Source organism: Bradyrhizobium sp. TM102 (assembly GCF_009176685.1).
GTDB lineage: Bacteria > Pseudomonadota > Alphaproteobacteria > Rhizobiales > Xanthobacteraceae > Bradyrhizobium > Bradyrhizobium ottawaense.
The window spans coordinates 904506-1365878 of sequence record NZ_AP021855.1; the positions used below are offsets into that span (position 1 = coordinate 904506).

413 protein-coding genes, 3 tRNA genes, 1 other RNA gene, 2 pseudogenes and 1 riboswitch (2 of these 420 running past the window's edge) are annotated in these 461373 nt (G+C 64.8%); of the genes and pseudogenes, 235 read left to right on the forward strand and 184 right to left on the reverse strand.

Translation table 11 applies throughout. From position 1 onward, the window contains the following. Both GDN70_RS04270 and GDN70_RS04275 read left to right on the forward strand, forming a co-directional pair. Positions 1-452, forward strand: the 3' end of a protein-coding gene (locus GDN70_RS04270; RefSeq protein WP_152102190.1) for a molybdopterin cofactor-binding domain-containing protein. The gene continues 1843 nt to the left of window position 1, outside the view; the window shows 452 of its 2295 coding nt (coding positions 1844-2295); its start codon lies beyond the left edge, outside the window; the stop codon is at positions 450-452. A 375-nt stretch (positions 453-827) separates the two neighbouring features. Then, complete coding sequence (locus GDN70_RS04275; RefSeq protein WP_038949405.1) at positions 828-1922, forward strand: HD-GYP domain-containing protein; 1095 nt, start codon at positions 828-830, stop codon at positions 1920-1922. A gap of 108 nt (positions 1923-2030) precedes the next feature. Here the strand turns inward: GDN70_RS04275 and GDN70_RS04280 are convergent, their stop codons facing one another. Beyond that, complete coding sequence (locus tag GDN70_RS04280; RefSeq protein ID WP_038949404.1) at positions 2031-3611, reverse strand: AMP-binding protein; 1581 nt, start codon at positions 3609-3611, stop codon at positions 2031-2033. A gap of 237 nt (positions 3612-3848) precedes the next feature. Beyond that, a complete protein-coding gene (locus GDN70_RS04290) occupies positions 3849-4259 on the reverse strand; it encodes a VOC family protein (protein WP_038949402.1) in 411 nt (136 codons plus the stop codon). 125 nt (positions 4260-4384) lie between these two features. On the opposite strand from GDN70_RS04290, the gene GDN70_RS04295 reads away from it, so the two are divergent. Then, on the forward strand, positions 4385-5359 hold the full coding sequence (locus GDN70_RS04295) for a tripartite tricarboxylate transporter substrate binding protein (RefSeq protein WP_038970653.1): 975 nt from the start codon (positions 4385-4387) through the stop codon (positions 5357-5359). Positions 5360-5508: 149 nt separating this feature from the next. After that, positions 5509-5787, forward strand: a complete 279-nt coding sequence (locus GDN70_RS04300; RefSeq protein ID WP_038949400.1) for a DUF3551 domain-containing protein — start codon at positions 5509-5511, stop codon at positions 5785-5787. A gap of 61 nt (positions 5788-5848) precedes the next feature. Here the strand turns inward: GDN70_RS04300 and GDN70_RS04305 are convergent, their stop codons facing one another. Beyond that, positions 5849-7096 (reverse strand): S1C family serine protease, encoded by a 1248-nt coding sequence (locus tag GDN70_RS04305; RefSeq protein ID WP_152102191.1) that lies wholly within the window; start codon positions 7094-7096, stop codon positions 5849-5851. A gap of 201 nt (positions 7097-7297) precedes the next feature. Between GDN70_RS04305 and GDN70_RS04310 the strand changes: the two genes are divergently transcribed. The 4 genes from GDN70_RS04310 to GDN70_RS04325 all read left to right on the forward strand — a co-directional run bounded on the left by GDN70_RS04310 (position 7298) and on the right by GDN70_RS04325 (position 9707). Further along, on the forward strand, positions 7298-7915 hold the full coding sequence (locus tag GDN70_RS04310) for a hypothetical protein (protein WP_028139564.1): 618 nt from the start codon (positions 7298-7300) through the stop codon (positions 7913-7915). Continuing rightward, the gene (locus GDN70_RS04315) at positions 7902-8276 is read left to right on the forward strand and encodes a transcriptional regulator (protein WP_173015749.1); all 375 of its coding nucleotides are present in this window, start codon (positions 7902-7904) and stop codon (positions 8274-8276) included. Before GDN70_RS04310 ends, GDN70_RS04315 begins: the two co-directional genes overlap by 14 nt. 31 nt (positions 8277-8307) lie before the next feature. After that, on the forward strand, positions 8308-9048 hold the full coding sequence (locus GDN70_RS04320; RefSeq protein WP_028139566.1) for a di-trans,poly-cis-decaprenylcistransferase: 741 nt from the start codon (positions 8308-8310) through the stop codon (positions 9046-9048). A 122-nt stretch (positions 9049-9170) separates the two neighbouring features. Continuing rightward, positions 9171-9707, forward strand: a complete 537-nt coding sequence (locus GDN70_RS04325; RefSeq protein ID WP_028139567.1) for a GNAT family N-acetyltransferase — start codon at positions 9171-9173, stop codon at positions 9705-9707. Between the two features lie 55 nt (positions 9708-9762). Here the strand turns inward: GDN70_RS04325 and GDN70_RS04330 are convergent, their stop codons facing one another. Next, positions 9763-10830 (reverse strand): hypothetical protein, encoded by a 1068-nt coding sequence (locus GDN70_RS04330; protein WP_028139568.1) that lies wholly within the window; start codon positions 10828-10830, stop codon positions 9763-9765. 3 nt (positions 10831-10833) lie between these two features. Next, positions 10834-12228 (reverse strand): MBOAT family protein, encoded by a 1395-nt coding sequence (locus GDN70_RS04335; protein ID WP_028139569.1) that lies wholly within the window; start codon positions 12226-12228, stop codon positions 10834-10836. 336 nt (positions 12229-12564) lie between these two features. Between GDN70_RS04335 and GDN70_RS04340 the strand changes: the two genes are divergently transcribed. The 3 genes from GDN70_RS04340 to GDN70_RS04350 all read left to right on the forward strand — a co-directional run bounded on the left by GDN70_RS04340 (position 12565) and on the right by GDN70_RS04350 (position 14067). Next, positions 12565-13251: a DNA-3-methyladenine glycosylase I gene (locus tag GDN70_RS04340; protein ID WP_028139570.1), complete on the forward strand. Its 687-nt coding sequence runs from the start codon at positions 12565-12567 to the stop codon at positions 13249-13251. Between the two features lie 26 nt (positions 13252-13277). After that, positions 13278-13571: a DUF1330 domain-containing protein gene (locus GDN70_RS04345; RefSeq protein ID WP_028139571.1), complete on the forward strand. Its 294-nt coding sequence runs from the start codon at positions 13278-13280 to the stop codon at positions 13569-13571. A gap of 202 nt (positions 13572-13773) precedes the next feature. Next, the gene (locus tag GDN70_RS04350; protein ID WP_028139572.1) at positions 13774-14067 is read left to right on the forward strand and encodes a hypothetical protein; all 294 of its coding nucleotides are present in this window, start codon (positions 13774-13776) and stop codon (positions 14065-14067) included. A gap of 99 nt (positions 14068-14166) precedes the next feature. Here the strand turns inward: GDN70_RS04350 and GDN70_RS04355 are convergent, their stop codons facing one another. Then, positions 14167-15579, reverse strand: a complete 1413-nt coding sequence (locus tag GDN70_RS04355) for a sensor histidine kinase (protein ID WP_028139573.1) — start codon at positions 15577-15579, stop codon at positions 14167-14169. A 105-nt stretch (positions 15580-15684) separates the two neighbouring features. Continuing rightward, positions 15685-16785 carry a DNA polymerase IV gene (gene dinB, locus GDN70_RS04360; protein WP_152102193.1) on the reverse strand — a complete coding sequence of 367 codons (1101 nt, stop codon included), beginning with the start codon at positions 16783-16785 and terminating at the stop codon, positions 15685-15687. Between the two features lie 43 nt (positions 16786-16828). Between dinB and GDN70_RS04365 the strand changes: the two genes are divergently transcribed. Continuing rightward, complete coding sequence (locus tag GDN70_RS04365) at positions 16829-17272, forward strand: TspO/MBR family protein (RefSeq protein WP_028139575.1); 444 nt, start codon at positions 16829-16831, stop codon at positions 17270-17272. Between the two features lie 94 nt (positions 17273-17366). Further along, positions 17367-17576 carry a hypothetical protein gene (locus tag GDN70_RS04370; protein ID WP_028139576.1) on the forward strand — a complete coding sequence of 70 codons (210 nt, stop codon included), beginning with the start codon at positions 17367-17369 and terminating at the stop codon, positions 17574-17576. A 26-nt stretch (positions 17577-17602) separates the two neighbouring features. On the opposite strand, the gene GDN70_RS04375 is transcribed toward GDN70_RS04370, so the two are convergent. From GDN70_RS04375 to GDN70_RS04435, 13 genes are all read right to left on the reverse strand, one after another. Further along, a tRNA-Arg gene (locus GDN70_RS04375) sits at positions 17603-17679 on the reverse strand. Positions 17680-17729: 50 nt separating this feature from the next. Continuing rightward, positions 17730-18809 carry a diguanylate cyclase gene (locus GDN70_RS04380; RefSeq protein ID WP_028139577.1) on the reverse strand — a complete coding sequence of 360 codons (1080 nt, stop codon included), beginning with the start codon at positions 18807-18809 and terminating at the stop codon, positions 17730-17732. After that, positions 18809-21925 carry an EAL domain-containing protein gene (locus GDN70_RS04385; protein WP_028139578.1) on the reverse strand — a complete coding sequence of 1039 codons (3117 nt, stop codon included), beginning with the start codon at positions 21923-21925 and terminating at the stop codon, positions 18809-18811. The genes GDN70_RS04380 and GDN70_RS04385 overlap by 1 nt, the downstream gene beginning before the upstream one ends. 174 nt (positions 21926-22099) lie before the next feature. Continuing rightward, positions 22100-23185 (reverse strand): branched-chain amino acid ABC transporter permease, encoded by a 1086-nt coding sequence (locus tag GDN70_RS04390; RefSeq protein ID WP_173015750.1) that lies wholly within the window; start codon positions 23183-23185, stop codon positions 22100-22102. Further along, the gene (locus tag GDN70_RS04395) at positions 23182-24192 is read right to left on the reverse strand and encodes a branched-chain amino acid ABC transporter permease (protein WP_038970670.1); all 1011 of its coding nucleotides are present in this window, start codon (positions 24190-24192) and stop codon (positions 23182-23184) included. The genes GDN70_RS04390 and GDN70_RS04395 overlap by 4 nt, the downstream gene beginning before the upstream one ends. Further along, positions 24189-24911, reverse strand: a complete 723-nt coding sequence (locus GDN70_RS04400; protein ID WP_038949385.1) for an ABC transporter ATP-binding protein — start codon at positions 24909-24911, stop codon at positions 24189-24191. Before GDN70_RS04400 ends, GDN70_RS04395 begins: the two co-directional genes overlap by 4 nt. Then, positions 24908-25681: an ABC transporter ATP-binding protein gene (locus GDN70_RS04405; protein ID WP_152102195.1), complete on the reverse strand. Its 774-nt coding sequence runs from the start codon at positions 25679-25681 to the stop codon at positions 24908-24910. The genes GDN70_RS04400 and GDN70_RS04405 overlap by 4 nt, the downstream gene beginning before the upstream one ends. Positions 25682-25851: 170 nt before the next feature. Then, entirely contained in the window at positions 25852-27036 is a 1185-nt protein-coding gene (locus GDN70_RS04410; RefSeq protein ID WP_038949383.1) for a substrate-binding domain-containing protein, read from the reverse strand. 106 nt (positions 27037-27142) lie between these two features. Next, on the reverse strand, positions 27143-29170 hold the full coding sequence (locus tag GDN70_RS04415) for an acyl CoA:acetate/3-ketoacid CoA transferase (RefSeq protein ID WP_028139584.1): 2028 nt from the start codon (positions 29168-29170) through the stop codon (positions 27143-27145). A 108-nt stretch (positions 29171-29278) separates the two neighbouring features. Next, entirely contained in the window at positions 29279-30589 is a 1311-nt protein-coding gene (locus GDN70_RS04420; RefSeq protein ID WP_244625864.1) for an MFS transporter, read from the reverse strand. A gap of 196 nt (positions 30590-30785) precedes the next feature. Continuing rightward, the gene (locus GDN70_RS04425) at positions 30786-32228 is read right to left on the reverse strand and encodes a sigma-54-dependent Fis family transcriptional regulator (protein WP_038949380.1); all 1443 of its coding nucleotides are present in this window, start codon (positions 32226-32228) and stop codon (positions 30786-30788) included. Positions 32229-32484: 256 nt separating this feature from the next. After that, positions 32485-34221: a bifunctional diguanylate cyclase/phosphodiesterase gene (locus GDN70_RS04430; protein ID WP_028139587.1), complete on the reverse strand. Its 1737-nt coding sequence runs from the start codon at positions 34219-34221 to the stop codon at positions 32485-32487. 208 nt (positions 34222-34429) lie between these two features. Next, positions 34430-35395, reverse strand: a complete 966-nt coding sequence (locus tag GDN70_RS04435; RefSeq protein WP_152102197.1) for a sensor histidine kinase — start codon at positions 35393-35395, stop codon at positions 34430-34432. A 179-nt stretch (positions 35396-35574) separates the two neighbouring features. Between GDN70_RS04435 and GDN70_RS04440 the strand changes: the two genes are divergently transcribed. Then, positions 35575-36414: an SDR family NAD(P)-dependent oxidoreductase gene (locus GDN70_RS04440; protein WP_028139589.1), complete on the forward strand. Its 840-nt coding sequence runs from the start codon at positions 35575-35577 to the stop codon at positions 36412-36414. Positions 36415-36674: 260 nt separating this feature from the next. Here the strand turns inward: GDN70_RS04440 and GDN70_RS04445 are convergent, their stop codons facing one another. Then, on the reverse strand, positions 36675-38051 hold the full coding sequence (locus GDN70_RS04445) for a cytochrome P450 (RefSeq protein WP_095424940.1): 1377 nt from the start codon (positions 38049-38051) through the stop codon (positions 36675-36677). Positions 38052-38293: 242 nt separating this feature from the next. After that, a complete protein-coding gene (locus GDN70_RS04450) occupies positions 38294-39529 on the reverse strand; it encodes an LLM class flavin-dependent oxidoreductase (protein ID WP_038970664.1) in 1236 nt (411 codons plus the stop codon). Positions 39530-39989: 460 nt separating this feature from the next. Between GDN70_RS04450 and GDN70_RS04455 the strand changes: the two genes are divergently transcribed. Next, a complete protein-coding gene (locus tag GDN70_RS04455; RefSeq protein ID WP_152102198.1) occupies positions 39990-41396 on the forward strand; it encodes an MFS transporter in 1407 nt (468 codons plus the stop codon). Positions 41397-41542: 146 nt separating this feature from the next. Then, complete coding sequence (locus tag GDN70_RS04460; protein ID WP_152102199.1) at positions 41543-42736, forward strand: PHB depolymerase family esterase; 1194 nt, start codon at positions 41543-41545, stop codon at positions 42734-42736. Between the two features lie 198 nt (positions 42737-42934). Here GDN70_RS04460 and GDN70_RS04465 read toward each other — a convergent pair whose 3' ends face one another. Beyond that, positions 42935-43237 carry a hypothetical protein gene (locus GDN70_RS04465; RefSeq protein WP_244625865.1) on the reverse strand — a complete coding sequence of 101 codons (303 nt, stop codon included), beginning with the start codon at positions 43235-43237 and terminating at the stop codon, positions 42935-42937. Positions 43238-43433: 196 nt separating this feature from the next. Here GDN70_RS04465 and GDN70_RS04470 point away from each other — a divergent pair, with 196 nt between their 5' ends. Continuing rightward, the gene (locus GDN70_RS04470) at positions 43434-43802 is read left to right on the forward strand and encodes a helix-turn-helix domain-containing protein (protein ID WP_038970666.1); all 369 of its coding nucleotides are present in this window, start codon (positions 43434-43436) and stop codon (positions 43800-43802) included. Positions 43803-43805: 3 nt separating this feature from the next. On the opposite strand, the gene GDN70_RS04475 is transcribed toward GDN70_RS04470, so the two are convergent. Continuing rightward, complete coding sequence (locus GDN70_RS04475) at positions 43806-44486, reverse strand: MBL fold metallo-hydrolase (RefSeq protein ID WP_028139596.1); 681 nt, start codon at positions 44484-44486, stop codon at positions 43806-43808. A 184-nt stretch (positions 44487-44670) separates the two neighbouring features. Here GDN70_RS04475 and GDN70_RS04480 point away from each other — a divergent pair, with 184 nt between their 5' ends. Then, complete coding sequence (locus GDN70_RS04480; protein WP_028139597.1) at positions 44671-46269, forward strand: alpha-amylase family glycosyl hydrolase; 1599 nt, start codon at positions 44671-44673, stop codon at positions 46267-46269. Between the two features lie 171 nt (positions 46270-46440). Here the strand turns inward: GDN70_RS04480 and GDN70_RS04485 are convergent, their stop codons facing one another. Together GDN70_RS04485 and GDN70_RS04490 are read right to left on the reverse strand one after the other, a co-directional pair. After that, positions 46441-48141: an alpha-amylase family protein gene (locus GDN70_RS04485; protein WP_097668285.1), complete on the reverse strand. Its 1701-nt coding sequence runs from the start codon at positions 48139-48141 to the stop codon at positions 46441-46443. Positions 48142-48361: 220 nt separating this feature from the next. Then, complete coding sequence (locus GDN70_RS04490; protein ID WP_038951373.1) at positions 48362-49651, reverse strand: IS4 family transposase; 1290 nt, start codon at positions 49649-49651, stop codon at positions 48362-48364. Between the two features lie 287 nt (positions 49652-49938). Between GDN70_RS04490 and GDN70_RS04495 the strand changes: the two genes are divergently transcribed. After that, a complete protein-coding gene (locus GDN70_RS04495; protein WP_038970668.1) occupies positions 49939-50430 on the forward strand; it encodes an MmcB family DNA repair protein in 492 nt (163 codons plus the stop codon). A 119-nt stretch (positions 50431-50549) separates the two neighbouring features. Here GDN70_RS04495 and GDN70_RS04500 read toward each other — a convergent pair whose 3' ends face one another. After that, positions 50550-51104 carry an ActR/PrrA/RegA family redox response regulator transcription factor gene (locus GDN70_RS04500; RefSeq protein WP_008141807.1) on the reverse strand — a complete coding sequence of 185 codons (555 nt, stop codon included), beginning with the start codon at positions 51102-51104 and terminating at the stop codon, positions 50550-50552. Positions 51105-51207: 103 nt separating this feature from the next. Then, positions 51208-52530, reverse strand: coding sequence for an ActS/PrrB/RegB family redox-sensitive histidine kinase (locus GDN70_RS04505; protein ID WP_028139600.1), 1323 nt, complete (start codon positions 52528-52530; stop codon positions 51208-51210). Between the two features lie 103 nt (positions 52531-52633). Here GDN70_RS04505 and GDN70_RS04510 point away from each other — a divergent pair, with 103 nt between their 5' ends. The 4 genes from GDN70_RS04510 (at position 52634) to GDN70_RS04525 (ending at position 56977) form a co-directional block, all read left to right on the forward strand. Next, positions 52634-53437, forward strand: coding sequence for an ABC transporter ATP-binding protein (locus tag GDN70_RS04510; protein WP_038949479.1), 804 nt, complete (start codon positions 52634-52636; stop codon positions 53435-53437). 214 nt (positions 53438-53651) lie between these two features. Then, positions 53652-54470, forward strand: coding sequence for an ABC transporter permease (locus GDN70_RS04515; RefSeq protein WP_038970673.1), 819 nt, complete (start codon positions 53652-53654; stop codon positions 54468-54470). A gap of 121 nt (positions 54471-54591) precedes the next feature. Beyond that, positions 54592-55920 (forward strand): polyhydroxyalkanoate depolymerase, encoded by a 1329-nt coding sequence (locus GDN70_RS04520; protein ID WP_028139603.1) that lies wholly within the window; start codon positions 54592-54594, stop codon positions 55918-55920. 217 nt (positions 55921-56137) lie between these two features. Further along, positions 56138-56977 (forward strand): M48 family metallopeptidase, encoded by an 840-nt coding sequence (locus GDN70_RS04525; RefSeq protein WP_028139604.1) that lies wholly within the window; start codon positions 56138-56140, stop codon positions 56975-56977. A gap of 156 nt (positions 56978-57133) precedes the next feature. Here GDN70_RS04525 and GDN70_RS04530 read toward each other — a convergent pair whose 3' ends face one another. Together GDN70_RS04530 and GDN70_RS04535 are read right to left on the reverse strand one after the other, a co-directional pair. Beyond that, on the reverse strand, positions 57134-57793 hold the full coding sequence (locus GDN70_RS04530; protein WP_038949481.1) for a hypothetical protein: 660 nt from the start codon (positions 57791-57793) through the stop codon (positions 57134-57136). 278 nt (positions 57794-58071) lie between these two features. Then, complete coding sequence (locus GDN70_RS04535; protein ID WP_038949482.1) at positions 58072-60285, reverse strand: transglycosylase domain-containing protein; 2214 nt, start codon at positions 60283-60285, stop codon at positions 58072-58074. A gap of 182 nt (positions 60286-60467) precedes the next feature. Between GDN70_RS04535 and GDN70_RS04540 the strand changes: the two genes are divergently transcribed. After that, positions 60468-60893, forward strand: coding sequence for a DUF1330 domain-containing protein (locus GDN70_RS04540; protein ID WP_028139607.1), 426 nt, complete (start codon positions 60468-60470; stop codon positions 60891-60893). Between the two features lie 212 nt (positions 60894-61105). Here GDN70_RS04540 and GDN70_RS04545 read toward each other — a convergent pair whose 3' ends face one another. The 3 genes from GDN70_RS04545 to GDN70_RS04555 form a co-directional block, all read right to left on the reverse strand. Beyond that, positions 61106-62326 carry an ABC transporter substrate-binding protein gene (locus GDN70_RS04545; protein ID WP_028139608.1) on the reverse strand — a complete coding sequence of 407 codons (1221 nt, stop codon included), beginning with the start codon at positions 62324-62326 and terminating at the stop codon, positions 61106-61108. A gap of 186 nt (positions 62327-62512) precedes the next feature. Then, positions 62513-63754, reverse strand: a complete 1242-nt coding sequence (locus GDN70_RS04550) for an ABC transporter substrate-binding protein (RefSeq protein ID WP_152102201.1) — start codon at positions 63752-63754, stop codon at positions 62513-62515. Positions 63755-63916: 162 nt separating this feature from the next. Further along, positions 63917-64330 carry a DUF1304 domain-containing protein gene (locus GDN70_RS04555; RefSeq protein ID WP_049801932.1) on the reverse strand — a complete coding sequence of 138 codons (414 nt, stop codon included), beginning with the start codon at positions 64328-64330 and terminating at the stop codon, positions 63917-63919. Positions 64331-64368: 38 nt separating this feature from the next. Here GDN70_RS04555 and GDN70_RS04560 point away from each other — a divergent pair, with 38 nt between their 5' ends. Next, positions 64369-64899 (forward strand): methylated-DNA--[protein]-cysteine S-methyltransferase, encoded by a 531-nt coding sequence (locus GDN70_RS04560; protein WP_028139611.1) that lies wholly within the window; start codon positions 64369-64371, stop codon positions 64897-64899. 136 nt (positions 64900-65035) lie between these two features. On the opposite strand, the gene GDN70_RS04565 is transcribed toward GDN70_RS04560, so the two are convergent. Next, a complete protein-coding gene (locus GDN70_RS04565; protein WP_028139612.1) occupies positions 65036-67825 on the reverse strand; it encodes a [protein-PII] uridylyltransferase in 2790 nt (929 codons plus the stop codon). Between the two features lie 188 nt (positions 67826-68013). Between GDN70_RS04565 and GDN70_RS04570 the strand changes: the two genes are divergently transcribed. The 6 genes from GDN70_RS04570 to GDN70_RS04595 all read left to right on the forward strand — a co-directional run bounded on the left by GDN70_RS04570 (position 68014) and on the right by GDN70_RS04595 (position 74453). Then, positions 68014-68985 (forward strand): aliphatic sulfonate ABC transporter substrate-binding protein, encoded by a 972-nt coding sequence (locus tag GDN70_RS04570; RefSeq protein ID WP_028139613.1) that lies wholly within the window; start codon positions 68014-68016, stop codon positions 68983-68985. A 235-nt stretch (positions 68986-69220) separates the two neighbouring features. Continuing rightward, positions 69221-70066 (forward strand): ABC transporter permease, encoded by an 846-nt coding sequence (locus GDN70_RS04575; RefSeq protein WP_028139614.1) that lies wholly within the window; start codon positions 69221-69223, stop codon positions 70064-70066. A gap of 4 nt (positions 70067-70070) precedes the next feature. After that, positions 70071-70856 (forward strand): ABC transporter ATP-binding protein, encoded by a 786-nt coding sequence (locus GDN70_RS04580; RefSeq protein ID WP_028139615.1) that lies wholly within the window; start codon positions 70071-70073, stop codon positions 70854-70856. A gap of 54 nt (positions 70857-70910) precedes the next feature. After that, positions 70911-71420 (forward strand): OsmC family protein, encoded by a 510-nt coding sequence (locus GDN70_RS04585; protein WP_028139616.1) that lies wholly within the window; start codon positions 70911-70913, stop codon positions 71418-71420. A 168-nt stretch (positions 71421-71588) separates the two neighbouring features. After that, positions 71589-72398 (forward strand): hypothetical protein, encoded by an 810-nt coding sequence (locus GDN70_RS04590; protein ID WP_028139617.1) that lies wholly within the window; start codon positions 71589-71591, stop codon positions 72396-72398. 378 nt (positions 72399-72776) lie between these two features. Next, positions 72777-74453: a PAS domain-containing methyl-accepting chemotaxis protein gene (locus GDN70_RS04595; protein WP_028139618.1), complete on the forward strand. Its 1677-nt coding sequence runs from the start codon at positions 72777-72779 to the stop codon at positions 74451-74453. A 113-nt stretch (positions 74454-74566) separates the two neighbouring features. On the opposite strand, the gene mutS is transcribed toward GDN70_RS04595, so the two are convergent. Then, positions 74567-77305: a DNA mismatch repair protein MutS gene (gene mutS / locus GDN70_RS04600; protein ID WP_152102202.1), complete on the reverse strand. Its 2739-nt coding sequence runs from the start codon at positions 77303-77305 to the stop codon at positions 74567-74569. Positions 77306-77665: 360 nt separating this feature from the next. Between mutS and pcaF the strand changes: the two genes are divergently transcribed. The 6 genes from pcaF to GDN70_RS04630 all read left to right on the forward strand — a co-directional run bounded on the left by pcaF (position 77666) and on the right by GDN70_RS04630 (position 84384). Continuing rightward, complete coding sequence (gene pcaF, locus GDN70_RS04605) at positions 77666-78874, forward strand: 3-oxoadipyl-CoA thiolase (protein ID WP_152102203.1); 1209 nt, start codon at positions 77666-77668, stop codon at positions 78872-78874. Between the two features lie 137 nt (positions 78875-79011). Beyond that, entirely contained in the window at positions 79012-79905 is an 894-nt protein-coding gene (locus tag GDN70_RS04610; RefSeq protein WP_152102204.1) for a dioxygenase, read from the forward strand. 94 nt (positions 79906-79999) lie between these two features. Then, entirely contained in the window at positions 80000-80701 is a 702-nt protein-coding gene (gene pcaH, locus GDN70_RS04615; RefSeq protein ID WP_028139622.1) for a protocatechuate 3,4-dioxygenase subunit beta, read from the forward strand. Next, positions 80702-81304 (forward strand): protocatechuate 3,4-dioxygenase subunit alpha, encoded by a 603-nt coding sequence (gene pcaG, locus GDN70_RS04620; protein ID WP_028139623.1) that lies wholly within the window; start codon positions 80702-80704, stop codon positions 81302-81304. It abuts the gene before it with no gap. Positions 81305-81555: 251 nt separating this feature from the next. Then, positions 81556-83244 carry a methyl-accepting chemotaxis protein gene (locus GDN70_RS04625; protein ID WP_028139624.1) on the forward strand — a complete coding sequence of 563 codons (1689 nt, stop codon included), beginning with the start codon at positions 81556-81558 and terminating at the stop codon, positions 83242-83244. 48 nt (positions 83245-83292) lie between these two features. Next, the gene (locus GDN70_RS04630) at positions 83293-84384 is read left to right on the forward strand and encodes a phosphotransferase (RefSeq protein WP_152102205.1); all 1092 of its coding nucleotides are present in this window, start codon (positions 83293-83295) and stop codon (positions 84382-84384) included. A 189-nt stretch (positions 84385-84573) separates the two neighbouring features. On the opposite strand, the gene GDN70_RS04635 is transcribed toward GDN70_RS04630, so the two are convergent. The 3 genes from GDN70_RS04635 to GDN70_RS04645 are packed head-to-tail and all read right to left on the reverse strand — an operon-like array spanning position 84574 to position 87786. Beyond that, positions 84574-86130 (reverse strand): MDR family MFS transporter, encoded by a 1557-nt coding sequence (locus tag GDN70_RS04635; protein ID WP_152102206.1) that lies wholly within the window; start codon positions 86128-86130, stop codon positions 84574-84576. Positions 86131-86147: 17 nt separating this feature from the next. Beyond that, a complete protein-coding gene (locus GDN70_RS04640; protein ID WP_152102207.1) occupies positions 86148-87311 on the reverse strand; it encodes an HlyD family secretion protein in 1164 nt (387 codons plus the stop codon). Further along, positions 87304-87786 (reverse strand): MarR family winged helix-turn-helix transcriptional regulator, encoded by a 483-nt coding sequence (locus tag GDN70_RS04645; RefSeq protein ID WP_095424928.1) that lies wholly within the window; start codon positions 87784-87786, stop codon positions 87304-87306. Before GDN70_RS04645 ends, GDN70_RS04640 begins: the two co-directional genes overlap by 8 nt. A 156-nt stretch (positions 87787-87942) precedes the next feature. On the opposite strand from GDN70_RS04645, the gene GDN70_RS04650 reads away from it, so the two are divergent. The 6 genes from GDN70_RS04650 to GDN70_RS04675 all read left to right on the forward strand — a co-directional run bounded on the left by GDN70_RS04650 (position 87943) and on the right by GDN70_RS04675 (position 94202). Then, on the forward strand, positions 87943-88437 hold the full coding sequence (locus tag GDN70_RS04650; protein ID WP_028139629.1) for a Fur family transcriptional regulator: 495 nt from the start codon (positions 87943-87945) through the stop codon (positions 88435-88437). A 35-nt stretch (positions 88438-88472) separates the two neighbouring features. Further along, positions 88473-89426, forward strand: coding sequence for a DMT family transporter (locus GDN70_RS04655; protein ID WP_152102208.1), 954 nt, complete (start codon positions 88473-88475; stop codon positions 89424-89426). 12 nt (positions 89427-89438) lie between these two features. Next, positions 89439-90722, forward strand: a complete 1284-nt coding sequence (gene ispG, locus GDN70_RS04660) for a flavodoxin-dependent (E)-4-hydroxy-3-methylbut-2-enyl-diphosphate synthase (protein WP_028139631.1) — start codon at positions 89439-89441, stop codon at positions 90720-90722. A 243-nt stretch (positions 90723-90965) separates the two neighbouring features. Beyond that, positions 90966-91862 carry a TauD/TfdA family dioxygenase gene (locus tag GDN70_RS04665; protein WP_152102209.1) on the forward strand — a complete coding sequence of 299 codons (897 nt, stop codon included), beginning with the start codon at positions 90966-90968 and terminating at the stop codon, positions 91860-91862. Positions 91863-92045: 183 nt separating this feature from the next. Further along, entirely contained in the window at positions 92046-93383 is a 1338-nt protein-coding gene (locus GDN70_RS04670; protein ID WP_152102210.1) for a Rieske 2Fe-2S domain-containing protein, read from the forward strand. Positions 93384-93386: 3 nt separating this feature from the next. After that, entirely contained in the window at positions 93387-94202 is an 816-nt protein-coding gene (locus GDN70_RS04675; RefSeq protein WP_173015751.1) for an N-acetylmuramoyl-L-alanine amidase, read from the forward strand. A 105-nt stretch (positions 94203-94307) separates the two neighbouring features. Here GDN70_RS04675 and GDN70_RS04680 read toward each other — a convergent pair whose 3' ends face one another. The 3 genes from GDN70_RS04680 to GDN70_RS04695 all read right to left on the reverse strand — a co-directional run bounded on the left by GDN70_RS04680 (position 94308) and on the right by GDN70_RS04695 (position 97427). Beyond that, positions 94308-95915, reverse strand: coding sequence for a Na+/H+ antiporter (locus GDN70_RS04680; protein WP_028139634.1), 1608 nt, complete (start codon positions 95913-95915; stop codon positions 94308-94310). Between the two features lie 34 nt (positions 95916-95949). Then, positions 95950-96834 carry a class A beta-lactamase gene (gene bla, locus GDN70_RS04685; RefSeq protein WP_038949503.1) on the reverse strand — a complete coding sequence of 295 codons (885 nt, stop codon included), beginning with the start codon at positions 96832-96834 and terminating at the stop codon, positions 95950-95952. 218 nt (positions 96835-97052) lie between these two features. Beyond that, positions 97053-97427 carry a nuclear transport factor 2 family protein gene (locus GDN70_RS04695; protein WP_038949504.1) on the reverse strand — a complete coding sequence of 125 codons (375 nt, stop codon included), beginning with the start codon at positions 97425-97427 and terminating at the stop codon, positions 97053-97055. A gap of 95 nt (positions 97428-97522) precedes the next feature. On the opposite strand from GDN70_RS04695, the gene GDN70_RS04700 reads away from it, so the two are divergent. Both GDN70_RS04700 and GDN70_RS04705 read left to right on the forward strand, forming a co-directional pair. After that, positions 97523-97951: a GFA family protein gene (locus GDN70_RS04700; protein WP_038949505.1), complete on the forward strand. Its 429-nt coding sequence runs from the start codon at positions 97523-97525 to the stop codon at positions 97949-97951. A gap of 183 nt (positions 97952-98134) precedes the next feature. Next, positions 98135-99949 (forward strand): caspase family protein, encoded by a 1815-nt coding sequence (locus tag GDN70_RS04705; protein ID WP_152102211.1) that lies wholly within the window; start codon positions 98135-98137, stop codon positions 99947-99949. A gap of 44 nt (positions 99950-99993) precedes the next feature. On the opposite strand, the gene GDN70_RS04710 is transcribed toward GDN70_RS04705, so the two are convergent. Further along, the gene (locus GDN70_RS04710) at positions 99994-100686 is read right to left on the reverse strand and encodes a DUF1345 domain-containing protein (RefSeq protein WP_038949507.1); all 693 of its coding nucleotides are present in this window, start codon (positions 100684-100686) and stop codon (positions 99994-99996) included. 9 nt (positions 100687-100695) lie between these two features. Then, the gene (locus GDN70_RS04715) at positions 100696-101619 is read right to left on the reverse strand and encodes a polyprenyl synthetase family protein (RefSeq protein ID WP_152102212.1); all 924 of its coding nucleotides are present in this window, start codon (positions 101617-101619) and stop codon (positions 100696-100698) included. Positions 101620-101780: 161 nt separating this feature from the next. Between GDN70_RS04715 and mtgA the strand changes: the two genes are divergently transcribed. From mtgA to GDN70_RS04730, 3 genes are all read left to right on the forward strand, one after another. Further along, positions 101781-102455: a monofunctional biosynthetic peptidoglycan transglycosylase gene (mtgA, locus tag GDN70_RS04720; RefSeq protein ID WP_152102213.1), complete on the forward strand. Its 675-nt coding sequence runs from the start codon at positions 101781-101783 to the stop codon at positions 102453-102455. A gap of 168 nt (positions 102456-102623) precedes the next feature. After that, positions 102624-102806, forward strand: a complete 183-nt coding sequence (gene rpmF, locus GDN70_RS04725) for a 50S ribosomal protein L32 (protein WP_007598106.1) — start codon at positions 102624-102626, stop codon at positions 102804-102806. A gap of 143 nt (positions 102807-102949) precedes the next feature. Further along, the gene (locus GDN70_RS04730; RefSeq protein ID WP_173015752.1) at positions 102950-103603 is read left to right on the forward strand and encodes a hypothetical protein; all 654 of its coding nucleotides are present in this window, start codon (positions 102950-102952) and stop codon (positions 103601-103603) included. 6 nt (positions 103604-103609) lie between these two features. On the opposite strand, the gene GDN70_RS04735 is transcribed toward GDN70_RS04730, so the two are convergent. Further along, positions 103610-103870 (reverse strand): hypothetical protein, encoded by a 261-nt coding sequence (locus GDN70_RS04735; protein WP_028139643.1) that lies wholly within the window; start codon positions 103868-103870, stop codon positions 103610-103612. A 222-nt stretch (positions 103871-104092) separates the two neighbouring features. Between GDN70_RS04735 and GDN70_RS04740 the strand changes: the two genes are divergently transcribed. Then, the gene (locus GDN70_RS04740) at positions 104093-105787 is read left to right on the forward strand and encodes a bifunctional diguanylate cyclase/phosphodiesterase (protein ID WP_028139644.1); all 1695 of its coding nucleotides are present in this window, start codon (positions 104093-104095) and stop codon (positions 105785-105787) included. 104 nt (positions 105788-105891) lie between these two features. Here the strand turns inward: GDN70_RS04740 and GDN70_RS04745 are convergent, their stop codons facing one another. The 7 genes from GDN70_RS04745 to GDN70_RS04775 form a co-directional block, all read right to left on the reverse strand. Next, positions 105892-107400 carry a tripartite tricarboxylate transporter permease gene (locus GDN70_RS04745; protein ID WP_028139645.1) on the reverse strand — a complete coding sequence of 503 codons (1509 nt, stop codon included), beginning with the start codon at positions 107398-107400 and terminating at the stop codon, positions 105892-105894. A gap of 4 nt (positions 107401-107404) precedes the next feature. After that, positions 107405-107890 (reverse strand): tripartite tricarboxylate transporter TctB family protein, encoded by a 486-nt coding sequence (locus GDN70_RS04750; RefSeq protein WP_028139646.1) that lies wholly within the window; start codon positions 107888-107890, stop codon positions 107405-107407. Between the two features lie 156 nt (positions 107891-108046). Further along, the gene (locus GDN70_RS04755) at positions 108047-109024 is read right to left on the reverse strand and encodes a tripartite tricarboxylate transporter substrate binding protein (RefSeq protein WP_028139647.1); all 978 of its coding nucleotides are present in this window, start codon (positions 109022-109024) and stop codon (positions 108047-108049) included. A 208-nt stretch (positions 109025-109232) separates the two neighbouring features. Further along, positions 109233-112100 carry a PAS-domain containing protein gene (locus GDN70_RS04760; RefSeq protein WP_152102215.1) on the reverse strand — a complete coding sequence of 956 codons (2868 nt, stop codon included), beginning with the start codon at positions 112098-112100 and terminating at the stop codon, positions 109233-109235. A 350-nt stretch (positions 112101-112450) separates the two neighbouring features. Beyond that, entirely contained in the window at positions 112451-113326 is an 876-nt protein-coding gene (locus tag GDN70_RS04765; RefSeq protein WP_028139649.1) for a hypothetical protein, read from the reverse strand. Between the two features lie 117 nt (positions 113327-113443). Then, positions 113444-114424 (reverse strand): amino acid--[acyl-carrier-protein] ligase, encoded by a 981-nt coding sequence (locus GDN70_RS04770; RefSeq protein ID WP_028139650.1) that lies wholly within the window; start codon positions 114422-114424, stop codon positions 113444-113446. Between the two features lie 39 nt (positions 114425-114463). Further along, positions 114464-115681, reverse strand: coding sequence for an acyl-CoA dehydrogenase family protein (locus tag GDN70_RS04775; RefSeq protein ID WP_152102216.1), 1218 nt, complete (start codon positions 115679-115681; stop codon positions 114464-114466). A gap of 357 nt (positions 115682-116038) precedes the next feature. Between GDN70_RS04775 and GDN70_RS04780 the strand changes: the two genes are divergently transcribed. The 3 genes from GDN70_RS04780 to mtnA all read left to right on the forward strand — a co-directional run bounded on the left by GDN70_RS04780 (position 116039) and on the right by mtnA (position 118587). Beyond that, a complete protein-coding gene (locus GDN70_RS04780) occupies positions 116039-116311 on the forward strand; it encodes a phosphopantetheine-binding protein (RefSeq protein WP_028139652.1) in 273 nt (90 codons plus the stop codon). A 277-nt stretch (positions 116312-116588) separates the two neighbouring features. After that, complete coding sequence (locus tag GDN70_RS04790; RefSeq protein ID WP_038970700.1) at positions 116589-117467, forward strand: S-methyl-5'-thioadenosine phosphorylase; 879 nt, start codon at positions 116589-116591, stop codon at positions 117465-117467. Positions 117468-117480: 13 nt separating this feature from the next. Further along, positions 117481-118587, forward strand: coding sequence for an S-methyl-5-thioribose-1-phosphate isomerase (mtnA, locus tag GDN70_RS04795; protein ID WP_152102217.1), 1107 nt, complete (start codon positions 117481-117483; stop codon positions 118585-118587). Between the two features lie 67 nt (positions 118588-118654). Here the strand turns inward: mtnA and GDN70_RS04800 are convergent, their stop codons facing one another. Then, positions 118655-119290, reverse strand: a complete 636-nt coding sequence (locus tag GDN70_RS04800) for an HAD-IA family hydrolase (protein ID WP_028139655.1) — start codon at positions 119288-119290, stop codon at positions 118655-118657. Positions 119291-119391: 101 nt separating this feature from the next. On the opposite strand from GDN70_RS04800, the gene GDN70_RS04805 reads away from it, so the two are divergent. Beyond that, on the forward strand, positions 119392-120138 hold the full coding sequence (locus GDN70_RS04805) for a trypsin-like serine protease (protein WP_173015753.1): 747 nt from the start codon (positions 119392-119394) through the stop codon (positions 120136-120138). 124 nt (positions 120139-120262) lie between these two features. Beyond that, entirely contained in the window at positions 120263-121765 is a 1503-nt protein-coding gene (locus tag GDN70_RS04810) for an NAD(P)/FAD-dependent oxidoreductase (protein ID WP_152102219.1), read from the forward strand. 244 nt (positions 121766-122009) lie between these two features. Here GDN70_RS04810 and GDN70_RS04815 read toward each other — a convergent pair whose 3' ends face one another. Together GDN70_RS04815 and GDN70_RS04820 are read right to left on the reverse strand one after the other, a co-directional pair. After that, the gene (locus GDN70_RS04815; protein WP_081494274.1) at positions 122010-122936 is read right to left on the reverse strand and encodes a response regulator; all 927 of its coding nucleotides are present in this window, start codon (positions 122934-122936) and stop codon (positions 122010-122012) included. Further along, entirely contained in the window at positions 122920-126291 is a 3372-nt protein-coding gene (locus tag GDN70_RS04820) for an ATP-binding protein (protein WP_152102220.1), read from the reverse strand. Before GDN70_RS04820 ends, GDN70_RS04815 begins: the two co-directional genes overlap by 17 nt. A gap of 171 nt (positions 126292-126462) precedes the next feature. Here GDN70_RS04820 and urtA point away from each other — a divergent pair, with 171 nt between their 5' ends. The 9 genes from urtA to GDN70_RS04865 all read left to right on the forward strand — a co-directional run bounded on the left by urtA (position 126463) and on the right by GDN70_RS04865 (position 137660). After that, positions 126463-127722, forward strand: a complete 1260-nt coding sequence (gene urtA, locus GDN70_RS04825) for an urea ABC transporter substrate-binding protein (protein ID WP_026201734.1) — start codon at positions 126463-126465, stop codon at positions 127720-127722. Positions 127723-127852: 130 nt separating this feature from the next. Next, positions 127853-128779, forward strand: coding sequence for an urea ABC transporter permease subunit UrtB (gene urtB, locus GDN70_RS04830; protein ID WP_018316774.1), 927 nt, complete (start codon positions 127853-127855; stop codon positions 128777-128779). A 17-nt stretch (positions 128780-128796) separates the two neighbouring features. Continuing rightward, positions 128797-129939, forward strand: coding sequence for an urea ABC transporter permease subunit UrtC (urtC, locus tag GDN70_RS04835; protein WP_038949523.1), 1143 nt, complete (start codon positions 128797-128799; stop codon positions 129937-129939). A gap of 65 nt (positions 129940-130004) precedes the next feature. Next, positions 130005-130760 (forward strand): urea ABC transporter ATP-binding protein UrtD, encoded by a 756-nt coding sequence (gene urtD / locus GDN70_RS04840; RefSeq protein ID WP_028139661.1) that lies wholly within the window; start codon positions 130005-130007, stop codon positions 130758-130760. 68 nt (positions 130761-130828) lie between these two features. Further along, positions 130829-131518 carry an urea ABC transporter ATP-binding subunit UrtE gene (gene urtE / locus GDN70_RS04845; RefSeq protein ID WP_038949525.1) on the forward strand — a complete coding sequence of 230 codons (690 nt, stop codon included), beginning with the start codon at positions 130829-130831 and terminating at the stop codon, positions 131516-131518. Positions 131519-131546: 28 nt separating this feature from the next. Then, complete coding sequence (fmdA, locus tag GDN70_RS04850) at positions 131547-132776, forward strand: formamidase (protein WP_038970706.1); 1230 nt, start codon at positions 131547-131549, stop codon at positions 132774-132776. A gap of 111 nt (positions 132777-132887) precedes the next feature. Continuing rightward, positions 132888-133265, forward strand: coding sequence for a zinc ribbon domain-containing protein (locus GDN70_RS04855; RefSeq protein ID WP_038949526.1), 378 nt, complete (start codon positions 132888-132890; stop codon positions 133263-133265). A gap of 42 nt (positions 133266-133307) precedes the next feature. Continuing rightward, entirely contained in the window at positions 133308-134348 is a 1041-nt protein-coding gene (locus tag GDN70_RS04860) for an aliphatic amidase (RefSeq protein ID WP_038949527.1), read from the forward strand. A 321-nt stretch (positions 134349-134669) separates the two neighbouring features. After that, the gene (locus GDN70_RS04865; RefSeq protein WP_152102221.1) at positions 134670-137660 is read left to right on the forward strand and encodes an autotransporter domain-containing protein; all 2991 of its coding nucleotides are present in this window, start codon (positions 134670-134672) and stop codon (positions 137658-137660) included. A 40-nt stretch (positions 137661-137700) separates the two neighbouring features. On the opposite strand, the gene GDN70_RS04870 is transcribed toward GDN70_RS04865, so the two are convergent. Beyond that, the gene (locus GDN70_RS04870) at positions 137701-138531 is read right to left on the reverse strand and encodes an MlaD family protein (protein WP_095424981.1); all 831 of its coding nucleotides are present in this window, start codon (positions 138529-138531) and stop codon (positions 137701-137703) included. A gap of 146 nt (positions 138532-138677) precedes the next feature. Continuing rightward, the gene (locus tag GDN70_RS04875) at positions 138678-140897 is read right to left on the reverse strand and encodes an acetate--CoA ligase family protein (protein WP_152102222.1); all 2220 of its coding nucleotides are present in this window, start codon (positions 140895-140897) and stop codon (positions 138678-138680) included. 211 nt (positions 140898-141108) lie between these two features. Between GDN70_RS04875 and GDN70_RS04880 the strand changes: the two genes are divergently transcribed. Further along, positions 141109-142755, forward strand: a complete 1647-nt coding sequence (locus GDN70_RS04880) for a glycosyltransferase (protein WP_244625867.1) — start codon at positions 141109-141111, stop codon at positions 142753-142755. Positions 142756-142765: 10 nt separating this feature from the next. Here the strand turns inward: GDN70_RS04880 and GDN70_RS04885 are convergent, their stop codons facing one another. The 3 genes from GDN70_RS04885 to GDN70_RS04895 form a co-directional block, all read right to left on the reverse strand. Continuing rightward, on the reverse strand, positions 142766-143758 hold the full coding sequence (locus tag GDN70_RS04885; protein WP_152102224.1) for a glycosyltransferase: 993 nt from the start codon (positions 143756-143758) through the stop codon (positions 142766-142768). A gap of 163 nt (positions 143759-143921) precedes the next feature. Further along, positions 143922-144491: a class GN sortase gene (locus tag GDN70_RS04890; RefSeq protein ID WP_038949532.1), complete on the reverse strand. Its 570-nt coding sequence runs from the start codon at positions 144489-144491 to the stop codon at positions 143922-143924. Between the two features lie 166 nt (positions 144492-144657). After that, entirely contained in the window at positions 144658-146919 is a 2262-nt protein-coding gene (locus tag GDN70_RS04895; protein ID WP_152102225.1) for a marine proteobacterial sortase target protein, read from the reverse strand. Between the two features lie 186 nt (positions 146920-147105). Between GDN70_RS04895 and GDN70_RS04900 the strand changes: the two genes are divergently transcribed. Both GDN70_RS04900 and GDN70_RS04905 read left to right on the forward strand, forming a co-directional pair. Continuing rightward, on the forward strand, positions 147106-147876 hold the full coding sequence (locus tag GDN70_RS04900; protein ID WP_038970711.1) for a helix-turn-helix transcriptional regulator: 771 nt from the start codon (positions 147106-147108) through the stop codon (positions 147874-147876). 48 nt (positions 147877-147924) lie between these two features. After that, positions 147925-149409 carry a glycosyltransferase family 2 protein gene (locus GDN70_RS04905; RefSeq protein WP_152102226.1) on the forward strand — a complete coding sequence of 495 codons (1485 nt, stop codon included), beginning with the start codon at positions 147925-147927 and terminating at the stop codon, positions 149407-149409. Positions 149410-149535: 126 nt separating this feature from the next. On the opposite strand, the gene GDN70_RS04910 is transcribed toward GDN70_RS04905, so the two are convergent. Then, positions 149536-150759 (reverse strand): ABC transporter substrate-binding protein, encoded by a 1224-nt coding sequence (locus GDN70_RS04910; RefSeq protein ID WP_028139675.1) that lies wholly within the window; start codon positions 150757-150759, stop codon positions 149536-149538. A 75-nt stretch (positions 150760-150834) separates the two neighbouring features. Then, entirely contained in the window at positions 150835-152385 is a 1551-nt protein-coding gene (locus tag GDN70_RS04915) for a long-chain fatty acid--CoA ligase (protein ID WP_173015754.1), read from the reverse strand. A 266-nt stretch (positions 152386-152651) separates the two neighbouring features. Between GDN70_RS04915 and GDN70_RS04920 the strand changes: the two genes are divergently transcribed. The 8 genes from GDN70_RS04920 (at position 152652) to GDN70_RS04955 (ending at position 162617) form a co-directional block, all read left to right on the forward strand. Continuing rightward, the gene (locus tag GDN70_RS04920; RefSeq protein WP_028139677.1) at positions 152652-153788 is read left to right on the forward strand and encodes an acyl-CoA dehydrogenase family protein; all 1137 of its coding nucleotides are present in this window, start codon (positions 152652-152654) and stop codon (positions 153786-153788) included. Positions 153789-153933: 145 nt separating this feature from the next. Further along, on the forward strand, positions 153934-155097 hold the full coding sequence (locus GDN70_RS04925) for an acyl-CoA dehydrogenase family protein (protein WP_038970718.1): 1164 nt from the start codon (positions 153934-153936) through the stop codon (positions 155095-155097). Next, a complete protein-coding gene (locus GDN70_RS04930; protein WP_152102228.1) occupies positions 155097-155753 on the forward strand; it encodes a glutathione S-transferase family protein in 657 nt (218 codons plus the stop codon). The genes GDN70_RS04925 and GDN70_RS04930 overlap by 1 nt, the downstream gene beginning before the upstream one ends. Before the next feature lie 231 nt (positions 155754-155984). After that, the gene (locus GDN70_RS04935) at positions 155985-156785 is read left to right on the forward strand and encodes an AraC family transcriptional regulator (protein WP_028139680.1); all 801 of its coding nucleotides are present in this window, start codon (positions 155985-155987) and stop codon (positions 156783-156785) included. A 199-nt stretch (positions 156786-156984) separates the two neighbouring features. Next, entirely contained in the window at positions 156985-157851 is an 867-nt protein-coding gene (locus GDN70_RS04940; protein ID WP_028139681.1) for a 3-keto-5-aminohexanoate cleavage protein, read from the forward strand. A gap of 118 nt (positions 157852-157969) precedes the next feature. Further along, positions 157970-159586: an acyl-CoA carboxylase subunit beta gene (locus tag GDN70_RS04945; RefSeq protein ID WP_152102229.1), complete on the forward strand. Its 1617-nt coding sequence runs from the start codon at positions 157970-157972 to the stop codon at positions 159584-159586. Continuing rightward, positions 159583-161559: an acetyl-CoA carboxylase biotin carboxylase subunit gene (locus GDN70_RS04950; protein ID WP_152102230.1), complete on the forward strand. Its 1977-nt coding sequence runs from the start codon at positions 159583-159585 to the stop codon at positions 161557-161559. Before GDN70_RS04945 ends, GDN70_RS04950 begins: the two co-directional genes overlap by 4 nt. Before the next feature lie 233 nt (positions 161560-161792). Further along, positions 161793-162617: a hypothetical protein gene (locus tag GDN70_RS04955; protein ID WP_152102231.1), complete on the forward strand. Its 825-nt coding sequence runs from the start codon at positions 161793-161795 to the stop codon at positions 162615-162617. An 11-nt stretch (positions 162618-162628) separates the two neighbouring features. On the opposite strand, the gene GDN70_RS04960 is transcribed toward GDN70_RS04955, so the two are convergent. The 7 genes from GDN70_RS04960 to GDN70_RS04990 all read right to left on the reverse strand — a co-directional run bounded on the left by GDN70_RS04960 (position 162629) and on the right by GDN70_RS04990 (position 171439). Continuing rightward, positions 162629-163624 (reverse strand): ABC transporter ATP-binding protein, encoded by a 996-nt coding sequence (locus tag GDN70_RS04960; RefSeq protein ID WP_038946823.1) that lies wholly within the window; start codon positions 163622-163624, stop codon positions 162629-162631. Then, on the reverse strand, positions 163621-164628 hold the full coding sequence (locus GDN70_RS04965) for an ABC transporter ATP-binding protein (RefSeq protein ID WP_152102232.1): 1008 nt from the start codon (positions 164626-164628) through the stop codon (positions 163621-163623). Before GDN70_RS04965 ends, GDN70_RS04960 begins: the two co-directional genes overlap by 4 nt. Further along, complete coding sequence (locus GDN70_RS04970) at positions 164628-165521, reverse strand: ABC transporter permease (RefSeq protein ID WP_173015755.1); 894 nt, start codon at positions 165519-165521, stop codon at positions 164628-164630. Before GDN70_RS04970 ends, GDN70_RS04965 begins: the two co-directional genes overlap by 1 nt. A gap of 191 nt (positions 165522-165712) precedes the next feature. Further along, positions 165713-166660, reverse strand: coding sequence for an ABC transporter permease (locus tag GDN70_RS04975; RefSeq protein WP_028139688.1), 948 nt, complete (start codon positions 166658-166660; stop codon positions 165713-165715). A 40-nt stretch (positions 166661-166700) separates the two neighbouring features. Beyond that, positions 166701-168299, reverse strand: coding sequence for an ABC transporter substrate-binding protein (locus tag GDN70_RS04980; RefSeq protein WP_028139689.1), 1599 nt, complete (start codon positions 168297-168299; stop codon positions 166701-166703). 416 nt (positions 168300-168715) lie between these two features. Further along, the gene (locus tag GDN70_RS04985; RefSeq protein ID WP_038970724.1) at positions 168716-170266 is read right to left on the reverse strand and encodes an AMP-binding protein; all 1551 of its coding nucleotides are present in this window, start codon (positions 170264-170266) and stop codon (positions 168716-168718) included. Between the two features lie 18 nt (positions 170267-170284). Further along, entirely contained in the window at positions 170285-171439 is a 1155-nt protein-coding gene (locus tag GDN70_RS04990; RefSeq protein WP_173015933.1) for an iron-containing alcohol dehydrogenase, read from the reverse strand. Positions 171440-171799: 360 nt separating this feature from the next. On the opposite strand from GDN70_RS04990, the gene GDN70_RS04995 reads away from it, so the two are divergent. From GDN70_RS04995 to GDN70_RS05005, 3 genes are all read left to right on the forward strand, one after another. Beyond that, positions 171800-173005 (forward strand): efflux RND transporter periplasmic adaptor subunit, encoded by a 1206-nt coding sequence (locus GDN70_RS04995; RefSeq protein ID WP_161966293.1) that lies wholly within the window; start codon positions 171800-171802, stop codon positions 173003-173005. Continuing rightward, positions 173002-176172: an efflux RND transporter permease subunit gene (locus GDN70_RS05000; protein ID WP_028139693.1), complete on the forward strand. Its 3171-nt coding sequence runs from the start codon at positions 173002-173004 to the stop codon at positions 176170-176172. The genes GDN70_RS04995 and GDN70_RS05000 overlap by 4 nt, the downstream gene beginning before the upstream one ends. Positions 176173-176481: 309 nt before the next feature. After that, complete coding sequence (locus GDN70_RS05005) at positions 176482-177675, forward strand: ABC transporter substrate-binding protein (protein WP_028139694.1); 1194 nt, start codon at positions 176482-176484, stop codon at positions 177673-177675. Between the two features lie 230 nt (positions 177676-177905). Here GDN70_RS05005 and GDN70_RS05010 read toward each other — a convergent pair whose 3' ends face one another. Genes GDN70_RS05010 through GDN70_RS05025 form a run of 4 tightly spaced genes read right to left on the reverse strand, consistent with a single transcriptional unit; the run spans position 177906 to position 182504 of the window. Then, on the reverse strand, positions 177906-178292 hold the full coding sequence (locus GDN70_RS05010; protein WP_038946835.1) for an MAPEG family protein: 387 nt from the start codon (positions 178290-178292) through the stop codon (positions 177906-177908). A gap of 27 nt (positions 178293-178319) precedes the next feature. Continuing rightward, complete coding sequence (locus GDN70_RS05015; RefSeq protein WP_152102235.1) at positions 178320-179402, reverse strand: lipocalin-like domain-containing protein; 1083 nt, start codon at positions 179400-179402, stop codon at positions 178320-178322. Next, on the reverse strand, positions 179392-181854 hold the full coding sequence (locus GDN70_RS05020) for an FtsX-like permease family protein (RefSeq protein WP_152102236.1): 2463 nt from the start codon (positions 181852-181854) through the stop codon (positions 179392-179394). The genes GDN70_RS05015 and GDN70_RS05020 overlap by 11 nt, the downstream gene beginning before the upstream one ends. Then, positions 181851-182504 (reverse strand): ABC transporter ATP-binding protein, encoded by a 654-nt coding sequence (locus GDN70_RS05025; protein WP_152102237.1) that lies wholly within the window; start codon positions 182502-182504, stop codon positions 181851-181853. The genes GDN70_RS05020 and GDN70_RS05025 overlap by 4 nt, the downstream gene beginning before the upstream one ends. 146 nt (positions 182505-182650) lie before the next feature. Here GDN70_RS05025 and GDN70_RS05030 point away from each other — a divergent pair, with 146 nt between their 5' ends. Next, on the forward strand, positions 182651-183985 hold the full coding sequence (locus tag GDN70_RS05030) for an MFS transporter (RefSeq protein WP_152102238.1): 1335 nt from the start codon (positions 182651-182653) through the stop codon (positions 183983-183985). Positions 183986-184210: 225 nt separating this feature from the next. On the opposite strand, the gene GDN70_RS05035 is transcribed toward GDN70_RS05030, so the two are convergent. From GDN70_RS05035 to soxX, 11 genes are all read right to left on the reverse strand, one after another. Then, complete coding sequence (locus tag GDN70_RS05035; RefSeq protein ID WP_152102239.1) at positions 184211-185926, reverse strand: amidohydrolase family protein; 1716 nt, start codon at positions 185924-185926, stop codon at positions 184211-184213. A gap of 221 nt (positions 185927-186147) precedes the next feature. Beyond that, entirely contained in the window at positions 186148-187356 is a 1209-nt protein-coding gene (locus GDN70_RS05040; RefSeq protein WP_152102240.1) for an MFS transporter, read from the reverse strand. Between the two features lie 287 nt (positions 187357-187643). Further along, the gene (locus GDN70_RS05045) at positions 187644-187811 is read right to left on the reverse strand and encodes a hypothetical protein (protein ID WP_162832267.1); all 168 of its coding nucleotides are present in this window, start codon (positions 187809-187811) and stop codon (positions 187644-187646) included. An 80-nt stretch (positions 187812-187891) separates the two neighbouring features. Further along, positions 187892-188929: an MBL fold metallo-hydrolase gene (locus tag GDN70_RS05050; RefSeq protein WP_028139702.1), complete on the reverse strand. Its 1038-nt coding sequence runs from the start codon at positions 188927-188929 to the stop codon at positions 187892-187894. Positions 188930-189191: 262 nt separating this feature from the next. Further along, positions 189192-189647: a hypothetical protein gene (locus tag GDN70_RS05055; protein ID WP_152102241.1), complete on the reverse strand. Its 456-nt coding sequence runs from the start codon at positions 189645-189647 to the stop codon at positions 189192-189194. Continuing rightward, positions 189644-191395 (reverse strand): thiosulfohydrolase SoxB, encoded by a 1752-nt coding sequence (gene soxB, locus GDN70_RS05060; protein ID WP_028139704.1) that lies wholly within the window; start codon positions 191393-191395, stop codon positions 189644-189646. The genes GDN70_RS05055 and soxB overlap by 4 nt, the downstream gene beginning before the upstream one ends. A gap of 53 nt (positions 191396-191448) precedes the next feature. Further along, positions 191449-191754 carry a hypothetical protein gene (locus GDN70_RS05065; protein ID WP_028139705.1) on the reverse strand — a complete coding sequence of 102 codons (306 nt, stop codon included), beginning with the start codon at positions 191752-191754 and terminating at the stop codon, positions 191449-191451. Continuing rightward, positions 191751-192614, reverse strand: coding sequence for a sulfur oxidation c-type cytochrome SoxA (gene soxA / locus GDN70_RS05070; RefSeq protein WP_028139706.1), 864 nt, complete (start codon positions 192612-192614; stop codon positions 191751-191753). The genes GDN70_RS05065 and soxA overlap by 4 nt, the downstream gene beginning before the upstream one ends. Continuing rightward, positions 192614-192925, reverse strand: coding sequence for a thiosulfate oxidation carrier complex protein SoxZ (gene soxZ / locus GDN70_RS05075; RefSeq protein WP_028139707.1), 312 nt, complete (start codon positions 192923-192925; stop codon positions 192614-192616). The genes soxA and soxZ overlap by 1 nt, the downstream gene beginning before the upstream one ends. A gap of 13 nt (positions 192926-192938) precedes the next feature. Further along, entirely contained in the window at positions 192939-193430 is a 492-nt protein-coding gene (gene soxY / locus GDN70_RS05080; protein WP_028139708.1) for a thiosulfate oxidation carrier protein SoxY, read from the reverse strand. A 25-nt stretch (positions 193431-193455) separates the two neighbouring features. After that, positions 193456-193782, reverse strand: a complete 327-nt coding sequence (gene soxX, locus GDN70_RS05085; protein WP_085968002.1) for a sulfur oxidation c-type cytochrome SoxX — start codon at positions 193780-193782, stop codon at positions 193456-193458. Positions 193783-194049: 267 nt separating this feature from the next. On the opposite strand from soxX, the gene GDN70_RS05090 reads away from it, so the two are divergent. Next, positions 194050-194721: a DUF938 domain-containing protein gene (locus tag GDN70_RS05090; RefSeq protein WP_028139710.1), complete on the forward strand. Its 672-nt coding sequence runs from the start codon at positions 194050-194052 to the stop codon at positions 194719-194721. 94 nt (positions 194722-194815) lie between these two features. Here GDN70_RS05090 and GDN70_RS05095 read toward each other — a convergent pair whose 3' ends face one another. Continuing rightward, complete coding sequence (locus tag GDN70_RS05095) at positions 194816-196882, reverse strand: prolyl oligopeptidase family protein (protein ID WP_028139711.1); 2067 nt, start codon at positions 196880-196882, stop codon at positions 194816-194818. 194 nt (positions 196883-197076) lie between these two features. Here GDN70_RS05095 and GDN70_RS05100 point away from each other — a divergent pair, with 194 nt between their 5' ends. Both GDN70_RS05100 and GDN70_RS05105 read left to right on the forward strand, forming a co-directional pair. Then, positions 197077-198324, forward strand: a complete 1248-nt coding sequence (locus GDN70_RS05100) for an MFS transporter (protein ID WP_028139712.1) — start codon at positions 197077-197079, stop codon at positions 198322-198324. Positions 198325-198536: 212 nt separating this feature from the next. Further along, entirely contained in the window at positions 198537-199772 is a 1236-nt protein-coding gene (locus GDN70_RS05105; protein WP_028139713.1) for an MFS transporter, read from the forward strand. A gap of 79 nt (positions 199773-199851) precedes the next feature. On the opposite strand, the gene GDN70_RS05110 is transcribed toward GDN70_RS05105, so the two are convergent. Together GDN70_RS05110 and GDN70_RS05115 are read right to left on the reverse strand one after the other, a co-directional pair. Beyond that, complete coding sequence (locus GDN70_RS05110) at positions 199852-200346, reverse strand: VOC family protein (RefSeq protein WP_028139714.1); 495 nt, start codon at positions 200344-200346, stop codon at positions 199852-199854. A gap of 89 nt (positions 200347-200435) precedes the next feature. Then, positions 200436-200981 carry a carboxymuconolactone decarboxylase family protein gene (locus GDN70_RS05115; protein WP_028139715.1) on the reverse strand — a complete coding sequence of 182 codons (546 nt, stop codon included), beginning with the start codon at positions 200979-200981 and terminating at the stop codon, positions 200436-200438. A 138-nt stretch (positions 200982-201119) separates the two neighbouring features. On the opposite strand from GDN70_RS05115, the gene GDN70_RS05120 reads away from it, so the two are divergent. After that, positions 201120-202334 carry an acyl-CoA dehydrogenase family protein gene (locus GDN70_RS05120; RefSeq protein WP_028139716.1) on the forward strand — a complete coding sequence of 405 codons (1215 nt, stop codon included), beginning with the start codon at positions 201120-201122 and terminating at the stop codon, positions 202332-202334. 157 nt (positions 202335-202491) lie between these two features. Continuing rightward, complete coding sequence (locus tag GDN70_RS05125; RefSeq protein WP_028139717.1) at positions 202492-203631, forward strand: acyl-CoA dehydrogenase family protein; 1140 nt, start codon at positions 202492-202494, stop codon at positions 203629-203631. Positions 203632-203826: 195 nt separating this feature from the next. Here the strand turns inward: GDN70_RS05125 and GDN70_RS05130 are convergent, their stop codons facing one another. From GDN70_RS05130 to GDN70_RS05175, 10 genes are all read right to left on the reverse strand, one after another. After that, positions 203827-204864 carry an amino acid ABC transporter substrate-binding protein gene (locus tag GDN70_RS05130; RefSeq protein WP_152103665.1) on the reverse strand — a complete coding sequence of 346 codons (1038 nt, stop codon included), beginning with the start codon at positions 204862-204864 and terminating at the stop codon, positions 203827-203829. Between the two features lie 87 nt (positions 204865-204951). Beyond that, a complete protein-coding gene (locus GDN70_RS05135) occupies positions 204952-205545 on the reverse strand; it encodes a L,D-transpeptidase (RefSeq protein WP_028139719.1) in 594 nt (197 codons plus the stop codon). Positions 205546-205908: 363 nt separating this feature from the next. After that, positions 205909-206883, reverse strand: a complete 975-nt coding sequence (locus tag GDN70_RS05140) for a hypothetical protein (RefSeq protein WP_152102242.1) — start codon at positions 206881-206883, stop codon at positions 205909-205911. Between the two features lie 82 nt (positions 206884-206965). Next, on the reverse strand, positions 206966-207529 hold the full coding sequence (locus GDN70_RS05145; RefSeq protein WP_038970744.1) for a thioredoxin family protein: 564 nt from the start codon (positions 207527-207529) through the stop codon (positions 206966-206968). A 31-nt stretch (positions 207530-207560) separates the two neighbouring features. Next, a complete protein-coding gene (locus GDN70_RS05150) occupies positions 207561-208259 on the reverse strand; it encodes a cytochrome c biogenesis CcdA family protein (protein ID WP_038970745.1) in 699 nt (232 codons plus the stop codon). A 434-nt stretch (positions 208260-208693) separates the two neighbouring features. After that, positions 208694-209305 (reverse strand): sigma-70 family RNA polymerase sigma factor, encoded by a 612-nt coding sequence (locus GDN70_RS05155; protein ID WP_018316842.1) that lies wholly within the window; start codon positions 209303-209305, stop codon positions 208694-208696. Between the two features lie 430 nt (positions 209306-209735). Further along, complete coding sequence (locus tag GDN70_RS05160) at positions 209736-210473, reverse strand: response regulator (RefSeq protein ID WP_038946862.1); 738 nt, start codon at positions 210471-210473, stop codon at positions 209736-209738. 10 nt (positions 210474-210483) lie between these two features. Beyond that, entirely contained in the window at positions 210484-212229 is a 1746-nt protein-coding gene (locus GDN70_RS05165; RefSeq protein ID WP_028139724.1) for a DUF3369 domain-containing protein, read from the reverse strand. Beyond that, positions 212199-214277, reverse strand: coding sequence for a HAMP domain-containing sensor histidine kinase (locus GDN70_RS05170; protein ID WP_244625868.1), 2079 nt, complete (start codon positions 214275-214277; stop codon positions 212199-212201). The genes GDN70_RS05165 and GDN70_RS05170 overlap by 31 nt, the downstream gene beginning before the upstream one ends. Positions 214278-214283: 6 nt before the next feature. Next, entirely contained in the window at positions 214284-215279 is a 996-nt protein-coding gene (locus tag GDN70_RS05175) for a TRAP transporter substrate-binding protein (protein ID WP_152102243.1), read from the reverse strand. Positions 215280-215480: 201 nt separating this feature from the next. Here GDN70_RS05175 and ugpB point away from each other — a divergent pair, with 201 nt between their 5' ends. The 10 genes from ugpB (at position 215481) to GDN70_RS05225 (ending at position 227056) form a co-directional block, all read left to right on the forward strand. After that, a complete protein-coding gene (gene ugpB, locus GDN70_RS05180; RefSeq protein WP_371731496.1) occupies positions 215481-216806 on the forward strand; it encodes a sn-glycerol-3-phosphate ABC transporter substrate-binding protein UgpB in 1326 nt (441 codons plus the stop codon). Positions 216807-217040: 234 nt separating this feature from the next. Then, positions 217041-218000, forward strand: coding sequence for a phosphotransferase (locus tag GDN70_RS05185; protein WP_152102245.1), 960 nt, complete (start codon positions 217041-217043; stop codon positions 217998-218000). Positions 218001-218359: 359 nt separating this feature from the next. Next, entirely contained in the window at positions 218360-219982 is a 1623-nt protein-coding gene (locus tag GDN70_RS05190) for an ABC transporter substrate-binding protein (RefSeq protein WP_152102246.1), read from the forward strand. A 266-nt stretch (positions 219983-220248) separates the two neighbouring features. Beyond that, complete coding sequence (locus GDN70_RS05195; protein ID WP_152102247.1) at positions 220249-221262, forward strand: ABC transporter permease; 1014 nt, start codon at positions 220249-220251, stop codon at positions 221260-221262. A gap of 9 nt (positions 221263-221271) precedes the next feature. Next, positions 221272-222171 carry an ABC transporter permease gene (locus tag GDN70_RS05200; protein WP_152102248.1) on the forward strand — a complete coding sequence of 300 codons (900 nt, stop codon included), beginning with the start codon at positions 221272-221274 and terminating at the stop codon, positions 222169-222171. 277 nt (positions 222172-222448) lie between these two features. Then, a complete protein-coding gene (locus GDN70_RS05205; RefSeq protein ID WP_152102249.1) occupies positions 222449-224272 on the forward strand; it encodes an ABC transporter ATP-binding protein in 1824 nt (607 codons plus the stop codon). Positions 224273-224353: 81 nt separating this feature from the next. Then, complete coding sequence (locus GDN70_RS05210; protein WP_018316853.1) at positions 224354-224533, forward strand: DUF4089 domain-containing protein; 180 nt, start codon at positions 224354-224356, stop codon at positions 224531-224533. Between the two features lie 7 nt (positions 224534-224540). Then, on the forward strand, positions 224541-225935 hold the full coding sequence (locus GDN70_RS05215) for an AtzE family amidohydrolase (protein ID WP_173015756.1): 1395 nt from the start codon (positions 224541-224543) through the stop codon (positions 225933-225935). 1 nt (position 225936) lies between these two features. Continuing rightward, complete coding sequence (gene hpxZ / locus GDN70_RS05220) at positions 225937-226329, forward strand: oxalurate catabolism protein HpxZ (protein WP_028139734.1); 393 nt, start codon at positions 225937-225939, stop codon at positions 226327-226329. Between the two features lie 4 nt (positions 226330-226333). Then, complete coding sequence (locus GDN70_RS05225; protein ID WP_028139735.1) at positions 226334-227056, forward strand: GntR family transcriptional regulator; 723 nt, start codon at positions 226334-226336, stop codon at positions 227054-227056. 110 nt (positions 227057-227166) lie between these two features. Here GDN70_RS05225 and atzF read toward each other — a convergent pair whose 3' ends face one another. Further along, a complete protein-coding gene (gene atzF / locus GDN70_RS05230; protein ID WP_038970754.1) occupies positions 227167-228984 on the reverse strand; it encodes an allophanate hydrolase in 1818 nt (605 codons plus the stop codon). A gap of 195 nt (positions 228985-229179) precedes the next feature. Continuing rightward, on the reverse strand, positions 229180-229674 hold the full coding sequence (locus tag GDN70_RS05235) for a MarR family winged helix-turn-helix transcriptional regulator (RefSeq protein WP_152102250.1): 495 nt from the start codon (positions 229672-229674) through the stop codon (positions 229180-229182). A 152-nt stretch (positions 229675-229826) separates the two neighbouring features. Here GDN70_RS05235 and GDN70_RS05240 point away from each other — a divergent pair, with 152 nt between their 5' ends. Further along, a complete protein-coding gene (locus tag GDN70_RS05240; RefSeq protein WP_097668837.1) occupies positions 229827-231677 on the forward strand; it encodes a feruloyl-CoA synthase in 1851 nt (616 codons plus the stop codon). Between the two features lie 339 nt (positions 231678-232016). On the opposite strand, the gene GDN70_RS05245 is transcribed toward GDN70_RS05240, so the two are convergent. Next, entirely contained in the window at positions 232017-232523 is a 507-nt protein-coding gene (locus GDN70_RS05245) for a MarR family winged helix-turn-helix transcriptional regulator (RefSeq protein ID WP_028139739.1), read from the reverse strand. An 83-nt stretch (positions 232524-232606) separates the two neighbouring features. Here GDN70_RS05245 and GDN70_RS05250 point away from each other — a divergent pair, with 83 nt between their 5' ends. From GDN70_RS05250 to GDN70_RS05260, 3 genes are read left to right on the forward strand one after another with little or no spacing between them, the layout of a single operon-like run. Continuing rightward, positions 232607-233827, forward strand: a complete 1221-nt coding sequence (locus GDN70_RS05250) for a cytochrome P450 (RefSeq protein WP_038946875.1) — start codon at positions 232607-232609, stop codon at positions 233825-233827. A gap of 12 nt (positions 233828-233839) precedes the next feature. After that, positions 233840-234163, forward strand: a complete 324-nt coding sequence (locus GDN70_RS05255) for a 2Fe-2S iron-sulfur cluster-binding protein (RefSeq protein WP_028139741.1) — start codon at positions 233840-233842, stop codon at positions 234161-234163. 56 nt (positions 234164-234219) lie between these two features. Next, the gene (locus GDN70_RS05260; protein ID WP_038946876.1) at positions 234220-235431 is read left to right on the forward strand and encodes an ABC transporter substrate-binding protein; all 1212 of its coding nucleotides are present in this window, start codon (positions 234220-234222) and stop codon (positions 235429-235431) included. A gap of 204 nt (positions 235432-235635) precedes the next feature. On the opposite strand, the gene GDN70_RS05265 is transcribed toward GDN70_RS05260, so the two are convergent. Continuing rightward, a complete protein-coding gene (locus tag GDN70_RS05265) occupies positions 235636-236898 on the reverse strand; it encodes an NAD(P)/FAD-dependent oxidoreductase (RefSeq protein WP_028139743.1) in 1263 nt (420 codons plus the stop codon). 300 nt (positions 236899-237198) lie between these two features. On the opposite strand from GDN70_RS05265, the gene GDN70_RS05270 reads away from it, so the two are divergent. Next, positions 237199-238371, forward strand: a complete 1173-nt coding sequence (locus tag GDN70_RS05270; protein WP_026201746.1) for an ABC transporter substrate-binding protein — start codon at positions 237199-237201, stop codon at positions 238369-238371. Positions 238372-238548: 177 nt separating this feature from the next. On the opposite strand, the gene GDN70_RS05275 is transcribed toward GDN70_RS05270, so the two are convergent. The 10 genes from GDN70_RS05275 to GDN70_RS05325 form a co-directional block, all read right to left on the reverse strand. Further along, on the reverse strand, positions 238549-240420 hold the full coding sequence (locus GDN70_RS05275; protein WP_097668836.1) for a bifunctional sugar phosphate isomerase/epimerase/4-hydroxyphenylpyruvate dioxygenase family protein: 1872 nt from the start codon (positions 240418-240420) through the stop codon (positions 238549-238551). Next, positions 240417-241475, reverse strand: a complete 1059-nt coding sequence (locus tag GDN70_RS05280; protein ID WP_038970761.1) for a Gfo/Idh/MocA family protein — start codon at positions 241473-241475, stop codon at positions 240417-240419. Before GDN70_RS05280 ends, GDN70_RS05275 begins: the two co-directional genes overlap by 4 nt. Continuing rightward, complete coding sequence (locus tag GDN70_RS05285; RefSeq protein ID WP_038946883.1) at positions 241472-242209, reverse strand: ABC transporter ATP-binding protein; 738 nt, start codon at positions 242207-242209, stop codon at positions 241472-241474. Before GDN70_RS05285 ends, GDN70_RS05280 begins: the two co-directional genes overlap by 4 nt. 11 nt (positions 242210-242220) lie before the next feature. Continuing rightward, complete coding sequence (locus GDN70_RS05290) at positions 242221-242964, reverse strand: ABC transporter ATP-binding protein (protein WP_038946884.1); 744 nt, start codon at positions 242962-242964, stop codon at positions 242221-242223. Next, complete coding sequence (locus tag GDN70_RS05295) at positions 242961-243959, reverse strand: branched-chain amino acid ABC transporter permease (RefSeq protein ID WP_152102251.1); 999 nt, start codon at positions 243957-243959, stop codon at positions 242961-242963. Before GDN70_RS05295 ends, GDN70_RS05290 begins: the two co-directional genes overlap by 4 nt. Then, positions 243956-244831, reverse strand: coding sequence for a branched-chain amino acid ABC transporter permease (locus tag GDN70_RS05300; RefSeq protein WP_028139749.1), 876 nt, complete (start codon positions 244829-244831; stop codon positions 243956-243958). The genes GDN70_RS05295 and GDN70_RS05300 overlap by 4 nt, the downstream gene beginning before the upstream one ends. Before the next feature lie 188 nt (positions 244832-245019). Beyond that, positions 245020-246150 carry an ABC transporter substrate-binding protein gene (locus tag GDN70_RS05310; protein WP_152102252.1) on the reverse strand — a complete coding sequence of 377 codons (1131 nt, stop codon included), beginning with the start codon at positions 246148-246150 and terminating at the stop codon, positions 245020-245022. Between the two features lie 58 nt (positions 246151-246208). Next, positions 246209-247087 carry a shikimate dehydrogenase gene (locus GDN70_RS05315; protein WP_028139750.1) on the reverse strand — a complete coding sequence of 293 codons (879 nt, stop codon included), beginning with the start codon at positions 247085-247087 and terminating at the stop codon, positions 246209-246211. 143 nt (positions 247088-247230) lie between these two features. After that, positions 247231-248169 (reverse strand): LysR family transcriptional regulator, encoded by a 939-nt coding sequence (locus tag GDN70_RS05320; protein ID WP_028139751.1) that lies wholly within the window; start codon positions 248167-248169, stop codon positions 247231-247233. A gap of 379 nt (positions 248170-248548) precedes the next feature. Then, positions 248549-248725 (reverse strand): hypothetical protein, encoded by a 177-nt coding sequence (locus GDN70_RS05325; protein WP_085968000.1) that lies wholly within the window; start codon positions 248723-248725, stop codon positions 248549-248551. A gap of 165 nt (positions 248726-248890) precedes the next feature. On the opposite strand from GDN70_RS05325, the gene GDN70_RS05330 reads away from it, so the two are divergent. The 9 genes from GDN70_RS05330 (at position 248891) to GDN70_RS05370 (ending at position 257626) form a co-directional block, all read left to right on the forward strand. After that, the gene (locus GDN70_RS05330; protein ID WP_028139752.1) at positions 248891-249619 is read left to right on the forward strand and encodes a LuxR family transcriptional regulator; all 729 of its coding nucleotides are present in this window, start codon (positions 248891-248893) and stop codon (positions 249617-249619) included. A gap of 82 nt (positions 249620-249701) precedes the next feature. Continuing rightward, positions 249702-250361, forward strand: coding sequence for an acyl-homoserine-lactone synthase (locus GDN70_RS05335; RefSeq protein WP_038946889.1), 660 nt, complete (start codon positions 249702-249704; stop codon positions 250359-250361). 1 nt (position 250362) lies between these two features. Continuing rightward, positions 250363-250581 (forward strand): hypothetical protein, encoded by a 219-nt coding sequence (locus tag GDN70_RS05340; protein WP_038946890.1) that lies wholly within the window; start codon positions 250363-250365, stop codon positions 250579-250581. A 299-nt stretch (positions 250582-250880) separates the two neighbouring features. After that, positions 250881-251798, forward strand: a complete 918-nt coding sequence (locus tag GDN70_RS05345; protein WP_028139755.1) for a branched-chain amino acid ABC transporter permease — start codon at positions 250881-250883, stop codon at positions 251796-251798. After that, positions 251795-252739, forward strand: coding sequence for a branched-chain amino acid ABC transporter permease (locus GDN70_RS05350; RefSeq protein WP_038970763.1), 945 nt, complete (start codon positions 251795-251797; stop codon positions 252737-252739). Before GDN70_RS05345 ends, GDN70_RS05350 begins: the two co-directional genes overlap by 4 nt. Then, positions 252732-253499, forward strand: a complete 768-nt coding sequence (locus GDN70_RS05355) for an ABC transporter ATP-binding protein (protein ID WP_018316880.1) — start codon at positions 252732-252734, stop codon at positions 253497-253499. The genes GDN70_RS05350 and GDN70_RS05355 overlap by 8 nt, the downstream gene beginning before the upstream one ends. Continuing rightward, positions 253492-254205: an ABC transporter ATP-binding protein gene (locus GDN70_RS05360; RefSeq protein WP_028139757.1), complete on the forward strand. Its 714-nt coding sequence runs from the start codon at positions 253492-253494 to the stop codon at positions 254203-254205. Before GDN70_RS05355 ends, GDN70_RS05360 begins: the two co-directional genes overlap by 8 nt. A 375-nt stretch (positions 254206-254580) precedes the next feature. Then, positions 254581-255225: an AraC family transcriptional regulator gene (locus GDN70_RS05365; RefSeq protein WP_240536289.1), complete on the forward strand. Its 645-nt coding sequence runs from the start codon at positions 254581-254583 to the stop codon at positions 255223-255225. A gap of 178 nt (positions 255226-255403) precedes the next feature. After that, positions 255404-257626, forward strand: a complete 2223-nt coding sequence (locus GDN70_RS05370) for a TonB-dependent siderophore receptor (protein ID WP_244625869.1) — start codon at positions 255404-255406, stop codon at positions 257624-257626. Positions 257627-257663: 37 nt separating this feature from the next. On the opposite strand, the gene GDN70_RS05375 is transcribed toward GDN70_RS05370, so the two are convergent. The 4 genes from GDN70_RS05375 to GDN70_RS05385 all read right to left on the reverse strand — a co-directional run bounded on the left by GDN70_RS05375 (position 257664) and on the right by GDN70_RS05385 (position 261272). Beyond that, on the reverse strand, positions 257664-258017 hold the full coding sequence (locus GDN70_RS05375) for a hypothetical protein (protein ID WP_028139760.1): 354 nt from the start codon (positions 258015-258017) through the stop codon (positions 257664-257666). 53 nt (positions 258018-258070) lie between these two features. Next, positions 258071-258292 (reverse strand): hypothetical protein, encoded by a 222-nt coding sequence (locus tag GDN70_RS34860; protein ID WP_152036305.1) that lies wholly within the window; start codon positions 258290-258292, stop codon positions 258071-258073. Between the two features lie 54 nt (positions 258293-258346). Then, complete coding sequence (locus tag GDN70_RS05380) at positions 258347-259783, reverse strand: glutamine synthetase family protein (RefSeq protein ID WP_095425026.1); 1437 nt, start codon at positions 259781-259783, stop codon at positions 258347-258349. A gap of 130 nt (positions 259784-259913) precedes the next feature. After that, positions 259914-261272 carry an aromatic ring-hydroxylating dioxygenase subunit alpha gene (locus GDN70_RS05385; protein WP_152102253.1) on the reverse strand — a complete coding sequence of 453 codons (1359 nt, stop codon included), beginning with the start codon at positions 261270-261272 and terminating at the stop codon, positions 259914-259916. Between the two features lie 113 nt (positions 261273-261385). On the opposite strand from GDN70_RS05385, the gene GDN70_RS05390 reads away from it, so the two are divergent. Next, entirely contained in the window at positions 261386-262171 is a 786-nt protein-coding gene (locus GDN70_RS05390) for an IclR family transcriptional regulator C-terminal domain-containing protein (RefSeq protein ID WP_038970768.1), read from the forward strand. Positions 262172-262338: 167 nt separating this feature from the next. Then, positions 262339-262671, forward strand: a complete 333-nt coding sequence (locus tag GDN70_RS05395) for a PRC-barrel domain-containing protein (RefSeq protein ID WP_028139764.1) — start codon at positions 262339-262341, stop codon at positions 262669-262671. 54 nt (positions 262672-262725) lie between these two features. On the opposite strand, the gene GDN70_RS05400 is transcribed toward GDN70_RS05395, so the two are convergent. Continuing rightward, entirely contained in the window at positions 262726-263118 is a 393-nt protein-coding gene (locus tag GDN70_RS05400; RefSeq protein WP_038970769.1) for a group II truncated hemoglobin, read from the reverse strand. Positions 263119-263365: 247 nt separating this feature from the next. Then, positions 263366-264274, reverse strand: coding sequence for a helix-turn-helix transcriptional regulator (locus tag GDN70_RS05405; RefSeq protein ID WP_028139766.1), 909 nt, complete (start codon positions 264272-264274; stop codon positions 263366-263368). A 137-nt stretch (positions 264275-264411) separates the two neighbouring features. On the opposite strand from GDN70_RS05405, the gene GDN70_RS05410 reads away from it, so the two are divergent. From GDN70_RS05410 to boxB, 5 genes are all read left to right on the forward strand, one after another. Next, complete coding sequence (locus GDN70_RS05410) at positions 264412-265953, forward strand: benzoate-CoA ligase family protein (RefSeq protein ID WP_152102254.1); 1542 nt, start codon at positions 264412-264414, stop codon at positions 265951-265953. 114 nt (positions 265954-266067) lie between these two features. Then, the gene (locus GDN70_RS05415; protein WP_028139768.1) at positions 266068-266886 is read left to right on the forward strand and encodes an alpha/beta fold hydrolase; all 819 of its coding nucleotides are present in this window, start codon (positions 266068-266070) and stop codon (positions 266884-266886) included. 18 nt (positions 266887-266904) lie between these two features. After that, a complete protein-coding gene (locus tag GDN70_RS05420) occupies positions 266905-267441 on the forward strand; it encodes a DUF309 domain-containing protein (RefSeq protein ID WP_038970774.1) in 537 nt (178 codons plus the stop codon). A 98-nt stretch (positions 267442-267539) separates the two neighbouring features. Beyond that, positions 267540-269228: a 2,3-epoxybenzoyl-CoA dihydrolase gene (gene boxC / locus GDN70_RS05425; protein ID WP_152102255.1), complete on the forward strand. Its 1689-nt coding sequence runs from the start codon at positions 267540-267542 to the stop codon at positions 269226-269228. Between the two features lie 153 nt (positions 269229-269381). Continuing rightward, on the forward strand, positions 269382-270818 hold the full coding sequence (gene boxB / locus GDN70_RS05430) for a benzoyl-CoA 2,3-epoxidase subunit BoxB (RefSeq protein WP_028139771.1): 1437 nt from the start codon (positions 269382-269384) through the stop codon (positions 270816-270818). Positions 270819-271092: 274 nt separating this feature from the next. On the opposite strand, the gene GDN70_RS05435 is transcribed toward boxB, so the two are convergent. Continuing rightward, on the reverse strand, positions 271093-271893 hold the full coding sequence (locus tag GDN70_RS05435; RefSeq protein ID WP_038946902.1) for an SDR family oxidoreductase: 801 nt from the start codon (positions 271891-271893) through the stop codon (positions 271093-271095). Positions 271894-272180: 287 nt separating this feature from the next. Continuing rightward, the gene (locus GDN70_RS05440) at positions 272181-273239 is read right to left on the reverse strand and encodes a polysaccharide deacetylase family protein (RefSeq protein ID WP_152102256.1); all 1059 of its coding nucleotides are present in this window, start codon (positions 273237-273239) and stop codon (positions 272181-272183) included. Positions 273240-273403: 164 nt separating this feature from the next. On the opposite strand from GDN70_RS05440, the gene GDN70_RS05445 reads away from it, so the two are divergent. From GDN70_RS05445 to phoB, 14 genes are all read left to right on the forward strand, one after another. Further along, positions 273404-274798: an OmpA family protein gene (locus GDN70_RS05445; protein ID WP_028139774.1), complete on the forward strand. Its 1395-nt coding sequence runs from the start codon at positions 273404-273406 to the stop codon at positions 274796-274798. 2 nt (positions 274799-274800) lie between these two features. Further along, the gene (locus tag GDN70_RS05450; protein WP_028139775.1) at positions 274801-275097 is read left to right on the forward strand and encodes a hypothetical protein; all 297 of its coding nucleotides are present in this window, start codon (positions 274801-274803) and stop codon (positions 275095-275097) included. 97 nt (positions 275098-275194) lie between these two features. Beyond that, positions 275195-275785 carry a TetR/AcrR family transcriptional regulator gene (locus tag GDN70_RS05455; protein WP_152102257.1) on the forward strand — a complete coding sequence of 197 codons (591 nt, stop codon included), beginning with the start codon at positions 275195-275197 and terminating at the stop codon, positions 275783-275785. Further along, positions 275782-276687 (forward strand): haloalkane dehalogenase, encoded by a 906-nt coding sequence (locus GDN70_RS05460; protein ID WP_152102258.1) that lies wholly within the window; start codon positions 275782-275784, stop codon positions 276685-276687. The genes GDN70_RS05455 and GDN70_RS05460 overlap by 4 nt, the downstream gene beginning before the upstream one ends. 12 nt (positions 276688-276699) lie before the next feature. After that, positions 276700-276927, forward strand: a complete 228-nt coding sequence (locus GDN70_RS05465; protein WP_038946905.1) for an Rdx family protein — start codon at positions 276700-276702, stop codon at positions 276925-276927. Between the two features lie 19 nt (positions 276928-276946). Further along, a complete protein-coding gene (locus tag GDN70_RS05470) occupies positions 276947-277378 on the forward strand; it encodes a GNAT family N-acetyltransferase (RefSeq protein ID WP_028139779.1) in 432 nt (143 codons plus the stop codon). A gap of 444 nt (positions 277379-277822) precedes the next feature. Beyond that, positions 277823-278878, forward strand: a complete 1056-nt coding sequence (locus GDN70_RS05475; RefSeq protein ID WP_028139780.1) for a lysylphosphatidylglycerol synthase domain-containing protein — start codon at positions 277823-277825, stop codon at positions 278876-278878. A gap of 58 nt (positions 278879-278936) precedes the next feature. Further along, a complete protein-coding gene (locus GDN70_RS05480; protein ID WP_152102259.1) occupies positions 278937-280229 on the forward strand; it encodes an ATP-binding protein in 1293 nt (430 codons plus the stop codon). A gap of 150 nt (positions 280230-280379) precedes the next feature. Then, positions 280380-281393, forward strand: a complete 1014-nt coding sequence (pstS, locus tag GDN70_RS05485) for a phosphate ABC transporter substrate-binding protein PstS (protein WP_028139782.1) — start codon at positions 280380-280382, stop codon at positions 281391-281393. Positions 281394-281533: 140 nt separating this feature from the next. Next, entirely contained in the window at positions 281534-282523 is a 990-nt protein-coding gene (gene pstC, locus GDN70_RS05490) for a phosphate ABC transporter permease subunit PstC (protein WP_026201750.1), read from the forward strand. 4 nt (positions 282524-282527) lie between these two features. Next, positions 282528-283379 (forward strand): phosphate ABC transporter permease PstA, encoded by an 852-nt coding sequence (pstA, locus tag GDN70_RS05495; protein WP_028139783.1) that lies wholly within the window; start codon positions 282528-282530, stop codon positions 283377-283379. After that, positions 283376-284194 (forward strand): phosphate ABC transporter ATP-binding protein PstB, encoded by an 819-nt coding sequence (gene pstB, locus GDN70_RS05500; protein WP_028139784.1) that lies wholly within the window; start codon positions 283376-283378, stop codon positions 284192-284194. The genes pstA and pstB overlap by 4 nt, the downstream gene beginning before the upstream one ends. 11 nt (positions 284195-284205) lie before the next feature. Next, positions 284206-284922 carry a phosphate signaling complex protein PhoU gene (phoU, locus tag GDN70_RS05505; protein ID WP_038946908.1) on the forward strand — a complete coding sequence of 239 codons (717 nt, stop codon included), beginning with the start codon at positions 284206-284208 and terminating at the stop codon, positions 284920-284922. Positions 284923-284944: 22 nt separating this feature from the next. After that, entirely contained in the window at positions 284945-285652 is a 708-nt protein-coding gene (phoB, locus tag GDN70_RS05510; RefSeq protein WP_018316913.1) for a phosphate regulon transcriptional regulator PhoB, read from the forward strand. Positions 285653-285881: 229 nt separating this feature from the next. On the opposite strand, the gene GDN70_RS05515 is transcribed toward phoB, so the two are convergent. After that, positions 285882-286394 carry a GcrA family cell cycle regulator gene (locus GDN70_RS05515; protein WP_028139786.1) on the reverse strand — a complete coding sequence of 171 codons (513 nt, stop codon included), beginning with the start codon at positions 286392-286394 and terminating at the stop codon, positions 285882-285884. A gap of 455 nt (positions 286395-286849) precedes the next feature. Between GDN70_RS05515 and GDN70_RS05520 the strand changes: the two genes are divergently transcribed. The 3 genes from GDN70_RS05520 (at position 286850) to GDN70_RS05530 (ending at position 290315) form a co-directional block, all read left to right on the forward strand. Continuing rightward, complete coding sequence (locus tag GDN70_RS05520; RefSeq protein ID WP_028139787.1) at positions 286850-288058, forward strand: aspartate aminotransferase family protein; 1209 nt, start codon at positions 286850-286852, stop codon at positions 288056-288058. After that, on the forward strand, positions 288058-288993 hold the full coding sequence (gene argF, locus GDN70_RS05525; RefSeq protein WP_028139788.1) for an ornithine carbamoyltransferase: 936 nt from the start codon (positions 288058-288060) through the stop codon (positions 288991-288993). Before GDN70_RS05520 ends, argF begins: the two co-directional genes overlap by 1 nt. A gap of 314 nt (positions 288994-289307) precedes the next feature. After that, positions 289308-290315 carry an Hsp33 family molecular chaperone gene (locus tag GDN70_RS05530; protein WP_028139789.1) on the forward strand — a complete coding sequence of 336 codons (1008 nt, stop codon included), beginning with the start codon at positions 289308-289310 and terminating at the stop codon, positions 290313-290315. A gap of 1132 nt (positions 290316-291447) precedes the next feature. Here the strand turns inward: GDN70_RS05530 and apaG are convergent. Then, on the reverse strand, positions 291448-291840 hold the full coding sequence (apaG, locus tag GDN70_RS05540; RefSeq protein ID WP_026202434.1) for a Co2+/Mg2+ efflux protein ApaG: 393 nt from the start codon (positions 291838-291840) through the stop codon (positions 291448-291450). Positions 291841-292019: 179 nt separating this feature from the next. Here apaG and GDN70_RS05545 point away from each other — a divergent pair, with 179 nt between their 5' ends. From GDN70_RS05545 to GDN70_RS05555, 3 genes are read left to right on the forward strand one after another with little or no spacing between them, the layout of a single operon-like run. After that, positions 292020-293270 carry an OpgC domain-containing protein gene (locus GDN70_RS05545; RefSeq protein ID WP_028140907.1) on the forward strand — a complete coding sequence of 417 codons (1251 nt, stop codon included), beginning with the start codon at positions 292020-292022 and terminating at the stop codon, positions 293268-293270. Next, positions 293270-294049, forward strand: coding sequence for an SGNH/GDSL hydrolase family protein (locus tag GDN70_RS05550; protein ID WP_152102260.1), 780 nt, complete (start codon positions 293270-293272; stop codon positions 294047-294049). The genes GDN70_RS05545 and GDN70_RS05550 overlap by 1 nt, the downstream gene beginning before the upstream one ends. A gap of 12 nt (positions 294050-294061) precedes the next feature. Continuing rightward, on the forward strand, positions 294062-295054 hold the full coding sequence (locus GDN70_RS05555) for an SGNH/GDSL hydrolase family protein (protein ID WP_028140905.1): 993 nt from the start codon (positions 294062-294064) through the stop codon (positions 295052-295054). Positions 295055-295169: 115 nt separating this feature from the next. Here GDN70_RS05555 and GDN70_RS05560 read toward each other — a convergent pair whose 3' ends face one another. Next, positions 295170-296357, reverse strand: a complete 1188-nt coding sequence (locus tag GDN70_RS05560) for an O-succinylhomoserine sulfhydrylase (protein ID WP_028140904.1) — start codon at positions 296355-296357, stop codon at positions 295170-295172. Positions 296358-296431: 74 nt separating this feature from the next. Continuing rightward, positions 296432-296511: riboswitch (SAM riboswitch) on the reverse strand. 80 nt (positions 296512-296591) lie between these two features. Here GDN70_RS05560 and GDN70_RS05565 point away from each other — a divergent pair. The 4 genes from GDN70_RS05565 to GDN70_RS05580 all read left to right on the forward strand — a co-directional run bounded on the left by GDN70_RS05565 (position 296592) and on the right by GDN70_RS05580 (position 301028). Then, the gene (locus tag GDN70_RS05565; protein WP_095425038.1) at positions 296592-297728 is read left to right on the forward strand and encodes a 2'-deoxycytidine 5'-triphosphate deaminase; all 1137 of its coding nucleotides are present in this window, start codon (positions 296592-296594) and stop codon (positions 297726-297728) included. A gap of 109 nt (positions 297729-297837) precedes the next feature. Continuing rightward, a complete protein-coding gene (locus GDN70_RS05570; protein WP_028140902.1) occupies positions 297838-298254 on the forward strand; it encodes a PAS domain S-box protein in 417 nt (138 codons plus the stop codon). Positions 298255-298360: 106 nt separating this feature from the next. Next, positions 298361-299413: a hypothetical protein gene (locus GDN70_RS05575; RefSeq protein ID WP_028140901.1), complete on the forward strand. Its 1053-nt coding sequence runs from the start codon at positions 298361-298363 to the stop codon at positions 299411-299413. 169 nt (positions 299414-299582) lie between these two features. Continuing rightward, positions 299583-301028, forward strand: a complete 1446-nt coding sequence (locus GDN70_RS05580; protein ID WP_028140900.1) for an MATE family efflux transporter — start codon at positions 299583-299585, stop codon at positions 301026-301028. Here the strand turns inward: GDN70_RS05580 and GDN70_RS05585 are convergent. The 6 genes from GDN70_RS05585 to GDN70_RS05610 form a co-directional block, all read right to left on the reverse strand. After that, on the reverse strand, positions 301025-301504 hold the full coding sequence (locus tag GDN70_RS05585) for a hypothetical protein (RefSeq protein ID WP_028140899.1): 480 nt from the start codon (positions 301502-301504) through the stop codon (positions 301025-301027). The two genes, GDN70_RS05580 and GDN70_RS05585, sit on opposite strands and share 4 nt — an antisense overlap. 123 nt (positions 301505-301627) lie before the next feature. Next, positions 301628-302029: an SRPBCC family protein gene (locus GDN70_RS05590; RefSeq protein ID WP_028140898.1), complete on the reverse strand. Its 402-nt coding sequence runs from the start codon at positions 302027-302029 to the stop codon at positions 301628-301630. A 145-nt stretch (positions 302030-302174) separates the two neighbouring features. Then, complete coding sequence (locus GDN70_RS05595) at positions 302175-302534, reverse strand: VOC family protein (protein ID WP_028140897.1); 360 nt, start codon at positions 302532-302534, stop codon at positions 302175-302177. Positions 302535-302639: 105 nt separating this feature from the next. Continuing rightward, positions 302640-302999, reverse strand: a complete 360-nt coding sequence (locus tag GDN70_RS05600) for a hypothetical protein (RefSeq protein ID WP_038947289.1) — start codon at positions 302997-302999, stop codon at positions 302640-302642. A gap of 131 nt (positions 303000-303130) precedes the next feature. Further along, a complete protein-coding gene (locus GDN70_RS05605; RefSeq protein ID WP_028140896.1) occupies positions 303131-303970 on the reverse strand; it encodes a helix-turn-helix transcriptional regulator in 840 nt (279 codons plus the stop codon). Between the two features lie 10 nt (positions 303971-303980). Beyond that, positions 303981-304559, reverse strand: coding sequence for a methylated-DNA--[protein]-cysteine S-methyltransferase (locus GDN70_RS05610; protein ID WP_028140895.1), 579 nt, complete (start codon positions 304557-304559; stop codon positions 303981-303983). Between the two features lie 175 nt (positions 304560-304734). On the opposite strand from GDN70_RS05610, the gene GDN70_RS05615 reads away from it, so the two are divergent. From GDN70_RS05615 to GDN70_RS05660, 10 genes are all read left to right on the forward strand, one after another. Continuing rightward, positions 304735-304808: transfer RNA gene (locus tag GDN70_RS05615), tRNA-Gly, on the forward strand. 177 nt (positions 304809-304985) lie between these two features. After that, positions 304986-305567, forward strand: coding sequence for a helix-turn-helix domain-containing protein (locus tag GDN70_RS05620; RefSeq protein WP_028140894.1), 582 nt, complete (start codon positions 304986-304988; stop codon positions 305565-305567). A 397-nt stretch (positions 305568-305964) separates the two neighbouring features. Next, the gene (locus tag GDN70_RS05625; protein WP_028140893.1) at positions 305965-307023 is read left to right on the forward strand and encodes a LacI family DNA-binding transcriptional regulator; all 1059 of its coding nucleotides are present in this window, start codon (positions 305965-305967) and stop codon (positions 307021-307023) included. 77 nt (positions 307024-307100) lie between these two features. Then, positions 307101-308555 carry a xylulokinase gene (gene xylB, locus GDN70_RS05630; RefSeq protein WP_028140892.1) on the forward strand — a complete coding sequence of 485 codons (1455 nt, stop codon included), beginning with the start codon at positions 307101-307103 and terminating at the stop codon, positions 308553-308555. Further along, positions 308556-309878 carry a xylose isomerase gene (gene xylA / locus GDN70_RS05635; RefSeq protein WP_028140891.1) on the forward strand — a complete coding sequence of 441 codons (1323 nt, stop codon included), beginning with the start codon at positions 308556-308558 and terminating at the stop codon, positions 309876-309878. A gap of 11 nt (positions 309879-309889) precedes the next feature. Next, entirely contained in the window at positions 309890-310648 is a 759-nt protein-coding gene (locus tag GDN70_RS05640) for an ATP-binding cassette domain-containing protein (protein ID WP_028140890.1), read from the forward strand. Then, positions 310648-311730, forward strand: a complete 1083-nt coding sequence (locus tag GDN70_RS05645; protein ID WP_028140889.1) for an ABC transporter permease — start codon at positions 310648-310650, stop codon at positions 311728-311730. The genes GDN70_RS05640 and GDN70_RS05645 overlap by 1 nt, the downstream gene beginning before the upstream one ends. Positions 311731-311824: 94 nt before the next feature. Next, a complete protein-coding gene (locus GDN70_RS05650) occupies positions 311825-312757 on the forward strand; it encodes a sugar-binding protein (protein ID WP_028140888.1) in 933 nt (310 codons plus the stop codon). Between the two features lie 102 nt (positions 312758-312859). After that, a complete protein-coding gene (locus GDN70_RS05655; RefSeq protein WP_152102261.1) occupies positions 312860-313837 on the forward strand; it encodes an aldo/keto reductase in 978 nt (325 codons plus the stop codon). A gap of 3 nt (positions 313838-313840) precedes the next feature. Then, a complete protein-coding gene (locus tag GDN70_RS05660; protein ID WP_028140886.1) occupies positions 313841-314692 on the forward strand; it encodes an amidohydrolase in 852 nt (283 codons plus the stop codon). A gap of 73 nt (positions 314693-314765) precedes the next feature. On the opposite strand, the gene GDN70_RS05665 is transcribed toward GDN70_RS05660, so the two are convergent. After that, positions 314766-315995, reverse strand: a complete 1230-nt coding sequence (locus GDN70_RS05665; protein ID WP_028140885.1) for an ABC transporter substrate-binding protein — start codon at positions 315993-315995, stop codon at positions 314766-314768. A gap of 115 nt (positions 315996-316110) precedes the next feature. After that, the gene (locus GDN70_RS05670; protein ID WP_152102262.1) at positions 316111-317037 is read right to left on the reverse strand and encodes a class I SAM-dependent methyltransferase; all 927 of its coding nucleotides are present in this window, start codon (positions 317035-317037) and stop codon (positions 316111-316113) included. Positions 317038-317170: 133 nt separating this feature from the next. On the opposite strand from GDN70_RS05670, the gene GDN70_RS05675 reads away from it, so the two are divergent. From GDN70_RS05675 to GDN70_RS05695, 5 genes are all read left to right on the forward strand, one after another. Next, on the forward strand, positions 317171-318208 hold the full coding sequence (locus tag GDN70_RS05675) for a ligase-associated DNA damage response exonuclease (protein WP_049801937.1): 1038 nt from the start codon (positions 317171-317173) through the stop codon (positions 318206-318208). Next, positions 318205-320079, forward strand: a complete 1875-nt coding sequence (locus tag GDN70_RS05680) for an ATP-dependent DNA ligase (protein ID WP_152102263.1) — start codon at positions 318205-318207, stop codon at positions 320077-320079. The genes GDN70_RS05675 and GDN70_RS05680 overlap by 4 nt, the downstream gene beginning before the upstream one ends. 304 nt (positions 320080-320383) lie before the next feature. Next, complete coding sequence (locus GDN70_RS05685; protein ID WP_028140881.1) at positions 320384-320686, forward strand: DUF6460 domain-containing protein; 303 nt, start codon at positions 320384-320386, stop codon at positions 320684-320686. Positions 320687-320707: 21 nt separating this feature from the next. Then, positions 320708-321442: an MBL fold metallo-hydrolase gene (locus GDN70_RS05690; RefSeq protein ID WP_038973202.1), complete on the forward strand. Its 735-nt coding sequence runs from the start codon at positions 320708-320710 to the stop codon at positions 321440-321442. Positions 321443-321444: 2 nt separating this feature from the next. Beyond that, positions 321445-322770, forward strand: a complete 1326-nt coding sequence (locus GDN70_RS05695) for an MATE family efflux transporter (protein WP_152102264.1) — start codon at positions 321445-321447, stop codon at positions 322768-322770. A 150-nt stretch (positions 322771-322920) separates the two neighbouring features. Here GDN70_RS05695 and GDN70_RS05700 read toward each other — a convergent pair whose 3' ends face one another. Together GDN70_RS05700 and GDN70_RS05705 are read right to left on the reverse strand one after the other, a co-directional pair. Next, complete coding sequence (locus GDN70_RS05700) at positions 322921-324018, reverse strand: quinone-dependent dihydroorotate dehydrogenase (protein ID WP_028140878.1); 1098 nt, start codon at positions 324016-324018, stop codon at positions 322921-322923. After that, complete coding sequence (locus tag GDN70_RS05705; protein ID WP_018320827.1) at positions 324015-324359, reverse strand: DUF952 domain-containing protein; 345 nt, start codon at positions 324357-324359, stop codon at positions 324015-324017. The genes GDN70_RS05700 and GDN70_RS05705 overlap by 4 nt, the downstream gene beginning before the upstream one ends. A gap of 308 nt (positions 324360-324667) precedes the next feature. Here GDN70_RS05705 and GDN70_RS05710 point away from each other — a divergent pair, with 308 nt between their 5' ends. After that, positions 324668-325318, forward strand: coding sequence for a helix-turn-helix transcriptional regulator (locus tag GDN70_RS05710; RefSeq protein ID WP_152102265.1), 651 nt, complete (start codon positions 324668-324670; stop codon positions 325316-325318). 49 nt (positions 325319-325367) lie between these two features. Here GDN70_RS05710 and GDN70_RS05715 read toward each other — a convergent pair whose 3' ends face one another. Beyond that, positions 325368-325859 carry a DUF3237 domain-containing protein gene (locus tag GDN70_RS05715; protein ID WP_038947311.1) on the reverse strand — a complete coding sequence of 164 codons (492 nt, stop codon included), beginning with the start codon at positions 325857-325859 and terminating at the stop codon, positions 325368-325370. A 42-nt stretch (positions 325860-325901) separates the two neighbouring features. Next, on the reverse strand, positions 325902-326345 hold the full coding sequence (locus GDN70_RS05720; RefSeq protein WP_038973209.1) for an ester cyclase: 444 nt from the start codon (positions 326343-326345) through the stop codon (positions 325902-325904). 108 nt (positions 326346-326453) lie between these two features. On the opposite strand from GDN70_RS05720, the gene GDN70_RS05725 reads away from it, so the two are divergent. Continuing rightward, the gene (locus tag GDN70_RS05725; RefSeq protein WP_049801938.1) at positions 326454-327065 is read left to right on the forward strand and encodes a TetR/AcrR family transcriptional regulator; all 612 of its coding nucleotides are present in this window, start codon (positions 326454-326456) and stop codon (positions 327063-327065) included. 105 nt (positions 327066-327170) lie between these two features. Further along, positions 327171-327923, forward strand: a complete 753-nt coding sequence (locus tag GDN70_RS05730) for a carbonic anhydrase (protein ID WP_028140874.1) — start codon at positions 327171-327173, stop codon at positions 327921-327923. A gap of 177 nt (positions 327924-328100) precedes the next feature. Here GDN70_RS05730 and GDN70_RS05735 read toward each other — a convergent pair whose 3' ends face one another. From GDN70_RS05735 to GDN70_RS05755, 5 genes are all read right to left on the reverse strand, one after another. Further along, positions 328101-329744: a lysine--tRNA ligase gene (locus GDN70_RS05735; RefSeq protein WP_152102268.1), complete on the reverse strand. Its 1644-nt coding sequence runs from the start codon at positions 329742-329744 to the stop codon at positions 328101-328103. 206 nt (positions 329745-329950) lie between these two features. Further along, a complete protein-coding gene (locus tag GDN70_RS05740) occupies positions 329951-330907 on the reverse strand; it encodes a transporter substrate-binding domain-containing protein (RefSeq protein ID WP_028140872.1) in 957 nt (318 codons plus the stop codon). Between the two features lie 152 nt (positions 330908-331059). Continuing rightward, entirely contained in the window at positions 331060-331650 is a 591-nt protein-coding gene (locus GDN70_RS05745; protein WP_028140871.1) for an SCO family protein, read from the reverse strand. 24 nt (positions 331651-331674) lie between these two features. Next, positions 331675-331869, reverse strand: coding sequence for a hypothetical protein (locus tag GDN70_RS05750; RefSeq protein ID WP_028140870.1), 195 nt, complete (start codon positions 331867-331869; stop codon positions 331675-331677). A gap of 110 nt (positions 331870-331979) precedes the next feature. Further along, positions 331980-332501: a hypothetical protein gene (locus GDN70_RS05755; protein WP_028140869.1), complete on the reverse strand. Its 522-nt coding sequence runs from the start codon at positions 332499-332501 to the stop codon at positions 331980-331982. Between the two features lie 279 nt (positions 332502-332780). Here GDN70_RS05755 and GDN70_RS05760 point away from each other — a divergent pair, with 279 nt between their 5' ends. The 7 genes from GDN70_RS05760 (at position 332781) to GDN70_RS05790 (ending at position 340686) form a co-directional block, all read left to right on the forward strand. Then, positions 332781-334439, forward strand: coding sequence for an FAD-binding dehydrogenase (locus GDN70_RS05760; RefSeq protein WP_152102269.1), 1659 nt, complete (start codon positions 332781-332783; stop codon positions 334437-334439). Between the two features lie 3 nt (positions 334440-334442). Then, the gene (locus GDN70_RS05765) at positions 334443-335360 is read left to right on the forward strand and encodes a PHB depolymerase family esterase (RefSeq protein ID WP_028140867.1); all 918 of its coding nucleotides are present in this window, start codon (positions 334443-334445) and stop codon (positions 335358-335360) included. 134 nt (positions 335361-335494) lie between these two features. After that, positions 335495-335845, forward strand: a complete 351-nt coding sequence (locus tag GDN70_RS05770) for a RidA family protein (protein WP_018320814.1) — start codon at positions 335495-335497, stop codon at positions 335843-335845. A gap of 156 nt (positions 335846-336001) precedes the next feature. Further along, a complete protein-coding gene (locus tag GDN70_RS05775; RefSeq protein ID WP_038973207.1) occupies positions 336002-336367 on the forward strand; it encodes a nuclear transport factor 2 family protein in 366 nt (121 codons plus the stop codon). 293 nt (positions 336368-336660) lie between these two features. Next, the gene (locus tag GDN70_RS05780) at positions 336661-339237 is read left to right on the forward strand and encodes a ligase-associated DNA damage response DEXH box helicase (protein WP_038973196.1); all 2577 of its coding nucleotides are present in this window, start codon (positions 336661-336663) and stop codon (positions 339235-339237) included. Between the two features lie 53 nt (positions 339238-339290). Further along, on the forward strand, positions 339291-339962 hold the full coding sequence (gene pdeM / locus GDN70_RS05785) for a ligase-associated DNA damage response endonuclease PdeM (RefSeq protein WP_050995731.1): 672 nt from the start codon (positions 339291-339293) through the stop codon (positions 339960-339962). Positions 339963-340254: 292 nt separating this feature from the next. Further along, entirely contained in the window at positions 340255-340686 is a 432-nt protein-coding gene (locus tag GDN70_RS05790) for a hypothetical protein (RefSeq protein ID WP_038973194.1), read from the forward strand. A gap of 137 nt (positions 340687-340823) precedes the next feature. Here GDN70_RS05790 and GDN70_RS05795 read toward each other — a convergent pair whose 3' ends face one another. Together GDN70_RS05795 and pyrE are read right to left on the reverse strand one after the other, a co-directional pair. Then, entirely contained in the window at positions 340824-341597 is a 774-nt protein-coding gene (locus tag GDN70_RS05795; RefSeq protein WP_173015757.1) for a DUF2865 domain-containing protein, read from the reverse strand. 249 nt (positions 341598-341846) lie between these two features. Then, complete coding sequence (gene pyrE, locus GDN70_RS05800) at positions 341847-342410, reverse strand: orotate phosphoribosyltransferase (RefSeq protein ID WP_008136514.1); 564 nt, start codon at positions 342408-342410, stop codon at positions 341847-341849. 173 nt (positions 342411-342583) lie between these two features. Between pyrE and GDN70_RS05805 the strand changes: the two genes are divergently transcribed. Beyond that, a complete protein-coding gene (locus GDN70_RS05805) occupies positions 342584-343210 on the forward strand; it encodes a glutathione S-transferase family protein (RefSeq protein ID WP_028140861.1) in 627 nt (208 codons plus the stop codon). 162 nt (positions 343211-343372) lie between these two features. Here GDN70_RS05805 and GDN70_RS05810 read toward each other — a convergent pair whose 3' ends face one another. The 3 genes from GDN70_RS05810 to GDN70_RS05820 form a co-directional block, all read right to left on the reverse strand. Further along, a complete protein-coding gene (locus GDN70_RS05810; RefSeq protein WP_028140860.1) occupies positions 343373-344008 on the reverse strand; it encodes a LysE family translocator in 636 nt (211 codons plus the stop codon). A gap of 274 nt (positions 344009-344282) precedes the next feature. Beyond that, on the reverse strand, positions 344283-347330 hold the full coding sequence (gene polA, locus GDN70_RS05815) for a DNA polymerase I (protein ID WP_152102270.1): 3048 nt from the start codon (positions 347328-347330) through the stop codon (positions 344283-344285). A gap of 262 nt (positions 347331-347592) precedes the next feature. Then, positions 347593-348660: an acyltransferase family protein gene (locus GDN70_RS05820; protein ID WP_028140858.1), complete on the reverse strand. Its 1068-nt coding sequence runs from the start codon at positions 348658-348660 to the stop codon at positions 347593-347595. Positions 348661-348855: 195 nt separating this feature from the next. Here GDN70_RS05820 and GDN70_RS05825 point away from each other — a divergent pair, with 195 nt between their 5' ends. From GDN70_RS05825 to GDN70_RS05850, 7 genes are all read left to right on the forward strand, one after another. Further along, entirely contained in the window at positions 348856-350172 is a 1317-nt protein-coding gene (locus tag GDN70_RS05825) for a UDP-glucose/GDP-mannose dehydrogenase family protein (RefSeq protein WP_028140857.1), read from the forward strand. Between the two features lie 130 nt (positions 350173-350302). Further along, positions 350303-352777, forward strand: coding sequence for an ATP-dependent helicase HrpB (gene hrpB / locus GDN70_RS05830; RefSeq protein WP_173015758.1), 2475 nt, complete (start codon positions 350303-350305; stop codon positions 352775-352777). A gap of 119 nt (positions 352778-352896) precedes the next feature. Then, on the forward strand, positions 352897-353409 hold the full coding sequence (locus GDN70_RS05835; RefSeq protein WP_028140855.1) for a TIGR02281 family clan AA aspartic protease: 513 nt from the start codon (positions 352897-352899) through the stop codon (positions 353407-353409). Positions 353410-353491: 82 nt separating this feature from the next. Next, complete coding sequence (locus tag GDN70_RS05840; protein WP_312015374.1) at positions 353492-353770, forward strand: nucleotidyltransferase family protein; 279 nt, start codon at positions 353492-353494, stop codon at positions 353768-353770. Beyond that, entirely contained in the window at positions 353760-353939 is a 180-nt protein-coding gene (locus GDN70_RS35750) for a DUF86 domain-containing protein (protein ID WP_338128699.1), read from the forward strand. Before GDN70_RS05840 ends, GDN70_RS35750 begins: the two co-directional genes overlap by 11 nt. 32 nt (positions 353940-353971) lie before the next feature. After that, on the forward strand, positions 353972-354106 hold the full coding sequence (locus tag GDN70_RS35755; RefSeq protein WP_259217911.1) for a DUF86 domain-containing protein: 135 nt from the start codon (positions 353972-353974) through the stop codon (positions 354104-354106). A gap of 157 nt (positions 354107-354263) precedes the next feature. After that, complete coding sequence (locus GDN70_RS05850) at positions 354264-355763, forward strand: phosphomannomutase/phosphoglucomutase (protein WP_152102271.1); 1500 nt, start codon at positions 354264-354266, stop codon at positions 355761-355763. Positions 355764-355921: 158 nt separating this feature from the next. Here GDN70_RS05850 and GDN70_RS05855 read toward each other — a convergent pair whose 3' ends face one another. The 9 genes from GDN70_RS05855 to GDN70_RS05895 form a co-directional block, all read right to left on the reverse strand. Then, entirely contained in the window at positions 355922-356431 is a 510-nt protein-coding gene (locus tag GDN70_RS05855) for an Lrp/AsnC family transcriptional regulator (RefSeq protein WP_011090847.1), read from the reverse strand. 97 nt (positions 356432-356528) lie between these two features. Beyond that, entirely contained in the window at positions 356529-357449 is a 921-nt protein-coding gene (locus tag GDN70_RS05860) for a sugar kinase (protein WP_038973189.1), read from the reverse strand. Between the two features lie 6 nt (positions 357450-357455). After that, positions 357456-358394, reverse strand: coding sequence for an NAD(+) diphosphatase (gene nudC, locus GDN70_RS05865; RefSeq protein ID WP_038973188.1), 939 nt, complete (start codon positions 358392-358394; stop codon positions 357456-357458). 10 nt (positions 358395-358404) lie between these two features. Then, positions 358405-358824, reverse strand: coding sequence for an HIT domain-containing protein (locus tag GDN70_RS05870; protein ID WP_028140850.1), 420 nt, complete (start codon positions 358822-358824; stop codon positions 358405-358407). A 255-nt stretch (positions 358825-359079) separates the two neighbouring features. Then, complete coding sequence (locus tag GDN70_RS05875; RefSeq protein WP_038973187.1) at positions 359080-360207, reverse strand: muconate cycloisomerase family protein; 1128 nt, start codon at positions 360205-360207, stop codon at positions 359080-359082. Continuing rightward, the gene (locus tag GDN70_RS05880; RefSeq protein WP_038947334.1) at positions 360204-360959 is read right to left on the reverse strand and encodes an SDR family NAD(P)-dependent oxidoreductase; all 756 of its coding nucleotides are present in this window, start codon (positions 360957-360959) and stop codon (positions 360204-360206) included. The genes GDN70_RS05875 and GDN70_RS05880 overlap by 4 nt, the downstream gene beginning before the upstream one ends. Further along, positions 360959-361753, reverse strand: a complete 795-nt coding sequence (locus GDN70_RS05885) for an amino acid ABC transporter ATP-binding protein (RefSeq protein ID WP_038973186.1) — start codon at positions 361751-361753, stop codon at positions 360959-360961. The genes GDN70_RS05880 and GDN70_RS05885 overlap by 1 nt, the downstream gene beginning before the upstream one ends. Beyond that, a complete protein-coding gene (locus tag GDN70_RS05890; protein ID WP_028140846.1) occupies positions 361750-362412 on the reverse strand; it encodes an amino acid ABC transporter permease in 663 nt (220 codons plus the stop codon). The genes GDN70_RS05885 and GDN70_RS05890 overlap by 4 nt, the downstream gene beginning before the upstream one ends. Before the next feature lie 128 nt (positions 362413-362540). Beyond that, positions 362541-363386 carry a transporter substrate-binding domain-containing protein gene (locus tag GDN70_RS05895; protein WP_028140845.1) on the reverse strand — a complete coding sequence of 282 codons (846 nt, stop codon included), beginning with the start codon at positions 363384-363386 and terminating at the stop codon, positions 362541-362543. Between the two features lie 182 nt (positions 363387-363568). Between GDN70_RS05895 and ffs the strand changes: the two genes are divergently transcribed. From ffs to GDN70_RS05920, 5 genes are all read left to right on the forward strand, one after another. Beyond that, an RNA gene (gene ffs, locus GDN70_RS05900) (signal recognition particle sRNA small type) lies at positions 363569-363665 on the forward strand. Between the two features lie 95 nt (positions 363666-363760). Then, positions 363761-365581, forward strand: coding sequence for a DNA polymerase III subunit gamma/tau (locus GDN70_RS05905; protein ID WP_152102272.1), 1821 nt, complete (start codon positions 363761-363763; stop codon positions 365579-365581). Positions 365582-365609: 28 nt separating this feature from the next. After that, complete coding sequence (locus tag GDN70_RS05910) at positions 365610-365930, forward strand: YbaB/EbfC family nucleoid-associated protein (protein WP_028140843.1); 321 nt, start codon at positions 365610-365612, stop codon at positions 365928-365930. Between the two features lies 1 nt (position 365931). Beyond that, on the forward strand, positions 365932-366534 hold the full coding sequence (recR, locus tag GDN70_RS05915) for a recombination mediator RecR (RefSeq protein ID WP_018320788.1): 603 nt from the start codon (positions 365932-365934) through the stop codon (positions 366532-366534). 27 nt (positions 366535-366561) lie between these two features. After that, positions 366562-366999: a hypothetical protein gene (locus GDN70_RS05920; RefSeq protein WP_018320787.1), complete on the forward strand. Its 438-nt coding sequence runs from the start codon at positions 366562-366564 to the stop codon at positions 366997-366999. Between the two features lie 117 nt (positions 367000-367116). Here GDN70_RS05920 and GDN70_RS05930 read toward each other — a convergent pair whose 3' ends face one another. Together GDN70_RS05930 and GDN70_RS05935 are read right to left on the reverse strand one after the other, a co-directional pair. Continuing rightward, positions 367117-368481 carry an MFS transporter gene (locus GDN70_RS05930; RefSeq protein ID WP_038972273.1) on the reverse strand — a complete coding sequence of 455 codons (1365 nt, stop codon included), beginning with the start codon at positions 368479-368481 and terminating at the stop codon, positions 367117-367119. 141 nt (positions 368482-368622) lie between these two features. Then, positions 368623-369822: a DNA recombination protein RmuC gene (locus tag GDN70_RS05935; RefSeq protein ID WP_095425067.1), complete on the reverse strand. Its 1200-nt coding sequence runs from the start codon at positions 369820-369822 to the stop codon at positions 368623-368625. A gap of 170 nt (positions 369823-369992) precedes the next feature. On the opposite strand from GDN70_RS05935, the gene def reads away from it, so the two are divergent. From def to truA, 3 genes are all read left to right on the forward strand, one after another. Then, positions 369993-370517 (forward strand): peptide deformylase, encoded by a 525-nt coding sequence (def, locus tag GDN70_RS05940; RefSeq protein WP_028140840.1) that lies wholly within the window; start codon positions 369993-369995, stop codon positions 370515-370517. 138 nt (positions 370518-370655) lie between these two features. Continuing rightward, positions 370656-371591, forward strand: a complete 936-nt coding sequence (fmt, locus tag GDN70_RS05945) for a methionyl-tRNA formyltransferase (protein WP_152102273.1) — start codon at positions 370656-370658, stop codon at positions 371589-371591. Positions 371592-371597: 6 nt separating this feature from the next. Continuing rightward, entirely contained in the window at positions 371598-372335 is a 738-nt protein-coding gene (truA, locus tag GDN70_RS05950; RefSeq protein ID WP_152102274.1) for a tRNA pseudouridine(38-40) synthase TruA, read from the forward strand. A 131-nt stretch (positions 372336-372466) separates the two neighbouring features. Here the strand turns inward: truA and dapE are convergent, their stop codons facing one another. The 11 genes from dapE to rpmH form a co-directional block, all read right to left on the reverse strand. Continuing rightward, entirely contained in the window at positions 372467-373633 is a 1167-nt protein-coding gene (gene dapE / locus GDN70_RS05955; protein WP_038947341.1) for a succinyl-diaminopimelate desuccinylase, read from the reverse strand. Next, positions 373630-374283 (reverse strand): DUF805 domain-containing protein, encoded by a 654-nt coding sequence (locus GDN70_RS05960; RefSeq protein WP_038947342.1) that lies wholly within the window; start codon positions 374281-374283, stop codon positions 373630-373632. The genes dapE and GDN70_RS05960 overlap by 4 nt, the downstream gene beginning before the upstream one ends. A 222-nt stretch (positions 374284-374505) precedes the next feature. After that, complete coding sequence (dapD, locus tag GDN70_RS05965; RefSeq protein ID WP_028140835.1) at positions 374506-375351, reverse strand: 2,3,4,5-tetrahydropyridine-2,6-dicarboxylate N-succinyltransferase; 846 nt, start codon at positions 375349-375351, stop codon at positions 374506-374508. A 263-nt stretch (positions 375352-375614) separates the two neighbouring features. Further along, the gene (locus tag GDN70_RS05970; protein ID WP_028140834.1) at positions 375615-376307 is read right to left on the reverse strand and encodes a pyrimidine 5'-nucleotidase; all 693 of its coding nucleotides are present in this window, start codon (positions 376305-376307) and stop codon (positions 375615-375617) included. A gap of 194 nt (positions 376308-376501) precedes the next feature. Further along, the gene (locus tag GDN70_RS05975; protein ID WP_152102275.1) at positions 376502-377488 is read right to left on the reverse strand and encodes a DUF1036 domain-containing protein; all 987 of its coding nucleotides are present in this window, start codon (positions 377486-377488) and stop codon (positions 376502-376504) included. Between the two features lie 194 nt (positions 377489-377682). Further along, complete coding sequence (gene argB, locus GDN70_RS05985) at positions 377683-378570, reverse strand: acetylglutamate kinase (RefSeq protein ID WP_028140832.1); 888 nt, start codon at positions 378568-378570, stop codon at positions 377683-377685. 198 nt (positions 378571-378768) lie between these two features. Then, a complete protein-coding gene (locus GDN70_RS05990; protein WP_173015936.1) occupies positions 378769-379134 on the reverse strand; it encodes a DUF423 domain-containing protein in 366 nt (121 codons plus the stop codon). Further along, entirely contained in the window at positions 379134-379787 is a 654-nt protein-coding gene (gene yihA, locus GDN70_RS05995) for a ribosome biogenesis GTP-binding protein YihA/YsxC (protein ID WP_028140830.1), read from the reverse strand. Before yihA ends, GDN70_RS05990 begins: the two co-directional genes overlap by 1 nt. Positions 379788-379970: 183 nt before the next feature. After that, positions 379971-381824: a membrane protein insertase YidC gene (gene yidC / locus GDN70_RS06000; protein WP_152102277.1), complete on the reverse strand. Its 1854-nt coding sequence runs from the start codon at positions 381822-381824 to the stop codon at positions 379971-379973. Positions 381825-381840: 16 nt separating this feature from the next. Then, positions 381841-382254 carry a ribonuclease P protein component gene (rnpA, locus tag GDN70_RS06005; RefSeq protein ID WP_028140828.1) on the reverse strand — a complete coding sequence of 138 codons (414 nt, stop codon included), beginning with the start codon at positions 382252-382254 and terminating at the stop codon, positions 381841-381843. Between the two features lie 28 nt (positions 382255-382282). Further along, positions 382283-382417, reverse strand: coding sequence for a 50S ribosomal protein L34 (gene rpmH, locus GDN70_RS06010; protein ID WP_008542748.1), 135 nt, complete (start codon positions 382415-382417; stop codon positions 382283-382285). A 361-nt stretch (positions 382418-382778) separates the two neighbouring features. Here rpmH and GDN70_RS06015 point away from each other — a divergent pair, with 361 nt between their 5' ends. From GDN70_RS06015 to GDN70_RS06030, 4 genes are all read left to right on the forward strand, one after another. After that, a complete protein-coding gene (locus tag GDN70_RS06015; RefSeq protein WP_038947352.1) occupies positions 382779-384278 on the forward strand; it encodes a HAMP domain-containing sensor histidine kinase in 1500 nt (499 codons plus the stop codon). Positions 384279-384582: 304 nt separating this feature from the next. Next, a tRNA-Arg gene (locus GDN70_RS06020) sits at positions 384583-384659 on the forward strand. An 84-nt stretch (positions 384660-384743) separates the two neighbouring features. After that, positions 384744-385100: a 6-carboxytetrahydropterin synthase QueD gene (queD, locus tag GDN70_RS06025; protein ID WP_152102278.1), complete on the forward strand. Its 357-nt coding sequence runs from the start codon at positions 384744-384746 to the stop codon at positions 385098-385100. A gap of 117 nt (positions 385101-385217) precedes the next feature. Beyond that, positions 385218-386120 (forward strand): hypothetical protein, encoded by a 903-nt coding sequence (locus GDN70_RS06030; protein ID WP_152102279.1) that lies wholly within the window; start codon positions 385218-385220, stop codon positions 386118-386120. A gap of 15 nt (positions 386121-386135) precedes the next feature. Here GDN70_RS06030 and GDN70_RS06035 read toward each other — a convergent pair whose 3' ends face one another. Continuing rightward, positions 386136-386912: an IclR family transcriptional regulator gene (locus GDN70_RS06035; RefSeq protein ID WP_038972258.1), complete on the reverse strand. Its 777-nt coding sequence runs from the start codon at positions 386910-386912 to the stop codon at positions 386136-386138. A gap of 191 nt (positions 386913-387103) precedes the next feature. On the opposite strand from GDN70_RS06035, the gene GDN70_RS06040 reads away from it, so the two are divergent. Genes GDN70_RS06040 through GDN70_RS06050 form a run of 3 tightly spaced genes read left to right on the forward strand, consistent with a single transcriptional unit; the run spans position 387104 to position 391043 of the window. Next, a complete protein-coding gene (locus GDN70_RS06040) occupies positions 387104-387895 on the forward strand; it encodes an enoyl-CoA hydratase/isomerase family protein (RefSeq protein WP_152102280.1) in 792 nt (263 codons plus the stop codon). A gap of 3 nt (positions 387896-387898) precedes the next feature. Next, a complete protein-coding gene (locus tag GDN70_RS06045) occupies positions 387899-389986 on the forward strand; it encodes an acetate--CoA ligase family protein (protein ID WP_152102281.1) in 2088 nt (695 codons plus the stop codon). Positions 389987-390008: 22 nt separating this feature from the next. Beyond that, positions 390009-391043, forward strand: coding sequence for a tripartite tricarboxylate transporter substrate binding protein (locus GDN70_RS06050; protein WP_038972267.1), 1035 nt, complete (start codon positions 390009-390011; stop codon positions 391041-391043). 99 nt (positions 391044-391142) lie between these two features. Here GDN70_RS06050 and rnk read toward each other — a convergent pair whose 3' ends face one another. The 3 genes and pseudogenes from rnk to GDN70_RS06065 form a co-directional block, all read right to left on the reverse strand. After that, entirely contained in the window at positions 391143-391556 is a 414-nt protein-coding gene (gene rnk / locus GDN70_RS06055) for a nucleoside diphosphate kinase regulator (protein WP_049801940.1), read from the reverse strand. A 10-nt stretch (positions 391557-391566) separates the two neighbouring features. After that, a complete protein-coding gene (locus GDN70_RS06060) occupies positions 391567-392052 on the reverse strand; it encodes a GreA/GreB family elongation factor (protein ID WP_095425077.1) in 486 nt (161 codons plus the stop codon). A gap of 273 nt (positions 392053-392325) precedes the next feature. Then, positions 392326-392653 (reverse strand): annotated as a pseudogene (locus GDN70_RS06065) (hypothetical protein). A 239-nt stretch (positions 392654-392892) separates the two neighbouring features. On the opposite strand from GDN70_RS06065, the gene GDN70_RS06070 reads away from it, so the two are divergent. Beyond that, entirely contained in the window at positions 392893-393558 is a 666-nt protein-coding gene (locus tag GDN70_RS06070) for a class I SAM-dependent methyltransferase (protein WP_028140817.1), read from the forward strand. 12 nt (positions 393559-393570) lie between these two features. Then, positions 393571-394614, forward strand: a complete 1044-nt coding sequence (locus GDN70_RS06075) for a zinc-binding dehydrogenase (protein WP_038947359.1) — start codon at positions 393571-393573, stop codon at positions 394612-394614. Here GDN70_RS06075 and GDN70_RS06080 read toward each other — a convergent pair. Next, positions 394607-395782, reverse strand: coding sequence for an MFS transporter (locus GDN70_RS06080; protein WP_095425093.1), 1176 nt, complete (start codon positions 395780-395782; stop codon positions 394607-394609). The two genes, GDN70_RS06075 and GDN70_RS06080, sit on opposite strands and share 8 nt — an antisense overlap. A 201-nt stretch (positions 395783-395983) precedes the next feature. Here GDN70_RS06080 and GDN70_RS06085 point away from each other — a divergent pair, with 201 nt between their 5' ends. The 6 genes from GDN70_RS06085 (at position 395984) to GDN70_RS06110 (ending at position 402497) form a co-directional block, all read left to right on the forward strand. Further along, entirely contained in the window at positions 395984-396640 is a 657-nt protein-coding gene (locus GDN70_RS06085; RefSeq protein ID WP_028140814.1) for a LysR family transcriptional regulator, read from the forward strand. A gap of 127 nt (positions 396641-396767) precedes the next feature. Further along, entirely contained in the window at positions 396768-398924 is a 2157-nt protein-coding gene (locus GDN70_RS06090; protein WP_152102282.1) for an exopolysaccharide transport family protein, read from the forward strand. A gap of 2 nt (positions 398925-398926) precedes the next feature. Beyond that, the gene (locus GDN70_RS06095; RefSeq protein ID WP_152102283.1) at positions 398927-400093 is read left to right on the forward strand and encodes a glycoside hydrolase family 5 protein; all 1167 of its coding nucleotides are present in this window, start codon (positions 398927-398929) and stop codon (positions 400091-400093) included. A 58-nt stretch (positions 400094-400151) separates the two neighbouring features. Further along, positions 400152-401735, forward strand: coding sequence for a hypothetical protein (locus GDN70_RS06100; protein WP_081494346.1), 1584 nt, complete (start codon positions 400152-400154; stop codon positions 401733-401735). Between the two features lie 74 nt (positions 401736-401809). Next, positions 401810-402028: a hypothetical protein gene (locus GDN70_RS06105; RefSeq protein ID WP_028140810.1), complete on the forward strand. Its 219-nt coding sequence runs from the start codon at positions 401810-401812 to the stop codon at positions 402026-402028. Between the two features lie 10 nt (positions 402029-402038). Continuing rightward, a complete protein-coding gene (locus tag GDN70_RS06110; protein ID WP_152102284.1) occupies positions 402039-402497 on the forward strand; it encodes a hypothetical protein in 459 nt (152 codons plus the stop codon). A 120-nt stretch (positions 402498-402617) separates the two neighbouring features. Here the strand turns inward: GDN70_RS06110 and GDN70_RS06115 are convergent, their stop codons facing one another. Next, a complete protein-coding gene (locus tag GDN70_RS06115) occupies positions 402618-403640 on the reverse strand; it encodes an LLM class flavin-dependent oxidoreductase (protein WP_038972251.1) in 1023 nt (340 codons plus the stop codon). Positions 403641-403799: 159 nt separating this feature from the next. Further along, positions 403800-404264: a hypothetical protein gene (locus GDN70_RS06120; protein ID WP_038972250.1), complete on the reverse strand. Its 465-nt coding sequence runs from the start codon at positions 404262-404264 to the stop codon at positions 403800-403802. Positions 404265-404491: 227 nt separating this feature from the next. Here GDN70_RS06120 and GDN70_RS06125 point away from each other — a divergent pair, with 227 nt between their 5' ends. The 7 genes from GDN70_RS06125 to GDN70_RS06160 all read left to right on the forward strand — a co-directional run bounded on the left by GDN70_RS06125 (position 404492) and on the right by GDN70_RS06160 (position 414139). Beyond that, positions 404492-404911, forward strand: coding sequence for a CopG family transcriptional regulator (locus tag GDN70_RS06125; RefSeq protein ID WP_028140806.1), 420 nt, complete (start codon positions 404492-404494; stop codon positions 404909-404911). 3 nt (positions 404912-404914) lie between these two features. Then, complete coding sequence (locus tag GDN70_RS06130) at positions 404915-406105, forward strand: PHB depolymerase family esterase (RefSeq protein ID WP_152102285.1); 1191 nt, start codon at positions 404915-404917, stop codon at positions 406103-406105. Positions 406106-406792: 687 nt separating this feature from the next. Continuing rightward, entirely contained in the window at positions 406793-407305 is a 513-nt protein-coding gene (locus tag GDN70_RS06140) for a phasin family protein (protein WP_038972264.1), read from the forward strand. Positions 407306-407470: 165 nt separating this feature from the next. Next, positions 407471-408430 (forward strand): alpha/beta fold hydrolase, encoded by a 960-nt coding sequence (locus tag GDN70_RS06145; RefSeq protein ID WP_152102286.1) that lies wholly within the window; start codon positions 407471-407473, stop codon positions 408428-408430. A 293-nt stretch (positions 408431-408723) separates the two neighbouring features. Continuing rightward, complete coding sequence (locus GDN70_RS06150; protein ID WP_152102287.1) at positions 408724-412071, forward strand: adenylate/guanylate cyclase domain-containing protein; 3348 nt, start codon at positions 408724-408726, stop codon at positions 412069-412071. A 315-nt stretch (positions 412072-412386) separates the two neighbouring features. After that, positions 412387-413277, forward strand: coding sequence for an ABC transporter substrate-binding protein (locus tag GDN70_RS06155; protein WP_244439211.1), 891 nt, complete (start codon positions 412387-412389; stop codon positions 413275-413277). Between the two features lie 301 nt (positions 413278-413578). After that, entirely contained in the window at positions 413579-414139 is a 561-nt protein-coding gene (locus GDN70_RS06160; RefSeq protein ID WP_038947372.1) for a group 1 truncated hemoglobin, read from the forward strand. Positions 414140-414173: 34 nt separating this feature from the next. On the opposite strand, the gene GDN70_RS06165 is transcribed toward GDN70_RS06160, so the two are convergent. Further along, positions 414174-414857 carry a class I SAM-dependent methyltransferase gene (locus GDN70_RS06165; RefSeq protein ID WP_028140799.1) on the reverse strand — a complete coding sequence of 228 codons (684 nt, stop codon included), beginning with the start codon at positions 414855-414857 and terminating at the stop codon, positions 414174-414176. A 26-nt stretch (positions 414858-414883) separates the two neighbouring features. Further along, complete coding sequence (locus GDN70_RS06170; protein ID WP_028140798.1) at positions 414884-415342, reverse strand: Rrf2 family transcriptional regulator; 459 nt, start codon at positions 415340-415342, stop codon at positions 414884-414886. Between the two features lie 365 nt (positions 415343-415707). Between GDN70_RS06170 and GDN70_RS06175 the strand changes: the two genes are divergently transcribed. After that, the gene (locus tag GDN70_RS06175; protein ID WP_028140797.1) at positions 415708-416001 is read left to right on the forward strand and encodes a hypothetical protein; all 294 of its coding nucleotides are present in this window, start codon (positions 415708-415710) and stop codon (positions 415999-416001) included. A gap of 17 nt (positions 416002-416018) precedes the next feature. On the opposite strand, the gene GDN70_RS06180 is transcribed toward GDN70_RS06175, so the two are convergent. Further along, positions 416019-418040, reverse strand: coding sequence for a YgiQ family radical SAM protein (locus GDN70_RS06180; protein WP_028140796.1), 2022 nt, complete (start codon positions 418038-418040; stop codon positions 416019-416021). 217 nt (positions 418041-418257) lie between these two features. Between GDN70_RS06180 and GDN70_RS06185 the strand changes: the two genes are divergently transcribed. From GDN70_RS06185 to GDN70_RS34865, 3 genes are all read left to right on the forward strand, one after another. Continuing rightward, a complete protein-coding gene (locus GDN70_RS06185) occupies positions 418258-418557 on the forward strand; it encodes a hypothetical protein (protein ID WP_028140795.1) in 300 nt (99 codons plus the stop codon). Next, positions 418526-419482, forward strand: a complete 957-nt coding sequence (locus GDN70_RS06190; RefSeq protein ID WP_028140794.1) for a DMT family transporter — start codon at positions 418526-418528, stop codon at positions 419480-419482. The genes GDN70_RS06185 and GDN70_RS06190 overlap by 32 nt, the downstream gene beginning before the upstream one ends. 117 nt (positions 419483-419599) lie before the next feature. Further along, entirely contained in the window at positions 419600-419764 is a 165-nt protein-coding gene (locus GDN70_RS34865) for a hypothetical protein (protein ID WP_162832268.1), read from the forward strand. 6 nt (positions 419765-419770) lie between these two features. On the opposite strand, the gene GDN70_RS06195 is transcribed toward GDN70_RS34865, so the two are convergent. Both GDN70_RS06195 and GDN70_RS06200 read right to left on the reverse strand, forming a co-directional pair. Continuing rightward, positions 419771-420451: a GntR family transcriptional regulator gene (locus tag GDN70_RS06195; protein ID WP_028140793.1), complete on the reverse strand. Its 681-nt coding sequence runs from the start codon at positions 420449-420451 to the stop codon at positions 419771-419773. Between the two features lie 9 nt (positions 420452-420460). Then, on the reverse strand, positions 420461-421873 hold the full coding sequence (locus tag GDN70_RS06200) for an FAD-binding oxidoreductase (RefSeq protein WP_152102288.1): 1413 nt from the start codon (positions 421871-421873) through the stop codon (positions 420461-420463). A 178-nt stretch (positions 421874-422051) separates the two neighbouring features. On the opposite strand from GDN70_RS06200, the gene GDN70_RS06205 reads away from it, so the two are divergent. From GDN70_RS06205 to GDN70_RS06270, 14 genes are all read left to right on the forward strand, one after another. Then, on the forward strand, positions 422052-422936 hold the full coding sequence (locus GDN70_RS06205; protein WP_173015759.1) for a dihydrodipicolinate synthase family protein: 885 nt from the start codon (positions 422052-422054) through the stop codon (positions 422934-422936). Between the two features lie 212 nt (positions 422937-423148). After that, positions 423149-425473: a TonB-dependent siderophore receptor gene (locus tag GDN70_RS06210; RefSeq protein WP_152102290.1), complete on the forward strand. Its 2325-nt coding sequence runs from the start codon at positions 423149-423151 to the stop codon at positions 425471-425473. A gap of 2 nt (positions 425474-425475) precedes the next feature. After that, complete coding sequence (locus GDN70_RS06215; RefSeq protein WP_038972231.1) at positions 425476-426654, forward strand: PepSY domain-containing protein; 1179 nt, start codon at positions 425476-425478, stop codon at positions 426652-426654. Between the two features lie 69 nt (positions 426655-426723). Next, on the forward strand, positions 426724-427956 hold the full coding sequence (locus tag GDN70_RS06220) for a rhodanese-like domain-containing protein (protein ID WP_152102291.1): 1233 nt from the start codon (positions 426724-426726) through the stop codon (positions 427954-427956). A 285-nt stretch (positions 427957-428241) separates the two neighbouring features. Beyond that, positions 428242-429486 (forward strand): phosphoglycerate dehydrogenase, encoded by a 1245-nt coding sequence (gene serA, locus GDN70_RS06225; RefSeq protein ID WP_038972229.1) that lies wholly within the window; start codon positions 428242-428244, stop codon positions 429484-429486. 221 nt (positions 429487-429707) lie between these two features. After that, a complete protein-coding gene (locus GDN70_RS06230; protein ID WP_028140786.1) occupies positions 429708-430727 on the forward strand; it encodes a patatin-like phospholipase family protein in 1020 nt (339 codons plus the stop codon). A gap of 3 nt (positions 430728-430730) precedes the next feature. Beyond that, positions 430731-432185 (forward strand): GntP family permease, encoded by a 1455-nt coding sequence (locus GDN70_RS06235; RefSeq protein ID WP_038972228.1) that lies wholly within the window; start codon positions 430731-430733, stop codon positions 432183-432185. 96 nt (positions 432186-432281) lie between these two features. Beyond that, positions 432282-433943, forward strand: coding sequence for a tannase/feruloyl esterase family alpha/beta hydrolase (locus tag GDN70_RS06240; protein ID WP_173015760.1), 1662 nt, complete (start codon positions 432282-432284; stop codon positions 433941-433943). 45 nt (positions 433944-433988) lie between these two features. After that, positions 433989-434477 carry a MarR family winged helix-turn-helix transcriptional regulator gene (locus tag GDN70_RS06245; protein ID WP_028140783.1) on the forward strand — a complete coding sequence of 163 codons (489 nt, stop codon included), beginning with the start codon at positions 433989-433991 and terminating at the stop codon, positions 434475-434477. Positions 434478-434481: 4 nt separating this feature from the next. Beyond that, complete coding sequence (locus GDN70_RS06250; RefSeq protein WP_152102293.1) at positions 434482-435252, forward strand: enoyl-CoA hydratase; 771 nt, start codon at positions 434482-434484, stop codon at positions 435250-435252. A gap of 122 nt (positions 435253-435374) precedes the next feature. Beyond that, positions 435375-437456, forward strand: a complete 2082-nt coding sequence (locus GDN70_RS06255; RefSeq protein ID WP_028140781.1) for a methyl-accepting chemotaxis protein — start codon at positions 435375-435377, stop codon at positions 437454-437456. A 129-nt stretch (positions 437457-437585) separates the two neighbouring features. Then, positions 437586-438524 carry a dihydrodipicolinate synthase family protein gene (locus GDN70_RS06260; RefSeq protein WP_152102294.1) on the forward strand — a complete coding sequence of 313 codons (939 nt, stop codon included), beginning with the start codon at positions 437586-437588 and terminating at the stop codon, positions 438522-438524. Between the two features lie 383 nt (positions 438525-438907). After that, positions 438908-440308 carry a selenium-binding protein SBP56-related protein gene (locus GDN70_RS06265; RefSeq protein WP_038950652.1) on the forward strand — a complete coding sequence of 467 codons (1401 nt, stop codon included), beginning with the start codon at positions 438908-438910 and terminating at the stop codon, positions 440306-440308. Positions 440309-440391: 83 nt separating this feature from the next. Continuing rightward, positions 440392-440985, forward strand: a complete 594-nt coding sequence (locus GDN70_RS06270; protein WP_028140778.1) for a hypothetical protein — start codon at positions 440392-440394, stop codon at positions 440983-440985. Positions 440986-440988: 3 nt separating this feature from the next. On the opposite strand, the gene GDN70_RS06275 is transcribed toward GDN70_RS06270, so the two are convergent. From GDN70_RS06275 to GDN70_RS06285, 3 genes are read right to left on the reverse strand one after another with little or no spacing between them, the layout of a single operon-like run. Further along, entirely contained in the window at positions 440989-441687 is a 699-nt protein-coding gene (locus GDN70_RS06275) for a DUF1045 domain-containing protein (protein WP_038950654.1), read from the reverse strand. A gap of 18 nt (positions 441688-441705) precedes the next feature. Further along, positions 441706-442899, reverse strand: coding sequence for an alpha-D-ribose 1-methylphosphonate 5-triphosphate diphosphatase (locus GDN70_RS06280; RefSeq protein WP_038950655.1), 1194 nt, complete (start codon positions 442897-442899; stop codon positions 441706-441708). Further along, positions 442896-443567 carry a chloramphenicol acetyltransferase gene (locus GDN70_RS06285; RefSeq protein ID WP_028140775.1) on the reverse strand — a complete coding sequence of 224 codons (672 nt, stop codon included), beginning with the start codon at positions 443565-443567 and terminating at the stop codon, positions 442896-442898. Before GDN70_RS06285 ends, GDN70_RS06280 begins: the two co-directional genes overlap by 4 nt. Before the next feature lie 173 nt (positions 443568-443740). Between GDN70_RS06285 and phnC the strand changes: the two genes are divergently transcribed. The 4 genes from phnC to phnE (GDN70_RS06305) all read left to right on the forward strand — a co-directional run bounded on the left by phnC (position 443741) and on the right by phnE (GDN70_RS06305) (position 447353). Next, positions 443741-444550: a phosphonate ABC transporter ATP-binding protein gene (gene phnC / locus GDN70_RS06290; RefSeq protein ID WP_038950656.1), complete on the forward strand. Its 810-nt coding sequence runs from the start codon at positions 443741-443743 to the stop codon at positions 444548-444550. Positions 444551-444616: 66 nt separating this feature from the next. Continuing rightward, positions 444617-445552 (forward strand): phosphonate ABC transporter substrate-binding protein, encoded by a 936-nt coding sequence (phnD, locus tag GDN70_RS06295; protein WP_028140773.1) that lies wholly within the window; start codon positions 444617-444619, stop codon positions 445550-445552. Positions 445553-445623: 71 nt separating this feature from the next. After that, entirely contained in the window at positions 445624-446508 is an 885-nt protein-coding gene (gene phnE / locus GDN70_RS06300) for a phosphonate ABC transporter, permease protein PhnE (protein ID WP_038950658.1), read from the forward strand. Continuing rightward, positions 446505-447353 carry a phosphonate ABC transporter, permease protein PhnE gene (gene phnE / locus GDN70_RS06305; protein ID WP_038950659.1) on the forward strand — a complete coding sequence of 283 codons (849 nt, stop codon included), beginning with the start codon at positions 446505-446507 and terminating at the stop codon, positions 447351-447353. Before phnE (GDN70_RS06300) ends, phnE (GDN70_RS06305) begins: the two co-directional genes overlap by 4 nt. 121 nt (positions 447354-447474) lie before the next feature. Here phnE (GDN70_RS06305) and phnF read toward each other — a convergent pair whose 3' ends face one another. Further along, on the reverse strand, positions 447475-448203 hold the full coding sequence (gene phnF, locus GDN70_RS06310) for a phosphonate metabolism transcriptional regulator PhnF (protein ID WP_018321223.1): 729 nt from the start codon (positions 448201-448203) through the stop codon (positions 447475-447477). A gap of 117 nt (positions 448204-448320) precedes the next feature. Between phnF and phnG the strand changes: the two genes are divergently transcribed. The 11 genes and pseudogenes from phnG to GDN70_RS06365 all read left to right on the forward strand — a co-directional run bounded on the left by phnG (position 448321) and on the right by GDN70_RS06365 (position 457060). Next, entirely contained in the window at positions 448321-448785 is a 465-nt protein-coding gene (gene phnG / locus GDN70_RS06315; RefSeq protein ID WP_173015937.1) for a phosphonate C-P lyase system protein PhnG, read from the forward strand. 4 nt (positions 448786-448789) lie between these two features. Further along, positions 448790-449398 (forward strand): phosphonate C-P lyase system protein PhnH, encoded by a 609-nt coding sequence (gene phnH / locus GDN70_RS06320; protein ID WP_173015761.1) that lies wholly within the window; start codon positions 448790-448792, stop codon positions 449396-449398. A 4-nt stretch (positions 449399-449402) separates the two neighbouring features. Further along, the gene (locus tag GDN70_RS06325) at positions 449403-450506 is read left to right on the forward strand and encodes a carbon-phosphorus lyase complex subunit PhnI (RefSeq protein ID WP_152102297.1); all 1104 of its coding nucleotides are present in this window, start codon (positions 449403-449405) and stop codon (positions 450504-450506) included. Beyond that, positions 450503-451399, forward strand: coding sequence for an alpha-D-ribose 1-methylphosphonate 5-phosphate C-P-lyase PhnJ (locus GDN70_RS06330; RefSeq protein WP_028140766.1), 897 nt, complete (start codon positions 450503-450505; stop codon positions 451397-451399). Before GDN70_RS06325 ends, GDN70_RS06330 begins: the two co-directional genes overlap by 4 nt. Continuing rightward, positions 451392-452189, forward strand: a complete 798-nt coding sequence (gene phnK, locus GDN70_RS06335) for a phosphonate C-P lyase system protein PhnK (protein ID WP_152102298.1) — start codon at positions 451392-451394, stop codon at positions 452187-452189. The genes GDN70_RS06330 and phnK overlap by 8 nt, the downstream gene beginning before the upstream one ends. 22 nt (positions 452190-452211) lie before the next feature. Beyond that, positions 452212-452910 (forward strand): phosphonate C-P lyase system protein PhnL, encoded by a 699-nt coding sequence (phnL, locus tag GDN70_RS06340; RefSeq protein ID WP_173015762.1) that lies wholly within the window; start codon positions 452212-452214, stop codon positions 452908-452910. An 11-nt stretch (positions 452911-452921) separates the two neighbouring features. Then, entirely contained in the window at positions 452922-454079 is a 1158-nt protein-coding gene (locus GDN70_RS06345; protein WP_038972216.1) for an alpha-D-ribose 1-methylphosphonate 5-triphosphate diphosphatase, read from the forward strand. After that, complete coding sequence (gene phnN / locus GDN70_RS06350) at positions 454076-454708, forward strand: phosphonate metabolism protein/1,5-bisphosphokinase (PRPP-forming) PhnN (RefSeq protein ID WP_152102300.1); 633 nt, start codon at positions 454076-454078, stop codon at positions 454706-454708. The genes GDN70_RS06345 and phnN overlap by 4 nt, the downstream gene beginning before the upstream one ends. Further along, the gene (locus GDN70_RS06355; RefSeq protein WP_038950669.1) at positions 454695-455306 is read left to right on the forward strand and encodes a pyridoxamine 5'-phosphate oxidase family protein; all 612 of its coding nucleotides are present in this window, start codon (positions 454695-454697) and stop codon (positions 455304-455306) included. The genes phnN and GDN70_RS06355 overlap by 14 nt, the downstream gene beginning before the upstream one ends. Before the next feature lie 555 nt (positions 455307-455861). Continuing rightward, positions 455862-456083, forward strand: coding sequence for a hypothetical protein (locus GDN70_RS06360; protein ID WP_028140760.1), 222 nt, complete (start codon positions 455862-455864; stop codon positions 456081-456083). A gap of 22 nt (positions 456084-456105) precedes the next feature. Continuing rightward, positions 456106-457060 (forward strand): annotated as a pseudogene (locus GDN70_RS06365) (aliphatic sulfonate ABC transporter substrate-binding protein). A 125-nt stretch (positions 457061-457185) separates the two neighbouring features. On the opposite strand, the gene GDN70_RS06370 reads toward GDN70_RS06365, so the two are convergent. The 3 genes from GDN70_RS06370 to GDN70_RS06380 form a co-directional block, all read right to left on the reverse strand. Beyond that, entirely contained in the window at positions 457186-457968 is a 783-nt protein-coding gene (locus GDN70_RS06370; RefSeq protein ID WP_152102301.1) for an alpha/beta fold hydrolase, read from the reverse strand. A 4-nt stretch (positions 457969-457972) separates the two neighbouring features. Continuing rightward, on the reverse strand, positions 457973-459268 hold the full coding sequence (locus GDN70_RS06375) for an O-acetylhomoserine aminocarboxypropyltransferase (protein ID WP_152102302.1): 1296 nt from the start codon (positions 459266-459268) through the stop codon (positions 457973-457975). Positions 459269-459653: 385 nt separating this feature from the next. Next, positions 459654-460445, reverse strand: coding sequence for an IclR family transcriptional regulator (locus tag GDN70_RS06380; RefSeq protein WP_173015763.1), 792 nt, complete (start codon positions 460443-460445; stop codon positions 459654-459656). Between the two features lie 127 nt (positions 460446-460572). Between GDN70_RS06380 and GDN70_RS06385 the strand changes: the two genes are divergently transcribed. Beyond that, positions 460573-461373, forward strand: the 5' portion of a protein-coding gene (locus GDN70_RS06385; RefSeq protein ID WP_152102303.1) for a tripartite tricarboxylate transporter substrate binding protein. It continues 165 nt past the right edge of the window; only the first 801 of its 966 coding nucleotides appear in the window; the start codon lies at positions 460573-460575; its stop codon lies off the right edge, out of view.

Below are 461373 nucleotides of genomic sequence, written 5' to 3' on the forward strand. Positions count from 1 at the left end.
GGGTTGCCTGCGTCTCGTCGCAGGAGCGCGCGACCGCAAGCTGGACGGCGTGCGTCGCCCATGTCGCGGTGGCGCCGTCGGGCGCGGTCACCGTGAAGAAGCTCACGGTCGCAACCGACGTCGGCACGCAGGTGCATCCCGACAATATCCGTGCCCAGGTCGAGGGCGCGGCGCTGTGGGGCCTGTCGCTGGCGATGTACGAGAAGGCGACGCTGAAGGACGGTGGCATCGAGCAGACCAATTTCGATAGCTACACGCCCTTGCGCATGAGCCAGATGCCCGAGGTCGCGGTTACCGTGATCGCCAATGGCGAGAAGGCCACCGGCGTCGGCGAGCCCGCGGTCACCGTGGTCGCCCCTGCCATCGGCAACGCCATCTTCAACGCCTCAGGCGCCCGTGTGCGGGCACTGCCGATCACGGCGGAAGCCGTGAAGGCGAGCATGAAGGCGTAACGCCGAGCGTGATTGCTGAATGAGACGATCCGCCGGAGGCCAACCTCCGGCGGATTTGTTTGTGGTGATCCGTATCCCCACAAGCCGTCATGCCCGGGCTCGTCCCGGGCATCCACGTTCTTCGTGCTCCCGGGCCAAAGGCCGTGGATGGCCGGGACGAGCCCGGCCATGACGGTGAGAATTCCTCTTATCCATCAATGGCTTCCTACTGTGCATGGGGTTGTTTTCGCGATTTTTGAGTTCTCCCTCCTGGAACCCACATCCGTAAAATTGCGCCCAATTCCGCAAAGTTCCATTGAGCACGCCTCTTAAGGGCCGGAGAACCTGATCCGGCTTAGGCTGACGCCAAATCCAATCCCGTGCTTTGGGGAAGTCATGAACGCCTCAGCCAAAACCGCCGCCAAACGCCGGCTTCTGCTCGCCTCCGACCGGAGCGACGAGAGCACCGAGCTCGCCAGCATCCTGAAGGCGGTCGGCGATGTCTCGACGGTGACGACGCAGGGGATTCCCGAGCAGCCCTCGCGCGATCTCTCCGGCCTCGTGGTCGATATCAACCTGCGCTCGCCCGAAAGCGTGCAGCGCGTGCGCAACAAGCTGCGCGGCGATGCCTATCGTTCGATGCCGCGGCTGTTCGTGCTCGCCGATGCCCTGCATCACGGCACCATGCAGGCCTGGGCGCTGGGCGCCACCGACACGATCTCGCGGCCGCTCCAGGCCGACGCCATCCTTCAGCGCATCCGCGCAGCCTTCCCGGACACCGCCGCCTATGACGCGACCGACCGCGGCAAGACGCTCAACCGCGGCGTCGAGGCGGCGCACGCGGTGCTGGCGAAGATGTTCGAGAAGCTGCCGCTCGGCGTGCCCCTGACCTTCGACGACGTGATCGCCGCCGAGAGCAAGATCCTGAAGGCGATCAAGCATTCCTCGCTGCGCGAATGGCTCACCACGGTGGGCTGCCACCATGTCGGCAGCTACCGGCACTGCCTGTTCGTCACCGGCTTCGCCGTCTCCTTCGCGCAGCACCTCGGCATGCGCGAGGACGACCAGCGCCGCCTGACCCGCGCCGCGCTGCTGCACGATGTCGGCAAGGCCTTCGTTCCCTCCGCGCTGCTCGACAAGCCCGGCAAGCTCTCCGACGATGAGATGGCCGAGGTCCGCCAGCATCCGCGCCGCGGCTATGACGCGCTCGCAGCCCAAGGCGGGTTCCCGCCGGAGATGCTCGACGTCGTGCTGCATCACCACGAATTCCTCGACGGCTCAGGTTATCCGAACGGCCTGTCGTCGAACCAGATCAGCGACATCGTCCGTCTGACGACGATCGTCGACATCTACGCCGCGCTGGTCGAGAAACGCGCCTACCGCATGCCCTTCACGCATTCCCGTGCGTTCGGGATGATGGAAGGCATGGGCGGCAAGCTCGATCAGCAGCTGCTGCAGGCGTTCAGGCCCGTGGCGCTGGGGTCGTTTTAGGCGAGATGCCGTAGGGTGGGTTAGCCGAAGGCGTAACCCACCTCTTTAGTATCCGCAGAGACAGAAGTGGTGGGTTACGCTTCGCTAACCCACCCTACGGCACCGTCCTCACCCCACCATCTTCCGCAGCTCCGCCTTCGCCACCTTCTCCAGTGTCGAGCGCGGCATGTCGTCGACGAACCTGATCTCGCGCGGCAGCTTGAAGTCGGCGAGGCCGTTGCGGCAGGCGGCCATCACGCGTTCGTGCAGATCTGGCGCAGCACCGGCGACGCCGCCTTGCGGGATGATGAAGACCACCGGCACCTCGTCCAGCATCGGATGCGACTTGGCCACGACAGCCGCCTCGCGCACGCCCGGCACCAGGGCGATCACCTGCTCGATCTCGGAGGCCGCGACGTTCTCGCCGCCGACCTTCAGCATGTCCTTGGCGCGGTCGCCGAACTTGATGTAGCCGTTCGCGAGCCGCTCGACGCGGTCGCCGGTGAGGAAGAAGCCGTGCGCGTCAAAACTCTCGCGCGTCGCATTCTCGTTGTGCAGATATTCGGCGAACAGCGACAGGCCGGGGATGCCCTTGATCGCGAGATTGCCGGTGTCGCCGACCTCGGTCGGCCGGCCGTCGTCGCCGGTGATGCGGATTTCATATTCCGGCGCGGCGCGGCCGATCGACATGGGTATGTTGGGCTGGTCGACTTCACCGACGATGCCGTGGGTGATGGTCTCGGTCATGCCCCACCAGCCGATGACCTTGACGCCGAACGCCGCGAAGGCCGGCGGTTCGTTGATCGCAGTGCCCCACAGGCGGAATTTGTGATCCCTCGGGATCTCCTGCTCGAGCAGCGCTTTCATGCAGAACGGAATCGTCGAGGTCCAGGTCGCGCCGTGCTCGCGCGCGACGCCCCAGAACCGGCTGGCCGAGAAGCGTGGCTGGATCACGCAGGTGGCGCCGACCCACAGCGTCGCCAGCATGGAGTAGGCGAGGGCATTGGTGTGGAACAGCGGCAGATAGGTCTGGTGCACGTCGCTTGCGTGCAGGTCCTCGTGCGCGGCGTTGATCTTCGCGCCCCACAGCGCGTTGGCGTGGGTCCACAGCACCGCCTTGGGGCGCGAGGTCGTGCCCGAGGTGTACTGCACGCTGCACGGCGCCAGCGGATCGGCCGCGCGCCTGGGGCGGTCGGCGCTGTCGGCGAACAGGGATTCAAAACTGTCGCCCCGCGAGACGCCTAGCGCCGGCGCCGCCCCTGCATCGTGCGAGATCACCGCCATCCAGCTTATGTTGCGGCAATTCTGCGCGACGATCTCCGCATAGGCCGGCTGCGTGATCGCGGCGACCGCGCCGCAATGATCGGCGAAATACGCGATCTCGGCCGGCGCCGAGCGCGTGTTGGTGGTGACCGCGATGGCCCCGAGCTCGACGCAGGCAAACCAGGCCAGCAGCGCCTCGATGCAATTGTCGAGATGAATGAGCACATATTCGCCCGGCTTCACGCCGCGCCGTGCCAGCCCTGCCGCGAGCGCGCCGACCCGCTCGTGAAATTCGCCATAGCTCCAGTGCCGCGCCGGCGCATCGAACGGCGCCCAGATCAGGAACGGATGATCACGCCGGACCTCGGCACGCATCCTCAAGAGCCAGGGCACGTCGAGCCCGTCGAATGGGCCGACGATTCCGGCCGCGGTCTGGTGAAGTGGCATGATTCCTCCCGTGCAGCCTGCATCTTGATGGCGGCTGCCTTTTGATGATTGCGTCTTCCTGCCACCGGACGGCGCGGCGAGAAGATCCGCGGGGACGCGGAAATGCACGCTCTCTCCCCGTCATTGCGAGCGCAGCGAAGCAATCCAGTCCGTCTCCGCGGGGGCGGTCTGGATTGCCTCGTCGCAAGAGCTCCTCGCAATGACGGTGTTTGGGGCGGGCAGCGAGCCCACCCTCTCTCAATCCTCGTACGACGAAATCTCGATCAGGCTGCCGTCCGGATCCCGGCAATAGACCGAGCGCAGCGTGCCGCGCGCGCCCTGCTTGGGAACCGGGCCTTCCTCGATCGCGACGCCGTGTGCCTGCAAATGCGCCACCACCTCATTGGGCGTGGCGGAGGTGAGGAAGCAGAGATCCTCGCTTCCGGCGGTCTGGTGGTCCGCGGTGAACCACTCCACCTTGTCGGCATCGCGCGGCCGGACGTTGATCTTCTGGTTACCAAAGACCAGCGAAGTCCGCGGCGCTTTGCCGCCGCCGGGGTCGAACACCTTGACTTCCATGCCGAGAATCTTGCCGTACCACTCCGCGGTGGCCGAGACGTCGGCGACGTTGATCACGAGATGATCGAGGGCTTCGACCTTGACGACCATGCCTTATCCTTTCGTCGCGATGCGCCCCGCCCACTTTGCGCCTGCGGCAAGCTTTGTTACAACCTCGCGGACGCCGGCTTCAAGCTATCTGGCTTCAAGAACAACACGTTGGGAGAACCCTTGAGATGATCACTCGCCGTACCGCGCTGGGCCTGCTCGCCGCCAGTCCGCTTGCAGCCACCCCGCTGTCGAAGGCCCTTGCCGCCGATTATCCGGCCCGCCCGGTGAAATGGGTGGTCGGCTATCCGCCGGGCGGGGCCACCGACATCCTGGCGCGGCTGATCGGCCAGCGCCTGTCGGAAAAGCTCGGCCAGCAATTCGTGATCGAGAACAAGCCGGGTGCCGGCAACAATATCGCCACCGAATCGGTCGTCAATGCCGAGGCCGACGGCTACACGCTGCAACTGGTCAATCCGGCCAACTACATCAACGCCTCGCTCTACACCAATCTGAAGTTCAACTTCGTGCGCGACATCGCGCCGGTCGCCTCGTTCCAGCGCGTGCCGAACGTGATGACCGTCAACAAGGACGTGCCGGCCAAGAACGTCGCCGAGTTCATCGAATACGTGAAGGCCAATCCCGGCAAGGTCAACATGGCCTCGTCCGGCAACGGCACCTCGGTGCATCTGTCCGGCGAGATGTTCATGGCCATGACCGGCTGCAAGATGCAGCACGTGCCCTATCGCGGCGCGGCGCCCGCGATCACCGACATGCTCGCCGGCCAGGTGCAGGTGATCTTCGACAACATGCCCTCGATCATCCAGCACATCCGCTCCGGCTCGCTCCGCGCCATCGGCGTCACCACCACGGAACGCTCGCCGCAGCTGCCTGACGTGCAGCCGATCGCAGACACCGTCAAGGGCTATGAGGCCAGCGCACTGTTCGGCATGGGCGCGCCGAAGAACACGCCGAAGGAAATCATCGCCAAGCTCAACGCCGAGGTCAACGCGGTGATCAAGGAGCCCGACATGGCCAAGCGTCTGGTCGAGCTCGGCGGCGAGCCGCGGGCGCAGACGCCCGAGGCGTTCGGCGAGGAGATCAAGGCCGAGACCGAGAAGTGGAAGAAGGTCGTCGAGTTCGCCGGCCTGAAGGTCGAGTAGCGGTCTTGTGATCGTGAGGATAGGAGCCCTGCCGTCCGGCAGGGCTTTTTTCTTGCGTGCTTTGTTTCGTTGATCTGGAATAAAACGGCGCTGCGAAACCTGATAAGGGATGGCGCCGTATCTCGGGCCAGCTAGAGAGGAGTTGGATCATGCGCAAGACGCAATTGGTGCTGCTGACGTTCAGTGCGGCGGTCCTGGCCGGCTTCGCCACCGTCACGCCCGCGGCCGCGCGCGACTATCCATGGTGCGCCCAGGGCGGCGAATTTGATTATCCCGGCGAATGCACCTACAGCAGCTATGAACAATGCCAGGCCAGCGTGTCCGGCCGGCTCTTGTACTGCGATCGCAATCCGCGCTTCGCCTACGGCCAAGGGCAGCCGCCGCAACCGCGTCCGCCGCGGCGCGTGCGGCCTGTTGCTCCGTATTGAGGATCGACTGACTTCGTAGCCCGGATTTCGTTGCGCTCCATCCGGGCGACGGCTCGCGCCGCTATCGCTTCGCTTCCGCCTGCTCCGTCGCGTTGCACGAGATCAGCATCGTGTACGGCCTGGCGTTTCCGGCGATGTCGGTGGTCTTGAGCTCACCCTTCGGCTCGGCCGTCTGGTAGGGCACCACGGAATTGTCGAGAAAGTCGCGCAGCGCACCCGTCTTGATGGCGAAGTTGATAATCTCCGGAATGTTGCCGGTCGCGGCGGCGATGCGCAACGCCGGGATCTTTGCGGTGACCACGCCCACGATCTGACCGGTGGTGTCGAACAGCGGGCCGCCGCTATTGCCGGGCTGCACCGGCGCGCTGATCTGCAGAAAGCGCGTATCGTTGCGCATGCCGCTGAGCGAGCTCGCGATGCCGGTCGTCACGGTGAAGTCCGACGAGAGCAAGCCATGGAACGGAAAGCCGATGACGATGACGGAATCGCCGGAGCGGATCGAGCGGTCGCGAATCCGCGCAAAGTCCTTGAATGTCGTCGTCGATGGCGCCTGCAGGAGAGCGAGGTCGTTGCTTGCGTCGCTCGACACGACGCGCAGCACCATCGAGACCTCACCGGTGAGATTGCCCTTGATGTCGCCGACGCAGCCGTCGATCACATGATGGTTGGTGACGATGTGACCGTTCGCGCTCACCACGAAGCCGGTGCCGGTCTTGGCCCTGGCAACTTTGCTGCCCGCCGGCGGCGATGGCTGCTTCTCCGCCGTGGCGGCCGGTTTGGCCGCCCCCTTGGTGAAGTCGCCGGCCTTGTCGAGCCCGTCGGCTTTCACCTTGCTCACGCAATTCGCCAATGCCGCGATCACCGGCCCGGTCGATGTCAGATCGAAATTCAGCACGGTGCGGCCGCTGGTTGCGACCATCAGGCTTGCCTTCTGAAATGTACGCACCACGTTGGCGGGCATGACCGCCGTGAGCATGTTCGGCTGATTGGCCGTGGCGAACAGCCTCGCCTGCTCCTGTCCGTCGAAGATGACGTCGATCGCGGCGTTCTCACCTTGCTTGAAGCGGTAGCTGGGACTCGCAAAGGCGAGCGACCAGGTGCCGACAGCGTTGTAGCCGACCACCAGGATAACGCCGTTGAGGTAAGGCGTCGTCGCGGCGCAATGGGAGAAGGCGCCGGTCTGGTCGTTGCTGAAGGCGCCGCCGATCCAATTGCCGACATTGACGCTGCCGAACGGGCCCGCCGCATTCGCGGCTCCGGCGATACCAATTTGCAATAAAGATCCGAGAATTAATGACTTAAGCCACATACCAGCCCCCGGGACGCTTTTGGACCGCATCTTATCTACGGGAGTAGGGGATGCGCAACCGGCAGTTGTCTGGGCCGGCGGTATCCTCTTGCAGCAACTTTCGAGCTTGCGTTTGCTTTGCGATGCCATATACTTTGCATCACAAAGTAACGGGACGAGCAATCCCGGAGACACGGGCGAAGCGAGGTTCTGCCGTTGCCAATGCGCGATCTCGACAAGGCACTGGCCGACATCGTGGCGATTCGCAGCCAGATTGCGGCTGGTACGGCGTTCCGCGGCTATGGCCCGGCAACGATGGCAGCGACCGGCGCTGTCGCGCTACTCACCGCGATCCTGCAATTCTGGCTGCTGGGCGATCCCACCGGCGAGCCGCTCGGCTTTTTCCTCGGCTGGTTCATAGCCGCCGCGCTGTCCGGCCTGATCATCGGGATCGAGATGCGTGCGCGTTCGCACCGCCATCATTCGGGTCTGGCCGACGCGATGATCCACCAGGCGGTCGAGCAGTTCCTGCCGGCAGGCGTTGCCGGCGTGCTGCTCGCGGTGGTGATGTGGAAGTTCGCGGGCGAGACGCTTTGGCTGCTCCCGGGTCTGTGGCAGATCCTGGTATCGCTCGGCATTTTCGCTTCCGTCCGCTCGCTGCCGCGCACCGTCGCGCTCGCCGGTGCCTGGTATTTCGTGTCCGGCTTCGCCGTGGTGGTGCTCGCGAGCCAGACGCACACGTTGTCGCCATGGACCATGGGCCTGCCCTTCGTGATCGGGCAGTCGGTGATGGCGGGCATTCTCTATGTCGCATCCGGAGACCATGATGTCGAAGACTGACAGCGCGCCCTTCTCCTATGAAGGGCTCGACCGCGTGATCCACGAGAAGGCGAGGCTCGGGCTTCTGAGCTCGTTGATGGCGCATCCCAAGGGGCTGGCATTCGCCGACCTTAAACAGCTCTGCGGCCTCACCGACGGCAATCTCAGCCGGCATCTCGGCGTTCTGCAGGAGGCCGGCCTCGTCGAGGTGACCAAGGGCTACGAGGGCAACCGCCCGCACACCACCTGCCGCCTCACCAAGACCGGGCGCCGCCGTTTCCTCGACTATCTCGCCGTGCTCGAGCGCCTGGTGCGCGACGCTGCGAAAGCCGCCGGCCGCGAGGCGCCGCCGCTCGGCCGCCTCGGTATCGTCTCGACCTGATCTTCCCCCTTTTTTGACCGGAGACTTTGCAATGCAAAGTGACCTTGCGTCCCGCAACGAGAAGCTTCATGTCGGCATCATCATGGATGGCAACGGACGATGGGCGACGCGGCGCGGCCTGTCGCGCGTGCGCGGCCACGAGGCCGGCGTCGAGGCCATCCGCCGCATCGTCGAGGCCGCGCCAAAACAGGGCATCGGCACCCTGACGCTCTATGCCTTCTCCACCGACAATTGGCGGAGACCAAAGGCCGAGGTCGCGGCGCTGATGACATTGCTGCGCTTCTATCTCGCCCACGAGGTGCCGAGCCTGGTCAAGAACGGCGTGCGCCTCACCGTGATCGGCCGCCGCGACCGGTTGCCTGACGGCATCGCCAACGCGATCACGCGCGCCGAAGAGACGACCGCTGAAGGCTCGACGCTGCACCTGCGTATCGCCGTCGACTATTCCGCGCGCGACGCCATCCTCAATGCCGCGGCGAAGGCGGCCGCGCTGACGAGCCTTACCCGCGAAGCCTTCTCGCAGCTCGTCACCGGTGAAGCCGGCTTGCGCGACGTCGATCTCATCATCCGCACCTCGGGCGAGAAGCGGCTGTCGGACTTCCTGCTCTGGGAAGGCGCCTATGCCGAGCTGCACTTCACCGAGCGGATGTGGCCCGAATTCGACGCGAGCGATCTCGCCGCCGCCTTGGCCTCCTTCCACGGCCGCGAGCGCCGCTTCGGCGGCCTTCAGGCGATCGTGCCCGAGGAAGTGCCTTCGCTCTCCCGTGTGTGACGCGCGGCACATGAAAACGAGCTGTTCGTTTTCATCCGCATGATTGGCAGCTCCGTCCAAGCGGACGGCGCGCGGCCTCGGCTAGGTCTGCAAGTCCCAGCAACCTGCCGAAAGCATCACGCATGTCACAGCTGTTTCCGGGAGCCGTCGTCGAGCCGGTCGAACTGGCCGAAACGAAGGGCATGGTCTGCATCAGGACCGCCAGCGAATCCGATGTCGAGAGCCTCTCGGTCTATTTCACCGGCCTTTCCACGACATCGCGTAGCAAGCGCTTCATGGGCGCGCGAACCGATCTCTCCGTGGTCGCGGCCGAATGCGTCGCCAAGAGCGGTGGCCGCGACCACTTCACCTTGCTCGCCGAGCTCAGGGAGGAGGGACGGGGCAGGATCATCGGCGAAACGCTATACGCGTACGATGCGATGGCTCGGCATGGCGAATTTGCCATCTCCGTTGCCGATGCCTTCCAGCGCATGGGGCTCGGCTTTCAGATGATGACGGCGATGGAGACGCGCGCGGTCGATCTCGGCCACGAGATGATCGCCGCCGAGACGGCCCGGACGAATGCCGAGATGCGCGGCCTGGCGAAGAAAGCAGGTTTCAGGGATACCGGACTGGGAGATTGGCAGTCGGTCCACCTCGCGAAGCGCTTGTCGCGTTAGCGAGCGCGAAAATCCACCATCTCATGAGGACGCGCGGCGCGCGCCAGCGGACGACTCAGTCGCTGGCGGATTTTCCCAGGATTCTCCGGTTAGCCAGGGTCTTGGCAAGTTGCTCGGTGTAGATCATCCGCGCCCATCGATGCAAATGCGCCGGATAACGCGCATACAGGATGTCCAGCATGACGTCTGGGGTATCCAGGAATTGCGACTGATCGAGGCCAAGTCGAGCCGCAATCCTCTTGCCTGCCTCGGTGTGGAAGCTCTGCGGGTCGCCCTGAGCATTGACGGAATTGACCGGCGAGATCACGAGATAGACCTTTGACCGGTCAAGCTTCGAAAGCGTTACGGACAGGGAGTTGAGCGCCTTCTCGAATTCCGCGTTCATCACGAACGGTTTTGAGGCGGGGAGCGGCTTGAGAAGAACGTGGCCGGGCAGCGTGGCCCTGAAAGCCTCCAGCGAAGGAATATCAAGCATTCGGTTGGGGTCGATGGCGCTACCGTGCTCGCTCCATATGGTCGAAATGAACTGATCCTTGCCGCCGTAGTAAATCGCATAGGCGCCAGGAAGCGGGGTGTACACGGCTCGCTCCATCAGCAGTCGGATGTATTCGAGACCGCCGGCCGGAAACGTCAGGCCGGAAGGAACTTCAAAACGGTCGGTCCTGATGAAGGTCGGCCACTCATTCCATCTTGGATCGCGCTCGAACTGGATCGGATTGAACACCAGAACGAGTTTCTTGGGCTGGCGTCCGCGGGCGATCATCTTGTCGAGCATGGCGGCGTAGCCATCCGGGCCAACATAGCCGATGGTGCAGAACGCCTCGACGTCGGATCCCGGAAACGCGTGCAACAAGGTCGGGACGTGAATCCCAAACAGGCAAGAGCTGTCGCCGAGAAAGGCGAGATCGGATGCAGGCAGCCGCTCGGAACGCCTGATCTGCTCGAGGACGATGTAGGTCTCGATTCCGCGAGACCATTGGTGGTTGCTCTGCTGATGGATGAAATTCGCGATTCCGAGGATGAGAGCCGTCAATACGGCGACCGGAACGAACTTGCGCGCGACAAGCTGAAGCGCATTGGTCAGCGGCGACTTTATGATCGCCTGGAGCGTGCGTTTCAGCATGGCCTAGAACTGAAAATAGATGAAGGTTGCGTTGACGTGCCCGGACGCCGCGATCGTCACAGCCGCCAGGGCCGCAAACAGCGGATACCTCATCCACGCAGGTCGGCGGATCAGGAAGTAGTCCCCGTGCGACTGCAATTGCCATTCCAGCAGCATCAGCGGGGCCGACAGCGATAGAATTGCGAGCGCGACGGCACTGTGCACCGGGGCCCATTCCCAGTTCTTGAGCGCACTGAGCATGCCCACCAGCAAATTCCAATTTGCTGCTCGAAAGAGGAACCAGCCGACGAACACGACCAGCATGGTGACGGCCCAGCCGGCGCCGCGGGCGATCTTCGAAGGGGGCTCGTCTCCGCCGGGCAATTTACGCCACATCGCAAGCACGGTGCCATGAAGCAGTCCCCAAAGAACGAATGTCCACGACGCGCCGTGCCAGAGGCCTCCCAAGGCCATGGTCAGCATCAAATTCCGGTTCGTGATGGTCTCGCCGCGACGGTTTCCACCGAGCGAGATGTACAAGTAGTCCCGTAGCCATGTGCTGAGGCTGATGTGCCAGCGTCGCCAGAATTCGCTGATCGATACCGACCAGTAGGGGTAACGGAAATTCCACGTCAGCTCGAAGCCGAACAGAAGCGCGACGCCTTTTGCGATCAGGCTGTATCCGTTGAAATCGGCGTAGATCTGGATGCCGAAGGCGATCGTGGCGAGCACGACCGACCAGCCGAAGGGTTGATCCGGAATGAAGAGCGTGTCGACGATCACCGCCAGGCTGTCCGCCACCACGACCTTCATGGCGTAGCCGTAGATCAGGAGCCAGAGTGCGCGGTCGGCATGATCAGCCGTGAATTGTCGCGGCTTCGAAAATTGATCCAGGAGATTGCTGGCTCTCTCGATCGGTCCCGCCACGAGTTGTGGGAAGAACGCCTTGAAGGCGAGAAACTTGACGAGGTCTCTCTCCGCAACATGCTTGCCGCGATAAACGTCCACCACATAGGCGATGCCCTGGAAGGTGATGAAGGAAATGCCCAGCGGCAGGATGATGCGCAACGTCGGCAGGTTCGGATTGAGACCCGCGCGTTGTGCAATCGTCATGAACGAATCGACGAAGAAGCTGAAGTACTTGAATATCGCGAGAACGATGATCGCCGCTGCGACCGCGGAAAAGAGCAGAAGCTTTCGGGTGTGCTCGTGATGGGTCGCGGCGATCAGAATCGCCGCGGCATAGTTGACGACGGAAATTCCGACCAGCAGAGGCAGAAAACGCCAGTCCCACCAGCCATAAAAGACGTAGCTTGCCGCCAGGATGATGACATTCTGGACCGCGAGCCTGGAGGTGGCGTGGTAGAGCAGGAAGGTCGCGGGCACCAGACCGAGGAACGCCACGGAGACAAAAGACATTGCAAGAATAGGTCACATTATTGGGTCGCGACGCCGCTCGTCGTTCTACTCAGTCTGGATGACGATGCGAGCGGGGTTGCAACCGGGATTGCGAAGATAAACCGCAGTCCCAGCGAGGCGGTGACTGAGGCCGCTTCACTGGCAGCGGCATCCAATAACAACTTTGAGATGAAATCAACCGCTATCCACCCGCTCCCGCTTGCGGGCGGCGACGTCCTTGGCCGAGGACCCGACCACGTGCGCTTGGCGCGCCGGCATCACGGACTTCACCTCCGCGGTGCTGGACCTCTTGATCCAATTCTGGTGTCTTGACGATCCATCAACGCGGATGTCCGCATGACCTCCTTCAAGACCATTCGTGCCCGCGCTGAGAAGCGCAAGGGCGGGCCCAAGGCGCTGGAGAAATTGATGCCGGCAAAGCCGGACCTCAAGCGGCTGGCCAAGCTCGGCGACGACCGCGTCCTCGCCGAAATGACCAGGCGCGTGTTTTGCGCCGGCTTTGCCTGGAGCGTGATCGAGACGAAATGGGACGGCTTCGAAGACGCCTTCCTGCATTTCCAGCCGGCCAAGCTCACCTTCCAGCCCGAGGATTATTGGGAAGGCCTGCTGCGCGATGCGCGTATCGTGCGCAACGGTGCCAAGATCATGTCGGTGCGCGACAACGCCGCCTTCGTGCAGGAGATCGCGAAGGGGCATGGCAGCTTCGGCAAATTTCTGGCGAAGTGGCCCTCGTCCGACGAGATCGGCCTGCTCGGTCTCATGACCAGGCGCGGCAGCCGGCTCGGCGGCAATACCGGGCAGATGCTGCTGCGCTTCGTCGGGTGGGATGGCTTTGTGACGTCCGGGGACGTGGTAGCTTGCCTGCGCGATGCCGGTCTCGACATTGCCGAAGAGGTCAAGTCGAAGGGCGATCTCGCCAAGGTGCAGGCGCAGTTCAATGCCTGGGCCGAGGAGACCGGTCTGCCCTACACATATCTGTCACGCATCTGCGCGCTCTCGGTCGGTGAAAGCCGCAGCGCGTAGCAGGTCCCCGAAGCCAGGAAAGAAAAATGGCCAAAGCCTATTGGGTTGCCACCTACCGCGCGATCAAGAATCCCGATGCGATGGCGGCTTACGCCAAACTGTCGCGTCCGGCGATCGAAGCGGCGGGCGGCCGCGTGCTCGCACGCGGGATGCCGGCCGCGGCCTTCGAACTCGGCCAAATGGAGCGCGTGGTTCTCATCGAGTTCGACAGCGTCGAGCGCGCCAAGGCGGCGTATGCAAGCCCGGCCTACCAGGCAGCTCACGATCTGCTCGGAGACGGTGCGGACCGCGACATCCGGATCGTCGAAGCCGTCGATTAGACCCGCCCGCGGATAAATCGTGTGTATCCTGTGGCGATCTCGTGCCGCGAGCGCGGCAGATGCAACGCGCGATCACGAAATACATTTTTGGGGAACATTTGTGCGCAGCACCTGTTCGGAGTCGAGCCAGGCGGACAAAGGCGTAGGGAACGCGTGCTCCCGCCCGGGGCCAACGAAACCGTATACAGAAACGGAGCAGCTCATGAAGCTCACATCCGAACAGGTGAAGCAGACCGTCAACCAACTCGGCGCTCAGGTGCTGCCCGACGAACATCCGGCCATGCCGCAGCTCAACAGCATGTTCGGCGAGCATACCTTCTTCGTCGACGAGATGGGCCTCAAGGTCCTCGAGCCCACACCATCGCTCGGTCCCGATCGCCAGAGCGGCGAAGTCGTCAGCCTCGCCGATTGGGGTGATTCCGACCTGACGCGCCTGATGGCGCACGAGCCCGAGCCGACCGGCGTGATCGTCGTGTTCGAGCACGTGAGACATTGATTGCCCCCGAGCGGGTCGAGCTTTATCGGTGGCGGGGTTGAAAATCCCGTCACCGTCGGCCGCGCGCCGCTCTCCGAGGCGGCTCCAGCGATCGCAGTTTCATGCATCGATCGGGATCTCGATCGCGATCTGAGTCCCTGGACCCCTCTTGCTTTCGAGGCGCAGGCGCCCGTTCAGGGACGAGGCCACCAAATTGAATGCGATGTGCAGCCCGAGGCCGGCATGTCCGCTCTCGCGGCCGGTCGTGACGAACGGATCGAAGATCTGCGCCTGCAATTCCTCGGGTATCCCAACGCCGTCGTCGGTGCAGACCAGCCGGACCCGTTTCGCGTCCGGCTGGCTGACTGTGAGCGCGAATCTGCCGCCTCTCTTGTCCGGGTACGCATGCCCCGCGGTATTGAGGGCGAGATTGCTGATCACCTGCGCGAGTGCTCCCGGGTAGCTGTTGAGCTTGATGCCTGCCGGGCATTGGACGTCAACCGTCAGAGCATGGTGCGATAGCAGCGGCCCAAGCTTGGACATCAGCTCAGCCAGCCAATCCTTAAGCTCGAAGGCGCGCCGGTCCTCATCGGCCTGGTGGACTGCGACCTGCCTGAAGCTGTGCACCATCTCGGATGCGCGGTGCAGGTTATCGAAGGTCAGGTCGAGCCCCTGTTTGAGCCTGTCAATTCCCTTGGTCAGATCGGATCGCCGGACCGACGCTCCGCCCAATGCATCGGCGATTGTCTGTAGATCCGTCTGCATGGCTGTCGAGGTCGTCAGGGCGAGGCCAAGCGGAGTGCTGACCTCGTGAGCGACACCGGCCACCAATCGACCGAGCGAGGCGAGCTTTTCCGCCTGCACCAGATGCTCCTGGGTCGCGCGCAGATCGCGCAGCGATTTCTCCGAACGCTCCTTTTCCCGCTGCAGCGCCTCCGACGTTCGGAATTGCTTTCGCGCCCGGTATTCGCGCGCGGCCACCGCGTAGAGCGATAATGCGTAGGCGTTGCCGACGAGAGAGTGATTGATGAATCGCAGGCCCATCGGCATCGTCGGTGCGAACGTCTCGGCGACCAGCAGCGCCAGCCACGACAGCAGGCAGAAAATCGCCAGCGAGCCGATCCGTAATGGCAGCATGGTGGAGACGAACAGAATGATCATCATCATGCCGGGGGCGGCAAAGGTGAAGCCCGACGGCAGGACGAGATAGATGCTCGGCAGGATGCAGCCGGGAATGACGCAATAGACGAGGAAAATCGTCTCTGCCCATGGCTTCATCAAGCGCCGTGACAGTAACGCGGTCAGCGGGAGCAGCACGAACAGTGCGGTGCCGCCACGGATGGCAAGCGTGGTCGGAACGACTTCGGGATAGAGCACCCAATCCCAGAGGGTGTAGCCGGCATAGGTGGCGGCGCCGAGCAGCATCGCGATCTGCGTCCACCCGAGACTGCCTCGGACGTATTGGTCGACAAACCGGCGCTCCTCGATGCGGTCTTCGAAGCGCAATCCGAGGCGTATCAATAAGGCGAGCATTCCAGCATCAATCGCGAAAAATCGTGTTTTACTGTCTCTACGACAGGTTTTGCGCCGCGTCGCGGATAAAGATGTCGCGTTTGCCGAGGGGCCTGTCGGCCCCGTTCAAATGCCCAAGGTCAGCTGCGGCTCCGCATCGTCCCCGGTCTGGAGCGCGGACAGCGAGACACCCAGCAGCCTGACGCGCTTGGGTAGCGGCATCTCGACTTCGAGCAGGCCGCACGCCAGCCGTTCCAGATCGTCCCGCCCCGCAACGGCCGCTGCGACGGACTTGCTGCGCGTGATGATCTCGAAGTCGGCAAACTTGATCTTCAAGGTGACGGTGCGGCCGCGATTGCCGCTCGCCTCGCAATGCCGCCAGACCTTGTCGACGAGAGGCTTGAGCTCGGCCGCCAGCGCGCCATATTCGGCGAGGTCGGTCGAGAACGTGGTCTCCGCGCCGATGGACTTGCGGATCCGGTTGGCCCGGACCGGCCGATCGTCGACACCACGCGAGATCCAGTAGTAATAGGCGCCCGACTTGCCGAAATTCGCATTCATGAACTCCAGCGTCTGATTGCGGATGTCGAGGCCGGTGAACAGGCCGAGCGCATTCATCTTCGCAGCCGTCGCCGGGCCTATGCCGTGAAACCTGCCGACCGGCAGCGTCTCGACGAAAGCCGGTCCCATCTCCGGCGAGATCACGAACTGACCGTTGGGCTTGCGATGATCGGAGGCGAGCTTGGCCAGAAACTTGTTGTAAGAGATGCCCGCCGACGCGTTGAGATCAGTCTCGGCCTTGATCTTCCCGCGGATCTTCAGCGCGATGTCGCGCGCCAGCGGGATGCCTTGCAGGTTTTCCGTCACGTCGAGATAGACCTCGTCGAGCGACAAGGGTTCGATGATGGGCGTGTGTTCGGCAAAGATGTCGCGGATCTGCCTGGAGATCGCCTTGTAGACCTCGAAGCGCGGCCTGACGAAGATCAGATCGGGACACTGCCGCTTCGCAGTGACGGAAGGCATCGCGGAGCGAACGCCGAACTGGCGCGCCTCGTAACTGGCGGCCGCAACGACGCCGCGTTCCGCGGAGCCTCCGACCGCGACCGGCTTGCCGCGAAGGTCCGGATTATCGCGCTGCTCCACCGATGCATAGAACGCATCCATGTCGATATGGATGATCTTGCGGACGGGCGAGGCTTCGCCGGTCACCGTGTCGGATTCGCTCATGGAAAGATGATACAATTGCGCGATGCGATGCGCGAGGTGATGGATGCTGCAGCTGTTGTTGTTCGTGGTAGGGGTAGTCGGCATCGGCTGGCTGATCGGTGCGACCAATCTCCCCGGAGATTGGTATGCCGGCCTCGCCAAGCCGGCTTTCGTGCCACCGAACTGGGCGTTCCCGGTGGCCTGGACCCTGCTCTACATCATGATCGCCATCGCGGGCTGGCGGACCTTTCGCCGTGAACCCGGGGGCAAAGCGATGCTGGCCTGGGCTGCGCAACTGGCGCTTAATTTCATCTGGTCTCCGGTCATGTTCACGATGCATCAGATCGGCGCGGCGCTCGTCATCCTCATCGGCCTGTTCGTCGCGATCGTGACCTATATCGGTCTCGAGGCATCACGAGACAGGCTGGCCGCCGCATTGTTCGTGGCTTACGCAGCCTGGGTCGCGTTTGCCGGCGTGCTCAATGCGGCGATCTGGCGTTTGAATTGAGACATTCGGTCTCAACCGGTTCAAAGAGCAATCTCAGGCTTGTGAGTGGCAAGCATGGTCACGCGACCTAATATGAGCCCACGGAGGACAGCCAATGCAATACAGCTCCGAGCTCATTCACACGATGCGTCAAGCGCTGGAGACCGTGATGGCGAGCGTACCGGCCCATCAATCGGTGTTCGGTCTGAAAGCGGCCGTGGCGGAATGCATCCTGAACGCCGCCGCACACGGCCAGACATCATATGACGGATTGGTCTCGTCCGCCTCCGATCAGATCCAGGCGATTGTCGCGATGCTGACGTGAGCGTCGGCCTGAAACGGCCGCAAGACTGGCGCACCCGACACGATTCGAACGTGTGACCTTTGCCTTCGGAGGGCAACGCTCTATCCAGCTGAGCTACGGGTGCAGTGAGGTTTGATGTAGCCGATTGGCGAGAGGGGGGCAACCGCTTCTCGCCTATCGCACGCGAGCTAATTTGCGCTGGACGGGCGCCGGAACCGCTGCGGCCTCCCTACCAAGGCTTGCGAATTCGGCGAGCACCCTTTCGGCGCAGATGACGCGGTTGCGGCCGAGGCGTTTGGCCACATAGAGAGCCTCGTCGGCCGCGCCCAGCAGCCGGTCGGGCCCGCCACCGTCGGCTGCACCCGGAATATGGCTGGCGACGCCGACGCTGAGGGTGACGTGATCGCCGGCGCCCACGGCGCCGTGGGCGATCTGCAAGGCCATGACGGCGCAGCGGATTTCATCGGCGATGACGCAGGCGCTGTCGCAATCCAGGTCCGGAAGGATCAGCGCGAACTCCTCGCCGCCGTAGCGGCTGGCGAGATCGAGCGGGCGCACGGCGTGCCGGCTGACGACGGAGGCGACCGCGCGCAGGCATTCGTCGCCGGTCTGGTGGCCGTGGTGGTCATTGAACAGCTTGAAATGATCGACGTCGGCGAACAGCAGCGCCAGCGGCTTCTGCGTGCGGTGGGCGCGGGCCCATTCGCTCATCAGCATCTGGTCGAACGAGCGCCGGTTCGACAGGCCGGTCAGGCCGTCCTTGGTGGCGAGCTCCTTCAGCGCCATCTCGGCGCGCTTCTGGTCGGTGAGATCGCGCAGCGTCTCCACCACCGCGATCAGATGGCCGGCTTCGTCGTGGATCGGACCGGCGTCGATGGCGAGATAGAGCTGGCTGCCAAGCTTCGGCATCGTGCACCAGTTTTCCGCGGAAAAGCCGAGCCCGTTATGGCCGCGCGCGGCATATTCGGAATAGAACTCCGGTAGCCGCTCGGGGCGGTCGAGCGCGACGAGGTCGGCAAGGCAGGGACGCCTGGTCTCGTAGAAGGCCTGCCAGTGCTTGTTGGTGCCGATCACCTCCGAGGCGGCGAGGCCGGTCAACCGCTCGCAGGCCCTGTTCCAGATCACGACGCGGCGCTTGGGGTCGATCACGAAGGTCGGCACCACCAGATGCTGCATCAGCCGCACGGCATAGGAATCCGCGACATCGACGGTCTTGGCCGACGTCTTGCTTGACGTCTTCGCTGGCTTCGCCATCAGGCCACCGCCGCCACCGGCAAGGCTCCGGGCAAGCCATCGCCCGAACCGAACAGTTTCCGCACCTCGCTGGCCGGCTTCGGCGGGCTGAACAGGTAGCCCTGCATCTGCGTGCAGCCGAGCGCGCGCAGCAGCTCGCGTTGCGCCTCGGTCTCGACCCCTTCGGCGACCGTGGTCATGCTGCTGGCGGCTGCGATGTTCACCACCGCCTGCACGATGACGGGTGCGCCGCTCGTCTCCGCGATGTCGGCGACGAAGCAGCGGTCGATCTTGATCTTGTCGAACGGGAAGCGCTTGAGATAGCTGAGCGAGGAGTAGCCGGTGCCGAAATCGTCGAGCGCGATGCGCACGCCGATCGAGCGGAGCTGGTGCAGGATCGAGAGCGCAGCTTCGTCGTCGCGGATAAGCACGGCCTCGGTGATCTCGAGCTCGAGCCGGCGCGGGTCCAGCCCGGAGGCGGCGAGCGCGCCCGCGATGCGCAGCGCCAGCGTGTCGCATTTGAGTTGCACCGGCGACACGTTGACCGCTACGCGCACATGCGACGGCCAGGTCGCGGCCTCGTTGCAGGCCATGCGCAGCACCCAATCACCGAGCTCGTTGATCAGGCCGGTGTCCTCGGCGACGGGAATGAACTCGGCCGGCGATACCATGCCGCGATCGGGATGGCGCCAGCGCAGCAGCGCCTCGCAGCCCGACACGTCGTTGGTGCGCAGGTCGACCAGCGGCTGATAGTGAATCTCGAAGCCGCCGTTCACCAGGGCCTGGCGCAGATCCTGCTCCATGCTCAGGCGCGCCCTGGCGCTCGCATCCATCTCCGGCTCGAAGAAGCGGTGGGTGCGGCGTCCCTCGGCCTTGGCGCCGTACATCGCGAGGTCGGCGTTCTTGATGAGCTGGTCGAGATCTGCACCGTCCTGCGGCGCAAGCGCGATTCCGATGCTCGCATCCGTGGAGAGCTGATGGCCGAGACAATGATAGGGCTGCCGGATCGCTTGGTAGATCCGGGTCACGAAGGACAGCACCTCGGCCGAGGATTGGATCCCGGTCTGGATGACGGCAAACTCGTCGCCGCCGAGTCGCGCGATGAGATCGCCGTGCTTGAGGCAGCCACGGAGGCGGCCCGCGATCGCCTTCAACAGCTCGTCGCCGACGTGGTGGCCGAGCGAATCGTTGATGCCCTTGAACTCGTCGACATCGATGTAGAGCAGCGCGAACTGATCTCCGACCTTCGCCAGCTCGCGTTCGATCTGCTCGCGGAACAGCGTGCGGTTCGGCAGGTCGGTCAGCGCATCGTAATGCGCCATATGCGCGATCTTCTCGTGGGCGCGCCGTCGCTCGGTGACGTCCTCGACGACATTGATGATGTAGCGCGGCTCGCCGGACTTGTCGCGGATACCGATCCGGGTCGAAGTGATATAGCGCCGTCCGGTGGCCGGGGTATTCCAGATGTGCTCATCCAGGAACAGGCCGTTCGGCGATTGCAGCAGCTTGTCGTCATCCCGGGTGATGATCTCGGCGTCTTCCGTCGGGTAAAGGTCGAACGCGCTCTTGCCGACGATCGTCTCCGGGGTTTCGCCGAGCTGTTCCTCGGCCACCTGGTTGGCCAGGAGGTAACGCCGTGTCCGGGCGTCCTTCACGGTGATCCGCGAGGGGATATGGTCGATGATCTCGCGCAGGAAGGTGTGGTTGCGATCGCGCTCCTGTTCCAGGTGGCGGCGATCGGTGATGTCTTCGATCGTGGCGACCCAGCCGCCCTGGGCGAGCGGAGTGTTGATGACCTGGAAGGCGCGGCCATTGGCCAGTTGATGAATTCGCGCGGAGACCGTGCCTTCGGCGACGACCCTCATGACGTCAGCACAGAATTCCTCGACGTCACCGTCGAACGCGCCGCGCTCCTTGCGATGATACATCGCCTCGCGGATGTGGCAGCCGGGCTTGATGACGTCGTGGGAGAGGCCGAACATGTCGGCGTAGCGTCGGTTGCAGGTGACGATGGTGCCGCTCGCGTCGTAGAGGATCAGCCCCTGCGTCATGTTGTTCAAGGCGGTGTCGAGCCGCAGCCGCTCCGCTTCCAGCCGTTCCTGCGCTTCGCGGTTCTGCCGGTTGATCAGGCGGATGATCAGATAGAGGATCAGCGCGATCACGGCAGCCGAAAGCGCGGCGGTCGTCACCATGAAGCCTGTCTGCTGCCGCCAGTCGGCCAGCGCCGCGGCCGTGGTGTTGGTGGCGATGATGACCAGCGGGAAATGCGTCAGCGACGCCGCCGATCCGAGCCGCTCTTCGCCGTCGACCGGACTCCTGCCGCGGAGCGTCTGCTGGCCGCCATTGGCCAGCACCTTCTGCATCAGCGGCGCGTCCTTGAAGTTTCTGCCGATCAGCTCTTCGAGATGCGGATAGCGCGCCAGCATCTTACCTTCGCGATCGAACAGCGAGATGGCCGTCCCCTCGGCCAGCGCGACAGACGCGAAATAGTGCTGGTAGCTGTCCGGATCGATCCGGCGGACCATCGCGCCGAGGAAGGTGCCGTCCGCGCCGGTCAACCGGCGGGCGACGATCGTGGTCCATTTGTTGATGATGAAGCTGCGGACGGATTCCAGCAGCACCGGCTCGGACTGCGGATTCGTCTTGAAGGTCTGAAAGTAGGCCCGTGACGAAACGTTGATCTTGGGCAGCGGGTGGGGCCGCGACCAGCTGATGAGGTCGCCATCGGCATCGTAGATGGCGATATCGCCGAGATAGGACACCGAACTGATCTTGCTGCGCAGCATCTGGTTCGCCGCGGGGCCGGACATGCGCTCGCGGAACATTGCCGGCGAGGTGACCTCCACCAGGTTCATCTGCCCGATCAGATCGGCGGCGACGACGTCGGAATCCTCGAATTGCTGATCAAAGTGCCGGGCGATCAGTTGGACCGTGTTTTCCAGCTCGCGTTCGCGGTTGGCCAGGGTGCGCTCGCGAAATTCGCCGACGGCCATGGCTGTCACACCGAAGATGCCCGCGACCAGCAACACGCCGCACAGGGTCAGCCACAGGACAGGACCACGCCGCGCCAAGGCCTCCCAGCCGTTCCTTGCGGCTCGAGACATTCCGGCTGCCACCGTGGAAAAGACTTGGCGCATTCCCCCTCCCTGGAGGAACACGAATACACCGCACAAATGGCCTAAACCTTAGGAAAGCCAGTTACCTAAGCATTAATCCAGTTGCACAATCGCGTCCGTATGCAGCGGAGCGCGAAACGCGTCAGGGTTGTGCGGCAGGCGTAGCAATCGCCGCACTGCATCATTAATCGCGGCTTAATGCGGGCTGCCTGCGCTCTTGTCGCCAGCGGGATTGCGCAGCCGTCCGACCACGCCGGTCGGGAAGAAATAGACGCTGGCGATGAACAGCAGGCCGAGCCACAGCAGCCAGCGGTCGGGATGCAGCAGACCCGGCAGCAGCGGCAGGCCGGCCTCCGACGCCGCCGTGGAGGCGACGCCCATCAGCGACTGCAAATAGTTCTGGGCGAGGATGAAGATGGTGGCGCCGATAATCGCGCCGTAGATCGTGCCCATGCCGCCGATCACGACCATCAGCAGGATGTCCAGCATGATCGAGAAGCTGAGCGAAGTATCGGGACCGGCATAGCGTAGCCACAGTGCATTCAGGATGCCGGCGCTGGCAGCGACCAGCGCGGCGATGCAGTTGGCATAGGTCAGGTGGAACACCGTGCGGAAACCGAGCGCCTCGGCGCGAAAACGGTTCTCGCGGATCGCCTGCAGCACGCGCCCGAACGGCGAGTTCACGACGCGCAGCAGTGCGAGGATCATCAGCGCCGAGATGGCGAATACCAGGTAGAAGGTCAGGATCCGGCCGTTGATCTCGAAGCCGACCAGGCTCTTTGGGATCAGCACCGTGCCGGGCCGCAGCAGCTCGGGCAGCTGAAAGCTGCGCCCGTCCTCGCCGCCGGTCAGCCAGGACAGCTGCGAAGCCAGCACCTGGAAGGCGGAGGCGACCGCCAGCGTGATCATGGCAAAGAAGATCGCGGCGACCCGCAGCGAAAACAGCCCGATGGCGAGCGCGAGCAGCGCCGCGAGCGGCAGTCCGACCACGATGCCGGTGGCGACCGCGGCCCAATTCGGGCCCATCCCGTACAGCGCGATGGCGATCGCGTAGCTGCCGATGCCGTAGAACATGGTGTGGGCGAACGAAACCGAGCCGGTATAGCCAAGCAGGAGGTCGTAGGAGGCGACCAGCGCGGCGAAGACGCAGATTTTGGCTGCGACGTTCAGTGCCTTGGCCCCCGGAAACAGGAACGGCGTCGCCGCCAGCGCCAGGATGATGACGACGAGAACGAGCGTGAGGATCCGGCTACGCGGCGGATCGCCTGACAGGATCATCATCGGCTGGTCACCGCATAGAGGCCGCGCGGCCGCCACATCAGAATGGCGACCATCAGCAGGATGTTGGAGACGAGGGCGAGCTTCGGCACCAGGAAGCCGCCGTAATTGGCGACCATGGCCACGAGGATCGCACCGATGAAGCAGCCACCGATCGAGCCGAGGCCGCCGATGATGACGACGATGAAGATCAGCACGGTGAGGTCGTCGCTCATGGAGGCATGGACCTGCTCGCGATAGAGCGCCCACATCACGCCGCCGAGGCCGGCCAGCGCCGATCCCGTCATGAACACGCCGAGGAACAGCCGGCGGATGCGATAGCCGAGCGCTTCCACCATCTCGCGGTTCTCGACGCCGGCGCGGATCAGGAGCCCGAGCTTGGTGCGGTTGAGCACGAGCTGGATCGCGATGAAGACGGCAAGGCCGATCAGCATCGCCAGCACGCGGTATTTGGCGATCGCGACGTCGCCGAGGATGAAGGAGCCGCGCAGCGAGGCAGGCAGGGGCATCGGGATGATCTGCGGTCCCCACAACGCATAGAGCGTCTGCTCGGCGACGATCAGGCCGCCGGTCGTCATCAGGATCTGCTTCAGGTGCTGGCCGTAGACCGGCAGGATCAGCACGCGCTCGACGACGAGGCCAAGGGCGCCCGACACCGCCATCGAGAGCAGAGCGGCCGGCGCCAGCACGGCCAGGTTCATCCAGAGCGAATCCGCCTGAATGGCAGCTGCGAACGGCGCCAGCACCAGGGTCGCGACATAGGCTCCGACGGCGATGAAGGCGCCGTGGCCGAAATTGAGCACGTCCATCAGGCCGAACACCAGGGTCAGCCCCGAGGCCATGATGAAGATCATCATGCCCATGGCAAGGCTTGCGGCGGTGAGCGTCAGCCAGGTGCTGGGCGAGCCGATCAGGGGGATCGTCACGAGAGCGAGCGCGACCGGCAGCAGGATCGGCGCGATATCGCGCTTCGGCTTCGGCAGCGGATCGGTTGCAGCAAGGTCAGTCACTGATGCGTCTCCAGGCTCAGGCCGAGCAGCCGCTCCTGCAGCGGCACGTCGGCGGCGAGCGCCGCCATCTCGCCGCGATGGACGATGGTGCCGTTGTCCATCACGAGCACGTTGTCGCCGAGCTCGCGGGCGGCAAAGAAATTCTGCTCGACCAGGAGGATCGTCGCGCCCTTGCGCTTGATCTCCTTCAGGCACTCGATCAGCGCCATCACGATGGCCGGCGCCAGCCCCTTGGTCGGCTCGTCGATCAGCAAGAGCTTGCGCGGCTCGATGATGGCGCGCGCGATCGAGAGCATCTGCTTCTGCCCGCCCGAGAGGCTCCCCGCCCGCGACAGCCAGAACCGGCGCAGCGCCGGGAAGAAACCAAAAATCCAGTCGAGCTGGGTGTCGTCGAGCGGGCCGTCGCGCGCCGCCAGCACCAGGTTTTCCTTCACGGTGAGATCGGAGAATACCGCCATGCTCTCCGGCACGTAGCCGACACCGAGCCTTGCGATGTCCGGCGTCGCGCGGCTCTCGATGCGATCGCCGGAGAGGCTGATCTCGCCGCTGGACGCCTGCCACAGGCCCATGATGGTACGCAGCGTCGTGGTCTTGCCGGCGCCGTTGCGGCCGAGCAGCATCGTGGTCTGCCCCTGCGGGACCGCGAGGTCGATGCCCTGGAGGATGTGGTAGCGGCCGATATGGGTGTGGACGCCGGAGAGTTTGAGCAGGTCGGTCATGCGGTACTCGCTGCAGTCTTGGGCGCGACGCCGAGATAGGCTTCCTGCACGATCGGCGAGGCAATCACCTCAGCCGGCGGACCATCCGCAACAAGTTGCCCGTTATGCAGCACGATGATGCGGTCGGCGAGCGAGCGCACCACGTCCATCTTGTGCTCGACCAGCAGGATGATCTTGCTTCTGTCCTGCTTGAGCTGCGCGATCAGGTTGAGCACCACAGGCACCTCGTCGATGCTCATGCCGGCGGTCGGCTCGTCGAACATGAAGACCTTCGGTTCCAGCGCGATCATCAGGGCGACCTCCAGCTTGCGCTGGTCGCCGTGCGACAGCGCGGTCGCGGCGACGCCGCGGCGGCTGCCGAGCGCGACCTGCTCGAGAATGGCGTCTGCGCGTGCGATCAGGTCGCGGCGCACCATCCAGGGCCGCAGCATGTCGTAATGGGTGCCGTTCGCCGCTTGCACGGCGAGGCGCACGTTCTCTTCCACGGTGAGGTTCGGAAAGAGATTTGTCAGTTGGAATGCGCGTCCGAGGCCCGCGCGGGTGCGCAGCGGCGCGGAGTGCTGGGTGATGTCGGTGTCGCCAAACAGGATGCTGCCGTTCGAGGCGCGCAGCTGACCCGAGATCAGGTTGAAATAGGTGGTCTTGCCGGCGCCGTTCGGCCCGACGATCGCGGTGAGCTCGCCCGGACGGAACGTGCAGGTCACGCTGTTGACCGCAACATGGCCGCCGAAGCGGATGGTGAGGTCGCGAGTTTCGAGGGTGAGGGGCATGGGGCGTCTGGCAAATGATGAACGAGATAGATCCGCAGGTCACGCTGCGCTCCCTCCCCCGCTTGCGGGGGAGGGTCGGGGAGAGGGCTGTCACCGCAGGCGAGAACCCCCAAGAGGAAAGAGCCCTCTCCCGGGCTCTCCCGCAAGCGGGAGAGGTGAAGCAAGAAGGATCACCGCTTGTTGCGAACGGGAACGTCCATGTCCTCGATCTTCAGCTCGCGCACCGGCTCGAGCACGGCCCAGGCGACGTTCGGATCGACCTTGACCTTGAAGGCGTACATGCTCTGCAGCGCCTGATGGTCTTCTTTCCGGAACACCATCTTGCCCTTCGGCGTGTCGAACTCCAGGCCCTCCATCGCGGTGATCAGCTTCTCGCTGTCGGTCGACTTCGCCTTGGTGACGGCGGCGACGACGGACATCGCGGCGGCAAAGCCGCCCGCGGTGAAGAAGTCCGGCGGCGCGTTGAAGCGCTTCTGGTGCTCGGCGACGAGCCAGTCGTTCACCGGGTTCTTCGGGATCTCGTAGAAATAATAGGTCGCGCCTTCCATGCCGGGCAGGCCCTTATAGGCGGCGAGCGCCGGCAGGATGTTGCCGCCGGTGGAGAGCTCGATGCCGTAGCGCTTCGGGTCCATGTCCTGCAGCTTGGCCAGCGGATTGCCGGCGCCGGCCCAGATCACCCAGATGACCTTGCGGCCCGGCTTGTCCTTCAGTGCGTCGAACAGGCGCTGGCCGACTGCGGTGAAGTCGGTGGTCGAGGTCGGGGCATATTCTTCGGCAGCGAGCGTCGCGCCGGTCTTGGCGAGTGCCTCCTTGAAGGCGGCGACGCCATCGCGGCCGAACGCATAGTCCTGCGCCAGCGTTGCGACGGTGACGCCCTGCTTGCCGATCGCGACCGCATTCGAGATCGCGTCCTGCGAGGAGTTGCGCGCGGTGCGGAAGATGTAGCGATTCCACTTCTCGCCGGTAATCTGGTCCGCGACTGCGGGCTCGATGATCAGGATCTTCTTGTTCTCCTCGGCGACCGGGAGAATGGCGAGCGCCGCGGCCGACGAGGTCGTGCCGATCGCGATGTCGGCCTTGTCGTCCTGATAGGCTTCGGCGAGCGCGGCCTTCGAGAGATCCGGCTTGCCCTGGTCGTCCTTGGTGATGATGACGATCTTGCGACCGTCGAGGGTCATCGTGCCCTTGGTGGCATATTCAAAGCCCATTTTCAGGCCGGTCTCGGTCTGCTTGGCGTAGGCCTCGAGCGGACCGGTCTTGCCGTAGATCAGCGCGACCTTGAGATCGTCGGCCTGTGCGGAGGTGCCCGCAGCGAGTGCGAGAATGGTTGTTGTTATGATGAGTGATCGACGCACGATGGTCCCTCCTGATTTAGAGTTTCTCGGTAACAGCGATTTGCACAACGCTACGAACATTGCAATTGAACCTTCCGGCCGAGCGCATCGGCCTTGCGAGCATGCATCATTTTTGGGCTCGCCGCGCATCGCCGGCTCCCTCGGCCCGACGCCGATCCGACTGCGCCTCATCAGCGCTTTCGAAAATGTGCGGCGCGACGCCGCGCCGCTCCAGGGCTTCGCCGAGCTTGATGCGCAGGAAGCCCGACGTGGTGTAGCGTGACACGCCGGAATAGAAGCGATCGACGAGGCTGCGCACCATCGCGGAATATTCGTCCATCAGCTCCGGCAGGATGGAAAAATTGTCATAATTGACGATGGCGTAGACCCGGCGGCCGAGCGGCGCCAAACGGCTCTCGACGATCTCGGCGATGGCGTCGATCTCGGCCTTGCTGCGCAGCGGATAGCGCTCCAGATTGACGAAGAACAGGTTCTGCTGCTCGTCCAGCGTGAAGCGCTGGTCGAGCGGGATGGTGAGCAGGCGCTCGCGCAATTCCATCAGACCCTCGCGGAAGATGCGGTCGTCCATCAATGCGGGCTCGCGCGGGATCAGCGGCTTGAAATCCATCAGCCGCAAAATGTCGCGCTGGATGTCGATGCCAGGTGCGACTTCGGTGAGCTCGAGCCCGTCCGGCCTGAGCTCGAACACGCAACGCTCGGTGACATACAGCGTGCGCTGCTTGCGCGCGGCCGCGAACGGGCCGCTGAAGGTGACGTGCTCGACGCGGTCGACGAATTTGCGTGATTTCGCCTCGTCGAGAATGACGAGCTTGCCGTCGTTCACCGCGATGCGTTGCTTGCCCGCGCCGAAGGTGCCGACGAAGATGACCTCCTTGGCGTTCTGGCTGATGTTGATGAAGCCACCGGCGCCTGCGAGCTTCGGCCCGAACTTGCTGACATTGAGGTTGCCGGCGCGATCGACCTGGGCGAGCCCGAGGAAGGCGGCGTCCAAGCCGCCGCCGTCGTAGAAATCGAACTGATAGGGCTGGTCGATCACCGCCTGCGTGTTGATTGCCGCGCCGAAATCGATGCCGCTCGCGGGAATGCCGCCGATCACGCCCGGCTCCGCCGTCAGCGTGATGAGGTCGATGATTCGCTCCTCGTTGGCGACCGAGGCAATCCCCTCGGGCATGCCGATGCCGAGATTGACGACGCTGTTGGCCTTCAGCTCGAGGGCGGCCCGCCGGGCGATGATCTTGCGCTCGCTGACCGGCATCACCGGCAGCGATGCGGCGCGGACACGGATCTCGCTGGAGAAGGCCGGATTGTATTGCGTGCCAAAGGTCTGCCAATGGTTCTCGGGCCTTGCCACCACGACGCAGTCGACGAGGATGCCGGGAATCTTGACTTGGCGCGGATTGAGACTGCCGGCCTCGGCGACGCGTTCGACCTGGGCAATGACGATGCCGCCGGAATTATGCGCTGCCATGGCGATGGCGAGCGCTTCCAGCGTCAGCGCCTCCTTCTCCATGGTGAGGTTGCCGTCGGGATCGCCTGTCGTGGCGCGGATGATCCCGACGTTGATCGGGAACGTCTTGTAAAGCAGGCACTCTTCGCCGCGTAGCGTGATCAGCTCCACCATGTCCTCGGTGGTACGCGCGTTCAGCTTGCCGCCGCCCTGCCGGGGGTCGACGAAGGTGCCCATGCCGACGCGGGTGACGTGGCCGGGCCGGTGCGCGGCGATGTCGCGGAACAGGTGTGTGATGACGCCCTGCGGCAAATTATAGGCCTCGATCTGACCCGCGATCGCGAGCTGCTGCAATTTTGGCGCAAGCCCCCAATGTCCGCCGATCACGCGGCGGACCAGGCCTTCATGCGCGAAATGGTTGAGGCCGCGATTCTTGCCGTCACCCTGACCCGCCGCATAGACCAGCGTCAGATTGCGCGGTTTGCCCTGCGTATAGGGGGCATCGCCCTCGTGGGAGAGATAGAGCTCCTCCAGCGCGATCGCGATCTCCTCGGCAAAGCCGATTCCGACGAAGCCGCCGGTCGCGACCGTGTCGCCGTCACGGATCAGCATGACCGCTTCGGCCGCGGTGACGACCTTGCCCTTCTCGGAATTGCGTAGGTAAGGCAGAGCTGGGTGATGGCTCACGGCGTTCCTCCCGATCCCTTCGACCGTATGCCGTTGTTGCTTGATCCTATCGCGAGGAGCGACCCTGGAACAGGCCGCTCCTCGCGATGGACGAGGTGATCAGGACATTCAGCCCTGAACTATCTTGCGTGTTTCGGTGGCGAAATAGACCGACACGATGGTGATCAGCGCCAGCGCGATCATGTAGAGCGAGATCGGCCAGGTCGCCGGCGCATAGGCCGTCATCAATCCCGTCGCGATCAGCGGCGACAGTGCGCCGGCGAAGATCGAGGCCAGATTGTAGCCGAGCGAGACGCCGCTATAACGCACCTTGGTGCCGAACAGCTCCGACAGGAAGCTCGCCTGCGGGCCGTACATCGCGGCATGCCCGATCGCGAGGCCGAGCACGATCGCGATCCAGGCATATTGCGGGTTCCTGGTCGCCAGCAGCGTGAACAGCGGGAACGACATCAGCGCCGAGAGCACCGCGCCGAAAATGTAGATCGGCCGCCGCCCGAGCCGGTCGGAGAGCGCACCGAAGGCCGGGATGGTGAAGGTCTCGATCGCCGCGCCGATCAGCACGCCGTTGAGCATGTCCTGCTTGTTCATGCCGAGCGACTGCGTGGCATAGGCGAGCACGAAGGTCGCGTAGATGTAGAAGAAGCCGTTCTCGGCGAAGCGCGCGCCCATCGCGAGCAGGATGTTCTTGGGATACATCCTGATCGCCTCGAGGATCGGCATCTTCACTTCCTGCTTGGTTTCCTTGACCTTCTGGAACTCGGGGGATTCCGCGATGGTGAAGCGGATCCACAGGCCGACCAGCACCAGCGCGATCGAGAACAGGAACGGGATGCGCCAGCCCCAGGCAAGCAGCTGCGCATCGGTCAGCATCGCCGATACCACCGAGAACACCAGCGTGCCGAGCACGAGGCCGAGCGGCGCCCCTAACTGCGGCCAGCTGCCGTAAAAGCCCTTCTTGTCCGCGGGCGCGTGCTCGACCGCCATCAGCACCGCGCCGCCCCATTCGCCGCCGAGGCCAAAGCCCTGGATCAGGCGGCAGGTGACGAGCAGGACCGCGGCCCAGATGCCCGCGGTCTCGTAGGTCGGCAGGAATCCGATCGCGGCGGTCGCCACGCCCATGATCAGCAGCGTCAGATAGAGCATGGTCTTGCGGCCGATCTTGTCGCCGTAGTGCCCGAACACGACGCCGCCGAGCGGGCGCGCGATGAAGCCGAGCGCATAGGTCGCGAACGCCAGCAGCGTCCCCATCATGGGATCGAAGGTCGGAAAGAACAGCTTGTTGAAGATCAGCGCCGCGGCGGTGCCGTAGAGGAAGAAGTCGTACCACTCGATAGCCGTGCCGATCAGGCTCGCGGTGGCGACCGTGACGTGCGAGGGCTGTCTCGCCTGAAGCTGACGGACCGAGATCGCTTCACTCATCTTGCGTCCTCCCTGGTTGCAAATGCGCATGTGCAGCATGCGTCATTGTGCAAAGCGAAGAGCAAGGTCCGCGCCAGATGCGGAAGGTTTGCGCAAATTGGCTGAAATCACGGCAAATCTCGCCGTTGCTGGCGGAACCAGCGGCGCAGCGCCGTGTCCGGAATCCGAGACTCCGGACACGTTCGTGTCTCGAAACTCAGACGGAGGCCGACCCTGCGGCGAGGCCGAACTTGGCGAGCTTCTTGTAGAAGGTTGCGCGCGAGATTCGCAGCATTTTGGCGGCCTCGGAGATCTGGCCGTTGCTGGCGGCGAGCGCCCGTTCGAGCGTGTGCTTCTCGAACTCGGCCTCGGCTTCGGCATAGGGCACCACCGCTCCGGCCGGGCGCTCGGATGCTGCGGGCCTGACGTCGGTGCCGACGGGAAGAATGCGGGCGACATCTTCGCCGGTCAGCCGGCCGGAATCGCTCAGGATCAGCGCCCGCTCCAGGATGTTGCGGAGCTCGCGGACGTTGCCCGGCCAGTCATAGCGCGCCAGCGCGTAAAACGCGCTCGGCGTGATCTTTGCCTTGACGTAATCGCCGGAGGCGCTGATGTCCTCGAGCAGCCGGGCGCAGATGTCGGGGAGATCATCCAGGCATTGCCGCAGCGGCGGCAGGTCGATCGAGAGCACGTTCAGCCGGTAATAGAGATCGGGCCGGAACGCGCCGTCGCTGACGCGCTTGCGCAAATCGACATTGGTCGCGGCGACCACGCGCACGTCGACCTTGGAGATCTTGTCCGAGCCGAGCGGCTCGATCTCGCGCTCCTGCAGCACGCGCAACAGCTTGGCCTGCAATTGCAGCGGCATCTCGCCGATCTCGTCGAGGAACAGCGTGCCGCCGTCGGCGATGCGGAATTTTCCTTCGCGTCCCCTGCGGTCGGCGCCGGTATAGGCGCCGGGCGCCGTGCCGAAGAACTCCGACTCGATCAGCGTGTCGGGAATCGCGGCGACATTGACGCTGACGAACGGCTTCTCCGCACGCGAGGAGGCATTGTGAATCGCCTGCGCCAGCATCTCCTTGCCCGTTCCGGTCTCGCCGGTGAGCAGTACGGTGACGCTCTGCCGCGCCGCGCGGCTTGCAAGCTGCTTGGCCTGCGCGATTCCAGGCGTGGTGCCGACGTAGTCGGCGAAAGTGAAGCGCGCCGCGCGGGCGTTGGACAATTGCCGCCGCGCCAGCCGCAGATCGCTCTCGAGCTGGGCGACGCGGGCGAGCAGAGGTTTCAGGCTTTCGAGATGGTCGTAGAGCACGAAGCCGATCGCGCCGATCACCGTGCCGTTCTCGTCCTCGATCGGCATGCGCGTGACGACGAGCTGCTCTCCGCCGAGCTCCATGATGTCGAGCAGGATCGGCTCGCCGGTCTCGGCCACCTTGCGCATCAGGCTGTTGGGGATGACCTCCTCGATCGGCCGGCCGATTGCCTCACTGGTCCGTTTGAGACCGAGCGCCGCGAGATATTTTTCATTGACGTAGACGACGCGTCCGCCGCGGTCGATCGCGATCGCGCCCTCGCAGAGCTTCTCCAGCCGCTCGAACAGCGTTTCCATCGCGCGCGCACGGAGATAGGCGGGATCGCTGATCGAGGCGGAAGAGGCGGACATGACATATCCCGGGGGAAGTCTGCCTGTGTATTAGCAAAAGGGCAGCAATTTCAAAGGGGGAATTGGATTGTGCCCCATACTCCGCTGTCGTCCCGGACAAGCGAAGCGCCGATCCGGGACCCATAGCCACAGGGAGATGTGATAACGGGGGACTCGGAGTGACCGTCTTAGCGCCAAACCACACCATGTGGTTATGGGTCCCGGGTTCGCTTCGCGCCCCGGGACGACAGCGGTATGTGTTGCAGCGCTCGCGCCCCTACCTTCGATACCCGCTCGCCCGCGAATAGCCCTGGCGGTTCTGCTGGTGCGGGCGGTTTGCCACGCTGGCGCGCGACTCGCTGGACACGGGCGTTGCCAGCTTCAACTCCTCCAAAAAGATCGGGCGCGAGAAATAATAGCCCTGCGCGTAGCGGATCTTGGTCGCGGCCTGCAGATAAGCGAGCTCCTCGTAGGATTCGAGGCCTTCGGCGATCACGGTCATGCCGAGCGCTTCGCTCAAGGATTCGATCGCGCGCAGGATGCCCTGGCTGCGCGGGCGCTTATGGATGTCGGTGATGAAGGAGCGGTCGATCTTGATCTCGTCGGCGGTGATGTCGGCCAGCGCCGAGAGCGAGGAATAGCCGGTGCCGAAATCGTCGATCGAGATGCCGACGCCGAGCTTGCGGAACATCGGCAGGATCTCGTCCTGGAAATGATTCTTGGCGACGAAGGCGTCTTCGGTCACCTCGATCATGAAGCGCTGCGGAAAGCCGGTGTCGTCGAGCGCCCGCGCGAAGCTGCGCATGAATTCGGGGTTGCCGGCCTGCTTGGCCGCGACGTTGATGCTGATGGTCGCTTCCGCGCCGAACGTCTCGTTGATCAGGTCGATCGATTTGACGATTTCGGCGAGCACGAGATGGGTCAATTCGTCGATCAGCCCGAGCTCGCTGGCAAGATTGATGAACGATCCCGGCGCCTGGATCACGCCTTCGTCGTCGCGCAAGCGCACCAGGGCCTCGATGCCCTTCACAGCCTGGGTGCGGATGTCGACCTTGGACTGGAAGGCGCAGCAGAAACGCTTTTCCAGGATGGCGAGCCGCAGCGACTGTTCGATCTTCATCCGCGCCAGCGCCTCGCGCTCCATGCTGGAATCGAAGAAGGCTGCCAATCCCTTGCCGTCGTTCTTGATGCGGTACATCGCGATGTCGGCATTCTGGCGCAGCGTCTCGAAGCTGCGGCCGTGATCGGGATAGAGGCTGATGCCGACCGAGGTGGAGGCGAAGAGTTCCGAATGGTCGATGAAGAACGGCGCCGTCAGCCGCTCCAGCGTCGACTGCATGAACTCGGCGACTTCCTCCTGGCTCTGGATCGGGGAGAGCAGCAGCAGGAATTCGTCGCCGGAGATGCGCGACAGCATGTCGGAATCGCGCAAGTCGCGCCCGAGCCGCTTCGACAGCTCGACCAGCAGCGCATCGCCGACGGCGTGGCCGTAATAGTCGTTGATGTGCTTGAAATTGTCGACGTCGAGGAAGGCCAGCGCGAAACGCTCGCCGCCGCCATTCTCCGCCAGCAGATTGTTGGCGTGATGTTCGATCACGCGCCGCGAGGGCAATCCCGTCAGCTCGTCGAAATAGGCCGAGCGGAACAGCTGATCCTCGAAATTCTTTTGCTCGGTAATGTCGGAGGACGCCGAGATCAGCAGCTCGCGTCCGGCGAGGCGAACGGGACGATGGGTCGTGAGCAGCACCTGGCGCGCAGCGCCGCCGTGAAGCGCCTCCTCGGTGACGACAGCCTGGCCGGCGCTCAGCGCCTGGCGGCAGGCTTCGCGGCGCGGCGCAAGATCGGGTGAGGGACGGCTGCCATCCATGCCGAGCTGCGCGGCCGCGGCATCGTTAACCAGCAGAAGCTCGCCATGCGCATCCTGCACGGTCAGGCCGGCCGGCAGCATTCTAACGATTTCCTTGAGAAAACCGAGCTCGGCTTCAGTCGCGCCGGAATATTGGTTGTCGTTCATAGAAGTCATGAATCTTGTTGTTTCAGCGCGCCTGCAATGCACGCAATCATGCGCAGTTCCCTCTTAAGTTTGGTTAAGGGGTACGGAGAAATACGGGGGTGTTTTGCGACGTTGCGACGCGCGCCGACGATCGTCATTAACAGAGGGTCAACGGCCCATGCGAAACTGCGGGCGGGTGCGCGGGCCAGCTTTCGCCTGACGCGCGATGCTATTCGCTTCGGGGGATGCGGCACTGCATGATGCAATGCAGCCCGGTCTTCAAGTAAGAGATCTCGGTCCTGCCATCGAAGGACGACAGTGCCGATTTCAGCAGCTTGGTGCCGAAGCCGGGCTCGGAGACCTTGTCCACGCTCGGACCCTCTGTCTCGTCCCAGGTGATGATCAGGCGGTCGTCGTTGACGGTCCATGACACCTGCAGCAGACCGCGCGGCGCGGAGAACGCGCCGTACTTGCCCGCATTGGTGGCCAGCTCGTGAAACATCAATGAGAGCGTGACCGCGAGCTTCGGCGGCAGGAACAGGCGGTCGCCATTGAGGGTGAAGCGGACATGGCCGTAGGGGCCGAGCTCCGAGATCAGGAGGTCGCGGATGTCACAGCCCGCCTTGTCGATCCGCGAGATCAGATCGTCGGTCGCGGCCAGCGAGCGCAACCGAGGATCGACCCGGGCCCAGACCTGCGGGTGGTCGTGCAGCACCTGGTGCAGCACGGCGTGCACCGTCGACAGCTTGTTCTTCAGCCGGTGCTGGAGCTCGTCGACCAGCAGCTTGCGATAATCTTCTTCCTCGATCAGGCGCTTGGAGATCCGGCGCTGCTCCGCCAGCATGGTGCGATAGTGCTCGACGCCCCAGATGGTGAGCGCACAGACCGCCCAATAGAGTGCCAGCAGGGCAAATCGCGCCCGATCGGCAAAGGCTTCGCCGAAATTCACCACGACGCCGAGCATGCCGCCGACCAGCGCTGTCACGATTCCGATCCGGAAGCCCCCGAACGCGGCGGCGAAGAACACGGCCGGGAAGTAGGGAGTGAAGTAGACGTCGGGCCGCACATGCGCGAGGGCCCAGCGCGTCAGCGTGGCAATCAGCAGGCAGGCCACCGCAAACGCAATGCTCAGACCGAGCGATGGCGGCGCCGCACCCTGCCAACCCCTACGGAATTCGTCGATCAACTTCCCCATGCGCAGCCCAGTTGCGATATGCGTTCGAAAATCGAGCGACCTGTGAAGATGTTACGCATCCCGTCCGCACAAGCATAGCTTGCCTTGTCGGAGGCAGGCAGGGATAGTGGCGTCCGCGGCGATGGCAGCGGCCGATGTTCGCCATTTGGCGTCAAATCGTTCGAAAACAGGAACATTCCATGGGCAGGCTGGACGGCAAGGTTGCGGTGATTACGGGGGCGACGAGCGGGATCGGATTGCGCACTGCGGAAGTCTTCGTTGCCGAAGGTGCCAAAATTGTGATCGCGGGGCGGCGTCTACCGGAGGGCGAAGCCCTGGCCAAGCAGCTCGGCGCCAACTGCATCTTCCGCCAGACCGACGTGACGCTCGAAGACCAGATGCAGGCGCTGATCGCGCTCGCCGTGGACAAGTTCGGCCGGATCGACTGCCTGTTCAACAATGCCGGCGGCCCGGCGCAGACCGGCGGCATCGAAGGCCTCGAGGTCGAGCGCTTCGATGCGGCGATGGCGACGCTGGTGCGCAGCGTCATGCTCGGCATGAAGCACGCCGCGCCCCACATGAAGAGGCAGGGGAGCGGCAGCATCATCAACAATGGCAGCATCGCCGGCCGCCTCGCCGGGTTCTCGTCCTCGATGGTCTATAGCGCGGCCAAGGCGGCGGTGATCCATCTCACCAAATGCGTGGCGATGGAGCTCGGCGAGTCCAACGTGCGCGTCAACGCGATCTCGCCGGGCGCGATCGCGACCGGCATTTTCGGCAAGGCGCTCGGACTCTCGACCGATGCTGCGGAGAAGACGCCGGCGGTGATGCGCGAGGTCTACAAGACCGCCCAGCCGATCCCGCGCGCGGGCCTTCCCGATGACATCGCCCAGGCCGCGGTGTTCCTGGCCAGCGACGAATCCAGCTTCATCAACGGGCACGATCTCGTCGTCGACGGCGCCATGACCGGCGGCCGCAACTGGAGCCAGCAGCAGCAGGGCTATGTGGCCTTGCGCAAGGCGTTCGATCAGGGGGCGTAGTCGCTCCGGGCGACGGTGCCGTAGGGTGGGCAAAGCGAAGCGTGCCCACGAATTCTTCATCGCGACGAACCGTGGGCACGGCGCTCCGCGCCTTTGCCCACCCTACGAGATCTCGTGCCCCGGACGCAGCGCAGCGTCCCCGGCGATGCGAAGCATCGTCCGGTGCGGTGCGCTGCAGAGCCGGGGCCCATGTCTCCACCGACTCGATCGCAGCATTCCGGGTCCCGGCTCGCGCTTCGCGCGTCCGGGACACGAGAAAATCAGACCGCCTTCACCCGCACTCTTAGCCCGTCCCGCGGCTTCGGGATCGGCCACATCTGCCAGTCCGGCTTGTAGCCGGGCTCCAGCGATACCTCGATGTTCTGCAAGAAGTGCCGCGCGAAGCATTTTGCCTGCATGTAGGCGAAGTGCAGGCCGAGGCACATATGCGCGCCGCCGCCGAACGGGACCCAGGCGAAGCGGTGGCGATTGCGCTGCGCTTCCTCGGTGAAGCGCAAGGGATCGAAACGATCCGGCTCCGGCCAGATATCCTTCATGTGATGGGTATAGAGCGGATTGACGCCGACCGCGGTGCCGGCGGGAATCGTAAAACCCTTGAAAGTGAAATTGCGCATGGCGCGGCGCGGCATCGAAGGCACCGGCGGCTTGATCCGCAGCGCTTCCTTGAACGCCATCTCGGACAGCGGCATCTTTTCGAGATCGTCGAAGCTGCTCGGCGCGCCCGGCGCGAGCCCGAGCGCGAGGACTTCCGCGCGCAGCCTGTCCTGCCAGTCCGGATTGGCAGCGAGTTCGCCGATGAAGGAGGTCAGCGACGAAGTCAGCGTGTCGTGCGCCGCCATCATCAGGAAGCTCATATGGTCGATGATGTCCTGCTCGGAGAGTAGCGCGCCGTCCTCATGGGTGGCGCGGCACAGCTGCGAGAACAGATCATCGCCGCCATGATTGCCGCGGCGAAGCGGGATCTGTTCGCGGAAATAGGCGACGATGCGTTTGCGCCCCCTGACGCCGGCGGCCATCTGGGTGCCGGGCAGGGGACGGCGGATCGGGGCGACCGCGGCGGCGACCATGTCGACGAAGGCGCGGTTGATTTCGTCGACCTCCGGCCCGATATCGGCGCCGAGGAAGGACGCCGCAGCGAGATCCAGCGTGAGCTGCTTCATCGCGGGGTAGAGCTGCATCTCGCCGGGCTTGGCCTTCCACTGCGCGACCCGCGCGGAGATGCCGCGGTCGAGATCGGCCAGGTAGGATTTCATCGGCCCGGACTTGAACGCGACCGACAGCGCCTTGCGGTGCAGCCGGTGCTCGTCGAAATCGAGCAGCATCAATCCGCGCGGAAACAACAGGCCGAGCACCTTGTTCCAGCCGTGGGTCGAGGAGAACAGCTTTTGCTGGTCGAACATCACCAGCTCGTTGGCCTCGGGCCCGAGCAGCACGACATTGGTCTCGCCGAACACATGGGTGCGGTAGACCGGGCCATATTTGGCGCCGTTCGCCTCGATGTGGCCCTTGGGATCGGCCAGCACCTGGAAGGTCTTGCCGATGATCGGCCATCCCTCGTCGCCGGGAATGTGCGTCAGGGCGTTGCGCTTGGGCGCGGTGTAGTCGGGCGCCGTTGCGGCCACATTCTGCATCGACATGACGATTGCTCCGGTTGGCAGGCTCCGCGAACATAGCACGATCTGGCCGCGATGATGCGACGCTTGGTGGTGCAATTTACCTCGGATGTCGTCCCCGCGTAGGCGGGGACCCATAGCCACAGGGAGTGTGCGAGATAGTGGTTAGCAATCTTCGCCAAACCCTATGCTGTGGTTATGGGTCCCGGATCTGCGCGCGCTTTGGGCGCGCTTGTCCGGGACGACGAGTAGAGAGAGCTGGCATCCTACCGCTTCGCCGCTTCCTTCTGCAGATCCGGGGCGTTGACGGCGGGGATGGCGACGCGGCCGGGGCCGGTCACCTTCAGCGCCTCGGCGGCCTTCTCGTTCTCCATGATCTTGGCCATCACGGCCTGGCCTGCACGCTCGAAGATGGCGCGGTTCTCGATCACGAATTTTTGCGACCTGCGCAGGCCGTCGATATAGCCGTTGATCTCGGGCACGACGTAGCGCGCAACCATATCCCAGCTGCGGCGCGTCGCCTCCGGATTGGCCCAGTCGTGCACGAAGCCGATGATGGCGCCGACGCCGCCGGAGACCTGCATCACGTTCTTGATGGTTTTGACGAGATCGTCGGGCGTGCCGATGGTGGACGCCGCGCCCTCGACGAAGGCGGTCTTGTCCACGGCTTCATCCGGCGAGGAGAACGCGGTCAGGCCCGGCCGCTGCAGCGTGCCGACATTATACTCGTTGTGCCAGCGCATCAGCCCGGCGCCGGCTTCCTTGCGCGCCTGCTCGCGGGTCTCGGCGATGTGGAAGGTCAAGAGCACGCGCCAGTCGGCGCGGTTCACCTTGGTGCCGTGCTTCTTCGCAGCGTCCTCGGCGAACTGCCATTGCTGCTGTAGCGACATCAGGCCCTGTGTCGTCATCGAGCCCAGCGAGATGATGCCGCAGCCGTATTTGCCGGCGAGCGTCATGCCGGAGGGCGAGATCTGCGAGGCCACGACGAACGGCATCTCTTCCTGCAGCGGCAGGATCTGCAGCGCGGCATCGTTCATGGTGAACCAGTCGCTCTTGGCCGTGACGCGCTCACCGTTGAAGAGCCGGCGGATGACGCCGATGGCCTCGTCTTGCCGGTCGCGCTGCGTCATCGGGTCGATGCCGAGCGTGTGTGCGTCGGAGGCGAGCGCGCCGGGGCCGGAGCCGAAGATGGCGCGGCCGCCGGTCATGTGGTCGAGCTGCACCATGCGCTGGGCGACGTTGTAGGGATGGTGATAGGGCAGCGACACCACGCCGGTGCCGAGCTTGATCCGCTTGGTGCGCTCGCCGGCCGCAGCCAGGAACATCTCGGGCGAGGCGATCATCTCCCAGCCCGAGGAATGATGCTCGCCGCACCAGAACTCGTCGTAGCCGAGCGCATCGAGCTGCTCGACCAGCTCGAGATCGCGCCGGAACTGGAGCATCGGATGCTCCCCGATCGGGTGATGCGGGGCAAGGAAGGCTCCGAACTTCAGGCGCGCCATGGCGTTCTCTCCGGCTTTGATTTTCTGTTTGTTGAGACGGTGAGGCTACGTGCCTGATGGCACGAACGCAATCGCGCGGTGTCCCGCGCGGCGGAATGCAGGCATGCGGCGAAGTTGCCTCTTCTCCCTCTCCCCGCTTGCGGCAGGGCTATGCATTTGAGGCAACCTCCGCCGCGGCACATCCTTCGAGACGCCCGCCGTTGGCGGGCCCTCAGGATGAAGGCGGAGTACGCCGGTGCAGTTTCAAAGCACACCGACGCAGTTCAGCCTCATCCTGAGGGGACCGCGAAGCGGTCGTCTCGAAGGACGAGGCGCTTGCTCCGATGTCGCCGCGAAGCATGTGCGAGTGCCCTGCCGCAAGCGGGGAGAGGCGAAGAGCGCACGAATCTGACCTACGAGGTAATCGCGCCACCGCCCACGACCTGAAATCATCCGCACCATAATCCAGGGCCGCGCGCCGATGCATCAGATCGTCACACAACAAGTCGATTCGACCCGCCGTTGGTGGGTGCTGGCCATCGTCGTGGCCGCCCAATTCATGTTCGGCGTCGATGCCTTCATCGTTAACGTCGCAATTCCGACCATTGCGGTCGAGCTGAAGGCATCGCCCGCGCAGATCGAAGCGGTCATCGCGATCTATCTGATCGCTTATGCCACGCTTGTCGTCACCGGCGGCCGGCTCGGCGATATCCACGGCACCAAGACTGTCTTTTTGGCCGGCCTGCTCGGCTTCACGGCGACCTCGCTGTGGTGCGGGCTCGCGCTCTCAGGGGTGGAGCTGATCATCGCTCGCCTGGCGCAGGGCGCGACCGCGGCGCTGATGGTGCCCCAGGTGCTGGCGACGCTGCATCTCCTCTTCACCGACGAGACGCGCAGCCGCGCATTCGCCATCTACGGGATCGTGCTGGGGCTGGCGGGTGCCGCGGGCTTCCTGCTCGGCGGCCTGCTGGTCACGATCGACCTTGCCGGCACCGGCTGGCGTTCGGTGTTCTTCGTCAACGTGCCCTGCGGCCTCGTCATTGCAGGTGCCGCCTGGCGCATCATGCCATCGGTGCCGCGGCGATCAGGGACGAGGCTCGACATCAAGGGCAGCTCGGTCCTGTTCGCGGGGCTGCTGTGCCTGATCGGCCCGCTGCTTTTTGGTCACGATGCAGGCTGGGCACCCTGGCTGTGGGCCGTGATGGCGGTCGGCGGCGTCGTCCTCAAAGCGTTCCTGAAGCTCGAGCAGGCAGTCGCTGGTGCCGGCGGCATGCCGTTGATCGACCTCTCGCTGCTGGCGGACGCCGCTTTCCTGCGCGGGCTTGGCGCCGCCTTCTTTTTCTTCCTTGCCAATCTTTCCTTTTATCTGGTCATGACGCTGTTCATGCAGCGCGGCCTGAAAATTCCGCCGCTGTCAGCCGGCATGGCCTTCATCCCGCTTGCGCTTGCCTTCGTCGTGGCCTCGCGCCACAGCGGCGCGCGGGCGCGTCATCACGGCACCAAGGTGTTGATCGAAGGCTGCGCGCTTCAGATCGCAGGCCTCGCCGCGCTCGCGCTTGTTGCAGCCTGTATCGATGCGCCATCGCCGCTTCTGCTCGCGTTCGTCATGATCATCTTCGGCTACGGTCAGGGATTGGTGATGGCGCCGCTCTCCGGCGCGGTGCTCTCGACCGTCAAGCCTGTCGCCGCAGGCTCGGCGTCCGGCATCTACGGCACGACGGCGCAGATCGGAAATGCGGCCGGAGTGGCCGCAATCGGCGCGGTGTTCTTCGCGGTCGATACCTTGCAATCAGCGCGCGCAGGATTTCTGGTCTCGCTTGCGCTGTTTGTGACATTAATCATGATCTGTGCCGCATTTCTGTCGTGGATGCGTCGCGCATCGGCGTGAAGTCGAGGCATTGCGGTTAATTCGTGCGGATTTCGGCGGAATTCCCCGTGATTTTCGTGGATTGACAGCGCACGGTCTTTTTATTTTGCAATGCAGCAACTATCTGGTTTGGCTAAGCGTTGAAAGCCGCCCACCAGGAAGTTGCCGTGTCGTTAGCCAAAAATGTTGATCTGTTGAGACGTCTGCCGAGGCTGGACGGTCTGCGCTTTGCCGAGCTCGGCCGGAGCGCGGATGCGTCCAGTCCATTGCAAGAGGTCACCGGCTTCGGCGACAACCCGGGGGCCTTGCGCATGTTCGCGTTCGTGCCGGCGCAGTTGCAGAAGCCGCGCGCGCTGGTCGTCGTGCTGCATGGCTGCGGGCAGGCGGCGGCGGGCTACGATCTCGGCGCGGGCTGGTCGACGCTCGCGAAGCACTATGGCTTCGCGCTGCTGATGCCCGAGCAGCAGCGGATCAACAACGGCAACACCTGCTTCAACTGGTTCAATCCGGAAGATACGGCGCGGGACAGCGGCGAGGCGTATTCGATCCGCGAGATGATCGCGCATATGGCGAAGGCGCATCGCATCGATCCCAAGCGCATCTTCATCACCGGCTTGTCCGCCGGCGGCGGCATGACGTCGGTGATGCTCGCGACCTATCCGGAAGTCTTCGCGGCGGGTGCGGTCATTGCCGGACTGCCCTATGGCATCGCCTCGAATTTGCGCGAGGCACTGGACGGCATGTTTCATTCCCCGGTGCGTCCCGCGCGCGGGCTCGGCGATCTTGTGCGCAATGCCTCGGATTATCGCGGCCCCTGGCCGAAGATCTCGGTGTGGCACGGCAGCGCCGACCGCACCGTCAATCCCGGCAATGCCAACGAGATCGTCAAACAGTGGCTCGATCTGCACGATCTGCCGGAAGCGCCGATGGCGGAGACCAACGTCGACGGCTATCCGCGCCAGGCCTGGTGGGGCAAGGACGGCGAGACGCTGGTCGAGTCCTACGCCATCACCGACATGGCGCACGGCACACCGCTTGGGCTGGCCGACAACGACCAGCGCTATGGCGTCGAAGGCGCGTTCCTGATCGAGGCCGGCATTTCCTCGTCCTATCACATCGCAAAATTCTTCGGCCTCACCGGCTGGATTGCAGACGCTGCAAAGGCGGAGGCCAAGCCTACAAGCAAGTCTACAAGCAGGCCTGCAGCGCAGCCGGCACTGACGCCCGCGCCGCATCTCGCCCGCTCGATCCGCGCAGCGGTCGCCGAACAGCCGGCCGAGCCGACGCGCGAGGAGGCTCGCAGCTTCGATCTCGGCCAGATCATCACGCGCGCACTGACCGCCGCAGGATTGATGAAGTAGCCCCAAACTCCGGACAAGCGCGCCCCAAGCGTGCGCCGATCCGGGACCCATTGCCACAGGGCAAAGTGAGGCGCGAAGGGCCAACTCCGAGTCCCCGCAAACCACGGCTTCCTGTGGTTATGGGTCCCGGATCTGCGCTTCGCTTGTCCGGGACGACAGCGACGTTTGTAGCGATGTCGTCGTGTCAGCCCGCGGAAACTACGCCGTCTGACCGATCCACTCGATCGGCGTCACCGTCACCTCGCCGCCGGCGACCTTCCGCGTCATCTCCTGATAGGCTTTGAAGAAGTCGCGCGATTGCAGCGCTTTTTGCGCGGCATCGTCAGCGACGCTGGCGAGATGGAAATAGCTGCCATCGTCGCGGTTTTTCAAGACGCGATAGCCGATCCGGCCCGTCAGTTCCGGATCGCGGTCGATCGCCTTGATGAAGCGGCCGACCTCCTGGTGCCAGGCGTCCGTCGTACCGTTCCTGAATTCATATCTGATCATGAAGTGCTTCATGTGACGCTCCCTGTTCGTCGTGTGCGTCATCATCTGCGGCTTGCTAGCGATCCTGCAAGTATGGACAAAATTGATAGTATGGACTTTTTCGACGTTGCTCCTATCCTCTTCGCCATAGCGTTTTCGAGCGAAGTGGATGCCGGTTCGCGTGAAGAAAACGCGTCAAAACAAGAATCTAACGCGTGGAGGAGACGACATGGCGAAGGCGAATCCGACGCGTACCTGTCCGGTCGCGGCGTTTCAGAAGATGATCAGCGGCAAGTACAAGCTCCGCATCGTCTGGGACCTCAAGGACGGCCCGCGCCGCTATGGCGAGATCCGCAGCGGCCTGTTGCGCGGCACGGAAGGCAGCGCCGAGATCGCCCCGCGCGTGCTCAGCCGTGAATTGAAGGCCCTGACACAAAGCGGCCTGATCGACCGCAAGGATTTCGGCGAAGTGCCGCCGAAGGTCGAATATCGCTTGACCCGCAAGGGCAATAGCTTCGTGCCGGTCGTCGCGGCGATCCGCGACTGGGGCGATCGTCACCTCACTGAGACCGCCACGCTTGTGGACGCGGCGGAATAAACCTCACATCGCGCCGGTGATGAACGGATTGGTCATCCGTTCCTGGCCGATGCTTGAGCCGGCGCCGTGACCGCAGATGAAGCCGACGTCGTCGCCGAGCGGCAATAGCTTGGTCAGAATCGAGTTGATCAGCGTGGCGTGACTGCCGCCCGGCAAATCGGTGCGTCCGACCGAGCCGGCGAACAGGACATCGCCGACATGGGCGAAGCGCAGCTCCTTGTTGAAGAACACCACGCTGCCGGGCGAGTGGCCGGGGCAGTGGAAAATATCGAATTGCAAGCTGCCGATCGACACGGTGTCGCCTTCGGCGAGCCAACGGTCCGGCGCGAAATTGCGCACGCCGGTCATGCCGAAGCGTGCGCCGCTGTCGACCACATTGTCGAGCAGGAACTTGTCCGCTTCATGCGGCCCCTCGATCGGCACCTTCAGTGCATCGCGCAGATCGGCCGCGCCGCCGACATGGTCGATATGGCCGTGGGTCAGCCAGATCTTCTCCACGGTGACGCCGGTCTGCTTGATCGCGTCCAGGATCTTCGGCACGTCCCCGCCGGGATCGATCACCACGGCCTTCTTGCTGGGCTCGTCCCAGATGATGGTGCAGTTCTGCTCGAACAGCGTCACGGGAACGATGATCGCGCCGGCCTTGGATTGCGAAGAGTCTTGGGTGTCATTTTGCTCGGTCATGGCGCCACAATGCCGATTTTTGCCATGCCGCCAAGCAAAAGATTCGGCCAAGGATCTGGAATGGAGCCTGGAACAATCACGCCCGCCGTCACACGGCCGTCCCAATTGGCTCGCCAATTTGAACCGGGGCGCTGCTGTCGCGTTCTTCCGCCCGAGGCGCAGATTTATGGATGGGTTCTCCAGCATGGCTCAGAGCGATAGCAACTGGTGGCGCGACGGCATCTTCTATCAGGTCTACCCGCGCTCCTTTCAGGACTCAGATGGTGACGGCGTCGGCGATCTCGCCGGCATTTTGCAGCGGTTGCCTTACGTCAAATCGCTCGGCGTCGATGCGATCTGGCTGTCGCCGATCTTTCCCTCGCCGATGGAGGATTTCGGCTACGACATCTCCGACTATACCGGCATCGAGCCGCTGTTCGGCACGATGGCCGATTTCGATGCGCTGATCACGGCCGCCCACGACAACGGCCTGAAACTGATCCTCGACCTCGTGCCGAACCACACCTCCGATCAGCATGCCTGGTTCGTCGAGAGCCGCGCCTCGCGCGACAATCCCAAGCGAGACTGGTACATCTGGCGCGATCCGGCACCCGACGGCGGGGTGCCGAACAACTGGCTGTCCGAGTTCGGCGGCAGCGCGTGGCAGTTCGATGAGACCACGGGGCAATATTATTACCACGCCTTCCTCGCCCAGCAGCCGGACCTGAACTGGCGCAATCCGGACGTCCGCGCCGCGATCTACGACGTGATGCGCTTCTGGCTCGACAAGGGCGTCGACGGCTTTCGCGTCGACGTGATCTGGCACCTGATCAAGGATGCCGAATTCCGCGACAACCCGCCCAATCCGCATTACGTCGAGGGCCGGCCGCCGAACGAAAGGATCATGACGCAATACTCCACCGACCAGCCGGAGGTGCATGACGTGATCGCCGAGATGCGGCGCGTCACTGATGAATTCGAAGCCCGCGTGCTGATCGGCGAGATCTATCTGCCGCTGCACCGTCTCATGGCCTATTACGGCAACGACCTCACCGGCGCGCAGATGCCGTTCAATTTCGCGCTGCTCTTGACCTTCTGGAGTGCGCGCTCGATCGAGACAATCATCGAGGATTATGAGAAGGCGCTGCCGCGCGGCGCCTGGCCGAACTGGGTGCTCGGCAATCACGATCGCCCGCGCGTCGCAAGCCGCGTGGGTCCCGAGCAGGCCCGTGTCGCCGCCATGCTGCTGCTGACGCTGCGCGGCACGCCGACGCTCTATTACGGCGACGAGATCGGCATGCATCAAGTGGCGATTGCGCCGGAGGACGTGCGCGACCCCTTCGAAAAGAACGTGCCCGGCATCGGTGTCGGCCGCGACGGCTGCCGCACGCCGATGCAGTGGGATGCGACCGAATTCGCCGGCTTCTCGGCGGCGCGGCCGTGGCTGCCGCTGCCGGCGCACTATGTGCGCGACAATGTCGTCAATCTCGAAGCCGATGCGCGCTCGATCCTCAGCCTCTACAGACGCCTGATCACCCTGCGGAAGAGCAGTCGGCCGCTGGTCGCCGGCGATTATCATCCGATCGCGGCGCAAGGCGATCTCCTGATCTATCGCCGCGAGGCCGAGGGGCAGGCGGTGATCGTGGCGCTCAATCTCGGCCCCGATCCGGTCGCGGTGACCACCAGCGCGATCCGTTTCGGCAGCAGCATACTGCTGTCGACGTTCCTGGATCGCGAGGACGAGCGGATCGAAGGCGTGCTGGATCTGCGCGGCAATGAGGGCGTGATTGTCGCGCCGCCGTGAGATGTCGTCCCGGACAAGCGCAGCGAAGCGGAGCGCAGATCCGGGATCCATAACCACAGGGAGTGGTTTGGCGGCGATTCGGAGTTGCCCGCTCGCCACAAACTCCTTCCTGTGGTTATGGGTCCCCGCGTGCGCGGGGACGACAGTGGGGTGTGCGGTTACAGTCGGGCACTATCCCGGATGCTTCTTCCCTCTCACCGTATCCCCGTCGATATCGCTCCGCTTCAGCAGATAATCCAGCCCGCCGACGCGGTACCAGCGATAGCCATACGGCTCCAGCACGATCCGGTGCTGGCCGCGCTTGTCGGCGTGGCTGTGGTCCTCCGCGAGCAGATTGATCAGGTGCGCGCCGGCCTCGTCCGGCAGCCCGGCCGAGAACGCGATCTCGCGCGGCTTCTCGTCGAGATTATGCACGAACAACACCGAATTGTTGCGCCAGTCGTAGCGCATGATGAACACGGCGGGATCGCGCACCGGAATGATCGTGAAGTCGCCCCAGCCGATTTCAGGCACCTCCTTGCGCATACGGACGATGCGCTCGGTCCAGTTCAGCATGGAGTTGGGATCGCGCCGCTGCTTGGCGACGTTGACGTGGGGATAGCCGTAAGGCCCCTTGTCGATCACAGGGCAGGCCGGCTTGTTGCTCTTGGTGAAGCCGCCATGCGGCTCGGTCGACCATTGCATCGGCGTGCGCGCGCAATTGCGTTCCGGCAGTGAGAGATCGTCGCCCATCGCGATCTCGTCGCCATAGCGGATCACGGGCGTTCCGGGCAGCGTGCACATCAGGCTGTAGGCGAGTTCGAGCCGCCGGCGATCGCCGCCCAGCATCGGCGCGAGGCGCCGCCTGATGCCGCGGTCGTAGAGCTGCATGTCCTTGTCGGGACCGAAATTCCTGAACACGGAGTCGCGCTGCGCCTTGGTCAGCCGCCCCAGGTCGAGCTCGTCGTGATTGCGCAGGAACAGGCCCCATTGCGCGGTCGCCGGCCGCGGCTTGGTCGCCTTCAACGCCTTCGCCAGCGGCCGCGAATCTGCGGATGCCAGCGCATAGAACAGGTGCTGGTTGACGTGGAAGTTGAACATCATGTGCATGCGGTCGGCGTCGCGGCCGAAATATTCCATGTCCGTCTTCGGCAGCACATTGGCTTCGGCGAGGATGATGGCGTCGCCCTGCCGCCATTGCAGGAATTCGCGGAATGCGCGCAGCATGTCGTACTGCTCGACCGGCTTCTTCTCCTTCGCACCCTTGGTCGCGATCACGAAGGGCACGGCGTCCATGCGGAAGCCGGAGACGCCGAGCTGGATCCAGAACCCCATGATCTTCAGGATCTCCGCCTGCACATGCGGGTTTGAGGTGTTGAGGTCGGGCTGGAAATCGTAGAAGCGGTGGAAGTAATACGCGCCCGCTTCCTTGTCGCGCGTCCAGGTCGATTTCTGCACACCGGGAAACACCATGCCCTTGTCGGCATTGGCGGGCTTCTTGTCGGACCACACATACCAGTCGCGATAGGGCGAAGTCTTGTCGCGCCGCGCCTCCTTGAACCAGTGATGCTGATCCGAGGTGTGGTTGACGACGAGATCGATGATAATCCGGATGCCGCGCTGCTTGCAGCCGTGGGCGAACTCGACGAAATCGCCGAGCGTGCCGTAACGCGCATCCACGCTGTAATAGTCGGCGATGTCGTAGCCGTCGTCGCGGCCGGGCGAGGTCTGGAACGGCATCAGCCAGATCGTGGTGATGCCGAGGCCATGCAGATAGTCGAGCCGGCGGAGCAGGCCCTTGAAGTCGCCGACGCCGTCACCGTTGGCGTCCATATAGGAGCCGACGGAAAGGCAGTAGATCACGCCATTCTTGTACCAGAGATCGTCGATCATCCGCGCAGCCTCGGTGGTTCCGCCGAGGTGCGGCGGCTGCGTGATAAGTGCGTGGGGGAGGGGAGGTTCCGTGTTTCATTCTCGGTGTCGTCCCGGACAAGCGCAGCGAAGCGGAGCGCCGATCCGGGACCCATAACCACAGGGAGCAGTTTTGCGATGACTCGGAGTTACCTGAGCGCCCTACAACAACTCCCTGTGGTTATGGGTCCCCGCGAACGCGCTAGGGCATGCACATATCTCTGAGGCTCCATCCTGCTGCGACGGCGTTGAAGTATTCGAGGCCGTTTTTGAAGGTGATCGGGCCCGGCGGCTTGGACGATGGGTAGCCATCCCACCCGCCGAGACGGCCGATGATCCAGGCGGCCCAAGCGAGACTATCGGGCGGATGTGGGTTCTTTAGTCGCTTGCTCGCGGCTTCGAGTTGCCGGTTGAGGGCTGTGAGCGCGCCAATTTGGCCGTTGTCGAAGGCCGCGAGAATGGGCTGGCGACCACCATTGCGGGCCTGCAGAAGCTGGATGGTGATGACGGCCGCCTTGGCGGCGATCGCAACCAGCTTGAGAAGCCGATCGGCGGATCCGATCTGACTGTCTTCGAGCTTGAGGCCTTGTGTCTTCAGGATGCGGAAGAACTGCTCGATGATCCAGCGCTGCTTGTACCATTGGACGATGCGCCAGGCGTCCTCGATGCTGGTGACCTCGTGAGAGGTGAGAAGCCGCCAGTGCAGCGGCTCTATGCCGGTTTCGGCGTTAATCTCGCGCACATCGACCACCGCCAGCGGCAAGCTTTTCGGCAGATGGTGCAAGAACTTATTCTGCGGGCGGGCGAGCTCGATTGCGCCAAAGCGAAGTTCGAGGTGGGCCAGGCGAGCCGGCCGCGCGGCGCGCGCAGGCAGTTGGATCATACGCTGGTCCACCGCGGCCATGGCATCGCTGGCCTCATACAGGCTGCTGCGGTCGGCAAGCTTGCGATCATGCATGCTGCGCGCGATGACGTGGAAGTGTTGCTTGGCCGAGCTGGCATAAAGGGCAAAAATATCGCTCTCGCGGTCACCCAGCACCGTCACCGCCGCGGCCTTGGTGAGCAGCGGCCTTGCCGCCACGGCAGTCGATATCCAGCGTTGCGATTCCTTGTCCGATAATTCCCGATCATCATGCGAGGTCGTGCGGCGACCTGCGCGCGTCCATATCTGCCCGCTCAAAAGCCCAAGACAGCTGCCGTCGTCGGCGTCCACAGCCAGCAGCGGGTGCAGCAGCACGCCGTGGTTATTGCCTTTGCCGATTTCTCCGAGCCCGCGCCGGCGTTGCGGCGTGGTGTTGAAGTGGATCTCGCTGGTGTCCTGGATGGCCAGCACGTGGCGGCCTTCCACGGCAGGGCCCGTGCTATTGCTCCAGCTTTCGATGATCCGATCCACCGTCACCTTGTCATGGCCAAGAAAGCGGTTGAACCGCACTTCCAGCGCGCGGTTCCCCCTGGAGAGCTGCCGAAGGCAGACAGTTTTGCCCGCAACCATGCGTTCAGCGAGCGCCGCCCCCCTTATCGAGACGACGATCCCCGAACCGGCCCAGCGTCCAGTCAATCCGTGACAACATCGCAGCACCCCCGTCCAAACCATGGAGTGCCGCAATAGGAATCACATAGATCTCCGATTCTGGAACCCCCAGGACGAACCCGAGTCAATCCGCCGCACCAGATATGTGCATGCCCTAGCGCTTTCGCGGGGACGACGGCGGAGATCGAGACTGCGCTTAGGCTCCATCGAGCAGTGTGCAGTTCTACGGAATCGGCTATCCTCCCCCCATGGACAATCCCGCCCGCAACATCGCCCTCGTGCCGCCGCCTGATCGCCGCCAGTCGGAGACGGCGCTCGCGGTCGCGCGGGGCACCGCGCGGCTGCTGCGTTCGCTCGGCTTTACCTGCATCAGGGAATTGCCGCTGCCCTCGGGCCGGCGCGCCGATCTCGTGGCGCTGAACGAGCGCGGCGAGATCTGGATCGTCGAGATCAAATCGTCGGTGGAGGATCTGCGCGCCGACCAGAAATGGCACGAGTACCGCGCCCATTGCGACCGGCTGTTCTTCGCCTTCACTCAGGACCTGCCGTGCGAGATCTTTCCGGTTGGCACCGGCCTGATCATCGCCGACGCCTATGGCGCGCACCTGCATTGCGAAGCGCCCGAGCACAAGCTCGCTGCGGCCACGCGCAAGCAGATGACGGTGCGGTTTGGAATGGCGGCGGCGCTTCGGATCAACCGGCTGGTCGACCCGCAAGGGCATGCGGAATTTTGGGAGTAGCGGCGCCGCAAACATCGGTGCCGTAGGGTGGGCAAAGCGAAGCGTGCCCACGATCTCTATCCAACTCTAACAGAGTGTGGGCACGGCGCTTGCACGCCTTTGCCCACCCTACGAGACCGCTACCTTGGCGCGCGCTTGGCGAGAATGCGCTGCAACGTCCTGCGGTGCATGTTCAGCCTGCGCGCCGTCTCCGAGACGTTGCGGTTGCACATCTCGTAGATGCGCTGGATGTGCTCCCAGCGTACGCGGTCGGCGGACATCGGGTTGGTCGGCAGCTCGGATTTCTCCGCGCTGGTCGACAGCAGCGCCGCGACGACGTCGTCGGCATCCGCCGGCTTGGAGAGATAATCGATCGCGCCCATCTTCACCGCGGTGACGGCGGTGGCGATGTTGCCATAGCCGGTCAGCACGATCGCGCGCGCATCCGGGCGCTTCTTCTTCAGCGCCGAGACCACGTCAAGGCCGTTGCCGTCGCCGAGCCGCAAGTCCACCACGGCGAATGCCGGCGCTGCCTTGCCGATCTGCGCAAGACCATCCGAGACGGTGTCGCATGACGTCACCGCAAAGCCGCGCGTTTCCATGGCGCGGGACAACCGCTCCAGGAACGGCTTGTCGTCCTCCACGATGAGCAGCGAGCGGTCGGTCTGTTCGTTCAGTTCGGCGATGGCGTTCAAGGTTTTGTCCTCTCTCCAACGCGACTACATATGGCCTCGCAATCGGGCGGTGCCAAGGCCGCCGATAGTCGATCGGCCCTGTTGTGCGACGCAAGGTCGCGGCCTATCCTATTGTTTCTTCGAGGCTCTCGATAGCCTCAAAACGCTGTCGCGGCCATGTGATCTGCACCACCGCGCCGTGTTCCGGAAAGATCCGGTTGGTAAACGAGACCTTGGCGCCGGTGCGTTCCAGCAACGTGCGCGCGATGAACACGCCCAATCCGAGACCGCGTCGCTCACCGCTGCCCTCATCCGTGGTTCGTCGCCGCGACAGATAGGGCTCGCCGATCCGGTTCAGGATGTCGGGCGGAATGCCGGGGCCGTCGTCGGAGATCAGAAGCTCGATCGTGTCCTTGTTCCACCACGCGTTCACTTCGACGGTGGTATGGGCGAAATCGACCGCGTTCTCGACGATGTTGCCGACGCCGTAGAGGATCGCCGGATTGCGCGAGCCGACCGGCTCGGACACGGCGGCGACCGCGATCCGCACCTTGATCTCGACGCCGAAATCGCGGTGCGGGGCCACCACCTCCTCGATCAGCTCCGACAGCTTCATGCGGTCGAACGGCGCGCCGGTGGAGGAGAGCTGGGTGATCTTGCTCAAGATGTCGCGGCAGCGCTGGGTCTGCTCGCGCAGCGTCTTCAGGTCGGCGGCAAAGCTGGCGTCCTTCACCGTCTTTTCCAGCTCGCGCGAGATCAAAAAGATCGTCGCGAGCGGCGTGCCGAGCTCGTGTGCGGCCGCAGCGGCGAGGCCGTCGAGCTGCGTCAGGTGCTGCTCGCGTGTCAGCACCAGCTCGGTCGCGGCCAGCGCGTCCGCGAGCTTGCGCGCCTCCTCGGTCACCTGGAACGAGTAGAGGCTGGTGACGCCGATCGCGAGCACGATCGAGAGCCAGACGCCGACGAGGTAGATCGGCGGCAGCACCAGGGGATCATCGGAATCCCAGGGCAGCGGCAAATGGAAGAAGAACAGGACCGAGGCGCAGGCTACCGCAAGCACACCGAGGCCGAAGGTGAAGCGCGCCGGCAGCGCCGTGGCCGAGATCAGCACCGGCGCGAGGAAGAGGAACGAGAACGGGTTCTGCAGTCCGCCGGTGAAGTACAGCAGACCGGCCAGCTCCACGATGTTCAGCGCGAGCAGTCCGGCCGCCTGCATCGGCTCCAGCCGCTGCAGCGGATTGGACACGGTCTGGAGCGCCAGATTGAGCGCGGCCGACAAGGCGATGATGCTGACGCAGGGGACGATCTCGACGTTGAATTCCAACCCCTGCGCCACGATGAAGATCGCCGCGAGCTGGCCCAGCACCGCCAGCCAACGCAGCCGCAGGATCGTGTCCAGGCGGATATGCCGCTGCGCGTGGCGAAAGTCGGAAGCAGCAATTTCAGTCATATCGGCCAATGGGGGTGCCTTCCAGATCACAAACGCTGGGCTCGCGGAACCACCGGATTACAAGCCTTGCGCTATTCGCTGCAATAGCAGAAGAACGACCAGCATGACCGAGAATGACAAGGCTTCAAGTCGGCCGACTGTCGCGGAGCGCAGCTCGTCCGCGGCGATCGCGGTCGAGCACCTCGTCAAAATCTATAAGCAGACCCGAGCGGTCGACGACATCTCCTTTTCGTTGCCGCGTGGCAGCATCACCGGACTTCTGGGCGGCAACGGCGCCGGCAAGACCACGACCATCGCGATGATCATGGGCCTTGTGCTGCCGACCTCCGGCCGCGTGCAGGTGCTCGGACATCGGATGCCCGAGGAGAGTGCTTCCGTGCTGGGGCGGATGAATTTCGAGAGCCCCTATGTCGACATGCCGATGCGGCTCACGGTGCGGCAGAATCTCACCGTGTTCGGCAAGCTCTATGCGGTGAAGAACCTCGCCGGCCGCATCGCCGAGCTCGCGGACGATCTCGATCTCACCGAATTCATCGACCGCGCCAACGGCAAGCTGTCGGCCGGGCAGAAGACCCGCGTCGCGCTCGCCAAAGCGCTGGTCAACCGGCCCGAGCTGCTGCTGCTGGACGAGCCGACCGCCTCGCTCGATCCGGATACCGCCGACTGGGTGCGGGCGCACCTGGAGCGTTATCGCAAGGACAACAACGCCACCATCCTTTTGGCTTCGCACAACATGCTCGAGGTCGAGCGGCTCTGCGACCGCGTCATCATCATGAAGCGCGGTCGCATCGAGGACGACGATACGCCTGAGGCGATCATGGCGCGCTACAATCGCACCACGCTGGAGGAGGTGTTTCTGGACGTCGCGCGCGGCCGGGTGAACGGTGCGAAGGAGGCGGCGAGGTGAGCGGTCGTACCCGTATTCGTAGCCCGGATGGAGGTCTGTCATTCCGGGGCGCGCGGAGCGCGAGCCCGGAATCCATAATCACAGGCGGCGGTTGCGAGGCGAGACGGGTCACTCCGAGTCTTCGCCAAATTGAGTTTCGTGGTTATGGATCCCGGGCTCGCGACGATGTCGCGCCCCGGGATGACAGATCCCATCCGGGCCAGGTTATCGCGCGATGACCGACATCCCCCTCCACCGCGGCATCTCCGTCCATCGCATCGGCGCGATGATCCTGCGCTACTGGTACCTCCTGCTGTCGTCCTGGCCGCGGCTGCTCGAATTGCTGTACTGGCCGGCGCTGCAGGTCATCACCTGGGGTTTCATCCAGTATTACATCGCCGAGAATTCCAATTTCTTCGCGCGCGCCGGCGGCACGCTGATCGGCGCCGTCATCCTCTGGGATATCCTGTTCCGCGGGCAGCTCGGCTTCTCCATCTCGTTCCTGGAGGAGATGTGGGCGCGCAACATCGGCAACCTCATGATGAGCCCCTTGAGGCCGATCGAGTTTCTGCTGTCGCTGATGGTCATGAGCCTGATCCGGCTTGCGATCGGGATCATTCCGATGACCTTGCTCGCCCTGTTCATGTTTCACTTCAACGTCTATGCCCTGGGCCTGCCCTTGATCGCATTCTTCTGCAATCTGATCTTCACGAGCTGGTCGGTCGGCATCTTCGTGTCGGGTCTCGTGCTGCGAAACGGCCTCGGCGCCGAGAGTATCGTCTGGACCCTGATGTTCGCGATCCTGCCGCTCGCCTGCGTCTACTACCCCGTCAGCGTGTTGCCGGTCTGGCTGCAATACGTCGCTTGGGCGTTGCCGCCGACCTATGCCTTCGAGGGAATGCGCGCGCTGCTGATCGAAAACACCTTCCGCGCCGATCTGATGCTGGAGGCGCTGGCCATCAACGCCGTCTTTCTGGTTGCATCTTTTGCATCATTCCTTGCCCTTTTGCGCAGCGCCAAACGGCACGGCTCGCTGCTGTCGGGCGGTGAATAACGTCACTTTCCCGTGGATTCAGGCTGGTTTAGCCGCTTCGGCTCCGTAGATGTACGGAACCATGCATTGACGCAATATTGCGCATTCGGCAGTATGCTGCGATGCGAAGAGGGATATAGCGATGCCTATTGGTGAGTTTGGCGGCGCACCGCCCCTGGCTGCAGAAGGCAGTCCGGTCCTGACGACGCCGATGTACTGGATGTACGAGATGGCGCACGCCTCTCTCAATCCGGCACGTGCGGTCACTGACGCGACCAAGCTGCTGTTCCAGAATCCTCTCAATCCCTGGGCGCGCACCGAGGTCGGCAAGTCGGTCGCCGCGGCCTGCGAATTGTTCGAGCGCACCACGCGCCGCTACGGCAAGCCGGAATGGGGCCTCAACGACACCGAGGTCAACGGCATCCGCGTCCCCGTCGAGATCCGCTCGGTCTGGGAAAAGCCGTTCTGCCGGCTGCTCTACTTCGATCGCAAGTTCGCTCGTCCCCTGCGCAGCCCGCAGCCGCGCGTGCTGATCGTGGCGCCGATGTCCGGCCATTACGCGACGCTGCTGCGCGGCACGGTCGAGGCCTTCCTGCCCGCGCATGAGGTCTACATCACCGATTGGGCCGATGCCCGAATGGTGCCGCTCAGCGATGGCCGCTTCGATCTCGACGACTACATCGACTACGTCATCGAGATGCTGCACGTCCTCGGCGGCAACACCCATGTCATGGCGGTGTGCCAGCCCTCCGTGCCCGTGGTCGCCGCCGTCTCGATCATGGAAGCGCGGCGCGATCCCTTCGTGCCGACCTCTATGACGCTGATGGGCGGCCCGATCGACACCCGTCGCAACCCGACGGCGGTGAACAATCTCGCCCAGGAGCGCGGCATCGACTGGTTCCGCAACCACGTCATCACCAAGGTGCCGTTCCCGCATCCCGGCATGATGCGCGACGTCTATCCGGGATTTTTGCAGCTCAACGGCTTCATCAGCATGAATCTCGACCGCCACATGGACGCCCATAAGCAGCTCTTTGCCCATCTGGTGAAGGGCGACGGCGACCTCGTCGACAAGCATCGCGAGTTCTATGACGAATATCTCGCGGTGATGGACCTCTCCGCCGAGTATTACCTGCAGACGGTCGACACCGTGTTCGTGAAACACTCGCTGCCGAAGGGCGAGATGACCCATCGCGGAACACGCGTGGATCCCTCCAAGGTCACGCGCGTGGCGTTGATGACGGTCGAAGGCGAGAACGACGACATCTCGGGTCTCGGTCAGACCGAAGCGACGCACACATTGTGCAGCTCGATCCCCGATCATCGCCGCGTTCATTACGTCCAGAAGGGCGTTGGACATTACGGCGTGTTCAACGGCTCGCGCTTCAAATCGGAAATCGTTCCGCGAATCCATGACTTCATGGTCTCAGCTGCGAATCCGAGCTCATTGCAGGCTCTCGCGGCCGAATAACCTTCGTTTTCGGCTTTCCCGTCGAAAATCCAGGCCCCGCCGGAGGCTCCGGCCGGGCCTGGTTCTCTCCAGATTCGCGGTATTTAGGTAGCTTTATAGGAGTGAGTCCTCCCTCACCTCTTGGGGATGCCGCATGCGTCCAGCGGGGGCGAAAAAAGACGGTTCCAACCCCAGTCTGTAGGGTCTCCCGGACGTCAGACCGCTGTATATTGGGCAAATGATTTGTTTTTGCGCCGAGCGCTTTCCCTGGCGGCGGTTATGGCAAAATCCGGGCGCCCTCCTGCCCCCCGGACTGACAGACATGGCCACTCGCGCTCTCCTCTATCGGCGGCCCCACGAACCCAAGACCGTCCTGATCACCCATGGATCGCAATATTTTGCCATCCGATTGCGCCGGCACCGCCGCGCGCGCCGTTACACCCTGAGAATTCATCCGAGCGATCGCGAAGCCATCCTCACCATGCCGCCGCGCGGCACGCTGGCCGAGGCAAAAGACTTTGCGCAGCGCCACGGTGCGTGGATCGCGGCGCGCCTCGGTCGCTTGCCGAAGGCCGCGCCGTTCCAGCCGGGCACGGTGATACCGCTCCGCGGCACGTCGCATCGCATCGTTCATCGCGCTGGCACGCGCGGCACGGTGTGGACTGAGACGCGCGATAGCGGCGAACGCATTCTCTGCGTCGCCGGCGGGCTCGAGCATGTCGATCGCCGCGTCAGCGACTTCCTCAAGCGCGAGGCGCGCCGCGACCTCCAGCGTTCGGCGGAGGCTTACGCCGCCGAGCTCGGCGTCAGGGTCAAGCGCCTGTCGATCCGCGATCAGTCCAGCCGCTGGGGTTCCTGCACCTCGGCCGGCTCGCTGTCGTTCTCCTGGCGCCTGATCCTCGCGCCGCCCTTCGTGCTCGACTACCTCGCCGCGCACGAAGTCGCCCATCTCGTCGAGATGAACCACTCGGCGCGGTTCTGGCGCGTGTGCGGAAAAGTCTGCCCGTCGATGGAGCGCGCCAAGAAGTGGCTCGACACCTACGGCAATGATCTGCACCGGTATGGGGTCGAGGATTAGGGGGCGCTGTCGCCTAACCGTCGCTGTCGTCGCCCGGCTCGACCGGGCGACCCAGTAAGCCGCGGCAGTCGTTATGAATCTCGATGTCTCTGGAATGCTGGACTCCCCGCCTTCGCGGGGAATGACAGTTGAGAATGAGCCGGCTTCAGACTCCGCTCACGCACTGAAATCCGCACTCGTCCCCGCTTGCGCGCCTGACGCCAGATAGGACGATTGCCGCTGCGCGCTGGCCTTCTGGCCCTCGGCCAGCATCGCCTGGAACGCAGCGTCGAGTTGCTCGCGGCTGTAGGTCGTGGAACTGCTTTCACGCGGTGTCCATTGCGATTGCGTGATCGCGGTGGGCGCCTTTTCGACGGTGCCGCCAAGCAGCCTGGCGTAATTGTCGGCGCGCCACTGCGCCAGGTCTGGTCCGCTCAAGCCGGGAGGATCTTCCAGCTTGCCGATCCTCGCGCCCGCCAGGTTGGTCATGGCCGAGGATCCGCCGTTGTACAGCGTGGCCACCACCTTGCCGTCCACTTTCACCTGCGCGTAGGTATTCTCCGGCGCATTGTCCGCGACGACCGACTGAGGTGCATTCGTCTCGTGCGCGATCAGCCAATGCGTTGCCATGAGGTCATGCAGGACGGGATCATCCGCGGCCGATATGACCTTGGCGCCTGACAGCGGCTTGACCTGCGAGAGGTCGATCCGGAAGCCGCTGGTTGCCGCGTCGGTCGCATCCGGTGCCACCGCCTGAAGACCAGACCTCGCATTTGAAGTGGATGCTGAAGCGGGCCGCAGATGCGGCAGCGCCGCGCTGGATAGATTTGAAATCATGGAACGCTCCCAGACACTCGTTCAACTTATGAGAGCAAATCCCGGGCCGCTGACGGGAGCTTGAAGGGATTGGAGTTTTTGCTTTAGGCGAGTTCCGGGGCGCGGCGAATTTTGCCGCGCTGGGCAGGACTTGCCGAAGCGATGCCGCTGATTTCCAGGCACGTGCTTCAGGCGTCTGGGCTGCCTCTGCAAGCCGTTGATTTCGTTATCTTCGGCTACTGTGCATGGGGTTGTTTTCGCAGTTTTTGTTTTGAGGTCATGGAGACCTCAGCCCGAGCCTATCGGTTTCCGCCGAACAGCCGGTCCATCAGCCAGCCGTCGAGCCCCGCCGCCGCTTCCGGCCGCGCATTGGCGCGCGTCGGCGGTGGACGATAGCCGCCATTGCTTGCGGGTGCCGGCCCGGGCGCTGCCGCTGTCGGCGGCGACACCTGCGAGGCCGCCTGCGCGAGGTTCGACAGGCCCCAGCCACCTTGTGTGCTTGGCAATGCCGCGACCGGCACGCCTTCGTGCGCCGCCTTCATGAAGCGCGACCACACTTCCACCGGCAGGCCGCCGCCGGTCGCCTTCTTGGTCGGCGAGTTGTCGTCATTGCCGAGCCAGACACCCGTGACGAGGCTCGCGGTGTAGCCGATGAACCAGGCGTCGCGGTAATCCTGGCTGGTGCCGGTCTTGCCGGCCGCGGGCCAGCCGGGGATCTCGGCCTTCTTGGCGGTGCCTGATATCAGCGTCTCGCGCATCATCGCGTTCATCATCCCGACATAGCGGGGGTCGATGACCTGATTGCGCTCCTCAGGCTGGCGCATGTAGAGCAGCTTGCCGCCCAGCGTCTTGATCCGCGTGACGACATGCGGTGCCACCGCGAGACCGCCATTGGCGAAGGGCGCATAGGCGCCGACCAGCTCGACCACCGAGACTTCGGAGGTGCCGAGCGCGATCGAGGCGTTGGGCTCGAGCTTGGAGGAGATGCCGAGCCGGTGCGCGGTGCGCACCACGTTCTTCGGTCCGACCTCGAGGCCGAGACGGATGGCGACGGTATTGAGCGACATCGCCAGCGCCTGCGTCAGCGTCACCGCGCCGAAATATTCATGGGTGTAGTTCTCGGGTCGCCAGCCCTTGACCTCGATCGGCGCGTCCTGTCGCATCGTATCAGGCGTCAGGCCCTGCTCGAGCGCGGTCAGGTACACGAACGGCTTGAACGAGGAGCCCGGCTGGCGTCTGGCGGTCACAGCGCGGTTGTACTGGCTCTCGGAATAGTTCCGCCCGCCCACCATGGCGCGCACCGCGCCATCAGGTGTCATCGCCACCAGCGCGCCCTGGCTGACATTGAACTTCACGCTCTTGGCCGCGAGCTCGTCGATGATGGCGGCTTCCGCCACGCTCTGCAGCTTCGGATCGATCGTGGTCTCGACTTTGATGCTCTCGTCGATCTGGCCAACCAGATCGTCCAGCACCTCGCCGATCCAGTCGGCAACGTAATTGACCGTGCCGGCGCCGACCGGCTTCACATTGTAGGAGGGATGACCGATCGAGGCCTGCGCCTGCGCGTCGGTGATGAACTTTGCGTCCGCCATCGCCGCGAGCACGATCTGCGCGCGGGCTTCGGCGCCTTCGGGGTTGCGGTTCGGCGCAAGGCGCGAGGGCGATTTGACGAGCCCGGCCAGCATTGCGGCCTCGGCGACCGTGACGTTCTTCGCCGACTTGCCGAAATATTTTTGCGCGGCAGCTTCGACGCCGTAGGCGCCGGAGCCGAAATAGACGCGGTTGAGATAGAGCTCCAGGATCTCGTTCTTGGAGTGCTTGCGCTCGAGCCAGATCGCGAGCTCCACCTCCTGCAGCTTGCGCTGCATGGTGCGCTCCTGGGTCAGGAACAGGTTCTTGGCGAGCTGCTGCGTCAGCGTCGAGCCGCCCTGCGAGACGCCGCGATGCATGACGTTGGTGACGAGGGCGCGCAGGATGCCGATCGGGTCGATGCCGAAATGCGAGTAGAAGCGGCGGTCCTCGATGGCGATGAAAGCCTTCGGCAAATACGGCGGCAAATCCTTCAGCGAGACATTGGCGCCGGCCATCTCGCCGCGTTGCGCCAGCATGCTGCCGTCGATGCCGACGATCTGGATCGTTGGCGGCCGCTTGGGAATCTCCAGCGACTGGATCGGCGGCAGATGGGCGCCGACATAGATCACGACGCCGATCAGAGCGATCGCGCCCCACAGGCCGAGCACCGCGCCCCAATAGACCAGGCGGCCGATGCTGGCGCCAATACGTGAGTTGGTGCGCCGCTTGGCGCCGCTGCGGCTGGCTGGCGCTTTCCGCTCGCGCGGCGGCTCGTCGCCGGAATCCTCGCCCTTGCGCTTGGCGGATGATTTCGTCGATTTCTTCGGCTTGTCGTCGCCGCCGGGAATGCGATCCGCCGCGGTCAGGCGCAGATCGGCGAGCGCCGCGGGCAAGCCGAACAGCGGCTCCTTCCGCCCACCCTTTTTCTTTCCCCACGCCATACGCAAAAACGCCCGGTCAGCCCGCCCCGCCGCACGCTAGCGGTCGCTGTTTAAGGCCCGGTTACCCAGACCTTAACGCCCGATTAGGAGGTGCGGCATTCCCCCGCCGCAGTTCCGCTGATTGGATGACGGAGCTAGGATCGCCGGCATAAAACACGAGGAAACACGCAGAGGAAACCCAAATGGGCCATATCGATCCGACCAAGGAGATCTTCGCGCAATTCCGGGACAATGACCGCCCGGGTCCGATCCACATGCTCAACCTGGTGCGCCTGCGCAAGGAGGCGGCCTACCCGGACGGCCGCAAGGCGAGCGGCGCCGAAGCCTACGCGGCCTATGGCCGCGAGAGCGGCCCGGTGTTCGAACGCCTCGGCGGCCGCATCATCTGGCAGGGCAAGTTCGAGCTGATGCTGATCGGTCCGCAGGAGGAGCGCTGGGACCATTGCTTCATCGCCGAATATCCTGATGTCGGAGCCTTCGTCGAGATGATCCGCGATCCCGTCTACCGCGAGGCTGTGAAGCACCGTCAGGCCGCCGTCGAGGACTCACGGCTGATCCGGCACGCCGTGCTGCGGATCGGGAAGAATTTTGGAGAGATACCGGAGTAGGCCGCCAAATCGGTGATCTCCGTCCGTCATCCTGAGGTGCGAGTGGCGCGATGCAAAGCATCGCGCCGGGAGCCTCGAAGGATGTGCGGCCACCAGCGGGCCGTCGCCCATCGAGGGCCGCTGAAGAAGCGGCCACCTCCTAAGGGGTGACGGGGATCGCTCCAAAAGATCGGCGGCCCGCAGGCCGCCGATTGCATTTCAGAACTCTTCGCCTAACCCGCCGGGCCCGCGTCCTCCAGGATCGGGCCGAACAGCTCCCAGCGCTCGCCGTTGAACTTCATCATCTGAAGCTGCTTGTTGACGCGGTAGTCGGTAGGCGACGTGTTGGCCTTGATGCCGGGCAGCGCAGTGTCGCTGGCGACGTCCTTCAGTGACGCCGCCTGCTTCATGACGTTCTCGCGCGTCAGGTTGTCGCCGCACTGCTGCAGCACGTGCACCAGCAGCTGCGCGGTGCTGTAGCCGTAGGTGTTGAAGTTCGAATCCTTGTCGCCATCCGGATAGTACTTCGCCATGAAGTCGAAATACTTCTTCATGCCGGGGTCATCCTTCCAGGTCGGATCGAGCGGTTCCTTACCGTAGTTGACGCTGATCAGGCCCTTGGCGGCGTCAAGGCCTGCGGGTTTCAGCACCGCGCCGACCGAGGTGGCGTTGATGTCGACGATCTGGACCGGATGCCAGCCCATTTCGGCGATCTTCTTGATGGCCTGCGCGGCCTGCTTCGGCGTCGTCGCACTGAAGAACAGGTCGGCGCCGGCATCCTTGATCTTGAGGACCTGCGAATCGACGGTGGGATCGGACACCTCGTAGGAGGCTTCCGTCACGATCATCTTGGCGGCCTTGTCACCGAGGCCGGCCTTGATGCCGTTCAGATAGTCCTTGCCGAGGTCGTCGTTCTGATAGAGCACGCCCACCTTGGCGTTCGGATGCTCCTTCAGAATGTACTGGCCGTAGATGCGGCCCTCGACGAAGTAATTGGGATTGAAGCCCATGGTCCACGGAAAGTTCTTGGGATCAGTGAACCTCGAGGCCCCGGTCGCCGCGAACAGCTGCGGCACCTTCTTGGCGTTGAGATATTTCTGCACGGCCGCGTTCACGGGCGTGCCGATGATCTGGAAGGTCAGCAACACCTCGTCGCTCTCGACCAGCTTGCGGATCTGCTCCACGGCTTTCGGTGGCGAATAGGCGTCGTCATACTGGATCAAATTGATCTTGCGGCCGTTCACGCCGCCCTGGTCGTTGATCATCTTGAAATAGGCGGCCTGCGTCTTGCCGATCGACGAATAGGCCGACGCCGGCCCCGAGAACGGCATGGTCTGTCCGACCTTGATCTCGGTGTCGCTGGCGCCCGGATCATATTTCTTCTGGGCATTGGCCGCTGAAATCGACAGCGCCAGAGCAAGCGCCGTGGCCAGATGCAGCTTTCCATTCCTCATTCGCAATTCCCTCAGTTTGTTTTTGCCGATGATCTGCCGGCCGCAGGACGCGTCCGATGCCATCGCTGAGGGCAAGTGTGGAGGAACGATTGTTGCGACGCAAGGTGGGCGTTCGTAGGGTGGGATAGCCTTGCGGACTGCGCGAAGCGCAGTCCGCTGGGCGTAACCCACCCTACGAGATCGGGACTAGCCCGACGGTCCCGTGTCCTCGATGATCGGTCCGAACAGTTCCCAGCGTTCGCCGTTGAACTTCATCATCTGCATCTGCTTGTTGACGCGGAAGTCGTTCGGTCCGGTGTTGATCTTGATGCCGGGCAGCGCGAAGCTCGGCGTGAAGTCCTTGATGTTGGCGACCTGCTTCATGATGTTCTCACGCGTCAGATCGTCGCCGCATTGCTTCAGGACCTGCACCAGCAGCTCCGCCACCGAATAGGCGTAGGTGTTGACGGTGTTGAGCTTGTCGCCTTCCGGGAAATACTTGTCCATGAAGGCGAAGAAGGCCTTCACGCCGGGATCGTCCTTCCACTGGGGATCGCTGGGCTCCTTGCCGTACTGGGTCGAGATGATGCCCTTGGAGATGTCGAGGCCAGCCGGCTTCAGCGTCGCCGAGATCGGGCTCGCATTGATGTCGAGGATGTGCACCGGCGTCCAGCCGAGGTCGGCGAGCTTCTTGATCGCCTGTGCCGCGAATTTCGGCGTCGAGGCATCGAAGAACACGTCGACGCCCATCGACTTCAGCTTGACCACCTGGGAATCGACGGTCGGGTCGGTGACCTCGTAGGAGACCTCGCCGACGATCATGCTGGCGGCCCTGTCGCCGAGGCCGCTCTTGAGGCCCGCAAGATAGTCGCGGCCCATGTCGTCGTTCTGGTAGAGCACGCCGATCTTGGCGTTCGGATGCTCCTTGAGAATGTATTTGGCGTAGATGCGTCCCTCGGACACGTAGTTGGGATTGTAGGCGATGGTCCAGGGATAGTTCTGGGGATCGTTGAAGCGGGCCGCGCCGGTCGAGGCCAGCAACTGCGGCACCTTCTTGCCGTTGAGATATTTTTGCACGGCGGCGTTGGCGGCGGTGCCGATGAGCTGGAAGGTGAACAGCACCTCGTCGCCCTCAACGAGCTTGCGCACCTGCTCCACCGTCTTCGGCGGCGAATAGGCGTCGTCATACTGGATCAGATTGATCTTGCGGCCGTTGATGCCGCCCTGATCGTTGATCATCTTGAAGTAGGCGGCCTGGGTCTTGCCGATATTGGCGTAGACCGAGTAGGCGCCGGAGAACGGCACGGTCTGGCCGATCTTGATCTCGGTGTCGGTCGCCCCCGTGTCGTATTTCTTCTGGGCGAAGGCTTGGCTTACGAAGGCCTGGTTCGCGCAGAACGCGAAGGCGAGCGCTGTCGTGGCAGCTAAGAAAGCTCTGCGATTGGTCATATTGGTTGTTCCTCCTGACGGAATTTTCGGCCGATGGTCTTTTCCCGTTGATTGCAACGGTCGCCATCGCTGCCGAAGATTGTGGAGGAAGCTTCGCCGCCGCGCAAGGATCGCAGCGCTGCGCCGTAGCGTCTCAGGCCAGGGAGTCCCGGGTCAGGCGTCTCAGGCCAGGAACAACGCAACCAGCGCGACCGCCGCCGGAAGGGCCTGCACCATCAGGATGCGGGTGCTGACGGTCGCAGCGCCATAGGCGCCGGCCACGATCACGCAAAGCAGGAAGAACGCCTTGATCTGGAATGCGAAGGCCGAGTTGCCGTGGACGAGACCCCAGATCAGGCCGGCGGCGAGGAAGCCGTTATAGAGGCCCTGATTGGCGGCCAGCACCTTCGTGATCTCGGCCTTCTCCGGCGTGTTGCGAAACACCTTCAAGCCCTGCGGCTTGTCCCAGAGGAACATCTCCAGGATCAGGAAGAAGACGTGCAGTGTGGCGACCAGCGCCACCAGGACATTGGCGATCAGGATCAAGTTGAGCTCCCCCAGCGTCAGCTTTCGGGTGGACGATAGCACGGCCGGCATGTCAAACGCGATGCATGTTTCGATGCAATGGTGCCACCATGCCCGGGCGATCAACCAAACCGTCTGCAAGCTTCGGCCTCGATCGCCTGACGACGCCGATCGGGATTGCCTTGCTCGTCACCGATGCCGAGGGTGCGCTACGCGCACTGGACTGGGAAGACTATGAGCATCGCATGCGCGAGCTCTTACGCTTGCACTACGGTGCAGTCGATCTCAGTGATCGGCCTGCGCCTGCATCCATGCGGACGGCGCTGTCCGGTTACTTCGAAGGCGATCTCAGTCAGCTCTCGGCCATCGCATGGCGTATCGCCGGCACGCCGTTCCAGCAGAAGGTCTGGAACGCGCTGGCTCACATCCCCGCCGGCACCACGATGAGCTACGGCGCACTCGCCGCAAAGATTGATTTGCCAAAAGCCATTCGTGCCGTCGGTCATGCCAACGGCTCCAATCCGATCAGTGTGGTGCTGCCCTGCCACCGCTTGATCGGCGCGGATGGTTCGCTGGTGAAATATGGCGGCGGGCTCGCGCGCAAGCGCTGGCTGCTGCGGCATGAAGGGGTGGAGGTTTAGTCACCTGTCATTCCGGGGCGCGCGAAGCGCGAGCCCGGAATCCATTTCTCCGCGTCACCGGTGGCTCGATGGATTCCGGGCTCGCCGCTGCGCGGCGCCCCGGAATGACAAGAGAACGGAGGTGCGCGAACGCTCTTCACGCCGCCGGCTGGACCGCCTTGTCGCCGGCCATCACATGGGTCAGCGCGCTCTTGATCGCGGCCTGCCGGGTCGGCGCGCTGATCTGCGCGCCCAGGAGGTCGGTGACGTAGAACACGTCGCGGGCGCGCTCGCCGAAGGTCGCGACATGGGCTGAGGCGATGTTGAGGTTGAGCTTCGAGATCGCGGTGGTCAGCTCGTAGAGCAGGCCGGGCCGGTCGAGGCCGGACACCTCGATCACGGTGTAGCGGTCGGACCATTGGTTGTTGATGGTGACTTCCGGCTCGATCACGAAGGGGCGCGCCTTGCTGCGCACCGTGCGCCGCGCCACCACTTCGGGCAGCCGCAGCTTGCCTTCCAGCACATCCTCGATCATCTCGCCGATGCGGGTGGCGCGCCGTCCCTCGTCCTCGTCGCGGTCGTATTCCCGCGAGATCGAGATGGTATCGAGCGCGCGGCCGTCGGTCGTGGTGTAGATTTGGGCGTCGACAATGTTGGCGCCGGCCGAAGCGCAGGCGCCGGCGATGATCGACAGCAGCCAGGGATGGTCGGCCGCGAAGATCGTCAGCTCGGTGACGCCGCGCACCTCGTCGAAGCCGACATTGATCGCGAGCTTGTGGCCGGCCTGTTCGCTGGAGCGGACGAAGCGGGCGTGGCGAATTTTGCGCGCCAGCTCGACCTTGAGCCAGTAGGCCGGATAGTGCCGGCCGATATAGGCATCGAGTTCCTCCGCCGGCCATTCGGCGAAGGCATTTCGGAATTCGGCGTAGGCGGCGGTGAGGCGCTTGCCTCGGTCGACTTCCGAGAAGCCGCCGGTCAGCACCGGCTCGGTCTCGTAATACAGTGAACGCAAGAGCTGCGCCTTCCAGCCGTTCCACACGCCGGGACCGACGCCGCGGATGTCGGCGGTGGTCAGGATCGTCAGCAGCTTCATCTGCTCGACCGATTGCACCACGGCGGCGAAATTCTCGATGGTCTTGCGGTCGGAGAGGTCGCGCGACTGCGCGACCGTGGACATCGTCAGATGCTCCTCGATCAGCCAGGCGATGAGTTCGGTGTCGGCCGGGCTGAACCCTAACCGCGGACACAGCCGCCGCGCTACCTTGGCGCCGGCGATCGAGTGGTCCTCCGGCCGGCCCTTGGCGACGTCGTGCAGCAGTGTTGCGATGTAGATCACCGACCGGTGCTCGGGCCGGGATTTGCGCATCAGGTCGCTGGCGAGGGTGAACTCCTCGATGCCACCGCGCTCGATGTCCTGGAGGAAGCCGATGCAGCGGATCAGGTGCTCGTCGACGGTGTAGTGATGATACATGTTGAACTGCATCATCGAGACGATCTTGCCGAAGGCGCGGATGAACTGGCCGAGCACGCCGGTCTCGTTCATCCGCCGCAGCACGATCTCGGCGTTGTCGGAGGTCAGGATCTCCATGAACAGCCGGTTGGCCTCGGGATTCTCGCGCATCTGCGCGTTGATCAGGCCGAGCGACCGCGTCACGTCGCGCATCGCATCCGGATGGAAGGCGAGGTTGTTCTTCTGCGCGAGACGGAAAATCCGGATCAAATTGACCGGATCGTGCTTGAACACGTCGGGCGCGGCGACGTTGATACGGTTGTTGTCGACGATGAAGTCGTCGCTGTCGGGGACGCGCCGCTTCGCCGCGGTCGGCCGCAGCCGCGCCATCATCCGGCTCAAGACCGGCGCGGGCTTGGCCTGCTGGTCCTCGAGCTTGGCGCAGAGGATGGCGGTGAGGTTGCCGACTTCCTTGGCGACCAGGAAGTAGTGCTTCATGAAGCGCTCGACATCCTGCATGCCGGGATGCGAGGTGTAGCCGAGCCGCACCGCGATCTCGCGCTGGAGGTCGAAGGAGAGACGCTCCTCGGCGCGGCCGGAGTAGAAGTGCAGATTGCAACGCACCGACCAGAGGAAATCGGCGCAGCGGCGGAAGCTGCGGTATTCCTGCGCATCGAACACGCCGCGCTCGACCAGCTCGCCGGTGTCGCGGACGCGGTAGACGTATTTGGCGATCCAGAACAGCGTGTGCAGGTCGCGAAGTGCGCCCTTGCCGTCCTTGACGTTGGGCTCGACCAGGTAGCGCGACTGACCGCCGCGGCGATGGCGCTCCTCGCGCTCGGCGAGCTTGGCGGTGACGAATTCGGACGCGGTGCCCTGCACGACTTCCTTGTCGAAGCGCTCGACCAGCTCCTCATAGAGCGGCTTGTCGCCGGTGAGGAAGCGCGTTTCCAGGATCGCGGTGCGGATGGTCATGTCGCCGCGCGCCTGCCGGATCGACTCGTCCACCGATCGCGTGGCGTGGCCGACCTTCAGCCCCATGTCCCAGAGGCAATAGAGAATGGCTTCGGCGACCTGCTCGCCCCAGGCGGTCTGCTTGTAGGGCAGGATGAACAACAGATCGATGTCGGATTCGGGCGCCATCAGGCCGCGGCCGTAGCCGCCGGTCGCGACCACCGCCATGCGCTCGGCGCCGCTCGGGATCGGCGAGCGGTAGAGATGGCGGGTCGCCGCCGAATACAGGATGCGGATGATCTCGTCCTGCACGTGACAAAGCCGCTCGGCGCAGCGCCTCCCGTGGCGGTCCTTCAGGAGGATCTCCTGTGCCGCGGCGCGTGCCGCGATCAGCTCGGCCTTGAGCAATTGCGCCATGGCCGTGCGGAACGCGTCCTCGCGCCCCTGGTGCTTTTCGGCAAGCGCATCGACCGCGGCGGTGATCCGCGCAGTGTCGAAACGATCGTCCACCTCGGCCTTGTGCTCAGTCGCGACGCTGTCCATGTCTCACCGGATATAAGAGGTGACAGGCGCTGTCACCCGCCATTCTCTGGCAATAGTCGTTCCATGCTGGAAAGCTCCGGCTTTGGGCAAATCTGTTCTCGGCCGGCGCGCTTTCAAGGGGCGGATTTTCTCGTTGACCTCTAGATATAACTCATTGAAAAACAATGAAGTTTTGGAGGAGGCTGGGTATGACCGGAATTACACGACGCATTCTGCTGGCGGGAGCTGTTGCGCTCGCAATGACCCCCGCGGCCAAGGCGGCCGATCCGCTCAAGGAAATCCGCATCGACTGGGCGACTTACAATCCGGTGTCGATGGTTCTGAAGCAGAAGGGGCTCCTGGAGAAGGAGTTCGCCAAGGACGGCATCACCGTCACCTGGGTGCAGTCGGCCGGCTCCAACAAGGCGCTCGAATTCCTCAATGCCGGCTCGATCGATTTCGGCTCGACCGCGGGTTCGGCGGCGCTGGTCGCCCGCATCAACGGCAACCCGATCAAGTCGATCTATGTCTATTCGCGCCCTGAGTGGACGGCGCTGGTGACATCAAAGGATTCCAAGATTGCCGGCGTCGCAGACCTCAAGGGCAAGCGCGTCGCGGTGACGCGCGGCACCGATCCGCACATCTTCCTGGTGCGCGCGCTGTTAGGGGCGGGCCTCACCGAAAAGGACATCACCCCGGTGCTGCTCCAGCATGCCGACGGCAAGACCGCACTGATCCGCGGCGACGTCGATGCCTGGGCCGGCCTCGATCCGATGATGGCGCAGGCCGAGGTCGAGGAGGGCGCAAAGCTGTTCTACCGCAAGGCCGACGCCAACACTTGGGGCATCCTCAATGTGCGCGAGCAGTTTTTGAAGGACCATCCCGACGCTGCCCGCCGCGTCCTCGCGGTGTATGAGGAGGCGCGCAAATATTCGCTGGCCAATTACGACGAGCTGAAGAAGACCTTCATCGCGGTCACAAAACTCCCCGAGGCCGTCGTCGACAAGCAGCTCAAGGAGCGCACCGAGCTCACCCACAGCCGCATCGGCGCAGCCCAGCGCGAGTCGATCCTCGCCGCCGGCCTCGCTTTGCAGCAGGCGGGCGTCGTCGATGCAAAGGTCGACGTGAAGGCGACGCTCGACGCCCTGATCGACGACCAGGTCTCGCTGCCGACGAACTGATCGGCAGGGAAGAGGCAAGCGCGCACCACACCCCGCCGTCGTCCCGGGGCGCGAAGCGAGCCCGGGACCCATAACCACGGGGCGTGGCTGCCGCGCGCAGGCGGCCACTCCGAGTCCCCGTAACCATGCCTTCCTGTGGTTATGGACCCCGGATCTGCGCTTCGCTTGTCCGGGGCGACAATCGAGATTGCCGCGCGCCCTTGCAATCCCACACAAGACGCGCTTCCTACCGGCCATGATCTCCGACGCGCCAGCCTTGCAACAGACTTCGGAACCGGCCGAGAGCGCTGCTGCGCCCTCGCGCGCCGCGCGTTATGCACGGCCGGTGCTGGGGCTGCTGCTGCCGGTCGCGCTTGCGCTCGGCTGGGAGCTCGTGGTGTGGCTCGGCTGGTCGAACGGACGGCTGGTGCCGCCGCCTTCGCGCGTTTTTGCCACCCTCGCCGAGCTCGCCCGCTCCGGCGAGCTGGTCCGCCACATCACCGCAACGCTGTGGCGCGTCGGGCTCGGCTTCGCCTTCGGTGTGATCGCAGGCACGTTGCTGGGGGCCGTCTCCGGCTACTGGTCGCTGGCGCGCCGGCTGCTCGATCCGACCGTGCAGGCGCTGCGCGCGATTCCGTCGCTCGCCTGGGTGCCGCTGTTCATCCTCTGGCTCGGTATCTTCGAGACCTCGAAGGTCGCGCTGATCGCGGTCGGGGTGTTCTTTCCAGTCTATCTCGGCGTGATGGGCGCGATCCTCTCGGTGGATCGCAAGATCGTGGAGGTCGGCCGGACCTTTCGCCTCTCGGGCTTCGCCATGATCCGCCGCATCCTGCTGCCGGCGGTGCTGCCGGCCTATGTGGTTTCCCTGCGCGTCGGTCTCGGCCTCGGCTGGATGTTCGTGGTCGCGGCCGAGCTGATCGGTGCCTCCGAAGGGCTCGGCTATCTCCTGCTCGACGGCCAGCAGCTCGGCAAGCCCGCGCAGATCCTCGCCGCCATCGTGATCTTCGCCATCCTGGGAAAGCTCACCGATTGGCTGATCGAGGTTGCGGCCGCACCTTTCCTGCGCTGGCAGGATGCCTTCGGGCGCGCGAAGGGAGCTTGAGGCAATGCTGGCGCTCGACCGGGTCAGCAAGACCTATCCCAACGGCGTACAGGCGCTTTCGCGCTTCTCCGCCGACATCAGGCTGGGCGAGATCATCGCCATCATCGGCGGCTCCGGATGTGGCAAGTCCACGCTGCTGCGCGCCATCGCCGGCCTCGATCGCGCCAGCGCTGGCACGGTGACGCTCGACAATGAGGCGATCGTCTCGCCGCATGCCAAGATCGGCATCATCTTCCAGGAGCCGCGGCTGCTGCCCTGGCTCAGCGTCGCCGACAATATCGGCTTCGGCCTTGCCGATTTGTCCGCGGCGCAGCGGCGCGAGAAGGTCGCGCGTGCGCTCGAACGCGTCGGGCTGGCGGAAAAGGCGCAGGCCTGGCCGCGCGAGCTCTCCGGCGGACAGGCGCAGCGGGTTGCGATCGCACGGGCGCTGGTGCCGCAGCCGGAGGTGCTGTTGCTGGACGAGCCGTTCTCCGCGCTCGATGCCTTCACCCGCAGGGATCTCCAGGATCATCTGCTCGACCTCTGGGCGGACACGCGGCCGACGCTCATCCTCGTCACACACGACGTCGACGAGGCCGTGGTGCTGGCCGACCGCGTGCTGGTGATGCGGCCGCGGCCGGGCCGGTTGTTCGACCAGATCGAGATCAATCTCGGCCGCCCACGCGACCGCAATTCGCCGCTGTTCGAGAATTTCAAGCGAAGTGTGCTGACGTCACTCGACCGTTCGCTCGACCGCAATGTGCCCGACCGTGACGCAACCCAGGGTCCCGGTCAGGCCATGTGGTGGTGACAATTTCGCTCTGAACCGGTACATCGAGGGGCAATTTTCCGGGAGAGAACGAAAATGGACGCTGCAGAGCTGCGCCAGATGCAGGCTCCGATCAAGGAGCGCTACAAGACCGATCCCAAGACCGCGCTGATCACGCTGAAGGCCAAGGGCTCCACCGACAGCGAAGGCATCGCCTGCAAGGTCGAGACCGGCCGCGCCATCGCGCTTGCGGGCCTGCATCCGGCGACCGGCGGTTCCGGCCTCGAGCTCTGCTCCGGGGACATGTTGCTTGAGGCGCTCGTCGCCTGTGCCGGGGTCACGTTGAAGTCGGTCGCGACTGCGATCGAGGTGCCGCTCAAGACCGGCAACGTCTATGCCGAGGGCGATCTCGATTTCCGCGGCACGCTCGGCGTCGACAAGGAGACCCCGGTCGGCTTCGCCGAGATCCGTCTGCGCTTCGAGGTCGACACATCGGCGCCGCAGGACAAGCTAGATCTCCTGCTCAAGCTGACCGAGCGCTATTGCGTGGTCTACCAGACCATCAAGAACGGCCCGAAGGTTTCGGTGTCGATGCAGCGGATGTGAGGGGCGAAAGCCGCTACTCCACGGATGGTGTCGTTCCCGCGGAGGCGGGAACCCATAACCCCAGGCCGTCGTGATTTCGCACGGTCGTTGCTCCAGCTCTCAAACCAGTACGGCCTGTGGCTATGGATTCCGGGCTCGCGCTTCGCGCGCCCCGGAATGACAGACAGAATGTCCCCCGATCTCCACTTCCTCCTCTTTCTTCTCCTGCGCATGGCGATCGCGGCGGCGTTCGTCGTGACGGCCTCGATCATCACCGAGCGCGCGGGTCCGGTGATCGGTGCGCTGGTCGCGACCCTGCCGATCTCGGCCGGTCCCTCCTACGTCTTCCTCGCGCTCGACCACGATGCCGCCTTCATCGCGCAGGGCTCGCTGGCGAGCCTTCCGATCAATGCTGCGACGATCTTCATGTGCCTCATTTATGTCGTGCTGGCGCAGCGGCATGGTCTTGCGGCGAGTTGTGGAAGTGCGGTTGCCGTCTGGATCGTGCTTGCCTCGATCATCCGCCAGTTCGACTGGTCGCTCACCGCCGGGCTCGCCGCCAATCTGATCGCCTTCGGCATCTGCATTCCGCTGCTGGCGGGCTATCGCCATGTGAAGATGCCGCTGGTCACGCGGCGCTGGTACGACGTGCCGATGCGGGCTGCACTGGTCGCGACCCTGGTCGCCATCGTGGTCTCGACCTCGGGCTGGGTGGGCCCCCGCATCAGCGGCATCATCGCGCTGTATCCCGTGGTGTTCTCCAGCATCATGGTGATCCTGCATCCGCGCATCGGCGGCGCGCCAACCGCCGCCGTGCTCGCCAACTCCGCCTGGGGCCTGCTCGGATTCGGCACCGCAATCGCCGTCCTGCACGTTGCAGTGGTGTCGTTCGGCTCGGCCGTCGGTCTGTGTCTCGCGCTCGGCACCTGCGTCGCCTGGAATCTGACGCTGTGGGGAATCGGCCGACGCGCGATGCACAACGCGCGGCAAGGGCCGTGAGACTACGGACACGCGCGACGCCGTGTCGCGAAAGAACGTGTCGGAGACTGCGTCTCATGCCGATTGGCAGCGCAGCATCTTCCCAAGCCATTGAATGAGAAACGTCATTTCAAGTCGCAGGGCCGCGGATGGCTTCTCTCGACGCCCGCCGGATCGTTCCCGGTCCTGCTGGTTTCCGACACTTCTATTAGAACTTTGTTCGAGCTTTTACCGTAGGAATGATCCTGCATACCCGCTCCGCTGTCATCGGCGCGAACTCGTCCGAGCTGCATCCGAGTGCAGGGACTCGCGGGAATTGTTATTTGAGTACGGCTGTTTCGCCGCGACGGTCACTTCCCCTACGAGCTGTCTACGTAATTTCGAGATGGAGATTCTTTGATGTTCGGTCGCAAGTCCCAGATTGACGCACAAGCACGGCTCGATGCGATCGGCCGCTCCCAGGCCATGATCGAATTCAATCTGGATGGCACGATTCTCACGGCCAACAAGAACTTTCTCAACGCCCTCGGCTATCGGCTTGACGAGATCCAGGGCAAGCATCATTCCATGTTCTTGCCGGCCGACCAGCGCGACAGCGCCGAGTACAAGGCGTTCTGGGCTGCGTTGAACCGTGGCGAGTGTCAGGCCCGCGAGTTCAAGCGGATCGCGAAGGGCGGCCGCGAAGTCTGGATCGAAGCAGCCTACAATCCGGTGCTCGACGGCAATGGTAAGGCGGTGATGGTCGCCAAGATCGCGACCGACATCACCGCGAAGAAGATGCGGAGCATGACGGATGCGTCGAAGATCGCCGCCATCAGCCGTGCCCAGGCCGTCATCGAATTTAAGCTCGACGGCACCATCGTCACCGCCAACGAGAATTTCTGCAAGACGCTCGGCTATTCGTTGGCCGAGATCGAGGGCAAGCATCATAGCCTGTTCGTGGCCGAGGCCGACCGCAACGGCACGGCCTATCGCGAGTTCTGGGCCGCACTCAACCGCGGCGACTACCAGGCCGGGGAGTTCAAGCGTATCGGCAAGGGTGGCCGCGAGGTCTGGATTCTCGCTTCCTACAATCCGCTGCTCGACGAGACCGGCAAGCCGTACGGTGTCGTCAAGTTCGCGACCGACATCACCGCGGACAAGCTGAAGAACGCCGATCTTGCCGGTCAGATATCGGCGATCGACAAGGCCCAGGCCGTGATCGAATTCAACATGGACGGCACGATCATCGCCGCCAACGCCAACTTCCTCAGCGCGCTCGGCTACTCGATGGCCGAGATCAAGGGCAAGCACCACAGCATGTTCGTCGAGCCCACGGAGCGCGACGGCGCCGCCTATCGCGAGTTCTGGGCCGCGCTCAACCGCGGTCAGTACCAGGCGGCCGAATACAAGCGCATCGGCAAGGGCGGCAAGGCGGTTTACATCCAGGCCTCCTACAACCCGATCCTCGACCTCAACGGCAAGCCGTTCAAGGTCGTGAAATATGCCACCGACACCACGCGGCAGGTGCTGGTCCGCATGGGCAACGAGCGCGTCCGCGGCATGATGGAATCGGTCGCCGCCGGTTCGGAGGAACTGAACGCGTCGGTGCGGGAGATCTCCGAGGCGATGACCAAGTCCCGCGAGACCGCGATGAGCGCGGTGGAGCAGGTCGCCTCAGCCGACGCGCAGGCCCAGCGCCTCACCGAGGCGGCGCAGTCGATGAGCGGCATCGTCGAGATGATCAACAGCATCACCGGCCAGATCAACCTCTTGGCGCTGAACGCCACGATCGAATCGGCCCGGGCCGGCGAAGCCGGCCGCGGCTTTGCGGTGGTCGCCTCCGAAGTGAAGAGCCTCGCCAATCAGGCCAAGCAGGCCACCGACAAGATCGGCCAGGAGATCGGCAGCCTCAACGGCATCTCCGGCGACGTGGTCAGCGCGCTCGGCTCGATCAAGCAGGCGATCAACAATGTCAGCGAATACGTGACATCGACCGCCGCTGCCGTCGAGGAGCAGAGCACGGTGACGAACGAGATGTCGACCAGCATGCAGCGCGCGGCCGCGGAAGCCGCGGCGATCGCGGCGCGGGCGTAGCGCTCAGCGCACGGAAGCGTAGGGTGGGTTAGCGCAGCGTAACCCACCTCTTTAGTTTCTGCGGTGACGGACGTGATGGGTTACGCCTTCGGCTAACCCACCCTACTGCACCTTCACTGCTTCGGCAGCTTGGCCTTCAAGGCATATAGCGCATCCAGCGCCTCGCGTGGCGACATCTCGTCCGGATGCAGCGCCTTCACGGCTTCCATCAAGAGGTCCGCCTCGCTCGGCGGAGCGGCTTCGGCGGCCGCGCGCGAGGGCACGGCGAATAGCGGCAGGTCGTCCACCAGCGCGCGCGCGGTCTGGCCGCGGTCCTGCGCCTCCAGCTTGGAGAGCACCGACTTCGCGCGCGTGATCACGGCCGGCGGCAGGCCGGCGAGCTTGGCCACCTGAATGCCGTAGGAGCGGTCGGCCGAGCCCGGCAGCACCTCGTGCAGGAATACGACATTGCCCTGCCACTCCTTCACCCGCACCGTGGCGTTGAACATCCGCGGCAGCTTGGCCGAGAGCGCGGTCAGTTCGTGATAATGCGTGGCGAATAGCGTGCGGCAGCGATTGCTTTCGTGCAGATGCTCGATCGCGGCCCAGGCGATCGAGAGACCGTCGAAGGTCGCGGTGCCGCGGCCGATCTCGTCGAGGATCACGAGCGAGCGCTCGCCGGCCTGGTTCAGAATCGCCGCGGTCTCGACCATCTCCACCATGAAGGTGGAGCGGCCGCGGGCGAGATCGTCGGCGGCGCCGACGCGCGAGAACAGCCGGTCGATGATGCCGATCCGCGCCCGCGTGGCCGGCACGAAGCTGCCGATCTGGGCAAGAAGGGCAATCAGCGCGTTCTGGCGCAGGAAGGTCGATTTACCGGCCATGTTGGGGCCCGTGAGCAGCCAGAGCTGACCGGACTTTTGCGCCGGGCTTGGTGAGAGGTCGCAGGCATTGGCGATGAACGGCTCGCCATTGCGCTTCAGGGCCTGCTCCACCACGGGATGGCGGCCGGCCTCGATCGCAAAGCCGAGCGAGTCGTCCACATCCGGTCGCACATAATTGTCGTCGACCGCGAGTTTTGCCAGCGAGGTCGCGACGTCGAGCAAGGCGAAGGCGTGGGCGGCGGCGCGCAGATCGTCGCTGATCGCCATGGCCTTGGCTGACAGCCGCTCGAAGATCTCGAGCTCGAGCCCGAGGGCGCGGTCGCCGGCATTGGCGATCTTGGCTTCGATCTCGCCGAGTTCCGAAGTGGTGAAGCGCACTTGGCCCGCCAGCGTCTGGCGATGGATGAAGGTGGCGTTCAGCGGCGCCGACATCAGTTTGTCGCCGTGCTGCGCGGTGACCTCGACGAAATAGCCGAGCACGTTGTTGTGCCGGATCTTGAGGCCTTTCACGGACGTCGTGTCGGCGTAGCGCGCCTGCATCGAGGCGACGACGAGACGCGAGGCATCGCGCAGGTTTCGGGCTTCGTCGAGCGCGGGCTCATAGCCCTGTCGAACGAAGCCGCCGTCGCGCTTGATCAGCGGCAGCTGCTCGTCGAGCGCGCTGGCGAATTCGGATGCGAGCTCGCGCGACGGTCGCTGCAAGGCCGCCATCACCGCCGCGATCTCCTGCGGCGGCTGATCGAGTTCGCCAAGCCGCGCCAGCACCTGGTCGGCGGCGACGATGCCGTCGCGGATGCCTGCGAGGTCGCGTGGGCCGCCGCGTCCGACCGACAGACGCGCCAGTGCGCGCGACATGTCGGGCGCACCGCGCAGGATGCTGCGGATGTCTTCGCGCGCAGCTGAATCGGCGACAAAGGTGCTCACCGCATCGAGCCGGCGCGCGATCGCGGGAGCGTCCGTCAGCGGCGCGGCCAGGCGTTGGGCAAGCAGGCGCGAGCCCGCCGAGGTCACCGTGCAGTCGATCGCATCGAGCAGCGAGCCGCGGCGTTCGCCGGCGAGCGTTCGCGTCAGTTCCAGATTGGCGCGCGTGGCCGGGTCGATCGCCATCGTTGCGCCCGAGGCTTCGCGCGCGGGCGGCGACAGCGGCGGATGCTTGCCGACCTGGGTGCGGTCGACATAGGTGACGGCTGCTGCTGCTGCGGTAGCCTCCAGCCGTGTGAGCTGCGCCAGCCCGTCCATGGTCGCGACGGTAAAGTAATCGCACAGCCGCTTCTCGGCGGTGGCGCCGTCGAAGACGTCGCGCGTCAGGGGTGTCACGGCCGGCAGCTCGCGCAAGGTCTGTCCGAGCTGGTTGTCGTTATAGAGCGCGTCGGTGACGATGGCCTCGTTCGGGTTGATGCGCGCCAGCGTTGCGGCGAGCTCGCCGCCCGAGCATTCCATCACGGTGAACTCGGCGGTCGAGATGTCGATCCAGGCGAGGCCGAAGCGGTCGCCGCCGGCAGAGGAGCGGGCGCGCGCGATCGCGAGCAGATAATTGTTGGCGCGGGCATCGAGCAGCGTGTCTTCGGTCAGCGTGCCCGGCGTGACCAGCCGCACCACGCCGCGGCGGACCACACTCTTGTTGCCACGCGCCTTCGCGGCAGCGGGATCCTCGGTCTGCTCGCAGACCGCGACGCGGTGCCCGGCCGAGATCAGGCGGTGCAGATAGTCCTCGGAGCGCTCGACCGGCACGCCGCACATCGGGATGTCGGCGCCCTGATGCTTGCCGCGCTTCGTCAGCACGATGCCGAGCGTCCTGGAGGCGATCTCGGCGTCCTCGAAGAACAGCTCGTAGAAGTCACCCATCCTGTAGAACAGCAGTAGGCCCTGATGCGCCGCCTTGATCTCCAGGTACTGTTCCATCATCGGCGTCACGCGCGCGATGGCTTCCGCTGGCGAGGTGGGCGCTTCGTCGGGGGGCGGCACAGGTATCGGCTGTTGTACTGTCATGGGCGGCGCAACCTACAAAATTTCGCCTGAGCGTCCTATTGGTTTGGCTTGGAAGGGCGGGTTTTCCACGCTGTCCGCATGGCGGGATATGGGCGCCACATTCCGGTCGTCATTCCGGGATGCGCCGTCAGGTGCAGGCCCGGAATCCATAACCCCGGCTCGTGGTTATGGATTCTCAGGTGCGCAATGCGCACCATAGCTCGCGACTTCGTCGCGCCCCGGAATGACGACTGAGTTTCATGGTCATCGGTCGAATGCGCCACCCGCGAAACCGTCAATTGACCTGCTGCGGGCGCCCTCCTAAAACTCCGGCGTCATTGAAGAATTCTGGCCGAACCGCGGCATTCAGGGAGAACAGCGATGCGTGACGTCTTTATCTGCGATGCCGTGCGGACCCCGATCGGCCGTTTCGGCGGCTCGCTCGCCAAGGTGCGCGCCGACGATCTGGCCGCTGCCCCGATCAAGGCGCTGATGGCCAAGCACCCCAATCTCGACTGGGCGCAGGTGGACGAAGTCTTCTTCGGCTGTGCCAACCAGGCCGGCGAGGACAACCGCAACGTCGCCCGCATGGCGCTCCTGCTCGCAGGCCTGCCGGATTCGGTTCCCGGCCAGACGCTCAACCGGCTCTGTGCCTCCGGCCTGGATGCGGTCGGTGCGGCCGGCCGCGCCATCCGCTCCGGCGAGATCGAGCTCGCCATTGCCGGCGGCGTCGAATCCATGACGCGTGCGCCGTTCGTGATGGGCAAGGCGCAGGAGGCCTTCTCGCGTTCGGCCGAAATCTTCGACACCACGATCGGCTGGCGTTTCATCAATCCGTTGCTCAAGGCTCAGTATGGCGTCGACGCCATGCCGGAGACCGGCGAGAACGTCGCCGAGGAATTCCAGGTCTCGCGCGCCGACCAGGACGCCTTCGCCATCCGCTCGCAGCAGCGCGCCGGCAAGGCGATCGCGGCGGGCTATTTTGCGGAAGAAATCATTCCGATCACCATTCCCGGCGGCAAGGCGGGTCCTGTAACCGTCGACAAGGACGAGCATCCGCGTCCCGAGACCACGCTGGAAGGTTTGGCAAAACTGAAGCCGATCGTGCGCAATCCCGGCACGGTCACCGCCGGCAACGCCTCCGGCGTCAATGACGGCGCCGCGGCCATGATCCTGGCATCCGAAGCCGCGGTGAAGAAGCACGGCCTGACGCCCCGTGCGCGCATCCTCGGCCTCGCCTCGGCCGGCGTGCCGCCGCGCATCATGGGCATCGGTCCCGTGCCCGCGACCCGCAAGCTGATGGAGCGGCTCGGCAAGAAGATCAGCGATTTCGACCTGATCGAGCTCAACGAGGCCTTCGCCTCGCAGGGCATTGCCTGCATGCGCCAGCTCGGCGTCGCTGACGATGCGGATTTCGTCAATCCGCATGGCGGCGCCATCGCGCTCGGCCATCCCCTCGGCATGAGCGGCGCGCGCCTCGCGCTCACCGCCGTCCACGGCATGGAGAAGCGCGGCGGCAAACTCGCGCTCGCCACCATGTGCGTCGGCGTCGGCCAGGGCGTCGCGATCGCGATCGAGAAGCTGAACTGACGGTCCACGCAGTGGACCGTCATCCCGGGGCAGCCCGAAAGGGCTGAACCCGGGATCTCGAGATTCCGGGCCTGGTCCTTCGGACCATCCCGGAATGACAGTGTTGGCGTTACGCGGGTCGCTTCAAGGACCGTCCCATGATCATCGAGCGCGAGCAGGACGTCACGGCCGCGGCCCTGGCGGTGATGGAGCGGACATCGGATCCGCGGCTCCGTCAGATCATGATCTCCCTGGTCAAGCATTTGCACGGCTTCGTGCGCGACGTCCGCCTGACCGAGAAGGAGTTTCGCGATGCCACCGCTGTCATCGCCGAGCTCGGCAAGCTGACCACCGACACGCACAACGAAGTGGTCCTGATGGCGGGCTCGCTCGGCGTCTCCCCGCTGGTGTGCCTGCTCAACAATGGCGACCAGGGAAATACCGAAACCGATCAGTCGCTGCTCGGGCCGTTCTGGCGGTTGAACTCGCCGCGGGTCGAGAATGGCGGATCGATCGTCCGCTCCGAGACCCCGGGTGCGCCGCTATTCGTGAACGGCCGCGTCGTGGACAAGGACGGTCGTCCGATCGCTGGCGCCGAGGTCGATGTCTGGCACGCCTCCCCGGTCGGCCTCTACGAGAACCAGGACCCCGATCAGGCCGACATGAACCTGCGTGGCAAGTTCACGACCGACCAGGACGGGCGCTTCTCCTTCCGTTCGGTGATGATGGTCGGCTATCCCATTCCGACGGGCGGCGTGGTCGGCCGCCTGCTGGAGGCGCAGAGCCGCCATCCCTATCGCCCCGCGCATCTGCATGCCCTGATCCTCAAGCCGGGCTTCAAGGTCCTGATCTCGCAGGTCTACGATCCCAACGATCCCCATATCGACAGCGACGTGCAATTCGGCGTGACGCAGGCGCTGATCGGCAAGTTCCTACGCCATGACGCGCCACATCCGACCGAACGCGAGGTTGCGACGCCCTGGTATTCGCTCGACCATGTCTACCGGCTCGAAGTCGGGGAAGCCGTACTGCCGCGTCCGCCGATCAAATAGGGCTCAAACCCGCTTCCCCCAATTAGTTATATCCTATAATGATTGGCGGAAGCGTTGTCCGGCCGGACCACAATGGCCGGGGAGGAGTTCGTCCATGACATTCATCTATCCCACTGACAGCAACAAGGCGCATCCGCTGCCGCTGTCGCCCGACTACAAGAGCTCGATCAAGCGTGCGCCGAACAAGCCCTTGATTCCGATGCGCCATACGTTGTCGGAGCTGACAGGCCCGGTCTACGGCCACGAGACCGTCCGCAAAGGCGACAACGACCTCACCACCCAGCACAAGGGCGAGCCGATCGGCGAGCGCATCATCGTGCACGGCCATGTGCGCGACGAGGACGGTCGCGGCGTGCCGAACTCGCTGGTCGAGATCTGGCAGGCCAATTCGTGCGGCCGTTACGTCCATGTCCGCGACCAGCATCCGGCGCCGCTCGATCCGAATTTCACGGGGGCCGGCCGCACCGTGAGCGATGCTGCCGGCTACTACCGCTTCGTCAGCATCAAGCCGGGCGCCTATCCCTGGGGCAATCACCACAATGCCTGGCGTCCCGCGCATATCCATCTGTCGGTGTTCGGCCATTCCTTCGTCACGCGCCTCGTGACGCAGATGTATTTTCCGAACGATCCGCTGTTCCCGTTCGATCCGATCTTCAACTCGGTGCCGGACGAGAAGGCGCGGGCGCGGATGGTCTCCTCGTTCGATCTCGAGAACACCCAGCCCGAATGGGCGCTGTGCTACCGCTTTGACGTCGTGCTGCGCGGCAAGAACGCCACCCCCATGGAGAATCACTAAGTGCAGGATTCTGTGACGCCCGACGGGATCACCCCATCGCAGACGGTCGGCCCGTTCTTCAAATACGGCCTGACGCCGAACGGCGAATACGCCTGGAACGACGCGTTCACCAACTCGACACTCACGCCAGACGTCACCGGCGAGCGCATCCGCATCGAGGGGCGTGTGTTCGACGGTGACGGCGTTGCCGTGCCAGATTGCATGCTGGAGATCTGGCAGGCGGACGCGCAGGGTCGCTTTGCCGACCCGCAGGACAAGCGTGCGCTGCCGAATGCGAGCTTCCGCGGCTTTGCCCGTTGCGGCACCGACAAGGACGGCTATTACGCGTTCGAGACCATCAAGCCGGGCACGGTGCCTGATCCCGATGGCAAGCCACAGGCGCCGCACATCCTCCTTGCGGTGTTCGGCCGCGGCATGCTGCGGCATCTCTACACCCGGATCTATTTCAGCGACGAGGCCGGCAACGCCGCCGACCTTGTGCTGGCGCTGGTGCCCACCGAGCGCCGCCCCACGCTGACTGCGGTGCGCGAAGCCGGCAAGCCCGTCTACCGGCTCGACCTGCGGCTCCAGGGCGACAACGAGACAGTGTTCTTCGACGTGTGAGGCAATGCGTGCCGGGGAGGCTTGATCCTCGGCACGCACGTCTCATCTGGCGCATCGAAGCCGAGGTTGCCTCCGGCCGAAACGATTCGCACGTGTGTGCGTCAGCCTCGCTGACTCAAATACCGATGGCTTGACGGCAAATTCCCGTAGTTATGCGGAGTTCGCGCGATACAATTTCGGCGCGAAGCAATCCCGTATTTACCGTATTCGTCTAGGGTGGCTGCAGTTTCGACGCCGCCCCGGATTGTTTCATGAAATTTCGTCTGTCCTTGTCCTCTGCGATCATTGCGTTCGGCATCGTTCTCGCCATCGGTTTTGCCGCCGTGGTTTCGACCAGCCTCTATGCCTTGAAAGAGCTCAAGGTCGGCGGTCCGCTCTACTCCGACATCAAGCTCGGCAACGACCTCATCGCGGACATTCTGCCGCCGCCGGAATATGTCATCGAGGCCTATCTCGAGGCGACGCTGGCCATGCGCGAGCCGGACCAGCTGGCGGCCCACGGCGAACGTCTGGTCCAGCTCCGCAAGGACTACGACGAGCGCAAGGCGTTCTGGGTCACCTCCAGCCTCTCGGCCGACCTGAAAACGGCGCTGGTGTCCAAGTCCGACGCCGAGGTGCAGAAGTTCTGGAAGGCGTCCGACCAGCTCCTGCCGGCCCTCAAGGCCAAGGACGCCGCTGCGTCCGAGCGCATCTATGCGCAGCTGAAGGACGCCTACACCGCGCATCGCGCCGTGATCGACAGCATCGTCGAGAACGCCAACAAGCAGAATGCCGCCATGGAAAAGCTGGCGGCGGACCGCGACAGCTCGATGCTTTATATCCTCCTCGGCGTCTCCGCCGCTGTCCTGGCTTTCGTTGCTGCGGGCCTGCTCGGCGTCGCCCTCGGCGTGGTGCGCCCGATCGTGCGCATGACTGATACGATGCAGAAGCTTGCGACCGGCGATCTCGCCGCCGACATTCCTTTCGCTGACCGAAAGGACGAGGTCGGCTCGATGGCGGGGGCGCTTGTGGTGTTCAAGCAGGCGGCGGTCGAGAATTCCCGCCTGCGCGAGGAGCAGTTGCGGCAGGAGCAGGAGGCGGCGCTCGCCAAGCGCTCCGCCCTGCACCAGATGGCCGAGACCGTCGAGCGCGAGACCGGCCGATCGGTCGACACCGCCGGCGCAGCGACGCAAGGCGTCGAGCGGGCGGCGTCCAGCCTGTCGGAGATCGCGAAGTCGCTCTCCGCACAGTCGCAGGCGGTCGCGGCGGCCTCCACCCAGGCCCTCGGCAGCTCGCAGGCCGTCTCGGCCGCGGCCGAAGAGCTCAGCGCCTCGATCCGCGAGATCGCAAGCCAGGTCGTGCGGACCAGCACCGTCACAAAATCGGCTGTCGCCGGCCGCGAGCAGGCGCGTTCGACCATCCAGGCACTGGCCGGATCGGTGAAGAAGATCGCCGAGGTCTCCGACCTCATCGGCGGCATCGCCGGCCAGACCAACCTTCTGGCGCTCAACGCCACGATCGAGGCCGCCCGTGCGGGCGAGGCCGGCCGCGGCTTCGCCGTGGTCGCCGCCGAAGTGAAGTCCCTGTCCGACCAGACCGCCAAATCCACCGAGGAGATCACGCGGCTAATCACCGAGATTCAGGCCTCGACGCAGGCCGCGGTCGATGCCGTCGAGACCATGGGGGGCCACATCGTCGAGATCGACGGCGTGGCGACCTCGGTTGCCGCCGCGATGGAGGAGCAGGACGCCGCGACGCGGGAGATCACGCGGTCGATTTCCGAATCGGCTTCCGCGGCCAAGGAGGTCTCGGCCAAGATCGGCAATGTCAGCCGCGACGCCGCTTCCGTGAACGAGCGCGCCGCCGAGGTCAGGCAGGCGATCGCCGGCATGGCGGCCAATCTCGAACAGCTCCGGTCGGTCGTGGTGCGGACCGTGCGCGACTCGACCGAGGCGGCTTGAGCGCGGCATCGGACCGGCGGCTGGTGCGTGGGGTCATGATCGTGCAGTATGGCGCGGGACAGGGGCATCGTGAATTTCATGACACCTCCACAACTGCCTGATGTCGTTGAGCCCGCCCGACTGACGGCGGCACTGCGCAGGGGCGGCGTGCTCGACGCCGGCGCGGTCCGCGAGGTGAAGGTGCTGCATCAGCGTGACACCGTCGTGTCACATATCGTGCGTCTCGGCCTGCGCTATGTCGGCGAATCCGGCGGCGCGCCGCAGACACTGATCCTGAAGACGCCGCATGCCGATTTTGCCAAGACGCTCGCGCATGGTGGCCGGCACGAAGTGGCCTTCTATGCGAAACTTGCACCGAATATGCCGCCGGGGCTGGTGCCGCGTTGCTTTGACGGACAGTTCGATGAGGAAAATGTCAGTTGGCATCTGCTGCTCGAGGATCTCACCGATAGCCATGATGTCGCGGCCCAGTGGCCCCTGCCGCCGTCTCGCGAACAGGCGCTGGCGATCGTCACGACGCTCGCGAGCTGGCACGCGGCATGGTGGGACCACCCAAGTCTCGGCGACACCGTCGGCAGTTGGATGAGCGCCGATGATACGTCAAGGTTGATGGAGACCTTTGCTGGCCACTATGATCGTTTTGCCGATCTTCTCGGCGACCGCCTGAGCGAAGAACGACGCATCCTCTATCGACGGTTCATTGAGCAGTCGGATCGTTTGCTTGAGCGCTATCATTCCCATCGACATCTCTCTATTGCCCACGGCGATGCCCATACTTGGAATTTCCTCCTGCCGCGCGCGGACATCGCCGACACCGTGCGCATTTTCGACTTCGACCAGTGGCGCATCAACGTGCCGACCCACGATCTCGCCTACATGATGGCGACGCAATGGTATCCGGAGCGCAGGCAGACGCTCGAGCGCCTGCTGCTCAACTGTTATCATGAGACCCTGATCTCGCACGGCGTCAGCGGCTACACGCGCGGCGCACTTGACCAGGACTATCGCCGATCGGTGCTCTGGCACATCACCAAGCCGGTCTGGCAATGGAGCATCAACCTTCCGCCGCTGATCTGGTGGAACAATCTGGAGCGGATATTTGCGGCCGTGGATGATCTGGGCTGCGAGGAGTTGTTGTAGGGGTCGCGCCGCATATTCAGTGTCGTCCCCGCGAACGCAGGGACCCATAATCACAGGGAGTAGTTTGGCGCGAGACTGGTAATTCAGAGTCTTCGCCAAACTACTCCCTGTGATTATGGATCCCGGATCTGCGCTCCGCTTCGCTGCGCTTGTCCGGGATGACAGTGGAGATTGGTGATCGACCGCGTCCTACTCCATCACCGCATGTTCCGGTCCCGCCGCCTGCTTGCGCAGCGTGGCCTTGGTCGAGCCGATCAGCAAGGCGAGCGGGATGGTGCAGAGGATGAAGAACATCACCAGCTGATAGTCGTAGGCGAAGGCGATGATCTGCGCCTGCACGCCGACCATCCTGTCGGCCATGGCGCGGCCGGCGTCGGTGGACAGGTTGATCATGCCGCTGACGCTGGGCATCTGGAGCGCGTGGTTGAACGGGTTGATGTGCTCGGACAGGATCGCATAGGTCCGCCGCGTCCCCTGCGTCAATTGGGCGATGACGACGGAAATGCCGACCGAGCTCGCGACGTTGCGCATCAGGGTCAGCATCGCGGTGCCGTCAGTGCGCAGATCGTTCGACAGCGTCAGGAACGCCACGGTCGAGAGCGGCACGAAGACGAGGCCGAAGCCGAAGCCCTGGACGACGCTGACGGTGACGATCTCCGGCACCTGGGTCAAATCGGTCCAGCCGGTCATCTGGAACAGCGAGCCCGCGGTCAGCGTCAGGCCGGCGATGATCAGCGTGCGCGCCTCGAAATAGCGCATCATGCGGCCGACCAGCATCATCGCGAAGAAGGTGCCGAAGCCGCGGCTCGCCAGCAAGAGGCCGGCGGTGATGATGGGATAGCCGATCACGTTCTGCATATAGGGTGAAGCCAGCGCCATGGTCGAGAACAGCACGAGCCCCATCACGATCATGAACACGCAACCGGTGACGAAGTTGCGATCCCGAAACAGCGCGAACCGGATGAACGGCGTTGAGGTCGTGAAGGAGTGCGCGAGGAAGAAATAGAAGGCGACGGCCGAAACGATGAACTCCGCGAGGATCTCATTGGATTCCAGCCAGCCCAGCTGCTCGCCGCGGTCGAGCGCGAGCTGAAGCGAGCCGATCGCGACCGCCAGCGCGGCGAAGCCGAACCAGTCGAATCTGAGGCTGAGATTCTTGTCCGTCTCGTCCATGAAGACGATCAGCCCGAGCACGGTGATGAAGCCGAACGGCAGGTTGACGAAGAACACCCAGTGCCAGGAATAAGTCTCGGTCAGCCAGGCGCCGAGTGATGGACCCATGATCGGACCCATCATCACGCCCATGCCCCAGATCGACATCGCCTTGGCGCGTTCCTGGAGCGTGTAATAGTCGAGCATCACCGATTGCGACAGCGGCACCAGGGCGGCGCCGAACACACCTTGCAGCAGGCGGAACAGCACCATCTGGTTGATGTCCTGGGCGAGGCCGCACAGCACCGAGGCCATGGTGAAGCCGGCCGAGCAGATGATGAAGATGCGCTTGCGGCCGAAGCGGTTGGCGATCCAGCCGACCGGCGCCGTCATGATCGCAGCGGCGACGATGTAGGAGGTCAGCACCCAGTTGATCTGGTCCTGCGAGGCCGACAGCGTGCCCTGCATGTAGGGCAGGGCGACGTTGGCGATGGTGGTGTCCAGCGCCTGCATGATGGTCGCGGTCATGGCGCAGATCGTCACCATGTTCCGGCGCAGGCCGGGGACCATCAGGCTGGCATTGGGACCGGACATCGGATCAGTCCTTGCGTTCAGTCTTTATCCTGGCTCGCTGTCGCCGACAGGCCGAGCAGGCCGGCGAGCGAGCGCTGATGGCCGGTGTCGATGGTGGCGTAGACGCTCATGCCGGCCTTCAGCTTCCGCACATATTTGTCGGTCTCGTCGAAATAGATGCGGATCGGCACGCGCTGCACCACCTTGACGAAATTGCCGGTAGCGTTCTGCGGCGGCAGGATCGCGAATTGCGCGCCGGTGCCGGGCGAAAGCGAGCCGATCTTGCCCTTGAAGACGTGGTTCGGGAACGCGTCGACCTCGAGCGTGACGGGCTGTCCTTCGGTGACGTGGGTGAGGTCGCTCTCCTTCGGATTGGCGTCGACCCAGGGGTGGGCGACGTCGATGATGGAAAACACCGGCGTGCCGGCGGCGACATAGCGGCCGAGCTGGATTTGCTCCACCTGCGTCGCCACGCCGTCCATCGGCGCGCGCAGCACGGTGTGGTCGAGGTTCCGCTGGGCATCGTCTAGCTTGGCCTTCGCCTGGGCGTAGGATGGGAATTGCTCCAGCGGCAATTCGGGGTCGCCGAGCAGCTGCGTCTTGGCGTTGGAGAGCTGTTGCTTGATGTATTGCGCCTGCGCGCCGGCGGTGACCAGCGCATTCGAGGCATTGTCGAGATCGAGCTGCGAGCCGTAATTGTTCTTCACCAGCGCCTGCTTGCGCTCGACGTCGCGCTGCTTCAAATCGATGCCTTGCTGGGCAAGGCCCAGCATGTCGCCATAGATCTTGATGTTGGCGACGAGGTTGTCGTAAGTCGTGCGGGCCTGCGCGAGCTGCGCCTTGGCTTCGTCCACCGCGTGGCGAAACGGAGCGGGGTCGATCTCGAACAGCTCGTCGCCCTGCTTGACGGACTGGCCTTCCTTCACGACGACCTTCTGGATCTTGCCGGAGATGTCGGGCGTCACCAGCACCTTCTGCGCGCCGACATAGGCATCGTCGGTGCCGACATAGCGGCCGCCATGCAGGTAGAAAGTGATGCCGCCGATGGCGGCGATGACAGGCAGCACGACCAGGAGCAGGAAGCGGCGGTAACGCCGCAGGCCGGCTACCAGGCGGCGGCGCGGATCGGTGCCGGCCTTCTTGGTGGGCTTGCCGCCGTCGGTCTTCTGCTCGGGCTGGAACTTGAGGACTTGGTCAGCCATAGCGCTGCTCCTTACGCGCCTGTTCCGCGCCGCTGGTCTGGATCGCGGTACGCACGTTTTCCTTGATGGTTTCGAGCTGAGCCAGGAGGCGATGGGCGTCCGCCGGCGTGATGCCGTCGAGCGCGTTGGCGGTGAGCTCGGACTTCAGCCCGCCCATCCGGCCCAGCAATTGCCGGCCGGCCTTCCTCAGATACAGGCGCTTGACGCGGCGGTCCGAAGCGTCGCTGCGGCGCTCGATCCAATCATTGTCGCAGAGCTTGTCGATCAGGCGGGTCAGCGTGATCGGCTGCATCTCGAGCAGCTCCGCGAGTTCCGACTGCTTCATGCCCTCGCTGCGCTCGACCTTGGCCAGCACCGCCCATTGCGCCCGGGTGATGCCGAACCGCGATGCCTCCTTGTCGGCATAAACGCGCAAGAGGCGATAGAGCTCACCGAGCGTGAACAGGAAGTTCTGGTCGACGGACCCGCGGGTCATAAGCTTGGTCTCCAATAAGCTTGGGATATAATAAGCAAGCTTATGATTATTCCATGGCGGATTATCAGGATGCTGTCCCGCAGCGCGAGCATGGCTGGCAGCCGGTCGCAGGGTCGTGCTTTGGGTTCCCGGGCTCAAATGCTAGAACGTGGCCGCATGACCCTCGCAAAGCCGGCATTTCCCGCGCCTGACCACGATCACGGCCGCTGCACCGCGGATGCGCTGGCGCATGCCGAGGAGGTCTGCAAGCAGCGCGCTCAGAAATTAACGCCGATACGCCGTCAGGTGCTGGGGGCCTTGCTCTCCAGCCACCGCCCGCTCGGCGCCTATGAGGTGATCGACGAGCTTGCCAAATCGATGTCGCGGCCGGCGCCGATCACGGTCTATCGCGCGCTCGATTTCCTGATGGCCAACGGCCTCGTGCACCGCATTGAAAGCCGCAATGCCTACCTTGCCTGTGCCGCCCACGACCACGACGCGACCTCGGCGGTGGCGTTCCTGATCTGCGAGCGCTGCGGCCTGGTCGGCGAGATCCCGTCGGCGTCCTTCGCCGGGGACCTCAATGCCGCGGCGCGCAGCTCGGGCTTTGCGCCTAAATTGTCCGTGGTGGAGATCACGGGCGTCTGCACCCATTGTCAGAAAGCTGCATAGAGCAACAACGGCGCAAAGCCGGTAATCGGGAAGAGATGTCCTCGCCACAAGCCAACTATTCCGCCGCACGTCCCCTCAGTGCCGGCGCCATCGCCCTGATGCTCATGCTGTGCCTGACCTGGGGGTTCAACCAGATCGCGGTGAAGCTGGTGCTGCCTGACATTCCGCCGATGCTGCAGGCCACGATCCGCTCGGCGGGCGCGCTGCCGGTGCTGTTCCTCATCGGCACGCTTCGCGGCGTCAAATTCTTCGAGAATGATGGCACGTGGAAGCCGGGCCTGATTGCCGGGCTGATGTTCGGCATCGAATTCGTGCTGATCTTCCAGGGGCTGCGCCTCACCTCGGCCTCGCGCGCAGTGGTTTTCCTCTACACCGCGCCGTTCTTCGTTGCGCTCGGCTCCTACCAGGTGCTTGGCGAGCGGCTCGGCGCCTCGCAATGGCTGGGCCTCGCCATCAGCTTTGCCGGCGTCGCCCTCGCGATTGGCGTGCCGCAGCACAATGTCGATTCGCATGTCCTGCTCGGCGACCTTATGATCGTCGGTGGCGCCGCGCTGTGGGCGGCGACGACACTGGTCGCCAAGGGCACAAGGTTGCGGTTCGCCGCGCCCGAGAAGGCGCTGGGTTATCAGGTGGCGATCTCGATCCCGATCCTGGGACTGGCGGCATGGCTGTTCGGCGAGACCATCACGCATACCCCGGCGCCGCTGTCGCTCGGCCTGATGGCCTTTCAGGCGATCTGGGTGGTTGGAACCACGTTCACGCTTTGGTTCGCGCTGGTGAAGGCCTATTCGGCCAGCAAATTGTCGGCTTTTACCTTCATCACCCCTTTGTTTGGCGTCGTCGGTAGCTATTTCATCATGCACGACACGCTAAGCTTGGCGTTCGGGGCGGCTGCCGTCCTTGTAATTGCTGGGCTTTTTCTGGTTAACCGTCCCAGCCAAGGCGCTGCGGCGCCGCGCGATGCATTGCTGAACGTCACCAAAACCTGATATTTGGACCCCATGAACAAGCCCGAAACCACCATCGATTCCGACATCGCGGGGCCAGCGCCGCGCCATCACACCACCCAGGTCAAGGTCGGCGACGTCGCCGTCGGCGGCGGTGCGCCGATCGTCGTGCAGTCGATGACCAACACCGACACCGCCGACATCGACGGTACCATTGCCCAGGTCGCGGCGCTCGCGCGCGCCGGCTCCGAAATGGTCCGCATCACCGTGGACCGGGAGGAAGCCGCGGCCGCCGTGCCGCACATTCGCGACGGCCTCGCCAAGCGCGGCATCACCACGCCGTTGATCGGCGACTTCCACTATATCGGCCACAAGCTGCTCGCGGCCTATCCGGCCTGCGCCGAGGCGCTCGCCAAGTACCGCATCAATCCCGGCAATGTCGGCTTCAAGGACAAGCGCGACACCCAGTTCGCCGACATCATCGAGATCGCCAACAAGAACAGCAAGCCGGTGCGCATCGGCGCCAATTGGGGCTCGCTCGATCAGGAGCTGCTGACCAAGCTGATGGACGAGAACGCCGCCTCGGCCAATCCGCGCGACGTGCGCGCGGTGACGCGCGAAGCCATGGTGCAGTCCGCGCTGCTCTCGGCCGCGCGCGCCGAAGAGCTCGGCATGCCCAAGAACCGCATCATCCTCTCCGCAAAGGTCTCGGCGGTGCAGGATCTGATCGCGGTCTATCAGGACCTCGCCAGCCGCTCCGATTATGCCATCCATCTCGGCCTCACCGAAGCCGGCATGGGCTCGAAGGGCATCGTGGCGTCCTCGGCCGCGCTCGGCATCCTCTTGCAGCAGGGCATCGGCGACACCATCCGCATCTCGCTGACGCCGGAGCCCGGCGGCGATCGCACCCGCGAGGTGCAGGTCGGCCAGGAGCTGCTGCAGACCATGGGCTTCCGCACCTTCGTGCCGCTGGTCGCGGCGTGCCCCGGCTGCGGCCGCACCACCTCGACCACGTTCCAGGAACTGGCGCGCTCGATCCAGGATTTCATCCGCGACGAGATGCCGACCTGGAAGACGAAATATCCCGGCGTCGAAGAACTCAACGTCGCGGTGATGGGCTGCATCGTCAACGGCCCCGGCGAATCCAAGCACGCCAATATCGGCATCTCGCTGCCGGGCACCGGCGAAGCGCCCGCCGCGCCGGTTTTCGTCGACGGCAAGAAGTTCCGCACCCTGCGCGGGCCGACCATCTCCGCCGACTTCAAGGCGCTGGTCATCGACTACATCGAGCAGCGTTACGGCCAGGGCGCCAAGGTGCCGGTGACCGCGGCGGAGTGATTTCACTCCGCTAGCGCTCCACACTCCGCTGTCGTCCCTGCGAAAGCAGGGACCCATAACCACAGAGAGTGGTTTGGCGAAGACTCGGAGTTACCAATTTCGCGTCAACCCCCCCTGTGGCTATGGGTCCCGGATCTGCGCTTGCGCTTGTCCGGGACGACGAACTGAGTGTGCGGTGCAGATTGCACATCCCTCACCGCGCGCTACGATGGCTCCCAATCAAGAATGATCGGGAGACACGCCATGAGCTCACTCGCCGGCAAGCAGGGCCCGCGCTATCGCCACACGGCCGATGACGGCGCGCCCTATGAGACCATCGCGGTCGAAAAGCTCACCCCCATCATCGGCGCGGAAATATCGGGCGTGGACATCGGCAGGCTCGTCTCCGACGACGCGCGCTCCAACCAGCAGATGGACGAGATCCACCGCGCGCTCGCCGAAAACCTCGTCATCTTCTTCCGTGACCAGCAAATCACGCCGAAGCAGCATCTCGCCTTCGGCCGCAAGTTCGGCGAGCTGCATTTCCATCCCGCCGCGCCGCATGAGGACGAAGACCCGGCGCTGATGAAGATCTACGCCGACAAGAACTCGCCGCGCGCCAACGGCGAGGGCTGGCACTCCGACGTGTCCTGCGATCTCGAACCGCCGATGGGCTCGATCCTCTACATCAAGCAGTGCCCGCCGCGCGGCGGCGACACTTTGTTCGCCAACATGTACGCCGCCTATGAGGCGCTGTCCGACCGCATGAAGGCCTATCTCGATGGCCTCACCGCGCTGCATGACGGCGAGCCGATCTATCGCGGGCTCTATGCGAACTATGGCGTCGCCGACCGTCCGTCCTATCCGAGCGCCGAGCATCCCATTGTGCGGACGCATCCCGTCACGGCCAAGAAGGCGCTTTACGTCAACCGCGGCTTCACCCGCCACATCAACGGTATCCCGCGCGACGAGAGCGACGCGATGCTCGCCTATCTCTATCAGCACGCCGAGAACCCGCTGTTCCAGTGCCGCTTCCGCTGGACCGAGAACGCCATCGCCTTCTGGGACAACCGCTGCACCCAGCACCGCGCGATGTGGGACTATTGGCCCCACACGCGCTCGGGTACGCGGGTGACGGTGAAGGGGGAGCGGCCGGTTTAAGGAGACGGTGCCGTAGGGTGGGCAAAGCGAAGCGTGCCCACCACCTCGCCGCACACGCGACAGGATGGTGGGCACGGCGCGCGAAGAGCGCACCTTTGCCCACCCTACGAGAGCCCGTTCTTGCGTTGACGTCCTCCCGTGTCCGCGCCAATCTTCCTAAAAAACAAATCGGGAGGATCTTCCATGCTTCGCGCAGAGGACAATAAATTCCTGACCGAGGCCGGCCCCGGAACGGGCATGGGCGAATTGCTGCGCCGCTTCTGGATTCCCGTCTTGCTTTCAGAAGAGCTTCCCGAGTCCGATGGCGAGCCGAAGAAGATCGTCGTCCTCGGCGAGGAACTGCTCGCCTTCCGCGACACGCGCGGCGTCGTCGGTGTCATCGACCAATATTGCCCGCATCGCGGCGCCAATCTCTGGCTCGGGCGCAACGAAGAGTGCGGCATCCGCTGCGTCTATCACGGCTGGAAATTCGACACCGACGGCCGCTGCCTGGACATGCCGACCTCCTACCCCGACCTCAACGCCAAGGACCTGATCCGCATCAAATCCTATCCGGTGCGTGAATGGGGCGAGATGGTCTGGGCCTATATGGGGCCGCTCGAGGCCACACCCGAATTGCCTGATCTCGAAATGGCGCTGCTGCCGGCCTCGCACCGCTACGTCAGCAAGAAATGGCAGGACTGCAACTGGGTGCAGGCGCTGGAAGGCTCGATCGACACCGCGCATTTCACCTTTGCCCATCTCTCCTTCGACAAGGAGGAGAACGAGATCCTGGACATCAAGAAGCACTTTGTGAATCCGATCGCGCGAATGGCGAGCGATCACATGCGCTGGATCGCGGAAGACCCGCGTCCGGTGATCAAGATCAGCCCGCACGAGGCCGGACTGACCATTGCCGGTGGCCGGCTCACCGGCGGCGACAGCATCTACTGGCGCATCGCGCAATTCCTGATGCCGTTCCACGCCTACGCGCCGAGCGCGATGCCGGGCGAGAGCATTTTTGGCCAGACCTTCGTGCCTGTCACCGACACCAATTGCTGGATCTACACCTATGCCTGGAATCCGGAGCGCCCCATGACGCAAGCAGAGCGCGACGCCTACGACCGCGGCAACGGCGTGATCGCGGAGGTCGACGACAATTACGTGCCGCTGCGCCATAAGGGGAACGACTATCTGATCGACCGCAAGCTCCAGAAGACCCGGAGCTACACCGGCATCAAGGGTGTCTCCGAGCAGGACGCTGCCGTGCAGGACAGCCAAGGGCCGATCGCCGACCGCACCCGCGAGCATCTCGGGCCGACCGATCTCGGCATCATGCATTTTCGCAAGACCGTGATGGATCTGGCGCGGGCGCTGCAGCAGGGCGAGGCCCCGCCGCAGGCGGCGCATCAGGATCGCTATGCGGTGCGCTCGGGCGCCTGCGTCACCAGCAAGTCGAAGGATCTGCCCGCGGTCATGCTCGAACGATTCGGCGATGTCGCGGGCTTCGTCGGCCGGCCACGCATCGCGGCAGCGGAGTAGGATTTGTCGTCAGGGCGGGACATCGTCGCAATTCTCCTGGTGTCGCTGGTCGCGCTATTGCTTCCATCGATCGATGCGGGTCTGGCCGCCCCGGCCCGAAAGGTCGCGAAAGCGAGGCCCAGGCCTTCGCCCGCGCCAGCCAAATGTGAGATGCCGAAATTCCGGATCGTCGTGGATGTCGGGCATACGCCGGACTCCTACGGCGCACTGAGCGCGCGCAACGATCCGGAGTTCGGCTTCAACTTCCGTCTCGCAAGACTCATCACGGCGAAACTCAAGTCCGAAGGCTTTGCCGCAACACGCCTGCTCGTCACGGACGGCAAGGCTCGGCCCAGCCTGTTCAAACGTGTCGGCAGCGCCAATCGGTCGCGCGCCGATCTCTTCCTGTCGATCCATCACGATTCGGTGCCGGACAAGCTGCTCGAGACCTGGGAATTCGATGGCGCGAAGAGCTATTTCAGCGATCGCTTTTCGGGCCACTCGCTGTTCGTGTCGCAGCAGAATTCGCACTTCGCCACCAGCCTGGTGCTGGCCCGGATGATCGGCAGACAGTTGAAGGAGCAAGGCCTGCACTATGCCAGCCAATACACTTTGCCGCTGATGGGCCGTTACCGGCGCCAGTTGCTCGACAAGGATTTCGGCGTCTACCGCTATGACGGGCTCGTCGTCCTCTCGCGGACCAGCAGTGCCGCAGTGCTGCTCGAGGCCGGCTCCATCATCAACCGCGACGAGGAAATGGCGATGAACGCACCCGAGCGGCATGAGACGATTGCGGCGGCCGTGGCGTCGGCCATAGTGGAGTTTTGCGCGAGGCGGTAGTTGCTCCCGCCGTCATTGCGAGCGCAGCGAAGCAATCCAGAGTCTTTCCGTGGAGGCAGTCTGGATTGCTTCGTCGCAACGGCTCCTCGCAATGACTGGCCGCGCCTACAGCGGCGTCCGCCGATACTCCCGGTTCGCCAGGCTGGCTTCCTCCAGATCCAGATCGCGCTCGATCCGCCGCCGCGTCTCGTCGGTGATCTGGCCGTCGCGCAGGAGATCGTGGATGAATTTTCGTTCGGCGGCGATCAGGTCGCGGGTCAGCGCGGTGCCGGCGGCGGAGACGTCGTGGTGGGTGGGATCGAGTGAATCAGGCAACTGGTTGACACGGATGTCGTGGCGGGCGCGCAGCAGCCGCATGACCTCGTCGGAAACGTCCTTCTGCTCGGTCAGCGCGTCGAGCGATTTCAGTGCTGCATCCAGCGCCTGGCGGCGCGCGGCGATCTCGGCCTCGTGCTCGGCGGCATGCTCGTTACGGCCGGCCTCGGCGACGCCGAGCCACCGCACTACTGGTGGCAGCGTCAGCCCGACGCCGATCAGTGTGACGAAGATGACGCCGAAGGCCACGAACAGGATCAGGTCGCGATACGGAAATGCATCGCCATCAGGCAGCGTGAACGGCAGTGCCAGCGCGGCCGCCAGCGACACCGCGCCGCGCACGCCGGTGAAGGCGAGCACGAACGGCCATTGCCAGGGCGGCGACGGATCGCGCTCGCGCAACGATCTGCTGAGCATCCGCGGCAGATAGGTTGCGGGATAGAGCCAGGCGAAGCGCGCGACCACGACGATCACCAGGACCACGGCGGTTGCGATCAGGATGTCGTCGAGCGGGAACGCCTTCGATTTCTCGTAGAGCGCGCGCATCTGGAATCCGGTGAGCAGGAACAGCACGCCCTCGATCAGGTAGATCACGAGGTCCCAGAAGAAGATGCCCTGCAGGCGCGTTGCCGACGAGATCAGCAGCGGGCCGTTCCAGCTCACATAGAGGCCGCAGGCCACCGTCGCGATCACCCCGGAGCCGCCGATATGCTCGGGCAGCCAGTACGACACGTAGGGGGTGATCAGCGACAGAGTCAGCTCGACCTGCGGATCCCCGGACCATTTGCGGAAGCGAAGGGAGAGCCAGCCGACGCCGATGCCGAAGGCGATCTCGCTGGCGACGATGAGGAGGAATTCGCCGGCGGCGAGCGGCAGCGAGAAATGCCCGACCATGATGGCGGCCAGCGCGAAGCGGTAGAGGATCAGCGCTGTGGCATCATTGGCAAGCCCCTCACCCTCGAGGATGACCAGGAGCCGCCGCGGCATGTTGAGCCGGCGCGCGATCGCGAGCGGCGCCACCACGTCGGGCGGCGCGACGATGGCGCCGAGCAGGAAGCCGATGGTCCAGGGCAGGCCGATCATATAGTGCGTGGCGGCCGCCACCATCGCTGCGGTGAAGATCACGGCTCCGACCGCGAGCAGCACGATGGGACGCAAATTGTTCTTGAACTCACGCCAACTCATGGCAACGCTCGCCGAGTAGATCAGCGGCGGCAGCACCATCAGCAGCACCAATTCCGGCGGCAATTCCACCGGGGGCATGCCCGGCACGAAGGCGAGGCCGACGCCGGCCAGCATCAGCAGGATGGCGGGGGCGACGTTGAAGCGGCGTGCGGCCAGCGCCACGCCTGCCAGTACGGCGAGCAGGATGAGAAAGGTCTGAAACTTCGCTTCCATGATGGTCTGTCTTGACCCGGAAGCGGCTGCAACGTCAATGCGCGTGGCTTACGCCGAGCCGCTCGGCCACCATCCGCCCGATGCGTGCAAAGGCGGCTTCGATCTGCGCCGCATTCGGTGTGCCGCCCTGGGTATAGGCCGCGATCAGGATCGGCGTCCCGGGCTTATTGTCGAACTTGGGCCAGACCACCGCGATATCGCCCGAGGCGTCCTTGCCGTTGTTGCCGGTCTTGTCGCCGATGGTCCAGCCCGCGGGCAGGCCGCCGCGCAACCGGTTCGCGCCGGTCTTGCAGTTCACCATCCAGTCGGTGAGCAGGGCACGCGAGGCCGGCGACAGCGCCTCGCCCACCACCAGGCGCCGCAAATTTCCCGCCATCGCTGCCGGCGTCGTGGTGTCGTGGGGATCGCCCGGCGGCGAGCGGTTGAGCTCGGGTTCGTTGTGGTCGAGCCGGGAGGTGGTATCGCCGAGCGATCGCCAGAAGGCGGTGAGGGTGGCGGGGCCGCCGATCCGCGCCAGCAGCAGATTTGCGCAGGTATTGTCGCTGAGCTCGACGATCGCCTTGCACATGTCGCTGACCGACATCGCGCCGGCCGCAAGATTCTGTTTGGCGGCCGGCGCGTAGTCCAAGAGGTCAGGCTTGCCGTAAGCGATCATGGCCGCAAGCTGCTCCTCGCCGCGGTCGACCCGGGCCAGCACGCAAGCCGCAAGCGAGGCCTTGAAGGTCGAGCACATGACGAAGCGCTCGTCGGCGCGCCATGCGAGTTTTTTTCCGGTCGCAAGGTTCTCTGCATAGACCCCGATCCGTCCACCGCTGTCGCGCTCATAGGTTTCGAGCTCAGGCAGGGCCTCAGCGGCCAACGCGGGAGAGGCGGCGATCCAGCACAGCGAGGCGAGCAGGGAACGACGATCGAGATGCATGGGGAGCTTTCGGGAGAAGAGATGGAAGAGATTACGCACGCTTCATCCGCGCCGTCATTGCAAGCGCAGCGAAGCAATCCAGAATCCCTCCGCGGAGAGATTCTGGATTGCTTCGTCGCAAGAGCTCCTCGCAATGACGCGGCGAGAGTTATGCTTGCAATGATGCAGAATGGAGGGCGAGCGCGTCCGAATTCAGGCAGCGGAACGTCAGGCCCTCCTCATTCCCTCAGGTCATACCGATACGACTTCGACACGATCTGCCAGCCGTCGGCGAGCTTCATCGCCACCAGATAATCGGTGAAGAAGCGCGGAGGCAGCTGGCAACGGACCTTGATGAAGGCGGTCTTGTCGTCCGAACGGTCGATCGTGACGATGAAATCCTCGCGCGGCTTGCCTTCGGCCTTGGCGGAGGCGCGCTTGCGGACGCGGTCGAGCCAGTCGGGCACGGTCAGGACCTGAAGCTCGCCCTTCTCGACCCAGCGCAAGTCAGCGGAGGGATGGAAAATGGTGCCGAGCTTCTCGGCGTCACCCTCGTAAAGCCCGTCGAAATAGGATTGCACGACGGCTTCGATACTCGAACGGTTCTGGCTCATGGGTCATCCTTTTGCATGATGGCTTGGGCGGAACTTAGTCGTACACTTCGAAATGCGCTATGGGTGTCTCTCGCTAATCGCGCGAGGGTGTTGGAATGACCGGATCAGAAACTTCGAACGCTCGTATGCTGATCGGCGAATGCTACTGCCGCGCCGTGCGCTTTGAGGTGGCCGATGCGTTCTCCTATGCGATGAACTGCCACTGCTCGAACTGCCGTCGCACCACCGGCTCCGCCTTCAAGCCGTTCGCCGGCATCGCGCAGGACAAGCTCCGCATTGTCCGGGGAGGGGATCAGCGGATGATTTTCGGCGACGACACTACCCATGACGCCCATTGTGGGCGATGCGGCTCGCTGCTTTATTCCCGGGTACGGGAAGGACAATGGGTCCATGTCGCCATGGGAACCCTCGTTGATGCCCCCTCGATCCGGCCAAGCGCCCACATTTTCGTAGCCTCCAAGGCGCCTTGGCACGAGATTACGGACAATCTGCCGCAATATCGGGGGCATATTGGCGATGGCTAGGGGAGTTCGGTCTGCCCGCCGGTTTGGCAGCGAACCCCGACCGCGCTGGCGCGACAAACAAAGGGGGTCCTTGGGGCTGTCGCCGGCCCGGCCTTGGTGACCTCCATCACAAGCGCCGGCACCGGATCCTGCTAAAGCGGTCCCAAGGGGGACCGAAACGTCCCGAACTTCGGAAGTCGTGTCATGCGCAACCTGCTCAGACTCTGCCCGCTTCTCCTCGCCGCCGTGCTGCTGTCCGGCACGGCCCCCGCTTTTGCCGGCAATCGCGTCGCGCTGGTGATTGCCAATTCGGCCTATCAGCACGCGCCGTCGCTCACCAATCCCGTCAATGACGGTGCGGTGATGGCGAAGACGCTGAAGGAGGCCGGTTTCAACAGCGTCGATTTCCGGCACGATCTATCGGCCCTCGATACGCGGCGCGTGCTGCGCGATTTTGCCGATGCGACCCGCAATGCCGACATCGCCGTGGTTTACTATGCCGGCCACGGCATCGAGGTCGAGGGCTCGAATTATCTGATCCCCGTCGACGCCAAGCTCGAGCGCGACACCGACGTCTACGACGAGGCGCTCTCGCTCGACCGCGTCCTGGTCGCCGTCGAACCGGCAAAACAGCTTCGGCTGGTGATCCTGGATGCCTGCCGCGACAATCCGTTCGGCAAGACCATGAAGCGCACGGTGGCCGCGCGCGGTATCGGCCGGGGGCTTGCCCAGGTCGAGCCGACCAGCCCCAACACGCTGATCGCCTATTCGGCGAAGGCCGGCTTCACCGCCCAGGACGGCGACGGGGCCAACAGTCCCTTTACGGTCGCGCTGTCGAAGCATCTGACGACGCCGGGCCTCGACGTCCGCCGCGCCTTCGGCTTCGTGCGCGACGACGTGCTCAAGTCGACCGGTAACAAACAGGAGCCGTTCGTCTACGGCTCGCTCGGTGGTGAGGACGTGCCGCTGGTTCCGGTCAAGGTGACGGCCGCAGCAACAGTTGCGCCTGCACCGAACCCGCAGGCCGACATCCGCCGCGATTACGAGCTCGCGCTCCAGGTCGGTAACAAGGCGGCGTGGGCCGCCTTCCTCGCCCAGCATCCCGATGGCTTCTATGCCAGCCTCGCCAAGCTTCAGGTCGAGAAGATTGGTGCCGAGCAGGCCCATGCGGCTGCCACCGAGAAGGCGAAACAGGCCGAGGCGGAACGTGATCGTCTCGCCGCGCTTGGCGCGCAGAAGGATGCACAGGCCAAGGCCGCGGCCGATGCGAAGGCCGCCGAGCAGGCGCAGCTCGCCGCGCAGAAGGCCAAGGAGCAGGCGCAGCAGCAGGCAGCTGCCGCCGAGCAGCAGCGCGTCAATCTCGCCGCTGCGGCCCCGAGCGCGGCGCCGGCCAGCACGGCGAGCCCCGCCGGCACCAACGTTGCCTCCCTGACACCGGCGACCGCGCCGGCCGATCTCAGCCGTTCGGTGCAGACCGAGCTCGGCCGCGTCGGCTGCTTCTCGGGCACTGCCGACGGCAATTGGAGCACGTCCTCGCAGCGCTCGCTGTCGCAGTTCAACCGCTATGCCGGCACCAAGCTCGACGTGAAGGTGGCGAGCACGGATGCACTGGATGCGGTCAAGGCCAAGCCGTCACGCGTCTGCCCGGTGGTCTGCGACCACGGCTTCAAGGCCGATGGCGACAAGTGCACGAAGATCGTCTGCCGTGAGGGCTATGCGGTCAACGACGACAATGAGTGCGAGAAGAAGCGCGCCGCCAAGCCGGCCAAGCCTGCAACGGCGAAGCGCGACGACGGTGATGAACGTCCCGCCCGGCAGCGTCCTCAGGCCGGCGGCGCGGCGGGCGGCTATGGTGCCGCGGCCGGCATTGCTGCCGCTGCCGGCGCCGGTCGCGCCGCAGGTGGCGGGCAAGTCATCTGCAATAGCACCGGCTGCCGTCCGGTCAGCCGCGGTTGCCACCTCGAATATCGCGGCGGCGGCGGTCCCGGCAACGATGCCAATGCCGAAGTGTGTCGTTAGGGTGTGCATGATCCAGATCGTCGTCCCGAAAGGCCGGGACGACGTCAGGTCGCAATCGCGCTCGCCGCGATGTTGACCGTCAGTGCCAGCAAGGCCGTGTTGTAGATGAACGACACGATCCCGTGCGCCGCGGCCGTGCGGCGGATCGTCTTGTCGGTGATGCCAACGTCGGAGACCTGCGCGGTCATGCCGATCACGAACGAGAAATAGACGAAGTCCCAGTAGTCGGCGTGGTCTTCCTTGTCGCCGCTCGGAAACTGAAGGCCGCCCGGCTTGGCGTTCCGATAATAATCATGCGCGTAATGCAGCGCGAAGGTCGTGTGCACGGCGGCCCATGACAGCGCGATGGTGCTGATGGCGATGGTCAGCTCCAATACGCCCCGATGCGATGTGCCGAGCTCCGAGACGATCGCGGCGATGCTGGCGAAGGCGCCGATCGCCGTCACCAGCAGGATCACGAAACGGCCGTCGTCCTGCATCGCGGCGGCGCGCCGGATGTGCTGGTGGTCGTTGCAAAGCATCATTGCGTAGACCAGCACGAGATAGACCGCGATCAGCGCATCCCAGCCGAACAGGAGCCGTGTCACCAGCCGGTGTGAGCCCGGCAAGAGCAGACAGACCAGGACGCCAGCCGCGAGCGCGATGAATGTCCGCGGCCGCGCATAGAGCAGCCGCATCGGCCGCGACATCTGGCGGAAGCGGGCGAGGACGGGGTCTTCTTTGCCCTCGGCCGCCATCGATGCGTGTCAGCTCTTCCGCTCGGCGACGAAGCGCGCAGCGGCCTGCAGCACGGCGGCGCGATCGCCGAAGATCGAGACCGCGCTGTCGGCCCGCGCGAGCAGGTCGCGCACGCGCTGCTTGGCGCCTTCGATGCCGAGCTGGGTGACGAAGGTGGTCTTGCCGAGTGCGGCGTCGGCGCCGGCCGGCTTGCCGAGGGCCGCCGCATCGCCTTCGACGTCGAGCAGATCGTCGGCGATCTGGAAGGCTTCGCCGAGCGCGCGGCCGTAATCGTCGAGCGCCTGATATTCTTTCTGCGAGGCCTGGCCGAGGATCGCGCCGGCGATGCAGCCGTAACGCAAGAGCGCGCCGGTCTTCATCTGCTGAATGCGGGCGACATCGATCGGCTCGTTGCCGCCAAAGCGGCCTTCGCCGGCGAGGTCGAGGATCTGGCCGCCGACCATGCCGCCGATGCCGGCGCAGCGCGCCAGCGCGCGCGTCAGCAGCAGCCGCACGTTGGCGTCGCGATGGATCTCGTCGCGGGTGACGATGTCAAAGGCGAGCGTCAACAGACCGTCGCCGGCGAGGATCGCGGTCGCATCATCGGTCTTCTTGTGCAGGGTCGGGCGGCCGCGGCGCAGGTCGGAATTGTCCATCGCCGGCAGATCGTCGTGGATCAGCGAATAGCAGTGGATGCATTCGAGCGCGGCGCCGACGAGCAACGCGGCTTCACGGGGAATACCGAACACAGCCGCGCTCTCGACCACCAGGAACGGGCGCAGACGCTTGCCGCCGTTCAGGCTCGAATAGCGCATTGCGTCCATCAGTCGCTTGGGCCGGGCGATCTCATCGTGCAGGATGTCGTCCGACAACAGGCGCCCGAGCAGGGCCTGGGTGTCATCAGCGGTCTTGTCCAGACGCTTGGCGAAATCGGACGGGGACGTGCCGGTCATCAAGAAGGGCTCCAGAACTAAAATTCGGCGGGACAATCCTTTATGCGCCCGCCCCAGTCAATCGTTTGGAAGGCCTAAAAAGTGCTGGAAAAGGCCCGGATTATCACAGACTTAATGGGGAGAGCCGTGGCCGCGTTTCGTTCCGTGCCGGAAAGGTCGATTTGCGCATCGTCAAAATCCTGCTGGTAGCGCTCGCGGTCGTCATTCTCGCGCCCTATGTGATCGCGCCGTTCTACCGCACCGGCCATCCGGTTTCGACGCTGATGGCGTGGCGCTCGCTTCGCGGCGCGCCGATGCAGCGGGAATGGATCGATCTGGCGGCGATGTCGCCCTCGCTGCCGCGATCGGTGGTTGCAGCCGAGGATGCCCATTTCTGCAAGCATCACGGCATCGATTGGGGCGCGCTGCGCGAGGCAATCGACGACGCGCAGGAGGATGGTACGCCGTTCCGGGGCGCCTCCACGATCACCCAGCAGGTCGCGAAGAATTTGTTCCTCTGGCAGGGCCGGGATTTCGTCCGCAAGGCGCTCGAATTCCCGCTGGCGCTCTGGATCGATCTCGTCCTGCCCAAGCCGCGGATCCTGGAGATTTACCTCAACATCGCCGAACTCGGCCCGCAGGGCCAGTTCGGGGTGGGGGCGGCCAGCGCCTATGCCTTCGGCAAATCGGCGGCCGGCCTCTCCCCCCGCGAGGCGGCCCTTCTGGCCTCGATCCTGCCGAATCCGGTCAAACGCAGCGCTAAAACCCCCGGTCCGGGCGTCCGGCGGCTGGCCGGGACCTATGTGGCAAGGGCGCAGGCCTCTTCGCTTGCGACCTGCTGGCGGGAAAATCGTTGATTTTGGGCCCTTTCCGGGCGTATTTTCCGGCCCAAGAGCCTAGCTTTGCGGCCAGCCTTCCTCTATAAGCGCGGCCTTGATCGGCATTCAGCTCGCCTCGGATTGCGGGTGCTGAGCCGTCCCTCGCGGACGATGCCCTGATAACACCAATCCCTAGAGGATATTGAAATGGCCGTTCCGAGAAGAAAAACCTCGCCGTCGCGCCGTGGCATGCGCCGCTCGGCAGACGCCATCAAGAAGCCGACCTATGTGGAAGACAAGGACTCCGGCGAGCTGCGTCGTCCGCATCATCTCGACCTCAAGACCGGCATGTACAAGGGCCGTCAGGTCCTGAAGAAGAAAGAGTCCTGAGTTAAGGACCTTTCTCCAGGCAGGATAATTGGGCCTGCCTGATTTCGGCCAACCCATGAGCTATGACAGTGGCGGCGGCGGAGCTAATGCTTCGCCGCCGCATTGTCCTGTCTGGATATCTTGATCGAGAAGGCATTTCGCCGATGGTCGGTTTCCCGCTGCTTCTGATTCCGCTCGCGGTCTACAACATCATCGCCTTCCTGATGCCGACCGTGTCCTTCACGGATGTGCTGTTCAAGGTGCCGATGGTGTCAGGCGAGACCTGGCCGGTCACGCTCGCCGACGTGATGCTGGCGCTCGGTATCGTGCTGCTGCTGCTCGAAGTTATTAAGGGCGCGCGGCCCGGCTCGAAATTCCTGATGGATCATCTGCTGTCACTGATCCTGTTCGGTGCGGCCGCTGCCGAATTCGTGATGTGGCCCAAATTCGGCAACTCGACCTATTTCCTGCTGGTGCTGCTCGCGATGGCCGATTTCCTCGGCGGCATTGCCCAGCGCACGCGCCGCCGCGTCACCTATGTCGCCGAGACAACGGTGCCGGCGCCACGCAAGGCCAAGCGCCAGGTGGAAGCTCCGGCGGGGGATGCCGCGGCCGAGCCCAAGTTCGAGCCGGTGACCGCGCCGATCGCAGCACCGGCGGCACCGCCCGCGCCCTCGGCACAGTCGGTCGCCGAATCCGTGTTGATGGATCCTCCCGCACCGAAGCCGGTGCAGAGCACGCCATCGCCGGAAGTCCCCTCGCCGCATTTGCAGCCGGGCGACGGCACGTCTCCGTCCCCCGACACGCCGCCGCGCTGATCGATCTCAAGCCACCTGCCGCGTGCGCGCGCTGACGCTTTGCAGCGGGCGCTTGCTGCCATAGGCCGTCTGCGCATCTTCGGAAGAGGCGCGGCGCAGCCTGCTTGCCTGGGGCAGATGTTCGGCATTGGCGATCAGCTGGGCGACGAAGCTCGGATCGGGACGCGGCAACGGCGTCTTGTGGACCCATTGCAAAACCGGCAGTAGCGGCACCAGGGCCGTGCCCGTGCCGTTATCCGCCGCGTCCGTTCGATCGGTACTCAACATCGCTATCACCGTTGATCCGGCAGAGCCTGTCGCGTTTCGGGACGCTGGCGCCGGGTGCGTGTCAGTACTCGCAAGGCCTATGCCGGACGGGCCGGTTTGGTTCCCCCGGCGTGTAGAAACGTGGTTTCCAAATTGTTTATCAACTTTGCCTAGGGTTGGGGACGAATCTGGCTCTATCCTGTGTCAGCTCAGGACTTTCCCCTGTCCCGAAACGAGGCGATTTTGATCCCCGCATTACCGCAAGCCTCCGACATCCTGGCCGCCCTCGGCCAGGCCGTGTTTGCCTGGGACATCGGCAGTGATGCGATCGTCTGGGGTGACCAGGTCGCCAGCGTCTTTCCCGGCATTCCCGCCGAGCGGCTGGCGACGGGCGCCGAATTCGCCAAGCTGATCGAGCCCGCGCCATCGCTGCGGACCGCGGCGCTGGCACAAGCCTACGCCGTGCATGGTGCCGACGGCACGCCCTACCGGGTCGAGTACGGCGTGCGCATGAGCGCCGCCGATCCCGTGATCTGGATCGAGGAGACCGGCCGCTGGTTCGCCGGCCCCGACGGCCGCCCGGTGCGCGCGATCGGCTCGGTCCGAATCAACAATGAGCGCCACGCCCGCGACGAGGAGCTGACCAAGCTGGCCCGGCTCGATCCGCTGACCGGCGAGCTCAACCGCTCTCATCTGATTGCCGCGCTGGCCGAGGCGATCGAGGAGACGACCCGCTTCCGCTCGACCGCGGCCTTCATGCTGGTCGGCATCGACCATCTCGCCCGCGTCAACGACGCCTTCGGCTTCGACGTCGCCGACGCCGTGATCCTCGACGTCGCCAAGCGCATCCGCTCCCGCCTGCGCGGCGGCGACGTGCTCGGCCGCTTTTCCGGCAACAAGTTCGGCCTGATCCTGAAGAACTGCACCGTCGACGACATGAATGTCGCCGCCGAGCGTTTCCTTGCCGGCATCCGCGACGAGGTGGTGCCGACCAAATCCGGTCCGGTCTCGGTCACCGCCTCGATCGGCGCGGTCAGCGTACCGCGCTATGCCCGCAACACCGACGAGGCCGTCAACCGCGCCCATGAGACGCTGGATGCCGCCAAGCGCCGCCGCGTCGGCTCGTTCGCGGTATGGCGTCCGGATGCCACACGCGATGCGCAGCGCCGCGTCAACATCCGCGTCACCGACGAAATCGTCACCGCACTGAACGAGCGCCGCATCAAGCTCGCCTATGAGCCGGTGGTGTCGGCCGGCTCGCGCGAGCGCGCTTTCCATGAATGCCTGGTGCGGATGGACCAGGGCGACGGCCAGGTGCTGCTCGCGCCCGACATTGTGCCGGTCGCCGAACGGCTCGGCCTGATCCGCCTGGTCGATCACCGCGTGCTCGAGCTCGTGGTGGCCGAGCTCGCCGCCGCGCCCGACATCTGCCTCAGCCTCAACATCTCGCCGGATACGACCATGGATCCGGACTGGTGGGCGGGAATCGAATCGCTGATGCAGGCCCATCCCGGCGTTGCCGAGCGGCTGATCGTCGAGATCACCGAGACGGTCGCGATCCAGGACATCGATGACGTCCGTGCCTTCGTTGGCCGCCTCAAGCATTTCGGCAGCCGCATCGCAATCGACGATTTCGGCGCCGGCTACACCTCATTCCGAAACTTGCGCAAGCTCGGCGTGGATATCGTCAAGATCGACGGCGCGTTCGTGCAGAACATCACCCATTCCGCCGACGATCGCGCCTTCGTGCAGACCCTGATCGATCTCGCCCGCCGCCTCGACATCAAGACGGTGGCCGAATGGGTGCAGGACGAGGAGGCCGCCAACATGCTGCGCGACTGGGGCTGCGACTACATCCAGGGCAGGTTGATCGGGCTGGCATCAGCGGAACGCCCGTGGGGCGCCCCGCCGGATAACGCGCTGCCTGCAGCGAGCTGAGATCTCGTAGGGTGGGCAAAGGCGCACTTGCGCCGTGCCCACCATCTCTCCAACAATTCGGCGCGAATGGTGGGCACGCTTCGCTTTTCCCACCCTACGAAAGGTCACGCCCCCTCATCCAGCGCCACCAGCTCGCGCTTCTTGCGCAGCGACGGCAATAGTGGCGCGATCAGCAGCACCAGGGCAAACACGAGACACACCCCCGAGATCGGCCGCTGCACGAAGGTCCAGAGGTCGCCCTGCGACAGGATCAGCGACTTGCGCAGATTGTTCTCCATCATCGGCCCCAGCACGAAGGCCAGCACCAGCGGTGCCGGCTCGTAGCCGAGCTTGCGCATGAAATAGCCGATGATGCCGAACGCGATCATCACATAGACGTCGAACACGTTGTTGCTGGAGCAGTAGACGCCCAGGATCGTGAACAGGATGATCAGGGGGAACAGGATGTTGTAGGGCAGCTTGAGCAGTTGCACCCACATGCCGATCATCGGCAGGTTCAGGATCAGCAGCATGACGTTGCCGATATACATGCTGGCGACGATGCCCCAGAACAGGCCCGGGTTCTGCGTGATCAGCAGCGGACCCGGCTGCAGGCCGTGAATGACGAACGCGCCGAGCAGCAGCGCCATCACCACATTCGGCGGAATGCCGAGCGTCATCAGCGGAATGAAGGCGCCGCCCGCCGCGGCGTTGTTCGCCGATTCCGGCCCGGCGACGCCTTCGATCGCGCCATGGCCGAAACGCTCGGGCGTCTTCGATAGCCGCTTCTCCAGCGCGTAGGAGGCAAAGGACGCCACGACCGCGCCGCCGCCCGGCAGGATGCCGAGGAAGAAGCCGAGGATGGTGCCGCGGCCGACCGGACCTGCACTCGCCTTCCAGTCCTCCCTGGTGGGCAGCAGATGGGTGATCCTGGTGTTGATGATGTCGCGCTTGATCGCCTGCTCGGTGTTGAGCAGTACCTCGGCAACGCCGAACAGGCCCATCACGACAGGCACGAGCCCGATGCCGTCGATCAGCTCCATGCGGCCGAAGGTCAGACGCGGCTGTGCCGTGATGCTGTCGAGCCCGATCAGTCCGAGCACGACGCCGATGCACGCCATCAGCAATGCCTTCGGCATCGAACCCTGGGTGAGGAAGGTGAGCACCACGAGGCCGAGCACCATCAGGCTGAAATATTCGGCCGGGCCGAACGCGATGGCGACGCTGGCAAGCTTCGGCGCGACCAGCATCAAGGCGATCAGCGCGAATGTGCCGGCAATGAAGGAGCCGAAGGCGGAAATGCCGAGCGCAGGGCCAGCGCGTCCCTGCTTCGCCATCTGGTGGCCGTCGATGCAGGTGACGACGGAAGCTGCTTCGCCGGGGATGTTGACCAGGATCGAGGTGGTCGAGCCGCCATACATCGAGCCGTAATAGATGCCAGCCATCATGATGATGCCGGATTCCGGCGTGCCCGACAGCGTCACGGGCAGCAGGAGCGACATCGCCGAGATCGGCCCGATGCCCGGCAGCACGCCGACCAGCGTGCCGATGAAGACACCGATGAAGCAGTAGAGCAGGTTGACCGGCAGCAGCGCGACGCCGAAGCCATGGGCGACGTTGACAATCGTATCCATAGGGTCAGCCGATCCCGAACAGGCCCGAGGGCAGCTGGATCAACAGCAGCCGCTTGAGCACCCACCACATGCCTGATGGCACCAGCACGGCGATCGGGATCGCCAGCGTCCAGCGAACGGGATCAATCAGCCGCAACAGCAGCAGCACCAACGGGATCGACGACAGCAGGAAGCCGAGTGGTTCCAGCGCAATGGAGAATGCCACGAGACAGCCAATCAACAGGAGCGGCTTGCTCCAGCGCACATTCTCCCAGCGCGAGGCCAATGTCGGTGCACCCTCGGTGACCGCCGAGACGATGATGGCGCCTGCGAACACGCACATCAGGATGCCCGTGTAGAACAGCACGTAGCCGGAGCCGGGGTCGTTGATGGTGCCGAGCTTGAGCTTCATACCGGACCAGATCACGAAGCCGCCGAGCCCAAGCCCGATCAGCCCGCCCCAGAGCTCGGAGTTGCTGAGGCGGAGTTTGACGTTGGTTTGACTGTTCATCGGCGCTCTCTCGGCCGTTCCCCGGACGCTGCGCAGCGCGAAGCGGTGCGCTGCAGAGCCGGGGCCCATAGGCCCGTGGCAAAGGTGGGTTCCGGCTCTGCGATGCACTGCTGAAGAAGCGTTGCACCGCGTCCGGGACACGGAACTGGCTCAGCCCTACTTCTTCGCGAGCCCGAGGGTCTCGATCACCTTGCGCTCGGACTCCGTGACCTCGACCACGAACTTCTTGTAGTCCTCGGTGTTCTTGTAGTTCGGCACCATGTCGTATTTGGCAAGCGTAGCCACGACCGCCGGATCCTCGACCGCCTTCTTGAAGGCATCGTGCAGCTTGGCGACGATCTTTGGATCCATGCCTTTCGGGCCGGCGATGCCGAAGGGGGAATCATAGACCATGGGATAGCCGAGCTCCTTCAGCGTCGGCGCGTCGGGATAGTTCGGCGAGCGTGCGCCGGTCCACACCATCAGCAGCCGCAACTTGCCGGCGTCGACCAGCGGCCGCCATCCCGTGGAGTCCGCCTGAAGCATCGTGTGCTGCCCCAGCACCGCGGCATTGGTCTCCGCGCCGCCCTTGAAAGGGACTTGCGTCAACTTGATGCCGGACATCGCGGCGATCTGCTCCATGCCGATATGCAGCGAGGTGCCGGCGCCCGGCGTGGCATAGGTCACCTTGCCCGGATTCGCCTTGGCGAACTCCACGACGTCCTTCCAGCTCTTGAACTGCGACTCCGCGCTGGTGGTCACGCCGAAGGTGTAGCCGGTGAGATGGATGATGTAGGTGAAGTCCTTTGCCGGATCCCACGACACTTCCTGCATCAAGGGCAGGCGGAACACGGTGATCGGAATCTGCGAGATGGTGTAGCCGTCCGGCTTCGCGGCCGCCGCCATGGTCGCCGGGCCCACCGTGCCGCCGCCGCCGGCCTTGTTGTCGATCACGATCGGCTGCCCCAGCACCTTCGAGGCGCTGTCGGCGATGGCGCGCATGGAGATATCGGTCGATCCGCCGGCCGGCCATGGCACGATCAGCGTGATCGGCTTGCTGGGATAGTCCTGCGCGCTGGCGGCAGTCGAGAGCAATGCGCCCATAACAGCATGCATCGCGGCAAATGCGATCGTCTTCAGCCCGTATCGCGGCATTGAAACTCCTCCCCTCGCGGCGGCCTCTTTGCGGGCCGCCGTTTCTCGTTCTTGCGAGGCGATTGTTCCTGAAATCGACGGAGAAGAAAAGCGCATTGCGCGGATCGCGGGTGCCGGGCGGTGCGGCAATCCCGGTCGAGGCGGCACGTGCGACAATTCGTCGTTTTTTCGTGTGCCGAGAGACGGAATTTGAGGGAGCAGAAAGCCGCTACGCCACGCGCCGGACCGAACTCAGCGTCTCTATGGCGCGGCCGACCTCCGATGCCGGGCACGGCCTGCCGAAATAATAGCCCTGCACGGCGGTGCAGCCGCATTCGCGGACGAAGTCGAGTTGCTCCTCGGTCTCCACACCCTCCGCGGTCGTCTCGACGCCGAGCACGGAGCCGAGGCTTGCGATGGTGCGGACGATGGCAACGCTCTCCGGGCTTTCGCCGAGCGTACCGACGAAGGAGCGATCGATCTTGATGCGGTCGAATGGAAATTTGCGCAAATAGCTCAGCGAGGAATAGCCGACGCCGAAATCGTCGAGGCTGACGCGCACCCCTAGCGCGCGAAGCTGGTGCAGGATCTCGATCGTCGCCTCGCTGTCGTCGAGCAGCGCCGTTTCGGTGACCTCGAGCTCGAGCCGTTGCGGCGGCAGGCCGGCTTCGGCAAGTGCGCTCGTGACCATCGCCACCAACCCACGCGAGCGGAACTGCACCGGCGACAGATTTACCGCGACGGTGACATCGGGCCAGGATGCGGCAGTCGCACAAGCGCTGCGCAGCACCCATTCGCCGATCGGAACGATCAGCCCGGTCTCTTCAGCGATCGGAATGAACTCGGCCGGCGAGACGAAGCCGCGCGAGGGATGTTTCCAGCGCAGCAGCGCCTCGAACCCGGTGAGCTCGGATGAATCCAGCCGCACCTGCGGCTGGAACACCAGATGGAATTCACGCGCCTCGAGCGCGCCGCGCAGATCGTGCTCCAGCGCGTGCCGACTGCGCGCCTCTTCCTCCATCTCGGGCTCAAACAGCTGATAGGCGCCACGCCCCTTGGCCTTGGCCTGGTACAGCGCGAGATCGGCGCATTTCATCAGCTCGTCGGCATCGAGCCCGTGGTCGGGCGCGATCGCGATGCCGACGGAGACGCCGACATGGATCGACTGGCTTTCCAGCGGCGGCGGATGACCGATGACCTCGACCAGGCGCCGGGCCAGCTTTTCCGCCGATTGCGGTTGCGGTCCGCGCTGGAGCACGGCGAACTCGTCGCCGCCGAGCCGGGCGACGGTATCGTGCTCGCCGACATTCTCCTTCAGCCGCGCCGCGACCCAGCGCAACAGCCGGTCGCCGGCGGCGTGGCCGAGGCGGTCGTTGACGGTCTTGAAATTGTCGAGGTCGAAGCACAGCACGGCCATGGCGCCGCCGGCGATCGCGACCTGGTTCAGTCCCTCGCCCATCTTCTCGCGGAACAGCATGCGGTTGGGCAGGTCGGTCAACGAATCGTGCCGCGCCATGTGCGCGACGCGCGCCTGGGCCTTGTGGCGCTCGGTGACGTCCTCGTAGGTGACGACCCAGCCGCCATGCTCCATCCGCTTGTGATTGAGCTTGATGATGCGGCCGTCGCTCAAATGACGGTGCAGCGTATGCTCGCCCTCGCGTAGCCGCTCGACGTAATCGGCATAGAGCCGCGCGGCTGTGGTGTTCTGATGGATACCGAGCTCGCAGCTATGCTCCATGATCTCGCGCATCGAGACGCCGGGCTTCACGACATCAGGCGACAGGCCGTACATCTCGATGTAGCGGCGATTGCACACGATGACGCGCAGGCTCGCATCGAGCATGCACAGGCCCTGGCTCATGTTGTTCAGCGCCGCGTCGAAGCGGCGATACTGCTCGCTCAGCTCCTCGATCGCGTGCTCGCGTTCGGTGATGTCCTCATAAGTGGCGACGAAGCCGCCCTGGGCCAGAGCGCAGTACCTGACCGAAATCACGGTGTTGTTCGACATCCGTCGGCGCATCGGAGAGGCGTCGTGATTGGCGATCCTCGCACTGGCGGCTTCCAGCAGCTGTTGCGGGCTGTATTCGGAAGAGAACGCGCCGTTCGCCATCGAGCGCTCGATCAACTCGGCGAGATGCGTGCCGGGCCTGGTCTCTTGCGGCGACAGCAGGTAGATCTTGCGGTAGGTGGTGTTGCAGACGCGGAGGCGCATGTCGCTGTCGTAGAAGGCGAGCCCATGCGCCATATTTTCCAGCGCCGCGTCGAGGATGAAGTTCTGCTGCCGCAGCGTTTCCTCGTATTGCAGCCGCTCCGTGACGTCCTCATGCACGGTCACCCAGCCGCCGTCGGGCAGGAAGCGCGAGACCGCCTGCACCATGCGTCCGTCATGGCGCATCACCAGCAGGGATTTCGCCTTTCTGGCCCGCACGTCCTCCAACCTGGAGTTCTGGAAATCGTCGGCCGCCATGCCCGGCAAATTGCCGCGTGACATCCAATGGTCGATCACCGTGCTATGCGGGACCCCTGGCTTCACGATCTCGGGGTCGAGATTGTAGAGGTTCAGGAAGCGTTCGTTGCAGACGACGACACGGCTGTCGGCATCGTACATGATGAGGCCGTGGGACATGTTGGAGAGAGCGTGCTGGCTGCGCTCCGTCTGCACGCGCAATTCCGCCTCGAGCCGGGCGAGGCGGGTGACATCGTCGCAGATCGTCATCCAGCCGCCGCCGGGAAGCGGCTTCAGCTCGAGCGACATGACGAGGCCGGTCGCAAGCTGCTGCTCGGTCCGGAACGGCTTTCCCCCCGCGATCTGCTCCACGCGCCTGGTGTAGAGCGTCTCGATCTCGCTCACCGGAAAGTTGCCGAGCGAGGCGCTGTGAGCGAGCACGTCGCGATAGCTCGTGCCGATCCGCACGATCTCGGCCGACATGTTGAACAGGCTCAAATAGCGCTGGTTGACGAGCACGATCCGGTTGTCGGCATCGTAGACGCAGACACCCTGTTCCATGTGGTCGAGCGCAAGCTGGCTCAGCGCGACCAGGGCCTCCGGGCCTTGCTCGCGGCGTGCACCAAGCTCGTTATCGCGGGTCGAAATCATGGGTTGGCGGGGTCTCGGCGGGCACTAGACTTAACGCAACCTAATTCAGCCATCGAGGGTAGCGAAGAGGCCGGAAAATTCCCTTAAGCGCAGTAGTTTACGGAGGATGACTGGCGAGGGAGAGCGCGTCGGAAATGCGGAGGTGCGCGCGAGAGTTGGCCGGGAGGGAGCGTCAAATGAAGTGTCGTCCCTGCGAAAGCAGGGACCCATAACCACAAGAAAGGTTTGACGGAGATTGGAAGTGAAGGGGCCTTCCCGTGGTACCAGCATTGCGGCTTAGGGACAGATCACGCGGTATGGGTCCCTGCGTTCGCAGGGACGACAGCGGTGGTCTGGTCCGACAGCCTTCCCTACGGCCCGTACAATACCAGTTCCGTATCGGTGAGATCGCCGAGCTGCGGCCGGTGCGGGCCCTTGAAGTATTTGCGACCGCGCCGCTCGGTATAAATACCGACAAGGCCGGGAATCGGGCCATTGGAATCGATCGCCACCGCGATCTTGCCGAGCCGAAGCAGCAGCCGGCCGATGCGGCCTGCGCAGGCGGCGTATTCCGCGGCGTTCCGGCAATAGATCAGCTTCATCGCCGGGGGCGCGATGAAGCCGCGGCGGATGCGCACCGGTTGCAGGATGAAGGGGAATGTTCCCTTCGGTGTGCGGCAGACGAGGCTGAGGCAATTGTAGCGCGCATGCCGCGTCAGAAGCTCGGTCTCGGCTTCGGAAAGCCCCTCGATCGTCTTGGCGTGAGGCGAGATGACCTCGATCTCGCTCCAGCGCGGGGGGCGCGCCAGGGCAGGCACCGAAAAGAATATGCCGCGGCAGTAGGCGCGAAAGCCCTGCGTCTCGATGATCGGCCAGGTCCACGGCGCCGGGCTGATGTTGAAATAGGTCACGTCCTTGTGCCGCTGCGCGATCTTGGTCAGCAGTGGGGCATAGTTGCGGTAGGCCGGATCGACATACCAGCTCGATAGATTGCACTGGATGGCGGTCTCTTCGCCGCTCTTCCGCGCCGTGTAGATCAGCAGCAGCACGCCGACCGGCGTGCCGTCACTCTCGAGCATGTAGCCGAAGCGCGGATAGCCCTCCGGGACAGACCGGAAGGCCTGCCGGCGCAGACCCTGAATCCAATAGTTCCGCGAGCGGCCGACGAAGCCGCGCGTCAGCAGGTCCGCGACCGCTTCGGCGTCGGACTCGGTGATCTCGCGGCATCGCACCTTGGTGTGAATCACGCTCGTCTTACCCGTGGAAATGGCAGGCCTCGTTTCGTCTATTGTTTCAGCATGATCTTTTCGGAAGACCGCTTCGCACTTCTTGCTGACGCGGTCCCTCGGATCTGGATCATGCTGCTAGCGCCAGCCTTCGACATGGGCGTCGGCCGTGACCCGCGGCTGCAGGCCCAGGACGTCCCGCACCTTGGCGGGCCAGGCGGAAAGGTCGGTGCCGTGGGTGTGGAACATGGCGACAGCCAGCCGGTCCATGCCGAAGGCGACGCAGCCGGTGTGGGCCGGCTCGCCGCCGGCATCCTGGATTCCCCAGGTCGTGCCGAAATGCTCGCGGTGATAGTTGAAGCTCATGCAGGCGGTCGGCTGCTCTTCCGAGCGCAGCGGAATGAGCAGCTCGAACTTGAGCTGCTGCTGCTTCTGGCTCACCGCCTTCATCTGGCCGACGCGACCGAAGAAGGGATCGCTGGCATAGTCGACACGGAAGGTGAGGCCGAGGTCGGTCGCGATCGCCTGCGCGCGCACCATCCAGCGCTCACGGAAATCGGCGACGTCATCGGGGCTGCCGATGCAGACATATTCGCGCATCCGGAACGATTGCAACCGGTCGAGATGCTTCGACGGCTCGCGGCGGAAGCAATCCGCGGCAACGTCGAAGCGCAGACCGCCCTTCGGCAAGGGGCCGCGGCTCGCCGCGATCGGATAGACCGGATAGCAGGCGGCGGGCGACAGCACGAGATCGGCGGGAGACAGCGAGGTGGTCCAGTCGCCGCCGGCGTCGAAGCGGCTCACCGCGGCGTTGATCTCGCGCTCGGTCCCGTGCAGACCGCAAACGCAGCCGAGCAGGTTCGGAAAGCTCTTGAGGTAGCCGGATTTCTCCAGCTGAGCCCGGCTCATCACCGGCGGGAAGCGCATCACCTCGGTGCCGCTCTCGCGATGGCTCGTGATCAGCGCGGCGAGCTTCTCGACGACGCCTTCATACAGCCCGGTGCGGGCGTAGACGCCGTCAGCGCCCATGCGGTGGAACAGCTTGTCGGCCAGATGATCGAGCGGATCGATCATCTGCGGCGCGGTCGCGGGCGAGTCGGGAAGGATGGCAATGTTCATGGGGCGATGTCCTGCTATCTCAAAATTGTTATTGTTGATTCAGTCGTGAAGGCTTGTCGGCACGCCGCTCATCAGCGTCGATGTCGCGGCATTGGCCAGAATGCGGTCGTTGTTGATCATGATCGGGGACGACAGCACGTCGCGGAGGTGCCGGCCCATGGTGAACTCGCCGTCGTTGCGGTAGCCGGAGAGGCCGGCTGTGCGCATCGCATGCATCACGGTCTCGACCGCGAGTTCGGAAGCCTGCACCTTCAGCAGCGTGATCGAGGACTGGAAGTCGAGCGAGCCGAGGGCGCGCTCGTCATGTTCGGCGCGGGCAAAGGCATCGATATTGGTCGACAGCAGCGCACGCAGCTTTGCCAGCGACATCTTGGCGGCGGTGAAATGTGCCGCGGCCGGCGGCATCTGGCCGCCGGAGGTGCGGGCCGCCTTGCGGATGAAGGCCTGCGCGCGGGTCACGGCTGCGGCGGCGATGCCGGCCCAGGCCGACGACCAGCACAGATGCGCGAACGGCGTCATGGTCTGGGCGTGGATCTTGTCATAGGATTCCGGGAAGACGCGATCGGCGGGGCAATCGACCTTCAGCTCGAAACCGGTCGAGCAGGTGCCGCGCATGCCGAGCGTTTCCCAGCCCAGCGTCCGCTTCAGCGAATAATCGTCCTTGGCGAGCGCCAGCAGAACCTGGTCGGAGGCGGCGGCCTCGGTAGCGCGGCGGGCGATGGTGACGAGGCCGTCGGCTTCCGCGCCGTAGGAGATCACGGTGGCGTCGCGCACCAGCGAAACGGTATCGCCGGCGTGATCGACCGCGGCGGCGCTGGCGCGGATGTTGCCGCCGTTCTGGCCTTCGGTGGTGGAGGAGGCGAGCAGCCACTGGTCGCGGGCGACCCGGCGCATCATGGTCTCCATCCAGGGGATGCCGTGGCCGTGCCTGACGACGCAGGCGACCTTGGTCTGGTGCATCGCGTAGATCATCGCGGTCGAGGCGCAGGCGCGTCCGAGCGTGTAGCAGATGTCGGTGACGTCGTAGATGGAGGCACCGAAGCCGCCGAACTCGACCGGGATCATGACGCCGAGCAGCTTCTGCTCGCGCGCGATCTCGAAAGCCTTGTGCGGGAAACGGGCGTCGCGATCGACCCCGTCGGCGTCGGCCGCGGCAGCTGCGGCGGTCCGGGCGGCGCGCTCGATCAGGGAGGGACCCTGCTCGAGGAAGCCCGTCTGCGTTTCGTCGACAGTGAGGACTGCTTCACGCACGTTCATACTCGTCCGCCTCCGGTTTGCCGTTCGAGATCGCCGGCATCATTCGCGATGCGCGTAAGCGATCCTCCGGCCATCTTTGCTTGTGAGATGAGGCTACGGATTTAATTCAAATTCGTCGATGAAATAGAGGGTAAACAAAGCCCAATTCCGAACGAACAGTTAAGGTCCGGTTGTTTGCATCACCCGTTTTTCCAGCATCGCGTTAGGACTCTGGAAGAAGCCTGAATTTCAGACAATCTGAGTCATCGTTTACTAAGAAACGCGAAGTATTGGTATCGCCCATTGCGGGACCGGCAGGCCATGCCCATCGTAGCGGCAAGCCGGTCCGACCTTTGACAGACAGACGGGAATTTGCCGATGCAATCCTTTGATACCGACGTACGCAATCGCATCATCAAGCTGGTGAAGGGCATCCTCGAGCAGAATTCGCTCGCCGCTAACGTCACGCCGTCCGCCAAACTCGTCGATGTCGGCCTGACCTCGATGGACATGGTCAATCTGATGCTCGGCGTCGAAGCCGAGTTCGACTTCACCATCCCGCAAGCCGAGATCACGCCGGAGAATTTCCAGTCCGTCGAGACGCTGGAGCGGATGGTGGCGACCCAGCTGCAGCTGGCGGCGGCGGCTTAGTCAGGCGCAGCAAATTTTCCCCGGGTCGCCCCTGCGAACGCAGGGGCCCATAACCCCAGGCCGTAGTTGTGCGAAGACTGGTCGTTCGGGATTGCGACCGACCATCCTAGATAGATTCTGCGGTATGGGTCCCGGCGTTCGCCGGGACGACGTCGAGTGTGAGTTGAGCATTTTGCGCTCCTCACAGCACCGGCATCACTGCGCACCCGGTTCCAAAACCGCCGCAAAACTGGCATAGCTTAACCATGTCGCACGTGGCGAACAGGGTGGAGCAGGCATGACGCAGGCGGTATTGGGCATCATCGGCGGCTCGGGCATTTATGATCTGCCGGGCCTCGAGGGTGCGCGCGAAGAGGTGATCAGGAGCCCCTGGGGCGAGCCGTCGGCGCCCGTGCGCCGCGGCACCATCGCGGGGTTGCCGATCGTATTCCTGCCGCGGCACGACAAGGGGCACCGGCTGTCGCCCTCCGACATCAACTACCGCGCCAATATCGACGTTTTGAAGCGGGCCGGCGTCACCGATTTGATCTCGCTATCGGCCTGCGGCTCCTTCAGGGAGGAACTGCCGCCGGGCACCTTCGTTCTCGTCGACCAATTCGTCGACCGCACCCACAAACGTGAGAGCTCGTTCTTCGGTCGGGGCTGCGTCGCCCATGTGTCGATGGCGCATCCGATCTCTCCACGTTTGCGCATCCATCTTGCCGCGGCCGCTGAAGCCGAGAGCATCGCGATCGCGCGCGGCGGCACTTATGTCTGCATGGAAGGGCCGCAATTCTCCACCTATGCGGAGAGCATGACCTACAAGACGCTGGGCTATTCCGTGATCGGCATGACCAACATGCCGGAGGCGAAGCTCGCGCGCGAGGCGGAGATCTGTTACGCCACGGTGGCGATGGTGACGGATTTCGACTGTTGGCATCCCGATCACGATGCCGTCACCGTGCAGGATATCATCCGCGTGCTGACCTCGAACGCCGACAAGGCCAAGGCCTTGGTGGCGCGGCTGGCAAAGGACTTTCCGCGCGAGCATGAGCCCTGTCCGATCGGGTCGGATCGCGCCCTCGACACCGCGCTGATCACGGCGCCCGAGGCGCGCGATCCCGAGCTTCTGAAGAAGCTCGACGCGGTGGCCGGGCGCATCCTGCGCGCGAAGTGAAAGGCAGAATGCCATGAAGGTCGACGGCAAGCATTTCCGCAGCATCTGGCGCGAGCATGACGGCTGGTCAATCGGTGCGATCGACCAGCGCCGGCTGCCGCATGAGTTCGTCGTCGCGAAGCTGACATCGTCTGAAGACGCGGCCGTCGCAATCCGCGACATGCTGGTGCGGGGCGCGCCGCTGATCGGTGCCACCGCGGCCTACGGCATGGCACTCGCCATGCGCGAGGACGCCTCCGACGCCGGCCTGAAGCGCGCTTACGACACGCTCGTAGTGGCGCGGCCGACCGCGATCAATCTGAAATGGGCGCTGGACGAGATGCGCGTGGCGCTCGCGCCGATCGCTCCGCTGGAGCGCGCCGAGGCAGCCTATGCGCGTGCCGACGAGATCGTCGAGCAGGACGTCGAGATCAACCGCGGCATCGCCGGCAACGGCTTGAAGCTGATCGAGGCGATCGCGTCGAAGAAGCGGGGCGAGATCGTCAACGTGTTGACCCACTGCAACGCCGGCTGGCTCGCCACCGTCGACTGGGGCACGGCGACGGCGCCGATCTATCTTGCGCACGAACGCGGCATCAAGATCCATGTCTGGGTCGACGAGACGCGTCCGCGCAACCAGGGCGCCTCGCTCACGGCCTGGGAGCTCGGTCATCACGGCGTGTCGCATACGGTGATCCCCGACAACACCGGTGGGCACCTGATGCAGCACGGCATGGTCGATCTCGCCATCGTCGGCACCGACCGCGTCGCCGCGAATGGCGATGTCTGCAACAAGATCGGCACCTACCTGAAGGCGCTCGCCGCTCACGACAACGGCGTGCCGTTCTATGTCGCGCTGCCGTCGCCGACGATCGATTTTACCGTCCATGACGGCATCCGCGATATTCCGATCGAGCAGCGCAGCGGCGTCGAGGTCACCGACATGACCGGCCGCACCGCGGATGGAAGGCTGGAGACGGTGCGCATCGTGCCCGAGGGATCGCCGGTCGCAAATTACGCTTTCGATGTGACGCCGGCACGGCTCGTGACGGGCCTCATCACCGAGCGCGGCGTGCTGAAGCCGGATCGCGACGAGCTGGCGGCGGCGTTTCCGGACCGGATCGTGGCGGCGGCGGAGTAGCTCTCGTAGGGTGGGCACGCTTCGCTTTGCCCACCCTACGGCTTCGTGCCTCGCAACGACGAGGTGCCTACCCCAGCTTCAGCCCCGTCGCCGCCTCAAGCTCCGCAATCGCCTGCGCGCTGCTCGTCACCTTGATCGTGGTCATGCCCATCTCGCGCGCGGGTTTCAGATTGACGCCGAGATCGTCGAGATAGACGCAATTGTTCGGATCGACCTTCAGTGTCTCGACCATCAGCCTGTAGATTCGCGGATCGGGCTTGCGCAGGCCGATCTTGGCGGATTCGATCACGTGGTCGAACAGCACCATGACTTCGGCGATGTAGAGGGAGCGCCCGGTCATGCTGCCGATGGCATTGGCAGGCAAATTGTTGGTGATGCAGCCGGTCTTGAATTGCGCCTTGATGCGCTTCAGCGCCTCGACCATCTCGGGGCGCAGATCGCCCTGCAGCAGCGGCAGCACGTCGCGACCGCGTACCTCCGCGCCGAGTGCGAGCGATTCCGTCGCGAACAATTCGTCGAAGGTATCGATATCGACCTCGGCCCGCTCGAACTTGGCCCAGGCGTTTTCCAGGTGGTTGGCGGCGTTGGTCCGCCGGATGATGTCGACGGGCAGGCCGCGCTCGGTCTCGAACCGCGCGAATGCTTCGAACGGTGAACTCGTCAGCACGCCGCCAAAGTCAAAGATCACCGCCTCGATCGCCACTATCCTGCCCTCGTCAATTCCTTTCCAAGAGGGCTAGCATGCGCTATCGGCAAGGGCCAGTCCGAAGCAATCTGCCGCCGCCAATACCGAAGCGTGTTCCCATGAAGAAGCTTGCCACGTTCATCACGACTGCGCTGCTGCTCGCCACACCCGCCCATGCCATCGTCGGCGGCGGCACGCCGCAGGCCGACGGCGTCGCGCGCGCCGTCGTCACCATCGTCGGCTCGCGCGGCAATTCCTGCACCGGCACTCTGATCGCGCCGAGGATCGTATTGACCGGCGCTCACTGCGTGCCGCCGGGCGCGGACTACAAGATCGTCGATCGCAGCGGTGGTGCGCCGCAATTGCTGAACGTGCGCACCATCGCGATCCATCCGGGCTACAAGGCGCAGGTGCATCGCGCCGGCGCAGACGTGGCGCTGCTGCAACTGGAAATTCCACTCAAGGGAAAATCGACGGTGCCGGTCGGCGCGCCGAATATTCCAATCCAGGTCGGTAGCCGTTTCGTCATTGCCGGTACCGGTGTTACCGTGCGCGGTGATGGCAGGAGCGGCGGGGCCACGCGCGTCGCGGGCCTTGTCGTCACGGGCCAGCCCGGCACGCTTCAGATCCGCCTGGTCGATCCCGTAACCAACGGTGTTCGCGACGGAATTGGCGCTTGTACCGGCGATTCCGGCGGTCCCGTGTTCGAGGACAAGCCGAGCGGTGCCGTGCTTGTCGGTGTCATCAGCTGGGCGACGGGACCGAACGCCGGCGACGGCTGCGGCGGATTGACCGGCGTCACGCCGCTCACGCTCTACCGCGACTGGATCTTGCAGACCGCGCGGAGCTGGGGTGCGGCACTGTGATTTGACCGCGACTTGATCTATGTCATTTTGCAGCGGAAGCGCGGCGGGCGATCATGCCGGCCGCGGAGGAAACGCGTCGTTCGTCAAGGACGGCCACAAAAACAAGCAAGGCATAGAAGCAACAATGAATGTCGCTGTTCGCAGTCACGCCCCGGCCAAACAGGCTTCTGAACATTTCGACGTGCTGATCGTCGGCGCCGGCATCTCCGGCATCGGCAGCGCCTATCACATCGAGAAGCAACTTCCGGGCACGAGCTATGTCATCCTGGAGACGCAGGCGACGTTCGGCGGCACCTGGAGCACGCATCGTTATCCCGGCATCCGCTCGGACAGCGATCTCCATACGTTCGGCTATAGCTTCAAGCCCTGGGTCGGGCCGCCGATCGCGACCGCTGAAGAAATCCTCGCCTATATGAACGAGGTGATCGACGACAACGATATCGCCAAGCACATCCGCTACAAGCACAAGATCAATTCCGCGAGCTGGTCGAGCGAGCAGAATCTCTGGACCATTGAGGCGGTGACGACCGACACCGGCGAAGCAAAAGCCTTCACGGCGAACTTCCTGTGGATGTGCCAGGGCTATTACCGCCATTCGGAAGGCTACACGCCGGAATGGAAGGGCACCGATCGCTTCAAGGGCCGCGTCGTCCATCCGCAGACCTGGCCTGATGATCTCGACCTCACGAACAAGAAGGTCGTCGTGATCGGCTCGGGCGCGACGGCGGCGACGCTGGTGCCGAACATCGCGGACAGTTGCGCGCATGTCACCATGCTGCAGCGTTCGCCGACCTATTTTCGCCTCGGCCGCAACGCCATCGAGATCGCAGAGGAGCTGCGCCGGCTTCAGGTCGACGAGGCCTGGATCCACGAGATCGTTCGGCGCAAGATCCTGTTCGAGCAGGACGCCTTCACAAAACTCTGCCTATCCAAGCCGGAGCAGGTCAAGAAGGACCTGATCGGCCAGATCAGCGCGGTGCTCGGTCCCGACTACGACGTCGAGACGCATTTCACGCCGACTTACCGGCCGTGGCGGCAGCGCATCGCCTTCGTGCCCGATGCCGATCTGTTCAAGGGCATCGCCAGCGGCAAGGCCTCCGTCGTCACCGACGAGATCGAATGCTTCGTCGAGAACGGCATTCAGCTCAAATCCGGCAAGCTGCTGGAGGCCGATGTCATCGTCACCGCGACCGGCTTCAATCTCGCGGCGCTCGGCGACATCGCCTTCGAGATCGACGGCAAGCCGCTCGCCTTTGGCGACACCGTCACCTATCGCGGCATGATGTTCACGGGCGTTCCGAACATGGTCTGGGTGTTCGGCTATTTCCGCGCCAGCTGGACGCTGCGAGTCGATCTCGTCGCCGACTTCGTCTGCCGGCTGCTCGGCCACATGAAGGCCAAAGGCAAGAAAAAGGTCGAGGTCAAGCTGCGACCCGAAGACCACAACATGCCGATCCTGCCCTGGATCGATCCGGAAAACTTCAATCCCGGCTACATGATGCGCAACATGAACCTGCTGCCCAAGCGCGGCGACAAGCCGGAATGGCAGCACAGCCAGGATTACTGGACCGAAAAGGACGAGATCCCGAAGACGGACCTGGATGACACGGCGTTTGTGTACGGGTGAGGAAGTTCGTGGGTGCGGGTTCGTGTGAGGGGGCGGCGACGCTCACACCACACTCCGCCGTCGTCCCGGGGCGCGAAGCGAACCCGGGATCCATAACCACAGGGAGTGGTTATGGAGCGAGCAGGTAACTGCGGGTCTACGCCAAGCATCTTCCTGTGGTTATGGGTCCCGGATCGGCGCTCCGCTTGTCCGGGACGACATCGGTTGCTGGATCAGAGGCGCGCCAACTCATCCACACCGCAGCTCACGAATTCCTTCGCGTCGCATTCGCCGCAATCGCTGCCGCCGCCGTCCGGTTCTCCACGCCGAGCTTGGCGTAGATCTGCTCGAGATGCTTGTCGACCGTGCGCGGGCTCAATCCCAAAATCTGGGCGATGTCGCGGTTGGTCTTGCCCTTGCTGAGCCAGGCCAGCACCTCGCCCTCGCGGGTGGTGAGGCCGAGCTCGCTGGTGAATTCCGGAGGCAGTGCGGTGCCGGACTCCCTGGAGAGCCGCAGCAAAAACTCGTTCGGCGCGGTCTCGCCCATGTAATAGAGCCGCAGCTGCGGGTTGTCGGGCAAGGAAGCCGCCTGGGACTTCGAGCTGCCCTTGGCTCTGGCCTGCTCCAGCCATTGCAGCAGCGATGGCGGGAGGACGAAGTCGTCGGCCTGTGCGCCGTGATGATCGGACAGCAGCTTCTGCGCCTGCGGCGTCGCCCACAGCACACTGCCCTGGCGATCGACCGCGAACAGGAAGCGGCCGGAGACGTCGAGCGCTGCGCGCGCGCTCTGGGTCAGGCGGGCATTGCCGAGATGGACGCGGATGCGCGCCAGCATCTCTTCGATCACGATCGGCTTCGTCACGTAATCGACGCCGCCGGCCTCGAGCCCGCGAACGATATGCTCGGTTTCAGCGAGCCCCGTCATGAAGATCACAGGGACATTGGCAAGTCCCGCATCGCGCTTGAGCCGGCGGCAGGTCTCGAAGCCGTCGATGCCGGGCATCACGGCATCGAGCAGAACGATGTCGGGCGTGATTTGGTCGATGATGCGGATCGCCGCCGCGCCGTCGAGCGCCACCATCACCGTCATGCCGGCGCCGTCGAGCGCGTCGGTGAGCAGCCGCAGCGTCTCGGGAGAGTCATCGACAACGAGCGCGACGTCGCGCTTTTTCGACTCAATGTTCATGCGCATGCAACGTCTTCAATGTGGACATGTACTGCTCGAGATCGAAGCGGTCGACCAGCGACCGCATCTGTGCGACGAAGTCGGCATGTTCCGGATGCTCGCTGCCGATCTCGTCCAGCTTCAACTGGATTCCCTTGACGTAGCCGATCCGGCCGAGCCCGATCAGGGCCTCGATGTGCCGCGCCGGTGGCCTCGATCCGCTTTCGGGGCGCCAGAATGACACGGGAATCTCGTCCGAGCCATATTGCCATTCGATCCTGAGGAGCTGGCGGATCGTCTCCAGAATCCGCGGGATGTCGATCGGCTTCATCAAATAGCCGTCGTGGAAGGGCTGCGCCAGCGGCGCGCCGTGGGCCTCAATCGCGCTGGCCGACACCATCAGGATGCGCGCCTGGTGATGGCCGCTCGCGCGCAAGGCCTCCGCGACGGCCCAGCCATCCATGGCGGGCATCGAGATATCGAGCAGGAACAAATCGGGCCGGCAATGCTGAGCCAGCGCGAGGCAGCCGGGGCCGTCGGGGGCGCTCAGCAGGATGAAGCCGAGCGGCGTCAGCACCTCGCGCAAGAGATCGCGATGGACGGGATCATCGTCGGTGATGAGAATGGTCTTGCGCGCGCCGTGATAGCCGGAGATGGGAGCCTCCACCGGCGCGATGCGCTGGGGATTGGTGACCTCCGAGAGCAGGATCTTGACCTTGAACGTTGAGCCGGTGCCGACCGTGCTCATGACCTTGATATCGCCGCCCATCACGCCGGCGAGCAGTCGGCTGATGGTCAGGCCAAGTCCCGTTCCGGTTTGCGGTTGCGAAACGCCGAGCGCACCGCGCTCGAACGGCGCGAAGATGCGTTCGAGATCGTCGCCCTGGATGCCGGGGCCGGTGTCGATCACCTCGAACTCGGCAACGGGGCTGCGATAGTGCACGACGAACTGCACGCTGCCGGTCTGGGTGAACTTGATGGCGTTGGAGAGCAAATTGATCAACACCTGGCGCAGCCGTTTCTCATCGGCATAGACCACCAGCGGCAAATACGCCGGCCGGCGGAACACGAAGTCGATGCCCTTGGCAGCAGCCTGCAGGCGGAACATGCCGACCAGCTGGTCGAGGAATTCGCTGAGGCTTACCTCGTCGCGCGACAGATACAGCCGTCCCGCCTCGATCTTTGAGATGTCCAGAATGCCGTCGATCAGGCCGGAGAGGTGGTCGGCGCTGCGGCGGACGACGCGAACCTGGTCGCGCGGCTTCGTGCTCAGCGTCGTATCTTGCTCCAGGAGCTGGGCATAGCCGCTGATCGCGTTCAGCGGTGAGCGCAGCTCGTGGCTCAGGCCGACGACATAACGGCTCTTGGCGAGGTTGGCGGATTCGGCGACCTCCTTGGCGCGCTGCAACTCGGCGTCGGTGCGCTTGTGCGCGTCGATCTCCTGGATCAGAAGCGCCGTCTGCCGCCGCGTCTCCTCCTCGGCGGCCCGGCGGCTCTGCTGCGCCAGCACGAACAACCACGCCACCACCCCGATGATGATGCTGAGCGAGAAGAACACCTTCCAGAGCACGTCGGAGACGAGCGCGTTCTCGCCATGCACGCTCGCCGAGGTCTGCAGATAGATCAGGCCCAGCACCAGCGCGACGAGGCCGGCGGAGACTGCGAAAACGCCGATATAGTGGCCGAGCTGCGAGTTGATGCGCGCGTAGATCGGCTGCGGCATCAGCTTGCCCAGCGTCTCCGACACCTGCGCCTGGATCCGCGCGTGCGGCTTGCAGAGATCGTGGCAGCGGGCATCCAGCGAACAGCACAAGGAGCAGATCGGCCCGGCGTAAGCGGGGCAGGAAGCCATGTCCTCCGGCTCGAACGCGTGCTCGCAGATGCAACACTGGATCGACTCGATGTCCTGCCAGCTCCGCTTCGGCTTTCGCGCGATGTAGTACTTGCCGTCCGTGGCCCAGGCAATCAACGGTGCGGCAATGAAGGCGACGGCCAGCGCTATGAAGGCCGACAGCGCCTTCGCGGTCGGCCCGAACAGGCCGTAAAAGGCGCTGATGGAGACAATGGTCGCGATCGTCATCGCCCCCACGCCGACCGGATTGACGTCGTAGAGATGCGCGCGCTTGAATTCGATCTGCTGCGGCCGCAATCCAAGCGGCTTGTTGACGACGAGATCCGCGACCAGCGCGCCGACCCAGGCGATCGCGACGTTCGAATAGAGCGCCAGGGTCTGCTCCAGGGCCTTGTAGACGCCGATCTCCATCAACAGGAGCGCCACGATGACGTTGAAGACCAGCCAGACGACGCGGCCGGGATGGCTGTGGGTCAGGCGCGAGAAGAAGTTCGACCAGGCGATCGATCCGGCATAGGCGTTGGTGACGTTGATCTTCACCTGGGACAGGATCACGAACGTGCCGGTCAACGCCAGCGCGAGGTCGGGCTGCGACAGCACATAGCGGAACGCTTCGAGATACATATGCGCGGGCTCGGCGGCCTCCTCGGGCGGCACCCCGTGGCTGAGCGCGAAGAAGGCGAGGAAGGAACCCGCGAGGAGCTTCAAGGCGCCAAGCACGATCCAGCCCGGTCCCGCGCTCATCATCGCCACCCACCACGACGCCCTGGAGGCGCGGCGATCGCGCGGCAAAAATCGCAGGAAGTCGACCTGCTCGCCGATCTGCGCCACCAGCGAAAACACCACCGAGGCCGCAACCCCGAACAGCAGCAGGTCGAAATGCCCGGTGAGGTCGCCGTGCTCGCCCGAGAACTTGCGCCACTCCGTGAAGGAGTGCGGGTTGTGCCAGGCGATCGCCGCGAACGGAATGATGTGGAGCACGATCCACAGCGGCTGCGTCCACAATTGGAAGCGGCTGATCAGCGTGATGCCGTAGGCCACCAGCGGGATGATGACGACCGCGCTGATGAGGTAGCCGATCGGCCGCGGAATCCCGAAGCACATCTCGAGCGCGGACGCGAGGATCACGGCTTCGATCGCAAAGAAGATGAAGGTGAAGGACGCATAGATCAGCGAGGTGACGGTGGAGCCGATGTAGCCGAAGCCGGCGCCGCGCGTGAGCAGGTCGATGTCGATGCCGCATTTGGCGGCATAGTAGGCGATTGGCACGCCACAGCAGAAGATGATGGTCGAGACCACGAGGATGGCGGCGGCCGCGTTGGTGACGCCATAGTTCAGCGTGATGGTGCCGCCGATCGCCTCCATCGCCAGGAACGAGATCGCGCCCAGCGCCGTGTTGGCGACCCGGGCGGCGGACCAGCGGCGCGCGCTCTTGGCCGTGAAGCGCAGCGCATAGTCCTCCAGCGTCTGGTTGGCGACCCATTGGTTGTACTGTCGCCTGACGCGGTCTATTCGCTGCCGCCCTGCCACGCTTTACCCCACTCCTGATACGGACCCGGAGCCCTCGCAAATTCCGTACCAAAAGCCTACGTCGGCATTTTGCGGTGCAGTATACGCGATCTTGCGTATGCTTCCGCCGCCCAGATCCGAGCCATCCTCACCGGCACCAATCGCGTGTCCTCGAAAAAAAGTGGGGTGCTCATGTCAGACGAACCAAACAAGGGCCTTTTATCGCCGCTCCGGCGCAAACTATTGATGGGAATGGCCGCCGTGCCGGCCATCACGATGCTGCCGCGGGCGTCCTTTGCACAGGCTCCCGCGACCTCGGCGGTCAACACCACCGGCCTTGCGGTCACCGACACCGAGGTCACGGTCGGCATCCTGCACTCGGCGACCGGCACCATGGCCATCTCCGAGACCGGGTCCATCGAGGCCGAAAAGCTCGCCATCGAGCAGATCAATGCCGCCGGCGGCGTGCTCGGGCGCAAGATCAAGTTCATCCAGGAAGACGGCGCCAGTGATTGGCCGACCTTTGCGGAAAAGGCAAAGAAGCTGCTGGTCAACGACAAGGTCGCGGCGATCATGGGCTGCTGGACCTCGGCCTCGCGCAAGGCGGTGCTGCCGGTCATGGAGCAGTATAACGGCATGCTCTACTACCCGACCTTCTACGAAGGCCTCGAGCAGTCCAAGAATGTCATCTATACCGGTCAGGAAGCGACCCAGCAGATTCTCGCGGGTCTGAATTGGATCGCCAAGGAGAAGGGTGCGAAGTCGTTCTTCTTCATCGGTTCCGACTACATCTGGCCGCGCACCTCGAACAAGATCGCGCGCAAGCACGTCGAGAACGTGCTGAAGGGCAAGGTGGTCGGCGAGGAGTATTATCCGCTCGGCAACACCCAGTTCAATTCGGTCATCAACAAGATCAAGCTGACCAAGCCCGACGTCATCTTCACCGACGTCGTGGGCGGCTCGAACGTCGCCTTCTACAAGCAGCTCAAGGCCGCCGGCATCGACCTCTCCAAGCAGGCGCTGCTGACGATCTCGGTGACCGAAGACGAGATCGACGGCATCGGCGGCGAGAACATCGCGGGCGCCTATGCCTGCATGAAGTACTTCCAGTCGCTCGACAATCCGAACAACAAGGCCTTCGTGCCGGCGTTCAAGAAGGCGTGGGGCGAGAAGACCGTGATTGGAGACGTCACCCAGGCTGCCTATCTCGGCCCGTGGCTGTGGAAGTTGACGGTGGAGAAGGCGGGTTCGTTCGACGTCGACAAGATCGCGGCGGCTTCGCCCGGCGTCGAGTTCAAGGGCGCTCCGGAAGGCTATGTGCGCATCCACGAAAATCATCACCTCTGGTCGAAGACCCGGGTGGGACGCGCCAAGCTCGATGGCCAGTTCGAGCTGATCTACGAGACCGCCGATCTCGTCGAGCCGGATCCGTTCCCCAAGGGCTACCAGTAAGAAGCGCTCTCAGGCGCTTTCTTCCAAACACCAAGCCTCTCCCTGGCGTGGACAGCAAATCCACGCCCAAGACCCCCGCGTCGCGAACCTGCTCGCGACGCGGGACCCTTATCCCCGACGGAGGACATCGATGTTCGGCGACTACTCGCTTGGTGATCTCGGCTCCATCTTCGTCATGCAGGGCTTTGCCGGACTGATCCTGTTCTCGGTCTACGTCCTGATGGCGCTTGGGCTTGCCATCATCTTCGGCCAGATGGGCGTCATCAACATGGCCCATGGCGAGTTCATGATCCTGGGGGCCTACGTCACCTGGATGACCTCCAATGTCTTCCAGTCCTATTTGCCCGGCTTGTTCAGCGGTTACTTCTTCCTTGCGATGATCCTGGCCTTTGTCGCGTCCGGCGCATTGGGGATGCTGGTGGAATGGGTGCTGATACGGCATCTCTACAAGCGCCCGCTCGATACGCTGCTTGCCACCTGGGGCCTCAGCCTGATGCTGCAGCAGGCCTATCGCTCCGTGTTCGGCGCGCGTGAGGTCGGCGTCGAGTTGCCGCAATGGATGCTGGGCTCGCTGCACGTCACCGACAGCATCGAAGTGCCGATCAACGGTGTCTTCGTGATGTGTCTCACCGTGCTGATCACCCTCTCGGTCGCCTACGTCATGTACATGTCGCGCTGGGGCCGTCAGGTCCGTGCGGTGGTGCAGAACCGCATCATGGCCGGAGCGGTCGGCATCAACACCGAGAAGGTCGACCGCTACACGTTCGGGCTCGGTTGCGGCATCGCCGGAATTGCCGGAAGCGCCTTCACCATGATCGGCTCGACCGGGCCGACCTCCGGACAGCTCTACATCGTCGACACGTTCCTGGTCGTCGTATTCGGCGGCGCCGCGAGCCTGCTCGGCACCATCGCCTCCGCGTTCTCGATCTCGCAGACGCAATCGACGCTCGAATTCTTCATGTCGGGCTCGATGGCCAAGGTCCTGACGCTGCTCGCTGTCGTGGGCATCCTGATGCTGCGGCCGCAGGGTCTCTTCGCCCTCAAAGTCCGCAAGTAACGAGAAGCAGGCAGATCATGATCATCAACTCACGCTTCTTCAACCGGTCCGAGCTCATCGGCTTTATTGTCCTGGCCGCCGTGCTGTTCGTGATCCTGCCGCTGTCGCTGGATGTGTTCCGCCTCAACCTTGTCGCGAAATACCTCACCTACGCCTTTGTCGCGCTCGGCCTCGTGCTGTGCTGGGGATATGGCGGCATCTTGAGCCTGGGGCAGGGCGTGTTCTTCGGTCTCGGCGGCTACTGCATGGCGATGTTTCTCAAGCTCGAGGCGTCCAGCGTCGAGAACACGAAGATCCAGTCGACGCCCGGCATCCCCGATTTCATGGACTGGAATCAGATCACGTCGCTGCCGTTGTTCTGGCAACCATTCCACAGCCTCACCTTCACCATCCTCGCCATCATCCTGGTCCCCGGCCTGTTCGCCCTGATCATCGGCACCGCGATGTTCAAGCGCCGCGTCGGCGGTACCTATTTCGCGATCATCACCCAGGCCGTCGCCGCCATCCTGACCATCCTGATCGTCGGGCAGCAGGGCTATACCGGCGGCATCAACGGCATGACGGATCTGCGCACGCTCAAGGGCTGGGACATCCGGCCCGACCACGCCAAGGTCATCCTGTACTTCGTCGAGGTGGTGCTGCTGTTCGCCTGCATCGGCATCGCGCAGTTCATCCGCCTGACCAAGCTCGGCCGCATCCTGGTGGCGATGCGCGAACAGGAGGATCGCGTCCGCTTCTCCGGCTACAGCGTCGCCAACTTCAAGATCTTCGCCTTCTGCATGGCGGCGGTGTTCGCCGCGATCGGCGGCGCCATGTTCGCGCTCAATGTCGGTTTCATGTCGCCGTCTTTTGTCGGCATCGTGCCGTCGATCGAGATGGTGATCTACACCGCGGTCGGCGGGCGCATGTCGATCTTCGGCGCGATATGGGGCGCCATCCTGGTGAATTTCGCCAAGACCAGCCTGTCGGAATCCTTCCCGCAACTCTGGCTGTTCGGCCTCGGCGCGCTGTTCATCGCGGTCGTGCTCGCCTTCCCGAACGGTCTGTCCGGGCTCTGGGCCGATTACGTGCAGCCGCGCATCGATCGGTTGTTCGCCTCGCGCAAGCGGAAGCCGGGCTGGAACGACAATTCGGTCGCCGACGGCGCACCGGCAGAGTGAGGAAATAGATCATGCTCGTCGGTCATCACGATGCCGATGCCACGCTGGCAGTGAGGAGGTAGATCATGCTCGTCGGTCATCAGCCCAAGGACTTCCTGCTCGCTGTCTCCGGATTGACCGTCTCGTTCGACGGGTTCAAGGCGGTCAACGATCTCTCTTTCTACGTCGAGGAGAACGAGATTCGCGTCATCATCGGTCCCAACGGTGCCGGCAAGACCACGGTGCTCGACCTGATCTGCGGCAAGACCAAGGCGACCTCGGGCTCGATCCAGTTTCGCGGCAAGGAACTCACGAAACTGAAGGAGAACGAGATCGTGCAGACCGGCGTCGGGCGCAAATTCCAGACGCCGTCGGTGTTCGAGGACCTCACCGTGTTCGAGAACCTCGAGATCTCGTTCCCGCGCGGCCGCACCGTGTTCGGCTCATTGACCTTTCAGCGCGACCAACTCGTGAAGGATCGGGTCGAGGAGGTCGCGGAGATGATCTTCCTCAAGGACAAGCTCAACACCTATGCCGACGAGCTCAGCCATGGCCAGAAGCAATGGCTCGAGATCGGCATGCTGCTGATCCAGGATCCCGATCTGTTGATGCTGGACGAGCCCGTCGCCGGCATGAGCGTGTCCGAGCGCGCCAAGACCGCCGAACTGCTCAACCGCATCATCAAGAACCGCTCGGTGCTGGTGATCGAGCACGACATGAAGTTCGTCGAGGACATCGCCCACAAGGTGACCGTGCTGCATCAGGGCCAGATCCTCTCCGAAGGGACCATGGAGAAGGTCAAGAACGATCCCAAGGTCATCGAAGTCTATCTGGGGCATTAGCGCATGATCCCGGAAAGTGGCGTCCGGTTTCCGGACAAGATCATGCGCAAGAAATAGGGAGCGCGACGATGCTGGCAATTTCCGATCTTCACGTCGCCTACGGCCAGAGCGAGGTGCTGCACGGGCTCAACGTCAAGGTCGCACCCAACGAGATCGTGGCGATCATGGGCCGCAACGGCATGGGCAAGACCACCTTGATGAAGTCGCTGATGGGCATCCTGCCGGCCAAAAGCGGCTCGGTGACGATGGACGGCGCCGAGCTCGGTAACCTCAAGAGCTACGAGCGCGTCGCCAAAGGTCTCGCCTATGTGCCGCAGGGCCGCATGATCTTCTCCACCATGACGGTGAAGGAAAACATCGAGACCGGCCTCGTTGTCGCGGGCGAATCCGAGGTGCCCGGTGACATCTATGAATTGTTCCCGGTCCTGCTCGAGATGAAGGGCCGCCGCGGCGGCAATCTGTCGGGAGGCCAGCAGCAACAGCTCGCGATTGCGCGTGCGCTCGCGACCAAGCCGAAGGTCCTGCTGCTGGATGAGCCGACGGAAGGCATCCAGCCCTCCATCATCAAGGAGATGGCGCGAACCCTGAAGCGCATCCGCGACGAGAAGGGGCTCTCGATCGTCGTGTCCGAGCAGGTCCTGAGCTTCGCGCTCGACATCGCCGACCGCGTGCTGGTGATCGAGAACGGTGAGATCGTGCGCGACGACCCGCGCGACGCCGTCGATGCCGCGCAGGTCTCGAAATATCTGTCCGTCTAACCAACCGTAGTAAAAGGGGAGCATCTCGATGCCAGAGACACTGATCAAGGTCGATCTCACCAAGTCGGCTTACGAAAATGACATGGTGCACAACCGCTGGCACCCCGACATCCCGATCGTGGCCTGGGTCAATCCCGGCGACGATTTCATCATCGAGACCTATGACTGGACCGGCGGCTTCATCAAGAACAACGATTCCGCCGACGACGTGCGCGACATCGACCTGTCGATCGTGCACTTCCTGTCCGGTCCGATCGGCGTCAAGGGCGCCGAGCCCGGGGACCTCCTTGTCGTCGACCTGCTCGACGTCGGCCCGATGAAGGAGAGCCTGTGGGGCTTCAACGGCTTCTTCTCCAAGCAGAATGGCGGCGGCTTCCTCACCGACCACTTCCCGCTGGCGCAGAAATCGATCTGGGACATCAAGGGTCTCTACACTTCGTCGCGCCATGTGCCTGGCGTCAACTTCGCCGGCCTGATCCATCCCGGCCTGATCGGCTGTCTTCCGGATCCGAAGATGCTGGAGACCTGGAACAAGCGCGAGGCCGAGCTGATCTCGACCAACCCGACCCGCGTCCCGGGCCTTGCCAATCCGCCATTCGCGCCGACCGCCCATGGCGGCCGCGCCAAGGGCGACGTCAAGGCCAAGATCGGCGCGGAGGGCGCGCGCACGGTGCCGCCGCGCGAGCATGGCGGCAATTGCGACATCAAGGATCTCTCCCGCGGCTCGAAGATCTACTTCCCGGTCTATGTGCCGGGCGCGGGTCTTTCGATGGGCGATCTGCACTTCAGCCAGGGTGACGGCGAGATCACCTTCTGCGGCGCCATTGAAATGGCCGGCTGGCTGCATCTGAAGGTCGAGGTGATCAAGGACGGCATGTCGAAATACGGCATCAAGAACCCGATCTTCAAGCCCTCGCCGATCACGCCGAATTACAAGGACTATCTGATCTTCGAGGGCATCTCGGTCGACGAGCAAGGCAAGCAGCACTATCTCGACGTCCACATCGCCTATCGCCAGGCCTGCCTCAACGCGATCGAGTATCTGAAGAAGTTCGGCTATTCCGGCGCTCAGGCCTATTCGATCCTCGGCACCGCGCCGTGTCAGGGCCACATCTCCGGTGTGGTCGACGTACCCAATGCCTGCGCCACGCTGTGGCTGCCGACGGAGATCTTCGACTTCGACGTGATGCCGTCGGCGGCAGGTCCCATCAAGCATATCACCGGCGATATCCAGATGCCGATTTCGCCCGACAAGTAGCCGGTGCGCTCCCTCTCCCCGTTCTTACGGGGAGAGGGTTGGGGTGAGGGGCTGTCTCCACACGAATGGTGGCAGCGAGTTGTATGAACAGGCAAGAACTTAGGTGATGCGATGCCGGTCTACGAATATCTCTGTGACGATTGCGGACCTTTTACGGATCTGCGCCCGATGGCCGAGTGCGACGATCCGCAAAGCTGCCCGCACTGCGAGACGTCGGCGCCGCGCGTGATCCTGACGGCGCCGAATTTCTTCTGCATGCCGGCCGAGAAGCGCAAGGCACATGCCGTCAACGAGCGCAGCACCCACGCGCCGCAGACGCTCGCGCAATACAAGGCCTCGCACGGGCCCGGCTGCGGTTGCTGCTCCACAGGCAAAACCGTGAAGGACAAGAGCGCGTCAGACAAGAAAAAACCGGCGCGGCTGATGACCAAGACCGGGAGCGGTGCCAAGGGTTTCCCAACGGCGCGGCCCTGGATGATCAGCCATTAGCGCGCGATGACCTCAAACCAATAAACGACAGGAGCGCCCAACATGCTTCACGGCGACATTTCCAGCAGCAACGACACCGTCGGCGTCGCCGTGGTGAACTACAAGATGCCCCGCCTGCATACCAAGGCCGAGGTGCTCGACAATGCCCACAAGATCGCCGACATGGTGGTGGGCATGAAGGCCGGCCTGCCCGGCATGGACCTCGTGATCTTCCCCGAATATTCCACGCAAGGCATCATGTACGACTCCAAGGAGATGTACGAGACGGCATGCGCGGTGCCGGGTGAAGAGACCGCGATCTTCGCCGAAGCCTGTCGCAAGGCCAAGGTGTGGGGCGTGTTCTCGCTGACCGGCGAGCGCCATGAGGAGCATCCGCACAAGGCGCCCTACAACACCCTGATCCTGATGAACGACAAGGGCGAGATCGTGCAGAAATACCGCAAGATCATGCCGTGGGTGCCGATCGAGGGCTGGTATCCCGGCAATTGCACCTATGTCTCCGAGGGTCCGAAGGGGATGAAGGTCAGCCTGATCATCTGCGACGACGGCAACTTTCCGGAGATCTGGCGCGACTGCGCCATGAAGGGGGCCGAGCTGATCGTGCGTTGCCAAGGTTACATGTATCCGGCCAAGGAGCAGCAAGTCCTTATTTCCAAGGCGATGGCGTGGGCCAACAACGTCTATGTCGCCGTCGCCAATGCCGCAGGCTTCGACGGCGTTTATTCCTATTTCGGCCACTCCGCGATCATCGGCTTCGACGGTCGTACGCTCGGCGAATGCGGCGAGGAGGATTACGGCATCCAGTACGCACAGTTGTCGAAACATTTGATCCGCGATGCGCGCCGCAACGGCCAGTCGCAGAACCACCTCTACAAGCTGGTCCACCGCGGTTATACCGGCATGATCAATTCCGGCGAAAGCCCGCGCGGCGTCGCAGCTTGCCCGTATGATTTCTACAAGAACTGGATCAAAGACCCCGAGGGCACGCGCGACATGGTCGAGGCCATGACCCGCTCGACCCCCGGCACGGACGAATGTCCGATCGACGGCATTCCGAATGGATCGGCCCCGAGCAATTACTGAGCCTTTGCCGGCCCCATGAGTTGGACGGTCAACCATTGATGTGAATGGCCGTCCACAAATGCGGACGTTCTCATGCGTCCGTATGTGCGCGGAATGGGAATGGCGCCCGGCAAAACCGTGGCGCGGTTACAACATGGGCTGTTGAATCTGCCCGAACCGGGGGTCCCGTTGGCAGATTTTCGATGCCCCGTAGTTCTACCGCCCATCCTCTTCGCCTAAGTTCCCCGCGGCGCCGCTGGGGAGCGCCGCGGGTGAGGAACGAGCGTGGGGGCTTGGTTGCGATCGAGCGGGGGGAGTTGCCCGCGCCGGAGTGCCGCGGCAATGCGCGTGGCATTCGGGGCCGGCTTCGTCTCGAGCGCAATCGTTATGGCGAGCCCCGTCGGGGCCCAACAGGTCTTCAACGGATCTCAGACCACGCCGAACGGCATCGTCAACGGCGGGGGCGGCGTCTGGGACAACACTACGACCAACTGGACCGACGTCTTTGGCGGGACCAGCACGGCCTACGATCCTGCGTCAGCCGGCACGCTGTTCGGAAGCAGCGCTCCCTCGACGCCGGCGACGGGCGGCACGGTGACGGTGACGCCGGGCGGCGTGCAACTCACCAGCCTCGTGGGCTTCGACCTCACCGCCGACGGCTCGATCTATACCATTCAGGGCGGCGACCTCAGGCTGGCTGCGGGCGGCACCACGTTCGTCACCAACGATGTGACCGGCACTGCGGATCCCTCGGCCGTGATCGCTTCCCGCATCGTCGGCAGCGACGGGATCAATGTTCAGGGACCAGGTATCCTGGCGCTGCTCGGCGCGAACTCCTATACCGGCGGCACCTTCATCTGCAATTGCGGATCCCTGCAGCTCGGCGACGCGACCCACACCGCGAGCATGGTCGGCGCCGTCACCAACGAGGGCCTCTTCAGCATCGTCAATGCCGACACGTCGGGGATCACGTCGATCCTGAACGACTTCTCCGGCACGACGATGTTCCTCAACGCAAGCTCCGCCAGCTCGATCGTGATCACCAACAACGGCCAGGTGTATTTCGGCGATCCGCTCGGGGGTGGAGCCGACACCGCGACGGCCGGTCGGGCCACCATCATCAATGACAGCGGCCTGATCGGCTTCTTCGGACGGACTAATGCAGGCACGGCCAACATCACCAACCAGAATGGCGGCGGCACGATATTCATCGAGCAATCTTCGGCGGGCTCGGCGACGATCGTGAACAAGGATTTTGGCGGGACCGTGTTCGGGACGTTCGCCGGCTCCGACACGGCGACCGCCGGCAATGCAACCATCATCAATGAAGCGGATGGTCTCACCGATTTCGGCGCGTTCACCACGGCCGGCAATGCCACGATCATCACCAAGGACGGCGGCAGGACCGAATTCTTCGACAACTCCACCGGCGGCAACGCACGCTTCATCACCACCGGGACCGGCGTCGTCGATTTCGGTGGAGGCACCGGTCCGGCCGGCGATGGTCGCATCACCGCAGGATCGATCGAAGGCAGCGGCTTCTACTACATCGGCGGCGGCAATACCCTCGTCGTCGGCGGTAACAACCTCTCGACCGAGGTCAGCGGCGTCATCGGTGATACCTGCGGTTGCGGTCCCGCCGGCCCCGGCTCGCTGGAAAAGGTCGGCAGCGGCACGCTGATCCTCTCGGGGACGAACTCCTACACCGGCACGACCACGGTGAACGGCGGCATCCTGCGGGTCGATGGTGACATCTCGCAGTCGAGCCTGACCACCGTGAATGCAGGTGGTGCGTTGTTCGGCGCCGGAATCGTCGGCAATACCCTCATCGCCAACGGCGGCATCTATGCGCCCGGCGACGGCGGCCCGGGCTCGAGCATGCAGGTTCAGGGCGATCTCACGCTTCAGTCCGGCTCGGTCTATGTGGTGCAGGTCGGTAGCGGATCCAGCACGAGCCACGCGCTCGTTACCGGCAATGTCGCGCTGGACGGCACCGTCGGCGTCGCGCTGTATCCGGGCGCCGCGGTGATGAAGCACTATTCGATCATGAACTTCTTCGGCACCTCCGTCGGGAATTTTTCGGGTGTTGCCGCACCGGGTGGCCTCATCGGCACGACGACCGTCGGGTCGAACGAGGTCATCCTCGATTTCACGCTGAACTACGGCGCGAAATACGCGCTCAACGTCAACCAGCAGAACGTCGCCACGACGCTTCAGAACTTCTTCAACACCAACGGCTTCCTGCAGGCCGAACTCGCGGGACTTGGTCCCGGGGGCCTGACGCAGGCCTCGGGTGAATCCGCAACGGGATCGCAGCAGACGACGTTCAATGCGATGAACCTGTTCATGAGCCTGTTGACCGACGTCTTCAGCTCAGGACGCAGCGGCACGCCTGGCGCGTCGCCATTTGCCGCGGACGCGAATGCGCGCGACAAGAGCGCGCGCGACGCCTTCGCCTCGATCTATCGCAAGGCACCGGCGGCAACGTTCGAGCAGCGCTGGGATGTGTGGACGGCCGGCTATGGCGGCTCGCAGACCACGGACGGCAATGCCGGCCTCGGCTCGAACACCACGAGCAGCAGTGTCTACGGCACTGCCGTGGGCCTCGATTACCGCTTCTCGCCGTCGACGATTGCGGGCTTTGCACTCGCAGGTGGCGGGACCGCCTTCAACGTCAACGGGCTCGGCTGGGGCCGCTCCGACCTGTTCCAGGCCGGCGCCTTCGTGCGTCATACGGCGGGACCTGCCTACATCACGGCGGCGCTCGCCTATGGTTGGCAGGACGTCACGACCAACCGCGTCGTGACGGCTGCCGGTTATGACCAGCTGCGTGCGCAGTTCGACGCCAATGCCGTGTCGGGCCGCATCGAGGGCGGCTATCGCTATGCCATGCGGTGGGCCGGCCTCACGCCGTATGCGGCGCTCCAGGCCACCTTGTTCAGCCTTCCCAGCTATGCAGAGGCAGCCGTGGTCGGCAGCAACGTCTTCGCGCTCAACTATGCCGCCAAGGACGTGACCAGCACCCGCACCGAACTCGGCCTGCGCGCAGACAGGTCGTTTGCCGCGGCCGGTGGCCTCATGACCCTGCGCGGCCGCCTCGCCTGGGCGCATGACTACAATCCGGACCGCACTGTGGGCGCGGTGTTCCAGACCCTGCCGGGATCGGCTTTCGTCGTGAACGGTGCCGCCCAGGCGCGCGATTCGGCTCTGACCACGGCATCAGCGCAGATGAACTGGATGAACGGCTGGTCTGCATCGGCGACGTTCGAGGGAGAGTTCTCGAACCTCACCCGCTCCTACGCCGGCAAGGGCGTCGTGCGCTACGCGTGGTGAGGCATGGTCGCCTCCCTTGAGAGGGAGGATAGGGGAGGCCTCACTGCTTCTTCTGCGGCGGCTTGCGCGGCGGGCGCGGGGCGGCAGTGGGGGCCGGCGTCCCACTCATCTTGTTGGCGGCCTCGCTGACGTCGAGCAGCGAGCGACGGATGTCCTCGAGGTAGCCGGCCGATTTCTTTCTCATGGTGTCGGCGAGCTCGTGCAGCCCCTGTATCTTCTCGAACAGCTCGTCGGCCTTGCCGTCGACGAAGCCGGGCACCACGCCCTCGATCTTCGTGACTGCCTTATCAAAGCCCGCGAAGGCGGTGTCGACCTTGGCCATGACGGAGTCGATTTCGCCACCCTTGCTCCGGAGGTCGGCGGTGTAGTCCTCGAACGTGCGCAGGCCCTCCTTGATCGCGGGGGCGTTGCTGACGATGGTGCGGTCGACACTGTGCAGGGTGTCGACGATGGATTCGGCGTCGCTGAGATCGGCGGTCAGCACGGGGACGCCGTCCGAGTCCAGCGGCACCGGCGGCGCAGAGGGCGCGCCCCCGATCAGCGAGATCGCGGCAACGCCGGTGAGGCCCTGGAACTCGATGCCGGCCACGGTGTCCTTGCGGATCGGCGCGGTGTTGTCGAGCATCACCAGCGCCACGATCCTGCGCGGATTGTCCAGCTTGATCGACAGAATCTGGCCCGCGGGCACGCCATCGAAATTGACTGGCCCGCCGCGGCGCAGGCCGCTGGCCGAGCCGCCCTCGAACACCACGCGCAACTGGCTGCGGCTCTGGATGGTGCGCCATTTCTGCACGCCGAGCAGGCCGCCGAACGCCACGGCGATCACCGCCAGCGTTGCCGTTCCGATCACCAGATTGCTCGCGCGTGCCATGCGGGGAAGGTTTTACGGCCAAAGCAGGCAAGTTGGAAGGAGCCCGGATGGTACGTAGAGCGGGTTAGCGAAGCGTAACCCGCCGTTTTCGCCTCAGCAGTCGTGCAAATTGGCGGATTACGCTGGCGCTAATCCGCCCTACGGCATCAATGCCCGGCAACCCGCCTAGCCGCGGCGTTGTTGAGGACGATGAGGGCATCGACCGCTACGCCCGTCCTGGTGTTGATCAGGAACGGGTTGATGTCGATCGAGGCGATCCGGTCGCCGGCATCCGCGATCAAATTGGACAGGCCGACCAGCGCTTTCACCGCGGAGGCCTCGTGCAGGGACGGCTTGCCGCGATAGCCGCGCAGCTTGATGCCGGCCTTGGTGCGGCCGATCAGGAGCCGCGCCTCGGCCTCGTCCAGCGGCGCGCCGGCGAGCGCGACGTCTTTCATCAGCTCGATGTCGATGCCGCCGGTGCCGAACAGCACGACCGGTCCCATCTCGGCATCGAGCGAGGCGCCGACGACGAGCTCGAGCTCGGCCTTGACCTGCTGCGCGATCAGGATGCCGTCCAGCTTGGGCTTGCCTTTCAACTTGCTCACCCGGGCGGTGATGGCGGCAAACGCCTTCTTCACGTCAGCTGCGCTGTTGAGGTTCAATACCACGCCGCCGATGTCGGATTTGTGCAGGATCTCGGCGCTGACGAGTTTTGCCACGACCGGAAAGCCGATCTGCTTGGCGATCTTCACCGCCTCGGCTGCCGTCTGCGCGATGGCTTCCTTCGAGATCGGAATGCCATAAGCCTTCAAGAGTTTCTTCGAGGCGACCTCGTCGAGCGCGGCGCCGCTCGCCGATTTCAGCGCCTTCTCCAGCACGGCGCGCGCGGCGGGTTTCGAGCTCGAGACGATGTCGGGCACCTCCTTGCGCAGCTTGGCGTAGTCGAGCAGCGACTTGATCGCGGTCACCGCCCGGTCCATGCCCTGCATGACCGCGAGATGCGGCAGCGATTTGCGCAAGGTCTTGGTGAAGTCGGTGAAGCCGATCGACATCGCGCTGATGTAGATCACGGGCTTGCCGCCCTGGCGCGCCATGTCATCGACGATGCGCAAGTTGCGCTCGCGCAGCTCGTGCGGCGTCTTCGGCAGCTCGGCATCGACGATGACGATGTCGATATCAGGATCGTCGATCATCAGCTTGATCGACTTCATGTAGACGGAGGGATCGACCACCGCGGCAAAGCCGGCGTCGAGCGGGTTGCCGACGATAGACCCCGGCCCGAGCATCTTCGCCAGTTCGGAGCCGACGTGCGGGCTGAGCGGCGCAAAGTTCAGGCCCTCGGCATAGAAGGCGTCCAGCAGCATGCCGCGCTTGCCGCCCGACAGCGTGACCGCCGCGAGCCGGTCGCCCTTGGGCACGGCGGAGTGAACGAAACACTCGGTGGTCTCGATCAGCTCGTCGAGGCCGCCGACCCGGATCACGCCTTCGCGCGTTGCAACGGCGTCGAACGTCTCGATCGAGCCCGCGAGCGCGCCGGTATGCGCCATCGCCGCGGCGCGGCCGCCCTCGGAGGCGCCGAGCTTGAGTGCGATCACGGGCTTGCTGGCAGCGCGCGCCGCCTTGCAGGCATCGCGAAAGGCCTTGGTGTTGCGCACGCCTTCGAGGTAGACGACGATCACCTTGATGCTTGGGTCCTCGGCGAAATAGCGCATCAGGTCCGGCGTCTCGAGCCCGGCCTCATTGCCTGATGTGACCATGTAGCCGACACCGACACCGCGGTCTTCCAGCGCCTGGCGGATCGCCATGACGATCGCGCCGGACTGCCCGGCGATCGCCACCGCGCCCTGTTCCATGGTGACGATGCGATCATCGATGTTGGTGAAGAGCTTTTCGCCGGCGCTTAGGTTGCCGAGGCAATTCGGGCCGGTGACGGCAAGTCCGGTCTCACGTATCGCCGCTTGCAATTCGGCCGCGAGCTTCTGGCTTTCCTCGTCCTGCAATTCGCTGAAGCCCGAGGTGACGATGGTGGCCGACCGTGCACCGGCGGCCGCGGCGTCGCGGATCACCTGGACCGCAAAGCGCGCCGGCACCAGCACCAGAACGTGATCCGGCTTTTCCGGGAGGCTCGCAAAGTCCTTGTAGCAGGGGACGCCCCAAATGGTTTCCCGCTTGGCGTTGACCGGATAGAGGCCGCCCTCGTAACCGTACTTGATCAGATTGTTCCAGATGCGTTCGGCATAATTGCCAGGCTTGTCGGTCGCGCCCACGAGCACGATGTTGTGCGGGTGCAGCATGGCATGGATGCCCTTGACGATCTCTCCGGCGTCGCGCGGTGGAGACCATGGGCGCGGAGAGACCGATGCGGCGGGCACTTGAGCTTCCATGCGCTTCCTCACTTCTTGTTCTTGTTGCAACGCGCGCCCCGCGGCGGCATCGGGGGCTGATCCTGGCCGCTCCATGCCGCGAGACGGAATGGGCAAGACTTGACGACAAAGATTTGGCGATGAGGCTAGCATCACGAGACTTTTGGCGAAAGTGCGAACGGTCCGGCAAGATGCTAGGAAACCGTGACCCTCATTCTCTCAAATGGTGATCATGCCGCTGCTGTCCATCGTGGTGCCGACCCTCGATCGTCCTGACACGCTTCGCCACGCGCTCGCGACCATGGCGTGCCAGCCTGCGCATGCAGATTGCGAGTTCATCGTTCAGAACAATGGCGGTAATCCCGAGATTGCGAAGATCGTTGCAGACCTCAAGGACGAGCGCTTCAGGCATTTTGCCAGCGAGACTGTTCTGACCATGACCGACAATTGGGAGGCGGCGCTCGGCCACACCTCGGGCGAGTACGTCGCCTTCATCGGCGACGACGACGGGCTGATGCCCTACGCATGTGCCACGGCATCGGAGATGCTCTCCGACCGAAACATCGATCTCCTGAGCTGGAGCGCCTACACCTATCACTGGCCGAGCTATTACCATCCGGCCTTCCGCAACCGGCTGCTCGCCGAGATCGACCTGACCTCGTCCGTGAAGCGAGTGTCGTCACGCGACGAGCTGGCGCGCATCTTCGGCTTCCAGGCGCACTATGCGCATCTGCCGATGATCTACAATTCGTTCGTCCGCCGCAGCATCATCGATCGGATGCGTGCGATCGGTGGGCGCTACTTCATCGGTCTATCGCCCGACGTGGCGTCCGGTATCGCCAACGCTGCACTGACCGACAGTTTCATCCGACTGTCGCGGCCTCTGAGCATGGCCGGGTTCTCGCAGCACAGCACCGGTCACGCGCTGTTCTTCGAGACCACTGATCTGCTCGAGACGCCGCGAGGGGCGCGCGATTTCGGACCCATTGACGAGGATCCCCAACTCCCCGATCTCAACGCCCTCCAGCTCTTCATCGCCAAGGACATGCTTGTCCTCAAGCGTCTGCTGCTGGCGGATCACGGCGATGTGCGGCTCGACTTCAAGGCGCTGGCACAGGCGCTCGCGACCGACATCAACCATCGGCCGCCCCTGTATGATCGGACCGTGCAGACCATCGGCGAACTCGCCCGCACGCATGGGTTCGACGTCGCCGACATCATCATTCCTGCCCGCCTTGCGGATCGGCCGCCACCCCGCGGGGGTGTTCGCGTGACCGGACCGAACCGTGTGGTTTACGAGCTGGATGGTTCTGCGCTTGGGCTCAATTCGATTGCGGACGCAGTTCGCGTGATCGCGCAGTTCGTTCCGGATCAGGGGCCGCTCGATCCTGCCGCTCTGAAGGCTCCCGTGTCCTCGCCGGTCCTCGGCGTGAAGGAGCTCGAATTCGCGCATGGCGGAGCGGGCGTCGCGGCGTTGATCGAGGGATGGAGCGAGCCGGAGCAATGGGGCACCTGGTCCATTGCCAGGAATTGCGTGCTCCGGTTCGAGGTCCATCCCATTCCGTCACGACCGGTCGAGCTTGTGCTGGCGTGCCGGGCCTTCGTTTCCGACAGGAATCCGCAATTGCGGGCGGCCTGCCGCGTCGGCAACGGAGCGCCGCAGCAACTGACATTCTCGAGAGAGGCGTTCGCGGGCTTGCGCAGGTTGATGCTCGATCCCGCCGCGATTGCGGCCGACGGGACGTTGACCATCAGCCTGTCGCTATCCGATCCACATTCGCCCGCGGATCTCGGACTGAGCTCCGACGCGCGACCTCTCGGCATCGGGCTCGAGCGGATCTGGCTCGATCACGACGTCCGCGCGACACGAGGTGGGTGATCGTCACCGCTCAGTATCCCAGCAGGCTCAGCTTGTGGGCGTAGTGAAAGACGACCTGCCTCGCGAGATAGGGGGCGATGGCGCGGCGAATCTGGATCTGTGTCGGATCGAAGCCGAGAGCGCGGCGCCGCAAGATGCCCATCTCCCGGACGCCGATCGCGTAGGTCGATGCCGTCTTCTGGGCATCATGGATTCGGAAGCAGGCGAGAAATCGCGGCAGGCGCACGAATTTGAATCCCGCGGCCTGTGCCCGCAGGATGAAGTCCCAATCCATCGCGTAGTGGAAGCTCTCGTCGATCGGGCCGACTCTGTCCCACACGCGCCTGCGCCAGAACATCGTCTCCTGCGGGATATAGTCGGCATATTGCAGCGCGCGCCCGTCATGGGGCGGCAGCACGGCACGGCCGACCTCGAGTCCCTCGCGATCGACGAAGACGCGATGGCCATAGACGATGTCGACGTGCGGATGCGATGTGAAGTAGTTGGCGACATAGGCCAGCGTCCCCGGCAGCAGCATGTCGTCGCTGTTGAGATAGGCCATGATCTCGCTGTCGACGCCGGCGAAGCCGAGATTGATGGCGTTCGATTGTCCGCTGTCAGGTTCGCTCCTCCAGCTGATGCTCTCGCCGCGGCTCTTCAGGAGATCAGCCGTGCCGTCGATCGAGGCGCCGTCCTGCACGTGGTAATACAGGTTCGGATAGTTCTGGCTCACGATGCTGTCGATCGTGGCGCCGAGATATTGCGCCTGGTTGTAGCTCGGCGTGACCATCGCGATCCGCGGTGCATTTTCGTGGATCGAGGGTGCCGGCGGGAAGGCCGTCAGGTTGAGCAGGCGCGGAGGATATTGCTCGAAAGTCCACATCGGCGGACGCCGCCAGAGGCTCCGGAGCGAGGATCGCCTTTGCCCGGCGGCGATGAGATCCTGATTCCTTTCGAGCAGCGCGACGCGATTTTCGAGCTGCTCCATTCGCTGTTCGAGGCGCTGCCTGAACTCGTCGTCCATCTATCGAGCTTTCGCAAATTACAACGTACAATAATCAATGGGACCTTCTTACAGGTCTCTGGTCGACGGCGCCAGTTCACGGTCGCGTCAAACGCGATGGACGGGCGTGTCCGGCGCGATTTGAGAGGGCTCGATCGTTCCCGGACGGGCCGATTGCGAACCGCTATTCACGCGCTTCGATCAAGGTGGCATGCATGACATAGCGCTCCGGCCCGGACGTAACGGCGTCGAACGGCCAGCAGGTCGTGAGCACGAGTTCCACACCCTGCGTCGAGGGATCGATGCCCGACGCGTCGAAACGGACAACGGCCGAAGAATCCGCGCGATAGCGAAAATGCCTGCCGTCACGGCGGGTGATCTCAACGATGTCTCCGACGGCAACATTCCGCAAGAAACGGAAATGTGTGTCACGATGCGCTGCGTATACGGCAACACCGCGCTCGCCCGCATCAGCCGTTCGGCTGATATGGCCCGGCCCGAAGGCAAGCGCCTGGCCGCTCGTACCTTCCAGCACGATCGCGCTGGCGCCTATCCGCTTCACCTCGATCCGCGCGACCGGCCAGGTATCGGCCCATGCCCATGGTTTGATCACCTCGCCCGTCGCAAGGCTCTTGTCGAACGCGCGCTCCAGCAGCACCTGCGCCAGCCACGCCTTGGCATGGATGTAGGCGCCGTCGCCGAACAGGATGAGGCCGATCAGTGCCAGAACCAGGGGAGATGAGAGGCGGGGCATGACATCTACTCTCGTCATTGCGAAGCAATCCAGATTGTCTGAACGGCGGCAGTCTGATTGCTTCGTGGCTTCGCTCCTCGCAATGACAGGAAAAAGACGCGCGCGGCCGTTGGTATGGGACGGGCAGCCGCGCGCGCTAACAGAGGAGTTCGGGGCGGCTCCTCTCTCAAGCGGCGTCGGTGAGCAAGAGCCGACGCCGGTTGAACACGAACAGGATCAGGGCGAGCACGATCAGGACCAGGCCTGCGATCATCTTCAGCTCGGCTGAAGTTGCTGTCTTGGGCAGACGGATCGCGTCGGGCGCTGCGGGGGTCGGACGCCGCGCGGCGGGTGAGGTGCTCGCATCGGCATGGCGTTCACGCAAGTGTGCCGGGACCTGCGGCCGTTCGCCGAACACCTTCTCGAAATCCCAGCCGGCGGGCAGGTTGATCGGCAATTCGCTGAGCTTGAGCGGCGCGCCTTCTGGCCGGCTCGGCGTCTTGTCGACGGCGACAAGGCTGGTCAGGCGCGTGACGATCTGATGGTCGAGCGCCAGCGCCAGGATCGCCTTGTCGGCCTCCTCGGGCGCGAGCTCCCGCATGGCGCGCGCCACTTCGGCATCGCCGATCTTGCGCTTGGCCCAGAGCTTTGACAGGCCATTGCCTTCGGCGGCATTTTGCAGCGGCAGCGTCACTGACCATGGACGGTCGTCGACGCGGCCCCTGATCTCGAGCGAGCCTGCGAGCTTGTCGAGCTTTGCTGCCAGCACCAGCGGCTCGTCGCGATAGACGTCCGGGATAATCGCCGGGGTCACGTCGGCGTTGGCCTCGGAGAATTTCGCGGTGAGGCCGGTGACGGCCGGATTTTCCAGCTTGGCGAACAAGCCGCGCATGCGCTCCTCCACCTGCTCGACGGAACCGATATGGGTGAAGGCACCACGGCCGAGCTCGGCGGCGCGGGTCATCAGATAGGTGTTCGGCGCCGAGCCGATGCCGACCATGAAGACGCGCGAGCGGCCGCGCATCGCCGTGATCGTTTCGAACAATTGCTGTTCGTTGCCGATTGCGCCGTCGGTCAGGAAAACGACCTGGCGAACCATGCCGGTGTCGCCGAGCTTGTCTGCCAGCGCGGCGCGCATTGCCGGCACCATCTCGGTGCCGCCGCGCGCCTGCAACGCGCTCACGAACGAGGTTGCTTCGCCGACATGGGCAGCGTCTGCCGTCACGGAGGTTGGAAACAGCATGTCCATGGTATCGTCGAAGCGAATGACGTTGAAACGGTCGGTCGGCTGGAGCCGGGACAGAGCGTAGGCGAGGCTCGCCTTGGCCTGGACGATCGAGGTGCCGCCCATCGAGCCCGAATTGTCGATCACGAACACGACCTCACGCGGCAATGGCTTTTGTGTCGTCTGTTCGGCGCTGGGCGGAGTGACGAAGGCGAGCAGGTAGTCGGCGTCGCCGACATGTTCGCGGAACAGGCCGACCGATGGCGCCTTCTCGGCGGCGGCCTTCCAGGTCAGCTCGAAGTCGCGGTCAGCCGGGACGGCGCCGTCGGCGAGCGTGATGACACGCGCCATGTTGTCCGGACTTTCGATCTTGACCTTATGGTGGTGGCTCTTGACCTCGCCGAGCGCGAAGCCGGCCTTCAGGCGCACCGTGATGCTGGTCGGATTGACCGGTGCATTCCTGGCGGGATCGAGCACAGGCGGCGAGAGGCGGTCGCGGTCCGGTACCGGGTCCGAGGTCGCCGTGCCCCAACCCGATCCGTCCTTGCGGAAGTCGACGCTCTGCACGATCGGCGCCGGATTGTAGCGCGGTCCGACCACCAGCGGCAGACGCAGTGAATATTCGTTGCCGGATTGATGCACCGGCTCCTGATATTCGATCTGCACCAGCACGGTTTCGCCGGGGCCGATATTGGCGACCGAATTGGTGAAGATGTTCGGCCGCTCCCGCTCGGTGAGCGCGGCCCTCTGACCGGTGCGGCGTGCCTCTTCGTAGATCACGCGGGCCTGCTGGCGCTCCTTGATGTCGCCGACGATGACGCGGTCGCCGACCACCATCTTCAGCGTATCGACGGCGCCGCCGGTCGCGAGCGGATAGACATAGGTTGCTTCGACCCAGTCCTTGGTCGGGTTGCGGAAGATTTGGGTGACGCGCGCGCGCAGCGTCGGGCCCGAGACCGTGATGTCGATGTCGGTGCCGAGGCGGATCGCTTCGGTGGTGGCGCCATCCTCCTTCAGGAGGAGGGAGCCGGACTTGGCGTCGCCGGGCTGGAGCAGGCTGGCCTGCTCGGTCGTTGCCGACCAACTGGTTCCGAAGCTGACGAGCAGGGCCACGAAGGCCATCAGCATCACCGCGATGCCCTGCGCGAGAAGAAACAATCCGAGCTTGATCAGCCCCTTCAACATGGGGTGCTCGTCGTTGTCGGCTGTGTCGTAGGTGTCCATTGGCCTGCTCCCGGAAGGACGTTTGCTGGCTCTGAGCATTCGCTGGGAGGGGCCGATTTCGCGAGCAGAATGATCGGTCATGTTCCGCCGCGGCCGGCCCGGGCAAGCCGCCGTGGGGCGCCCATGTGCGGTTTTGTGCTGATTTGTCCGCCCTGCTAGAATGGCCGTGCTGGAGCAGGGTTAGCGATGCAGATGCAGGATAAACTCACCGACAAGCAGCTTTCGGACGAGCAGAGCCGCGAGATCGCCGAGACCATTCGCGAGGAGCTCGCCAGACGCCGGATCTCCCGGCAGACGCTGGCCGAGCAGGCCAAGCTCAGCCTGTCGACGCTGGAGAAGGTGCTCGGCGGCCGGCGGCCGTTTACGCTGGCGACGACGGTCCGGCTGGAGCAGGCGCTGGGCGTCTCTTTGCGCAAGGGCCCCGTCGTGGCGGCGCCTCAGGCCGCCAACGATGTCGCTCCCGACAGTCTCGGCTCCTATGCGCATCGCGCCGTGACCTGGCTCGAGGACGTCTACATCACGCTGCGGCCGTCGTTCGGCGACAAGGACGCGATCTTCGCTTACCGCACCGAGATCGTCTGGGAGCCGAAGGTGTCTTCGCTGGTCTTTCGGGAGGGCGATCGCACCGATACCGCCTACGAGCATACCGGCGAGGTCGCCGTCCCGCATCAGTCAGGCTTCATCTACCTCGTCATCATCAAGCACGGCCAGCACCGTGTGATCACGGTGTCGCGGCCGACGGTCGCCGGCGAGATGTACGGCATCATCTCGACGCTCCGCGCGGGGCCTGGTTCACAGCTCACGCCGATCGCAGCACCGATCGCCTACGTACCGCTCCGGAACGTCCCGAAGCCGTCGCTGGGGAGGGTCGGGCCCGGCGACGCCAACCATGCGTTGTACGGAAAGCATCTACGCCGCACGGTGGAAGAATCCTTCGCACTGTTTCTGTCGGTATAGTCCGCAAGAAAGAATCCGGAATGGCGTTGCCTGCGTCTATAAGGGGGTATGCAGAACGCGCGCGCCCCATGCATCGGCGAATCTCCGCTGTTCTCCATCATCATCCCGCTCGAATATCACCGCGGGCAATGGGAGCTGTCCTGGCTCGGTTGGACGTCGCAGACCGCAGATAGATCGCTTTACGAAATCATCCTGGTGGTGCCGCCGGACTTCGCCGCGCGCGAGGAGCTGAAGGTGCTGGCTTGCGACCAGGCGCGCCTGGAATTCACCGCTTCGGATCACGACATCGGGCTCTGCGCATTTGGCGCCGCCAAGGCCCGCGGCAGTTATCTGTTCTTCACGGAGTCGCATTGCTGGCCCGAGCCCGAAGTAATCGAGCTGTGCATCCGCGCGATCGACGCGCATCCCGACTGGGCCGCCTTCTCCTGCCGCTCGGTGCCGATTTGCCATAACAGGCTCTCGGAAGCCGAGGCCACAATGTACCAGGCCGACATCGAATTCGGCATGAAGCAGCATCCCTGGCGCAAGGTGCTCGATCAGTGCTTCGTGACGCGGCGTGACGTCTATTGGGAATGCGGAGGCCTGCGCGAGGAGCTCGGCCATTTTGCCGAATGGGTGCTGGCCGCGGCCTATCACGCGAGAGGTCACGCCATCGGTTATCTGGAGGAGGCGCGCTTCCATCATTATTACATCGGCGAAATCGGCGAGCTCAAGACCTTCACGCTCGATTTCGTCGAGGGCGAGATCCGATATCTCAGCGAGGCGCGCCGCGAGCCCGGCAGCGAGCTGCTCGAAGTTCCAGTCGAATGGGTTGAATGGGCCGGATTCGACGTATCGCTCGCCCGCGCTGCGTCGAATGCGCTCCTGCATTACTGCTTTGCAGGCCGCGGCTGGAGGCCGCCAGGGGAAAAACTGCGCGCCTTCTGGCATTGGGGTGCACTGGCTCTGTGCGGCGATCTTCCGGCGCACTTCGCCGCGCGCCTGGCCGTCCTGCAATCGCATTTCGGTCTGCGCGCGCTGACGATGATCGGATCGAGCGAAGCGATCGGGCGATGGATGAGACGCTACATCGCCTCGCTGATCCATCTGCAGCGGCTCGAATGCATTCGTCGCATTCGCGGCCATGCCGGGCCGGCGGTGAAATTCCTGGGAGATCGCGTTCTCGGGCAAGTCGGATTCCATGCCCTCGAATCGTCAGCGGGGCACACCTTCCGCTGGAGCGAGCCCCAGGCCGCCGTTCGCATCCAGGGGGGCGCGGGCCGCAACACCGTTCGGATCCGAAGTCCCGCCTTGCGCGCGCCGCTGCGCGAGATCGGTGTGCATTTCTATCTCGACGGCGTGCGCGTTGATGCCTCCGCGATCGCAATCGGCCCCGATAGCTATACGATGGACCTCGATCTGCCGCCCTCGGGCATCGCCATCCTGGCATGGTCCTGCCCCGAGTTGAGGGGGATTGGCGATTCCCGCCGCCTTGGTCTTTCCGTGGCATCCATCGAGCTGAGCCAGGATGCCGGAGCTTCAATTTCAGCCTAGAGCCTGATCCGGAAAAGTGCCTGGCGGTTTTTCGAGAAGACCACGCTCAAACAACGACCTGAAGCGCGATGACGATTCATCCTGATCGCATCGCGCTTTGGTCAGACGAGGTTGGCCGGCGTCGAGCTAGCCTCCGGTTTCGGCGCTGATGATATCGCCAAACAGTTCCCACTGACCCTTCTTGAAGCGCCACATCTTGAGCTGCTCGATCGGCGCGAAGTCCGTGGCGGAGGTGTTGATCTTGATCCCCGGGATCAGCGTGTCGGGGACGAAGTCCTTGAGACTGGCGGCCTGCTTCATCACGTTATCTCGGGTCAGGTTGTCGCCCGACTGCTTCAGCACCTGCACCATCGTCTGGGCCGCGGCGTAGGCGTAAACCAGATTGGCGTCCGAAATGTTCGCGCCGGGCATGTACTTGTCGATGAAGGTCATGAACTTCTTCATGCCCTCGTCGTCCTTCCACTGCGGATCGGAGGCGTCCTTCAGATAGCCGGCCGACAGCACGCCTTCAGATGCCTCGAGGCCGGCTGGCTTCATTACCGCGCCGATCGACACCGAGACGTCGGTCATCAAATGCATCGGCTTCCATTCCAGCTCCGCGATCTTCTTGATGGCCTGCGCCGCGAATTTGGGGGTGGCGATGTTCACGAAAACATCGGCGCCGGTGCCCTTGAGCTTGACGATATGGGCGTCGATCGACGGTTCCGACGTCTCGTAGCTCTCTTCGGCCACGATCAGCTTCGATGCCTTGTCACCGAACACGTCCTTGATGCCGGCGACGTAGTCCTTGCCGAAATCGTCGTTGGCATAGAAGATCGCGACCTTCGCGTCCGGCTTCTCCTTCAGAATGTACTTGGCGAAGATCTGGGCCTCGACCCGATAGCTGGGCTGGAAGCCCATGGTCCAGGGAAAATTCTTCGGGTCGTTCCACTTGCTGGCGCCGGTGGCGAGGAACAGCTGCGGCACCTTCTTGGCATTGTGATATTTCTGCACAGCGGTCTGGGTCGGGGTGCCCAGCGCGTTGAAGATCAGGAACACCTCGTCGCTCTCGATCAGCTTGCGGACCTGCTCCACGGTCTTGGGCGGCGAATAGCCGTCATCATAAGAGATCCAGTTGATCTTGCGGCCGTTGATGCCGCCCTGATCGTTGACCATCTTGAAGTAGGCCTCCTCGGTCTTGCCGATGATGCCGTAGGCGGAAGCGGGACCGGAATAGGCCTCGACATTGCCGATCTTGATCTCGGTGTCGCTGGCGCCGGTGTCGTATTTCTTCTGCGCGAAAGCACCCTGGGTGGAGAGCAATGTCAGGGCAGTTGCCGCGGCGAGCAGGACGAGTTTCTTGTTCTTCATGGAAATTCCTTGGGGTTTCTTGTTGGGTAGGGCAGGCACTTCAAAAAGAAAAAGCGCCCGCGAGGGGCGCTTGGGTCAGGCGTTGGCGACTTTCCTGTCGACTTCGGAGGCCACCGAGAACTCCTTGCGCAAGGTCGGCTTGTGGATCTTGCCCGTGGCGTTGCGGGGCAGCGCGTCGACGAAGCGGATCTGGCGTGGACATTTGAAGCGCGCCAGATTGGCCGCGCAATGCGCGAAGACATCGGCGTCGGTCAGCTTTTGGCCCGACTTGACCGCGACGATGGCCAGGCCCACTTCGCCCCATTGCGGATCGGAAATGCCGATCACGGCGGCCTCGGCGACGGCCGCGAGCTGGTGCAGGACGTTCTCGACCTCGGCCGGATAGACGTTCTCGCCGCCGGAGATGTACATGTCCTTCCAGCGGTCGACGATGTAGTAGAAGCCCTCTTCGTCGACGCGCGTCGCGTCACCGGTGTGCAGCCAGCCGTCGGTGAAGGAGGTCTTGTTCGCCTCCGGCCTGTTCCAGTAGCCCGGGGTGATGTTCGGCCCCTTGACCCAGAGCTCACCGAGCTCGCCGACATCTGCATCGCTGCCGTCGGGGCGCACGATGCGCACTTCGGTGTGCAGCACGGGCTTGCCGGCGGAGCCGGCCTTGCGCGCCGCATCCTCGCGGTCGAGCACCAGCACGGCCGGCGAGGTCTCGGTCATGCCGTAACCCTGCTGGAGCGCGACGCCGCGCGCTTCCCAGACTTTCAAGAGCGGTACCGGCATCGGCGCGCCGCCGACGCCTCCGACGATCAGCCGGCCGAGATCGGTCGTTGGGAAAGCGGGGTGTTGCGCCATGAACTGGTAGATCGCGGGCACGCCGAAGAACACGTTGATGCCCTGTGCGGGATCGTTGATCAGGCCGAGCGCGGTACCGGGATCGAACGCGCGCATGATCATCACGGTGCCGCCGGCATGCAGCACGGGATTGGTGTAGCAATTCAGCCCGCCGGTGTGGAACAGCGGCAGCACGGTGAGCAGAACCGAGGACGGTCCGATACAGGCGGGACCGCCGAGATTGACGCAATTCCAGAAGGTCATGCCATGGGTGATGGTCGCGCCCTTCGGATGTCCTGTCGTGCCCGACGTGTACATGATGGTCGAGACGTCATCGAGCGTGACCTGCTCGATCGCCTCGAGCGGCTTTGCGCCGGCGATGCCGGCCTCATAGGACCCGCCGGGTCCGAGCAGCAGGCTGGTCGCGATGCCGCACAGCTTTGCGACGGCAAGCCCGGTCTCGGCGAGATCGGTGTCGTGGATCATCACCTTCGGCGCGCAATCGCCGGTGATGAACTGAAGCTCGGGAACGGTGAGGCGGGTGTTCAGCGGCACGAAGATCGCGCCGAGGCGGCCGCAGGCGAACTGGACCTCCAGCGTATCGGTCGTGTTCAGCGCCAGCACCGCGACACGGTCGCCGCGTGCGACGTTCAGCGTGTGGCGCAGGAAAGAGGCGAGGCGCGAGACTCGGGCGTCAAGCTGCGCATAGGTCAAGCGGCGCTCGCTCGCGAGGTCGATCACCGCAACCTTGTCAGGCGTGCGGCGGCCATGATGAACGATCCAGTCGTAGTAACGAACGGCCAAGAATTCCTCCCTCGGCGGTCTTGTGCCGCCTGCATCCTTATTGCCGTGCACCATGCCCGGCATGGCCTTGGGGCCAGCCGGAGTTGGTGCATCGACGTCTTTTTTTATTTGGAGTTGGCGCGCGAGGGGGCAAAATCGTCTTGCGTTGAGTTGCTAGGCCGGGGCCTGCGCCAGAGTGGTTCGCCGGTCAGCCACTCTGCGCAAGTGAGCCGCCGATGTTCCGGCCATGGTGAACGAGACGAATCCGTCCGCGAGGCGAGACTGCGATGAAGAGCCCGTTCTATACCGCCGAGCACGATGCCTTCCGCGAAATGATGCGCCGCTTCGTCGAGAAGGAGATCTCCCCGTTCGCCCATGAGTGGGACGAGGCCGGCGAATTCCCCCGCGAGCTCTATCGCAAGGCGGCCGGGATCGGTCTGTTGGGGCTGGGATTCCCTGAGGAATATGGCGGGATCGCCGCCGACCAGTTCATGAAGATCGTGGCGAGCCAGGAGTTGGCGCGGGCGGGCGCCGGAGGCGTCAGCGCCAGCCTGATGAGCCACACCATCGGCTCGCCGCCGATCGCGCGGGCAGCGCGGCCGGAGGTGAGGGCACGCGTGCTGCCGCAGGTGCTGTCAGGCGACAAGATCTCCGCGCTCGCGATCACCGAGCCGGGCGGCGGCTCCGATGTCGCGAACCTCGCCACAAGGGCGCGACGCGACGGCGATCACTACGTCGTGACCGGCGAGAAGACCTTCATCACCTCAGGGATGCGCGCCGACTATCTGACCGTTGCCGTGCGCACGGGCGGCGAAGGCGCCGGCGGCGTCAGCCTGCTCCTGATCGAGGGCGCCACGCCCGGTCTGTCCAGGACGAAACTGAAGAAGATGGGCTGGTGGGCCTCCGACACCGCGACGCTGCATTTCGACCAATGCCGCGTGCCGGCGGAAAACCTGATCGGCGAGGAAGGCCAGGGCTTCAAGATCATCATGCAGAATTTCAACAGCGAGCGCATGGGCATGGCGGCCGGCTGCACCGCCTTCGCCCGGGTCTGCCTCGACGAGGCCGTCGCCTACGCCAGGGAGCGCAAGACTTTTGGCAAGCCGCTCGCGCAGCATCAGGTGATCCGTCACAAGATCGTGGACATGGCGCAGAAGGTCGCCGCAAGTCAGGCGATGCTGGAAATGCTGGCGTGGCGGCTCGAGCAGGGCGAGAGCCCGGTCGCGGAAATCTGCATGATGAAGAACCAGGCGACGCAGACAATGGCGTTCTGCGCCTCGGAAGCCGTACAGATTTTCGGCGGCGCCGGTTTCATGCGCGGCATCAAGGCCGAACGCATCTACCGCGAGGTCAAGGTCAACGCCATCGGCGGCGGCACCGAGGAGATCATGAAGGATCTGGCCAGCCGGCAGATGGGGTTGTGACGGACGCCGTCATTCCGGGGCGACGCGAAGCGTCGAGCTATGGTGCGCAATTGCGCACCTGAGAATCCATCGGGCTCCAGACTCCGTAGAGAAATGGATTCCGGGTTCATCGCTGCGCGATGCCCCGGAATGACGAGAGGACAAAATGCTATTCACCGCCGACCACGACGACATCCGCCGCTCCCTGCAAAAGTTCATCGCCAATGAGATCAACCCTCATGTCGATGACTGGGAGAAGGCCGACATCTTCCCGGCGCACGAGCTGTTCAAGAAGATGGGCAGCCTCGGCTTCCTCGGCCTGAACAAGCCCGTGGAGTTCGGCGGCTCCGGCCTCGACTACTCCTATGCGCTGATGATGGCGGAGGAGCTGGGCGCCATCACCTGCGGCGGCGTGCCTATGGCGATCGGGGTGCAGACCGACATGGCGACGCCGGCGCTGGCGCGGTTCGGCTCGGACGAGGTGCGCCGCGAGTTTCTCGCGCCCTCGGTCTCGGGAGACTTCGTCGCCTGCATCGGGGTCTCCGAGCCGGGCGCAGGCTCCGACGTCGCCTCGATCAAGACCCAGGCACGCTCCGACGGCGATGACTACGTGATCACCGGCGGCAAGATGTGGATCACCAACGGCACCCAGGCCGACTGGATCTGCCTGCTCGCCAACACCGGCGATGGGCCCGTTCATCGCAACAAGTCGCTGATCTGCGTGCCCATGAAGGCCAAGGGTGTCACTGTCGCGCGAAAACTCGACAAGATGGGCATGCGCTCATCCGACACCGCACAGATCTTCTTCGACAATGTCCGTGTGCCCAAGCGCAACCGGATCGGCGAGGAGGGCAAGGGCTTTACCTACCAGATGATCCAATTCCAGGAGGAGCGGCTCTGGGGCGCGGCGGCTTGTCTTAAGGCGCATGAATACATTATCGATCAGACCATCGAATATACCCGCAACCGCAAGGCCTTCGGCCAGAGCATCCTCGACAACCAGGTCGTGCACTTCAAGCTGGCGGAGATGCAGACCGAGGTCGAGCTGCTGCGCGCGCTGATCTATCGCGCCGCCGAGCAGCTGGTCGCAGGCGGGGACGTGACCAAGCTTGCGACCATGGCCAAGCTGAAGGCCGGCCGGCTCGGCCGCGAGCTCACCGACGCCTGCTTGCAATATTGGGGCGGAATGGGCTTTACCAACGAGACGCCGGTCAGCCGCGCCTATCGCGACAGCCGCCTGACCTCGATCGGCGGCGGTGCCGACGAGGTCATGCTGATGGTCTTGTGCAAGATGATGGGCACGCTGCCCGGCAGCAAAGGAAGCTCTTGATGATCACGCTCTATCACTGCGACGCCGCGCGCTCGTTCCGTCCGCTCTGGATGCTGGAAGAGATGGGCCTGCCGTATGAGCTGAAGATGCTGCCGTTCCCACCGCGGGTCTTCGCCAAGGAATATCTGGCGCTCAATCCGCTCGGCACGATTCCCTTCATGGTCGACGGCGAGACGAAGATGACCGAATCCTCCGGCATCTGCCACTATCTCGGCATCAAGCACGGCCCGACGCCCCTGATGGTCGGCCCGGAAGATCCCGCCTATGGCGCGTTCCTGAACTGGATGTATTTCAGCGACGCCACGTTAACCTTCCCGCAGACGCTGGTGCTCCGATACACCCAGCTCGAGCCGGAGGAGCGGCGCAATCCGCAGGTCGCCGGCGACTATGCAAAATGGTTCCTGGGCCGGTTGCGCGCCGTCGAGGCAGCGGCGGCCAATGCCGAAACATTGTGCGCCGGCCGCTTCACCGCCGCTGACATTGTCATCGGTTATGCGCTTCGGCTGGCCGACAATATCGGGCTCGCCAAGGATTTTGGGCCAAATGTCGCAGCCTATTGGGCGCGCCTGCAGCAGCGGGACGGTTTCAAGCGTGCGGTTGCTGCGGAACAGAAGGCTGGCGCCGAGCAGAATGTTGCACCGCGCGTGAGGGCGTAAGGACGCGTCATTCCGGGCGATGCGGAGCATCGACTATGGTGCGCCGTTGCGCACCTGAGAATCTCGAGGTTCCCCGGTGCGCAATTGCGCACCTGAGGTTCGGTCCTATCGACCGCCCCGGAACGACTCGCTGTGTCTTTTGACAGCGCTATCCCGTCGTGACAGCGCCCAAATTTCCGCTAAGGTGACCTCCGTCCGCAGCGGCCAGAGAGCCGCGCGAGGAGGATCCCAATGGAAGATAAAGGTCGCGAATCCGACCATCTGATGCTGATCACGCCGGAGCGGGTATTCTATGCCGGCCTGCTCGGCCGCCCTCGCAAGCGGACCCCCGGCTGCTGCCATATCTACGTCGCGGTGAAAGGCAGCCTGCATCTGACGATCGACGACGTCCACACGTCGGACGAGTTGATCGTGACCCTGCCGAACCAGCGCCACACCATCGCCAGCGACTATCGCACCGTGATCAGCGTGACGCTGGAGCCGGAAAGCATGCCGGATGGCGTGATCGAGGCTTTGGCCGAGCGGCTGCGAGGGCCGGACAAGGCTCTCTATGCCCGCAAGATCCTCGCCGCTTACGCGTTGCTGCGCCAGCGCCGCTATGGCGACATCACCACCGCCGAATTCGACGAGATGTGCTTTGGCGAGGCGCTCGCCCGCCGCGTGCTCGATCCGCGCGTGACCCGGGCGGTCGCCCGCATCGAGCGTTTCTCGGGCGAGCCGGTGACGGCCGATACCTGCGCGGCGGAGGCGGGGCTCTCGGCCTCGCGCTTCCTGCATCTGTTCAAGGAGGAGACCGGCATCTCCTTCCGCTCCTTCCGCGCCTGGAAGCGCGCGCGGCATTTGCTGCACTTCGCCAACCAGGACCTCAACCTCGCCCATCTCGCGCAGGACATCGGCTATCCCGACTCGACGCATTTCAGCCATTCAATCCGCCGCTTCTACGGATTGAAGCCGCGCGCGATCTTCGTCGGCTCGCGCGACCTTGCGATCTATCGCAGCACGGAGACGGTGCGGCTCGCGGAGGCGAGTTAGGCTCGCTCTCGTAGGGTGGGCAAAGGCGCTCTTGCGCCGTGCCCACCACCTCTCGGCAGCTGGCAAAGATGGTGGGCACGCTTCGCTTTGCCCACCCTACGAATTCGTCGTGTTTTCCAGCTTCTCCGCGCAAGAAGCCGCATGCCGCCCATCCCATGATCGCCAACGTTGAATTCTCAACGTGCGAGACATCCAAGGCATGAGCGACAAGGCCGTCATCACCTGCGCGCTGAACGGCGTGCTCACCGACCCGAAGCAGCACAATGTCCCCGTGACGCCCGAGCAGATGGCGCGCGAAGCCAGGGCTGCGTTCGATGCCGGTGCGTCCGTCATGCACATCCACCTGCGCCAGCAGGCGCCGGGCAAGGGACATCTGCCGTCCTGGGAGGTGAGCGTCAGCAGGGAGATCCAGCAGGCGATCCGCGAAGCCTGTCCCGGCGTGATCATCAATCACACCTCGGGCGTGTCAGGACCGAACTACTCCGGCGCGCTCGACTGCATCCGCGAGACCAAACCGGAGATCGCCGCCTGCAATGCCGGCTCGCTGAATTATCTGAAGGTCAAGGCCGACAACACCTGGGCCTGGCCACCGATGATGTTCGACAACGCGGTCGAGAAGGTGAAGGACTATCTCGACGTCATGAATGCGGTCGGCACCATCCCCGAGTTCGAATGCTTCGACGTCGGCATCGTCCGCTGCGTCGGCATGTACACCCAGGTCGGCATGTACAAGGGACCGCTCGAATATAATTTTGTGATGGGCGTCGCTTCGGGAATGCCTTCGGACCCGGAGCTGCTGCCGATCCTGATCAAGCTGAAGCGTCCCGAGGCGCATTTTCAGGTCACCGCGATCGGCCGCGAGGAAATCTGGCCGCTGCACCAGCGCTGCGCCGAGCTCGGCGGCCATCTGCGCACCGGTCTCGAGGACACCTTCTATCTCGCCGACGGCAAGAAGGTGACGTCGAACGGCCAGCTGATCGAAGCCGTCGCTGCCTGCGCCCGCCGTGCCGGCCGCGAGATCGCGAGCCCCGCCGAGGCGCGGAAGATCTTTGGGACGAACAGGTAAGCCACACTCCGTCATTCCGGGATGGCCGAAGGCCATGCCCGGAATCCATAGCCACGATCGGGAGTATGGATTCCGGGCTCGCGCTCCGCGCGCCCCGGAATGACGGGCAGGAGCACTAATGTCTACCATCGAAAACACCATTTCCCCCGGCAGCGCCGCCTACCACGCCAACCGCGACGGCATGCTCGGCCTCATCGACCGCATGCGCGCGCTGGAAGAGCGCACCCGCGCGGCGTCGGCCGCAGCCAAGGATCGCTTTCACAAGCGCGGGCAGTTGTTGCCGCGCGAGCGCGTCGCGCTGGTGCTCGATCCCGGTACGCCTTTCATCGAGCTGTCGACGCTCGCCGGCTACATGTTCGATGTACCGGACGCGACCAAGAGCGTGCCCGGCGGCGGCGTCATCGGCGGCATCGGCTTCGTCTCGGGCATCCGCTGCATGGTGAGCGCCAGCGATTCCGGCATCGATGCCGGCGCGCTGCAGCCTTACGGCCTCGACAAGACGCTGCGGGTGCAGGAGCTCGCGCTGGAGAACAAGCTGCCCTATGTGCAACTGGTCGAAAGCGCCGGCGCCAACCTCTTGCGCTACCGCGTCGAGGATTTTGTCCGCGGCGGCAACATCTTTCGCAATCTCGCGCGGCTCTCCGCGGCAGGACTGCCCGTCGTCACCGTCACGCACGGCTCATCCACCGCTGGCGGCGCCTATCAGACCGGCCTGTCCGACTACATCGTCATGGTGCGCGGCCGTACCCGCGCCTTCCTCGCCGGGCCGCCGCTGCTGAAGGCCGCGACCGGTGAGATCGCGACCGAGGAAGAGCTCGGCGGTGCCGAGATGCACACGCAGCTCTCCGGTCTCGGCGACTATCTCGCCGAAGACGATCGCGACGCGTTGCGTATCGCGCGCAAGATCATGGCGGCGCTGCAATGGGAACGCCCGGGCAGGACAGCATCGGAATTCAAGCCGCCGCGCTACGACCAGGACGAGCTGCTCGGCATCATGCCGATGGACCATAAGCGCTCCGTCGACATGAAGCAGGTGATCGCACGCATCGTCGACGATTCCGATTTCACCGAGATGGCGCCGAATTACGGTCCGGCCACCGTCTGCGGCCACGCCCGCATCGAAGGACAGGCGATCGGCATCATCACCAACAACGGGCCGCTCGATCCCGCCGGCGCCAACAAGGCGACGCATTTCATCCAGGCGTGCTGCCAGACCCGCACGCCGATCCTCTATCTCAACAATACCACCGGCTACATGGTCGGCAAAGCCTACGAAGAAGCCGGCATGATCAAGCACGGCTCGAAGATGATCCAGGCAGTGACCTCGGCGACGGTGCCGCAGATCACCATCTATTGCGGCGCCTCGTTCGGCGCCGGCAATTACGGCATGTGCGGCCGCGGCTTCCATCCGCGTTTCTGCTTCTCCTGGCCCAACGCCAAGACCGCCGTGATGGGCGGCGAGCAGGCGGCCGAGACAATGGCTATCGTGACGGAAGCGGCTGCCGCGAGGCGCGGAAAGCCGGTCGAAAAGGAAAAACTCGACGCGATGAAGGCGCAAATCATCGGTGTGTTCGACGGCCAGATGGACGTGTTCTCCACCAGCGCCCGCGTGCTCGACGACGGCGTGATTGACCCGCGCGACACCCGCGCGGTCCTCTCCGAAGTGCTCGCGATCTGCCGCGAGGGTGACGCACGGACGCCCCAGCGCATGCAGTTTTCGGTGGCCCGCCCATGAGGAACGGATCAGTGCAGCACCGGCCGTTCTTCAGGGTCCTGGTCGCCAATCGTGGCGAGATCGCACTGCGCGTGATGCGCAGCGCGCGACAGCTGGGCCTCGGCGTCGTCGCGGTCTATTCGGATGCGGATCGCGACGCACTCCACGTGCAACAGGCCGACCAGGCCGTGCGCATCGGCGAAGCCCTGCCGGCGCAATCCTATCTCAACATCCCCGCGATCATCGCCGCGGCGAGAGCGAGCGGCGCAGATGCCGTTCATCCCGGCTATGGCTTCCTCGCCGAGAACGAGGATTTTGCGCAAGCCTGCAAGGATGCGGGTCTCGTCTTCATCGGTCCCTCGCCGCAGGCGATCGAGGCGATGGGCAACAAGGCCGGCGCCAAGGAGATCATGAAGAAGGCCGGCGTTCCCTGCGTGCCCGGCTATCAGGGCGCCGAGCAGGGTGACGAGGTCATGCTCGCGGAGGCCAAAAAGATCGGCTTCCCCGTGATGATCAAGGCGGTCGCCGGCGGCGGCGGTCGTGGCATGCGGCTCGTCATCGACGCGGCCTCGTTCCCTGATGCCCTGCGCAGCGCGCGATCGGAGGCGAAAGCGGCGTTCGGCGATCCCACCGTCATCCTCGAGCGCGCGATCCAGAACCCGCGCCACATCGAAATCCAGGTGTTCGGCGACAGCCACGGCAACGCCATCCATCTCGGCGAGCGCGACTGTTCGGTGCAGCGGCGGCACCAGAAGCTGATCGAGGAGGCACCGTCGCCCGCCGTGACGCCGGAGTTGCGCGCGAAAATGGGCGAGGTCGCGGTATCGGCGGTGAAGGCGCTGCGTTACGAGGGCGCCGGCACGCTGGAATTCCTGCTCGATGCGAGCGGCGCGTTCTACTTCATGGAGATGAACACGCGTCTCCAGGTCGAGCATCCCGTGACGGAGGCGATCACCGGGCTCGATCTGGTCGAGCTGCAGCTGCGCGTCGCGCGTGGCGAGCAATTGCCGGTGAAGCAGCAGGACATCAAGTTCTCCGGCCATGCCATCGAGGTGCGGCTCTGCTCGGAGGATGCCGGGCACGACTTCATGCCGCAGTCGGGCCGCATGGCGCGCTGGCAGGTGCCTGATGGCATCCGCGTCGAGCACGCGCTGCAATCGGGTTCGGAGATCCCGCCGTTCTACGATTCCATGATCGCCAAGGTGATCAGCCATGGCGCCACGCGCGAGGAGGCGAGGGGGCGGCTGGTCGTCGGCCTTGAGCAGCTCACGGCTTTCGGCGTGACGACTAATCAGGCGTTCCTGATGTCCTGCCTGCGTCATCCCGGCTTTGCCAAGGGTGAGGCGACGACAGCCTTCATCGGCGCGCATCGCGACGAGCTGCTGGCACCGCGCGCGAACGCGGCATTCGACATGGCGCTGGCGAGCCTGCTGCTCTACGTCACCAACCCGCGCACACCGTCATGGCAGGGCGGGCGGAGCCTCGCCGCCACCTTTCCGTTGCCAGCGAAAATCGAGATCGCCGGTCAGACATACGAACTCGAAGTCACGCGCGAGCGCGATGGTAGTTACACTGTCGCCGCCGACGGCCGGCAAGACAAGTTCGAGATCGACCAACTCGATTCCGACGCCGTCCGCTTCCGCCACGATGGCGTGATGGACAGCGCAAAGTTCTTGCGCGACGGCGACCGGCTCTACCTCCAGCACCGCGGCATCCCGCTCGCGGTCACCGATCTCACCCTCGCCGCGCCGAAGGCCGCCGCAGCCAACGGCGGTGACGGCAAGGTGCGCGCCGCCATGAACGGACGCGTCGTCGCCGTGCTGGTCAAGCCGGGTGACCGTGTCAAAGCCGGCCAACCGGTGCTGACGCTGGAAGCGATGAAGATGGAGCACGTCCACAAGGCCGGCGTCGACGGCGTGGTGGCGGCGATCGACGTCGCCGAAGGCGAGCAGGTGACGACGGGCAGGATCGTCGCCGAGATCGGGGCAGGTTAGCGCAACGAACGGGGCAAAGGCGCAAAGTGCCGTGCCCGCCATCGATGTTCAAAAGTGGTGGAGCGGCATCGTCGGCAGGCTCCGCTTTGCCGCCCTACGGCACCTCGCGTGCGGTAAAAATTCCCTATTATTTCAGTTGCTTAATTGCGTATTGGCGCAAGGGGGAAATTCAATTTGAACGTCTTTCATTTTCGGGCTACATATATTGAACATTGTTCAATTTTGGAGCCGGCATGTTGCGCCCAAATGATCCCGCCCCAGCGACCAATCCCACGCTCCCGTCGGTATCCCGACGCTTCTCGTTCGCCGCCCCACAACTCCGCGAGAGATACCTGATTGGGGCCCTCAGCGTTCTGACGCTGTCGGCACTCCTCGCTCCCGCGCTGCCCGCCGCCGCTTGGCACGTCCCGCACTTCGTCGACAGTCGCACCTGGCTCGGTGTGCCCAACGCCGGCGATGTGCTGAGCAATCTCGCCTTTCTCGCGATGGGCGTCTGGGGTTCGGAGCGGCTGCGCGCCCGCCATGATGCGCCTGTGGGTGCAAGTTGGCTTTTCGTCGGCCTGATCCTCACCTGCCTGGGATCTGGCTTCTATCACCTGGACCCCGACATGCCGCAACGCCTCGTGGCCGATCGTCTCGGTATGGCGGTGGCGTTCGCGGGCTTTCTGGGCATCGCAGCCAGTGAACGCATCAGCGTGCGTGCCGGCGAGGCGGTGCTGGTCCTGATGATGATGGCCGGCCTGTTAGCTGCCTGGGTGGCGCGCGAGAATCTCACGCCATGGGTGGTCGTGCAGTTCGGCGGCATGGCACTTGCCGTGGGACTGGCGTTGACGCGGCCGCGGCCTGGCGCGCTCGGCGTGCCGCTCGGTGGCGTGATCTTCTTTTATGTGCTGGCGAAGCTTTTCGAACTCGGTGACGCGCTCATTTTCGAAGCCACAGGGCACGTCGTCTCGGGCCACACGCTCAAGCATCTGGCCGCTGCCTTGGCGGCCTGGCCGGTGATCAGCACGCTCCGCAATCGTAGCGAGCCCGCGGCCGTGCGAAGCGCGGTCCGCTGACGTAACCCACCCTACGGGACTATGTTGCTCCGCCCCGTCCCCTCATTGAGCAGACACGCCACCTGATGCCCGTTGCCCGCATCCAGCAGTGCGGGCCGCTCAACCCCGCATCGCTCCATCGCATATCGGCAGCGGGTGTGAAACGCGCATCCGGGCGGCGGATTGACCGGGCTCGGCACATCCCCGTCGACCAGCGGCGCGAGCTTCTTCGCCAGCGGGTTGGCAACCGGCACCGAGGCGAGCAGCGCTTGCGTGTAGGGATGCCTGGGATTGCGAAACAGCTCGTCCTTGCCTGCTATCTCGACGATGCGGCCGAGATACATCACGGCGACGCGATGGCTGATATGAGCGACCACGGCGAGATCGTGCGCGATGAAGAGATAGGAGAAGCCGTGCTGACGCTGAAGGTCGATCAGCAGATTGATCACCTGCGCCTGGATCGAGACGTCGAGCGCGGACACCGGCTCGTCGCAGACGATCAGGCGCGGCTCGAGTGCGAGCGCGCGCGCGATGCAGATGCGCTGGCGCTGGCCGCCGGAGAATTGATGCGGAAAGTTGCGCATCTGGTCGGCTCGCAAGCCGACCTGCTCGAATAGCGTTGCGACCCGCGCATCCAGCGCCTTGCCGCTGGCGAGCCCGTGCACCGCAAGCGGCTCGCCGACGATGTCGCCGGCGGTCATGCGCGGATTGAGCGAGGCGAACGGGTCCTGGAAGACGATCTGCATCGAGCGCCGGTGCGGGCGCAGTGCCGCCTTGGACAGATGGGTGATATCCTCGCCTTCGAGGTGAATCTGGCCCGAGGTCGGCTCGACCAGCCGTAACACGCTGCGCGCCACCGTCGACTTGCCGCAACCGGATTCGCCGACGAGCCCGAGCGTTTCGCCGGCATGAACCGAGAACGAGACGCCGTCGACCGAGTGCACGGTGCCGACTTGCCTGCGCAATACGCCGGCCCGCACCGGGTAGTGCTTCTTGAGGTTGGTGACTTCGAGCAGAACTTCGCTCATGCCACCTCCGCAACTTCAGCCGCACGCCAGCAGGCTGCAAGATGTCCGCCGCCCCAATCCGCAAGCGGCGGATATTCGGCCTCGCAGCGCTTGATTGCGAGCTTGCAGCGCGGTGCGAAGGCGCAGCCCTTCGGCAGCCGCACCAGCGACGGCACGGTGCCGGGAATTTCATTCAGCCGCGCCTGTGCCGGGACGCCGGCCGCCGGAACGGCCGGGATCGAAGCCATCAGCCCGCGCGTATAGGGATGCTTTGGCGCGGCGAACAGTGCCTCGACACTGGCCTCCTCGACCTTGCGGCCCGCATACATCACGATCACGCGCTGCGCCGTCTGCGCGACCACCCCGAGATCATGCGTGATCAGCACGAGCCCGGTGCCGAGCTCCTTCTGCAGGTCGAGGATAAGCGCCAGGATCTGCGCCTGGATGGTGACGTCGAGCGCGGTGGTCGGCTCGTCCGCGATCAGCAGCGCGGGGCGGCACGCCAGCGCCATCGCGATCATCGCGCGCTGGCGCATGCCGCCGGAGAGTTGATGCGGATATTCCTTCGCGCGTCGCGCCGGCTCGGGAATGCGCACCAGGCGCAGCATCTCCACGGCGATATTCCGGGCTTCCTTGGCCGGGATGTTCCGGTGCAGCCGCACCGCCTCGACGATCTGGTCGCCGATCCGCATCACCGGATTGAGCGAGGTCATCGGCTCCTGGAAGATCATGGAGATGCGGTTGCCCCTGACGGCACGCATCTCCGCCTCATCCAGCGCCAGCAGGTCGGTGCCTTCGAGCGAAATCGAGCCGCCGACGATGCGGCCGGGCGGATCGGGCACCAGCCGCATCAGCGACAGCGCGGTGACGCTCTTGCCGCAGCCGGATTCGCCGACGATCGCCAGCGTCTCGCCGCGCTTCACGGTAAAGGAGAGGTCGTCGACGGCTTTGAACAAACCGGAATTGGTGAAGAACACCGTTTTCAGGTTCTTCACTTCGAGCACAAGGTGGGATTTGTCCGTCATCAGCCGCGCTGCCTCGGATCCAGGATGTCGCGCAGGGCGTCGCCGAACAGGTTGGCGCCGAACACGGCGAGGCTGATCGCAATGCCCGGGAAGATCACCAGCCACGGCGCGGTGCGGACATATTCGGCGGCGGACTCGGAGAGCATGCGGCCCCAAGACGGATAAGGCTCGGGAATGCCGAGGCCGAGGAAGGAGAGGGAAGCTTCCGTCAGGATGGTCGAGCCCAGCTGCGCGGTCGCGAGCACGATCAGCGGCGCCAGCGTGTTCGGCAGTACGTGGCGGAGCGCGATGCGCACTTCGCTCATGCCGATCGACTTGGCGGCTTCGATAAAGGGGAGTTCGCGCAGCGCCAGCGTGTTGGCACGGATGACGCGCGCGACCGTCGGGATCAGCGGAATGGCAATCGCAATGATCACGTTCGGCAGCGACGGGCCGAGTGCCGCCGTCATCACCAGCGCCAGCACCAGCAGCGGCAGCGCCTGGAGGACGTCGGAGACGCGCTGGAACACGAGATCGACCCAGCCGGAGAGATAGCCGGAGGTCAGGCCGACGATGACGCCGATCGTGCCGCCGAGCGCGGTCGAGCCGATCCCGACCGCAAGCGAGATCCGCGCGCCGTGGATGATGCGGCTGAACACGTCGCGGCCGAAGGAGTCCGTTCCCATCCAGTGCGCCAGGCTCGGGCCGGCCAGAGCGCGGGCCGAATCGATCGACAGGGGATCATAGCGCGCGATGAAATCGGCGAAGATGGCCGTGAACACGAACACGGTCATGATGACGAGGCCAGCGGCGCCCAGCACATGCCGCTGTGCCAGATACAGCACGCGGCGCCAGCCACCGGTCGCGTAGGCGCCGGCGCGTCTCAGTTCAACGTCATAGTCGATCGCGGCCATGTGAACTCTATCTTCCCCCTCTCCCCGCCTGCGGGGAGAGGGTAGGGGTGAGGGGGGCTCTCCGCGGGGGAGGTGGGAGTTGGACTCGCGGAGACTCCCCCTCACCCGGATTGCTGCGCAATCCGACCTCTCCCCGCAGGCGGGGAGAGGTGAAGGAGAGCGCACATACTGTGTGAGAGAAGGTCATGCGGCTAATCCGTGTACCTGATGCGCGGATCGAACACGGCGTAGAGCATGTCGACGATGAAATTCGCACTCACCACCACGACGGCGATCAGCATCACGAGGTTCTGCACGATCGGATAGTCGCGCCAGCGGATCGCCTCGACCAGGAAGCGGGCGACGCCGGGGATGTTGAACACCGTCTCGGTGACGATCAGGCCGCCGATCAGGAACGCCGCCTCGATGCCGATCACGGTGATGACGGGCAGGATCGCGTTCTTCAGCGCGTGCTGATAGTTCACGGCGGCATCGGAGGCGCCCTTGGCGCGCGCGGTGCGGATGTAGTCCTGCCGCAGCACCTCCAGCATCGAGGACCGCGTGATGCGCATGGTCAGCGCCGCGCTGCGGAAGCCGACGGCGGCGGCGGGCACGGCATAGGTTGCGAACGCCTCGAGCCAGGTCTGCGGATTCGGATTGAAGATCGGCATCTGGCCGAACATCGCCACCGACGCCGTGAGGATGAGCAGGCCGAGCCAAAACGAGGGCAGCGACAAGCCGCTCAAGCTGACGACGCGCAAGGCGTAATCCAGCCGCGTGCCTTGCTTCACCGCGCTGATGACGCCGAGCGGAATGCCAATCGAGACCGAGAACAACAGCGCAAGGCCGGCGAGCCGCGCCGTGATCGGGATCCGCGGCAGGATCTCCTGGAGCGCCGGCTTCTCGGAGACGTAGGAGTAACCAAAGTCGCCGCGCAGAAAACCGCTGATCCAGTGCCAATACTGCACGATCAGCGGCTGGTCGATGCCGAGCTCCTTCTCCAGGTTGGCCTTGTCGGCGGGATCGACATAGCCGGCCGCGGCGAACAGGATGTCGACGATGTTGCCGGGCACGATGCGCAGCAGGAGGAAGATGACGATCGAGATCCCGAACAGGGTCACGAGCATCAGGAACAGGCGTCGCACCAGATAGGCAAACATCCTTCGCCCTCCGCGAGCCGCTACTCTCCAGCCTGCCGCGCTACTTGTCGAGCCACGCGTCCTCGTAGCGAAAGCCGTTATAGGAGCTGTTCGACATGATCGTGATGCCCTTGACGTAGGGCTGCCAGCAGGTGCCGGCCCGTGCATGGAAGATGATCGGACGGGCGACATCCTCCTGCAGCTTCTTGTCGATATCCCAGACCAGCGGCTTGCGCTTGCTGGTGTCGGTCTCCTGCGATTGCACGTCGAACAGCTTCTCGATCTCCTTGTTGCAGTAATTGGTGTAGTTCCGCTCCGAGCCGCAGGAATAGTTTTCGTAGAAGGACTGGTCGGGATCGTCGACGGAATTGCCGGTCAGATTGAGGCCGAGCATGTAGTCCTTGCGCGCGACTTTCGGGAACCAGTTCGCGGTTTCGACGACGTCGAGCTCGCCGTCGATATAGATGCTCTTGAGCTGGTCGATCAGGATCACGGCGGGGTCGCGATATTCCGCGAGATTGCGCGTCGAGACCTTCACCGCGAGGTGCTTGTCGGGGCCGTAGCCCGCCTTCTGCATCAGTTTCTTCGCTTCCTCGCGGTTCGCGTTCACGTCCCGGCCATAGCCCGGAATGGTCTCGAGCTTGTCCTTGGGCATGCCCCAGACGCCTTGAGGCAGTGGCAGCATGGTGCCGCCGATGTCGGCCTGGCCTTCGAACAGGATATCGACGAACGCCTTGCGGTCGAGTGCCATCGCCATCGCGCGGCGAATATCGATGTTGTCGAACGGCGCGGAGGTCGAATTGACGATGATGTTGGTCGAAACGTTGGTCGGCTCGACGACGCAAGTCGCGTTCGGCGCCTGCGACTTGATGTCCTTCAGGAGCGGGATCGTGATGTGCGTCGGGAAGGTCATGTCGAACTTTCCGGCGACGAAAGCGAGGATCGCGGTCGATCGGTTCGTGATGATCGTGTACTCGATGCCGTCGAGATAGGGCAGGCCCTTCTTCCAATAGTCCGGATTTCGCGTCAGCTTGATCGATTCATTGGCCTTGAACTCGACGAACTTGAACGGTCCGGTACCGACCGGATGGGTGCGCATGTCCGCGGGCGAGACGTGGCAGGGATAGATCGGCGTATAGCCTGACGCCAGCATCGCCAGCAGCGACGGCTGTGGCCGCTTCAGGTCGAAGGAGACCTCGAAATCGCCACTCGTCGTGATCTCGTTGACTTCATTGTACCAGGCCTTGCGCGGATTTTGCCGAAGCTTCTGCTGCGATTTGCCCATCAGGAGATCGAAGGTGCATTTGACGTCGGCCGATGTGAACGGCTTGCCGTCATGCCATTTGACACCCTGGCGCAGCTTGAATGTCAGCTTCTTGTTGTCGTTGCCCCAGGACCAGCTTTCGGCCAGCTCGGGCCGGAGGGTATCAGGGCTGTTCTGCGCGATGTGCTGGTCGTAAATGACGAGATTATTGAAGACGCCCATGAACGGCACGTTGACCGAATAGGTCGCGCCCTCGAGGATCGATGCGTTGGCCGGGCTGTCGCGGTGATACATTCGCAGGACGCCGCCCTGCTTGGGCTCGCCGGCGAGCGTGGTGGTTGAGGCCGTCAGCACAGATAGCGCCGCCATTGCGGCGAGCGCCCACACGCTCCGCATGCTCATCCTCCCTGGACATCAGTCTTTTTGGCCCTTGCGGCCTGTTTGTCGCGACGATAGCACGCGAGTTGAGGGAGGCAACCGGTAAGGCCGCATGCCGCCTCGACAATTCGGATGACGGAAGGCCGCAGGTTATCATGCTCACGATGTGAGAGTGCAGGTGCGAAGAGATGGTTCCTGCGGTGATGTTGCGCGATGCAGAATCAACGAACTCACTGTCGTCCCGGACAAGCGAAGCGCAGCTCCGGGACCCATAGCCACAGGGAGACGTTTGGCGAAGACTCGGGGTGACCTGCTCGCCCTACGACTATTCCCTGTGGTTATGGATCCCGGGTTCGCGACTTCGTCGCGCCCCGGGACGACACCATTTGTTTGGACGCGTCTCGCGCATATCGCCCGCGAGTGGAGCGACGCCCTCACACGATCCTCGACGCCTTGTTTCCCCAATACCGGTCCCGCAGCAGGCGCTTGTACAACTTCCCCGTCGGCAGCCGCGGCAATTCCTTCTCGAAATCGACCGAGCGCGGCACCTTCTGTCGCGACAGCGATTTTGCGCAGAATGCGATCAGCTCTTCGGCGAGCGCCTCGCCCGGCACGACATCAGGCATCGGCTGCACCACCGCCTTCACCTCTTCGCCGAGATCGGGATTGGGCACGCCGAACACCGCGGCGTCGGCGACCTTCGGATGGGTGATCAGCAAATTCTCGCATTCCTGCGGGTAGATGTTCACGCCACCGGAGATGATCATGAAGGTGGCGCGATCGGTGAGGTAGAGGAAGCGGTCGGCGTCGACATAGCCGACATCGCCGACCGTGCTCATGCTGCCGTCGGCCGAGCGCGCCTCCCTGGTCTTCTCCGGATCGTTGAAATATTCGAACGGCGAGGCGGTCTTGAACCAGACCTGGCCGGGCGTGCCGGTCGGACATTCCCGCATGTTCTCGTCGAGGATGTGGAGATCGCCGAGCAGCACCTTGCCGACGGTGCCGCGGTGGCTAAGCCATTCCTCGCTGTTGCAGGCGGTAAAGCCGAGGCCCTCCGTCGCGCCGTAATATTCGTGAATGATCGGCCCCCACCATTTGATGATGTCGTCCTTGACCAGCGCCGGGCAGGGCGCGGCGGCGTGGATCGCGATCTCCAGCGAGGACAGGTCGTAGCGGCCGCGCACCTCCGCCGGCAACTTCAGCATGCGCGAGAACATGGTCGGCACCAGCTGGGTGTGGGTGATGCCCCACCGCTGGACGAGCTCGAGGTAACGCTCGGGATCGAAACTCTCCATGATGATCACGGTGCCGCCCATGCGGATCGTGAGGTTCACGGCCGCCTGCGGCGCCGAGTGATAGAGCGGGGCGGGCGAGAGGTAGACCATGCCCTCGCGGTAGTGCCAGAGCTTGGTGAGGAAATCGAACAGCGGCAGATTATGCTTCGGCGGCTCCTCCGGCAGCGGCCGCAGAATGCCTTTCGGCCGTCCCGTCGTGCCGGACGAATAGAGCATGGCGGTGCCGAGCCACTCATCCGCGATCGATGTTGCCGACATATCCGCGGTGACGTCCGCAAGTCCGACGATGCGCTCGCTCTCGCCGGGGCCGTCGGCGACGATGCAGAGCTTGATGTCGGGGCAGGCCTTGATCGCCTCGCGGGCGATGTCGAGCTTCGCCACCGAGGTGATCAGGATCTTGGACTGGCTGTTGACCAGCAGATAGGCGAGCTCGCCCGGCGTCAGGAACGAGTTGATGCAGGTGTAGTACAGCCCGGAGCGTTCGCCGGCGCCGCAGGCCTCCAGATAGCGCGAATTGTTCTCCATGAAGATCGAGTAGTGGTCGAGCCGCTTCAAGCCGTGCTTGCGGAATAGGTGGGCCAGCCGGTTGCTGCGCGCATCGAGCTCGCGATAGGTGACGGCCTCGCCTGTGGCCGCCATGATGAAGGCGGGCTGCAGCGGGCGTAGGCGGGCATGCTGACCTGGGTACATCTATCCTCCGGCTTTGATTTATGCGGCGAGAAGCAGGATTTCGCGCACCTGCGCCGGGCCTTCGATCTTGCGCGGGTTACGCGGGATCCAGTTGGTGCGCATCGCCTGCTCGGCGATGGCGTCGAAATGCTGCGGCGACACCTGCACCTCGGTGAGGCTGCGCGGCATGCCCAGCGAGCGGATGAAGGCATCGAGCACGTCGGCAGCGTCGTGGCCGGGAAAGCCCATGGCGGCCGCGACGATCATCTGCCGCTCGGCATTGGCGTTCGCATTCCAGCGCATCACCGCCGGCAGCATGATGCAGGACGTGTAGCCGTGCGGCACGTCGAAGGCCGCGCCCAGCACGTAGCCGATGCCGTGGCTCGCGCCCATGGGAACGCCGGCCGCGAGCGCGCCCATCGACAGCCAGGTGCCGATCTGCGCGTCCATCCGCGCGTCGAGATCGGCGGGGTCGGCTTTCACCCGCGGCAGCGCGTCGGCGAGCATGGCGAGGCCCTTCACCGCTTGCGCGTCGGCATAGGGATGCGTCTCGCGCGAGCAGATCGCCTCGACGCAATGGTCGATGGCGCGGATGCCGGTCGACAGGAACAGCCATTCCGGGGTGTGCACGGTGATCGCGGGATCGAGGATGGTCGCGCGCGGCACGGCGAGCGGATGCCGCAGCATCTGCTTCACATGCGCAGCTCGGTCGGTGACGCCCGCGATCGCGCTGAATTCGCCGCCAGCGATCGTGGTGGGCACGCTAACCTGGCGCACGGTTGGCGCCGTCATCTCCGGTGCGACGCCCTTGTGCACGCGGATTCGCTCGATGCCGTCGATATCGTCGATGCCGTTGGCGAGGCAAAGCTGCACCGCCTTGGCGCCGTCGGTGATCGAGCCGCCGCCCACCGTGACGATCAGATCGGCGCCGGCCCCGCGCGCCGCGTTTGTTGCCGCGATCACCGCCTCGCGCGGCGTGTGCGCCGGCATGGCATCGAACAGGCCGGCGCAGCGGGGGCCCAAAGCCTGCTTGATCTTCTCGATTTCGTCGGTCTGCCGGTTCAGCGTGCCCGAAACCATCAGGAAGGCGCGGCGCGTTCCCAGCCGGTCCATCTGCGCGACGATGGCCTCAGTTGCAGGATGGCCGAACACGACCTCCTCGATCGCGCCGAAAACGACACGTCCCTGGTGCACGCCTGCCCTCCCGGACAATTCGTCTTGTTTTTGTGAGGGCAATCTAGCCGAGCGGATGGCGTTCGTCATGTGCGAAGGCGCTGGCGCTCTTTCCCTTTCCCCGTGCGGGAAAGGGAAGGACGTTTCCATTCAAGAGCCCGGCGAACAAAGTCCAATCGCAAACCTGCCGGCTATTCAGCGCGTGCCGGGCGGGTTGCCACCCCCTGTCAACCCGCCATCCGGTCAGGGCGCGCTTGGAGCCCTGCACGCGCTTTGGTCTTGAAGTGTTCATCAACTCCACCCATCTTGGGACGCCCGCGGGTAAATGCCTACCCTGCCTTTTCCGCGGCTTTTGGCATGAGGACGATGCGAGGACCTGGGATGGCTGGACCGGATGGAAGCGAGCGACTTGTCAAAAAGCACGAATTCGTCCAGCCGCGGCATTACGCACTCGCGGGCCTCCTCGTCGCTTCGTTCGCGCTCACCGGTTGCGGGCAGCCCACCTCGCAAGCGTCTGCGCCGCCGCCGGCGCCCGTGACGGTCGCCCAGCCGGTCAAGCGCACCGTTACCGATTGGGACGAGTTCACCGGCCGCTTCGAAGCGGTTGAGGAGGTGCAGGTGCGCCCGCGCGTCGGCGGCTTCGTCAACTCGGTCGAATTCCAGGACGGCGCCATCGTGCATCAGGGCGATCTGCTTTACGTGATCGACCCGCGTCCGTTCGAGGCGGTGGCCACGCAGGCGGAAGGGCAGCTGTCGGATGCACGGGCCAAGGTGGAACTTGCCAAGCGCGAACTCGACCGCGGCCTCAGCCTGGTGCAGACCAGCGCGGTCTCCGAGCAGGTCGTCGATCAGCGCCGTCAGGCCCTGCAAGCTGCGCATGCCGCGGAGGTGCAGGCTGAAGGCGCGCTCAAAGCGGCCAGACTGAACATCGAATTCACGCATGTGACGGCACCGTTGACCGGCCGCGTCAGCCGCCATCTCGTCAGCCCCGGCAATCTCGTGCAGGGCAGCGACAATGGCTCTTCGACCCTCCTGACCTCCATCGTCACGCTCGACCCGATCTACGTCTATTTCGACATGGATGAGGCGACCTTCATCAAATACAGCAAGCTGTGGTTCGAAGGGCGGCGTCCGAGCTCGCGCGACACGGCCAATCCGGTGCAGGTGACGCTCGCCGGCGAAACCAAGCCGTCCCATGAAGGCACCATCAACTTCCTCGATAACCGGCTCGACGTTTCGACCGGCACGCTGCGCAGCCGCGCCGTGGTCAAGAATACCGATCTGTCGATCCTGCCCGGCCAATTCGGTCGCGTCCGGCTGATCGGCAGCGCGCCCTATGAGGCCCTGCTGATTCCGGACGTCGCTGTTGCGACCGACCAGTCCCGCAAGATCGTGTTCGTGGTGAAGCCCGACGACACCGTCGAGGCGCGTCCCGTGGTGCTCGGACCGCTGGACGACGGCCTGCGCGTGATCCGCGAAGGATTGAAGGCCGAGGATCGCGTCATCGTCAACGGCATCCAGCGTGCCCGTGTCGGTGCCAAGGTTGCCCCGCAGACCGCGCAAGCCCCGGCCGGTGGCAAGTCATGAATCTCGGTCGTCTCTCCATCAACCAGCCCATCCTGGCGATGGTGCTGTCGATCGTGCTCCTGATCGTCGGTGCGCTCGCCTACACCACGCTGCCGGTGTCCGAATATCCGCAAGTGGTGCCGCCGACCGTCGTCGTCACCACGCAATATCCCGGTGCCTCCGCGCAGACCGTGTCCGACACGGTCGCGGCTCCCATCGAGCAGGAGATCAACGGCGTCGAGGACATGCTGTATCTCTACAGCCAGGCAACCTCGAACGGCCAGCTCACCATCACCGTCACCTTCAAGCTCGGCACCGATCTCGACAAGGCCCAGGTGCTGGTGCAGAACCGCGTCGCGATCGCGCAGCCGCGACTGCCCGAGGAGGTCCAGCGCAACGGCGTCACCACGCGCAAGAACTCGCCCGATATCCTGATGGTCGTGTTCATGCTGTCGCCCGACGACACCTTCGACCAGCTCTACATCTCCAATTACGCGCTGCTCCAGGTCCGCGACCAGCTGCTGCGCCTCGACGGCGTCGGCGACATCCAGATCTTCGGCGCCCGCGACTATTCGATGCGGCTGTGGCTCGATCCTGACCGGATTGCCAATCTCGGCCTGACCTCGGCGGAGGTGCTGGCCGCGATCCGCGCGCAGAACGTGCAGATCGCCGGCGGCCAGATCGCCGAGCCGCCGATCGCCGACCGCGCCTTCCAGCCGAACCTCACCTTCACGGGGCGCCTGAAGGACCAGAAGCAGTTCGAGGACATCCTGATCAAGGCCGGCTCCGACGGCCGCGTCGTTCGGCTGCGCGACGTCGCCCGCATCGAGCTCGGTGCGCTCGCCTACAGCACCAACAGCTTCCTGCTGCGCAAATCCGCGGTCGCCATGCTGGTGACGCAGCGGCCGGGGTCCAACGCGCTCGCCACCGCAAAGAACATCACCGACACGATGACGAGACTCAAGGAGAGCTTCCCGAAAGGCCTCGACTACAATATCGGCTACAACCCGACCGAATTCATCGCTCAGTCCGTCCACGAGCTGATCAAGACCATCTATGAGGCCATGCTGCTCGTCGTCATCGTCGTGCTGGTGTTCCTGCAGGGCTGGCGTCCCGCGATCATTCCGATCATCGCGATCCCGGTGTCGCTGGTCGGTACCTTCGCGGTGATGGCGGCGCTGGGCTTCTCGATCAACAACCTCACACTGTTCGGCCTCGTCCTCGCGGTCGGCATCGTGGTCGATGATGCCATCGTGGTGGTCGAGAACGTCGAGCGGCATCTCGAGCATGGCATGAGCCGGCGCGATGCCGCGCTCAAGACGATGGAGGAGGTCGGCGGCGCGCTGGTCTCGATCGCGCTGGTGCTCTGCGCGGTGTTCGTCCCGACCGCCTTTCTGGGCGGTATTTCCGGGCAGTTCTTCCAGCAATTCGCCGTCACCATTGCGGTTGCGACCGCGATCTCCTGCTTCTGCTCGCTGACGCTGTCGCCGGCGCTGGCCTCGCAGATCCTGGTGCCGCACGAGGAGAAGCAGCCGCCGGCAAGCTGGAATGTCATCGCGCGCGGCTGGAATGCCTTCACCGGCGTATTCAATCGCGTGTTCGACCGTCTGGCGCACGGCTATGCCGGCCTCGCCAATTTCGTGATCCGGCACTCGGTGGTGATGATCCTGATCTATGTCGTGCTGATCGGAAGCGCCGGCTGGTTGATCGCGACCACGCCGCAAGGCTTCATCCCGGCGCAGGACCGCGGCTACGTCATCGTATCCGTGCAATTGCCGGGCGCGGCTTCGCTGGCGCGCACCACCGAGGTCGTGCGCGAGATCGAGCGGATCTCGCTGGACACGCCGGGCATCGTTCGTGTCGCCGCCTTTGCCGGCTTCTCCGGTGCCACCCGCACACAGGCGGGCAATGCCGCCGCGCTGTTCCCGGTGTTCGACGAACCAGAGGCGCGGATCAAGAAAGGATTGACGGCCAACGCCATCACGGTCGAGCTGCGCAAGCGCCTGTCCGCGATCCAGGGCGCCTTCATCATCGTGATCCCGCCGCCGGCCGTGCCTGGCATCGGCACCGGCGGCGGCTTCACCATCCGCATCCAGGACCGTCAGGGCCGCGGGCCTGAGTTGCTCGCCGCGGCCACCGACGAGCTTGTCGCCGCGGCGCGCAAATCGCCCTCGCTGCTCGGCCCCACGGTGTTCTCGCCGTTCTCGGCCAACACGCCGCAGCTCTTCGTCGACATCGATCGCACCAAGGCGCAGAAGCTCGGCGTTCCCATCTCCAATATCAACGACACGATCCAGAGCTATTTCGGATCGACCTATGTCAACGACTTCAACCTGTTCGGCCGCACCTATCACGTCACCGCGCAGGCCGACTTCCCGTTCCGGAAAGAGCCCAGCGACCTCGCACGCCTGCGCACACGCAACGCCTCCGGCGACATGGTGATGCTCGGCAGCGTGGTCGAGTTCAGGGATGTCTCGGGTCCCGATCGCGTCGCGCGCTACAATCTCTATGCCGCGTCCGAGCTCCAGGGCGAGCCGGCGCCGGGCACCAGCTCGACCACGGCGCTCAACACCATCAAGAAGCTCGCGGACGACACCTTGCCGAGCGGCTTCACCTTCGAATGGACCGATCTGTCCTACCAGCAGATCACCGGCGGCAATGCCGGCCTCTACGTGTTCCCGATCTGCGTGCTGTTCGTCTACCTCGTGCTCGCTGCGCAATATGGCAGCTGGACCTTGCCGTTCGCGGTGATCCTGATCGTGCCGATGTGCCTGCTCGCCGCCACCATCGGCGTGCGCATCATGGGCCAGGACGTCAACATCCTCACCCAGATCGGCTTCGTCGTGCTGGTGGGACTGGCGGCCAAGAACGCGATCCTGATCGTCGAGTTCGCGCGCGACATCGAGAACGAGGGCAAGCCGCGGCTGGAAGCCGTCATCGACGCCTGCCGCTTGCGCCTGCGGCCGATCCTGATGACCTCCTTCGCCTTCATCCTCGGCGTCTTGCCATTGGTGATATCGAGCGGCTCCGGCTCGGAGATGCGGCAGGCCGTCGGCGTCGCCGTGTTCTTCGGCATGATCGGCGTCACCCTGTTCGGCCTGTTGTTCACGCCGATCTTCTACGTGGTGGTGCGGAACCTGGCGGAAGGGCGGAATGAGGGGAAGAAGCCGGAGGTGGTGGCTTCCTAGTTGTCGGTGGTGGCCACTTGCGTCCCCTCACTCACGGTGTCGTCCCCGCGAAAGCGGGGACCCATAGCCACAGGGAGCAGCTTGGCGAAGGCTCGGAGTTACCAGGTTCGCCCCAAACCTCTTCCTGTGGCTATGGATCCCGGATCTTCGCTTCGCTCGTCCGGGACGACAGCTCATTTTGTCGCGCCACCCTCGATGCCAATTGGCACACGCCCATACTAACGACCAACTTGAAATGGATGGGCAGGCGCGGGGTTCTTCCCTAGTATCCGCGCGATTTCAAAACAGAAAACTGCTGGGAGATAACAGATGAAATCAGCACTTTTGGCCGCCGTCGCAACCTCTGCTCTGGTGCTGGCGGCGCCGGCCTCCGCGCAAGGCGTCAAGATCGGCATCCTCAACGACCAGTCCGGCGTCTATGCCGATTACGGCGGCAAATGGTCGGTCGAGGCGGCCAGGATGGCGATCGAGGATTTTGGCGGCGAGGTGCTGGGTCAGAAGGTCGAGCTCGTCACCGCCGACCACCAGAACAAGGCCGACCTCGCGACCTCGATCGCGCGGCGCTGGTACGACGTCGAGAACGTCGACATGATCACGGAGCTGACGACCTCCTCGGTCGCGCTCGCGATCCACGAACTGTCCAAGGAAAAGAAGAAGATCGACATCGTCGTCGGCGCCGCCACCTCACGGCTGACAGGCGATGCCTGCCAGCCCTACGGCTTCCACTGGGCCTACGACACCCGCGCGCTCGGCGTCGGCACCGGTGGTGCGCTGACCAAGGCCGGCGGCGACACCTGGTTCTTCCTCACCGCGGACTACGCCTTCGGCTACGCGCTGGAGAAGGACACCAGCGAGATCGTCACCGCCAATGGCGGCAAGGTGGTCGGCTCGGTGCGCGTGCCGCTCAACTCCTCGGACTTCTCCTCGTTCCTGCTGCAGGCGCAGAGCTCGAAGGCGAAGATCGTCGGCCTTGCCAATGCCGGCCTCGACACCACCAATTCGATCAAGCAGGCGTCCGAGTTCGGCATCGTCGCCAGCGGCCAGAAGCTCGCCGGCCTGCTGATGACGCTCGCCGAAGTAAATGGCCTCGGCCTCCAGGCTGCACAGGGCCTGGTGCTGACCGAAGGCTATTACTGGGACGTCAACGACAAGTCCCGCAATCTCGGCGAACGCTTCCTCAAGCGCACCGGCCGGATGCCGAACATGATCCAGGCCGGCACCTATTCGGCGACGCTGAGCTACCTGAAGGCGGTCAAGGCGGCAGGTACCAAGGATCCGGATGCGGTTGCCAGGAAGCTGAAGGAGCTGCCGGTCGACGACGACTTCGCGCAAGGCGGCAAGGTGCTCGAGAACGGCCGCATGATCCACGACATGTATCTGTTCGAGGTCAAGAAGCCGTCGGAATCGAAGAAGCCCTGGGACTATTACAAGCTGCTCGCCACCGTCCCCGGCGACAAGGCCTTCTTCACCGCCAAGGACAGCGGCTGCCCGCTGACGAAGTAGGGGCGAGGATCGCGCCAATAACTCAGTGTCGTCCCGGACAAGCGCAGCCCTTGGCAACGCGTAGCGTTGTCGAGGGCGAAGCGCAGATCCGGGACCCATAACCACAGGACTGTGTGGTTACGGGGACTCGGAGTGATCGGCTCGCGCTACAACTTCGTCCTGTGGTTATGGGTCCCGGGCTCGCTTCGCGCCCCGGGACGACAGCGGAACGTGTGGCCGCGGCCCCCGCCTCACACCAGCCGCAACACCACTGCACCCAGCGCGCCGGCCCACAGTGCGATGGCGGCGATGCCTTGGATCATGAAGCCCGGGCCGCGCTTGGCTGCCGCTTTCGAATAACCGATGAAATAGACGATGCGGCCGATGATCCAGACGGCGCCGATCCCCGCCGCGATGCCGTCGCCGATATAGACCGCGAACAGCCAGAGCGCCGGCAGGACAATCGGCATCCATTCCAGCGTGTTCGCCTGGATGCGGAAGGCGCGTTCGAAATCCGGATGGCCCGACATCGCCGGCACCTTGACGCCGGTCTTGGTGCGCGCGCTCGAGACGTTGATGGCGGTGAAGAAATAAAATGCGATCGCCAGCAGCGTGACGAGAGCGGTGAAATGATACATCGCTGGTTCCTTCAAACAGACCGCGCTTCAATACCCGGTCAGCTCGAGATAGCCAACGCCGTCATGCGTCCCGGCAAAGCTGATCGGCCCCTCCCAATAGGAGAAGCCGGTCCCCATCCAGGCCCCGGGATTGAGCGGCTTGCAGTGGATCGAGAACGATCGCGACGGGATCGCGATCTGCCATTCCACCGGCAGCTTGCGTCCCGCAACCTCCGCCGTCGCTTTCGGCATCATCTGGATGTCGCCGCCGGCGATCATCTGCGTTTCGCCGGCGGCGCTGATCCAGTTGCCGAAGGGATAGTCTTTGCCGTCCTTCTGCCGCAGCCGGTACAGCATCAGCTTGTCGCCTGACGACAGATGCAGCGACAGCCAGTCCCAGCCGGTCTGGTCGGCGTCGAGCGGCTGGCTGCTCCATTCGCGGTCCATCCAGGCCTGGCCCGAGACATCGACCGGCTTGTCGTCGATGGTGAGCGTGCCGCGGGCGCGGTAGAACGGCTGGCTGTAATAATAGGACGCCTGGCCACGCTCCGATTTGCGGCTGTAGCCGCGATCGCCTTGCAGCACCACAGCGCGATCGGCCTCCAGCGTCAGTGCGTAGCTGAAATCTGTGCTGGACGCCCTCAGCGCCAGCGGCGCCAAAGTGCGGTCATCGGTTCGCTCGAGAGCCTTCATCTCCCAATCGTCGATCCAGGCATCGAACGGCTTGGCCGTGACGCCGGCCTGGCCGACGCCGCCGCGTGAAAAGACTTCGTTGAAGCGGTGGGTGTCGGCGCGCGTTACTGCGGCATGCGCCATCCAGACCTGCTGATTGGCCCAGCCTTCGCCTTGAGGGCCTGGCTGGGCCGCCTGACGGAACAGCGTCCATTGCAGGCCGCAAGCCGCGCCGCTGCCGTCGATGAGGTTTGCCGTCAGATACCACCATTCGATGCGAAACCCCGGATGCGGCCCGTGATCGCCAGGAAAGGCAAACAGCTTTCCCGGCGTCACCTTCTCAAAGCCATCCGCTTTCTCACCGAGCCCCGCATAGCCTTGCGCGCTGGCGCGGCGTGCGAGGGCCAGCGCAGCGATGCCGCCGGCGAAGGCGCGGCGCGACATGCGATCAGCGTTCATTGGCAAACACCTTGACGAGATTTGCCGGCTGCATCCGCGCCAGCCGTGCCACCGGCAACAGCGCCGCCAGCAGCGACGCCAACAGCGCGACCGCGACCAGCTCGACCAGTTGCAGCGGAAACACGTGGAACGGCAGCCGCCAGCCGAACGCCTTCACGTTCACGATCGCGATCAGGCACCACGCCACCAGGAGCCCGAGCGGAACGGCCAGCAGCGCCGTGAACAGCGCCACCGACAGCGTCTTGGTCAATTCGATCGCGGCAAGGCGCGGCCGCGTGATGCCGATCGCCCATAGCGGCGCGAGGTGCGGCAGGCGGGAGTTCGCCAGCGTCAGCAGGCTCGTGAACAGCGCGATCCCGGCGACACCGAGTGTGAAGGCGTTCAGCGCCGAGGTCACTGCGAAGGTGCGGTTGAAGATGCGGATCGATTCGGCCTTCACCGTCGCCTGGTCGGCGACACTGCGGTCGTCGAGTGCAAACTGTTTCTGCAACGCCGCGATCAGGCCGGGGATATTCTCCTTCGCGACGATCAGGCCGATCCGCGTCTGCGGCGTCTGCGGAAACTGCCGGATCAGCGCCGCGACGTTGACGGTCAGCTGCCCCTTAGGGTTGCCGTAATCGGCATAGATGCCGACGATGTCGAGCTCCCAGGTCCCGCCCGGCGCCGGCACCTCGACGACGTCGCCGATGCGGACGTTGAGGCGGCGGCTGAGCTGCTCGCTGATGAAGGCGGCATTGCCCGGCACGAGCCGGCTCCAGCCGCGCGGCGCGGTTTCCAGCAGCGGCCAGCGTTCGCGATAGAGCGCGTGATCGGGCAGGCCGAGCAGCTCCACCGGCTGGCCCTGAACCTGCGCCTCGGCGCGGCCGCCCGACAGGAGCGCCTGCACGTCGCTGCGCTCGCGCAGCCAGTTGCGGATGGCAACGCCTTGCGCATTGTCCGAGGCGCTGATGTAGACGTCGGCGGCGAGCCGACCGTTGAGCCAGCCGAGGAAGGTGCGGCTGAAGGTTTCCACCATGGTGGACACGCCGACATTGACGGCGAGCGCGAGCAGCAGCGCCATCAGCGCCAGCGACAATCCGGAAAGCTGCTGCCGGCTGTCCGCCCAGAACCACAGCGCAAGCGGCTTCCTCGCGGCGCGCTGGCCCGCGAGCAGGATGATCTCGAGCAGCGCCGGCAGGATCAGGGCCGCACCGAACATCAACGCCGCCAGCACGCCAAAGCCTGCGATCAGCGATTGCCCGTACTGGAGCAGCAGCAGCGCGACCGCGAACACGGCGCAGGCGGCCAGACTTTGCAGGATCAGCCAGCGGCGCTGCCTCTGCTGCCAGGCGCGCGGCTGCGCCGTCGCCAGCACCGGCATCCTGATCGCCTTGATCAGGCTGGTCGCCGCCGCAACCAGCGCGCCCGCAATGCTGATGCCGATGCCGGCGAGCCACCATTCAGGCTGTAAGGTCAGCTGCCCCGGGATCTGTGCGCCATAGAGCCCGCGCAGTGATGCCGCGACGTCGGGCAGCAGCACGGCCGCGATGAAATAGCCGCAGACGAGCCCGATCAGGCCGGCGATCAGCGCCAGCGCTACGAGCTCGATCACCAGCACGGTGTTGACCAGCCGCGCCGAGGCGCCGCAGGCGCGCAAGGTCCGCAACATCGGCAGCCGCTGCTCGAAGGCGAGGCCGACGGCCGAGTTGACGATGAACAGGCCGACGAAGAACGACAACAGGCCGAACGCCGTGAGGTTGAGATGAAAGCTGTCGGTGAGGCGCTCCAGCTCGGTCTCCGCGTTCGGCTCAACCAGCTGCAGCCGGTCGCCGACCACGCTTGCCAGCAGCGCAGGCTTGCTCCTGGGCTTGCCGATCAGAAGCCGCGAGACCTGATCCGGCTTGTTCAGCAGACGCTGCGCCACGCCGATATCGACCACCAGCACGCCGGGCGCGAGCTGCGGCAACACGCGCAGCGGCGGCAATGTCGCGCCGTTGCTGATCGGTGGCGCCGCGCCTTCCGTTTCCTGCAAGTCGCTCAGCGTCTCCCGCGCCACCAATGTCTGGCCCGGCGGTGCAACAAAACTGCCTAGATCCGCAGCACCGAGACGCGGTGCGTTGCCGATTTCGACCGGCAGGGTGACCGGCTCGATCCCGAGCAGCCGCACCGAGCGTCCGTTGATCTGGACCCGCCCCTCCAGCGCCGGCGACACCGGCCAGCCGGCACGGCGGAGTTTGATGAACAGCTCCTGGGGAAATGTCGCGCCAGCAGGCGCGATCAGCATGGCGGTGCGGGCGCCGCCGAACGTCGCCGCGGCGCGGTCATAGGCATTGCGGGCCTGCTGGTTGATGGCCTGCACGCCGCTCCACAGCGCGGTCGCCGCGATCAACCCGACCAGCAGCGTCGCGAACTGCATCTTGTGACGCCGCCAATGGCTGAGCAGCACTGCGAGCACCCAGAGCGCGCGTCTCATGCGATCCGCCCCGCATGCAGGGTGAGGTGGCGGTCGAGCGTGCCGGCCAGATGCAGGCTATGGGTCACCATCAGGAAGCCGCAGCCGGTGCGCGCGACGAGGTCGCGCGTCAGCGCCAGCACGTTTTCGGCCGTGGCCTCGTCGAGATTGCCGGTCGGCTCGTCCGCCAACAGCAGCGAGGGCTTTGTCGCCAGTGCCCGGCCGATCGCGACCCGCTGCTGCTGGCCGCCGGACAATTGCTCGGGATAGCGCTTCAGGAGAGGGCCGAGGCCGAGCCGTTCGACCAGCTCCTTGGTCCAGGCTGCATCGTGACGGTCGGCGATCCGCGCCTGGAAAACCAGATTGTCCGCGACCGACAGGCTCGGGATCAGGTTGAATTGCTGAAAAACCAGGCCGATCTGGTCGCGCCGCAAGCTGGCGCGCCCTGCATCGGACAGCGCGGTGACTTCGGTGTCTTGCAGCCGGATCGTGCCGCCATCGGCGGCATCGAGTCCCGCGATCAGGTGCAACAATGTGCTCTTGCCGCTGCCGGACTCGCCGGTCAGCGCGACGCGTTCACCCTCCTTAAGGTCGAGATCGACGCCACGCAGCACATGGACCGGTTCGCCGGCCGAGGAGAAAGTCTTGGAGAGATTTCGGATGCTCAACACGATGAATGGCGCCGGGCGGAATTAGCGGAATTGCTGCGTAGCACACTTGCTGCGGAATTGCCGGGTTGCGTTGGTCTCGAAGCCGTTGTTAGCTCCCAAGACAGCCAAATCAAAAAAGTGCCAAAAGACATCGACGGGGGAGAATCATGAGCGTTGAGGGAACGACGGAGGTGGTCGGCAAGACGATCGGGACCAAGGGAACGCCGAAGGGCGCCTGGACCGTCACCTTTCTCCTCTTCCTCTTCATGGTCGTGAACTTCGCCGACAAGATCGTCGTCGGTCTCGCCGGCGTGCCGATCATGACCGATCTGAAGCTCACCCCGGAGCAGTTCGGCCTGCTCGGCTCCTCGTTCTTCTTCCTGTTCTCGATCGCCGCCATTGTGGTCGGCTTCATCGTCAACAAGGTGCCGACACGCTGGGTGCTGCTCGTGCTCGCAGTGATCTGGGCGCTGGCGCAGTTTCCGATGGTCGGCACCGTCTCCTTCACTACGCTGCTGATCTGCCGCATCGTGCTGGGTGCCGGCGAGGGCCCGGCCTTCTCCGTCGCCGCGCACGCGATCTACAAATGGTTCCCCGACGAGAAGCGCACGCTGCCGACCGCGATCCTGTCGCAGGGCTCGGCCTTCGGCGTGATCCTGGCGGTGCCGGCGCTGAACTGGGTCATCGTCAATCATTCCTGGCACTATGCCTTCGGCGCGCTCGGCGTGGTCGGCCTGATCTGGGTTTGTGCCTGGCTCGCGCTCGGCAAGGAAGGCCCGCTGGAGGACACGCAGGTCCTGGCCGCGACCGAGCAGAAGATCCCTTACTTGCAGCTTCTCACCTCTCGCACCTTCATCGGCTGCGTCGCGGCGACTTTCGGTGCTTATTGGGCACTCTCGCTCGGCCTGACCTGGTTCACGCCGTTCATCGTCAAGGGGCTCGGCTTCTCGCAGAGCCAGGCCGGCTTCATCTCGATCCTGCCCTGGGTGTTCGGTGCCACCATCGTCATTCTTACCGGGTGGATCTCGCAGGTGATGATGGCGCGCGGCTACAACACCCGCGTGGCTCGCGGCGTGCTCGGCTCGGTGCCGCTGGTCATCGGCGGGCTGATTCTGGCGATGATGCCGCATGTTCAGGGCGCGGGCTTGCAGATCGCGCTGCTCGTGGTCGGCTCTGGCCTGTGCGGGGCGATCTATGTCGTCTGCCCGCCGATGCTCGGCGAATTCACGCCGACGTCGCAGCGCGGCGCGATCCTCGCGATCTATGGTGCGCTCTACACGCTGGCCGGCATCATCGCGCCGGCCGTGATGGGGGCGATGATCCAGCGTGCCGGCAGCACGGTCGATGGCTACATGGCCGGCTTCACCATCAACGCCGTGATCATGGTCGGCTCCGGCCTGCTCGGCCTGCTGCTGCTGTGGCCGAACTCGGAAAAGGCCAGGCTGACGCGCGGTGCGGCGCCGCAGGCAGCATCGTTGAAGGGTGCGGTCTCGCCCACGTAAGGGGGCGGGCGAGGGTTAGATAGAGGCCGCCGGCCACAACCCCAACTGTCGTCCCGGACAAGCGAAGCGCAGATCCGGGATCCATAACCACAGGGAGGGGTTTGGCGACGACTCGGAGTTATCAGTTTAGCCCCATAACCGCTCCCTGTGGTTATGGGTCCCTGCGTTCGCAGGGACGACACTGAGAATGAGGCGCGGACTTCGCGCCTCACTCACCATCAGCTGCTAATTCACCCCCTGCGCCCCGCGGATCAGCTTCCCCGGCCGGCGGCCCGTGGCCTCGCCATTCCGCCGCGTCACCACGCCTGAGACGATCGTCGCCTCGTAGCCGTCGACGTCCTGCAACAGCCGCCGCCCGCCGACCGGCAGATCGTAATGCACCTTCGGCGGATGCAGGTGCAGACGGTCATAGTCGATCACGTTGACGTCGGCCTTGTAGCCGGGCGCAATCAGGCCGCGATCGGTGAGGCCGACCGAGAGCGCCGTCTTGCGCGACTGCGCTGCGACCACGAACGGGATCGACAGCTTCTCGCCGCGCGTGCGGTCGCGCGTCCAATGCGTCAGCAGATAGGTCGGGAAGCTGGCATCGCAGATGATGCCGCAATGCGCGCCGCCGTCGGACAGGCCCGGCACCGATTGCGGGTCGATCAGCATCTCGCGCGTCGCATCGAGATTGCCGTCGGCATAGTTCAGGAACGGCACGTAGAGCATGCCGCGGCCCTGGTCCGACAGCATCGCGTCATAGGCGAGCTCTTCCGGCTGACGGCCCTGCTTGCGCGCCTGCGGCCCCAGCGCGTTCTCCGGCGGCTGCTCGTAATCGGGGGGATCGCCGAGCAAAAACATCTTGTCGTAGTTGGGCCGGAAGAACAGCGGATCGTCGGTGGCGGTTGCCGTCTCGCTCAGGATTGCCTTGCGCACGTCGGCCTGGTGCAGCCGCGCCAGCCGCTCCTTCAAGGGAAGATGCGCGATCGCCTTGTAGCTAGGATGGGTCTGGAACGGATTGCGCGACAGCTCGAGCCCGAGCAGCAGGCCGACCGGGCGCGCCGCGATCTGCGCGGTGATGGAGAGGCCGCGCTTCGCCGCCGCATTGATCTCGTCCAGCGTCTGGCGCCAGCGGTTTGGCGATCTGTCGTTCTGCGTGATCGAGAACGAGATCGGACACTTCGTCGTGTCGGCGACCCGCAACATCATCGGCAAATCTTCGTGGATGGTGGAGAGATCGAGCACGAATTGCAGCACGCTGCGGCCCTGGCTGTGCATCGCCCCGGCGATCGCGGTGAGCTCGTCTTCGCCGGCCTTTAGCGTCGGCGTGAAGTCGCCGGTGGAGGTGCGGTGGTTGAGCGTGCGCGAGGTCGAGAAGCCGAGCGCGCCGGAGCGAACCGCCTCGCCCGCGAGCTTGGCCATTGCGGCATTGTCTTCGGTGGTCGAGGGGTCGCGGCGTGCGCCGCGCTCGCCCATGACATAGACCCGTAGCGCCGCATGCGGCAGCTGCGCACCGACATCGATGTCGAAATCGCGCTTGGAGAGCCAGTTCATGTAGTCCGGAAAGCTCTCCCAGGCCCAGGGAATGCCGGCGCTCAGGACGGGCTCGGGAATGTCCTCGACGCCTTCCATCAGCTGGATCAGGCGGGTGTGGTCGGCGGGCTTGCACGGCGCGAAGCCGACGCCGCAATTGCCCATGATCGCCGTGGTGACGCCGTTCTGCGACGACGGCGTGATGTCCTGGCTCCAGGTGACCTGGCCGTCGTAATGGGTGTGCACGTCGACGAAACCCGGCGTCACCAGCTTTCCGCGTGCGTCGATTTCCTCGGCGCCTTTGCCAGAGACCTTGCCGACCTCGCTGATCCTGCCGCCGGTGATGGCGACGTCGGCCTCGAACAGTTCGCCGCCGTTTCCATCCGCAACGGCGCCGCCGCGGATGACGAGATCAGGGGTGCTCATGTGTTTCTTCCCGTTTTTGTTTTTCTAAGTCTTCTTTCGTCGTCCCGGACAAGCGCAGCGCAGATCCGGGACCCATAGCCACAGGGAGGAGTTTGGCGAAGACTCGTAGTTGGCAGCTTCGCTCCACAACCGCTCCCTGGGGTTATGGGTCCCCGCCCCCCGTGCGCAATTGCGCACTAGGCGGGGACGACGATTGAATTTGTGGCAGCCGCTCTCGCTCCTCAAGAACCGCCTTGTCGCTTCCGCTCCGTGAACGGGGACAGCGTCACCGTCGCCACCATGAACACCACCGACGCGCCGAACACCCAGTGTGGCGCACTCTGGTCCATGATCCAGCCGAACAGCAGCGGGCTGATGATGCCGCCGAGATTGAAGCCGGTGGAGACGATGCCGAAGGCGCGCCCCGCAGCGCCGGGAGGAGCCGCATTGCGCACCAGCATGTCGCGCGAGGGGGCGATCACGCCGGACAGAAAGCCCGCCGCCGTCATCGCGGCAGTCAGCGCCCAGCCGGGCAGCGTCACCAGCGCGATCAGCAGCACGATTGCCGCGTTCACGGCGAAGCAGGCCGCTGCGACATAGCCATGGCGTTCGGTGTGATCGGCAAGGAAACCGCCGGCCAGCACGCCGGCGGCGCTGGCGCCGAGGAATGCCGTCAGCATGACGTTGGCAGCCGAGTAGGACGTTCCATAGCCGCTCATCAGCGCGACGACGCCGAAATTGTTGATACCGGCGACCGACAGGCTGAGCAGCATGAACAGCGCGGTCAGCACGATCAGCGCGGGCGTGATGACAGCCTGCTTCGGCGCGTTCTCCGCGCCTGGCTTCTTCTTGCTGGCGCCGGCGTCGGGAATGTTCATGACGAGCAGCAGCAACGCCACCGCAATGCCGATCGCACCCGAGGCGATCAGCGCGCCGACGCCGCCCGACAGGGTGACGAGTGCAGCCACGATTGCCGGCGCCACCGCGCCGCCAAGAAACCCGGCAAAGGTGTGGATCGAAAAGGCGCGGCCCATCCGTGCCTCGTCCATGTGCTCGGCCAGGATCGCGTAGTCGGCGGGGTGATAGACGCTATTGGCGAGACCCAGCAGCACGGCGCAGGCGATCAGCGAGGCGTAGCTGAGGTGCAGACCGAGCAGGATCAGCGCGAAGCCGCCGAGCGTGAGGCCGGCCAGCAGAATTCGTCGCGCGCCAAAATGGTCGACGAGATAGCCGGTCGGCGCCTGCGTCAATCCGGACACCACCGCGAACACGGTGAGCGCGAAGCCGAGCTCGATATAGCCGACGCCGAGCTGAGCCTTGAGGAACGGGAACAGCATCGGCAGGACCAGCAGGTGGAAATGGCTGACCCAGTGCGCGATCGAGATTCCGGTCAGCGTGCGTAGCGCGCTGTCCGCCTTGCCTTGCTGCGGTGCGGCGAGAACGTCGACCATTGCAATTCCGGTTTCACTTCCTGGAAGGCGCGCAAACTATCGGGGAGAGCGGTTATTTGTCCATGAACGCAGGCGCATGGCAGGTAGTGCGGGTGGGGATTCCATCCCCGCTGTCGTCCCTGCGAACGCAGGGACCCATACCGCGTGATATCTCGATTGTGACAGGTCGCAGTACCGGACGGCGATCCCCCGCCAACTTCTCCCTGGGGTTATGGGTCCCTGCGTTCGCATGCGTTCGCAGGGACGATGGCGGAGAGTGGGGCGCTAGCGTCAGATCATAGCCCCCCTCAAAACGACTCGTCATCCGGACCGTAGCGGTCGCGCTTGGGCGTCGCGATGTCGCCGTCCTCGTAGTCATCGTCATCGAGCGGAGGCGGGGGTATCTTCACCTTGTCTTCCGCCCGCTTTTTGTCAGCGATTTTGGGCGGCTCGCTTGGCTTGCCGATCTTGGCCATGGCTGTTCCCGGATGGTGATGCTGCATCCGATCCTATCCGGAACATATGTGTAGTTTCTGACCTATCGCAAGCAGGGCCGTCAGTGCACGAGCGGCCCGCCCGCCTTCTTCCAGGCATCCACGCCGCCGGCGATATGGGCGGTGTTGGAAAGGCCGGCCGCCTTGGCGGCGGCCACCGCCATCGCCGAGCGCTCGCCGAAGGCGCAGAAGAACACGATGCGGCGGCCGGTGGCAGCGGCGACCTCGCGCAGCATGCCGCCGGGCTTGAGGCTCTCCTCGACGGACGGATAGGGCGTATGCAGCGCACCTTCGAGCATGCCGTGCTTCATCCGCTCGTTGGTCTCGCGCAGATCGACCAGCAGCATGTCGGGCCGGCCGAGAATGCGGATCGCCTCGACCGCGCTGAGCGCGCGGCCTTCCTTCTCCAACTCCTCCTGATGCAGGCCGACATGCATGTTGGCGGGCACCGCCACGTCCATCATCTTCGGATTGGGCAGCTTCAGGTTGGCCATCAGCTCGATATATTCGTCGACCGAGCGCACCTGGAGCCGCGGGTTGTAGCGCTTCTCCTCGCCGATGGTGGAGACGGTGTCGCCCTTGTAGTCGTGCGCCGGAAACACCATCGTCTCGTCCGGCAGCTTGAGCAGCCGGTTGAAGATCGAATCGTACTGGGCGCGCGAGGAGCCGTTCTGGAAATCGGTGCGGCCGGTGCCGCGGATCAGCAGCGTGTCGCCGGTGAAGACGCGGTCGCCCATCAGGTAGGAATAGGAATCGTCGGTGTGGCCGGGCGTGTACATCACGTCGAGCGACAGGCCCTCGATCGTCACCTTGTCGCCGTCGGCGACCCGCATCGCCACAACGTCGGCCTTGGTCTGGTCGCCCATCACGGTCATGCAATGGGTGCGGTCGCGCAGCTCGCCGAGGCCGGTGACGTGGTCGGCATGCAGATGGGTGTCGACCGCCTTGACCAGCTTGAGGTCGAGCTCGCGCAGCAATTGGCAGTAGCGATCGACCTTCTCCAGCACCGGATCGAGGATCAGCGCCTCGCCGCCGGGGCGGCTGGCAAGGACGTAGCTGTAGGTGCCCGAAACGCTGTCGAAGAGCTGGCGGAAGATCATGGCAGGACCCGGCGTGGAACTGATTGCAAATTCTACTACGCCACGGGTCGAAAAGAGAAGCAAGTCACTGTGTTGGGAGGGAAATATGGAATATTATTTTGCATAACTCGCTGTCGTCCCGGCGAAGGCCGGGACCCATAACCACAGGGAGCAGTTTAGGGCAGATCAGTCGTTCGGTACTCCTACCAGCCCCTACCGATAGATCACGCGGTATGGGTCCCGGCCTTCGCCGGGACGACGAGGGAGGGTGTTGCGGAAGACGCTACGGCCTCACCACCGTATACCCATTCTCCGCCAGGAACAGGATCTGCCCGACCCCGACCTGCACCGGTGTTGCCGCGGGAATGAATTCCGGCCGCTTGCCCGTCTCGCGCTCGATCGTATCCACCGTGTTGAGACAGATGTCGAAGCGCACGCCCTGCGCGATCAGGCTCTCGACCTGCTTGCGACGCTCGCTGCCGGACAACAGGAGATCGACGCCGGGGCCGAACGCGACGACCTCGATCGCGATCTTGTCGGGGTCGTACGCCTTCAAGAGATTGTTGGCGACGCTGAGCACCAGCGCCTGCTTCCTTGCATCACCGTCGGAAAGCTGCAGCACGATCCTGTGCTCTGCGAACGGCTTGTCCTGAAGCGGCACCTGCTGCGCAAATGCTGGCACCGCCGCCCAGGCCAGCAGCGTCAGCAGCATCGCGCGAAACAGTTGCGCCCGCATCATCCTTGTCCCGCAATACCCGGATTGTCCTCGACGCCTCTCAGCGTCACGCCGGAGCCGAGCCGCTCCTGAAACATCCGGCCCGAGCGCAGATATTTGCCGACGACGTCCCACACCGGCGCGCCTTGCTGGCCGTTGACCGAAGCCCAGCCTGCGACCTTGTAGCGGTGGCTGGCGCTGAGCGCCTTGCCGCCATGGAGTTTCACTTCCGAGATGCGGCCGCCGATCGCGGCGGTCGGCGTGCAGGTGTAGCTGAGTCCACCGGCGCGCACCATGTCGCCGCCCTGCTGATAATAGGGATCGGCGTTGAAGAGGTTGTCGCAGACGTCTTCCAGCACGTCCTTGATCTGGGCTCCCGTCATCTCCTGCACATAGGTCTCGGGATAGGTGATCGCAGTTTCCGCGAGCAGATCCTCCATGGTCAGGGCCTGGCCCGACAGCGCGGTGACGCCCCAGCGGAACCCCGGCGACAGCGCGATCTCGGCATCGAGCTCGGTGCGGAGCGCCGTGCAGATCAGCTCGTCGACCGGCCCGGAGAAATTGCCGCGCCGATAGAGCAGGCGGTCGGGCGTTGCGATCTTCGCCGACCAGTCGGTCACATGCGGCGCGCGCAGCCGGCCAATCAGCTCGGCCATTCCGGGGTCGGGCTTCAGCAGCTCGGAATAGACCGGCAGGAGATGATAATGAATGTCGCTGACCTTGCCCTTGTCGATCGCGAGATCGAGCACGGCGAGGAATTTCCCGTTGGAGCCGGCATTGGTGACGAGCGTGGTGCCGCCGGCGTTCTTCACGGCGATGGGCTGCGGCACGGCGTCATGGGTATGGCCGCCGAGAATGACGTCGATGCCGGTGACGCGGCTTGCGAGCTTGAGGTCGACGTCCATGCCGTTGTGCGACAGCAGGATGACGGCATCGACCTTGTCGGTGCCGCGCAAGGCATCGACATGCTTCTGCAACTCCTCCTCGCGGATGCCGAAGGTCCAGTCCGGCGTGAACCGCTTGGGGTGCGCGATCGGCACGTAAGGGAAGGCCTGGCCGACGATCGCGACCCGGTGACCGCCGATCTCCTTGATCATCGAAGGCTTGAACACGCGTCCCGTGGCCTTGTCGAAGGCGGGAGCGTCGTTGAACGCGGCTTCCTCGGTCAGGAACACGTTCTGCGCCAGAAACTCGCCCTTGAAGCGCTCGAGATTGTCGCGCAGCGTCTGCTCGCCATAGGTGAATTCCCAATGCCCGGTCATCGCTTCGATGCCGAGCAGATTGGCGACCTCGACCATGTCGCGGCCCTGCATGACGTTGGCAAGCCCGGTGCCCTGCCAGAGATCGCCGCCGTCGACCAGCAGCGAGCGCTTCTCGCCGACATCGCCGCGCAAGCGGTCGACCAGCGTCTTCAGATGGGCAAAGCCGCCGAGCTTGCCGAAGCGGCCTGCAGACTTCTCGAACTCGACACAGGTGAAGGCATAGGCATCGGCGCTGTCGGGACGGATGCCGAAACGATCGAGGAAGGCGCGGCCGACCAGATGCGGCGGCCGCCCGGCCATCTCACCGACGCCGATATTGATGCTGGGCTCGCGGAAATAAACCGGGTTGAGCTGCGCATGCGTGTCGGTGATGTGCAGGATGCGCGCGTTGCCGAAGCGCTCGAGGTCGTAAATGCTCGCGGACTCAGTGCCCCGCGCAAGCCGCGGCAGACTGAGCGATGCAGCGGCAAGGCCTGCGCTCTTCAGGAAATCGCGGCGGCGGATCGCCATATCAAAATTCTCCGCGCCCTCAATGTCGCAAGACTGTTTCAGTTGATGCCAGTCTAGCGGATTTCCATCGCCTTCCAGGCTTCTTTTTCAGAGGTCGCCTGGAAGATCGACGCCTTTGCCAGCGCCTCGGCCTCCCTGGCTGCGGCGGTGGCGCGGTCGAAATCGCCGCCATCCGCCGCTTTCCTGGCCGCGGCCAGCGTCGAGACAGTCACGGTCCACTGGTTGCGCAAGCCGGCAGCCTCCTTCGATGCGGCTTCAGCGGTGGCATAGGCCGCCTTGTAGTCCGCTTCATTTGCCGCGCGCGCCGCTGACGCGAGGCCGAGCGCCAGCAGCATGGCGAGGGGAAATGACCGCTTCATGGCCGCGCTCCCGGTCCTGATATCGGCAAGCCGTTGGCGACATAGGACAGGAAATATTCGACGTCGCGATATTCGTCCGATTGCGGCTCCAGCGGAACCGCGCGGGTCTGGCTGTTGCAGGTGACGAAGCGGCGGCTGGTCGTGCCCATGCCGCTCCATTCGGAGCGGTAGATCGGCATCGCGTTCAAAATGCCGAGCGCCGGCGCCAGGATCTCGGCGCGGATGCGCTCGCCCGGGCTCTGCACATGGCAGCTGGCGCAGGAGAAATTCATCTGGCCACGTCGCGTGTAGAAATAACGCTTGCCGTTCTCGAACGCGGCGAGCGCGCGGGGATCATCGGGGATCTTGATGTCCATCGGCTTGCCACGCGAGGTGAAGGCCATGTAGGCGGTGAGCGAGGCCATCTCGTCCTTGACGTAGGAGTAGGGCGCCTCGCCATTGGCCTCGCGGCAGCGGTTGAGCGCGAGCTCCAGCGTGACGACCTTGCCCTCCTTCTCGTCGAAGTAAGGATAGTTCTGGCGGATGCCGACGCCCCCGTTGGAGAAGCAATCGGCATAGGTCTTGCCGTTCTTGAACGGAGTGGCAAACATCTCCTTGCCGGCATCGAGCGCGAACTCATAAGGAGGGAATTCCTCCTTCTCCTGCCACTGCCGCTTCATGTCCGCGTTCATGGAATACGGACCGTTGACGAAGTCCTCGTGCTTCACGTCGGGAAATTTCTGGAAGAAGAAGTTCTGGAACGCCTTGGCGTCGGCAACGGGATCGACCTTGTCGGCCGCGACGACGCGCGGAGAGGTGAGGGCGAACGCCACGAGCGCGGCGCTGAGCGAGCCAAGCAGCAGGGCAGATCGGGTCTTCATCACGAAATCTTCGCGGTGGTCGTATCCGACGCACCCTTGTTGTCGGTCCAGGAGATCTTGAGGTCGTCGCCCTTCTTGGCGCCTTTGAAGCTGAATTTGACATAGGGGTCCTTGGAGACCGCAGTGCCCCAATCGGCGACGAAGACGTCCTTGCCGTTACATTCGAATTTCAGCTGCTGGATGAAGTGCGCGGGGATCAGCTCACCCTTGGGATCCTTGACCAGGCCGGTATCCATGGGGTGCTGGATCAACGCCTGCACCTCGGTGATGTCGCCATTGGATGTTGCGCGCACGCGAATGCTTGATGCCATCGGACCGATCCTCCTAGCCGCCGCAGCCGCCGACGGTGACCTTCACTTCCTTGGTGGCGCTGTAGAGCTTGCCGTCAGCCTCGACGATGGCGACCAGTTTGGTGGTCTTGGCCATTTTCAGCCGGTTGGCGACGCCCGGAATGGTGCCGTCGGCGATCTTGTAGGACGCGGCAAGCGCGTACGGGTTCTCGGTCACGAAGAACGAGATCGAGGTGACCTTGTCGAGCGTCGTCGTCACCGACACCGGCACCACGCCACCGTTCTCGGCGATCTCGGGCGCATCCAGCTTGATTTTGTCCGAGGGCTCGGCGGTCTTGCCATAGAGCGCCTTGATCGCGTCGGCCTCGTTCTTCTGCTTGAAGGCCTCTTCCGGATATTTGTCGTTGGCCGCGGCACGCGCGGGCGTCGCCGCGAACGGCAGATTGCCGAGGCCGAGCAGGGCGACCGAGGCCGCGCCCTGAAGGATCAGGCGCCTTGTCGCAAGCGGGCCGGTGGTCGTGGTCATCTCAAATCTCCTGGGCAGCCGGCCGTTACAGGGTCTGCAGGAAATCAACGATCGCGCTGATCTCCTGTTCGGTCAAAATCCGGTTCCGGCCGAACGGCGGCATCATGGTCTGCGGATTGCGCTTGGTCTCGTCGAAGATGATCGCGGTGAGCTCGTTGCGATCGGGGTATTTGGCCTTGAGGTCCTTCAGTTCCGGCCCGATTGTTCCCGGCAGGTCGCCCCCTTTGATGACGTGGCAGGTCAGGCAATTGCCCTTGCCGCGATCGAAAGCGAGCTTCTGGCCGTCGGCGACAGCGGATTGTGCCCGCGCCGGAGCCACAGCCGCGCCGGCGGAGAGGAGCAGCGCCACCAGGACGGCAAGCTTGCAATGAAAGGCGGTCAAGGCATCGTCCCAAGCGTTATGTCGATGATCTCGTTTGCGGAAATATAAGCGTTCCAAAGCACAAAGGGCATCGTCTGACAATCAAGACTATGCACGCGGCAAAATGGAGTTAATATCCTGCGCATTGCAACCGATGAGACAGTTTGTTCATCCCAGCAGGTTGGCACTAGCAAATTATTCTAGGGCGTTTGGCCCTTACGGGCCGTCTTTTCTGTTTCACATTTATTGGGGACTGACTTGGCTGAATATGTCGTCGAATTTGGCAGGGATGGCGGACGGGTCGAGCCCGATGGGCGGCTCGATGCGCCTGCGTTCCATCGCAACCACCTGCCCATCTGGGCGGCGCTGGAAAAGCACCTCACCGGGCTGACCGGCAACGTGGTCGAGCTCGGCAGCGGAACCGGCCAGCACGTGGTCCATTTCGCCCGCCACACGCCCGGCCTGATCTGGTGGCCGAGCGACCTCAACCAGCGCCACCTCAAGAGCATCGAAGCCTGGCGCGTCCATACGGGCCTCGCAAACATCCGCAGCCCCCTGCGGATCGATCTCACCGATCCCGACTGGTGTCCGGAGATGAAAAGCGGACAGACGCCGACGAGCCTTGCGGCGGTGTTCTGCGCCAATGTCATCCACATCGCGCCCTGGGCCGTGGCCGAGGGCCTGTTCGCCGGCGCCGGCCGTTACTTACGCCCCGACGGCAAGCTGTTCCTCTATGGCCCGTTCAAGCGCGACGGCAAGCACACCGCGCTCAGCAATGCGGTGTTCGACACCTCCCTGCGTGAAGGCAATCCCGACTGGGGCGTGCGCGACATCGGCGATGTCGAGACGCTCGCGAAGGCTGCGGGTCTTCGCCTCGTCGATACGATCGACATGCCCGCGAACAATCTGACGCTGGTGTTTGAGCGGTAGGAAACCGTCATGCCCGGGCTTGTCCCGGGCATCCACGTTCTTCGTGCAGCAAGGCAAGGTGTGGATGGCCGGGGCAAGCCCGGTCATGACGGGCCTAGCCTTCATCCCCCCACCCGATCTTCTCCTTCAAGAACCGAAAACCGAGCACCTCGAAGCCGGCGCGCTCCTTGTTGTCCTTGCCGTAGCCGTGGCCGCCGGCTTCCGGCTCGTAGAACCAGGCCTCGTAACCCATGGCCTGCAGCTTTGCCGCCATCTTGCGGGCGTGGCCGGGATGAACGCGGTCGTCGCGCCGCGTGGTGGCGATCAGGATCGGCGGATAGGTCTGGCCGGCTTTCACATTATGATAGGCCGAGTAGGTCTTGAGCCACTCCCACTCCTCGGCCTTGTCGGGGTCGCCATATTCCGCGATCCAGCTCGCGCCCGCGAGCAGTTTTGTGTAGCGGCGCATGTCGATCAGCGGGATGGTGCAGAACAGCGCGCCGAAGCGCTCGGGGTAGCGCACCAGCATGTTGGTGATGAGGATGCCGCCGTTCGATCCGCCCTGGGCCGCGATCCGTTTTGCGCTCGTCACGCCGCGGCGGACGAGATCGGCCGCAACCGCGGCGAAATCGTCATGCGAGAGTTTCTTGCCGGCGAGCCGGCCGGCATCGTGCCAGCGCGTGCCGAACTCGCCGCCGCCGCGTAAGTTCGCCTGCACAACGGTGCCGCCGCGCTCCAGCCAGAGCTTGCCGAGCGAGGCGTTGTAGTACGGCTTCACCGAATGGGCGAAGCCGCCATAGGCGCTCATATAGACCGGCGCATCGCCGGTCTCGCCGCCCGGGCCGGTCTGGACATAGGGAATGCGCTCGCCATCGATCGAGACCGCCTCGTGCTGCGTCACCACGAGCCCGTCGGCGGTGAACGTCTTCGGCGCCTGCTTCAGCACGACCGGGCTTGCGACGCCGCGCTCGATCAGCAGCAGCGACGGCGGGGTGAGCGGATCCTGCACATTGGCGAGCAGATCGCCATTGCTCTCGCTGGGATGACGATCGAGCGGCCAGACGTCGACGACGCCGATCTCGGGCAGGCCGCCAAGCGTCTCGCGGCTCCAGCCGGTGGCCGAGGGCGTGAAGGTCTCAAAGCGCGGACGCAGCTCGTCGAGGATCGACAGCACGAGCTTGCCCGCAGCCCAGAACAGGCCTTGCAAAGCGCGCCGCGGCGCCGGCTCGAACAGCACCGCAAAATCGCGACTGCCGTTCAGGAATGCCGAGAGTGAGATGCCGAGCACGGTGTCGGTGGCGTAGGTCCGCCCGCCGGCCGTCCAGTCCTTGCGCAGCTTCATCGCGAACCAGTCGCCATGGGCCTGCAGCCAGATGCCGGTCGGCAGATCGAGCTTGGTCATGCGACCGGCGGCATCGCGCAGCCAGACCGCGTGATTGAAGAAGTCGATCTGCTCGACGATCCAGACCCGCGGCTCAGGTCCGGTGTCGTCGGCGCCGCCATAGATCATCATGTGATCGGCGGTGGTCTCGATGATCACCTCAGCCTGATCGACCGGCTGGCCGCGCCGCCACAGGCGAACTGTCCGCGAGTATCCGGAGTCCGTCACCATGCCCTCGCCATGCGCGCTCGACAGCAGCAACGTGTCGGCATCGAGCCAGTCCGCGCCGCCCTTGGCTTCCGGCAGTGTAAAGCCGTCGGCGACGAAGCTCTTCGTAACGAGGTCGAATTCCCGCAACGTCACGGCGTCGCTGCCACCGCGCGACAGGCTCAAGATGGCGTGCGAGCTTCCCGGCGTCGTGGCGATCCCGCTCAGCAGCCAGTCCTCGCCTTCGCGCGCTGCGAGCTGGTCGATATCCAGCATGGTCTCCCACGCAGGACCGGCTTTGCGAAACTCCGTCAGCGTGGTCCGCCGCCACAGGCCGCGCGGGTTGGCGGCGTCCTTCCAGAGATTGTGCAGGTCGCTGCCGCGCCGGCTGACATAGGGAATGTTGTCGGGGCGATCATAGATCGCTGCGAGGATGTCGCGGTCGTGCTCGAAGGCTTTGCCACCGAACGCCTGGAGCGTCAGGCTGTTCTGCCGCTCGACGAAATCGAGCGCTTGCGTGCCCTCGATCTCCTCCAGCCACAGCCAGGGATCGTCGTCGGGAGCGCTGAGTGTAGGCCTGTCGTCGACGGTCATGAACGAAACTCCCAAAAGTCGCGGCGATAGGATTTGATCGAGCGCAAGCCGTCAAGCGCGCGGCCCGCTATCATCGCACCGATTGCGTCAGAGGCATGGCCTGCGCCCGTTTGCGCCGGTTGCCCGGCCACTCGCGTCACTCCATAGTGCCGGGAATCAACCAGCCCTCGAGCCCGTTCGGGCAGAAAAAGCCGATGCTTGACGTGACTTCTGCCCATGAGATCGCCGACGACGCCCGCGTGCGCGCCAATGTGGTGCGCCTGGCCGCGGCCCAGGCGCTGACGGGCGCCAACTCGGCCGTGATCTTCGCCACGGGCGCGATCGTCGGGGCCACGCTCGCGCCGGACATGTCGTTCGCAACCGTGCCGATCTCGATGTATGTGGTCGGACTTGCTGCCGGCACGCTGCCGACCGGCGCGATCTCGCGCCGTTTCGGCCGCCGCGTGGCCTTCGTCATCGGCACGGGCCTCGGCACGCTCACCGGCGTGCTCGGCTCGTTCGCGATCCTGCACGGCTCGTTCGCGCTGTTCTGCATCGCGACCTTCCTCGGCGGCCTCTACGGCTCCGTCGCGCAGTCCTATCGCTTCGCCGCTGCCGATGGCGCCAGCGCGGCCTACCGGCCCAAGGCGGTGTCCTGGGTGATGGCCGGCGGCGTGTTCGCCGGCGTGCTCGGTCCGCAGCTCGTGCAATGGACCATGGACGTCTGGCAGCCCTATCTGTTCGCCTTCAGCTTCCTGGTGCAGGCCGCCGTGGCGCTGATCGCGATGGGCATCGTCGCCGGCGTCGACATGCCCAAGCCCGCGCCGGCCGATCTGCATGGCGGCCGGCCGCTGCTCACGATCGTGACGCAGCCGCGCTTCGTCGCGGCGGCGCTGTGCGGCATCATCTCCTATCCCATGATGAATCTGGTGATGACCTCGGCGCCGCTCGCCATGAAGATGTGCGGCCTGTCCGTGTCCGATTCCAATTTCGGCATTCAATGGCACATCGTCGCGATGTACGGGCCGAGCTTCTTCACGGGCGCGCTGATCGCCCGTTTTGGTGCGCCGAAGATCGTGGCAGCCGGCCTGCTGCTGGAGGCTGGCGCTGCCGGCATCGGCCTCTCCGGGCTCACCGCGATGCATTTCTGGGCCACGCTGATCGTGCTCGGCGTCGGCTGGAATTTCTCCTTCATCGGCGCCTCCGCGCTGGTGCTGGAGACGCACCGGCCGCAGGAGCGCAACAAGGTGCAGGCCTTCAACGACTTCCTGGTGTTCGGCATGATGGCGATCGGCTCGTTCTCGTCCGGGCAATTGCTCGCCAATTACGGCTGGTCGGCGGTGAACCTGGTGGTGTTTCCGCCGGTCGTTCTCGGTCTTGCCGTGCTCTCGCTGGTTTCCTGGGCCCGCCGTCGCAAGGCGCGGCTGGAGGCGGCGATGGGCGAGTTCCCGGACGCGATTTGACTGGCAGGAGATTGTCAGCAATGTTGATACTTCGATCCAGGTCGAAGTGATTTTTTGGCGAGGGCTATTTAGATGTTCGTCATGGCCGGGCTTGTCCCGGCCATCCACGTCTTAGGGACGCGGATCGAAGAACGTGTATGCCCGGGCATAGGCGAGCGGAAGCGACGCCGTCCTTCAGACGGCTATGCCCGGGCATGACGGGAGTAGGCGGCATGCTCGACAATCCTCAACAGCCAGCGATCGACGAATCCTCCCTGCGTTACGAAGGCTGGCGCATCGTTGCGGTCTGCTTCCTGCTTGCGACCTTCGGCTGGGGGCTCGGCTTCTACGGCCAGAGCGTCTATGTCGCCGAGCTGCAGCGCGCGCGGGGCTGGCCGACCACGCTGATCTCATCGGGCACCACGTTCTTCTATCTGTTCGGCGCGCTGCTCGTCGTGTTCGTCGGCGAAGCCGTGAGGAGATACGGCCCGCGCTTCTGCCTGATCGCCGGCACACTGGCGATGGCGGCAGCTAGCGTTGCGATCGGCGCCGTGCGCGAGCCCTGGCAGCTTTATCTCGCCGATGCCGTGCTCGCCTTCGGCTGGGCCGGCACCAGCCTCGCCATGATCACCAACACGATCAGCCTGTGGTTCGACCACAAGCGCGGCATGGCGATCAGCCTGGCGCTGAACGGCGCCAGCTTCGGCGGCATCGTCGGCGTGCCGCTGCTGGTGACCCTGATCGGCCATGTCGGCTTTGCCAGTGCGATGTATGCCGCCGCCGGCGCCATGCTGGTGCTGCTGCTGCCAGTGATCCTTGTTCTCGTCGGCCGCCCGCCCGATCACCACGGCTGGCACGCGGCGGCCAAGGCGAACCCGCAATCATCGACGCAGATCCGCGCATGGGCGCTGCGCGACGTCGGCTTCCTCACGGTGACGATTGCGTTTGCGCTGGTGCTGTTCGCGCAGGTCGGCTTCATCGTGCATCTGATCTCGTTTCTCGATCCCGTGATCGGCCGCGAGCGCGCTGCTGTCGCCGTCGCGGTGCTGACTGCGATGGCGGTGGTCGGCCGCGTGCTGTTCTCGTTGGTGATCGATCGTCTCAACCAGCGGCTGGCCTCCGCGCTGTCGTTCCTCAGCCAGGCCGCGGCGCTTCTGGTCGTCATCAACCTCCACAACGACTACGTGCTGATCGCGGCCTGCGCGGTGTTCGGCTTCTCCGTCGGCAACCTCATCACGCTGCCGTCGCTGATCGTGCAGCAGGAGTTCGATTCGTCGTCGTTCGGCGTGCTGATCAGCCTCAACACCGCGATCAACCAGGTGACCTACGCGTTCGGTCCGGGAATCGTCGGGGCCTTGCGCGATTGGTCCGGCGGTTATTCGCTGCCGTTCTATCTCTGCATCGCGCTGGAAGTGGCGGCCGCGGCGTTGATCATGGTGCGGGGAAACAGGTTTCGTAGGGCGGATTAGCGAAGCGTAATCCGCCAACTTCGCCCCGCATTCGCTGAGACATGGTGGGTTACGGCTTCGCCTAACCCACCGTACGGCATCACGTTTCCCGATCCCTCAACAACCCCTCCACATCCAGCCGTTTCGTCACCATCGCGAGCTTGCCATCCGGCCCGAACGGCCATTGCTCCCTCGGCTTGTCCCAATACAGCTCGACGCCATTTTCATCCGGATCGCGCAGATACAGCGCGTCGCTGACGCCGTGATCGCTGGCGCCATCCAGCGCAATGCCGGCCGAGCGCACGCGGTGCAGCGCATCGGCGAGCGCGGCGCGCGTCGGATAGAGGATGGCGGTGTGATAGAGACCGGTCGTGCCGGGCGGCGGCGGCGAGCCGCCCTTGCTTTCCCAGGTGTTGAGCCCGATGTGGTGATGATAGCCGCCGGCCGAGATGAAGGCCGCGCCCGAACCCATGCGCTGCATCAGCTCGAAGCCGAGCACGCCGCAATAGAAGCCGAGCGCGCGATCGAGATCGGCGACCTTGAGGTGAACGTGGCCGATCCTGGTGCCGGCGGCGACGGCTGGGCTTTGCGACATGGGAATGCTCCGTTGAAGGCATGCACATAAGGCGGGCTTCGGGGCTCTGCTACGGCCGATCCCGAAACCCAGCGTTTCCGGAACAGAAATTAAGCCAGTTCCGCCACCTCGCCCTCCGGCAGGCCGAACTCGAACGTGTTCAGCGTCATCGACACCATCGTGTAGTAACCGCACAGGCCGATCACCTCGACCACGCCGCGCTCGCCGAGCAGCTTCACGGCCTCGTCGTAGAGCCCCTTCTCGACGCCGTGGCCCTCGTGCAGCGATTTCGCCACGTCGTAGATCATCCTGCCCCTGGGATCGTCGAACTCGGGCGTGCGGCGGTCGCGGATGGCGTCGATGATTTTGGGATCCATGCCGCCCGCCAGTGCGAGACGCTTATGCGCGTACCATTCGTAGTGCGCGGTCCAGTGCCGCGCCGTCACCAGGATCGCAATCTCCGAAAGCTTTGCGGGAAATATCGTGTCGAAGCGCAGCACCTCGCCGAGCCGCGTGGCGTGGCGCGCCATCTCCGGGCTGCTCAGCCAGGCCATCATCGGCGCCGGCGGCTTGCCGCGCTTGCCGGCAATCGACTCGTCGTAGGTCTGCCGCTGGCTCTCGTTCATTTCGCCAGGCGAAAGAAGTTTCAGGCGCATCGTCGTTTCCTCTTTGTTTTCAAGCACCGTCTTGGTCGCGACTATAGCGGAATGCGGCTCGCGGAAGTGGTTGAATTCCGCGGGAGCTTGGCCCAGAGTCGCGCCCAACAAGTCGATTTTGATTGATGGAAACGACCAATGTCTGAATCCAAAACCAGCGATTCTGAGACCGCCGATCTCGAAACATTCCGCGCTGAGACGCGCGCCTGGCTGGAAGCCAATTGCCCGCCGGAAATGCGCAAGCCCGCGACGTCGGATGCCGACGTGTTCTGGGGCGGACGCAACGCAAAGTTCTCGTCCGAGCCGCAGCGCATCTGGTTCGAGCGCATGCGCGACAAGGGCTGGACCGTGCCTGACTGGCCCAGGGAATATGGCGGCGGCGGTTTGAGCGCCGCCGAGCACAAGGTGCTGCGCGCGGAGATGGGAAGAATCGGCGCGCGTCCGCCGCTGTCGAGCTTCGGCATCTGGATGCTCGGGCCGGCGCTGCTGAAATACGGCAACGACGCCCAGAAGCAGGAGCACCTGCCCAAGATTGCCGCGGGCGAGATCCGCTGGTGCCAGGGCTATTCCGAGCCGAACGCCGGCTCCGACCTTGCTTCGCTGCAGACCCGCGCCGAGAGCGACGGCGACGATTTCGTCATCACGGGTTCGAAGATCTGGACCTCCTACGCCAACTACGCCGACTGGATCTTCTGCCTGGTGCGTACCGATCCCGCTGCGAAGAAGCATGACGGCATCAGCTTCATCCTGTTCGACATGACCTCGAAGGGCGTCTCGACCAAGCCGATCCTGTTGATCTCCGGCTACTCGCCGTTCTGCGAGACCTTCTTCGACGGCGTCCGCGTGCCGAAATCGCATGTGGTCGGCACCGTCAACCGCGGCTGGGACGTTGCGAAATACCTGCTGCAGCATGAGCGCGCGATGATCTCGGGCATGGGCGAGCGCGGCGTCGGCCGTCCGCTCGGTCAGATCGCGGCCGATTCCGTCGGCACCGATGCGCAGGGGCGGCTCGATGATTCCATGCTCCGCGGCAAGATCGCCAGCTTCGACGTCGATGAAGCCGCGCTTGCGGCGTGCGCCGAGCGCGCCGTCGATCTCGCCAAGGCGGGACAGGCGCATCCGGCGTTCTCCTCCGCGATGAAATATTACGGCACCGAGCTCAACAAGCGCCGCTACGAGATCCTGATGTCGGCCGGCGGCGCCGATGCGCTGGAATGGGAGAGCGAGCGCTCCAAGCAGGGCGCCCGCCCGCGCGCCTGGCTGCGCACCAAGGCCAACTCGATCGAAGGCGGCACGAGCGAGGTGATGCTCGGCATCGTCGCCAAGCGCATCCTGGATTTGCCGGGGGCGTGAGGCGCACTCTCTTACGGCGTCATTCCGGGGCGCGACGAAGTCGCGAACCCGGAATCCATCTCACCGCATATAAGCGGCCCGATGGATTCCGGGCCTGGCCCTTCGGGCCATCCCGGAATGACGAGACAACATAGATTTTCGAATCGGAAACACGCACATGGCCCTCGTCCTCACCGAAGAACAATCGATGCTCCGCGATAGCGCGCGCGGGCTGATCAGCGACAAGGCGCCGGTGTCGCATCTGCGGCATTTGCGCGACAGCAAAGATCCCACCGGCTTCTCCAAGGAGTTTTGGCACTCCTTCGCCGAGATGGGCTTCGCCGGCCTCCTGGTGCCGGAAGAATTCGGCGGCAGCGGGCTCGGCTATGTCGAGGCCGGTGTCGTGATGGAGGAGATCGGCCGCACCTTGATGCCGTCGCCCTTCCTCGCCACCAGCGTGATTGCGGCCTCGGCGCTGAACCGGGGCGGCAATGCCGCGCAGAAGTCGGAATATCTGCCGAGGATCGCGAGCGGTTCGCTGCTCGCGACGCTCGCGATCGACGAAGGCGCAAAGCATCGTCCGCTCCAGACCAACCTGCAGGCCGTGCGCGCCGGCAACGGGTTCAAGCTCTCCGGCGCCAAGGCGCTGGTCGTCGATGGCCACGTTGCCGATTTGCTCATCCTCGCCGCGCGCACGGGCGGCACCGCCGGCGAGCGCGAAGGCTTGACGCTGTTCCTGGTGAACCCTGCGGCCAAGGGCGTCGCGATCGAGCGCACCATCATGGTCGACGCGCACAATGCGGCGCGGATCGAGCTCGCCAATGTGGAGGTCAATGCCGACAGCGTGCTCGGCGAGGTCGATCAGGGCGCCGCGCTGCTCGACGGCGTGCTCGACATCGGCCGTGGCGCGGTCGCAGCTGAAATGGTCGGCCTCAGCGAAGAAGTTTTCAACCGTACCGTCGAGTACCTCAAAAATAGAAAGCAGTTCGGCAAGCTGATCGGCGAATTCCAGGCGCTGCAGCATCGCGCCGCCGAGCTCTATGTCGACATCGAGATCACCCGCGCCGCCACCATGAAGGCGCTTCAGGCGCTGGATACCGATGTTGCCAAGGCAACGTCAGCCGTCGCGGTGGCAAAAGCCCGCGCCGGCACCACCGCCACCCGCGCGGTCCAGGAAGGCGTACAGATGCATGGCGGCATGGGCATGACCGACCAGTTCGACATCGGCTTCTTCATGAAGCGCGCCCGGGTGTGCGAGGAATTGTTCGGCGACGCCAATTACCACACCGAGCAGCTGGCGCGGGCGCGGGGGTATTGAGCTGAGGCGCGAAGGGCGGCACGGTGGTATCGCACCCTAGGTGTCGTCCCGGCGAACGCCGGGACCCATAACCCCAGGGAGGGGTTTGACGAAGGCTCGCAGTCTAAAGAGACTCTCCGCGGTACGGTCACCTGCGCTTATCGATAAATCACGCGGTATGGGTCCCGGCGTTCGCCGGGACGACACGCGTGAGGCCTACCGCATCGGCGGCGCGTACTGCACGCCACCCGCGTTCCACAGCTGGTTCATGCCGCGCGGGATCTTCAGCTTCGACTTCTCGCCGATGTTGCGCTCGTACATCTCGCCGTAATTGCCGACGTGGCGGATGATGCGGACGGCCCAGTCCTTGGTGAGGCCGAGCTGCTCGCCGTAATTGCCTTCGGTGCCGACGAGGCGCATCACTTCCGGCTTCTTCGACTTCAGGGCCTCGTCGATGTTCTCCGAGGTGACGCCCAGCTCTTCGGCGTTGATCATCGCATAGAGCGTCCACTTCACGATCATCATCCAGTCGTCGTCGCGCTGGCGCACCACGGGGGCGAGCGGCTCCTTGGAGATCATGTCCGGCAGGATCATGTGATCGGCCGGCTTCGCCAGGTTCAGCCTGAGCGCGTAGAGCTGGGAGACGTCGGCGGAGAACGTGTCGCACTTGCCGGTGTCGTAGGCCTTCACGACCTCGTCGAGCTTGTCGAACTTCACCTCGTCATACTTCATGTTGTTGGCACGGAAGTAATCGGCGACGTTGAGCGCCGTCGTGGTGCTGGCCTGGACACAGACCTTGCTGCCGGTCAGGTCCAGCGAGGTCTCCTTGTTGCGCGAACGCGGCAGCATGAAGCCGGCGCCATCGTAATAGGCGACCGCGGGGAAATAGAGGTCGTAGTCGAGCTCGCGCGCCATGCTCCAGGTCGAGTTGCGCGAGAGGATGTCCACCTTGCGGCTCTGCAATTCCTTGAAGCGCTCGCTGGCATCGAGCGGGATGAACTTCGCCTTGCCCGGGTCGTTGAAGATCGCCGCGGCCACCGCGCGGCAGAAATCGACGTCGAAGCCGGCCCAGTTCTTGTTGTCTTCCGAGTACGAGAAGCCCGGCAGCCCCTTGTTGACGCCGCACAGCACCTCGCCGCGGCGCACGGTGCGCTTCAGCGTGCGGGTGTCGTAGAATTCATAGATGATGGCCAGAACGGCGACCAGCACGGCGACCGCGAGCCCGATCAGCAGGCCGCCACGAAAAGTGCGCATCATGTTGCTCTCTCGAAAAATCGGGAAAAGGAATTGGGAGGAGGGCGCGGAGCATGATCCCCTGGGGATCATGCTCCGACGATAGCCTTACAGTTCGGGCTTCTGCCGGATCACCACCTTGGTGCCGACAGGAACGCGGTCGTAGAGATCGGCGACGTCGTTGTTGACGAGGCGGAAGCAGCCCGAGGACACCTTGGTGCCGATCGTGTCAGGACGGTTGGTGCCGTGGATGCGGTAGACGGTGGTGCCGAGATACATGGCGCGTGCCCCGAGCGGATTGCCGGGGCCGCCTGCCATGAAGCGCGGCAGATAGGGCTGGCGCTGGATCATCTCCGGCGGCGGCGTCCAGTCCGGCCACTCCTTCTTGTTGGTGATGTTCACCAGCCCCTGCCACTGGAAACCGTCGCGGCCGACACCGATGCCGTAGCGGATCGCGCGCCCGCCCGGCTGCACCAGGTAAAGGTGGCGCTCGGCCGTGGAGATGATGATGGTGCCCGGCGTCTCGGTGGTGCGGAAATAGACCACCTGCTTCTGCCATTCCGGCTCGAGCTGGTAGCCGTCGTCGGCGACCAGACCCGGCTCGTCGCCGCGATCAGGCTGCTGCGCGATGGCATGTGGTGCGGACAGGATCAGGCCGATCGCGGCCACGAACGTCCCGGTCAGGCGACGAAAATCCGTCATTTCAAGCTCTCCCCACTGCCACGGCGCAAATCATTCGGAACCATCAAACCTGAGGGGCATGTTCATGGCAAGTTGATGGCGCGCCACCCTGATATGTCACGAGAATGCTTTGGTTTTTTGACGGGGTCCTCGCAATGCCACAAACAGGGGATGGCTCGAAAAGCATAGTTTGTCACCGCTCGGGAGGTGAGCTCCCTCTCCCGCTTGCGGGAGAGGGCTGGGGAGAGGGTTTCGCCTCCAGGGAGACTCCCTCAGAGGAGAGAGCCCTCACCCGCGCCTTCGGCGCGATCTCTCCCGCAAGCGGGAGAGGCTCAGACCGAACTCGCGGTGAGATCAAATTCGACAACTGGCGCGAGACGCCGGCTAGATCTTATTGCTCTCCGCAGCGATCCCCAGCCGCCTCACAATCTCTGTCCCCACCGCCCGCGCCTCCACCCGCGATCCGATCCGGGGGCTGCGAAACCGTCGTCCCGAGCGCAGCCGGATCGTGACGATGCAGTGCTCGTCCTCGGACCGGCCGCGGCGGTCGACGGTGATCGTCTTCACCTCGTGTCCCTCGATATGGTCCGCGCGCGGCGTGCCGTCGCCCCACAGGCGTTCGATACGGATATGGCCCTCGCGGACGATCCAGAACGCGCCGGTCACGAGATTGGCGTAGCGATGCACCGCGAACGCCGCGAGCGCGCCGAGCGGCAGCAGCAGGATGTCGACATGGGTGGGCGGCCATCCGCGCCACAGCTTGTAAGCATAAGGCAGGGCGGACAATGCGACGGCGATCAGGGACACGATGCGGATGTCCCGAGCGGAAAACGCCTCCAGCGGCTCGCCGAGATGCATCTCGGGATTGCTGGCATCGAGCGGATTGACGGGATCCTCGACATTGGGAACGTCGAACTGCGTCGCGATCCGGGCCACGGTGTCGCGCACATGGGTGACGTCGGAGATCGGCGGGGAGGTCAGGCGTTCTCCCGAGGCCAACGTGAAGACGAGTTGGAAACGGGCCTTCACCCGCTTGTTGCCGGGAACCTGCAATGCCGTGATGTCGTCCTTCGCGACGATGCGTGTGCGCAGCTTCCCAAACGGGCTTTGCCGCCCGATCAGGATCTCGTTCGCCGTGATGATCCACACCACCGCCGGCGCCATCATGATGCCGACGACGAACCCGGCGCCCACCAGCAGTGCGACCACCGAGATGACGATTTCCGGCGTGTCATGCGTGAACAGGCCCGGCGTGAAGCACAGCGCGACGGCGGCCGCAAAAGCGGACATCACCAGCCGCTGTGCGATCGAGGCGCCTTCACGAAGGCGGATGTCGTTGTTGAGGGGCGTGTCGTCCATTGCGGGCGGCTGATTGCGTTGTCGCGAAACTCCACGGACGGGTCCGTGGAGTCAAGCAACAAGGGAGCCGCGCGTGCCGCACTCAGCCATTGACGTTCAGCAGCTTGGCCACGGTGCGGTCGATCTCGTCGTAGCGGCCTTCGCCGGCGTGCTGGAACACGATCTTGCCGGTCTGGTCGATGATGTATTGCGCCGGCCAATACTGGTTGCGGTAGGCGTTCCAGGTCTTCGAATCGTTATCCTGCGCCACCGGATAGGTGATGCCGTGGCGCTTCAGCGCCGCCTGCACGTTGGAGGCCGAGCGCTCGAACGGGAATTCCGGCGTGTGGACGCCGACCACGACGAGGCCCTTATCCCGGTACTTGGCATAGAGGTCGGTGACGTGCGGCAGCGTGTTGACACAGTTGACGCAGCCATAGGTCCAGAAATCGACCAGCACGACCTTGCCGCGGAGGTCGGCCATGTTCAGTGGTTTCGAGTTGAACCAGTTGGTGACGCCGGCGAAGTCCGGCGCGGTCTGGTGGCTTGCGGCGGCGGTGACGACAGGCGTGGCGCGCGCGGCCTCCTCGCAGATGCCGGGAATGACGGCGCCGGTGACGGTGAAGCCGATCAGGGCGGCGGAGACGGCGAGCAGTCTGAAAGTCATGGAAGCGTCCTCCGGTGAAGATGAGGGATGATCACAGGCCGATCTGGCCGGTGGGATAGAAGCCGGTGAGCCACGCCACGATCAGCGTGTCGTATTGGAAATAGGCGGCGACCGCGAAGCCGATCACGACGATGCCAAAACCCTGCTGCAGCCGCGGCGAGATCCGCGAAAGGCTGCGCACCCGTGTGGTCGCGGCTTGCCCGCCATAGGCGATCGCCAGCATCGGGATCGCAGCACCAATGGCGTAGGCGATCAGCAGCGTGCCGGCCCACGCAAGATTCTTCGAGGTCGCGACCAGCGTCAGGATCGAGCCGAGCACCGGGCCGGCGCAGGGCGTCCAGACCAGGCCGAGCGTAGTGCCGAGGATGAGCCCGCCGAGCGCGCCCTCGCGCTGGGTAGCGCCGGAATTGCCGAGATCGAGCCAGCCATTGAGCCGGCTCGACAGCCATTCGAACGGCGCCGGCCACAGCATCAAGAGGCCGAAGCCCAGCAGCAGGATCGACGCCGCCTCGCGCAGCACGTTCGGATCGAAATCGAACAGCCGCGTCAGCGCACCGAGCAGCAGCGCGACCGCGGAGAAGGAAACGACGAAGCCGAGCGCGATCATCGCCGGGCGCAGATGTCCCGCGCGCCCGATCGAGGCGCCGAGCAGGATCGGCAGCATCGGCAGCGTGCAGGGCGCGGCGATGGTGAGGATGCCGGCAAGGACGGCGAAGGTGAGTTCGAGCATGGGGCACTCGTGGTGGAGGTCACGAGGGCAGTTCGGGCGGGATGCGTGGATCGTTACAGAGCGTCACGGCTTCGTGACGGGGGGCAATTTTCACCTCAGGTCGTCATGCCCGGGTTTGTCCCGGGCATCCACGTTCTTGGTGCCGCGCCGAAGGCGTGGATGGCCGGGTCAAGCCCGGACATGACGATGGAGGACCCAGCGGGGGTCGCAATGCCCACGTCACGGCTCGCCAAACACAAAACGACCCGGAGGGGGGCATCCCGTCCGGGTCGTGGAGTCCTTGGGAGGTTTAACGAAACCGTATGAGAGCTTTATAGGGGGGAAGCTTTTCGGCCTGATGTTGTGCTTTGTTTCAATTGTTTCGTCGGCGGTAACACTTCCGTGTCCCGGGAGAGGGCCAGATCGTCGGCCCTATCCCTTTGAAATCCTTGGCCTCAGGCAGCGAAGCGCTCGACGCCGCAGCCCTTAAGCAATTCGGCCAGCTGCTTGCGGGCGTAGAACATCCGCGTCTTCACCGTGCTCTGGGGGATGCCGATGATCTGACCGACCTCCTCCACCGACTTCTCGTGGTAGTAGACGAGGGTGATGATCTCGCGATGCGCGGGCGACAGCTTCTGCACGCAGGCGCGCAGGATGGCGCTGGTGTCGCTGCGGTCGAGCGAGGTCTCCGGCGTATCGGAATCGTCGGGGATCTGCCGCACGTCCTCCTGGTCGATGTCCTCGAAGCGGCGCTGGCGCATCGCAGTCAGCGCCTTGAAGCGGGCGATCGACAGCAGCCAGGTCGAAACCTGGGAGCGGCCCTGGAATTGGCCGGCGGTCCGCCACACGTCCAGGAACACCTGGCTGACGAGGTCTTCCGCCGCGGTGGCGTCACGCACGATGCGCAGGATGAAGCGGTACACCCGCACGCTGTGCCGACAATAAAGGATATGCATCGACGTCCGGTTGCCGTCGGCAATGCTCTCGAGAAGCATGTCGTCCGAAGTCGCCTGAGCGGCGATGATGCTCTGGCTGGCCTGGGCGTTGATGGCGATGACGTTCCGCATTGACTTGGCTCCCCGTAGCGCCGCAACCGAGCGGCGTTTCCTTGGACCAAAGTGTTAATGAGCCAACGTTTCGGGACGTCTGCACGAAAAGGGGAAAATGGTTTCGTGCGCCGCCAAATTGTTTCGTCGGAGGGATGGCGACGAAACATTCGGGACGAAAAAGTGTGGAATTTCAATGTACGGAAAATACGGGGATAGGGGTGTTGAGGCGGACGGGGGCGCCACGGAACGAATCTTGGTGACTTGCGTTCGGTCGCGCCAGACTGTCGTCCCGGGGCGCGAAGCGAACCCGGGACCCATACCCAAAGGGAGGAGTGGTTCCGGGGACTCGGAGTGGGCGCTTTCACGCTAAACCACGGCCTGGGGTTATGGGTCCCGGATCTGCGCGCCTAAGGGCGCGCTTGTCCGGGACGACGGCGGAGTGTGAGACTTACGCCTTATCGCCCGCCGGCGAGAACAGATAGCCGCCGCCGCGGATGGTGCGGATCACGGCGGGCTTGGCCGGATCGGGCTCGATCTTGCGGCGGATGCGCATGATGCGCAGGTCGACGGCGCGGTCGAAGGCTTCGGCGTCGCGCGCGTTAGCCAATTCCAGCAAGCGCTCGCGCGACAGCACGCGCTTCGGATTGGCCGCGAACACCTTCAACAGCCCGAACTCGGAGGCGGTCAGCGGATGCTCGTTGCCCTCGTCGTCGCGCAGGGCCTGGGCTTCGAGATCGAGCCACTTTGTCCCGAACCGTACCAATTGCTCCTTGTCGGATTTCGCCGCCGCCGCATCAGGCGCTGCGGCCTTGGCCGGCACGCTCCGCCGCAGCACCGAGCGGATGCGCGCCATCAGCTCGCGCAGCTCGCAGGGCTTGGCCACGTAATCGTCGGCGCCGAGCTCGAGGCCCACCACGCGGTCGATCGGGCTCGCGGTTGCCGTCAGCATGATGACTGGCACGTTGATGCGGCTCTTGAGGTCGCGGATGATCGAGAGGCCATCTTCCTCGGGCATGTTGAGATCGAGCACGACGAGATCGGGCATGCTGCCCTGGATCGCGGCGCGCAAGGACTTGCCGCCGTCGCACAGCGTCACGGTGAAGCCGTGCATCTTGAGATAATCGCCGACCATCTCCCGGGCCGGGGCTTCATCGTCGACGATCATGATGTGCTGGCTTTGGGTCATGGTCTCTACGTCACGGCATTTCGGTCGCGGGAAGGGTGATGGTGAAGGTCGAGCCCTTGCCGGGCCCTTCGCTGTCGGCGGTCACCTCGCCGCCATGCATGTCGACGATACGCTTGACGATGGAGAGCCCAAGTCCCGTCGAGCTCTCGCCGGCGGTCGGTTTGGCCGACAGCCGCTGGAACCGGCCGAACAGGCGGCCGAGATCTTCCGGCGACAGGCCGGCGCCCTCGTCGCTGACGCGGACGACGGTGTCGCCGCCCTCGTGGCTGACGACCACGTCGATCTTGCCGCCGATCGGTGAGTATTTGATGGCGTTGCTGATGAGATTGTCGATCGCCTCGCGGATGCGGTCGGTGTCGCACATGGTGACGATGTTGGCCGGCGCGGCGACGCTGATCGCCTGCTGCTTGTTGACGGCGAGCGGCTGGTTGGCCTCGGCGACCTCCTTGACCAGGGCGGCGACGTCGACCGGCTCGCGGCGGATGGTGATGTCGAAGGCATCGGCCATCGCGTCCGAGATCAGATGGTCGACCATCGTGGTCAGGCGCTTGGTGGCGTCGCGGATGTGGTCGACCTGGGCGACCACGCCGTTTTCCGAGGCGCCGGTCGAGATCAGCTCCTTCAGCATCTCGGTGCGGCCGAGGATGACGCCGAGCGGGTTCTTCAGATCGTGCGCGACCGTGCCCAAAATCTCGTTCTTGAAGCCGTTGGCGCGCTGCAGCCGCAGCCATTGCGCCGAGAGGCGGCGGTTGGCCTGCATCAGCGCGCGGGTGCGCTGGGCGACGCGGTCCTCCAGCTGGGTATTGGCGGCTTGAAGCTGCTGATAGAGGATGACGTTGTCGAAGGCGATCGAGAGCCTCGAGGAGAAAATCTCGACCAGCGAGCGGTCGGTCTCGGACAATTCGCGCTCGGCCTGCAGCAGCACTACCACCTCGCGGCCGGACCCGGTGCGCAAATAGATCACGCTGCGGTGGTCGGCGAATTCGTTCTTGCGGCGCTGAAACGCGGCCTCCACCATCTCGCGCAGTTCGGGGTCGAGCGCCTTCGACGTCGTGGTGCCGATGAAGCGGCTATAGCAGCCGCTGCCGGCGAGGACCGAGAGTTCGGGGTCGATGCCGCCATTGTCGCGCAAGACCAGTATACCGGCGCAATCGACGTTGAGCAGCGAGGCCAGCTGGGTCAGCACGCCCTCGGCGAGCCGCTGCATCGACTTGAAGTCGTACAGCGTCGAGGCCGCGTCGATGATGATCTCGAGCCCGCGCCGTGTCTGCACCATGCGCTCGAGCTGCTGATAGGAGCGCAGCGCCGCGGTCAGCGAGGTGAACAGCTTGTCGGCGGTGAGCTCGGTCTTGGCCTTGTAGTCGTTGATGTCGTACTGCACGATCACGCGCCGCTCGGGCGCCTGGCCGGGCTGTCCCGTGCGCAGGATGATGCGCACCGTCTCGTTCCGGATCTCGTTGCGGATGAACTCGACCAGCTCGAGGCCGGCGACGTCGGTCTCCATGATGACGTCGAGCAGCACGGCGGCGATGTCGCTGTGCTCGGCCATCAGCTTGCGGCCTTCCGCCGCGGAATAGGCCGACAGGATCTCCAGGCTCTGGCCGTTGAGGCTGTAGTCGGACAACGCAAAGCGGGTGCCGTCATGCACGGCCGGATCGTCGTCGATGACGGCGATCTTCCATTTCCGGGCGTTGGCATCCTCCGACGCGGTACCGGTATCGTCGATCAGGTGGAGGACATCGTCCTGTTCGGCCATTGAGAAGTCCCGTCACTTTCTGTGCTTTGCGCGCCGCCCTTGGCGACCCGGGGCATGATAATGCGAAAAGTGGTGCCTTGTCCCAGCTTGGATTCCAGCATCATGCGCCCGCCGAGCTGCTGGGTGACGAGGTTATAGACGATATGAAGCCCGAGTCCCGTGCCGCCTTCATTGCGCCGGGTGGTAAAGAAAGGGTCAAAGGCCTGGCGCTGCACGTCGGAGGTCATGCCGGCCCCGTCGTCGGTGAAGATGAGCTCGACGTCGTCGGCCCCGCGCGGCCGCGCCGAGATGATGATCGTGCCGGCGCGCCCGTCGGCGAAGGCGTGGTTGGCGGCGTTGAGGAAGAGGTTGGTCAGGATCTGGCCATAGGAGCCGGGATAGCCGTCGAGCAGCAGCCCCTCGGGCACGTCGACCTGGAGCGTGATCGGCGAGCGCTTCAGCACCGGGCGCAGGCTGGCGATGATCTGGTCGGTGGCCTCGCTGAGCGAGAATTGCCGCCGCTCCGCATGGGAGCGGTCGACCGCGACCTGCTTGAACGACTGGATCAGCTCGCCGGCGCGCTGCAGATTGGCGACCAGCTGCTGCGAGGCGTCGCGTGAGGACTGCACGAATTCCTCCAGCTGCGAGCGACGCAGGCGCCCATCGCCCTTGAGCTGGGCCTCGAAGATCTCGCTGCGCCGGGCAAAACTCGAAGCCACCGTCAGACTGATGCCGATCGGATTGTTGACCTCGTGCGCGACGCCGGCGACGAGGCCGCCGAGCGCCGCCAGCCGTTCGGCATCGATCAAATTCTGCTGTGCGGTATTGAGCTCGAGCAGCGCGCTCTCGGCCTTCTCCTTGGACGCGCGCAGCTCGTCCTCGGTCTGCCGCTTCGCGATCGCATTCTCGCGGAACACCTCCACCGCGCGCGCCATGGCGCCGACCTCGTCGCGCGCCTTGGTGCCCTGCACCTCGCGGTCGAGATCGCCGAGCGTGATCGCGCGCATCGCCGCCATGATCTGCTGCAGCGGCAGCCGGATCGACAGCGCGATCATCACGCCGGCGGTGAGGATGATGCCGAGGAAGATCACCGCAATGGAAAGGACACGGCGGGAAATATCCGCCAGCGTGCGGTCGAAGGTCTCCTGCGCCTTCTGCTCGCGCTTGCGCATCTTGGTGGAGAGGTCGTCGATGGCGCCGATCGCCTCGGCCTGGCTGGCGTCGATGGTGTTGCGGAGCAGCTCGGTGCGGCTGGCAAGCTGCTCGGAGAGCTTTGCAAAGCCCTCACGCAGTGCGGCGGTGCGGGCCCCGAGCCGCCGCAAGGCCATCTTCTGCAGGTCGTTGTCGGCGAGATCGATCATCACGGGGATGGTCTTCTCGATCGTCTCGGTGTTGCGGCGCGCGTCGTCGGCCGCGCCCGATGACAGCGACAGATAATAGGAATTGGCCGCCACCAGCATCGCGGTGAAGGCCTCGCGGGATTTGCCGAGCGATGGCCAGATCAGCGCGTCGCGATGGCCGGTGGCGCCTTCGATGATGGAATAGAGGCCGGCCATGTCCCTGGCCGGGCCTTGCACCTGGTCCTCATAGGTCTTGGCAATGGTGGCCTGCACGCTGCGCAGCTCGCCGAAGCCGTTGAGGAAGCGGTCGGTGGTGCGCTCCAGCTCCTCGACCGAGCCCGACAGCATCGGGTCCTTGGCGGCGCGGTTGGTCAGCGTGCCCAGTACCGCCTCGCGCAGCAGCAGGATCTCGGCGAACAGGTCGGGGCTCGGCTGGTTGATGTAGCGGTGGATCAGATTGTGCAGGCGCCCGGTCTCGCTTTCGAGCAGCGCCAGGATGCGGTCGGATTCGCGCACCTGGCGCACGTCGTCCCAGGCCGAGCCCAGCACCTGCGCGCCGTTCCAGATCATCCCCACCAGCACCACCACCACGGCGGAGTTCAGCGCGGCGATCGACAGGATGCGCCAGCGGATCGGCACCGCCCGAAGCACGCCGACCAGCCGTGCGCGCAGCCGTCCGATCGGGCCGGACGGCCGGTCTGGGTGCTCGGTATGTCCAAGTGCAGCCAACGCGGCTCACTCCACCTTGCGAATGCGTTCGATCAGCGCGGCCGCGGCGGGATCGCGCCCGGCCTTGGCGTAGATCGGGGCCATCGCGTCCTCGAACGGCTTGCGGTCGATCTCCCTGATGATGGTGACGCCGGCTTCCTGCGCCTTGCGCTGCGACTGCTCCTCGAGGTCGCGCCATTTCTCGCGCATGAACCGGCTGGAGCGCTGCGCGGCCTCCCGGAAGATCTTCTGGTCGTCCGGCGACAGGCTCTGCCAGGCCTTCAGCGAGATCACCAGCACTTCGGGGCTCATCGTGTGCTCGGTGAGCGTATAATGCCCGGCGTGCGTGTAATGATCCGTCGTCACGAAAGATGGCCAGTTGTTCTCGGCGCCGTCGATCAGATGGTTGGCGAGCCCGGTGAGCACCTGCCCATAGGGCATCTCGACCGGCTCGGCGCCGAGCGAGCGGATCATCTGGCTCATCAACTCCGACTGCTGCACCCGGATCCGCAATCCCTTGAGATCCGCGATGGTCTTCACCGGGCGGGCGCCGTTGTAGATCGACCGCGCCCCGGAATCGTAGAAGGCGAGCCCGACGAAGCCATAGGGCTCGAAGCTATCGAGGATCTCGCTACCGATCGGCCCGTCCAGCACCTTCTGCATGTGCTCGATGGACCGGAACAGGAACGGCATGGCGAGCACGTTCATCGCCGGCACGAAGTTGCCGATCAGCGCCACGTTGGTCCGGTTGAGGTCGATCGCGCCGGCCCGGGTCTGCTCGATGGTCTCCTTTTCCTCGCCGAGCTGGCGGGAGTGGAACACCTTGATCTCGTGGCGGCCGCCGCTGCGCTCGGCGATCAGCGCGCCCATGTAGCGCAGCGCCTGGACGGTCGGGTAATCCTCGGTCTGGGTATCGGCGGCGCGAAATTCGCGTGCAACGGCGCCCGTCGAACAGACGGCAAGCAGAAGCGCGACGACGATCACTCCGGTCCGCGAGAGTTCGGCACGGCTCAACACTGGCACACTCAACCCCTCAGTGGTGGAGTCTATGGCGGGGGCAAAAGGTTCAATGCAATCTAGCAGATGGTCGGGGGAAGGCCATCCCGCCCGGCGCGGCCGTGTAATTGTGCGGCGCGGCCGGCGTTCATTCCCGGTTGAAACCGGATATGCCGCGCCGTAAGCAGGGTCGCCCGCCGTTCGGCGCGCGACACGGGAAGAGCCATCGTGACGTCAGCATTGCGCGTTTTGCGAATCGCCGCCGCCCTGGCGGCTCTCTCATTGGCTGTGCCCGTGCACGCCGCCACCGACATCGCGTGGTGGCACGCCATGTCCGGCGAGCTTGGGCGGCAATTGGAAAAGCTCGCCTCGGACTTCAACGCCTCGCAGTCCGATTACCGCATCGTGCCCGCTTACAAGGGCAACTACACCGAGACGGTGACCGCCGCGATCTTCGCCTTCCGCTCGCGCAGCCAGCCCGCCATCGTCCAGGTCAACGAGGTCGCCACCGCCACCATGACCGCCGCCAGGGGCGCGATCTATCCGGTGTTCAGCCTGATGCGGGACATGCACGAGCCGTTCTCGCTGACCGATTACCTGCCCGCGGTCTCCGGCTATTACACCGACGCGGCCGGCAATCTGTTGTCGTTCCCGTTCAACTCCTCGACGCCGATCCTCTACTACAACAAGACCATGTTCCGTGACGCCGGCCTCGATCCGGAGGCGCCGCCGAAGACCTGGCCGGAATTGGGCGCGGCCGCAAAGCGCCTGCGCGACCGCGGTGCAGCGTGCGGCTTCACCACGTCCTGGCCGTCCTGGATCCATGTCGAGAATTTCTCCGCCTTCCATAATTTGCCGCTGGCGACGCGCGGCAACGGTTTCGCCGGGCTCGATGCCGAGCTGACCATCAACAATCCGGTCGTGGTCAAGCACATCGCCCAGCTCGCCGAATGGCAAAAGACAAAACTGTTCGACTATGGCGGCCGCGGACAAGCGGCCGAGCCGCGCTTCCAGAGCGGCGAATGCGGCATCTTCATCGGCTCCTCGGCGACGCGCGCGGACATCAGAGCGAATTCGAAATTCGAGATCGGCTACGGCATGATGCCGTATTGGCCCGACGTGAAGGGCGCGCCGCAGAACTCGATCATCGGCGGCGCCACGCTGTGGGTGCTGCGCGACCGGCCGCGCGAGGAATACAAGGGCGTGGCGCGGTTCTTCGCCTATCTGTCGCAGCCCGGCGTGCAGGCCGCCTGGCACCAGAACACCGGCTACCTTCCGATCACCCGCGCCGCGTCCGAGCTGACGCGCGCGCAGGGTTTTTACGAGCGCAATCCGGGCTCGGCGATCTCGTTCGAGGAGATCACGCTCAATCCGCCGACGGAGAACTCGAAGGGCATCCGGCTCGGCTCCTTCGTCCTGATCCGCGGCGCGATCGAAGACGAGCTGGAGCAGGCGTTCGCCGGCCAGAAGAGCGCGCAAGCCGCGCTGGATTCCGCCGTCGAGCGCGGCAACAAGCTGCTTCGCCAGTTCGAGCGGGCAAGTCCGGAGCGGTAATGCATGTTGCGATTGGACACCGCTGCGACCTCGAGTGAGGTGCGCCCCCTCTCCCGCTTGCGGGGGAGGGTTGGGGTGGGGGTGTCTCCACAACGGGATAATCCCCTAGAGGAAAGAGCCCCCACCCGGCGCGGGACGATGCTTCGCATCGCCCGGAACGCGCCGACCTCCCCCGCAAGCGGGAGAGGTGCACCGTCTTCTTGGCTCGCACTGAATCAACAAAAAAACACCTGAATGACGATCGCTCCATCGCAAACACTGCCGGCCTTCACCGACTCCGAAAGCTTTCGCGCCTTTCGCTCCGCGTCCTCGCAATGGCTGCCGATCGCCCTCGACATCGCGCGCAGCCACGATCTCGACATCAGCGCGCCGCATGTGTTTGCGACCGGCACCAACCTCGTGGTTGGTCTCGGCGAGACGCTGATCCTGAAAATCTTCCCGCCGCTGCTGCACGCACAATTCGTCTCCGAGCGCGGCTCGCTGATGCAGCTCAAAGGCCATCTCGATCTGCCGATCCCCGAGATCGTCGCCGAAGGAACGCGAGACGGCTGGCCCTATCTCGTCATCACCCGTCTTGCCGGCACGCTCGGCTCGGAGGTCTGGCCGCATCTGCCCGAACCGCAGAAGGAGCGCCTGCTGCGCCAGATCGGCGAGACCATCGCGAGCGTCCAGCGCGTCCCGCTCGGACCGCTGGCGAACATCGAGCCGCGCTGGGACGAATTCATGCGTGCGCAGATGCTAGGCTGCCGTGCCCGGCACACGCGCCTCGGCCTCGCGCCGAAATTCCTCAAAGGCCTCGACGATCTCCTGCGCGATGCGGAAAAGCTCATTCCGATGGATGCGCCGCCGGTCTTTCTGGTCGGCGAGTACATCCCGGAGAACTTCCTGCTCGCCTGCGATGACGGTCAGTGGTCGCTCAAAGGCCTGTTCGACTTCGGCGACGTGCTGGCGGGATGGCGCGATTACGACCTGCTCGGCCCCGGCGCGTTCATGGCGGCGGGCCGGCCGGGGAGGGTGAAGAGCCTGCTCGAAGGCTTTGGCTATGCGAAGCTCGACTATACGCTGAAGCGCCGGCTGATGGCCCTGATGCTGCTGCACCGCGCCAGCGACCTCAACAGCCACATCTGCATCGCGGGCTGGCAGGAGCAGGCGGATGACCTGGTCGAGCTGCAGGAGCTGATCTGGGCGGGTTGAGGCCGGTCAGCGCCGGCCCCGCCTCTCTCCGTCATTCCGGGGCGCCGCGGAGCGGCGAGCCCGGAATCCATGATCCTGCGCGTGCTGCCGCCCGATGGATTCCGGGCTCGATGCTGCGCATCGCCCTGGAATGACAGCCGTGCTTATCGGGCGGGCGCCAATCAAATTCAGCCCATTGAATAGGCAAATCTGTATCTTTGTATGCAATCTCGGGAGATCGAGACGAAGGCCACGATGCGCCTAAATCGACATTTCATAAGCGATATCAGTTCATTAACTTGATCGTAAATACTCGTTAAGCCTTGGCACGAACTTTGCGAATCCGGTTCCAACCAAAAACTTTGAGTTGGAGCGATTTCATGAAGCGCCGCGATTTCCTCAAGTCCGTTTCCGGATTGGCCGCCGGGGCGGCGCTTCCGGCGATGCCTCAGGTGATTTCCACCGCCTATGCCGACGCCCGCTCCGAGACGCTGCTGATCGTCTCGGAAGGCGGCCCCAACAATCTCGACATCCATGGCGTCGGCACCAACGTGCCCGGCTATGAGGTGTCCTGGAATTGCTACGACCGCCTGATCAGCCACGAGATGAAGAGCGGCCCCGGCGGGGTGCCCTATTACGACCGCGACAAGTTCAAGGGCGAGCTCGCCGAGGAGTTTAGGATCGACGACATGTCGGTCACCTTCAAGCTGAAGAAGAACGCCAAATTCCACGACGGGGCGCCCGTTACCGCCAAGGACGTAAAGTGGTCGCTCGATCGCGCCGTCAGCGTCGGCGGCTTTCCGACGTTCCAGATGAGCGCGGGCTCGCTGACCAAGCCCGAACAGTTCGTCGTGATCGACGACCACACGGTGCGCGTCGACTTCCTGAAGAAGGACAAACTGACGATTCCCGATCTCGCCGTGATCGTGCCCTGCATCGTCAACTCCGAGCTCGTGAAGAAGAACGCCAGCGAGAAGGATCCCTGGGGCCTCGAATTCACCAAGCAGCAGACCGCGGGCTCCGGCGCCTACAAGGTGACCAAGTGGACCGCGGGCACCGAAGTGATCATGGAGCGCAACGAGGATTGGGTCGGTGGCCCCTTGCCGAAGATCAAGCGCGTGATCTGGCGCATGGTGCCGCAGGCCGGCAACCGCCGCGCGCTGCTGGAGCGCGGCGATGCCGACATCTCCTACGAGCTGCCGAACAAGGACTTTCAGGAGATGAAAGCCAACGGCAAGCTCAACGTGGTGTCGCTGCCGTTCTCCAACGGCATCCAGTATATCGGCATGAACGTCACCAAGCCGCCCTTCGACAATCCGAAGGTGCGCCAGGCCGTTGCCTACGCGCTGCCCTATCAGAAGATCATGGACGCCGTGATGTTCGGCCTCGCCAACCCGATGTTCGGCGCGCCGAAGGACAAGGCGACCGAGGTCGCCTGGCCGCAGCCGCATAAATACAACACCGACATGGACAAGGCGAAGGCGCTACTGGCGGAGGCCGGCTATGCGAACGGCTTCGAGACCACGATCTCGTTCGACCTCAATTTTGCCGGCGTCAACGAGCCGCTCTGCGTGCTGGTGCAGGAGAGCCTCGCGCAGATCGGCATCAAGACCACCATCAACAAGGTGCCCGGCGCCAACTGGCGCACCGAATTGAACAAGAAGGAGATGCCGCTCTTCACCAACGTGTTCTCGGGCTGGCTCGATTACCCCGAGTACTTCTTCTACTGGTGCTATCACGGCAACAATTCCGTCTTCAACACCATGAGCTACAAGTCGGCGGAGATGGACAGACTGATCGACGGCGCCCGCACCGCCGCCGCGGCCGGCGACAAGTCAACTTACGATGCCGACGTGAAGGGCTTTGTCGATCTCGCCTTCACCGACATCCCGCGCATCCCGCTGTACCAGCCCTTCGTCAACGTCGCGATGCAGAAGAACATCAGCGGCTATCAATACTGGTTCCACCGGAGGCTCGATTATCGCGCGCTGGCGAAGGGGTGAGGTGTCGTGCGTGCGTGCGATCTGGCCGTGTCTTTCAGCTCTTGGAGTGAGGCTGCCACCGCTCCCTCATTCCCTCCCCCCTTGTGGGGGAGGGGCAGGGAGGGGGGTAGCCACAAACTCAGACCTCTCCCGGAGCCACCCCCCTCCCTAGCCCTCCCCCACATCCGCCTTCGCCCGAAGGCGGGCTTCGGCGGACAAGAGGGGGGAGGGAACGCAGCCGAACGTGCCGCACGATCTCGTTCCCATACGCAGCGCAGGAGCACCCCATGCTCACCATGATCGGCAAGCGCCTGATGTTTGCGATTCCCTCGCTGATCGGGGTCGTCATCGTCACCTTCCTGCTGACGCGCGCGCTGCCGGGCGATCCCGCCGCCTACTTCGCCGGCCCCGCTGCGACGAAGGAAGCCGTCGAGCAGATCCGGAAAAAACTCGGCCTCGACAAGCCGCTGATCGAGCAGTTCTTCCGCTACACGGCCGATCTCGCCCATGGCGATTTCGGCAATTCGCTGACGACGGGACAGCCGGTCGCGGCCGAAATCCGCAACCGCCTGCCGGCCTCTGCCGAGCTGACCTTGCTCGGTCTCATCGTCTCGGTCGTCATCGCCATCCCGCTCGGCGTGCTCGCTGCAACACGGCCGGGATCATGGGTCGATCACTTATGTCGGGTGACGACGACGGCCGGCGTCTCGCTGCCGGTGTTCTTCACCGGCCTGGTGCTGGTTTATGTCTTCTATTTCCGCCTCGGCTGGTCGCCTGCGCCGCTCGGCCGGCTCGACGTGTTCTACAGTGCGCCGCCGACGGTGACCGGCTTCTATCTGATCGACACCTTGATCGCGCGCGATCTCGAAGCGTTCCGCTCGGCGCTGAGCCAGCTCATCCTGCCGGCGACGACGTTGGCGATCTTCTCGCTGGCGCCGATCGCACGCATGACACGCGCCTCGATGCTGGCGGTGCTCGCGTCCGAATTCGTCCGCACCGCGCGCGCCAGCGGCCTGTCACCTTCGACCGTGATCGTCACTTACGCCTTCCGCAATGCGATGCTGCCTGTGATCACCACGCTCAGCATGGTGTTCTCGTTCCTGCTCGGCGCCAACGTGCTGGTGGAAAAAGTCTTCGCATGGCCCGGCATCGGCTCCTACGCGGTGGAAGCGCTGATCTCGTCGGACTTCGCGCCGGTGCAAGGTTTTGTCCTGACCATGGCGGTCATGTACGTGCTGCTCAATCTCGTGATCGACATTTTGTACGGCGTGATCGATCCGCGCGTGCGGTTGGAAGGGTAGGGGGCATTCATGAGTTCTGTTGCGCCTGCTGTCGAGCCTGTCGGTCCCGCACGTACCTCGGGACTGGCTGCGATCCTCGAACAGACCCGCTACGTGCTCGGCGAGAACAAGGTCACGGGCTTTGCCTTCGCCTTGCTGATCCTGATCCTCGCCGCCGCGATCTTCGGTCCCTATGTGGTGCCGTACGATCCGCTCGCCTCGGATACAGCTGCTGCGCTGAAACCGCCATCGGCCGCGCACTGGTTCGGCACCGACCAATTGGGGCGCGATATCTTCAGTCGCGTCGTCGTGGCAACGCGGCTCGACACTTTTATCGCGGTCGCCTCCGTCGCGCTGGTGTTCCTGATGGGCGGCCTCGCCGGCATCGCTGCCGGCTATTTCGGTGGCTGGACCGATCGCATCGTCGGCCGCATCGCCGACACCATCATGGCTTTCCCGCTGTTCGTGCTGGCGATGGGCATCGTCGCAGCGCTCGGCAACACCGTGCAGAACATCATCCTCGCCACAGCCATCGTGAACTTCCCGCTCTACGCCCGCGTCGCGCGCGCCGAGGCCAACGTCCGCCGCAACGCCGGCTTCGTGCAGGCGGCGCGCCTCTCCGGCAACGGCGAAGTCCGCATCCTCCTGGTGCACATCCTCCCGAACATCATGCCGATCATGATCGTGCAGATGTCGCTGACCATGGGCTACGCCATCCTCAATGCTGCCGGCCTCTCCTTCATCGGTCTCGGCGTCCGTCCGCCGACCGCGGAGTGGGGCATCATGGTCGCCGAAGGCGCCGGCTTCATGGTGTCAGGCGAATGGTGGATCGCGCTGTTCCCCGGTCTTGCCCTGATGATCGCCGTGTTCTGCTTCAACCTTCTCGGCGACGGCCTCCGCGACATCGTCGACCCCCAAAGGAGGACGTGATGGTGGTCGGGTTCGGGTGCGTGCAGCGAAGCTGTAAGGAGGGCACCATTCTCTCATTCCCTCCCCCCTTGTGGGGGAGGGGCAGGGAGGGGGGTAGCCACGAACTCCGACTTCGCTTGGGGCTACCCCTCTCCCCAACCCTCCCCCACAAGGGGGGAGGGAGTGAGAGGCCGGTGCCTCCCTCACGCGCACAAATCCCGTCGAAATTCCCCAACGATTCCAATGCCATTCTACTGTGCATGGGGTTGTTTTCGCATTTTTTGATTGGGAGGCCCGCATGACCGTCCAGCCGCTGCTCGACGTCCAGGACCTCACGGTGGAGTTCTCCACCCGCCGCGGCATCGTCAAAGCCGTGCAGCACGTCAACATCTCCGTCGCCAAGGGCGAGACGCTTGCCATCGTCGGCGAGTCCGGCTCGGGCAAGTCGGTGACGTCCTACGCGGTGATGCGCATCCTCGACCGCGCGGGGCGGATCGCCGAGGGCTCGGTGATGTTCTCCGGCATCGACGTCAAGGCCGCGACCGAGGACCAGATGCGCGATTTGCGCGGCCGCGAAGTCTCGATGATCTTTCAGAACCCGCGCGCCGCACTCAACCCGATCCGGAAAGTCGGCGACCAGATCGAGGACGTCTTGCGCACCCACGTGCAGCAGGCCCAGGTCAAGGATCACGGCGAGAAGGCGATCGAGGCGCTGGAGCAGGTCAAGATCGCCCGCCCGCGCGAGCGCTACCACGCCTATCCGTTCGAGCTCTCGGGCGGCATGTGCCAGCGCGTCGTCATCGCGCTCGCGCTCGCCTGCAATCCGCAGCTGCTGATCGCGGACGAGCCGACCACCGGCCTCGACGTCACCACGCAGAAGGCGGTGATGGACCTGATCGTAGAGCTGACCAAGCGCCGCGCGATGTCGACCATCCTGATCACCCACGATCTCGGCTTGGCAGCCGCCTATTGCGACCGCGTCGTGGTGATGGAGAAGGGCCGGGTGGTCGAAACCGCGAAAGCCGCCGACATCTTCGCCAACCCGCAGCACCCCTACACCAAGAAGCTGATGCGCGCGACGCCGCGGCTCGGCGTGAGCCTGCGGGATCTGCTGCCGGAGGAGGAGACTCTAGCCTCTCCCCGCGTGCGGGGAGAGGCCGACGCGCGGAGCGCGGCGGGTGAGGGGGGCTCTCCCAGCACCGTGCTCGCGGAGAGTCCCCCTCACCCCGACCCTCTCAGCGCGAGCGAAGCTCGTCGCGACCCCGCAAGCGGGGAGAGGGAGAAGACGCCGCTCCTCCTCATCGAAAAGCTCGTCAAGGAATACCCGCGCCAGGGCGCCACCGCCACGCTCGGAAAGCTGTTCGGCCGCAAGCCGCCGCTGGAGCCGGATGTCTTCCGCGCCGTTGACGGCATCAGCTTTTCGATCGGCCATGGCGAAAGCGTCGGCCTTGTCGGCGAGTCTGGCTGCGGCAAATCGACCACGTCGATGATGGTGATGCGCCTGCTCGACCAGACCTCCGGCCTGATCCAGTTCGACGGCGAGGACATCGGCGGCATCGCGCCGGCCTCGTTCGCCCGGCTGCCACAGCGCAGCCGCATCCAGATGGTGTTCCAGGATCCGACCGACAGCCTCAACCCGCGCTTCACCGCCGCGCGCGCCATTGCCGACCCGATCATGCAATTGGGAGATATCAGGGGGCGCGACGCGCTTCGCGCCCGCTGCGAGGAACTGGCCACCATGGTCGGCCTGCCGCACAACCTGCTGGATCGTTTCCCGCATCAATTGTCCGGCGGCCAGAAGGCCCGTGTCGGCATCGCCCGCGCCATCGCGCTGCATCCCAAGCTGGTCATCCTGGACGAGCCGACGGCGGCGCTGGACGTCTCGGTGCAGGCTGTCGTTCTGAACCTGCTGCAGGACCTCAAGGCGCGGCTAGGTATGAGCTATCTGTTCGTCTCGCATGATTTGAATGTGGTGCGCTTGCTGTGCGATCGTGTCATTGTGATGCGGACGGGTCGAATCGTCGAAGAGGGCTCTTCCGAGCAGGTCTTGAGCGATCCGCAGGACGACTACACCAAGGAGCTACTGACGGCGATCCCGCATCCGCCGTTGCAGGTCCACTGAGCATGATCCGGAAAAGTGTGACGCGGTTTTCCGAGAAGATCATGCTCAAATGACAACCTAGAGAGCTAGTTTGGGAGCGTGATGGCCGAGCCGCTGGACGATTATATCGACGCCGTATCGAAAGCGCTGGCGCTGCCGGTCGAGGAGGCCTGGAGGCCCGCGGTGCGCGCCAACCTCGAAGTCTCGCTGCGCCTCGCTCGCCTGGTCGACGAATTCGCGCTGCCGGACGAGACCGAGCCGGCGCCGATTTTCACCGCTTGATGTTGCCATGACCAGGAAGCCAGAGATGACGGCCTCGGACATCGCGAGTGCGGTTGCGGGCCGCCGGATGTCCGCGCTCGACGCTACGGAAGCGGCGCTGTCGCGCATCAAGCAGCACGACAGTGTCCTCAATTCCTTCACTGATGTCACCGCCGATCGCGCCCGTGCGAAAGCACGCGCCATCGACGCCGACATCGCCGCCGGCAAGGAAGTCGGCCCGCTCGCCGGCGTTCCCTTCGCGGTGAAGAACCTGTTTGACGTCGCCGGGCTTCCGACGCGCGCCGGCTCGAAGATCAACCGCGATCGCGCGCCCGCAGCGCGCGATGCGACGCTGATCGAGCGGATGGAAGCCGCCGGCGCCGTGCTGGTCGGCGCGCTCAACATGGGCGAATACGCCTATGATTTTACGGGCGAGAACGTCCATGACGGTCCCTCGCGCAATCCGCACGACACCACGCGGATGACCGGCGGCTCCTCGGGCGGCTCCGGCAGCGCGGTCGGCGGCGCGCTGGTGCCGATCGCGCTCGGCTCGGACACCAATGGCTCGATCCGCGTGCCGTCCTCGTTTTGCGGCATTTTTGGTTTGAAGCCGACCTATGGCCGGCTGTCGCGCGCGCGCTCGTTCCCGTTCGTCGCGAGCCTCGATCATCTCGGCCCGTTCGCGCGCTCCGTCACCGATCTCGCGCTTGCCTATGACGTGATGCAGGGCCCTGACGCGGAGGACAGCGCCTGCACGACGCGCGGTCTGGAGCCGACGCTGCCGCTGATCGCCAATCCCGTCTCGGATCTGCGCATCGCCATCGCCGGCGGGTATTTCCAGAAGAACGTGTTTCCGGAAGCGGTCGAGGCCGTCAGCCGCGTCGCCAAGGCGCTTGGCGCAACGAAGGTGGTCGACGTTCCCGAAGCCGCGCGCGCCCGCGCGGCCGCCTATGTCATCACCACCACCGAGGGCGCTTCGTTGCATCTCGATCGCCTGCGCAAGCGGCCGAACGATTTCGATCCTGCGGTGCGCGACCGGCTGATCGCTGGCGCGATGGTGCCGGCGCCGATGGTCGATCGGGCGCAAAAATTTCGGCGCTGGTATCGCGCGCAGCTCGCCGAGATCTTCAAGACCGTCGACGTGCTGCTCGCGCCGGCAACGCCCTGCACCGCGCCAAAGCTCGGGCAGGTGAATTTCAACCTCGACGGCGTCGAGCTGCCGGTGCGCGCCAATATCGGCGTCCACACCCAGCCGATCTCCTTCATCGGCCTGCCGGTGGTGGCCGTCCCGGTGCCGCTCGAGCCGCTGCCGATCGGCGTGCAGATCATCGCTGCGCCCTGGCGCGAGGACATCGCGCTCCGCGTCGCCTACGCTTTGGAAAAGATGGGCGTCGCGGCAGCGCCCGCGCCGAGAGGACTCTGACATGGAGATCGATCTCCCCGAGGTGATCGCGGAAGTCAAAGCCGCATTCGATCGTTATGAGCAGGCCCTCGTCAGTAACGATGTCGCCGTGCTCGGCGAACTCTTCCGCAACGATCCCCGCACGCTGCGCTACGGCATCGGTGAGAACCTCTACGGCTACGAGGCGATCAACGGCTTCCGCGCCGCGCGCTCGCCGGTCGGCCTGAACCGCCGCACCGCCAAGACGGTGATCAGCAGCTATGGCCGCGACACCGCGGTGGCCTCCACCCTGTTCTACCGCGATACGGCGCCCGGCAAGGTCGGCCGGCAGATGCAGACCTGGATTCGCTTTCCCGAGGGCTGGCGCGTCGTCGCCGCCCATGTCAGCATGATCGACGAGCCGAAAGAGACCTGACCGCATGACGCTCGACGATCTTCCGCAGGGAGCACTGCCGGCCGAGCCGGTGGTGCCCCGCGTCGACCGTGCCTCGCCATCGGTGCAGAAGGTCACGCGCGCCGAGGAGCTGCGCCTGCAACTCGCCGACGAGATCGTGCGCGGCGCCCTGGCCCCCGGCTCGCCCCTGGACGAGACCGATATCGCGCGCCGCTTCAGCGTGTCGCGGACGCCGGTGCGTGAGGCGCTGCGTCAGCTCGTGGCCAGCGGCCTCGTCGAAGCGCGTGCTCATCGCGGCGCGGTGGTGGCGCAGCCCTCGATCGAGCGTCTGACGAGCATGTTCGAGGCGATGGCCGAGCTCGAGGCGCTGTGCGCAGGCCTTGCCGCCGAGCGCATGTCCGCCGCCGAGCGCCATGGCCTCGAGGCGATCCACGAAGAGCTGCGCGTGCTGAGCTACACCGGCAATCCCGATCGCTTCCACGTGGTCAACGAGCGCTTCCACAACGCGATCTATGCGGGATCGCAGAACGGCTACATCGCCGAGATCACGCTCGCCACGCGGGTGCGCGTGCAACCGTTCCGTCGCGCCCAGTTCCGCAACCTCGGCCGTCTCGCCAAATCGCAAGCCGAGCACGACCGCGTCGTCGTCGCCATCATGCGCGGCGACAAGCAGGGCGCAGCCGTCGCGATGCGCGCGCATATCGAATTGGTGCGCGGGGAGTACGAGATCTACGCGGTGTCGGTGTAGCGCCGCGCGATCGGTGCCGTAGGGTGGGCAAAGGCGCAAAGCGCCGTGCCCACGGTTTTTCATGAAGGTCGGGATCGTGGGCACGCTTCGCTTTGCCCACCCTACGAGACCTACTTTGTCGCAGCTTCCTTCATATACGCGCGCCATCCCCCATACGCGGTGATATCTCGCGCATCGCTCAGCACCTCCGGCTCGACGAGAAACCCCTTCACGCTGCGGCCGTCGCCCAGGCGCACCGTGCCGATCGCCATCGGCGAAGGAATCGCATTGACGAATTTGCCGAACGCGGACGGCGACAGCGACCAGATCTCCAGCTCGATCGATGCGCCCTTGCCGGCTGCGACGCGCAGCATGCCGGGTTTCGGCGGCGTGGTCTTGAGCGCGTAGAGCTTGTAGTCGGGCGCAGTTCTGGTTGCCTCGATCAGGCGCCCGTTCAGTGCCTTCAATTCGCCGTTGAGCACCATGCCGGACAGATGCGCGCCGACGACCGCGATCGGGATCTCGTCGCCGCTGCTTGGCGGCAGCGGCGACAGCGGAGCTTGCGCCGTGCCCTTCGCGCCGAGACTCAGCTTGGTATCGGCATGGAAGACGCGACCGATGCTCGCGAGCAGCGCATCATGCCCCGCGGGCGCGAGCAGCGTGATGCCGAACGGAATGCCGTCGGCGCGCATCGACGCCGGCAGCGCGAGGCCGCAGAGATCGAGCAGATTGACGAAATTGGTGTAGGTGCCGAGCCGGCTGTTGAGCTCGATCGGATTGGCGAGCACCTGCGCGGTGGTATAGGCGGTCGGCGCGGTCGGCAGCACCAGCGCGTCGATATTGGCAAACGTGCGCTCGGCAATCTTGCGCAGGCCCTGCAGGCGATAGAGCGCCGAGAACGTGTCCGCAGCCGTGAGCCGCGCGCCGGCCGCGGTGATCTCGCGCGTCACCGGATGAATCGAATCGGGCGCGGACGCCAGCAGATCCTTGATCACGAGGTAGCGTTCGGCGACCCAGGGGCCCTCATAGAGCAGCCGCGCCGTCTCGTAGAACGGCTCGAGGTCGAATTCGACCAACGTTGCGCCGAGTGCTGTCCAGCGCTTCAGTGCATCGGCGTAGGCGGCTTCCGCCTTCTTGTCGCCGAAAAAGATCAGCTGTCCGTTGCGCGGCACGCCGAGGCGCAAGCCTGCCGGGAACGGCGTGAGCGCGCCCAGCGGCCGGTCGCGCGAGAACGGATCGGCTTGGTCGGGTCCTGCCATCACGGAGAGCGCCAGTGCGGCATCGTCCACGGTCAGCGCAAACACCGAGATGCAATCGAGCGTGCGGCAGGCCGGCACCAGCCCCGCATTCGAGACCATGCCGAGGCTCGGCTTCAGCCCGACGATGTTGTTGAGCATCGCCGGCACGCGCCCGGAGCCGGCCGTGTCAGTCCCCAGCGACAGCGGCACGAGCCCCGCGCCGACCGCCACCGCGGAGCCCGAACTGGAGCCGCCCGGAATGAGATCCTCGCGGATCGAATTCTTGGGAACGCCGTAGGGCGAGCGCACGCCGACGAGGCCGGTGGCGAACTGGTCGAGATTGGTCTTGCCGATGATGATGGCGCCGGCCGCGCGCAGCCGCGCCACCGCAGTCGAGTCATGCGTCGGCGTCGTGGAGAAGGCCGGGCAGGCCGCCGTGGTCGGAAAGCCCAGCGCGTCGATATTGTCCTTCACCGCAACGGGCACGCCGTAGAGTGGCAGGCTGGCGGTGTCCTTCGTGGCGAGCCTCTCAGCCTCCGCGATCGCATCCTTTTCGTCGCGCAGGCTGATGAAGATGGCGGGATCATTGTGGTCGCGGATGCGCTGATAGGTCCGGGCGACCGTCTCTGCCGGCGTCAGCGTGCCCGCGCGATGCGCGGCCAAAATCGCGGCGATCGTTTCAGGCTGCTCAGCCCCCATTTCAGCCCCCATGGCGACAAAACTCCGGCAACTGCTTCACCCCCGGAGTGAAGCAAGCGATGTGCCATTGTGTACATTATCCGGGCAGGACGTAGGCTGCGGATATGATCCGTGGGATCAGTGGCTTGCGGGATATTTTGGCAGGCGGGCGGGCCGTGCCGTCAGCGCCCCGTGACGGGCATCTGCCCAAATCATGGGCAGTCGAGATCAGGTGAAGCCAGCAAGGATCCGCAGCAGGTGTGCCCGGTTTTCCTTGCCGATCTTCTCTTCGACATGCCGCTCGTGCTCGGCCGCGAGCCGCTTGAATTTCGCCAGCGCCGTATCGCCCTGGGTCGTGAGATGCAGCGCATGCGAGCGACGGTCCGCCTTCGATTTGACCCGCTTCACGAGCTTGCGCTGTTCGAGGCTGTCGAGCAGGTGCACCAGCCGGGCGCGCTCGATGCCAAGGCGCTTTGCCACCGCCATCTGCGACAGGCCCGGATTGGCGCCGATCACGGTCAGCACCGAATATTGCGTCGGCCGGATGTCGACATCGCCGAGCGTTCTGATGAAGTCCTGAAAGATCCAGATCTGGAAGCGCCGTACCGCATAGCCGGCGTGCCCGACCAGTGCGTCGAGGCCGATATCGTCGGCGATGTCCCGAGGCGCCGCGCCGTTGCCGGCGCGTCTGCGTGCGGAAGTCTGGGCTGAGGTGGCTGTCAAATCACGTCTCCTGCCGGACTATTCTTGTAACGTCATTATTGCGCGGGCGGAAGATTGTTGTTGACGACAACAATTGTCATGCCCAACATTATGGCCAAAGCAGCCCGGAACGAGGCTGCGGCCGATCCGGGATCCGGGCGGAGGAGGAAATCATGACAACCGCCGCACGCGGCGATGCCGCAAGCCTGTTTGCAACGCCACGGACCGTCGCCGAGCATCGCGCCGACGGCAGCATCGTGCTGCGCTCGCCCGACCCCTTGCGCGACGGCGCGCGCTGCGTCGGCGACTGGCTGGAGCAATGGGCGCGGCAAACGCCGGATGCGACCTTCCTTGCCGAGCGCGGCGACGTCGAGGCGCCATGGACCACCGTCAGCTATGCGCAGGCGCTGCGCCAGGTGCGTGCGGCGGCGTCCTGGATCCTGGCACAGGGTCTGAGCGCCGAACGCCCGCTCGCGATTCTCTCCGACAACAGCATCGACCACGCGCTGCTGGCGCTTGCGGCCCAGCATGTCGGCGTGCCCTCGGCGGCGATTTCGCCGGCCTATTCGTTGATGTCGAAAGATTTTGACAAGCTCAAGAGCATGATCGCACTGCTCGAGCCGGGCGCGATCTATGTCTCCGCCATGAAACCATTTGCGGCAGCGCTGGCGGCGATCAAACCGCTTCACACGGCCCAGATCATCAGCGGCATCGACGGCGATGCCGATGCGTTGGCCTTCGGCGCCATTGCAACAACGCCTGAAACGCCCGACGTCGCAACGGCGTTCGCCGCGGTGACGCCCGACACGATCGCCAAATTCCTGTTCACCTCGGGGTCGACAGGCAGGCCCAAGGCCGTCATCAACACCCAGCGCATGCTGACCTCGAGCCAGCAGGCCAAGGCGCAGACCTGGACATTTCTGGAGCAGGGTGGCCGCGACCTCGTCATTCTCGACTGGTTGCCCTGGAGCCACACCTTCGGCGCCAACCACAATTTCAATCTCGTGCTGCGCAATGGCGGCTCGCTCTATATCGACGGCGGCAAGCCGGCGCCCGGGCTGTTTGCGACGTCGCTCGCCAATCTGAAAAGCGTGATGCCGACGGTCTATTTCAACGTGCCGCGCGGATTCGACATGCTGATCGCGGCGCTGCGCGGCGACGAGGAGCTGCGTCACCGCTTCTTCAGCGAGGTGAAATTCGCCTTCTATGCCGGTGCCGCGTTGCCGCAGAATCTCTGGGATGCGCTCGAAGACCTCTCGATCAAGACCGTCGGCCGCGCGCTGCCGATGGTTTCGGCCTGGGGTTCGACCGAAACGTCGCCGCTTGCGACCGACTGCCATTTCCTCGCGGAGCGCTCCGGCAATATCGGTGTGCCCATTCCCGGCACCGAGCTGAAGCTGGTCCCCTCCGGCGACAAGCTGGAGGTGCGGGTGCGCGGTCCCAACGTCACGCCGGGCTATTGGAAGGCGCCGGAGCTGACCAGGCAGGCCTTTGATGAAGAGGGTTTTTATCTCATCGGCGATGCGGTGAAGCTTGCCGATCACGCGCGGCCGGAGCGCGGCCTGTTCTTCGACGGCCGCGTCGCCGAGGATTTCAAGCTCAATTCCGGCACCTGGGTCAGCGTCGGCACGCTGCGCGTTGCCGGCATCGCCGCGCTGGCGCCGCTGGCGCAGGATATCGTGGTGTCAGGTCATGGCGGCGACGAAGTGCGCTTCCTGGTGTTCCCCAACGTCGCGGCCTGCCGTGCTCATGCCGGCCTGGGCGAGACGGCTGATGTGCACGAGGTGCTCGCGCATGCCAAGGTCAGGAGCGCCATTGCGCAGGAACTGGCGAAACTGAAGCAGGACGGCCCCAATTCCGCCGGCCACGCTACGCGCGCGCTGCTTCTCGCCGAACCGCCGTCGGTCGATGGCGGCGAGATTACCGACAAGGGCTACATCAACCAGCGCGCCGTGCTGACCCGCCGCGCCGATGCGGTGGCGCGGTTGAACGATGATGCGTCGGGCGAGTGGATCGGGTTGTAAAGGCCGGTAGCGAAGCCACATTCCGCTGTCATTCCGGGGCGCGCCTCTTGGCGCGAGCCCGGAATCCATTTCACCGCAGGGGTGTTGCACGATGGATTCCGGGTTCGCGCTACGCGCGCCCCGGAATGACGAGATGGGCCAATCCCGCTGCCGCAATATATTGCTGATTCTTTTGTTGCCTAAGCAACTAATCTGTGCGAACCGTTCCAGACCAGGACGACGGCGGGGAAACCGCCGGGTCCGATCTCGGAGGAAACGATGCTCGGCAGGAAGGGTGCCGCGGGCAAGCGCGGGCGCATGCCTGGAGGTGGCGACAGGGCGCGGCCGCGGTGCGGTGCGTCAGGTGTAGCTGCTGTCCGTGACCGCGCCGAGATTTTCGTGCAGCCGGCGGAGCAGGCCGATCAGCACCTCGCGCTCGTCCTTGCTCAGGCAGGACAACAGCCGCCGCTCGCGTTCGAGCGCTGCGGCGATCACCTTGTCATGGGTGCTGCGGCCCTTCGCCGTCAGCGAAATCGAATGGGTGCGGCCGTCGTGGGGATCGGTGCGGATCGAGATCAGCCCGCGCTTCTCGAGGCCCGCCAGCGTCCGGCTCACTGGCCCCTTGTCGAAGCCGATGACGTGACAGATGCGCGAGGCCGGAATGCCGGGCTCGATCGCCAGCAGCGACATGATCCGCCATTCCGTGACGTTGACGCCGAACTCCCGCTGATAGAACGCGGTCGCGCTGTTCGAGAGCTTGTTGGCGATGAAGGTGACGAAGGCCGGGACGTAACGCTCGAGATCGAGCGTCGGTCCCGCCTCTGCGGGCGCAGGCTTGTGGCGGGGTCTGGTCGAAGGCGCAGGCATGTCGGCGTTCTGTCTCGCGGTGAGGCCACCGACCTAAAGGCATGCGCCGCGCTTTCACAAGATCAAAATGAGAGAGGTCTCCCATGACCGCATCCGGCACCCCTGCATCGACAGGCTCTGCGGCCGTCCCGCATCTCGACGTCGATCCCTTCGACATGAATTTTTTCGCGGACCCGTATCCGACGCATCAGCGGCTGCGGGAGGCAGGGCCGGTGGTCTACCTCGACAAATGGAACGTCTATGGCGTGGCGCGCTATGCCGAGGTCCATGCGGTGCTGAACGATCCCGCGACCTTCTGCTCCAGCCGCGGCGTCGGCCTGTCCGACTTCAAGAAGGAGACGCCGTGGCGGCCGCCGAGCCTGATCCTCGAGGCCGATCCGCCCGCGCACACCCGCACCCGCGCCGTGCTGTCGAAGGTGCTGTCGCCGACCGTGATGAAGCAGGTGCGCGACCGCTTTGCCGCCGCTGCGGAGGAGCGGGTGGATGCGCTGCTGCACAAGCGCAGCTTCGACGCGATCACCGATCTCGCCGAGGCCTATCCGCTCTCGATCTTTCCGGATGCGCTGGGCCTGAAGGCGGAGGGACGCGAGCATCTCATTCCCTATGCCAGCGTCGTGTTCAACGCGTTCGGTCCGCCCAATGAGCTGCGCCAGCAGGCGATCGCGCGCTCGGCGCCGCACCAGGCCTATGTCGCCGAGCAATGCCAGCGCGACAACCTCGCGCCCGGTGGCTTCGGCGCCTGTATCCACGCCCGGGTCGACGACGGTGAGATCACCGCGACCGAGGCGCCGCTGCTGGTGCGCTCGCTGCTGTCGGCCGGCCTCGACACCACCGTCAACGGCATCGGCGCGGCGGTCTATTGCCTTGCGCGCTTCCCCGACCAGTGGCAGCGCCTGCGCGCTGATCTGACGCTGGCACGCAACGCCTTCGAGGAGGCCGTGCGGTTCGAAAGCCCGGTGCAGACCTTCTTCCGGACCACCACTCGCGATGTCGAGCTGTCAGGCGCGACGATCGGCGAGGGCGAGAAGGTACTGATGTTCCTCGCCGCCGCCAATCGCGATCCCAGACGCTGGGACGAGCCTGATAGCTACGACATCACGCGCCGCACCTCCGGCCATGTCGGCTTCGGCTCGGGAATCCACATGTGCGTCGGACAGCTCGTTGCCCGCCTCGAAGGCGAGGTGATGCTGACGGCGCTGGCCCGGCGCATCGCGAAGATCGAGATCACGGGCGAGCCGAAGCGTCGCTTCAACAACACGCTGCGCGGGCTCGACAGCCTGCCCGTCACGATCACCCCGGCCTGACCAGGAGCTTTGATGCCCGCCATCACTTTCATCCATCCCGACGGCAAGTCCGAGCGCATCGAGACCGCGGACGGGGAGAGCGCCATGCAGACCGCGACCCGACACGGTCTCGACGGCATTCTGGCCGAATGCGGCGGCAACGCCATGTGCGCGACTTGCCATGTCTATGTCGACGAGGGCTGGCTCGCGCGGCTGCCCGGCATGGCCGACGACGAGGATGCGCTGCTTGACGGCACCGCGAGCGAGCGGCTGCCCAACAGCCGGCTGTCCTGCCAGATCAAGATCACGCCGGAGCTCGACGGGCTCGTCGTGAAGCTGCCGGAGCGGCAGGTCTGAGTCTCGACGCGCCGGCAACGACCGGCGCGGCAAACCATCAAACAGGGGAGGGAACCATGAAACATCTGAAATGGACGCTTGCGTTGGCCGCGAGCCTGGTGGCCGGCGCGGCGAGCGCCGAGATCTCGGACAATGTCGTGCGCGTCGGCGTGCTCAACGACATCTCCGGCATCTTCCAGGACACTAACGGCATGGGCTCGGTGGAAGCCGCGCGCATGGCCGCGGAGGATTTCAACGGCGGCGGCAAGAACATCAAGGTCGAGATCGTCTATGCCGACCACCAGAACAAGGCCGATGTCGGCAATGCCATTGCGCGCAAATGGCTCGACGTCGAGGGTGTCGATGCCATCGTCGACGTGCCGAACTCGGCCGTAGGCCTCTCCATCAACACGCTGCTGCGCGACAGCCGCATGACGTTCCTGGCGTCCTCGACCGCAAGCTCCGATCTCACCGGCAAGGCCTGCTCGCCCAACACCATCCAATGGGTCAACGACACCTGGGCCACCGGCAACACCACGGCGGCCGCGATGGTCTCGCGTGGCGGCAAGGACTGGTATTTCCTCACAGTCGATTTCGCGCTCGGCAAGGGCATCGAATCGGAAGCGCAGAAATACATCGAGGCGCATGGCGGCAAGGTGCTTGGCTCCTCAAAGCACCCGCTCGGCACCTCCGACTTTGCCTCCTTCCTGTTGCAGGCGCAGGGCTCGAAGGCTCAGGTGATCGGCCTTGCCAATGCCGGCGGTGACACCATTAACGCGGTGAAGCAGGCCGCCGAGTTCGGCATTCAGCAGAACGGGCAGCGGCTCGTCGCCTTCCTGCTCTTCATCAACGACGTCCACGGCATGGGCATCAAGGTCGCGCAGGGCCTCCAGCTCATGGAAGCCTTCTACTGGGACATGAATGACGACACCCGCGCCTTCGCCAAGCGGTTCGCCGCCCGTCCCGGCATGAACGGCAAGATGCCGAGCGGCAACCAGGCCGGCGTCTATGCCTCGACGCTCGCTTATCTCAACGCGGTCGCCGCGACCGGCAGCGACAATGCCAAGGACGCCGTGCCCGAGATGAAGAAGTTCAAAGGCAAGGACAAATTGTTCGGCGACACCACGATCCGCCAGGACGGCCGCGTCGTGCATCCGATGTACCTGTTCGAGGTGAAGAAGCCGGAGGAGTCGAAATATCCCTACGACTATTACAAGCTGGTCTCGACGATTCCGGCCGACCAGGCGTTCCGCCCGCTGGCGGAAGGCGGGTGTGAATTGGTGAAGTAAGGGAGCGAGCGCCGTCTCTTTCACCCTCCCCTGGAGGGGGAGGGTCGATCGCGCGCAGCGCGAGCGGGGTGGGGTGATCTCTCAACACGGGCAGTGTCTGCGCGGAGAGACTGTCACCCCACCCCGCTACGCATTTCGCTTCGCTGCATGCTTCGCGACCCTCCCCCTCCAGGGGAGGGTAAGAGGAACGTGCCGCGATAGCCCCTACACCACCTTACTGCTCCCCTGGGTGATCAGCCGCGCTGCCCGCTGGTCCCGCGCGTAGATCCAGAGCCAGCTCAGCGCGACACTGAGCCGGTGGCGCAGGCCGATCAGGAAGTAGATGTGGGCGATGCCCCAGATCCACCATGCGATCGCGCCGCGCAGCTTGAAGCGGCCGAAGTCGATCACGGCGAGGCGCTTGCCGATCTGGGCGAGGCTGCCGGCATGCTTGTAGCGGAACGCGCCCTTTGTCTCGCCTCGCAGTCGCGCCTTGATCGTTTCGGCGACGTGACGGCCCTGCTGCTTGGCGGCCGGCGCGATGCCTGGCACCGGCTTGCCGTCCCAGGCGTTGATGCTGACGGTATCGCCGATCGCAAAGATCTCGGGATGGCCTGGTATCGTCAGGTCGTCTTCGACCTGTACGCGCCCGGCGCGATCGGCTGGCGCGTCCAGCCATTCTGCGGCGGGAGAGGCGCGGACGCCGGCGGCCCAGATTCGGGTCTTTGCCTCGAGCAGCTTGCCGCCGAATACCACGCCCTCACGATTGATCTCGGTGACGGCCTGCCCCAGCACGACCTCGACGCCGATCTTCTCCAGCGAGGCCTGCGCATAGGCCGAGAGATCGTCGGCGAAGCCCGCGAGCACGCGCGGCCCCGCCTCGATCAGCACCACGCGCGCCTTGGTCGTGTCGATGTTGCGGAAATCGCCGGGCAAGGTGTGACGCGCCATCTCGGCGATGGTGCCGGCGAGCTCGACCCCGGTGGGGCCGGCGCCGACGATGACGAAGGTCAGCCGCGCCGCGCGCTTCGCCGGATCGGTCTCGCGCTCGGCGCGCTCGAACGCCACCAGGATGTGGCGGCGCAGCGTGGTGCCGTCCTCCAGCGTCTTCAGGCCCGGCGCGAACTGCTCCCATTCGTCGTGGCCGAAATAGGCGTGACGCGCGCCGGTGGCGAGCACCAGCGTGTCGTAGGGCACCTCGCTGCCGTCGTCGATCAGCACGCAGCGCCTTGCCGCGTCGACGCCGCTGACCGTCGCGAACAGCGTCGTCACCTCGGGCCTGTCTCGCATCAGGTGGCGGATCGGCCAGGCGATCTCACTGGTGGCGAGCGAGGCGGTTGCGACCTGATAGAGCAGCGGCTGGAACAGATGATGGTTGCGGCGGTCGATCAGCGTGATCTCGACCGGCGCACCCGCAAGCCGGTAGGTCGCCTCCAGCCCGCCGAAGCCGGCGCCGACGATGACGACGCGATGCGGTGTCGTGGTCATGATGTGCCCTCGAATCTCGCTGCTCCACATCCCCATTTAAGTGCGGATCGGACGCTGCGGTCCAATAGCTGTCATCAATCGCCGCATAGGCCGGATGTATCGATCGGGCGCGAAAAAGCGCCGCAGGGTTGATCTAAGTAAGCAGAATTATATTTCTTGCCATCGCCGATTGGGGCGAAATATGGTGCAGGGGTGGGCGCTGAGCCATTGGCGGCGCGACAGATTTTGCGTTCAATAGAGACAGGCCCGGGGCGGCGATCACCCCGTTTTCCGGGACCGATAATAAGGAGGGGAGTGGTTATGAGGACGGCATTCTGGCTGGCGGGCGCAGCGGCGCTGGTGCTGGCGAGCCCGGCATTCGCCGGCGACACCATCAAGATCGGTTTCGTTTCGACCTTCAGCGGCCCGACCGCCGTGATCGGCAACGATATGCGCAACTCCTTCGAGCTCGCGCTGGATCACATGGGCCGCAAGATGGACGGCAAGCCGGTCGAGGTCATCTACGAGGATGACGGGCAGAAGCCCGATGTCGGCAAGCAGAAGACCGAGAAGCTGGTGCAGTCGGACAAGGTCGATTTCATCGTCGGCTACATCTGGTCGAACGTGCTGCTGGCCTCGCTGAAGACCGCGGTCGACTCGCAGACCTTCCTGATCTCGGCCAACGCCGGCCCGTCGCAGCTCGCCGGCGAACTCTGTTCGCCTTACGTGTTCTCGACCTCCTGGCAGAACGACCAGACGCCGCAGGCTATGGGCCTCTACATGAACCAGAAAGGCGTCAAGAGCGTGTTCCTGATCGGGCCGAACTACGCGGCCGGCAAGGACATGCTCGCGGGCCTGAAGAACACGTTCAAGGGCGAGATCAAGGGCGAGGAATACACGGTGTGGCCGAGCCAGCTCGATTTCTCAGCCGAACTCTCCAAGGCGCGCGCCTCGGGCGCGGAGTCGATCTTCGTGTTCTATCCGGGCGCCGCCGGCGTGCAGTTCCTCAATCAATATGCGCAGGCCGGTTTGAAGAGCACGATGCCGCTCTACACCGCCTTCACGGTGGACGAGCTCTCGCTGCCGCTGCAGAAGGAGAACGCGCTCGGCGTGCCCGGCGCGCAGGAATGGGTCAACGACCTCCCGAACGAGCAGAACAAGCGCTTCGTCGCCGACTACCGCAAGAAATATCCCGGCCTGCGCCCGACCTATTACGGCGCGCAATCCTATGACGCCGCCCAGCTCATCAACAGCGCGGTGGTCGCGGTGAAGGGCGACACCAGCAAGAAGGACGCAATGAAGGCCGAGATGGAGAAGGCCAACTTCAAGTCGCTGCGCGGCGCGTTCAAATACGGCAAGAACCACATCCCGGTGCAGAGCTTCTATCTCCAGGACGTCGTGAAGGACGCCGAAGGCCAGCTCTCGCTGAAGACGGTCGCGACCATCGTGGAGAACGACCAGGATCGTTTCCACGACAAGTGCAAGATGAAGTAGCTACAAGCGACGTTGCCCCTTCTCCCCTTGTGGGAGAAGGTGGCGCGAAGCGCCGGATGAGGGGTATCTCTCCGCAGATTCCCTGCGAGAGTTGATCGCACGGATAGAGACCCCTCACCCGTCTCGCCGCTTTGCGGCGAGCCACCCTCTCCCACAAGGGGCGAGGGGAAGAAGTGTCTACACCCTTGGCATGCTCGCGGGCCGCACTTCGCGGGCCTGGGCTGCGAGCCTGATCCCGGCATTGGCCGCACCGAACCCCTGATAATCCCTGCGCTCGACGATCTCGAAGAAGAACCGCTCGTCGAAAATGTGGGTGTAGACCTGGAAGAACTCGCCGTCGCCCTCGCGGTCGTAGAGGATGTGGTTGGTGCGCAGCTGCGCCATCAGCTCGGGCGCGAGGTCGTATTTGGCTTCGATGTCGTCGTAGTAATTGTCTGGGATATCCAGGAAATCCGCGCCGCGCTTGCGCATCTCCGCGACCGTCGCAAAAATGTCCCGGCACGAGAACGCGACGTGCTGCACGCCCGAGCCGAAGAACTCCGAGATGAAGCGTGCCGGCAACGTCCGGTTGGCGGAGGAGCCGTTGAGCACGAAGCGCAGGCTCTGGTCGGCGTTGATGATGGCCTGGCTCTGCACCAGGCCTCGGGGATCGGCGATCTCCATCTGCGGCAGGCGCTTGAGGTCGAGGATGCCGGTGTAGAACAACAGCCAGGACAGCATCTCGTCATAGGGCATCGACTGCGCGATGTGATCGACGGCGAGCAGCGCGTCCGCGCCTTTGTCGCTCGCAACAGGCTCGAAATCCGTGTCCCAGTTCTTGCCGGCCTGGTCGAGGAAATACAGCAGGCTGCCGCCGACGCCGTGGATCGCCGGGATTTCGAGCTCGCCCGGCCCGACCGGCTGGTAGAAGGTGCGCGCCTTCAGCATCTCCGCACGCTGCATGGCAAGGCCGGCATTGTCGACATCGAGCGCAATCGCGCAGACGCCGGGGCCGTGCGTCACATAATGCGAATGCGCAAAGCCGTCGGTTTCGCTGTTGATGACGAGCTCGACCTTGCCCTGCGACCAGCGCTCCACCGCCTTGCTGCGATGCGCGCCGGACTTGCGGAAGCCGAGCTGCGCCAACAGGCGGGCGAGCTCGCTGGCCTTGGTCTCGTTGACGGCAAACTCGATGAACCCGGTGCCGCGGCTCTTCGCTTTCGGTGCCAGCGGTTCGGCGGCGAATCTCGGCCAATCCGGCGCAAGCTGGTCCTCCAGCAGGATCAGCGAGCGCAGGCCGTCGAGCGCGGTCTGCGCAGCGGAGCCGGCGCGGAACTGGTCGTTGAAGATCTCCAGTGACAGCGGCCCGGCATAGCCGGTCGCCGCGATCGCCGCCATGAACTCACCGACCGGCAGATCGCCCTGGCCGGGGAAGGAGCGGAAATGCCGGCTCCACGACAGGATATCGAGCTCGAGCTTTGGTGCGTCGGCAAGCTGCACCAGAAAAATCTTGTCGCCGGGAATCGAGGCCATCGCGCGGGTCGGAAGGCCCGGCGCCAGCGCGTGGAAGCTGTCGAGGATGATTCCGATCGCGGGATGATCGGCGCGGCGCACGATCTCCCAGGCGTCGCGATAGTCGTTGACATGACGTCCCCAGGCCAAGGCCTCGTAGCCGACGCGCAAGCCCCGACTGGCGGCGCGTTCGCCCAGCTCGCGAAAATCGTCGGCGGCGCGATCGATGCCGCCGAGCGAGGCGGGCGAGACGTTGGAGCAGATCAGCAGCAAATCAGTGCCGAGCTCCTGCATCAGATCGAACTTGCGTTCCGCGCGGGCAAAATTGCGTGCGCGCTGCGGCTCCGGCATGCCCTCGAAATCGCGGAACGGCTGAAACGCGCAGATCTCGAGATTGAGATCCTTGCAGAGCTTCGCGATGTCGCGCGGGCCGGCGCCGAACGACAGCAAATCGTTCTCGAAGATCTCGACCCCGTCGAAGCCGGCGGACGCGATGGCGCGGAGCTTCTCGTCGAGAGCGCCGGAGAGGGAGACGGTTGCGATCGAGCGCTTGTTCATGTTGCCTGCTCCATGATCCGCCCCGGTGAGACTTTTCGGCCCGTGCGTGCCGCTTCGCTGACGGCTTCGACGACGGCGAGTGTCGCTGTCGCATCCTCGACCGAAATCAGAGGCCGTTCGCGGCCTGCGATCACCGCCAGGAAATGCCGGAGCTGTTCAACGAGTGGATCGTAAGTGGAGAGTGCGACGGGCTCGCGAACCAGCGGCACGTGCCAGCCGGGATCTTGCGGGTAGGACCACAGCTCCATATTCGGCACCGACAGTGACCCGCGCGTGCCGGCGAAGACGTAGCAGGGCTGATCCTGCTTCGGGTATGCCGCGTTCTCGCCCGAGGTCAGCTCCCAGCTCCACGGCGCCGGCGTCGCATCCGAAACGGTCATGGTTCCGAGCGCCCCATTGGCGAAGCGCAGCAGCAGCCCGGCGGTGTCCTCGACGGCAAAGCCGCGCACCATGTTCGACGTCAGTGCCTGCACCTCGGCGATCTCGCCGCAGATGAAGCGGAGATTGTCGATGTCATGGATCAGATTGATCAGCAGCGGCCCGCCGCCGTGCTCGCGCCGCCAGGCGATCTCGAAGTAATCGTCGGGCTTCTTCAGCAGCCACAGCCCGGCCACGGCCGTGAGCTGGCCGAGCTTGCCGGCTGCGATGGCCTCGCGGGCGGCCTTGATGATGGAATTGTGGCGGCGATGATGGCCGACCAGCATCGGCACGCCGCTGCGCTTCACCGCCTCGCAGAGCCGACGTGCCGCTGCGACGCTGTCGGTGACCGGCTTCTCGATAAGCGCGGGCACGCCGGCCTCTGCGCAGTCGAGCGCCATCGGAAGATGCAGCGCGTTGGGCGAGGCGATGATCAGGCCGTCGGGCTTTTCCTGCTCCAGCAATGCGCGATGATCGGCGTGCCAGGGTGCGTTGCGTGCTTGCGCGAATTCCTTGGCCGCAGGCGAGGGGTCGGCAATGCCGGCCAGCACGCAGTCCGCCGAGGTCGCAATCAGTCCGGCATGGCGGCGGCCGATCAGGCCGGCGCCGGCGACGGCGATGCGCATTCGCGCGCTCATGCCGCGCTCTCCTCCATGGCTCCCCCGAGAAAGAGCTGGCCGATGCGGGGATCGTTCAGGATGCGCTTGGCGTCGTCAACCATGCGGGTCTGACCGAGCTCGAGCACGATGCCGATGTCGGAGATCTCCAGCGCCGAGCGCGCGTTCTGCTCGATCATCAGGATGGTGACGCCGCGGTCGCGCAGGCTCTTGAGGATGTCGAAGGTCTGCTGCACCATCAGCGGCGACAGGCCGATCGAGGGCTCGTCGATCAGCACCAGTTTTGGCTCGAGCAGCAGCGAGCGGGCGATCTCGAGCTGCTTCTGCTCGCCGCCGGACAGCGTGGAGGCCTGCTGCGTCGACTTCCGCCGCAGCGCCGGGAACAGGTCAAGCGCGGCCTCGATCCGCGCGGGCAGGTCGAGGCCCTTGCCGGCGGCGACGCCGCCGAGCTCGATATTGTGGCGCACCGACAGCTCGGGGAAGATGTTGCGGCCCTGCGGCACATAGCAGATGCCGGCATTGAGCAGCGCGCGCTGGCTCAAATTGGTGACGTCGCGGCCGGCAAAGCTGATCTTGCCCTCGCGCAGCTTCAACAGGCCGAAGATCGCCTTGAACACGGTGGACTTGCCGGCGCCGTTGGGGCCGATGATCGTGGTGATCGTGGCCTCCGGCACGGCAAAGGTCGTGCCGTTCAAGATCGTCATCTTGCCGTAGCCGCCGACGAGATTGTGAACCGAGAGGATTGGCTCGCTCATGGTCGGCTCCTTCAATGACCCAAATAGGCTTCGATCACGGCGGGGTTCTTGCGCACCTCGTCCGGCCGCCCCATCGCCAGCACCTTGCCTTCCGCCATCACCATCACGCGCGAGCACAGCGACATCACGAACTCCATGTTGTGCTCGATCACGACGAAGGTGGCGTTCTTCTCGCGGTTGATTGCGACCAGGCGGTCCTTCAGGTCGGCCAGCATCGACGGGTTGACGCCGCCCGCGGGCTCGTCGAGCAGCACCAGGCGCGGGCCGCCCATGAAGGCCATGGCGGCGTCGAGCAGCTTCTGCTGGCCATAGGATAATCCGCCGGCCGGCTCGTCGGCGAGATGATCGAGCTTGAAGAAGCCGATCATCTGGTTGGCAGTCTCGGTCAACCCGGCATCGGAGCGGCCGACCAGGCGCGAGGCCATGTTGCCCTGGTGCTCCTGGCCCGCGAGGATCAGGTTCTCGCGGACCGAGAGCTTTGGAAACACCTGCAGCAGCTGGAAGGTGCGGCTGACCCCGAGCTTGTTGAGCTCGGAGGGGCGGAGGCCCGTGACGAGCTTGCCGTCGAGCTTGACCTCGCCGCCTGACGGGGTGAGCTGGCCGAGGATGCAGTTGAACAGCGTGGACTTGCCGCAGCCGTTCGGACCGATCAGGCCAAGGATCTCGCCCTCGCGCACGTCGAAGGAGACGCCGTCGACGGCGCTGATGCCGCCAAAGTTCTTCTTGATATCGGTGACTTCGAGGACCGCACTCATTGCACCGTCTCCAGGCGGGATTTTGCGACGGCGCGCAGCGCGGAGGCAGCCTTGGTGCGGCGCTCGGCGAGATAGCGGTCGAGGATTCCCAGAATGCCGGTCGGCGACCAGATCAGGAGGAGCATCACCGCCACCGCGTAGAGCATCAGATAATAGCCTTCGGTGAAGCGCAGCCATTCCGGCAGCAGCACCGCGATCATCGCGCCGAGGAACGGGCCGAAATAGAAGCCCGCGCCGCCGACGATCACCATCATCAGAAGGTCGAGCGAGAGCGACAGGTTGAAGGGCACGGGATCGATGTATTGCGTGAGCGGCGCATAGAGTGCGCCGGCGATGCCGCCGAGCGCCGAGCCGATCGCGAATGCCATCAGCGTGTAGCGGCGGGTGTCGATGCCGAGCGATTGTGCGCGCAGCGGGTTCTCGCGTAGCGCCATGAAGGCGCGGCCCCAGGGCGAGCGAATCAGCCACCACACCGCCAGCGACACGATCGCGAGCGAGCCGAGGCAGACGTAGTAGAACGGCAGCGGCTTGTTGGTCGCGAAACCGAAGATATGCGGACGCGGGATGTTGGAGATGCCATAGATGCCGCCAGTGAGCCAGCTCTCGTTGCGGAACACCAGGAAGGCGAGGGTGGAGAAGGCCAGGGTGACGAAGGCGAGGTAGTGATGCTGCACGCGCAGCGCGGGATAGCCGAGCACCCAGCCGACCGCGAAGCTGAGCACGATGGCGACGACGATCGCCGCCGGCAGCGGCCAGCCATGGGTGGTCATGATCGCCGCCGCATAGGCACCGATGCCGACGAAGGCGCCCTGCGCCAGCGAGACCTGGCCGGCATAGCCGAGCGTGAGGTTGAGGCCCATCGCAGCGATGGTCATCACCGCCCACTGGCTCAGGATGAACAGGCCGTAGCGGTTGAAGTTCATGGGGACGATGATCAGGCCGGCGATGACGATCAGGCCGAGCGCGATCTTCAGGGGGTTGCCGAAGCTGATCATACCGTGCGCTCCTCGGCGCGGCCGAGCAGTCCTTGCGGCCGGAACAGGATGACGGCGATCAGGAAGATCATCGGCACGGCGGCGCGGTACTGCGTCGAGATATAGGCGGCCGCGAGATTGTCGAGCACGCCGATCAAGAGGCCGCCGGCGATCGCGCCGCGGACCTGGTTGAAGCCGCCGACGATCGCCGCGATGAAGGCGGCCTGGCCCAGCACCTCGCCGGACGAGAATTTTGCGAGGTAGATTGGTGTGATCAAAAGCGAAGCCAGTGCGACCAGGAAGGCGTTGATTAGGAAGGTCAGCAGGATCATGCGCTCGACCGGCACGCCGATGATGCGTGCCACCGTCGGGTTCTGCGCCGCCGCCTGCATCTGGTGGCCGAGCGAGGTGCGATTGAGCAGTGCAGTCAGGCCGAACACCGCAACGATGGCGACGACGAGCACGCCGATGCTTTGCAGCGATACCGCGTGGCCGAGGATGGAGATGTCACCGGTCGGCACGATCGACGGGAAGGGCGAGGCCTCGGCGCTGAAGAACTGTTTGACGGCCTCCTTGAGGCCGATCGCCAGCGCCATCGTCGCAATCGCCAGCGGCAGCACGCCGTGGCGCATCATCGGGTCGACCAGCAGCAGCTTGAAGCCGAGTCCGAGCAGGATCATCGACAAGAGGATGCCGAGGATGATCGCGAGCCAGAACGGCGCGCCGGCATGCATCGCCGCCAGCATCAGGAACGCCGGCAGCATCACGAACTCGCCTTGCGCGAAATTGATGGTCTGCGAGGTCTGCCACAGCAGCGTGAAGCCGACCGCGACCAGCGCATAGATCGCGCCGGTGGCCAGTCCCGCGACCAGAAGATCGAACAGATTGGACATTTTCTCCCCTCGTGTCCCTCGCTCTGTCTTCCCCCTCTCCCCGCTTGCGGGGAGAGGGTTGGGGTGAGGGGGAGTCTCCGCGGGGTCGCTGACAGTCGGACTCGCGGAGGCTCCCCCTCACCCGGATCGCATCTACGATGCGATCCGACCTCTCCCCGCAAGCGGGGAGAGGTGAAAGACCACGTTCCTCACTTCACCTTGGGCAGCACCTGCTTCACCACCTGCTTGCCTTCGACCACCTCGACCAGAAAACTCTGGCGGTCGATGTCGCCGGTGTCGCTGAAGGTGACGTCCATCAGGATGCCCGGCTCGTCCGCGGCCTTGATGGTGAGACCGTGCAGCGTCTCGGCAAACTTCTTCGGGTCGACCTTGCCCATCTTCTCGGTGGTGGCTTTCACCATGTAGACGGCGAGATAGCCCTTCAGGCCGTTATGGTCGGGCACGTAATTGTACTTCTTGGAAAATTTCTCGCGGAACGCCTTGATCAGGTCGACCGGGGCATCGGTGGTGAGGCCGACATGGCCGCGTGCGCCGTTGGCGGCGTCGCCGGCGAGCTCGATCACCTTCTGGCCGATCAGCGTGGTCTCGCCCATCAGCGGCGCGGTGACGCCCTGGCGCTTCAGCTCCTTCAGGATGCGCGCGCTCTCCTCCTCGTTCAGGTAGACGAACACGGCGTCCGGATTGGCAGCCTTGATCTTGCCGACGTCGGCGGCGAAGTCGGCCTGGCCCGCCTCGGTCGAGACGTCGGCGACCACCTTGGAGCCGAGCCGGTCGAGCTCCTTGACGACGACGTCGCGGCCGCCGCGGCCGAAGTCGTTGTTGACCCAGACCACAGCGACCGTCTTCGCCTTCATCTCGTCATGGATGTATTTCGCGACCTTCGGCATCGAGGATTGCTGGCCGAACGAGGTGCGGAACAGGAACTTGTTTCCAGCCTGCGTCAATTCGGCGGCTTCGCCGCCCATGATCTGCGCGATGCCCGCTTCGGCGGCGAGCGGCGCGGTGACCTTGACCGAGCCGGAGTAGCCGGGCCCGAGCAGCACATAGGGCTCGGCGTCGAGCGCCTTCTGCACCTGGGCGCGGGCGACGCCGGGGTTGGATTGCGAGTCGGCATGGCTGACTTCCAGCTTGCGGCCGAGCACGCCGCCCTTGGCGTTGATCTCCTCGATGGCGAGGTCGATGCCGTTCTTCCAGTTGGTGCCGACGGTGGCGCCGCCGCCCGAGAGCTCGGCGACGTTGGCGAGCTTGATGGCCTGGGCGTGGACGCTGGTTGCAGTCGCGAAGGCAAGCAGGGCGCCTGCCAGCAGGGTCGATTTCATGGTTTCTCCTCCCATTTTTCGTCGAAATTGTCCGCGGCCTTGTGTCGGCCGCTTCGGTTTACGCTGCGTGGTAGGCCGAGCTTCGTGCCGCCATCACCTCGTCGAATGCCTCTCCCATGACCTCGGTCGATGGGGCAAGGCCCGTGAACAGTTCGAAAGCGTCGGCAGCCTGGTAGATCGCGAGCTCCCGCCCGGTCATGATCCGCGCGTCCTTGGCTTGTGCCGCCGCCAGCAGCGGCGTGATCAAGGGCGAATAGACGGCATCCGCCACCCAGAGCTTTTCATGCAGCAAATCGGCGGTGACCGGCATGCCCCGGTTCGGCAGCATGCCGACCGGCGTGCCGTTGACGAGACCGGTTGCGCCGCCCAGCGCATCCTCGACGCTTGCGGCGATCCTCGCTCCACCACGTGGTGCAAGCAGGGAGACGAGCGCCGCGGCGCGCGCCGGCTCGCTGTCGAAAATGCGGATGTCGGACACTTTCAGGCTCGCCAGCGCAAACGCGATCGCCTTGCCGACGCCGCCGGCGCCGATCACCGCAACGGCATTCCCCGCGGGCGCCAGCAGCGGCGCCACCGCGCGGGCAAAGCCCGTGGTGTCGGTGTTGTGGCCGGTCAGGCGGCCGTCCCTGACGACGACGGTGTTGACCGCGCCCATGCTGGCTGCGCCCGGCGCCAGCTCGTCGAGCAGCGGGACCACTGCCTCCTTGTAGGGGTAGGTGACGTTGACGCCGGCAAAGCCGAGCCGCCGCACGCCCTCGAGCATCATGCGAAGCCCGGCCGCATCGGCGCCGGCGACCTCGATGAGCTGGTAGTGGCCGCGCAGGCCAAGCGCCTCGGCAGCGCGCTCATGCATGGCGGGGGACGCGGAATGTGCGATCGGCGCGCCGATCAGGCCGGTGAGGAGCTTCTTGCTGGCGGCGTATCCGCGCTTGGACATGGTTCGCTATCGTCTCAAAGGGAGCGTTCGGTCCCGGCCATTAGCGGGGAAATCCCGCAAGTCCAAGGGCAGTTCCAGGTGCGACGATAGCCTTTCCCTCGCCTAACACAATTACCCTTTTATCCGGCAAACCTAACATGATGTTATTTCTTCCGTCCGCGCGCGCCGCCGGCCTTGCCGTTGCCGCGGGACGGCTCGACCGCGCGCATCTCGGCGCGCAGCGACTCGATGAAAGACTCGGCATGGAGCGACAGCGGCGCGCCGCGCTTGACCGCGATGTAAGTGTCGAACCGCGTCGGCTCGGTGATCTTCAGAAGCTCGATCCCGGGATAGCCGCCGTGAGCCACCGTGAACTGGTCGATGATGGCGATGCCGAGGCCCGCCTTCACCAGCGCGCAGACCGTGGTGCCGAAGCGCGCGCGGATGGTGATGTTGTAGGCGAGACGGTTGCGCGCAAAGATCTCGGCCATGATCCGGCCGTAGGGATCGTTGGGATCGATGCCGATCAGCGGATAGCGGGTGATCTCGGCGGCCGAGACCTGCTTGCGGCCGGCGAGCTCATGCCCCGGCGGCACGATGCAGTACAGCTCGCCCGAGGCCAGCGGCATGAAGTCGAGCCCGGAATGCTCCAGCCGGTAGCTCATCGCCACGCACTCGCCGCGGCCGAGCATGAGATAGTCGATGGCCTCCTCGAGCTTGAGGATGTTGATGTCGATGCCGAGATCGGGATAGCGGCGCCGGACGCGCTCGATCGCGCGCGGCACCATCACCTGCGAGATGCTCGGCACCGAGCCGATGCGCAGCTCCGACAGGCCGCCGCGGCCGATCTTGGAGATGATCTCGGAGAGATCGTCGACCTTCTTGTAGACGCCGTTGATCTGCTCGAAGATGTTCTCGGCTTCCGGCGTCGGGAAGTAACGCCCGTTCTGGCGCTGGAAGAAGCGGATGCCGAGCGAGCGCTCGGTGTATTTGACGAGGCGGCTGATCCCCGGCGCAGAGACGTTGAGCAGCTTCGCCGCACCGCCGATGGTGCCCGTCACCATCACGGCACGGATCACTTCAACCTGGCGCAGCGTCATCATGTTCTTGGCACCCGAGAGAGGATCGCGGCGGCGATCATCTCACGAGAGCCGCGATGTCATCCAGCGGCAAGTGTGTGGATGTGGATGGGCAGGGAAGTCGCTCTCGTGTCCCGGATGCGCTGCAGCGTGAAACGCTGCTGCGCAGAGCCGGGACCCAGAAAGTCAGAGGGTAAGCTGCGGATAGGTGGGCCCGCCTCTCCAGCGCATCGTCAAGGAGACGCTGCGCTGCGGCCGGGGCACGAGAGCCCGGCCGGGCTCGCCAGCTTCTCCAATAAGAGTAACTTCGCTGTCAGACTGTTTTCTAAAATCGGCCCATTCGAATGGAAGGGGCTGCATCGTTGCGCGACCTGTCTCGTCGGCGTCGTCTAGCAGCCGCGTTCTAGCTCGCCGGCTCTTCCGGCAATACGCTCTCGGCCAGCTCCTCGCGCTCGCCTTCCAGCACCGCGCGCGCGAACTCGATGATCTTCTGCTTGTTGGCCGTTTCGCGGACGGCGAAAAACACGCGGTTCAATTCCAGGCCGAGCACGCTGTTGAGGGCGATGTCCTCGTCTTCCATCGTGGTGTTCCCGCTTCGGTCGCTCAGGTGTATCGTGACGTCAATTCTGCCACAAGTAGTTTAAATCTTCAGGGCGGATGAGCACCGGGAAACTACGGCCGCAGCGAATTGAGGCAGTCCCCAAATACGTGCTATACGGAACGGCGAGAGTCAGGAAACGCACTGATGTCCGCCGTGGATTATGGCCGGGAGGCGCTCGACTTCATTGAAGGCTTGGGGACCTATCGCAAGGTGCCCGATGCCATGAATGCGCTCGAGACGGCGTTCGGTCGCTTCGGCTTCGAAACCATCATCGTGACGGGATTGCCCAATCCCGACCAGCGGTTTGCGCAGATGGTGCTTGCCAAGCGCTGGCCGGCGGGCTGGTTCAGCCTCTACACGCAGAACAATTACGACCGCTTCGATCCGGTGGTGCGGCTGTGCCGGCAATCGGTCAATCCGTTCGAATGGTCGGAAGCACCTTATGACGCCGAACTCGAGCCGAACGCGGCCGAGGTGATGAACCGCGCCACCGATTTTCGGATGTCGCGGGGCTTCATCGTGCCGATCCACGGGCTCACCGGCTATGAAGCCGCGGTGTCGCTTGGCGGCGTTCATCTCGACCTCAATCCGCGCAGCAAGCCGGCACTGCATCTGATGGCGATGTATGGCTTCGACCACATTCGCCGTCTGCTCGAGCCGGCGCCTTATCCCTCGACGCGCCTCACCCCGCGCGAGCGCGAGGTGATCTCCTGGGCCTCGCAGGGCAAGTCGGCCTGGGAGATCGGTGAGATCCTGCACATCACGCAGCGCACCGCGGAAGAGCATCTTGCAACTGCCGCGCGCAAGCTCGGTGCCGTCAACCGCACGCATGCGGTGGCGCTGGCGATTCGGAACAAGATCATCAATCCGTAAGCGCCGTACTGGGAAATTTCCCAATATCGAATCCGGCTCTTTTGGCAGAGTCTGCCCCCATTGAGGATGATTGGGGGTTTTCATGATTCACGCCATTTCTGCGGTAAATCGTCACCTTTATGAAGACGTGATCGAGCAGCATTTCCGGTTGCGCCACGATATCTTCGTCGAGGAGCGGCGCTGGGAGACGCTACGCAGGCCGGATTGCCGCGAGATCGATTCCTATGACGACGAGGATACCGTCTATCTGCTTGCGCTGGAGGGGCGGCGCGTCATCGGTGGCCACCGGCTCTACCCGACGACCAAGCCCTCGATGATGAGCGAGGTGTTCCCGCACCTGGCGTCGGTGCGCGGCTGCCCCGCGGATCCGCTGGTCTGGGAATGGTCGCGCTACTTCGTCGTGCGTGATCGCCGCGACGGCGCGCTCAACCTGCAACTGATGGCGGCGGTGCAGGAGTTCTGCCTCAATCAGGGGATCGCGCAGGTCAGCGCGATCATGGAGACCTGGTGGCTGCCGCGCTTTCACGAGGCCGGCTTCATGGTGACCCCGCTGGGCCTGCCCGCTCTGGTGGAGAATGCATGGACCATGGCGGCGACCATCGACATTCGTCGCGAGACCCTCGATGCCCTGCACGATCGTATCGGCATGACCTCGGTCGTGCGCCAGGACGGCCCGCGTCTGGACGCCGTCGCCCGTGCCAACCTCTGCGGCGCTGCTGCCGCGCAACGAAAGAGCGCCTGAGATGTCGAACATGATGCGGGACAGCCAGATCATGGCGCAGATCAGGGACGATGATCTCGGCTACATGTCGGACATGGCGCTCGAGCTGGCGCAGATGGCGGAAGACACCGGATTGACGACGCTCGCCTATCTGTTCCGGATGGCGGCGCTGGAGGCCTCGACGGCCAACAGCGTGCTCGCCGAACCGGACGATCTTCCCCAGCAGATGACGTCGCACTAGGACGCAATCCTTCCTTACATTCTGACGAAGTCGCACCCTCTCGCCGGCCCGCCGGCGAGAGGGTCATCGTTTGGGTGCGGCAGGTTGCCCCAGCCGGCACGGCAGCTTTCTTGCAGGAGCGTCTCGACCGCATGCATCGGCATGCAACAAAGTGCATGTTTGGTGTCGAATCGCTCTTGCCTCGGAACGATACTGCCATTACCCATTTTTCCGCCTTGAACAGGCAGGGGGAGCTCTTTCACTGATGGCGAACGTGTTCGAACATCGGCGCGACACCGCGTGCGCCTGAAAGAGTCTTGATGCTGCTTGTCGTCGAACAGTTCCTGAACGGGTTGCAGTTCGGCCTGCTGCTGTTCCTGCTCGCCGCCGGCCTGACGCTGGTGTTCGGCATCATGGATCTCGTCAACCTCGCGCACGGCTCGCTCTATATGATGGGCGCCTATTTCGCCGCGACCTTCGCGGCGTGGACCGGCAGCTTCCTGCTCGGGGCGCTGATGGCGCTGGGGGCCACGCTGGTGCTCGGCATCGTGCTGGAGATGAGCGCGCTACGGCATCTCTATGGCCGCGACCATCTCGACCATGTGCTGGCGACCTTCGGCCTGATCCTGTTCTTCAACGAAGCCGTGCGGCTGATCTGGGGCCCGGCCGGCCTTGCGCTGCCGCTGCCGGCCTGGCTCACGGTGCCGGTGCCGATCCTGCCGGGTATTCACTATCCCGCCTATCGGCTCGCCATCATCGTGGTGGCGCTGCTGGTGGCGCTGCTGCTCTATCTCGGCGTGATGCGCACCCGCATCGGCATGCTGATCCGCGCCGGCGCCTCCAACCGCGAGATGATCGGCGCGCTCGGCATCAACATCAAGCTGCTCTACACGCTGGTGTTCGGCCTGGGCGCCGCGCTCGCCGGCCTTGCCGGCCTGATGCAGGCGCCGATCCTCACTGTGCAGATCGGCATGGGCGAGAACATCCTGATCCTCGCTTTCGTCATCATCGTGATCGGCGGCATCGGCTCGATCCGCGGTGCGTTCCTGGCCGCGATCTTCGTCGGCATGATCGACACGCTCGGCCGCGCCTTCCTGCCTAATCTGCTGCGACAGGTGCTGAGCGGCGCCGCTGCCTCCACCGCCGCGCCCGCGCTGTCCTCCATGCTGATCTACCTGCTGATGGCGATCGTGCTGGTGGTACGGCCGGAGGGGCTGTTTCCGGCCAACCGTCGATGAAGTCTTTCACTGTGAGCAAGGCCGTCACGGCCCTGATGCTGGCGGGCCTCCTGCTGCTGCCGCTCTATTCGCAGCTCTCCGGCAACATCTTCATCCTGACGCTGTTCACCCGCATCATCATCCTGGCGCTGGCGGCCGCCAGCCTCAACCTCATCATGGGTTTTGGCGGCATGATGAGCTTTGGCCATGCCGCCTACCTCGGCATCGGCGGCTATGCCGTCGGCATGCTGGCGCAGGAAGGCGTCGGCAGCGGCTTCATCCAGTTTCCGGTCGCGCTCGCGGCGTCCGCGCTCTATGCGCTCGTGATCGGCGCGCTCTCGTTGCGCACCCGCGGCGTCTATTTCATCATGATCACGCTCGCCTTCGCGCAGATGGCCTATTACGTCGCTTCGGGGCTGGCACGCTACGGCGGCGATGACGGCCTCACCGTCTACAAGCGCAGCGACTTCTCCGGGCTGGTCAACCTGTCGAACCGCACGCAGTTCTATTATCTCTGCCTCGCCTGCCTCCTCGGCGTCATCTTCCTGATCTGGCGCATCGTCAATTCGCGCTTCGGCCTCGTCGTGCAGGGCCTGCGCTCCAACGAGCAGCGCATGCAGGCGATCGGCTTCCCGGCAAAGCGCTACAAGCTCGTCTGCTTCGTCATTTCAGGCACCATGTGCGGCCTCGCCGGCGCGCTGCTCGCCAACAACACCGACTTCGTCAGCCCGGCCGTGATGTACTGGACGCGCTCCGGCGACCTCATGGTGATGGTGATCCTGGGGGGCATGGGCACGCTGATCGGCCCGATCATGGGCGCGGTGGTGTTCCTGCTGCTGGAGGAATTCCTGTCGCAGATCACCGAATATTGGGCGCTGATCATGGGCCCGCTGCTGCTGCTGATCGTGCTGTTCGGGCGCGGCGGCATCATGGGCATGCTGGGGAGGGCCGGCCGTGGCTGAACCCCTGCTTCGCGTCGAAAAGCTGGTGCGTCGCTTCGGCGGCATCGTTGCGACGGATAACGTCTCGCTCGACGTCGCCGCGGGCGAGCTGCACGCCATCATCGGCCCGAACGGCGCCGGCAAGACCACGCTGATCAGCCAGCTCACCGGGCATCTCGAGCCGCATTCCGGCAGCGTCTCGCTGGCGGGGCGCGACATCACCTATCTGCCGGCCTATCGCCGCTGCGCGCTGGGTCTGGCGCGTTCGTTCCAGATCACCTCGCTGCTGCTCGATTTCACCGCCGCGGACAATGTCGCGCTGGCGGCACAAGCCCATGCCGGCACCTCGTTCCGCTTCTTTGCCAATGCGCGCAAGGAGCGATCCTTGCGCGATGCCGCGCATGCGGCGCTCGATCGCGTCGGCCTGTTGCATCGCGCCGACGTCGTGGTGAACAGGCTCAGCCACGGCGAGCGCCGCGAGCTCGAGCTTGCGGTCGCGCTCGCGAGCAAGCCGAAGCTCTTGCTGCTCGACGAGCCGATGGCGGGCTTGGGGGTCACCGAATCCCAGCGCATGGTCAAGCTGCTCCAGGAGCTGCGCAAGGAAGTCTCGATCGTGCTGGTCGAGCACGACATGCCGGCGGTGTTCGCGCTTGCCGACCGCATCACGGTGCTGGTCTATGGCCGCGTCATCGCCTCGGGCGATCCGGCCGCGATCCGTGCCAACGAGGACGTCAAGCGCGCCTATCTCGGGGACCAGCACGTGGTGACGCATCATGGCTGATACGCTGCTCGAGGTTGACGGCATCGAGACCTGCTATGGCCTCTCCCAGGTGCTGTTCGGCCTGTCGCTGTCGATCAAGCCCGGCGAGATGGTCTCGCTGATGGGCCGCAACGGCATGGGCAAGACCACGACCATCCGCTCCATCATGGGCCTGACGCCGGCGCGATCAGGCAGCATTCGTTTCGCGGGCGCCGAGGTCAGGCAGCTTCCCTCCTACAGGATCGCAAAGCTCGGCGTCGGCCTGGTTCCTGAGGGCCGCCAGATCTTCCCGAACCTCACCGTGCGCGAGAATCTGGTCGCGGCCGCCGCCGACCGCTTCAGCAGCCCCAATCCCTGGACGCTGGCCGCGATCTACGTGCTGTTCCCGCGCCTTGCTGAACGCGCGTCCAACATGGGCAACCAGCTCTCGGGCGGCGAGCAGCAGATGCTCGCGATCGGCCGCGCGCTGATGACCAATCCAAAGCTCCTGATCCTGGACGAAGCGACCGAGGGCCTCGCGCCGCTGATCCGCGAAGAAATCTGGCACTGCCTGTCGCTGCTCAAGAGCCGCGGACAGTCGATCCTGGTCGTCGACAAGAACGTCGACCACCTCGCCCGCATCTGCGACCGCCACACCATCATCGAGCGCGGCAGGACGGTGTGGAGCGGCACCTCCGATCAGCTGATGGCGGAACCGGATCTCCAGCACAAATATCTCGGCATCTGACGCGCGTTGCTGCCGACCGCGCGTAACGCACAAGATTCCCTTCGAGCAAATCCAGTTTCGAATCCCTCCAAACCGCGCGCAGAGCTCTTGAGCGCGCCGCCGCCAGCGGTCAAACAAGCCGCGGCGTAAGCGGATTCGATGCGGGACTTCTACGATCAAATTGTCGGACGGCCTCAAGACGACATCGGTTCCGCACAGCCGGGCGCTTCGACAGCGCAATGGCTGGATTTTCCGGGCTGCGTGTTTGTCAGAGGCGAGTTTCGAGCCGATGCCGGGGGCTCTGCCATCGCAGCCCCGGGCCTGTTCATCTCGGTCTCCGTTGATGGTGACGCAGGACGCGGCATTCTGACGCGCAGCACTGGCTGCGAAGGGCAGATGACGGCAATTGCCGTGCGCGAAACCTGCGCAGCGGAACGCGCGGTTCACTCCGGCGAGCGTTCCGCGATCGGCCTGGCGTTTCCCCAAACCTCGATCGATGGACTCGGACTCGGCGATGAGTTTCGGGCGCTGTTTGCGAACGACGTCTCGGGCGCAGCGATCGTCTCTCTGAGAGCGTCTGCGCGCATACAGGCGGTCGCGGCAGAAATGTTTTCGCCGCCGGTCACCGGCAACGCGGCGCAATTGCTGCTGTCAGCGCATGCCGCCGAGATCGTGGTCCACGCCTTGTTCGGCGAGCGCGGCCGGATTGCGACCGATCCGACCACCGATCTGCAGTGGACGCGGCTGCAATCGGTGAAGCAGCGGATGGACGCCGATCTCGCCTATCCCTGGAGCATCGACGAACTGGCGCGGAACGCGGGGCTGAGCCGCAGGTCCTTCAACCAGAAATTCCGGATGGCATATGGCCAGAGCGCGATCGACTATCTCAGGGCTCAGCGGCTCGATGCCGCACGTGCCTTTTTGATTCACCAGCGCTTGTCCGTCACCGAAGCGGCCTATCGGGTCGGCTATGCCCATCCGGCGAATTTCGCGACAGCCTTCCGCAGGCGCTTCGGCCATTCGCCGAGCCGCTATCAGTAAACTCGAAAGCCTCCACGTGGGATCAAAGGTGATTTGCGCGCGCGCAAAGGCGGCGATCGCTTTGATCTGGTTACACCCGGGTTGTTGAACACGGAACTCGGGGGATACGATGAGGCGGAACGACGGGCAGACGCTCGGCTGGGAACGAATGGTGAGAACTGGTCTGGGAGCGGCCGGTTTGGGAGCGGTCCTGCACGCGACGCCCTCGGCGGCACAGGTCTCCGGAACCAATTCGCCTTCGACGGCCGGCACATTGCCTCCGGTCACGGTGGAGGCACCGAGCCAGGCGCGTCCGCGTGCCCAATCTGCCCAGCGCGCCTCACAATCGCAGCGCGGCCGCGTCGCAATCCCGCGCAATGCCGGGTCCGGACAAGCCAGAAATTCTGATGCGCGCGAGGCGGACAGCGGCCGCGCCAACGCGTCGAGCGAGAACAGCTATGTCGCAAGCAGCAGCTCGGCAGGCACGAAGACGAACACCCCGCTGCTCGAGACGCCGCAGTCGATCTCGGTCGTGACCCGCAAGGAGCTCAACGACCGCGCCGTGCAGACGCTGACGGAAGCGGTCGGCTATGAGCCGGGCGTCCGCATCGATGCCTCCGGCTACGATCCGCGCTTCGACGCGATCTCGATCCGCGGCTTCGACATCACCTATAACGGCGTCTATCTCGACGGCCTGCGCCTCGTCGGCGCCGGTCTCGGCGTGTTCAAGACCGAGCCTTATGGCGTTGACAGCATCACCGTGGTGCGCGGGCCGAGCTCGGCCCTCTACGGTCTCGGCTCGCCCGGCGGATTGATCGACCTGCAGAGCAAGCTGCCGACCAGCCAGCCGTTCCACGAGGTGCAGACGGTGTTCGGCGACCGCGAGCGCGTTCAGGGCAATTTCGATCTCTCGGGTCCGGTCGATCCCAACGGCCAATTTTCCTATCGGTTGACCGGCGTCGTGCGCGACGCCGACGTGTTCGTGCCCGGCGGCAAGGACAATCGTATCTACGTCGCTCCCGCCGTCACCTGGAAGCCGGACCAATCGACGACCCTCACCATTCTCGGCGCGTACCAGAAATCGAAGACGCCGGGGTCCATGTTCACCTATTCCACGGGCACCGGCACGACGACGGACATCTTTACCGGCAGCCCGTCCTACAATTCGCTCGACCAGGAGCAGGGACGCGTCGGCTATCTGTTCGAGCACGCGTTCAACAACGCCGTGACCGTTCGCCAGAAATTCCGCTATGTCGACGTCGATGCGGTCACGCGCTATGTCGGCTTTCTCGGCGCTCCCGTCGGCAATGTCGTCTCACGCTATACCGGCTACGTCCACGATACGCTGCAATCGGCCATCATGGACAATCAGGTCGAGGCAAAACTCTCGACCGGCCCGGTGCAGCATACGCTCCTGGTCGGCACCGACTACACGGCATCGAAATTCAACGACAAGCAGGGATTCGGCTTCGGGGTTTCCCCTCTCAATCTGGCCGCGCCGGTCTACGCGCCGGAATCCATTCCCGATCCCGCGATCTCGTCCTCGACGCAGCAGCGGCAGACCCAGTCCGGCGTGTACATCCAGGACCAGGCCAAGCTCGACCACTGGATCCTGACGCTGAGCGGCCGCAGCGACTGGGTTCGCACCACGGGCGAGGATCAGTTCGCGCTGACCCGCCAGCAGCAGTCCGAACAGGCCTATAGCGGGCGCGCCGGGCTGACCTATGTGTTCGATTCCGGAGTTGCGCCTTACGTCGCCTATTCAACCTCGTTCTTTCCCAATCTCGGCGTCGATCCCACAGGCGCCTTCTTCAAGCCCACCACCGGCAAGCAGACCGAGATCGGCGTCAAATATCAGCCGCAGGGGACGAGGAGCTTCATCACTGCTGCGGTGTTCGACCTGACCCAGAGCGGGGGCCTGGTCACGACCGGGACCGGCGTCACGGTCCAGCGCGGCGAGATTCAAAGCCGCGGCTTCGAATTGCAGGCGCTGGCGAGCCTCGGCGGTGGTTTCGACATCACCTCGTCCTACACCTATCTCGACATGGTCACCAAGCAGGCCGGCGACAGCGCGCAGATCGGCAAGTTTCCGTCGGGCAATCCTCCGCACACCGCGACGCTGTGGGGCAACTATGCCCTGCCGCTGGCCGGCCCGTTTGCGGGACTGAGCATCGGTGGCGGCGTGCGTTACATGTCCTGGAGCTATGGCGACGATCTGAACACGTTCAAGAACAGTTCGGTGACCCTGGTCGATGCTGCGCTGAAATATGATTTCGGCCAGGCGGCGAAGGAGCTGAAGGGCCTGCAGTTCCAGGTCAACGCCAAGAACCTGTTCAATCTGCACTACACCACGTGCCAGGTCGGGTACTGCTACCGCGGCGCACCGCTGACCGTCATCGCAACGCTCGGCTACCGCTGGTGAGTATGGCGATGGTGAAGACCGGGGCCGGCTGCCGATCCTACCAATAGATCCCGTGGCGATGCAGCGCACGGACGATTTGGGCGTCGGTGGACAGCTGACGCCGCTTCGGCTTGGTCGTTCCGGCCGTGCTTGCCGGCGGCGTAGATTGCGTGGTTGGTGCCACCGTGGCCGCCGGTGCCGTTGCTGAGGTTGGTGCGGTGGTCGCAGTCTGGACATTTGCCGGCTGCGACGGCGCCTGGGTGGTTTGCGGCGAGACCGTTGCCGCCGTGGCGGGTTGCTCGATCGCCTGCTGGCTGGAATTGCTCGCTGCGAGACTGAGGCTCCGCGACCCACCCGCATAGGCCTGGCTTGTGAGCAGAGACACCGTTGCGATCAGGATCAGCTTGCGCATGGAAACGCTCCTAATCTGGTCAATCCGTCTTACCTATCGCGCATCCATTGAGTTCAGCGCGCCAGATGATGCCGACCGATGTTGATCAAGGTTGCCCGGCACGACAGGCGGTAGATCAGGCTGAATAACTGGTCCCACATGATCGAACTCCACTGTTGATCACATGCAGGAATCCTAGCGCAGGAGTCTTTCAGTGGGTTTTCGCGGGGATGGAAAATGGCTTCGTCCGGCAGCGGTGCGATGTCGTCGGAACCGGCGCGACGAAGCCGCTTCACACGGCCGTGAGCCTGGAGCTGTTGCGCTCTTGAGCGGACTTCCAAGACAGGATGTCAAAACGCCTCGAAATACTCGCGGTGCTCCCAATCGGTCACTTCTGACAGGAAGCGGTCGATCTCGGCGTTCTTGATGTGGGTGTAATAGTCGACGAACTCCGGACCGAACTTCTCGCGGAAGAACGGATCGTCCTTCAGCGCGCTGACCGCATCGCGTAACGATTTCGGCAGCAGCGGCGCCTTGGTCTCGTAGGGCGTGTCGGCGGAGGGGCCGGGATCGAGCTTGCGATCGACGCCGTCGAGGCCCGAGAGAATCTGCGAGGCCATGTAGAGATAGGGATTGGCGGCGGGCTCGCCGATGCGGTTCTCCAGGCGCGTTGCGGCATCATTGGCACCGCCGAGCACGCGGATCATCACGCCGCGATTGTCGCGGCCCCAGATCGCGCGGTCGGGCGCCAGCGAATAGGAGCGGTAGCGCTTGTAGCCGTTGATGGTCGGCGTGGTGAACACGGTCGAGGCGCGGGCGTGGTCGAGCAGGCCGCCAAGGTACGCCCGGCCAAACGCGCTGAGCGGCTCACTGCCGTCCTTGGCCATGAAGATGTTTTCGCCGCTGGCGCGCGAGACGATCGACTGGTGCAGGTGCCAGCCGCTCGCGAACACATTCGGCAGTTTCGGGCGGCACATGAAGGTGGCGTGATAGCCGTGCCGGCGCGCGATCTGCTTCACGGCGCTCCGAAACAGCACCATGTTGTCGGCGGGCTCCAGGCCCTTCTTCGGCGCGAAGGTGAACTCGCACTGGCTCGGCCCGAACTCGACCTCGACCGAGCGCAGGGGCAGCCCGAGCGCGACGATGTCGCGGCGCAGGATCTCCAGCACCGGCTCCATCTGATCGAAGCGCTGCTCGGTGAGATATTGATAGCCGTGGCTGAGCAGGCTCACTGATGGTGGCGTGCCCGGCTGGCCGGCGTCCTCGGGCCGCATATGCGGGTCGTCGAGCTTGAAGATGTGGAATTCGACCTCGAGCCCGGCGACGAAATCGTGGCCGCGGCTGGCGAGCTGGTCGAGCACCTTGCGATAGAGCGAGCGCGTCGCGAACGGCACCGGGCGGCCGTCATTGAAGTAGAGGTCGCACAGCACCCAGCCCGTGGTCGGCGCCCACGGCAAGACGCGAAACGTCGTGGGGTCGGCGACCATCAGCACGTCGGCCGCGCCCTCCATCTCCTTCATGCCGAAGCCGCCGCCCGCGGTGAACACCGGGAATACCGTGCGGTGCGAAGTATCCTTGGCGAGCATGGTCGTTGTGATGGAGCAGCCGCTCTCCAGCGAGGCGATCGCCTCGGAGGCGATGATGGTCTTGCCGCGCAGGATGCCGTGCTGGTCGGGGAAGGCGAGGCGGATGACCTCGAGGTTCTTGTCCTCGACGAGACGGCGCATGCGCGTCGCGGCGTCCCTCTGCTCATCCGACCACAGCGCATGACGCGCGACGAAAGTCACTTTGCTACTCCCTCAGCTGCCGTAGGGTGGGCAAAGCGGAGCGTGCCCACCGCGTCTATCGACCACACCGAAGCATGGTGGGCACGGCGCGTTGCGCTCTTGCCCACCCTACGGGTTCGGTGCACGAACGTCACTCCGCCGCCGTCAGCCGGTGCACGTTGTCCGCGATCTCCTTCGGCACCGGTGCGGCCCAGGGTGCGCCGCGGCGGCGCTTGACGTCGATCTCCATCCAGTAGAGCTCCCACCCCTGGGTCGGCCCGATGCCGTCCATGGTCGCCGGTCCCTGGATGCTGCGCGCGTTGGCCTCGTCCAGGAACAGCATCGGCTTCTCGCCGCCGCCGACCTTCTCGATCTCCTGTCGCAGCAGGCGGCGATATTGCACGATCGCCTTGTCGCTCGAGCCGAGATGCTCCTTGGTGCGGTCCTGGATCGCGCCCATCGATTCCACCGCCCACTGGTCGTGGACGTTGATGTCGGTGCCCATGCCGGTATAGGTCGCGGTCTGCTGCTCGTGCGGATCGAAGCCGTAATCGTTGCCGCGGTTCTTGCGCGATTTGTAGTCCGGCAGCTCATAGAGCTCGAGCCGCTGGTCGCGCATCTTCTGCTTGTCGACCGGGTTCGAATAGCTGGTGAAGGTCGCGTACCAGTAGCAGTTCTCGTCGTCGACCGGCACATGCCACTGCGTGATCGTCATCTCCGTGCTCATAGGGATGACGAAGCCGTGCGGGAAGAGCTGGTTGGTGACGCGCACATGGGTACGCTCCTCGTCGATCTCGCGCAGCGCGATCAGCCTCAGGCCGTATTCGGTGTGCTCGACATTGATGATCGGGCGGTCGTACTCGCGCAAGATCTTCGTCATCGGCAGATCAGACCCGGCGGAGGCGCCGCGGAATTGCTTGCCGTAGGCGGTGGAGGTGTCCTCGTCCTCGAAGAAGCGATGCAGATAGGAGGCGTGCGCGGGATCGATGCCGACTTCGAGCGCCTGAAGCCAGTTGCAGGCCATGTGGCCCTTGAACGCAAAGGTGTGAGTATCAGGGGCGACGAAGCAATCGAGCTCCGGAAAAGCCGGCGGCTCACCCTCGCCGAGATAGGCCCAGAGGATGCCGCTCTTCTCGACCACCGGATAGGAGCGCTGGCGGATGTTCTGGCAGAGCTTCGAGTCCTTCGGCTCGGCCGGCGTCTCGATGCACTGGCCGGTGGCGTCGAACAGCCAGCCGTGGAAGGCGCAGCGCAGGCCGCCGTGCTCGAGCCGTCCGAACGCGAGGTCGGCGCCGCGATGCGCGCAGTGCCGGTCGATCAGGCCGTAGCGTCCGGTCTCGTCACGGAACAGCACCAGGTTCTCGCCGAGCAGCTTGACGGGACGGATCGGACGATCGCCTTCGAACTCATCCACCAGCGCCGCCGGCTGCCAGTAGCTCCGCATCAACTTTCCGCACGGATCCTTCGGACCAGTGCGGGTGATCAGGTCGTTCTGCTCCTGGCTCATCATGGCAGTAGCATCCCTCTGTGGAGTGGCGTTTGTTCGCCTATTGAACGAATGGGCGAATTATGACATGCCTTGGAGCAGCAGCAAGCACTATTTTGCAGGATTGTCCCGTCACCATGCCCAAACTGAAGCGGAGCGAGACCGACGAGCGCGCGACGGATTTCGTCGAAGCGCTCGATCGCGGCCTGCGCCTGCTGCAATGCTTCGGCACGACGGCCGGCCCGATGACGCTGAGCGATCTCGCCCGCGCCGCGGACCTGCCGCGCGCCACCGCGCGGCGTATGCTGTTCACGCTCCAGCGCGGCGGTTTTGTCAGCGGCGATGGAAAACTATTTTCGCTGACGCCGCATGTGCTGACGCTTGCTGCGTCCTACCTGCGATCCAACCAGCTCGTCACGGTGCTGCAACCGGTACTCGATCGGGTCGCGACGGCGGCAAACGAAATATCGTCGCTCGCGGTGCTTGATGGCGACAACGTCGTGTTCGTCGCACGCAGCAGTCCGGCGCGGATGTTCTCGGGCGGATTGGAGATCGGCTATCGCCTGCCGGCGTTCTGCACCTCGGTTGGTCGCGCCATGCTCGGCCAGCTCGACGATGCCGACCTTGCCGCACGCCTGAAGGCGATGACGCGCGAGGCGCTGACGCCGCAGACGGTGACCGATCCCAAGGCGCTGCTCGCGCGCATCGTCGCCGACCGCGCGCAGGGCTATTCACTGGTCGACCGCGAGGCCGAGCCGCATTTCCGCTCGATCTCGGTTCCGGTGCGCCGCTACGACGACGTGATCGTCGCCGCCATCAACATGGGCGCCCATGTCGATCGCGTGCCGGCGCAGGAATTGATCGGCCGTTTCCTGCCGCTGTTGCAGGAGGGCGCGGAGTCGGTGCGTTCGCAGCTGCTGTAAGCGTAGGGTGGGTTAGCCTTGGCGGCTGCGCGAAGCGCAGTCGCTTGGCGTAACCCACCACTTCTCGCGCCCCGAGACCTAAAGAGGTGGGTCACGCTGACGCTAACCCACCCTACATTCCGCCGTCTGTGCTATAATGCGCGCCACACAAGACGAGGGAGCACGCCATGCAACACACCATGGTTCCCAGTGATCGCGTCGAGCACGTCGCCGTCTATGGTGGCGACGGCACGAAGCTCGGCACGATCGAACGATTGATGCTCGACAAGGTCAGTGGAACGGTCGCTTACGCCGTGATCAAGACCGGCAGGTTGCTCGGGACACATCACCATTATCCCGTGCAGTGGAGCGCGTTGAAATATGATCCGGGCCGTCAGGCCTTCCAGGTCGAACTGACGCCGGAGCAATTGAGCAGCGGTCCCTGCGAAGTCGATGGCGATGAGTTCGACTGGGGCGACCGCTCGCGGCCCTACCAGCATCCGAACTACTGGTCGATCTAGCCGCGTCGAAGTCTCGCGGGCCGGTCAAACGCCGGGAACGTCACGCTGACCGGATCATTGCCGGTTGCGCATCCAGTCGGCGAGACCGGACAATGCGCGGTCGAGGTCCTGCCGCGCGATCGTGTCGACGACCGTCTCTTCCAGCGCGCCGCGCATGCAGACCATCCATGCATTGCGCTCGGCATCGCCGATGGCAAAGCCGATGTGCCGCTGGCGCAGCCGCGGATGGCCCTTCTCGACGGAGTAAAGCCGCGGGCCGCCGGTCCACTCGGTGAGATAGCGCTTCAGCACGTCCCTGATCAGGCCGAGGTCGTCCGCATGCATCGCGCGGATGATCTGCGCCTCCGGCAGCGTGTCCATGCGGTCGTAGAAGCGGTCGACAAGGGCGTCGATCGTGGCACTGCCGCCGATCCGCTCGAACATGGTGGTGACGTCGGTGGAGTGCATGATCTGTCCAAAAAACTCGCTGTGACGCTTTGATATAGTGTTGCCGGAGGTCGTGCAAAATCCCCGCTGTCGTCCCGGACAAGCGCGCCTCAAGCGCGCGCAGATCCGGGACCCATAACCACAGGGAGGAGTTTGGCGAAGGCTCGCTGTTCGGTACTTCTACCGATCGCAACTGATAGATCGCGCGGTATGGGTCACGGATCTTCGCTTCGCTCGTCCGGGACGACGGCCGAGGCTGGTCAATTACCTACAGCGCCACGCTGCGCAGGCCGAAGCTGCGGGCTTCGTTCTGCAGCACGGGCCGCACCGCATCGATCAGCCGTGCGGCGGCCGCGTCCACGCTGAGACCTGCCGTGTCCACCACCGCCGTCGCGCGCGAATACAGCGGCTCGCGGCTGAGCAGGATGTTGCGCAGCTCCGCCATCGCGGAGCGGTCGTCGGCCATCGGGCGTAGGTCGCCCTGGCGACGGACGCGGGCCATGTGCTCCTCGGGCTCGGCCTTCAGCCAGATCGTGTAGAACGAGGTCAGGATCTGGTCGAAGGTCAAAGGCTCGGAGACGATGCCGCCGCCGGTCGCCAGCACCATCAGCTCGTTGCGCGCGAGCAGCTGCTGAAGCGCCGCCTGCTCCATGCGGCGAAAGCCTTCCTGGCCGTACAGCGCGATGATCTCGGCGACCGAGAGCCCGTTCTGCTGCTCGACCTCCTTGTTGAGCTCGACAAAACTCCAGCCGACCTTCTTCGCCAGCATCCGACCGAGCGTCGACTTGCCGGCGCCGCGCAGGCCGATCAGCGCGATGCCGCAGAACGGCGCGCGCCGCGGCGCCGAGGCGCTGCCGCCGGCGAGCAGATCTTTTGCCTGCGCGATCTGGGCAGGCGTGGCCTTGCGCAGCAGGTCGCGAAACATCTGCCAGTCCGGTGTCGGATCGGCGGAGGGAAGCAGATCTTCGAGATGCGCGCCCATCGCGTCGGAGACACGGCGCAAGAGCACGATGGAGACATTGCCCTTGCCGCTTTCGAGCTGCGCGATGTAGCGCTCCGAGATTCCTGATACCTTGGCGAGCACCTTGCGCGACATGCCGCGCAGCGCGCGCATGGTGCGCACGCGCTGGCCGAGCTGTTCGAGAAATCGGGATTCTGCGTCGGGACTGTCGGTCATGAGCCTTCTTTAAGGGATGTCTCTTTGAAGGGTGTCCTGCGGCGCATTTTAATGAAACATAATGCCTGCTAGCATTGACAGCAAGCCGCCGCGGTGTCTTTCTATGAATTATAATTCTAAATTCGGGGGAGAAGTCCGTGAGCGAGGGATCCTATAACGCGGTGACCTGGCTGCTCGACCGCAACGTCGAGGAGGGCCGGGGCAACAAGCTGGCCTTCGACGACACCGTCTCGCGGCTCACCTATGGCGAGCTTCAGCGCGAGAGCCGACGCGCCGCCAACATGCTGCGCCGGCTCGGCGTCCGCCGCGAGGAGCGCGTCGCGATGATCATGCTGGACACCGTCGATTTCCCGGTGGTGTTCCTGGGCGCGATCCGCGCCGGCATCGTGCCGGTGCCGCTCAACACGCTGCTGACCGCTGACCAGTACGCCTACATCCTCGCCGACTGCCGTGCGCGCGTGCTGTTCGTCTCCGAGGCGCTCTACCCTGTCATCAAGGACGTCGTCGGCCGCATGCCCGATCTCGAGCATGTCGTTGTGTCCGGCGCCAAGCAGAACGGCCACAAGCAGCTCGCCGATGAGCTCGCGAGCGAGAGTGATCAGTTCACCACCGCCGCGACGCATCCGGATGAGCCGGCGTTCTGGCTCTATTCGTCCGGCTCGACCGGCATGCCCAAGGGCGTGCGCCATATCCATTCCAATTTGCAGGCGACCGCCGACACCTACGCAAAGCAGGTGCTGGGCATCCGCGAGAGCGATGTGTGCCTCTCCGCTGCCAAGCTGTTTTTCGCCTACGGGCTCGGCAATGCGCTGACCTTCCCGATGTCGGTCGGCGCCAGCGTGATCCTCAACAGCGAACGGCCGACGCCGGCGCGCATGTTCGACCTGATGAACCGCTACAAGCCGTCGATCTTCTACGGCGTGCCGACCTTGTTCGCGGCGATGCTCAACGACGAGACCATGAAGGCCGAGCGTGGCGGCGGCGCCTTGCGCGTCTGCACCTCGGCCGGCGAGGCGCTGCCGGAATCCGTTGGCACCAGCTGGAAGGCGCGCTTCGGCGTCGACATCCTCGACGGTGTCGGCTCGACCGAGCTCTTGCACATCTTCCTGTCGAACGCGCCCGGCGATATCAAATACGGCTCCTCCGGCAAGCCGGTGCCGGGCTATGCGGTGCGGCTCGTCAATGAGGCCGGGCAAGATGTTGCCGACGGCGAGGTCGGTGAGCTCCTGGTCGACGCACCCTCCGCCGGCGAAGGCTACTGGAACCAGCGCCACAAGAGCCGCCGCACTTTTGAGGGACCGTGGACCCGCACCGGCGACAAATATGTCCGCGACGCTGACGGCCGCTACACCTTCTGTGGCCGCGCCGACGACATGTTCAAGGTCTCCGGCATCTGGGTCTCGCCGTTCGAGGTCGAGAGCGCGCTGATCACGCATCCCGCCGTGCTGGAGGCCGCCGTCGTGCCCGAGGCCGATCCGGAAGGGCTGTTGAAGCCAAAAGCCTTCGTCGTGCTGCGGCCTGGCGCGACGACGAGCGATCTTCAGGAAATGCTGAAGGAGCACGTCAAGCAGAAGATCGGCCCGTGGAAGTATCCGCGCTGGATCGACGTGGTGGAGTCCTTGCCGAAGACGGCGACGGGAAAGATCCAGCGGTTCAAGTTGCGGGATGGGGCGAATTAGCCACAGCCGTCATGGCCGGGCTTGTCCCGGCCATCCACGCGTCGCCGCGTACGAGGAAAGACGTGGATGCCCGGGTCAAGCCCGGGCATGACGACGGAGAGAGAAGAGCGCGAAATGACCAACCTCACCCCCACCGGCTTCCTCAGCGTCGACGGCGCCAGCCTCGAATACAAATGGCTCGCGCCTGAGGCCGCGGACGCGCCGACCATCGTCATGCTGCACGAAGGGCTCGGCTCGGTCGGGCTCTGGGGCGATTTTCCCGAGAAGCTGCAGCAAGCCACCGGTGCCGGCATCTTCGCCTATTCGCGCGCCGGCTACGGCCAGTCGAGCCCGGTGAAATTGCCGCGGCCGCTGGACTACATGCAGCGCGAGGCGCTGGACGTGCTGCCGAAGTTGCTCGATGCGATCGGCTTCAAGCGCGGCCTGCTGCTCGGCCATTCCGACGGCGCCTCGATCGCAACGATCTATGCCGGCGCGCATCAGGACCACCGCCTGAGCGGCCTCGTGCTGATCGCGCCGCATTTCATCGTCGAGGACATCTCGGTGGAATCGATTGCCGCGATCAAGACCAGCTTCGAGACCACGGACCTGAAGGCCAAGCTGGCGCGCTGGCACAAGGACGTCGACAACGCCTTCTACGGCTGGAACGGCGCCTGGCTCGATCCGAAATTCCGCGACTGGGACATCTCGGAATACCTGGCCTATATCCGCGTACCCATCATGGTCCTGCAAGGTGCTGGCGACCAATATGGGACATTGCGTCAGGTCGAAATTGCGCAGGAAGAGTGTTACTGTCCGATAGATTTTAAAGTCATTTCAGACGCGGGCCATTCCCCGCATCGTGAAGCGCCGGGGGCGACGCTTGACGCGATTGAGCAATTTGCAAAAGCGGCCCTGCGCGACGATCAGGGACTCGGGGTACGCGCCGCATGATTATGCGGAGGCACACCCATGAATGTGCCTTCACATGTGACCGGCCAATTGCCCTGGCCGCAATGGGCCTATGTGCCGGGCGAGACCGGCGCCGTCGAGGCCGATGACGAAACGCTTCGCTTGGCCAAGGCGCTGGTGCCCTCGGCCTTTCGCGGCCACGTGCCGGCCCGCCATCCGGCGCTGCGCTACGGGCTCGCGCTCAACGACCACGGTTATTTCTGGGAAGCGCAGGAGGTGCTGGAGACGGTGTGGGCCGCAGCTCCGCAAAGCGGCCGCGAACGCATCCTGCTGCGCGCCTGCATCCACATCGCCAATGCCAATCTGCGTTTGCGCATGCAGAAGGCGCATTCGGCCGCGCGCCTGTTCGGCGACGCACTGACCGAGCTGCGCGCGTTGAGCGCGCGCAAGGTCGCCAGCGGCGGCGACGGTTTCGTCGAGAGCTTTCCGGTCGCGGCCCTGGTGGCGCTGCTCCGGGCCAAGATCGGCCGTCCGCAGCTCGCGAAGGCCGACTGGATCGCGCTTGGCGCGATTGTGCGGTCCTGGCCGGCTGCATGAAACAAAGTGCATGCGCTGGCGGTTAAGGGCTAGACGCACCCAAAAAGATGCACTATTGTGCATCTAACGGTAAACCAAAACGAGCTCAAGGGTGGCCCATGGCCGGGGAAGATCGGCGCCTCGCAGGCGGCGCGACATTCATCGATTTCCAGACCGAACCGTCCCGCTACCGGCACTGGAAGCTCGCGGTCGAGGGTGACGTCGCGACGCTGACCATGGACGTTGACGAGAATGGCGGCCTGTTCGAGGGCTATCTGCTCAAGCTCAACTCCTACGATCTCGGCGTCGACATCGAGCTGGCGGATGCGGTCCAGCGCCTGCGCTTCGAGCACCCCGAGGTGAAGGTCGTGGTGATGCGCTCGGCCAAGAACCGGGTGTTCTGCGCCGGCGCCAACATCCGCATGCTCGCGGGCTCCACCCATGCCCACAAGGTGAACTTCTGCAAGTTCACCAACGAGACCCGCAACGGCATGGAGGATTCGTCCGAGAATTCCGGCCAGCGCTTCATCACCGTGGTGAACGGCTCGGCCGCCGGCGGCGGTTATGAGCTGGCGCTTGCGACCGACCATATCATCCTCGCCGACGATGGCGCTTCCTCGGTGGCGCTGCCCGAAGTGCCGCTGCTCGCGGTGCTGCCGGGCACCGGTGGCCTCACCCGCGTGGTCGACAAGCGCAAGGTGCGCCGCGACCATGCTGACTTTTTCTGCACCATCGAGGAGGGCGTGAAGGGCAAGCGCGCCGTGCAATGGCGCCTCGTCGACGAGATCGCGCCGAACTCGAAGCTCGAAGGCAAGATCGCCGAGCGTGCCAAGGAGTTCGCTGCGGCCTCGAAGCGCAAGGGCAGCGGCAAGGGCATCGCGCTGACACAGCTCAAGCGCGTCATCGACGCGACCAGCATCCGCTACGGCTTCGTCACCGTCGATATCGACCGCACGGCCCGCATCGCCACCATCTCCATCAAGGCGCCGGAGGCCGCAGCACCCGCCGACATCGACGGCATGATGGCGCAAGGCGCGTCGTTCTGGCCGCTCCAGGTCGCGCGTGAGCTCGACGACGCCATCCTGCACTTGCGCATCAACGAGCTCGAGATCGCCATGCTGGTGTTCAAGAGCCATGGCGACCGCGCTCATGTGCTCGCGCACGACGCGTTCCTCGAAGCCAACAAGGCGCACTGGCTGGTCAACGAAATCCGCCATTACTGGAAGCGCGTGCTCAAGCGCATCGACGTCACCTCGCGCACGCTGGTGACGCTGGTCGAGCCCGGCTCCTGCTTTGCCGGCACCTTGGCCGAACTCGTCTTCGCCGCCGACCGCTCCTACATGCTGATCGGCACGCGCCAGGGCGACAACCGTCCGCCGCCGTCGATCGAGCTCTCCGCCATGAATTTCGGTCCGTATCCGATGAGCCACGGCCTGACGCGGCTGGAGTCGCGCTTCCAGGCTGATCCGTCGGATGTGGAGCGCGCCGAAGCCACGATGGGCACCGCGCTCGATGCCGAGCAGGCCGAGGAGCTCGGCCTCGTCACCTTCGCGCTCGACGACATCGACTGGGACGACGAGGTCCGCGTGTTCCTGGAGGAGCGCGCCAGCTTCTCGCCGGACAGCCTCACCGGCATGGAAGCCAGCCTGCGCTTCGTCGGCCCGGAGACGATGGAATCGAAAATCTTCTCGCGCCTGACCGCGTGGCAGAACTGGATCTTCCAGCGCCCGAACGCCGTCGGCGAGGAAGGCGCGCTGCGCCGCTACGGCAGCGGGCAGAAGCCGAAATTCGATATGACGCGGGTGTAACGACTTTCGTGTCCCGGGCGCGCTGCGGCACGAAGTGACGCTGCGCAGAACCGGGACCCAGACGGACGAGACAATGGGTCCCGGCTCAGCAGCGCACCGCTTCGCGTTGCGCAGCGTCCGGGACAAGAAACAAGGAGCACGGCCATGAACATCATGAACGTCGACTACTCGACCAAGATTCCGAACAACGTCAATCTCGCCGAAGATCGCCAAGTGCTCAAAGCGCTCGAGGGCTGGCATCCCGGCTACATGGACTGGTGGAGCGACATGGGGCCGGAAGGTTTCCAGGAGTCGCTGGTGTATTTGCGCACCGCCTATTCGGTCGATCCGCGCGGCTGGGCCAAGTTCGACTATGTCCGCATGCCCGACTATCGCTGGGGCATTCTCCTCGCGCCGCAGGAGGAAAATCGCGTCGTGCCGTTCGGCGAGCACTACGGCGAGCCGGCCTGGCAGGAAGTCCCGGGCGAGCATCGCGCCATGCTGCGCCGTCTGATCGTGATCCAGGGCGACACCGAGCCGGCCTCGGTCGAGCAGCAGCGTCATCTCGGCAAGACCGCGCCCTCGCTCTACGACATGCGCAACCTGTTCCAGGTCAATGTCGAGGAAGGCCGCCACCTCTGGGCGATGGTCTATCTGCTGCAGAAATATTTCGGCCGCGACGGCCGTGAGGAAGCAGATGATTTGCTGCGCCGCCGCTCCGGCGATGCTGATGCCCCGCGCATGCTGGGCGCCTTCAACGAGGCGACGCCGGACTGGCTGTCCTTCTTCATGTTCACCTATTTCACCGACCGCGACGGCAAGATGCAGCTGCACTCGCTCGCGCAGTCCGGCTTCGATCCGCTGTCGCGCACCTGCCGCTTCATGCTCACGGAAGAAGCGCACCACATGTTCGTCGGCGAGACCGGCATCACCCGCGTCGTGCAGCGCACCTGCGATGCGATGCGCGAGGCCGGCGTCACCGATCCCACCGACATCGCGAAAGTCCGCGCGCTCGGGGTGATCGATCTTCCGACCATCCAGAAGAAGCTGAACCTGCACTATACGCTGTCGCTCGATCTGTTTGGCTCGGAGGTCTCGACCAACGCAGCCAACGCCTTCAACGCCGGCATCAAGGGCCGCTATCACGAGACCCAGATCGAGGACGATCACCAGCTCAAGAACGCCACCTATCCCGTGCTGAAGTTCATCAACGGCGAGATCAAGCTGGTCGACGAGCCGGCGCTGACCGCGCTCAACATGCGCCTGCGCGACGATTACAGCCAGGATTGCGTCAAGGGCATGCTGCGCTGGAACAAGGTGATCTCGACCGCGGGCTACGACTTCAAGCTGACCTTGCCCAACGTCGCCTTCCACCGCCACATCGGCGAGTTCAAGGACGTGCGAGCGACGCCCGACGGTCTGTTGATCGACGACGCCACCTGGGCCAAGCGCAAGGACGAGTGGCTGCCCTCGACGGCCGACGGCGACTTCATCACCTCCCTGATGCAGCCCGTCACCGAGAGCGGCAAGTTCGCCTCGTGGATTTCGCCGCCGAAGGTCGGCATCGACAACAAGCCCGGCGATTTCGAATACGTGAAGATCGAGTCGTAGGCGCGGCCTCATCCTCAACTGTCGTCCCTGACCTGCACAAACGCCCGGCAACGCATAGCGTTGCCGGGCGTTTGTGCAGGTCAGGGACCCATAACCACAGGGAGAGGTCGTAGCGCGAGCAGGCAACCACGAGTCTTCGCCAAACTCCTCCCTGTGGTTATGGATCCCGGATCTGCTCTCGCTTTGCTCGCTTGTCCGGGACGACACTAAATATGGGGTGAGGGCGTCGCATCTATCAGCTAGCGCAATCGCTCGCTTAGTCCCCCCGGTTCTGCTACCCCGCGATCTCCAGCCCGGCATTCGCATACACCACGCCGCCATCGACGGCGATGGTGTTACCGACCACGTAGTCACCCGCGCGCGAGGCGAGATAGATCGCCAGCCCCGCCATGTCCTCGTCGGTCCCGATCCGACGCGCCGGAATGCGCTTTGCGACTTCTTCCGAATGGTCGCGCGCGGCCCGGTTCATGTCGGATTTGAACGCGCCCGGCGCGATCGCGGTGACGTTGATGTTGTCCTTGATCAATTTCGTCGCCATGCGCCGGGTCAGGTGGATCACGGCGGCCTTGCTGGCGGCGTAGGAATAGGTCTCGCTCGGATTGACGAAGATGCCGTCGACAGAGGCGATGTTGATCACCTTGGCCGGACGTTCCGGACTTGCAGCCGCGCGCAGTGGCTTGGCCAGCGCCTTGGTCAGGAAGAACAGCGACTTGACGTTGAGGTCCATCACCTTGTCCCAGCCGCTTTCGGGGAATTCGTCAAACTCCGCGCCCCAGGCAGCACCCGCATTGTTGACGAGGATGTCGAGCTTCGGCTCCAGCTTGATGATTTCGCCGGCGAGCCTGTCGCAGCCTTCGACAGTCGAGATGTCGATCGGTAGCGCGATGCACTCGCCGTCATATTGCGCGGTGAGCTCCTTGGCGGTGGCCTCACACGGCCCCGCCTTGCGCGCGGTGATGTAGACCTTCGCAGCGCCGGCGCTGAGATATCCCGCCGCGATCATCTTGCCGATGCCGCGCGAGCCGCCGGTCACCAGCGCGACGCGGCCTTTGAGCGAGAACAGATCGTTGAACATGATGCCTCCCTGGGTTGGCAATGTTTTGGGCGGGGAGGGAAGGGGAGTCAAGGAAGGCCGCGCGTGGAGGAGATGGGAGTGTGGCGCGACGGCGGTCCAACCTACTCGGTGTCGTCCCGGACAAGCGTAAGCGCAGATCCGGGATCCATAACCACAGGGAGATGTTTGGCGAAGATTGGTTGTTCGGTACGTCTACCAACCGCAATCGATGGATCATGCGGTATGGGTCCCGGATCGGCGCGCGCTTTGGGCGCGCTTGTCCGGGACGACAGCGGAGATTGCAGCGGCTACGCCGCCGCGATCCGGCGGAAACCGTTCCACATCGCGGTCGCGGCGCCAGAGGTCAGCACCGGCAGGATTCGCGCGTCCTGGTAGTTGCCGTTGAGCGAGACGCGCGGCAGCGCCGTCATGTGGGCGGCATTGTCGGCGAACAGCATGCCGGGCCGCGTCGTTACCGCGGTCTTGAAACCCGCCGTTGCAGCAAGGCCGAATTCGCGCATCCCTGCGGCCTCGCGGTCGCCATAGGGATAGGCGAGATGCAGCACGGGCCGCTGCAGCGCCTGCTCGATCCGTGCGCGGCTCGTGGCGATCTCCTGCGCGGCGACGTCTTCGGCCAGCTTGGCGAGGTTGCAATGGCTGACGCTATGCGCGCCGATCGTGACCAGCGGATCGGCGGCAAAGCTCTTCACCTCGGCCCAGGACAGGCAGAGGCTGCGGCACAGCGCTTCCATGTCGACGTCGTATGTCGTGCAGAGCGCCTCGATCTCTCGCGCCAGATCGTGCTCGCCCGGTAGTGCGCGCAGCCAGTCGTGCAGGCGGTCGAACGTTGCCTGCTTGGCCGCGGGGGTCGTCGCATCGAGCCGCAGCGCGGAATTGCCTACTCTGACGTCGACCTGCTCGGTCTTGGCGATCACGGCCTCCAGCGCCGCCCACCACAGCCGTCCAGTGCCCTCGGCAAAATCGCTCGCGACATAGACCGCCAGAGGCGCGTCAAATTCGCGCAGCACGGGCAGCGCATAGTCCAGATTATCGCGATAGCCGTCATCGAGGGTGAAGGCGGCGAAGCGGCGGTCGAACCGGCCCTGCACCAGCCGCTCATGCAGCTCGTCCATGCTGACGATGTCGATGTCGCGCGAGCGCAGATGGCACAGCGTCGCGCGCAGGAATTCGGGGGTGACTTCGAGATGCCGGTTCGGCTGGAACGCGGCCTCGCGGGCCGGTCGCACGTGGTGCAGCATGAAAATGGCGCCGACGCCCGACAAAAGCGGGCGCAGCAGGTGGTGCGCCCCGCTGAAATAGAGTGCTCCCAGCCCGGCGCGGATGACGTTGTTACGCAGTTGTTTCATGACCCGCTGGCGGACTCTGGCATTCCGCTTTCAACTTACGGAAGAACCCTTGAAGAAAAAGTTATTCCGATTGTCCAGGTGGGGCCTTCGCAAGGGCACCATTTCCGGTTTGACAGCCTGCCAAGGGTTTGTTTTGTCTCCGGTTCCAGAGTTCGGGTCGTCGAATGAAGAAGCTTTTTACGTGGGCCAGCAAATGGTGGCCGGGGCTGATCCCCTTGGCCGTCATGTGGGGTTTTGCGGCCTGGAATAATACCTTACCGGTCGAAGCCGACCTGTCGGCGCGCAGCTCGGCTGCGCTGAAAGATACCGTTCTGGACAAGACCCGGATCGCGGTCGATGGCCGCGATGTCAGCCTGGCCGCGGACGCCTTCTCCGAGGAGGGGCGGCGGGATGCCGTGATGGCGGTCGAGACCGTCCCCGGCGTCCGCCTGGTCGACGACCGGACCCGCCTTGTTCCCGAGGCCAAGCCCTTCGTCTGGAACGCCGAGCGCGACGTGGTGCGGGTGACGCTGTCAGGCTCCGCGCCCTTGCCGTCGATGAAGGGCCGGCTGACCGAGGCGGCCCGCAAGGAGGTCGGCGGCGTCGAAGTGGCCGACCAGATGGGGCTGGCGCGCGGTGCGCCGCCGCGGTTCGAGGCCGCAGCGACGCTGTTGCTGGACCAGATCGGCAAGCTGAAGGACGGCAAGATCACGATCACGGACACCAAGGTCAATCTGTCGGGCATGGCGCGCGATCTCGGTGGCCGCGAGGCGATCGTGGCCGCGCTGAAGAACCTGCCCGAGGGCTTTTCGATTGCCGCCAACGACGTCAAGGCGCCGCCCTATATCTTCCAGGCCTACAAGGATCCGGTCGCCGCGACCGTGACGCTGACCGGCTATGTTCCCGACAACACCATCCACGCGGCGATCGCCACCAGCGCCGCGCGAAAATTCTTCACCGAAAAGGTCGTCGACAATCTCAAGGCCAGCATCGGCGCGCCCGGCTCCTTCAACACCGCGGTGATCGCAGCGCTCGGCGCACTGTCGCGACTGTCGACCGGCACGCTCGTCGTCTCCGACCGCGAGGTGAAGCTGTCGGGCGATGCGCTCTACGAGGGCGCGGCCAACGACATCCGCGCAGGTCTCGGCAAGGACTTCCCGAAAAACTGGCAGTACAAGCCGGAGATCACCGTGAAGCCGGCGGCAGGCCCGGTCGACGGCACCGTGTGCCAGCAATTGTTCTCCGAGCTCCTGGCCAAGGGCAAGATCCGCTTCGCAGCAAAGCGGGCCGACATCGATCCGGATTCCGCCGCCATCCTCGATCATCTGATCGAGACGGCGCTGCGCTGCCCGACCACCAATGTCGAGGTCGCCGGGCATACCGATGCCGACGGCGAGGACGGCTTCAACCGCGCTCTCTCCGAGAAGCGCGCACAGGCGGTGATCGACTATCTGGTCAAGGCCGGCCTGCCCGCCAGCCGCTTCACCGCGGTCGGCCATGGCAGCACGCAGCCGCTCGCCGGCAACGACACCGACGAAGGCAAGGCGCAGAACCGCCGTATCGAATTCCTGGTGAGGTGACGATGCCCTATCTCGTCTCGTTCCATCTGGGCTGGCTGATCGGCTCGCTGCTGCTGGGCTTTTGCATGGGGTGGATCTCGGTGGTCCAGCGCGGCAACGGCACCTCGAAGGTGACGGCGCGCTGGCTCGCCGCGCTTGCTGCCGCCCTGGTCGCGGCCTCGTTCGCACGCGTCGTCCCCGGCCGCTTCGGCTACTGGCTCGACCTCGGCCTGATCATGTTCGCCTGCTATCTGGTCGGCTGCACCATCGGCGCCTGGCTGCGCGACCGCGTGGTCTCGCGCAGCATGCGGACCGGCTGAAGCTCCGCCGCCAGCCCCCTTTCTGTTCGGACACGTCGTCGAGAGAGACGTCAAACGCTGCGCTTGACATTAATACGTACGTACGTATTATTCCTCCATGCCCAAACCCTCACTCAAAGACGCCATCCTCGACGCCGGTCTCAAGGTCATGTTCCGGACCGGCTATCACGGCACCAGCGTGCGCGATGTCACCACTGCGGCAGGCGCCCCGCAGGGGTCCTTCACCAATCATTTTCGCTCCAAGGAAGCGTTCGCCTCCGAGGTGCTCGATCGCTATTTCGAGATCACGAAGGGATTGGTCGCGGAGGCTCTTGAAGACGCCTCGCTGACCCCGCGGGCGCGGCTCAAACGCTATCTCGACATCATCACCGGACGGCTCGAAGCCGACGGCTACGGACGCGGCTGCCTGATCGGCGATCTCAGCCTGGAAGCGGCCGGCAGCAGCGAGATGCTGCGCACCCGCCTTGCCGAAATCTTTGCCGAATGGCGCATGCCCTTCGCTGCCTGCATCAGCGAGGCGCAGAGAAGCGGCGAGATCGATTCCGAATTCGAGCCGGAGGAGCTTGCCGACTTTCTGCTCGCGTCCTGGCAGGGCGCGATCCTGCGCATGAAGGTCGACCGCACGTCCAAGCCGCTCGAGCGTTTCAAGTCCATCGCATTCAAGACCGTCTTCAAGGAGCCGACATGAGCCAGCAAGCCGAGATCCAGATCCGAAGCGCTTCCGTGCTGGGAAGCACGATGGCGTATCGCGACACAGGTGCGCAGGATGCGCCGGTCGCGCTCTTCCTTCACGGTAATCCGACGTCGTCGCATATCTGGCGAAACATCCTGCCGCTGGTGGCGCCTGTGGCGCGCTGCATCGCGCCCGATCTCATCGGCTTCGGCCGGTCCGGCAAGCCCGACATCGCCTACCGCTTCTTCGACCACGTCCGCTATCTCGACGCGCTGATCGAGGAACTCGGCATCAGCTCAGCCTATCTCGTTGCGCAGGATTGGGGCACGGCGCTCGCATTTCATCTCGCGGCGCGCCGGCCGGCCTTCGTGCGCGGCCTCGCCTTCATGGAGTTCATCCGGCCGATGCCGACCTGGGAGGATTTCCACCAGGCCGAAACTGCGCGCCAGACTTTCCGCAAGTTCAGGACGCAAGGCGACGGAGAGGCCATGATCCTGGAGGCGAACGCCTTCGTCGAACGCGTGCTGCCGGGCGGTATCATGCGCACCTTGAGCGACGACGAGATGGCGCCTTATCGCGCGCCCTTTCCGACCCCGGACAGCCGCCGTCCCGTGCTTGCCTTGCCTCGGGAATTGCCAATCGCCGGCGAGCCCGCCGACGTCTATGAAGCGCTTCGATCGGCTCATGCGTCGCTCAAGGCGTCCGCATATCCGAAGCTGCTGTTCGCAGGCGAGCCGGGCGCCATCGTCGCCCCCGAATTTGCCGAGACGTTCGCTGCCTCGCTGAAGCACTGCGCGCTTGTCCGCCTCGGGCCCGGCCTGCACTATCTCCAGGAAGACCACCCCGACGCGATCGGTCGTTCCGTTGCCGGCTGGATCGCCGGCATTGAAGCGGTGCGTCCCCAGCTTGCGGCCTGAAGGAGGACGAGATTGTCCGACGTAACCATCATCTATTGCCGGCCGTGCGGCTACGAGAAGCGTGCCAAAGAGGCGGCCGTGGCGCTGCGCCGGCAGCTAGGGCTGGAATCCGATCTCGTCCCCGGCAAGGGTGGCGTCTTCCAGGTCAAGCTCGGTGACCGGATCGTCGCCAGCCGCAGCAAAGGACATTTTCCTGACGGCGACGAAATCGTCGCTGCCGTCACCGCCGCGCGGGACTGAACCGGGGAGGGTCTTCGCGATGTCGATTGTCTGGGCCGACGATCTCGCCGGGATCGACTGGGATGAGCTATCCGAACTCTATCGCATCGCGCCGCTCGGCAACAAGGCGCCGGCCGATCTCGCGCTGGTGTTCGGCAACAGCATGTTTCGCGCCTTCGCCAATGAGGATGGTCGCATCGTGGGGGCGGGACGCGTCCTGGCCGACGGCCGCGACTGCGCCTATCTCTGTGACATCGCGGTGCACCCGGACCGCCAGGGGCGAGGTCTCGGCCGCGACATTATCGAGCGTTTGCTTGTGCGTTGCCGCGGCCATCGCAAGGTCATCCTCTACGCCGTCCCGGGCAAGGAAGGATTTTACGAACGCCTGGGCTTCAGGCGGATGACCACGGCCATGGCGATCTTCGAAGACCAGGCCGGAGCCTATGGTCGCGGCTATTTGACCGCGCCTTGAGGCCGCGCCCGGGGCCCGCGACCTTCCGGCGCATCGGACACCCCGTGAACGACGCCGGGATTGCCCCCTCTTTCAACGGGCCGGCGCGGTCCATAGATTGACGCGGTCCATAGATTGACGTCGGCTTAAGGCGTGCAGGAACATTGTGCGGCCGAAATCATCAAAACTTCATGGCGCCTGCGCAGGATCGCCATGGAGATTCGCCTCAAGTCCTGCCGCCGAAGGCGCCAAACCGTGCATCAGGAGCCCGCAACCCTGCCTAAAATATTGAATGCACGTGTTTTTGTTCGAATTGGCGAATTCCACTCCGCCCCAAAACGCGCTAGTGGAGGGCAGGGGGGCATGCGCGATACCGGAGCCGGCGGCGAGGGTTCGTTGAGTGCCTGTGCGTCGTCCGCCTGTTCGCCGGCCACCCTGGCCGCTGAAGCGTTGTTCGAGGTCTAGATGCTGGAAGCCATACGCAGGGCGATGTCGTTTCTGCGCCAGAAGCAAGTCCTGCATAAGCTTGGCGTTGTGATCAGCGTCGCGGTCATCGGCATCGCTTGCTATGTGCTCTACCACATGCTGCGAGGCATCGATTTCAACGAAGTCCTCGAAGCGATCAAGAGCACCGAGCCGACCCAGATCGCGATGGCGGCGCTGTTCGTCACCGCGGGCTATTTCACCCTGACCTTCTACGACCTGTTCGCCGTGCGCGCGATCGGCCATGCCCATGTGCCCTATCGCATCAACGCGCTCGCGGCCTTCACCAGCTATTCGATCGGCCACAATGTCGGGGCATCCGTCTTCACCGGCGGTGCGGTGCGCTATCGCATCTATTCGGCCTACGGGCTGAACGCGATCGACGTCGCGAAGATCTGCTTCCTCGCCGGCCTGACCTTCTGGCTCGGCAATGCCGCCGTGCTCGGCCTCGGCATCTCCTATCATCCGGAGGCAGCCGCCTCGATCGACCAGCTGCCGCCCTGGCTGAACCGGGCGCTGGCGCTGATGATCATCGTCGGGCTGGTCGGCTATGTGGTCTGGGTCTGGACCCAGCCGCGCGTGGTCGGCCGCGGGCCCTGGACCGTGGTGCTGCCGGGCGGCCCGCTGACGCTGCTGCAGATCGCGATCGGCATCGTCGATCTCGGTTTCTGCGCGCTCGCGATGTATGTGCTGGTCCCCGACGAGCCCAATCTCGGCTTCGTGGTGGTCGCGGTGATCTTCGTCTCGGCCACCCTGCTCGGCTTCGCCAGCCACTCGCCCGGCGGGCTCGGGGTGTTCGACGCCGCCATGCTGGTCGGTCTCTGGCAGATGGATCGCGAGGAACTTCTGGGCGGCATGCTGCTGTTCCGCGTCCTCTATTATCTGTCGCCCTTCGTCATATCTGTAATCTTGCTGACGTTTCGCGAAGTTATCATCGGCGCACGATCGAAGCGCTTGCAGCAGGCGGCGCTCAAGCTCGACCCCGGCCCGGCGCGTGAAGCCGCTTATGTGAGAGAGCGCAGCGACAGCGGTGCCTGACGGCGCCAAGCCTTATTTGGACAGGCCTTCAGACAAGCCCCAGGAGAAGTCCGCCCCGATGGCGATCGACGCCCCATCTTCTCCCTCCGCGCAGCCCTGGTCCGACCGGCTGCGGCATTCGACCGTGATCCTGATCGCCGCGGCGCTGGCGCTGTCCGTCGTCGTCTCGCTCGGCGAATTGTCGGCGCTGCACGCCGCCATCGTGTTCCTCTGTATCGCGGCGGCCGCGCTGATCCCGTGGCGGCTGCACGATCCCGCCGCGTCGCGCGACGACGTCAGGCGCATCAACCCGGTCGAGAGCGCGGCGGTGGCCGCCGTCGTCGCCGGCATGCCGGATCCGGCGGTGCTGCTCGACCGCGCCGGCCGCGTCATCCACCTCAATGCCGCCGCCGCCCAGCTCGCGCCGGCGCTGCGCCGGAACGAGCTCGCCCAGTTCGCGCTGCGCTCGCCGGAGATCATCACGGCGCTGCGCGAAGCGATCGCGACCACCGAGCCGCGGCGCGCGACCTATCTCGACCACGTCCCGGTCGATCGCTGGATGGAGCTCATGATCACGCCGGTGCCGGTGCCGACCAGCTTCGGCGGCGCCGACAAATGCATGCTAATGACCTTCCACGACCAGACGCCGCTGCGCCGGGTCGAGGAGATGCGCGCCGACTTCGTCGCCAATGCCAGCCACGAGCTGCGCACGCCGCTGGCCGCGCTGTCGGGCTTCATCGACACGCTGCAGGGCCAGGCCAAGGACGATCCCAAGGCGCGCGAGCGCTTCCTCGGCATCATGCACAACCAGGCCACCCGCATGGCGCGCCTGATCGACGATCTGTTGTCGCTGTCGCGGGTCGAGCTGTCGGCCCATGTCCGGCCCGACACCCTGGTCGATTTGCTGCCGATCATCCGCCAGGTCGCCGACGGGCTCGAGCCGCTGGCGCGCGAGCGCCAGGTCGAGGTCGAGATCCATCTGCCGGATAGTCCGGTGATGATCGCGGGCGACCGCGAGGAGCTGCTCCGCCTGTTCGAGAATTTGATCGAGAACGCGCTCAAATACGGTGCCTCCGGCGGACGCGTCATCGTGTCGCTGACCTCAGCCGCAGCCACTGATGGAACTCAGGAAATCCGGATCATGGTCCGCGATTTCGGCCCCGGCATCGCGCCCGAGCACCTGCCGCGGCTGACCGAGAGGTTCTACCGGGTCGACGTCGGCGACAGCCGCTCGCAGGGTGGCACCGGGCTCGGATTATCGCTGGTGAAACATATTCTTAACCGCCATCGCGGCCGGCTTTTGATCGAAAGTGTGCCCCGGCAGGGCGCCACTTTCACCGCCTGTTTTCCCCAGGCCAAGACTTTAGTTTAGATCTAGAACCCAAGCGATTTCAATCGCTTGAGGGCGTCATCCGACTGTCACGAAACCTTCGTAAAAGCACAGCCGACCGCTCCTAAAGGGGCGGCGCGGGGAGCGCGATCGGGCGCTGATGGCGCTTCGCTCCCCTGTATGGAGACCAGCATGAATTTCCTCAAGACGATCGTCGCTGCCGGCTTGGTCGCCGCATCGGCGACAGCGGCCTTTGCTGCCGACATCACCGGCGCCGGCGCGACGTTCCCGTTCCCGATCTATTCCAAATGGGCTGACGCCTACAAGAAAGAGACCGGCAACGGTCTGAACTACCAGTCGATCGGTTCCGGCGGCGGCATCAAGCAGATCCAGGCCAAGACCGTGACCTTCGGCGCCAGCGACGCGCCGCTCAAGGCCGAGCAGCTCGAGAAGGACGGCCTCGTCCAGTGGCCGATGGTGATGGGCGCCATCGTCCCCGTCGTCAACCTCGAGGGCGTGAAGCCCGGCGAGATGGTGTTCGACGGCGAGACGCTCGCCAGCATCTATCTCGGCAAGATCACCAAGTGGGACGACGCCGCGATCAAGAAGCTCAATCCGAACGTGAAGCTGCCCTCGGAAGCCATCACCGTGGTCCGCCGCTCGGACGGTTCGGGCACCACCTTCAACTTCACCAACTATCTCGCCAAGGCCAGCGCGGACTGGAAGAGCAAGGTCGGTGAGGGCACCGCGGTCGAGTGGCCGGTCGGCGTCGGCGCCAAGGGCAACGAAGGCGTGTCGGGCAACATCAGCCAGACCAAGAACTCGATCGGTTACGTCGAGTACGCCTATGCCAAGCAGAACAAGCTGACCTACACCGGTCTCGTCAACAAGGCCGGCAAGCCGGTGCAGCCGACCGTCGAAGCCTTCCAGGCGGCCGCCTCCAACGCCGACTGGGCCAAGGCGCCCGGCTACTACGTCATCCTGACCGACCAGCCCGGCGAGAAGTCCTGGCCGATCACGGCGGCGACCTTCATCCTCATGCACAAGGACGCCACCGACAAGGCGGCCTCGCAGGAAGCCATCAAGTTCTTCCGCTGGGCCTTCAAGAGCGGCGGCAAGGCGGCTGAAGAGCTCGACTACATCCCGATGCCCGAGGGCGTCGTGACCCTGATCGAGAAGACCTGGGCTGCCGAGATCAAGAGCTAAGGTGCTCCTGTCCCGGACGCCGCGCCGGGACCCGCGAGACTTCCGCTCCGGATCGGCGTGCGCCGCGTCCGGAGCGCGAGACCGACAAAAAGACTGACAACAAGCGTATATAACGGGCACAGGGGATCGGCGTGGCAGAGATGGCCGTTCAGAGCGATGTAATCGACGACGCCGGACCGTATGACCGCGCCAAGGCCTTGAGCGCGTTCAAGCTCGGCGACGTCACCTTCTACTGGATCACGCGGCTGTCCGCGATCTCGGTGCTGCTCATCCTCGGCGGCATCATCGTCTCGCTGATCGTCGGCGCGTTCCCGGCGATGAAGGAATACGGCTTCTCCTTCCTGTGGACACAGCGCTGGGCGCCGTCGGCCGATCCGCCCGTGCTCGGCGCGCTCGGACCGATGTACGGCACGCTCGTCACCTCCTTCATCGCGATGCTGATCGCCATTCCCGTCGGTCTCGGCATTGCGATCTTCCTCACCGAGCTCTGCCCGCAATGGCTGCGCCGCCCGATCGGCATGGCGATCGAGCTGCTCGCCGGCATTCCCTCGATCATCTACGGCATGTGGGGCTTCTTCGTGCTGGGCCCGTTCCTGGCCAACACCTTCCAGCCCTTCATGATCAGGATATTCGACGGCGTGCCCGTGCTGGGCGCGATCTTCGCAGGTCCGCCGTCCTATCTCAGCACGTTCAACGCCGCGCTGATCCTCGCCATCATGGTGCTGCCCTTCATCACCTCGATCTCGGTCGACGTGTTCAAGACGGTGCCGCCGGTGCTGAAGGAGGCCGCCTACGGCGTCGGCTGCACCACCTGGGAAGTCGTCCGCAGCGTGGTGATCCCCTACACCCGCGTCGGCATCATCGGCGGCGTCATGCTGGCGCTGGGCCGCGCGCTCGGCGAGACCATGGCGGTGACCTTCATCATCGGCAATTCGTTCCGCATCTCCTCATCGATCTTCGCGCCGGGCACCACGATCTCGGCGGCGATCGCATCCGAATTCGCCGAGAGCGACGGCCTGCACCAGTCCGGCCTGATCCTGCTCGGCCTCTTGCTGTTCGTGCTGACGTTCTTCGTGCTGGCCGCAGCGCGGCTGATGCTGATGCGGCTGGACAAGAAGGCGGGGAAGTAACGTCATGGCGCTCAATCCGATCTATTCGCGTCGTCGCCGCAAGGACATCGTCATCCGCGGGCTCTGCTTCGCCGCGGCCGCCTTCGGCGTCACCTGGCTCGCGCTGATCCTGATCACGCTGCTCTTCAACGGCCTGGCCGGCCTCAATCTTGAGATCTTCGTCGCGGATACGCCGCCGCCGGGTTCGACCGAAGGCGGCCTGCGCAACGCGATCGTCGGTTCGATCATCATGACGTTGATCGGCGTCGGCATCGGCGCGCCGCTCGGCCTGTTCGCCGGCACCTACCTTGCCGAATACGGCCGCAACGACCGGCTGACCTCGGTGATCCGCTTCATCAACGACATCCTGCTCTCGGCGCCCTCGATCATCATCGGCCTGTTCATCTATGGCGCGGTGGTGGTGCCGATGCGTGGCTTCTCCGCGATCGCGGGCGCGCTGGCGCTCGCCGTCATCGTGATCCCGGTCGTGCTGCGCACCACCGAGGACATGCTGCTGCTGGTGCCGAATCCCCTGCGCGAGGCGGCCTCGGCGCTCGGCCTGCCGCGCTCGCTGGTGATCAAGCGTATCGCCTATCGTGCGGCCCGGTCGGGCCTCATCACCGGCGTGCTGCTCGCCACCGCCCGCGTCGCCGGCGAGACCGCGCCGCTGCTCTTCACCGCGCTGTCGAACCAGTTCTTCAGCCTCGGCCTGAACAAGACGATGGCCAATTTGCCGGTCACCATCAACAACTTCGTCCAGAGCCCCTACGCCTATTGGAAGCAGCTCGCCTGGAGCGGCGCGCTGCTGATCACGCTCACCGTGCTTGCCCTGAACATTGGCGCGCGCATCCTCGGCGCCGAGAGGACTGCAAAATGACCGACCTGTCCGTTTCCATGAGTTCCAACGCTCATCTGGCCTCGCAGCCGCTGCCGGAAGCCCCGGCCAAGGTGACGGTGCGCAATCTCAACTTCTATTACGGCGAGCACCACGCGCTGAAGAACATCAACCTGACGCTGGGTGCCAACCGCGTCACGGCGTTCATCGGCCCGTCGGGCTGCGGCAAGTCGACCCTGCTGCGCATCTTCAACCGGATGTACGACCTCTATCCGGGCCAGCGCGCCACCGGCCAGCTCATGCTGGACCAGACCAACATCCTCGACCCCAGGCTCGACCTCAATCTGCTGCGCGCCCGGGTCGGCATGGTGTTCCAGAAGCCGACGCCGTTCCCGATGACGATCTACGAGAACATCGCCTTCGGCATCCGCCTCTACGAGAAGATCTCGAAGTCCGAGATGGACGACCGCGTCGAGAAGGCGCTGCGCGGCGGCGCGCTGTGGAACGAGGTCAAGGACAAGCTCAACGCCTCCGGCCTGTCGCTCTCCGGCGGCCAGCAGCAGCGCCTGTGCATCGCCCGCACCGTCGCGGTGCGGCCCGAGGTGATTCTGTTCGACGAGCCCTGCTCGGCGCTCGATCCGATCTCGACCGCCAAGGTCGAGGAGCTGATCCAGGAGCTGTCCGAGAACTACACGATCGCGATCGTCACGCACAACATGCAGCAGGCGGCGCGCGTCTCCGACAAGACCGCCTTCATGTATCTCGGCGAGCTGATCGAGTTCGACGACACCAGCAAGATCTTCACGTCGCCGAGCGACCGGCGCACGCAGGATTACATCACCGGCCGGTTCGGCTGAGGAGACGCGACATGGGTACTGAACATACCGCAAAAGCTTTCGACACCGACCTCCAGGAGCTCACCCGCCTGGTCGCCGAGATGGGCGGCATCGCCGAACGCATGATCGTCGATTCCGTCGGCGCGCTGATCCGCCGCGACGTCGCGCTCGGCCAGCGCGTCGTCACCATCGATGCCGAGCTCGACGCGCTGCAGAAGCGCATCGAGGAACGCGCGGTGCTCACCATCGCCCGCCGCCAGCCGATGGCGGTGGATTTGCGCGAGATCGTCGGCGCCATGCGCGTTGCGACCGACCTCGAGCGCATCGGCGACCTCGCCAAGAACATGGGCAAGCGCGTCGCCGCGCTGGAGACCGACTTCCATCCGCTGAAACTGTTCCGCGGCCTGGAGCACATGACCGACCTCGTGCAGCAGCAGGTCAAGTCGGTGCTGGACGCCTATGCCGCACATGATCTGCCGGCGGCGATGGCGGTGTGGAAGGGCGACGAGGAAGTCGACGCGATCTGCACCTCGCTGTTCCGCGAGCTCCTCACCTACATGATGGAGGATCCGCGCAACATCTCGTTCTGCATCCATCTGATGTTCTGCGCCAAGAACATCGAGCGGATCGGCGACCACGCCACCAACATCGCCGAGACCGTGTTCTACATGATCGAAGGCCAGGCGATCACCGACAAGCGGCCGAAGGGCGACATGACCACCTTCGCCACGACGGTCCCGAATACCTGAAGACTCAAGGAGCGACGACCCGATGGGCGCACGCATTATGGTGGTTGAGGACGAGGAAGCTCTCACCGAGCTGCTTCGCTACAACCTCGAAGGCGACGGCTATGACGTCGAGACGGTGATGCGCGGCGACGACGCCGACACCCGCCTCAAGGAGCACATCCCGGACCTGATCGTGCTCGACTGGATGCTGCCGGGCCTGTCGGGCATCGAGCTGTGCCGGCGGCTGCGGACCCGGCCCGACACCAAGCAGCTGCCGATCATCATGCTCACCGCGCGCGGCGAGGAGAGCGAGCGGGTGCGGGGACTTGCGACCGGCGCCGACGACTACATCGTCAAGCCGTTCTCGGTGCCGGAGCTTTTGGCGCGCGTGAAGGGCCTGCTTCGCCGCGCCAGTCCTGAGCGACTCGCGACAGTGCTGGCCTATGGCGACATCGAGCTCGACCGCGACAAGCGTCGCGTGGCGCGCTCGGGCCGGCCGATCGATCTCGGTCCGACCGAATATCGCCTGCTGGAGTTCTTCCTGGAGCATCCGGGCCGCGTGTTCTCGCGCGAGCAGCTGCTCGACAGCGTCTGGGGCCGCGACATCTACATCGACGAGCGCACCGTCGACGTCCATATCGGCCGCCTGCGCAAGCTGCTCAATCTCGGCCGCGAGCAGGACCCGATCCGCACCGTCCGCGGCGCCGGCTACGCGCTCGACGATCGCTTCGCGAAGGCGGAGCAGACGTAAGGTTTGCAGGCGTTGGGGTTTGGTGGGCTGCCGCCACATTCTCCGGTGTCGTCCCTGCGAAAGCAGGGACCCATAACCACAGGCAGTGGTTTGGCGAAGACTCGGAGTGACCATCTCGCGCAACAACAGCGCCCTGTGGTTATGGATCCCCGCGTTCGCGGGGATGACACCGAGTTGGTTGAGGCGCCGTCGTGTGACGGCTGCCGTCTTTGCGATCAGCTAAATCCACTCACCGCGGACCCGGCTTTGCCGGGGCACGCCGGCGATCCGCCGCCGGCTGATACGCGACGCGCGAGTGCTGGGCGCAGTAGGGCAGGCCGGACAGCGCCCTGCCGCCGCAGAAGAAGAAATCGGGGCTGGAGGGATCGCCGACCGGCCAATGGCAGGTGGCCTCGTTCAGCTCGAGCAGCGACAGCCGCTGGCTCATCGGCACCACGTTGTCGTAGGTGACCGGTTCGGCCTCCACCTCGACCTCGAAGGCCTGCGCCAGCGCGGTGTTGCCGCGCGCAATGGGGCGGGTCACCCGCATCATGTGCTGCGCGGGACGCGCCTTGCGCGGCCGGGGCGCTGCCGATGAAGGGCTCTTGGCACGGCCGGACAGACCGAGCCTGTGCACTTTGCCGATCACGGCATTGCGGGTCACATTGCCGAGTTCAGCTGCGATCTGGCTGGCCGAAAGTCCGGCCTCCCAGAGCTTTTTCAGCTGCTCGACGCGATCGTCGGACCAGGTCAAAACCGTCATTGCACCCTTTCCCTCGCTACGCGCCGCCATCCTGGGGCCTCGCAGCGATTGCCTAAGCCTTCAAAAACCCGTGCCGTCAGAATCCCTTAAGGCTCGCCGGGCGCGTGACTGACGCCCGAACGTTTACGCCGGTACAAGAGGACTCTTGGGATCAGAACCGCTGCACGAGATGTCGTATCTGACAATCCAAACGCTACAATATGGCGTGACTCCCGCGCAAGAGTCCGCCGACTCGCTTCCACATGTTCCGTGGTGAAAACCCGCAAAATCGGCACCGCAAGACTACGGATTCAGCGTTTCCCGAGGCTTTCCGGGCGGCATTGACACCCGTCTTGCCAGGCATAAGATAGTCGCGCGTGCCGCCCTTAAAAGGCGGCACGTTTCGTTTTCCGGGCCGGTCGATGGTGCGTTGCGCAATGCACGCGTCACACCGTCCGCAACATTCAAGTGACATCATGACTAACAGCGCAGCGCCGCATTTGCTCCCCGTTTTCGCCAGAGCCGACCTCGGCTTCGAGCGCGGCGAAGGCTGCTGGCTGATCGCGACCAATGGCGATCGCTATCTCGATTTCACCTCGGGCGTGGCTGTGAATGCGCTCGGCCATTGCCACCCGCATCTGATCAAGGCGCTGCAGGAGCAGGCGACGAAGCTCTGGCACATGTCGAACCTGTTCCAGAGCCCGGATGGCGAGAAGCTCGCCAACCGGCTCTGCAACGAGAGCTTTGCCGACTTCGTGTTCTTCTGCAATTCGGGCGCCGAAGCGCTGGAGGGTGTGATCAAGCTGGTCCGCCATCATCACTTCTCCAAGGGACATCCGGAACGTTATCGCATCATCACCTTCGAAGGCGCCTTTCACGGCCGTACGCTGGCGACGCTCGCCGCGACCGGATCTGCAAAATATCTCGAAGGCTTTGGCCCGCCCATGGATGGCTTCGACCAGGTGCCGCATGGCGATATCGAGGCCGTCAAGAAGGCGATCGGCCCGCACACCGCGGGCATCCTGATCGAGCCGATCCAGGGCGAGGGCGGCGTGCGTTCGGCAACGCCGACCTTCCTCAAGGCGTTGCGCCAGCTCTGCGACGAGAAGGGCCTGCTGCTCGCCTTCGACGAGGTGCAGACCGGCATGGGCCGCAGTGGTGATCTGTTCGCGTATCGGCGCACCGGCGTCACGCCGGACGTGATGTCGCTGGCGAAGGCGCTTGGCGGCGGCTTCCCGATCGGCGCGGTGCTGGCGACCGCGGATGCGGCCGCCGGCATGGGGCCCGGCTCGCACGGCTCGACCTTCGGCGGCAATCCGCTGGCGATCTCCGCGGCCAACGCGGTGCTCGACGTCATGCTCAAGCCCGGCTTCTTCGACCACGTGCAGAGAATGTCGCTGCTGCTGAAGCAGAAGCTTGCCTCCGTGATCGACCGTCATCCCGATGTCGTCAGCGAAGTGCGCGGCGAAGGCCTCCTGATCGGCATCAAGGCCGTGGTGCCCTCCGGCGATCTGGTCGCGGCCCTGCGTCACGAAAAGCTGCTCACTGTCGGGGCCGGCGACAATGTCGTGCGTTTCCTGCCGCCGCTGATCGTGACCGAAGCCGAGATCGAGGACAGCGTCGGGCGGCTCGAGCGCGCCTGCGCCGCAATCTCGTCCAGCCAGACCAAGCGGGCGGCAAGCTGATGAGCAAGTCCCCCAATAAAACTCCAAAGCACTTCCTCGATATCAACGAGCTGCCGCTGTCGGAGCTCAAGCGCATGCTTGCAGCTTCGTCCGCGATGAAGGCGAAGCAGAAGGCGCAGCAGCCGGTCAGGCCGCTCGAAGGCAAGACGCTGGCGATGATCTTCGAGCGCCCGTCGACCCGGACACGCGTGTCGTTCGACGTCGCGATGCGTCAGCTCGGCGGCGAGCCCATCATGCTCACCGGTGCCGAGATGCAGCTCGGCCGCGGCGAGACCATCGCCGACACCGCGCGCGTGCTGTCGCGCTATGTCGACGCCATCATGATCCGCATCCTCAACCACGATGCGCTGCTGGAGCTCGCGGCCAACGCCACCGTGCCGGTCATCAACGGCCTGACGCGGCGCTCGCATCCCTGCCAGGTGATGGCCGACCTCATGACCTATGAGGAGCATCGCGGCCCGATCGAGGGCAAGACGGTGGCCTGGACCGGCGACGACAACAACGTGCTGGCGTCCTGGGCTCACGCCGCCGAGCGCTTCAAGTTCCAGCTCAATGTCGCAACGCCGCCGGAGCTCGCGCCGAAAAAGGCGATGCGCGACTTCATCAAGGCGACCGGCGCGCCGATCATGCTCGGCACCGATCCGGAAGCCGCCGTGCGCGGCGCCGACTGCGTCGTCACCGACACCTGGGTGTCGATGGGCGACAAGGAAGGCGAGCACCGCCACAACGTGCTCAAGCCCTATCAGGTCAACGGCAAGCTGATGTCGCTGGCCAAGCCCGACGCGCTGTTCATGCACTGCCTGCCCGCCCATCGCGGCGAGGAGGTCACGGATGAAGTGATCGACGGTCCGCAATCGGTCGTGTTCGACGAGGCCGAAAACCGCCTGCATGCGCAGAAGGGCATTCTGGCCTGGTGTTTTGACGCGGTGAAGTAGCTTCGCTGGAGGCCCGGCGATCACCTCACATACGGTGTCGTCCCGGACAAGCGCAGCTTCTGGCAACGCGTAGCGTTGTCCAGAACGGAGCGCCGATCCGGGACCCATAGCCACAGGACTGAGTTTGGCGAGGACTCGGAGTTGTCAGCTCGCGCCATCACGTCATCCTGTGGTTATGGATCCCGGGCTCGCGCTTCGCGCGCCCCGGGACGACACCGAGTTTGAGGTTGCTTCGTTCAGTTCGACTTGTATCCGGAACATACCACCGCCGCCGCCCCCTTCCATTTCCGCCCTCCGACCCCAGATAACGCCCCATGGTTTCCCAATCCCCTGAGATGAAAGCCGGCCCCGAAGGCCCGGTTCGCGCGCCATCAGCGGTTCCGATCGATGACGCCGTGTTGCCCTACGAGGTCGACGCGCTCGACGTGCGCGGGCGCCTGGTGCGGCTTGGCCCGGCGCTCGACGAGATCCTGACCAAGCACGATTATCCGGCGCCGGTCGGCAAGCTGCTCGGCGAGGCCATCGTGCTGACGACGCTGCTCGGCACCGCGCTGAAATTCGAGGGCCGCTTCATCCTGCAGGCCCAGACCGACGGCCCGGTGTCGTTCCTGGTCGTCGACTACATGGCGCCGGATCGCCTGCGGGCCTATGCGCGCTTCGATGCCGCGCGTCTCGGCGATACCAGGGATTCCGGCACGCTGCTCGGCCGCGGTCATCTCGCCATGACCATCGACCAGGGCCCCGACATGAGCCGCTACCAGGGCCTGGTCGCGCTCGACGGCGGCAGCCTGGAAGACGCCGCTCACGAATATTTCCTGCGCTCCGAGCAGATCCCGACGCGCGTGCGCCTCGCGGTCGGCGAGGAGTGGCGTTCGAACGACGGCGGCAAGCATCGCTGGCGCGCCGGCGGCATGCTGATGCAATTTCTGCCGAAGGCGCCCGAGCGCGCGCGGCAGGCCGATCTGCATCCCGGCGATGCCCCCGATGGCGTCGAGGTGCACAGCGTTGCCGAAGACGATGCCTGGGTCGAGGCGCGTTCGCTGATCGAGACCGTCGAGGACGTCGAGCTGATCGATCCCGAGCTCTCCGGCGAGCGGCTGCTGTTCCGCCTGTTCCACGAGCGCGGCGTGCGCGTGTTCAATCCGATGGTGCTCAAGGCGCAATGCTCCTGCTCGCGCCATGCGGTCGCCTCGATGCTGAAGAGCTTTTCGCCCGACGATCGCGCCGCGATGGTGAAGGACGACAAGGTCGTCGTCACCTGCGAGTTCTGCTCGTCGGTGTACGATTTCACGCCGGACGAGGCCGGCGTGGAGGACGCGTAATTCGCAGGCGCTTGGCGAGCTCTCGTAGCTTCGTAGGGTGGGCAAAGCGAAGCGTGCCCACGATCTGCGTGTGACTGGGAGAATTCGTGGGCACGTCGCGCAAGAGCGCGCCTTTGCCCACCCTACGGCACCGCGCGTGTGTCGCCCTCTGTCAATCCGCTCCGCTAAAAATATTCCACTTTACCGAAATTCGGTTTCGGCGTATGTGTCGTCCATCCCGGCTCGACCTTGAGGGGCGATCGCGCGTCGTCACGTTTCGCGAGCCGGGTTGCGGTGGACGCGGCAGCGTCGGCACGAGAGGCGCGGGCAGGGCGGGGTGTCCCTGTGAGTCCGAGGCTTCGTGCAGACGACGGCGCTGCTAGGCTTCGTCTCGTCTGTAAGTTTCCGGCTTCGTCGACGGGGCCAGGAAAAACTGCGGCGAAATGGCGGGCCGTGCGTACGGCAAAACCGTGTGGTCCTGGCCGTCGTTGCCACGGTCAAGTCTTGCGAAGGTGCGAGCGAGCCCAACCGGGCAGACTGCATCATCCAATTCGCGGGGCGAGGGAGGCCAGAAGGAATGGTCGGCTCCCGGGAGATCACGGCATAAGCCGTCCAGCCACTGCGCAGGGAAGGCCGAGTGTTCGGCACCACCTGTATGCTGCTGTGCGGTTCTTCTTGCGCGTGCATTTCGCGCAGCGGACCGCGGGTGCGAGCCGGCACCCGGTCTTCCCTGCGCCCTCTTGGCTAATGAGGGTGAGCGATGAAGCAAAGCTCGGGCGAATTGAGCCGCGAGGCCGCGAAGGCGTGTCTGCAAGCCGAACTGCCTGCCACAAGCTCAATCTCGTTCGTGCCCACGTCTTTGTTGCTTATCGATGGAGATCGTGGGCACGGCGCTTAAGCGCCTTTGCCCACCCTACGGCACTGCCGCTGGGATCTGCATTGGAGCATCGCAACGACGACGTGGAGAATGCGTGCGCCACACTCTGCTCTCGTGCCCCGGACGCAGCGCAGCGCTCCCGGTGATGCGAAGCATCGTCCGGTGCGGTGCGCTGCAGAGCCGGGGCCCATCTCGCCGCGTGCCGGGCCGCCCCTGGGTCCCGGCTCTGCGCAGCAACGCTTCGCGTTGCGGCGCGTCCGGGACACGAGCGAGGCCCTAATTCAACACCCGCTTGTTGTCGGGACTATCAAGCGAAAACGCGGGAACGTCGATCTCGAAGCGCTCGCCGCTTTCGGTGACCATCTGGTAGCGGCCGGTCATGAAGCCGGAGGCGGTCGAAAGCGGGACGCCGGAGGTGTATTCGAAGCGCTCGCCGGGGGCCAGGATCGGCTGCTCGCCAACCACGCCCTCGCCCTTGACCTCCTGCTGGCGGCCGGAGGCATCGGTGATGATCCAGTGCCGCGTCTTGAGCTGCACGGTCTCCTCGCCCGAATTGACGATGACGATGGTGTAGGACCAGAAGTAGCGGGAGCGGTCGGCCGACGACTGCTCCGGAACAAAGTTCGGCTCGACGGTCACTTCGATCTGGCGGGTCACGGCGCGGTACATGGTTGCTATCATACCGAAATCCGGCGCTGGAACCAAACGCCGGAGGCGGCTTTGGCGACATCGTCCCGCCAGAATTCGAGGGGAATGACACCCGGACGTGATCCGGCCGCTTTGCGAGACGACGACCGGACCGGTACACTTCTCGACGTCGCGATTTGCGCAAGGGTTTTTAGGCCCCGATGACCATTGCCGACCAAGTGACGGGATCGACGATCGCGGGAACCGCCAAGCCCGCGGGGGCGAAGCCGCGCGCGAGGGCGCCGGCCATCACGCTGCCTGCCATCGGCGAGCGCGAGCTCCGGCTCGACCTGTTCCGCGGGCTGGCGCTGTGGCTGATCTTCATCGACCATCTGCCGCCGAGTCTGCTGACCTGGTTCACGATCCGCAATTACGGCTTCAGCGACGCCACCGAGATCTTCATCTTCATCTCCGGCTACACCGCCGCCTTCGTCTACGGAAGGGCGATGCTGGAGAGCGGCGTCGTCATCGCCACCGCGCGCATCCTGCGCCGGGTCTGGCAGATCTACGTCGCCCACGTCTTCCTGTTCACGATCTTCCTCGCCGAAATCTCCTACGTCGCGACCAGGTTCGAGAACCCGCTCTACACCGAAGAGATGGGTATCATGGATTTCCTCAAGCAGCCCGACGTCACCATCGTGCAGGCGCTGCTGCTGCGCTTCCGTCCCGTCAACATGGACGTGCTGCCGCTCTACATCGTGCTGATGCTGGCGCTGCCGCTGATCCTGTGGTCGATGAAATGGCGTCCCGACGTCACGCTCGGCCTCTCGGTCGCGCTCTACGCGGTCACCTGGGAATACGATCTTTACCTGTCGGCCTATCCTAACGGCTTCTGGGCCTTCAATCCCTTCGCCTGGCAATTGCTGTTCGTCTTCGGTGCATGGTGCGCGCTCGGAGGTGCGCGACGGATGTCGCGTATCCTGGCTTCGCCGGTGACGATGTGGATCTCGATCGCCTATCTCGCCGCGGCGTTCTACGTGACGCTGACCTGGTATGTGCCGCAGCTCTCCCAATTCATGCCGAAGCGGGTCGAGCAGTGGATGTATCCGATCGACAAGACCGATCTCGACGTGCTGCGCTTCACGCATTTCCTGGCGCTGGCCGCGCTCACCGTGCGCTTCCTACCCCGGGATTGGCCGGGCTTGAAATCGCGCTGGCTGCGACCATTGATTCTATGCGGCCAGCATTCTCTCGAGATCTTCTGCCTCGGTGTCTTCCTGGCCTTCGCCGGGCATTTCATTCTCGCCGAAGTCTCCGGCGGGGCAGCCATGCATGCGCTGATTAGTCTCTCCGGGGTCCTGATCATGTGGGGCGTGGCCTGGGTGATTTCGTGGTACAAGCGCGTGGCTGACAAGAGCGGTGCGAAAACCAAAAACGCCGTCGGCAACGCCGATCTGGCGGGAGGGGGCTGATGAAGGCGAAGGTTCTCCTGAGCCTGGTCCTGCTATGCGGTAGCCTCGCCGCGCCTGTGGCGCGGGCGGGCGATGCTGCGCCTAGCGCTGCCACCGCGCCCGCGGCGTGCGAATTGCCGTCCTATCTGCTTACCAGCGAAAGCCAGCTTCCCAAGGTCGCCGAGGCCATCAAGGCCGGCAAGCCGCTCGAAATCCTGGTCATCGGCAGCCGCTCGACCACGATTCCGTCCTCGGAGGGCAGCTCCTATCCGGCGCGCATGGAAGCGATTCTGAAGGAAAAGCTGCCGCCGTCGGAAGCGGTGCACGTCTCCGTAGAAATACAGAGCAAGCGAACGGCGGAGGAGGCCGCCTCGACCTTCGTTAAGCTGATGGAAGCAAAAACGCCTACTTTGGTCGTCTGGCAGACCGGGACCGTGGATGCCATCCGATCCATCGATCCCGACGAATTTCGCAGCGCAGTCACCGAGGGGGTTATTGCGTTGCAAAAGGCAGGGGCCGACGTCGTCTTGATGAATTTGCAGTACAGCCCGCGTACCGAAACGATGATCTCGGCCCAGCCATTTCTCGACAATATGCGCGTCGTGGCGCAGGAGCATGATATTCCGCTGTTCGATCGCTTCACGATCATGCGGCAGTGGAATGATCAGGGTCAGTTCGACCTGTTCAGCCCGTCCCGCGGGCCCGAACTGGCGAAGCAGGTTCATGATTGCCTTGGCCGGGCGTTGGCACAGTTCGTGATCGACGCAGCCCATCTGGAGCCGGCCCAGCAGCAAAATTGAGGTCTAGCGTTAATGAGTTCTCTCCGCCCTTTTTGCCTGACGGCATGGTTGGCCGCGCCTGCAGCAGCAGTGCTGTTGTTGCTGGCGCCGGCCCCGCAGTCCCATGCGCAGACGCAAGCCGCACAGGCGACGCCTGCACCCGCGCAGTCGGCTGATCCCGCGCCCGCCTCGCCCTCACAGACCAATGTCGCCGCAACCTCTCCCGAGCAGCGCGGCATCACCGCGCGCGCCATCGACAAGGTGAAACAGGTCGCCAAATCCGCCGGCGACGTCTTCAACCGCGTGCCCTGCCTGCCGCCGAAGGGCGGCTCCAAGGCGATGGGCTCGCTGCCGCATGTCGCGGGCAAGCTCGTCGCCGGCCAGCCCGTCCTCATCGTCGCGTTCGGCTCGTCGTCGACCGCAGGATTCGGCGCGAGCTCGCCGGAGTTCAATTATCCGAATCGTCTTGCCGCCCAGCTGCGCCGCCATTATCCGACCGCCGACATCACCGTCGTCAATGCCGGCGTCGGCGGCGAGGATGCGCCCGAGATGATGAAGCGTCTCCAGACCCAGGTGATCGACGTGCATCCGGATCTCGTGATCTGGCAGGTCGGCACCAACGCGGTGCTGCGCAATCTCGATCCCGGCGACACCGCCAAAATGGTCGAGGACGGCATCAGCCGCATCCAGGCCGCCGGCGGCGCTGACATCGTGCTGGTCGATCCGCAATATTCGCCGGCCGTCAACCAGCGCGGCGAAAGCGCCGGCAAGATGGTGAAGCTGCTCGGCAAGGTCGCCGAGCTTCGTCACGTCGGCATCTTCCCGCGCTTCGAGGTGATGCGCGACTGGCACGAGAACCAATCGATTCCGGTCGAGAGCTTCGTCATCGCAGACGGCCTGCACATGAACGATTGGGGCTATGCCTGCTTCGCCCAGCTGCTCGGCGACGACATCATCCGCTCGGTGGGGCAGATCAAGCTGGGCGTGAACGTGCCGGGGGATGTGCGGACCTATCGGCCGATGTAGGCACGCTGCCGTAGGGTGGGCAAAGGCGCAAAGCGCCGTGCCCACCACCTCGTCGTTGTAATCGAGAACGGTGGGCACGCTTCGCTTTGCCCACCCTACGATTGCGAATACGTGGCTACGCCTTCTCCAGCGCCGCCGTCAGATCCTCGATCAGATCATCGGCATGCTCGAGCCCCGCGGAGAAGCGGATAAAACCTTCGCTGATGCCGAGCGCGGCGCGGTCCTCCGGCTTCAGACGCTGATGCGTCGTGGTCGCCGGATGCGTGACGAGGCTCTTGGCGTCGCCGAGATTGTTCGAGATCTTCGCCAGCTTCAATTCGTTGAGCACGCGGAACGCTGCAGCCTTTCCGCCCTTGACCTCGAAGCCGACCAGCGTCGAGCCGCCACGCATCTGCTTCTTCACCAGCGCTGCCTGCGGATGATCGGCGCGGCCCGGGAAAACCAGGCGCGAGATCTTCGGATGGCTCGCGAGCACGTCGGCGATGCGCGCGGCGGTGTCGGTCTGCGCGCGCACGCGTACGCCCAGCGTCTCCAGGCCCTTGAGCAGGACCCAGGCGTTGAACGGCGAGATCGACGGGCCGGTCTGGCGCATGAAATTGTGGATGTGTTCGGCGATGAAGGCTTCCGACGACAGGATGATGCCGCCGAGGCAGCGACCCTGGCCGTCGATATGCTTGGTCGCGGAATAGACCACGACGTCGGCCCCGAGCGCGAGCGGGCTCTGCCAGATCGGCGTTGCGAACACGTTGTCGACGACGAGCCGCGCGCCGCCCTTGTGCGCGATCTCGGCAATCCCGGGAATGTCGAGCACGTCGAGGGTCGGGTTGGTCGGGCTCTCCAGGAAGAACGTCTTGGTGTTCGGCCTCACGGCGCGCTGCCATTGGTCGAGATCGAGACCGTCGACCAGCGTGGTCTCGATGCCGTAGCGCGGCAGCAGGTCCTGGATGACGTAGAGGCACGAGCCGAACAGGGCGCGGGAGGCCACGACGTGGTCGCCGGCCTTGAGAGGCGCCAGGATCGCCGTCGTCACCGCGGCCATGCCGGTCGCCGCCGAGCGGGCGGCTTCGGCGCCTTCGAGCTCGATCATGCGGCGCTCGAACATCGCGATGGTGGGATTGGAGTAGCGCGAATAGATGAAGCCCGGATCCTCGCCCTTGAACCGCGCCTCGCATTGCTCCGCGGTGTCGTAGACGTAGCCTTGCGTCAAGAACAGCGCCTCCGACGTCTCGCCATATTGCGAGCGCAGGGTGCCGGAATGGACCAGGCGGGTTTCGGGACGGTAGTTGGTGGTCGACTTCGACATAGGTACCTCCGACATGACCGTCTCGTCGAAAACGGTCACAAAAAAACCGGCCTGGATATATCCACGGGCCGGGATCACAGAGGTCCCCGGCCTGTTTAGCGACTTATTTAACGTGGCTGCAAGCCGGCCGGCTCAAATCACCACGGGATAAGTGATGCTCATATTCCGCAATGCCCTTTCCGTCAAGGCGTCCATCGGATAGCCGTAAAAGACTTGTATTTCCGGCATGTCCGGATGCATCTGACCCCTGATGAGGACCCCCGGTTGACGTTCACGGTCGCGCCCGACGCCAATGGTATCCTGCCCGACCGCATGATCGCGGCGATGGCGGCGGCGGGTCTCATCCTGCCCGCCTATGACTTCGTCGAGAGCCAGATCCAGCCGGCGAGCCTCGATCTGCGTCTCGGCGACATCGCCTATCGCGTCCGCGCCAGCTTCCTGCCCGGTCCCGGCGCCACCGTCGCCGAGCGCATCGACGAATTGAAGCTGCACGAATTCAGCCTCGCCGACGGCGCGGTGCTGGAGACCAACTGCGTCTACATCGTGCCGCTGCTGGAGAGCCTCGCGCTGCCGCCGGAGATCGTCGCGGCGGCGAACCCGAAGAGCTCCACCGGCCGGCTCGACGTCTTCACCCGCGTCATCGCCGACGGCACCCGCCGCTTCGACATGATCGGCGCCGGCTATCACGGCCCGCTCTATGCCGAGATCAGCCCGAAGACGTTTCCGGTGCTGGTCAGCGAGGGCTCGCGTCTGTCGCAGGTGCGCTTCCGCACCGGTGACGCCATCCTCAATGCCGACGAGCTCGATGCGCTTCATGCCGCCGAGCGCCTCGTCGATATCGACGATGCCGATCTCTCCGGCGGCGTCGCCGTCTCCGTCGATCTCTCCGGCGAGAAAGCGAACGGCTTCGTCGGCTACCGCGCCAAGCGCCACACCGGTGTGGTCGACGTCGATCGTCGCGCCGGCTATTCCGTCGAGGACTTCTGGGAGCCGATCTCGGCCCGCCCGGACGGCAGTCTGATCCTGGATCCCGGCGAGTTCTACATCCTGGCCTCGAAGGAAGCCGTGCAGGTGCCGCCCGACTACGCCGCGGAGATGGTGCCGTTCGATCCGCTGGTCGGCGAATTCCGCGTGCACTATGCCGGATTCTTCGATCCCGGCTTCGGCTATGCCGGCGCGGGCGGGCTAGGATCGCGCGCCGTGCTCGAAGTGCGTTCGCGCGAAGTGCCGTTCATCCTCGAGCACGGCCAGATCGTCGGCCGCCTCGTCTACGAGAAGATGCTGGCCCGTCCCGACGCGATGTACGGCCAACGCATCGGCTCCAACTACCAGGCCCAGGGCCTCAAACTATCGAAGCATTTTCGGGTGTAGCCCGATCCTGTAGCCCGGATGGAGCGCAAGCGTAATCCGGGGCAGTCTCACTCGTGGCACGATCCCGGATTACGCTCCGCTCCATCCGGGCTACATGCGAGGTGACGACATGAGCAACCCATCCGAACTCGACGCAAAGATCGCCGAAGACGTCGCGGATGCGCTGATCTATTCGGACCGCTCCGGCACGATCATGCGATGGAACCGCGCAGCGACGGCCCTGTTCGGCTTCTCCGCGACGGAAGCGCTCGGCCAGAATCTCGACCTGATCATTCCCGAGCATTTGCGCGCCGCGCACTGGAAAGGTTTCGAGGCCGCACTCGCGAGCGGCAGCATGAAGCTTGCGGGCAGGCCGACACTGACCCGCGCGCTGCACAAGAGCGGTCGCAAGCTCTACATCGAGATGACCTTCGCGCTGGTGCGGGATTCCGGCGGCAACGTCCTGGGATCGGTCGCGATGGCGCGCGATGTCACCGAACGGGTCGAGCGAGAGCGCGCGGCCAAGACGCCACCGCAAACTTCGTGATGCGGAATTGGCGGGTGGCCACGCAGGGCGCTCTGCACGGGCGTCATGTTGCCTGCCGGAAGGTGCGGTGACACACTCGATCGCAACACGATCGGGAGCGAAACGAATGACCGCCGCAGCTGACGCCGCGCAGGAAGCTCAATGGAAGCGCTGGCGTGCGGTCGCCGACCTCTACCACGCCTATTTCACCGGCCTCATTCTCACCGTCGTCACGCGGCGCGGCACTGCGGATGCAGCGGAGTTCGTCTTCCGCGTGTTCCGCCGCCAGCAGCAGGAGCGCTTCCTGCCGGGGCTTAGGAAGCTCGGGATCGATCATCTGCCGCCGGCGGTGGCGGCCGCGCAATATCACTATCTCTCGAACTGGATCGGCGGCGTGCATGTCGAATACATGTATGAGAGCGATGCCAAGGCCTGGATCCGCTATCCGCCGCCGCGCTGGATCTGGAAAGGCACGGCGATCTGCGGCGTGCCGGGCGAGGTTTCCCGCGCCATGCTGCGGGGATGGCACGCCAATAATGGCGTCGCGCTCGGCGATCTCAGGCTCGGCTTCGTCTGCACCAAGCAGAGCGTCGACGGCCAGGACGGGCTGGAAGGCTACTACCACCAGTACGATCATCCGCTCGAGCTCGATCAGCGCCTGGTGTTCGCGCGGCATCTGGAAGCGCCGCTGTTCGATGCGAAGACTGCGCCGGCTTTGCCGGTTGCGAGCTGGCCGAAACCGCGCCTTGAAAAAGCCTATCGCAACTATGCGATGGAATATGTGCGCACGGCGGCGCCCGTGATGGTGCAGCTGTTCGGCCCGGAAGACGCCGGCTATCTGCTGCACCTCACCGGCAAGCTGATCGGCATGCAATATTTCGACGAGGTCGCGGCGGCACTGGCGATGAGCCGCGGCGGGGCAAGCGAATTCGCGTCGTTCCTGAACGCGCTGTTCGCGGCGCAGGATGACACGGCCGAGACCTCGCAATCCGAAGGCGCGTTCGAAATCCGCCAGCAGAGCTGGAAACTGATGGACGACGTCGCCGACTATCACGGCGCCTGCGCCAGGGTGCTGGAGGGATTGTTCGAAGGCCTGGCTGCGGGATGCGGGCGGCACATCGGCGTGCGCATGCGCGCTGCTGCTGGCGGCCGCGCGCCGCTGGTCTGGACGATCGAATAGCCTTCATCCATCGAAATGCGCTGCCGCAGGGCACGCCTGCAGCTGGCGCAGGTGGAATCGCTGCGAGCCGTGCTAACAAGCCTCTCGCCGCGCCTTCTGCGCGAAGAAAATAATCGGCACACCTACGCATTGCCGCGCCGCAAGTGGCGCCCCCTGCCCCGGAGAGGACATGTCCGACATCGCCGAAATCCCGGTCGATGAGCAAGAGCGTCCGCTGCCGCCGCCCCCGCGGCCGCTACGAAGCGCGCTTGTAGACGGGCCGATCCTGCGCACGTTGCTCTCTCTCGCCTGGCCTAACGTGATCGCGCTCTCGGCCGGCACCTGTACGGTGATCGCGGAGACCTCCTATATCGGCCGGCTCGGCGTCGAGGCGCTGGCGGCGATGGCGCTGGTGTTTCCGACAATCATTCTGACCATGACGATGTCGGGCGGCGCCATGGGTGGTGCGGTGGCTTCCGCCATTGCCCGCGCGCTCGGCGCCGGGAACCGCGAACGCGCCGCCACGCTCGCCGCGCATGCGATCCTGATCGGTATCAGCTTCGGCCTCGTCTTCATGCTGGGCATGCTGATCTTCGGGCCGCGGGTGCTGGAAATGCTCGGCGGCCGCGGCGACGTGCTGACCCACGCTGTCGCCTACACGCAGGTATTTTTCGGCGGCGCCGTGCTGCCCTGGCTGCTCAACACCATGGCCGGCGTGCTGCGTGGCACCGGCAACATGAAGCTGCCGTCGTTCCTGATCCTCAACTCGGCGGCCTGGCAGATCGTGCTCGGCGGCACGCTGGGCCTCGGGCTCGGGCCGGTGCCGCAGTTCGGCATGCGCGGCGTCGCGGCCGGCGCGCTGATCGCCTATTCCATGAACATCTGCATCATGGGCTGGTACCTGTTCTCCGGTCGCGCGCGGGTTACACCGAAGCTGCGCGGCCTGCGCATTCAGTGGGCGATGTTTTTCGACATCCTGAAGGTCGGCGCGATCGCCTGCTTCTCGCCGCTGCAATCGGTGCTGACGATCTCGATCTTCACCCACATGCTGGCGAAGTTCGGCACCGCGATCCTCGCCGGCTACGGCATCGGTGCGCGGCTCGAATTCCTGCTGACCTCGATCGCATTTTCGTTCGGCATCGCCTGTGTGCCGATGGTGGGGATGGCGATCGGCGCAGGCAACATCGCGCGCGCACGGCGCGTCGCCTGGATCGCCGGTGCATCCGCATTCGTGGCCGTCGGCGCGCCGGCCTGCGTCGTTGCGATGTTCCCCGATCTCTGGATCAACATCTTCACCGACAGCGCGGCCGTGCGCGCGGCGAGCCATCAATATCTCTCGACGGTCGGACCGTTCTACGCCTTTTTCGGCATTGCCACGACGATGTATTTCTCCTCGCAAGGCGCGGCCAAGGTGATCGGGCCGGTGCTGGCGCAGACGGCGCGGCTGATCTACATCTCGGCGGCCGGCTGGTGGCTGTCGACACACGGGGCGACCGCGCAGAGCTTCTTCTGGCTGGCCGCAAGCTCGATGGTCGTGCTCGGCCTGCTCTCATTCTCCAGCGTGGTGCTGACGCGCTGGGGACCGCGCGCGAACAAGGCTGCGATCAGGCCGGCTCTCTCTCGCGCCGCCGATTAGCGATGCCTGTGGCGGCGATGGCCGCTACCGCCGCCGACATTGGCGAGCCGCATCAATTGCGGGATCATCGCCATCATGTCGCCGCCTCCGGCACCACCGAGCATGCCCATGATGTCGCCGCCACCAACGCCGCCATAACCGGCCGGCATGGTGCCGCCCCCCATCGGGGTGTAGCCGCCGTAATTGGGTGCGCCAAAGCCGCCGCCGAGATGGCCGCCGGACAGGCCACCGAGGCCGCCGCCGCCGTTCTCCATCATGCGGCTCATCATCGGGCCCATGGTCTGCATCATCATGGCGAAGCGGCGCTTGCCCATCTTCGCCTTCATCATCTCCAGCATCGGGGCCATCTGGGTCATCATGTCCTCGCCGCCGGCACCTCCGCCGCCGAGGAACTGCGCCTTCGCCGGCGAGCTCGCGACTGAAAACAGCAGCAGCACGGCGGCCGCCTGGCAAATCACCTTGTCCGCACCTCGCATGGCATGCTCCTCGCGTGCGTCGCGCCGCCGGGAGAGCGGAGCCAACCGGACGCACGCCGCGATGGTTAAGGCTGGCGAGGGCGGAGCTCTGTGAGAAAACTCACAGAGCCGCGTGGACCGCCGCTAAGCTGCAGCGGGCGGAAACGCTTTATGTATCGCAACGACGGCGTCCTTGGTCTGGCCCTGGACGTAGGCTGCAAGCTCGTTCGGCAGCATGTCGATGATCCACACCAGGCGGCTTCTCCGGTCGCCGTCGGCGATCACCTGCACCGAGGCGCTGTAATGCTGCAGCCGCTCGTTGTTGATGGCATAGACGAGGCGCTGCCGCGCGTCGTCGCAATCGACCAGCACTTCGCGCGCCACCGAACCGTTGGCGAACGTGACGATACGCGCATCGCCGTCGATCGTGCAGGCGGTGACGAAGCCGGGTGCCAGCCGTTCATGCAGCGCGCCGAAATCGCGCACCGCATCCCAGACGTCGCGTGCCGGGGCATTGATGGAGATGTCGTTGTGGATGGAGGCCATCGGGGAATTCCTATGATGTGGAGTTCGTAGGGTGGGCAAAGGCGCGCTCTTCGCGCGCCGTGCCCACCATTCATCGGCGCTCTCGCACGCGATGGTGGGCACGCTACGCTTTGCCCACCCTACGAGTGCTCGTGCGCGGCGGCTTCTACACACAAACCGCCTCGACATTATTGCCATCGGGATCAATCAGGAACGCCGCGTAGTAGGTCGGGCTGTAATCCTTGCGCGGCCCGGCGCCGCCATTGTCGCGGCCGCCGCTCTTCAGGCCTTCGCTGTGGAACGCCTTGACCGCGTCATGATTTCCGGCGCGGAACGCGATGTGCGCGCCGTCGGCCTTGCGGCCCTTGTTCAGGTGCAGCCACAGCCCCGGCTCGCCCTTCGGCCCGAAGCCGGCATAGCCGTCGCCGCTGGAGCACAGGACGTAACCGAGCGGCGCCAGCACCGCGGTGTAGAAGCGCGTCGCGGCGTCGAGATCGGCAACGCGAAGCCCGATGTGGTCGTACATGGTCGTCTCCATTTGCAAAGCGCGCCGAAAATGGCGCGCGCCCGGAGACGACCCTAGTCGGGGTGGAGCGGGCGGCTCTTGGAGAATCTTGCGCTCGGCAGCCGGCTAATTCGCCGGAACCTCCGACTGCCACCGGATCACCCGTTTCAGGTGATAGACGTGAACCCACATGTTCGTTCCGATCACGCTGACCGTTGCGACGATCAGGGCCGTGAGCTTCTGCGGGTCATGAAGGGCGAGGACGAGCAGGAACGCGGACAGGGCCGCCGTGACGCCGAAGCTGAACCAGAGCCCGATGAGGCGTGGTGCAAACCAGGCCGGCTGACCGTCGGTGCCCCATTGCATCGGAATCCTGCGCGAGGTGATCTGGCGGCCATAATAGACGGCACAGCCGGCGATGAAGGCAAGACCAACGGCAAGCGCGATCAGTGTGGCCGCAATCACATCACTCGGGGCACTGTTCATCTGCCGGGTCGCCGCATTTCAAAGAGCGATGATTCGCTCTTTGGTTGTAATATCGCGCGGCGTTCCGTAAGCCCAGTACGACGCGCCCGTCTGGTCAACAGACTATTACCCCACCATGCGGCCGACCTGTCTCAGTTGAGGACGAGGCGTTCGGCGAAGACGCTGCGCTCCCCGCGCGAGGCCTGGCGGAATTTGGTCGGCGATACGCCGGCAGCGCGGTGGAAGGTGCGGACGAAGTTGGAGAGATCGCCGAAGCCGACGTCATAGGCGACATCGGTGACCGCAATGTCGTCATCCGTGAGCAGCCGCGCTGCGTGCCGCAGCCGCGACCGCACCAGATATTGATGCGGGGTGACGCCGAGCACGCTCGAGAACTGCCGCAGGAAATGGAACGGGCTGAGGCCCGCCTGCTTTGCGGCCTGTTCGAGATCGACCTCGGCATGCGAATTGTCGTCGATCCAAAGTGCGGCCTCGACCGCGCGGCGGCGGTCGCGCGCGGTGGGGGTGGCCGGCTTGCGCGCCTTGCCCGAAACGACGTCGACAAAACGGCCGGCCAGGATCTGGCCGACCTCGTCGAGGCCAATATCGCTATTGCCATCTGCCGCCGTCTGGGCGAGCTCGCCCAGCACCATCAATTCGGGTAGCGGCGGCGTGGCGCCGACCTGCCAGACCTCGCCCCGCCCGCCGAGGGCATCGACCATGTCCGAGCTGAGGAAGAACGACAGGCAGACATCGCCGCTGACATGCTCATGCGTGCAGGTGTATTCCTCGCCGGGCGCGCCGACCAGCATCGAGCCCGCCACCAGTTCGAAGAAACCGGCGCGGCAATGGCAGCCAAAGCTGCCCGAGCGGACATAGGCGATGGAATGCCCAGTGCGGCATTCGGCAAATGGCGTATCGCCCGGTCCCGCGTCGCAGCGAAACTCGGAAACGATCATCGATTGTGACGTCAGCAGTGTGGTCGCGTCCATGCCGCCTTATCTAGGTGGACGGCCTTGGTGGGGCAACCGGCAGCAGCACCTCGAACAGCGTCTTGCTGGCGACGGGATGGGCGCCCTCGAGTGCCAGGAGCCGCCGCTTGGAGATCACCCCGCCATAAGGCGAGAGCCGATCGGTGTAATTGCCGGCCTCCAGTACCCGGTGGCAGGGCACGATCAGCATGTAGGGATTTCTGGCGATCGCCTGTGCCACCGAATGTGCCGCGCCTGAAGCCCCCAGCGCCTTGGCGACCTCGTGATAGGTGCGCGTCTCCCCGCGCGGAATGGAGCAGGCGAACTCGTAGACGCGGCGGTTGAAGCCGGGCACCCCGCCGGCATCCAGGCTGACCTCGGAAAAATCGGGATCGTTGCCCTGCAGCAGGCTCACGATGCCGTCGATCGCAAGCTCGGCATTGTCGGAGGGGCGCTGCTCGCGCGCCTCGGGATGGACCGCAAAGATGCGGCGGCGGGTGTCGATCTCCCGCGCCTCCGGCAATTGCACGGCCACCACGCCGGTGCCGCTCCAGATGATGCCGCAGCGCCCGATCGCCGTGTCGAATATCGTATAGCCACGCCCCACCATGCACACGCCCCACTCAGTGCACGTCTCTCCCCAGACACGAGATCATAACACCGCCACAATCCGGCGCACCCAAAATCTTGCCAAGACGTTAATAACCAGCCGGCTGGCTGCGCCAAACTGCTTGGCGGGAGGCGCCGTCTCGGCTAATCAGGACGGGCGCGCAAGCCGCGCATAAGCGGGCGTAGTTCAATGGTAGAACGGCAGCTTCCCAAGCTGCATACGAGGGTTCGATTCCCTTCGCCCGCTCCAAGCTTCCCGATTGAAGTTTCCATTCCGATCGATCTGGCAGGCGCGACCGCGTATTCGCGCGGTGCGTAAAATTCCAATATATTAGCCGCTGTCTCCGGCGCTTGCTGGTCCCTTGGCCTAAGCTCCTCACGCTTTGGCGGGTGCGGTCTCTGGCCGGGCAACGTTCGGATGAAGACCATGGACCAGCAAAAACTCGATCGCGCGATCGGGCGCCGCCTGAAGACGCTGCGGACGCAGGCCGGCATGACGTTGAACGAGCTCGCCGCACGCTCCGGCGTCAGCCGTGCCATGATCGGGCGGGTGGAGCGGGCGCAGAGCAGCGCGACGGCTGCGCTGCTGGGACGACTCTGCGCGGCGCTCGACGTGTCGCTCAGCGATGTCGTCGCGCTCGCGGAGAAGCCGCCGGAGCGCTTGGTGCGGCTTGCCGACCAGCCGCATTGGCGCGATCCCGACAGCGGCTATCGCCGCCGGCACGCCTCGCCGACGGATGCGGCGAGCGGCATCGAGATCATCGTCATCGATTTGCCGGCCGGCGCGCGGGTGCCGTACAGCCCCTGGGGCCGCAACGCGTTCACCCAGCAACTGCTGATGCTGGAGGGAGCCATCGCCGTGCACATCGACGCCAAGGCGGTGCGCCTGCGCGAAGGCGACTGCCTGGATTTCGACGTGATGCGCGCGGTGATCTTCGAGAACGAAACCAAGCAGGACGCGCGCTACGTCATCATCACGCGGCGCGGCGCCTCCTACGGGAAGATGTGAGATCAGGGCAAGCCTGTCATGGCCTGTCGACAAGTCCGGTCAATGCTCAGGCCAATTGCGGCAGCGGCTGGACCCGCTCGCCGGCCCAGGAGCTGAGCATTTTGATGATAGAGCGTCGCGGACTGCCACAGGACGCGTTGATAGAGCCTGCCTTTGTCCGAATCCCTGGCGATATCGCCGCGCGCTCTCATGATCTTGCCGCGAACGCTCGTTGTGGCGCCGTCGGTGAGCGGCAACCATAGGCAAGGCGGCGGGGCCGCGCGTCCAGCGTTCGAGCGAGACGCGGGTCGGGCAGGGGCGTGTCTACGGCTGTGGCTACAACCGTAATTTGAGGCTCGGCGATGACGGTCCTCAAAATGAGTTGCGTACCTCAAAACACCTCTGCTAACCTTCAGCGATGGCTGACACCCTCACCGCGACCGCGCTGACGCTGAAGGACATCGCCCGCGAGGCGGGCGTCAGCCTGGCGACGGTCGATCGCGTGCTGCACAACCGCCCGGGGGTGCGGCCGGACACGGTGCGGCGCGTCAAGGCGGCGATCGAGCGCAACGCGTTCCAGCCGCATGTTGCCGCCGCCGAACTCGCCCGCGGCCGCGCCCGCCGCTTCGCCTTCGTGATGCCGTCGGGGCCGAATCCCTTCATGCAGCAGATCGAGGCCTATCTCGGCGAGATGTCGGCCTGGCTCTCGGTTCGCCGCCTCAACGTCGAGATGGTCGCGACCGACGTGTTTGACCCCTCCGTGCTCGCGGCCTCACTGGAGGCGCTGTCGGGCGACTACGACGGCGTCGCCGTGGTGGCGCTCGATCATCCTGGCGTCCGCGCCGCGATCAACGATCTCGTCGATGCCGGCACCAAGGTGGTGACGCTGGTTTCGGACGTGCCGTCCTCGCGGCGCCACCATTATGTCGGCATCGACAACATTGCCGCGGGGCGCACCGCCGGCGCGCTGGTCGGGCGGCTGGCCGGCCAAAAGTCCGGCAAGGTCGCGATCGTCGCGGGCTCGCAGGGCCTGCGCGACCATGCCGAGCGCATCTTCGGCTTCAACCAGGTGATGGCGTCGGAATTCCCCGGGCTCAGCGTGCTGCCGGTGCTGGAAGGGCGCGACGAGGACGATCGTTCGGAACAGGTGCTGGCGCGGCTGCTCGGCAGGCATGCCGACATCGTCGGCCTTTATAACGTCGGCGCCGGTACCCAGGGCGTCGCCAAGGCCTTGAATGACAAGGCGTTGAGCGATGCCGGCCGCGACAAGCAGGTCGTGTTCGTCGGTCATGACGTCACCATGCTGACGCGCCGGCTGCTGCTGCAGGGCGTGATGGATGCCGCGATCTCGCAGAACCCCGGACATGAAGCGCGCGCCGCCGTGCGCGTGCTGCTCGCGCTCGCCCGCGGCGAGCCGATCCTGCGCGAACAGGAGAAGATCAGGATCGACATCGTGATGCGGGACAATCTGCCTTAGCGGCAGATGAATATGGAACGGCCTGGCGGGAAGGCGACGCAAGCTCGCGCACCGCAATGGGTAAATGGGAGGACGAATTGTATCTCGGACTGGACATCGGCACCTCCGGCGTGAAAGCGGTGCTCGTGAGCGAAGGCGGCGCGATCCTCGCGACGGCGGCGCGCGAGCTTGCGCTGTCGCACCCGGCGCCGCTGTGGTCCGAGCAGGACCCCGATTCCTGGGTCGATGCAGCCATCGGCGCGGTGGACGATCTCGCCGCCCGCCATCCGCGCGAGGTGGCGCGGGTCCGCGGCATCGGCCTGTCGGGCCAGATGCATGGCGCGACGCTGCTCGACGAGAATGGACGGCCGCTGCGTCCGGCGATCCTCTGGAACGACGGTCGCTCGCAGGCCGAATGCGCCGTGCTGGAGCAGCGTTGCCCCTCGCTGCACGCGATGGCCGGCAATCTGGCGATGCCGGGTTTCACCGCCCCGAAGCTGTTGTGGGTCGCGCGGCATGAGCCAAAAATCTTCGCGCGCGTCGCAAAGGTGCTGCTGCCGAAGGCCTATGTGCGCTATCGCCTGACCGGCGAGTTGATCGAGGACATGTCCGATGCGGCTGGCACGCTGTGGCTCGATGTCGGTCTGCGCCGCTGGTCGCCCCTGCTGCTGCATGCCACCGGGCTCGATCTCCACCACATGCCGCGTCTCGTCGAGGGCCGTGAGGCGAGCGCGATGCTCGCACCGGAATTCACGCGGCGCTGGGGCATGGCGAAAGATGTCGTTGTCGCCGGGGGCGCCGGCGATAACGCCGCGAGCGCGATCGGGCTCGGCGCGATCGCGCCGGGCGATGCGTTCCTGTCGCTCGGAACGTCAGGCGTGGTGTTCCGCGTCACCGACCGCTTCGCGCCGGCGCCTGAAACGGCGGTGCATGCGTTCTGTCACGCGCTGCCCGGCCTCTGGCACCAGATGGGCGTGATGCTCTCGGCAGCGGCCTCGCTGGCCTGGCTCGCCGGCGTGATGGAGACGCCGGCCGCAGCGCTGCTGGCGCCGCTCGGCGAGCGCGTCGATGGACCGAGCCCGATCAGATTCCTGCCCTATCTCGACGGCGAGCGCACGCCGCACAACGATGCCGCGGCGAGCGGCGCCTTCGTCGGCCTGCGCGGTGCGACCGGGCGGACGCAGATCGTGCAGGCCGTGCTCGAAGGCGTCGCTTTCGCTGCGCGCGACAATCTGGCGGCGCTGAGCGCGGCGAGCGGGCCCGTTGCCGAGCTCGATCTCGTCGGCGGCGGCTCGCGCTCGCCGCTGTGGGCGCAGATCTGCGCCGATGTGCTCGGCATTCCCGTCCATCGCATCGAGGAAGGCGAGGTGGGGGCGGCCCTCGGCGCCGCGCGGCTAGGCCGGCTCGCTGTGACCGGCGAGACACCCGCGGCGGTCTGCACCCGCCCGCGGCGGCTCGCGAGCTTCACACCCCGCGCATCCGTCGCGGAGGCCTATGACGAGGCCTATCGGCGATGGCGCGCGCTTTATCCCGCATTGAAGGAGACCCCTTAAGTGAACGCGTCAGCCAAATTCTTCGATGCAACTGCACCTGTCGCCTTCGCCGGCAAGGATGCGGGACAGGCGCCCGCGTTCCGCTGGTACGACAAGGACCGCCTCGTGCATGGCCGCAGGCTGGAGGATCATCTGCGCTTTGCAGTCTGCTATTGGCATTCGTTCTGCTGGCCGGGTGGCGATCCCTTCGGCGGCGAGACGTTCCTGAGGCCGTGGCACGGGGGCGGTGACGCGATGGCGCAGGCGCGCGCCAAGGCCGACGTCGCCTTCGAGCTGTTCCGCCTGCTGGACGTGCCCTACTTCACCTTCCACGACGTCGATGCCGCGCCGGAGGGCGCTTCGCTCGCCGAGTCCGTCGCCAATCTCAATGCGATTGCCGATCTGTTCGAGGCAAAGATGGCCGCGAGCAAGGTCCGCCTGCTCTGGGGCACCGCCAACCTGTTCACTCATCGTCGCTACATGGCGGGCGCGGCGACCAATCCGGATCCGGAGATCTTCACCTACGCGGCAGGCCAGGTCCGCGCCGCGCTGGAGGTGACGCACCGGCTCGGCGGCCAGAACTATGTGCTGTGGGGCGGGCGCGAGGGCTACGAGACGCTGCTCAACACCGATCTCAAGCGCGAGCTCGACCAGCTCGGCCGCTTCATCTCGCTGGTCGTCGAGCACAAGCACAGAATAGGCTTCAAGGGGCCGATCCTGATCGAGCCGAAGCCCAAGGAGCCGACCAAGCATCAATATGATTTCGATGTCGCCACCTGCTACGGCTTCCTTGCGCGCTATGACCTCCTGAAGGACGTCAAGCTCAACATCGAGCAGAACCACGCCATCCTCGCCGGTCACTCCTTCCACCATGAGGTGGCGCTGGCCGAGGCGCTCGGCGTGTTCGGCTCGCTCGACGTCAACCGCGGCGACGATCTGCTCGGCTGGGATACCGACCAGTTCGCGATGAACGTCCCGGAGCTGGCGCTGGTGTTTCACGAGATCCTGAACCGTGGCGGCTTCACCACCGGCGGGCTCAATTTCGACGCCAAGATCCGGCGGCAGTCGATCGACCCTGATGATCTGATCCACGCCCATGTCGGCTCGATGGATGCCTGCGCGCGCGCATTCCTCGCCGCCGCCGACATGCTGGACGCCGGCGCCCTCACGGCGCCGCTCACCGAGCGTTACCAGGGATGGTCCGGCCCCGAGGGGCGGGCCATTCTCGGCGGCCAGCGTTCGCTCGCCGATCTCGCCGACCGCGCGCTTCGTCCCGGTTTCGACCCGCAGCCGCGCTCGGGCCGGCAGGAATATCTGGAATCCCTGGTCAACCGCTATGTCTGAGCGAGGCACTGATGGCAAAGGCTGACGCGACACCGGTCCTCGAGCTGACCGGCATCGGCAAGGAGTTCGGCGCGATCCGCGCGCTGCATGGCGTCGACATGCAGGTCATGCCGGGCGAGGTTGTCGGGCTGATGGGCGACAACGGCGCGGGCAAGTCGACCCTGGTCAAGATCATCGCCGGCAATTTCCGCCCCAGCCATGGCGAGATCCGCTTTGCCGGCAATGCGGTCCATTTCAGCCGGCCGGTCGATGCCCGCGCCGTCGGCATCGAGGTCGTCTACCAGGACCTCGCGCTGTCGGACAATCTCACGGCGGCGGCCAACGTGTTCCTTGGCCGCGAGCTGAAGCGCAGGTTCGGGCCCATCGCATTGCTCGACCACAAGGCGATGGCAGCGCGCGCGCTGGAGCTTTTCGGCGAGCTGCGCTCGGAGACGCGCCCCGACGATCTCGTCAAGCAGATGTCGGGCGGCCAGCGCCAGGCGGTCGCGATCGCGCGGACGCGGCTCTCCAATGCCCGGCTGGTGATGATGGACGAGCCGACCGCCGCGATCTCGGTGCGCCAGGTCGAGCAGGTGCTCGGCCTGATCCACCGGCTCAAGGAGCAGGGTGTCGCCGTGATGCTGATCTCGCATCGCATGCCCGACGTGTTCGCGGTGTGCGACCGCGTCATCGTCATGCGTCGCGGCGAGAAGCGGGCCGACAAGCCGATCCACCAGACCTCGCCAGAGGAAGTCACCGCCCTCATCACCGGCGCGAAGGAGGCGGCGTGATGGCCATGCCCATGGAATCCCCGATCAGCTTCACCAATGTCGGCAAGATCAGGTGGTGGCAGCGCGGCATCTTCGCCTCCCAGACCGGTTACGTTCTGCTCGCGCTGGCGGTGCTGCTGGTGATCATGCATTTCGCCAGCCCCTATTTCTTCACCGAAGGCAACATGCAGAACGTGGCGAAGAACTTCTCGTTCATCGCCATCGCGACGCTCGGCGTCACCTTCGTCATCATCACGGGCGGCATCGATCTGTCGGTGGGATCGATGATGTGCTTCTCCGCCATGATCACCTCGATGGTGATGACCGAACTGTCGGCGCCCGGCTCGCCAGCGGGCGCCTTGTTCGTGCACATGGCGGCCGACGGCAAGACCGTAATTGCCAACGTGCCCGGCTTGATCCTGCTGATCTCGATCCTCGCCGGCCTCGGCGTCGCGCTGATCGCGGGTCTCGTCAACGGCTTCTGCATCGCGGTGCTCGGCCTGTCGCCCTTCGTCACCACGCTCGGCATGCTCTCGATCGTGCGCGGGCTCGGCTATGTCGTCTCCAACGGCCGCGGCAGCTTTCCGGGTGGGCCCGACGCCGATCGTTTCTACGCGCTCACGTCGGGCGACGTGCTCGGCGTGCCCGTGCCCTTCATCTATCTCGTGGTCCTCGCGCTGACGATGGCCGTGGTGCTGCATCACAGCGCGTTCGGCCGCCACGTCTTCGCGCTCGGCGGCAACGAGAAGGCGGCTGAACTCACCGGCATCCCGGTCGTGCGGGTGAAGATAGAGGTCTATGTGATCTGCGCGCTCGCAGCCGGCCTGCAGGGCATCATCATCTCCGGCTGGCTCGGATCGGCGCCGGCCAACATGGCGACGTCCTACGAGCTCAACGTGATCGCGGCGGCTGTGATCGGCGGCGCCAATCTCGCCGGCGGCATCGGCGGTCCGCTCGGGGCCATCGTTGGCTGCGTGCTGCTGGAGGTGATCCGCAATGGCCTCGTGCTGGCGCAGGTCTCCTCCTACTGGCAGCAGACGCTGGTGGGCGTGATCATCATCCTGGCCGTGCTGGTCGACCGCATCCGCTCGCGGATGAGCTGACGTAACGTCGCTTCGGGAAGACAAATAAAATGTTGCCTGTCCGCTTCCCGGGCGCTTTCGAGAGGATAGGCACCAAACAAGGGTGGAGGAGACAATGAGGAAATTTCTTCTTGCCGGCATCGCCGTCGCAATGATGGCAACGCCGGCGTTGGCCGCGAACTACCGCTTCGTCATCGTGCCCAAGGCGATGAACAATCCGTTCTTCGACTTCGCGCGCGACGGCTGCCTGAAGCGAGCCAAGGAGCTCGGCAATATCGAGTGCAACTACAAGGGGCCGGTCGAGCATGAGCCGGCGACGCAAGCCCAGATCATCCAGGACTTCGTCACCCAGAAGGTCGACGGCCTCGCCATCTCGGTCGCCGACGTCGCGGCCATGACCAAGTCGATCGAGGCGGCGACGGCGGCCGGCATCCCCGTCATCACCTTCGATGCCGACGCGCCCGGCTCCAAGCGCATCGCCTATATCGGCACCAACAACAAGGAGTTCGGCGTCGCGCTCGGCAAGCAGCTGGTGAAGATGCGCCCCGACGGCGGCAAATACGCCATGGTCTCGGGCGGCCCCGGCGCCAAGAACCTCGCCGAGCGCGTCGACGGCGTGCGCGAGGCGCTGAAGGGCTCGAAATGGACGGAGGTCGCGGGCTCCCCGACCTTCTGCAACGACGATCCGGCACTCGCGGTCCAGCAGATGACGGATATGCGCACCGCGACACCTGATCTCGCCGCCATCGTTCCCATCGGGGGCTGGCCGATGTTCGCGCCCGAAGGCTTCAAGGCCTTCGCCAGCAGGAACAAGAAGGACATCGATTCCGGCAAGTTTACGCTCGTCGTCGCCGATACGCTGAAGATGCAGCTCGAGCTGCTACGCGACGGCTATGCCAACGCGCTGGTCGGCCAGCGTCCGTTCGAGATGGGCGAGAAGGCGATGGACACGCTGCTCGCCATCAAGAAGGGCGAGAAGGTGCCGGAGATCGTCTACACCGGCCTCGATCTCGTCACCAAGGACAACGTCGCGCAGATGTTGAAGTAGGAGCGTCCGCCAGCCCCGCGCTCCTGCGTGCCTCCCCCGCTTGCGGTTTTTGCAAGCGGGGGAGATGATCTGGACTGTTGGAATGAAGACAAGGCAATGGGAATGAAACGGTCGCGGCTTGGTTCGCTCGACGTCACTTCAATCGGTCTCGGTTCTGCCCCGTTGGGGGGATTGTTCACCCCCGTGAGCGATGCCGATGCTGAAGCCACGATCGCGCGCGCCTGGTCGCTCGGGGTGCGCTTCTTCGATACGGCGCCGCTCTACGGCTTTGGCCTCGCGGAGCGGCGATTGGGGGCCTTCCTGCGGCAACAGCCGCGCGACTCCCACGCCATCTCGACCAAGGTCGGCCGCCTGCTGCGCGCGCCCGATGGCGGCGCCGCCGAGGACGAACACTATAAGGGCACGCCGCGCGAGCGGCCGGTGTTCGATTTCAGCCATGACGGTGTGCTGCGCTCGGTGGAGGAGAGCCTGGTCCGCCTCGGGCTCGACCGCGTCGATGTCCTGCTGGTGCACGACCCTGATGATCACTATGACGACGCCGTCGCCGGGGCCTTCCGCGCACTCCAGCGCCTGCGCAGCGAGGGCACGGTGAAGGCGATCGGCGCCGGCATGAACCAGTCGGAGATGCTGGTCCGTTTCGCCGAGGCCGTGCCCGTCGATTGCTTCCTGCTGGCCGGGCGCTACACGCTGCTCGACCAGGGCGCCCTGGATGCGCTGTTTCCGCTCTGCACGGCGAAAGGCATCGGCATCCTGCTCGGCGGCATCTACAACAGCGGCATCCTCGCCAATCCGCACACCAGCGCGAAGTTCAACTATCAGGACGCCGATGCTTCGCTCGTTGCGCGGGCGCTGGAGCTGGACGCGCTCTGCCGCAAGCATGGCACCGAGCTGAAAGCCGCCGCGCTCCAGTTCTGCATGGCGCATCCGGCCGTCACGGTCGCCGTGATGGGCGCGCGCAACGCCGCGGAGGTTTCCGACAACATCGCGATGTCGGAGACAGCGGTGCCGGCTGCCTTTTGGCAGGAGCTGCGGGCACGAAACCTCGTCGATGCGCGCGCGCCGCTGCCGGGTGGGGCGTAGGCCATGATCATCGACGCGCATCAGCATTTCTGGGACCCGGCGCGCGCGGACTATCCCTGGATGGCAGCGGACGAGCTGACGCCGATCCGCCGCGCCTTCGGTCCGGCCGATCTTGCACCGCTGCTGAAGGCGAACGGCGTCGATGCCAGCATCCTGGTGCAATGCCGCTCCGCGCTGGAGGAGACCGATGAATTCTTGCGCATTGCGCACGAAAATCCCTTCGTCGTCGGCGTGGTGGGCTGGGCTGATCTGACGGATGGTGCGCTCGGCGAAACGCTCGATCGGCTTCGTGCTTCACCCGGCGGCGGCAAGCTGGTCGGAATCCGCCACCAGGTCCACGATGAAGCCGATCCCGATTGGCTGCTGCGCGAGGACGTTCAGCGCGGCCTCACCGCTGTGTTCGCCCGCGATCTCGCCTACGATTTCCTCGTCCGCGCCCGCGAGCTGCCGTCGGCGATCGCATCCGCGCAGGCCTTTCCGCAAGCGCGCTTCGTGCTCGACCACACCGCCAAGCCGCCGATCGCCGACGGCGGCAGCGAGGTGTGGGCCGATCGCATCGCCGCGCTCGGGGCTTGCGACAATGTCTGGTGCAAGATCTCTGGGCTTGCGACCGAAGCGGTCTGGAATGATTGGGATGCGGAACGCCTGTTTCCGTTCGTCGCGCACGCCGCGAGGTGTTTCGGCGAAGACAGGCTGATCTTCGGCTCGGACTGGCCGGTGTGCTTGCTCGCGGGGAGCTATGGCAAGATCAAGAACGCGCTGGAGGCTTGTCTGGCGAAGCTTGGCCCGCAGCTGCGGGCCAAGGCTTTTGGTGTGAATGCGACGCGGGCGTATCGGCTGGCTATCGCAAGTTAGCGTCTGAGCGCGCTCTTGCTTCATGCCTCTCCTGGCAAAGCAGAAGAGGGGAAGCAGCGGCGTGCGCTCTTGTCTACTCGGACATCGGCTTGTCGGAGATGTCCCAGTCCTTGCCGGTGAAGGTGGAGATGAAGAGCGTCTTCATCGGCGTGTAGTCCTCGGGCGTGTAGCTATAGGTGACGCCGTCGAGGAAGTAGGGCGAGTGGAAGCCCGCCAGCGTCGAGGCCTGCTTCAGCACGTTGGCGCGGGTGAGGTCGTCGCCGCAGCGGCGCAGGATCTCGCCCATGGTCACGGCCTGGCCGTAGCCGGCGAAGGCGATGGTGTTGTCGGGGTCGATGGCCGGGGTGTACTTCTTGCGCAATTCCTCGAACGCCATCACGTCGGGGTCCTTCTCCCATTTGGGCAGGCCGACCTCCTTGTTATAGCGGATGGCGACGATGCCGGTGGCGTTCTCGAGGCCCGCGGCATTGAGGATCGAGCGGCCGGTCGAGCCGGCGGAAAGAAGCTGCAGCGGCTTCCAGCCGAGCTCGGCGACCTTCCGGATCGACTGCGACGAGGCCTTGCCGGTCGAGATGTTGTAGAAGACGTCGGCGCCCGACTTCGAGAGGTTGATGAGCTGGGAATCGACGGTCGGCTCGGTGAGATCGTAGGTCTGCTCCATGATCACCTTTGCGGTGCCGCCGGCGTCTTCCAAAACCTTCTTGAAGGGACCGAGGAAGTCGCGGCCGAAATCGTCGTTCTGGTAGAGGATGCCGATCTTGGCGTTCGGCTTCACGCTGACGACGTGACGGGCCAGGATGCGCGCCTCGGTCGGATAGAGCGGCAGGCCCGCCATCGTCCATTTGAACTCTTTCGGATTGTTCCACTTCGACGCGCCGGTGTTGAGCAGCAGCTGCGGCACGCCCTTGGAGTTCAGATATTTGTGCACGGCGGTCTGCGGCGCGGTGCCGAGCGAGCCGTAGAGCGCGAGCACTTCCTCCTGCTCGACCAGGCGCCGCGTCGCCTCGACGCATTTCGGCGCGCTGTAGGCATCGTCCATGGTGAGAAACTTGACCTTGCGTCCGTTGATGCCGCCCTTCTCGTTCAGCATCTGGAAATAGGCCTCGCCGATGCGCCCGAGCACGCCGTAGAGCGAGCCGGGGCCGGAATGCGGCACGGTCTGTCCGATCTTGATCTCGGTGTCGCTGGCGCCCGCATCGTATTTCTTCTCCGCGGCCCAGACGTAAGGCGCGGGCAAGGTGGATGCGGCGATGGTGGCGAGCGCGGCGGCGCTGAAATCGCGTCGCGATGGATTCTTCGTCATTATTTGTTTCTCCCTGGCGAGGGCATTGTGCTGGCATCGCAGCTTGGCTCGCAAGTGGGAAGTCACGGCTTTGCGACGCAATGACGCTCAAATCACGGGGCGTTAGCGCCTAGACTCAAGTTTTCTCGGCCACGATCACGAGGCCGCGCACCGGCTCGTTATTCTCGATGCGCGGCGAGGCCGGCTCCAACGTCAGCAGCTTGAGGCCCGCCTTGGCGAGGGCGCCGCGCACATATTCCGCGGAGTGGGCATAACGCAGGCCTTCGCCGAGCACGATGCCGCTGCCATCATGCGTCTCCAGCGTGAAGGCGAGCACGCCGCCGGATACGAGCACGCGCCTGGCTTCGCTCAGCACCGGCGCGAGATCGGAGAGATAGACGAACGCATCCGCGGCGACGACGAGGTTCGCGCATCCATCGCCCTTGCTCCGCAGGCCTTCGATCATGTCGGCGACTTCGAGCTCGGCGTAGAGGTTGGTCGCACGCGCCTCCTTGATCATGCCGGGCGACAGGTCAATGCCGATGAAATGATCGACCTGCTTCGAGAATGCGGCGGCCGCAAGCCCGGTGCCGCAGCCGAGATCGATGGTGCGTTTGAAGAAGGCCGGCTTCTTCGCGGCGACCCGCGCGGCCACCACCGCCTTGAAGATCAGCGCCGGGGCGCGATAGTCGAGATCGTTGACCAGCGTGTGCTCGAAGCGCGGGGCGTACTGGTCGAACAGCGCCTGCACATAGGCCTTGGGCATCTCCGACATCTCGGCGTCGCCGAGCCGCATCAGACGCAGGCCAGCGCCGTGCTGGTCCTCGGGATCGGACCTCCGCGCTTCTCGAAATGCGGCGATCGCCTTGTCGCGCTCGCCGAGTTGCTGACGGATTTCGCCGAGCGTGAACCAGGCCGAGGTGAAGTTCGGCGCGAGCTCGATCGCCTGCTCTATGAGGTCAGCGGCGGCGGGCAGATCGCCCTTGAGCTGGAGGTCGCGTGCGAACTCGAAGCGGCGGTCGGCGATGAGATCGCCGGAAGTCTGGAACAGGCGGAGCGGCATTGGGAACCATCTCGTCATTGCCGGGCTTGACCCGGCAATCCATCAAAAAGAGGACTCTTTAAGAGGATGGATGCGCGGGTCAAGCCCGCGCATGACGGCTTAATTTGGAGCAGCCCCTTCCTATATGTCTCACATGCGTCCGCAAGACATCCTGCTGCCAGTTGCTGCCGGCCTGTGCTGCAAGCCCGGCGGCTTCCATATCGATCCCGTCCGCCCGGTCGAGCGGGCCGTGATCACCCACGGCCATTCCGACCATGCCCGCGCCGGCCATGGTGCGGTGCTGGCGACGCAGGAAACGCTGGACATGATGCGGCTGCGCTATGGCGAGAATTTCGCCGGGTCGACGCAAGCCATCAGCTATGGCGAGGAGATCCGGCTCGGCGATGTCTGCGTGAAATTCCACCCGGCCGGCCATGTGCTGGGATCGGCGCAGATCGCGGTGACCTGCAAGGACACCTGCATCGTCGCCTCCGGCGACTACAAGGACGCGCCCGATCCGACCTGCACGCCGTTCGAGCTGGTGCAATGCGACGTCTTCATCACCGAGGCGACGTTCGGGCTGCCGGTATTCCGACATGGCGATGCGAGCGATGAGGTCAAGAAGCTGCTCGCCTCCGTCGCGCTGTTTCCCGAGCGCGCGCATCTGGTCGGCGCCTATTCGCTCGGCAAGGCCCAGCGCGTGATCGCGCTGCTGCGCGCGGCCGGCTATGACGCCCCGATCTATCTGCATGGCGCGATGGAGAAGATCACCGAGTACTATCAGAGCCGGGGCATCGATCTCGGCGAGCTCAGGCCGGTGAAGGGCGTGAAGAAGGCGGCGCTCGCCGGCACCATCACGCTGGCGCCACCCTCGGCCACTTCCGATCTCTGGACGCGGCGCTTTCCCGATCCGGTCACGGCGTTTGCCTCGGGCTGGATGCGCGTGCGCGCCCGGGCGCGGCAGCGTGGCATCGAGCTGCCGCTGGTGATCTCCGACCACGCCGACTGGGACGGCCTCACCGCCACCATCGCCGCGACCGGTGCCGGCGAGATCTGGGTCACGCACGGCCAGGAAGATGCACTGGTGCATTGGTGCCAGAGCAAAGGCCTGAAAGCGCAGCCGCTCGACCTCGTCGGCTATGGCGACGAGGAGGAGAGCGAGACGGCGCTTCAAGACGAGGCCGAAGCATGAACCGCTTCGCCGAGCTGCTGGACCGTCTCGCCTACGAGCCCGGCCGCAACAACAAGCTGCGGCTGCTCACCGGCTATTTCCGCGAGGTCGGTGACCCCGACCGCGGCTACGCGCTGGCTGCGCTCACCGGCGCGCTCAGCTTCAAGCACGCCAAGCCGGCCCTGATCCGCGATCTCATCGCATCGCGTACTGATCCCGTGCTGTTCGGGTTGAGTTACGATTACGTCGGCGATCTCTCGGAGACGGTGGCGTTGATGTGGCCGAAGACGCAAGACAATGCGCAGTCTTTTCCGGGCCCCCCCTCTCCCCCGCCCTCCCCCACAAGGGGGGAGGGAGCGCAGCGGAGTGCGGCGCTGTCAGCGACCACAACATTTTTTAGTGATTCCCAAGGTGAGGGACGCACGAGCTTCTCCGTTCCCTCCCCCCTTGTGGGGGAGGGGCAGGGAGGGGGGTACTCCGGGCGAGATGCTGATGAGTCCCCTCACGCCCGCAACCACAACGACCCGCCGCCCCCAACTCTCACCGAGGTCGTGACCACGCTTCGCACCCTCGGCAAGACCGAGCTGCCGAAGCAGCTCGAGCGCTGGCTCGACGAGCTCGATGAGACCGGGCGCTGGGCGCTGCTGAAACTCGTCACCGGCGCGCTTCGCATCGGCATCTCGGCACGGCTCGCCAAGACCGCGGCGGCCGCGCTCGGCGACAAGGACCCGCACGAGGTCGAGCTGATCTGGCCGGGGCTCGCGCCGCCCTATCTCGACCTGTTCGCCTGGCTGGAGGGCCGCGGCGAAAAGCCGGTCAACCGCGATCCCGCACCGTTCCGCCCGGTGATGCTGGCGCATGCGATCGAGGACAGCGATTTCGCCGCGCTCGATCCCGCCGACTACATCGCCGAGTGGAAATGGGACGGCATCCGCGTGCAGGCCGTCGCCGGCCGGGACGAGCGCGGCCACACCACGGCGCGGCTCTATTCACGTACTGGCGAGGACATCACGGGGAGCTTTCCGGATCTCGTGCCGTCGCTGCGCCTTCCGGGCGCGATCGATGGCGAGCTGCTGATCCTGCGTGAGGGCCGTGTGCAGAGTTTCAACGTCCTGCAGCAGCGGCTCAACCGCAAGGTCGTCTCGCCCAAGTTGATCAAGGAATTTCCGATTCACCTGCGCGCTTACGATCTGCTCGGCGACGACGAGAACGATTTGCGCGAGCTGCCGTTCGCGGAACGGCGCGAACGGTTGGAGACCTTCATCAAGAAGCTCGGCGATCCCCGCATCGATCTGTCCCCCACCGTTGCCTTCTCCAGCTGGGAAGCTTTGACTGCCGCACGCGCCGATCCCGCAAGTGCCGGTGCCGGCGAAGACGCGGACGCCGTCGAAGGCGTGATGCTGAAGCGACGCGATGCGCCTTATCTGCCCGGACGTCCCAAGGGCCAGTGGTGGAAGTGGAAACGCGATCCGCACATCATCGATGCCGTTCTGATGTATGCGCAGCGCGGTCACGGCAAGCGCTCGTCCTTTTATTCCGACTACACGTTCGGCGTCTGGACCGCGGGCGAGGGCGGCGACGAACTGGTGCCGGTCGGCAAGGCCTATTTCGGCTTCACCGACGAGGAGCTGCTGCAGATCGACCGCTTCGTCCGCCGCAACACCACGGAGAAGTTCGGCCCCGTCCGCCATGTCGTGCACGAGGGCGACAAGGGCTTGGTGCTGGAGGTGGCGTTCGAGGGCCTGCAGCGCTCGCCGCGACACAAATCCGGTGTCGCCATGCGCTTCCCCCGCATCAGCCGCCTGCGCTGGGACAAGCCGCCGCGCGAGGCCGATCGGCTGGAGACGCTGGAGAGGATGCTGAAGGCGGACGCGGCGGAGGTCGAGGTGTGAGGTGCGTGATCCTGAGCGCACGCCTCGTCCTTCGAGACGACCGCTTCGCGGTCTCCTCAGGATGAGGCTAATCGGCATCGGTGCGCGTTGAAACTGCTGCCGCGCACTCCGTCCTCATCCTGAGGAGCCCGCCTAAAGCGGGCGTCTCGAAGGATGGCGGCCGCGAAAAACTCTCATTGGGCTGCGGGAGAGACAAACCGACCGTCGAATTAAACTCCCGTAACCCGATTGACGCCCTGTTGCGGGTTCCCCATCTGCCTCGCCGTGCCCTATAATGGGTCGAATCCGCCTACAGGAGTTTGAGATGGTCCAAGACGTCAGAGATTTGCCGGCCGGCCGCAACGACGGGCTGAACCGCTTTCTCGGCGGCTCGCCGCTGGCGGTCGCGTTTCGCCTGGTCCTGCTCTCGATCCTGGTCGGCGTCGTGCTCGCGGCGATCGGCTTCGATCCCTGGAACATCCTCACCAGCATTCGCCTGTTGTTCCAGCGTCTGTGGGATCTCGGCTTCGACACCATCAATTGGCTGTGGCGCTACTTCCTGCTCGGCGCAGTCATCGTGATCCCGATCTGGCTGCTCTCGCGCGTGTTCGGCACGCCGCGCCGGTAGAGTTTTGGGAGCCCGCAGCCGATGCAATTGCGCTTTGTCGGCTGCGGCGATGCTTTCGGCTCCGGCGGCAGGCTCAACACCTGCTTCCACGTCTCGGGGCGCGAGGCCAACTTCCTGATCGATTGCGGCGCGTCGGCTCTGCCGGCGCTGAAGCGGCTTGAGATCGCGTGCGAGGACATCGATCTCATCCTGATCACGCATTTCCACGGTGATCATTTTGCCGGGCTGCCGTTTGTCCTGCTCGACGCCCAATTCTCGCGGCGGACGCGGCCGCTGACGATCGCCGGCCCGCAAGGTATCGAGACGCGGCTGCGTGAGGTGATGGAGGTGCTGTTCGAGCACTCCTCGAAGACACAGCAGCGCTTCGAGCTAAATGTCGTCGAGCTCGCGCCCGAGCAAAGCCGGACTTTCGGTGCCGTGACGGTGACGCCCTATCCGGTCGTGCACGGCGAATCCGGTGGCCCCTTCCTCGCCTACCGCATCGAGGCCGAGGGCCGCACGCTCGCCTACAGCGCCGATACCGAATGGACGGAGACGCTCATTCCGCTGGCGCATGGCGCGGACCTTTTCATCGCTGAAGCCTATATGTACGAGAAGGTAGTCAAGAACCATCTCAGCCTGAAGACTTTGGAACAGTATCTGCCGGCGATCGGCGCGAAGCGGCTCGTCCTCACCCATATGAGCGACGACATGCTTTCGCGCCTCGAGGCTCTGCCTCATATGGCGGCCGAGGACGGCATGGTCGTCGTGTTCTGACCATGCACGCGCCCGTCCATCCCAAAGTCGGCACACGTGAAGTGTTCGCCATCGCCGGTCCGGCGATGGTCGCGAACCTGACCACGCCGCTGATCGGCATCGTCTCGACCACGGCGATCGGCCGTCTCGACGATGCCGCGCTGCTTGGCGGCGTGGCGATGGCCTCGGTGATCTTCGACTGCCTGTTCTGGCTGTTCGGCTTCCTGCGGATGAGCACGCTCGCCTTCACCGCGCAATCGCTGGGCGCGGGTGACACGCGCGAGCCGACCGCGATCCTGGCGCGCGGCTTCATCGTTGCCGGCCTGATCGGCGCCGCGCTGATCGTGCTGCAACTGCCGCTGGCCGCTTTGCTGTTCGACCTCATGGGCGGCAGCGAAGGTGTGACGCAGGCCGCGAAGATCTACTTCAAGATCCGGATCTGGTCGTCGCCGTTCGCGCTCGCCAATTACGTCATCCTCGGTTGGCTGATCGGCCAGGCCCGCGCCAATTCAGCCTTGATGCTTCAGGTCGTCATCAACCTCGTCAACATGGCGGCGACGATCCTGCTGGTGCTGGTCTACGACACCGGCATCGCCGGTGCCGCGATCGCCGCGCTGTTGTCGGAAGCGGTCGGGTTCGCCCTCGGCGTGATCGTCTGCCGCCATTATGCCGATGGCGGCTTCTCCGTGCCGTACGCGACCCTGCTCGACCGCGACAAGCTGTTGCGGTTGCTGGCGGTGAACACCGACATCCTGATCCGCACTGCGGCGCTGATCGCCGTATTCCTGTTCTTCACCGCCAAGGGCGCGCAGGCCGGCGACGTCACGCTGGCCGCCAACTCGGTACTCAACAATTTCCTGCTTGTCAGCGCTTTCTTCCTCGACGGTCTCGCCAACGCAGCGCAGCAGCTCTGCGGCCGCGCCGTTGGCGCGCGCGATGCAACGGGCTTTGCGGATTCGACCCGGCTGGTGCTGCTATGGGGCCTCGGCTTCGCGCTGGTGGTGTCGGGACTGTTCGCGCTGTTCGGGCCGCATTTGATCGATTTCATGACGGCGAGTGACGACGTCCGCCGTGCCGCGCGCGAATTCCTGCCGTTCGTCGTGCTCGCGCCGATCCCCGGGGTATTCGCCTTCGGCTTCGACGGCATCTATATCGGCGCGACCTGGGCGCGCGAGATGCGCAACCTGATGCTGGCTTCGCTGCTGATCTTCCTCGCCGCCTGGTGGGCGCTGCAGTCGCTCGGCAATGCCGGACTGTGGTGCGCGCTGATGGCTTCCTACCTCTCGCGCGGTGGCTTGCAGGCCGCACGCTATCCGGCGCAGTTCCGGGCGACGTTCTCGAAATCATAGCTCTCGTGTCCCGGACGCGCTGCAGCGTGAAACGCTGCTGCGCAGAGCCGGGACCCATTCCTCTCGAACTCGCCGTCACATGGGCCCCGGCTCTGCAGCGCACCGCGCCGAAGGCGGCGCGCTGCGCTGCGTCCGGGGCACGAGAGCGCCTTACATCCCCGGCCAGTCTTCCGCCGTGAGGGTCGCCGCATCCGCGCCGACGATCTCGGACAGGGAATCCCGCCCGGTGCGAAGCAGCGTCGAGGTGAGGTCACGCTTGATCTCGTCGACGAGGCCGAGGCCCTTGTAGATCAGCGACGAATAGAGCTGGATCAGGCTCGCGCCGGCGCGGATCTTCGTCAGCGCGGCACCGCCCGAATCCACGCCGCCGACGCCGATCAGCGGGAACGCGCCCTCGACGCGCACATAGGTTTCCGCGACCATGCGCGTCGACAGGCGGAACAGCGGCCGGCCGGACAGGCCGCCTTGCTCCTTGGCGCGCATCTCCTCCCGCAGCGTGCTCGGCCGCGCGATCGTCGTGTTCGACACGATCATGCCGTCGACCCGGCGCGAACGCGCCACCTGCACGACGTCGTCGAGCTGGGCGAGGCTCAGATCCGGCGCGATCTTGAGCAGCACCGGCGTGTCGCCGGCCTTCTGCCTGACACGCTCGCGCGCGTCGATCACCCTTGCGAGGAGATCGTCGAGCAGGGCGCCTTCCTGCAAATTGCGCAGGCCCGGCGTGTTCGGCGAGGAGACGTTGACGGTGAAATAGCTCGCGACCGGCGCAAAGGTCTCGATCAGCTTGACGTAGTCGGCGACGCGGTCCGGCGAATCCTTGTTGGCGCCGACATTGACGCCGACGATGCCGCCGTGCTGCGCGCGCGCGGCAAGCCGGCGCAAGGCGACGTCGGCGCCGTCATTGTTGAACCCCATGCGGTTGATGACGGCCTCGTCGCGCTCCAAACGAAACAGCCGCGGCCGCGGATTGCCGCTCTGCGGCTTCGGCGTCACCGAGCCGATCTCGACGAAGCCGAAGCCGAGCCGCAGCAATGCGTCCGGCACCTCGGCGCTCTTGTCGAAGCCCGCGGCCATGCCGATCGGATTGGGAAAGTTGAGCCCGAAGGCGCGCATCGCGAGCTTGGGATCGTCAGCGCGCGGCTTGACCGGCGGCAGGAAGCGCAGTCCCTGGATCGCGAGGCGATGGGCGTCTTCCGGATCGAGCCAGCGCAGCACCGGCAGCGAAAAGGCGTCGAAAGCGCGGATCACGGCAGCAGCTCCGGAGTGTCGTGGCCGCCGTCCGAGCGGATGTTGAGGTTCATCACCGACAGCACCGCGCCGAGGTCGAGCTCGCCATAGAGATGTGGAAACAGCTCGTCATTGCGCGAGCGCTCCCAGCGCAGCTCGCTGCCGAGTGCGTCGCCATCGACCTCGACCAGGAACAGCGCGCGCTGTCCGACATAGTGCTTGCGCAAGGTCTCGGGAACCTGGGCAGCGGTGGAGAAATGGATGAAGCCGTCGCGCGCATCGTCCGCGCTGCCCCGGTAGACACCTTGCCGTTCCGCCTCGCGCCAGGCCGAGGCCGGACAGATTTTGTAGATCTTGACCACCGCTTGCGCAGCCCTGTTTGCTCTTTGAGTCAGCTCTTTGAGTTTCTTGGGTTTTTTCGCCGCGTGCGGGTCCCCGAAACCCGGGCGCGACCGTAAAGGCCGCCCCTTCCGAACTCAAGGCTTAGAGCCTATTCCGTTCCGATGAAATCGGAACGGGGCTCTAGATTCCTATTTTGGCGCGTTTTTCCAGAGGCGAACCGCTATCCACATCGCTTGAAGGCGCGCCTGCCCACCGCCTCTTGCGCGAAAAACGGAAAACCGGTTGATTTGAGGATAGTTTTCCTGAGTTGCGACGGGCTGGACCTTGCATGGTCAGACAGGCCAAAGCGCAGAGGATACTGACGCACGACCAGATCTGGGTCGCCCTGGATCGGCTGGCGGCGCGCGCCGGTCTGTCGCCGTCCGGCCTTGCCAAGCGCGCCGGGCTCGATCCCACCACCTTCAACAGGTCCAAGCGCGTCACCTCCGACGGCCGCGAGCGCTGGCCCTCGACCGAATCGATCGCAAAGGCACTGGCCGCAGCCGACTCCTCGATCGAGAGCTTTGCGCGGCTGATCGACGATGAGGCCGGCGACGGTCGCTCGGTACCGCTGCTCGGCTTCGCGCTGGCCGGCGCGAGCGGCGCTTTCGATGAGGCCGGCCTTCCATCCGGCAAGGGCTGGACCGAAACCGCGCTTCCCACCGAGGACAGCCACACCTTTGCGCTGGAGGTTTCCGGCGATGCGCTGCTCCCTGCCTATCGCGACGGCGACCTCATCCTGGTCTCACCCGGCGCACCGATCCGCAAAGGCGACCGCGTGGTGGTGAAGACCAAAGGGGGCGAGGTGGTGGTCGCGACGCTCGGGCGCCGCACCGCGAAGGCGCTGGAGCTTCAGTCGTTCGATGCGTCGCAGGCCGGGCGCACGATGGCGGCGAGCGATGTGGCGTGGATCGCGCGCATCATGTGGGCGAGGCAGTGAGGGCGAGGGGGCGCTCACATGCAGCGCACTCTACGCATCCACGGAGCTCTCACAGCACTTCGAAGATCTTGTAGGCGACGGCACCTTCGACGAGGTAGCCCTTGCCGACGCAGACGATGTCGTTGAGCCAGGCATAGGTTTGCGAGCCGGTCTCGAACAGCGGATTGGTGCGGAAGTAGTATCCGGCGGGATCGACCTTGGTACGTCGCGCGGGATCCGCCATCTCGGCGCGCAAAGACTGCGGCGTCACCCAGCGGCCGCCATAGGTCATGTAGATCAACTCGCCATCATGCGTCCGCAACGACAGGCGCACATCGAGGGTCATGGTACCATCGGCGCGGAATAACGCCCAGTCACCACCGCCCCGCAGCACCTCGCCGCGCAGGCGTGGCCCTTCGAACGAACCCTTGGCCGCCCCGAACAGCACGCGCTGCCCGATCGGCCCGGCGCCGAAATTGATGCGCGGATCGAGGTCGACGACGATGTCGAAGAGAAGCCTGGTCGCGAGGTCACCGACGGGCTTGATGCGGGGATCGGCCATGGTCTGACGCTCCTGTTTCGTGGATGGTGTTGCGTCGGCGGGCTACGCTGCCTGCGTGGCTTCGCCGAACAGCTTGCGCCTGACCACGTCGGTCGAAACGCCGGATTGAGCGCAGAGCTCGGAGAGATCGAAGACGAAGCGCTCATAAGCGATCTTGTCGTCGCGAAAGGCGAAGGCGATGAACACCGGCAGCTCCGCGCGGCGCCCGTTGGGCTCGGCCCCGAAGCGATCCCCCGTCATCGTCATCCGCGCGGTGCCCCAGCAGACCAGCGTGTCAGCGGAATTGGCGTGGCCGTCGAGGGTGACGTGATAGTCCGGGAAGGACTTGAAGAAGCGCGTCAGGATGCGCTGGTTTTCGGCGAGACCTCGCGCCCTGGTGCCGAAGGCCGGCGTCTCCAGCACCATGTCGGGATGCAGAACCTCCAGCGCCGCTGGGATGTCCTGCCGGCTCTTCGCGATTGCCAGCCTTTCCGCCAGCTCGAACATGCACCTGCCGTCCACGGCTCGTCTCGCAACATTCTAAATGTCTAATACATACATTATGTATGTTATATGCGGTTTGATACCAACGCGTCAAGCTTTAGGTTGCGCGCGATGCGGGCAAAGGATCCTCCGAGAAGTCGTCGGGAAGAGTACAGCGAGGCCACCAGGCAGGCGCTGCTCGATGCCGGCCGCGAGGCGTTTGCCGCCAATGGATTTCAGGCGGCGGGCATGGAGGCGATCTCGCGGGCGGCGCGGGTCACGCGCGGCGCGTTCTACCATCACTTCGCGGACAAGAAGGCGCTGTTCGATGCCGTCGTAGTCGCCATGCAGCGCGACGCGGCCGCCAGAATCGAGGCCGCGGCGCGCAATGAGCGCAAGATCTGGGATCGTCTCAGCGCCGGCATCGACGCCTATCTCGACGCCTGCGAAGAGCCGGACTACGCGCGCATCGTCATCCAGGAAGCGCAAGCCGTGCTCGGCGAGCCGCGCTATCGCGAGATCGAGGAGACCTATCCGACCGCGCTCCTGATCGCGACCCTGCGGGCCCTGAAGCGCGATGGCGAGTTGCACGCGGACGATGTCGATCTGCTCAGCCGGATGATCGACGCCATGATCTGCAAGATCGGATTGCTGCTGCCCCACGCCGACGATTCCAGGAAGCTGCGCAGAAACGGACAGAAGATCGTCGCCGCCGTGCTGGAGACCTTTCGCCAGAAGGTCTGAATCCGCTCCCGGCCCGCGTCGCCCTGCATCGCCATTGCGACTCACCGCCGCTCTCGCATAGGTTGCGGCCGATATTGCCGATCCAATTCATCTTAGGGGGATATGATGAATCGCCGTCACGCATTGAAGGCTCTGGCGGGTCTTGCGCTTTGTCCGCTCTGCAAGCCGGCCTTCGCCGCCGAAGGCGCGCATTGGAGCTATGAGGGCGTCGGCGGCCCGGCCAAATGGGGCGATCTCGATGCGGCCAACAAGGCCTGCGCGGTCGGCCTGCAGCAATCGCCGATCGACATCGAGGGGACGATCAAGTCGCAATTGCCGGTTCTGAAGCTGAACTGGGGCAAGAGCGCCGACACCATCGTCAACAACGGACACACGATCCAGCTCAACTTCGCCGAAGGCAGCACGTTGATGCTCGGCGACGTCAAGTACAAGCTGCTCCAGGTGCACTTCCACCGGCCGAGCGAGCACATGATCGGCGGCAAGAATTTCCCGATGGAGGCGCATTTCGTCCATCGCAACGAAGCCGGCGGCCTCGCCGTGGTCGGCGTGCTGATGGCCGAGGGCAGGCCGAACCCGGCCTTCGGCAAGATCGTCAAGACCATGCCGGCGGCGGAAGGCCCCGCGGTGAAAGCGGATGCGGGCATCGATCCTCACGCCATGCTGCCACCGAGGCTCAGCTACTTCCGCTATCCCGGCTCGCTGACGACGCCGCCCTGTTCGGAAGTGGTCGAATGGCTGCTGCTGACCACCCCGATTCAGGTGTCGGCCGCCGAGGTCGCCGCGTTCGCAAAGCTCTATCCGATGAACGCGCGCCCGGTGCAGAAGGATAACAGGCGCTACGTATTGCGCTCGGCCTGAGCGAGCGCTCCAATGAGCGCTGTCGTCCCGGCGAACGCCGGGACCCATACCGCGTGATCTCTCGGAGAGTGGCGGTCTTCGTACCAACGCAGGCGCAACTACGAATCTTCGCCCAACTTCTCCCTGTGGTTATGGGTCCCCGCTTTCGCGGGGACGACGATGGAGAAAGCCGTGGCCTCACGCGCTCCGCGCCAGCGCGCCGTCGATCATGTTGACCGCGTTCTGCACACCGTACACCGCCACGAAGGAGCCGAAGCGCGGGCCCTTCTCCTGGCCGAGCAGTACTTGATAGAGCATGTTGAACCAGTCCAGCGTGACCCCGGGACGGCCGTCCTTGCCCTTCTTGACCTGATCGAGGAAGGGCTCGCGGCGGCCGATCTCGTAGACGACGTTCTGGATGTCCTCGGCAGATGCGTCCTGCGCAAGCTGTGACAGCGCATCGCGCAGATCCTGCAGTGCGCTGCGCTCGGTGTCCGAGGGCACGCGGAACTGCTTCGTCGGCGCGACGAAGTCGCGGTAGTAATTGATGGCGTAGCCGACCATCGCATCGAGCTTCGGATGCGTCTGCGGCGAAACGCCCGGACGATAACGGCCAATGAAGCCCCACAGCGTCTCGGCATTCTCCGCGTTCGACGACGACACCAGCGTCAGCAGGAGCTGGAAGGTGACGGGCATATCGCCCTGCGGCGGCTTGCCGTTGTGGATGTGCCAGACCGGATTGCCGAGCTGCTGCTTGTCATCCTGCCGGGCAAAGCCGTCGATGAACTGCTGATAGTCGTCGACGTTGCGCGGGATGACGTCGAAATACAGCCGCTTGGCCGCCTTGGGCTCGCGATACATGAACAGCGACAGCGATTCCGGTGAGGCGTAGCGCAGCCATTCGTCGATAGTGAGGCCGTTGCCCTTCGACTTCGAGATCTTCTGGCCCTGCTCGTCGAGGAAGAGCTCGTAGTTGAAGCCTTCGGGCGGCGTGCCGCCGAGCGCCTTGGCGATTGCACCGGAGAGCTTCACCGAATCGATCAAATCCTTGCCGGCCATCTCGTAGTCGACGCCGAGCGCGACCCAGCGCATCGCCCAGTCGGCCTTCCACTGGCATTTTACATTTCCGCCGGTGACGGGCGTCTCCACTTCCTGGTTCGTATCAGGATCGACATAGGTCACCGTACCGGCCACGACATCGCGGCGGATCATCGGCACCTGGAGCACCACGCCCGTGGTCTTGCTGATCGGCAGGAACGGCGAGTAGGTCGCGCGCCGATCGGGGCCGAGCGTCGGCAGGATGATCGCCATCACCTTGTCGTAGGCAGCTAACATCTTGAGCAGCGTCGCGTCGAAGCGGCCTGATGTGTAGTAGTCCGTCGAGCTCGCGAACTCGTAGTCGAAGCCGAAATGATCCAGAAACGCGCGCAGGCGCGCGTTGTTGTGCGCACCGAACGAGGGGTACTCGTTGGAGAACGGATCTGGCACCCGCGTCAGCGGCTTGCCGAGATGCGCGGCCAGCATCTCCTTGTTGGGGACGTTGTCGGGCACTTTCCGAAACCCGTCCATGTCGTCGGAGAACGCCAGGAGGCGCGTCTTGACCTTGTCCTCGGTCAGAACACGGAAGGCATGGCGCACCATCGAGGTGCGCGCGACCTCGCCGAACGTGCCGATATGCGGCAGGCCCGACGGTCCGTAGCCGGTCTCGAACAGCACCTCGTCCTTCGGACTCTTCTTCAGCCGCGCGACAATGGCCTTCGCCTGCTCGAACGGCCAGGCGTTGGATTGTTCGGCGAGCGCACGAAGATCGCTCGGGCTCATGTTGGGATCGATAACGGACATTCAGAAGGGCCTCCGGGCCGCGGAAAATAGCGATTTCCGGGCAGAATGCAAAAGAACGGTTGTTGTCATTCCGGGGCGATGCGCCAGCATCGAACCCGGAATCCCGAGATTTCGGGTCTGGTCCTGCGGACCATCCCGGAATGACAATTCAACGATCTCGAGATTCCGGGTTCGCACTTCGCGCGCCCCGGAATGACGATCGATGGCTAAAACGGGCTCACCGAGAAATACCGCAGCCACAGATCGGTGTAGCGGCCTTTTTCCCAGACGCGGAATAGGGCCCAATTCAGGGCCTGGCGCAGCACGTCGTTGCCCTTGCGGACGGCGATGCCGATGCCTTCGCCGAAGAAACGGCTCTCGACGAAGGGACCGCCGGAGAAAGCGCAGCAATCGCCGGAATCGGTGCCGTTGATCCAGAACGCCAGCGAGATGGCGTCGCCGAAAATGAAATCGACCTCGCCCTTGCGCAAAGCGCTGCGGAGCGCGTCGTCATTGGGATAGCCGTGCAGCTCGGCGTCGGTGAACATCGCCTTGAGATAGGCCTCGTGCGCGGAGCCGGCGATGACGCCGACTTTCTTGCCCTCGAGATATTCCGGGCGGATCTCCGGCATCACCGCGTCCTTGCGCGAGGCGAAGCGCGCCGGCACGCGGTAATAGGGATCGGTGAAGTCGACCCGGGCGCGCAGCTGCGGGCTGACCGCCATCGAGGCGATGATGGCATCGCCCCGGTTGGAGGAGAGCGCATCGACCAGCGTCTCGAAGCGGCGCATCTGCACGGTGCAAGTGACCTTGATCTCCTCGCACAGCGCGCGGGCCAGATCGACGTTGAAGCCGGCCGGGTTGCCGTCGGCGCCGGTGAAATTGAACGGCGGATAGTCGGTCTCGGTCAGGAAGCGGATCACGGTCAGGCGCGACAGGTCCGGCCGCTCCGGTCGCCGCCGCGGATCCCAGAAGCCGGGTACGGCTTGCGGGGCGGCCTGCACCGCCCGAGGTGCGGCTTGTGGCGTCCCCTGTTGTGTTCCTTGGGGCGCCGCTGGAGGCTGCTGGGCCGGGGCCTGCGCGTCGGCGCCGGGAAGGCCTGCGAGCAGGCAGGCGCCGACGGCCAGCCCCGCCAGCAAGATACGGGCAGATTTGGACGATTTCGCCTGTTGCGATGGAGCCATCGGCCGGAAATGAACGAATTTCATTGGGATCGGAGGGCGTTATAGACCATCCCGGCGGGAACGCGAGTGCGGAATGCGGGCAAGGTGAAGGTCTGCTCCCTCTCCCGCAAGCGGGCGAGGTGCACCGCACGAGGCGCGATTGATCCGCCGAACTAGAGATACTTCTTCAAATCCGCTGCAGCCTCTTCCGGTGTGCGCTTCAGGTTGAACGGCGACACGAAGCGGCCGTCGCGGTCCATCAGATAGATCAGCGCGGTGTGGTCCATGGTGTAGTCGCCGTCCTTGGTCGGGACCTTCTTGGCGTAGACCCGGTAGGAGGTGATGACCTTGGCCGTCTCGGCGGGATCGCCGGACAGACCTTCGAGATGCGGATCGAAGCTCGACAGATACTCCTTCATGGTCGCCGGCGTATCGCGCTCGGGATCGACCGAGATGAAGACGGCATTGACCTTGTCGGCGTCCTTGCCCAGCGCGCGCAGCACTTCCGAGATCTCGAACAGCGAGGTCGGGCAGACGTCGGGGCAATGGGTGTAGCCGAAGAAGATCAGGGTCGGCTTCCCCTTGAGGCTCTTGTCGGTGACGGCCTTGCCGTTCTGATCGGTCAGCTGGAACGGGCCGCCGACCGCGGCCGGCTGCGCCACCTTGCTGACCCCGCCCATGGCCCAGAACATGATCAGGAGGCCGATAACGAGGCTTGCGGCGAAGGCGGTCGCGATCACCAGCGGACGGGCGGCGGAGCTCATGAGCGGAAAACTTCCTGTCGTGGATCAGAAGCAGGCGGCGAAACCGGTCCTGATCATCTCGAAGAACATCTGCGTGCCGTAGTGGAACCACAGCGCCAGCGCGCCGAGCACCAGCAATCCGCCGATCCCCGCGCCTGCCAACAGCAGCACGAACGGCGTCCGGCCGGCAGTGGGCGAATTGTCCTGTAGCGGATGCGACGGGTGCAGCGGTTGAGCCATGACAACGATCGGGGGCGAAGGCCCCGGTTTCCAGCCCTCAGATAAGCTTTAGCCCGCCTGCGGGCAAGGCGCCGCCGGCGGGCCGGAACGATCTCGTCAGGCTGGAAGCGTCAGCGCAGGAGCTGGCCGCGGGCGGATTCGATCTGGTCCGTTTGCGGGAGGGGCCTGCGCGACGGCTTGTTGGCCGAGGCTTGCGCGTCCAGGTAGCAGGGCTTGTACATGGCCTGGAGCTGCTTGCCCTTCAGGAAGAGCATGTGCGGGGTGAGGCCGCCCCGCTGGCTGATCCAGCGCTTCACCTGCGACGGATACATCGCGTAGAGCATCTGGGTCGCCTCAGTATTGGTGACGGCGCGGCCATTGCTGCCGAAATCCCAGGCGGCGTGGAAGCCGAGCGTCGCGCTCGACGTCACGCAGATGCGGTCATGCGGGATGGCGCCGAGGACGATGGTGCAGGCGGAGGCGCAGAGGCCGTCGATGATGACGGTGTCACCGGACTGCCGCAGGTCCTGGTATTTGTCGACATAGGTTCCGATCCGGCCACCGCGGTCATCCGCGATCCGAACCACCGCGTGAGAGGCCCCCATGCCAGCGATCAGGAGGACCGCCGCAACCAACCCCGTCAGAAACTTCATTGTCCCCCGCCCCAGTCGAATTCGAATCTGCGTGTTCGGTGGTGATGCGCGACTAGCGTCTGTCGTAACCAAGGTTTTGTCTAGGCAGGCCGGCTCGCTCAAAACAAATTCAAATCCAGTGTTGCGTCCGCGCTGCACCCGATGGGTCTCTATCCCAAAGTGGAACAAGTTAATGATGTCTTATGCGTCACACCCTTGATCTCAGTTACAACCGTTGGCTTCAATCCGGGCGACTACAGGGGGGAACCTGTGGAGGGGGAAACATGGAGGGGGAAACACATGGCTGAAGAAACTGACGCCATCGTTGTCGGCGCGGGACTATCGGGACTGGTTGCCGCAACCGAGATCGCGGATGCGGGCAAGCGCGTGATCGTGGTCGACCAGGAAGGCGAGCAGTCGCTTGGCGGCCAGGCGTTCTGGTCGTTCGGCGGATTGTTCCTGGTCGATTCGCCGGAGCAGCGCCGGCTCGGCATCAAGGATTCCTTCGACCTGGCCATGCAGGACTGGATCGGTGCCGCGGGCTTCGACCGCGACGAGGACTTCTGGCCGCGGCAATGGGCCAAGGCCTATGTGGCGTTCGCAGCCGGCGAGAAGCGGGCCTGGTTGCGAGCGATGGGCCATCGCATCTTCCCCGTGGTCGGCTGGGCCGAACGCGGCGGCTATGACGCGATGGGCCACGGCAATTCCGTGCCGCGCTTTCACGTCACCTGGGGCACCGGTCCCGGCATCGTCGAGCCGTTCGAGCGCCGGGCGCGCGAGGCGATGAAAAGCGGCCGGCTGAGCTTCAGGTTCCGCCACCGCGTCGATGCGCTTTCGATCACCAATGGCACGGTGGATGGCGTCAGCGGCGCCGTGCTCGCCCCCGACACGATCGAGCGCGGCAAGAGCTCCTCGCGGAACGTTGTCGGCGAATTTGCGCTGAAGGCGCAGGCCGTGATCGTGGCGTCCGGCGGCATCGGCGGCAATCACGAACTGGTGCGGCAGAACTGGCCGAAGCGGCTCGGTGATCCTCCCAAATTCATGATCTCCGGCGTGCCCGAACATGTCGACGGCCGTATGATCGGCATCACCGAGAAATCAGGCGCGCGGCTGATCAATCGCGACCGCATGTGGCATTATGTCGAGGGCATCCAGAACTGGAATCCCATCTGGCCGCGCCACGGCATCCGCATCCTGCCCGGCCCCTCCTCGATGTGGTTCGACGCAACCGGCACACGATTGCCTGCGCCGCTATTCCCGGGCTCCGACACGCTCGGCCAGCTCAAATACATCATGTCGACGGGCTATGATTATTCCTGGTTCATCCTGACCCAGAGCATCATCAAGAAGGAGTTTGCGCTGTCGGGTTCGGAGCAGAACCCGGACCTGACCGGCAAGAGCTGGCGCATGACCTTGCGCCGCGCCACCAACAAGGGCGCGCCGGCGCCGGTCGAGGCATTCAAAAGCCATGGTGTCGACTTCATCGTACGCGACAAGATCGAGGACCTTGTTGCGGAGATGAACAAGCTTGCCGGCAGCGACCTCCTCAAGCTCGAGCACATCAGGATGCAGATCGAGGCGCGCGACCGCGAGATCGCCAACGCTTACGTCAAGGATGCGCAGGTGATGAACATTCACAATGCGCGCCGCTATATTGGCGACAGGTTGATCCGCACTGCCTCCCCACACAGGATCCTGGATCCCGCGCAGGGGCCCCTGATCGCGGTCAAGCTCAACATCCTCACCCGCAAGACGCTGGGCGGCTTCGAGACCGATCTCGACTCGCGTGTGTTCGGCGCCGAGGGCAGCGTCATTCCCGGCCTCTATGCGGTCGGCGAAGCCGCCGGCTTCGGCGGCGGCGGCGTGCACGGTTATCGCTCACTGGAAGGCACCTTCCTCGGCGGCTGCCTGTTCTCGGGCCGCAATGCGGGCCGGGCCGCGGCAAAAGCGGTGGGCTAGATCGTGCGGCTGTGGATGCGCATCGGGGCGGTGGTCGCGGCATTGGCCGCCGCGTCGGTCGCATCCGCCGAGACGATCGACGTCAACGGCGCAAAGCGCTCCTACACCGCGCAATTGCCGGCCAGGAAGCCGGCACCGCTCGTGATCGTGCTGCACGGCAAGACCCAGCGCGGCGCCGACATGGTCGCGCGGACGGCGTGGCCGCAGGTCGCGAAGCGCGAGGGCCTGGCCGTGGTCTTTCCGGACGGGCTCAACAATGCATGGGCGGATGCGCGAACCAAGGCGGGGCCTGCCCTGCGTGGACCGCCGGCGGGCACCGACGACGTCGCCTTCCTCGCAAAGCTCGTCGAGAAGCTCGTGGCCGACGGCACGGCCGATGCAAAGCGCGTCTTCATCGCGGGCGTCTCCAATGGCGGCGCCATGGCGATGACCATGGCCTGCGCCCGCGCCGATCTGTTTGCGGCAGGCGCGAGCGTGATCATGAACCTCACCGACGAGGCCGCCGTCACCTGCCATCCGTCAAGGCCGCTGCCGATGCTGCTCATGAACGGCACGGCCGACCTGCTGGTCCCCTACGAGGGCGGTCGCGGATCGAGCTATTTTGCCGCGGACGGGTTCTGGTCGACCGAGGAGACGCTGGCGTTCTGGCGCAAGCTCAATGGCTGTGAGACCGACGATGCCAGCGTGACTGACATGCCCGACAAGGCGCCCGCAGACCAATCGACAGTGACCCGGATCTCATCGCGCTGCCCGAGGGGACACGACGTCGTGCTCTATCGCATCAACCATGGCGGCCACCGCATGCCTGGATTTTCTCCGGATGCCCGCTTCCCGAGGGTCGCAGCCGGCCTGCTCGGGCCGCAGAACGGCGACATCGATGGCGCCGAGACGATCTGGGCTTTTTTCAGTCAGTTTCCGTGAGGCGCACATGCTCGGCGGTGACGGCATGCGTGCGGGGCAACGCATGCGCCGCAGGCAACGCATGCGTGCCCGGGGTGGCACGGCGCGAGGTGCTGGGCTAGACAGGGCCGCCATTCCAGTGAGGAGATCCGCAAATGAGCATTCAGCGTTTCGAAACCGGCCCGCGTATGAGTCAGGTCGTCGTGCACGGCAACACCGTCTATCTCGCCGGTGTCGTCGCCAACAAGGCCGCCGGCGAAAGCGTGACCAAGCAGACCCAGGACATCCTGGCCACCATCGACGGCCATCTCGCCAAGGCCGGCACCGACAAGTCGAAGCTGCTCTCGGCCACGATCTACATCACCGACATGAAGACGTTCGGCGAGATGAACGCAGTGTGGGACGCCTGGGTCTCGGCCGGCAATACCCCCGCCCGCGCCACCGTCGAAGCCAAGCTGGCGGCGCCGCAATACACCGTCGAGATCATGGTCACGGCCGCGAAGTAATCCTCACGACCAATTCGCATGCGAATGGAGCGCGATGACAACATCATCGCGCTCCATTTATTTCGCGCAACGATGACCTGCGAGGTAATCGATCGGCGCGCGCGATCCTTCGATAGTCAGGGACAGCCGAATACGGCGTCATCGAAGGAGAGCACCATGACCGACCCCGTCACCATCGCCCGCCGCTACATCGAGCTCTGGAACGAACGCACGGCCGGCCGGCGCCGCGAGCTGCTCAGCGACAACTGGACGAGCGATGCGAGCTATGTCGATCCCCTGATGAAGGGCGACGGCCGCGACGGCATCGAGGCGCTGATCGCAGGCGTGCAGCAGCGCTTTCCCGATTTCAAGTTCAAGCTGATCGGCGAGCCCAACGGCTACGGCGATCACATCCGCTTTTCGTGGGGACTTGGTCCCGATGGCGCCGACAGCCCGATCAAGGGCACGGATTTTGCCGTGCTGAAGGACGGCCGCATCCGAAGCGTGACCGGATTTCTCGATCAGGTGCCGGCCGGGGCGTGAGACCGCTGGTCCCCCTCGCTCGGGCGGGTAATCGCATCTGAGAGCGGTTCCTGAGGCCATCCTTCGAGACGCCCGCCGTTGGCGGGCCCTCAGGATGAGGGTCGAGTGCGCGGCTGCGGTTTCAACGAGCACCGATGCTGCTTAGCCTCATCCTGAGGAGACCGCGAAGCGGTCGTCTCGAAGGACGAGGCGCGCGCTCAAGTCGCGCAAAATGCCATATGTGATTGTCCTCCTCGTATAGAGGAGGGCAGCACCCCTCGACGAAGCCATCCCTACGGCTTACCTGTCATGCCGTGCCGCCCCGTATCCTCCAAACATCGGCCGAGCCGGCCGCGCTGCTGCCGAGCCGCTTCCAGCAATGGTTCGCAGCCCGCGGCTGGTCGCCGCGCGCGCATCAATTGGCGCTGCTGGAGAAGGCGCGCGAGGACGCTAGCGCGCTGCTGATCGCACCGACCGGCGCCGGCAAGACGCTGGCGGGATTTCTGCCGACGCTGGTGGAGCTTTCGACCGAGGCAGCCGAACGGAAGGCGGGTGAGAAACAGAGCCTCGTCTCCACCGGCCGCACGCTGCAGCGTACCGGCGGCCTGCACACGCTCTATATCTCGCCGCTGAAGGCGCTCGCCGTCGACATCGCGCGCAATCTGGAGCGGCCGATTGCGGAGATGGCGCTGCCGATCAAGGTCGAGACCCGCACTGGCGACACGCCGGTGTCGCGGCGGCAGCGGCAACGGCGTTATCCGCCTGATGTGTTGCTGACGACGCCCGAGCAGCTCGCACTGCTGCTGTCCTCGGATGATGCGCCGTTCCTGTTCTCCTCCCTGAAGCGCATCGTGCTCGACGAGCTGCACGCGCTGGTGACGTCCAAGCGCGGCGATCTGCTCTCGCTCGGGTTGGCGCGGCTGTGGCGGCTGGCGCCGCAGATGCGCGCGATCGGCCTGTCGGCAACGGTGGCCGAGCCGGATCAGCTCGCGCGCTTCCTGGTGCCGCAGCCCGGTGGCAAGGAAGCTGCCGCCGACATCGTCATCGCCGGCGGCGCGGCGCCACCTCTGGTCGAGATGCTGGATACGCGCGAGCGACTGCCCTGGGCCGGCCACAGCGCGCGCCACGCGCTCCCTGAGATTTACGAGCTGATCAAGGCGAACAAGACCACGCTGGTCTTCGTCAATACCCGCAGCCAGGCCGAGATGCTGTTCCAGAATCTCTGGAGCATGAATGACGACGGGCTCGCGATCGCGCTGCATCACGGCTCGCTCGATGTCGCGCAGCGCCGCAAGGTCGAGGACGCCATGTCGGCGGGACGCCTGCGCGGCGTGGTCTGCACCTCTTCGCTCGACCTCGGCGTCGACTGGGGCGATGTCGATCTCGTCGTCAATATCGGCGCGCCCAAGGGCTCCTCGCGCCTGATGCAGCGGATCGGCCGCGCCAACCACCGCCTCGACGAAGCCTCGCGCGCGGTGCTGGTGCCGGCCAACCGTTTCGAAGTGCTGGAGTGCCGCGTCGCCATTGATGCCATTGCCGAGAACGCGCAGGACACGCCACCCCTGCGCACCGGTGCGCTCGACGTGCTGGCCCAGCACGTGCTCGGCTGCGCCTGCGGCGAGCCGTTCCTCAGCGATGATCTGTATGGCGAGGTCTGCACCGCCGCGCCTTACGCAGACTTGTCGCGGACGGATTTCGATGACGTCGTCGATTTCGTCGCCTCCGGCGGCTACGCGCTGAAGACCTATGAACGCTTCGCCCGCATCAAGCAGGACAAGCAGGGCCGCTGGCGCGTCGCCAATCCCAAGGTGCGGCAGAGCTACCGGATGAATGTCGGCACCATCGTCGAGGACGACATGCTGAAGGTGCGCCTGGTGCGTTCGCGCCGTGGCGGAGCGGGGTCGACCGGCGTGATCGCGCGCGGGGGTCGGTTGCTCGGCGAGATCGAGGAAGCCTTCATCGAGGGCTTGAGCCCCGGTGACACCTTCGTGTTCTCAGGCGAGGTGGTGCGCTATGAAACCCTGGTCGAGGACCAGGTCTATGTCTCCCGCGCCAACGACAAGGACCCGAAAGTGCCGTCCTATATGGGCGGCAAGTTTCCGCTCTCGACCTATCTCGCCGAGCGCGTGCGCCGGCTGCTCGATGACGGCCGCGCCTGGGGCGGCTTGCCGGAGCAGGTGCGCGACTGGCTGTCGCTGCAAAAGGACGTCTCGCGCGTGCCGGCGGTGCGCGAGCTCCTGGTCGAGAGCTTTCCGCGCGCCAACAAGCACTACATCGTTTGCTATCCCTTCGAGGGCCGTCTCGCGCATCAGACCCTCGGCATGCTGCTGACGCGCCGGCTGGAGCGCGCCCGCGCCCGGCCGCTCGGCTTCGTCGCCAACGAATATGCGGTGGCGATCTGGGCGCTCGGCGATCTCTCCTTCATGATCCGCGACGGCCGGATCGACCTCAATGCGCTGTTCGACCCTGATATGCTCGGCGACGATCTGGAGGCCTGGCTCGCCGAATCCGCCCTGATGAAGCGCACCTTCCGCAATTGCGCGATCATCTCCGGCCTGATCACGCGCCGGCACACCGGCGAAGAGAAGAGCCGTCGTCAGGTGTTGTTCTCGACCGATCTCGTCTACGACGTGCTGCGCAAGCATCAGGCCGATCACGTCCTGTTGCGCGCCGCGCGCGCCGATGCCGCCACCGGCCTGCTCGATTTGCGCCGCTTGGGCGACATGCTCGCCCGCATCCACGGCCGCATCACGCACCGGGAACTCGACCGCGTCTCCCCACTGGCGGTGCCCGTGATGCTGGAAATCGGTCGCGAGTCAGTTTATGGCGAAGCTGCAGACGAGCTTTTGGCCGAAGCCGCCGTTGAGCTCGTCAAAGAGGCGATGGGATAGCAGCAGGTTTTGACGTGACGATTGGCGCGCAGGTTTCAGGAGACGTCGACGACATGCGCGTGTCCATAGTCACCATCAGCGATGTGACGTTCGCTGCCGATCTCTCCGGCGCGCTGTTCTGGGAAGAGCAGCGCCTGCTCGTCGTCTCCGACCTGCATCTGGAAAAAGGCTCCAGCTTCGCCGCCCGCGGCGTGCTGCTGCCGCCCTACGATACGCTGGCAACGCTGAGCCGTCTCGCTGCTGTCATCTCCCGCCATGATCCCGGCGTGGTCATCGCCCTCGGCGACAGCTTTCACGATCGCACCGCGCATGAGCGGTTGTCGCCGGATAATCGCGATGCGGTCACAGCGCTCCAGACCGGCCGCGACTGGATCTGGATCTCCGGCAATCACGATCCGATGCTGCCGCGCGATCTCGGCGGCACCATCGCCGACGAGGTCGCGATCGGCCCGATCACCTTCCGTCATGAGCCCACCGGGGCGCGCGGCGAAATCGCCGGCCATCTCCATCCCAAGGCGCGCGTCTCCGCGCGCGGCCGCTCGATGGAGCGCCGCTGCTTCGCCTCCGACGGGATGCGTGCGGTGATGCCGGCGTTCGGCGCCTATGCCGGCGGCCTCAGCATCCGCGACGCCGCCTTCGCAAAGATCTTTCCCGCCAACGGTTTTGTCGCCCATCTGCTCGGCGACCGCCGTGTCCACGCCATCGCGGCCTCGCGCTGCTCCTGAGGCGAAAAATTGGGACAGCACTACGTTCAGTAGTTTTCCGGAATCGCACAAGCCCGTCGCGGGTTCTAACGTTAGGCTTGCCGGGGCTGGAATTTTTGATCCCGAACAAGATTGTAACCGGCAAGGGGCCGCTGCGAGGCGGCCCCTTTCATTTCCGGCGATCAAAACTTTCGGGGACCGTTGCCGGGTTCGGAACAAATTAAGAACACTTTAGCAAGTCTTTGATATATCATTGTGATTCGGCGCGTTGCCGGCACAATATCTAGCGTCTGTCAGACTTTGCGAGGACTACATGTCCACCATCGCCTTCGATCAATTTGCCCTCACCCGCATCGCCGATTTCGCGCGCTCGCTGTCGCGGCTGCATCAGGCGGCCCGGCGCCAGAGGATCGATGACGACCAGTTCGACCGCGAATTCAACGCGGTGTGCCAGTCGATCTGGGGTTACACCATCGACGACGTCAGCGACGATCTGTTCTCGACCGAGGATCATCTGTTCCTGGACACGCTCGACGAAGCCCATGCGCGCATCTTCGCGGCCGAGCAGGGCTACGATCTCGTCGGCGATCAGGGCATGCTGACGGACTGGTGGGGCTTCTGCTGGATGATCCTGGCCGAGAAGCGCGGCTTGCTGACGCCGGACAACCGCGCCGCCGCGCGCGCGGCGATCGAGGAGAAATATCTGGCGGCGCCGAACGTGATCGGGGTGATTATCGGGAGGTAGTCTCGTGCCCCGGACGCAGCGCAGCGCTCCTTCAGCGGTGCGCTGCAGAGCCGGGGCCCATGCTCGCGGCATTCTGGTCCCGGCTCTGCGCAGCAACGCCAAAGAGCGTGCAGCGCGTCCGGGACACGAAAGCGGCTTTAATCCAACCCGGCCCGCTTCGCCGGCTTCTGCGCCGCCGTCTTCGGCACCGTCACATCGGGCAGCGTTTCACGCACGATCTCCGCAGCGGGCGCATCTGCCGACACCGTCTCTGCCCGCACCGGGGCCACCTTCATCTCGCCGAGGCGGGCGCGGACTTGCGCGGTGAGGCCGGGATAGGAGGCAACCGGGGTGAAGTCGGCGGCCTGGTCGTTGCCGACGCGGATGCCGGTATAGGCGACGAGGCCGTCAGTGGTGGCGATCACGTCGCCGGCTTTCAGCGAGGAGTCCAGCGCGAGATCGACCGGGGCAAGGCCGACCGGCTCGCGGCCGTTGCAGGTGCAGTCGGCGCGCAGCGCCTTGCGATAGGCGAACGCGTTCTCGCTGTCGGCGTAACGTTCGCCGGTCTGCGACGCGGCGCCGTCGATCGAGGAGCCGAAATAGACCTTGGTCGCGCTGGCAGGACAGAACGCCTGACACATTTGGGCCGGCGAGGTGAGGCCGCGCATCAGCGGAAAATATTTGCCGTCGCAGCTGCGCACGCAGAAGGCCGGGCCGGAGCCGCCGGCTGCCGCCGAGCGGGTCGGCGGCACATATTGTGGGGTTGCGGCATTTTGCTGCCCGCTGAAGGGATCGGCGTAGGAGCTCGACTGTTGCGGCACCTCGCGCTGCGGCCGCTGCTGCTGCATGCCGCCGAAGAAGAAGTCGAACAGGCCCTCGGCCGAAACCGGAGCCGGAGCCGCAAGTGCTCCAAGGGTGGCGGCCACAAGCATCGCGCGACGCCGCCGGCGCGCATGGGACAGGACTGTACGCAACGCTCACTCCACCCGACGCTACTGAACCGGCCGGGACCCCAAGGGGTCTCAGCACATGATTCACCATAAGGCGCGATGGTAAATGAGCAGTTGAGCGGAGGCGGTTTCAAGACGAGGCGGTGGCCTCTTTAGGGCCGGGCGCAGCTTTGGACGGATGGTTGCTTCCGGGGCACACTGAGGCATGACGGCGAGGGATGTTTCGCCGCGTCAGGCCTTCAAGAATTCCGAGGCCTTGTACAGCGAGCGGAATGGCAGGCCGGCCGCACCGAACGTGTCGGTGGCGCCTTCCTCGCGGTCGACCATGGTCAGCACCAGCACCACCTCGGCGCCGGTCTCGCGCACCGATTCCACCGCCTTCATCGCCGAGCCGCCTGTCGTGGTGACGTCCTCGACGATCACGACGCGCTTGCCCTCGAGCGTCTCGCCTCTTGGCAGGCCTTCGATCGCGAGCTTGGCGCCGTGCTCCTTCGGCTTCTTGCGCACGAAGAACGCCGCGATCGGATGGCCCTTGATCCAGGAGATCTGCGCCAGCGCACCGGCGAGCGGCACCGCGCCCATCTCGAGGCCGCCGATGAAATCGAGATTGTCGTCCTTCAGCGCCTCATAGGTCAGCTCGGCGAGCAGGGTCGCCCCCTCTGGGTCGAGCATGGTCGGCTTGAGGTTGAAGTAGAAATCGCTCTTGCGGCCCGACGCGAGCGTCACCTCGCCGCGGCCGAATGAGCGCCGGCGGATGATTTCGAACAGGCGGGCGCGGGAGGCTGATTTCGACACGGCGGTCCCTCGGGAGCGTTTTTAGAGGAGGCGGAATTTATCCGCGACAGCCGCGACATTCCAGAGGGGGCGTCCCTCGTCAACAGGGATCGGCCATCCCCGGCCGCCGGTTGTGGGGGCGCGACGTTCTGGAGTAGGTGGGATGCCAAACCTGTTGGGGAAGGAAGCAAGGAATGACCATCGAGCTGCACACCTGGAACACGCCGAACGGCCGCAAGATCTCGGTCGCGCTGGAGGAAATGGGGCTGCCCTACAAGGTGATCCCGGTGAACATCACCAAGGGCGAGCAGATGGCACCGGGGTTCCTCAAGCTCTCCCCGAACAACAAGATTCCCGCGATCGTCGACCCCGAGGGCCCGGACGGCGAGCCCGTCAGCATCTTCGAATCAGGCGCGATCCTGCTCTATCTCGGTGAAAAGACCGGCAAATTCCTGCCAAAATCGCTGGGTGCTCGGATCCCGGTCTATGAATGGCTGATGTGGCAGATGGGCGGCTTCGGCCCGATGCCGGGCCAGGTGCACCATTTCATCGCGCTCGAGAACGAGCAGGATCGCGCCTACGGCCTGAAGCGCTTTATGGCCGAGACCCGCCGGCTCTACGGCGTGCTAGACCATCGCCTGGACGGCCGCGACTTCGTCGCCGGCGACCTCTCGATTGCCGATTTTGCCATCCTGGGCTGGGCCTGGCGTCACCCTCGCCACAAGGTTGAGCTGACCGACTTCCCCAACGTCAAGCGCTGGTACGAAGCCTTGATGGCGCGCCCGGCGGTGAAGCGGGGCATGGAGGCGAAGCTGGATTGATGGGGTCTTGCCCTCTCCCCCTGTGGGAGAGGGTGGATCGACGCGAAGCGGCGAGACGGGTGAGGGGTCTCCATCCTCACGAACAGTCTTGCGAGCGGAGAGAACCCCTCATCCGGCGCTTCGCGCCACCTTCTCCCACAAGGGGAGAAGGAAGAAAGTGCCTCACACCTTCTTCGCTTCGACCGCCATCCGCACCGCGAGCCCGGCCAGCACCGTGCCCATCAGCCAGCGCTGGACCAGCATCCAGCTCGGCCGGTTCGCAAGGAATTGCGCGATCGATCCCGCCGCGAGCGCGATCATCGCGTTGACGCTGACGCTGATCGCGATCTGGATTGCGCCGAGCACCACCGACTGCGTCAGCACGCTGCCGGCGGTGGGATCGATGAACTGCGGCAGCAGCGCAAGATACAGCATCGCGATCTTCGGGTTGAGCAGGTTGGTGACAAAACCCATCGCGAACAATTTGCGCGGGCTGTCGACCGCGAGCTGCTTCACCTGGAATGGCGAACGTCCGCCCGGCTTCACCGCCTGCCAGGCGAGCCAGAGCAGATAGCCCGCGCCGGCAAAGCGCAGCGCGTCATAGGCGAAGGGAATGGCGAGCAGCAGCGCCGTGATGCCGAACGCCGCGCACAGCATGTAGAACACGAAGCCGAGCGCGACGCCGCCGAGCGAGACGATGCCCGCCGCCGGCCCCTGCGTGATCGAGCGCGAGATCAGATAGATCATGTTCGGTCCCGGCGTGAGCACGAGGCCAAGGCAGACGAGGGCGAAGCCGAGCAGGGCGGAGGTGTGGGGCATGGGTGAACCGGTGCGGGAGATGGCACGGTTCTAATATGCGAGGCGAGGTGGGGCCATCGCGCAATTGCTCGGAGGACAATTCAGGTTCTCGCATGTCACTCCAACGTCGTCCCCGCGAACGCGGGGCCCATACCCCCAGGGAGAAGTTTGACGCGCGATAGTCATGGGCAATCTTCGCCAAACCCGATCCAGTGGCTATGGGTCCCCGCTTTCGCGGGGACGACACCGACCGTGTGGCGTCAGCGAGTGCAAGCGGGAGAGGTAAAGAGCCGCCTCAATGCGCCTCGTCCCAGTTGGTCGCCGCCCGCGCATCGACGTGCAGCGGCACCGACAGCAGCACGGCCGGGAACGGTGCGTCCTGCATCACGTGCTGCACGACGGGGAGCGTCGCCTCGACCTCGGCGTCGGGCACCTCGAAGATCAATTCGTCGTGCACCTGCAGCAGCATTTGCGCCGACAGCTTCTTCTCGGCGAGGGCATCCTCCACCCGCGTCATGGCGCGGCGGATGATGTCGGCCGCGGTGCCCTGGAGCCGCGCGTTGATCGCGGCGCGCTCGTTGAAGGCACGCACCGAGGCGTTGGAGGCCTTGATGTCGGGGTAGTGGCATTTGCGGCCGAACAGCGTGGTGACATAGCCATTCTGCCGGCAGAAATCGCGCGTCTCGTCCATGTAGGCGCGGATGCCGGGGAAGCGCTCGAAATATTTCTTGATGTAGGCCGAGGCCTCCTCGCGGGCGATGCCGAGCTGGTTGGCGAGGCCGAACGCGGAGATGCCGTAGATGATGCCGAAATTGATCGCCTTGGCGCGGCGGCGGATTTCGCTCGGCATGCCCTTGATCGGCACGCCGAACATTTCCGACGCCGTCATGGCGTGAATGTCGAGACCGTCGCGGAACGCCTGCTTCAGCACGGGAATGTCGGCGATCTCCGCCAGCAGCCTGAGCTCGATCTGCGAATAGTCCGCGGAGACGAGCTTGTGTCCGGGTGTTGCGATGAAGGCGCGGCGGATTTTTCTGCCGTCCTCGGTGCGCACCGGGATGTTCTGCAAATTCGGCTCGTTCGACGACAACCGGCCCGTCGTGGTCGCGGCCAGCGCGTAGGTCGTGTGCACGCGATGGGTCTGCGGATTGACGTAGGTCGGCAGAGCGTCGGTGTAGGTCGATTTCAGCTTCGAGACCTGGCGCCACTCCAGGATCTTCTTCGGGAAGTCATGGCCCTGCTCGGCGAGCTCGTCGAGCACCTGCGCGGTGGTCGACCAGGCGCCGGTCTTGGTCTTGGTGCCGCCGGACAGTCCCATCTTGCCGAACAGGATGTCGCCGATCTGCTTGGGGCTGCCGACATTGACCGGCTCGCCCGCGATCTCCTGGATCTCGGCCTCGACGCGGGCCGCGGTCTGGGCGAAGTCGCCGGACAGGCGCGACAGCACCTGGCGGTCGATCGAGATGCCGCGCCGCTCCATGCGCGCAAGCACCGCAACCAGCGGCCGCTCCAGCGTCTCGTAGACCGCGGTCATATGCTCGGCGACCAGGCGCGGCTTCAGCACGCGCCAGGCGCGCAAGGCGACGTCGGCGCCTTCCGCCGACAGTGCCGCGGCCTTGTCGATCGGCACCTGGTCGAAGGTGATCTTGCCCTTGCCGCTGCCGAGCAGCTCGCTCTCCTTCAGCATGGCGTGTCCGAACCAGCGCTCGGACAGCGATTCGATCGCGTGCGACCCGCGGCCGGCATCGAGCACGTAGGAGATCAACTGCGCATCGTCGGTGTTGCGCAAGGTGATGCCGTGCTGCGCCAGCATGACGGCGGTGAATTTGAGATCGAAGCCGATCTTGAGAATGCCCGCCGATTCCAGCACCGGCCGCAGGGCGTCGATCGCATCGGCATGCTTGACCTGATCAGGTGCAAGGCCGGCGTCGAACAGGCCGGCCCCGCCGCCAGCTTGCTTGTGCGCCAGCGGCACATAGCAGGCCTCGTTCGGCGCCAGCGCCAGCGCGATGCCGCAGAAATCGGCCTGCATCGGATCGATCGAGTTTCCGCGGATCTCGACCGCGACATGACCGGTATCGTGGATGCGGGCGATGAAGGCGTTGAGCTCCTCGAGCGACTTGATCGTTTGATATTTGGCGCGATCGACTGGAAGCCTGCGCAGCGCCTCTTCGCGCGCGGCGGCCAGCGAGATCGGCGCGCCCTTCGGGCTCGCAGCCTTGTCCTCCTTGCCCGCTGACCTGTTGGGCTCTTTCGCCCGGGCTTGCGCCGACGTATCGCCGCCCGGCGCAGGCACGACATCGGAGGGCGGCAGCGTCGTGAACACGCTGGCGCCGCTGGCATAGCCAGGGTCGGCATCGACATTGGCGGGATCGATTTGCGAATATTCGGCGACGCGTCGCGTCAGCGTCGTGAATTCCATGGCTTTCAGGAAGGCGATCAGCTTGCGTGCGTCGGGCTCGTGGACCGCGAGGTCGTCCAGCGGCACATCGAGGTCGACCTTGTCGTCGAGTAGCACGAGCTGCCGCGAGATCCGCGCTTTCTCGGCATTCTCGAGCAGCGCCTCGCGCCGCTTGGGCTGCTTGATCTCGCCGGCGCGGAACAACAGTTGATCGAGGTCGCCATATTCGGTGATCAGCTGCGCCGCGGTCTTGATGCCGATGCCGGGCACGCCGGGCACGTTGTCGGTGGAATCGCCGGCCAGAGCCTGTACCTCGACGACCTTGTTCGGCGGCACGCCGAATTTCTCGATCACCTCTGGGATGCCGATGCGGCGATCCTTCATGGTGTCGTACATGGTGACGCAATCGGTGACGAGCTGCATCAAATCCTTGTCGGAGGACACGATGGTCGCGCTGGCGCCGCGCTCGCAGGCCTGCCGCACATAGGTTGCGATCAGGTCGTCGGCCTCGAAGCCCACTTGTTCCAGGCAGGGCAGGTCGAAGGCGCGGACCGCCTCGCGGATCAGCGCAAATTGCGGGATGAGATCGTCAGGCGCCGGCGCCCGGTGGGCCTTGTACTCCGGGTAGATCTTGTTGCGGAACGTGACCTCCGACTTGTCGAAGATGATCGCGAGGTGCGTCGGCCGGTTGTCTTCCGGCATGTCGCGGAGCAGCTTCCACAGCATGTTGCAGAAACCGAGCACGGCGTTGACCTGCAGGCCGTCAGACTTGCGGTTCAGCGGCGGCAGCGCGTGGTAGGCGCGGAAGATGTAGCCGGAACCGTCGACCAGGAAGATGTGGTCGCCCTTGCCGGCCGCCTTTGCTGCAACCGGTTTGGCCGCAGCTGTCGCGGCAGTGGGGGGATCGGCTTTGGCGGAGGTCTTCGGGGAGGTCTTTGGCATGGCCGCAATGTATGAATTTTTGCGGGCTTTGACAGCCTTGGGAAGGGGATTTTTGCCCTCAGCCCACACTCAATTGTCGTCCCGGACAAGCGCAGCTCTTGGCAACGCGTAGCGTTGCCGGGAGCGGAGCGTCGATCCGGGACCCATAGCCACAGGGAGGAGTTTGGCGAAGGCTGGTGGTGACGAGGCCCTGGTACGGAAGCCACGATCCATCGATAGATCACGCGGTATGGGTCCCTGCTTTCGCAGGGACGACAGATTGCTACTCCGCCGCCTGCAACACCGGCCCAGCCTTCTTCGGCGCAATCCAGAACGCCTCCGGCCGCTCGAACAGGAAGTGCGCATTGAGCCGTAACGCGCCCCGCCAGATCGCGAGTGCGCCGAGCACGCCGGCGACGGTGACGATCAGCGATACCGTGCCGATATCGGGAATGATGCCGGTGCGCAGCAGCAGCGTTCGCGTCGCCGCCATCGGCAGGAAGAAGGCGAGATAGATCACGATCGAATGCTCGCCGCAGTAGCGGAAGAAGTTCAGCCATTGCGCGCGCGCGAGCAGCGTGCCCATGGTGATGATGGCGCAGGCACCGGCAAAGCCGAGCACGAGCGAGACGACCTTCCCTTCGCTGGCGCCCGACGCGACGAGGCCGGCATTGACCAGTGCCCAGGTCGCGAGCGCTGCGAGCGCAAGGACGGGATGCTTCCGCGCGCGATCCGACAGCGCGAACACGTAGGGCGCGAACAGATAGCCCGAATAGAAATAGACGAAGCGTGAGCAGAACTCGTCGATCGCGGTCCAGCCGGTCGAGATCCGGGCTGTCTCCAGGGCGGCGGCGACCAGCCAGATCGCGAGCGGCGGGAATTTGCGTGTCAGTTTTGTGACGACGAAGAAGACCGGCAGCAGATAGATAAACCACAGCGTGCCGAACGGCTCGATGAAGGATTCGAGATACAGGAGACCAACGTGATGCCAGCTCGTCTCCGCCGCGAAAGCGGGCGCCTTGAAGCCGAATTGGATTGTCACCCAGACGACATAGAAATAAGCGAAATGCACCACCTTGCGGTCGAGATAGGTTCGCCAGTCCCGATCGATCACCAGTGGCAGGAACAGGCCCGAGATCAGGAAGAAATCCGGCATCCGGAACGGCTTTGCGAAGGCCACGGCGACATGCATGAAACCGGTCTCGCCGGCGGCGAGCTCGACCCCCAGCACCGAATGCATCATCACGACCATGATGATGCAAATGCCCTTGGCGTAGTCGATCCAGTCGACACGCGCGGCAGAAGGGGATTGGCTGCCTCCGCTCCCTGCAATTGTGCCAGATGGTGCCATGGTGTCTCTTTTCGAGGCGCGTTCCGCCCTGTCCTGTTCGGGTGCGAGGCAGTGTGGGGCCTGCACGGTTTCCGACTTCTTTACCGGTTCAATTCCCATGCCGCTTTTTTGCCTGCGGACTGTTCCCTCCCCTCGGGAAGATGCTAAACCGCCCCGTGTCGGGGTTTCGTTAACCAATCTAAAACAGGGATTTTCATGCGCATCGCGATGATCGGCACGGGTTACGTGGGACTGGTGTCCGGAGCCTGCTTTGCTGATTTCGGTCACGACGTCACCTGCGTCGACAAGGACGAGAAGAAGATCGCGGCGCTCCATCGCGGCGAGATTCCGATCTACGAGCCCGGCCTCGACGAGTTGGTCGCGACCAACGTCAAGGCCAAGCGGCTCGACTTCACCACCGATTTGTCCAAGCCGGTCGCCGATGCCGATGCCGTGTTCATCGCGGTCGGCACGCCGTCGCGGCGCGGCGACGGCCACGCCGACCTCTCCTATGTCTACGCCGCAGCGAAGGAGATCGCGCGGTCGCTCACCGGTTTCACCGTCGTGGTGACGAAGTCGACCGTGCCGGTGGGCACCGGCGACGAGGTCGAGCGCATCATCCGCGAGACCAATCCCAAAGCCGACGTCGTGGTCGCCTCCAATCCAGAATTTCTGCGCGAGGGCGCGGCGATCCGTGACTTCAAATTTCCCGATCGGGTCGTGGTCGGCACCTCCGACGAGCGCGGCCGCAAGGTGATGGGCGACATCTACCGTCCGCTGTCGCTGAACCAGGCGCCGCTGATGTTCACGGAGCGTCGCACCGCCGAGATGATCAAATACGCCGCGAACGCGTTTCTCGCGACCAAGATCACCTTCATCAACGAGATCGCCGATCTCTCGGAAAAGGCCGGCGCCAACGTCCAGGAGGTCGCGCGCGGCATTGGCCTGGACAACCGCATCGGCACCAAATTCCTGCATGCCGGTCCCGGGTTCGGCGGCTCGTGCTTCCCGAAGGACACCAAGGCGCTGATCAAGATCGCGCAGGATTACGACGTCTCCTTGCGCATCGTCGAATCCGTGCTGGCCGTGAACGAAAATCGCAAGCGCGCGATGGCGCGCAAGGTCAGCCAGGCGCTCGGCGGCTCGCTGCGCGGCAAGACCATTGCGGTGCTCGGCCTCACCTTCAAGCCCGACACCGACGACATGCGCGATGCGCCGTCGATCCCGCTGGTGACAGGCCTGATCGACATGGGCGCGACGGTCAAGGCGTTCGATCCCGTCGGCATGGAGCAGGCCAAGGGCGAGCTGCCCGATATCACCTATTGCGAGGACGCCTATTCCTGTGCGCAAGGTGCCGACGCGCTCGTCATCGTCACCGAATGGGTGCAGTTCCGTGCGCTCGATCTCGACCGGCTGAAGAGCGTCATGGCGCAGCCCGTGGTCGTCGACCTGCGCAACATCTACCGCCCCGAAGACATGGAAGCCGCCGGCTTCACCTATGACAGCATCGGCCGCCCGCCTGTGCAGGGCTGATCGCCACACACGATTGTCATACCCCGCGAAGGCGGGGTATCCAGTAATCCCGATCTTCGTGATGATCGGGATCTGAGTTGACTGGATCACCCGCCCGGCGCGCAAGGCGGGTGATGACGGATGCGAGATCTTGCCCCGCAGTTTCGACACACCCCTCCCGATCGATGCCGTGCTCGACGACTTGTCGCGCGCGCTGGAGGCCAGCAATGCCGCCGTGCTGGTGGCGCCGCCCGGGGCCGGCAAGACCACGCGCGTGCCGCTGGCCTTGCTCGATGCGCCCTGGGCGAAGGGCAAGAAGATCATCGTGCTGGAGCCGCGGCGTATCGCGGCGCGCGCCAGCGCCGACCGCATGGCCAAATCGCTGGGCGAGCGCGCCGGCGAGACCGTCGGCTATCGCGTCCGGTTCGGCTCGAAGATCTCGCGCACCACGCGCATCGAGGTGGTGACAGAAGGCATCTTCACCCGCCAGATCCTCGACGATCCCGAGCTGTCAGGCGTTGCCGCCATCCTGTTCGACGAATTCCACGAGCGCTCGCTCGATGCCGATATGGGCCTCGCGCTGGCGCGCGATGCGCAGACCGGTCTGCGCGAAGACCTGCGCATCCTCGTGATGTCGGCGACGCTCGATGGCGCGCGCGTCGCAAGGCTGCTTGGGCAAGCGCCCGTCGTCGAGAGCGAGGGGCGGGCCTTCCCCGTCGAGACGCGCTATCTCGGCCGCAAGGCGGATGCGCCCATCGAGCGGCAGATGGCGGATGCGATTGCTTCGGCGCTGCGTGCCGACAGCGGCTCGGTGCTGGCGTTCCTGCCGGGCGCCGCCGAAATCCGCCGCACCCAGAATTTCCTCAGCGAGCGCGTGCAGGACGCCTCGATCGAGATCGTGCCGCTGTTCGGCGCGCTCGATGCCGCCGTGCAGGATCGCGCCATTTCGCCTGCACCCAAAGGCATGCGCAAGGTGGTGCTGGCGACGTCGATCGCGGAGACCTCGCTGACGATCGAAGGCGTACGCATCGTGGTCGATTCCGGTCTTGCCCGCGTGCCGCGCTACGAGCCCGACATCGGGCTGACGCGGCTCGAGACCGTGCGCGCCGCGCGTGCGGCAGTGGATCAGCGCCGCGGTCGCGCCGGCCGCACCGAGCCGGGTGTCTGCTACCGGCTCTGGGACGAGCCGCAGACGGCTTCGCTCGCGCCCTACACCCAGCCGGAAATTTTGAGCGCCGACCTGTCTTCGCTGGTGCTCGATCTCGCGCAATGGGGCGTGAGCGATCCCGCCGCGCTGTCGTTCCTCGATCCGCCGCCGGCGCCCGCGTGGAAAGAGGCAAAAAGCCTCCTCTCCGAGCTCAACGCACTCGATGGCGATGGCCGCATCACCGCAGAGGGAAAAAGCCTGCGTGCACTGGCGCTGCCGCCGCGGCTGGCGCGCATGATCGTGGATTCGCATCGCGCAGGCGAGGGCGAAGCCGCCGCCGAGATCGCGGCCATCATCACCGAGCGCGGGCTTGGCGGCGACAGCGTCGATCTCGAGCATCGGCGCGACCAGTTCCGCCGCGACCGTTCGCCGCGCGCCGCCAGCGCGCGCGATCTGGCGCGGCGCTGGGCCTCGCAAGTGGCGGCGTCGGAGAGGGCCGGGCCGCAGGATGATCTCTCGACCGGCTTGATGCTCGCCTATGCCTTCCCCGATCGCGTCGCACGCAATCGCGGCAATGGCAGTTTCGTGCTGGCCAACGGCCGCGGCGCCGCCGTCGAGCAGACCTCCTCGCTCGCCCGCGCGCCCTACATCGCGATCGGCGAGATGACCGGGACGGCGGCGAGCGGGCGTATCCTGCTCGCCGCGCAGATCACTGAGAGCGAGATCGAGCGGCATTTCGCCGAGCATATCGAGAGCGCCGACGAGATTTCGTTCGACCGCGGCGCGATGGCGCTGCGCGCGCGGCGCAAGCGCGTGCTGCATGCGATCACACTGTCCGAAGCGACGCTTGCCGTCTCGCCCTCCGAGGATACCGCGCGTATCTTCGCGGATGGATTGATCGCCGCCGGCCTCGATCGGCTGCCCTGGTCGAAGGCTGCAAAGCAATGGCGCGACCGGGTGATGTTCCTGCGCAAGGCCGAGGGCGACAGCTGGCCCGACCTGTCCGACGAGGGATTGATCGCGCGCCGCGACGACTGGCTGGTGCCGGCGCTCTACGACAAGATCGCGCTCAAGGACATTTCGCCCGGCGATCTCTCCGACGCGCTGATGGCGCTGCTGCCGTGGGAGATGCGCGCGCGGCTCGAGCGCGAGGCGCCGACGCATTTCGAGGCGCCGACCGGAAGCATGCTCGCGATCGACTACGAGGCCGAGCAGGGGCCGACCATCGCGGTGCGGCTGCAGGAATTGTTCGGCCTCAACGCCCATCCCTCGATCGCCGCCGGCAAGGTGCCGCTGGTGCTGGAATTGCTGTCGCCGGCGCAGCGCCCGGTGCAGGTGACGCGCGACCTTCCCGGTTTCTGGCGCGGCAGCTACGCCGCGGTCCGTTCCGACCTGCGCGGCCGCTATCCCCGTCATCCCTGGCCGGACGATCCGGCCAGCGCCGTGCCGACCCGGCGGGCCAAGCCGCGCGGGACGTGAGGGCGCATTAACCGTCCGCTCATCCTTTTCGTCAAAATAGCATCGCTCTGGCCGCAGCAATGCTCGCGGCTTGGTGTGCCGCGTGTTGAAATCGAGCTTTCCGGCTCGGAAGTGGTGTGATGCGTAACATTATGATCATCGCAGCCGTCATGATCGGCCTCGGCACCTTCATGGCGCAGATGGCGGACAGGATGAGCTCCGCCTCCGCAAGCTCGGCGCCGCGCACCACTGTCGCCGTCGCGGCCACTGCGCCCGCCGGGGGCCGCAGCCTCGCCGTTTCCCGCGATGGCCGGGGTCATTTCCAGACCGAAGGCCGGATCGAGGGTCAGCGCATCGGCTTCATGCTCGACACCGGCGCCTCCGTGGTTGCGCTGAATGAGACCTCGGCGGCCCGCTTTGGCCTGCGTCCTTCGCGCAGCGATTACAACGCCACCGTCTCCACCGCCAACGGCACCATCAAGGCCGCGCGCACCCGCATCGCGATGCTCGAGGTTGGCGGTCTGGTCGTGCGCGACGTCGACGCCATGGTGCTGCCCGACGAGGCGCTGTCGGAGAACCTGCTCGGCCTGTCTTTCCTGTCCCGCCTGAAGCGTTTCGAATATTCCAACGGCCAGATGGTGCTGGAGCAGTAGGCCCGCCCGGAGGGGGCATTGGCGGGGGCTCCCGCCGGGCCGAACAGGGTGCTATATTCTGTCCATGAATGGACCCGATGCAATGGCGATCCTGCGAAAGTCCGAACGCGCCCTTCGCGAGCGGGGCGTTTTGCATGCCGCGTTGTTCGGCTCGATGGCGCGGGGTGAAAATCACTCCGGCAGCGATGTCGATATCATGGTCGAGATTGATCCAGATGCGCGGATCACTGTGTTCGACTACGTCGAACTCAAGGAATACATTTCCAATCTGTTTGACGGCCCGGTCGACGTCGTCAATCGCGATGGTCTGAAATCATACGTCGCTCCTGCCGCGACGGCCGATGCCGTCTATGCCTTCTGATCGCATCGACGGGACCCTGCGGGACATCCTGCATCACATCGACTTGGCGACCGAGTTCGTCGGAAGTCTCGATCGCGAGGCGTTCGCGGCGGACCTCCGGGCGGTCTATGCCGTTACGCGATGTCTGGAGATCATTTCAGAAGCGTCTCGCCGCCCCCAGAGGATCTGAAGACCAGGCACCCGGCCATTGCATGGAGACAGATGGCGGCGGCGGGCAATGTCTATCGCCACAACTATGAAGATGTTGCTGCACATCTTGTGTGGGAAACTGTTCAGCAGGCTCTGCCGGCTCTCAAGGCAGTCGTCGAAGAGGAGATTGCACGACTGCAGAGTTAGCTCATTCCGGTCATACATTTGGTACTGCCCTCGCGGTAACGTTTCTTCGTTACCAAACTGCCGCAATTATCGGCCATAAGCCTTCATTCCCGCCTTCCGCTGCGGCCCTGCATTCGCTAAGGCTGCCTCAATTCCTGCCCTTCACGAGACCGTCTCAATGTTCCCGAAGCCGAAATCCGTCCTTTTGCCCAACACCTACGCCTTCGAATCCGAGCCGATGGTGAAGCCCACGGGCTTTCGCGAATACGACGCGCGCTGGTTGTTCCAGAAGGAAATCAACCTGATGGGGGTGCAGGCGCTCGGCATGGGGCTGGGCGCGCTGATCGCCGAGCTCGGCGTCAAGCAGGAGATCGTCACCGGGCATGATTTCCGTGGCTATTCGGCCTCGATCAAATACGCGCTGATCTCCGGCCTGATGGCTGCGGGTTGCAAGGTGCATGACATCGGTCTTGCGGTGACGCCGATGGCGTATTTCGCGCAGTTCGATCTCGACGTGCCCGCTGTTGCGATGGTGACCGCCTCGCACAACGACAATGGCTGGACCGGCGTGAAGATGGGCGCCAACCGTCCGCTGACTTTCGGCCCCGACGAGATGACGCGGCTGAAGGAGATCGTCCTGAACGCGGAGTTCAAGAACAAGGCCGGCGGCTCCTACCAGTTCCACGAGAACTACCCGGCGCGCTACATCGCCGATCTCACCAATCGTCCGAAGCTCAAGCGCAAGCTCAAGGTCGTCGCGGCCTGCGGCAACGGTACCGCTGGCGCCTTCGCGCCGCAGGTGCTGGAGGCGATCGGCTGCGAAGTGATCCCGCTCGACACCGAGCTCGACCACACCTTCCCGAAATATAATCCGAACCCCGAAGACATGGAGATGCTGCACGCGATCCGCGATGCGGTGCTGCATCACAAGGCCGATGTCGGCCTCGGCTTCGACGGCGACGGCGACCGCTGCGGCGTCGTCGACAATACCGGCGAGGAGATCTTTGCCGACAAGGTCGGCGTGATGCTGGCGCGCGACATGTCGGCGATCCACAAGGATGCGCAGTTCATCGTCGACGTGAAGTCGACCGGCCTGTTTGTCACCGATCCGGTGCTGCAGAAGCAGGGCGCGAAGGTCGCCTATTGGAAGACCGGCCATTCCTACATGAAGCGCCGCACCAACGAGACCGGCGCGCTGGCGGGCTTCGAGAAGTCCGGCCATTTCTTCTTCAACAAGCCGTATGGACGCGGCTATGACGACGGCCTGGTGTCGGCGATCGCGATCTGCGACATGCTCGACCGCGCGCCGGGCAAGTCGATGGCGGACCTGAAGAACGCGCTGCCGAAGACATGGTCGTCGCCGACCATGTCGCCGCATTGCGCCGACGAGACCAAGTACGGCGTCATCGACCAGGTGGTGAAGCATTTCGAGGGCTTGCAGGCCAAGGGCGCCAGGATCGGGGGACAGGCGATCCGCGACCTCGTCACCGTCAACGGCGTGCGGGTCACGGTCGAGGACGGCAGCTGGGGCCTGGTGCGCGCCTCCTCGAACAAGCCCGAGCTCGTCGTCGTGGTCGAGAGTCCGGTCTCGGAGCAGCGCATGCACGACATGTTCGAGATGGTGAACAGCGTGCTGCGTACGCATCCCGAGGTCGGCGAGTACAATCAGACGATTTGAGCAGTTTCAGAGATACTGGACGCCGCTATCTCCGCCGTCATGCCCGGGCTTGTCCCGGGCATCCACGCCTCTCCTCTTGCGCGAATGCAAGGACGTGGATGGCCGGGACAAGCCCGGCCATGACGATTGCCGAAGGAGCGTCGTCCTCCGTCGAGCAGCTAAGCCGCCACCACCGCCGGAATCGGCAGCGCTGTCACCGACTTGATCTTCTCCATCGCGAAGCGCGAGGTGACGTTCTTCAGCGGCACGGCGCTGATCAGCTTCTTGTAGAACACGTCATAGGCCTGCATGTCCGCGACCACGACGCGCAGCATGTAGTCGACGTCGCCGGCCATGCGATAGAACTCCATCACCTCGGGCATCGCGCTGACGGCTTCGGCGAATTTCTTCAGCCAGGCGTCGGAATGGTCGGAGCTCTCCACCGAGACGAACACGGAGATGCCGAGCCCGATCTTGTTCTGGTCGACCAGGGCCACCCGCTTCAGGATCACGCCGTCAGCCTCCAGGCGCTGGATGCGCTTCCAGCAGGGGGTCGAGGACAGGCCGACGCGGTCGCCGATTTCGGCGACGGACAGGGAGGCATCTTCCTGCAGCACCATCAGGATCTTGCGGTCGATGGCATCGAGGCGGCGGCTGGTCTCGGGGATCTGGACGGCGAGGTCGGTCATTTGAAGAACTTTGTTCCATTTCAGGGGCTGATTTCCCTGATATAGAGAAAATCTTTCCCCAGCAAGCCCATAATCTCGGCTCATCGATGGAATTGCTCTAGGGCCTCCCTCGCAAAAACCCTTCAACTTCAATACGTTGGGGTGCAGCCATGCCGCCGCCATGGCGGGTGCATTTCAGTGCTGCAGCGGCCGCGGCGAATCGCAGCGCCTCCGGCACCCCCTTACCCTCGGCGAGGCCAAGCGCGAAGGCACCATGAAAGACGTCGCCGGCGCCGAGCGTATCGACCGCCTGGACCGGGAAGGCCGCGGTCTCTTCCGGCTCGCCTGCCTCGTTCAGCCAGATCGTACCGAGTGGACCGCGGGTCGCCGAAAGGAAGGCCGGCGTCAGCCTGGCCAGGCGTTGCAACGCCTTGGCGTCGTCGGCGATGCCGGCGGTCTCCTGCACCTGCTCGCTGGCGAACAGCAGATGCGAGGCGGCGGTCAGCAGGCCGTCCTGCAACGACATCGCGCGATCGACGCCGACGATGACGGGAATGCCGCGTCGCCGGGCCTCGGCGCAGAGATCAACGCAGAATGAGGCACAGCGGCTTTCGACGAGGACCGCACGGCAATCGGCCAGCAATTCGTCGGCATTGGGCAGCTTCACGCGCCACAGGCCGGGATCGCGATAGATCGTGAGCGTCCGCTCGCCCGAGGGCTCGATCATGATCGCCGAGATCGGCGTGGTCATATCAGGCATGCGCACGATATGCGTGTCGATGCCCTCCTGCGCCATTTGGTCGAGGATGAAGCCGCTCGATGTCTCCCGTGCATCGCCCATGGGGCCAGCGAAGAAGACGTGACCACCAAGCCGCGCAATCGCGATCGAGGCATTGAGCGCGTTGCCGCCGCAGATCTCGGCGAGGTGGCTGGCGTTGGCCTTGCTGCCGCGCGCCGGCACGGACTCGACCCGAAAGGTGAGGTCGCGCACCGGAATGCCGATGCAGAGGATTCGCGGCGCGATCCCGGGTGCGGCCATCGGCGGTCAGCTCTTGTCGTGCACCCAGCGGCCGAGCAAATGATGGGCGATGGCGAAGGGATGCGGGCCGGCGAGCCCGTCCGGATGCGTCCGCGTCAGCATCAGAGCTGCCTCCTCGCGCGTGAACCAGCGCGCATCCTCAAGCTCCGAGTGATCGACGATGATGTCCTCGCTCACAGCTCGCGCGCTGCAGCCGATCATCAGCGACGACGGATAGGGCCAGGGCTGCGTCATGTAATATTGCACGTCGGTGCAGCGGATCCCGGATTCTTCCAGGATCTCGCGGCGCACCGCGTCCTCGATGGTCTCGGCGGCCTCGACGAAGCCGGCGAGGCAGGAATACATCCCTGCCGGAAACTGCTTCTGGCGGCCAAGCAGGCACTTGTCGCCGGAGGCGACGTGCATGATCACGACAGGGTCGGTCCGCGGAAAATGCTCGGCCTTGCAAGCCGGGCACTCGCGCTTCCAGCCGCCTTCCTTCATCGCGCTGCGCGAGCCGCAATTGGCGCAATAGCCGTGGCGCTGGTGCCAGCCGACCATAGACTTCGCCATCGCGATCGCCGACAGCTGGTCGGGAGGAATCGCGCCCTGCATCGCCATGCCGCGCAGCTCGGTCACGGTGTAGTCCTCGCGTCCCACCAGCTTCTCGGCGGCGGCCTGCGACAGGCCCATGCCGAATATCGCGGCGCCGTCCCGCAGCCCCAGGAAGATCGTGCCGGGATTGGCGCCGCACTTCAGCGCCTCGTCGATCGAGAGCAGCGCGCGAATCTTGTCGCCCTCGCGCTTGACCAGGAGCGAGTCGCGATAAACGACATAGGCGCGCGAGGTCGGCTTCTGCTCCATCGCGAACAGCTTCTGGTCGTCGCGGCGCAGATGCGCGGCGCGATCGAGGATGTTGGTGACGAAGGCCGGCTGTCCCAGCGGAAATGCGTTGAATGCTGACATTATCGTTCTTTCAACCCAACCAGATCTTGCGGCGAAGCGCGCTGATGAAATTCTGAACCTCTGCGGCGTCATGCGCCAATGGCGGCATCACGCCCCAGACCGGCCGCGGCCAGGCCGCGTCACTGGTGCGGCGCGCGATGATGTGAACGTGAAGCTGCGGCACGAGGTTGCCGAGCGCCGCGACATTGAGCTTGTCGCATCTGGTGATCTCCTTCAGCGCGCGCGAGACGCGGGAGATCTCCGTCATCAGCTGCGCCTGCTGCACCTCGTCGAGATCGATGATTTCGACCGCGTCAGCGCGCCGTGGCACCAGCAGCAGCCAGGGATAATGCGCGTCCTTGATGACCAGCACCTTCGACAGCGGCAGATCGCCGATGTCGATGGTGTCCTCTTTCAGGCGGGAGTGCAGCGACCAGGCGGGTTCGGGCATATGCGTTTCCGGATGGCCCGGTGGGTTCGGGCGTGTTGGGCACGACCATACGATAGGGATTCCCTGAGGGGAAGGATGGCGCCCCGCTGTCACCGCATACGCGGTCGTCGTCCCGGACAAGCGAAGCGCAGATCCGGGACCCATAACCACAGGCAGTCGTGTGGCGAAGACTCGTGGTTGCCGGCTCGCGCACCAACCTCGCCCTGTGGTTATGGATTCCGGGCTCGCGCTGCGCGCGCTCCGGAATGACGGAAACTACGCCTCCGCCAGCACCCGCGCATTGGCGCGGACCGAGGCTTCGCTGACGCGAATGCCAAGGCCGGGCCCGTCGGGCACCACGACATGGCCGGCGCGGTTGGCGACGCGCTCTTCCAGCACGTCCTCGGTCAGCACGTGGTGCGGCATGTAGAATTCGCAGCCGAGCGAGATGCCCGGCGTCGCCGCGATCAGCTGCGTGCCGGCGGCTAGCCCAATGCCGCCTTCCCACAGCGTGCCGCCATAGCCGGGCAGCCCGGCGATGTCGGCGATCGCCATGATCGCCTGCGCCTCGAACAGGCCGCCGGCCTTCATCAGCTTGATCGAGACGGCATCGGCGGCTTCGCGGCGCACCACTTCCATCATGTCGCGGCGGTCGAAGCAGCTTTCGTCGGCGAGCACGGGCGTTTCCAGCGCGGCGGTGAGCTGCGCCATCACGTCGAGGTATTTGCGCGGCACCGGCTGCTCGATGAAGGTTGGCGCAAACTCTTCGACATCGCGCAAGATCTTGATGGCGCCGAATGGCGCGAGTGCCTGGTTGTAGTCGACGCGCAGATCGACCTTGTCGCCGAATTCTTTCCGGATCGCCTCGAGATGATCGAGATCCTCGCGGTGCGGTTTCACGCCGGTCTTGACCTTGTAGATGACATTGCCGTCCGGAACCATCTTTCGCATGCGCTCGAGGTCGGCGGCGAAATCCGGATCGGCGATGGAGAAGGAGAGGGGAATCGTGTCGCGCACGCGGCCACCGAGCAGGTCGGCAACCGACAGCCCCGACGATTTGCCGACGATGTCGAGCAGCGCCATCTCGATGGCAACTTTGGCCTCGGCATGGCCGACCAGCGCGCGGTCGAGCTCTGTCATCAGCGCGCGGATCCGGCGCACCGGCTTGCCGAGCACGATGGGACGCAGATAGATGTCGAGCGCGGCGAACGCGGCTTCCGGCGTTCCCGTGAACACCTCCCATGGCGCGGCTTCACCCCAGCCGATCACGCCATCGCTCGCGGTGAGCTCGATCAGCACGCGCTTCACCGTGCCCTTGACGTTGCCGACGCCCTGCAGGCGCGCCATCTTGATCGGGCTTTCGATCAGGAACAGCCTGAGACGTTCGACGGTCGCTTCGCTCATGTCAGGCCTCCATTGACGTGCCAGACCTGGCCGGTGACGTAGGATGCTTTGGGGGATGCCAGGAAGGCGATGATCTCGGCGACCTCTTCCGGTCGCCCGCGGCGGCGCATCGGGATCAGCGCTTCGGTCGCCGCGATCTGCTCGGGCGACAGCCGGCTCTCGCCCGGCTTGTCCTTGATGATGAGGCCCGGCGACACCGCGTTGACGGTGATGCCGTCGCTGGCGAGCTCGATCGCGGTCAGCCTCACCAAGGCTTCCAGCGCGGAACGGCTCGCGGCCGTTGCCGCGAACGGTGCGAATTCGGGCCGGATCGCATGTGCGACGAAGGAGGACACGGCGACGATCCGTGCATCATGCCCCGCGCGCAGCAGTGGGAGCGCGGCATCAACAAGACGCGTGAAGGCCAGCGCCGACTCGTCCATCGCCTGCCGGAACTGATCGGCCGGCGTGCCGATCGCGCTGCCGCGGCGGGCATGGCCGCCGACCAGGATCAATCCGTCGAGCCGGCCGAAGGCGGCTTTCGCGGCGGCGATGGCGACGGTGGCCGCGCTCTCCTCGGCGAGGTCGCCGAGGCATTTTGCGGCCACGGCGCCCTTCGCTTCAATGTCCACTGCGGTGGCTTGAAGACCTTCCGCGTTCGATCGCGTGTGCAGCAGAAGTGCGGTGCCGGGCGCCGCGAGCAGCTTTGCGGTGGCACGGCCGATGCCGCTGGCGGCACCGGTGACGAGATAGACGCGGTTGATATCGGACATCACGATGCCGTTGTGGCCGGCGGCAGCGCGCCGGTGCGGTGGAAATGGCTGAGGAAGGCACGCGTGGCGGCTTCCCTGGGATTGTCGATCACCTGCCGCGCCGGGCCTTCCTCGACCACGACACCGTCGCGCATGAAGATGAGGCGGTCGGCGACCTCACGGGCAAAGGCGATCTCGTGGGTCACGATCACCATGGTCATGCCTTCGGAGGCCAGTTGCTGGATCACGCTCAGCACCTCGCCGACCAATTCAGGATCGAGCGCAGAGGTGGCCTCGTCGAACAGCATCACATCGGGCTCCATCGCCAGCGCGCGGGCGATGGCGACGCGTTGCTTCTGTCCGCCGGACAGCGTCGCCGGATATTGGTCGGCCTTCTCGGCAAGGCCGACCTTGGCGAGTTGGGCACGCGCGAGCGTCTCCGCGTCCGCCTTGGCCATGCGCCGCACCGTAACCGGTCCCTCCATCACGTTCTCAAGCGTCGTCATGTGCGGGAACAGGTTGAAATGCTGGAACACCATGCCGGTGGTAGCGCGGAATTTTGCCAGCGTCTTCACATCAGGCAGTTTTGCACCTTCACCAAATGCAAAGCGCGTGTCGCCGACGCGGACGCTGCCGCCGTCGGGCACGACCAGCAGATTGATGCAGCGGAGCAGAGTCGACTTGCCGGAGCCCGACGGGCCGATCAACGCCACGACGCCGCCCTTGGCGACGTCGAGATTGATGTTCTTCAAAACCTCGTTGCTGCCAAAGCTCTTGCGAAGGCTGCGGATCTCGATCTTTTGCGTCTCGCTCATTCGCTGACCGCCAGTCGCTTCTCGCCGCGGCGGACGAGGATGGTGAGCGGGATCAGGATCGCCGCATAGGCGACCGCGACCGCGGTGTAGGTCTCCAGCGGCCGGTAGCTGTCATGGGCGGCGACCTGGCTCTGATAGACGAGGTCGGGCACCGCCAGCACCGAGACCAGCGAGGTGTTCTTGAACTGGATGATCGACTGGTTCATCAGCGCCGGGATCATGCGCTTGATCGCCTGCGGCAGCACGATGCGCCGCATGGTCTGGATCGGCGTCATGCCCAGCGCGGCGCCGGCTTCGGACTGGCCGCGGTCGATCGAGATGATGCCGCCGCGGATGATCTCCGAATAGAACGAGCCGCCATAGAGCGAGAGCGCCAGCGCCGAGGCCGTGATCGGCGTCATCTCGACGCCGGCGAGGATCGGCAGCGCGTAATAGAACCAGATCAGCTGCACGAGGATCGGCGTGCAGCGGAACGCCTCGATGAAGGTGAGCGCGAGAAGACGCAGCGCCTTGAACCGCGACAGGGTCCCGAACGCTCCGAACAGGCCGAACAGCAGCCCGCACACGACGATGACGACGGTGAAGCCGACGGTGACGCCGAGTCCGTTGAGAAACAGCCAGCGATAGCTCCAGAGGATGCCGAAGTCCCACTGATACATGCGTATGTTACTCGTCGTACGCCTTGGCCGCTGGCGTTGTCGTTCCGGGGCGATGCGAAGCATCGAACCCGGATCCTCGAGATTCCGGGTTCTCGCTTCGCGAGCCCCGGAATGACGAAAGTGGAAACTTACAACGAAACGCCCGGCGGAATGTCCGCTTCGGTCACGCCCACCAGCTCCATGTTGGTGATGATCGCGTTGCGGATGAAGCCGAGGCCCTTGTTGAAGTCGATCCAGGTGTTGACGTAATCGCGCCAGGTCTTGTCGGTCTCGCGGCGGAAGCCGGCATTCGAGGTCGTTGCGAAGATCGGCGTCGGCAGCACGAGCTGGCCGAGCGAGGGGTTCTTCTTCAGCACGGTCAGCGACAGCATGGTGATCAGGCACTGCGCGTCGACGCGGCCGGTCTGCAGCGCCGCGGTGGCGTCGTCCGCGGTCTTCAGCCGCGTGATCTGCGCCTTCGGCGTCAGGCGGCTGACGACCTGATCGTGCGAGGAGCCCTGGTCGACGGCGATCTTGATGTCGGGCGAGTTCAGCTCGGCCCAGCTCTTCGGCTTGAAGTCCTTCTTGCAGAGGATGGCGAAGGCGTTGTTGAAGACCGGCACCGAGAAGTCGACCACCAGCGCGCGCTTCGGGGTCGGGTTGAGGCCGAAGAAGATGTCGATCTTGTTGGCCTGCAGGTCGAGCACCGAATTGCCCCAGGTCGTCTCGGTGATCTCGAGCTCGGCCTCCATGTCGTCGGCGAGCCCCTTGGCGATGTCGATGTAGAAGCCCTTCCACTGGCCGCTGGAGAGATCCTTCATGTAATAGGGCGCGCCGCCGCCGACCGCGCCGATTCGCATCTTCTTGGTGCGGCGGATGCGGGCGAAGGTCGATTCGTTCGGATCGGCGGTCTGGGCCACGGCCGGCGAAGCCAGCGCGGCCGCGGTCATCGCGCCAAGTCCGACAATCGATGCAACATCACGACGTGTAACCATTGGGATCAATCGCTTTTCTGGTTGGGACAGGTTCCGTCAGGTTCATACCAAGGTCGCACTTTCAGTGAAAGCACAGCCTATCGGCTGGGCAGATCGGGAATTGCCCGGATGCTGGGCAGGCGCCGTCGATCAGGGGCGATAGCCGCTTGCTTTCCGCCCCTTTTGGCCCCAAATAGGGACCGGGAGATTGGCGGTGGACGAGCCACTCGCCAACCGGGTCAGGTCCGGAAGGAAGCAGCCCTAACGAGGTCCGGATCGGGTCGCTCGTCAGTCTCCTACCTGTTTTTCGAGCGAACCAGCGCCGGCGGCATCAGCCGCCAGCGCGCTCCTTTCCGCAAAAGCCGGCCAAGAGACATTTCATTGCGGATCGACCGATGACCGACGCTGGCGCCCCTTCCAACCCCGACAGCGCCGGCCAGGCCGGCAATGCGCCGTACCGGGTGCTGGCGCGCAAATACCGTCCCTCCAGTTTCGACGATCTGATCGGCCAGGAAGCGGTGGTCCGCACCGTCTCCAATGCGTTCGAGACCGGGCGCATTCCGCAGGCCTGGATCCTCACCGGCGTCCGCGGCGTCGGCAAGACCACCACCGCGCGCATTCTGGCCCGTGCACTCAACTACGAGATGCCTGATGGTTCGGTAAAGGGTCCGACCATCCACATGCCGACCCTGGGCGTGCATTGCCAGGCGATCATGGAAAGCCGGCACATGGACGTGCTGGAGATGGACGCGGCCTCGCACACAGGCGTTGACGACGTCCGCCAGATCAACGACAGCGTGCGCTACGCGCCGGCCAGCGCGCGCTACAAGGTCTACATCATCGACGAAGTCCACATGCTGTCGACGGCGGCGTTCAACGCCTTCCTAAAGACGCTGGAGGAACCGCCGGAGCACGCCAAGTTCGTGTTCGCAACCACCGAGATCCGCAAGGTTCCGGTCACCGTGCTGTCGCGCTGCCAGCGCTTTGACCTGCGCCGCGTCGAGGCGGACGTGCTGATGAAGCACCTCGCCAATATCGCCGCCAAGGAAAACGTCGAGATCGAGCCGGAGGCGCTCGGCATCATCGCACGCGCTGCCGAAGGCTCGGTGCGTGATTCGCTGTCGCTGCTCGACCAGGCGATCGCGCATGCGGCAGGCGCCGTGAAGGCCGATGCCGTCAGGCAGATGCTGGGGCTCGCCGACCGCACCCGCGTCATCGACCTCTTCGATTCGCTGGCGCGCGGCGACATCGCCGCCGCCTTCAAGGAGTTCCGCGATCAGTATGATGTCGGCGCCGATCCCATCGTCGTGCTTTCGGACCTTGCCGAGTTCGTCAATTTCGTCACCCGCGTGAAGATCGTGCCGGCGACTGCCGACAACGTCGCCTATGGTGAGACTGAGCGCGTGCGTGCGAAGGATTTCGCCTCAAAGATCTCGATGCGCGTGCTGTCGCGGATGTGGCAGATGCTGCTCAAGGGCATTGCCGAGGTGCAGGCCGCGACGCGCCCGGCTGCGGCCGCCGAGATGGTGCTGGTGCGCATCGCCTATGTCGCCGACCTGCCGACGCCGGACGAAGCGATCAGGATGCTGGAGCAGAACGGCGGCGGCTCGCCGGTCGCGAGCGGCGGCGGTGCTGCACGCAGCGCGCCGGCCGCGCCGACGGCCTCCTCGGCGCCTGTTCGCATGCCGACCTCGTCGCCGCCTTCGTTCGGCGGTGGCGGCGCGCGGCCGCAGATGGCGGCGCCCGCGCCGGATCCGCAAGGGGCGGTGCCCCAGCTGCGCGTCACGAGCTTCACCCAGCTCGTCGCGCTCGCCGGGCAGAAGCGCGACATCATGACCAAGAGCGCGCTCGAGGGCGACATGCGCCTCGTCCGTTTCGAGGAGGGCCGGCTGGAGGTCGCGCTCGAGCCGAACGCCTCCAAGACCATGATCTCCGAGCTCGCCAAGAAATTCGAGCTGTGGACCGGCCGCCGCTGGACGGTGATCGTCTCCAACGAGCAGGGCCAGCCGACGCTGCGCTCGGTGAACCAGGCGGCGAAGCAGGAGCATGCCCGTACCGCAGAGGCCGATCCGCGCGTGCGGGAGGTGATGTCGCGTTTCCCCGGCGCGAAGGTTGTCGAGGTCCGCAGGCTTGCCCCCGAGACGCCGGAAGCCAATATAAACGCTGACTATGGCAGTGACGATCCGCCCGACGGTTCCGACGGCGACGATCTCTGAGCCCATCTTTTTCCAAGGACGAGCACCGATGGCTGATTTTCTCGGCATGATGAAGCAGGCGGCGCAGCTGCAATCCAAGATGCAGGAGATGCAGGAGCAGCTGGCCAACGTGGAAGTCGAGGGCATCTCCGGCGGCGGCCTCGTCGCGGTGCGCATGACCGCGAAAATGGACGTCAAGGGTATCAAGATCGACCCCTCGCTGATGAAGCCGGAAGAGCGCGAAGTGCTGGAAGATCTGCTCGTCACCGCGCTCGGTGATGCCCGCCGCAAGGCGGAGACCGCGATGCAGGAGAAGATGCAGTCGCTGACCGGCGGGCTCGGCCTGCCGCCGGGGTTGTTCGGCCAGTAAGATGGGCGCGGTTGCAGGTCCCGAAATCGAGCGGCTGGTGCAGCTTCTCGCGCGGCTGCCGGGCCTCGGTCCGCGCTCGGCGCGGCGCGCGGCGCTGCATCTGATCAAGAAGCGCGAAGCGCTGATGATGCCGCTGGCCTCGGCCATGCAGGTCGCGCTCGACAAGGTCCAGGTCTGCAAGACCTGCGGCAACATCGATACGCAAAATCCCTGCACCGTCTGCACCGATCCCAAGCGCGATGACGCCATCATCGTCGTCGTCGCCGATGTCGCCGATCTCTGGGCGCTGGAGCGGGCCAATGCGACCCAGGGTCGCTATCATGTGCTGGGCGCGACATTGTCGCCGCTCGACGGCGTCGGCCCGCAGGATCTGACCATCGACGCGCTGGTCGCGCGCGCGCATGATTCTCGGGTGCACGAAATCATCCTGGCGCTGAATGCCACGGTGGACGGCCAGACCACGGCGCACTACATCACCGACCTGCTCCAGGACGCCAACGTAAAAGTAACCCGGCTGGCCCATGGTGTGCCTGTCGGTGGCGAGCTTGATTATCTCGATGAAGGTACGCTATCGGCCGCGATGCGGCAGCGTACCCTGTTCTAGCCATCCAGACTTTACGGAACGGACGACATGACGAAACTTTTCGCCACACGCTTGGCTTTGGTCGCGACGATGATGCTGCTGGCGAGCCCGGCCATCTCCGCGCAGCAGGACGACGGGGCGCCGCCGCCGTCCAAGCCCGGCAAGCCGATCAACGCCGGCGAGGTGTTGTCCGGCGAGTTGAATGCCTTGAAAGTGCGCGACGTCAAGAATGCCGGCAAGCGGGTTGCGACCTACCAGATCACGTCCGAGCCGCGCCGCCTGCCGCCGCCGAACGGGCTGTGCAATCTCGAGACCGGGCCCGAGACGTTCCAGCTCGTTCCGAGCGGCGATGCGCAGGCCGCGCAGCTGAAGACGTTCGTCGGCAAGGAAATCTCGGTCAAGGTCGACGAAGTCGCCTGCGCCAGCGATCCCGGCCAGATGAGCGAAGCCGTGATCACGAAGTGGAGCTTGATCAAGAAGCAGTAGGGGGGCAGATCGAGATGCCGTAGGGTGGGCAAAGCGAAGCGTGCCCACCGCCTGTGTCGAATGCTTGGAACGATGGTGGGCACGGCGCAAGTGCGCCTTTGCCCACCCTACAGAGCGTCACACCCTCACCGGCCCCAGCGCCTCGAAATGTCCGCGCTTCTGCAGCCATGCGAGCAGCACCAGGCTCGGGATTGCCACCAGCACGCAGATCACGAAGAACAGCGGCCAGCCCGTGGTGTCCGCGACATAGCCCGCGCTCGACGACAGATATGTTCGCCCCACCGCCGCGAGCGCGGTGAGCAGCGCATATTGCGTCGCCGTGTGCAGCGGGTTCTGGCAGAGCGCCGAGAGGTAGGCCACGAAGATCACGGTGCCGATGGCGCTGGTGAAGTTCTCGGCACAGATCGCGAGCGCCAGCGCCCATTGATTGGTGCCGACCACTGCGAGCCAGGCAAAGGACAAATTGGCCAGCGCCTGCACCACGCCACCGATCCAGAGCGACATTGCCAGCGGATAGCGCCGCGCGACGAAACCACCGGCAAACCCGCCGATCAGGGTGGCGGCGAGGCCGACGCCCTTCACGATCGCCGCATAATCGTTGCGGGTGAAGCCGAGGTCGATCACGAACGGCGCCGTCATCGTGCCCGAGAAGGCATCGGTGAACTTGAATAGCACGACGAAGGCGAGCGCGGCGAGAGCATCCTTGCGCGACAGGAATTCGGAGAACGCGCCGATCGCCGCGCTCAACACACGCGCAAAGGCGGTCTCGGTTTGTGTCGCAGCTTCCGCCTGTGCGGATTGCGCCGGCTCGGTCGCGGCCAGCGCGGTGATCGTGCCGATCAGCACCATCGCGGCCATCACCACATAGCCCCACATCCACGCCGAGGTGCGGGGTATGCCGGTGCCTTCGAAGCCCGAGACGATGAACAGCGCGCCCGCGGTCGAGACCAGCATTCCGATGCGGTAGGCCGCAACGTAAGCCGCCATACCGGCGGCCTGCTCGCTCTCCGGCAGGCTCTCGACGCGGAAGGCGTCGACCACGATGTCCTGCGTCGACGACGTCGTCGCCACCAGCAGCGCGCCCAGCGCGACGTAGAACGGCGAGCTGGCCGGGTCGGTCATCGCCAGCAGCAGGATCGCGACGATCAGCAGCAATTGCGAGAACAGCAGCCAGCCGCGCCGCCGCCCGAACGCGCGGGTGAACAGCGGCACATGCAGCGCATCCACCAGCGGCGCCCACAGGAATTTCAGCGTGTAGGGCGTGCCGACCAGCGCGAACAGCCCGATCGTCTTCAGGTCAACCCCGGCCTCGCGCATCCACACCAGCAGCGTGGAGCCCGACAGCGCCAGCGGCAGCCCCGAGGAGAAGCCGAGGAACAGCACGATCAGCACCCGGGGCTGCAGGTACACGGCAAGGCTGTCGCGCCAGGAGGGCGCAGGGACGGAGGTCGCGGCGGGGGAGGTCGCGTCGGGAGCGGTCATGGGGTGGTGTTAGCAGATTCTGGGGGTGATGCCTCTGCCACAAATCCCGTCATGCCCGGGCTTGTTCCGGGCATCCACGTTCTTGGTGCCGTTGAAAAGTCCGTGGATGGCCGGGACAAGCCTGGCCATGACGAAACGGTGTCACTCCCCCGCCTGGAGCTTCCGCGGAAACAGCTCGCCCGCGCCCGCGACCAGCCGCGGTCCCTCGGCCGGCGCGTCCGCCTTGCTGAAATCGAGCTCCTCGATTCGTCCTGCGCGCTTCTCGATCTTGTCGGCGGAAATCAGGATCTGGCGGACGTCCTCGTTCGCATCGGAAAAATGCTTCTGCAATTTGACCACGCGATCCCTGAGACGACCCAGATCGTCGCCGAGCTTGATCACTTCAGTCTGAATCTGGTCGGCGGCATCGCGCATGCGCGCGTCCTTCATGATCTGCTGCATGACCTGGATCGCCAGCATCAAGAGCGAGGGCGACACCAGCACCACGCGGGCGCGATAGGCCTTCTGGATCACGTCGTCGAAACCGTCATGGATTTCCGCATAGACCGATTCCGACGGCACGAACATCAGTGCCATCTCCTGGGTCTCGCCGGTGACGAGATATTTTTCCGCGATGTCGCTGACATGCTTCATCACGTCGCCGCGCAGCCGCTGCGTGGCAACGCGCTTCTCCTCGTCGGTGCGGGCGTCGTGCAGCGCCGTCATCGCCTCCAGCGGAAACTTCGCGTCGATGCAGAGCGGGCGCTGGTCTGGCAGGAACACGACGCAGTCGGGCCGCTTGCCGGTCGAGAGCGTGAACTGGAACTCGTAGGCGCCCTTCGGCAGACCGTCCTGGACGATCGCCTCCATCCGCGCCTGGCCGAAGGCGCCGCGCGACTGCTTGTTGGCGAGCACGTCGCGCAGGGTCGTCACCTGGGTGGTGAGATCGGTAAGGTTCTTGTGGGCGCTGTCGATGATGCCGAGCCGCTCGTGCAGCGCGCGCAGGCTCTCCATGGTGTTGCGCGTCGAATGTTCCATCGACTGGCCGACGCGATGGGTGACCGAATCCAGCCGCTCGTTGACCGCGCGCGCCATCTCGGCCTGGCGTCCCGCCAGCGCCTGGGTCATGGCGTCGACCCTCCCTGAGGATTCGCTCTGGGCGCGCAGCACCTCGCTCAGGCGCTCCTCGAGCTCGTCGGCCCGGATCGCATGCGCCATCGCGAGTTCCGCGCCGCGCCGGCCCGAGCGGGCGATCACGACGGCGATCGTCACCAGCAGGGTGAGGACAAGGGCGCCGAAGCCGATCAGGGCATCAATCGTGCGCACCGGCCAGTCGGCCAGCATGAAAATGATCTCGTTCATGGGCCCTTCTAGCGCGATTCGCCGACCTTAGCGAACGAAGAGGGAACGGTTATGGTTAATAGCCCCCTAATTTTTATGGTTAACGAAACCTCAAGTTTTATGGTTAGCGAGGGGTTAACGGGGTTCCCGGCCGGATTGACCGCGTCCGGCGCGCGGCTTAAATCGCGGCCATGGCCCTCAGAGAAATCATCATCCTGCCCGACAGGCAGCTGCGTCTGGTCTCCAAGCCGATCGAGAAGGTCACGCCGGAGATTCGCAAGCTTGCCGACGACATGTTCGAGACCATGTACGACGCGCCCGGTATTGGCCTCGCCGCGATCCAGGTCGCGCAGCCGCTGCGGCTGATCACCATGGACCTCGCCAAACGCGACGAGAACGGCGAGACCACGCCGCTTCCGCGCGTCTTCATCAACCCCGAGATCATCGCCTCGTCCGAGGAGCTCTCGGTCTACGAGGAAGGCTGTCTCTCGATCCCCGAATATTACGAGGAGGTCGAGCGCCCTGCGAAGGTGCGCGTGCGCTTCACCGATCTCGACGGCAAGGTGCACGAGGAGGACGCCGAAGGCCTCTATGCCACCTGCATCCAGCACGAGATCGACCATCTCAACGGCGTGCTGTTCGTCGACTATCTGTCGAAGCTCAAGCGCGACCGCGTGATGAAGAAGTTCGAGAAGGCCGCCAAGCGCGCGGAGTAACCACGTTCTCCGCCGTCATACCCGGCCTTGTGCCGGACATCCACGTTCTGTGCCGCCGCAGGCCGGAAGAACGTGGATGGCCGGGACAAGCCCGGCCATGACGAGTACGTTGCTCGTTTCCGAGGATTGTCTCGCCACATGCCCCTCCGCCTGATCTTCATGGGCACGCCCGATTTCTCCGTGCCGACGCTGCTCGAGCTGGTCGCGCATGGCCACGAGATCGTCGCCGTCTACACCCGCGCGCCGAAGCCCGGCGGGCGGCGCGGCCTGCAATTGCAGCCGACGCCGGTCGAAGAAGCTGCGCGAAAGCTCGGCATTCCCGTGCGGACGCCGAAGACGCTGAAGACCCAGGAAGCGCTCGACGAGTTCAGCGCGTTCGACGCCGATGCCGCCGTGGTCGTCGCCTATGGCATGATCCTGCCGCAGGCGATCCTCGATGCGCCAAAACTCGGCTGCTACAATCTGCACGCTTCGCTGCTGCCGCGCTGGCGCGGCGCAGCGCCGATCAACCGTGCGATCATGGACGGCGATGCCGAGAGCGGCGTGATGGTGATGAAGATGGACGTCGGTCTCGATACCGGCGACGTCGCCATGGCCGAGCGCCTCGCGATCACGGACAACATGACTGCACTCGATTTGCACGATCGTCTCTCTCGCCTCGGCGCCGATCTCATGGTGCGCGCGATGGCCGCGCTCGCCCGCGATGGGCTCCAGCTCAAGAAGCAGAGCGAGGACGGTGTCACCTACGCCGCCAAGATCGACAAGGCCGAGGCGCGCATCGACTGGACCAGGCCGGCGCGTGCCGTGCTGCGTCACATCCACGGCCTGTCGCCATTCCCCGGCGCCTGGGCCGAGCTTGCCGGCGTCAGCGAGAATGCGCGCGTCAAGATCCTGCGGTGTGAATTGGCAAAGGGGTCGGGCGCGCCGGGCGAGGTGCTCGATGACAAGCTCACCATCGCCTGCAGCGAGGGCGCCATCCGCATCATCGAGCTCCAGCGCGAAGGCAAGGGCCGGATGCAGGCCGCGGATTTCCTGCGCGGCGTGCCGCTGAAGGCGGGAGCGAGGTTCAACTGATCAGCGATGCCCCGCTACAAGCTCACCATCGAGTATGACGGCGCGCCGTTTTTCGGCTGGCAGGTGCAGGACACGCTGCCTTCGGTGCAGGGCGCGCTGGAGGCGGCCGTGAAGGCGATGACCGGCGCGGATTTGCGGGTGCATGGCGCCGGCCGCACCGATGCCGGCGTGCATGCGCGTGGCCAGGTCGCGCATGTCGATATCGACAAGCAGTTTCCGCCGGGCCGTTTTCGCGATGGGCTCAACGCGCATCTGCGCCCGCATCCGATCGCGGTGCTGGAGGCGGAGATCGTGCCTGACACGTTCGAGGCGCGCTTCTCCGCGGTGAAGCGCCACTACCGCTACCGCGTGATCAACACCCGCGCCAATCTCGCGCTCGACATCGGTCATGCCTGGCGCGTGCCGCGCCGGCTCGATGCGGAGGCGATGCATGTGGCGGCACAGCGTCTGCTCGGCAAGCACGATTTCACCACGTTCCGCGACACCGAGTGCCAGGCCAAGTCACCGGAGAAGACGCTCGACCAGCTCGACGTGCTGCGTGACGGCCGCGAGATCACCATCGTCACCTCGGCGCGCTCGTTCCTGCACAGCCAGGTGCGCTCGATGGTGGGCTCGCTGATCTGGGTCGGCGAGGGCCGCTGGACCGCCGAAGACCTCTCCGCAGCGTTAGAGGCGCGCAACCGCGCCGCCTGCGGCATCGTCGCCCCGCCGGATGGGCTGTATCTGATGAAGGTGGACTATTAGCGCGTGATGCCGCCACACCGTCATGGCCGGGTTTGTCCCGGCCATCCACGATCTTTCTTGCTGGGACTGAAGTACGTGGATGCCCGGGACAAGCCCGGGCATGACGGCGGAATACTTGGCAATGACCGCACCTACCCGAAATACCGCGTCAAAATCCCGCGATAGACCTGCGTCAGCTTCTCCAGATCCTTGACGGGCACCCGCTCGTCGACCTGATGCATGGTCTGGCCGACCAGACCGAATTCGATCACCGGGCAATAGCTGGAAATGAACCTTGCGTCCGACGTGCCACCGCTCGTCGACAGCTCGGGCTTCCGCCCCGTCACCTCCTCGATCGCGGACACCGCGAGATCAGTGAACGGGCCGGGCTTGGTGACGAACACGTTGGAGTTCGAGGGCTCCCAGACGATGCGGGCCTTGATGCGGTTGCCGCAGGCTTTTGTCAGCCGCGTCTCGACCAGCTCGCGCAACGAGGCCTGGGTGTGGTTGTCGTTGTAGCGGATGTTGAATTTTGCGCGGGCCTCGCCGGGGATGACGTTGCTCGCTTTGTTGCCGACGTCGACCGAGGTGAATTCGAGATTGGAGGCCTGGAATTGCGCGCTGCCATGGTCGAGCGGCTCGTCGGAGATCGCAACGATCAGCCTGGAGATGTCAGGCACCGGATTGGAGGCGCGATGCGGATAGGCGACATGGCCCTGCACGCCGTCCACGTACAGCGTGCCGGATTGCGAGCCGCGGCGGCCGACCTTGATGGTGTCGCCGAGCGTCTCGACATTGGAGGGCTCGCCCAGCACGCAATGGTCGAATTTTTCGCCGCGCTCGGCCGTCCATTTCAATAGCTTGATGGTGCCGTTGATGGAGACGTCTTCCTCGTCGCCCGTAATCAGGAACGAGATCGAGCCCTTTCCGTCGTTGCGCGGCTTGCCGTCATTGGCGGCGAGATGCTCCAGCACCGCGGCGACCGAGCAGGCGATGCCGCCCTTCATGTCGACCGCGCCGCGGCCGTGCAGGACGCCGTCCTTCACCTCTCCGGAGAACGCACCGATGCTCCAGGCGCTCTCGTCACCGGGTGGCACCACGTCGGTATGGCCGGCAAAGGTGATGTGCGGGCCTTCGGTGCCGATCCGCGCATAGAGATTGTCGACGTCGGCGGTGCCGGGCTCGCTGAAGGTCACGCGGTGGCAGGCGAAGCCGGCGGCGGTGAGGGCTTTTTCGAGCACCCCGAGCGCACCGGCATCTTCAGGGGTTACCGAGGGGCAGCGGATCAGATCGCGGGCAATGGAGAGAGCATCGGTCATGCGCCCCGCTTAACATGCATGCCGCCGGGTGGGCTAGCGCGGGGCGGGACAATTTCGATCTCGCGGCTCTGGTCCCAGCCTTTCGCAGGGGAGGCGGCGGATGCCGAACTGTCCTCGATATCGAGGAGCGGATCAGGGCCGAACCGGTTGTGGCCCGAGGTGCCGGACCGGCAGAACATTTCGACGAGGCCCCACAGCCACAGCAGTGCGGCAGTCAGGTTGAGCGAAAATATCCAGCTTGATTTGGGCAGCAGGTCCGCGAACTGGCTGAACAGGCCGGGCAAGAAGAAGAACGGAACGATCCACCAGCCGCTCTTGTCGCGGTCATGGAGTCGCTTGATCGCCGTCGCGAGATAGATCCAGAAGAACAGCGCCATGCCGGACGCCTTGAGGATCGAGCCCGCGAGATCGGCCGATGCCAGCGCGTGGGAGACGCGGGGGTCGACCAGCTTGAAGAGGCCGTCGAGACCGAAGTCGAAATCGAGCTCAATTCCGAGCTTCAGGGTGGACCTCGTCCCTCCGACGATCCCGATGACTTGACCGGCAATCTCCAGCAAGCCCGCCAGCAGCGCGACGATCAGCAGCGCCTGCCACAGCAACGCGCGGTTGATGCGGCCGTCGAAGCGGAACAGATACCAGATCCAGTCCATGCGAACGGCTCCGGGCGGGAGGAGCCGCCCGATATTTGGTCGCGATGGAGAGGGGGTGGGTTCGATAGGGCTCCGGTGTCGTCCCGGCGAAGGCCGGGACCCATACCGCGTGATCTATCGACAGTAGAAAGATAGTCGTACCGAACGACGAGTCTTCGCCAAACCACGGCCTCGGAGTATGGGTCCCGGCCTTCGCCGGGACGACAGCGGTGTGCGCCGAACTCAATCCCGCAGCAACTCGTTGATGCTGGTCTTGGAGCGCGTGCGCTCGTCGACGCGCTTGACGATGACGGCGCAGGCGGTGCTCGGGCCGATCTGGCCGTTCTTCATCGGCTTGCCGGGCAGCGCGCCGGGCACCACGACGGAATATTCGGGCACTTCGCCGATGAAGACCTCGCCGGTCTCGCGGTCGACGATCTTGGTCGAGGCGCCCAGGAACACGCCCATCGCCAGCACCGCGCCCTTGCGCACGATCACGCCCTCGGCGACCTCGGAGCGCGCGCCGATGAAGCAATCGTCCTCGACGATCACGGGCTCGGCCTGCAGCGGCTCGAGCACGCCGCCGATGCCGGCGCCGCCGGAGATGTGCACGCGCTTGCCGATCTGGGCGCAGGAGCCGACGGTGGCCCAGGTGTCGACCATGGTGCTCTCATCGACATAGGCGCCGAGATTGACGAAGGACGGCATCAGCACGACGTTCTTGGCGATGAAGGCCGAGCGGCGCACCACCGAGCCGGGTACGGCACGAAAACCGGCGTCGCGAAAACGGTTCTCGCCCCAGCCTTCGAACTTCGAGGGCACCTTGTCCCACCAGGTCGCCTTGCCGGATCCGCCGGGAATGACGCCCATGTCGTTGAGGCGGAACGACAGCAGCACGGCCTTCTTCAGCCACTGATTGACCTTCCACTTGCCGTCGCTGCCGCGCTCGGCAACGCGCGCCTCGCCCTTGTCCAGAATCTCCAGTGCTTGGTCCACGGCCTCGCGCACCTCGCCCTTGGTCGAGGTCGAGATGCCGTCGCGCGCGTCGAAGGCGCTGTTGATGGTGGATTCGAGGGCTTGGAGGGACATCGGGATTTCCTCTGGGGAAGCAGGAATTTGACGGATTGGGGCGCTTTTTCGGGATTTGGGCGGGCGGAGTCAAGGCATACTCCGCCGTCGTCCATACTCCGCTGTCGTCCCGGACAAGCGCAGCGAAGCGGAGCGCCGATCCGGGACCCATAGCCACAGGGAGTGGTTTGACGAAGATTCGGAGTTACCAATCCGGCGCGACAACCAAATCCCGTGGCTATGGGTCCCGGGTCTGCGCTTACGCTTGCCCGGGACGACGGCGGTTATAGGGGCGAGAGCCCTGCCAAAAACCCCGTCAGATCATCCGTGACGTGGTCGACATGGGCGGCATCCCGGCCTTCCAGTTCCCAGTCCTCCCGCACCACCTCCTTCGTTCCGTCAGGCACCACCAGCACGGTGGTCATGCCGAGCTGGTGCGGGACGGTGAGGTTGCGGGCGAGGTCCTCGAACATCGCGGCTTTGGTCGGATCGACCGCGTGGTCGGCGAGGAATTTCTGATAGGTCTGCGCCGCCGGCTTCGGCTCGAACTGGGCGGCGATGATGTCGAACACGCCGTCGAAATGCGTTGCCAGGCCGAGACGCGCCAGCACCGCATCGACATGGTCGACCGAGCCATTGGTCAGGATCAGCTTGCGCCCCGATAAGTTTGCGATGGCTTCGCCGAGCGCCGGGTTCGGCTGCAGCGGTGAATGGTCGATCTTGTGGACATAGGCGAGATAGTCGTCGGCGGACACGCCATGCAGGGTCATCATGCCGCGCATCGTGGTGCCGAAGCGCAGGTAATAATCCTTCTGCAGTTTTCGCGCCTCCGCCGGCGTCACCTGCAGCCAGCTCGACACGAACTCGGTGATCCGCACATCGACCTGCTGCCACAAATTGACGTGATGCGGATACAGCGTGTTGTCGAGGTCGAACACCCAGGTGTCGACATGAGCAAAGGTGCGGGGTTGGTTCATATCAACATTCTCAGCTCGTCGTCCCGGGGCGCGCGAAGCGCGAGCCCGGGACCCATAAACACGGAGAGGAGTTCGGTGAAGATTCGGGGTGGCCAGCTTCGCGCCACAACCACTCCCTGGGGTTATGGGTCCCCGCCTTCGCGGGGACGACAGCGGAGCTTGTAGGCGCTTGCGTGTTGATCATGACGCCAATTTCACGGCACCGCAAAGCGGAGCGTCTTGCCGCCGCTCGACATGTCCACCGCACCAAATCCCGTCGCCGCGAATCCGCGCGCGCCGCAATCGGTCTGCTCAACGGTCTCGAACTTGGTCTCGCGCGTGCAGAGCTGCCTGTCGCCGCCCCAGTTCAGCGGCCGGTCCTTCAGCTTGACGGCGCGGTTGTCGGCGTCGACGGCTTCCGCGAAGCTGAAGATCTGCTTGGGCTGACCGGTCACATCAGGGTGCAGGCAGGTCTTGGGATCGATGCGATACCAGCCGCGGCTGGTCACGGACTTGCCGTCGTCGGTCGCGATCGCCGCCATCACCTTGTGCGGCGTGTCGTTGCACCAGGTGAGGCCGGTCGCGGACGGCGTCTGCACCGCATCGACCATGGTCTTGAAGAAGTTCTGCGAGCCCACGATGTCCGACGACAAGCCGCGGCCCTTCAGGAACGCGGCCAGGGCTGCCTGCGTCTTCGGCCCGTCGACGCCGTCGATCGGCGCGGCGTCGTAGCCCGCGATCACCAACAGCCGCTGGATGCCGGCGAGGCGGGCCTGCTCGTCGTCATATTCGGAATCCTCGGCGAGATAGGCAATGAGGTTGCCGTCGGCTCCTTGCGCCGGCGTCACTTGCGTAAACGCAGCCTGGGTCTGGCCGCTGCGGCATTGCCGGGCCGCCGCGATGACGAAATTGTCCTGCGCGACACAGAGCATGTCGCTGCCGTTCTGCGGAATCGGGGAGGCGCCATAGACGCCGAGCGCGCGGGCGTTGAGCAGGATGCGATCGGCGGTCAGCGTGCCCTGCACCACCACGCGGCAGGTGGCGGGATCGACCCTGAACCAGCCGCGCGTCGCGGTCGCCGCCTTGTCGTCGATGCCGATCGCGGCCTCGACGACATAGGACATGCGGTTGCAGATCTTCAGATCGGCGAGGGCCGGCACCGAGGAGAAGACGAACGAGACGGCCGCGGCCGGCAGCGCCATCAGGAAGCGGGTCAGGGGTGAGCGGCGGGGGCGCTGAGCCCTCCGCCCGTCATGCCCGGGCTTGTCCCGCCTGCGAGGCCAAAGCCTCTTCGGCGAGGCGAAGGCCCGGGCATCCACGTTCTTGGCGCGGATCGAAAGATCGCGGATGGCCGGGACAAGCCCGGCCATGACGGTTTTCTTTGTCCGCTCGTCCCTCACTTGTGGATCAGCGTTCCCGTGCCCTGGTTGGTGAAGAGTTCAAGCAGCACCGCGTGCTGCATCTTGCCGTCGATGATGACGACGCCCTCCACGCCCTGCTCCAGCGCATAGATGCAGGTCTCGACCTTCGGGATCATGCCGCCGGAAATGGTGCCGTCGGCGATCAGCTTTCGCGCGTCCTTGACCGACAATTGCGGGATCAGCTTCTTCGACTTGTCGAGCACGCCAGGCACGTCGGTGAGCAGCAACAGGCGCTTGGCCTTCAGCGCGCCGGCAACCGCACCGGCAAAAGTGTCGGCGTTGACGTTCAGCGTCTGGCCTTCCTTCGAGGTTGCGAGCGGCGCCAGCACCGGGATCAGCTCGTAGCCGATCAGCTGGTTGAGCAGCGTGAGGTCCACCTTCTCGGGATCGCCGACGAAGCCGAGATCGATTGCCTTCTCGATGTTCGAGCCCGGATCGATGATGGTCCGCGTCGTCTTCGACGCCTTCACCATGTTGCCGTCCTTGCCGGACAACCCCACGGCCTTGCCGCCGGCTTCGTTGATGTAGCCGACGATCTGCTTGTTGACGGAGCCGGCGAGCACCATCTCGACGATCTCGATGGTCGCCGCATCGGTGATGCGCAGGCCGGCTGCGAATTCCGAGACGATGCCGAGGCGCTTGAGCATGGTCGCGATCTGCGGCCCGCCGCCATGCACCACCACCGGATTGATGGCGGTCTGCTCCAGCAGCACGATGTCGCGGGCAAAATTCTTCGCGGTCTCCTCGTCGCCCATGGCATGGCCGCCATATTTGATGACGATGGTTTCCTCGTCATACTGCTGCATGTGCGGCAGCGCTTCCGACAGGATGCGGGCCTGGTCGAGCGGGGAGATGTCGGTCATGTCGCGGATCTCGCTGGCGGGACTGGAGCGGCCTGCGTTCTATCCGATTGGCGGGCGTGGCGCAAAGTGGTCTTCGTGCCCCGGACGCAGCGCAGCGCTTCTTCAGCGGTGCGCTGCAGAGCCGGGGCCCATGCGGCTTGCTGGGTCCCGGCTCTGCGGAGCGTCACTGCGTGCCGCACCGCGTCCGGGACACGAGACCTATTTCCGCGCCACCACCGCGGCCAGCGTCACGGCCAGCCAGCTCGCGATCACCACCGTCCCGCCCGTCGGCGCTGCGTATGGAAACAGCGAGTGCCCGGCATATTGCCGCAAGGTGAGGTCGCCCGCGAACAGCACGGCGCCGATCACGAAGCCGAATGCACCGATGAGGCCAATTCCGCCGTGCAGAAGGCCGCGCGCCAGCAGGGCGACAGCTGCAAGTATGGCAGTTGCATGAAACAGCAGCATCGCGCTGGCCGAGGCCAGCCGGCTCGCATCGCCGCCATGCGCCGAGGCGGCGGCCAGCGCGACGCCGGCGGCGCCCATCAAACCGGCAAGTCCGATCAGCAGGCGCTGCGCCACCATCACGTAGCGCGCTCTTCCAGCAGTTTCGCCATCGCGGCGCGCAAGCTCTCCATGCCGGTCGAGCTGCGTGACGAGGTCGCGAGCACGTTCGGGAACGCGGCCGGATGCCTGGCCAGCGCCGCCTCGGTTTCGGCGATGCGCGATTGCAGCTCGGAGGCCTTCACCTGGTCGGCCTTGGTCAGCACGATCTGGTAGCTGACCGCGGAGCGGTCGAGCGTCTTGAGGACCTCGAGGTCGACCTCCTTGAGGCCATGCCGCGCGTCGATCAGCACGTAGACGCGCGCAAGCGAGGCGCGTCCCAGCAGGAATTTGTGGATCAGCTCGGTCCAGGACGCCACCTGGCTCTTGGGCGCCTTGGCATAGCCGTAGCCGGGCATGTCGACCAGGCGCAGGTCGGTCTTGCCGGGGACCTCGAAGAAGATCAGCTCCTGGGTGCGTCCCGGCGTATGCGAGGTGCGCGCCAGCGCGTTGCGCCCCGTCAGCGCGTTGATCAGGCTCGACTTGCCGACATTGGAGCGCCCGGCAAAGGCGACCTCCAGCCCCGCCATCGGCGGCAGCGTCTGGATCGAGGGCGAGGCCCAGATGAACTGCCAGTCGCGCGCGAACAGCTTCCGCCCGGCCTCGATCAGCTTGTCGTCTGATTTATCGGTCATCTGGAAAGTCTATCCTCGCGTCTTGGCCGGGCAAAAGCGCGAAGCGCGTCTTCCCATTCAAATGTCCCGGCCATCCACGTCTGTCTGCGCGGTACCCTCCAAAACGTGGATGCCCGGGACAAGCCCGGGCATGACGCTGTGGAGGCATTTGCGCCCGCATGACCGGGCACGCTTCGTGTGCAGCTACGTCGCCTTCTTCGCGAACGTCGCCTTGAGATTATCGAACAGCTCCACCTTCACCCCGTTGCGGCGCATGATGTAGCTCTGCTGGATCACCGAGAGCAGGTTGTTCCAGGCCCAGTAGATCACGAGGCCCGCCGGGAAGCCCGCCAGCATGAAGGTGAAGATCAGCGGCATCCAGTTGAAGATGATCTGCTGCGTCGGGTCCGGCGGTGTCGGGTTCAGCTTCATCTGGAACCACATCGTGATGCCCATGATGATCGGCCAGATGCCGAGCGCGAGGTAATGGCCGAACACCGGGATCGTGGTCGGATCGAACGGGATCAGCCCGAACAGGTTGAACAGGTTGGTCGGATCCGGCGCCGAGAGGTCCTTGATCCAGCCGTAGAACGGCGCGTGCCGCATCTCGATGGTGACGAACAGCACCTTGTAGAGCGAGAAGAACACCGGGATCTGGATCAGCACGGGGAGACAGCCGGCGACCGGATTGATCTTCTCCTTGCGGTAGATCTCCATCATCTCCTGCTGCTGCTTCACCTTGTCGTCGGGATAACGCTCCTTGAGCGCCTGCAGCTGCGGCTGAACCGACTTCATCTTCGCCATCGAGGCGTAGGACTTGTTCGCCAGCGGGAAGAACAGCAGCTTCACGATCACGGTCACGAGCAGGATCGAGATGCCGAAATTGCCGAAGAAGCGGTAGAAGAAGTCGAGGCCGAGGAACATCGGCTTGGTGATGAAGTAGAACCAGCCCCAGTCGATCAAGAGATCGAAATGGTTCAGCCCCAGCTCCTTGTTGTAGCCGCCGAGGCCGGCGAACGGGAACACGCCGACCACGCCGGCTTCCTTGGCGCCGGCGAACAGCCGCGCGTTCGCCGTCGCAGTGCCGCCGATCGCGACGGTGACGGGGTCGAGCAGATAATCGGTCTGGTAGGTGTGGACGTTGCCGGATGGGTTCGACGAGAAGCGCGCCTGCAGCTGGGCATTGGTATCCGGCAACAGCGCCGAGGCCCAGTACTTGTCGGTGATGCCGAGCCAGCCGTTGGTGACCTTGAAGTCCACCTTCTTGCTTTCGTCGATCTTCTTGTAGGCATATTCCTGCAGGCCCTGGTCGCCGAGATAGCCGATCAGGCCTTCATGCAGGATGTAGTAGCCGGAGACCTGCGGCGCACCGTGGCGCGAGATCAGCGCGAACGGATAGAGCGTAACCGGCGCATTGCCGACATTGCTCACCTCGTCCTTGATGGTGAAGAGATAATGGTCGTCGACCGCAATGGTGCGGCGGAAGGTGAGACCATCGCCATTCTCCCATTTCAGCACCACCGGCGTCGTCGGCGTCAGGCTGCCGCTGCCGTCCTGCTGCCAGACGGTCTGGGCATCAGGCATCTTCGCCGTCACGCCCGTCGCCGCCACCCAGCCGAATTCGGCGTAATAGGGCTCCGCGGTGCCCGAGGGCGAATAGAGGATGATCGGCGGCGACTTCGGATCGACCGTTTCGCGGAATTGCACCAGCGCGATGTCGTCGATGCGGCCGCCCTTCAGCGCGATGCTGCCGGCAATCCGCGGCGTGTCGATCTTCACGCGCGGGCTGGCTGCAATCGCGGCCTCACGCGCCACCACGGGCTGGGCCTGCTGGTTCGCGCCCGGCGTTGCCGGCTGAGCGGCGTTGCCCGGCTGCTGCGGCGCCGCGCCCGGCGTCGCGGAGGCCGACGGCTGCGGCGTGGTCTTCTGGAGCTCGGCCTGCGTCTGCTGCTGGGCGCGCTGCTTCTCCATCGCCGGCACATTGTAGAAATACTGCCAGGCGATCAGGACGAGGCCCGACAGAATGACGGCGAGGATGGTATTGCGATTGTCGGTCATCTCTGGGGTCTCGTCATCATTCCGGTTTGCGGCTGGCAGCAGGAGCGGGGCGGGGCCCGGTACGGTCAGTCCTCGGGCTGCGTCCATTCGCAGGTCCCTTGGCCGTATGCCGCGCCGGCTTCGTGAACGCCATGCGCAGATCGTCGAGCATGGTGGCGAAGTCGCGCGAGAGCGCGCCGCTTCGTCCGACCAGGACATAATCATGATGGGGCTGCATCGACACCGGATCGAGCCGCTTCACCAGTTCGCGAAGCCGGCGCCGGATACGATTGCGCGCGGGGGCGTTGCCGTTCTTTTTGGTAACGGTGAAGCCGATCCGGATCGGGCCGCCGTCATCGCGGGGGCGGCTTTGCAGGACGAACGCGGGACTGTTCACCCGCGCGCCATTGGCAACGGCGAGGAAATCCGCCCGCTGCCTCAGCCGATCCATGATGAAATCCCGGAAAAGGGGGTCCGGCTCAGGCGCTCAGACGCTTGCGGCCGCGAGCGCGGCGGGCGGCGAGAACCTTGCGGCCGCCGGCAGTGGCGAGACGGGCACGGAAGCCGTGACGGCGCTTGCGCACCAGTTTGCTGGGTTGATAAGTCCGCTTCACGGGTTTTTCTCCGCTGACCGGGCAATTTGCCTGTAGAATTGATGGTAAAGTCCCGAAGATGCGGCCCAAAACGGGCCGTTTCCGGCCCCAAGAGAGCCGCTCCCGGTGTCGCACCGGGTCATCGCGGACAATTTGGCCGGCTTATAAGCGAGCGCCTTGTTTTCGTCAACGCCGCACAAGCGCACGATTCCGGTGAATATCGCTGTTTGTGCGGGGTTTTTAACCCTTGAGGTGGCGACTCGCGATATCAGCGCTTACATCCCACCTCGGCAGATTAGCGATCCGTAATTTGACCGGACCGAGGTCGGGCCGCATCTTCATACTGCCAATCCTTCATCCGCCAAAGGCGAGGGCGACTTTCGTGGCAACGACAGACCTCCAGCCGGTCCAGGATCAGGATCAGCCGGACCCGCCGGCGATGCGCCCCCGTGGGACGCGCGGGCTCGGGCTGTCAGGCAAGCTGTTGCTGCTCACCGTCCCCCTGGTGATGATCGCGGCCGTGCTGCTCTATGTGCCCGCCATTGCCAACTTCTGGGTCAACCGGCTGAACGACCGCGTCGCCGCCGCCAACACGGCGGCGCTGGTGCTGGATGCGGCGCCGCTCGGCATGGTTCCCGATTCGCTGTCGCGCCAGATCCTGAAAAGCATCAATGCCCGCGCCGTCGCCATCAAGATGGGCCAGCAGCGCCGATTGCTCGCCAGCGACAACATTCCGGCCGCCATCGAGCATGACATCGACCTGCGCGACATGACGGCCTGGGACGCGATCACCGGCTCGTTCCGGATGATGCTGGAGACCGGCAATCAGGCCATCCGCATCGTCGGCCCCGGCGTCGGCACGGCCCAGTTCATCGAGATCGTGACCGACGAATTGCCGCTGCGGCAGCAGATGTACCGGTTCTCCCGCAACGTCGTGGTGGTCGCCCTGATCATCGCCGCGCTGACCGCGGGCCTCGTCTATCTGGCGCTTCATTATCTCTTCGTCCGCCCGATGCGGCGGCTGACCGCGAGCCTGGTCGGCTTCCACGAGAACCCCGAAAGCTCGGCGGGGATCATCGTGCCGAGCCAGCGCAGCGACGAGATCGGGGTCGCCGAGCGCGAATTGTCGGACATGCAGCGCGACCTGATGTCGATGCTGCATCAGAAGAGCCGGCTCGCCGCCCTTGGCCTGGCCGTGTCCAAGATCAACCACGATCTGCGCAATCTGCTGGCCTCGGCCCAGCTGCTGTCGGACCAGCTCGCCAGCGTGCCGGATCCGCGGGTGCAGCGCTTTGCCCCAAAGCTGGTGCGCTCGCTCGAGCGCGCCATCGCCTTCTGCCAGTCGACGCTGTCCTACGGCCGCGCCCAGGAGGCCGCACCGGACCGCCGCATGATCCTGATCGAACCTGTCGTGCTGGAGGTGCGCGAGACCGCGGGCCTCGCCTCAGACGCCTCGATCGCCTGGGTCGCCGCGATCGATCGCGGGCTTGCGGTCGATGCCGATCCCGATCAGCTGTTCCGGGTGCTGCTCAACCTCGTCCGCAACGCCGCCCAGGCGCTGGAAAGTCACGCCTCCGGCGAGGGCGGGGTGCAGCAGATCCGGATCACGGGAAAACGCGAGGGCGCTGTCGCAATTCTCGAGGTTTCCGACACCGGCCCCGGTGTCCCCCAGAAGACCCGGGAGCACCTGTTCGAGGCGTTCCAGACGTCCGGCCGCCCCGGCGGCAGCGGCCTTGGCCTCGCCATCGCCGCCGAGCTGGTCCGCGCCCATGGCGGCGACATCCACCTGGTCGAAGGCACCATCGGCGCCACTTTCCGTATCGTCATCCCCGACCGCCCCGTCGAGCTCCTCTCCATCCGCAACGAGCGGCAGAGGGCGTAAGTCGGCCAAAGGCCGAGTTCTTCCGTCATTGCAGGGTCTGGAGCACTCATCTATCCGTCATTCTGGGGCGCGACGAAGTCGCGAGCCCGGAAATCCATAGCCACCAGCCGGGGTTATGGATTCCGGGCCTGGCCCATGGGGCCATCCCGGAATGACACCGACCCCCGTCATTTCCTTGCAAAATCTCCCCATCCCGGACCTTGCCAACCGCGGCAAGAGCGGTTAGTCAGAGCGCTCTTTCGCACCCCTCCGGCGCTGTCCGGAGGCTGCCTGCGGGCTTAGGTCCGCACTGTTCGCGAAAAACGCGCCCGTAGCTCAGCTGGATAGAGCATCAGACTACGAATCTGAGGGTCGGACGTTCGAATCGTTCCGGGCGCGCCATTCTTCGCCGAAAGGTCAGGACCTAGCAGCATCTGGTCGCCAGACGGGCCCGAGACCGGATGGCGACGCCGTGTGAGGAGCGGAATGAAGATATCGCAGGCGTTCAAGTTCGAGGCGGCGCATCGGCTGCCGAACGTGCCCGAGACCCATCGATGCCGCCGGCTGCATGGTCATTCCTACCGGGTCGAGGTCCAGCTGGACGGGCCGGTCGATCCGCACACCGGCTTCGTCGCGGATTTCTTCGACATCGAAAAATGCTTCGCCGACATCCTGGGCGCGCTGGATCACCACTGCCTGAACGAGGTCAAAGGCCTCGAGAACCCCACCGCCGAGAATATTGCGATCTGGACCTGGGACCGGTTGAAGCCGAGCCTTCGACAGCTGTCGGCGGTCCGGGTCTATGAAACGGCGGATTGCTGGGCCGAATATAACGGGCAGTGACGACGGCCCTGCGCTGACTTGGCCGGGCCATCCGCTCGATAGAGCATCAGGCGACGGATCTGAGGGGCGGACGTTCGAATTGTTCCGGGCGCGCCGTTTCGGTAGTAAGTACGTCCCATGCGTACCATCGATCGTCTGTTCTCCTGCCTCGTTCTGTTCCTTGCAATCGCAGCCGTCCCGGTGCTTCCCGCGCGCGCGGCCGAAACCTGCCCGTTCATCAGCGCCCAGGATCTCGCCCGTGCGATGCCGGCGCTCAAATGGTCACTGATTTCAAATCAGGACGGCCGCGGCTGCATCTACCAGGCCGGGCGCGGCGACACGATGATGCTCTCCGTGTTCCGCAATCCCGACAAGGACCGCGCCAGGGAATTGTACGCGACCTTCGTCAAGACGCTTGGCGAGCGCATGCCGCTCAACGCAGTCGCGGGGATCGGCGACGAAGGCCAGGGCGGAACGAGCGCGGCCGGCGCCGAGCGCCAGGAAGCCTCGGTCGTCGCCTTGTCAGGCGATTACATTCTGCAGATCACCGTCTATCCGATCGGCCGGCGCGCTGATGAAGCGCTGCTCGGGCCGGTCACCGAAGCCGCGCGCGTGGCCATAGGCAGCGTGAACAAGAGCAGCGAACGGTTCGGCAATTGCGAGTGGCTCACGGCCGCGGATGCCGACGGCTTTCTCGACACGGGCACGCTGACGGTGCAGCGGACCGGCGCGGGCAGCTGCATGATGTTCGATCGCGAGGCCAACACCATGACCGTCGCGGTGATCGCGACCTCGCGCGACACCGCCATCGGCATGATGAAACGCGCAGGCCCCTGCAAGCACACGGCGATACAAGAGCTCGGCAGTGAAGCGTTCGGCGAGTATTCCTGCACCAAGGGCAACGGCAACGCCGTCACCATCTATGTCTGGAAGAACGGCAGGCAGGCTTCGATCCTGTTCGCGCCGGTCAAGCCGCATCCGGAGTCTGGCTCGGTCGAGCGCCTGAAGGCGGTCGCCGGGCGGGTCTATGGGAAATTGTAACGGCGCCGGCCTGCTTCAACCGCCCGCCAGCGCCTCCTTGCACTTGGCCGCGAAGGCGTTGAGGTAGGCGCCGATCTCGCTGGCCAGCGCCTCGGACCGATCGACATTCTGCAGGCTCATGTTGAGCGCGTAGACCGGAAGCCCGGCCAGCACGATGGGCGTGGCAACGGCGAGAACGCCGGGTTGCCACGACACCGCGCAATAGCCGTTGCGTTCGACCGAGCGAATCGATGTCCTGACGTCCGCAAGCAGCGCCTTGGCGGCCGCAGTGCTGCGCCGCTTGAACAGTTTCAGCAATCGCTCGCGCTCGGCCTCGGCAATGCCGGCCAGATAAGCGCGACCGAGCGACGTCAACTCCATCGGGACCTGCTGGCCGGCGACCACGTTCCGCAGTGCCGCGCGCGGGCTGTAGCGGATCGACTCCAGATAAACCATCATGGTGCGATCCGCGGTCGCGAGCCCCACGTTGAGCCGGCGCTTGGCCGATTCGGCCCGCATCATCGGTCCGATCGCGTTGAGCACCGGTGATCCCGTCCGCATCGCGTGACCGATGCTGATGACGGATGCGGCAAGCCGGTAGGTCCGCTGGTTACGGACCTCGTCGAGCATCCCGGAATTGACCAGCGTTCGCGTCAGCCGGCTGACCGTCGATCGCGGCAATCCTGTTCGCTCCGAAATCTCGCCGTTGCCAAGCGTGTCGACGCCGGGCCGGAACGACCGGAGGATCTCGATGCCCCGTTCGAGCGAGCGGTTGCCGTCAACCCCGCCCGCATATCTGCGCGCCTGCGCCACATCCAGCCTCCGCCGCGATTTCCACTTAGTGGAATTAAGGGGATGTTTAGGGGTGCGCAAGCCGCTATCAACACGGCGAAGAAGAATGCCCGGCCGCGCTGGGGCTCAACGAGGAAACGGCACGGCCGAAATCGGCTCGACATCCGCAATGCGTCGCGGCGATCGATCCGACTCCAACCAGGGAGCTCGCCATGTCCTATCAGCTCATCGAATTTTCCGTCGAGGCCGGTGTCGCGACGATTGCATTCAACCGGCCGGACCGGCGCAACGCCATGAGCGACGACATGCGCGCCGAGTTCGTCGCTGCGCTCGAAACCGTGGCTCGCGAGAGGGCCATCAAGGCTCTGGTGCTGACGGGGCGCGGCAGTGCGTTCTGCGCCGGCGGCGATATCAGCGGAATGAAGCGCCGGCTCGCGGCGCCGCAGGGCGAAGTTGCATTCAACGGATGGAGCCGTCAGCAGGGCGTGCATCACGTGCAATCGTTCCTGCTCGGGCTGCCGAAGCCGACGATCGCCGCCGTCAACGGCGATGCGGCGGGCCTCGGTGCGGACACCGCGCTGGCCTGCGACTTCGTCATGGGCACGGAGCGATCGAAGTTCACCTGGTCCTACATCAAGCGCGGTTTGATCCCCGACGGCGGCGGCCTGTATTTCCTGCCGCGCCGGGTCGGGCTTCCCAAGGCGAAGGAGCTGATCTTCACCGGACGCGTCGTCGAGGCCGACGAAGCGCTCGCGCTCGGCATCGTCGATCGCAAGGTGACCTCGAGCGAGCTCCTGTCGGCCGCGCAGGCCTGGGCGGTCGAACTGGCTCAGGGCTCTCCCACCGCGTTGGCGTTGGGCAAGAAGATCCTGAACGAGACGTTCGAGCATTCTGCGCACGACATTTTCAGTCTCGGCAGCCAGGCGCAGGCCATCTGCTACACCAGCGCGGAGCATCGCGACGCGGTGACAGCGTTCCTTGCGCAATCCACGTCGAAGGATTGAGCCATGGATGCGATCGAACGCCTGATCCGGCCGCGTAGCGTCGCTGTCATCGGTGCATCGGCGGACCCGAGCAAGACGTCGGGGCGCCCGGTGTCCTATCTCCGGAAGCATGGCTTTGCGGGTGCGATCTATCCCGTCAATCCGAAGGTCGCGGACATCGGCGGTCTGACCTGCTACCCCGACGTCGCCTCTCTGCCCGATGTGCCTGATGTCGGTCTTGTCTTGCTCGGCGCCGAGCGCGCGCACATCGCGGTGCGCGAATTGTCCGAGCGGGGGGCTGCCGCCGCGATCGTTCTCGCCAGCGGTTTCACCGAAGCCGGGGCGGAAGGCGCCGCGCGCCAGCAACAGCTCATGCAAGCCGCCGGCTCCATGCGGATCCTCGGGCCGAACACGATCGGCCTCGTCAACCTCACCGACAATATCGTGCTGTCGGCGTCGGGCGCGCTGGCGATGGATGACTTCCCGGCGGGATCCATCGGGTTGATCTCGCAGAGCGGGGGCATTCTCGGAGCCTTGCTGTCGCGCGCTGCGGCGCGCGGTGTCGGGCTGTCGAAGCTGGTGTCGACCAGCAACGAAGCCGATCTCGAACTCGCTGATTTCATCGACTTTCTTGCCGGCGACAGCGCAACCAGCGTCATTGCGCTTTATGTCGAGGCGATCCGCAATCCATCTCGCTTTCGCGAGTCGGTTCTGAAAGCGCGACGCGCCGGTAAGCCAATCGTCGCTTTCAAGATCGGTCGATCGGAGGCAGGCGCACAAGCGGCCGTCTCGCACACCGGCGCGCTTGCCGGCTCGGACCGCATGTATGACGCCATGTTCAGGCAACTCGGCGTGATCCGCGCCAGGACGTTCGAAGACCTGCTCGATATTCCCGCAGCCCTTGGCGCGGGATGGAAGCTGTCCGGCCGGCGTGTTGCGATCCTCACCTCGACCGGCGGCGCCGGCACGATCGTATCAGACAGTCTCGGCGTCGCCGGCTTTGCAACGCCCGCCCCCGACCCTGAGACTGCCGCGCAATTGCGCGCCCTGCAGTCGGGTCCGCAAGCCAATCTCGATCGCAATCCGATCGATGTGACCCTGGCCGGTCTGCAGCCCGATCTGCTGCGCGCCGCCATCCGCATCCTGCTCGCAAGTCCCTCTTACGATGCGCTGGTCGTCATTGCCGGCTCGTCAGCCGTGGGATCGCCGGGCCTGATGGCCGACGCCATCCACGACTGCCTGCCGCTCAGCGACAAGCCCGTCATTGCCTATGTGAGCCCCTACGCGCCCAAGGTGGTTTCCGTCCTCACCCGCCGAGGCGTCCCGGCCTACACCTCCGCCGAGAGCTGCACGGCTGCGCTCGACGGGCTCTTGCGGGCCGGAGCGCCGGAGCAGGTCCAGACACCCACCTCGCCCCTGACGGCGGCCGATGTCAGCGACTTCCCGGCGGGATCGCTCGACGAAGCACAGGCCAAGGCGCTGTTCGCCCGCTTTGGTGTTCCGGTCGTGGCAGAGAAAGTGGTCGCAACGCCGCGCGAAGCCGAACAGGCGGCGCGCGACCTCGGCGGCCGGGTCGTGCTCAAGATTCTCTCCCGCGAGATCGCGCACAAGAGCGATGTCGGCGGCGTCGCAGTCAACCTGACCGCCGAGACGATCGGCGGCCGCCTGACGGCAATGACGGACGAGGTCGAGGCCAAGGTTGGGACGCGACCGAACCGGTTCCTGGTGCAGGAGATGGTTTCGGGTGGCGTCGAGATCATTCTCGGAATGCATCGCGATCCCCTGGGAACGGCGATCCTTCTCGGAATGGGCGGCGTCACCGCCGAACTGTTCAAGGACACGACGATGCGCCTGCTGCCACCGGATGGCGGCCTCAGCCATGCCGAGGCCCTCGCGATGGCACGCGATCTCGTCACATGGCCGTTGCTGGACGGTTTTCGGGGCCGGCCGAAATGCGATGTCGAAGCGCTCGCGGAAGCGATCGTCGCTTTCTCGCGCCTGGTTGCGCAACTGGGCGATCACCTCGTCGAGGCCGAAATCAATCCGGTCTTCGTGCTGCCGGCGGGCCGGGGCGTGAAGGCGGCAGACGGATTGGTTGTTCTCGATGCCTGAACAAAATCGGATGGAGCTCCAGATGGCCAGTGGCGGAATCATCAATCACGACGGCGCGCGCGGGAACGGCTTCGCCGTGCGGCGCTGGCTGAACCTCGCCATCCTCGCTTGTGCCGTCGTGCTGGCGGTCGCCGGGCTGGGCGCCTCGCCGGCGCGCGCGGAATATCCCGACAAGATCATCAAGATCGTGGTGCCCTTCGCAGCCGGCGGCGGGACCGACATCATCGCGCGAACGACGGCGCAGGAAATCCAGACGGACCTCGGCAAGTCCGTCATCATCGAGAACAAGCCGGGCGCCGGGACCATCATCGGGACCCAGACGGTGGCCACCAGCGAGCCCGACGGCTATTCGCTGCTGATGGCGACCTTCGCGCACGCGGTCAACCCGAGCCTGTACAAGAAGCTGCCGTTCGATCCGCACACGGATTTCGCGGCGGTCTCGCTCATCGCGCGGTCTTTCAATATCGTCGTGGTCAATCCGGCCTCCAAGATCAACTCGATCTCGGATTTGATCGCTGAAGCCAAGGCCAATCCCGGCAAGCTCAATTTCGGAACGTTCGGCACCGGCACCTCGGCTCATCTCGCGGGCGAACTGTTCAATGCGATGGCGAAGGTCAAGATGACCGCTGTGCCCTACAAGGGCGCGGCGCCTGCGATCAGCGATCTCCTAGGGGGACAGATCGACGTGATGTTCACCACGGTGGCCAGCGCGGCCTCGCTGGTGGCTGCAGGTCAGCTCCGGGCGCTGGCTGTCACGTCCGCCGAACGTTCGGCGGCATTTCCGCAATTGCCTGCAGTCGCCGAGGCCGGGGTTCCCGGCTACGCCGCCGAATCCTGGTACGGACTGTACGCTCCGGCCAAGACGCCCGCTCCGGTGATTGCGCGTCTCAATCAGACGATCGCAAAGGCGGTTCAGTCCGGTGCTTTCAAGAAGCTGGAGGCCAACGAAGGCCTCATCATGGTCGGCGGCGCTCCGGAACAGCTCGATCGCTATGTCGGGCAGGAGGAAGAGCGCTGGCGCAAGCTGGTCAAGGACGCCAACATCGAGGTGCAATAGGACAGCAGGAGGGTGCCTGCGCATCGCGAAACATTGCGCAAGCACGCTCCGCTTCTATCTGGCCTCGCTAGAGTGTTCTGCTCGGTCGGATGACAGCCCTCATTCGGAGACGGCCAGAACGGTCAGCCCCCTGGTGCGCTTGTCCGGCGTCTCGAACTCGATCCGCTGCCCCACCGAGAGGCCGATCAGGGCCGCGCCAACAGGCGTCAGGATCGAGACCCGGTTGAGTTCGATGTTCGCCTCGTGCGGATAGACCAGCACGATCTCCCGGCTGGCACCTTTCTCGTCATCGCGATAGGTTACTTTGGAGCCCATCCTGACCACGCCGCGCAAATCGTTCTCTGCGGCGACCGACGCGCGCTCCAGTTCGCGCGCCAGAAACTGCGCGACACGGGGAAACAGATCCATGGTCGAATTCGCCAGCGAGCTCAGACGTCGCGATTCGTCTTCCGTGATCTTGATCGGTGGCAACGCCGGCTGGTCGCGCCAAATCTCGGCTTCGAAGTTGTGCATTTGAAATCTCCTATGCTGCAGTTGGTCCGGGATCGTCATCGCGCGGCTTGCTGCGCCGATGAGCCCGGAAGAGCGGGACGACGTTGGGGCTTGATTGGGTGACGTTCTGAACCCTGACGACGTTCAGGCAGCCGGCGAGGATGTATGGCATTTGGTCGCCGACCTGCAGGCCGATCAAGGCTGCCCCCAATGGTGTCAGGACCGAAATGCGGGCGGGATCCGACCAACACTCCTCGGGCCAGGCCAATTGCACGATGCGACGCGGAACGCCCCAGTTCGTGCAACAGGTGACCCATGATCCCACGGTCACGCGCGAACGGAGATCGTCCCAATCGTTCGGCACAATGTCGGCGCGGTTGATCTCACTTATGAGGAATATCCCGTCCAGGTCGCCTTTTTGGGCGGCAAGGCGGGCAAGCCGTTCGAGTCGCGGATAGTCCGATGCGGTGAGCGCGATTTTTGGAAGAGGCAGCACGGCACACTCCTTCTGCTTCAAGACGACCTCTCAGGGCGAGGTCACGAAAGCTGGAAAAGAGCCCGGACGGCGCAAGCACCGTCCGGCTAACCGCCTGCTTGGAGGCGGCCGGCGTGAAGACCAAAGCGCGCGGTGCGCGCATCTATGTCGACGACATATGCCATGACATCCTGACTATAGTGATTCATTTCACGGCGACCATTGCGGCGAAACCGCACAGTCGCGAGCGATCGTATCTTTGCAACGGCCATAATTCGACGGTGATGTGACCTTCAGTTTTGACAGCCCCGGCTTTCACCGTAGCCCTTGTTCGTCGATCAGGATGCGGTGGATCTCGATGCGCTCCGGCAGCTCGATCAGGAATTCCGCGTCGCGCGCGAGATGATGGACCTTCGTCGGCTCGCCCTTGGTGAAGGCCGTCATGGCCGCGATGTCCGTCCAATAGGAGATGGTCGTGAACCACGTCTCCTCGTCGCGGTCCTCGCGCAATTGCTGCACACCGAGCGCGGTTCCTAGCAGCGGCGGAATGCCCTCGGCTTTGCAGATAAGCCTGGTAGGCATCAGCGACGTCGCGGCGGGTGCGACCGCGCCAGATGCGAGCGATGGTCGGCCTGGTCGGCATGGCGGACTCCCTTTCAGGCGAACGCCGTGCTTCGCAGTCTCGTTCCATGCGTCTTCCTGTCGCTGCCGGCGACAGAACCTGATGTCAGCTGCCGGCGGCCGCCCCTGCAGGAATTCCCTATCATTGATCTGAAGCAATGATGATCTCGACCACCAATGCTAGAACGACTCGCAAGTCGCGACTCAGGGCTCCCCAGCCAGTCGCGGCAATCGCAGCGCGTGTTGGAATCTGAGGGCTCAATGGGACGACTACTGAATATCGTGACGCCGCTGCATACGGCGACGAAGCGCGACTACATGGGCCGCATGAACGACGACAAGATCGGCTGCTCGCTGAAAGCGCGGGAATACGAGGCCGACTATTGGGACGGCGACCGCCGCTTCGGCTATGGCGGCTACCGCTTCATCGAGGGGCGCTGGGCGCCGGTCGCCAAGGCGCTGATCGAGACCTATGGCCTGAAGAACGGCTCCAGCGTGCTCGACGTCGGCTGCGGCAAGGGCTTTCTGCTGTACGAGATGCAGAAGATCCTGCCGGGTTTGAAGGTCGTCGGCTTCGATATCTCCAAGCACGGCCTCGAAAATGCACACGAGCAGGTGAAGCCCTACCTCTTCAACTATCGCGCCCAGGACATCTACCCCTATGGCGACGACAGTTTCGATCTCGTCATCTCGCTTGGCACCCTGCACAATCTTCGGCTGTACGAGCTCGAAGCGGCGCTCAAGGAGGTCGAGCGGGTCGGCAAGAACAAATACGTCATGGTCGAGGGCTACCGGAACGTCGCCGAATTGCACAACCTCGAATGCTGGGCGCTGACGGCGGAGTCGATCCTGCATACGTCGGAATGGATCTGGCTCTACGGCAAGCTCGGTTACACCGGCGATTACGAATTCATCTATTTCGAGTGATCGGGCGCTCTCATGGACATCAAGACTGCCAAGGCGGCCATTCTCGTCGAATCCGGCAAGCCGCTGATCGTCGACGAGTTCACCTTGCCCGACAGGCTCGAACACGGCCAGGTGCTCGCGCACGTGCACACGTCGAGCATCTGCGGCGCGCAGATCAACGAGATCGACGCCGTCAAAGGCGTCGACAAGTTCCTGCCGCATCTTTTGGGACACGAAGCGCTCGCCACGATCGTCGAAACCGGACCCGGCGTGGTCTCCTGCAAGCAGGGCGACACCGTCGTCATGCATTGGCGGCCCGGCAAGGGCATCCAGTCCAATACGCCGGCCTATTCCTGGCGCGGCAAGCGCCTCAATGCGGGCTGGGTCACCACCTTCAATGAATATGCCGTGGTCTCGGAGAACCGTGTCACGCCCGTTCCCGCCTCGATCGACCGCACCAGCGCGCCGCTGCTCGGCTGCGCGGTGACGACCGCACTCGGCGTCGTCAACAACGACGCGCAGATCGCCATCGGCGAAGCCGTCGTCGTGTTCGGCGTCGGCGGCGTCGGGTTGAACATCGTGCAATTCGCCGCGATGGTCGGCGCCTATCCGGTCATTGCGATCGACCGCCTCGACAACAAGCTGGCGATGGCGAAGGATTTCGGCGCCACCCACACCATCAACTCCGAAGCGGTCAAGGATGTCGCTGCCGCGGTTCGCGCCATCACCGGTTCGGACGGGCCCGACAAGGTGGTAGAGACGACGGGCGTCAAGAATCTGATCGAGCTCGCCTACGAGATCACGGCCAAGAAAGGCCGTTGTATCCTGGTCGGCGTTCCCCGCGAGAAGGCCGAGATCTACACGCTGCCGTTACATTTCGAGAAGGTGCTGAAGGGCTCGGAAGGCGGGCAGTGCCAGCCCGCGCGCGACATCCCGCGTCTCGTTCGCCTGAGCGACGCCGGCAAGGTGAGCTACCGCGGGATCGTGACCCACGAGTTCGCGCTCGACGACGTCAACGACGCGCTGGATTTGATGCGCAGCGGCACATCGGGGCGGATCCTGCTGAACATCAGCTGAGCGCGGCGGCGACGACGCCGACAACATGCCGACGCTGGCGCTGCAGCAGCCAGGCTGCGATCGCCATGTTCACGATGTTCCAGGCGATGCCATTGACCAGCGCCGAAGCGTAGGAGCCGGTCCAGTCGTAGGTCGCCCCGGCCATCCAGGCCCCCAGCGCCATGCCGGCGAGCGTGACCGAGATGGCGAGGCTGACGCGGAAGCCGGCTTCCCGCGCCGGGAACAGCTCGCGGACGATCACCGCATAGCTCGGCACGATGCCGCCCTGCGCCAGGCCGAAAATGGCGGATACGACGTAGAGTGAGACCAGCCCGTTGAACGGCAGATAGAGCGCGAGTGCCATGGCCTGCATCGCCGAGCCCAGCAGCAAGGTCGGCAGGCCGCCGATGCGGTTCAACAGCCAGCCGAAAACAAAGCGGCTCGCCACGCTGAAGCCGAGCATGACCGCCAGCATTTCGGCGCCGCGCGCAGAGCCGTAGCCGAGGTCGCCGCAATAGGCGACCAGATGGACCTGCGGCATCGCCATGGCGACGCAGCAGCAGATGCCGGCTAACGCCAGCAGGCCCTGGGTGACGGAAGGGGGCAGGCCGATGGTCTGCATCGTGCTGCCGCTGCCCGCCGCTTCGCGTGCGGCCATGCGGACGACGGGTCGCCGCAGCAAAACCAGTGACAGCGGCAGCATGGTCGCCAGGCAGAACAGGCCGATGCCGATATGGGTCTGCCGCCAGCCATACGCGGCGATGGCGTGCTGGACGATCGGTGGCCAGACCACGCCGGCCAGAGAGCTGCCGGCCATCGCCAGGGAAATGGCAAGGCCGCGGTGCTTGTCGAACCACAGCGAGACGTCGGCGACCAAAGGCGCGAAGCTGGCCGCGCCGCCGAGGCCGATCGTGAGACCTGAGATCAGCGCGAACACGAACAGGCTTGGCGCGAAGGCGGTGAGGACGTAGCCGAGACTCATCAGGACCGTGCCCCCGGCCAGCGGCGGCAGGATGCCGAAGCGATCTGTCAGGCGGCCGATGACGATGCCGCCGATCATGAAGCCGATGATGGCGAGCGTGTAGGGCAGCGTTGCCTCGGCGCGGGGCGCGTTGAAATCGGCCTGCACCGCCGGCAATGCCACGACCAGCGACCACATGCCGACGCAGCCGAGGGTGGTGAGTGCCATGGAGACGGTGAGGCGAATCCAGGAATAGAAGTTTTCGATCGACGGCGTTTCGGGTGGCACTGCGACAGGTTTCCTCGGGCTGGGCTAGGATCGGCCCTGGGGTATCGCTCGCCGTCAGCGGCGACAAAGCAGGATTTCTCTTTTGTCGAGCGAGCGAAACTCATGCATCCTGCCGGCTTCCCGCATCGCCCGGAGCCGGCCATGACGTATCTGCTGCCGCCACTCAATGCCCTGCGCGCCTTCGAGGCCGCCGCCCGCCATCTCAGCTTCAAGCAGGCCGCTCACGAGCTGCACGTCACGGCCGGTGCCGTCAGCCAGCAAGTCCGCCTCTTGGAGGAGCGGCTGGGGGTGCAGCTGTTCGAGCGACGGACACGGCAGATCATTCTGACCGCTGCCGGCGAAACCTATCTGGCGCGGGTCCGGGAGGCGTTTCGCTGTCTTGCCGAGGCCACCGCCGAGCTCAAGCCCGAGGGCGTCACAAGCCTGCTGCATATCGGCCTCCACGCCAGTTTTGCGATCGATGCGTTGCGGGCGCGCCTGGCGCAGTTCCGCCGGGCCGAGCCCCAGCTCGCCATTCGCATCAGCCAGCCGGCGGGGCTGCACGAGCTGCTCGAAGGCAAGGTCGACGTCGTGATTGCGGACAGGGTGCAGCGCTGTCCCGGCTACAGGTGCGAGCCCCTGCAGAGCGGCTTCCTGATCGGGCCGCTTGGCACTGCCGATTGTCCGGAGATCGAAACCTTGCGGTCCTGCCTGCTTGGCGATGTCGAGCGCGCGCGGCCGGCCGCGCCGAGGGCGCCGCTGGCTGCCAGTGCGGCAGGCCCGGCACGCAGACCATCCAAGCCGTTCTTTTCCGCCTGAACGGGCCGGTTCGCAGGCATTTGCCATGACGGCTTCGCGCGCCGGCCGTAACCGCCGGTTAACCATGGATATTTACGGTGTCGAAAGCCTCTGAACTGTGACTGTCAGTTGATTTCGAGTCGAGCCCATGGCGTTCGGTAGCCGCGCAACTCCGCGAAGCATCGCCCCGACGGAGCCTGCGGCTTCGTGGGAAGCGCCGCGGGCTGCGCGGATGAAACCTGACGGCGCCGCGCCGGCGCTGATCAAGGGATCGCTGACCGTCACCGGTGTGCTGTCTTTCCTGCGCGAGAACGGCCGGCGCATTCTGACGCTGGCGATGGCGCTGTTCGCCCTCGGCGTCGTCGTTCTGATGATTCTGCCGGTCCGGTACGCCGCGACCGCCCTGGTCGTGCTCGATCCCCGGGAGCTGCGCGTGACCTCGGATCAGGAGGTGCTGCCGGGCATCGGCCAGGACGCCGCGGCGCTTCAGAGCCAGATCGAGATCGCCAAATCGGACGGCTTTCTCCGCCCCCTGATCGAGCAGCTCAAGATCGCCGATGACGATGACATCGCGGGCGGTCATACCGACATGACGCGCCTGCTCGAGAAATTCCGTAACCGCCTCGAGATCACGCGGCGCGGGCTCACTTACGTCATTGCCATTTCCTTCACCTCGAACCGCCCCGAGCGGGCCGCCTACTACGCCAACGCCATCGCCGCGGCGTTCGTTGCCAGTCAGGGCCGCGTCCGCACCGAGGCCACGGACGAGGCGGCCGATTGGCTCAAGGACCGGCTGAAGACGCTGAACGAGCGGCTGCGCGCATCGGAAGACGCCGTCGCCGCCTTCAGGCTCGAGCACAAGATCCTCAATGCCGGCAAGGATTCAACCACGCAGCAATTGCGGGTGACCGATCTCAATCAGCAGGTCTCCGCCGCCCGTCTTCGCACCGAGGAAGCCAAGGCGCGCTACGAGCAGGTGCAACGCGATCTCAAGGCCAATGTCGAAGGTCCCGTGAAGCAGGACCTGCTGAGCATGCTGCGCGCGCAGCGCTCGACGCTGAACGACCAGATCGCGCAGAAGAAGGCGGTGTACGGCGACCGCCATCCCGACCTTGCGATCTCCTATAGCCAGCTGGCCGATATCAACCGGCAGATCGAGGTCGAGCGGAAAAAGAACATCGAGACCGCCAAGTCCGAATATGAGGCTCAGCTGGAGCAGCAGAACGCGCTGGAAAAGCAGCTCAAGGCGGTCGAGACGCAGATGCTGGTCGACGGCCAGGCGCTGGTGAAGCTGCAGGAGCTGCAGCGGGACGCCGATGCCAACAGGAACATCTACGAGCAGTTCCTGTCGCGGTTCAAGACGACCAATGAGCAGCGTCAGCTGCAAAACTCCCAGACCAAGATCGCTTCGCCCGCCATTCCGCCGTTGCGCTCGACCCGTCCGCCGCTCGCTTTGCTGCTGGCGGCGCTGGGGATCGGCTCGCTGCTGACATCGACCGCCGCCACAGCGGCGATGACGAGCATGTCCGGCGGGCCTGGGCCTGCCGAGGCCGCCGTGCATGCGGGGGCGCAGGACACGCAAGTCCAGCAGCAAGCCCAAACTCAAGTCCAGCCTTCCGCCGCTGCCGCGCCCCGGCCCGAGGCGATGCCGCGCCTTCCCGTCTGGGCCCGCATTCCTGATCTGGCGTCCGGGACTGCGACCAACACCGTCTGGCAAAGACCGATCGCCGCCTCGGTCGAGCTCGATCTCGGCGCCTATCTGCGGCCGCTGCTCGAGCGGATCGATCGCGTGCCGGTGCGCGGTTGCAGGGTCGCCCTCGTGCTGTCGGTCGGCAAGAGTGCTGGCGGCAACACCGTTGCGCGCTCGCTCAATCGCGCCGCCGTGAACCGCGGCATGATGAGCGTATTGATCCGGCTGCAGCCGGAATTCGCAGGTCACCAGCCGCCGGTGACCGAATGGAACGACGGCTCGACCACGGCGGGACTTCAGTCGATCGACGAGCTTCTCAGTGCCGGCCGAAAGGCAGATGCGAGGCCCGAGGACGATATTCGTTCGGAGTTCGATCTGATCATCGTCCATGCCGGCAATCTCGCCTTGCAGCCCGACGCCATCGCGCTGGCGGCGCATGCGGACCTGATCGTCCTCGTGGCGCGCGCCGGCGAGCTCGGTTCGGCGGCGATGCGCCGGGTGACCGCGGCGCTGTTGCGGTATGAGGCCGTGTCGACCGGTCTGGTCGTCAATCACGCGCCTGCGGGTTCGACGGCGCCGCACCCCGAGGGCGGCGCATTGGGTCTTGCGGTTTGACGATGAAAGCGTCGCGCCGTCGTTGGCTGACTGCTGCGATGCTGCTGTCGATCTCATTCGGAGCGCCGGCCTTCGCCGACACTTGCGTGCCCGTGCCGCAGACGGTCGCGCCGGCGAGGCTCGCCGCATTGTCGCGCGGCTTCAACGCCGACGGCTGGATCAACGGTGAGGTGCCAAGCCGCGAATTGCTGCAGCAATTGCGAAGGGCGGGCATGAGCCATGTCCGGCTGCCGGTGCCGGCCGAGCGCGTGATGCCTCGTTTCGCTGCAAAGGCCGAGCGCGACGAGACGCTGCGTATGCTCGACAAGGCGCTGAAGCAGCTCACCGCACTCGGCTATGCTACGTCAGTCGATCTTCATCCCGGCGAGCGTTTCAATCGCCTGCACAAGCAGGATCCGGACGCGGCCCTGCGCGAGATGCAGGACGCCTGGAGCGGACTTGCAGAGGTCATTCGCTCCTATCCGGCCGACCGCGTCTTCGCAGAGCTGCTCAACGAGCCCGATATCGACGCCGACACATGGCAGAGGCAGGTCGAGGCGCTCGCCGGCCTCGTCCGCAGATTGCTTCCCGCCACCACCCTCATTGTCGGTCCGGTCAACTGGCAGCGTGCGGATTCGCTGCCGCGGTTTCGTCCGCTGGAGGATCCCGACATCGTCTATGCCATCCACTTCTATGATCCCATGGTGTTCACCCATCAGGCTCACTGGGATGCGCAGGATCCGCTGCACGACATCATCGATCTGCCTTATCCGATCAATGCCGGCGATCCCAAAGTGCAGGCGCTGCGCCAGGATCTGCAGGCGAGGGGCGCGACCCAGGCGCTCGGCATGCTCGACGTCGCAATCGCCGCCGCCAAGGACAAGCCGCAGGCCGATCGCTGGCTCGCACCGGCGCTCGCATGGCAGCAGCAATTCAAGCGACCGATCATCGTCAACGAGTTCGGCGTGCTGAAAGCCGGCGCGCCGAGACAAAGCCGGCTGCGCTGGCTGGCGGACGTCACCGCTTATGCCAGGGAGCATTGCTGGGGCTGGACGCATTGGGAGCTGGCGCAGGGCTTTGGCCTCGTCGATCGCAGCACCGGCAGGCCCGATCCCGACGTGATGCGGGCGCTGCTCGGCGCGCGCCCCGGCCCGGCCGGCGCTGACATCGCACCGGTTCGCTATCGTTAAGGAATCCTTTCACATCGCCCCGCTATCGTGCTCGACGCGCGCTGCCAAAGGACGATTGATGGGGGCCGGTGACTTAACCCAGGTTCAGACCGTGCCGGCCGAGCCATCGCCGCCGGCCTGGCGCGAGCTGGTTCCGACACTCTGTATCGCCGTGGCGGCGATCGGCTTTGCTCCGGTCCTGCATTTGGCCTATCCGGCCCTGGCCATCGTGGTCGAGGTCCTCATCGGTATCGCCATCGTGCTGGCGGTCCCGACCTACGCGCCGGCCATCGCCATCTTCGTCCTGTTCTTCCAGAACCTGTTCGTCTCGATCCTGTCGCCGTTGGTCCCGCTGCCGTCCGATCTCGACTTCATCAAGGGCTACAATTTCCTCGTTTGCTCCGTGATGTGGCTGGCGACGTTCGGCCTTTACGTGCTGGGCCAGAGGAATCATTCGGCTGAGGTGAACCAGATCATGCGCTGGGGTGTCGTCACCCTCGCCGTGGTGTCGCTGTATTTCGCGATCGGCTTCATCCAGGACGGACAGCCGGCTGCGGTCTATCTGCGCAATATCGTGCTGCCGCTGTTCCTGTTCCAGCTCTCGCTTCTGACCGCCGCGACCTATGAGGTGCGCATCACGCCGTTCCTGGTGACGCTCGCGGTCATCCTTCTGCTGTGCGGGTATGTCGAACTCGTCTTCCGCGATCTCTGGCTGGCCATCACCAACAGCTATACGTTCTGGGGGTTCGACGAGCTCAAGGCGACCCATTCGGGTGTCTGGGAAGCCCAGATGCGGGCCACCGGCAACGTGCCCGTCGACCTCAAGGACCGCTTCAGCTTCGATTTTCTGAACACGCCCTTGCTCGAAGGGTTCGGCCTGTCGAAGATGCTGCGCATCAACGGTCCGAACATGCACCCGATCAGCTTCGCTTACGGCGTCGGCTTTCTCGCCCTGTTCCTGTTCTCGGTGGGACGGCCGCTGCTGGCCCTCGCAGCATTGCCGCTGCTGATCTTTTGCAGCGTGAAGGGCGCGCTCATCGTGGTGATCTTCGTGGTCGCGGCCTGGATCGCGACCCGTCTGATCGGCGCCGTGGTGACGTTGTTGCTTGGCCTCCTCGGCATGGCCGCCTTCGCGGTTCTGGCGATCCGCCTCGGGCTGCAGATCGGCGACTATCACGTCATTGGACTGATGGGTGGTCTGGATGGATTCGTGCAGAGACCTTTCGGCCGGGGCCTCGGCATTGGTGGCAATTTGTCGGAGAGCTACTTTTCCATCGACTGGAGTGCCGCACAGGCCGCCGGGACGATCGACGGCGCGGTCGAGAGCGCGATCGGCGTGCTGTTGTACCAGATGGGCGTTGGCGCCTTCGTGCTGCTGGCCTTCTATTTCGCGATGGCGCTTAGGGCATGGCGCCTCTACGCCTCATCGGGCTATCTGACGCAGGGGCTCGCCGGCTTCGGCGTCATGGTCGTGCTGCTCAACGGATTGTTCCAGGAAGAGGCCTTGTTCGCGCCACTCGCGCTCGGGCTCATGCTCTCGCTCACGGGCCTCGTCATCGGCAGCCATGTGAGAATGCAGGCCGTCGCCGCGAGGATGCGGCAGTCGAGCAGCTCACCGGCTACCAGTCCGTGGCGTAGCTCAGCGTCAGGCGCGCACACCTGAACGCTCCGACGCAGGAACTTCCACTTTTTCCCGGCGTTGGTCTCGCGGGTCGCACAAACGGCCGGCTCCGCACGATGAAGAACTTCTCAAACGCTGAATTTTCACCCGAGGTGATCGCGATCATGACGGGCGCCCTGGAAGCCGCGGTTGCGAGCCTGCCGGAGCCCGTGCAAGCTTCGCACGTCAACATGCTCGCCGAATCCATCCTGCGCACGGCCGCCGCGGGCGAGCGCAACGTCGCCAACCTGCAAAGGATCGCCTTGATGGAGCTGCAACTGGTGCCGCGCGAGTGATGAGGTGGACATGAAGACGACATTCGCAGCTGTCGCAGCGCTCCTTGCCACGCTGTCTGCCGCCCAGGCAGAGAGCTGGACGGCCTACCGCATCGCCGAGTCCGGAACATCGGTGGACATTCCCGTTTCGCTCTTCACGGAGTTGGCAGGCAAGCCCGACGGCTTCGGCCAGCAATTTCGCACCTCCGACGGCAGAGCTGATCTCACCGTACAGGCCGTTTCCAACAGCCAGGGTCTTTCGCCGGCTGCATTCCTGGCCACGAAGAGTGCGCCGTCCGGCATCATCTACAAGCGTGTCGCCCCGAATTTCTTCGTCGTCTCCAGCATCAAGCGCGACAAGATCTGGTACGACCGCTGCAACTTTTCGCGCGGCTATGTGCACTGCGTGCTGATCAATTATCCCGCGGCCGAAAAGCGGCAATGGGACCGCGTTGTCACGCGGATCAGCCACAGCCTCAGCGGCGGTTGAACTCATCTGGAAAAGAGCTGCCCGAAACGAGCTCGTGCCCAAGTCACGAGGCGCCAGCTTGACGCGCTCTGATCGGCCCGGCTCTTGTGAATCGTCCTGATGGTTAGACTGCCGCCCGACTCACCGCCACCCCAGCGCCGGTGCGACATGTTTCAGGATCGCCTCGATCGCATGCGCGCAGTAATCGACCCCTAACTGGTTCGGGATCGTCAACAGCAGCGTGTCTGCCTCCGCGATCGCCTCGTCCTGGCGCAGCTGCTCGATCAGCGCATCGGGCTCGGCAGCATAACTCCGGCCGAAGATCGCCCGGGTCTGCGGGTCGATGAAGCCGATCTGGTCCTCGCCTTCGCCGCCCCGGCCAAAATAGGCACGATCGCGATCGTCCATCAGCGCAAAGATGCTGCGGCTGACGGAGACGCGGGGCTCACGGGTGTGGCCGGCCTCCTTCCACGCCGCGCGATAGGCGCGAATCTGCGCGGCCTGCTGCACGTGAAAGGCCTCGCCGGTCTCGTCGTTCTTCAGCGTCGAGCTCTGCAGATTCATGCCGAGCTTCGCCGCCCACACCGCGGTGGCGTTGGAGCCGGCGCCCCACCAGATCCGCTCGCGCAGGCCTTGCGCATGCGGCTCGATCCGCAAGAGCCCCGGCGGGTTGGGAAACATCGGCTGCGGATTGGGCTCGGCAAAGCCTTCACCACGGAGCAGGTCGAGAAAGACTTCCGCGTGGCGCCGGCCCATGTCGGCATCGCTCTGGCCGTCAGCGGGCCGATAGCCGAAGTAGCGCCATCCGTCGATCACCTGCTCGGGCGAGCCGCGGCTGATGCCGAGCTGCAGCCGGCCGCCGGCGATGAGATCGGCGCTGCCTGCGTCCTCCACCATGTAGAGCGGGTTCTCATAGCGCATGTCGATCACGGCCGTGCCGATCTCGATCCTGCTCGTCCTGGCGCCGACCGCCGCGAGCAGCGGAAAGGGCGAGGCGAGCTGGCGCGCGAAATGATGCACCCGGAAATAGGCGCCGTCCGCGCCCAGTTGCTCGGCCGCGACCGCAAGCTCGATCGATTGCAGCAGCGTGTCTGCGGCCGAGCGGGTCTGCGATTGCGACGAGGGGGTCCAGTGTCCGAAGGAGAGAAAGCCGATTTTCTTCATGAGGGCTAGGTATGCATGACCGGAAGAATTTGCGAGACGTTGGCCCGAGGGAAAAATGGCGGCGAGGCGTGTGGCCGTAAGTGCTGGGAGGAAGCAGGCCCGGGTTCGCACCACGACGTCAGGTCGTTCGACTTTGATCTGACGTGCCCGGAAGCGGCCTCAGATTTCGCAACCGGTCAAATTCAATGCCTTGAGTAGGCCACCGAACGCCTTCAGTCGACAGGGCTCGGTCTCGCTGGCGGCCTTTGCACGCTGAGCATTGGCAGCTCGCTTGGCAACAATTGCCTTTGGCTTCGGCTTGGGACGTTCGGCGGTCGCGATCGTCTTCGCATCGCGCCGATGACGGACGATCGGTTTCGGCGCGGTCGAATCGACTTGGATGTCTTGCGGAGCAACGGGGTTCTCGACCGGAGCAATTTGTGTCGGCATCGCGCTGCTCACAGCGGCAACCTCGAGGCGATCGGCCTTCGGCAACGCGTCAGGTGACGCAGAGACGGTTGCGCTCTGCTCGGCAAGGGGCGGGGCGATCGCGACGGCGCGACGCGGTGGAGCGCTCAGCTCCATTGCCGACAGCACCCCTGCACTCAACAGGATGAGGAGGCCCAACAACGCCATTTTCAGCATAAAGCGCCTCTAACCCGGGGTTAGTGCCGCTGAAAATTCTCCGCTGCAATAAGGCAACTTGTCGGCGATTGCCGACCTCGGGCGAATCATTTGCCGACAGCGTTAACGGCGATGCTTCTGCAGACCATCGTCGTAAGCGGTCCTTCGCCACGCCCTTGAAAGGCGCCCGGGAGCATCTAGATAACATCCAGAGACCATCCAGAGGGATGGTAATAATGGATGTACCCATGGCCGATAATGTGCGCGAGCTGCGACCCAAGGCCCCCGACACCGAGAAGATCACGATCAACCTTGGCTATGTCGACCTCGGTCATGTCGATCTCATGGTGCAGGAAGGGTTCTATTCGAACCGGACCGATTTTATCCGGACAGCAATCCGGAACCAGCTCGAGCGCCACGTAGAGGTCGTCAGACAATCCACGGCCCGGAAGAACCTGGACCTCGGGCTGCGCAACTACACTCGCGAGGATCTCGAAGCGGCGCGGCGCGCCGGCGAAATGCTGCAGATCAATGTTTTGGGCTTAGCCACCATCGCCCAGGACGTCACTCCCGAGTTGGCTCGCGCCACAATCGCGTCGGTCTCGGTGCTGGGGGCCCTTCACGCCACTCCCGCGGTCAAGGCCGCTCTCGCCGACAGAACGAGGTGAACGATGCTGAATCCAGTCATAATCCGCGAAGCAACCCGCCTCACGCGTGCCGGCCAACTGGTCGAGGCCACCGCGCTCCTGCAGCGCATGCTCCACGGCGGTAGCGCTCCAAAACCAGAGCATCGCAACGCCGCTCAGGCTCGGCTCCTGGGGCTCGATCCGCTTACCATCGACGCTACGGCCGACGTCGTCGAGGAGCGGGAAGCTCCGCAGATCTCGCCGGCCCGCTCTGATCAGCGACGCAGGCGCTCCTCACCGCTCGACGGCATGCGGGATTTTTCCGGGCTCGGCCTGCGAAGTCCGATCGCACGCGCTCCTCTGTCCCCGTCGGACATGGTGCCCGAGGGCACACGGTTTATCGCCGGTACCTTCAGTAACGCCGCGGGAAGCCGGACCTACAAGCTGTTCATCCCAAGCCGCTGTGAGGGACGACGGCTTCCGCTGATCGTCATGCTTCATGGATGCACCCAGTCGCCCGACGATTTCGCGGCCGGCACCCGGATGAACTTCCTGGCGGAAGAGCAGAATTGCTTCGTGGTCTATCCTGAGCAACCGAACGGAGCCAACCCATCGAAGTGCTGGAACTGGTTTCGCACGGGCGACCAGCGCCGCGGCGGGGGCGAGCCCTCGATGATCGCGGGCATTACCCGCCAGATCATGCGCGACCATGCGATCGATCCGAAGCGCGTATATGTCGCGGGTCTGTCGGCCGGCGGGGCCGCCGCCGCCATCATGGGCGCAACGTATAGCGACCTGTACGCGGCGGTCGGTATTCATTCAGGCCTCGCGTGCGGAGCCGCGAACGATCTTCCCTCCGCGTTCGTCGCCATGCGGCAGGGAGGCGGCTCCAAGGCAATTGCGGACGGCAAAACTTCTATGCCGACCATCGTTTTCCATGGCGATCGCGACACTACGGTGCATCCAAAGAATGGCGATCAGATAATCGAGCAGTCCACCAGGGCAACGAGGCCGACGACGAAGGTACTTCGCGGACGCGTACCCCACGGCCATGCCTATACTCGCACCGTCCTGATCGACGGGGCCGGTCGGGCGATCTCCGAACACTGGAACATCGATGGCGCTGGACACGCGTGGTCAGGCGGCAGTCCCGCCGGGACCTACACTGATCCGCAAGGGCCGGATGCGACGAGGGAAATGCTGCGCTTCTTCCTCGAGCATTCGCTCGGTGGGTAATCTGGCTTCACCGCCCGATCCGAAGCTACCGGCACCGACAATGTCCTCCTGACGATAGGGCTGCTGCAACATCAGGGGGTACCGGGCGGGGCGCGACGGGCGAGAAATCGGTCTCAAAGATCACCGGGAGTTTGGGATCATCCTCCCGGCAACGTTCGGCGATCTGCCATCCGTCAATGCCCCGTTTAGCTTGAGGTCCGTGATGAGACGTCGGCGACTCGCCGCGCGCACCATGCCCTCGCCGTCAGTCACACGGATGACGTCGTGCCCTTCCTCTCGCCTTCACCACGAACTGCTAGTGACCAGAGCATTCAAATTGCTCCAGCGATGCGGTCTATCAAGGGCCGATGCTGACCTCCGAAGGCTCGCTTCGAGGAAGTCTCGCGATCAAGGCATGACTGCTTGCGTAGTTGCCGCAACTTAAAGCGGTCTTTGGAGAGCACAACGAGCGAAGAGCTCATTGTTCTCAGGCCAACGCCCGTCGAACATAGGTCTGGAAGATCGCCAGCTAGACGTTTGTTGGTTGGAGTTGCTACCTGAAATCATCGTCCAGTCGCAGAACGTGCGATTGATCTCAGTTCATGCGGGTCTCCAACAATGCGCGGGTTTGGAACGCCACATCACGAAGCCTGTTGTCCGTTCAGAAATGACCGTTGTGGTCGCACCCTCATGTTCTTGGAGCGCCAGATGAGCAAACGCAAACCGGCACCAGCGTCAAAGCGCGCCCGCAATCCGAAAATGGCCGCGCGGGCCCAACGGAACAAGCAGGCCATTGTTAGAAGCCCGAAAGAGGAATTTCTTCGCTCTGCTGCGGCAGCCTCGATTGAACCGCCTCCTAAGCTTCATGATGATCCTGGACACGAGGTTCCTGTCATTGAGCCTCGGGTGGATGCCTTGCCAGGTGACCTCAGTCAGAGAATGATCGGCAGCGATCCAATGAAAGGCTTCGCTTTAGCCACGGCAAACATGCAGGCGTACCAAGCAAAGCTTCTTGAGATAGCCCAGGCCAACGTGCAGTTCACTTTTGATTTCGGCCTGAGACTTGCGACGATCGGGTCACCAACTGAATTTTTCGCCGTCATTACCGAGTTTACAAGCAGACGGGCCGAGATGTTCGGGCAGCATTCGAAAGAATTGGCGGCATATCCGTTCTGGCGCATCAAGCCGGCCCCAGAGCTCGCGGCTCTGCCGGGACGATAACTGCAAGCCGTACCCGCTGCGGCAAAGGATGGACGCAAACGCGAATCACGCACGCGCCGATCACGGTTGCTTGCTTTCGGCTGGGGAGCGCGGCTCACAACAACCCTGAGCGGGCTCGGTGCCGCCAATCCGAGGGATCCGCGATCAGGAATGTAGGTTGACACGATGTCCACAACTGAAGCCGGTCTGCTGATCGTTTTGGCGGGACTTGTCGTTCTGATCCTCGGCAACATCGCGTTTCAGGTGACAGCGGAGCGAAAGAATCCGCCTATCGGTGTCTTTACCGATTGCGACGGAGTGCGCCTTCACTATATCGAACGGGGCGATGCCGCTGCGCCTTGCGTGGTCCTGTTTCACGGGAACGGCACCATGATTCAGGATCTCGTCCTGAGCGGTTTGGTCGACCGCCTGGCCCACGACTATCGCGTCGTTTGCTTCGACCGGCCAGGGTTTGGCTACAGCGACCGTCCGCGCACGCGCATCTGGACGCCTACGACGCAAGCTTCCTTGTTCGCGAAGGCTCTTGATCAGCTTGGAGTGCGCAATCCCGTGGTGCTCGGCCACTCCTGGGGAACGCTGGTGGCAATCGCGCTGGCGCTGCGAAGCGGTTATGCCGTGAGTGGGCTCGTGCTTGTGTCCGGCTACTATTTTCCAACCTCACGGATGGACTTTTGGCTCATGTCAGGTCCGGCACTGCCGCTGCTCGGGGATCTGATGCGCTACACGATCTCGCCGATCATATCGTGGGCTATTGCGCCGAAGCTGATGCGCACGCTGTTCGCGCCGCGTGCCATTCCGCCGAAATTCAAGAATGAATTTCCGATCTCGTTGGCTCTCCGGCCCAAGCAATTGAGGGCGGCCGCCGAGGAGAGCGCGTTCCTTATTCCTGCTGCCGCGCAATTGCAGCTTCAGTATCAGGGCATCCGGTGTCCCGTTAGGATCCTGCACGGAAAGGGTGACCGGCTCATCGAGGCCGACCAGTCGCGCCGCCTGCACGAGGCGTTGCCCCGCTCCTTGCTACATCTGGTCGAGGATGCCGGTCACATGGTTACCTATGCAGATTCGCCGGGAATAGCGGATGCCGTGGCTGCGCTGGCGCTCACCGCACCGCTGAGGACCGCATAGGGTTTCCTTTTGCAATGCGGGCGTCCGGAAGTGGCCAGTGGCTGACTTCAGCCCAGCGCGCGGGGGTCCGCTTCCCGAGTCAGACTGGACCGATGGGCCATGGTGGTCCGATGGTAGCTTTGACCCTGAAAGCGAAGTGACGCCGCTGGGCGCTGAGGTCAGCTCATGTTGGCACAGCGGACGGGATTTGCTCGGCCAGAGTTCTTCGCAGTTTGACCCAAACCGGTCATTTCCCTAGACAGGCTGCCTCGCCGGGGGAATGATGGAGCTCTAGGCGAACTGGGGCCGCCGTCATGGACCTGGGAGGTTGGCTACGGAGGCTTGGCCTCGAACAATATGAGGCGGCATTCCGCGAGAATGAGATCGACGATACGGTCCTGCCGAACCTGACGGCGGAGGACTTGAAGGACCTTGGTGTCGGAATTGTCGGGCATCGCCGCAAGCTGCTCGACGCCATCGCCGCCTTGCGTGCTGAAGCGGGCGCACGGGCGCCCCTATCCGACGCTTCTTCGGCAACCTGTAAAACCGCTAAGGACACCGCCGAGCGCCGCCAAGTCACCGTGATGTTCTCGGACCTAGTCGGTTCGACGTCGCTCTCCGCACGTATGGACCCAGAGGACCTGCGCGAGATCATTTCGGCGTATCAAACGTGCATCGCCGATACGGTACGCCGCTTCGGGGGCTTCGTTGCGAAGTATATGGGCGACGGCGTGCTGATCTATTTCGGCTACCCGCAGGCTCACGAGGACGACGCTGAGCGAGCCGTTCGCGCAGGATTGGAAGCGATTGGCGCGGTTGGTGCGCTCGAGTTTTCAGTTCCGCTGCAAACCCGCATCGGTATCGCGACGGGCCTGGTCGTCGTCGGCGACTTGATCGGCACGGGATCGGCACAGGAGCAGGCGATCGTCGGCGAGACCCCAAATCTTGCTGCACGGCTTCAGAGCGTCGCCAAAGCGAACGCGGTGGTCATAGCTGAGAGCACGCGGAGACTGCTCGGGAACCTGTTCGATTTGGCGGACCTCGGATTGCACGATCTCAAGGGCATCGATGCGCCGGCGCGAGCCTGGGCAGTGCTACAAGTGAGTTCGGTGGAAAGCCGTTTCGAGGCGTTCCACGGAAGTGGGCTGACCGAGCTAGTCGGACGGCAAGAAGAACTCGATCTGCTGCTACGGCGATGGCGGCGGGCGGCGAGCGGTGAAGGTCAGGTCGTACTGCTTGCTGGTGAGCCAGGTATCGGCAAGTCGCGATTGATAGCGGCGCTTCAGGAGCGCCTTCAAATCGAGCTGCACACCAGCCTTAGGTACTTTTGTTCACCGCAGCGCGTCGACAGTGCGTTCTATCCGATCGTTACACAGCTGGAGCGCGCTGCCGGATTTTTGCGCGAACATACGCCGGAGGAGCAGCTTGACAAATTGGCGGCGCTGTTAGCGCCGGCCTCACCTCCGCAAGAGGATCAGGCCTTGCTGGCTGAGCTGCTATCGATCCCGTTCAAAGGCCGTTTTCTGCCTTTCCAGTTAACGCCTAGGGGCAAAAAGGAAAAAACTTTCGAGGCGCTGCTTCGGCAGCTCCATGGTCTAGCGCTGCAACGACCGGTGTTGATGCTCTTTGAGGACGTGCACTGGATCGATCCCAGCTCGCGCGAACTGCTCGACCTTGTAGTCGAGCGGGTCCAGCATCTACCGGTGTTGCTGGTTATTACATTCCGTCCCGAGTTCGAGCGCATCTGGGCCGGGCAGGCGCACGTCACAATGCTGTCCCTCAGCCGGCTCGACCGGCGCGAGGGCGCTGCGTTGGTTCAGCAGCTCATCGGCGAAGGGACGCTAACGAGTGATGTCGTTTCGGAGATTGTCGCGCGCACGGATGGGGTGCCGCTATTTCTCGAGGAGCTGACGAAGGCGGTGCTGGAGGCAGATGACCGCGGCGCCAAAACCGCACTCTCGCGTGTTTCAGCGACGGCGCTTGCAATTCCGGCCACTCTGCACGCCTCGCTGATGGCGCGCCTTGATCGGCTCGGATCACCCGTGAAAGAGGTGGCGCAGGTGAGTGCTGCCATCGGTCGAGAGTTCTCCTACGAACTATTACAGGCCGTAGCGCAGCGGAACTCAGCTGAACTGGATAAAGCGCTCCATCAGCTGGTATCTGCCGAATTGATTTTCCGGCGCGGAATGCCACCAGACGCGGAATACAGCTTTAAGCACGCCTTAGTGCAGGATGCGGCCTATAGCACATTGCTGCGCGGAGCCCGTCACAAGCTGCATGCACGGATTGGCAAAGCGCTCGAACAGCTCTTTCCTGAGCTTGGCAGCATCGAACCCGAGCTGCTGGCGCACCATTTCACGGAGGCCGGAGAGGCAGAGATCGCGATTTCATATTGGTTGAAGGCCGGGCGGCGTGCGGCGGGGCGCTCCGCCGACGAGGAGGCCGTGCGTCATCTCAGACGGGGCCTGGAGATGTTAATGATGCTGCCGCATTCGACACAGAAGGATCAGCAGGAACTCGAATTCCAGCTCGCCTTGGGCACGCCCTTGGCGGCTCAGCATGGCTATGGCAACCCACTCGTGGGGGCTGCACGCGATCGCGCGATCGCCTTGTGTGAAAAGTTGGGCGACACGGAGCACCTGTTGCCGAGCCTCTACGGGCAGTATGCCTATTGCATAGCGAGCGGCAGGATCCCGAAGGCACTTGAGTATTCGCAGCGCTGCCAATCGCTGGCCGCGCACACCGGTGACCGCGCGGCGCGACTGATCGCGCACCGCGCCATGGGCGCGTCGCTGCTTGAAATGGGCGAGTTCGAGGCCGCGAAAGCACAGCTGGAACAGATCCTTGCAATCGACAGGATCGAAATGGACCAAGCTCTTTCGGTGCTTTACCTCGCGGATCCGCACTCGTCAGGCCTTGCCTATCTGGCACTGAGCCTATGGGCCTTGGGATACCCCGACCAGGCAGTCGCAGCACGCCAGAAGGCAATTAAACATGCCCTTGACGCAAACCACGCGAATACGAGCGGTATCGTTGGCATCTATGCTGGCGCACAGTTGTCCGTGTTGCTCGGCAAGATGGCCGACGTCAAGAACTACGTTGAAAACCTGAACGCACAACTTGGATCGCGCGTGCCGCTCTGGGCCATTAGTTGCGGTCAAATACTGAGCGGTTGGGCAATCGGGTGTGCAGAGCGGCTGGAAGACGGCATTGCTCTAATGAAACACGGAATACATGCCGCCGAACAACAGGTTCGGTTTCATTCTCCGCACTACCATTCACTCCTTGCGGTCCTGCAAGCACGCGCAGGAGATATGCAGGGTAGCCTGAGCGCGATCAGAAAAGCCACCGAGCTGATAGCCGACACAGGCGAATATCTCTGGCAGGCCGACGTGCTCAGAATTGAAGGCGAACTCCGATTGCTTTTCGGAGCATCCATGGAAGCGGAAGCAATCCTTGTTCAAGCTCTCGAACTCGCCCGCAAGCAGCGGGGAAGATCGTTCGAGCTGCGCGTCGCTATGAGCATGGCGCGGCTCTGGCGCGATCGAGGCAAGCGAAACGAGGCTCGCGAACTGCTCGCGCCGATCTACGACTGGTTCACCGAAGGCTTCGATACCCGCGATTTGAAGGAAGCGAAGGCCCTGCTCGAGGAACTCACGTGAAAGGCGAAGACCTGCGACTTCCGGTGATGGCCCATCGGCGAAGTTGCGCCTCGGCGGTCGGTAGTCCGCTCGTTGAGCCAGAGCGGACCAGATTTGCTCAACCTGAGTTCTTCGCGTTTTGACCCTAAGCGGACCTGCGCCCATACCGCCTAATCGATCCCCTGCAAGTGCAACAACCATCGAGACGTGATACTCTGCGTCCCGTCGTCCTCAATCTGCGATGAGGATTGAATGAAGCGGCGAGAGTTCCTGGCGGGCACTGGGGCGCTGCTCGTTCAGCCGGGACATTTGCACGCGCAAGGGAAGCCTCGGCGGATGGGTTTCCTTGGCCTCTGGGCGGATGATCCGACTCGCGACCCCATTCACGCCGCATGGCTCAGCGGGTTGCGGGAGAAGGGTTGGATCGAGGGCAAGAACCTGCTTGTAGAATATCGTTACGCCCCGGATCGTTTGCCAGCTTTAGCCGCCGAGCTGGTCGGCTTAACTCCCGATGTGCTCGTCGCCCCTGGGCCGCTGGCAGTGCAAGTCCTGAAATCAGTAACCTCCACCATTCCGATTGTTTTCGTGGCTGTCGCCGATCCCCTGGGGCTGGGCCTCGTGCAAAGCCTTGCGCGACCAGGCGGCAACATCACGGGTGTTGCGACCATGGTTCCCGATGACTTCGGCGCGAAACGCCTCGAAATCCTCCGCGAGCTCGTCCCCAGTGCCTCGAAAATTGCTATCTTGATCAACCCGAACAACCCGATGCACAGACTTAACTTCGGAGAATTTTTGGCTCGCACCGCCCAGAGGCTCGGTGTCACTTTGCTGACAGTTGAGGCTACGGCGCCCGACGAACTTGACGTTGGATTTGCGTCGGCCGCCGCCCAACATGCCGACGCCGTGCTGGATATGGGTGACAGTCTGACCTTTTTCCAAGCTCCCCGAGTGGTCGCGCTCGCCGCGAAGTATCATCTGCCGACAAGCTACTTGTTCCGACGATGCGCCGACCTCGGGGGGTTGATCGTCTACGGCCCCGACTTTGTCGATCTGTACCGCCGTGCAACCGGATATGTCGATAAAATCCTCAGAGGCGCCAAGCCCGCCGATCTGCCGGTAGAACAGCCGACAAAATTCGCGCTGGTGATCAACTTGAAGACGGCAAAGGCGCTCGGCCTCACCGTGCCGCCCTCGTTGCTCGTTCGCGCCGACCACGTCATCGAATAGAGATGCCGTTCGCTGCGGTGCATGAGTCTGCTCCTGGCCCTTTTCGTCCGCGTTCGACGCTTGGCTCGACGTCAGCTCTCAGGGGCATGGCGGACTAGATTTGCTCATACCAAGTTCTTCGCAGTTTGGTGCGCATGGGTCTGCGTCTAGCTCAAAATTTCCGGGAACCATTTCCGTTCCGACCCATCCAACGGGAGCGCCGCAATCACCGGCAGCGCCTCCGGACGGCAACGCGCGCACGGCGGCAGTTGCGCGGGATGTTGGCTGCAATGCCTCAGGAAACCGATGTAAGGAGGTACCCATGGCAAGGCCTCGTTCGACTTCCATCAGCAGACGAAGTGTGGTCGCAGGACTGGCGCTGACAGCCGCCCCCGTCGCTTTGGCTGGAGCCAATCAAGCGCGTGCGCAGGCCCAGCAAACCACTCCGGATCAAAGCCTGTATGAACGACTTGGCGGCGTCTTCGCCATTGCAGCGGTCGTGGATCACTTCAGCGACGCTGTCGTAAAGAACGCCGTCGTCGGTCAGAAGTCAAAAAATCCGCAGTTGAGGGAATGGCACACCAAAAATCTGAAACGCTTGCCTGGTCTCAAGTTCATGCGAACACTTTGGGTCTGTGACGTTTCGGGTGGGCCGTTCCAGTTCAAGGCCACCAGGCCGGGGACGACGCCCCTTGGCCTTGAGGAGGCGCACCGGGCCTTGCGGATCTCCCCGGCGGAATTCGACGAGGTCGCTGCTGAACTCGGGCGGACACTTGACTTCGCCAAGGTCCCGAAGCGCGAGAAGACCGAAGTGCTGGCTGCGTTCGCCAGCCACAAAGATGAGGTCACCGCCGGTTACGTATCGAGAGCCAAGCGCGGTTGAAGCATCCCGTGGTGCCGAACGACGAATTGCGACCTCACGCGTAGGCCACCCAGCCGCGGAAGGCGAAGCCGGTGTAGAACAGCGTGGGATCGGTGAAGCCGGCCTCGAGCAGGATCACCTCATCCTGTGCGGGTGCGAGAATCTCCAGATGGTTGGTGACGGCGTTCCGCGCGGCTGCCGCCTGCTCGGGCTCGACGCCGGACGCAGCCAGGAACGCGGAGTAGCGCGACAGCCACAGCGGGCGCTCCTGCTCGCCGTCGGGCGCGCTCAGATGCGCGACCACGAACGGTGCGCGCGGCTTGAGCCGGCGGCGGACCTCCGAGGCGATGCGGCGCCGCTCGGCGACATCGACGAAGTGCAGGGTCAGCAGGCAGGTGGCACCGTCGAACGGTCCCTCCGGCGCATCGTCGACATAGCCTTGATGAAGGCGTGCACGTGGTGCCAGCGATCCCAGGGTTTGCCCGGCCAGCGCCAGCATCGCCGCGGACGGATCGACGCCGTCGAAGCGCCAACCGGGATGCGCTTGCGCAAACGCTTTGAGCTCCAGGCCGCCACCCGCGCCGAGGACGAGCACCTGCCCATCGCTGGGGACGCTTTCGGCGAGCAGAATCGCCGTCATGGACTGCATGGCGTCATAGCCCGGCACGAAGCGCCGCGGCCCCTCGGTGTATCTCGCCACGAATTGCGGATCGGAGAATGCGGCTTGAATGTCGGTCATGATGTTGTCCCCGTGAATGGAGCCGTTCAGGCGCGATGCGCGCTGATGTCGTGGATCTTTCGAGACCCGATCCGCTTGCGCAGGTCCTCGCCCAGCATCGCCAGCGTCACCTCGCCGAGCCGCGCCAGCAGCAGCGCCTCGGCATCGTCAAAGGCCTGATCGAGCGCGGCATTGACGGCCTGCTCGACCAGACAGCCGGGCGCCTCCGTCCGGTTGCCCATCGCCAGAAGCGGGGGATTGCCGAGCGCGGCATAGACGTCGCGCAGCGTCACCTTCGACAGGTCGCAGGCGATGGTCCAGCCGCCGCCATGCCCCTTCTCGGAGCGCACGTAACCGATCTCCCGCAGGCCCGCCATGATGCGGCGGATCACCACCGGGTTGGTGTCCATGGCCTTCGCCAGGGTTTCGGATGTGAAGGGACCGGGCTGCTGGGCCATGTGGAGGAGAACGTGCAACACGCCGGAAAGGCGGGAACCTCGTTTCATGTAACTTTATATGTTACGTGATGACGAAAAGGTCAAGCGACTTTGCTGACGCCGACGCACGTAGCTCTCCGATGATCCCGCCATGCCCCTGTTTTGCTCGACGGAGCAACCTGTCCTTGCTCCGCACATCGAGCGTTTGCACGTCTCCTAAGCCATTGATCCCGCTCATGCCGTCTACTGTGCATGGGGTTGTTTTCGACATTTTTGTTCTGGCAGTCCCAAACAACCGAGGTCGCCATGCCGATTTGTCACGGTGACGCCCCTGCGTGCGAGGAGCACCATCTGGCCCGGGCGAGCGTATGGAATTTTCGTCCTGTCCCTCGCGCGGCGCCGTTTTTCATCAGTCCATTTTTGGGAGGCGCATCATGCACGTCTATAATGTGGTCAGGTTCAAGGTGAAGCCGGGTGAGGAAGCCGCCTTCCTCGACGCGCACCGGAACGGCAAGGCGAAATGGCCTGGCCTGGAGCACGGCGTCATCATCAAGACCGGCGAGCGGACCTTCTGCCTGATCGGCACCTGGGCCAGCCAGGAGGCAATGGTCGCGGCACGATCGGCCATGATCAAGACCCTCGACAGTTTCAGGTCGGTGCTCGAAGACCAGGGCAACGGACGCGGTGTGACTGATGCCGTGTCAGGGGCAGTGGTGCTCGCGCTGTAGCAGGCGAGCGGCGCCCGCTACTTCATCACCCGCAGACCCTTGGTCGTGAAGCGCTGCGTCTTCTCGCCCGGCCGGACCGGGCGCCGCGTGCCGGCGGCCTTGCCGGTGCCGGGCGGCTGGTGCGCGGGGACGAGCTGGTGCGGCTGCGAGCCGATCAGATCGCGGCGGCCCATCTCGATCAAGGCCTCGCGCAGCACCGGCCAATTGTCGGGATCGTGGTAGCGCAGGAAGGCCTTGTGCAGGCGGCGCTGGCGCAGGCCCTTGATCGCCTCGACCTTGTCGCTGCCGCCGTGGCGGACGCCGCGCAGCGGGTTGACGCCGGTGTGGTACATCGCGGTCGCGGTCGCCATCGGCGAGGGCAGGAAGGTCTGCACCTGATCGGCGCGATAGCGGTTCTTCTTGAGCCACAGCGCGAGGTTCATCATGTCCTCGTCGGTCGTGCCCGGATGCGCCGCGATGAAATAGGGGATCAGGTAATATTTCTTGCCGGCCTGCTCGGCCGCGGCGTCGAACATGCGCTTGAACTTGTTGTAGGCGCCGATCCCCGGCTTCATCATCTTGTCGAGCGGACCGCGCTCGGTATGCTCAGGGGCGATCTTCAAGTATCCGCCGACGTGATGGGTAACGAGCTCCTTGATGTATTCGGGGCTCTCGACCGCGAGGTCGTAGCGCACGCCGGAGGCGACCATGACTTTCTTGATGCCCTTGGTCTCGCGCACCTTGCGATAGAGCCGGATCAAATCGTCATGCGAGGTGTTGAGGTTCGGGCAGATCTCGGGGAAGACGCAGGACGGCCGCCGGCATGCCGCTTCGACCTTCGGGTCCTTGCAGGCCATCCGGTACATGTTGGCGGTGGGGCCGCCGATGTCGGAGATCACGCCGGTGAAGCCCGGCGTCTTGTCGCGGATCTTTTCGATCTCGCGCAGGATCGAGCCTTCCGAGCGGTTCTGGATGATGCGGCCTTCGTGCTCGGTGATGGAGCAGAAGGTGCAGCCGCCAAAGCAGCCGCGCATGATCGTCACCGAGAACTTGATCATGTCCCAGGCGGGGATTTTTGCTTCGCCGTAGGACGGATGCGGCGCGCGCGCGTAGGGGAGGTCGTAGACCGCGTCCATCTCTTCGCTGGTCAGCGGGATCGGCGGCGGGTTGAGCCAGAGGTCGCGATCGCCGTGACGCTGCACCAGCGGCCGCGCATTGCCGGGATTGCTCTCCCGGTGCAGCACGCGCGATGCGCGGGCATAGGCTTCCTTGTCCTGTTCGACCTGCTCGAGCGCCGGCAGCCGGATCACGGTCGCACCCTTCTGGCGCGTCGCGCCCTCGTCGGCGGAATCGAGATCGTCGGCGTGCAGCTCGGTGTAGTCCTCGGGCACCTTGCGGAACAGCGCGACGCCCCTGATGTCGTCGAGCGCGCGCGGCGCTTCGCCCGCGGCGAGCCGCTGCGCCACCTCGACCACCGCACGCTCGGCATTGCCGTAGAGGAGCAGGTCCGCCTTGGCGTCGGCCAGCACCGAGCGACGCACCTTGTCCGACCAGTAATCGTAATGCGCGATCCGGCGCAGCGAGGCCTCGATGCCGCCGAGCACGATCGGCACGTCCTTGAACGCCTCGCGGCAGCGTTGCGCATAGACGACCGTGCAGCGGTCCGGCCGCTTGCCGCCTTCGCCGCCCGCCGTATAGGCGTCGTCGCTGCGCAGGCGGCGGTCCGCGGTGTAGCGGTTCACCATGGAATCCATGTTGCCGCCGGTGACGCCGAAGAACACTTTTGGCTTGCCTAATGCCCTGAACGGCTCGGCCGAATGCCAGTCGGGCTGCGAGATGATGCCGACCCGGAAGCCTTGCGCCTCCAGCAGCCGGCCGATGATGGCCATGCCGAAGCTCGGATGGTCGACATAGGCGTCCCCGGTCACCAGCACGATGTCGCAGGCGTCCCAGCCGAGCGCATCCATCTCGGCGCGGCTCATCGGGAGGAACGGTGCAGGCTTGCGCGGCTGCGCCCGGGCCATCAGCGGCTTTACGGCGGTGATCATCTGGGTGTCCATGGCGCCTACGCATAGGACTCCACGCTCCTGAATACAACCGACGGACGCGTGAAAGATCGAGGTTCCCGGGCCGCAGTCCGGCGCGTTAACGGGTCACGAGCGCGCGCCGCTTCGTCCTCTCCCAGCGTGACCCGCGTCAGCCATGGGGGTGTGACGCCCTCCACATACCGACCGGTGCCGTCGCGTCATGCTCTCTCCAGTCTTGAAGGAGAGCCCCATGTTTCTGGTCGATGCGCTGCTGATCCTGGCGATGTTGTTCTTCCTCTTTCTGCCGATCACCGATCGCCGGACGGTGCGGATGAGGCTCTGCATGCTGTGCGCGCTGCTGGCGGTGTTCTCGGTCTCGCTCAGCCGCACCCCTGTCGTGCCGGTGCTGCTCGCGAGCATCGCCGCGCCTCCCGGAATGCTGCGCGTGCCGCATATGCATGCCAGTGAGCCGTCGTCGGGGTTCTCACCGCGGCCGTCATCGGATATCCGATTGATCCATGGGCAAGGAAACGGGCAAGGAAACCTCTGACGGCGGTCATGATGCGGTGACCGGCGTATCGCCGTCCACGAATGTCTGGCTCGGCGTGATTGCGCTGGTCGGCTTCATCCTGGTGGCGACCGCGCAGGCCTCCAATCAGATTCTGGCGCGCGGACTGGCCGGCTCCGTCCCGCCCTTCGCGCTCGCCTTCTTCCGCTGGAGCATCGTCGCAATCGGGCTCGCGCCGATCGCGCTCAAGGAGATTCTCGATGGCCGCGTGCCGCTGGCCGGGAACATCTGGTCGATCCTCGCCGCCGGCTTCATGGGCATGTTCCTGTGCGGCGGTCCGGTCTACGCCGCGGGCGTCTCGACGACGGCGATCCACATCGCGCTGATCATGGCGCTGTCGCCGATCACGGTGCTGCTGATCTCGGCCCTGCGCGGCATGGAGCATGTCGGCCCCTTGCAATGGCTCGGCACGGCGCTGGCGCTCGCCGGCGCGCTGCTCATCATCTCCGGCGGCCATCCCCAGACACTGATCGAACTTCAGACTGCAGCGGGCGACGGCCTCGTCGTGATCGCGATGCTCGGTTGGTCCGGCTACACGCTGCTGCAATCGCGCGCCGCGCCAAAGGCGTCGCTGCTGGCACGCATCAGCCTGTTCTCGGGCGCCGGCGCCCTGTTCTCGCTGCCGCTCGCGGCCATGGAGATGTGGGCGACGCCGGGGGTGGTCTTCAGCACCAAGGCGCTGTCGGCCTATGTCTTCGCCGGGATCGTTCCCGGCCTGCTCGCCTATGCCGGCTTTGCCTGGCTCGGCGGCAAGTTCGGCTCGGTGCGGACCTCGCTCGTGCTCTATCTCGGGCCGATCGCCAGCGCGCTGCTGTCTTTCGCCATCCTCGGCGAACCGCCGCAGCTGATCCATCTTCTCGGCGGTTTGCTGATTTTGGGTGGCGTCTGGGCCAGTTTGCGCCGCTAGTTCCATCCGCATGCGTCCGGGTTCACCCGCAGGAACCATCCGCCTTCGCGAACATTCTGATGGAGGGTTGCCGCGAGCCCGCCTCGCGCGCGCTCGCCTCTGGCGATGGGGGGAGCTGTGAGTACAGTCATAGAGAACCTGCTGTTGCGAAAGCAGAAGCTCGTGGAGCAGCTCGAAAAGGTGCCATCGGTCGAGGACCGCGACAGGATCGAGCACCAGCTCGAGCAGATCAATACCGCGCTGGATTTTCTGGACAGGCCGGGACCGAGGGAAGGGCGCTAGAAGCGCTCATTCCACCTTCAGCGAGTCCACCTTCAACGCCCTGGCGTAGACCACGCCCGAATTGGTGATATGCGTGGTCATCAATTCTTCGAAGGCGGCGAACTCGCTGCGCGCGAACAAATCGAGCAGCCTGCGATGCTCGTCGAACGACGTGCGGGTCCGCACGTCGATCGGTGAGGTCAGATTGGTGCGGAGCGCCGCGACGCGGCCGGAGACCAGCTGATAGGATTCGGCGAGGTAGCGATTGCCGCAATGAGTGAACAGCGCCTCGTGAAATGCTGCATCGGCGCGGCCATAGGCGATGTTGTCCTTTGCCGCGACCGCCGGCTCCATCGCCGCGATCGCCTCGCTCATTGCGGCGATTGCACCGTCGCGATCGCAACGATAGGCGAGCTCGGCGGCCTTGGGTTCGAGTGCGATCCGGAAGGTGCAGAGCGCGTTGATGTCGTCCGCGCTCGGCGTGAAGACAAAGCTGCCGACCTGCGGGCGGATCACCACGAGGCCCTGCGCCTGCAGCTGGCCCATCGCCTCGCGCACCGGCGTGCGGCTGACGCCGAAGGAATTGGCCACCATCTCCTCGGAGATGGCAGCGCCGAGCGCGAACTCGCCGTCGATAATTGCCTGCCGCAGCCGCTGCATCACCCGCTGCGACAGCGATTTCGGCGTATCGAGCTTGAGCGAGCGCATTTGCGTTTCTCAGACCACCTTGCCGGGATTGAGCAGATGATCGGGATCGAGCGCCGCTTTCAGCGTCCGCATCAGCGCGATCTCGGCCTCGCTCCTGGCATGGCCCAGCCATTTCTTCTTCAGCGTGCCGATGCCGTGCTCGGCCGAGATGCTGCCGCCCATCTCGCGAACGAGACCGTAGATGATCGTGTCCATCTCTTCCTTCGGCTGCTGCTCGACGGAGAGGCCGGTGACCCAGGAGACCAGGTGCAGATTGCCGTCGCCGATATGGCCGTAATAGACGCTCTCACATCCCTCGATGCCGGAAGCGAGCGCCGCCTTGCAGCGCGTGACGAACTCGTCCATTCGCGCCACCGCAAGGCCGATGTCGTAGGAGATGTGCGGGCCCAGCACCTGGCCGAATTCGGCGCAGATGTCGCGCGCGCGCCAGAAGCTCTGCGTCTGCGCCAGCGATTGCGCCACCGCGGCATCGGCCAGCAGCCCGCGCTCCATCAGCTCTTCGAGCCAGGCCTGGAAGCGCGGCGCGTCCAGGCTCTCGTTGGTGCCTTGCGCCTCGACCAGCACGTAGAGGCCGTGACCTGCGGCGATCGGCGGCTTCACGCCGGCGCGAGTCGTGATCACGTCCCAATAGTCCGGCCACATCACCTCGAACGCCGACAGCAGCGGCCCGAGCCCGCTGCGCGCCGCATCGAGCAGCGCGATCACCGCCGCATAGTCCGTCAGCGCGCAGAGCGCGGCCATGGTCGAGCGCGGCTTCGGGAACAGCCGCAGCACAACGCGGGTGATGATGCCGAGCGTGCCTTCCGAGCCGATGAACAGATGCTTCAGATCGTAGCCGGCATTGTTCTTCATCAGCTTGTTGAGGCCAGTGATGATGGTGCCGTCGGGCAGCACGACTTCGAGACCGAGCACAAGCTCGCGCGTCATGCCGTAGCGGATCACGCGGTTGCCGCCGGCATTGGTCGAGAGATTGCCGCCGATGGCGCAGGAGCCGCGCGAGCCGAGGTCGAGCGGAAAGAAGAAGCCGGCTTCGTCCGCCGCCTTCTGGATCGTCTCCAGCGGCGTGCCCGCCTTCACCGTCATCGTGGCGGAAGCGCGGTCGATCTCCTCGATGCCGCTCATGCGCTCGAGCGAGATCGCGACCCAGCCGGCTTCGGGCGAGGCGCCGCGGCACAGCCCGGTCAGTCCGCCCTGCGGCACGAACGGCAGCTGCGCCTGCCGGCAGGTCGCAATCGCATCGGCCACGCCTTGCGCATCGACGGGACGGATCACCGCAAGCGGCGTCTGCGGCAGACTCGCGCTCCAGTCGTTGCAGTTGCGCGCCGGCACGTCGGTGCCGATCAGGACGCCGGCTGCGCCAAGCTTGTCGCGAAGTGCGCCGAGCAATTGGTCGGGCCGCTTCACCGGGGTCACCATGTTCATGCGAGACCTCCCTAAATCTGGCTGCGCCCATGCGCGCCGTGACGGGGGAAAATATTTGCGTCTTTCTTGTATGTAAGGTACAAGACAGAAAGTAAAGCAAAAACAAGCTCGGAAGCCCCTTGGAGACCATTGGGAGATCAGAGGCTTGATCCGAGATCGCAGCTTAGAGGGCGGTGTGATGACAGAGGCAATTCGCGGGTTCTGGGTGGCATCGGCGACGCCGCTGGCGGCCGACGGCAGCGTGGACGCCGCCAAGCTTGCGGCTCACGCCAAGCAGCTGTTCGGCAATGGTGTCGACGGCGTCGTGCTGTTCGGCACCACTGGCGAGGGCACCTCGTTCAATGTCACCGAGCGCGTTGCGACCATCGAAGCCGTGCTCAAGGCCGGTGTTGCGCCGGAACGCATCGGCATCGGTGGTGGCTTTCCCGCCATCACCGACAGTATCGCACTCTCGCGCGCGGCGCTCGGCCTCGGCCTGCGCCACGTGCTGGTGCTGCCGCCTTACTTCGACCGCAGCGTCGCGCCTGAAGGCATCGAGGATGCCTTTGCCGCGATCATCGACGGCGTCGCCGACGATCGGCTGCGTGCTTATCTCTATCACATCCCGCAGATGTCGGGCGTTGCTATCCCCACCGCCGTCGCCGCGAGCCTGCGCAAGCGTTACGGCAAGGTGATTGCCGGCCTGAAGGACTCCAGCGGTGACTTCAAGCAGTTCCAGGCATTCCGTGCGGCGGCTCCCGAGCTCGCCATCACCGTCGGCAATGAAGCCGATATCACCCGCGCGATCGCCGCTGGCGGCGCCGGCACCATCTGCGGCATGGCCAACGTCGTGCCCGAGCTGGTCAAGGGCATGGTCGAGGGCAAGGATGTCGAAGCGCGCATGCAGGCTGCGATCAAAATCGTGCTGAAGACGCCCTCGTTCACCGCGACGCTGAAAGCGATCCTGGCGGCACAGACCGGCGATGCGGCCTGGCAGCGCGTGCGCCCGCCGCTCCGCGCCTCGTCCGACGGCTCCGCATTCAAGCGGAAGCTCGACGAGTTGACGGCTCCTGCTATCGCCTGAGACCGCACAAAATCGTGATACGCCGCCGCCAGTTCGCGCGCTGCGTGTCGCGGCCGGCACGGCGGCAATCGAAGATTGCCGTTCGATGCCGCTCCGTCCTTAGAACGATTCAACACTAGAGCGATTCAACTCTGCCTGCGGTTCTCTTCAATCGCTGCGGCTGTTAGACGCGCCAGCTTCAAGGCTGCGTCTGACCGGGAAGTGAATCGAACGTGCGTGCTTATCTGGATGGCCAGCGCATCTGCAGCCATCGAACTCATGCCGGCAAGAGCCGTGCGGGTCTTCTCATCGGAGCGGCCATGCTGCTCGCCGAATGCCCCTCCAACACGACGACCGCGCAGGCGCAATCGGCCCTGCCGCCGGTGACGGTGGAGGCGCCGGCGCAGCGGCCGAAGCTGGTGCGCGCATCGGACCAGCCGTCGCGCCGCGCGCAGACCGCCGCGCGCCAGCGCAATCGTAACCCTGCGGCCGCCGCACCGACGCTCTCGGAGCGCGCGGCTGCGGAAGCCGCCGCGCAGCAGGCCGCAAAGCTCGGCTACCGCGCGATGCCGAGCGCGACGACGCTGCGCAGCGGCGCCTCGCCACTCGACACCTCTCAGTCCGTCAACGTCGTGCCCGAGCAGGTGTTGAAGGACCAACTGCCGCGCAACATCGACGACGCGCTGATCAATATCAGCGGCATCACCCAGACCAACACGCTTGCCGGAACCCAGGATGCCGTGATCCGCCGTGGCTTCGGCGACAATCGCGACGGCTCGATCATGCGCAACGGCATGCCGCTGGTGCAGGGCCGCAGCCTCAATGCCGCCGTCGAAAGCGTCGAGGTGCTGAAGGGACCGGCCTCGCTGCTCTACGGCATCATGGACCCCGGCGGCATCGTCAACACCATCAGCAAGCGTCCGGAGCTGTACCAGCACGGCTCGGTCACGCTGCTCGGGTCGACCTACGCGAACAACCGCAGCGGCGCCGACGGCACGCTCGACATCACCGGCCCGATCGGCGACGGCGGTCTCGCCTATCGCTTCGTCGGTTACGGCGTCAGCGAGGACTATTGGCGTAATTTCGGCCGCCACAGGGAAATGCTGGTGAACCCGTCGCTGGCCTGGTACGGCGACACCACGACGGTTCAGCTCACCTATGAGCACCGCGAGTTCATCACGCCGTTCGACCGCGGCACGTCCTTCGTCAAGGGGGCGCCGCTGGCGATCCCGGCGACGCGCCGGCTCGACGAGCCCTTCAACAATATGTGGGGCACCTCCGACCTGGTGCAGGCGTCGGTGGAGCAGAAGCTCGACGACAATTGGAAGGTCACCGCGGCTTACAGCTACAACACCGAGACCTTCAGCGCCAATCAGCTCCGCATCACAGGCGTCAACGCCGCGACCGGCGTCGAGACCCGCAGCAACGATGGCACCCGTAACTCGCTGAGCAATGCCAGTTACGGCACCTCGTATCTGCAGGGCGACGTCTGGGTCGGCGGCTTCCGAAACGAGATCCTGTTCGGAGGCGAAGCGCTCTATCGCACGATCGATCGCCACGATCTGATCCGCCAGGCGACGCCAAGCTTCAATTTCTACAACCCGGTCTACGGACTGGTCGTGCCGGGCACGACCGTTTCGGCAACCGACAGCGAGCAGACCGACAAGCTCGGCACCCGCGGCTTCTTTGCTCAGGACACCTTCCATCTGACCAACTGGCTGTCCGTGGTTGGGGGCGTGCGCTGGATGGAATACGAGCAGCTCGCAGGAAAGGGCCGGCCAGTCTTCGTCACGAACACCAATCTCGCAGGCGACAAGGTGTTGCCGCTCGGCGGCGTCATCGTCAAGCTGAACGACCAGCTCTCCTATTACGTGAGCTATACGCAGTCGCTGAAGCCGACCTCGACCATCGCGGCTTTCACCACCGGCTTCGTCGTCGACTCCACCATTGCGCCCGAAGAGGGAACGCAGTGGGAGACCGGGCTGAAGTTCGATGTCAACAAGCGGCTGTCGGGCACCCTGGCGGTCTACGACATCGAAAAGAAGAACGTGCTGGTGCTCGATGACATCGGCAACGGCAAGTCGGCGGCGCGCACCTCCGGAGCGGCCCGGTCGCGCGGCGTCGAATTGGACGTGACCGGCAAGCTGACCGACCACTGGAGCATGATTGGAAGTTACGGCTATACCGATGCGCGCCTGATCAATGATCCCGTCGTCGGCAACGCAAAGTTGCTGAATGTCGCGATGAACACGGCCTCACTCTATCTCGTCTATGATTTCGGGGACGCGCTCGCCGGACGTCTGCGGCTGGGCGGCGGCGCGCGCTATGTCGGTGACCGGCCGGGCGACGCCGCCAACACGTTCTTCATGCCGGCCTATACCGTCGCAGACATCTTTGCGACTTACGACACGAAGGTCGATAATCTGCCGGTGACCTATCAGTTCAACGTCAAGAACCTGTTCGACAAGGTCTACTACACATCCACCACCGGTAACGCCCTGAACGTCGCCATCGGCGATGCGCGGCGCGTATCGCTGTCGGCCACGGTGAAGTTCTAGCCATGGCCGCGCGGCTCGGACACACCATCAAGGCGGTCCTGTTTCAGGTCCATTCCATCGCGGGCCTGGTCCTTGCGCTGCTGGTGTCCCTGATCGCGCTGACCGGCGCGACCATGAGTTTCGAGGACGAGATCGTCGATCATCTCAATGCCGGCATCATGCAGGTCGCGCCGCGTCAGGCGCCGGCGCTGATGCCTGATGCGCTGGTTGCCCGGCTGAAGGCCTCGCAGGACCTCGGCAAGGTCGCCGCCGTCACACTGTCGAGCGATCCATCTGCGGCGGTTCATGTCCGCTTTGCCCGTGACGATCGGGGCGACCGGCCGACCTCGCTCTATGTCGATCCCTATGACGCCCGCGTGCTGGGCTCGCCGCGCGGCGAAGCATTTTTCGCGACCGTGCGCCGGCTGCATCGCTGGCTGCTCATTCCCGGCGACGGCAAGGGCTGGGGACGTCCGATCACCGGCACGGTCGCGCTCGGCCTGATCCTCATGCTGGTGTCGGGCCTCGTGCTGCGCTGGCCGCGTCGTGCAGGCAGTCCGAAAATGTGGCTGAAACCGAATCTTGGGCTCGGTGGCCGCGCTCTGCACCGGTCGTTGCATACCGTGATCGGCACCTGGGTCCTTCCGGTCTATCTGACGATGACGCTCACCGGCCTGTATTTCTCATTCGAATGGTACAAGGACGGCGTGACCTGGCTGCTCGCACGTCCGCACGTCACGGCAGCGAAAATGCCCGCAAAGCTGCCGCGTGCGGCCAACTCCGAACCGGCGCCGCCAATCGGATTCGATCAGGCCTGGATGACGTTCCAGCGTGAGGAGAGCGACCGATTCTCCAGGGCCTTGCTGACGCTGCCTGCGCAGGGTACGACGTTGCGCATCCGGTCGTGGGGGAAAGCCTCGTTGCTGGAAACCACGCGCGACGAATTCCGCATCGACGCCGTCACCGGGCAGTTGGTCTCAGCGGAGCGCTTTGCTGACAAGACGTTCGGCGAAAAGAGCATCGCGGCCATCTACGACATCCATCGCGGCGAGATCCTGGGCTGGCCGGGCAAGCTCGCATTCATGATTGCCGCGATGTCGATGCCGTTATTCGCGGTCACCGGCATCCTGCTCTATCTGTCGCGCCGCAAGCTGCGCCGTCCGGCACAGCAGCCGCTCGGGCGACTCGTTCCCGGCGAGTGAGCCGACGAGGCTAGCCAACGCGCTTCTAATCGGTCAAAAGCTCATGGCCCTCTTCTCAAGGTCCGCGCCATGAAGCTTCCGACCGTCACCCCCGCCGATATCCGCCGCGCACTGCTGCTGCGCGAAGAAATCGCGCTGCTCGATCTCAGATACGAGGCAGGCTTTGCGACGGGGCATCCCCTGTTCGCGGCCAACATGGCCGTGGATCGGATCGAGGTCGAAGCCCAGGTGAGGCTGCCGCGCAAGGACGTGGCGATCGTGCTTTACGATGACGGCGAGGGGCTGGTCGCGGCCGGCGCCGAACGCCTCCTCGCGCTCGGATATACCCATATCAGCGCGCTCGACTGCGGGCTGAAGGCCTGGCGTGCAGCGGGCTATGAGGTTTTCGAGGACGTCAATTCCTATTCGAAAGCGTTCGGCGAACTGGTCGAGGCGCGACGGCACACGCCGTCGTTCAGCGCCGACGAGGTGGCAAAACTCATCGCGGACAAGGCCAACATCGCCATCCTCGACGTCCGCCGCTTCGACGAATATGCGACCATGAACATTCCGGGCTCGGTCAGCGTGCCCGGCGCGGAGCTGGTGCTGCGGGCGGGGCAGGCCGCGCCCGATCCTGAAACCACCATCATCGTCAATTGCGCCGGCCGTACCCGCTCGATCATCGGCACCCAGTCGCTGATCAATGCCGGCGTGCCCAATAAGGTGCGGGCGCTGCGCAACGGCACCATCGGCTGGACGCTGGCGCGGCACACGCTCGATCACGGCGCCGACAGGCGCGGCGCGCTCGGCTCGTTCGAGAGCGGCCCGGCCAATGCGCGCGACGTCGCCTATCGCGCCGGTGTTCGCCATATCGGCGCAAGCGAGATGGCTGCACTCGTCGCGCAAACGGACCGCACCCTCTATCGTTTCGACGTGCGCGATGCCGAGGAATATGCGGCGGGTCACCTCGCGGGCTTCCGCCATTATCCCGGCGGCCAGCTGGTCCAGGAGACCGACATGGCCGCGCCCGTGCGTGGCGCGCGCATTCTCCTGACCGACGACAAGGGTGTCCGCGCCGATATGACCGCATCATGGCTCGCCCAGATGGGTTGGGAGGTTTATGTGCTGGAAGGAGGCTATGATGGCGCGCTCGAGATCGGCCCGCCGCGCGTGCTGCCCAAGCCCGATCCGGCCCACCGTTACCGCCGGCCCTATGAAGGCACCGACGTCGCGCAAGCCGCGATGCAGGCCTATCTCGATTGGGAATATGGGCTGGTCGAGCAACTCCGCCGTGACGGCACGCACGGATTTTATGTGATTTGACGGTGTTATCCGTCACCCTGAGGCGCTCGCCTCTTCGGCGAGCCTCGAAGGGCGACGGCCCGGCTCCCTCCGCGCGGCTGTATCGGGGCCGTCCATCCTTCGAAGCTCCCCGTGCGGTGCTTGGCACCGCACGTCTCGCACCTCAGGATGACAGGACGGCCGCCGCGGCCCGGCGCTGTAAACGTCTACCTCCCCGCCATTTTCTCCCCGTATCCGACCCCTATTGTGCCGCGCACCGTCCGCGGTCTATGAGCTGCGACAAAGCTCATCATCTATGGAGACACCATGCCAGCCCCAGGCCAAAGCCCTGAGCGGAGTGCCAAGGCCCTGCTGCTCGAAGGCGTCAACGACAGCGCTGTCGACCTTTTCAAGGGCGCGGGCTTCACCAATGTCGAGCGGCTGACCAAGGCGCTGGACGGTGACGATCTGCGGCGTGCGCTCAAGGGCGTGTCGCTGCTCGGCATCCGCTCGCGCACCCAGATCACCGATGACGTGCTCGCGGCCGCCGACCAGCTTCTCGCTGTCGGCTGCTTCAGCGTCGGCACCAACCAGGTCGATCTTGCGGCGGCGCGCAAGCGCGGCATTCCCGTCTTCAACGCGCCGTTCTCCAACACGCGCAGCGTCGCCGAGCTCGTGATCGGCGAGATCGTGATGCTGCTGCGGCGGATCTTTCCGCGCTCGGTGTCGGCGCATGAAGGCGGCTGGGATAAATCGGCGACCGGCAGCCGCGAGGTGCGCGGCCGCACGCTCGGCATCGTGGGCTACGGCAATATCGGCTCGCAGCTCTCGACGCTGGCCGAAGCCATCGGCATGCGCGTGATCTATTTCGACCGCACCGACAAGCTCCGCCACGGCAACACCGAGCCGGTCGAGAGGCTGGAGGAGCTGCTGGCGCAGAGCGACGTCGTCAGCCTGCACGTGCCGGAGACGCCGGAGACCGCGGGCATGATCGGCGAGAAGGAGCTACGGGCGATGAAATCCGGCTCGTTCCTCATCAACAACAGCCGCGGCACCGTGGTCGATCTCGACGCGCTCGCTCGCTCTTTGCGCGATGGTCATCTCGCCGGCGCGGCCGTCGACGTGTTTCCGGTCGAGCCGTCGTCGAATTCTGATCGCTTCAAAAGCCCCATACAGGGCCTCGAGAACGTCATCCTCACCCCGCATATCGGCGGTTCGACCGAAGAGGCGCAGGAGCGCATCGGCGGCGAAGTCGCGCGCAAGCTGGTCGACTATTTCATCACGGGCTCGACCATGGGCGCGGTGAACTTTCCGGAAGTGCAGCTGCATCTGCGTCCCTCCGGCGCGCGCTTCAGTCATGTCCATCGCAACGTGCCCGGCATGCTGCGCCGGCTCAACGAGGTCTTCCTCCAGCGCGACATCAACATCGCCGCGCAATATCTGGAGACCGCCGGCGATCTCGGTTACGTCGTGCTCGATGCCGATCTGGCGGGGCAGGATTCCGCGGCGCTGCTCCAGCAGATCCGCGCCCTCGACGGCACGGTCGGCGCGCGGCTGGTGTTCGAGCACTAAAGCATGATCCGGAAAAGTGCGCAGCGGTTTTCCGAAAAGATCATGCTTAAACAACGACCTAAAGCGCGATGACGATTCATCCTCATCGCATCGCGCTTTAGACGGCGCGGGGCCCACGTTCCGGTTGCATTTCTCCGCCAAGGCTCTCTAAACTACGCCATCGACTTCGACGCCCACGTACAAGTCGCGTCGAATTGAGCTTCAGTTGCGTGAGTGCCGCGATGGAACCGGACAGCGTACTGATTGATCTCGCGCTTCAAGGCGGCGGTTCGCATGGCGCCTTCACCTGGGGCGTGCTCGATCGCCTGCTGGAAGAGAAGCGGCTTACGATCGCCGCGATCTCCGGGACGTCTGCGGGCGCGATGAACGCAGCGGTGCTGGCGGATGGGTGGACGGCCGGTGGGGCCGAGGGTGCGCGTGACGCGCTCGAACGATACTGGCGCCGCGTTTCGAAGGCGGCGGCCTTCAGCCCGCTCCAGCGCTCGCCGCTCGACCGGCTGATGGGGCGCTGGACGCTCGATACGTCGCCGGCCTACATCCTGACCGACCTGATGTCGCGGGTGCTCTCCCCCTACGACCTCAATCCGACCGGCTACAATCCGCTGCATGCGGTGCTGGCTGAGAGCATCGATTTCGAGCGCCTCGCGCGCTCGCCGATCAAGCTGTTCATCACTGCGACGCGGGTGCGCACTGGGCGAGGACGCATCTTCCGCAACGCGGAGATCACGGTTGACGTGTTGCTCGCGTCGGCCTGCCTGCCAACCATGTTCCGCGCGATCGAGATCGACGGCGAACCGTATTGGGATGGCGGCTATGCCGGCAACCCGACCATCACACCGCTCATTCGCGAAAGCGACGCGCACGACACCATCCTGGTGCAGATCAATCCGACTGAAAAGCCGGAAGAGCCGCGGACGGCTGCGGAGATACTCAATCGGCTGAACGAGATTTCGTTCAACTCGCCGCTGATGAAGGAGTTGCGTATGATCGCGTTGCTGCGTCAGGCGGCCGACCCGGGAAGCGGCGAGGGCGCGCGCTGGGCGAAGATGCGGACCCACCGCGTCAAGAGCGACATGCTGGCGAAGTTCGGCGCCTCGTCCAAGCTCAACGCCGAATGGGAGTTCGTCTCGATGCTGCACGGCGAAGGACGTCAGGCGGCCGAAACGTTCCTCGACGAGCACGGCCCGGATATCGGTCGGCGCTCGACCGCCGATCTCGACATCCTGCTGTCGGAGTGCTGAGAGGTGGGGCTTCTCGGCATTCTCGTCGGGCTTGGCCTTCTCGTCCTATTCGCCTTTCGCGGCTGGAGCGTTCTTCTGCTGGCGCCGTTCGCCGCGCTCGTCGCGGCGCTGTTCGGCGGCGAGCCGCTGCTTGCGAACCTGACGCAGATCTTCATGGTGAATGCTGCTGCATTCCTGGCGCAGTTCTTCCCGATCTTCCTGCTTGGCGCCGTATTCGGGAAACTGATGGACGACAGCGGGGCGGTCGCGTCGGTTGCCACCTTCATGGCGAGACGTCTTGGCGAGCGCCGCGTGATCCTGGCGGTCGTGCTCGCCGGTGCGATGGTCACCTATGGCGGCGTCAGCCTGTTCGTCGCGTTCTTCGTGATCGTCCCCATGGCCCGCTCGCTGTTTCGTGCCGCCGCGATTCCGCGGCGATTGATTCCGGCCGCGATCGTGCTGGGCACATCGACCTTCACGATGTCGGCCTTGCCGGGCACGCCATCGATCCAGAACGCGATCCCGATGCCGTTCTTCGGAACGACGCCGTTTGCCGCACCCGGACTCGGCATCATCGCCTCCCTGATCATGGCTGGCGCGGGATTGTGGTGGCTGCGCCGCGCTGAAGCCGCGGCCCGCCGTGCGGGGGAAGGCTATGGCGAGGACATGGAGGGTGCGGCCGAACGTGCCGTCGACGACGAACTGGTCCGCGAATACGCCACCACCGCGCGAGAGTTCGATCCGGCCGAGATCCGGCATGGACGGCGCGGTGAACCTTCGGCTCCGGTGGTGAGTGCCATCCTGCCGCTGGCCGTCGTCGTGGCCGTCAATCTCCTGATGTCGCTGCTGGTGTTGCCGCGGCTCGATGTCTCGTATCTGAGCGAGCAGCGCTTCGGCGGGACATCGTTGGCGGCGGTCGCTGGTGTGTGGTCGGTCAGCACCGCCCTGGGCGCTGCCATCGTCACGACCATCCTTCTCAATTGGGCCCGGCTTCCGTCACTGCGGCAGACCATGGACGCCGGTGCCAATGCATCGGTTCTGCCGGCGCTCAGCGTCGCCAGCCTCGTCGGATTCGGCGCGGTCATCGCGGCGCTGCCGGCTTTCGAAACGGTGCGAGACTGGGTGCTTGCGATCGAAGGTGGCCCGTTGGTTTCGCTCGCGGTTGCGACCAATATTCTGGCCGCGCTGACCGGCTCGGCATCCGGCGGCTTGACGATCGCGCTCGACGCGCTCGGCCAGACCTATGTCGAGATCGCCGCGCGCAGCGGCATCGACCTTGCGCTGATGCATCGCGTCGCGGTGATCGGTTCGGGGACGCTGGACATCCTGCCGCACAACGGTGCGGTGGTCAGCCTGCTCGCGATCTGCGGCCTGACCCATCGCGACAGCTATCTCGACATTGTGATGGTGGGCATCGTGACGTCGCTATTGGCGCTGGTGGCCGTGATCGCCTTGGGGAGCGCGCTCGGATCATTCTGATGAGCGGCTCGGCGTGAGCGATTGACGGGAGGACGAAGGTTGCATTGAATGCGGCCAGCCGTCGACGCAACAAATCGAGAAAGCCGGGTGGAAACGATGACGCGAAAGAAAGCGAAGCTGTGTGCGTTGCTTGTAAGCTCGATGGCGACACTGGGGACGGGCGCGGCGTCGGCGGCAACGCTGGCAGAGGACGCCGATGCGGTCTGCAAGGGTCTCGTCGGCGCTGCCGATGCCGTGAAGATCGACTCCGCGACCTTGCAGGCGCCCTCGCCGATCGCCGTCGCCGAACGCGGGCCGACGCCGTCCGGGCGCATCACGCCGGCCAACCCCGGCTTCTGCAAGGTGCTCGGCCATATCGACCCTGCCGATCCCAAGGCGCCGCCGATCAGATTCCAGGTCAACCTTCCCGTCGAATGGAACGGCCGCTCGCTGCAATATGGCGGCGGTGGTTTCAACGGTGTGCTGATCACCGGCCTTGCGCTGCCGCCGGCCTATCCCTTCGACAAGCCGTCGCCGCTGGCGCGCGGCTTCGTCACCTATGGCACCGATTCGGGTCACGAGACCAAGCAAGGCGAGCCGCCACAGGTCTTCGCGCTCAACGACGAAGCCTTCGAGAATTTTGCCCACCGCGCCTACAAGAAGGTGCGCGATGTGGCCGTTGGGCTGATGGAGCGCGCCTACGGCAAGAGACCTGAGAAGATGTACTTCATGGGTTCGTCCGAGGGCGGCCGTGAAGGCCTGACCATGGCGCAGCGTTACCCCGACGATTTCGACGGCATCTTCGCACGCGTGCCCGTGATCAACTGGGTCGGCCTGCAGCATGCCGGCACGCGTTCGGGTCTCGTCACGATGGGGGCGGGTTGGATCAATCCGGCGCAGGTGAAGCTCGTCGGCGAAGCCGTGCGGACGGCTTGCGACAAGGCCGATGGCTCCGACGATGCGCTGGTGCAGGACCCCGTCGCCTGCAAGGCGGCATTCAAGGTCGAGACGCTGCGCTGTGAGGCCGGAAATCGCGGCGATCAGTGCCTGACCGATGCGCAGATCAAGGCGATCGATACCTTGCACGGGACCTACAAATTCCCGTTCGCGCTCGCCAACGGTCTCGACGACTATCCCGGCTGGGGCGTGTCGGGCGAGGACACGCCGGCGATAGGTCCGACCGGCGGTTGGGTTTCGTGGTGGCTCGGCACCGCGCCGCCGGCGCAACCGCCTGCGCCCAACAACGGCATCGCCTGGATCTACGGCGCCGGCGGCATTCAATATGTCTTTGCGCGCGACCCCAAGCTCGATGTCACCAGCTACAAGGTTGAGGAGCACAAGGCGCGGCTGCTCGAGGTTTCAAAGCTGATGGATTCGACCGATCCCGATCTCGGCCGCTTCCGCGCCCGCGGCGGCCGTCTGATCATGCTCGAGCACATGGCCGACTACGCGCAGAGCCCCTATGCCGGCATCCGCTATTTCGAGAGCGTCGAGCGCAAGCTCGGCAAGACCGAGACCGCGGAGTTCGCGCGGCTCTACACCGCACCCGGCGTCGATCATGTCGGCTCCGGCGCACCGGCCAATGTCGATATGTTGAGCGTGCTGGTCGACTGGGTCGAGAAGGGCAAGGCACCCGGCGACCTCGAAGTTGCCGAGCAGAAGGTCGAGGCGCCCTCATTCGCAACGCTGCGCGCGCTGCCGCTGTGCCGCTGGCCGGCCTGGCCGCACTACAAGACGGGTGCGGTGACGGAGGCGGCGAGCTTCACCTGCGCGCCGTAACGGGGCGCGTTTGACAACAAGCTTGCGTCCGGCTATCTATTTCGCATGCGAAATAAAGCGGTCGACGCGCGGCATCATCGGTTGATCTACCTGCTGAGCGTCGCGCAGCGCCGCTTGCAGCGCTGGATGGCGGCGCGGCCGGAGAACGAGGTGACGCCGGCGCAGGCCGGGCTGCTGTTCATCCTCGGCAAGCAGGACGGCGTCCTGATGGGCGAGGCGGGCGCAGCGCTCGACATGGGGCCGGCCGGCATTTCCGGCCTCGTCGACCGCACGGAGGCGGCGAGATTGATCGAGCGGCGGGCCGATCGCGAGGACGGCCGCGCCTGGCGCATCTGGCTGACGCCGAAGGGGCGGACCGCGTTGGCGCAGGCGAAAGACGGCGCGGCAGAGGTCAACGCCGCGCTGACGGACGGATTCACGGCTGCGGAGATCGACATCGTCGCGCGCTGGCTGACCAGCATTCAGGACAAGTTTCCAAGACCTTCAGAAACAAGACCTTCAGAAACAAGACCTTCAGACGAATCCAGGGAGTAGAGCAATGACCGAGCACGTCCGGATCGAGAACAATGGCGGAATTCTCACCCTCACGCTGGCGCGCCCCGACAAGAAGAACGCGCTGACCGATGCGATGTACGGCATGCTCGCCGATGCCATCGAATCCGCCGAGTTCGATCCGTCGGCCCGCGTGATCCTGATCCGCGGCGAGGGCGACATGTTCACCGCCGGCAACGACGTCGGCGAATTCGCCGCGGTCGCAGCCGGCAAGTCCGAAGGCAGCCGTAACGTCGTGCGCTTCATCCAGTCGCTGGCCCGCTGCACCCGGCCGCTGGTCGCCGCCGTGCAGGGCCGCGCCGTCGGCGTCGGCACCACGATGCTGCTGCATTGCGATCTCGTCGTGCTCGCCGACAACGCGCAATTGTCGACGCCCTTCGTCAGCCTCGCATTGGTGCCGGAGGCCGCATCGAGCCTGCTGATGCCGGCGCGTATCGGCCATGCCCGTGCCTACGAGATGTTCGCGCTGGGCGAGACCGTGCCGGCGAAGGCCGCGCTGGAATGGGGCCTCGCCAACCGCGTGGTGCCGCTCGACAAGCTCGATGCCGAGGCGCTTGCGCTGGCGCAGCGTCTTGCCCGCCAGCCGGCCGGCGCGCTCACCGCCACAAAGAAGCTGATGCGCAACGGTGAAGCGCTGGTCGCGCAGATGCAGGCCGAAGGCGAGCAGTTCGCGCAGCGCCTGCGCACCGCCGAGGCGCGCGAGGCGTTTACGGCCTTTGCCGAGCGCCGTCCGCCGGATTTCACCAAGGTCGCGTGAGGGGATGCGGCCAGCCCAGGAGGCGCGGCCGCGCACAACCGCAGGTATTTGATTAAAGTCTTAACCAAACCTTGGCATGTCGCGATGCAAGGTGGCCGCTCGTAAGAGTAGGCCCCCGACCCATGGCAATGTTTAAGAAATCGGTAAGCTCCCTTCTCCTGACGCTGATGGCGCTGCTGGCCGTCGGCGCGCTGGCCTCGACGGCATTCCAGATGGCCGGCGCCTTCGGCCGCTACAGCGAGAGTCTCGAGACGGAACGTCTCGCGAATGCCGACAAGGCGATCTTCCACGGCGTGCTCGCGCTGCGTAACAATCGCGGCGATGCTCAGAGCGCGCTGCTTGGCGAGGACGATCCGCGCGCCAAGCTCGGTGCTGCCGAGAAGGCCGAGCAGGCCGGCCATGATTCCATCGTCGCGGCGCTCTCGACCGTCGACTTTGCCCGCCGCGACGAACTCGCAAGCACGCTGAAGCAGCGCTGGAGCGAGGCCGCCCCGAAATTCCAGCTGTTCTACGACGAGGCCAAGCTGCCGCGTGCCGAACGCAAGATGGAACGCACCGCACCCTGGTACGATGCCGTCACCAAGGTGATCGATACCGCCAACCTGGCGTCCACCGCGGTGTCGAACCGCGCCTGGATGAACGACCCCTTCATCGCACGCATGATCCAGGCCCGCCGCCTTGCCTGGCAGGTGCGCGACCGTTACGGCATCCAGTGCTCGACGCTGCGCCCGAACGTCAATGCCAGCAAGCCGCTCGACGAGACCCAGAAGCAGACCGTGGCGAGCTGGAACGGCATCGTTACCGCCGGCTGGACCGGGATGGAGGAGCTGCTGGCTGCGCCCGACGTGACGGCCGACCTCGTCAATGCGGCGAAGGAGGCGCGGGCCAAGACCGACGGCGTGCTCAAGCAGATCGGCGATCTCACCCGGAATTTCGACGGCAGCGGCAAGCCGGCGATGCCCGCCGCGGAATGGAACGCGCTGTGCCAGTCGCCCTTCGCGCCCATCGTCGCAGTCGCCAACAAGGCCCTCGACCAGTCGATCGCTCGTGCCGAGATGGTTCAGGCGAAAGCCCTCACCAACCTCATCGTCCAATCGCTCGCGTTTCTGCTCGCGCTTGCCGTGACGCTGACCGGTGTGTTCGTGGTGCGCAATCGCCTGATGCGCCCGGTGCGCGCCATTCTCGACGCCATCGCCCGCATCAGCGCGCGCGACTACGCGACGCCGGTGCCGCAATCCCGGCATCCCGACGAATTCGGCACCATGGCCGCGGCGCTCGAAAGCCTGCGCGAGAGCGCGGCGACCGCAGAGCGCCTGGGCCGGGAGCGCGAATCGCAGCAGGCCTTGCAACTGGCCCGCTCCGGCACCGTCGACAAGGCCTGCCGCAGTTTCGACGACACCGTGCAGGCGGTGATTCATAGCGTTGTGGCCTCGACGCGGGAGCTCGATGCCACCGCAACCGGCGTGCGCTCGCTGGTGTCGGAATCGAGCAGCCAGACCGCCGCGGTCTCCTCCGCCGCCGAGCAGGCCACCAATAATCTGGAGACCATCGCGGCGGCGACCGAGGAGCTCTCCGCATCGGTCGGCGAGATCTCCGCGCAGGTGCAGTCGAGTGCGCGAGAGGCTCGCGAAGCCGTGTCGCAGGCCGAGCAGACCAATGCGACGGTCGAGATCCTCGACCAGACCGCGAGCCGCATCGGCGAGGTCGTGAAGATGATCAACGCCATCGCCGGCCAGACCAACCTTCTGGCCTTGAACGCCACCATCGAAGCCGCGCGCGCCGGTGAAGCGGGCCGGGGCTTCGCCGTGGTCGCGGGCGAGGTCAAGAACCTCGCCGCACAGACGGCGACGGCGACGGAAGAGATCTCGCGTCAGGTCGAGGAGATCCAGGGCGCCACCGGCCAGGCCGTGACCGCGATCCGTGCCATCGGCGGCGCCATCAGCGGCATCGACGAGAAGATGACGGCGATCGCCGCCGCCGTCGAGCAGCAGCGCGCGGCCACCACCGAGATCTCGCGCAACTTCCAGCAGGCCGCGCAGGGCACGCGGGAAGTCACCGACACCATCGGCAGCGTCGCCAGGCTCAATCAGGAGACCGGCAACGCCGGCACGGTCTTGTCGGAATCCGTCAAGAAGATGTCGGCCGACGCCGACCGCCTCCGCGTCGCGGTCGAGGGCTTTTTGGGCGCGGTCAAGACCGCGTAGTTTCGCTTCAGTTTCTCCATCTGACGTCGCGCGTTCGGCATTGCCGCAGGTCCCTCCGGCGGCTACATCTGTGCCGCCGCGTCACCTATGCGGCGCCAGACGTAAGACAGATCAGGGATGGAGAGTTCGATGCCGGTCACCCCACACAAGGCCCAGCGCCCCTATCGCGGCGTGTTCCCGGTCGCGCCCACCATCTTCGATGAGCGCGGCGAGCTCGACCTCGAGGGCCAGCGCCGCTGCATCGATTTCATGATCGACGCCGGCTCGAACGGTCTCTGCATCCTCGCCAATTTCTCCGAGCAGTTCGTGCTCATCGATGCCGAGCGCGAAACCGTGATGCATGCGGTGCTGGAGCATGTCGCAGGCCGGGTTCCCGTGATCGTCACCACCACGCATTTCAGCTCGGCCGTCTGCGCCGCGCGCAGCCAGCAGGCCGAAGCCGCCGGCGCCGCGATGGTGATGGTGATGCCGCCCTATCATGGCGCGACCTTCCGCGTCCCTGAGAAGGGCATCGTCGAATTCTTCAAGGTGCTCTCCGGGGCCATCACCATTCCGATCATGATCCAGGATGCGCCGGTCGCGGGCACGCCGCTGTCGGTCGAGCTGCTGGCGCGGCTGGCGCGCGACTTCGCCAACATCCGCTATTTCAAGATCGAGGTGCCGGGCGCGGCCTCAAAGCTCCGCAGCCTGATCGAGGCGGGCGGCAAGGACATCGAGGGCCCCTGGGACGGCGAGGAGGCGATCACGCTGCTCGCCGATCTCGACGCCGGCGCCACCGGCGCGATGACCGGCGGCGGCTATCCCGACGGCATCCGCCAGATCGTCGATCCCTATTTCGCCGGGAAGCGCGAGGAAGCGAAGGCCGCCTACGAGCGCTGGCTGCCGCTGATCAATTACGAGAACCGCCAATGCGGCCTGATCGCCTGCAAGGCGATGATGCAGGCCGGCGGCGTGATCAAGTCGGACGCGGTGCGCCATCCCTTGCAGCCGCTGCATCCGGCCACGCGCGCGGGCCTGCTGGAACTCGCCAAGGAGCGCGACGCGCTGGCGCTGCGGTGGGGGAAGTAACGGTACCAAACGCTCAGTGTCGTCCCGGACAAGCGCGCCTCAAGCGCGCGTAGATCCGGGACCCATAGCCACAGAGAGAAGTTTGGCGAAGACTCGGAGTTGGCAGCTCGCTTGATAACCACTCCCTGGGATTATGGGTCCCCGCGTTCGCGGGGACGACATCGAGTGTGAGGCCCGCCCTCCAGCCTCACTCGCCAGCTTCCCAGTTGGCTGAAGGCGTCGAATTAGCGCGGTTCGGCCGTTTCCCGCAGCCCGGCGATGAAGTAGGGTACGTTCGCCAACCAGGCCCCGCGGAGCATCTCGAGACATCGTGTAACACCTCTTCATAATGCCGTTATCCCGAGCCAGGTTGGCGCGAACCGACAGAACAGGGAGGCAGTGCCATGACGATGAGGCCGGATCCCACATTTCACGCATCGCCCAGGCTTGCGATGGAAGCACCTGCGGAGAACTTCGCCTACACGTTGCTGCTCAGTCCGGATTTCTCGAAGCCGGATGCTCTCGCGGTCATCGACGTCAAGCCGGGATCGCCGACCTACAGCCAGATCGTCCACACCGTGACGATGCCCAACAAGGGTGATGAGTTTCACCACTTCGGCTGGAATGCCTGCTCCTCCGCTCTGTCGCCGCTCGCCGGACATGCCTTCATCGAGCGGCGCTATCTCATCATCCCCGGAATCCGTTCGTCGCGGATCTACATCATCGATACCAAGCCAGATCCGACCAAAGCCAAGATCCACAAGATCATCGAGCCCGAGGAAATCTTCAAGAAGACCGGCTATTCGCGGCCGCACACCATCCATTGCGGGCCGGACGGCATTTACGTGAGCACGCTGGGTGGTGGCGGTAAGGACGGCACCAACGGGCCACCAGGCGTCTTCATCATGGATTGCGAGACGTTCGAGGTCCTCGGACGATGGGAGATCGACCGCGGTCCGCAGGCGCTGCATTATGACTTCTGGTGGAATCTGCCGCGCGATTACATGGTGACGAGCGAATGGGCCTTGCCGCCGCAGTTCGAGAACGGGATCGTCCCGGAGGATCTGCTGGCGAATAAATATGGCCATCGTCTCCACTTCTGGGATCTTCGCGCCCGGCGCAACGTGCAGACCATCGACCTTGGCGCCAATCATCAGATGGCGCTCGAGGTGCGGCCTGCGCACGATCCGGTTCGCGAATACGGCTTCGTGGGCGTCGTGGTCGACACCACCAATCTCGAAGCATCGATCTGGACCTGGTGGCGCGAAGGCGGGAAATTCCACGCCGAGAAGACGGCAACGATCCCGCCCGAACCCGCGCCAAAGGAGAATCTCCCGCCGCTGCTGCAGGGATTTGGCGCCGTGCCGCCGCTCGTGACCGACATCGACCTGTCGATGGATGACCGGTTTCTCTATGTGTCGTGCTGGGGCACCGGTGAAATGCGCCAGTACGACGTCACCGATCCCAGAAAGCCGAAGCTTGCGGGCTCCGTCCACATCGGCGGCATCGCACGCCGTACAGCGCATCCGAATGGCAAGTCCTTTGCGGCCGGCCCGCAAATGGTCGAGATCAGCCGCGACGGCAGGCGCGTGTACTGGACCAATTCGCTCTATTCCACCTGGGACGACCAGTTCTATCCCGATGGGGTTCCGGGCGTGGAGGTGATGGCCAATGTCGGTCGCAACGGCGGCCTCGAGCTCGACAAGGACTATTTCGTGAGCTTCCCGGACGGCTATCGTGCGCACCAGATCAGGCTGGAGGGCGGCGATTGTTCGACGGACTCCTTTTGCTACCCGTCGGTCTAGATGGTGGGCACGCGAGCCCGGCGCTTGGCTGGCTGTGGCTCGCCCTTGTCGCGAGCGGCCTCTATCACGGAGTCAATCCGGGGATGGGATGGCCGCTCGCCGTTTCGGCCGGGCTCATGGACAAGAGCCCGCGCGCGCTCTTTCGTGCGTTGTGGGCCCTGTCGGCCGGGCATCTCCTGGCAACATTTCTCGTGCTGCTGCCATTCGCGTTCCTGCTCGTGCTGGCCGAGTGGCAGCGTTCGATCCAGATTGGCGCGAGCCTTCTCGTCATCGGCTTCGGCGTTTATCGGCTGATCGCGCGGCGTCATCCCCGCGCGCTGGCACGAATTCCGCCGACGCAATTGGCGCTCTGGTCATTTGCCGTCGCCATCGCTCACGGCGCCGCCTTGATGCTCGTGCCGATCTATCTCGGGCTCTGCCAGGCCTTCGAATTCGATGCCGGCCATGAAGCGGCGGGCGCGCTGATGAAGACAAGTCTGGGGATGGCGGTGCTGGTGTCCCTGGTGCATGTTGCCGCCATGGTCGGCGCCGGCGGATGTCTGGCGTGGCTGGTCTACCGCCATCTTGGATTGAGGTTCGTCTCGCGAAGCTGGTTCAATCTGGATGCAGTCTGGGCGGCCAGCCTCGTTCTGGTTGGCGCGGTGGCGCTCGCCTTGAATCTTGCGAGCTGGCGCTGAGGTCTATCGCGCCAGAGGCCACTCGTCGACGATGTGGAATCTTGCCGCCGCATCATCCTGCCGAAATAGCGCGATGCGGTCGATCGCCAGCGTATCGAGACCGAGCGTCGCAAACCGCGGCCTCAGCATCTCCAGGATCGGTCCGCGGCGCTCGGCATCCAGCCGCCCCGTCAGCGTCATGTGGAAGCGGAATTCTTCCATCACGTAAGGGTAGCCCCAACGGTCGAGATAGTCGCGCTGCCGCTCGCTGAGTTTCTCGGGTTTGCGCCGCGCCCGATCGCCCGCCGACAGCGCGGCGCGAAACGAGTCGAATTCGCGGACGCAATCGGCGGCGAGCTGCTGGAGCGCCTCGACCGGCTCGGCCGGAATGACGGCGATGAAGCCGCTGATGGCATCGACCACGGGCCGGATCACGGCAAGCGGCCGCGATTTGCCGGCGAATGCGGCGCAGGCGGCCATCAGTTCCGCTTCGGTCCTGTCTGATACGAGCGCCATCGGCGCCTTCAGCGTGGCGTGAAAGCCGTATTTGCGTGGATCGGCGCTGACGTCGCGCCAGTCCGGCGCGACATGCAGCGCATCACGCGGGAACGGCAATTCGTTGCCGGTGTAGGCATCGTAGCCGAGCAACTCGGCGCCGAAGCGGGACAGCGCGCTGTCACTGCCGGCGGCAAAATAGATCGCGTAGCGGGGAAAACCTGTCATCGCCTCAGCATAACCAATTTAGGCCGCGACGACAGCCTCGCGCGGCGTCGCCACAGCAGTGAGCAGCCGCGTCGCATCGGTGAGATGGACGAGCTTTCCGCCTGCGATCACCGCGATCAGCCGCGGCCGCAGCTTCACGCTGTCGTCGACCAGCAGAATGTCGGCGCGGCGACCTTCCGCGAGCACGCCGCGATCGGCAAGGCCGGTGGCACGCGCCGGCCCGGCGGAGACCAGATTCCAGGCTTCCGTCAGCGGCAGCACGCCATCGGCGGCGAGGCGGAACGCGGCGAGCAGCTGCGCGGGATAATAATAGTCCGACGCCAGCACCGAGCAGAGCCCCTTGGCGATCATGTCGGAGGCCTTCGTCCAGCCGGTGTGGCTGCCGCCGCGCACGACGTTGGGCGCGCCGTAGACGATGGCATCGCCGTGGCTTGCTGCCGCCCGTGCCGTCTCCTCGTTGATCGGAAACTCCGCGATGTCAGCGCCGAGCTCGCGAAACTCCTGGCGCATCGCCGGCGTCGCATCGTCGTGCGAGAGCATCCGCACGTCGGCTGCGCGCGCCACAGCGGCCAGCCGCGCAACCGAAGCCGGCACTTCGTCGGCGCGCGAGACCACGCGTTCGACCAGCCGGTCAAATTCCTCAGCTGACAGCCCGGTGCGCTCCACCATGCGGTTGCGCTTGCGCGGCTTGGCCATGTCGGCGACCGTGCCGTCCATGTGGTCGTTGAAAGCGAACAGGTCGACCCGGCCTTCGTCGAGCCACTCGCTGATCTCGGCCTCGGCGCCGAGATTGTAGGTCTCGTGCCGCAGATGGAAGCGGGTGTCCGCGGCGAATTGCGGACGCTGCCGCTCGATGGCCTCCATCAGGCCGCGCGCGTTATCGGCGCTGCGCAGGCCCGGCTCCCACGAGCAGGTGGTGGCGTGAAAGACGGTGGTGATGCCGTTGCTGATCGCCTGGCGATCGCTGTCGGCGAGCGCGACGTCGATCGGGAAGTCGACACCGGCGCGCGGCATCATCTGCCGCTCGAAGGCATCGCCATGCAGATCGACGATGCCGGGCAGCACCAGCAGGTTGCGTGAATCGATTATCAGCCGCGCCCGGCCCCGTGAGGCATCGATCTGCGCGATGTCCTGTCCCGACACCGCCAATGACGTTTCGACGAATTCGGCGCCGGTCAGGGCCCGGCCGCCTTCAAGGAAAATGTCTGTCACGCGACCGCGTTTCGTTTGCTGGTAAGGGATCTGGTCAGGGGAGCCGCCCCTGCTTCGTATGTCGCAAGAAAATCTTCAATCCCGAGCTTGCGGAAATCGGGCAGGGCTTCACGCAACTTGTCGTGATCCCAGTCCCACCAGGCGAGCCGCGCGAGCCTTCCGGCGATCTCCTCGGAGAAACGCCGCCGCACGATGCGGGCCGGATTGCCGGCGACGATGGCGTAGGCCGGCACGTCCTTGGTGACGATGGCGCCGGCCGCGATCACCGCGCCGGTGCCGATGTTGCGGCCCGGCAGCACGATCGCGCCGTGGCCGATCCAGACGTCGTGGCCGATATGGACGTGATGCTGGCGCCGCCAGTCGAAGAATTCGGCGTCGTCGCTCTCGCCTTCGAAGTAGGCGCTCGAGCGATAGGTGAAATGCGCCTGGGTCGCGCGGTGCATCGGATGATTGCCGGGATTGATGCGCGTCATGGCCGCGATCGAGCAGAACTTTCCGATGGTGGTGTAGGTGATCTGGGAATCGTTCACGACATAGGAGTAATCGCCCATCGCCACTTCATGCAGGATGGTGCGCGCGCCGACCTCGGTATAGGCGCCGAGCCTGGTCTCATGCAGTTTGGCCGAGGGATCGATGGTCGGCTGGACCGAAAGAGTTTTGGCGGCCATGTTGCATCCGGAGCGCGAGGGCGGGCGTTCCTCTTCGAGCGGCTTGATGACGATGTCATGACGCGGCGATGACAGGGGATGAGGTGTGTAGCATCGCCGCAGTGCAACGCCCGTGTCACACAAGTGTCAAGCGCGGGCGTTAGCGGTTGGCTCCAGCTAATCTGGAGTCCTGCATGCTGGTGGTGGAAGGTCTGACGTGTCGCTTCGGCGCGAAAGCCGCGGTGGACGACGCTTCGTTTCAAGTCTCCTCCGGCGGCTTCGTCGGTGTGATCGGACGGTCCGGCGCCGGCAAGTCGACGCTGCTGCGAACCATCAATCGTCTCGCGACGCCGACGCAGGGCCGCATCCTGTTCGACGGCATCAACGTCACCGCGCTGCGCGGCAAGGAGCTGCGGCAGTGGCGGGCGCGCTCAGCCATGATCTTCCAGCAATTCAACCTGGTCGGCCGGCTCGACGTCCTCACCAACGTCCTGATGGGAAGGCTTGCGACGATGCCGGCCTGGCGCTCGCTGTCGCAAGTGTGGCCCGAGCAGGACAAGGCGCTGGCGATGTCCGCGCTCGAACAGTTCGATATCGCATCGCTCGCCGCCCAGCGCGCCGACCAGCTTTCCGGCGGCCAGCAGCAGCGCGTCGCGATCGCGCGTGCGCTGGTGCAGCAGCCCGACATCATCCTCGCCGACGAGCCGATCGCATCGCTCGATCCGCGCAACACCAAGATCGTGATGGATGCGCTGCTGCGCATCAACAAGCATTTCGGCATCACCGTGATCTGCAATCTGCATTCGCTCGATCTGGCGCGCAGCTATTGCGACCGCCTGATCGGCATGGCGGCGGGGCGCGTCGTGTTCGACGGCGCACCGGCCGCACTGACCGACCACGTCGCGCGCGAGCTTTACGATCTCGAAGCCGCCGACGTCATGGGCACCATGCCTGACCCGGCGCCCGCGGGCGTCCCGGCACTTGGAACGGCGGCCGCCGCCTGAGCCGCGTCGCGCCTGTTTGAGTTGCAAGCTTTTGCGTCAACCGACCCAACCGATGAAGAGGGTATCATGATCACTCGTAGACTCGTTCTGGCCGGCGCCGCGGCGCTCGCCTTCGCCTCGTCGGCTTCCGCCGAAGACTGGAAAGCCAAATATCCCGAGCTGACCTTCGCGGTCGTCCCGGCCGAGAACGCCTCCGGCGTCACCGAGCGCTGGGCGCCTTTCGTGAGCTATCTCTCCAAGGAACTCGGCGTGAAGGTCACGCTGCGCATCGCCAACGACTACGCCGCCGTCATCGAGGGCCAGCGCGCCGGCAACATCCATATCGCCAGCTATGGCTCGGCCTCGTTCGCCCGCGCCCGCCTGACCGGCGTCAAGTCCGACGCCTTCGCCAACGACATCAACGCCGACGGCTCGACCGGCTATTATTCGGTGTTCTTCGTCAAGGCGAGCAGCGCCTACAAGAGCGTCGACCAGCTCAAGGGCAAGAACCTCGGCCTCGTCGATCCGAACTCGACCTCCGGCAACAATGTGCCGCGCTTCGAGCTGGACAAGATGGGCATCCCCGATGCCGACGGCTATTTCGGCAAGGTCGTCTTCACCGGCAGTCACGAGAACGCGATGCTGGCGCTGTCGCAGGGCACCGTCGACGTTGCCGCCAACCAGTGGACCAGCGACGACGATTCCACGCTGGCGCAGATGCTGACCAAGGGCATGCTGAAGAATGCCGACGGCTCGGCGATGAAGAAGGACGATTTCCGTATCATCCATAAGTCGGCGCCGATCATCAACGGCCCCTATGCCTACAATTCCGACCTGCCGGAAGACGCCAAGGCCGCTATCGCCAAGGCGTTCTTCGACGCGCCGGCCAAGGACAAGGCCGCGTTCGACCGCCTCTCCGACGGCCAGAAGAAGGGCTTTCATCCCGCCACCACCAAGGATTGGGACGGCACGATCGAGCTGATCAAGTTCGTCGATGCGCTGCGTAAGAAGAAGGCGTCCTGATCTCAGGGCGATGTAACTGGAGCCGGGTCCTTGGACCCGGCTCTTTCTTTGACGGAACTTGGCTCAGGCCGATGACAACAGCGGTTTCGATCCTCCCCGAGCAGCAGCTTGCCGTGCTCAACGCCGCTTATCGCCAGGCGGTCGGGCGCAGGCGGCTCCGCCTGCTGTTGGGGATCGCGGTCTTCGCCGCCGCGCTGCTTCTCGCCGCGGTCGGTGCGGAAGTGAATCTGCGCACGCTGTTCACCTATTTCGGCAATTTCATCAGCTATTTCGACCGCATCCTCACGCTCGACAACGGCCAGCGCGTCTGGACCGATGTCGGCGAGTGGCTCTGGGGCTGGCGCAAATGGCTGAAGATGCTCGGCGAGACGCTGCTGATCTCCTATGTCGGCACGCTGATCGGCGCGACCTTGGCATTTTGTCTGAACTTCTTCGCGGCTGAAAACACCTCGCCCGCACCCTGGCTGCGCTTCGTCGTCCGGCGCCTGCTCGAATTCGCCCGCACCGTTCCGGGCATCGTGTTCGCGCTGATCTTCGTGATCGCCTTCGGGCTCGGACCGATGGCGGGTGTGCTCGCGATCGCGATCCACTCCACCGGCGCGCTCGGAAAGCTGTTCTCGGAAATCGTCGAGAACGCCGATATGAAGCCGGTCGAAGGCATCCGCTCGACCGGCGCGAGCTGGCTGTCCTGCATGCGGTTCGCCGTCGTGCCGCAGGTGACCGCGGGCTATGCGAGCTACGCGCTGCTGCGCTTCGAGATCAACGTCCGCGAAGCCTCCGTGATGGGCTTCGTCGGCGCCGGCGGCATCGGCCAGGAGCTCGTCGTCGCCATCCGCAAGTTCTATTACTCGGACGTCAGCGCGATCCTGCTCACCATCATTGTCACCGTGTTCATCATCGACATCAGCACCGGTTGGTTGCGCGGCCGCCTGTTCGGCAAGGAGGCGCGGGCGTGACGAGGCAGCAGGCGGTCGACACGCGAGAGCTTCGCGCGCGCTATCCCGATGTGTTCGACCGTCCGGCCTCGGCGCGGCTTGCCACGCCGGCGATGATCGTCGCGGCGTTCGCGATCCTCATTTACGGCCTGGTCGATCTCGATTTCTCGCCGTCGCGATTCTTCGCAGGTCTCAGCCAGCTCGGCTGGATCAGCCTGATGATGATCCCGCCCGATCCCGGCTCGTCGCTGCCGGTCTACCTGAAGGCACTCGGCGAGACGCTGTCGATTGCACTGCTCGGCACCACGCTCGCCGCCGTCTTCGCACTCCCCGTCAGCCTTCTGGCCGCGCGCAACGTGGTGCCGTCGAAGCTCCTGCGCTTTCCCGTGCGCCGCGTGCTGGATTCGATCCGCGGCGTCGACACGCTGATCTGGGCGCTGGTGTGGATCAACGTCGTCGGGCTTGGCCCGTTCGCCGGCGTGCTTGCCATTGCGGTGTCGGATTTCGGCGCCTTCGGAAAGCTGTTCTCGGAGGCGATCGAGGCCGCCGACCAGAAGCAGGTCGAGGGCATCCGCGCCTCCGGCGGCAGCCCGCTGCACGAGATCCGCTTCGGCCTGTTGCCGCAGGTCCTGCCCGTGATCGCCGGGCAGGTGCTCTATTTCATCGAATCCAACACCCGCTCGGCCACCATCATCGGCATCGTCGGCGCCGGCGGCATCGGCCTCCAGCTCGCCGAGCAGATCCGCGTGCTGGAATGGCAGAAGGTGTCGTTCCTGATCCTGATGATCCTGGTCGCGGTCGCCGCGATCGATTTCATCTCGGGCAAGCTGCGCTTTGCGATTATTGGCAGGCGGGCTGTCGCCTGATCAAAGGTGCCGTAGGGTGGGTTAGCCGAAGGCGTAACCCACCACTGTTTATCTCCGCGGAGACAGAAGAGGTGGGTTACGCCTTCGGACTGCGCTTCGCGCAGCCCAAGGCTAACCCACCCTACGACTCCACCAGAAACTCCACCCGCTCCGCCGCAAAGCGCGAATGCTTGGTCATCAGCGGCTTGCCGTCGAGATCGTGGTCGGTCGCATCGACCACCAGGATCGGCCGTCCCAGCGCCAGATCGAGCCGGGCCGCGTCGGTTGCGTCGACGATGCCGGCGGTGATCCGGGTCGCGCCGCGGCGATAGTCGCGGACGCCGTAATGTTCCAGCAGCTTCGTCATCGAGCGCGTCGCTGCGAACACGGCGCCGGCACCCGGAAATAATTCCGCCGACAGCCAGGTGGTGGAGACGCAGATCGGCGTGCGGTCGGCGAGGCGAATCGCCTCGATCCGCACCAGCGGCGCGCCGGCCTTCAAGCCGAGCTCGCGCGCCAGCTCACGGGTCGCGACATCGTCGGTCGCCTCGATCAGCTGCCCGCGCGGCTCGCGGCCGCCGGCGCCGACGATCTCGGAGAAGCGGGTGCGTGAGCGCAGGGGATAAGCGAGCTTCTGTGCCTCGACATAGGTTCCGCTGCCGCGCTCGGCGCGCACGAGGCCGCGCTCGGCAAGGGCTGCCAGCGCGCGCCGCACGGTGTGGCGGTTCACCCGATAGGTTTCGGCGATTTCCATCTCGCCCGGCAATTTGTCGCCGGCCGCGAAGCGGCCATCGGCGATGCCGCGCTCGATGCCGTCGGCAACGAGGCGCCATAGCGCGACGCCGGAGGAGGCGGTGTCCTGCATGCTCATGTTGCGGCAACCTACTCCAGAAATCACAGCTTTGTCACGAAACAGTCATGGCGCTCCCGTATGAAGTTGTCTATTATCATAGACAACTTCGATGCGGCAAGTTCTGTCAAAGGTTCGGTGGATCAGGTGACCCAGCACAACAACCAGCAAGCCCAGCGCCAGGCCGCCATGGCCGTGCTGGCGCACGCGGAGGCGGGCGAGATCGCCGCCCGCCTCCGCAACTTGGCTGTCCCGGCCCCTCAGGATTTGCGTGCGCCCGAAAACGGCCTCGTCATGCTGCGTGGCCGGGTCGGCGGCGACGGCGCGCCGTTCAATCTCGGCGAAGCCACGGTGTCGCGCGCTGCGGTCCGGCTGGCGAGCGGCGAGGTCGGGTTCGGCTACACGCTCGGGCGCGACGGCGAGAAAGCGCGGCTGATCGCGCTGTGCGACGCGCTGGTTCAGTCCCGGGATTTCGGCGGAGCGGTGGAGCGGGACGTAATCGCGCCGTTGCGTGAGCAGCTTATGATTCGCCGGAAGCAGGCGGCGGCCGAGACCGCCGCGACGAAGGTTGATTTCTACACCATGGTGCGCGGTGAGGGGTGAGATCATGACCACGATTGCGGAATTGCCGCCCGGTTTCGCCGACAAGGTGCTGTCGGCGCAATCGACCTTTCGCTCGGTGATGGACGCGATGGCGCGGCCGGGCTCGGTCCAGCGCATCGTGCCGATGGCTGGCAAGCCGGAAACGATGATGCGCGGCACCGCCGCGATCGCGCTGACGCTGTTCGACCACGACACGCCGCTCTGGCTCGACGCGCGGATGGCGGAGAGCCCGGACGTGGTGAAATGGCTGAAATTTCACACCGGCGCGCCGGTGGTGCAGGACTCCACCATCGCGAGTTTTGCGCTGATCAGTGACGGCGGCGCGCTGCCGCAGCTCGAACGCTTCGCGCTCGGCACCAGCGAATATCCGGATCGGTCCACCACATTGATCCTTCAGGTCGACAGTCTCGACGCAGGACGCAGCTTCGAGCTGCGCGGTCCCGGCATCGACGGCGCCGCGATGCTCCAGGCGTCGATCAAGCCGTTCGATCTGTTCGAGCGCCTGCGCGTCAACGAAGCACTGTTTCCGCGCGGCATCGATGTGGTGCTGGTCGCCGATGACGCCGTGGTCGCGATCCCCCGCACCACGCGCATCGTGAGCAAGGGAAGCTAGAAGCATGTATGTCGCAGTCAAAGGCGGCGAACGCGCCATCGAGAACGCCCATCGCCTGCTCGCAGATAAGCGGCGCGGCGACCGAGGCGTTCCGGAGGTCACGCTCGACCAGATCTCGGAACAGCTCGGGCTGGCCGTGGACCGCGTCATGAGCGAAGGCTCGCTCTATGATCGCGAGCTCGCGGCGCTCGCGATCAAGCAGGCGCGCGGCGACCTGATCGAGGCGATCTTCCTGGTTCGCGCCTTCCGCGCCACGATGCCGCGTTTCGGCGCCAGCGAGCCGGTCGACACCGGCGCGATGCGGGTGCAGCGGCGGGTGTCCTCGACCTTCAAGGACATTCCGGGCGGCCAGATCCTCGGGCCGACCTTCGACTACACCCACCGCCTGCTCGATCCCGCGCTCGCGCAAGGCTTTGTGCCGGAAGCGCCGGCAACGGCTGATGCGACGACGGCGCCAACGCCGCGCGTGACGGACATTCTCGGCCGCGACGGGCTGATCGAATCCTCGCCGCAGGCCGAAGACGGTGCCAGCGTCGGCGATCTCACCCGCGAGCCGCTGAATTTTCCGGCGGACCGCGATCTGCGCCTGCAAAACCTCGCGCGCGGCGACGAAGGTTTCCTGCTGGCGATGGGCTATTCCACCCAGCGCGGCTATGGCCGCAACCATCCTTTCGCCGGCGAGATCCGCTTCGGCGAGGTCGAGGTGGAATTCCTGGCGGAGGACGTCGGCTTCGCCGTGCCGCTCGGCGCGATCGAGCTCACGGAGTGCCAGATGGTCAACCAGTTCAAGGGCTCCGCGACGGAAGCGCCGTGCTTCACCCGCGGCTATGGCCTCGCCTTCGGCCAGAGCGAGCGCAAGACCATGTCGATGGCGCTGGTCGATCGCGCGCTGCGCGCCCGCGAGCTGGGCGAGGAGGCACTCGCCCCGGCGCAAGATGAAGAATTCGTGATGTCGCATTCGGACAACGTCCAGGCCACCGGCTTTGTCGAGCATCTGAAGCTGCCGCATTATGTCGACTTCCAGTCCGAGCTCGGCCTGCTCCGCAAGCTGCGCCAAGAATTTTCCGATGCCCAGGCGCCTGACGCCATGAAGGAAGCCGCGGAATGAACGCGCCCGCCTACAATTTCGCCTATCTCGACGAGCAGACCAAGCGGATGATCCGCCGCGCGATCCTGAAGGCGATCGCCATTCCCGGCTATCAGGTGCCGTTCGCCAGCCGCGAGATGCCGATGCCCTACGGCTGGGGCACCGGCGGCGTGCAGGTCACCGCTGCGATCCTCGGTCCCGCCGACGTGCTGAAGGTGATCGATCAAGGCTCCGACGACACCACCAACGCGATCTCGATCCGAAAATTCTTCGCCAAGACCGCCGGCGTTGCCACGACCACGGCGACGGATGAGGCGACCGTGATCCAGACCCGCCACCGCATCCCGGAGGCGACGCTGCACGCAGACCAGGTGCTGGTCTATCAGGTGCCGATCCCGGAGCCGTTGCGCTTCCTCGAGCCGCGCGAGACCGAGACGCGGCGCATGCATGCGCTCGCCGAATACGGCCTGATGCATGTGAAGCTCTATGAGGACATCGCCCGCTTCGGTCACATCGCCACCGCCTACGCCTATCCGGTCAAGGTCAATGCGCGCTATGTGATGGATCCGTCGCCGACGCCGAAATTCGACAATCCCAAGATGGACAATTGCCCGGCGTTGCAATTGTTCGGCGCCGGCCGCGAGAAGCGCATCTATGCGATCCCGCCTTATACGCAGGTGGTGTCGCTCGATTTCGAGGATCACCCGTTCGAACCCTACCGCTTCAACGCGCCCTGCGCGCTGTGCGGCGCGGAGAATTCCTATCTCGACGAGATCGTCACCGACGACAAGGGCGGACGGATGTTCGTGTGCTCGGACACCGATTATTGCGAGGGCCGTCAGGCCGCCGGCCATCACGGCAGCCTCAGTGCCGCGCCGTACAAGGAGAAGGCGCAAGGAGGCACCAATGGTTGATCAGGCCGCGCTCGAAAACGACCAGCCGCTGCTGGTCGCGACCTCCCTCAGCAAATCCTTCGGCCGCATCGCCGCCTGCCGCGACGTCTCCTTCTCGCTCTATCCCGGCGAGGTGCTGGCGATCGTCGGCGAATCAGGTTCGGGCAAGTCGACGCTGCTGCAACTGCTGTCGGGCCAGCTTGCGGCCAGCGGCGGCCATGTGTCCTATCGGATGCGCGACGGTGTCGCCCGCGATCCCGCCTCGCTCGGCGAAGCCGAGCGGCGCTTCCTGTACCGCACCGACTGGGGTTTTGTGCATCAGGATCCCGCCCAGGGCTTGCGCATGGCGGTCTCGGCCGGCGCCAATGTCGGCGAGCGGCTGATGGCGGTGGGGTGGAATCACTATGGCCGCATCCGCGAGACTGCCTCCGACTGGCTCACCCGCGTCGAGATCGACACCGCGCGCATCGACGATGCGCCGCGCACCTATTCCGGCGGCATGCGCCAGCGCCTCCAGATCGCGCGCAACCTCGTCACCGAGCCGCGGCTGGTGTTCATGGACGAGCCGACCGGCGGCCTCGACGTGTCCGTGCAGGCGCGCCTGCTCGACCTCCTGCGCAGCCTCGTCGCCGAGCTGCATCTCGCCGTCATCATCGTCACCCACGACCTCGCGGTCGCCCGGCTCTTGTCGCACCGCGTGATGGTGATGAAGGGCGGCCGGGTCATCGAAACCGGTCTCACCGATCAGGTGCTCGACGATCCGCGCGAGCCCTATACGCAACTCCTCGTCTCCTCGATTCTGCCGCCATGAGATTTCTCAGATGAGCCGCCCAATGACTGCCATGATCGACGTTGCCGACGCCAACAAGACCTTCACCATGCACCTGCAGGGCGGCATCGAATTGCCGGTCGTCAGCGGCGTGACCTTCCAGGTCAATCCCGGCGAGTGCGTCGTGCTCTCCGGGCCATCAGGCGCCGGCAAGTCCTCGATCCTGAAAATGATCTTCGGCAACTACCGCTGCGATAGCGGCCGCATCGGCATCCGCCATCGAGGCGCGGTGATTGATCTGGCCAGCGCCGAGCCGCGGCAGATCCTCAACGTCCGCCGCTCCACCATCGGCTATGTCAGCCAGTTCCTGCGCGCGGTGCCGCGCGTGGCCACCATCGACGTCGTCGCCGAGCCGCTGATCGTCAACGGCATGGCCCGCACTGAGGCGCAGGCCCGCGCCGGCGAGCTGCTGCACCGCCTCAACATCCCCGAGCGCCTCTGGCAGCTTCCGCCCGCGACCTTCTCCGGCGGCGAGCAGCAGCGCGTCAACATCGCGCGCGGCTTCATCTCGGACCTGCCGATCCTGCTGCTGGACGAGCCGACCGCCTCGCTCGATGCCGCCAACCGCGCCGTCGTGGTCGAGCTGGTCGCCGAGAAGAAACGCCAGGGCGTCGCCATGGTCGCCATTGTCCATGACGACGAAATCCGTCATCTGATTGCCGACCGCATCGTCGACGTCACCAGCTTCGCCGCCGCGGCCTGAGGGACATGGAAATGAACGCCAAGCCGAAGGACATTGTGATCGCCAACGCCAGGATCGTGCTGGCCGACCGGGTGATCGAGCAGGGCTGGCTCGCTCTTGCCGACGGGCGCATTGCCGAGATCGGCGATGGGACTGCGCCTGCGGGCGCCGAGGATGCCGGCGGCGATTTGATCATGCCGGGGCTGATCGAGCTGCACACCGACCATCTCGAAGCCCATTACGTGCCGCGGCCAAAGGTGTTCTGGAATCCGGTTGCCGCCGTCATCTCCTACGACGGCCAACTCGCGACTTCGGGCATCACCACCGTGTTCGATTCGCTTCGGGTCTGGCGCGAGGACGGCGCCGAGGAAGTGGACGGCCGGGCCGGCGTGCTCGCCGCCGCGATCACGACCGCGCGCGACGCCAGCCTGCTGCGCGCCGACCACTTCCTGCATCTGCGCTGCGAAATCCCGATGCCGAGCGTGGTCGAGGAGGCCAGGGAGCTGATCGACCGTCCCGACGTCAAGCTGATGTCGCTGATGGACCACACCCCCGGTCAGCGTCAGTTCCGCGACGAGGTCAAGCTGCGTGACTATTACCGCGGCAAGGGCGGCGGCAAGACCGATGCCGAGCTCGACGAACTGTTCGCAAAGCGCTTCGAATATCAGAAGCTCTATGCCGCCACCAACATGCGCGAGATCGTGTCGCTGGCGCATCAGTACAAGATCCCGCTCGCGAGCCACGACGACACCACCGAGGAGAACGTCGCGGACGCCGTGCGCGACCGCGTGTCGGTGGCGGAATTCCCGACCACGCTCGAGGCCGCGCGCGGCTTGCACGAGGCTGGCATCGACATCCTGATGGGCGCGCCGAATGTCGTGCGCGGCGGCTCGCATTCCGGCAACATCGCCGCGGTCGATCTCGCCCGCGAAGGCCTGCTCGACATCCTGTCGTCGGACTACATCCCGTCGAGCCTCCTGATGGGAGCGCTGCAATTGCCCGAGCATGTGCCCGCGATCGGCCTTCCCGCGGCGATCCGCACCGTGACGAAGGCGCCCGCGGAAGCGGTGGGCCTCACCGACCGCGGCGAGGTCGCGATCGGCAAGCGCGCCGACCTCATTCGCGTGCATGTTGCCGGCAGTGTTCCCGTCGTCCGCAGCGTCTGGCGTGAAGGAAGCCGCGTCGCATGAGCGAGATCCCGGCCATGGCGCAGGACGACGCGGGCGCGATCGGTCCCGGCCGGCTCGTGCTCGTGGTCGGTCCCAGCGGCGCCGGCAAGGACACGCTGCTGCGGCTGGCGCAGGCGGCCTGCGTTGACGATCACGACATTGTCTTCCCGCGCCGAATCGTGACGCGTGAATCCTCCGCCGACGAAGACAATGTCGCGCTCGGCTTCGACCAATTCCGCGGCGCGTGCGAGCATGGCGACTTCGCCGTGCATTGGGACGCGCACGGGCATTCCTATGCGCTGCCGCTCGCCATCAACGAGGATATCCGCGCCGGCCGCACGGTCGTCGCCAATGTCTCGCGCACGGTGATCGGCGCGCTGCGCCAGACCTACGCCGACGTCGTGGTGGTCGCGATCACGGCGCCGCCGGATGTGCTGGCCGCGCGGCTGGCCGCGCGCGCGCGACAGAGCGACGGCAATATCGCCGAGCGCCTCACTCGCAGCGTCGACGACAGGTCGGCGCAGGCGGATGTCACCATCCTCAATGCCGGTAGCGCCGAGTATCACGCCCGCCAGCTCGTGCGCGTGATCAGGAACGAAGGCTGGCACGATCAGCCAGTACAGCAAGGAGGACGGAATGTCGGTGATTGAAACGATCGAACAGCTGGAGGCCATCTACGGCGCCACCAACGACGCCTCGACCGTGAAAGTCGCCGACCACGTCACCCCGCTCTACCGCGTCTTCATCGAGAAGGCGCCGTTCGCCGCGCTTGCCACCATCGGCCCCGAGGGCATCGACTGCTCGCCGCGTGGTGATTTGCCCGGCTTCGTCCGTATCCATGATCCCAAGACGCTGATGCTGCCGGATCGCCGCGGCAACAATCGTGTCGACTCCTTGCGCAACATCGTGCGCGATCCCAGGGTGTCGTTGATGTTCCTGATCCCCGGCTCCGGCAATGCGGTTCGTGCCAACGGTCGCGCACATCTATCCATCGATCCCGAGCTGCTGGCCTCGTTCAAGGTGGAAGGCAAGGCGCCGCGCAGCGTCATGGTGATGAAGGTGGACGAAATCTACTTCCAGTGCGCCCGCGCCATCGTCCGCTCCGACCTCTGGAATCCCGACAAGCGTATCGATCCGAAGACGCTGCCGACGCCGGGCCAGATCCTCGCCGAGATGAGCGACAACCAGGTCGGCGGCGCGGAGTACGATCGCATCTGGCCGGAGCGCGCCGCCGCGACGATGTGGTGACGTTCCGCGCTCTCTCGTCTCCCTGGCCCCGCTCTTGCGGGGAGAGGGCGGGGTGAGGGGTTCTCTCCGCAAGTTCAGTATCGTAGGGTGGGCAAAGGCGCGCTTGCGCCGTGCCCACCTCCTGTCCAACATCGCGACAGATCGTGGGCACGCTTCCGCCTTCGCTCTTCGAGCTACGGCGGACAAGTCGCTTTGCCCACCCTACAAGAGCCCGGCATATCGCCGCGGCGATCCTTGCCGCGCAAGATGAATCCGCCTGCAAGCGCTTCCTGTGGGAGAAGCACCCCCGCGCGCGGCCCGCAAATATGGATAGCCATTTCATTGACCAATCGCGGCAATCGCCGGATATTTGCGGCATCGAAACTGCTCCTCGAGTTCACGCCGCACCATGAGAACCGATCGCCCGCGCACTTCCAACGACATGCATGCGTGCATGACGCGGCGCTGTTTCTCGGCTGCGACGGGCGCCTGTTGTTGTTGCTGACCTCGTCCTAGCAACATCCACACCGCAAATTTGCAAGTCAGGAGCGCCGGAATTCCGGCGAACGAGCAGTCATGTCTCAGGCCCAGTCCAACGCCTACATCATCGAGATCCACGACCGTGCCGCCGGCATCGTCACGAGGGATGCCCGCGGCTTCCGCTTCTTCTCCTCCGAGCGCCTGTTCGACAGCCTCGAAGGCCGTCAGTTCCGCTCGGCGCGAGAGGCCGAGCGCGCGGCCCGCGCGGTGCTCTCCGAGCGGAGCCGGCGCGCGAATTCTCCGTTCTTCGCCAACTGAATCCAACGCAAAGGAACGCAACATGATTGCACGACGCCATTTTCTGACCGCAGCGCTGCTCGTCGCGACCGCATTCAATGTGTCCGCGCACGCCGAGGACAAGCCCGCGGAGATCCGGATCGGCACGCAGAAGGGTGGCTTCTTCCCGGCCGTGCGCCAGCGTCAGACACTCGAAAACGCCTTCAGGCCGCTCGGCATCGAGGTCAAATGGGTCGACTTCTAGTTCGGTCCGCCGCTGCTGGAAGGCCATCAATGTCGGTAGCGTCGATTTCGGCTTCGTCGGCGATACGCCGCCGATTTTCGCGCAAGCGGGCGGCGCCAGGATCCGCTACGTCGCGGCTGTGAAGTCCGAAGGCGACAATCAGGCGATCATCGTGCCGAAGGATTCACCGATCAAGACGCTCGCCGACCTCAAGGGCAAGCGCGTCGCCTTCGGCAAGGGATCGAGCGCGCACAATCTGCTGGTCGCATCGCTCGACAAGGCCGGGCTGTCCTGGTCTGATATCACGCCGGCGCCGCTCGCGCCGGCTGATGCGACCGCGGCTTTCGTCAAGGGCTCGGTCGACGCCTGGTCGATCTGGGATCCGTATCTGGCGCTCGCCGAACTGAAGGAGGGCGCGCGGGTGATCGCGTTCGACAAGGACGTGCACAGGCCGAACGCCTACTACATCGCCAACACGGATTTCGTCGAGAAATATCCGTCGCTGGTCGCCCGGCTCAACACCACCTTCGCCTCGGAAGGCGCCTGGGCGAACTCACATCACGAGGAGGTCGCGAAGGCGCAGTCCGAGGCGACCGGTGTCGACATCGAGGCCGTCCGCCGCTTCGTCAATCGATCGACTTACAGCGTGGTGCCGCTCGACGCCGAGGTGATCAAGACCCAGCAGGCCGTCGCCGACCGCTTTGCAAAGCTCGGCCTGATCCCGAAGCCGGTCAACGTCTCCGACATCGTCTGGAAGTGGACGCCGGGGTCCTGAGATAACGCGACGGCGTCATGCCCGGGCTTGTCCCGGGCATCCACGTTCTTTGTGTTGCAAGAAAGATCGTGGATGGCCGGGACAAGCCCGGCCATGACGCCGTGGAAGTTCTTGCGGCCGAACTCTCAGCCCCTCAGCGCCGCCAGCAATTCATCCGGGCGCTCGGCCATGATCATGTGGCCGGCGCCCGGCACAACGACGGTCTTCGCATGCGGGATGGCGGCCGCAAGCGTCTTGCCCGCCTTCGCCGGCGTCATCATGTCGCGTTCGCCGAGAATCAATGTCGTCGGCACCTTCACACTCGCGGCAGCGGTCAGCGCATTCGCGTAGGCATTGCAGGCCGACAGATCCCTGAACAGCACGCCCGGCTCGCAAGACTTCAGCACCGCCTGCGCGCCGCCATGCATCCACAGGCCCGGCGCGAGACTGCCGCCGAGCTCGGCGTTGAATCCGAGGCCCCAGATCGAGACCATGTCGTTGGCGTCCTGCGAGTTGGCCTCGGCGGCCTTCAACAAATCCGGGCCGACCGTCATGGTCGCGGCGGTGCCGATCAGGCTCAGCGCGGAAACCTTGTCGGGGTGACGGGCCGCCGTCTCCAGCGAGATCAGCGATCCCATGGAATGGCCGATCAGATGCGCCTTCGCAGCTCCCGCCGCATCGAGCAGCGCCGCGGTCCAGTCGGCCATCTCGGCGATGCTGCCGAGCGAAGGCCCGCTAGAGCGGCCGTGGCCGGGCATATCAGGCGCCAGCACGGAAAAATCGTGATGGGCGAACCAGCGCGTATGCAGCGCCCAGGTCGAATGATCGAAGCCGGCGCCGTGGATGAACACGACCGCGGGCAGGGACTTGTCGAAGTCGCGGCCGCCGGTTGCGGCAAACACATCAAGGCCGTTGACGGAGAGCTTCATGGTGTCAGACCTTCTGCGAGATGCGCAGCGCCTGCGCGAGATCGTCGATGATGTCGCCGGCGGTCTCGATGCCGACCGAGAGCCGCACCAGCTCCTCGCCGATGCCGGCCGCCTTGAGCTGTTCGGCGTCCATCTGCTGATGGGTGGTCGAGGCCGGGTGGATCACCAGCGTCTTGGCGTCGCCGACATTGGCGAGATGGCTGATCATGCGCAGCGATTCGATGAACTTGCGGCCCGCGGGCCGCCCGCCCTTGATGCCGAAGGAGATGATCGAGCCGGCACCGCGCGGCAGCAGTTGCTTGGCGAGCTGATAGTCCGTGTGCGTCTCCAGCGAGGGATGCAGCACCCAGTCGACGGCCTTGTTGGACTTCAGGGCTTCCAGCACGAGGTGAGTGTTCTGCATGTGACGGTCCATGCGCACGCCCAGCGTCTCGACGCCCTGCAGAAGCTGGAACGCGTTGGTCGGCGACAGGCAGGCTCCGAAATCGCGCAAGCCTTCGGTGCGCGCACGCATGATGAAGGCCGCGGTGCCGAACTGCTCGTCGAAGACGATGCCGTGATAGCCGCCATAGGGCTCGGTCAGCACGCCGAACTTGCCCGATGCGCGCCAGTCGAAGCGGCCGCCGTCGACGATGGCGCCGCCGATCGCGATACCGTGGCCGCCGATCCATTTGGTTGCCGAATGCATGACGATGTCGGCCCCGAGCTCGATGGGCCGGCTGAGATAGGGCGTGGCAAAGGTGTTGTCGATCAGCAGCGGAATTTTTGCGTCATGGGCGATCTGAGCGACCTTGGGAATGTCGAGCACTTCCAGCCCGGGATTGCCGATGGTCTCGCCGATCACGAGCTTGGTGTTGGGCCTGATCGCCGCGCGGAACGCATCGAGATCGCGCGGTTTCACGAAAGTGGTGGTGATGCCGAAGCGCGGCAGCGTGTGTGCCAGCAGGTTGATGGTGCCGCCATAGAGCGAGCTCGACGCCACGATGTGATCGCCGGCGCTCAGCAGCGTCGCGATCGCCAGATGCAGCGCGGCCATGCCGCTCGCAGTGCAGATCGCGCCGACGCCGCCCTCCAGCGCCGCCAGCCGCTCCTCCAGCACGCCCGTGGTCGGATTGGAGATGCGCGTATAGATGTGGCCGGCGCGCTCCAGATTGAACAGTGCGGCGGCGTGGTCGGAATCCTGGAACACGTAGGACGTGGTCTGGTAGATCGGGACCGCGCGGGCTCCGGTCACGGGATCCGGATGCTGGCCCGCATGCAGGCTCAGGGTCTCGAAGGCAGGCGGTTTTGGCGCGGGCATGCGGGGGCCTCGTTGGTCGGTCGGCGGAGGGGGCGTTGTGCCATAAAAATGCGCGCGAAGTCAGCCCATTCGCAGAGAAGGTGCGCCCCCTCGCCCCGCTTGCGGCTGGGCTATCGTATATGGTGTGCACGATGCGGCGGCATTGGCAGTCGGCTCCCTCTCCCGCTTGCGGGGGAGGGCTGGGGTGGGGGCTGCCTCCGCATTGGGATTGTTGAGAATTGCGGAGGATGTCCCCAAGTGGTGAGAACCCTCACCCGCCGCGCTCTGCGAGCGCGTCGGCCTCTCCCGCAAGCGGGAGAGGCGGAGCAAGCCCGCGGTCCTCGTGAAATCCATATGCGATAGCCCTGCCGCGAGCGGGGCGAGGTGAAACGGCGCCGTCCGCGCTTCAACCCCCGATCGCCTGCTCGATACTCCGCGCCTCCCGTAACAAGATCTCCGCGACCTCCTGCTCGCGGCGGGGGCCGAGCCTCGTTCGAACGGCGGAAACGGTGATGGCGGCGGCCGGTCGCCCATCCGGGGTCTTGATCCAGGTCGAGATCGATTTCGTGCCCTGCACGAGGCCGATTTCCCTCAGGCCGTATCCGAGCCGTCGCGCGGCGGTGACCTCGCCGAGGACCGCCGCCACATCGGTCTTGTAAGCCTCGAACCGCTTCTCGTTCGCTGCGACGATCTTTCGCGCCTCCGGCGCCGGCATCGCGGCGAGGATGGCGACGCCGGCACTGGAGACGCCGAGCGGCCGGCGCGCGCCGACCTCGATCGACAGCACCTGGATCGGATAGATTCCGATCCTGCGATCGACGCACAGCGTGTCGTTGCCGGTGCGCACCGTCAGGAACATCGTGTCGCCGATTTCGGTGGAAGCACGTTGCAGCGATGGATTGGCGGCGATCAGCAGCCGCGACGGCCGCGGCCGTGCCAGCGCCAGCTCCGGCACCTGGTTGCCGATCGCGTAGCGGCCGGTCCGCTCGTGTCGCTCGACGATGCCTTCCTCGATCAGCACATGGATGATGCGATGCACGGTCGGACGGGTGAGACCGGTCGCCCGGATCACCTCGGCCAATGGCACACCGTCCTCGCGACCCGCGGCAAGAATGCGTAGCACGGCGAGGGCGCGCCGGATCGCCTGCGCGCCCTGCCGCGGTGATATCGCGTTGCGGGCGATTCGCGTCTTGTCCATAATATGGACAAGAACGCCACAATTCACTCGACAGGACAAGCGCGCATCTGGAGATTGCGCCCCGATCGAGCTGCCGTGCGCATCGCCGCACGCGACATGGAATTGGAAGCGCTGCCGGGAGGTTAACATGAGATTAATCTGGATTGCCATAGCTGCCGCCACCGCGATGCTGGCAGGGCCCGCGTCGGGCCAGCAATGGCCGGCCCGCAGCGTCAAGCTGATCGTGCCTTATCCGGCCGGCGGCAATGTCGACAGCGCCGCGCGCATCGTCGCCGACAAGCTTCAGGAAAAGCTCGGCCAGCCCTTCATCATCGAGAACAAGGCCGGCGCCGGCGGCATGATCGCGGGCGAGGCGTTCGCGAAATCCGCGCCCGACGGCTACACGCTGTTCGTCGGCGCCAACGGCCCGGTGCTGTTCGCAACCGAGATTAACAAGCGCGAAGCCTATAATTGGAAAAAGGACTTCATGCCGATCTCGACCATCTCGATGACACCGCTGGTGCTCGAGGTGCATCCGTCGGTGCAGGCGACGACGCTGAAGGAATTCCTCGATCTCGCCAAACGCGAGCCCGGCAAGTTGACCATGGCCTCGCCCGGCCCCGGCACCACCAACCATCTGCTCAGCGAGCTGATGCAGTCGAACCTCGAGCTGCAATGGGTCACCGCGCATTATCGCGGCAATGCGCCGGCGATCAACGATCTGCTCGGCGGCCAGGTGCAGTTCGCGTTCGACCAGCTCACGGTCAGCCTCCAGCACATCAAGGCCGGCCTGTTTCGCGCGCTCGCCGTCACCAGCCCGCACCGGCTGAAATCGCTGCCCGACGTGCCGACCTTCGCCGAGCTCGGCTACAAGGATTTCGATGGCCAGACGTTTACGGGCCTGTTCGCGCCCGCGGGCACGCCGGCGCCCGTCATCGACAAGCTGCAC

Bases quoted from the DNA above. Each gene is read 5' to 3' on its own strand.
- GDN70_RS04275 (WP_038949405.1), top strand. From the start codon at position 828: ATGAACGCCTCAGCCAAAACCGCCGCCAAACGCCGGCTTCTGCTCGCC.
- GDN70_RS04280 (WP_038949404.1), bottom strand. From the start codon at position 3,611: ATGCCACTTCACCAGACCGCGGCCGGAATCGTCGGCCCATTCGACGGG.
- GDN70_RS04290 (WP_038949402.1), bottom strand. From the start codon at position 4,259: ATGGTCGTCAAGGTCGAAGCCCTCGATCATCTCGTGATCAACGTCGCC.
- GDN70_RS04295 (WP_038970653.1), top strand. From the start codon at position 4,385: ATGATCACTCGCCGTACCGCGCTGGGCCTGCTCGCCGCCAGTCCGCTT.
- GDN70_RS04300 (WP_038949400.1), top strand. From the start codon at position 5,509: ATGCGCAAGACGCAATTGGTGCTGCTGACGTTCAGTGCGGCGGTCCTG.
- GDN70_RS04305 (WP_152102191.1), bottom strand. From the start codon at position 7,096: ATGTGGCTTAAGTCATTAATTCTCGGATCTTTATTGCAAATTGGTATC.
- GDN70_RS04310 (WP_028139564.1), top strand. From the start codon at position 7,298: ATGCGCGATCTCGACAAGGCACTGGCCGACATCGTGGCGATTCGCAGC.
- GDN70_RS04315 (WP_173015749.1), top strand. From the start codon at position 7,902: ATGTCGAAGACTGACAGCGCGCCCTTCTCCTATGAAGGGCTCGACCGC.
- GDN70_RS04320 (WP_028139566.1), top strand. From the start codon at position 8,308: ATGCAAAGTGACCTTGCGTCCCGCAACGAGAAGCTTCATGTCGGCATC.
- GDN70_RS04325 (WP_028139567.1), top strand. From the start codon at position 9,171: ATGTCACAGCTGTTTCCGGGAGCCGTCGTCGAGCCGGTCGAACTGGCC.
- GDN70_RS04330 (WP_028139568.1), bottom strand. From the start codon at position 10,830: ATGCTGAAACGCACGCTCCAGGCGATCATAAAGTCGCCGCTGACCAAT.
- GDN70_RS04335 (WP_028139569.1), bottom strand. From the start codon at position 12,228: ATGTCTTTTGTCTCCGTGGCGTTCCTCGGTCTGGTGCCCGCGACCTTC.
- GDN70_RS04340 (WP_028139570.1), top strand. From the start codon at position 12,565: ATGACCTCCTTCAAGACCATTCGTGCCCGCGCTGAGAAGCGCAAGGGC.
- GDN70_RS04345 (WP_028139571.1), top strand. From the start codon at position 13,278: ATGGCCAAAGCCTATTGGGTTGCCACCTACCGCGCGATCAAGAATCCC.
- GDN70_RS04350 (WP_028139572.1), top strand. From the start codon at position 13,774: ATGAAGCTCACATCCGAACAGGTGAAGCAGACCGTCAACCAACTCGGC.
- GDN70_RS04355 (WP_028139573.1), bottom strand. From the start codon at position 15,579: ATGCTCGCCTTATTGATACGCCTCGGATTGCGCTTCGAAGACCGCATC.
- dinB (WP_152102193.1), bottom strand. From the start codon at position 16,785: ATGAGCGAATCCGACACGGTGACCGGCGAAGCCTCGCCCGTCCGCAAG.
- GDN70_RS04365 (WP_028139575.1), top strand. From the start codon at position 16,829: ATGCTGCAGCTGTTGTTGTTCGTGGTAGGGGTAGTCGGCATCGGCTGG.
- GDN70_RS04370 (WP_028139576.1), top strand. From the start codon at position 17,367: ATGCAATACAGCTCCGAGCTCATTCACACGATGCGTCAAGCGCTGGAG.
- GDN70_RS04380 (WP_028139577.1), bottom strand. From the start codon at position 18,809: ATGGCGAAGCCAGCGAAGACGTCAAGCAAGACGTCGGCCAAGACCGTC.
- GDN70_RS04385 (WP_028139578.1), bottom strand. From the start codon at position 21,925: ATGCGCCAAGTCTTTTCCACGGTGGCAGCCGGAATGTCTCGAGCCGCA.
- GDN70_RS04390 (WP_173015750.1), bottom strand. From the start codon at position 23,185: ATGATGATCCTGTCAGGCGATCCGCCGCGTAGCCGGATCCTCACGCTC.
- GDN70_RS04400 (WP_038949385.1), bottom strand. From the start codon at position 24,911: ATGACCGACCTGCTCAAACTCTCCGGCGTCCACACCCATATCGGCCGC.
- GDN70_RS04405 (WP_152102195.1), bottom strand. From the start codon at position 25,681: ATGCCCCTCACCCTCGAAACTCGCGACCTCACCATCCGCTTCGGCGGC.
- GDN70_RS04420 (WP_244625864.1), bottom strand. From the start codon at position 30,589: ATGAGTGAAGCGATCTCGGTCCGTCAGCTTCAGGCGAGACAGCCCTCG.
- GDN70_RS04425 (WP_038949380.1), bottom strand. From the start codon at position 32,228: ATGTCCGCCTCTTCCGCCTCGATCAGCGATCCCGCCTATCTCCGTGCG.
- GDN70_RS04430 (WP_028139587.1), bottom strand. From the start codon at position 34,221: ATGAACGACAACCAATATTCCGGCGCGACTGAAGCCGAGCTCGGTTTT.
- GDN70_RS04435 (WP_152102197.1), bottom strand. From the start codon at position 35,395: ATGGGGAAGTTGATCGACGAATTCCGTAGGGGTTGGCAGGGTGCGGCG.
- GDN70_RS04440 (WP_028139589.1), top strand. From the start codon at position 35,575: ATGGGCAGGCTGGACGGCAAGGTTGCGGTGATTACGGGGGCGACGAGC.
- GDN70_RS04445 (WP_095424940.1), bottom strand. From the start codon at position 38,051: ATGTCGATGCAGAATGTGGCCGCAACGGCGCCCGACTACACCGCGCCC.
- GDN70_RS04450 (WP_038970664.1), bottom strand. From the start codon at position 39,529: ATGGCGCGCCTGAAGTTCGGAGCCTTCCTTGCCCCGCATCACCCGATC.
- GDN70_RS04455 (WP_152102198.1), top strand. From the start codon at position 39,990: ATGCATCAGATCGTCACACAACAAGTCGATTCGACCCGCCGTTGGTGG.
- GDN70_RS04465 (WP_244625865.1), bottom strand. From the start codon at position 43,237: ATGAAGCACTTCATGATCAGATATGAATTCAGGAACGGTACGACGGAC.
- GDN70_RS04470 (WP_038970666.1), top strand. From the start codon at position 43,434: ATGGCGAAGGCGAATCCGACGCGTACCTGTCCGGTCGCGGCGTTTCAG.
- GDN70_RS04475 (WP_028139596.1), bottom strand. From the start codon at position 44,486: ATGACCGAGCAAAATGACACCCAAGACTCTTCGCAATCCAAGGCCGGC.
- GDN70_RS04480 (WP_028139597.1), top strand. From the start codon at position 44,671: ATGGCTCAGAGCGATAGCAACTGGTGGCGCGACGGCATCTTCTATCAG.
- GDN70_RS04485 (WP_097668285.1), bottom strand. From the start codon at position 48,141: ATGATCGACGATCTCTGGTACAAGAATGGCGTGATCTACTGCCTTTCC.
- GDN70_RS04490 (WP_038951373.1), bottom strand. From the start codon at position 49,651: ATGGTTGCGGGCAAAACTGTCTGCCTTCGGCAGCTCTCCAGGGGGAAC.
- GDN70_RS04495 (WP_038970668.1), top strand. From the start codon at position 49,939: ATGGACAATCCCGCCCGCAACATCGCCCTCGTGCCGCCGCCTGATCGC.
- GDN70_RS04505 (WP_028139600.1), bottom strand. From the start codon at position 52,530: ATGACTGAAATTGCTGCTTCCGACTTTCGCCACGCGCAGCGGCATATC.
- GDN70_RS04510 (WP_038949479.1), top strand. From the start codon at position 52,634: ATGACCGAGAATGACAAGGCTTCAAGTCGGCCGACTGTCGCGGAGCGC.
- GDN70_RS04515 (WP_038970673.1), top strand. From the start codon at position 53,652: ATGACCGACATCCCCCTCCACCGCGGCATCTCCGTCCATCGCATCGGC.
- GDN70_RS04520 (WP_028139603.1), top strand. From the start codon at position 54,592: ATGCCTATTGGTGAGTTTGGCGGCGCACCGCCCCTGGCTGCAGAAGGC.
- GDN70_RS04525 (WP_028139604.1), top strand. From the start codon at position 56,138: ATGATTTGTTTTTGCGCCGAGCGCTTTCCCTGGCGGCGGTTATGGCAA.
- GDN70_RS04530 (WP_038949481.1), bottom strand. From the start codon at position 57,793: ATGATTTCAAATCTATCCAGCGCGGCGCTGCCGCATCTGCGGCCCGCT.
- GDN70_RS04535 (WP_038949482.1), bottom strand. From the start codon at position 60,285: ATGGCGTGGGGAAAGAAAAAGGGTGGGCGGAAGGAGCCGCTGTTCGGC.
- GDN70_RS04540 (WP_028139607.1), top strand. From the start codon at position 60,468: ATGGGCCATATCGATCCGACCAAGGAGATCTTCGCGCAATTCCGGGAC.
- GDN70_RS04545 (WP_028139608.1), bottom strand. From the start codon at position 62,326: ATGAGGAATGGAAAGCTGCATCTGGCCACGGCGCTTGCTCTGGCGCTG.
- GDN70_RS04550 (WP_152102201.1), bottom strand. From the start codon at position 63,754: ATGACCAATCGCAGAGCTTTCTTAGCTGCCACGACAGCGCTCGCCTTC.
- GDN70_RS04555 (WP_049801932.1), bottom strand. From the start codon at position 64,330: ATGCCGGCCGTGCTATCGTCCACCCGAAAGCTGACGCTGGGGGAGCTC.
- GDN70_RS04560 (WP_028139611.1), top strand. From the start codon at position 64,369: ATGCCCGGGCGATCAACCAAACCGTCTGCAAGCTTCGGCCTCGATCGC.
- GDN70_RS04565 (WP_028139612.1), bottom strand. From the start codon at position 67,825: ATGGACAGCGTCGCGACTGAGCACAAGGCCGAGGTGGACGATCGTTTC.
- GDN70_RS04570 (WP_028139613.1), top strand. From the start codon at position 68,014: ATGACCGGAATTACACGACGCATTCTGCTGGCGGGAGCTGTTGCGCTC.
- GDN70_RS04575 (WP_028139614.1), top strand. From the start codon at position 69,221: ATGATCTCCGACGCGCCAGCCTTGCAACAGACTTCGGAACCGGCCGAG.
- GDN70_RS04580 (WP_028139615.1), top strand. From the start codon at position 70,071: ATGCTGGCGCTCGACCGGGTCAGCAAGACCTATCCCAACGGCGTACAG.
- GDN70_RS04585 (WP_028139616.1), top strand. From the start codon at position 70,911: ATGGACGCTGCAGAGCTGCGCCAGATGCAGGCTCCGATCAAGGAGCGC.
- GDN70_RS04590 (WP_028139617.1), top strand. From the start codon at position 71,589: ATGTCCCCCGATCTCCACTTCCTCCTCTTTCTTCTCCTGCGCATGGCG.
- GDN70_RS04595 (WP_028139618.1), top strand. From the start codon at position 72,777: ATGTTCGGTCGCAAGTCCCAGATTGACGCACAAGCACGGCTCGATGCG.
- mutS (WP_152102202.1), bottom strand. From the start codon at position 77,305: ATGACAGTACAACAGCCGATACCTGTGCCGCCCCCCGACGAAGCGCCC.
- pcaF (WP_152102203.1), top strand. From the start codon at position 77,666: ATGCGTGACGTCTTTATCTGCGATGCCGTGCGGACCCCGATCGGCCGT.
- GDN70_RS04610 (WP_152102204.1), top strand. From the start codon at position 79,012: ATGATCATCGAGCGCGAGCAGGACGTCACGGCCGCGGCCCTGGCGGTG.
- pcaH (WP_028139622.1), top strand. From the start codon at position 80,000: ATGACATTCATCTATCCCACTGACAGCAACAAGGCGCATCCGCTGCCG.
- GDN70_RS04625 (WP_028139624.1), top strand. From the start codon at position 81,556: ATGAAATTTCGTCTGTCCTTGTCCTCTGCGATCATTGCGTTCGGCATC.
- GDN70_RS04630 (WP_152102205.1), top strand. From the start codon at position 83,293: ATGGCGCGGGACAGGGGCATCGTGAATTTCATGACACCTCCACAACTG.
- GDN70_RS04635 (WP_152102206.1), bottom strand. From the start codon at position 86,130: ATGTCCGGTCCCAATGCCAGCCTGATGGTCCCCGGCCTGCGCCGGAAC.
- GDN70_RS04640 (WP_152102207.1), bottom strand. From the start codon at position 87,311: ATGGCTGACCAAGTCCTCAAGTTCCAGCCCGAGCAGAAGACCGACGGC.
- GDN70_RS04645 (WP_095424928.1), bottom strand. From the start codon at position 87,786: ATGACCCGCGGGTCCGTCGACCAGAACTTCCTGTTCACGCTCGGTGAG.
- GDN70_RS04650 (WP_028139629.1), top strand. From the start codon at position 87,943: ATGACCCTCGCAAAGCCGGCATTTCCCGCGCCTGACCACGATCACGGC.
- GDN70_RS04655 (WP_152102208.1), top strand. From the start codon at position 88,473: ATGTCCTCGCCACAAGCCAACTATTCCGCCGCACGTCCCCTCAGTGCC.
- ispG (WP_028139631.1), top strand. From the start codon at position 89,439: ATGAACAAGCCCGAAACCACCATCGATTCCGACATCGCGGGGCCAGCG.
- GDN70_RS04665 (WP_152102209.1), top strand. From the start codon at position 90,966: ATGAGCTCACTCGCCGGCAAGCAGGGCCCGCGCTATCGCCACACGGCC.
- GDN70_RS04670 (WP_152102210.1), top strand. From the start codon at position 92,046: ATGCTTCGCGCAGAGGACAATAAATTCCTGACCGAGGCCGGCCCCGGA.
- GDN70_RS04680 (WP_028139634.1), bottom strand. From the start codon at position 95,915: ATGGAAGCGAAGTTTCAGACCTTTCTCATCCTGCTCGCCGTACTGGCA.
- bla (WP_038949503.1), bottom strand. From the start codon at position 96,834: ATGCATCTCGATCGTCGTTCCCTGCTCGCCTCGCTGTGCTGGATCGCC.
- GDN70_RS04695 (WP_038949504.1), bottom strand. From the start codon at position 97,427: ATGAGCCAGAACCGTTCGAGTATCGAAGCCGTCGTGCAATCCTATTTC.
- GDN70_RS04700 (WP_038949505.1), top strand. From the start codon at position 97,523: ATGACCGGATCAGAAACTTCGAACGCTCGTATGCTGATCGGCGAATGC.
- GDN70_RS04705 (WP_152102211.1), top strand. From the start codon at position 98,135: ATGCGCAACCTGCTCAGACTCTGCCCGCTTCTCCTCGCCGCCGTGCTG.
- GDN70_RS04710 (WP_038949507.1), bottom strand. From the start codon at position 100,686: ATGGCGGCCGAGGGCAAAGAAGACCCCGTCCTCGCCCGCTTCCGCCAG.
- GDN70_RS04715 (WP_152102212.1), bottom strand. From the start codon at position 101,619: ATGACCGGCACGTCCCCGTCCGATTTCGCCAAGCGTCTGGACAAGACC.
- rpmF (WP_007598106.1), top strand. From the start codon at position 102,624: ATGGCCGTTCCGAGAAGAAAAACCTCGCCGTCGCGCCGTGGCATGCGC.
- GDN70_RS04730 (WP_173015752.1), top strand. From the start codon at position 102,950: ATGGTCGGTTTCCCGCTGCTTCTGATTCCGCTCGCGGTCTACAACATC.
- GDN70_RS04735 (WP_028139643.1), bottom strand. From the start codon at position 103,870: ATGTTGAGTACCGATCGAACGGACGCGGCGGATAACGGCACGGGCACG.
- GDN70_RS04745 (WP_028139645.1), bottom strand. From the start codon at position 107,400: ATGGATACGATTGTCAACGTCGCCCATGGCTTCGGCGTCGCGCTGCTG.
- GDN70_RS04750 (WP_028139646.1), bottom strand. From the start codon at position 107,890: ATGAACAGTCAAACCAACGTCAAACTCCGCCTCAGCAACTCCGAGCTC.
- GDN70_RS04755 (WP_028139647.1), bottom strand. From the start codon at position 109,024: ATGCCGCGATACGGGCTGAAGACGATCGCATTTGCCGCGATGCATGCT.
- GDN70_RS04760 (WP_152102215.1), bottom strand. From the start codon at position 112,100: ATGATTTCGACCCGCGATAACGAGCTTGGTGCACGCCGCGAGCAAGGC.
- GDN70_RS04770 (WP_028139650.1), bottom strand. From the start codon at position 114,424: ATGAACATTGCCATCCTTCCCGACTCGCCCGCGACCGCGCCGCAGATG.
- GDN70_RS04775 (WP_152102216.1), bottom strand. From the start codon at position 115,681: ATGAACGTGCGTGAAGCAGTCCTCACTGTCGACGAAACGCAGACGGGC.
- GDN70_RS04780 (WP_028139652.1), top strand. From the start codon at position 116,039: ATGCAATCCTTTGATACCGACGTACGCAATCGCATCATCAAGCTGGTG.
- GDN70_RS04790 (WP_038970700.1), top strand. From the start codon at position 116,589: ATGACGCAGGCGGTATTGGGCATCATCGGCGGCTCGGGCATTTATGAT.
- mtnA (WP_152102217.1), top strand. From the start codon at position 117,481: ATGAAGGTCGACGGCAAGCATTTCCGCAGCATCTGGCGCGAGCATGAC.
- GDN70_RS04805 (WP_173015753.1), top strand. From the start codon at position 119,392: ATGAAGAAGCTTGCCACGTTCATCACGACTGCGCTGCTGCTCGCCACA.
- GDN70_RS04810 (WP_152102219.1), top strand. From the start codon at position 120,263: ATGAATGTCGCTGTTCGCAGTCACGCCCCGGCCAAACAGGCTTCTGAA.
- GDN70_RS04815 (WP_081494274.1), bottom strand. From the start codon at position 122,936: ATGCGCATGAACATTGAGTCGAAAAAGCGCGACGTCGCGCTCGTTGTC.
- urtA (WP_026201734.1), top strand. From the start codon at position 126,463: ATGTCAGACGAACCAAACAAGGGCCTTTTATCGCCGCTCCGGCGCAAA.
- urtB (WP_018316774.1), top strand. From the start codon at position 127,853: ATGTTCGGCGACTACTCGCTTGGTGATCTCGGCTCCATCTTCGTCATG.
- urtC (WP_038949523.1), top strand. From the start codon at position 128,797: ATGATCATCAACTCACGCTTCTTCAACCGGTCCGAGCTCATCGGCTTT.
- urtD (WP_028139661.1), top strand. From the start codon at position 130,005: ATGCTCGTCGGTCATCAGCCCAAGGACTTCCTGCTCGCTGTCTCCGGA.
- urtE (WP_038949525.1), top strand. From the start codon at position 130,829: ATGCTGGCAATTTCCGATCTTCACGTCGCCTACGGCCAGAGCGAGGTG.
- fmdA (WP_038970706.1), top strand. From the start codon at position 131,547: ATGCCAGAGACACTGATCAAGGTCGATCTCACCAAGTCGGCTTACGAA.
- GDN70_RS04855 (WP_038949526.1), top strand. From the start codon at position 132,888: ATGCCGGTCTACGAATATCTCTGTGACGATTGCGGACCTTTTACGGAT.
- GDN70_RS04860 (WP_038949527.1), top strand. From the start codon at position 133,308: ATGCTTCACGGCGACATTTCCAGCAGCAACGACACCGTCGGCGTCGCC.
- GDN70_RS04865 (WP_152102221.1), top strand. From the start codon at position 134,670: ATGCGCGTGGCATTCGGGGCCGGCTTCGTCTCGAGCGCAATCGTTATG.
- GDN70_RS04870 (WP_095424981.1), bottom strand. From the start codon at position 138,531: ATGGCACGCGCGAGCAATCTGGTGATCGGAACGGCAACGCTGGCGGTG.
- GDN70_RS04875 (WP_152102222.1), bottom strand. From the start codon at position 140,897: ATGGAAGCTCAAGTGCCCGCCGCATCGGTCTCTCCGCGCCCATGGTCT.
- GDN70_RS04880 (WP_244625867.1), top strand. From the start codon at position 141,109: ATGCCGCTGCTGTCCATCGTGGTGCCGACCCTCGATCGTCCTGACACG.
- GDN70_RS04885 (WP_152102224.1), bottom strand. From the start codon at position 143,758: ATGGACGACGAGTTCAGGCAGCGCCTCGAACAGCGAATGGAGCAGCTC.
- GDN70_RS04890 (WP_038949532.1), bottom strand. From the start codon at position 144,491: ATGCCCCGCCTCTCATCTCCCCTGGTTCTGGCACTGATCGGCCTCATC.
- GDN70_RS04895 (WP_152102225.1), bottom strand. From the start codon at position 146,919: ATGGACACCTACGACACAGCCGACAACGACGAGCACCCCATGTTGAAG.
- GDN70_RS04900 (WP_038970711.1), top strand. From the start codon at position 147,106: ATGCAGATGCAGGATAAACTCACCGACAAGCAGCTTTCGGACGAGCAG.
- GDN70_RS04905 (WP_152102226.1), top strand. From the start codon at position 147,925: ATGCAGAACGCGCGCGCCCCATGCATCGGCGAATCTCCGCTGTTCTCC.
- GDN70_RS04910 (WP_028139675.1), bottom strand. From the start codon at position 150,759: ATGAAGAACAAGAAACTCGTCCTGCTCGCCGCGGCAACTGCCCTGACA.
- GDN70_RS04920 (WP_028139677.1), top strand. From the start codon at position 152,652: ATGAAGAGCCCGTTCTATACCGCCGAGCACGATGCCTTCCGCGAAATG.
- GDN70_RS04925 (WP_038970718.1), top strand. From the start codon at position 153,934: ATGCTATTCACCGCCGACCACGACGACATCCGCCGCTCCCTGCAAAAG.
- GDN70_RS04930 (WP_152102228.1), top strand. From the start codon at position 155,097: ATGATCACGCTCTATCACTGCGACGCCGCGCGCTCGTTCCGTCCGCTC.
- GDN70_RS04935 (WP_028139680.1), top strand. From the start codon at position 155,985: ATGGAAGATAAAGGTCGCGAATCCGACCATCTGATGCTGATCACGCCG.
- GDN70_RS04940 (WP_028139681.1), top strand. From the start codon at position 156,985: ATGAGCGACAAGGCCGTCATCACCTGCGCGCTGAACGGCGTGCTCACC.
- GDN70_RS04945 (WP_152102229.1), top strand. From the start codon at position 157,970: ATGTCTACCATCGAAAACACCATTTCCCCCGGCAGCGCCGCCTACCAC.
- GDN70_RS04950 (WP_152102230.1), top strand. From the start codon at position 159,583: ATGAGGAACGGATCAGTGCAGCACCGGCCGTTCTTCAGGGTCCTGGTC.
- GDN70_RS04955 (WP_152102231.1), top strand. From the start codon at position 161,793: ATGTTGCGCCCAAATGATCCCGCCCCAGCGACCAATCCCACGCTCCCG.
- GDN70_RS04960 (WP_038946823.1), bottom strand. From the start codon at position 163,624: ATGAGCGAAGTTCTGCTCGAAGTCACCAACCTCAAGAAGCACTACCCG.
- GDN70_RS04965 (WP_152102232.1), bottom strand. From the start codon at position 164,628: ATGACGGACAAATCCCACCTTGTGCTCGAAGTGAAGAACCTGAAAACG.
- GDN70_RS04970 (WP_173015755.1), bottom strand. From the start codon at position 165,521: ATGGCCGCGATCGACTATGACGTTGAACTGAGACGCGCCGGCGCCTAC.
- GDN70_RS04975 (WP_028139688.1), bottom strand. From the start codon at position 166,660: ATGTTTGCCTATCTGGTGCGACGCCTGTTCCTGATGCTCGTGACCCTG.
- GDN70_RS04980 (WP_028139689.1), bottom strand. From the start codon at position 168,299: ATGCGGAGCGTGTGGGCGCTCGCCGCAATGGCGGCGCTATCTGTGCTG.
- GDN70_RS04985 (WP_038970724.1), bottom strand. From the start codon at position 170,266: ATGTACCCAGGTCAGCATGCCCGCCTACGCCCGCTGCAGCCCGCCTTC.
- GDN70_RS04995 (WP_161966293.1), top strand. From the start codon at position 171,800: ATGGCTGGACCGGATGGAAGCGAGCGACTTGTCAAAAAGCACGAATTC.
- GDN70_RS05000 (WP_028139693.1), top strand. From the start codon at position 173,002: ATGAATCTCGGTCGTCTCTCCATCAACCAGCCCATCCTGGCGATGGTG.
- GDN70_RS05005 (WP_028139694.1), top strand. From the start codon at position 176,482: ATGAAATCAGCACTTTTGGCCGCCGTCGCAACCTCTGCTCTGGTGCTG.
- GDN70_RS05010 (WP_038946835.1), bottom strand. From the start codon at position 178,292: ATGTATCATTTCACCGCTCTCGTCACGCTGCTGGCGATCGCATTTTAT.
- GDN70_RS05015 (WP_152102235.1), bottom strand. From the start codon at position 179,402: ATGAACGCTGATCGCATGTCGCGCCGCGCCTTCGCCGGCGGCATCGCT.
- GDN70_RS05020 (WP_152102236.1), bottom strand. From the start codon at position 181,854: ATGAGACGCGCGCTCTGGGTGCTCGCAGTGCTGCTCAGCCATTGGCGG.
- GDN70_RS05030 (WP_152102238.1), top strand. From the start codon at position 182,651: ATGAGCGTTGAGGGAACGACGGAGGTGGTCGGCAAGACGATCGGGACC.
- GDN70_RS05035 (WP_152102239.1), bottom strand. From the start codon at position 185,926: ATGAGCACCCCTGATCTCGTCATCCGCGGCGGCGCCGTTGCGGATGGA.
- GDN70_RS05040 (WP_152102240.1), bottom strand. From the start codon at position 187,356: ATGGTCGACGTTCTCGCCGCACCGCAGCAAGGCAAGGCGGACAGCGCG.
- GDN70_RS05045 (WP_162832267.1), bottom strand. From the start codon at position 187,811: ATGGCCAAGATCGGCAAGCCAAGCGAGCCGCCCAAAATCGCTGACAAA.
- GDN70_RS05050 (WP_028139702.1), bottom strand. From the start codon at position 188,929: ATGATCTTCCGCCAGCTCTTCGACAGCGTTTCGGGCACCTACAGCTAC.
- GDN70_RS05055 (WP_152102241.1), bottom strand. From the start codon at position 189,647: ATGATGCGGGCGCAACTGTTTCGCGCGATGCTGCTGACGCTGCTGGCC.
- soxB (WP_028139704.1), bottom strand. From the start codon at position 191,395: ATGGCGATCCGCCGCCGCGATTTCCTGAAGAGCGCAGGCCTTGCCGCT.
- GDN70_RS05065 (WP_028139705.1), bottom strand. From the start codon at position 191,754: ATGAAGCGGTCATTTCCCCTCGCCATGCTGCTGGCGCTCGGCCTCGCG.
- soxA (WP_028139706.1), bottom strand. From the start codon at position 192,614: ATGAAGACCCGATCTGCCCTGCTGCTTGGCTCGCTCAGCGCCGCGCTC.
- soxZ (WP_028139707.1), bottom strand. From the start codon at position 192,925: ATGGCATCAAGCATTCGCGTGCGCGCAACATCCAATGGCGACATCACC.
- soxY (WP_028139708.1), bottom strand. From the start codon at position 193,430: ATGACCACGACCACCGGCCCGCTTGCGACAAGGCGCCTGATCCTTCAG.
- GDN70_RS05095 (WP_028139711.1), bottom strand. From the start codon at position 196,882: ATGACCGTCGACGACAGGCCTACACTCAGCGCTCCCGACGACGATCCC.
- GDN70_RS05100 (WP_028139712.1), top strand. From the start codon at position 197,077: ATGCTTGACGTGACTTCTGCCCATGAGATCGCCGACGACGCCCGCGTG.
- GDN70_RS05105 (WP_028139713.1), top strand. From the start codon at position 198,537: ATGCTCGACAATCCTCAACAGCCAGCGATCGACGAATCCTCCCTGCGT.
- GDN70_RS05110 (WP_028139714.1), bottom strand. From the start codon at position 200,346: ATGTCGCAAAGCCCAGCCGTCGCCGCCGGCACCAGGATCGGCCACGTT.
- GDN70_RS05115 (WP_028139715.1), bottom strand. From the start codon at position 200,981: ATGCGCCTGAAACTTCTTTCGCCTGGCGAAATGAACGAGAGCCAGCGG.
- GDN70_RS05120 (WP_028139716.1), top strand. From the start codon at position 201,120: ATGTCTGAATCCAAAACCAGCGATTCTGAGACCGCCGATCTCGAAACA.
- GDN70_RS05125 (WP_028139717.1), top strand. From the start codon at position 202,492: ATGGCCCTCGTCCTCACCGAAGAACAATCGATGCTCCGCGATAGCGCG.
- GDN70_RS05130 (WP_152103665.1), bottom strand. From the start codon at position 204,864: ATGCGCACTTTTCGTGGCGGCCTGCTGATCGGGCTCGCGGTCGCCGTG.
- GDN70_RS05135 (WP_028139719.1), bottom strand. From the start codon at position 205,545: ATGACGGATTTTCGTCGCCTGACCGGGACGTTCGTGGCCGCGATCGGC.
- GDN70_RS05140 (WP_152102242.1), bottom strand. From the start codon at position 206,883: ATGGACGACACGCCCCTCAACAACGACATCCGCCTTCGTGAAGGCGCC.
- GDN70_RS05145 (WP_038970744.1), bottom strand. From the start codon at position 207,529: ATGACTTTCAGACTGCTCGCCGTCTCCGCCGCCCTGATCGGCTTCACC.
- GDN70_RS05150 (WP_038970745.1), bottom strand. From the start codon at position 208,259: ATGCTCGAACTCACCTTCGCCGTCCTTGCCGGCATCCTCACCATCGCC.
- GDN70_RS05155 (WP_018316842.1), bottom strand. From the start codon at position 209,305: ATGCGGAACGTCATCGCCATCAACGCCCAGGCCAGCCAGAGCATCATC.
- GDN70_RS05160 (WP_038946862.1), bottom strand. From the start codon at position 210,473: ATGACCCAAAGCCAGCACATCATGATCGTCGACGATGAAGCCCCGGCC.
- GDN70_RS05165 (WP_028139724.1), bottom strand. From the start codon at position 212,229: ATGGCCGAACAGGACGATGTCCTCCACCTGATCGACGATACCGGTACC.
- GDN70_RS05185 (WP_152102245.1), top strand. From the start codon at position 217,041: ATGACGATCGCTCCATCGCAAACACTGCCGGCCTTCACCGACTCCGAA.
- GDN70_RS05190 (WP_152102246.1), top strand. From the start codon at position 218,360: ATGAAGCGCCGCGATTTCCTCAAGTCCGTTTCCGGATTGGCCGCCGGG.
- GDN70_RS05195 (WP_152102247.1), top strand. From the start codon at position 220,249: ATGCTCACCATGATCGGCAAGCGCCTGATGTTTGCGATTCCCTCGCTG.
- GDN70_RS05200 (WP_152102248.1), top strand. From the start codon at position 221,272: ATGAGTTCTGTTGCGCCTGCTGTCGAGCCTGTCGGTCCCGCACGTACC.
- GDN70_RS05205 (WP_152102249.1), top strand. From the start codon at position 222,449: ATGACCGTCCAGCCGCTGCTCGACGTCCAGGACCTCACGGTGGAGTTC.
- GDN70_RS05210 (WP_018316853.1), top strand. From the start codon at position 224,354: ATGGCCGAGCCGCTGGACGATTATATCGACGCCGTATCGAAAGCGCTG.
- GDN70_RS05215 (WP_173015756.1), top strand. From the start codon at position 224,541: ATGACCAGGAAGCCAGAGATGACGGCCTCGGACATCGCGAGTGCGGTT.
- hpxZ (WP_028139734.1), top strand. From the start codon at position 225,937: ATGGAGATCGATCTCCCCGAGGTGATCGCGGAAGTCAAAGCCGCATTC.
- GDN70_RS05225 (WP_028139735.1), top strand. From the start codon at position 226,334: ATGACGCTCGACGATCTTCCGCAGGGAGCACTGCCGGCCGAGCCGGTG.
- atzF (WP_038970754.1), bottom strand. From the start codon at position 228,984: ATGGGGGCTGAAATGGGGGCTGAGCAGCCTGAAACGATCGCCGCGATT.
- GDN70_RS05240 (WP_097668837.1), top strand. From the start codon at position 229,827: ATGACAACCGCCGCACGCGGCGATGCCGCAAGCCTGTTTGCAACGCCA.
- GDN70_RS05245 (WP_028139739.1), bottom strand. From the start codon at position 232,523: ATGCCTGCGCCTTCGACCAGACCCCGCCACAAGCCTGCGCCCGCAGAG.
- GDN70_RS05250 (WP_038946875.1), top strand. From the start codon at position 232,607: ATGACCGCATCCGGCACCCCTGCATCGACAGGCTCTGCGGCCGTCCCG.
- GDN70_RS05255 (WP_028139741.1), top strand. From the start codon at position 233,840: ATGCCCGCCATCACTTTCATCCATCCCGACGGCAAGTCCGAGCGCATC.
- GDN70_RS05260 (WP_038946876.1), top strand. From the start codon at position 234,220: ATGAAACATCTGAAATGGACGCTTGCGTTGGCCGCGAGCCTGGTGGCC.
- GDN70_RS05265 (WP_028139743.1), bottom strand. From the start codon at position 236,898: ATGACCACGACACCGCATCGCGTCGTCATCGTCGGCGCCGGCTTCGGC.
- GDN70_RS05270 (WP_026201746.1), top strand. From the start codon at position 237,199: ATGAGGACGGCATTCTGGCTGGCGGGCGCAGCGGCGCTGGTGCTGGCG.
- GDN70_RS05275 (WP_097668836.1), bottom strand. From the start codon at position 240,420: ATGAACAAGCGCTCGATCGCAACCGTCTCCCTCTCCGGCGCTCTCGAC.
- GDN70_RS05280 (WP_038970761.1), bottom strand. From the start codon at position 241,475: ATGAGCGCGCGAATGCGCATCGCCGTCGCCGGCGCCGGCCTGATCGGC.
- GDN70_RS05285 (WP_038946883.1), bottom strand. From the start codon at position 242,209: ATGAGCGAGCCAATCCTCTCGGTTCACAATCTCGTCGGCGGCTACGGC.
- GDN70_RS05290 (WP_038946884.1), bottom strand. From the start codon at position 242,964: ATGAGTGCGGTCCTCGAAGTCACCGATATCAAGAAGAACTTTGGCGGC.
- GDN70_RS05295 (WP_152102251.1), bottom strand. From the start codon at position 243,959: ATGATCAGCTTCGGCAACCCCCTGAAGATCGCGCTCGGCCTGATCGTC.
- GDN70_RS05300 (WP_028139749.1), bottom strand. From the start codon at position 244,831: ATGTCCAATCTGTTCGATCTTCTGGTCGCGGGACTGGCCACCGGCGCG.
- GDN70_RS05310 (WP_152102252.1), bottom strand. From the start codon at position 246,150: ATGAAATCGACCCTGCTGGCAGGCGCCCTGCTTGCCTTCGCGACTGCA.
- GDN70_RS05315 (WP_028139750.1), bottom strand. From the start codon at position 247,087: ATGTCCAAGCGCGGATACGCCGCCAGCAAGAAGCTCCTCACCGGCCTG.
- GDN70_RS05320 (WP_028139751.1), bottom strand. From the start codon at position 248,169: ATGATGACGCTGCGCCAGGTTGAAGTGATCCGTGCCGTGATGGTGACG.
- GDN70_RS05325 (WP_085968000.1), bottom strand. From the start codon at position 248,725: ATGGAAGACGAGGACATCGCCCTCAACAGCGTGCTCGGCCTGGAATTG.
- GDN70_RS05330 (WP_028139752.1), top strand. From the start codon at position 248,891: ATGTCCGCCGTGGATTATGGCCGGGAGGCGCTCGACTTCATTGAAGGC.
- GDN70_RS05335 (WP_038946889.1), top strand. From the start codon at position 249,702: ATGATTCACGCCATTTCTGCGGTAAATCGTCACCTTTATGAAGACGTG.
- GDN70_RS05340 (WP_038946890.1), top strand. From the start codon at position 250,363: ATGTCGAACATGATGCGGGACAGCCAGATCATGGCGCAGATCAGGGAC.
- GDN70_RS05345 (WP_028139755.1), top strand. From the start codon at position 250,881: ATGCTGCTTGTCGTCGAACAGTTCCTGAACGGGTTGCAGTTCGGCCTG.
- GDN70_RS05350 (WP_038970763.1), top strand. From the start codon at position 251,795: ATGAAGTCTTTCACTGTGAGCAAGGCCGTCACGGCCCTGATGCTGGCG.
- GDN70_RS05360 (WP_028139757.1), top strand. From the start codon at position 253,492: ATGGCTGATACGCTGCTCGAGGTTGACGGCATCGAGACCTGCTATGGC.
- GDN70_RS05365 (WP_240536289.1), top strand. From the start codon at position 254,581: ATGACGGCAATTGCCGTGCGCGAAACCTGCGCAGCGGAACGCGCGGTT.
- GDN70_RS05375 (WP_028139760.1), bottom strand. From the start codon at position 258,017: ATGCGCAAGCTGATCCTGATCGCAACGGTGTCTCTGCTCACAAGCCAG.
- GDN70_RS05385 (WP_152102253.1), bottom strand. From the start codon at position 261,272: ATGATGAGCCAGGAGCAGAACGACCTGATCACCCGCACTGGTCCGAAG.
- GDN70_RS05390 (WP_038970768.1), top strand. From the start codon at position 261,386: ATGCCCAAACTGAAGCGGAGCGAGACCGACGAGCGCGCGACGGATTTC.
- GDN70_RS05395 (WP_028139764.1), top strand. From the start codon at position 262,339: ATGCAACACACCATGGTTCCCAGTGATCGCGTCGAGCACGTCGCCGTC.
- GDN70_RS05400 (WP_038970769.1), bottom strand. From the start codon at position 263,118: ATGCACTCCACCGACGTCACCACCATGTTCGAGCGGATCGGCGGCAGT.
- GDN70_RS05405 (WP_028139766.1), bottom strand. From the start codon at position 264,274: ATGACCGACAGTCCCGACGCAGAATCCCGATTTCTCGAACAGCTCGGC.
- GDN70_RS05415 (WP_028139768.1), top strand. From the start codon at position 266,068: ATGACCAACCTCACCCCCACCGGCTTCCTCAGCGTCGACGGCGCCAGC.
- GDN70_RS05420 (WP_038970774.1), top strand. From the start codon at position 266,905: ATGAATGTGCCTTCACATGTGACCGGCCAATTGCCCTGGCCGCAATGG.
- boxC (WP_152102255.1), top strand. From the start codon at position 267,540: ATGGCCGGGGAAGATCGGCGCCTCGCAGGCGGCGCGACATTCATCGAT.
- boxB (WP_028139771.1), top strand. From the start codon at position 269,382: ATGAACGTCGACTACTCGACCAAGATTCCGAACAACGTCAATCTCGCC.
- GDN70_RS05435 (WP_038946902.1), bottom strand. From the start codon at position 271,893: ATGTTCAACGATCTGTTCTCGCTCAAAGGCCGCGTCGCGCTGGTGACC.
- GDN70_RS05440 (WP_152102256.1), bottom strand. From the start codon at position 273,239: ATGAAACAACTGCGTAACAACGTCATCCGCGCCGGGCTGGGAGCACTC.
- GDN70_RS05445 (WP_028139774.1), top strand. From the start codon at position 273,404: ATGAAGAAGCTTTTTACGTGGGCCAGCAAATGGTGGCCGGGGCTGATC.
- GDN70_RS05450 (WP_028139775.1), top strand. From the start codon at position 274,801: ATGCCCTATCTCGTCTCGTTCCATCTGGGCTGGCTGATCGGCTCGCTG.
- GDN70_RS05455 (WP_152102257.1), top strand. From the start codon at position 275,195: ATGCCCAAACCCTCACTCAAAGACGCCATCCTCGACGCCGGTCTCAAG.
- GDN70_RS05460 (WP_152102258.1), top strand. From the start codon at position 275,782: ATGAGCCAGCAAGCCGAGATCCAGATCCGAAGCGCTTCCGTGCTGGGA.
- GDN70_RS05470 (WP_028139779.1), top strand. From the start codon at position 276,947: ATGTCGATTGTCTGGGCCGACGATCTCGCCGGGATCGACTGGGATGAG.
- GDN70_RS05475 (WP_028139780.1), top strand. From the start codon at position 277,823: ATGCTGGAAGCCATACGCAGGGCGATGTCGTTTCTGCGCCAGAAGCAA.
- GDN70_RS05480 (WP_152102259.1), top strand. From the start codon at position 278,937: ATGGCGATCGACGCCCCATCTTCTCCCTCCGCGCAGCCCTGGTCCGAC.
- pstS (WP_028139782.1), top strand. From the start codon at position 280,380: ATGAATTTCCTCAAGACGATCGTCGCTGCCGGCTTGGTCGCCGCATCG.
- pstC (WP_026201750.1), top strand. From the start codon at position 281,534: ATGGCCGTTCAGAGCGATGTAATCGACGACGCCGGACCGTATGACCGC.
- pstA (WP_028139783.1), top strand. From the start codon at position 282,528: ATGGCGCTCAATCCGATCTATTCGCGTCGTCGCCGCAAGGACATCGTC.
- pstB (WP_028139784.1), top strand. From the start codon at position 283,376: ATGACCGACCTGTCCGTTTCCATGAGTTCCAACGCTCATCTGGCCTCG.
- phoU (WP_038946908.1), top strand. From the start codon at position 284,206: ATGGGTACTGAACATACCGCAAAAGCTTTCGACACCGACCTCCAGGAG.
- phoB (WP_018316913.1), top strand. From the start codon at position 284,945: ATGGGCGCACGCATTATGGTGGTTGAGGACGAGGAAGCTCTCACCGAG.
- GDN70_RS05515 (WP_028139786.1), bottom strand. From the start codon at position 286,394: ATGACGGTTTTGACCTGGTCCGACGATCGCGTCGAGCAGCTGAAAAAG.
- GDN70_RS05520 (WP_028139787.1), top strand. From the start codon at position 286,850: ATGACTAACAGCGCAGCGCCGCATTTGCTCCCCGTTTTCGCCAGAGCC.
- argF (WP_028139788.1), top strand. From the start codon at position 288,058: ATGAGCAAGTCCCCCAATAAAACTCCAAAGCACTTCCTCGATATCAAC.
- GDN70_RS05530 (WP_028139789.1), top strand. From the start codon at position 289,308: ATGGTTTCCCAATCCCCTGAGATGAAAGCCGGCCCCGAAGGCCCGGTT.
- apaG (WP_026202434.1), bottom strand. From the start codon at position 291,840: ATGTACCGCGCCGTGACCCGCCAGATCGAAGTGACCGTCGAGCCGAAC.
- GDN70_RS05545 (WP_028140907.1), top strand. From the start codon at position 292,020: ATGACCATTGCCGACCAAGTGACGGGATCGACGATCGCGGGAACCGCC.
- GDN70_RS05550 (WP_152102260.1), top strand. From the start codon at position 293,270: ATGAAGGCGAAGGTTCTCCTGAGCCTGGTCCTGCTATGCGGTAGCCTC.
- GDN70_RS05555 (WP_028140905.1), top strand. From the start codon at position 294,062: ATGAGTTCTCTCCGCCCTTTTTGCCTGACGGCATGGTTGGCCGCGCCT.
- GDN70_RS05560 (WP_028140904.1), bottom strand. From the start codon at position 296,357: ATGTCGAAGTCGACCACCAACTACCGTCCCGAAACCCGCCTGGTCCAT.
- GDN70_RS05565 (WP_095425038.1), top strand. From the start codon at position 296,592: ATGCATCTGACCCCTGATGAGGACCCCCGGTTGACGTTCACGGTCGCG.
- GDN70_RS05570 (WP_028140902.1), top strand. From the start codon at position 297,838: ATGAGCAACCCATCCGAACTCGACGCAAAGATCGCCGAAGACGTCGCG.
- GDN70_RS05575 (WP_028140901.1), top strand. From the start codon at position 298,361: ATGACCGCCGCAGCTGACGCCGCGCAGGAAGCTCAATGGAAGCGCTGG.
- GDN70_RS05580 (WP_028140900.1), top strand. From the start codon at position 299,583: ATGTCCGACATCGCCGAAATCCCGGTCGATGAGCAAGAGCGTCCGCTG.
- GDN70_RS05585 (WP_028140899.1), bottom strand. From the start codon at position 301,504: ATGCGAGGTGCGGACAAGGTGATTTGCCAGGCGGCCGCCGTGCTGCTG.
- GDN70_RS05590 (WP_028140898.1), bottom strand. From the start codon at position 302,029: ATGGCCTCCATCCACAACGACATCTCCATCAATGCCCCGGCACGCGAC.
- GDN70_RS05595 (WP_028140897.1), bottom strand. From the start codon at position 302,534: ATGTACGACCACATCGGGCTTCGCGTTGCCGATCTCGACGCCGCGACG.
- GDN70_RS05600 (WP_038947289.1), bottom strand. From the start codon at position 302,999: ATGAACAGTGCCCCGAGTGATGTGATTGCGGCCACACTGATCGCGCTT.
- GDN70_RS05605 (WP_028140896.1), bottom strand. From the start codon at position 303,970: ATGGACGCGACCACACTGCTGACGTCACAATCGATGATCGTTTCCGAG.
- GDN70_RS05610 (WP_028140895.1), bottom strand. From the start codon at position 304,559: ATGGTGGGGCGTGGCTATACGATATTCGACACGGCGATCGGGCGCTGC.
- GDN70_RS05620 (WP_028140894.1), top strand. From the start codon at position 304,986: ATGGACCAGCAAAAACTCGATCGCGCGATCGGGCGCCGCCTGAAGACG.
- GDN70_RS05625 (WP_028140893.1), top strand. From the start codon at position 305,965: ATGGCTGACACCCTCACCGCGACCGCGCTGACGCTGAAGGACATCGCC.
- GDN70_RS05640 (WP_028140890.1), top strand. From the start codon at position 309,890: ATGGCAAAGGCTGACGCGACACCGGTCCTCGAGCTGACCGGCATCGGC.
- GDN70_RS05645 (WP_028140889.1), top strand. From the start codon at position 310,648: ATGGCCATGCCCATGGAATCCCCGATCAGCTTCACCAATGTCGGCAAG.
- GDN70_RS05650 (WP_028140888.1), top strand. From the start codon at position 311,825: ATGAGGAAATTTCTTCTTGCCGGCATCGCCGTCGCAATGATGGCAACG.
- GDN70_RS05655 (WP_152102261.1), top strand. From the start codon at position 312,860: ATGAAACGGTCGCGGCTTGGTTCGCTCGACGTCACTTCAATCGGTCTC.
- GDN70_RS05660 (WP_028140886.1), top strand. From the start codon at position 313,841: ATGATCATCGACGCGCATCAGCATTTCTGGGACCCGGCGCGCGCGGAC.
- GDN70_RS05665 (WP_028140885.1), bottom strand. From the start codon at position 315,995: ATGACGAAGAATCCATCGCGACGCGATTTCAGCGCCGCCGCGCTCGCC.
- GDN70_RS05670 (WP_152102262.1), bottom strand. From the start codon at position 317,037: ATGCCGCTCCGCCTGTTCCAGACTTCCGGCGATCTCATCGCCGACCGC.
- GDN70_RS05675 (WP_049801937.1), top strand. From the start codon at position 317,171: ATGCGTCCGCAAGACATCCTGCTGCCAGTTGCTGCCGGCCTGTGCTGC.
- GDN70_RS05680 (WP_152102263.1), top strand. From the start codon at position 318,205: ATGAACCGCTTCGCCGAGCTGCTGGACCGTCTCGCCTACGAGCCCGGC.
- GDN70_RS05685 (WP_028140881.1), top strand. From the start codon at position 320,384: ATGGTCCAAGACGTCAGAGATTTGCCGGCCGGCCGCAACGACGGGCTG.
- GDN70_RS05690 (WP_038973202.1), top strand. From the start codon at position 320,708: ATGCAATTGCGCTTTGTCGGCTGCGGCGATGCTTTCGGCTCCGGCGGC.
- GDN70_RS05695 (WP_152102264.1), top strand. From the start codon at position 321,445: ATGCACGCGCCCGTCCATCCCAAAGTCGGCACACGTGAAGTGTTCGCC.
- GDN70_RS05710 (WP_152102265.1), top strand. From the start codon at position 324,668: ATGGTCAGACAGGCCAAAGCGCAGAGGATACTGACGCACGACCAGATC.
- GDN70_RS05715 (WP_038947311.1), bottom strand. From the start codon at position 325,859: ATGGCCGATCCCCGCATCAAGCCCGTCGGTGACCTCGCGACCAGGCTT.
- GDN70_RS05720 (WP_038973209.1), bottom strand. From the start codon at position 326,345: ATGTTCGAGCTGGCGGAAAGGCTGGCAATCGCGAAGAGCCGGCAGGAC.
- GDN70_RS05725 (WP_049801938.1), top strand. From the start codon at position 326,454: ATGCGGGCAAAGGATCCTCCGAGAAGTCGTCGGGAAGAGTACAGCGAG.
- GDN70_RS05730 (WP_028140874.1), top strand. From the start codon at position 327,171: ATGAATCGCCGTCACGCATTGAAGGCTCTGGCGGGTCTTGCGCTTTGT.
- GDN70_RS05735 (WP_152102268.1), bottom strand. From the start codon at position 329,744: ATGTCCGTTATCGATCCCAACATGAGCCCGAGCGATCTTCGTGCGCTC.
- GDN70_RS05740 (WP_028140872.1), bottom strand. From the start codon at position 330,907: ATGGCTCCATCGCAACAGGCGAAATCGTCCAAATCTGCCCGTATCTTG.
- GDN70_RS05745 (WP_028140871.1), bottom strand. From the start codon at position 331,650: ATGAGCTCCGCCGCCCGTCCGCTGGTGATCGCGACCGCCTTCGCCGCA.
- GDN70_RS05750 (WP_028140870.1), bottom strand. From the start codon at position 331,869: ATGGCTCAACCGCTGCACCCGTCGCATCCGCTACAGGACAATTCGCCC.
- GDN70_RS05755 (WP_028140869.1), bottom strand. From the start codon at position 332,501: ATGAAGTTTCTGACGGGGTTGGTTGCGGCGGTCCTCCTGATCGCTGGC.
- GDN70_RS05760 (WP_152102269.1), top strand. From the start codon at position 332,781: ATGGCTGAAGAAACTGACGCCATCGTTGTCGGCGCGGGACTATCGGGA.
- GDN70_RS05770 (WP_018320814.1), top strand. From the start codon at position 335,495: ATGAGCATTCAGCGTTTCGAAACCGGCCCGCGTATGAGTCAGGTCGTC.
- GDN70_RS05775 (WP_038973207.1), top strand. From the start codon at position 336,002: ATGACCGACCCCGTCACCATCGCCCGCCGCTACATCGAGCTCTGGAAC.
- pdeM (WP_050995731.1), top strand. From the start codon at position 339,291: ATGCGCGTGTCCATAGTCACCATCAGCGATGTGACGTTCGCTGCCGAT.
- GDN70_RS05790 (WP_038973194.1), top strand. From the start codon at position 340,255: ATGTCCACCATCGCCTTCGATCAATTTGCCCTCACCCGCATCGCCGAT.
- GDN70_RS05795 (WP_173015757.1), bottom strand. From the start codon at position 341,597: ATGCTTGTGGCCGCCACCCTTGGAGCACTTGCGGCTCCGGCTCCGGTT.
- GDN70_RS05805 (WP_028140861.1), top strand. From the start codon at position 342,584: ATGACCATCGAGCTGCACACCTGGAACACGCCGAACGGCCGCAAGATC.
- GDN70_RS05810 (WP_028140860.1), bottom strand. From the start codon at position 344,008: ATGCCCCACACCTCCGCCCTGCTCGGCTTCGCCCTCGTCTGCCTTGGC.
- polA (WP_152102270.1), bottom strand. From the start codon at position 347,330: ATGCCAAAGACCTCCCCGAAGACCTCCGCCAAAGCCGATCCCCCCACT.
- GDN70_RS05820 (WP_028140858.1), bottom strand. From the start codon at position 348,660: ATGGCACCATCTGGCACAATTGCAGGGAGCGGAGGCAGCCAATCCCCT.
- GDN70_RS05825 (WP_028140857.1), top strand. From the start codon at position 348,856: ATGCGCATCGCGATGATCGGCACGGGTTACGTGGGACTGGTGTCCGGA.
- GDN70_RS05835 (WP_028140855.1), top strand. From the start codon at position 352,897: ATGCGTAACATTATGATCATCGCAGCCGTCATGATCGGCCTCGGCACC.
- GDN70_RS05840 (WP_312015374.1), top strand. From the start codon at position 353,492: ATGGCGATCCTGCGAAAGTCCGAACGCGCCCTTCGCGAGCGGGGCGTT.
- GDN70_RS35750 (WP_338128699.1), top strand. From the start codon at position 353,760: ATGCCTTCTGATCGCATCGACGGGACCCTGCGGGACATCCTGCATCAC.
- GDN70_RS35755 (WP_259217911.1), top strand. From the start codon at position 353,972: ATGGCGGCGGCGGGCAATGTCTATCGCCACAACTATGAAGATGTTGCT.
- GDN70_RS05850 (WP_152102271.1), top strand. From the start codon at position 354,264: ATGTTCCCGAAGCCGAAATCCGTCCTTTTGCCCAACACCTACGCCTTC.
- GDN70_RS05855 (WP_011090847.1), bottom strand. From the start codon at position 356,431: ATGACCGACCTCGCCGTCCAGATCCCCGAGACCAGCCGCCGCCTCGAT.
- GDN70_RS05860 (WP_038973189.1), bottom strand. From the start codon at position 357,449: ATGGCCGCACCCGGGATCGCGCCGCGAATCCTCTGCATCGGCATTCCG.
- nudC (WP_038973188.1), bottom strand. From the start codon at position 358,394: ATGTCAGCATTCAACGCATTTCCGCTGGGACAGCCGGCCTTCGTCACC.
- GDN70_RS05870 (WP_028140850.1), bottom strand. From the start codon at position 358,824: ATGCCCGAACCCGCCTGGTCGCTGCACTCCCGCCTGAAAGAGGACACC.
- GDN70_RS05875 (WP_038973187.1), bottom strand. From the start codon at position 360,207: ATGAGCGAAGCGACCGTCGAACGTCTCAGGCTGTTCCTGATCGAAAGC.
- GDN70_RS05880 (WP_038947334.1), bottom strand. From the start codon at position 360,959: ATGTCCGATATCAACCGCGTCTATCTCGTCACCGGTGCCGCCAGCGGC.
- GDN70_RS05885 (WP_038973186.1), bottom strand. From the start codon at position 361,753: ATGAGCGAGACGCAAAAGATCGAGATCCGCAGCCTTCGCAAGAGCTTT.
- GDN70_RS05890 (WP_028140846.1), bottom strand. From the start codon at position 362,412: ATGTATCAGTGGGACTTCGGCATCCTCTGGAGCTATCGCTGGCTGTTT.
- GDN70_RS05895 (WP_028140845.1), bottom strand. From the start codon at position 363,386: ATGGTTACACGTCGTGATGTTGCATCGATTGTCGGACTTGGCGCGATG.
- GDN70_RS05905 (WP_152102272.1), top strand. From the start codon at position 363,761: ATGACCGACGCTGGCGCCCCTTCCAACCCCGACAGCGCCGGCCAGGCC.
- GDN70_RS05910 (WP_028140843.1), top strand. From the start codon at position 365,610: ATGGCTGATTTTCTCGGCATGATGAAGCAGGCGGCGCAGCTGCAATCC.
- recR (WP_018320788.1), top strand. From the start codon at position 365,932: ATGGGCGCGGTTGCAGGTCCCGAAATCGAGCGGCTGGTGCAGCTTCTC.
- GDN70_RS05920 (WP_018320787.1), top strand. From the start codon at position 366,562: ATGACGAAACTTTTCGCCACACGCTTGGCTTTGGTCGCGACGATGATG.
- GDN70_RS05930 (WP_038972273.1), bottom strand. From the start codon at position 368,481: ATGACCGCTCCCGACGCGACCTCCCCCGCCGCGACCTCCGTCCCTGCG.
- GDN70_RS05935 (WP_095425067.1), bottom strand. From the start codon at position 369,822: ATGAACGAGATCATTTTCATGCTGGCCGACTGGCCGGTGCGCACGATT.
- def (WP_028140840.1), top strand. From the start codon at position 369,993: ATGGCCCTCAGAGAAATCATCATCCTGCCCGACAGGCAGCTGCGTCTG.
- fmt (WP_152102273.1), top strand. From the start codon at position 370,656: ATGCCCCTCCGCCTGATCTTCATGGGCACGCCCGATTTCTCCGTGCCG.
- truA (WP_152102274.1), top strand. From the start codon at position 371,598: ATGCCCCGCTACAAGCTCACCATCGAGTATGACGGCGCGCCGTTTTTC.
- dapE (WP_038947341.1), bottom strand. From the start codon at position 373,633: ATGACCGATGCTCTCTCCATTGCCCGCGATCTGATCCGCTGCCCCTCG.
- GDN70_RS05960 (WP_038947342.1), bottom strand. From the start codon at position 374,283: ATGGACTGGATCTGGTATCTGTTCCGCTTCGACGGCCGCATCAACCGC.
- dapD (WP_028140835.1), bottom strand. From the start codon at position 375,351: ATGTCCCTCCAAGCCCTCGAATCCACCATCAACAGCGCCTTCGACGCG.
- GDN70_RS05970 (WP_028140834.1), bottom strand. From the start codon at position 376,307: ATGAACCAACCCCGCACCTTTGCTCATGTCGACACCTGGGTGTTCGAC.
- GDN70_RS05975 (WP_152102275.1), bottom strand. From the start codon at position 377,488: ATGGCGCTGCCGGCCGCGGCCGTCTCGTTCGTCTTCTCCTCGGTGCCG.
- argB (WP_028140832.1), bottom strand. From the start codon at position 378,570: ATGACCGACATCTCCCCGCTCGACCAGGCCCGCATCCTGTCGGAAGCG.
- GDN70_RS05990 (WP_173015936.1), bottom strand. From the start codon at position 379,134: ATGGTGGCGCAGCGCCTGCTGATCGGACTTGCCGGTTTGATGGGCGCC.
- yihA (WP_028140830.1), bottom strand. From the start codon at position 379,787: ATGACCGATAAATCAGACGACAAGCTGATCGAGGCCGGGCGGAAGCTG.
- yidC (WP_152102277.1), bottom strand. From the start codon at position 381,824: ATGACCGACAATCGCAATACCATCCTCGCCGTCATTCTGTCGGGCCTC.
- rnpA (WP_028140828.1), bottom strand. From the start codon at position 382,254: ATGGATCGGCTGAGGCAGCGGGCGGATTTCCTCGCCGTTGCCAATGGC.
- queD (WP_152102278.1), top strand. From the start codon at position 384,744: ATGAAGATATCGCAGGCGTTCAAGTTCGAGGCGGCGCATCGGCTGCCG.
- GDN70_RS06030 (WP_152102279.1), top strand. From the start codon at position 385,218: ATGCGTACCATCGATCGTCTGTTCTCCTGCCTCGTTCTGTTCCTTGCA.
- GDN70_RS06040 (WP_152102280.1), top strand. From the start codon at position 387,104: ATGTCCTATCAGCTCATCGAATTTTCCGTCGAGGCCGGTGTCGCGACG.
- GDN70_RS06045 (WP_152102281.1), top strand. From the start codon at position 387,899: ATGGATGCGATCGAACGCCTGATCCGGCCGCGTAGCGTCGCTGTCATC.
- GDN70_RS06050 (WP_038972267.1), top strand. From the start codon at position 390,009: ATGGCCAGTGGCGGAATCATCAATCACGACGGCGCGCGCGGGAACGGC.
- rnk (WP_049801940.1), bottom strand. From the start codon at position 391,556: ATGCACAACTTCGAAGCCGAGATTTGGCGCGACCAGCCGGCGTTGCCA.
- GDN70_RS06070 (WP_028140817.1), top strand. From the start codon at position 392,893: ATGGGACGACTACTGAATATCGTGACGCCGCTGCATACGGCGACGAAG.
- GDN70_RS06075 (WP_038947359.1), top strand. From the start codon at position 393,571: ATGGACATCAAGACTGCCAAGGCGGCCATTCTCGTCGAATCCGGCAAG.
- GDN70_RS06080 (WP_095425093.1), bottom strand. From the start codon at position 395,782: ATGGCACTCACCACCCTCGGCTGCGTCGGCATGTGGTCGCTGGTCGTG.
- GDN70_RS06085 (WP_028140814.1), top strand. From the start codon at position 395,984: ATGACGTATCTGCTGCCGCCACTCAATGCCCTGCGCGCCTTCGAGGCC.
- GDN70_RS06090 (WP_152102282.1), top strand. From the start codon at position 396,768: ATGGCGTTCGGTAGCCGCGCAACTCCGCGAAGCATCGCCCCGACGGAG.
- GDN70_RS06095 (WP_152102283.1), top strand. From the start codon at position 398,927: ATGAAAGCGTCGCGCCGTCGTTGGCTGACTGCTGCGATGCTGCTGTCG.
- GDN70_RS06100 (WP_081494346.1), top strand. From the start codon at position 400,152: ATGGGGGCCGGTGACTTAACCCAGGTTCAGACCGTGCCGGCCGAGCCA.
- GDN70_RS06105 (WP_028140810.1), top strand. From the start codon at position 401,810: ATGAAGAACTTCTCAAACGCTGAATTTTCACCCGAGGTGATCGCGATC.
- GDN70_RS06110 (WP_152102284.1), top strand. From the start codon at position 402,039: ATGAAGACGACATTCGCAGCTGTCGCAGCGCTCCTTGCCACGCTGTCT.
- GDN70_RS06115 (WP_038972251.1), bottom strand. From the start codon at position 403,640: ATGAAGAAAATCGGCTTTCTCTCCTTCGGACACTGGACCCCCTCGTCG.
- GDN70_RS06120 (WP_038972250.1), bottom strand. From the start codon at position 404,264: ATGCTGAAAATGGCGTTGTTGGGCCTCCTCATCCTGTTGAGTGCAGGG.
- GDN70_RS06125 (WP_028140806.1), top strand. From the start codon at position 404,492: ATGGCCGATAATGTGCGCGAGCTGCGACCCAAGGCCCCCGACACCGAG.
- GDN70_RS06130 (WP_152102285.1), top strand. From the start codon at position 404,915: ATGCTGAATCCAGTCATAATCCGCGAAGCAACCCGCCTCACGCGTGCC.
- GDN70_RS06140 (WP_038972264.1), top strand. From the start codon at position 406,793: ATGAGCAAACGCAAACCGGCACCAGCGTCAAAGCGCGCCCGCAATCCG.
- GDN70_RS06145 (WP_152102286.1), top strand. From the start codon at position 407,471: ATGTCCACAACTGAAGCCGGTCTGCTGATCGTTTTGGCGGGACTTGTC.
- GDN70_RS06150 (WP_152102287.1), top strand. From the start codon at position 408,724: ATGGACCTGGGAGGTTGGCTACGGAGGCTTGGCCTCGAACAATATGAG.
- GDN70_RS06155 (WP_244439211.1), top strand. From the start codon at position 412,387: ATGGGTTTCCTTGGCCTCTGGGCGGATGATCCGACTCGCGACCCCATT.
- GDN70_RS06160 (WP_038947372.1), top strand. From the start codon at position 413,579: ATGGCAAGGCCTCGTTCGACTTCCATCAGCAGACGAAGTGTGGTCGCA.
- GDN70_RS06165 (WP_028140799.1), bottom strand. From the start codon at position 414,857: ATGACCGACATTCAAGCCGCATTCTCCGATCCGCAATTCGTGGCGAGA.
- GDN70_RS06170 (WP_028140798.1), bottom strand. From the start codon at position 415,342: ATGAAACGAGGTTCCCGCCTTTCCGGCGTGTTGCACGTTCTCCTCCAC.
- GDN70_RS06175 (WP_028140797.1), top strand. From the start codon at position 415,708: ATGCACGTCTATAATGTGGTCAGGTTCAAGGTGAAGCCGGGTGAGGAA.
- GDN70_RS06180 (WP_028140796.1), bottom strand. From the start codon at position 418,040: ATGGACACCCAGATGATCACCGCCGTAAAGCCGCTGATGGCCCGGGCG.
- GDN70_RS06185 (WP_028140795.1), top strand. From the start codon at position 418,258: ATGTTTCTGGTCGATGCGCTGCTGATCCTGGCGATGTTGTTCTTCCTC.
- GDN70_RS06190 (WP_028140794.1), top strand. From the start codon at position 418,526: ATGGGCAAGGAAACGGGCAAGGAAACCTCTGACGGCGGTCATGATGCG.
- GDN70_RS06195 (WP_028140793.1), bottom strand. From the start codon at position 420,451: ATGCGCTCGCTCAAGCTCGATACGCCGAAATCGCTGTCGCAGCGGGTG.
- GDN70_RS06200 (WP_152102288.1), bottom strand. From the start codon at position 421,873: ATGAACATGGTGACCCCGGTGAAGCGGCCCGACCAATTGCTCGGCGCA.
- GDN70_RS06205 (WP_173015759.1), top strand. From the start codon at position 422,052: ATGACAGAGGCAATTCGCGGGTTCTGGGTGGCATCGGCGACGCCGCTG.
- GDN70_RS06215 (WP_038972231.1), top strand. From the start codon at position 425,476: ATGGCCGCGCGGCTCGGACACACCATCAAGGCGGTCCTGTTTCAGGTC.
- GDN70_RS06220 (WP_152102291.1), top strand. From the start codon at position 426,724: ATGAAGCTTCCGACCGTCACCCCCGCCGATATCCGCCGCGCACTGCTG.
- serA (WP_038972229.1), top strand. From the start codon at position 428,242: ATGCCAGCCCCAGGCCAAAGCCCTGAGCGGAGTGCCAAGGCCCTGCTG.
- GDN70_RS06230 (WP_028140786.1), top strand. From the start codon at position 429,708: ATGGAACCGGACAGCGTACTGATTGATCTCGCGCTTCAAGGCGGCGGT.
- GDN70_RS06240 (WP_173015760.1), top strand. From the start codon at position 432,282: ATGACGCGAAAGAAAGCGAAGCTGTGTGCGTTGCTTGTAAGCTCGATG.
- GDN70_RS06245 (WP_028140783.1), top strand. From the start codon at position 433,989: ATGCGAAATAAAGCGGTCGACGCGCGGCATCATCGGTTGATCTACCTG.
- GDN70_RS06250 (WP_152102293.1), top strand. From the start codon at position 434,482: ATGACCGAGCACGTCCGGATCGAGAACAATGGCGGAATTCTCACCCTC.
- GDN70_RS06255 (WP_028140781.1), top strand. From the start codon at position 435,375: ATGGCAATGTTTAAGAAATCGGTAAGCTCCCTTCTCCTGACGCTGATG.
- GDN70_RS06260 (WP_152102294.1), top strand. From the start codon at position 437,586: ATGCCGGTCACCCCACACAAGGCCCAGCGCCCCTATCGCGGCGTGTTC.
- GDN70_RS06265 (WP_038950652.1), top strand. From the start codon at position 438,908: ATGACGATGAGGCCGGATCCCACATTTCACGCATCGCCCAGGCTTGCG.
- GDN70_RS06270 (WP_028140778.1), top strand. From the start codon at position 440,392: ATGGGATGGCCGCTCGCCGTTTCGGCCGGGCTCATGGACAAGAGCCCG.
- GDN70_RS06275 (WP_038950654.1), bottom strand. From the start codon at position 441,687: ATGACAGGTTTTCCCCGCTACGCGATCTATTTTGCCGCCGGCAGTGAC.
- GDN70_RS06285 (WP_028140775.1), bottom strand. From the start codon at position 443,567: ATGGCCGCCAAAACTCTTTCGGTCCAGCCGACCATCGATCCCTCGGCC.
- phnC (WP_038950656.1), top strand. From the start codon at position 443,741: ATGCTGGTGGTGGAAGGTCTGACGTGTCGCTTCGGCGCGAAAGCCGCG.
- phnD (WP_028140773.1), top strand. From the start codon at position 444,617: ATGATCACTCGTAGACTCGTTCTGGCCGGCGCCGCGGCGCTCGCCTTC.
- phnE (WP_038950658.1), top strand. From the start codon at position 445,624: ATGACAACAGCGGTTTCGATCCTCCCCGAGCAGCAGCTTGCCGTGCTC.
- phnF (WP_018321223.1), bottom strand. From the start codon at position 448,203: ATGAGCATGCAGGACACCGCCTCCTCCGGCGTCGCGCTATGGCGCCTC.
- phnH (WP_173015761.1), top strand. From the start codon at position 448,790: ATGACCACGATTGCGGAATTGCCGCCCGGTTTCGCCGACAAGGTGCTG.
- GDN70_RS06325 (WP_152102297.1), top strand. From the start codon at position 449,403: ATGTATGTCGCAGTCAAAGGCGGCGAACGCGCCATCGAGAACGCCCAT.
- GDN70_RS06330 (WP_028140766.1), top strand. From the start codon at position 450,503: ATGAACGCGCCCGCCTACAATTTCGCCTATCTCGACGAGCAGACCAAG.
- phnK (WP_152102298.1), top strand. From the start codon at position 451,392: ATGGTTGATCAGGCCGCGCTCGAAAACGACCAGCCGCTGCTGGTCGCG.
- phnL (WP_173015762.1), top strand. From the start codon at position 452,212: ATGACTGCCATGATCGACGTTGCCGACGCCAACAAGACCTTCACCATG.
- GDN70_RS06345 (WP_038972216.1), top strand. From the start codon at position 452,922: ATGAACGCCAAGCCGAAGGACATTGTGATCGCCAACGCCAGGATCGTG.
- phnN (WP_152102300.1), top strand. From the start codon at position 454,076: ATGAGCGAGATCCCGGCCATGGCGCAGGACGACGCGGGCGCGATCGGT.
- GDN70_RS06355 (WP_038950669.1), top strand. From the start codon at position 454,695: ATGTCGGTGATTGAAACGATCGAACAGCTGGAGGCCATCTACGGCGCC.
- GDN70_RS06360 (WP_028140760.1), top strand. From the start codon at position 455,862: ATGTCTCAGGCCCAGTCCAACGCCTACATCATCGAGATCCACGACCGT.
- GDN70_RS06370 (WP_152102301.1), bottom strand. From the start codon at position 457,968: ATGAAGCTCTCCGTCAACGGCCTTGATGTGTTTGCCGCAACCGGCGGC.
- GDN70_RS06375 (WP_152102302.1), bottom strand. From the start codon at position 459,268: ATGCCCGCGCCAAAACCGCCTGCCTTCGAGACCCTGAGCCTGCATGCG.
- GDN70_RS06380 (WP_173015763.1), bottom strand. From the start codon at position 460,445: ATGGACAAGACGCGAATCGCCCGCAACGCGATATCACCGCGGCAGGGC.